The sequence below is a fragment of the Pseudorhizobium banfieldiae genome, from assembly GCF_000967425.1.
Lineage (GTDB): Bacteria > Pseudomonadota > Alphaproteobacteria > Rhizobiales > Rhizobiaceae > Neorhizobium > Neorhizobium banfieldiae.
Genome location: NZ_FO082820.1, coordinates 1,581,687 through 2,032,916, shown reverse-complemented (window position 1 = coordinate 2,032,916; position 451,230 = coordinate 1,581,687). Strand labels below are relative to the sequence as shown.

The 451,230-nt window shown below is 62.2% G+C and carries 437 protein-coding genes, 8 tRNA genes, 4 pseudogenes and 2 riboswitches (2 of these 451 running past the window's edge); of the genes and pseudogenes, 250 read left to right on the top strand and 199 right to left on the bottom strand.

Features of this window, described 5'->3' with window-relative positions:
- A protein-coding gene (locus NT26_RS10060; RefSeq protein WP_052638668.1) for an ATP-binding protein crosses the window boundary here: on the bottom strand, positions 1–1,041 show its beginning. 1,044 nt of this gene lie to the left of the window's left edge; 1,041 of the gene's 2,085 nt are visible here — the first part of the coding sequence; its start codon is at positions 1,039–1,041; its stop codon lies beyond the left edge, outside the window.
- A 348-nt stretch (positions 1,042–1,389) separates the two neighbouring features.
- Here NT26_RS10060 and NT26_RS10055 point away from each other — a divergent pair, with 348 nt between their 5' ends.
- Positions 1,390–3,168 (top strand): acetolactate synthase 3 large subunit, encoded by a 1,779-nt coding sequence (locus tag NT26_RS10055; protein ID WP_162197786.1) that lies wholly within the window; start codon positions 1,390–1,392, stop codon positions 3,166–3,168.
- A 44-nt stretch (positions 3,169–3,212) separates the two neighbouring features.
- Positions 3,213–3,785: an acetolactate synthase small subunit gene (gene ilvN, locus NT26_RS10050; RefSeq protein ID WP_052638667.1), complete on the top strand. Its 573-nt coding sequence runs from the start codon at positions 3,213–3,215 to the stop codon at positions 3,783–3,785.
- Here ilvN and NT26_RS10045 read toward each other — a convergent pair whose 3' ends face one another.
- Positions 3,786–4,634: an aldo/keto reductase gene (locus NT26_RS10045; protein WP_052638666.1), complete on the bottom strand. Its 849-nt coding sequence runs from the start codon at positions 4,632–4,634 to the stop codon at positions 3,786–3,788. It lies immediately after the preceding gene.
- A 155-nt stretch (positions 4,635–4,789) separates the two neighbouring features.
- Between NT26_RS10045 and NT26_RS10040 the strand changes: the two genes are divergently transcribed.
- The 6 genes from NT26_RS10040 to NT26_RS10015 all read left to right on the top strand — a co-directional run bounded on the left by NT26_RS10040 (position 4,790) and on the right by NT26_RS10015 (position 9,095).
- The gene (locus NT26_RS10040; RefSeq protein ID WP_052638665.1) at positions 4,790–5,383 is read left to right on the top strand and encodes a LysE family translocator; all 594 of its coding nucleotides are present in this window, start codon (positions 4,790–4,792) and stop codon (positions 5,381–5,383) included.
- Between the two features lie 11 nt (positions 5,384–5,394).
- Positions 5,395–6,039, top strand: coding sequence for a nitrile hydratase subunit alpha (gene nthA, locus NT26_RS10035; RefSeq protein ID WP_052638664.1), 645 nt, complete (start codon positions 5,395–5,397; stop codon positions 6,037–6,039).
- Positions 6,036–6,695 (top strand): nitrile hydratase subunit beta, encoded by a 660-nt coding sequence (nthB, locus tag NT26_RS10030; protein ID WP_052638663.1) that lies wholly within the window; start codon positions 6,036–6,038, stop codon positions 6,693–6,695. The genes nthA and nthB overlap by 4 nt, the downstream gene beginning before the upstream one ends.
- Entirely contained in the window at positions 6,682–7,062 is a 381-nt protein-coding gene (locus NT26_RS10025; RefSeq protein ID WP_052638662.1) for a nitrile hydratase accessory protein, read from the top strand. Before nthB ends, NT26_RS10025 begins: the two co-directional genes overlap by 14 nt.
- Before the next feature lie 56 nt (positions 7,063–7,118).
- Positions 7,119–8,243 carry an ATP-dependent DNA helicase gene (locus NT26_RS10020; RefSeq protein WP_052638661.1) on the top strand — a complete coding sequence of 375 codons (1,125 nt, stop codon included), beginning with the start codon at positions 7,119–7,121 and terminating at the stop codon, positions 8,241–8,243.
- 99 nt (positions 8,244–8,342) lie between these two features.
- On the top strand, positions 8,343–9,095 hold the full coding sequence (locus NT26_RS10015; protein WP_052638660.1) for a pyridoxine 5'-phosphate synthase: 753 nt from the start codon (positions 8,343–8,345) through the stop codon (positions 9,093–9,095).
- Here NT26_RS10015 and NT26_RS10010 read toward each other — a convergent pair whose 3' ends face one another.
- Positions 9,096–9,812, bottom strand: a complete 717-nt coding sequence (locus NT26_RS10010; RefSeq protein WP_052638659.1) for an aspartate/glutamate racemase family protein — start codon at positions 9,810–9,812, stop codon at positions 9,096–9,098. It abuts the gene before it with no gap.
- A gap of 150 nt (positions 9,813–9,962) precedes the next feature.
- Between NT26_RS10010 and NT26_RS10005 the strand changes: the two genes are divergently transcribed.
- Positions 9,963–10,427, top strand: coding sequence for an Lrp/AsnC family transcriptional regulator (locus NT26_RS10005; RefSeq protein ID WP_052638658.1), 465 nt, complete (start codon positions 9,963–9,965; stop codon positions 10,425–10,427).
- Between the two features lie 42 nt (positions 10,428–10,469).
- Here NT26_RS10005 and NT26_RS10000 read toward each other — a convergent pair whose 3' ends face one another.
- Positions 10,470–10,850, bottom strand: a complete 381-nt coding sequence (locus NT26_RS10000; RefSeq protein ID WP_052638657.1) for a DUF4087 domain-containing protein — start codon at positions 10,848–10,850, stop codon at positions 10,470–10,472.
- Positions 10,851–11,002: 152 nt separating this feature from the next.
- Here NT26_RS10000 and NT26_RS09995 point away from each other — a divergent pair, with 152 nt between their 5' ends.
- The 18 genes from NT26_RS09995 to paaZ all read left to right on the top strand — a co-directional run bounded on the left by NT26_RS09995 (position 11,003) and on the right by paaZ (position 29,367).
- Positions 11,003–11,641 (top strand): TetR/AcrR family transcriptional regulator, encoded by a 639-nt coding sequence (locus NT26_RS09995; protein WP_052642030.1) that lies wholly within the window; start codon positions 11,003–11,005, stop codon positions 11,639–11,641.
- Between the two features lie 41 nt (positions 11,642–11,682).
- Positions 11,683–12,702 (top strand): ketol-acid reductoisomerase, encoded by a 1,020-nt coding sequence (ilvC, locus tag NT26_RS09990; RefSeq protein WP_052638656.1) that lies wholly within the window; start codon positions 11,683–11,685, stop codon positions 12,700–12,702.
- A gap of 201 nt (positions 12,703–12,903) precedes the next feature.
- Positions 12,904–14,130, top strand: a complete 1,227-nt coding sequence (locus tag NT26_RS09985) for an aminotransferase-like domain-containing protein (protein ID WP_052638655.1) — start codon at positions 12,904–12,906, stop codon at positions 14,128–14,130.
- A 127-nt stretch (positions 14,131–14,257) separates the two neighbouring features.
- A complete protein-coding gene (locus NT26_RS09980; protein WP_052638654.1) occupies positions 14,258–15,241 on the top strand; it encodes an ABC transporter substrate-binding protein in 984 nt (327 codons plus the stop codon).
- Between the two features lie 14 nt (positions 15,242–15,255).
- Entirely contained in the window at positions 15,256–16,950 is a 1,695-nt protein-coding gene (locus NT26_RS09975; protein WP_052638653.1) for an ABC transporter permease, read from the top strand.
- A complete protein-coding gene (locus tag NT26_RS09970; protein WP_052638652.1) occupies positions 16,938–17,966 on the top strand; it encodes an ABC transporter ATP-binding protein in 1,029 nt (342 codons plus the stop codon). Before NT26_RS09975 ends, NT26_RS09970 begins: the two co-directional genes overlap by 13 nt.
- A 46-nt stretch (positions 17,967–18,012) precedes the next feature.
- Positions 18,013–19,119 carry an endonuclease/exonuclease/phosphatase family protein gene (locus NT26_RS09965; protein ID WP_052638651.1) on the top strand — a complete coding sequence of 369 codons (1,107 nt, stop codon included), beginning with the start codon at positions 18,013–18,015 and terminating at the stop codon, positions 19,117–19,119.
- A gap of 98 nt (positions 19,120–19,217) precedes the next feature.
- Positions 19,218–20,132, top strand: a complete 915-nt coding sequence (locus tag NT26_RS09960; RefSeq protein WP_052638650.1) for a PhzF family phenazine biosynthesis protein — start codon at positions 19,218–19,220, stop codon at positions 20,130–20,132.
- A 123-nt stretch (positions 20,133–20,255) separates the two neighbouring features.
- Positions 20,256–20,331: transfer RNA gene (locus NT26_RS09955), tRNA-Lys, on the top strand.
- A gap of 151 nt (positions 20,332–20,482) precedes the next feature.
- On the top strand, positions 20,483–21,322 hold the full coding sequence (locus NT26_RS09950) for a PaaX family transcriptional regulator C-terminal domain-containing protein (protein WP_052642028.1): 840 nt from the start codon (positions 20,483–20,485) through the stop codon (positions 21,320–21,322).
- A 174-nt stretch (positions 21,323–21,496) separates the two neighbouring features.
- The gene (gene pcaF / locus NT26_RS09945; protein WP_052642026.1) at positions 21,497–22,702 is read left to right on the top strand and encodes a 3-oxoadipyl-CoA thiolase; all 1,206 of its coding nucleotides are present in this window, start codon (positions 21,497–21,499) and stop codon (positions 22,700–22,702) included.
- Between the two features lie 17 nt (positions 22,703–22,719).
- Positions 22,720–23,721, top strand: coding sequence for a 1,2-phenylacetyl-CoA epoxidase subunit PaaA (gene paaA, locus NT26_RS09940; protein ID WP_052638649.1), 1,002 nt, complete (start codon positions 22,720–22,722; stop codon positions 23,719–23,721).
- 58 nt (positions 23,722–23,779) lie between these two features.
- Positions 23,780–24,064: a 1,2-phenylacetyl-CoA epoxidase subunit PaaB gene (gene paaB / locus NT26_RS09935; protein WP_052642024.1), complete on the top strand. Its 285-nt coding sequence runs from the start codon at positions 23,780–23,782 to the stop codon at positions 24,062–24,064.
- Positions 24,064–24,846, top strand: a complete 783-nt coding sequence (gene paaC / locus NT26_RS09930; RefSeq protein ID WP_052638648.1) for a 1,2-phenylacetyl-CoA epoxidase subunit PaaC — start codon at positions 24,064–24,066, stop codon at positions 24,844–24,846. The genes paaB and paaC overlap by 1 nt, the downstream gene beginning before the upstream one ends.
- Positions 24,847–24,851: 5 nt before the next feature.
- Complete coding sequence (paaD, locus tag NT26_RS09925) at positions 24,852–25,376, top strand: 1,2-phenylacetyl-CoA epoxidase subunit PaaD (protein ID WP_052638647.1); 525 nt, start codon at positions 24,852–24,854, stop codon at positions 25,374–25,376.
- Positions 25,377–25,407: 31 nt separating this feature from the next.
- Positions 25,408–26,484: a 1,2-phenylacetyl-CoA epoxidase subunit PaaE gene (gene paaE / locus NT26_RS09920; RefSeq protein WP_052638646.1), complete on the top strand. Its 1,077-nt coding sequence runs from the start codon at positions 25,408–25,410 to the stop codon at positions 26,482–26,484.
- A gap of 7 nt (positions 26,485–26,491) precedes the next feature.
- Positions 26,492–27,244 (top strand): Phenylacetic acid catabolic protein, encoded by a 753-nt coding sequence (locus NT26_RS09915; protein WP_244467689.1) that lies wholly within the window; start codon positions 26,492–26,494, stop codon positions 27,242–27,244.
- A gap of 53 nt (positions 27,245–27,297) precedes the next feature.
- Positions 27,298–29,367: a phenylacetic acid degradation bifunctional protein PaaZ gene (gene paaZ, locus NT26_RS09910; protein ID WP_052638644.1), complete on the top strand. Its 2,070-nt coding sequence runs from the start codon at positions 27,298–27,300 to the stop codon at positions 29,365–29,367.
- A 135-nt stretch (positions 29,368–29,502) separates the two neighbouring features.
- On the opposite strand, the gene NT26_RS09905 is transcribed toward paaZ, so the two are convergent.
- From NT26_RS09905 to paaG, 4 genes are all read right to left on the bottom strand, one after another.
- A complete protein-coding gene (locus tag NT26_RS09905; RefSeq protein ID WP_052638643.1) occupies positions 29,503–30,102 on the bottom strand; it encodes a TetR/AcrR family transcriptional regulator in 600 nt (199 codons plus the stop codon).
- A 107-nt stretch (positions 30,103–30,209) separates the two neighbouring features.
- Complete coding sequence (gene paaK / locus NT26_RS09900) at positions 30,210–31,520, bottom strand: phenylacetate--CoA ligase PaaK (RefSeq protein ID WP_052638642.1); 1,311 nt, start codon at positions 31,518–31,520, stop codon at positions 30,210–30,212.
- Positions 31,521–31,548: 28 nt separating this feature from the next.
- Positions 31,549–31,998 (bottom strand): hydroxyphenylacetyl-CoA thioesterase PaaI, encoded by a 450-nt coding sequence (paaI, locus tag NT26_RS09895; RefSeq protein WP_052638641.1) that lies wholly within the window; start codon positions 31,996–31,998, stop codon positions 31,549–31,551.
- On the bottom strand, positions 31,995–32,789 hold the full coding sequence (gene paaG / locus NT26_RS09890) for a 2-(1,2-epoxy-1,2-dihydrophenyl)acetyl-CoA isomerase PaaG (protein WP_052638640.1): 795 nt from the start codon (positions 32,787–32,789) through the stop codon (positions 31,995–31,997). The genes paaI and paaG overlap by 4 nt, the downstream gene beginning before the upstream one ends.
- A gap of 112 nt (positions 32,790–32,901) precedes the next feature.
- On the opposite strand from paaG, the gene paaN reads away from it, so the two are divergent.
- From paaN to NT26_RS09855, 7 genes are all read left to right on the top strand, one after another.
- Positions 32,902–34,551, top strand: coding sequence for a phenylacetic acid degradation protein PaaN (paaN, locus tag NT26_RS09885; RefSeq protein ID WP_052638639.1), 1,650 nt, complete (start codon positions 32,902–32,904; stop codon positions 34,549–34,551).
- A 36-nt stretch (positions 34,552–34,587) separates the two neighbouring features.
- Entirely contained in the window at positions 34,588–35,733 is a 1,146-nt protein-coding gene (locus NT26_RS09880; RefSeq protein WP_052638638.1) for an ABC transporter substrate-binding protein, read from the top strand.
- Positions 35,734–35,853: 120 nt separating this feature from the next.
- Positions 35,854–36,726, top strand: a complete 873-nt coding sequence (locus NT26_RS09875; protein ID WP_052638637.1) for a branched-chain amino acid ABC transporter permease — start codon at positions 35,854–35,856, stop codon at positions 36,724–36,726.
- Positions 36,727–36,728: 2 nt separating this feature from the next.
- Positions 36,729–37,685 carry a branched-chain amino acid ABC transporter permease gene (locus NT26_RS09870; RefSeq protein ID WP_052638636.1) on the top strand — a complete coding sequence of 319 codons (957 nt, stop codon included), beginning with the start codon at positions 36,729–36,731 and terminating at the stop codon, positions 37,683–37,685.
- A 17-nt stretch (positions 37,686–37,702) separates the two neighbouring features.
- Positions 37,703–38,473 (top strand): ABC transporter ATP-binding protein, encoded by a 771-nt coding sequence (locus tag NT26_RS09865; protein ID WP_052642022.1) that lies wholly within the window; start codon positions 37,703–37,705, stop codon positions 38,471–38,473.
- Positions 38,460–39,161, top strand: a complete 702-nt coding sequence (locus tag NT26_RS09860; RefSeq protein ID WP_052638635.1) for an ABC transporter ATP-binding protein — start codon at positions 38,460–38,462, stop codon at positions 39,159–39,161. The genes NT26_RS09865 and NT26_RS09860 overlap by 14 nt, the downstream gene beginning before the upstream one ends.
- A 1-nt stretch (position 39,162) precedes the next feature.
- Positions 39,163–41,103 (top strand): 3-hydroxyacyl-CoA dehydrogenase NAD-binding domain-containing protein, encoded by a 1,941-nt coding sequence (locus tag NT26_RS09855; RefSeq protein WP_052638634.1) that lies wholly within the window; start codon positions 39,163–39,165, stop codon positions 41,101–41,103.
- Positions 41,104–41,195: 92 nt separating this feature from the next.
- Here NT26_RS09855 and NT26_RS09850 read toward each other — a convergent pair whose 3' ends face one another.
- From NT26_RS09850 to NT26_RS09835, 4 genes are all read right to left on the bottom strand, one after another.
- Positions 41,196–41,969: an amino acid ABC transporter ATP-binding protein gene (locus NT26_RS09850; protein WP_052638633.1), complete on the bottom strand. Its 774-nt coding sequence runs from the start codon at positions 41,967–41,969 to the stop codon at positions 41,196–41,198.
- Positions 41,970–41,984: 15 nt separating this feature from the next.
- Positions 41,985–43,142: an amino acid ABC transporter permease gene (locus tag NT26_RS09845; RefSeq protein ID WP_052638632.1), complete on the bottom strand. Its 1,158-nt coding sequence runs from the start codon at positions 43,140–43,142 to the stop codon at positions 41,985–41,987.
- Positions 43,143–43,145: 3 nt separating this feature from the next.
- Entirely contained in the window at positions 43,146–44,339 is a 1,194-nt protein-coding gene (locus tag NT26_RS09840) for an amino acid ABC transporter permease (protein ID WP_052638631.1), read from the bottom strand.
- A 95-nt stretch (positions 44,340–44,434) separates the two neighbouring features.
- On the bottom strand, positions 44,435–45,457 hold the full coding sequence (locus tag NT26_RS09835) for an amino acid ABC transporter substrate-binding protein (protein WP_052638630.1): 1,023 nt from the start codon (positions 45,455–45,457) through the stop codon (positions 44,435–44,437).
- 328 nt (positions 45,458–45,785) lie between these two features.
- Between NT26_RS09835 and NT26_RS09830 the strand changes: the two genes are divergently transcribed.
- Entirely contained in the window at positions 45,786–46,976 is a 1,191-nt protein-coding gene (locus NT26_RS09830) for a cystathionine beta-lyase (RefSeq protein ID WP_052638629.1), read from the top strand.
- A 1-nt stretch (position 46,977) separates the two neighbouring features.
- Here NT26_RS09830 and NT26_RS09825 read toward each other — a convergent pair whose 3' ends face one another.
- A complete protein-coding gene (locus NT26_RS09825) occupies positions 46,978–48,141 on the bottom strand; it encodes an FAD-dependent monooxygenase (protein ID WP_052638628.1) in 1,164 nt (387 codons plus the stop codon).
- Between the two features lie 17 nt (positions 48,142–48,158).
- Positions 48,159–48,404, bottom strand: a complete 246-nt coding sequence (locus NT26_RS09820; RefSeq protein WP_052642020.1) for a zinc-finger domain-containing protein — start codon at positions 48,402–48,404, stop codon at positions 48,159–48,161.
- Positions 48,405–48,552: 148 nt separating this feature from the next.
- Between NT26_RS09820 and NT26_RS09815 the strand changes: the two genes are divergently transcribed.
- The 9 genes from NT26_RS09815 to NT26_RS09775 all read left to right on the top strand — a co-directional run bounded on the left by NT26_RS09815 (position 48,553) and on the right by NT26_RS09775 (position 56,242).
- A complete protein-coding gene (locus NT26_RS09815; RefSeq protein WP_052638627.1) occupies positions 48,553–49,329 on the top strand; it encodes an alpha/beta fold hydrolase in 777 nt (258 codons plus the stop codon).
- A gap of 113 nt (positions 49,330–49,442) precedes the next feature.
- Complete coding sequence (gene cysE, locus NT26_RS09810) at positions 49,443–50,267, top strand: serine O-acetyltransferase (protein ID WP_052638626.1); 825 nt, start codon at positions 49,443–49,445, stop codon at positions 50,265–50,267.
- A 125-nt stretch (positions 50,268–50,392) separates the two neighbouring features.
- Positions 50,393–50,596 carry a DUF3126 family protein gene (locus NT26_RS09805; protein ID WP_052638625.1) on the top strand — a complete coding sequence of 68 codons (204 nt, stop codon included), beginning with the start codon at positions 50,393–50,395 and terminating at the stop codon, positions 50,594–50,596.
- Positions 50,597–50,699: 103 nt separating this feature from the next.
- Positions 50,700–51,050, top strand: coding sequence for a phasin family protein (locus tag NT26_RS09800; RefSeq protein ID WP_052638624.1), 351 nt, complete (start codon positions 50,700–50,702; stop codon positions 51,048–51,050).
- Positions 51,051–51,277: 227 nt separating this feature from the next.
- Entirely contained in the window at positions 51,278–51,631 is a 354-nt protein-coding gene (gene clpS, locus NT26_RS09795; protein WP_052642018.1) for an ATP-dependent Clp protease adapter ClpS, read from the top strand.
- A gap of 9 nt (positions 51,632–51,640) precedes the next feature.
- Positions 51,641–54,160 (top strand): ATP-dependent Clp protease ATP-binding subunit ClpA, encoded by a 2,520-nt coding sequence (clpA, locus tag NT26_RS09790; RefSeq protein WP_052638623.1) that lies wholly within the window; start codon positions 51,641–51,643, stop codon positions 54,158–54,160.
- Between the two features lie 84 nt (positions 54,161–54,244).
- Complete coding sequence (locus NT26_RS09785; protein WP_052638622.1) at positions 54,245–55,006, top strand: AzlC family ABC transporter permease; 762 nt, start codon at positions 54,245–54,247, stop codon at positions 55,004–55,006.
- Entirely contained in the window at positions 54,996–55,334 is a 339-nt protein-coding gene (locus NT26_RS09780; protein ID WP_052638621.1) for an AzlD domain-containing protein, read from the top strand. Before NT26_RS09785 ends, NT26_RS09780 begins: the two co-directional genes overlap by 11 nt.
- 50 nt (positions 55,335–55,384) lie before the next feature.
- Positions 55,385–56,242 (top strand): urea carboxylase-associated family protein, encoded by an 858-nt coding sequence (locus NT26_RS09775; protein ID WP_052638620.1) that lies wholly within the window; start codon positions 55,385–55,387, stop codon positions 56,240–56,242.
- A gap of 58 nt (positions 56,243–56,300) precedes the next feature.
- Here NT26_RS09775 and NT26_RS09770 read toward each other — a convergent pair whose 3' ends face one another.
- From NT26_RS09770 to NT26_RS09755, 4 genes are read right to left on the bottom strand one after another with little or no spacing between them, the layout of a single operon-like run.
- A complete protein-coding gene (locus NT26_RS09770; RefSeq protein ID WP_052638619.1) occupies positions 56,301–56,726 on the bottom strand; it encodes an HIT family protein in 426 nt (141 codons plus the stop codon).
- Complete coding sequence (locus NT26_RS09765) at positions 56,723–57,940, bottom strand: GNAT family N-acetyltransferase (protein ID WP_052638618.1); 1,218 nt, start codon at positions 57,938–57,940, stop codon at positions 56,723–56,725. Before NT26_RS09765 ends, NT26_RS09770 begins: the two co-directional genes overlap by 4 nt.
- 1 nt (position 57,941) lies before the next feature.
- The gene (locus NT26_RS09760) at positions 57,942–58,667 is read right to left on the bottom strand and encodes a glycerophosphodiester phosphodiesterase (protein ID WP_052638617.1); all 726 of its coding nucleotides are present in this window, start codon (positions 58,665–58,667) and stop codon (positions 57,942–57,944) included.
- On the bottom strand, positions 58,664–59,134 hold the full coding sequence (locus tag NT26_RS09755; RefSeq protein WP_052642016.1) for a RidA family protein: 471 nt from the start codon (positions 59,132–59,134) through the stop codon (positions 58,664–58,666). Before NT26_RS09755 ends, NT26_RS09760 begins: the two co-directional genes overlap by 4 nt.
- A 114-nt stretch (positions 59,135–59,248) precedes the next feature.
- Between NT26_RS09755 and NT26_RS09750 the strand changes: the two genes are divergently transcribed.
- The 6 genes from NT26_RS09750 to NT26_RS09725 all read left to right on the top strand — a co-directional run bounded on the left by NT26_RS09750 (position 59,249) and on the right by NT26_RS09725 (position 64,779).
- On the top strand, positions 59,249–60,097 hold the full coding sequence (locus tag NT26_RS09750; RefSeq protein WP_052638616.1) for a cell envelope integrity EipB family protein: 849 nt from the start codon (positions 59,249–59,251) through the stop codon (positions 60,095–60,097).
- 39 nt (positions 60,098–60,136) lie between these two features.
- Entirely contained in the window at positions 60,137–60,748 is a 612-nt protein-coding gene (locus tag NT26_RS09745; RefSeq protein WP_052642014.1) for a LysE family translocator, read from the top strand.
- Between the two features lie 68 nt (positions 60,749–60,816).
- Complete coding sequence (locus tag NT26_RS09740) at positions 60,817–61,632, top strand: RNA methyltransferase (RefSeq protein ID WP_052638615.1); 816 nt, start codon at positions 60,817–60,819, stop codon at positions 61,630–61,632.
- Positions 61,619–62,419, top strand: coding sequence for a glutamate racemase (murI, locus tag NT26_RS09735; protein WP_052638614.1), 801 nt, complete (start codon positions 61,619–61,621; stop codon positions 62,417–62,419). Before NT26_RS09740 ends, murI begins: the two co-directional genes overlap by 14 nt.
- 76 nt (positions 62,420–62,495) lie before the next feature.
- A complete protein-coding gene (locus tag NT26_RS09730; protein WP_052638613.1) occupies positions 62,496–63,134 on the top strand; it encodes a LysE family translocator in 639 nt (212 codons plus the stop codon).
- A gap of 121 nt (positions 63,135–63,255) precedes the next feature.
- Positions 63,256–64,779, top strand: a complete 1,524-nt coding sequence (locus tag NT26_RS09725; protein ID WP_052638612.1) for a helicase HerA domain-containing protein — start codon at positions 63,256–63,258, stop codon at positions 64,777–64,779.
- A gap of 99 nt (positions 64,780–64,878) precedes the next feature.
- On the opposite strand, the gene NT26_RS09720 is transcribed toward NT26_RS09725, so the two are convergent.
- A complete protein-coding gene (locus tag NT26_RS09720) occupies positions 64,879–65,868 on the bottom strand; it encodes a TerC family protein (RefSeq protein WP_052638611.1) in 990 nt (329 codons plus the stop codon).
- Between the two features lie 413 nt (positions 65,869–66,281).
- Between NT26_RS09720 and rpsD the strand changes: the two genes are divergently transcribed.
- On the top strand, positions 66,282–66,899 hold the full coding sequence (gene rpsD, locus NT26_RS09715) for a 30S ribosomal protein S4 (protein WP_052638610.1): 618 nt from the start codon (positions 66,282–66,284) through the stop codon (positions 66,897–66,899).
- Between the two features lie 48 nt (positions 66,900–66,947).
- Here the strand turns inward: rpsD and sthA are convergent, their stop codons facing one another.
- The 5 genes from sthA to NT26_RS09690 form a co-directional block, all read right to left on the bottom strand.
- Positions 66,948–68,417 (bottom strand): Si-specific NAD(P)(+) transhydrogenase, encoded by a 1,470-nt coding sequence (sthA, locus tag NT26_RS09710; RefSeq protein ID WP_052638609.1) that lies wholly within the window; start codon positions 68,415–68,417, stop codon positions 66,948–66,950.
- Between the two features lie 134 nt (positions 68,418–68,551).
- A complete protein-coding gene (gene radC / locus NT26_RS09705) occupies positions 68,552–69,364 on the bottom strand; it encodes a RadC family protein (protein WP_052638608.1) in 813 nt (270 codons plus the stop codon).
- Positions 69,365–69,367: 3 nt separating this feature from the next.
- Positions 69,368–70,204 carry a type I methionyl aminopeptidase gene (map, locus tag NT26_RS09700; protein WP_052638607.1) on the bottom strand — a complete coding sequence of 279 codons (837 nt, stop codon included), beginning with the start codon at positions 70,202–70,204 and terminating at the stop codon, positions 69,368–69,370.
- Positions 70,205–70,229: 25 nt separating this feature from the next.
- Positions 70,230–70,949 (bottom strand): DNA/RNA nuclease SfsA, encoded by a 720-nt coding sequence (gene sfsA, locus NT26_RS09695; RefSeq protein WP_052638606.1) that lies wholly within the window; start codon positions 70,947–70,949, stop codon positions 70,230–70,232.
- A 9-nt stretch (positions 70,950–70,958) separates the two neighbouring features.
- A complete protein-coding gene (locus NT26_RS09690) occupies positions 70,959–72,851 on the bottom strand; it encodes a PHA/PHB synthase family protein (protein WP_082077670.1) in 1,893 nt (630 codons plus the stop codon).
- Positions 72,852–72,932: 81 nt separating this feature from the next.
- Between NT26_RS09690 and NT26_RS09685 the strand changes: the two genes are divergently transcribed.
- The 4 genes from NT26_RS09685 to recJ all read left to right on the top strand — a co-directional run bounded on the left by NT26_RS09685 (position 72,933) and on the right by recJ (position 78,317).
- Complete coding sequence (locus NT26_RS09685) at positions 72,933–73,331, top strand: hypothetical protein (RefSeq protein ID WP_052638604.1); 399 nt, start codon at positions 72,933–72,935, stop codon at positions 73,329–73,331.
- Between the two features lie 97 nt (positions 73,332–73,428).
- A complete protein-coding gene (locus NT26_RS09680) occupies positions 73,429–74,649 on the top strand; it encodes an LL-diaminopimelate aminotransferase (protein WP_052638603.1) in 1,221 nt (406 codons plus the stop codon).
- A gap of 73 nt (positions 74,650–74,722) precedes the next feature.
- Positions 74,723–76,045: a homoserine dehydrogenase gene (locus NT26_RS09675; protein ID WP_052638602.1), complete on the top strand. Its 1,323-nt coding sequence runs from the start codon at positions 74,723–74,725 to the stop codon at positions 76,043–76,045.
- Between the two features lie 436 nt (positions 76,046–76,481).
- A complete protein-coding gene (gene recJ, locus NT26_RS09670; protein ID WP_052638601.1) occupies positions 76,482–78,317 on the top strand; it encodes a single-stranded-DNA-specific exonuclease RecJ in 1,836 nt (611 codons plus the stop codon).
- A gap of 20 nt (positions 78,318–78,337) precedes the next feature.
- Here the strand turns inward: recJ and NT26_RS09665 are convergent.
- The 4 genes from NT26_RS09665 to NT26_RS09650 form a co-directional block, all read right to left on the bottom strand.
- Positions 78,338–78,412 (bottom strand) — tRNA-Glu (locus tag NT26_RS09665).
- A gap of 166 nt (positions 78,413–78,578) precedes the next feature.
- Positions 78,579–78,653 (bottom strand) — tRNA-Glu (locus NT26_RS09660).
- 119 nt (positions 78,654–78,772) lie between these two features.
- Positions 78,773–79,279: a hypothetical protein gene (locus NT26_RS09655; protein WP_052638600.1), complete on the bottom strand. Its 507-nt coding sequence runs from the start codon at positions 79,277–79,279 to the stop codon at positions 78,773–78,775.
- Between the two features lie 77 nt (positions 79,280–79,356).
- Entirely contained in the window at positions 79,357–79,797 is a 441-nt protein-coding gene (locus NT26_RS09650; protein ID WP_052638599.1) for a VOC family protein, read from the bottom strand.
- A 192-nt stretch (positions 79,798–79,989) separates the two neighbouring features.
- On the opposite strand from NT26_RS09650, the gene NT26_RS09645 reads away from it, so the two are divergent.
- The 5 genes from NT26_RS09645 (at position 79,990) to NT26_RS09625 (ending at position 81,656) form a co-directional block, all read left to right on the top strand.
- A complete protein-coding gene (locus tag NT26_RS09645) occupies positions 79,990–80,568 on the top strand; it encodes a cold-shock protein (protein WP_052638598.1) in 579 nt (192 codons plus the stop codon).
- Positions 80,568–81,044 carry a DUF192 domain-containing protein gene (locus tag NT26_RS09640; protein ID WP_052638597.1) on the top strand — a complete coding sequence of 159 codons (477 nt, stop codon included), beginning with the start codon at positions 80,568–80,570 and terminating at the stop codon, positions 81,042–81,044. The genes NT26_RS09645 and NT26_RS09640 overlap by 1 nt, the downstream gene beginning before the upstream one ends.
- Positions 81,045–81,129: 85 nt before the next feature.
- A tRNA-Pro gene (locus NT26_RS09635) sits at positions 81,130–81,206 on the top strand.
- A 47-nt stretch (positions 81,207–81,253) separates the two neighbouring features.
- A complete protein-coding gene (locus NT26_RS09630; protein ID WP_052638596.1) occupies positions 81,254–81,559 on the top strand; it encodes an ETC complex I subunit in 306 nt (101 codons plus the stop codon).
- A gap of 20 nt (positions 81,560–81,579) precedes the next feature.
- Positions 81,580–81,656, top strand: a tRNA-Arg gene (locus tag NT26_RS09625).
- A 44-nt stretch (positions 81,657–81,700) separates the two neighbouring features.
- Here the strand turns inward: NT26_RS09625 and NT26_RS09620 are convergent.
- Positions 81,701–82,890: pseudogene (locus NT26_RS09620) on the bottom strand (IS481 family transposase).
- Positions 82,891–83,177: 287 nt separating this feature from the next.
- On the opposite strand from NT26_RS09620, the gene NT26_RS09615 reads away from it, so the two are divergent.
- Both NT26_RS09615 and NT26_RS09610 read left to right on the top strand, forming a co-directional pair.
- Positions 83,178–85,262 carry a TonB-dependent siderophore receptor gene (locus NT26_RS09615; protein ID WP_052638595.1) on the top strand — a complete coding sequence of 695 codons (2,085 nt, stop codon included), beginning with the start codon at positions 83,178–83,180 and terminating at the stop codon, positions 85,260–85,262.
- Positions 85,262–86,464 carry an MFS transporter gene (locus NT26_RS09610; RefSeq protein WP_052638594.1) on the top strand — a complete coding sequence of 401 codons (1,203 nt, stop codon included), beginning with the start codon at positions 85,262–85,264 and terminating at the stop codon, positions 86,462–86,464. Before NT26_RS09615 ends, NT26_RS09610 begins: the two co-directional genes overlap by 1 nt.
- Positions 86,465–86,481: 17 nt before the next feature.
- On the opposite strand, the gene NT26_RS09605 is transcribed toward NT26_RS09610, so the two are convergent.
- Positions 86,482–87,651: an MFS transporter gene (locus NT26_RS09605; protein WP_052638593.1), complete on the bottom strand. Its 1,170-nt coding sequence runs from the start codon at positions 87,649–87,651 to the stop codon at positions 86,482–86,484.
- 204 nt (positions 87,652–87,855) lie between these two features.
- On the opposite strand from NT26_RS09605, the gene NT26_RS09600 reads away from it, so the two are divergent.
- The 4 genes from NT26_RS09600 (at position 87,856) to NT26_RS09585 (ending at position 91,930) form a co-directional block, all read left to right on the top strand.
- Positions 87,856–88,596 carry a GntR family transcriptional regulator gene (locus tag NT26_RS09600; RefSeq protein WP_052638592.1) on the top strand — a complete coding sequence of 247 codons (741 nt, stop codon included), beginning with the start codon at positions 87,856–87,858 and terminating at the stop codon, positions 88,594–88,596.
- Positions 88,597–88,741: 145 nt separating this feature from the next.
- Positions 88,742–90,154: a vanillate/3-O-methylgallate O-demethylase gene (ligM, locus tag NT26_RS09595; RefSeq protein WP_052638591.1), complete on the top strand. Its 1,413-nt coding sequence runs from the start codon at positions 88,742–88,744 to the stop codon at positions 90,152–90,154.
- Positions 90,155–90,256: 102 nt separating this feature from the next.
- Complete coding sequence (locus tag NT26_RS09590; protein WP_197570697.1) at positions 90,257–91,165, top strand: methylenetetrahydrofolate reductase; 909 nt, start codon at positions 90,257–90,259, stop codon at positions 91,163–91,165.
- Between the two features lie 102 nt (positions 91,166–91,267).
- Positions 91,268–91,930 carry an HAD-IA family hydrolase gene (locus NT26_RS09585; RefSeq protein WP_052638589.1) on the top strand — a complete coding sequence of 221 codons (663 nt, stop codon included), beginning with the start codon at positions 91,268–91,270 and terminating at the stop codon, positions 91,928–91,930.
- A 36-nt stretch (positions 91,931–91,966) separates the two neighbouring features.
- On the opposite strand, the gene NT26_RS09580 is transcribed toward NT26_RS09585, so the two are convergent.
- Entirely contained in the window at positions 91,967–92,449 is a 483-nt protein-coding gene (locus NT26_RS09580) for a cupin domain-containing protein (RefSeq protein ID WP_052638588.1), read from the bottom strand.
- A gap of 273 nt (positions 92,450–92,722) precedes the next feature.
- On the opposite strand from NT26_RS09580, the gene NT26_RS09575 reads away from it, so the two are divergent.
- Together NT26_RS09575 and NT26_RS09570 are read left to right on the top strand one after the other, a co-directional pair.
- On the top strand, positions 92,723–93,214 hold the full coding sequence (locus tag NT26_RS09575) for a heme-degrading domain-containing protein (protein WP_052638587.1): 492 nt from the start codon (positions 92,723–92,725) through the stop codon (positions 93,212–93,214).
- A 10-nt stretch (positions 93,215–93,224) separates the two neighbouring features.
- Positions 93,225–93,767, top strand: a complete 543-nt coding sequence (locus NT26_RS09570; protein ID WP_052638586.1) for a DUF924 family protein — start codon at positions 93,225–93,227, stop codon at positions 93,765–93,767.
- Positions 93,768–93,783: 16 nt separating this feature from the next.
- Here NT26_RS09570 and NT26_RS09565 read toward each other — a convergent pair whose 3' ends face one another.
- Positions 93,784–94,035, bottom strand: a complete 252-nt coding sequence (locus tag NT26_RS09565; protein ID WP_052638585.1) for a GlsB/YeaQ/YmgE family stress response membrane protein — start codon at positions 94,033–94,035, stop codon at positions 93,784–93,786.
- A gap of 199 nt (positions 94,036–94,234) precedes the next feature.
- On the opposite strand from NT26_RS09565, the gene NT26_RS09560 reads away from it, so the two are divergent.
- From NT26_RS09560 to NT26_RS09550, 3 genes are all read left to right on the top strand, one after another.
- Entirely contained in the window at positions 94,235–96,628 is a 2,394-nt protein-coding gene (locus NT26_RS09560; RefSeq protein ID WP_244467688.1) for a mechanosensitive ion channel family protein, read from the top strand.
- Positions 96,629–96,756: 128 nt separating this feature from the next.
- The gene (locus NT26_RS09555) at positions 96,757–99,270 is read left to right on the top strand and encodes a GcvT family protein (protein ID WP_052638583.1); all 2,514 of its coding nucleotides are present in this window, start codon (positions 96,757–96,759) and stop codon (positions 99,268–99,270) included.
- 145 nt (positions 99,271–99,415) lie between these two features.
- Positions 99,416–100,252, top strand: coding sequence for a response regulator (locus NT26_RS09550; protein WP_052638582.1), 837 nt, complete (start codon positions 99,416–99,418; stop codon positions 100,250–100,252).
- 43 nt (positions 100,253–100,295) lie between these two features.
- Here NT26_RS09550 and NT26_RS09545 read toward each other — a convergent pair whose 3' ends face one another.
- Positions 100,296–101,324 carry a GlxA family transcriptional regulator gene (locus NT26_RS09545; protein ID WP_082077669.1) on the bottom strand — a complete coding sequence of 343 codons (1,029 nt, stop codon included), beginning with the start codon at positions 101,322–101,324 and terminating at the stop codon, positions 100,296–100,298.
- A gap of 597 nt (positions 101,325–101,921) precedes the next feature.
- Here NT26_RS09545 and NT26_RS09540 point away from each other — a divergent pair.
- Both NT26_RS09540 and NT26_RS09535 read left to right on the top strand, forming a co-directional pair.
- On the top strand, positions 101,922–102,815 hold the full coding sequence (locus NT26_RS09540; RefSeq protein WP_052638581.1) for a LysR substrate-binding domain-containing protein: 894 nt from the start codon (positions 101,922–101,924) through the stop codon (positions 102,813–102,815).
- Between the two features lie 152 nt (positions 102,816–102,967).
- On the top strand, positions 102,968–103,096 hold the full coding sequence (locus NT26_RS09535; protein ID WP_244467737.1) for an entericidin domain-containing protein: 129 nt from the start codon (positions 102,968–102,970) through the stop codon (positions 103,094–103,096).
- A gap of 75 nt (positions 103,097–103,171) precedes the next feature.
- On the opposite strand, the gene NT26_RS09530 is transcribed toward NT26_RS09535, so the two are convergent.
- On the bottom strand, positions 103,172–103,522 hold the full coding sequence (locus NT26_RS09530) for a hypothetical protein (protein WP_052638579.1): 351 nt from the start codon (positions 103,520–103,522) through the stop codon (positions 103,172–103,174).
- Positions 103,523–103,708: 186 nt separating this feature from the next.
- On the bottom strand, positions 103,709–104,710 hold the full coding sequence (locus NT26_RS09525) for a glycine betaine ABC transporter substrate-binding protein (protein WP_052638578.1): 1,002 nt from the start codon (positions 104,708–104,710) through the stop codon (positions 103,709–103,711).
- A 479-nt stretch (positions 104,711–105,189) separates the two neighbouring features.
- Here NT26_RS09525 and cobU point away from each other — a divergent pair, with 479 nt between their 5' ends.
- Together cobU and NT26_RS09515 are read left to right on the top strand one after the other, a co-directional pair.
- A complete protein-coding gene (cobU, locus tag NT26_RS09520) occupies positions 105,190–105,705 on the top strand; it encodes a bifunctional adenosylcobinamide kinase/adenosylcobinamide-phosphate guanylyltransferase (RefSeq protein WP_052638577.1) in 516 nt (171 codons plus the stop codon).
- Positions 105,706–105,878: 173 nt separating this feature from the next.
- A complete protein-coding gene (locus NT26_RS09515; RefSeq protein ID WP_052638576.1) occupies positions 105,879–106,838 on the top strand; it encodes a nucleoside hydrolase in 960 nt (319 codons plus the stop codon).
- A gap of 8 nt (positions 106,839–106,846) precedes the next feature.
- Here NT26_RS09515 and NT26_RS09510 read toward each other — a convergent pair whose 3' ends face one another.
- Entirely contained in the window at positions 106,847–107,575 is a 729-nt protein-coding gene (locus NT26_RS09510) for a Crp/Fnr family transcriptional regulator (RefSeq protein ID WP_052638575.1), read from the bottom strand.
- 255 nt (positions 107,576–107,830) lie between these two features.
- Here NT26_RS09510 and NT26_RS09505 point away from each other — a divergent pair, with 255 nt between their 5' ends.
- The 7 genes from NT26_RS09505 (at position 107,831) to NT26_RS09475 (ending at position 114,012) form a co-directional block, all read left to right on the top strand.
- Positions 107,831–108,109 (top strand): acyl carrier protein, encoded by a 279-nt coding sequence (locus NT26_RS09505; protein WP_003502893.1) that lies wholly within the window; start codon positions 107,831–107,833, stop codon positions 108,107–108,109.
- A gap of 22 nt (positions 108,110–108,131) precedes the next feature.
- Positions 108,132–108,605, top strand: a complete 474-nt coding sequence (locus NT26_RS09500; protein ID WP_052638574.1) for a 3-hydroxyacyl-ACP dehydratase FabZ family protein — start codon at positions 108,132–108,134, stop codon at positions 108,603–108,605.
- A gap of 21 nt (positions 108,606–108,626) precedes the next feature.
- A complete protein-coding gene (locus NT26_RS09495; protein WP_052638573.1) occupies positions 108,627–109,832 on the top strand; it encodes a beta-ketoacyl-ACP synthase in 1,206 nt (401 codons plus the stop codon).
- Between the two features lie 11 nt (positions 109,833–109,843).
- Entirely contained in the window at positions 109,844–111,130 is a 1,287-nt protein-coding gene (locus tag NT26_RS09490; RefSeq protein WP_052638572.1) for a beta-ketoacyl-ACP synthase, read from the top strand.
- 59 nt (positions 111,131–111,189) lie between these two features.
- Entirely contained in the window at positions 111,190–112,218 is a 1,029-nt protein-coding gene (locus tag NT26_RS09485; RefSeq protein WP_052638571.1) for a zinc-binding dehydrogenase, read from the top strand.
- A gap of 4 nt (positions 112,219–112,222) precedes the next feature.
- Entirely contained in the window at positions 112,223–113,158 is a 936-nt protein-coding gene (locus NT26_RS09480; RefSeq protein ID WP_052638570.1) for a lipid A biosynthesis lauroyl acyltransferase, read from the top strand.
- A gap of 134 nt (positions 113,159–113,292) precedes the next feature.
- The gene (locus tag NT26_RS09475; RefSeq protein WP_052638569.1) at positions 113,293–114,012 is read left to right on the top strand and encodes a PAS domain-containing protein; all 720 of its coding nucleotides are present in this window, start codon (positions 113,293–113,295) and stop codon (positions 114,010–114,012) included.
- 3 nt (positions 114,013–114,015) lie between these two features.
- Here the strand turns inward: NT26_RS09475 and NT26_RS09470 are convergent, their stop codons facing one another.
- On the bottom strand, positions 114,016–114,498 hold the full coding sequence (locus NT26_RS09470) for a hemerythrin domain-containing protein (RefSeq protein ID WP_244467687.1): 483 nt from the start codon (positions 114,496–114,498) through the stop codon (positions 114,016–114,018).
- 211 nt (positions 114,499–114,709) lie between these two features.
- On the opposite strand from NT26_RS09470, the gene ccoN reads away from it, so the two are divergent.
- The 4 genes from ccoN to ccoP are packed head-to-tail and all read left to right on the top strand — an operon-like array spanning position 114,710 to position 118,108.
- The gene (gene ccoN, locus NT26_RS09465) at positions 114,710–116,335 is read left to right on the top strand and encodes a cytochrome-c oxidase, cbb3-type subunit I (RefSeq protein ID WP_052642010.1); all 1,626 of its coding nucleotides are present in this window, start codon (positions 114,710–114,712) and stop codon (positions 116,333–116,335) included.
- Between the two features lie 11 nt (positions 116,336–116,346).
- Positions 116,347–117,078, top strand: a complete 732-nt coding sequence (gene ccoO, locus NT26_RS09460; RefSeq protein ID WP_052638567.1) for a cytochrome-c oxidase, cbb3-type subunit II — start codon at positions 116,347–116,349, stop codon at positions 117,076–117,078.
- A gap of 10 nt (positions 117,079–117,088) precedes the next feature.
- Complete coding sequence (locus tag NT26_RS09455; RefSeq protein ID WP_052638566.1) at positions 117,089–117,241, top strand: CcoQ/FixQ family Cbb3-type cytochrome c oxidase assembly chaperone; 153 nt, start codon at positions 117,089–117,091, stop codon at positions 117,239–117,241.
- Between the two features lie 3 nt (positions 117,242–117,244).
- Positions 117,245–118,108, top strand: a complete 864-nt coding sequence (ccoP, locus tag NT26_RS09450; protein WP_052638565.1) for a cytochrome-c oxidase, cbb3-type subunit III — start codon at positions 117,245–117,247, stop codon at positions 118,106–118,108.
- A gap of 45 nt (positions 118,109–118,153) precedes the next feature.
- Here the strand turns inward: ccoP and NT26_RS09445 are convergent, their stop codons facing one another.
- The 3 genes from NT26_RS09445 to NT26_RS09435 form a co-directional block, all read right to left on the bottom strand.
- Positions 118,154–118,513 carry a VOC family protein gene (locus tag NT26_RS09445; RefSeq protein ID WP_052638564.1) on the bottom strand — a complete coding sequence of 120 codons (360 nt, stop codon included), beginning with the start codon at positions 118,511–118,513 and terminating at the stop codon, positions 118,154–118,156.
- Between the two features lie 26 nt (positions 118,514–118,539).
- Positions 118,540–119,958 (bottom strand): alanine/glycine:cation symporter family protein, encoded by a 1,419-nt coding sequence (locus tag NT26_RS09440; protein WP_052638563.1) that lies wholly within the window; start codon positions 119,956–119,958, stop codon positions 118,540–118,542.
- Positions 119,959–120,035: 77 nt separating this feature from the next.
- The gene (locus NT26_RS09435) at positions 120,036–120,440 is read right to left on the bottom strand and encodes an SRPBCC family protein (RefSeq protein WP_052638562.1); all 405 of its coding nucleotides are present in this window, start codon (positions 120,438–120,440) and stop codon (positions 120,036–120,038) included.
- A 125-nt stretch (positions 120,441–120,565) separates the two neighbouring features.
- Between NT26_RS09435 and ccoG the strand changes: the two genes are divergently transcribed.
- The 5 genes from ccoG to gndA all read left to right on the top strand — a co-directional run bounded on the left by ccoG (position 120,566) and on the right by gndA (position 126,599).
- Entirely contained in the window at positions 120,566–122,143 is a 1,578-nt protein-coding gene (gene ccoG / locus NT26_RS09430; protein WP_052638561.1) for a cytochrome c oxidase accessory protein CcoG, read from the top strand.
- On the top strand, positions 122,140–122,634 hold the full coding sequence (locus NT26_RS09425; RefSeq protein WP_052638560.1) for a FixH family protein: 495 nt from the start codon (positions 122,140–122,142) through the stop codon (positions 122,632–122,634). Before ccoG ends, NT26_RS09425 begins: the two co-directional genes overlap by 4 nt.
- Positions 122,631–124,925 carry a cation-translocating P-type ATPase gene (locus tag NT26_RS09420; RefSeq protein WP_052638559.1) on the top strand — a complete coding sequence of 765 codons (2,295 nt, stop codon included), beginning with the start codon at positions 122,631–122,633 and terminating at the stop codon, positions 124,923–124,925. Before NT26_RS09425 ends, NT26_RS09420 begins: the two co-directional genes overlap by 4 nt.
- Complete coding sequence (ccoS, locus tag NT26_RS22160) at positions 124,922–125,077, top strand: cbb3-type cytochrome oxidase assembly protein CcoS (RefSeq protein ID WP_065814526.1); 156 nt, start codon at positions 124,922–124,924, stop codon at positions 125,075–125,077. The genes NT26_RS09420 and ccoS overlap by 4 nt, the downstream gene beginning before the upstream one ends.
- A gap of 94 nt (positions 125,078–125,171) precedes the next feature.
- Positions 125,172–126,599 carry an NADP-dependent phosphogluconate dehydrogenase gene (gene gndA, locus NT26_RS09415; RefSeq protein ID WP_052638558.1) on the top strand — a complete coding sequence of 476 codons (1,428 nt, stop codon included), beginning with the start codon at positions 125,172–125,174 and terminating at the stop codon, positions 126,597–126,599.
- 87 nt (positions 126,600–126,686) lie between these two features.
- Here the strand turns inward: gndA and NT26_RS09410 are convergent, their stop codons facing one another.
- Positions 126,687–127,739 carry a LacI family transcriptional regulator gene (locus tag NT26_RS09410; RefSeq protein WP_052638557.1) on the bottom strand — a complete coding sequence of 351 codons (1,053 nt, stop codon included), beginning with the start codon at positions 127,737–127,739 and terminating at the stop codon, positions 126,687–126,689.
- Positions 127,740–128,144: 405 nt separating this feature from the next.
- Between NT26_RS09410 and NT26_RS09405 the strand changes: the two genes are divergently transcribed.
- From NT26_RS09405 to NT26_RS09365, 9 genes are all read left to right on the top strand, one after another.
- Positions 128,145–129,380 carry an ABC transporter substrate-binding protein gene (locus NT26_RS09405; protein ID WP_052638556.1) on the top strand — a complete coding sequence of 412 codons (1,236 nt, stop codon included), beginning with the start codon at positions 128,145–128,147 and terminating at the stop codon, positions 129,378–129,380.
- A 128-nt stretch (positions 129,381–129,508) separates the two neighbouring features.
- The gene (locus NT26_RS09400; protein ID WP_052638555.1) at positions 129,509–130,411 is read left to right on the top strand and encodes a carbohydrate ABC transporter permease; all 903 of its coding nucleotides are present in this window, start codon (positions 129,509–129,511) and stop codon (positions 130,409–130,411) included.
- Complete coding sequence (locus NT26_RS09395) at positions 130,404–131,348, top strand: carbohydrate ABC transporter permease (protein WP_052638554.1); 945 nt, start codon at positions 130,404–130,406, stop codon at positions 131,346–131,348. The genes NT26_RS09400 and NT26_RS09395 overlap by 8 nt, the downstream gene beginning before the upstream one ends.
- 8 nt (positions 131,349–131,356) lie before the next feature.
- Complete coding sequence (locus NT26_RS09390; RefSeq protein WP_052638552.1) at positions 131,357–132,445, top strand: ABC transporter ATP-binding protein; 1,089 nt, start codon at positions 131,357–131,359, stop codon at positions 132,443–132,445.
- A 6-nt stretch (positions 132,446–132,451) separates the two neighbouring features.
- Entirely contained in the window at positions 132,452–134,890 is a 2,439-nt protein-coding gene (locus NT26_RS09385; protein ID WP_052638550.1) for a beta-mannosidase, read from the top strand.
- A 38-nt stretch (positions 134,891–134,928) separates the two neighbouring features.
- A complete protein-coding gene (locus tag NT26_RS09380; protein ID WP_052638547.1) occupies positions 134,929–135,693 on the top strand; it encodes a sugar phosphate isomerase/epimerase family protein in 765 nt (254 codons plus the stop codon).
- 24 nt (positions 135,694–135,717) lie between these two features.
- A complete protein-coding gene (locus tag NT26_RS09375; protein WP_052638544.1) occupies positions 135,718–136,851 on the top strand; it encodes a Gfo/Idh/MocA family protein in 1,134 nt (377 codons plus the stop codon).
- Positions 136,852–136,915: 64 nt separating this feature from the next.
- Positions 136,916–137,959 carry an L-glyceraldehyde 3-phosphate reductase gene (mgrA, locus tag NT26_RS09370; RefSeq protein WP_052642008.1) on the top strand — a complete coding sequence of 348 codons (1,044 nt, stop codon included), beginning with the start codon at positions 136,916–136,918 and terminating at the stop codon, positions 137,957–137,959.
- Between the two features lie 60 nt (positions 137,960–138,019).
- On the top strand, positions 138,020–139,633 hold the full coding sequence (locus NT26_RS09365) for a glycoside hydrolase family 43 protein (protein ID WP_052638542.1): 1,614 nt from the start codon (positions 138,020–138,022) through the stop codon (positions 139,631–139,633).
- A gap of 114 nt (positions 139,634–139,747) precedes the next feature.
- On the opposite strand, the gene znuA is transcribed toward NT26_RS09365, so the two are convergent.
- Complete coding sequence (znuA, locus tag NT26_RS09360; protein ID WP_052638540.1) at positions 139,748–140,743, bottom strand: zinc ABC transporter substrate-binding protein ZnuA; 996 nt, start codon at positions 140,741–140,743, stop codon at positions 139,748–139,750.
- A 110-nt stretch (positions 140,744–140,853) separates the two neighbouring features.
- On the opposite strand from znuA, the gene NT26_RS09355 reads away from it, so the two are divergent.
- From NT26_RS09355 to NT26_RS09325, 7 genes are all read left to right on the top strand, one after another.
- Positions 140,854–141,741: an ATP-binding cassette domain-containing protein gene (locus NT26_RS09355; RefSeq protein ID WP_244467686.1), complete on the top strand. Its 888-nt coding sequence runs from the start codon at positions 140,854–140,856 to the stop codon at positions 141,739–141,741.
- On the top strand, positions 141,734–142,555 hold the full coding sequence (gene znuB, locus NT26_RS09350) for a zinc ABC transporter permease subunit ZnuB (protein WP_052638536.1): 822 nt from the start codon (positions 141,734–141,736) through the stop codon (positions 142,553–142,555). The genes NT26_RS09355 and znuB overlap by 8 nt, the downstream gene beginning before the upstream one ends.
- A complete protein-coding gene (locus tag NT26_RS09345) occupies positions 142,552–142,959 on the top strand; it encodes a Fur family transcriptional regulator (protein ID WP_052638534.1) in 408 nt (135 codons plus the stop codon). The genes znuB and NT26_RS09345 overlap by 4 nt, the downstream gene beginning before the upstream one ends.
- 220 nt (positions 142,960–143,179) lie before the next feature.
- On the top strand, positions 143,180–143,389 hold the full coding sequence (locus NT26_RS09340; RefSeq protein WP_052638532.1) for a cold-shock protein: 210 nt from the start codon (positions 143,180–143,182) through the stop codon (positions 143,387–143,389).
- A gap of 169 nt (positions 143,390–143,558) precedes the next feature.
- Positions 143,559–143,939 (top strand): DUF6481 family protein, encoded by a 381-nt coding sequence (locus NT26_RS09335; protein WP_052638530.1) that lies wholly within the window; start codon positions 143,559–143,561, stop codon positions 143,937–143,939.
- A 78-nt stretch (positions 143,940–144,017) separates the two neighbouring features.
- Positions 144,018–145,043, top strand: coding sequence for a fatty acid desaturase (locus NT26_RS09330; RefSeq protein ID WP_052638528.1), 1,026 nt, complete (start codon positions 144,018–144,020; stop codon positions 145,041–145,043).
- Positions 145,044–145,110: 67 nt separating this feature from the next.
- Positions 145,111–145,398: a hypothetical protein gene (locus NT26_RS09325; RefSeq protein WP_052638527.1), complete on the top strand. Its 288-nt coding sequence runs from the start codon at positions 145,111–145,113 to the stop codon at positions 145,396–145,398.
- Between the two features lie 39 nt (positions 145,399–145,437).
- Here the strand turns inward: NT26_RS09325 and NT26_RS09320 are convergent, their stop codons facing one another.
- Positions 145,438–145,965, bottom strand: coding sequence for a gamma carbonic anhydrase family protein (locus tag NT26_RS09320; protein ID WP_052638525.1), 528 nt, complete (start codon positions 145,963–145,965; stop codon positions 145,438–145,440).
- A 140-nt stretch (positions 145,966–146,105) separates the two neighbouring features.
- Here NT26_RS09320 and dusA point away from each other — a divergent pair, with 140 nt between their 5' ends.
- Both dusA and NT26_RS09310 read left to right on the top strand, forming a co-directional pair.
- Complete coding sequence (gene dusA, locus NT26_RS09315; RefSeq protein WP_052642006.1) at positions 146,106–147,119, top strand: tRNA dihydrouridine(20/20a) synthase DusA; 1,014 nt, start codon at positions 146,106–146,108, stop codon at positions 147,117–147,119.
- 113 nt (positions 147,120–147,232) lie between these two features.
- Positions 147,233–148,030 carry a PRC-barrel domain-containing protein gene (locus NT26_RS09310; protein ID WP_052638522.1) on the top strand — a complete coding sequence of 266 codons (798 nt, stop codon included), beginning with the start codon at positions 147,233–147,235 and terminating at the stop codon, positions 148,028–148,030.
- 53 nt (positions 148,031–148,083) lie between these two features.
- Here NT26_RS09310 and NT26_RS09305 read toward each other — a convergent pair whose 3' ends face one another.
- From NT26_RS09305 to gcvT, 9 genes are all read right to left on the bottom strand, one after another.
- The gene (locus NT26_RS09305; protein ID WP_244467685.1) at positions 148,084–148,764 is read right to left on the bottom strand and encodes a DUF922 domain-containing Zn-dependent protease; all 681 of its coding nucleotides are present in this window, start codon (positions 148,762–148,764) and stop codon (positions 148,084–148,086) included.
- Positions 148,765–148,893: 129 nt separating this feature from the next.
- Positions 148,894–149,154: a hypothetical protein gene (locus NT26_RS09295; RefSeq protein ID WP_052638516.1), complete on the bottom strand. Its 261-nt coding sequence runs from the start codon at positions 149,152–149,154 to the stop codon at positions 148,894–148,896.
- Between the two features lie 223 nt (positions 149,155–149,377).
- Positions 149,378–149,515, bottom strand: coding sequence for a hypothetical protein (locus tag NT26_RS22750; RefSeq protein WP_156157139.1), 138 nt, complete (start codon positions 149,513–149,515; stop codon positions 149,378–149,380).
- A gap of 108 nt (positions 149,516–149,623) precedes the next feature.
- On the bottom strand, positions 149,624–149,830 hold the full coding sequence (locus tag NT26_RS09290; RefSeq protein WP_052638514.1) for a hypothetical protein: 207 nt from the start codon (positions 149,828–149,830) through the stop codon (positions 149,624–149,626).
- 60 nt (positions 149,831–149,890) lie between these two features.
- Positions 149,891–150,133, bottom strand: coding sequence for a 30S ribosomal protein S21 (rpsU, locus tag NT26_RS22350; RefSeq protein ID WP_077546881.1), 243 nt, complete (start codon positions 150,131–150,133; stop codon positions 149,891–149,893).
- A 250-nt stretch (positions 150,134–150,383) separates the two neighbouring features.
- Positions 150,384–150,593, bottom strand: a complete 210-nt coding sequence (locus tag NT26_RS09280; RefSeq protein ID WP_029618104.1) for a cold-shock protein — start codon at positions 150,591–150,593, stop codon at positions 150,384–150,386.
- Between the two features lie 235 nt (positions 150,594–150,828).
- The gene (gcvP, locus tag NT26_RS09275) at positions 150,829–153,693 is read right to left on the bottom strand and encodes an aminomethyl-transferring glycine dehydrogenase (protein WP_052638511.1); all 2,865 of its coding nucleotides are present in this window, start codon (positions 153,691–153,693) and stop codon (positions 150,829–150,831) included.
- Positions 153,690–154,052, bottom strand: a complete 363-nt coding sequence (gene gcvH / locus NT26_RS09270; protein ID WP_052638510.1) for a glycine cleavage system protein GcvH — start codon at positions 154,050–154,052, stop codon at positions 153,690–153,692. The genes gcvP and gcvH overlap by 4 nt, the downstream gene beginning before the upstream one ends.
- Before the next feature lie 19 nt (positions 154,053–154,071).
- A complete protein-coding gene (gene gcvT / locus NT26_RS09265) occupies positions 154,072–155,208 on the bottom strand; it encodes a glycine cleavage system aminomethyltransferase GcvT (protein ID WP_425287731.1) in 1,137 nt (378 codons plus the stop codon).
- A 63-nt stretch (positions 155,209–155,271) separates the two neighbouring features.
- Positions 155,272–155,358: riboswitch (glycine riboswitch) on the bottom strand.
- A riboswitch (glycine riboswitch) is annotated at positions 155,359–155,446 on the bottom strand. It abuts the riboswitch before it with no gap.
- Between the two features lie 191 nt (positions 155,447–155,637).
- Between gcvT and NT26_RS09255 the strand changes: the two genes are divergently transcribed.
- Together NT26_RS09255 and NT26_RS09250 are read left to right on the top strand one after the other, a co-directional pair.
- On the top strand, positions 155,638–156,006 hold the full coding sequence (locus tag NT26_RS09255) for a hypothetical protein (protein WP_082077668.1): 369 nt from the start codon (positions 155,638–155,640) through the stop codon (positions 156,004–156,006).
- A gap of 74 nt (positions 156,007–156,080) precedes the next feature.
- Positions 156,081–157,028, top strand: coding sequence for a DUF1775 domain-containing protein (locus NT26_RS09250; RefSeq protein ID WP_052638506.1), 948 nt, complete (start codon positions 156,081–156,083; stop codon positions 157,026–157,028).
- Between the two features lie 293 nt (positions 157,029–157,321).
- Here NT26_RS09250 and NT26_RS09245 read toward each other — a convergent pair whose 3' ends face one another.
- On the bottom strand, positions 157,322–163,837 hold the full coding sequence (locus NT26_RS09245) for an apolipoprotein A-IV repeat region-like domain-containing protein (protein WP_052638505.1): 6,516 nt from the start codon (positions 163,835–163,837) through the stop codon (positions 157,322–157,324).
- A 459-nt stretch (positions 163,838–164,296) separates the two neighbouring features.
- Here NT26_RS09245 and NT26_RS09240 point away from each other — a divergent pair, with 459 nt between their 5' ends.
- Together NT26_RS09240 and NT26_RS09235 are read left to right on the top strand one after the other, a co-directional pair.
- Complete coding sequence (locus NT26_RS09240) at positions 164,297–164,665, top strand: Hpt domain-containing protein (protein ID WP_052638504.1); 369 nt, start codon at positions 164,297–164,299, stop codon at positions 164,663–164,665.
- Positions 164,666–164,775: 110 nt separating this feature from the next.
- Positions 164,776–165,096, top strand: coding sequence for a 2Fe-2S iron-sulfur cluster-binding protein (locus tag NT26_RS09235; RefSeq protein WP_052638503.1), 321 nt, complete (start codon positions 164,776–164,778; stop codon positions 165,094–165,096).
- A gap of 21 nt (positions 165,097–165,117) precedes the next feature.
- Here NT26_RS09235 and NT26_RS09230 read toward each other — a convergent pair whose 3' ends face one another.
- A complete protein-coding gene (locus NT26_RS09230; protein WP_052638502.1) occupies positions 165,118–165,738 on the bottom strand; it encodes a DUF922 domain-containing Zn-dependent protease in 621 nt (206 codons plus the stop codon).
- A gap of 77 nt (positions 165,739–165,815) precedes the next feature.
- On the opposite strand from NT26_RS09230, the gene folP reads away from it, so the two are divergent.
- Genes folP through folK form a run of 3 tightly spaced genes read left to right on the top strand, consistent with a single transcriptional unit; the run spans position 165,816 to position 167,585 of the window.
- A complete protein-coding gene (gene folP / locus NT26_RS09225; protein WP_244467684.1) occupies positions 165,816–166,712 on the top strand; it encodes a dihydropteroate synthase in 897 nt (298 codons plus the stop codon).
- On the top strand, positions 166,709–167,074 hold the full coding sequence (gene folB, locus NT26_RS09220; protein WP_052638501.1) for a dihydroneopterin aldolase: 366 nt from the start codon (positions 166,709–166,711) through the stop codon (positions 167,072–167,074). The genes folP and folB overlap by 4 nt, the downstream gene beginning before the upstream one ends.
- Positions 167,075–167,081: 7 nt before the next feature.
- The gene (gene folK, locus NT26_RS09215) at positions 167,082–167,585 is read left to right on the top strand and encodes a 2-amino-4-hydroxy-6-hydroxymethyldihydropteridine diphosphokinase (RefSeq protein ID WP_052638500.1); all 504 of its coding nucleotides are present in this window, start codon (positions 167,082–167,084) and stop codon (positions 167,583–167,585) included.
- Here the strand turns inward: folK and NT26_RS09210 are convergent.
- The 4 genes from NT26_RS09210 to NT26_RS09195 all read right to left on the bottom strand — a co-directional run bounded on the left by NT26_RS09210 (position 167,582) and on the right by NT26_RS09195 (position 171,337).
- Positions 167,582–168,130, bottom strand: coding sequence for a hypothetical protein (locus NT26_RS09210; RefSeq protein WP_052638499.1), 549 nt, complete (start codon positions 168,128–168,130; stop codon positions 167,582–167,584). The genes folK and NT26_RS09210 overlap by 4 nt on opposite strands.
- A gap of 92 nt (positions 168,131–168,222) precedes the next feature.
- Positions 168,223–169,302, bottom strand: a complete 1,080-nt coding sequence (locus NT26_RS09205) for a YcjF family protein (RefSeq protein WP_052638498.1) — start codon at positions 169,300–169,302, stop codon at positions 168,223–168,225.
- A complete protein-coding gene (locus tag NT26_RS09200; protein WP_052642002.1) occupies positions 169,299–170,768 on the bottom strand; it encodes a YcjX family GTP-binding protein in 1,470 nt (489 codons plus the stop codon). The genes NT26_RS09205 and NT26_RS09200 overlap by 4 nt, the downstream gene beginning before the upstream one ends.
- Before the next feature lie 65 nt (positions 170,769–170,833).
- Positions 170,834–171,337 (bottom strand): SixA phosphatase family protein, encoded by a 504-nt coding sequence (locus NT26_RS09195; RefSeq protein WP_052638497.1) that lies wholly within the window; start codon positions 171,335–171,337, stop codon positions 170,834–170,836.
- A 268-nt stretch (positions 171,338–171,605) separates the two neighbouring features.
- Here NT26_RS09195 and dksA point away from each other — a divergent pair, with 268 nt between their 5' ends.
- Positions 171,606–172,025, top strand: a complete 420-nt coding sequence (gene dksA, locus NT26_RS09190) for an RNA polymerase-binding protein DksA (RefSeq protein WP_052642000.1) — start codon at positions 171,606–171,608, stop codon at positions 172,023–172,025.
- Positions 172,026–172,127: 102 nt separating this feature from the next.
- Here dksA and moaA read toward each other — a convergent pair whose 3' ends face one another.
- Positions 172,128–173,174: a GTP 3',8-cyclase MoaA gene (moaA, locus tag NT26_RS09185; RefSeq protein WP_052638496.1), complete on the bottom strand. Its 1,047-nt coding sequence runs from the start codon at positions 173,172–173,174 to the stop codon at positions 172,128–172,130.
- Positions 173,175–173,299: 125 nt separating this feature from the next.
- Here moaA and NT26_RS09180 point away from each other — a divergent pair, with 125 nt between their 5' ends.
- Positions 173,300–173,674, top strand: a complete 375-nt coding sequence (locus NT26_RS09180) for a gamma-butyrobetaine hydroxylase family protein (RefSeq protein ID WP_052638495.1) — start codon at positions 173,300–173,302, stop codon at positions 173,672–173,674.
- A gap of 3 nt (positions 173,675–173,677) precedes the next feature.
- On the opposite strand, the gene NT26_RS09175 is transcribed toward NT26_RS09180, so the two are convergent.
- Positions 173,678–174,154, bottom strand: a complete 477-nt coding sequence (locus tag NT26_RS09175) for a MarR family winged helix-turn-helix transcriptional regulator (protein ID WP_052638494.1) — start codon at positions 174,152–174,154, stop codon at positions 173,678–173,680.
- Positions 174,155–174,201: 47 nt separating this feature from the next.
- On the opposite strand from NT26_RS09175, the gene NT26_RS09170 reads away from it, so the two are divergent.
- Both NT26_RS09170 and NT26_RS09165 read left to right on the top strand, forming a co-directional pair.
- A complete protein-coding gene (locus NT26_RS09170) occupies positions 174,202–175,116 on the top strand; it encodes an alpha/beta fold hydrolase (protein WP_052638493.1) in 915 nt (304 codons plus the stop codon).
- Positions 175,117–175,182: 66 nt separating this feature from the next.
- Positions 175,183–175,791, top strand: a complete 609-nt coding sequence (locus NT26_RS09165; protein ID WP_052638492.1) for a pyridoxamine 5'-phosphate oxidase family protein — start codon at positions 175,183–175,185, stop codon at positions 175,789–175,791.
- A gap of 25 nt (positions 175,792–175,816) precedes the next feature.
- On the opposite strand, the gene NT26_RS09160 is transcribed toward NT26_RS09165, so the two are convergent.
- Positions 175,817–176,887, bottom strand: coding sequence for a GGDEF domain-containing protein (locus tag NT26_RS09160; protein ID WP_052638491.1), 1,071 nt, complete (start codon positions 176,885–176,887; stop codon positions 175,817–175,819).
- A 169-nt stretch (positions 176,888–177,056) separates the two neighbouring features.
- Positions 177,057–178,448, bottom strand: coding sequence for a class II fumarate hydratase (gene fumC, locus NT26_RS09155; RefSeq protein ID WP_052638490.1), 1,392 nt, complete (start codon positions 178,446–178,448; stop codon positions 177,057–177,059).
- Between fumC and NT26_RS22745 the strand changes: the two genes are divergently transcribed.
- Both NT26_RS22745 and NT26_RS09150 read left to right on the top strand, forming a co-directional pair.
- A complete protein-coding gene (locus NT26_RS22745; RefSeq protein WP_152338597.1) occupies positions 178,447–178,779 on the top strand; it encodes a hypothetical protein in 333 nt (110 codons plus the stop codon). The two genes, fumC and NT26_RS22745, sit on opposite strands and share 2 nt — an antisense overlap.
- A 50-nt stretch (positions 178,780–178,829) precedes the next feature.
- Positions 178,830–180,692 (top strand): L,D-transpeptidase family protein, encoded by a 1,863-nt coding sequence (locus NT26_RS09150; RefSeq protein ID WP_052638489.1) that lies wholly within the window; start codon positions 178,830–178,832, stop codon positions 180,690–180,692.
- A gap of 42 nt (positions 180,693–180,734) precedes the next feature.
- Here NT26_RS09150 and gph read toward each other — a convergent pair whose 3' ends face one another.
- Positions 180,735–181,442, bottom strand: coding sequence for a phosphoglycolate phosphatase (gph, locus tag NT26_RS09145; RefSeq protein WP_052638488.1), 708 nt, complete (start codon positions 181,440–181,442; stop codon positions 180,735–180,737).
- 143 nt (positions 181,443–181,585) lie between these two features.
- Between gph and rpiA the strand changes: the two genes are divergently transcribed.
- The 4 genes from rpiA (at position 181,586) to NT26_RS09125 (ending at position 185,916) form a co-directional block, all read left to right on the top strand.
- Positions 181,586–182,281 carry a ribose-5-phosphate isomerase RpiA gene (gene rpiA / locus NT26_RS09140; RefSeq protein WP_052638487.1) on the top strand — a complete coding sequence of 232 codons (696 nt, stop codon included), beginning with the start codon at positions 181,586–181,588 and terminating at the stop codon, positions 182,279–182,281.
- A 20-nt stretch (positions 182,282–182,301) separates the two neighbouring features.
- On the top strand, positions 182,302–182,904 hold the full coding sequence (locus tag NT26_RS09135) for a DUF2059 domain-containing protein (protein ID WP_052638486.1): 603 nt from the start codon (positions 182,302–182,304) through the stop codon (positions 182,902–182,904).
- Between the two features lie 103 nt (positions 182,905–183,007).
- Positions 183,008–184,396 carry a glutathione-disulfide reductase gene (gene gor, locus NT26_RS09130; RefSeq protein ID WP_052638485.1) on the top strand — a complete coding sequence of 463 codons (1,389 nt, stop codon included), beginning with the start codon at positions 183,008–183,010 and terminating at the stop codon, positions 184,394–184,396.
- Between the two features lie 146 nt (positions 184,397–184,542).
- The gene (locus NT26_RS09125) at positions 184,543–185,916 is read left to right on the top strand and encodes a class II 3-deoxy-7-phosphoheptulonate synthase (RefSeq protein ID WP_052641998.1); all 1,374 of its coding nucleotides are present in this window, start codon (positions 184,543–184,545) and stop codon (positions 185,914–185,916) included.
- 65 nt (positions 185,917–185,981) lie between these two features.
- On the opposite strand, the gene mobB is transcribed toward NT26_RS09125, so the two are convergent.
- Genes mobB through NT26_RS09105 form a run of 4 tightly spaced genes read right to left on the bottom strand, consistent with a single transcriptional unit; the run spans position 185,982 to position 189,277 of the window.
- Positions 185,982–186,500 carry a molybdopterin-guanine dinucleotide biosynthesis protein B gene (mobB, locus tag NT26_RS09120; protein WP_052638484.1) on the bottom strand — a complete coding sequence of 173 codons (519 nt, stop codon included), beginning with the start codon at positions 186,498–186,500 and terminating at the stop codon, positions 185,982–185,984.
- The gene (gene mobA, locus NT26_RS09115) at positions 186,497–187,120 is read right to left on the bottom strand and encodes a molybdenum cofactor guanylyltransferase MobA (RefSeq protein WP_052638483.1); all 624 of its coding nucleotides are present in this window, start codon (positions 187,118–187,120) and stop codon (positions 186,497–186,499) included. Before mobA ends, mobB begins: the two co-directional genes overlap by 4 nt.
- Entirely contained in the window at positions 187,117–188,340 is a 1,224-nt protein-coding gene (locus NT26_RS09110) for a multidrug effflux MFS transporter (RefSeq protein ID WP_152337507.1), read from the bottom strand. Before NT26_RS09110 ends, mobA begins: the two co-directional genes overlap by 4 nt.
- Before the next feature lies 1 nt (position 188,341).
- Positions 188,342–189,277, bottom strand: a complete 936-nt coding sequence (locus NT26_RS09105) for a DMT family transporter (RefSeq protein WP_052638481.1) — start codon at positions 189,275–189,277, stop codon at positions 188,342–188,344.
- Positions 189,278–189,541: 264 nt separating this feature from the next.
- On the opposite strand from NT26_RS09105, the gene NT26_RS09100 reads away from it, so the two are divergent.
- A complete protein-coding gene (locus tag NT26_RS09100) occupies positions 189,542–192,094 on the top strand; it encodes a methyl-accepting chemotaxis protein (protein WP_052638480.1) in 2,553 nt (850 codons plus the stop codon).
- Between the two features lie 67 nt (positions 192,095–192,161).
- Here NT26_RS09100 and NT26_RS09095 read toward each other — a convergent pair whose 3' ends face one another.
- Complete coding sequence (locus NT26_RS09095) at positions 192,162–193,049, bottom strand: flagellar biosynthetic protein FliO (RefSeq protein WP_052638479.1); 888 nt, start codon at positions 193,047–193,049, stop codon at positions 192,162–192,164.
- Between the two features lie 216 nt (positions 193,050–193,265).
- On the opposite strand from NT26_RS09095, the gene cckA reads away from it, so the two are divergent.
- A complete protein-coding gene (gene cckA, locus NT26_RS09090; protein WP_052638478.1) occupies positions 193,266–195,863 on the top strand; it encodes a cell cycle histidine kinase CckA in 2,598 nt (865 codons plus the stop codon).
- A gap of 33 nt (positions 195,864–195,896) precedes the next feature.
- Here cckA and NT26_RS09085 read toward each other — a convergent pair whose 3' ends face one another.
- The 3 genes from NT26_RS09085 to NT26_RS09075 are packed head-to-tail and all read right to left on the bottom strand — an operon-like array spanning position 195,897 to position 198,699.
- Positions 195,897–196,787: a DMT family transporter gene (locus tag NT26_RS09085; protein WP_052638477.1), complete on the bottom strand. Its 891-nt coding sequence runs from the start codon at positions 196,785–196,787 to the stop codon at positions 195,897–195,899.
- 24 nt (positions 196,788–196,811) lie between these two features.
- Complete coding sequence (locus NT26_RS09080) at positions 196,812–197,738, bottom strand: pseudouridine-5'-phosphate glycosidase (protein WP_052638476.1); 927 nt, start codon at positions 197,736–197,738, stop codon at positions 196,812–196,814.
- A 19-nt stretch (positions 197,739–197,757) separates the two neighbouring features.
- The gene (locus tag NT26_RS09075; RefSeq protein WP_052638475.1) at positions 197,758–198,699 is read right to left on the bottom strand and encodes a carbohydrate kinase family protein; all 942 of its coding nucleotides are present in this window, start codon (positions 198,697–198,699) and stop codon (positions 197,758–197,760) included.
- 236 nt (positions 198,700–198,935) lie between these two features.
- Here NT26_RS09075 and recA point away from each other — a divergent pair, with 236 nt between their 5' ends.
- The 5 genes from recA (at position 198,936) to NT26_RS09050 (ending at position 205,709) form a co-directional block, all read left to right on the top strand.
- A complete protein-coding gene (gene recA, locus NT26_RS09070) occupies positions 198,936–200,021 on the top strand; it encodes a recombinase RecA (protein ID WP_052638474.1) in 1,086 nt (361 codons plus the stop codon).
- Between the two features lie 152 nt (positions 200,022–200,173).
- A complete protein-coding gene (gene alaS, locus NT26_RS09065; RefSeq protein ID WP_052638473.1) occupies positions 200,174–202,834 on the top strand; it encodes an alanine--tRNA ligase in 2,661 nt (886 codons plus the stop codon).
- Between the two features lie 32 nt (positions 202,835–202,866).
- Entirely contained in the window at positions 202,867–203,736 is an 870-nt protein-coding gene (gene ttcA, locus NT26_RS09060) for a tRNA 2-thiocytidine(32) synthetase TtcA (protein ID WP_052638472.1), read from the top strand.
- Positions 203,737–203,911: 175 nt separating this feature from the next.
- Positions 203,912–205,135 carry a hypothetical protein gene (locus NT26_RS09055; protein ID WP_052638471.1) on the top strand — a complete coding sequence of 408 codons (1,224 nt, stop codon included), beginning with the start codon at positions 203,912–203,914 and terminating at the stop codon, positions 205,133–205,135.
- On the top strand, positions 205,128–205,709 hold the full coding sequence (locus NT26_RS09050; protein ID WP_052638470.1) for a protein-S-isoprenylcysteine O-methyltransferase: 582 nt from the start codon (positions 205,128–205,130) through the stop codon (positions 205,707–205,709). The genes NT26_RS09055 and NT26_RS09050 overlap by 8 nt, the downstream gene beginning before the upstream one ends.
- Before the next feature lie 3 nt (positions 205,710–205,712).
- On the opposite strand, the gene NT26_RS09045 is transcribed toward NT26_RS09050, so the two are convergent.
- On the bottom strand, positions 205,713–206,330 hold the full coding sequence (locus NT26_RS09045) for a thioesterase domain-containing protein (RefSeq protein ID WP_052638469.1): 618 nt from the start codon (positions 206,328–206,330) through the stop codon (positions 205,713–205,715).
- A 157-nt stretch (positions 206,331–206,487) separates the two neighbouring features.
- On the opposite strand from NT26_RS09045, the gene NT26_RS09040 reads away from it, so the two are divergent.
- Positions 206,488–207,312, top strand: a complete 825-nt coding sequence (locus NT26_RS09040) for an inositol monophosphatase family protein (protein WP_052638468.1) — start codon at positions 206,488–206,490, stop codon at positions 207,310–207,312.
- A 41-nt stretch (positions 207,313–207,353) separates the two neighbouring features.
- Here the strand turns inward: NT26_RS09040 and NT26_RS09035 are convergent, their stop codons facing one another.
- The 9 genes from NT26_RS09035 to purC form a co-directional block, all read right to left on the bottom strand.
- Positions 207,354–208,559, bottom strand: coding sequence for a multidrug effflux MFS transporter (locus NT26_RS09035; RefSeq protein WP_052641996.1), 1,206 nt, complete (start codon positions 208,557–208,559; stop codon positions 207,354–207,356).
- A 122-nt stretch (positions 208,560–208,681) separates the two neighbouring features.
- Complete coding sequence (grxD, locus tag NT26_RS09030; protein WP_052638467.1) at positions 208,682–209,017, bottom strand: Grx4 family monothiol glutaredoxin; 336 nt, start codon at positions 209,015–209,017, stop codon at positions 208,682–208,684.
- Positions 209,018–209,168: 151 nt separating this feature from the next.
- Positions 209,169–209,402: a BolA family protein gene (locus tag NT26_RS09025; protein ID WP_052638466.1), complete on the bottom strand. Its 234-nt coding sequence runs from the start codon at positions 209,400–209,402 to the stop codon at positions 209,169–209,171.
- Between the two features lie 99 nt (positions 209,403–209,501).
- Positions 209,502–211,709 carry a phosphoribosylformylglycinamidine synthase subunit PurL gene (gene purL, locus NT26_RS09020; RefSeq protein WP_052638465.1) on the bottom strand — a complete coding sequence of 736 codons (2,208 nt, stop codon included), beginning with the start codon at positions 211,707–211,709 and terminating at the stop codon, positions 209,502–209,504.
- A 116-nt stretch (positions 211,710–211,825) separates the two neighbouring features.
- The gene (locus tag NT26_RS09015) at positions 211,826–212,431 is read right to left on the bottom strand and encodes an acyloxyacyl hydrolase (protein ID WP_065814525.1); all 606 of its coding nucleotides are present in this window, start codon (positions 212,429–212,431) and stop codon (positions 211,826–211,828) included.
- A 170-nt stretch (positions 212,432–212,601) separates the two neighbouring features.
- On the bottom strand, positions 212,602–213,000 hold the full coding sequence (locus NT26_RS09010; protein ID WP_052638464.1) for a hypothetical protein: 399 nt from the start codon (positions 212,998–213,000) through the stop codon (positions 212,602–212,604).
- 49 nt (positions 213,001–213,049) lie between these two features.
- Positions 213,050–213,721, bottom strand: a complete 672-nt coding sequence (gene purQ, locus NT26_RS09005; RefSeq protein ID WP_052638463.1) for a phosphoribosylformylglycinamidine synthase subunit PurQ — start codon at positions 213,719–213,721, stop codon at positions 213,050–213,052.
- A 159-nt stretch (positions 213,722–213,880) separates the two neighbouring features.
- Positions 213,881–214,123: a phosphoribosylformylglycinamidine synthase subunit PurS gene (gene purS / locus NT26_RS09000; protein ID WP_052638462.1), complete on the bottom strand. Its 243-nt coding sequence runs from the start codon at positions 214,121–214,123 to the stop codon at positions 213,881–213,883.
- A 16-nt stretch (positions 214,124–214,139) separates the two neighbouring features.
- The gene (gene purC, locus NT26_RS08995; protein WP_052638461.1) at positions 214,140–214,904 is read right to left on the bottom strand and encodes a phosphoribosylaminoimidazolesuccinocarboxamide synthase; all 765 of its coding nucleotides are present in this window, start codon (positions 214,902–214,904) and stop codon (positions 214,140–214,142) included.
- 345 nt (positions 214,905–215,249) lie between these two features.
- On the opposite strand from purC, the gene NT26_RS08990 reads away from it, so the two are divergent.
- Positions 215,250–215,558, top strand: coding sequence for a DUF1476 domain-containing protein (locus tag NT26_RS08990; protein ID WP_052638460.1), 309 nt, complete (start codon positions 215,250–215,252; stop codon positions 215,556–215,558).
- A gap of 63 nt (positions 215,559–215,621) precedes the next feature.
- Here NT26_RS08990 and NT26_RS08985 read toward each other — a convergent pair whose 3' ends face one another.
- The 4 genes from NT26_RS08985 to NT26_RS08970 form a co-directional block, all read right to left on the bottom strand.
- A complete protein-coding gene (locus NT26_RS08985) occupies positions 215,622–216,176 on the bottom strand; it encodes an RBBP9/YdeN family alpha/beta hydrolase (RefSeq protein WP_052638459.1) in 555 nt (184 codons plus the stop codon).
- Positions 216,177–216,306: 130 nt separating this feature from the next.
- A complete protein-coding gene (gene purB, locus NT26_RS08980) occupies positions 216,307–217,614 on the bottom strand; it encodes an adenylosuccinate lyase (RefSeq protein ID WP_052638458.1) in 1,308 nt (435 codons plus the stop codon).
- 76 nt (positions 217,615–217,690) lie between these two features.
- Complete coding sequence (gene rpe / locus NT26_RS08975) at positions 217,691–218,365, bottom strand: ribulose-phosphate 3-epimerase (RefSeq protein WP_052638457.1); 675 nt, start codon at positions 218,363–218,365, stop codon at positions 217,691–217,693.
- A 53-nt stretch (positions 218,366–218,418) separates the two neighbouring features.
- The gene (locus NT26_RS08970) at positions 218,419–219,489 is read right to left on the bottom strand and encodes a branched-chain amino acid ABC transporter substrate-binding protein (protein ID WP_052638456.1); all 1,071 of its coding nucleotides are present in this window, start codon (positions 219,487–219,489) and stop codon (positions 218,419–218,421) included.
- A 165-nt stretch (positions 219,490–219,654) separates the two neighbouring features.
- On the opposite strand from NT26_RS08970, the gene NT26_RS08965 reads away from it, so the two are divergent.
- Genes NT26_RS08965 through NT26_RS08935 form a run of 7 tightly spaced genes read left to right on the top strand, consistent with a single transcriptional unit; the run spans position 219,655 to position 225,351 of the window.
- Positions 219,655–220,146 carry a flavin reductase gene (locus tag NT26_RS08965; RefSeq protein ID WP_244467682.1) on the top strand — a complete coding sequence of 164 codons (492 nt, stop codon included), beginning with the start codon at positions 219,655–219,657 and terminating at the stop codon, positions 220,144–220,146.
- A gap of 21 nt (positions 220,147–220,167) precedes the next feature.
- Complete coding sequence (locus tag NT26_RS08960; RefSeq protein WP_052638455.1) at positions 220,168–221,097, top strand: AAA family ATPase; 930 nt, start codon at positions 220,168–220,170, stop codon at positions 221,095–221,097.
- 3 nt (positions 221,098–221,100) lie between these two features.
- Complete coding sequence (locus tag NT26_RS08955; RefSeq protein WP_052638454.1) at positions 221,101–222,360, top strand: vWA domain-containing protein; 1,260 nt, start codon at positions 221,101–221,103, stop codon at positions 222,358–222,360.
- Positions 222,357–222,683 (top strand): XdhC family protein, encoded by a 327-nt coding sequence (locus NT26_RS08950; RefSeq protein WP_052638453.1) that lies wholly within the window; start codon positions 222,357–222,359, stop codon positions 222,681–222,683. The genes NT26_RS08955 and NT26_RS08950 overlap by 4 nt, the downstream gene beginning before the upstream one ends.
- On the top strand, positions 222,683–223,378 hold the full coding sequence (locus tag NT26_RS08945; protein WP_052638452.1) for an XdhC family protein: 696 nt from the start codon (positions 222,683–222,685) through the stop codon (positions 223,376–223,378). Before NT26_RS08950 ends, NT26_RS08945 begins: the two co-directional genes overlap by 1 nt.
- Position 223,379: 1 nt before the next feature.
- Entirely contained in the window at positions 223,380–225,017 is a 1,638-nt protein-coding gene (locus NT26_RS08940; protein WP_052638451.1) for an NTP transferase domain-containing protein, read from the top strand.
- Between the two features lie 4 nt (positions 225,018–225,021).
- Entirely contained in the window at positions 225,022–225,351 is a 330-nt protein-coding gene (locus NT26_RS08935) for a TfoX/Sxy family protein (protein WP_052638450.1), read from the top strand.
- A gap of 1 nt (position 225,352) precedes the next feature.
- Here NT26_RS08935 and NT26_RS08930 read toward each other — a convergent pair whose 3' ends face one another.
- The 4 genes from NT26_RS08930 to NT26_RS08915 form a co-directional block, all read right to left on the bottom strand.
- Positions 225,353–225,781: an NUDIX domain-containing protein gene (locus NT26_RS08930; protein WP_197570703.1), complete on the bottom strand. Its 429-nt coding sequence runs from the start codon at positions 225,779–225,781 to the stop codon at positions 225,353–225,355.
- 3 nt (positions 225,782–225,784) lie between these two features.
- Positions 225,785–227,296: a DEAD/DEAH box helicase gene (locus NT26_RS08925; RefSeq protein WP_052638449.1), complete on the bottom strand. Its 1,512-nt coding sequence runs from the start codon at positions 227,294–227,296 to the stop codon at positions 225,785–225,787.
- 182 nt (positions 227,297–227,478) lie between these two features.
- Positions 227,479–228,759 (bottom strand): M23 family metallopeptidase, encoded by a 1,281-nt coding sequence (locus tag NT26_RS08920; protein WP_052638448.1) that lies wholly within the window; start codon positions 228,757–228,759, stop codon positions 227,479–227,481.
- Positions 228,760–228,860: 101 nt separating this feature from the next.
- On the bottom strand, positions 228,861–229,328 hold the full coding sequence (locus tag NT26_RS08915; RefSeq protein WP_052641988.1) for a peroxiredoxin: 468 nt from the start codon (positions 229,326–229,328) through the stop codon (positions 228,861–228,863).
- A 109-nt stretch (positions 229,329–229,437) separates the two neighbouring features.
- On the opposite strand from NT26_RS08915, the gene NT26_RS08910 reads away from it, so the two are divergent.
- Complete coding sequence (locus NT26_RS08910; protein ID WP_052638447.1) at positions 229,438–232,827, top strand: YhdP family protein; 3,390 nt, start codon at positions 229,438–229,440, stop codon at positions 232,825–232,827.
- A 59-nt stretch (positions 232,828–232,886) separates the two neighbouring features.
- On the opposite strand, the gene tyrS is transcribed toward NT26_RS08910, so the two are convergent.
- Complete coding sequence (gene tyrS / locus NT26_RS08905; protein WP_052638446.1) at positions 232,887–234,143, bottom strand: tyrosine--tRNA ligase; 1,257 nt, start codon at positions 234,141–234,143, stop codon at positions 232,887–232,889.
- 90 nt (positions 234,144–234,233) lie between these two features.
- On the opposite strand from tyrS, the gene NT26_RS08900 reads away from it, so the two are divergent.
- Positions 234,234–235,358 (top strand): anhydro-N-acetylmuramic acid kinase, encoded by a 1,125-nt coding sequence (locus NT26_RS08900; protein WP_052638445.1) that lies wholly within the window; start codon positions 234,234–234,236, stop codon positions 235,356–235,358.
- A gap of 156 nt (positions 235,359–235,514) precedes the next feature.
- The gene (locus tag NT26_RS08895; protein WP_162197785.1) at positions 235,515–236,603 is read left to right on the top strand and encodes a GGDEF domain-containing protein; all 1,089 of its coding nucleotides are present in this window, start codon (positions 235,515–235,517) and stop codon (positions 236,601–236,603) included.
- 90 nt (positions 236,604–236,693) lie between these two features.
- Here the strand turns inward: NT26_RS08895 and NT26_RS08890 are convergent, their stop codons facing one another.
- Positions 236,694–237,371, bottom strand: coding sequence for an alpha/beta hydrolase (locus NT26_RS08890; protein WP_052638443.1), 678 nt, complete (start codon positions 237,369–237,371; stop codon positions 236,694–236,696).
- A 225-nt stretch (positions 237,372–237,596) separates the two neighbouring features.
- Here NT26_RS08890 and NT26_RS08885 point away from each other — a divergent pair, with 225 nt between their 5' ends.
- The 7 genes from NT26_RS08885 (at position 237,597) to sufA (ending at position 244,594) form a co-directional block, all read left to right on the top strand.
- The gene (locus NT26_RS08885; RefSeq protein ID WP_052638442.1) at positions 237,597–238,763 is read left to right on the top strand and encodes a cysteine desulfurase family protein; all 1,167 of its coding nucleotides are present in this window, start codon (positions 237,597–237,599) and stop codon (positions 238,761–238,763) included.
- A 141-nt stretch (positions 238,764–238,904) separates the two neighbouring features.
- On the top strand, positions 238,905–240,374 hold the full coding sequence (sufB, locus tag NT26_RS08880) for a Fe-S cluster assembly protein SufB (RefSeq protein ID WP_052638441.1): 1,470 nt from the start codon (positions 238,905–238,907) through the stop codon (positions 240,372–240,374).
- 62 nt (positions 240,375–240,436) lie between these two features.
- Complete coding sequence (gene sufC, locus NT26_RS08875) at positions 240,437–241,192, top strand: Fe-S cluster assembly ATPase SufC (RefSeq protein ID WP_052638440.1); 756 nt, start codon at positions 240,437–240,439, stop codon at positions 241,190–241,192.
- Positions 241,193–241,213: 21 nt separating this feature from the next.
- Positions 241,214–242,491: a Fe-S cluster assembly protein SufD gene (gene sufD / locus NT26_RS08870; protein WP_052638439.1), complete on the top strand. Its 1,278-nt coding sequence runs from the start codon at positions 241,214–241,216 to the stop codon at positions 242,489–242,491.
- Between the two features lie 2 nt (positions 242,492–242,493).
- On the top strand, positions 242,494–243,735 hold the full coding sequence (locus NT26_RS08865; protein ID WP_052638438.1) for a cysteine desulfurase: 1,242 nt from the start codon (positions 242,494–242,496) through the stop codon (positions 243,733–243,735).
- A 10-nt stretch (positions 243,736–243,745) separates the two neighbouring features.
- Positions 243,746–244,126 (top strand): SUF system Fe-S cluster assembly protein, encoded by a 381-nt coding sequence (locus NT26_RS08860; RefSeq protein WP_052638437.1) that lies wholly within the window; start codon positions 243,746–243,748, stop codon positions 244,124–244,126.
- 75 nt (positions 244,127–244,201) lie between these two features.
- A complete protein-coding gene (sufA, locus tag NT26_RS08855) occupies positions 244,202–244,594 on the top strand; it encodes a Fe-S cluster assembly scaffold SufA (RefSeq protein ID WP_052638436.1) in 393 nt (130 codons plus the stop codon).
- Between the two features lie 37 nt (positions 244,595–244,631).
- Here sufA and NT26_RS08850 read toward each other — a convergent pair whose 3' ends face one another.
- The 3 genes from NT26_RS08850 to NT26_RS08840 are packed head-to-tail and all read right to left on the bottom strand — an operon-like array spanning position 244,632 to position 247,831.
- Positions 244,632–245,834, bottom strand: coding sequence for an ABC transporter permease (locus NT26_RS08850; RefSeq protein WP_052638435.1), 1,203 nt, complete (start codon positions 245,832–245,834; stop codon positions 244,632–244,634).
- Complete coding sequence (locus NT26_RS08845; RefSeq protein WP_052638434.1) at positions 245,824–246,540, bottom strand: ABC transporter ATP-binding protein; 717 nt, start codon at positions 246,538–246,540, stop codon at positions 245,824–245,826. The genes NT26_RS08850 and NT26_RS08845 overlap by 11 nt, the downstream gene beginning before the upstream one ends.
- A 7-nt stretch (positions 246,541–246,547) precedes the next feature.
- Positions 246,548–247,831: an efflux RND transporter periplasmic adaptor subunit gene (locus tag NT26_RS08840; protein WP_052638433.1), complete on the bottom strand. Its 1,284-nt coding sequence runs from the start codon at positions 247,829–247,831 to the stop codon at positions 246,548–246,550.
- 252 nt (positions 247,832–248,083) lie between these two features.
- On the opposite strand from NT26_RS08840, the gene NT26_RS08835 reads away from it, so the two are divergent.
- Positions 248,084–248,407, top strand: coding sequence for a hypothetical protein (locus tag NT26_RS08835; protein WP_152338662.1), 324 nt, complete (start codon positions 248,084–248,086; stop codon positions 248,405–248,407).
- 84 nt (positions 248,408–248,491) lie between these two features.
- Here the strand turns inward: NT26_RS08835 and NT26_RS08830 are convergent, their stop codons facing one another.
- From NT26_RS08830 to NT26_RS08815, 5 genes are all read right to left on the bottom strand, one after another.
- A complete protein-coding gene (locus tag NT26_RS08830; protein WP_152337475.1) occupies positions 248,492–248,701 on the bottom strand; it encodes a hypothetical protein in 210 nt (69 codons plus the stop codon).
- A 53-nt stretch (positions 248,702–248,754) separates the two neighbouring features.
- On the bottom strand, positions 248,755–248,880 hold the full coding sequence (locus NT26_RS23290) for a hypothetical protein (RefSeq protein ID WP_268876990.1): 126 nt from the start codon (positions 248,878–248,880) through the stop codon (positions 248,755–248,757).
- Positions 248,881–248,991: 111 nt separating this feature from the next.
- Positions 248,992–250,020, bottom strand: coding sequence for a Gfo/Idh/MocA family protein (locus NT26_RS08825; protein ID WP_052638431.1), 1,029 nt, complete (start codon positions 250,018–250,020; stop codon positions 248,992–248,994).
- Entirely contained in the window at positions 250,017–251,006 is a 990-nt protein-coding gene (locus tag NT26_RS08820; protein WP_052638430.1) for an MDR/zinc-dependent alcohol dehydrogenase-like family protein, read from the bottom strand. The genes NT26_RS08825 and NT26_RS08820 overlap by 4 nt, the downstream gene beginning before the upstream one ends.
- A 60-nt stretch (positions 251,007–251,066) precedes the next feature.
- Entirely contained in the window at positions 251,067–251,678 is a 612-nt protein-coding gene (locus tag NT26_RS08815; RefSeq protein WP_052638429.1) for a DUF1003 domain-containing protein, read from the bottom strand.
- Positions 251,679–251,863: 185 nt separating this feature from the next.
- Here NT26_RS08815 and NT26_RS08810 point away from each other — a divergent pair, with 185 nt between their 5' ends.
- From NT26_RS08810 to NT26_RS08780, 7 genes are all read left to right on the top strand, one after another.
- Positions 251,864–252,970: an NAD-dependent epimerase/dehydratase family protein gene (locus tag NT26_RS08810; RefSeq protein WP_052638428.1), complete on the top strand. Its 1,107-nt coding sequence runs from the start codon at positions 251,864–251,866 to the stop codon at positions 252,968–252,970.
- On the top strand, positions 252,967–255,006 hold the full coding sequence (locus NT26_RS08805) for an SDR family NAD(P)-dependent oxidoreductase (RefSeq protein WP_052638427.1): 2,040 nt from the start codon (positions 252,967–252,969) through the stop codon (positions 255,004–255,006). Before NT26_RS08810 ends, NT26_RS08805 begins: the two co-directional genes overlap by 4 nt.
- Before the next feature lie 38 nt (positions 255,007–255,044).
- Positions 255,045–256,118, top strand: a complete 1,074-nt coding sequence (locus NT26_RS08800; RefSeq protein ID WP_052638426.1) for a glycosyltransferase family 4 protein — start codon at positions 255,045–255,047, stop codon at positions 256,116–256,118.
- A gap of 2 nt (positions 256,119–256,120) precedes the next feature.
- Positions 256,121–257,251, top strand: a complete 1,131-nt coding sequence (locus NT26_RS08795) for a CgeB family protein (protein ID WP_052638425.1) — start codon at positions 256,121–256,123, stop codon at positions 257,249–257,251.
- Complete coding sequence (locus NT26_RS08790; protein WP_052638424.1) at positions 257,248–258,336, top strand: CgeB family protein; 1,089 nt, start codon at positions 257,248–257,250, stop codon at positions 258,334–258,336. Before NT26_RS08795 ends, NT26_RS08790 begins: the two co-directional genes overlap by 4 nt.
- Positions 258,333–259,448, top strand: coding sequence for a CgeB family protein (locus tag NT26_RS08785; RefSeq protein ID WP_052638423.1), 1,116 nt, complete (start codon positions 258,333–258,335; stop codon positions 259,446–259,448). Before NT26_RS08790 ends, NT26_RS08785 begins: the two co-directional genes overlap by 4 nt.
- An 80-nt stretch (positions 259,449–259,528) precedes the next feature.
- Positions 259,529–260,287, top strand: coding sequence for a TIGR04290 family methyltransferase (locus tag NT26_RS08780; protein ID WP_052638422.1), 759 nt, complete (start codon positions 259,529–259,531; stop codon positions 260,285–260,287).
- Positions 260,288–260,359: 72 nt separating this feature from the next.
- Here the strand turns inward: NT26_RS08780 and NT26_RS08775 are convergent, their stop codons facing one another.
- From NT26_RS08775 to NT26_RS08765, 3 genes and pseudogenes are all read right to left on the bottom strand, one after another.
- Positions 260,360–260,761 (bottom strand): hypothetical protein, encoded by a 402-nt coding sequence (locus tag NT26_RS08775; protein WP_052638421.1) that lies wholly within the window; start codon positions 260,759–260,761, stop codon positions 260,360–260,362.
- Between the two features lie 274 nt (positions 260,762–261,035).
- Positions 261,036–261,377: pseudogene (locus NT26_RS08770) on the bottom strand (YkvA family protein); the annotation flags it as partial.
- Between the two features lie 81 nt (positions 261,378–261,458).
- Positions 261,459–261,534, bottom strand: a tRNA-Lys gene (locus NT26_RS08765).
- A 193-nt stretch (positions 261,535–261,727) separates the two neighbouring features.
- Between NT26_RS08765 and NT26_RS08760 the strand changes: the two genes are divergently transcribed.
- The gene (locus NT26_RS08760; protein WP_052638420.1) at positions 261,728–262,477 is read left to right on the top strand and encodes a cytochrome c biogenesis CcdA family protein; all 750 of its coding nucleotides are present in this window, start codon (positions 261,728–261,730) and stop codon (positions 262,475–262,477) included.
- A gap of 41 nt (positions 262,478–262,518) precedes the next feature.
- Complete coding sequence (locus NT26_RS08755; protein ID WP_052638419.1) at positions 262,519–263,481, top strand: AEC family transporter; 963 nt, start codon at positions 262,519–262,521, stop codon at positions 263,479–263,481.
- On the opposite strand, the gene NT26_RS08750 is transcribed toward NT26_RS08755, so the two are convergent.
- Positions 263,422–264,660, bottom strand: a complete 1,239-nt coding sequence (locus NT26_RS08750; RefSeq protein WP_052638418.1) for a UbiH/UbiF family hydroxylase — start codon at positions 264,658–264,660, stop codon at positions 263,422–263,424. The genes NT26_RS08755 and NT26_RS08750 overlap by 60 nt on opposite strands.
- A gap of 176 nt (positions 264,661–264,836) precedes the next feature.
- On the opposite strand from NT26_RS08750, the gene pcsA reads away from it, so the two are divergent.
- The 8 genes from pcsA (at position 264,837) to NT26_RS08710 (ending at position 274,679) form a co-directional block, all read left to right on the top strand.
- Entirely contained in the window at positions 264,837–265,571 is a 735-nt protein-coding gene (pcsA, locus tag NT26_RS08745; RefSeq protein WP_052638417.1) for a phosphatidylcholine synthase, read from the top strand.
- A gap of 159 nt (positions 265,572–265,730) precedes the next feature.
- The gene (locus NT26_RS08740) at positions 265,731–267,293 is read left to right on the top strand and encodes an ABC transporter ATP-binding protein (protein WP_052638416.1); all 1,563 of its coding nucleotides are present in this window, start codon (positions 265,731–265,733) and stop codon (positions 267,291–267,293) included.
- Complete coding sequence (locus NT26_RS08735; protein WP_052638415.1) at positions 267,283–268,368, top strand: ABC transporter permease; 1,086 nt, start codon at positions 267,283–267,285, stop codon at positions 268,366–268,368. The genes NT26_RS08740 and NT26_RS08735 overlap by 11 nt, the downstream gene beginning before the upstream one ends.
- The gene (locus NT26_RS08730; protein WP_052638414.1) at positions 268,361–269,275 is read left to right on the top strand and encodes an ABC transporter permease; all 915 of its coding nucleotides are present in this window, start codon (positions 268,361–268,363) and stop codon (positions 269,273–269,275) included. The genes NT26_RS08735 and NT26_RS08730 overlap by 8 nt, the downstream gene beginning before the upstream one ends.
- A gap of 44 nt (positions 269,276–269,319) precedes the next feature.
- Positions 269,320–270,393, top strand: a complete 1,074-nt coding sequence (locus tag NT26_RS08725; RefSeq protein WP_052638413.1) for a BMP family ABC transporter substrate-binding protein — start codon at positions 269,320–269,322, stop codon at positions 270,391–270,393.
- 128 nt (positions 270,394–270,521) lie between these two features.
- On the top strand, positions 270,522–271,883 hold the full coding sequence (glmU, locus tag NT26_RS08720) for a bifunctional UDP-N-acetylglucosamine diphosphorylase/glucosamine-1-phosphate N-acetyltransferase GlmU (RefSeq protein WP_052638412.1): 1,362 nt from the start codon (positions 270,522–270,524) through the stop codon (positions 271,881–271,883).
- Between the two features lie 108 nt (positions 271,884–271,991).
- Complete coding sequence (glmS, locus tag NT26_RS08715; protein WP_052638411.1) at positions 271,992–273,821, top strand: glutamine--fructose-6-phosphate transaminase (isomerizing); 1,830 nt, start codon at positions 271,992–271,994, stop codon at positions 273,819–273,821.
- Between the two features lie 159 nt (positions 273,822–273,980).
- Positions 273,981–274,679, top strand: coding sequence for a DUF502 domain-containing protein (locus NT26_RS08710; RefSeq protein ID WP_052641984.1), 699 nt, complete (start codon positions 273,981–273,983; stop codon positions 274,677–274,679).
- Here the strand turns inward: NT26_RS08710 and recG are convergent.
- Entirely contained in the window at positions 274,657–276,762 is a 2,106-nt protein-coding gene (gene recG, locus NT26_RS08705; RefSeq protein ID WP_052638410.1) for an ATP-dependent DNA helicase RecG, read from the bottom strand. The two genes, NT26_RS08710 and recG, sit on opposite strands and share 23 nt — an antisense overlap.
- A gap of 92 nt (positions 276,763–276,854) precedes the next feature.
- On the opposite strand from recG, the gene NT26_RS08700 reads away from it, so the two are divergent.
- Positions 276,855–277,178 carry an FAD assembly factor SdhE gene (locus NT26_RS08700; protein ID WP_052638409.1) on the top strand — a complete coding sequence of 108 codons (324 nt, stop codon included), beginning with the start codon at positions 276,855–276,857 and terminating at the stop codon, positions 277,176–277,178.
- 3 nt (positions 277,179–277,181) lie between these two features.
- A complete protein-coding gene (mfd, locus tag NT26_RS08695; protein ID WP_052638408.1) occupies positions 277,182–280,694 on the top strand; it encodes a transcription-repair coupling factor in 3,513 nt (1,170 codons plus the stop codon).
- 12 nt (positions 280,695–280,706) lie between these two features.
- Here mfd and NT26_RS08690 read toward each other — a convergent pair whose 3' ends face one another.
- The 3 genes from NT26_RS08690 to NT26_RS08680 are packed head-to-tail and all read right to left on the bottom strand — an operon-like array spanning position 280,707 to position 284,180.
- Positions 280,707–281,645, bottom strand: a complete 939-nt coding sequence (locus NT26_RS08690; protein ID WP_052638407.1) for a DMT family transporter — start codon at positions 281,643–281,645, stop codon at positions 280,707–280,709.
- A 12-nt stretch (positions 281,646–281,657) separates the two neighbouring features.
- Entirely contained in the window at positions 281,658–282,329 is a 672-nt protein-coding gene (locus NT26_RS08685; protein ID WP_052638406.1) for a DsbA family oxidoreductase, read from the bottom strand.
- A 42-nt stretch (positions 282,330–282,371) separates the two neighbouring features.
- Positions 282,372–284,180 (bottom strand): extracellular solute-binding protein, encoded by a 1,809-nt coding sequence (locus NT26_RS08680; protein WP_052638405.1) that lies wholly within the window; start codon positions 284,178–284,180, stop codon positions 282,372–282,374.
- 280 nt (positions 284,181–284,460) lie between these two features.
- Here NT26_RS08680 and NT26_RS08675 point away from each other — a divergent pair, with 280 nt between their 5' ends.
- On the top strand, positions 284,461–285,108 hold the full coding sequence (locus NT26_RS08675; protein ID WP_052638404.1) for an invasion associated locus B family protein: 648 nt from the start codon (positions 284,461–284,463) through the stop codon (positions 285,106–285,108).
- Positions 285,109–285,182: 74 nt separating this feature from the next.
- Here the strand turns inward: NT26_RS08675 and hspQ are convergent, their stop codons facing one another.
- From hspQ to NT26_RS08660, 3 genes are all read right to left on the bottom strand, one after another.
- Positions 285,183–285,512 (bottom strand): heat shock protein HspQ, encoded by a 330-nt coding sequence (gene hspQ, locus NT26_RS08670; RefSeq protein WP_052638403.1) that lies wholly within the window; start codon positions 285,510–285,512, stop codon positions 285,183–285,185.
- 153 nt (positions 285,513–285,665) lie between these two features.
- Positions 285,666–287,075, bottom strand: coding sequence for a type I glutamate--ammonia ligase (gene glnA, locus NT26_RS08665; RefSeq protein WP_052638402.1), 1,410 nt, complete (start codon positions 287,073–287,075; stop codon positions 285,666–285,668).
- A 57-nt stretch (positions 287,076–287,132) separates the two neighbouring features.
- Entirely contained in the window at positions 287,133–287,471 is a 339-nt protein-coding gene (locus NT26_RS08660; RefSeq protein ID WP_052638401.1) for a P-II family nitrogen regulator, read from the bottom strand.
- A 323-nt stretch (positions 287,472–287,794) separates the two neighbouring features.
- Here NT26_RS08660 and NT26_RS08655 point away from each other — a divergent pair, with 323 nt between their 5' ends.
- On the top strand, positions 287,795–289,270 hold the full coding sequence (locus NT26_RS08655; RefSeq protein WP_052638400.1) for a bifunctional ADP-dependent NAD(P)H-hydrate dehydratase/NAD(P)H-hydrate epimerase: 1,476 nt from the start codon (positions 287,795–287,797) through the stop codon (positions 289,268–289,270).
- Here NT26_RS08655 and NT26_RS08650 read toward each other — a convergent pair whose 3' ends face one another.
- Positions 289,271–290,077, bottom strand: a complete 807-nt coding sequence (locus NT26_RS08650) for a DUF72 domain-containing protein (RefSeq protein WP_052638399.1) — start codon at positions 290,075–290,077, stop codon at positions 289,271–289,273.
- A gap of 16 nt (positions 290,078–290,093) precedes the next feature.
- The gene (gene uvrA / locus NT26_RS08645) at positions 290,094–293,015 is read right to left on the bottom strand and encodes an excinuclease ABC subunit UvrA (RefSeq protein ID WP_052638398.1); all 2,922 of its coding nucleotides are present in this window, start codon (positions 293,013–293,015) and stop codon (positions 290,094–290,096) included.
- 252 nt (positions 293,016–293,267) lie between these two features.
- On the opposite strand from uvrA, the gene NT26_RS08640 reads away from it, so the two are divergent.
- Positions 293,268–293,816 carry a single-stranded DNA-binding protein gene (locus NT26_RS08640; RefSeq protein WP_052638397.1) on the top strand — a complete coding sequence of 183 codons (549 nt, stop codon included), beginning with the start codon at positions 293,268–293,270 and terminating at the stop codon, positions 293,814–293,816.
- 40 nt (positions 293,817–293,856) lie between these two features.
- Here NT26_RS08640 and NT26_RS08635 read toward each other — a convergent pair whose 3' ends face one another.
- The gene (locus tag NT26_RS08635) at positions 293,857–294,489 is read right to left on the bottom strand and encodes a MarC family protein (RefSeq protein WP_052638396.1); all 633 of its coding nucleotides are present in this window, start codon (positions 294,487–294,489) and stop codon (positions 293,857–293,859) included.
- 224 nt (positions 294,490–294,713) lie between these two features.
- Between NT26_RS08635 and gyrA the strand changes: the two genes are divergently transcribed.
- Positions 294,714–297,530, top strand: coding sequence for a DNA gyrase subunit A (gene gyrA / locus NT26_RS08630; protein ID WP_052638395.1), 2,817 nt, complete (start codon positions 294,714–294,716; stop codon positions 297,528–297,530).
- A 118-nt stretch (positions 297,531–297,648) separates the two neighbouring features.
- Here gyrA and NT26_RS23285 read toward each other — a convergent pair whose 3' ends face one another.
- Positions 297,649–297,783 carry a hypothetical protein gene (locus NT26_RS23285; protein ID WP_280136229.1) on the bottom strand — a complete coding sequence of 45 codons (135 nt, stop codon included), beginning with the start codon at positions 297,781–297,783 and terminating at the stop codon, positions 297,649–297,651.
- Between the two features lie 22 nt (positions 297,784–297,805).
- Complete coding sequence (locus NT26_RS08625; protein ID WP_052638394.1) at positions 297,806–297,985, bottom strand: hypothetical protein; 180 nt, start codon at positions 297,983–297,985, stop codon at positions 297,806–297,808.
- Between the two features lie 224 nt (positions 297,986–298,209).
- On the opposite strand from NT26_RS08625, the gene coaD reads away from it, so the two are divergent.
- The 6 genes from coaD to tgt all read left to right on the top strand — a co-directional run bounded on the left by coaD (position 298,210) and on the right by tgt (position 302,613).
- Positions 298,210–298,704 (top strand): pantetheine-phosphate adenylyltransferase, encoded by a 495-nt coding sequence (coaD, locus tag NT26_RS08620; protein WP_052638393.1) that lies wholly within the window; start codon positions 298,210–298,212, stop codon positions 298,702–298,704.
- A gap of 20 nt (positions 298,705–298,724) precedes the next feature.
- Positions 298,725–299,291: a peptidylprolyl isomerase gene (locus tag NT26_RS08615; protein WP_052638392.1), complete on the top strand. Its 567-nt coding sequence runs from the start codon at positions 298,725–298,727 to the stop codon at positions 299,289–299,291.
- A 47-nt stretch (positions 299,292–299,338) separates the two neighbouring features.
- Entirely contained in the window at positions 299,339–299,854 is a 516-nt protein-coding gene (locus NT26_RS08610) for a peptidylprolyl isomerase (protein WP_052641982.1), read from the top strand.
- Positions 299,855–299,944: 90 nt separating this feature from the next.
- Positions 299,945–300,394 carry a DMT family transporter gene (locus NT26_RS08605; protein WP_052638391.1) on the top strand — a complete coding sequence of 150 codons (450 nt, stop codon included), beginning with the start codon at positions 299,945–299,947 and terminating at the stop codon, positions 300,392–300,394.
- Between the two features lie 6 nt (positions 300,395–300,400).
- A complete protein-coding gene (gene queA / locus NT26_RS08600) occupies positions 300,401–301,486 on the top strand; it encodes a tRNA preQ1(34) S-adenosylmethionine ribosyltransferase-isomerase QueA (RefSeq protein ID WP_052638390.1) in 1,086 nt (361 codons plus the stop codon).
- The gene (tgt, locus tag NT26_RS08595) at positions 301,483–302,613 is read left to right on the top strand and encodes a tRNA guanosine(34) transglycosylase Tgt (RefSeq protein ID WP_052638389.1); all 1,131 of its coding nucleotides are present in this window, start codon (positions 301,483–301,485) and stop codon (positions 302,611–302,613) included. The genes queA and tgt overlap by 4 nt, the downstream gene beginning before the upstream one ends.
- A 15-nt stretch (positions 302,614–302,628) precedes the next feature.
- Here the strand turns inward: tgt and NT26_RS08590 are convergent, their stop codons facing one another.
- The gene (locus NT26_RS08590) at positions 302,629–303,054 is read right to left on the bottom strand and encodes a DUF4864 domain-containing protein (protein ID WP_052638388.1); all 426 of its coding nucleotides are present in this window, start codon (positions 303,052–303,054) and stop codon (positions 302,629–302,631) included.
- Between the two features lie 137 nt (positions 303,055–303,191).
- Between NT26_RS08590 and NT26_RS08585 the strand changes: the two genes are divergently transcribed.
- Positions 303,192–303,701: a regulatory protein RecX gene (locus NT26_RS08585; RefSeq protein ID WP_052638387.1), complete on the top strand. Its 510-nt coding sequence runs from the start codon at positions 303,192–303,194 to the stop codon at positions 303,699–303,701.
- A gap of 149 nt (positions 303,702–303,850) precedes the next feature.
- Here the strand turns inward: NT26_RS08585 and NT26_RS08580 are convergent, their stop codons facing one another.
- From NT26_RS08580 to NT26_RS08545, 8 genes are all read right to left on the bottom strand, one after another.
- Entirely contained in the window at positions 303,851–304,672 is an 822-nt protein-coding gene (locus NT26_RS08580; protein ID WP_052638386.1) for an MBL fold metallo-hydrolase, read from the bottom strand.
- Positions 304,673–304,677: 5 nt separating this feature from the next.
- Positions 304,678–305,460 carry a TatD family hydrolase gene (locus NT26_RS08575; protein ID WP_052638385.1) on the bottom strand — a complete coding sequence of 261 codons (783 nt, stop codon included), beginning with the start codon at positions 305,458–305,460 and terminating at the stop codon, positions 304,678–304,680.
- A gap of 14 nt (positions 305,461–305,474) precedes the next feature.
- Positions 305,475–307,031 (bottom strand): methionine--tRNA ligase, encoded by a 1,557-nt coding sequence (gene metG / locus NT26_RS08570; protein WP_052638384.1) that lies wholly within the window; start codon positions 307,029–307,031, stop codon positions 305,475–305,477.
- Between the two features lie 89 nt (positions 307,032–307,120).
- The gene (locus NT26_RS08565) at positions 307,121–308,143 is read right to left on the bottom strand and encodes a DNA polymerase III subunit delta' (protein ID WP_052638383.1); all 1,023 of its coding nucleotides are present in this window, start codon (positions 308,141–308,143) and stop codon (positions 307,121–307,123) included.
- On the bottom strand, positions 308,143–308,817 hold the full coding sequence (tmk, locus tag NT26_RS08560) for a dTMP kinase (protein WP_052638382.1): 675 nt from the start codon (positions 308,815–308,817) through the stop codon (positions 308,143–308,145). The genes NT26_RS08565 and tmk overlap by 1 nt, the downstream gene beginning before the upstream one ends.
- 104 nt (positions 308,818–308,921) lie before the next feature.
- A complete protein-coding gene (locus NT26_RS08555; RefSeq protein ID WP_082077800.1) occupies positions 308,922–310,085 on the bottom strand; it encodes a D-alanyl-D-alanine carboxypeptidase family protein in 1,164 nt (387 codons plus the stop codon).
- A 65-nt stretch (positions 310,086–310,150) separates the two neighbouring features.
- Positions 310,151–311,131 (bottom strand): septal ring lytic transglycosylase RlpA family protein, encoded by a 981-nt coding sequence (locus NT26_RS08550; RefSeq protein ID WP_052638380.1) that lies wholly within the window; start codon positions 311,129–311,131, stop codon positions 310,151–310,153.
- Positions 311,132–311,364: 233 nt separating this feature from the next.
- Positions 311,365–311,604, bottom strand: a complete 240-nt coding sequence (locus tag NT26_RS08545) for a DUF6894 family protein (protein ID WP_052638379.1) — start codon at positions 311,602–311,604, stop codon at positions 311,365–311,367.
- Between the two features lie 115 nt (positions 311,605–311,719).
- Between NT26_RS08545 and NT26_RS08540 the strand changes: the two genes are divergently transcribed.
- Together NT26_RS08540 and NT26_RS08535 are read left to right on the top strand one after the other, a co-directional pair.
- Complete coding sequence (locus tag NT26_RS08540; protein WP_052638378.1) at positions 311,720–312,439, top strand: Crp/Fnr family transcriptional regulator; 720 nt, start codon at positions 311,720–311,722, stop codon at positions 312,437–312,439.
- A gap of 117 nt (positions 312,440–312,556) precedes the next feature.
- Positions 312,557–312,646: transfer RNA gene (locus NT26_RS08535), tRNA-Ser, on the top strand.
- A 44-nt stretch (positions 312,647–312,690) separates the two neighbouring features.
- Here NT26_RS08535 and NT26_RS08530 read toward each other — a convergent pair.
- The 7 genes from NT26_RS08530 to NT26_RS08500 form a co-directional block, all read right to left on the bottom strand.
- Positions 312,691–313,881 carry an IS481 family transposase gene (locus NT26_RS08530; protein ID WP_052636742.1) on the bottom strand — a complete coding sequence of 397 codons (1,191 nt, stop codon included), beginning with the start codon at positions 313,879–313,881 and terminating at the stop codon, positions 312,691–312,693.
- Positions 313,882–313,996: 115 nt separating this feature from the next.
- Positions 313,997–315,046 carry an AI-2E family transporter gene (locus tag NT26_RS08525; protein ID WP_052638377.1) on the bottom strand — a complete coding sequence of 350 codons (1,050 nt, stop codon included), beginning with the start codon at positions 315,044–315,046 and terminating at the stop codon, positions 313,997–313,999.
- A 45-nt stretch (positions 315,047–315,091) separates the two neighbouring features.
- Positions 315,092–315,826, bottom strand: a complete 735-nt coding sequence (locus NT26_RS08520; RefSeq protein WP_052638376.1) for an ABC transporter permease — start codon at positions 315,824–315,826, stop codon at positions 315,092–315,094.
- Complete coding sequence (locus NT26_RS08515; RefSeq protein ID WP_052638375.1) at positions 315,823–316,761, bottom strand: ABC transporter ATP-binding protein; 939 nt, start codon at positions 316,759–316,761, stop codon at positions 315,823–315,825. The genes NT26_RS08520 and NT26_RS08515 overlap by 4 nt, the downstream gene beginning before the upstream one ends.
- Complete coding sequence (locus NT26_RS08510; protein WP_052638374.1) at positions 316,761–317,966, bottom strand: ABC transporter permease; 1,206 nt, start codon at positions 317,964–317,966, stop codon at positions 316,761–316,763. The genes NT26_RS08515 and NT26_RS08510 overlap by 1 nt, the downstream gene beginning before the upstream one ends.
- Before the next feature lie 19 nt (positions 317,967–317,985).
- Positions 317,986–318,897, bottom strand: a complete 912-nt coding sequence (gene osmF / locus NT26_RS08505; RefSeq protein WP_052638373.1) for a glycine betaine ABC transporter substrate-binding protein OsmF — start codon at positions 318,895–318,897, stop codon at positions 317,986–317,988.
- Positions 318,898–319,064: 167 nt separating this feature from the next.
- A complete protein-coding gene (locus tag NT26_RS08500) occupies positions 319,065–320,306 on the bottom strand; it encodes a CynX/NimT family MFS transporter (protein ID WP_425287730.1) in 1,242 nt (413 codons plus the stop codon).
- Between the two features lie 214 nt (positions 320,307–320,520).
- Here NT26_RS08500 and NT26_RS08495 point away from each other — a divergent pair, with 214 nt between their 5' ends.
- The 8 genes from NT26_RS08495 to NT26_RS08460 all read left to right on the top strand — a co-directional run bounded on the left by NT26_RS08495 (position 320,521) and on the right by NT26_RS08460 (position 328,909).
- Positions 320,521–320,868, top strand: coding sequence for a DMT family protein (locus NT26_RS08495; RefSeq protein ID WP_052638372.1), 348 nt, complete (start codon positions 320,521–320,523; stop codon positions 320,866–320,868).
- Between the two features lie 79 nt (positions 320,869–320,947).
- A complete protein-coding gene (locus tag NT26_RS08490) occupies positions 320,948–321,829 on the top strand; it encodes a DUF72 domain-containing protein (RefSeq protein ID WP_052638371.1) in 882 nt (293 codons plus the stop codon).
- A 136-nt stretch (positions 321,830–321,965) separates the two neighbouring features.
- Positions 321,966–323,855 carry a peptidylprolyl isomerase gene (locus NT26_RS08485; protein WP_052638370.1) on the top strand — a complete coding sequence of 630 codons (1,890 nt, stop codon included), beginning with the start codon at positions 321,966–321,968 and terminating at the stop codon, positions 323,853–323,855.
- A gap of 15 nt (positions 323,856–323,870) precedes the next feature.
- Positions 323,871–324,887, top strand: coding sequence for an anthranilate phosphoribosyltransferase (trpD, locus tag NT26_RS08480; protein ID WP_052638369.1), 1,017 nt, complete (start codon positions 323,871–323,873; stop codon positions 324,885–324,887).
- Between the two features lie 10 nt (positions 324,888–324,897).
- Positions 324,898–325,716, top strand: a complete 819-nt coding sequence (gene trpC, locus NT26_RS08475; protein WP_052638368.1) for an indole-3-glycerol phosphate synthase TrpC — start codon at positions 324,898–324,900, stop codon at positions 325,714–325,716.
- Positions 325,716–326,207, top strand: coding sequence for a cyclic pyranopterin monophosphate synthase MoaC (moaC, locus tag NT26_RS08470; RefSeq protein ID WP_052638367.1), 492 nt, complete (start codon positions 325,716–325,718; stop codon positions 326,205–326,207). The genes trpC and moaC overlap by 1 nt, the downstream gene beginning before the upstream one ends.
- A 2-nt stretch (positions 326,208–326,209) precedes the next feature.
- Positions 326,210–327,424, top strand: coding sequence for a molybdopterin molybdotransferase MoeA (locus NT26_RS08465; RefSeq protein WP_052638366.1), 1,215 nt, complete (start codon positions 326,210–326,212; stop codon positions 327,422–327,424).
- Between the two features lie 54 nt (positions 327,425–327,478).
- Positions 327,479–328,909, top strand: a complete 1,431-nt coding sequence (locus tag NT26_RS08460; RefSeq protein WP_052638365.1) for a cryptochrome/photolyase family protein — start codon at positions 327,479–327,481, stop codon at positions 328,907–328,909.
- A gap of 34 nt (positions 328,910–328,943) precedes the next feature.
- On the opposite strand, the gene NT26_RS08455 is transcribed toward NT26_RS08460, so the two are convergent.
- The 4 genes from NT26_RS08455 to NT26_RS08440 all read right to left on the bottom strand — a co-directional run bounded on the left by NT26_RS08455 (position 328,944) and on the right by NT26_RS08440 (position 333,009).
- Complete coding sequence (locus NT26_RS08455; RefSeq protein WP_280136234.1) at positions 328,944–330,581, bottom strand: CTP synthase; 1,638 nt, start codon at positions 330,579–330,581, stop codon at positions 328,944–328,946.
- 126 nt (positions 330,582–330,707) lie between these two features.
- Positions 330,708–331,163 (bottom strand): preprotein translocase subunit SecG, encoded by a 456-nt coding sequence (secG, locus tag NT26_RS08450; RefSeq protein ID WP_052641976.1) that lies wholly within the window; start codon positions 331,161–331,163, stop codon positions 330,708–330,710.
- Positions 331,164–331,256: 93 nt separating this feature from the next.
- Positions 331,257–332,027, bottom strand: a complete 771-nt coding sequence (gene tpiA, locus NT26_RS08445) for a triose-phosphate isomerase (RefSeq protein WP_052638364.1) — start codon at positions 332,025–332,027, stop codon at positions 331,257–331,259.
- Positions 332,028–332,121: 94 nt separating this feature from the next.
- Entirely contained in the window at positions 332,122–333,009 is an 888-nt protein-coding gene (locus NT26_RS08440; protein ID WP_052638363.1) for an alpha/beta hydrolase, read from the bottom strand.
- Positions 333,010–333,204: 195 nt separating this feature from the next.
- Between NT26_RS08440 and parE the strand changes: the two genes are divergently transcribed.
- Positions 333,205–335,253, top strand: coding sequence for a DNA topoisomerase IV subunit B (parE, locus tag NT26_RS08435; RefSeq protein ID WP_052638362.1), 2,049 nt, complete (start codon positions 333,205–333,207; stop codon positions 335,251–335,253).
- Between the two features lie 30 nt (positions 335,254–335,283).
- Here the strand turns inward: parE and NT26_RS08430 are convergent, their stop codons facing one another.
- The gene (locus tag NT26_RS08430) at positions 335,284–337,839 is read right to left on the bottom strand and encodes an HWE histidine kinase domain-containing protein (protein ID WP_052638361.1); all 2,556 of its coding nucleotides are present in this window, start codon (positions 337,837–337,839) and stop codon (positions 335,284–335,286) included.
- On the bottom strand, positions 337,832–338,389 hold the full coding sequence (locus NT26_RS08425; protein WP_152338596.1) for a biliverdin-producing heme oxygenase: 558 nt from the start codon (positions 338,387–338,389) through the stop codon (positions 337,832–337,834). Before NT26_RS08425 ends, NT26_RS08430 begins: the two co-directional genes overlap by 8 nt.
- Before the next feature lie 155 nt (positions 338,390–338,544).
- Between NT26_RS08425 and NT26_RS08420 the strand changes: the two genes are divergently transcribed.
- Positions 338,545–339,750 (top strand): AI-2E family transporter, encoded by a 1,206-nt coding sequence (locus NT26_RS08420; RefSeq protein ID WP_244467681.1) that lies wholly within the window; start codon positions 338,545–338,547, stop codon positions 339,748–339,750.
- A 31-nt stretch (positions 339,751–339,781) separates the two neighbouring features.
- Entirely contained in the window at positions 339,782–340,186 is a 405-nt protein-coding gene (locus NT26_RS08415; protein WP_052638358.1) for a hypothetical protein, read from the top strand.
- Positions 340,187–340,191: 5 nt separating this feature from the next.
- Here the strand turns inward: NT26_RS08415 and NT26_RS08410 are convergent, their stop codons facing one another.
- The 3 genes from NT26_RS08410 to NT26_RS08400 form a co-directional block, all read right to left on the bottom strand.
- Positions 340,192–341,319, bottom strand: coding sequence for a DUF2336 domain-containing protein (locus tag NT26_RS08410; protein ID WP_052638357.1), 1,128 nt, complete (start codon positions 341,317–341,319; stop codon positions 340,192–340,194).
- 114 nt (positions 341,320–341,433) lie between these two features.
- Positions 341,434–342,042: a flavin reductase family protein gene (locus tag NT26_RS08405; RefSeq protein WP_052638356.1), complete on the bottom strand. Its 609-nt coding sequence runs from the start codon at positions 342,040–342,042 to the stop codon at positions 341,434–341,436.
- Positions 342,042–342,626 carry a nitroreductase family protein gene (locus NT26_RS08400; protein ID WP_052638355.1) on the bottom strand — a complete coding sequence of 195 codons (585 nt, stop codon included), beginning with the start codon at positions 342,624–342,626 and terminating at the stop codon, positions 342,042–342,044. The genes NT26_RS08405 and NT26_RS08400 overlap by 1 nt, the downstream gene beginning before the upstream one ends.
- A gap of 108 nt (positions 342,627–342,734) precedes the next feature.
- On the opposite strand from NT26_RS08400, the gene NT26_RS08395 reads away from it, so the two are divergent.
- Positions 342,735–343,724, top strand: a complete 990-nt coding sequence (locus NT26_RS08395; RefSeq protein ID WP_052638354.1) for a hypothetical protein — start codon at positions 342,735–342,737, stop codon at positions 343,722–343,724.
- A 54-nt stretch (positions 343,725–343,778) separates the two neighbouring features.
- Here the strand turns inward: NT26_RS08395 and thrS are convergent, their stop codons facing one another.
- From thrS to NT26_RS08380, 3 genes are all read right to left on the bottom strand, one after another.
- The gene (thrS, locus tag NT26_RS08390; RefSeq protein WP_052638353.1) at positions 343,779–345,782 is read right to left on the bottom strand and encodes a threonine--tRNA ligase; all 2,004 of its coding nucleotides are present in this window, start codon (positions 345,780–345,782) and stop codon (positions 343,779–343,781) included.
- A gap of 127 nt (positions 345,783–345,909) precedes the next feature.
- Positions 345,910–346,260: a membrane protein insertion efficiency factor YidD gene (gene yidD, locus NT26_RS08385; protein ID WP_052638352.1), complete on the bottom strand. Its 351-nt coding sequence runs from the start codon at positions 346,258–346,260 to the stop codon at positions 345,910–345,912.
- 1 nt (position 346,261) lies between these two features.
- A complete protein-coding gene (locus tag NT26_RS08380) occupies positions 346,262–346,708 on the bottom strand; it encodes an iron-sulfur cluster assembly scaffold protein (RefSeq protein ID WP_052638351.1) in 447 nt (148 codons plus the stop codon).
- 267 nt (positions 346,709–346,975) lie between these two features.
- Between NT26_RS08380 and folE the strand changes: the two genes are divergently transcribed.
- The 3 genes and pseudogenes from folE to NT26_RS23380 all read left to right on the top strand — a co-directional run.
- Positions 346,976–347,590, top strand: a complete 615-nt coding sequence (gene folE / locus NT26_RS08375; protein WP_052638350.1) for a GTP cyclohydrolase I FolE — start codon at positions 346,976–346,978, stop codon at positions 347,588–347,590.
- 7 nt (positions 347,591–347,597) lie between these two features.
- Positions 347,598–348,059 carry a phosphoribosyl-AMP cyclohydrolase gene (gene hisI, locus NT26_RS08370; RefSeq protein WP_052638349.1) on the top strand — a complete coding sequence of 154 codons (462 nt, stop codon included), beginning with the start codon at positions 347,598–347,600 and terminating at the stop codon, positions 348,057–348,059.
- Between the two features lie 102 nt (positions 348,060–348,161).
- Positions 348,162–348,743, top strand: a pseudogene (locus NT26_RS23380) (patatin-like phospholipase family protein); the annotation flags it as partial.
- Between the two features lie 388 nt (positions 348,744–349,131).
- Here NT26_RS23380 and NT26_RS08360 read toward each other — a convergent pair.
- Positions 349,132–349,566, bottom strand: coding sequence for a CBS domain-containing protein (locus NT26_RS08360; RefSeq protein ID WP_052638347.1), 435 nt, complete (start codon positions 349,564–349,566; stop codon positions 349,132–349,134).
- Positions 349,567–349,681: 115 nt separating this feature from the next.
- On the bottom strand, positions 349,682–350,419 hold the full coding sequence (locus NT26_RS08355) for a rhomboid family intramembrane serine protease (RefSeq protein ID WP_052638346.1): 738 nt from the start codon (positions 350,417–350,419) through the stop codon (positions 349,682–349,684).
- 169 nt (positions 350,420–350,588) lie between these two features.
- Between NT26_RS08355 and NT26_RS08350 the strand changes: the two genes are divergently transcribed.
- From NT26_RS08350 to NT26_RS08335, 4 genes are all read left to right on the top strand, one after another.
- Positions 350,589–351,200 (top strand): PilZ domain-containing protein, encoded by a 612-nt coding sequence (locus tag NT26_RS08350; protein ID WP_052638345.1) that lies wholly within the window; start codon positions 350,589–350,591, stop codon positions 351,198–351,200.
- Positions 351,201–351,709: 509 nt separating this feature from the next.
- On the top strand, positions 351,710–352,318 hold the full coding sequence (locus NT26_RS08345; protein ID WP_425287748.1) for a transglutaminase-like cysteine peptidase: 609 nt from the start codon (positions 351,710–351,712) through the stop codon (positions 352,316–352,318).
- A gap of 312 nt (positions 352,319–352,630) precedes the next feature.
- Positions 352,631–354,091: a D-alanyl-D-alanine carboxypeptidase gene (locus NT26_RS08340; RefSeq protein ID WP_052638343.1), complete on the top strand. Its 1,461-nt coding sequence runs from the start codon at positions 352,631–352,633 to the stop codon at positions 354,089–354,091.
- Positions 354,092–354,197: 106 nt separating this feature from the next.
- Positions 354,198–354,464, top strand: a complete 267-nt coding sequence (locus tag NT26_RS08335) for a hypothetical protein (RefSeq protein WP_052638342.1) — start codon at positions 354,198–354,200, stop codon at positions 354,462–354,464.
- 7 nt (positions 354,465–354,471) lie between these two features.
- On the opposite strand, the gene NT26_RS08330 is transcribed toward NT26_RS08335, so the two are convergent.
- A complete protein-coding gene (locus NT26_RS08330) occupies positions 354,472–354,909 on the bottom strand; it encodes a DUF1489 family protein (protein ID WP_052638341.1) in 438 nt (145 codons plus the stop codon).
- A 65-nt stretch (positions 354,910–354,974) separates the two neighbouring features.
- Positions 354,975–356,375, bottom strand: coding sequence for an L-serine ammonia-lyase (locus tag NT26_RS08325; RefSeq protein ID WP_052638340.1), 1,401 nt, complete (start codon positions 356,373–356,375; stop codon positions 354,975–354,977).
- 566 nt (positions 356,376–356,941) lie between these two features.
- Between NT26_RS08325 and NT26_RS08320 the strand changes: the two genes are divergently transcribed.
- Positions 356,942–357,640 carry a DUF599 domain-containing protein gene (locus NT26_RS08320; RefSeq protein ID WP_052638339.1) on the top strand — a complete coding sequence of 233 codons (699 nt, stop codon included), beginning with the start codon at positions 356,942–356,944 and terminating at the stop codon, positions 357,638–357,640.
- 24 nt (positions 357,641–357,664) lie between these two features.
- Positions 357,665–358,645 carry a heparan-alpha-glucosaminide N-acetyltransferase gene (locus NT26_RS08315; protein ID WP_052638338.1) on the top strand — a complete coding sequence of 327 codons (981 nt, stop codon included), beginning with the start codon at positions 357,665–357,667 and terminating at the stop codon, positions 358,643–358,645.
- 2 nt (positions 358,646–358,647) lie between these two features.
- On the opposite strand, the gene NT26_RS08310 is transcribed toward NT26_RS08315, so the two are convergent.
- Positions 358,648–359,040 carry a MerR family transcriptional regulator gene (locus tag NT26_RS08310; protein WP_052638337.1) on the bottom strand — a complete coding sequence of 131 codons (393 nt, stop codon included), beginning with the start codon at positions 359,038–359,040 and terminating at the stop codon, positions 358,648–358,650.
- Between the two features lie 56 nt (positions 359,041–359,096).
- Complete coding sequence (mgtE, locus tag NT26_RS08305) at positions 359,097–360,515, bottom strand: magnesium transporter (protein ID WP_052638336.1); 1,419 nt, start codon at positions 360,513–360,515, stop codon at positions 359,097–359,099.
- 192 nt (positions 360,516–360,707) lie between these two features.
- On the opposite strand from mgtE, the gene NT26_RS08300 reads away from it, so the two are divergent.
- Complete coding sequence (locus NT26_RS08300) at positions 360,708–361,205, top strand: peptide deformylase (protein ID WP_052638335.1); 498 nt, start codon at positions 360,708–360,710, stop codon at positions 361,203–361,205.
- A 62-nt stretch (positions 361,206–361,267) separates the two neighbouring features.
- Entirely contained in the window at positions 361,268–361,765 is a 498-nt protein-coding gene (locus NT26_RS08295) for a BON domain-containing protein (protein ID WP_052638334.1), read from the top strand.
- 53 nt (positions 361,766–361,818) lie between these two features.
- Here NT26_RS08295 and NT26_RS08290 read toward each other — a convergent pair whose 3' ends face one another.
- Together NT26_RS08290 and NT26_RS08285 are read right to left on the bottom strand one after the other, a co-directional pair.
- The gene (locus NT26_RS08290) at positions 361,819–362,193 is read right to left on the bottom strand and encodes an OsmC family protein (RefSeq protein ID WP_244467680.1); all 375 of its coding nucleotides are present in this window, start codon (positions 362,191–362,193) and stop codon (positions 361,819–361,821) included.
- Positions 362,194–362,261: 68 nt separating this feature from the next.
- Positions 362,262–362,346, bottom strand: a tRNA-Leu gene (locus NT26_RS08285).
- A 190-nt stretch (positions 362,347–362,536) separates the two neighbouring features.
- On the opposite strand from NT26_RS08285, the gene lipB reads away from it, so the two are divergent.
- The 7 genes from lipB to sugE all read left to right on the top strand — a co-directional run bounded on the left by lipB (position 362,537) and on the right by sugE (position 367,598).
- Positions 362,537–363,253: a lipoyl(octanoyl) transferase LipB gene (gene lipB, locus NT26_RS08280; RefSeq protein WP_052638333.1), complete on the top strand. Its 717-nt coding sequence runs from the start codon at positions 362,537–362,539 to the stop codon at positions 363,251–363,253.
- Positions 363,254–363,453: 200 nt separating this feature from the next.
- Positions 363,454–364,161, top strand: coding sequence for a hypothetical protein (locus tag NT26_RS08275; protein WP_052638332.1), 708 nt, complete (start codon positions 363,454–363,456; stop codon positions 364,159–364,161).
- A 104-nt stretch (positions 364,162–364,265) separates the two neighbouring features.
- Entirely contained in the window at positions 364,266–365,393 is a 1,128-nt protein-coding gene (locus tag NT26_RS08270) for an S-(hydroxymethyl)glutathione dehydrogenase/class III alcohol dehydrogenase (protein WP_052638331.1), read from the top strand.
- A complete protein-coding gene (locus NT26_RS08265; protein WP_052638330.1) occupies positions 365,393–365,848 on the top strand; it encodes a GNAT family N-acetyltransferase in 456 nt (151 codons plus the stop codon). The genes NT26_RS08270 and NT26_RS08265 overlap by 1 nt, the downstream gene beginning before the upstream one ends.
- A complete protein-coding gene (locus NT26_RS08260) occupies positions 365,845–366,309 on the top strand; it encodes a YaiI/YqxD family protein (RefSeq protein ID WP_052638329.1) in 465 nt (154 codons plus the stop codon). Before NT26_RS08265 ends, NT26_RS08260 begins: the two co-directional genes overlap by 4 nt.
- On the top strand, positions 366,306–367,145 hold the full coding sequence (gene fghA, locus NT26_RS08255) for an S-formylglutathione hydrolase (protein ID WP_052638328.1): 840 nt from the start codon (positions 366,306–366,308) through the stop codon (positions 367,143–367,145). Before NT26_RS08260 ends, fghA begins: the two co-directional genes overlap by 4 nt.
- Before the next feature lie 135 nt (positions 367,146–367,280).
- A complete protein-coding gene (sugE, locus tag NT26_RS08250) occupies positions 367,281–367,598 on the top strand; it encodes a quaternary ammonium compound efflux SMR transporter SugE (RefSeq protein ID WP_052638327.1) in 318 nt (105 codons plus the stop codon).
- Here the strand turns inward: sugE and NT26_RS08245 are convergent.
- The 5 genes from NT26_RS08245 to crcB are packed head-to-tail and all read right to left on the bottom strand — an operon-like array spanning position 367,595 to position 370,992.
- Positions 367,595–368,089: a hypothetical protein gene (locus NT26_RS08245; protein ID WP_065814522.1), complete on the bottom strand. Its 495-nt coding sequence runs from the start codon at positions 368,087–368,089 to the stop codon at positions 367,595–367,597. The two genes, sugE and NT26_RS08245, sit on opposite strands and share 4 nt — an antisense overlap.
- A gap of 53 nt (positions 368,090–368,142) precedes the next feature.
- Positions 368,143–368,931: an ATP12 family chaperone protein gene (locus NT26_RS08240; protein WP_052638326.1), complete on the bottom strand. Its 789-nt coding sequence runs from the start codon at positions 368,929–368,931 to the stop codon at positions 368,143–368,145.
- Positions 368,932–368,939: 8 nt separating this feature from the next.
- Positions 368,940–369,593 carry an HAD family hydrolase gene (locus tag NT26_RS08235; RefSeq protein WP_052638325.1) on the bottom strand — a complete coding sequence of 218 codons (654 nt, stop codon included), beginning with the start codon at positions 369,591–369,593 and terminating at the stop codon, positions 368,940–368,942.
- Positions 369,590–370,579, bottom strand: a complete 990-nt coding sequence (locus tag NT26_RS08230) for an RluA family pseudouridine synthase (protein ID WP_052638324.1) — start codon at positions 370,577–370,579, stop codon at positions 369,590–369,592. Before NT26_RS08230 ends, NT26_RS08235 begins: the two co-directional genes overlap by 4 nt.
- A gap of 35 nt (positions 370,580–370,614) precedes the next feature.
- Positions 370,615–370,992: a fluoride efflux transporter CrcB gene (gene crcB / locus NT26_RS08225; protein ID WP_052638323.1), complete on the bottom strand. Its 378-nt coding sequence runs from the start codon at positions 370,990–370,992 to the stop codon at positions 370,615–370,617.
- A gap of 120 nt (positions 370,993–371,112) precedes the next feature.
- Between crcB and NT26_RS08220 the strand changes: the two genes are divergently transcribed.
- Positions 371,113–371,385 (top strand): hypothetical protein, encoded by a 273-nt coding sequence (locus tag NT26_RS08220; RefSeq protein ID WP_052638322.1) that lies wholly within the window; start codon positions 371,113–371,115, stop codon positions 371,383–371,385.
- A gap of 124 nt (positions 371,386–371,509) precedes the next feature.
- Here the strand turns inward: NT26_RS08220 and NT26_RS08215 are convergent, their stop codons facing one another.
- Genes NT26_RS08215 through NT26_RS08200 form a run of 4 tightly spaced genes read right to left on the bottom strand, consistent with a single transcriptional unit; the run spans position 371,510 to position 375,447 of the window.
- Positions 371,510–372,091 carry an ABC-type transport auxiliary lipoprotein family protein gene (locus tag NT26_RS08215; RefSeq protein WP_052641973.1) on the bottom strand — a complete coding sequence of 194 codons (582 nt, stop codon included), beginning with the start codon at positions 372,089–372,091 and terminating at the stop codon, positions 371,510–371,512.
- A 13-nt stretch (positions 372,092–372,104) separates the two neighbouring features.
- A complete protein-coding gene (locus NT26_RS08210) occupies positions 372,105–373,475 on the bottom strand; it encodes an MlaD family protein (RefSeq protein WP_052638321.1) in 1,371 nt (456 codons plus the stop codon).
- A 9-nt stretch (positions 373,476–373,484) separates the two neighbouring features.
- Positions 373,485–374,312 (bottom strand): ABC transporter ATP-binding protein, encoded by an 828-nt coding sequence (locus NT26_RS08205; RefSeq protein ID WP_052638320.1) that lies wholly within the window; start codon positions 374,310–374,312, stop codon positions 373,485–373,487.
- A 10-nt stretch (positions 374,313–374,322) separates the two neighbouring features.
- The gene (locus NT26_RS08200; protein WP_052641971.1) at positions 374,323–375,447 is read right to left on the bottom strand and encodes an ABC transporter permease; all 1,125 of its coding nucleotides are present in this window, start codon (positions 375,445–375,447) and stop codon (positions 374,323–374,325) included.
- Between the two features lie 147 nt (positions 375,448–375,594).
- On the opposite strand from NT26_RS08200, the gene dgcA reads away from it, so the two are divergent.
- Positions 375,595–376,575: an N-acetyl-D-Glu racemase DgcA gene (gene dgcA / locus NT26_RS08195; RefSeq protein WP_052638319.1), complete on the top strand. Its 981-nt coding sequence runs from the start codon at positions 375,595–375,597 to the stop codon at positions 376,573–376,575.
- On the opposite strand, the gene NT26_RS08190 is transcribed toward dgcA, so the two are convergent.
- Positions 376,527–377,732 (bottom strand): MFS transporter, encoded by a 1,206-nt coding sequence (locus NT26_RS08190; protein WP_052638318.1) that lies wholly within the window; start codon positions 377,730–377,732, stop codon positions 376,527–376,529. The genes dgcA and NT26_RS08190 overlap by 49 nt on opposite strands.
- Before the next feature lie 99 nt (positions 377,733–377,831).
- Entirely contained in the window at positions 377,832–378,635 is an 804-nt protein-coding gene (locus NT26_RS08185; protein WP_052638317.1) for a UDP-2,3-diacylglucosamine diphosphatase, read from the bottom strand.
- Positions 378,636–378,833: 198 nt separating this feature from the next.
- Here NT26_RS08185 and NT26_RS08180 point away from each other — a divergent pair, with 198 nt between their 5' ends.
- Positions 378,834–381,137, top strand: a complete 2,304-nt coding sequence (locus NT26_RS08180) for an NADP-dependent malic enzyme (protein WP_052638316.1) — start codon at positions 378,834–378,836, stop codon at positions 381,135–381,137.
- Between the two features lie 77 nt (positions 381,138–381,214).
- A complete protein-coding gene (locus NT26_RS08175; protein ID WP_052638315.1) occupies positions 381,215–381,892 on the top strand; it encodes a hypothetical protein in 678 nt (225 codons plus the stop codon).
- A gap of 9 nt (positions 381,893–381,901) precedes the next feature.
- Here NT26_RS08175 and NT26_RS08170 read toward each other — a convergent pair whose 3' ends face one another.
- The 3 genes from NT26_RS08170 to NT26_RS23120 form a co-directional block, all read right to left on the bottom strand.
- The gene (locus NT26_RS08170; protein WP_052638314.1) at positions 381,902–382,744 is read right to left on the bottom strand and encodes a TolB family protein; all 843 of its coding nucleotides are present in this window, start codon (positions 382,742–382,744) and stop codon (positions 381,902–381,904) included.
- A complete protein-coding gene (locus tag NT26_RS08165) occupies positions 382,745–384,424 on the bottom strand; it encodes an NAD+ synthase (RefSeq protein WP_052638313.1) in 1,680 nt (559 codons plus the stop codon).
- Between the two features lie 137 nt (positions 384,425–384,561).
- Entirely contained in the window at positions 384,562–384,840 is a 279-nt protein-coding gene (locus NT26_RS23120) for a hypothetical protein (RefSeq protein ID WP_052638312.1), read from the bottom strand.
- Between NT26_RS23120 and NT26_RS08155 the strand changes: the two genes are divergently transcribed.
- The gene (locus NT26_RS08155) at positions 384,839–386,533 is read left to right on the top strand and encodes an LTA synthase family protein (RefSeq protein WP_052638311.1); all 1,695 of its coding nucleotides are present in this window, start codon (positions 384,839–384,841) and stop codon (positions 386,531–386,533) included. The genes NT26_RS23120 and NT26_RS08155 overlap by 2 nt on opposite strands.
- Here NT26_RS08155 and NT26_RS08150 read toward each other — a convergent pair.
- A complete protein-coding gene (locus NT26_RS08150) occupies positions 386,509–386,910 on the bottom strand; it encodes a GFA family protein (protein WP_052638310.1) in 402 nt (133 codons plus the stop codon). The genes NT26_RS08155 and NT26_RS08150 overlap by 25 nt on opposite strands.
- A gap of 139 nt (positions 386,911–387,049) precedes the next feature.
- Positions 387,050–389,146 (bottom strand): OmpA family protein, encoded by a 2,097-nt coding sequence (locus NT26_RS08145; protein ID WP_052638309.1) that lies wholly within the window; start codon positions 389,144–389,146, stop codon positions 387,050–387,052.
- Positions 389,147–389,472: 326 nt separating this feature from the next.
- On the opposite strand from NT26_RS08145, the gene NT26_RS08140 reads away from it, so the two are divergent.
- From NT26_RS08140 to NT26_RS08125, 4 genes are all read left to right on the top strand, one after another.
- Complete coding sequence (locus tag NT26_RS08140; protein WP_052638308.1) at positions 389,473–390,243, top strand: ABC transporter substrate-binding protein; 771 nt, start codon at positions 389,473–389,475, stop codon at positions 390,241–390,243.
- Between the two features lie 107 nt (positions 390,244–390,350).
- A complete protein-coding gene (locus NT26_RS08135; RefSeq protein WP_052638307.1) occupies positions 390,351–391,133 on the top strand; it encodes an ABC transporter permease in 783 nt (260 codons plus the stop codon).
- The gene (locus tag NT26_RS08130) at positions 391,130–391,960 is read left to right on the top strand and encodes an ABC transporter permease (protein ID WP_052638306.1); all 831 of its coding nucleotides are present in this window, start codon (positions 391,130–391,132) and stop codon (positions 391,958–391,960) included. The genes NT26_RS08135 and NT26_RS08130 overlap by 4 nt, the downstream gene beginning before the upstream one ends.
- 118 nt (positions 391,961–392,078) lie before the next feature.
- Positions 392,079–392,345: an usg protein gene (locus NT26_RS08125; protein WP_052638305.1), complete on the top strand. Its 267-nt coding sequence runs from the start codon at positions 392,079–392,081 to the stop codon at positions 392,343–392,345.
- A gap of 10 nt (positions 392,346–392,355) precedes the next feature.
- Here NT26_RS08125 and NT26_RS08120 read toward each other — a convergent pair whose 3' ends face one another.
- Positions 392,356–393,078, bottom strand: a complete 723-nt coding sequence (locus NT26_RS08120) for a DUF2270 domain-containing protein (protein WP_052638303.1) — start codon at positions 393,076–393,078, stop codon at positions 392,356–392,358.
- Positions 393,079–393,210: 132 nt separating this feature from the next.
- On the opposite strand from NT26_RS08120, the gene NT26_RS08115 reads away from it, so the two are divergent.
- The 5 genes and pseudogenes from NT26_RS08115 (at position 393,211) to NT26_RS08095 (ending at position 396,632) form a co-directional block, all read left to right on the top strand.
- The gene (locus NT26_RS08115; protein WP_052638302.1) at positions 393,211–394,020 is read left to right on the top strand and encodes a class I SAM-dependent methyltransferase; all 810 of its coding nucleotides are present in this window, start codon (positions 393,211–393,213) and stop codon (positions 394,018–394,020) included.
- A gap of 21 nt (positions 394,021–394,041) precedes the next feature.
- Positions 394,042–394,602, top strand: a complete 561-nt coding sequence (locus NT26_RS08110; protein WP_052638301.1) for a DinB family protein — start codon at positions 394,042–394,044, stop codon at positions 394,600–394,602.
- 2 nt (positions 394,603–394,604) lie between these two features.
- Entirely contained in the window at positions 394,605–395,015 is a 411-nt protein-coding gene (locus NT26_RS08105) for a CopD family protein (RefSeq protein ID WP_052638300.1), read from the top strand.
- Positions 395,016–395,067: 52 nt separating this feature from the next.
- Positions 395,068–395,946: pseudogene (locus NT26_RS08100) on the top strand (NAD(P)-dependent oxidoreductase); the annotation flags it as partial.
- Complete coding sequence (locus tag NT26_RS08095) at positions 395,943–396,632, top strand: DNA alkylation repair protein (RefSeq protein ID WP_052638298.1); 690 nt, start codon at positions 395,943–395,945, stop codon at positions 396,630–396,632. The pseudogene NT26_RS08100 and the gene NT26_RS08095, both read left to right, overlap by 4 nt.
- Positions 396,633–396,634: 2 nt before the next feature.
- Here the strand turns inward: NT26_RS08095 and NT26_RS08090 are convergent, their stop codons facing one another.
- The 3 genes from NT26_RS08090 to NT26_RS08080 all read right to left on the bottom strand — a co-directional run bounded on the left by NT26_RS08090 (position 396,635) and on the right by NT26_RS08080 (position 398,403).
- Positions 396,635–397,120 (bottom strand): Lrp/AsnC family transcriptional regulator, encoded by a 486-nt coding sequence (locus NT26_RS08090; RefSeq protein WP_052638297.1) that lies wholly within the window; start codon positions 397,118–397,120, stop codon positions 396,635–396,637.
- A gap of 66 nt (positions 397,121–397,186) precedes the next feature.
- Positions 397,187–397,867: a uracil-DNA glycosylase family protein gene (locus NT26_RS08085; RefSeq protein WP_244467679.1), complete on the bottom strand. Its 681-nt coding sequence runs from the start codon at positions 397,865–397,867 to the stop codon at positions 397,187–397,189.
- Positions 397,837–398,403 carry a thermonuclease family protein gene (locus tag NT26_RS08080; RefSeq protein ID WP_052638295.1) on the bottom strand — a complete coding sequence of 189 codons (567 nt, stop codon included), beginning with the start codon at positions 398,401–398,403 and terminating at the stop codon, positions 397,837–397,839. The genes NT26_RS08085 and NT26_RS08080 overlap by 31 nt, the downstream gene beginning before the upstream one ends.
- 121 nt (positions 398,404–398,524) lie before the next feature.
- Between NT26_RS08080 and NT26_RS08075 the strand changes: the two genes are divergently transcribed.
- Positions 398,525–400,060: a sensor histidine kinase gene (locus tag NT26_RS08075; protein ID WP_052638294.1), complete on the top strand. Its 1,536-nt coding sequence runs from the start codon at positions 398,525–398,527 to the stop codon at positions 400,058–400,060.
- A 5-nt stretch (positions 400,061–400,065) separates the two neighbouring features.
- On the opposite strand, the gene NT26_RS08070 is transcribed toward NT26_RS08075, so the two are convergent.
- From NT26_RS08070 to cobT, 3 genes are all read right to left on the bottom strand, one after another.
- Complete coding sequence (locus NT26_RS08070; protein ID WP_052638293.1) at positions 400,066–401,112, bottom strand: hypothetical protein; 1,047 nt, start codon at positions 401,110–401,112, stop codon at positions 400,066–400,068.
- A gap of 73 nt (positions 401,113–401,185) precedes the next feature.
- Positions 401,186–401,581 carry a diacylglycerol kinase gene (locus NT26_RS08065; protein ID WP_082077659.1) on the bottom strand — a complete coding sequence of 132 codons (396 nt, stop codon included), beginning with the start codon at positions 401,579–401,581 and terminating at the stop codon, positions 401,186–401,188.
- A 2-nt stretch (positions 401,582–401,583) separates the two neighbouring features.
- The gene (gene cobT / locus NT26_RS08060) at positions 401,584–402,600 is read right to left on the bottom strand and encodes a nicotinate-nucleotide--dimethylbenzimidazole phosphoribosyltransferase (RefSeq protein ID WP_052638291.1); all 1,017 of its coding nucleotides are present in this window, start codon (positions 402,598–402,600) and stop codon (positions 401,584–401,586) included.
- Positions 402,601–402,693: 93 nt separating this feature from the next.
- On the opposite strand from cobT, the gene NT26_RS08055 reads away from it, so the two are divergent.
- The 4 genes from NT26_RS08055 to NT26_RS22740 all read left to right on the top strand — a co-directional run bounded on the left by NT26_RS08055 (position 402,694) and on the right by NT26_RS22740 (position 404,672).
- Positions 402,694–403,476, top strand: a complete 783-nt coding sequence (locus NT26_RS08055) for an adenosylcobinamide-GDP ribazoletransferase (RefSeq protein WP_052641969.1) — start codon at positions 402,694–402,696, stop codon at positions 403,474–403,476.
- 18 nt (positions 403,477–403,494) lie between these two features.
- Positions 403,495–403,713 carry a DUF1289 domain-containing protein gene (locus tag NT26_RS08050; protein WP_052641967.1) on the top strand — a complete coding sequence of 73 codons (219 nt, stop codon included), beginning with the start codon at positions 403,495–403,497 and terminating at the stop codon, positions 403,711–403,713.
- Positions 403,710–404,414 (top strand): TIGR02281 family clan AA aspartic protease, encoded by a 705-nt coding sequence (locus NT26_RS08045; protein WP_052638290.1) that lies wholly within the window; start codon positions 403,710–403,712, stop codon positions 404,412–404,414. Before NT26_RS08050 ends, NT26_RS08045 begins: the two co-directional genes overlap by 4 nt.
- A 99-nt stretch (positions 404,415–404,513) precedes the next feature.
- Positions 404,514–404,672, top strand: coding sequence for a hypothetical protein (locus tag NT26_RS22740; RefSeq protein ID WP_156157138.1), 159 nt, complete (start codon positions 404,514–404,516; stop codon positions 404,670–404,672).
- A 5-nt stretch (positions 404,673–404,677) separates the two neighbouring features.
- Here NT26_RS22740 and NT26_RS08040 read toward each other — a convergent pair whose 3' ends face one another.
- Positions 404,678–405,655: an AraC family transcriptional regulator gene (locus NT26_RS08040; protein ID WP_052638289.1), complete on the bottom strand. Its 978-nt coding sequence runs from the start codon at positions 405,653–405,655 to the stop codon at positions 404,678–404,680.
- A gap of 74 nt (positions 405,656–405,729) precedes the next feature.
- On the opposite strand from NT26_RS08040, the gene NT26_RS08035 reads away from it, so the two are divergent.
- The gene (locus NT26_RS08035) at positions 405,730–406,938 is read left to right on the top strand and encodes an MFS transporter (RefSeq protein WP_052638288.1); all 1,209 of its coding nucleotides are present in this window, start codon (positions 405,730–405,732) and stop codon (positions 406,936–406,938) included.
- Positions 406,939–406,960: 22 nt separating this feature from the next.
- On the opposite strand, the gene NT26_RS08030 is transcribed toward NT26_RS08035, so the two are convergent.
- The 7 genes from NT26_RS08030 to NT26_RS08000 form a co-directional block, all read right to left on the bottom strand.
- A complete protein-coding gene (locus NT26_RS08030) occupies positions 406,961–407,722 on the bottom strand; it encodes an ABC transporter permease (protein WP_052638287.1) in 762 nt (253 codons plus the stop codon).
- A complete protein-coding gene (locus NT26_RS08025; RefSeq protein ID WP_052638286.1) occupies positions 407,719–408,645 on the bottom strand; it encodes an ABC transporter ATP-binding protein in 927 nt (308 codons plus the stop codon). The genes NT26_RS08030 and NT26_RS08025 overlap by 4 nt, the downstream gene beginning before the upstream one ends.
- A gap of 129 nt (positions 408,646–408,774) precedes the next feature.
- Entirely contained in the window at positions 408,775–409,596 is an 822-nt protein-coding gene (locus NT26_RS08020) for a sulfite exporter TauE/SafE family protein (protein WP_052638285.1), read from the bottom strand.
- A 108-nt stretch (positions 409,597–409,704) separates the two neighbouring features.
- Positions 409,705–410,028: an MmcQ/YjbR family DNA-binding protein gene (locus NT26_RS08015; protein ID WP_052638284.1), complete on the bottom strand. Its 324-nt coding sequence runs from the start codon at positions 410,026–410,028 to the stop codon at positions 409,705–409,707.
- An 11-nt stretch (positions 410,029–410,039) separates the two neighbouring features.
- Entirely contained in the window at positions 410,040–411,335 is a 1,296-nt protein-coding gene (locus NT26_RS08010) for an extensin-like domain-containing protein (protein ID WP_052638283.1), read from the bottom strand.
- Between the two features lie 104 nt (positions 411,336–411,439).
- Positions 411,440–412,021 carry an NAD(P)H-dependent oxidoreductase gene (locus NT26_RS08005; RefSeq protein ID WP_052641965.1) on the bottom strand — a complete coding sequence of 194 codons (582 nt, stop codon included), beginning with the start codon at positions 412,019–412,021 and terminating at the stop codon, positions 411,440–411,442.
- Between the two features lie 113 nt (positions 412,022–412,134).
- On the bottom strand, positions 412,135–413,961 hold the full coding sequence (locus NT26_RS08000) for a methyl-accepting chemotaxis protein (RefSeq protein ID WP_052638282.1): 1,827 nt from the start codon (positions 413,959–413,961) through the stop codon (positions 412,135–412,137).
- Positions 413,962–414,152: 191 nt separating this feature from the next.
- On the opposite strand from NT26_RS08000, the gene NT26_RS07995 reads away from it, so the two are divergent.
- Positions 414,153–414,560, top strand: coding sequence for an acyl-CoA thioesterase (locus tag NT26_RS07995; RefSeq protein ID WP_052638281.1), 408 nt, complete (start codon positions 414,153–414,155; stop codon positions 414,558–414,560).
- Positions 414,561–414,564: 4 nt separating this feature from the next.
- Here the strand turns inward: NT26_RS07995 and NT26_RS07990 are convergent, their stop codons facing one another.
- Positions 414,565–416,139 (bottom strand): GMC family oxidoreductase, encoded by a 1,575-nt coding sequence (locus tag NT26_RS07990; protein WP_052638280.1) that lies wholly within the window; start codon positions 416,137–416,139, stop codon positions 414,565–414,567.
- 213 nt (positions 416,140–416,352) lie between these two features.
- On the opposite strand from NT26_RS07990, the gene NT26_RS07985 reads away from it, so the two are divergent.
- On the top strand, positions 416,353–418,350 hold the full coding sequence (locus NT26_RS07985; RefSeq protein ID WP_052638279.1) for a putative bifunctional diguanylate cyclase/phosphodiesterase: 1,998 nt from the start codon (positions 416,353–416,355) through the stop codon (positions 418,348–418,350).
- Here the strand turns inward: NT26_RS07985 and NT26_RS07980 are convergent, their stop codons facing one another.
- The gene (locus NT26_RS07980) at positions 418,351–419,775 is read right to left on the bottom strand and encodes an aminotransferase-like domain-containing protein (RefSeq protein WP_197570696.1); all 1,425 of its coding nucleotides are present in this window, start codon (positions 419,773–419,775) and stop codon (positions 418,351–418,353) included.
- A 92-nt stretch (positions 419,776–419,867) separates the two neighbouring features.
- On the opposite strand from NT26_RS07980, the gene NT26_RS07975 reads away from it, so the two are divergent.
- Positions 419,868–420,731 (top strand): DMT family transporter, encoded by an 864-nt coding sequence (locus tag NT26_RS07975; RefSeq protein WP_052638277.1) that lies wholly within the window; start codon positions 419,868–419,870, stop codon positions 420,729–420,731.
- 8 nt (positions 420,732–420,739) lie between these two features.
- On the opposite strand, the gene NT26_RS07970 is transcribed toward NT26_RS07975, so the two are convergent.
- Positions 420,740–422,137 (bottom strand): aldehyde dehydrogenase family protein, encoded by a 1,398-nt coding sequence (locus NT26_RS07970; protein WP_052638276.1) that lies wholly within the window; start codon positions 422,135–422,137, stop codon positions 420,740–420,742.
- A gap of 170 nt (positions 422,138–422,307) precedes the next feature.
- Here NT26_RS07970 and NT26_RS07965 point away from each other — a divergent pair, with 170 nt between their 5' ends.
- The 3 genes from NT26_RS07965 (at position 422,308) to NT26_RS07955 (ending at position 424,850) form a co-directional block, all read left to right on the top strand.
- Positions 422,308–422,940, top strand: coding sequence for a hypothetical protein (locus NT26_RS07965; protein WP_052638275.1), 633 nt, complete (start codon positions 422,308–422,310; stop codon positions 422,938–422,940).
- A gap of 73 nt (positions 422,941–423,013) precedes the next feature.
- The gene (locus NT26_RS07960) at positions 423,014–423,247 is read left to right on the top strand and encodes a hypothetical protein (RefSeq protein ID WP_052638274.1); all 234 of its coding nucleotides are present in this window, start codon (positions 423,014–423,016) and stop codon (positions 423,245–423,247) included.
- 259 nt (positions 423,248–423,506) lie between these two features.
- Positions 423,507–424,850 (top strand): PRC-barrel domain-containing protein, encoded by a 1,344-nt coding sequence (locus NT26_RS07955; protein WP_052638273.1) that lies wholly within the window; start codon positions 423,507–423,509, stop codon positions 424,848–424,850.
- Between the two features lie 102 nt (positions 424,851–424,952).
- Here NT26_RS07955 and NT26_RS07950 read toward each other — a convergent pair whose 3' ends face one another.
- The 3 genes from NT26_RS07950 to NT26_RS07940 all read right to left on the bottom strand — a co-directional run bounded on the left by NT26_RS07950 (position 424,953) and on the right by NT26_RS07940 (position 427,952).
- The gene (locus NT26_RS07950) at positions 424,953–426,254 is read right to left on the bottom strand and encodes a PQQ-dependent sugar dehydrogenase (RefSeq protein ID WP_052638272.1); all 1,302 of its coding nucleotides are present in this window, start codon (positions 426,252–426,254) and stop codon (positions 424,953–424,955) included.
- A gap of 136 nt (positions 426,255–426,390) precedes the next feature.
- Entirely contained in the window at positions 426,391–427,164 is a 774-nt protein-coding gene (locus NT26_RS07945; RefSeq protein ID WP_052641963.1) for an AAA family ATPase, read from the bottom strand.
- A gap of 86 nt (positions 427,165–427,250) precedes the next feature.
- Positions 427,251–427,952: a phosphatase PAP2 family protein gene (locus tag NT26_RS07940; RefSeq protein WP_162197783.1), complete on the bottom strand. Its 702-nt coding sequence runs from the start codon at positions 427,950–427,952 to the stop codon at positions 427,251–427,253.
- A 165-nt stretch (positions 427,953–428,117) separates the two neighbouring features.
- On the opposite strand from NT26_RS07940, the gene NT26_RS07935 reads away from it, so the two are divergent.
- Together NT26_RS07935 and NT26_RS07930 are read left to right on the top strand one after the other, a co-directional pair.
- Positions 428,118–428,816: a response regulator transcription factor gene (locus NT26_RS07935; RefSeq protein WP_052638270.1), complete on the top strand. Its 699-nt coding sequence runs from the start codon at positions 428,118–428,120 to the stop codon at positions 428,814–428,816.
- The gene (locus tag NT26_RS07930; protein WP_052638269.1) at positions 428,809–429,963 is read left to right on the top strand and encodes a sensor histidine kinase; all 1,155 of its coding nucleotides are present in this window, start codon (positions 428,809–428,811) and stop codon (positions 429,961–429,963) included. The genes NT26_RS07935 and NT26_RS07930 overlap by 8 nt, the downstream gene beginning before the upstream one ends.
- Before the next feature lie 124 nt (positions 429,964–430,087).
- Here NT26_RS07930 and greA read toward each other — a convergent pair whose 3' ends face one another.
- Entirely contained in the window at positions 430,088–430,570 is a 483-nt protein-coding gene (gene greA, locus NT26_RS07925) for a transcription elongation factor GreA (RefSeq protein ID WP_052638268.1), read from the bottom strand.
- Positions 430,571–430,738: 168 nt separating this feature from the next.
- A complete protein-coding gene (locus NT26_RS07920; RefSeq protein WP_052638267.1) occupies positions 430,739–433,306 on the bottom strand; it encodes a hypothetical protein in 2,568 nt (855 codons plus the stop codon).
- A 236-nt stretch (positions 433,307–433,542) separates the two neighbouring features.
- Here NT26_RS07920 and NT26_RS07915 point away from each other — a divergent pair, with 236 nt between their 5' ends.
- The 5 genes from NT26_RS07915 (at position 433,543) to NT26_RS07890 (ending at position 442,058) form a co-directional block, all read left to right on the top strand.
- Positions 433,543–434,751 (top strand): MFS transporter, encoded by a 1,209-nt coding sequence (locus tag NT26_RS07915; protein WP_052638266.1) that lies wholly within the window; start codon positions 433,543–433,545, stop codon positions 434,749–434,751.
- Between the two features lie 67 nt (positions 434,752–434,818).
- Positions 434,819–435,211 (top strand): GFA family protein, encoded by a 393-nt coding sequence (locus tag NT26_RS07910; protein ID WP_052638265.1) that lies wholly within the window; start codon positions 434,819–434,821, stop codon positions 435,209–435,211.
- A gap of 99 nt (positions 435,212–435,310) precedes the next feature.
- Entirely contained in the window at positions 435,311–438,583 is a 3,273-nt protein-coding gene (uvrB, locus tag NT26_RS07905) for an excinuclease ABC subunit UvrB (RefSeq protein WP_052638264.1), read from the top strand.
- Positions 438,584–439,085: 502 nt separating this feature from the next.
- The gene (locus NT26_RS07900; protein WP_052638263.1) at positions 439,086–440,516 is read left to right on the top strand and encodes a P-loop ATPase, Sll1717 family; all 1,431 of its coding nucleotides are present in this window, start codon (positions 439,086–439,088) and stop codon (positions 440,514–440,516) included.
- Positions 440,517–441,623: 1,107 nt separating this feature from the next.
- Positions 441,624–442,058, top strand: a complete 435-nt coding sequence (locus NT26_RS07890) for a hypothetical protein (RefSeq protein ID WP_052638261.1) — start codon at positions 441,624–441,626, stop codon at positions 442,056–442,058.
- 139 nt (positions 442,059–442,197) lie between these two features.
- Here NT26_RS07890 and NT26_RS07885 read toward each other — a convergent pair whose 3' ends face one another.
- The 5 genes from NT26_RS07885 to cysG form a co-directional block, all read right to left on the bottom strand.
- Positions 442,198–443,037, bottom strand: a complete 840-nt coding sequence (locus NT26_RS07885) for a ferredoxin--NADP reductase (protein ID WP_052638260.1) — start codon at positions 443,035–443,037, stop codon at positions 442,198–442,200.
- 135 nt (positions 443,038–443,172) lie between these two features.
- The gene (locus NT26_RS07880; protein WP_052641961.1) at positions 443,173–443,679 is read right to left on the bottom strand and encodes a DUF934 domain-containing protein; all 507 of its coding nucleotides are present in this window, start codon (positions 443,677–443,679) and stop codon (positions 443,173–443,175) included.
- A gap of 11 nt (positions 443,680–443,690) precedes the next feature.
- Positions 443,691–445,361: a nitrite/sulfite reductase gene (locus tag NT26_RS07875; RefSeq protein ID WP_052638259.1), complete on the bottom strand. Its 1,671-nt coding sequence runs from the start codon at positions 445,359–445,361 to the stop codon at positions 443,691–443,693.
- Positions 445,362–445,368: 7 nt separating this feature from the next.
- A complete protein-coding gene (locus tag NT26_RS07870) occupies positions 445,369–445,683 on the bottom strand; it encodes a DUF2849 domain-containing protein (protein WP_052638258.1) in 315 nt (104 codons plus the stop codon).
- The gene (cysG, locus tag NT26_RS07865; RefSeq protein WP_052638257.1) at positions 445,680–447,116 is read right to left on the bottom strand and encodes a siroheme synthase CysG; all 1,437 of its coding nucleotides are present in this window, start codon (positions 447,114–447,116) and stop codon (positions 445,680–445,682) included. The genes NT26_RS07870 and cysG overlap by 4 nt, the downstream gene beginning before the upstream one ends.
- Before the next feature lie 194 nt (positions 447,117–447,310).
- On the opposite strand from cysG, the gene NT26_RS07860 reads away from it, so the two are divergent.
- Together NT26_RS07860 and mazG are read left to right on the top strand one after the other, a co-directional pair.
- Positions 447,311–447,889: a deaminase gene (locus tag NT26_RS07860; RefSeq protein ID WP_052638256.1), complete on the top strand. Its 579-nt coding sequence runs from the start codon at positions 447,311–447,313 to the stop codon at positions 447,887–447,889.
- Positions 447,890–447,911: 22 nt separating this feature from the next.
- On the top strand, positions 447,912–448,736 hold the full coding sequence (gene mazG / locus NT26_RS07855; protein ID WP_052638255.1) for a nucleoside triphosphate pyrophosphohydrolase: 825 nt from the start codon (positions 447,912–447,914) through the stop codon (positions 448,734–448,736).
- Positions 448,737–448,760: 24 nt separating this feature from the next.
- Here mazG and NT26_RS07850 read toward each other — a convergent pair whose 3' ends face one another.
- The 4 genes from NT26_RS07850 to NT26_RS07835 all read right to left on the bottom strand — a co-directional run.
- Entirely contained in the window at positions 448,761–449,348 is a 588-nt protein-coding gene (locus NT26_RS07850) for a YdeI/OmpD-associated family protein (RefSeq protein WP_052638254.1), read from the bottom strand.
- Positions 449,349–449,420: 72 nt separating this feature from the next.
- Positions 449,421–450,791, bottom strand: coding sequence for a GTPase HflX (gene hflX, locus NT26_RS07845; protein WP_425287729.1), 1,371 nt, complete (start codon positions 450,789–450,791; stop codon positions 449,421–449,423).
- Positions 450,792–450,835: 44 nt separating this feature from the next.
- Complete coding sequence (gene hfq / locus NT26_RS07840; RefSeq protein ID WP_037155370.1) at positions 450,836–451,078, bottom strand: RNA chaperone Hfq; 243 nt, start codon at positions 451,076–451,078, stop codon at positions 450,836–450,838.
- Between the two features lie 110 nt (positions 451,079–451,188).
- On the bottom strand, positions 451,189–451,230 hold the 3' end of the coding sequence (locus tag NT26_RS07835; protein ID WP_052638253.1) for a D-amino-acid transaminase. 822 nt of this gene lie beyond the right edge of the window; only the last 42 of its 864 coding nucleotides appear in the window; its start codon lies beyond the right edge, outside the window; its stop codon occupies positions 451,189–451,191.

The window sequence follows — 451,230 nt, the reverse complement described above, 5'->3', positions numbered from 1 at the left end:
GATCGTGTCTTGGATCGTGTTGTTGGAGAACATGAAATGATAGCGGGGATCGTTGATCGCCGACATGACCCGCATCTTCAGGTGCCGCAGGACCGGTTTTTCGCCGCGACCTTCCAGGCGACCGATGCGCTCGTCGATCAGCGCCAGCAGATCCGCCATTCTGTAGGGAACCGGGGTGTCCGCCGTGATAGAGCTTTTCTCGGTGGTGCGGCGCATCAGGCCCGTGTCGCCACCGCGGAACGCGCGTTTCGCCTCCGGGATGAGATCGCGCAGGATGTCGAGTTCCTCGGCGACAGGAGGGCGCCCGCGGTAAAGCACTTCCGCGAACTCATCGAGCTTCATCAGCCAGAAGGGCAGGTCGAGAGTCTCGGGATCGATGACTACCGCATGACCGGGGAAGGCGGCGGCGAACTCGTTGTGCGGATCAAGGATCAGTACCCTGAGCTTCGGGTCGGATTCGATGGCCTTGTGGAGCAGGAGCGATACGGCGGTGGACTTTCCGACGCCGGTGGAGCCGACGATGGCGAAATGCTTGGACAGCATCGACGGTATGTGGATGGCCGCATCGATGGTCTCGTCCTGCGTCAGCTTGCCGATGACGCAGCTGTCGTTCTTGCCCGCGTCGTAGATGCGCAGGAGGTCAGATGCGCGGATGCGATGGGCGATGGCGCCAAGATAGGGATAGCGGGATATGCCGCCGGAAAACTCTTCCCGGCCATCCGGCCCGACCCGGACTTCGCCCAGCAATTCGGCTTCGATCTGGAAGCTGTTGTCGTTCTGCTCGCCCCAGCTCTTTTCATCGGTACTCATCGAGTAGGCGAGGGCCACGACCCGGTTGCTGCCGACACCGATCGAGATCAGGCGTCCGACCGACCAGAGTTCGGTGAGCGCGGTTTCGCCGCTTTCCGCCACGGCCGCAATCGTTGCTTTCGAGCCATTGCAGGCGACCACGCGCCCAAGCATGCGATTGCCAGCGAGGTGGGCGTCGCGGCGATCCTGTTCGCCAGCCGAGATGGAACGGTGCAAGTCGTTGTTTCGCAAAACGAAGCCCCTGTCGTCGAGCGGGAGGCAGAACGGATGCTCCCAAAGCTGCAGACCAATGCCCAGTATAGCCCTGGCGATTTAACAAGTGGTGTAAGGGCTTGTGCGTGAATCGAGCTGCAGGGTCGCGTAATTTTTCGCCACATCGCGTTGACGCAGGGCAATAATCTGTCTAACACTTCCGCGCATGACGATTTTGAACGCACTTATCGTGGTGGGAACGCGCATGGGCAGGATGGTGTAACCATCCGGCGTTAGCCACCCATGCGCGGAAAGACAGGCTCCTCAAGGGGCCTTTTTTTATGCCTCGATCACGGAACAGCAGACCAGCAGCGGATGGACCAGACAATGACGGACAGCAACAATCGAATGACGGGAGCGGAGATCGTTCTGAGGGCGCTGAAGGATAACGGGGTGGAGCACATCTTCGGCTATCCCGGTGGTGCGGTCTTGCCGATCTATGACGAGATCTTCCAGCAGGAGGAGATCAAGCACATCCTCGTTCGCCACGAGCAGGGCGCCGGCCACGCCGCGGAAGGCTATGCTCGTTCGACCGGCAAGGTCGGCGTCATGCTGGTCACGTCCGGCCCGGGTGCCACCAATGCCGTAACGCCGCTGCAGGATGCGCTGATGGATTCGGTGCCGCTGGTCTGCATCTCGGGACAGGTCCCGACGACGCTGATCGGCTCGGACGCCTTCCAGGAGTGCGATACCGTCGGCATCACGCGACCCTGCACAAAGCACAACTGGCTGGTCAAGGACGTCAACGAACTGGCGGGCGTCATCCACGAGGCCTTCCGCATCGCCCAGACCGGCCGTCCCGGCCCGGTTGTCGTCGACATTCCGAAGGATATCCAGTTTGCAACCGGCACCTATACGCCTCCCGGCGAAGCGCCGGTAAACAAGAGCTATACACCGAAGCTCCAGGGTGACCTGAAGGCCATCCAGGCGGCTGTCGAACTGATGGCGACGGCGAAGCGGCCCGTTCTTTATACAGGCGGCGGAGTAGTCAATTCTGGCCCGGAAGCGTCGCGCCTGCTGCGTGAGCTCGTCGAACTGACGGACTTCCCGATCACCTCGACCCTGATGGGGCTCGGCACCTATCCGGCTTCAGGCAAGAACTGGCTTGGCATGCTCGGCATGCATGGCTCCTACGAAGCGAACATGGCGATGCATGACTGCGACGTCATGGTCTGCGTCGGCGCTCGCTTCGATGACCGCATCACCGGTCGGATCAATGCTTTCTCGCCGAATTCGCGGAAGATCCACATCGACATCGACCCGTCGTCGATCAACAAGAATGTCCGCGTCGATATTCCGATCCTCGGTGATGTCGGCACGGTACTGGAGGATATGGTCCGCCTGTGGCGTGCCCTGCCGAAGAAGCCCGAGAAGAGCCAGACGCAGGAGTGGCGCGAGAGCATCGACCGCTGGAGAGCCCGCAAGTCCTTCGCCTACAAGCCGTCCCACGACGTCATCATGCCGCAATATGCGATCGAACGGCTCTACGAACTGTCGAAGGGCAGGGAGACCTTCGTGACGACCGAGGTCGGCCAGCACCAGATGTGGGCGGCGCAGTTCTTCGGCTTCGAGGAGCCCAACCGGTGGATGACGTCCGGGGGTCTCGGAACGATGGGCTATGGCCTGCCGGCCGCCATCGGCGTCCAGGTTGCGCATCCGGATGCGCTGGTCATCGACATCGCCGGCGACGCGTCGATCCAGATGTGCATCCAGGAAATGTCCTGTGCCATTCAGTACAATCTGCCGATCAAGATCTTCATCCTCAACAACCAGTACATGGGCATGGTGCGCCAGTGGCAGCAGCTACTGCACGGCAACCGTCTGTCCAACTCCTACACGGAGGCCATGCCAGACTTCGTCAAGCTGGCGGAGGCCTATGGCGCCGTCGGCATGTATTGCGACGACCCAAAGGAGCTCGACGGCAAGATCGAGGAGATGATCGCGGTCAAGAAGCCGGTGATCTTCGACTGCCGCGTCGCCAACCTCGCCAACTGCTTCCCGATGATCCCGTCCGGCAAGGCGCATAACGAGATGCTGCTGCCCGACGAGGCGACCGACGAGGCTGTTGCGACGGCGATCGACGCCAAGGGCCGACAGCTCGTCTGAGTAATGCTTGTTAAAGTCATTCCTGAAATAACGGATATAAACCAATGAATGCCCATCAACTACCCACCGGCTCGGCCTACTTCATCGCTCCCGAGACGGCGAAGGCGGAAAGCCACACGCTCTCGGTGCTCGTCAGCAACGAGCCGGGCGTGCTGGCCCGCGTCATCGGCCTGTTCTCCGGCCGCGGCTACAACATCGAGAGCCTCACCGTCTCGGAGACGGAGCACGAGGCGCATCTGTCGCGCATCACCATTGTGACGCGCGGCACCCCGAGCGTTCTTGAGCAGATCAAGGCGCAGCTCGAGCGCATCGTGCCGGTGCACCGCGTGGTCGACCTGACGGTCAGGGCCCAGAGCCTTGGTCAGGAGCGGCCAATCGAGCGCGAGGTAGCGCTGATCAAGGTCGTGGGCTCCGGCGAGCACCGCGCCGAGACACTCCGGCTTGCCGACGCCTTCCAGGCCAAGGTGGTGGATGCGACCGTGGAGCACTTCATCCTGGAGATTACCGGCAAGTCTTCAAAGATCGACCAGTTCGTGGCGATCCTGAAGCCGCTCGGCCTGATAGAGATCTGCCGCACCGGGATTGCGGCGATGAACCGCGGGCCACAGGGAATGTGATCAGATCATCTCCAGCGGCATGGGCCGGCTCGGTGGCGGGAAGGCGGCATCCAGTGCGTCCAGATCCTCGTCGCTGAGGTCCAGCGCCGCTGCTTCCCGGTTTTCGGCGACGCGGGCCGCATGGGAGGATTTCGGGATGGCGATCACGCCCTCCCGCTCCAGCAGAAAGGCGAGCGCCACCTGCGCCGGGGTCGCCTGGTAAGCCTTGGCGATATGGATGACGGTCTCGTTGCGGGCGAGGCTTCCCTGCTCGATGGGCGAATAGGCCATGACGGCGATCCCGCGTTCCTGGCACCAGGGCAGGAGATCGTATTCCACGCCGCGGCGCGACAGGTTGTAGAGCACCTGGTTGGCGACGCAGTTACGTCCATCGGGGAGCGCAAGCAGTTCCTGCATGTCGCCGAGGTCGAAGTTCGAGACACCCCATGCACCGATCTTGCCCTGGCGTCGAAGTGTCTCGAAGGCATCGACCGTTTCCGCCAGCGGATGTTCTCCGCGCCAGTGGAGGAGATAGAGGTCGATGCGGTCGGTCTTCATGCGCTTGAGGCTCCGTTCGCAGGCGGCGATCGTGCCCTCGCGGCTGGCGTTCCAGGGATAGACCTTGCTTACGAGGAATAGGTCGTCCCGCCTCCCGCTGATCGCCACGCCGACGATCTCCTCGGCGCCACCTTCGCCATACATTTCCGCCGTGTCGATCAATGTGATGCCGAGGTCGACGCCGCGCTGAAGGGCCTCGACCTCCCGCTGGGCTGCGCGCGCGTCCTCTCCCATCTGCCATGTCCCGAGGCCTAGCGCCGGCACGACGATGCCGTTCGCGAGTGTGACTGTGGGAAGGGTGTCGTCGATCATCGCTTGCTCCTGCACAATGCAGGCAAGATAAGGCGTAACGGTTGCCTGCCAAGCCCGCTTGAAGCTATGGGGGATTGAGCATAAAGCTTTGACAGGCCGCCCGCCGAACGAGGCGACCATTTGGTCAAATCAACGCATTGGCGCCTGGAGAAGACATGCCGCTGGAGACGTTTCTGGCCTTGGTCCTGTTTGCCTTTACGACCTCGATCACGCCCGGCCCCAACAACATGATGCTGTTTGCTTCCGGCGTGAACTTCGGCTTCCGCCGCACGATCCCGCACATGCTGGGGATAGGCGCAGGCTTCCTGTCGCTGCTGATCGGGGTGGGGCTGGGGCTCGGTGCACTGATGCAGAGCGTCCCGCTGGTCTACACGCTGCTGAAGTTCGCCGGTGGCGCCTACCTCGTTTGGATTGCTTGGAAGATCGGCACATCACGCAGTCTTTCGGAAGGCGAGGCGGGGGCGCAGCCGATGAGTTTCCTCGGCGCGGCCGCGTTCCAGTGGGTCAACCCGAAGGCCTGGGTGATGGCGGTGACGGCCATGGCCACCTACACCAATCCGGCAGCCTACGTGCCGACGGTGCTGCTGGTCGGTGTGGCCTTTGCGCTCGTCAACCTGCCAAGCGTCTCGACCTGGGCCGGATTCGGCTCGGCGCTGCGTGACTGGCTGTCGGTGCCGGTGCGGCTCAAGTGGTTCAACATCACCATGGCTGTGCTGCTCGTCATCAGCCTCTGGCCGATGCTCAGATAGAGGAGGGGGCGATGGATCATCACGACCATCACCATCACGACGACGACCATCATCACCACCACGACAACCGCTATTCCGACATGCAGGCGCGGGTGAAGGCGCTCGAGACGGTGCTGACGGAAAAGGGTCTGATCGATCCCGCGGCTATCGATGCGATCGTCGACACCTACGAGACGAAGGTCGGTCTACGCAACGGTGCGCGCGTGGTTGCGAAGGCGTGGAGCGATCCGGACTTCGCCGACTGGCTCCGACGCGATGCCACGGCCGCGATCGCCAGTCTAGGATTTACCGGCCGCCAAGGGGAACACATGCGGGCGGTCTTCAACACGCCGGACACGCACAATCTCATCGTCTGCACGCTCTGCTCCTGCTACCCTTGGGCTGTCCTTGGACTGCCGCCCGTCTGGTACAAGGCGCCATCCTATCGCTCCCGGGCGGTGATCGACCCGCGCGGCGTGCTGGCCGAATTCGGTTTAGCCTTGCCTGACGAAACGAAGATCCGCGTCTGGGATTCGACGGCCGAGCTCCGCTATCTCGTGGTGCCGATGCGTCCGGATGGCACGCAGGATCTGGATGAGGAGGCGCTGGCTGATCTCGTGACGCGCGACGCAATGATCGGCACCGGCCTGGCGCTTGCGCCGGAGCAGTTGCGATGAACGGGCCTCACGACCTCGGCGGCCAGATGGGGTTCGGCCCGGTTTCCCCGGAGCCGAACGAGCCCTTCTTCCACGCGGAGTGGGAGAAGCGGGCGCTGGGAATCACGCTCTCTTGCGGCGCATTTGGCGCCTGGACGCTGGATGAGAGCCGACATGCCCGGGAGAACATTCCGCCGGCCCAATACCTGGACGCAAGCTACTATGAAATCTGGATCCGGGCGCTGGAGACACTGCTGGAGCGGCACGGGTTTGCCAGCGACGAGGAGATCAGCGCCGGGCACAAGCTGCAGGAGCCGGCAAAGCCGAAGCGGGTGCTGACGGCGGACATGGTGCCGGGCGTGCTCGCGCGGGGCGGTCCGTGTGATCGACCCGTGGACACCGAGCCGCGATTTGCGGTTGGCGACCGGGTGCGCACGCGTAACTTCAATCCCGTGACGCACACGCGCTTGCCCCGCTATGCACGGGAGAAGACCGGCGTGGTGGAGGCGGTGCAGGGCTCCTTCGTATTTGCCGACGACAATGCGCACGGGCGTGGCGAGAACCCGCAATGGGTCTACACGGTCGTATTCGATGGAGGCGAAATCTGGGGCGAAGGCGCCGATCCGACGCTGACGGTGTCGATTGACGCATGGGAGAGCTATCTTGAGCGTGTGTGAAGCAAGATCGCGACTTGCCCAGACGGAGGGCCTACCGCGGTCTGAAGAGGGCGACCCGGTGTTTCCGGAGCCTTGGGCAGCGGAGGCCTTCGCGATCACCGTACACCTTCACGAGAGGGGGCTTTTCTCCTGGGGTGAATGGGCGGATTCGCTGTCGGCGGAGGTTCACGAGCCCGGACGAGCCGCAGACGGCAGCGACTATTTCGATTGCTGGGTGGAGGCGCTGACGGGCCTGCTGGTGGGCAAGGGCATCGCGGATGCCGAAGCCATACTGGGGCTTCAGAAAAGCTGGCAGCGGGCGGCGGAGGCGACGCCGCATGGCGTGCCGATTGAGCTCACGAACGATCCGTTATTCCGATCGCCTTGATCTGCTTTCGTTCTTTTCGGTTGCGGTAGCGTCGAGAATCCTGCCATGTCGCAGCCATGCAATTTGCCCCGCAACAGGACGAGGCCCTGAAGGCCGTTTCCCGCTGGCTCAAGGACGGTCGCCAGCAGGTTTTCCGGCTGTTCGGCTATGCCGGTACCGGCAAGACGACGCTGGCCAAGCATTTCGCCGAGCATGTGGACGGCGAGGTCCTTTTCGCCGCCTTCACCGGCAAGGCCGCGCAGGTGCTGCGTTCACGCGGCGCCAAGAACGCCAAGACGATCCATTCGCTGATCTACCGGCCGCGCGGCGAGGAGGAGGTCTCCGACGAGGAGACCGGCAAGACCTCGATCTCGCCAATGTTTTCCATCAACCGCCAGAGCCCGGTCGCGAAGGCAGCGCTGATCGTCATCGATGAGTGCTCCATGGTGGACGAGCAGCTTGGCCGGGATCTCTTGAGCTTCGGGACACCAATCCTGGTCCTCGGCGACCCCGGACAGCTGCCGCCCGTTTCCGGAGGCGGTTTCTTTACCGAGCAGGAACCGGATTACCTGCTGACCGAGATCCACCGCCAGGCCCGCGACAACCCGATCATCCAGCTCGCCATGAACGTGCGCGAGGGCAAGGAGATCATGTATGTCGACTACGGCACCGCCCAGGTGATCTCGCGCAACGAGGTGAACCAGGCGCTGGTGCTGGAGGCGGACCAGGTGCTGGTCGGAACGAACAAGACACGCAAGCGCTATAATCAGCGGCTCCGCGAGTTGAAGGGGTTCAGCACCGGCTACCCGCAGTCGGGCGACAAGCTCGTCTGCCTGCGGAACGATCAGGTGAAGGGGCTCTTGAACGGCTCGCTCTGGCAGGTAATGAGCTCATCCCGCGAGACCGTGAAGCCCGGCATCAACCTGATGATCCGCCCCGAAGACGACGACATGGATCGGGGTGCTGCGAAGATCAAGCTCCTGAAGGCTGCCTTCGAGAGCGAAGAGGAAATTCCCTGGTCGACGCGCAAGCGCTACGACGAGTTCGATTACGGCTATGCGTTAACAGTCCACAAGGCGCAGGGCTCGCAGTGGAACAACGTCGTGCTGTTCGATGAAAGCTGGGCCTTTCGCGACACGCGCGAGCGCTGGCTCTACACTGCCATCACCCGCGCCGCCGAAACGATCACCATCGTCAAGTGAGCCTGCATCAAAAGTTTCAATGGGCGGATTTGCGAAAGCCATTGGTTTCCGTCGCCGGCGTGGCGTAAGCAGGACCTGATCTTCACCGGGACTTTAGCCATGGTCACCACGCTTTCCGTCAATATCAATGCCATCGCGATGCTGCGCAACCGGCGCGACCTGCCATGGCCGAGCCTGGAGCATCTGGGGCGCATTGCGCTGCAGGCCGGCGCAAGCGGGTTGACAGTGCATCCTCGGCCGGACCAGCGGCATATCCGCTTGTCCGACCTGCCGGTCATCCGGGCGCTGATCGACGACGAGTTCCCTGAGGCCGAGTTCAACATCGAGGGATATCCGAGCGAGGAATTCCTGACGCTCTGCGAGCGGACGGAGCCGGAGCAGGTGACGCTGGTGCCGGACGATCCGAGCCAGGCGACGTCCGACCACGGCTTCGACTTCCGCCGCGACGGCGAGATGCTGAAGCCGATCGTGGCACGGCTGAAGGGGAAGGGCATGCGCGTGTCGCTGTTTGCCGATGGCGAGGGTGACGTGGAAGCGGTGCGGCTCGCGAAGGCGACGGGGGCGGATCGAATCGAGCTCTACACCGGGCCCTATGGCGGCTGCTACGACAATCCCGAAAAGGCCGCCGCGATCGTCGAGAAGCTCGGGCAAACGGCCGACGCGGCGAAGGCCGAAGGGCTCGGCGTCAATGCCGGCCACGACCTCACGGTCGCGAACCTGCCGCCGCTGGTCAAGCGCATTCCCCATCTGGCAGAGGTTTCCATCGGCCATGGCCTGACGGCCGATGCACTGGAATTCGGGATGGCGGAAACGGTGCGCCGATTCCGCCGCGCCTGCGGCCAGACCGTCTGATCATTCCGCCGCGACGGCAGCCATCTCGGGAGAGAGCGCGAAATCCACGGCGGCGCCGGCATGAACCGTCGTCGAATCGATGCAGGGCAGGGGCAGGGTCTTCGGATCGAGCAGAAGGCAGATTTCCGTACAGCCGAGGATGACGCTATCGGCACCGGCGGCTTTCGCTTTCTCGATCATGGCCAAGGCACGGTCGCGCGAGTCGCCCCTCACCGATCCGGCACAGAGTTCGCTGAAGATGATGTCGTGCATGGCAGTCCGGTCTTCGGAGTCCGGGACCATCACGTCGATGCCCAGCGTCTTCATCCGGTCCGTATAGAAACCGTGCTCCATCGTGTATCGGGTTGCGAGCAGGAGGGGGCGCGTCAGTCCCTGGGCGCGTAGCGCCGCCGCGGTCTCATCGATGATGTGGATGAGCGGGATGCGGACGGCACCCGCGACCTCATCCGCGATGAGGTGCATGGTGTTGGTGCAGATCAGCACGCAGGATGCACCCGCCGCCTCAAGCCGCCTAGCACTATCCGCCAGCACCTTGGTCGCAAGATCCCAGCGACCGGCCTTCTGCATCTCGACGATCTTCGCGAAGTCCACGGAGTGCAGCAGGATATCGGCGGACGCCAGCCCGCCACGGCGGGCGCGCACCGTCTCGTTGATCAGGCGATAGTAGACCGCGGTGCTCTCGAAGCTCATTCCGCCGATCAGACCGATGCTTTTCATCGTTTTCCCCTTCTGGACATTGCCGAGAAGTTAGAGCGCATCTGCGTCCGGGTGGATGCAATCTTCAGCCCGTTGATGCTGATTGGCGCACGTCTGTTGCGTTAAATTGTCAAATGAGGCATGCAGAGTGCGTATGATGGAGAAATGGCGATGCTGGATCAGCGCGATCGGAAAATACTGGATCTACTGCAAAGGAATGCCGGGATGCCGGTGGCGGAGGTGGCGGAGCAGGTAGCTCTTTCCCCGTCCGCCTGTTCGCGGCGCATCCAGAGGCTCGAGGAGGCGGCATATATCCGAGGCAGGATCGCGGTGCTTGACCGGGAACGCATCGGCGTGCCAACGACTGTCTTCGCACTGATCAAGACCGCGCACCATTCCGACGACTGGATCGAGACTTTCCGGAAGTCGATCAGCGACATCGGCGAGATTGTCGAGGCGCATCGGCTGACGGGCAGCTACGACTACATCCTCAAGGTCGTGTTGCCCCGCGTGGAGCATTACGACGTGGTCTATCGGCGGCTGGTCAAGCGGATCGAGCTGTTCGATGTCTCCGCCTTCATCTCTATGGAGGTGCTGAAGAGCGGCGAGGCCTTGCCCGTGGACTACGCCCGCTAGCCATAGAAGCTGATGGTTTGCCGCGAGGGTTCGCGCTTGCCGTCAGTTTCTGGATGCGAGCGCCTTGTCGTTGTTGCACTGGGCAATCTCGAGCTGCCTGACAGACAGTATCTTCGTGATCCGTTCTTCGCCGTCGGTCTCCACGGACATGCAGACGCAGGCATAGCCGTAGGACGAGCCATTGACCTCGACAAACTCTCCTTCTGTCAGGTCCGGAACCAGTTCCATGCCCTCCGGCCCTTCCGGGCGGTCGGGGTCCTGCGTCATGAGGGTCCAGGTCTTCTCGCTATCCTCCAGCCACCAGTTGCGCGGGGTCGGGTTGTCGAGCCAGCCGCACCGCATCTCCGCGGCCTGCGCCAGGGACGGGAGGAGCAGGCACGCAGCAACCGCGAGGAGGGCTGTTCTGTTGAATGTCGGCTTCATCGTTCGGGTCTCCGCCGCAGCTCATATGGTCTGCCATTGATGCAATGAATCCCCTTGACGAGCAATGCAGACTTCCGCATAAGGCTAACAAGAACCGTACCGTACGGTACCAGTCTGTTGGAGCGAATGTCGTGATTGCCGATGCCGGCCGGATGCCTGAATTTACACCCCGCCAGAACGAGGTTCTGGAACAGGCGTTGCGCCTGCTCGTGGAGGGTGGCGACAGGGCGTTGACGACGTCCGGTCTGGCCAGGGCCGCGAACTGTTCCAAGGAAAGCCTCTACAAGTGGTTCGGAGATCGCGACGGCCTACTTGCTGCGATGATCGCGCACCAGGCAAGCAAGGTGCGGACGTTCGAGCGCGGCAAGGAGAAGCTGACGCCCGAGAACCTTCGGGAACATCTGGAAACCTTTGCCCGCGATTTGCTGGAGGTTCTGTCCGGCGATATTTCGCTTGCGCTGAACCGCCTGGCAGTCGGCCAGTCGGGTCGGGACGGCTCGAAGCTCGGCAAGCTTCTTCTGGAGCACGGGCGTCGGCAGATCGACCGTCGCGCGATCGGCCTTATGGATGCGGGGAAACGTGCCGGCCTTCTGCGCTTCGACGATGCGGACGCCGCCTATCATACGCTCTATGGCCTCGTCGTCTCCGACCTGCATGTTCGCATGCTGCTCGGCGAGCCGGGGCTCAAGGACAATGCGCGCCAGGCGCGGAGGGCGGTGGATGCCTTCCTGACGCTTCACGGAACGCGCCAGGAATCGGGGGAGGCGGTGCGCTTCTCCTCGGGACGATAAGCACCATCAACAACGAACACGCATAGGGAAGGACATATACGATGCGCGTCTATTATGATCGCGATGCCGATCTCAACCTCATCAAGTCGAAGAAGGTCGCCATTATCGGCTACGGTTCCCAGGGTCGCGCACATGCGCTGAACCTGAAGGACTCGGGTGCCCAGAACGTGGCGATTGCCCTGAAGGCAGGTTCCCCCACGGCCAAGAAGGCCGAGGCCGACGGCTTCAAGGTGATGACGGTTGCCGAAGCAGCTGGCTGGGCGGACCTGATGATGATGGCAACGCCGGACGAGCTGCAGGCCGACATCTACAAGAACGACATCGCCGGCAACATCCGTGACGGCGCCGCCATCGCCTTCGCCCACGGTCTCAACGTCCATTTCGGCCTGATCGAGCCGAAGGCATCGGTCGACGTCGTGATGATTGCCCCGAAGGGCCCGGGCCACACCGTTCGCGGCGAATACCAGAAGGGCGGCGGCGTGCCGTGCCTCGTCGCGGTTCATCAGAATGCATCCGGCAACGCACTTGAACTCGCGCTCTCCTACGCCTGCGGCGTCGGCGGCGGCCGTTCGGGCATCATCGAGACCAACTTCAAGGAAGAGTGCGAAACCGACCTCTTCGGCGAGCAGGTCGTTCTTTGCGGCGGTCTGGTCGAGCTCATCCGCGCCGGCTTCGAAACGCTGGTGGAAGCTGGCTACGCTCCGGAAATGGCCTATTTCGAGTGCCTCCATGAAGTGAAGCTGATCGTCGACCTGATCTACGAAGGCGGCATCGCCAACATGAACTACTCGATCTCCAACACGGCCGAGTGGGGCGAATATGTCACCGGACCGCGCATCATCACGGAAGAAACCAAGGCCGAGATGAAGCGCGTGCTGAAGGACATCCAGACCGGCCGCTTCACCTCCGAATGGATGCAGGAATACCGCTCCGGCATGGCACGCTTCAAGGGCATCCGCCGCATGAACGACAGCCACCAAATCGAAGAAGTCGGCGAAAAGCTGCGCGGCATGATGCCGTGGATCGGCAAGAATAAGCTGGTCGACAAGTCGGTCAACTAATAGTCACCTCGATCAAGCTGACGCCGCGTTTTCATGCTGAAGACGCGGCGTTCGCTTTTGCCTCGTCCGGATTGCTCGCGCGTTCCATGCTCCTGCGCGATGGAGACAAAGTTACATAAGTTGCGATAGGTCAGTATTGCTTACCTATCGCAACTTATGTAAAGCTGTTGCAAACAAAATTGAAACATGAGGAAACATCCGGTGCTTGATTGGGAACATATCTTCGCCACGCGTTCTTCCAGGATGCGCGCATCTGAAATCCGGGAGCTGCTGAAGCTCCTGGAGCAGCCGGACATTATCTCCTTCGCAGGTGGCATTCCGGACCCGGCGCTGTTCCCGGACGAAGCATTCAAGCAGGCCTATGCCGACATCTTTTCCGGGCCACAGATCAATGCGGCGCTGCAGTACTCGGTCAGCGAAGGTTATAAGCCGCTGCGCGAATGGCTGGTTGGCGAGATGGCGAAGATCGGTATTCCCTGCAGCGTCGACAATGTCTTCATCACCTCCGGCTCGCAGCAGGCGCTGGACTACCTCGGCAAGCTCTTCCTGTCGCCGAAGGATACCGCACTTGTCACATGGCCGACCTATCTGGGCGCGCTGCAGGCCTTCAACGCCTATGAACCAACCTACGACCAGCTGTCGCTGAACGGCAACCGCACGCCGGACGGCTATCGCGAGGCTGCTGCGAAGGCAGGCGGCGCGGTCAAGTTCGCATACCTCTCGTCCGACTTCTCCAATCCGACGGGGGAGACGGTGGATCGCGCAGGTCGCGAGAAGCTGCTGGAACTGGCGGACGAACTGGATGTCGCGATCATCGAGGATGCCGCCTACCAGAACCTGCGCTACGACGGCGAGCCCGTGCCGCCGATCATGGCGCTCGACATCGCCCGCAATGGCGGGATCGAGAACACGCGGACGATCTACAGCGGCAGCTTCTCCAAGACGCTCGCCCCGGGGCTTCGGGTGGGCTTCGTCGTCGCTGCGATGCCGGTCATCCGCAAGCTGGTGCTGATGAAGCAGGCCGCCGACCTGCACTCCTCGACGATCAACCAGATCGCCATCGCCCATGTCGCGGAACGCATATTCCCGGAGCAGGTGGCCAAGATCAAGAAGGCCTACAGCGCCCGCCGTGACGCGATGCTTGCGGCGCTCGACAAGTACATGCCCGCCGGCGCCACCTGGACTAAACCCGAGGGCGGCATGTTCGTCTGGGTGCGACTTCCGGAAGGCATGGACGGCGCTGAGCTTCTGGCTCGGTCGATCCAGACGGAGAAGGTTGCTTTCGTTCCGGGCAAGGCTTTCTACGCGGATGGTTCGAACAACAATACCCTGCGGCTCTCCTTCTCCTGCGCAAGCGAAGCGATGATCGAGGAGGGCATCCAGCGCCTCGGTCGCCTGATCGGCACGGCAGTCGCCGAAGCGGCGTGATGTGTCCGACATTGGAAGGCGCCCGGGTTCGCGGGCGACTTCCGCCGTCCACAGCAGGACGGCGCACTGTCACATGACTGTTAGACGGCTGTGATTTAGCGGGGCATCCCATCAGGAAGGATCCCCCATGAACAAGATCGTCTCAGCAATCTCCACTCTTGCAGCCACAGCCCTGCTTGCGGGCGCTGTCGAGGCCGCGGATCTCGTGATCTATACAAGCCAGCCGAACGAGGACGCGCAGGCCACCGTCGACGGTTTCAAGGTCGCCAATCCCGGTCTCGAGGTCGAATGGGTTCGCGACGGCACACCGAAGATCATGGCGAAGCTCATGGCCGAGATCGAGGCCGGAAATCCGGTCGCAGACGTCCTGCTGATCGCCGATACCGTAACGCTCGAGCGGATGAAGCAGGCGGGGCAGCTGCTTGCCTACAGGTCGCCGGAGGCGAAGAATCTGGATGCGTCCCTCTACGACGCCGATGGTCACTACTACTCCACGAAGCTGATCACCACCGGCATCATGTACAACACCCAGGCCGGCATGAAGCCGGCAAGCTGGAAGGACCTTGCCAAGCCGGAAGCCAAGGGCCTCGTTGCCATGCCGAGCCCGCTGACGTCGGGTGCGGCCCTCATCCATGCCCAGACGCTGACCGGTGTCAACGGCCTGGGCTGGGACTACTACCGGCAGCTCAAGGACAATGGTGCCATCGCCGCCGGCGGCAACGGCGCCGTGCTGAAGTCGGTCGCCTCGGGCGAGAAGGCCTATGGCGTGGTCGTCGACTACCTGCCGATCCGCGAAAAGGCCAAGGGGGCGCCGGTCGAATTCGTGTTCCCGGAAGAGGGTGTTTCGGCCGTGACCGAGCCGGTCGCAATCCTGTCCTCCACGAAACATCAGGAAGCTGCCAGGAAGTTCATCGACTACATCCTCTCGGACGAGGGCCAGAAGGTGCAGCTCGACCTCGGCTATATCCCGGCCCATGATGGTCTCGGCGTTCCGGCTGGCTTCCCGCCGCGCGAGGAGATCAAGGTTCTGCCGCTCAATGCTGCAGATGCCCTGAAGAACTCGGAACAGGATCTGAAGTCCTTCTCCGATATCTTCGACACCGCCGGCTGATTGCGCCACCTGCAATGCCATCCTCGGCTTATTCCAGAAACAGCCAGCCGCGCTGGCTGTTTCCTTTTGTCGCCATAGTCATCGTTGTCCTCAGCGTTCTGCCGCTTGCCCGGCTTGCCGTGACCGGCATCGCCTCCACACTGAAAGGCGATGCGGGACGATTGCTTGCCGACCCGGCGCTCTGGGACGCCACGCTCAACACGTTGACGACATCCTTCCTCGGGGTGGTGGCAGCGGCCATCCTCGGCGGAAGCTTTGCCGTCCTGCTGACGCTGTTCGACGTACGGGGCAGGAATGCCCTCGGCTTCCTGTTCATGCTGCCGATGATGATCCCGCCGCAGGTGACGGCGCTCTCCTGGATCGGCCTGACAGGCCCATCGAGCACGCTGCTCAAGGCAATCGGAATGGCGCCGCCGCTCGGCAGCCCACAGCCGCTCTATTCCATCGGCGGGATCGCGCTCCTTTTCGGGGTCCAGCATGCGCCGCTCGTCTACCTGGCCATGCGGGCCGGCCTGCTCGCGTTGCCCAAGGAGGGCGTCGAGGCGGCACGGCTTTCGGGGGCTTCCTCCTGGCGCGTGCTGATCGACATCGTCCTGCCGCTCGCCATGCCCGGGCTCGTCGCCGGTGCGGCGATCGCATTCGTCTCCGGCGTCGGCAATTTCGGAATCCCGGCAATCCTCGGTATTCCTGCCTCGATCTATACGCTGCCGACGCTGATCTATTCTAAGTTTGGGAGCTTCGGGCCGATGACCTTCTCCGATATCTCCATCATCTCAGCCCTGATCACGCTCCTTGCACTCGTCGGGCGGTCGGTGGAGACGCGCGTCTTGCGGGGACGCGATTTCCGCACCATCGGCCACTCCGGGCAAGCTGAACTCTTCACTCTCGGTCGCCATCGCCGGGCGGTGGAAGTGCTTCTCTGGGGTCTGACCTATGTCATCCTCGTCCTGCCGTTCCTGGCGCTTCTGGCAAGCTCGCTCGCGCCGGCCTACGGTGTGCCGCTGACGGTGGAAACGGCGACGCTGCACGCTTACGAGGAGGTGCTGCTGCGGCAGTCGGTGACGCGGACTGCCTTTGCGAATTCCCTCACGCTGGCACTCGCGAGCGCACTTGGGCTGCTGCTGATCTCCGTACTGCTCGGGTACTATATCGTTCAGACAAGGAGCCGGCTGGCGGGCCTGGTTGGCGCGCTCGCCGAGATACCCTATGCCCTGCCGGGCATCGTGCTGGCGGTTGCCTTCATCCTGCTCTTCGCTGCTCCGTTGCCTGTTCTTGGTGTCTCGATCTACGGAACTGCCTGGATCATCCTCATCGCCTATCTTTCCAGCTTCCTTGCGGTCAGCCTCAAGCCGGTCGTCAGCGCCTACCGGCAGCTCGACCCGTCGCTGGAAGAGGCAGCTCGCCTTGCCGGCGCCGGCTTTTCCCGGCGAATGCGTGATGTGATGGTGCCTATGATCGCCCCGGCGGCAGGTTCATCGGTGATCTTGGTCTTCCTGATCGCCTGCAACGAATTGACCATATCGGCGCTGCTGTGGTCGGCGGGGACGCAAACCCTCGGGGTCGCTATCTACAATCTCGACGACAGCGGCAGCTTCAATCTCGCTGCAGCGCTCTCGGTGCTGGTCGTCCTTCTGGTGGTTGTCCTCATGCTCTTTCTCGAACTGATGGCGCGCCGTCTGCCCGTCGGAGCCCTGCCATGGCGCCGCTGATCCTCAACAGCCTCGAGAAGCGCTTTGCCAATGCTGCCCCGGCGGTGCGGGATCTTTCGCTGACCGTCCGGCAGGGCCGCTTCCTGGCATTGCTGGGGCCTTCCGGATGCGGCAAGACGACGGTGCTGCGGATGATCGCCGGCTTCGAGCAGCCGACCGATGGTTCCATCCTGCTTGGCGAGCGTCTGCTTGCCGACGCCGCCACGATGCTGCCGCCCGAGCGGCGCAACATGGCGATGGTTTTTCAATCCTACGCTCTTTGGCCGCACATGACCGTGGCAGAGAATGTCGGCTATCCGCTGAAAGTGAGGGGCGTGGTGAGGGAGAAGGCGCGGCAGAAGGTGCGGGAGGCGCTGTCGGCAGTGCGGCTGGAGGCATATGCGGATCGGCGGCCGGCGGCCCTTTCAGGTGGGCAAAGGCAACGCGTGGCTCTGGCCCGCTGCCTCGTCACCGAACCGGATGTGGTTCTGCTCGACGAGCCGCTCGCCAATCTTGACCGGCACCTGCGACAGGAGATGGAGGAAACCTTCCGGGAGTTTCACGCGCGGTCTGGCGCTACGATGATCTACGTCACCCACGACCAGAGCGAGGCCATGGCGCTGGCGACCGACGTCGCGGTCATGTCCGAGGGGCGGCTGCTGCAGGTCGCGCCGCCGGAGGAGATCTATGCACGTCCGGAAGGCCGTGTGGTTGGCGGACTGGTGGGGCAGGGGTCGATCCTGTCGGTCCGCTCGAATCCGGGGGCAAGCCGGAGACTGGAATGGCTGCATCTGCGGGAAGCGATCCTCGGCTGTGACAGGAGCCAGCCGCAGGTCGATGTTCTGGTGCGGCCGCAGGACGTGGTGCTTGATGCGGCCGGGATCGAAGCAGAGGTCACCTCTGCCTTCTTCGAGGGCGAGCGCTACGCGCTGCGGCTGCAGATTGCGGGCGGCCAGTCACTGCGCGCATTCTCAAGACACCCGTTGCGACAGGGGGAGATCGTTCGGGTGGTGCTTCAGTCCGGGTGGCGGTTGTAACTCCGGGTGCCGGCGGGCATAACAGCTTTCCATCCAGGAATTGGAAATGACCGTCCGCCTCGCCACCTTCAACATCGAGAACCTCATCACCCGCTTTGATTTCTCGGGATTCCGCAACCAGTTGCGTCGGGATCGCGTCATGCGTCTCTATGACGTCGGAAGCAAGGACGCCTATGAGCAGATGGAGCAGGCGCGGGTCGTGGCATCGACCGATGATACGCGACAGCTCTCCGCGCTCGCAATCGCCGACGCCGATGCCGAGATCCTCTGCCTGCAGGAGGTGGACAACATGCCCGCCCTGCACGCCTTCGAATACGGCTACCTCTTCCGGATGGTCGGACATGGTTACATGCAGAAGTACCTGGTTGAGGGCAATGATTCCCGTGGCATCGACGTGGCGGTGCTGATGCGCGAGAAGACGCGTCACGGGCAGCCGATCGAACTCGTGGACATCCGCAGCAACGCCATGCTCACATATGCCGACCTCGATCTCTTCAATGAGGCGCTGGCGGAAACCGTCAAGCCGCACGACAAGGTCTTCAAGCGTGATTGCCTGGAGCTTGACCTGAAGATCGGCGGGCGTCCGCTGACGCTCTATGTCGTGCATTTCAAGTCGATGGGCAATGCGCGGGAGCCGGGCGACGGGCGGATCAGTACCATGGCGGTGCGTTCGGCCGAGGCGGCCGCAGTGCGCAGAATCATCGAGGATCGTTTCGGCGCCAGCCATGCGGCAAAGAAGAATTTCGCGATCTGCGGCGACATGAACGATTATCAGGAGAAGGTGATCGTCACCGGCAGCCGTCGCCTGGGCTACAGGTTCGACCATGTTCGCGAGGACATGAGCGCGCTGGACGTGTTTTCGGCAGATGGCTTTGCGGTCAACCCGGTTGAGCGGCGCGCCGAACTTGATCGCTGGACCCTCTATCATGCCCGCGGCCCCGAGGAGCAGCACCTCTGCCAGCTCGACTACATCTGGTTGTCCCCGGCGCTCGCGGCACGCAACGCTACGGCGGTACCTGAAATCGTCCGCGGCGGTCAGCCCTACCGGACGCCGTTTCCGCCTGGACAAGAGGTCGAGCGGTTTCCGCGGATCGGCTGGGACCGTCCCAAGGCGTCCGATCATTGCCCGGTGGTGATGGAACTGAGCCTCTAGGTATCTCCACAACGTCAACGATGTCGTTCGTGGCGGGTTGCGTCCATGGGCCGGGTCGGGCAGGTTGCAATCCGGAGATTGCAGTGCAGGGAGTGACGATGGCGCGCCGCTACGGGATTTACGACGTGTTCACGGACCAGGTTCTTGCGGGTAACCCGTTGGCGATCATTTTCGACGGTGACGATCTCGACGACGAGACGATGCAGGCGGTCGCCCGCGAAATGAACCTGTCGGAGACTGTCTTCGTCCAGAGGGCGACCAATGCCGCCCATGCTGCGAGCCTGAGGATCTTCACGCCGGCGCGAGAACTTCCGTTCGCAGGCCACCCGACCGTCGGCACTGCCGTGGCGCTGGCGGAGTTGCAGCGAGGGCATGAAGGCGACATCGACATGGTCTGCGTGCTGGAGGAGAAGGTCGGGCCCGTGCGCTGTGCGGTGCGGCTTCGCGAGCACGCCGCGAGCTTCGCGGAATTCGACCTGCCGAGAACGCCCACCAAGGTCGATCTTCCGCTGGATATGCAGGGGCTCGCCGATGCGCTCAGCCTGCAGGTCGGTGCGATCGGTTTCGAGAACCACCGTGCCTCGATCTGGAGCGCGGGGGTGCCGTTCATCATGATACCGGTTCACGGCCGAACAGAGGTCGACAGCCTGGAGTTCGATCCCGGTCTCTGGGAAAAGGTTGCCCCCTTCGCAGATGGCGGCCTCGCGGCTGCCTATGTGTACTGTCGGGGCGGGACGCATCATCATGCGAAGTTCCACGCGCGCATGTTCTCTCCCGACATGGGGATTACGGAGGACCCGGCGACAGGCTCTGCCGTTGCCGCGCTTGCCGGTGCCGTCCATCATTTCGATGCGCTGCCCGACGGCCATCACCCGCTTCTGGTGGAGCAGGGCGTCCAGATGGGCCGTCCTTCCTACATTCACCTGCACATCGACGTGAAGGAAGGGCGCATCGCCCGGGCCCGCATCGGGGGCGAGGCCGTGCGGCTGGCCCGGGGGACACTGGAGCTCTGACCCATCCGTCGATGCAAGCTCTTTCTGGCCGAATTTATTTTCGTTCGACGCTGGACAAGCAATTCGTTCCCCATTATACGCCCTCACACACCGGCGGCGCACGGCTTGCGGCGGACGGAATTCGGGTGATTAGCTCAGTTGGTAGAGCAGCTGACTCTTAATCAGCGGGTCGTAGGTTCGAGCCCTACATCACCCACCAAATCCAAGATTCTTCAGCTTTTGCAGCCAGACGACGCGCCCGTCTCCGTTTCCGAATCCGCTTCTATCTGCCTGCCGTTCCAGCCTCCCGTCTCGACCACGGCCCGACCGGCAGGCTTGCGGTGCGTGTGGCCAATGCCGTATCTGGGCGCATGACAAGCGATACCGATCCGATTGCCGACCTTGCGCGCGACCTGCGGCTGAATGCTGCGGCATTCATCGTCACGATCTATGGTGACGTAGTCGTGCCGCGCGGGGGCGTGCTCTGGACCGGCACCCTGATCGATCTCTGCGCCCGCGTCGGCATCAACGAGTCGCTGGTGCGGACCGCCGTGTCGCGGCTGGTTGCCGCGCGCCAGCTTCAGGGGGAGCGGATCGGCCGGCGCAGCTACTACCGGCTGGATGCCTCTGCGCGGGCGGCCTTCGACCAGGCGGCCGGGTTGCTCTATGGGCAGGATGTCCCGGCCCGTGGGTGGCAGGTTATCCATGCTCCGGAACTTTCTCCGGAGGAGGGGCGGCGGCAGCGACTGGGACATATGGGCGGTGCCGTCTTCATCCGGCCGGATCGCGGGCAGGCCGCACCTTCCGGCGCACTGACACTGCATGCCGTCGATTCCGACGACCCAGCGGGTCTTGCCCAATTCTGGGATCTCTCCGCCCTGCAGGCCGGTTATCAGGAGATCATCGAACGCTTCGCGCCGCTCGAGCGGTCGATATCCGCCCGCACCTTGTCGGACGCGGATGCTCTGATGGCGCGGCTGCTGCTCGTGCACGCCTATCGGCATGTGCTTCTGCGCGACCCGCGTCTACCGCAGGCGGCGCTGCCGTCCGGCTGGAGCGGCCATGATGCGCGGGACCTGTTCCGCCGGCTGTACCTGCGCCTCACGCCTGCCGCGGAACGCCATATCGCCGCCCGGTGCGAAGGGGAGGATGGGGCGCTGCCGGCACAGACTGTAGCCAGTAGGGATCGCCTTCTCGAGCCAACTATCTGATCAAGTGACTCATTTTAGTTCCGTCACACCGCGCAGGGGGCTACATGACTCAACACATCACGCGAACATCAAAAAAACCACTTTGCATGTGATGTTTTAGACGCTATAAGTTGACCGATCGGTCGGTGAATGGGAAGAGCGCGCTCGCGACCGGAAGGCCGAATGGGAGGAATGATGCGTAACGCCTATATCTGTGATGCGGTCCGGACGCCGATCGGGCGCTATGGCGGCGCTCTGGCGCAGGTGCGCGCCGACGATCTCGCCGCACTGCCCCTGAAGGCTCTGATGACGCGTAATCCGGGCGTCGACTGGTCGGCCGTGGACGACCTCGTCTATGGCTGCGCCAACCAGGCAGGCGAAGACAATCGCAATGTCGGCCGCATGGCCGCTCTCCTTGCCGGGATGCCGGTCGTCGTTCCGGGCACCACCGTCAACCGGCTGTGTGGTTCGGGCATGGATGCAATCGGGATGGCAGCCCGTGCGATCAAGGCGGGCGATTGTGATTTCGTCATCGCCGGTGGTGTCGAGAGCATGAGCCGTGCACCTTTCATCATGCCGAAGGCCGAGACCGCTTTCTCGCGCTCAAATGCCGTCTACGACACCACGATCGGCTGGCGCTTCGTCAATCCCAGGATGAAGGCGGAGTTCGGCATCGATTCCATGCCGCAGACCGCCGACAATGTGGCCGCCGATTTCGCGGTCAGCCGCGCCGACCAGGATGCTTTTGCTGCCCGCAGCCAGGCGCGCTGGGCGGCTGCGCAGGCGGCCGGGCTATTCGCCGACGAGATCGTGCCGGTTACCATTCCCCAGAAGAAGGGCGATCCCGTCGTCGTCGATACCGACGAGCATCCGCGTCCCGGTACGACCGTGGAGCAACTGTCCAGGCTCAAGGGCGTGAACGGCCCTGACCTCAGCGTGACGGCCGGCAATGCGTCCGGGGTCAACGATGGCGCGGCAGCGCTTGCCGTCCTTTCCGAGCAGGCGGCGTCGGCACAGGGGCTGACGCCGAAGGCGCGGATCGTCGCCATGGCGGCCGCCGGCGTGGAGCCGCGGATCATGGGCATCGGCCCGGCGCCAGCAGCGAAGAAGGTTCTGGCGCGCGCCGGCCTCACCATCGAGCAGATGGATGTGATGGAGTTGAACGAGGCTTTTGCCAGCCAGGCTCTGGCGACGCTGCGTGATCTCGGTCTGCCGGATGATGCGCCGCATGTGAACCCGAATGGAGGCGCCATCGCGCTTGGGCATCCCCTCGGGATGTCCGGCGCGCGCCTCGTGATGACCGCGATGTACCAGCTTCACCGCACCGGCGGACGCTATGCGCTCTGCACGATGTGCATCGGTGTGGGGCAGGGGATCGCCATGATAGTCGAACGCGTCTGAACAGGGAGGAGCCCCCCATGTACGCACAGATGGTAAAGGCCGAAGGCGCCAAGGCGCGCGAGGAGATGACGCCGGAAGAACAGGCTTTCCAGGACCGCATCGACCGGGGTGAGAAGATCGAGCCCAAGGAGTGGATGCCGGAAGGCTACCGCAAGACGCTCATCCGCCAGATCGGCCAGCACGCCCACAGCGAGATCGTTGGCCAGCTGCCGGAGGGCAACTGGATCACCCGCGCTCCGACGCTGGAGCGCAAGCAGATCCTGCTTGCCAAGGTCCAGGACGAAGCAGGCCACGGCCTCTACCTCTATTCGGCAGCGGAGACGCTCGGTGTCAGCCGCGACGAGCTGATCGAACTCCTGCACAGCGGCAAGATGAAATACTCGTCGATCTTCAACTATCCGACCCTGAACTGGGCCGATATCGGCGCGGTCGGTTGGCTGGTCGATGGGGCTGCGATCATGAACCAGGTGCCGCTGCAGCGGACCAGCTATGGTCCCTACAGCCGCGCCATGATCCGCATCTGCAAGGAGGAATCCTTCCACCAGCGCCAGGGCTACGACATCCTGATGAAGATGTGCCTGCAGGGCACGCCGGAGCAGAAGGCGATGGCGCAGGATGCATTGAACCGCTTCTGGTATCCGTCGCTGATGATGTTCGGCCCGTCGGACAAGGACTCGGTGCATTCGGCCCAGTCCATGCAGTGGAAGATCAAGATCAACACCAATGATGAACTGCGCCAGAAGTTCGTCGACCAGACCGTGCCGCAGGCCGAATACCTGGGCCTGACCATCCCTGATCCGAACCTGAAGTGGAACGGGGAGAAGGGCGGCTATGACTTCAGCGAGCCGGACTGGACGGAGTTCTTCGAGGTGATCGCCGGCAACGGCCCATGCAACGCCGAGCGCATGGAAGCGCGCGTCACGGCCTGGAAAGACGGCGCCTGGTTCCGCGAGGGGCTGCTCGCCCACGCGCAGAAGGAAGGGGCGCTTCGCGCCAGCGCGAAGGTCGCCGCAGAGTGAATTGCCGCGGGCCATCAGCCCGCAGTCCAACATCAAGTTTTTCCGGGAGGAAACAATCATGTCCAACGAATGGCCCCTTTGGGAAGTTTTCATCCGCGGCCAGCATGGCCTGAACCATCGCCATGTCGGCAGCCTGCACGCGCCCGACGCGGAAATGGCCATCCGCAACGCCCGCGACGTCTACACGCGCCGCAACGAGGGAGTCTCGATCTGGGTCGTGCGCTCGAACGACATCACCGCCTCCAGCCCGTCCGACAAGGGACCGCTGTTCGAGCCGTCGAACGCCAAGGTCTACCGTCACCCGACCTTCTTCGACATCCCGGGCGAAGTGGGGCACATGTGATGGCGACCGCCGTTGATCAGTCCGCATTCTTCGACTGGCTGCAGCGCATCGGCGACAATGCGCTGGTGCTGGGGCACCGCGTGTCGGAATGGTGCGGCCATTCTCCCGTCCTCGAAGAGGATATCGCGCTGGCCAACCAGGCCCTCGACCTGATCGGCCAGTGTCAGCTGTGGCTCGGCTTGGCCGGTGAAGTCGAAGGCAAGGGCCGCAGCGCCGACAATCTCGCCTATCTGCGCGATGCGGCGGATTTCCGCAACGTGCTGCTGGTCGAGCGCCCGAACGGCGATTTCGGCCAGACGCTGATGCGCCAGTTCCTGTTCGACGCCTTTCACATCAACCTCCTGCGGGCGCTGAAGACCTCGACAGACAAGCGCGTCGTCGATATCGCGGCCAAGGCGGAGAAGGAAGTTGCCTACCATCTGGAACGGTCGGCCGACCTGGTCATCCGGCTGGGCGACGGTACGGCGGAAAGCCATCGACGCATGGAGAAGGCCCTGAAGGCACTCTGGCCCTATACGGGCGAGATGTTCCATGATGATGCCGTCGACGTCGCAATGGCCGAAGCGGGGATCGCACCCTTGCCGTCATCGCTGCGGACCGCTTGGGAGGCTACCGTCAAGGCCGTGCTCTCCGAAGCCACGCTTCCCTATCCGGACACGGTCTGGCAGCACGGGATCGCCGGCGCGGGTGGCGGCAAGAAGGGCGTCCACTCGGAGCATCTCGGCTTCATCCTGGCGGAGATGCAGTTCCTGCAGCGCGCCTATCCGGGTAGCGTCTGGTAAGCGCCATGGAACAGGAGCGCAAGCCCGATACCGAGGAGGTTTGGCGCTGGCTGTCCGATGTGCCCGACCCGGAAATCCCCGTGATCAGCGTCACGGATCTGGGGATCGTCCGGCAGGTGAACTGGGAGGATGACACCCTGGTTGTCAAGGTCACGCCCACCTATTCGGGCTGTCCGGCGACCAGCATCATCAACCTCGACATCGAGAACGCCCTGCGCAGCCACGGCATCGACAGGATCCGCATCGAGCGTCAGCTGTCGCCAGCCTGGACGTCCGACTGGATCAACGCCGACGCGCGCGAAAAGCTGCGCGCCTACGGCATCGCACCGCCCATCGACGGTACTGCCGCCGACGGGCGCCTACTGGGACGGGTCGCGCGACTTTCGGGTCGTTCCAACATGACCGTTGCATGTCCGCGGTGCGGATCGACGAATACCGAGAAGATCAGCCAGTTCGGCTCGACACCCTGCAAGGCGAGCTATCGCTGCAAGGACTGCCTGGAACCCTTTGACTATTTCAAGTGCATCTGAGGATGCCTTCGCTTTTGCTAGGAACAACCCAATGGCACGCTTCCATCCACTGAAAGTGACAGATGTCCGGCGCGAAACCCGCGACGCCGTGGTCGTAACGCTTGCGCCCCGGGACGAAGACCGGGCGCTCTTCGACTTTACCCAGGGCCAGTATCTCACCTTCCGCCGGGAATTCGACGGCGAGGAACTGCGCCGCTCATATTCCATCTGCGCCGGCAAGGGGGAGGGGGTCCTGCGGGTAGGTATCAAGCGCGTCGACGGTGGCGCCTTCTCGACCTGGGCAAATGAGAACCTCTTGCCCGACGACGTGATCGAGGCCATGCCGCCGATGGGCCGTTTCTTCACGGCCATCGAACCCGAAGCGGCCAGGCAGTATCTCGGCTTTGCCGGCGGCTCCGGCATCACGCCGCTCCTCTCGATCATCAAGACGGTGCTCGCTAGCGAGCCGCAGTCGAAGTTCACGCTGGTCTACGCCAACCGGCAGATCAACTCGATCATGTTCCGCGAGGAACTGGAGGACCTGAAGAACCTCTATCTGGGACGGTTCTCGGTCATTCACGTCCTGGAGCAGGAAGGCCAGGAGATCGATCTCTTCACCGGTCGGGTCGACGCGGAGAAGATGAAGGGGCTGTTTACTCACTGGATCGATCCCAAGGCGGTCGATACGGCCTTCATCTGCGGCCCTGAACCGATGATGCTCGCAATTGCGGCGTCGCTTCGCGAACACGGGCTGACCGATGCCCAGATCAAGTTCGAGTTGTTCGCCAGCGGTCAGCCGGGCCGTGCAAAGCAGAAGGCGGTGTCGAAGGTTGCGGTCACGGCCGGAACCGGGGTCGAGGCCACGGTCACGCTGGACGGTGCAACCCGCACCTTCATCATGCCGCGCCAGGGCCAGACCATCCTCGAGGCTGCCATCGAGGCGAATATGGACGCTCCGTATTCCTGCAAGGCCGGTGTCTGTTCCACCTGCCGCTGCAAGGTGTTGGAGGGCGAGGTGGAAATGGCCGTCAACCACGCGCTGGAAGACTACGAGGTGCGTGCAGGCTATGCCCTGTCCTGCCAATCGACGCCGTTGTCCGACCGTGTCGTCGTGACCTATGACGAGTGAGGGTGCCGTGGCGGACATGATCCAGATCGAGGAGTACCTGGAGCAGGGCGGGGTTCTGTCCGCTCCGGACAATGCCCCGGCCCGCTATCGCGGCGAGCTGATGCGGCTGATGTCGTCCTTTGTCGACAGCGAGCTGGCGGCCTCGGCCGGGTTCGCCAACGCGATCAACCATGCGCCGGGCATCAAGGAACGAATTGCTGCGAGCCGGATCACCCTGGAGAAGGCCGATCATGCCGAGCGGGTGTTGAAGGTGATGGAAACCTTCGGAACGGATATCCAGCGCTACCAGCGCCAGCATGACTGGGCCGCTCGCGTCGCACGCGACGCCGAGGTCGGCGCGGCGCGTCAGGCGGGCGACATGCGCCTGTCGGTCTTCCACTATCCGATCGCGGGCTGGACCGATGCGGTCGTGATGAACGTCTTGCAGGGCCTGGCGACCGGCGTGCAGATGAGGGAGCTCACGGCGGTCTCTTACGGACCGCTCGCCGATGTGTTCCGCGAAATCGCGCCGCGCGAGACGCGCCATGCGGAACTCGGGTTTGAGGGGCTGGAGCGCATTGTCGTGACGCCTGAAGGAAAAGCCGAAGCGGAAGTCGCACTCTCCTACTGGCGACCCCGCGTGGCCGCTGGCTTCGGCGCCGCCAATTCCTCCCGGTTCGCGACCCTGAAGAAATTCGGGCTGCGCCACAGCCCCAATGAAGAACTGCTGGGCCGTTGGGAGGCTGAGCTTGCCGACCGATTGAACACGATCGGTCTCTGACACAATGACGCGGCCCAATTGCCCGCGCTCCATCCTGAACTAAAGGAAATGCAATGACTGCTGCCCCACGTCGTCTCGAGAGCTATGTCTGCGGAAGCTGGAACCCCGGCCGGAGCGAGGGGCAGCTTCTGTCCGACGCTGCGACCGGTGCGCCGGTGGCGCGCATCGATTCCTCCGGCATAGACTTCGCCGCCGTTCTCGACCACGGACGGCGGGTGGCTGGCCCAAAGCTGCGGGAAATGTCCTTCCATGACCGGGCGGCGATGTTGAAGGCACTCGGCCTGGCGCTCATGGAGCGGAAGGAGGAGTTCTACACGGAAAGCCTCCACACCGGTGCCACGCGCAGCGATGGCTGGATCGATATCGAGGGCGGCATCGGCACGATGCTGACCTTCGCCTCGAAGGCGCGCCGCGAGCTACCCAATACTCGTGTCCTGACCGATGGCGAGGTGGAGCCGCTGTCGAAGGACAACAGCTTCGTTGCCCAGCACATCCTGACGCCGATGCGCGGTGTCGCGATCCACATCAACGCCTTCAACTTCCCGATCTGGGGAATGCTGGAGAAGATTGCGCCGACACTGCTGGCCGGCGTCCCTTGCGTCGTCAAACCTGCATCGCAGACAGCATACCTCACCGAACTCTGCGTCCGTCGGATCATCGAGACCGGGATACTGCCTGAAGGCGCGCTGCAGCTGGTTTGCGGCTCTGTCGGCGATATGCTCGACCATGTGACGGGACAGGATGCCGTCACCTTCACCGGCTCCGCCTGGACCGGTCGCAAGCTCAAGTCGCATGCCCCGGTGGTCGCCAACTCGGTCCGCTTCACCATGGAAGCCGACAGCCTGAATGCGTCCATCCTTGGGCCCGATGCCGGTCCCGGCACGCCTGAATTCGACCTTTTCGTCAAGGAAGTCGCCCGCGAGATGACCGCGAAGGCGGGACAGAAGTGCACGGCCATCCGCCGCGTCATTGCCCCGCGCGCTCATGTCCAGGCGCTCGTCGCTGCACTCGGCGATCGTCTGGGCAAGACGACACTCGGCCTGCCGGCCGAGGAGACGACCCGCATGGGGCCGCTCGCCAGCCTCGATCAGCGGGAGGAGGTTCGGGCCCGCATCCGCGACCTGCAGGCCGATGCCGAGATCGTTGCCGGCAATCCGGACGAGGTGAAGACTGGTTCGGGAGATGCGACACAGGGCGCCTTCCTCAACCCGGTGCTGATGTATTGCGAGAAACCATTCGGTGCTAGCGCGGTGCATGAGGTGGAGGCGTTCGGACCGGTCTCGACGGTCATGCCTTACGACGACCTCGAAGAGGCCGTCGCGCTGTCGCACCTGGGCAAGGGGTCGCTGGTCTCGTCGATCTTCACCGACGATCCGGCCGTTGCAGCCGACGTCGTGCTGGGCGCAGCACCTTTCCATGGGCGTGTGCTGATCGGCAACCGCGCTTCCGCAAAGTCCTCGACTGGACACGGCTCGCCACTCGCGCCGCTCGTTCACGGTGGTCCTGGCCGCGCCGGTGGCGGGGAGGAGATGGGCGGCATGCGCGGTGTCAAGCACTACATGCAGCGCACTGCGGTGCAGGGCAGCCCGCGGCTCCTCTCGGCGGTGACAGGCCGCTGGGTGGATGGTGCGCCGGTGCAGCACGACGTTCATCCCTTCCGCAAGTCGCTTGCCGAACTGCGGATCGGGGACCAACTGGTCACGGCGGCCCGTCAGGTCACTCAGGAGGACGTGGAACACTTCGCGCACTTCACCGGTGATACCTTCTACGCTCACATGGACACGGAGGCCGCGCGGGCCAATCCCTTCTTCGATGACCGCGTGGCGCATGGCTACCTGATCGCGAGCTTCGCTGCAGGCCTGTTTGTCGAGCCCAATCCTGGTCCGATCCTCGCCAATTATGGCGTCGACAACCTGCGCTTCCTGACCCCGGTCTACTTCGGCGACACGCTTCAGGTGCGCCTGACCTGCAAGGAGATCAATCCGCGCGTCAGTGCGGAGCATGGGGAAGTGCGCTGGGACTGCCAGGTGACCAACCAGAACGGCGCAGTGGTGGCGCAGTACGACGTGCTGACGATGGTGGCCAAGACCTGGCCAGCCGTTGCCGCCCAGGCCGCGGAGTAACCGTCCGCCTGTAGCTACGGCGGGGTGTTGATGCAATCATCGACCCCGTCGCATTCCCTGATGGGGAGGCGGTGCCCATCGATGGGTATCACCTGGCCGTGGTGTGTGATGCGCTGCTCGCCACAGCGGCAGGATTTAGCGGACGGCCTTGATGCCCTCGAGGATCAGCGTGGTCGCGACATCCGCATAGTCTTCGCGGCTGATGCGACCGCCATCGCGGAACCACATGTACATCCAGTTCATCATGCCGAACAGAGACATGGTGACGGGTGTGAGCAGCGGACGCTCGCGATTGTTCAGCGCCGGGTTGAGGAGGTCGATGACAACCGAGAAGCGGCGGACGATATTACGCTCGACGCCAAGTATCTCGGCCTTCTGCTCATCGCTCAGCGTGTTGGTTGCGTTCAACTGCACCTTGTGCTGGTTGTCTGCTCCGCGATAGTTCTCCAGCACCGCGCCGACGAGCTTGCGAAGCCGCTCGCCGGGTGGGAGAGAAGGATCGTCGGCATCAGCGACGGCGGCGTCCAGCGTCTCAAGATGCGTGATGATGATTGCGAATATCAGCGCGTCCTTGCTGGGATAATAGTGGTAGAGCAGGGCCTTGGACACCTGAGCATGACTTGCGACCTGGGACATGGAAGCTTTTTCCATGCCTTGCGTCGCGAAGACTTCCGCTGCCTTGTCCAGAATACTGCGCTGCTTCTCTTCAAAATCCTGAGCTCGTGTCCGAGCCATGGCAATTCTTTCCAAAATATCTCGGGCCTCGCGGTCGTTGCTTGAATGCGACCCCGCGAGACCTGTTTCATCTAATGACTGCGGAGGTGCTTGTCACCCCGCGTGGATCACTCCTTCGGCCGGTTGTCGACGACGCGCTTCGCCTTGCCTTCCGACCGGGGAACGCCCCTCGGATCACAGACGAGAACACGCGTGGTGACGCCCACCACCGACTTGATGTGATGTGCAAGTTCCTTGGCCGAGAAGGCGCGTGCGTCCTCGGCGGACAGGTCGGCCGTGCATTCGACATGGACGGTCATGTTGTCCATCCGGCCGCTGCGCGTCAGTTCGATCTGGAAATGCGGCGCCAGTCCCTTGCACTTCAGGATCTGCTCCTCGATCTGGGTCGGGAAGACATTGACGCCGCGAAGGATGATCATATCGTCGCTCCGGCCGGTGATCTTCTCCATCCGCCGCATCGAGCGAGCGGTACCGGGCAAGAGGCGGGTAAGGTCGCGGGTGCGGTAGCGCACCATCGGCAGGCCTTCCTTGGTCAGCGTCGTGAACACCAGTTCGCCGAGTTCGCCATCCGGCAGCACTTCACCCGTCACCGGGTCGATGATCTCCGGATAGAAGTGATCCTCCCAGATGTGCAGGCCGTCCTTCGTCTCCACGCATTCCTGGGCAACGCCCGGGCCCATCACTTCGGAAAGCCCGTAGATGTCGACAGCATGCATGTCGAATGCTTCCTCGATCTCCTGCCGCATCGCGTTGGTCCATGGCTCAGCACCGAATATCCCCACCTTCAGGGAGGACGCCCGCGGGTCCAGTCCCTGGCGCCTGAATTCGTCGAGGATCGACAGCATGTAGCTCGGCGTCACCATGATGATCTGCGGCTTGAAGTCGTGCATCAGGGTGACCTGCCGCTCGGTCATTCCACCGGAGATCGGAATGACGGTGCAGCCCAGCCGCTCGGCGCCGTAATGTGCGCCAAGGCCGCCGGTGAAGAGGCCATAGCCATAGGCGTTGTGGAGCATGTCACCGGGGCGGCCGCCTGCCGCACGAATCGAGCGAGCGATGAGGTTCGCCCAATGGTCGATGTCGGCCGCGGTATAGCCGACCACCGTAGGCTTGCCGGTGGTGCCGGAGGAGCCGTGGATGCGCACCAGCTTGGACTGCGGCACGGCGAACATGCCGAAGGGATAGGTGTCGCGCAGGTCCTGCTTGGTGGTGAACGGGAACTTGGCGATGTCCTTGAGCGACTTCAGTTCCTCGGGATGTACATCCTGCTCGATGAAGCGCTTCCGGTAAAAGGGCGAGTTCTCATAGGCATGCTTCAGCGACCGTTTCATCCGATGGAACTGCAGCGCTTCGATCTCATCGCGCGATGCTGTCTCGATCGGGTCCAGGTCTTTCGGGTTCGGGGTCAGATCTTCCATGGCTTCCTCCCTTGGAATGCTGGCGCGGTCAGGCGTCGACCGGAACGTGGGTGCCCTTGACGGTGCGCGAGTGGCCGCGGAACTCGGCAACGTGGACGCCGTCCTGGTTGGTGATGCGGATGTCGTAGATGCCGGAGCGGCCGCGACGCGAGACCTCGGCGGCCGTGGCGGTCAACCGGTCGCCGATGCGGACCGGGTTGATGTAGGTGATCGAGCAGTGCTGTGCGACGACCATCTCATTATAGCTGTTGCAGGCGAAGGCGAAGGCGCTGTCGGCGAGGGTGAATATGTAGCCTCCATGGCAGTTGCCATGGCCGTTCGACATCGCCTCCGTGACAGTGACGGAGAGCGTCGCGTGGCCGGGCGCAATATGGTCCAGGCTCATGCCGAGCCGTTGGCTGGCCGCATCATCGTTCCACATCGCCCGTGCGGAGGCTTCGGCGAGTTCCTGTGGGCTCATTTCGGGAACGGCTTTCATCGGCCCTTGAACTCCGGCTTGCGTTTCTCGAGGAAGGCGGTGACACCTTCGGCATAGTCTGCAGTACGACCGGCCGTCCGCTGGCAGTCACGCTCCATGTCTAGGTGCATGTCGAGGCTGTTGGTCGCTGCCGCCTGGATTAGTCGCTTCGTGAGGCCCAGGCCGATGGTCGGACCGCCGGCAAGGCTCCCCGCGAGCGCCGTGGCTTCGTTGATCAATTGGTCATCATCCACGGCCTTCCAGATCATGCCCCACTCGGCGGCCTTCTCCGCCGTCACCGGTTCGGCCGTGAGCGCCAGCGCCTTGGCGCGCGGTTCGCCCAGTATGCGGGCAAGGCTCCAGCTGCCGCCTGCGTCGGGGATCAGTCCGATCTTGGAGAATGCCTGGATGAACTTGGCCGAACGGGCCGCCAGCACGATGTCGCAAGCGAGAGCGATGTTGGCGCCGGCGCCTGCAGCCACGCCGTTCACCGCGCAGACGACCGGCTTTTCCAGCGCTCGGATGAGCCGCAGGTTGGGATTGTAAAAGGTCTCGAGCGTGTGGCCGAGATCGGGGGCAGGGCCACCCTTGCGCGGGTCCCGGTCTCCGAGATCCTGCCCCGCGCAGAAGCCGCGTCCCGACCCGGTGATCAGAACGGCACGCACCTCCGAGTCGTCGCCGGCCTGCTCGAGCCCGGCGCGGAAGGCGAGGTGCATTTCCTCATTGAAGGAATTCAGCTTGTCTGGTCGGTTGAGGGTGAGCTTCAATACGCCATCGACAAGAGTCGACAGAACCGTTTCCGAACCGGTCATCTCTATCTCCCTGCCGCATCTCCCGGCGGCTCCTGAAGATTCTTGTTGCATAGTCCGACCGGTCGGTCAATTATAAAGGCGACCGGGGAGGAGCCCGGGTTGGGAGAATGCCATGACCGATCTGTTCAGCCGCCATCGCGCGCTTCTGGAGCGTGCCGTCACGGCACTGCACGAGCGCAGCTACTGGACACCATATCCGGAAGCCCCCAGCAGCAAGAACTATGGCGAGACGGCGAAGGCGGATGGCGAAGCCGCTTATGCGGGACTGACGGGAAAGCCCTTCCAACTCCCCGGCCATCCCGAATCGTCTCGCCGAGGCGCGGAAGTGTCCCCCTTCGGCCCCGAGCTCGGCATTACTTATCCCGCCTGTGAGCCGGCCGTCTTGATTGCCGCGGCGAGGAATGCAGCACCGGCACTGGCTGCGGCCGGGGTCGAGGCGCGCGTCGGCGTCTGCCTGGAGATCCTCCACCGCCTGAACCGGATGAGCTTCCTGATTGGTCATGCGACACAGCATACGACCGGACAGGCCTTCGCGATGGCGTTCCAGGCGGGCGGTCCTCATGCCCAGGATCGAGGTCTCGAAGCGGTGGCAGTGGCCTGGGAGGAGATGACCCGTTTCCCGACAGAGGCCCGGTGGGAAAAGCCGCAAGGCAAGGCCGCGCCGATCCTTCTCGAAAAGCACTGGACGCTGGTTCCCGCCGGTGTCGCCCTGACCATAGGCTGCAACACCTTTCCGACCTGGAACAGTTATCCCGGCCTGTTTGCGAGCCTCGCCACAGGTAATCCCGTCATCGTCAAGCCGCATCCGGCTGCCATCCTGCCGATGGCGCTGACGGTGCGCGTTGCCCGCGAGGTGTTGGCCGAAGAAGGCCTGCCCATGGACGCTGTGCTGCTGGCCGTGGATGCGCCGGGCGCGGAGATCACCACGGAACTGGCCACCGATCCGGCCGTCAAGCTAATCGACTATACGGGCTCCAACCAGTTCGGCGGCTGGCTGCGGGAGAATGCGCGACAGGCGCAGCTCTTCACCGAAGAGGCAGGTGTCAACAGCGTCGTCATCGCCGGGACGGACGACTTTGACGGCATGTGTGCGAACCTCGCCTTCTCTCTGTCGCTCTATTCCGGGCAGATGTGCACGGCGCCGCAGAACATCTACATTTCTGTCGACGGGATTGACACCGACAAGGGGCATCTGAGCTTCGACAGCGTGGCAGATGGCATCGGCAAGGCAATCGACGCGCTGCTGGACGATCCGGCGCGGGCAGCGGGCGTCTGCGGCGCTGTTGCCAATCCGGCAACGCTTGCCCGGCGCGACAGCGTCCGTGCCAGAGGCCGGGTGATCCGTGAGTCCGGCGCCTTGGGCGAGGGACGCACCGCCACACCGCTGCTGATGGCCGTAGACGCCGGTGACGCGCTCGCTGAATCCGAATGTTTCGGACCGGTGGCCTTCCTCGTCGCCACGAAGGATGCCGATGACGGCATCGCTCGGGCAACTGACCTTGCCGCACGCAAGGGCGCCATCACGGCTGCACTCTACGATACCGACGAGAACCGGATTGGGCGGGCCATCGCAGCTTTCACGGCAGCGGGCGTCAATCTGTCGATCAACCTGACCGGCAACATCTTCGTCAACCAGTCCGCTGCGTTCAGCGACTTCCACGTCACGGGCGCCAATCCGGCTGGCAATGCGAGCCTGACGGACACCGCTTTTGTCGCAACCCGGTTCCGCCGCGTCATGTGGCGGCGGACCGTCACTTCCTGATATCATCATCGCATCATTCTCGAGGAGGAGAGTAGAATGAAAAAGGCTCTGACCACTACCGCACTCGTACTTCTGGCCGGCCTCGGCCTGTCACCGGCCGCTCAGGCCGAGGTCCGCATCGGTGCCAGCGTTTCGGCGACGGGACCTGCCGCCTTCCTGGGCGACCCGGAGGCGAAGACGCTTGAAATGCTCGTCGAGGAACTGAATGCCGCCGGCGGCATCAATGGCGAGGAAATCAAGCTGGTGCTCTACGACGATGGTGGCGACCCGAACAAGGCGCGCACCTTTGCCACACGTCTCGTCGAGGATGACGAGGTCGTTGCCATCATCGGCGGCACCACGACCGGCACGTCCATGTCGATCCTTTCGGTAACCGAGGATGCCGAGATCCCGTTCATCTCGCTGGCCGGTGCGATCGACATCATCGACCCGGTGAAGCCGTTTACCTTCAAGACCCCCCATACCGACCGCATGGCCTGCCAGAAGATCTTCGAGGACATGAAGAAGCAGGGCTACACCAAGGTCGGCATGATTTCCGGCACCGACGGCTTCGGTGCCTCGATGCAGGCGCAGTGCAAGTCGGTTGTCGGAGACTACGGCATCGAGATCGTCGCCGACGAAACCTATGATCCCAAGGATGCCGACATGACGGCGCAGCTCACCAAGATCAAGGGTGCCGAAGGCGTGCAGGCGGTTCTCAACCCCGGTTTCGGCCAGGGCCCGTCCATCGTGACCCGCAACTACAAGCAGCTCGCAATCGACCTGCCGCTCTACCAGTCACATGGCGTAGCATCCGATGGCTTCATCGAGCTCGCCGGTGCCGACGCGGCAGAAGGCGTGCGTCTTCCCGGCACGGCGCTTCTGGTTGCCGGCCTGCTCGCGGATGACGATGCCCAGAAGCCGGTCGTCACGACCTACAAGACCGCCTACGAGGGCAAGTTCAAGGCGCCGGTCAGCACGTTCGGCGGCTATGCCCACGATGCCTTCCTCATTCTCACGGATTCCTTGAAGCGTGCAGGTTCGGCCGAGCCGGCCGCAATCCGTGACGCGATCGAGTCGACCTCCGGCCTCGCCGGCACGACCGGTAGCTACACTTTCTCTCCCGAGGATCACCTGGGTCTCGACCTGTCGGCGTTCCGCATGCTGGAAATCAAGGACGGTAAGTGGGCCCTGGTGGAATGATTGCCTGACCGGAGCCGGGTCCGCCGCGACCCGGCTCTCATGTCATCGTAACGGCCGCGCCCGGCTCTGCCGGACCGGCCAAGTGCAACCCTGCGACACCTATCCGAGCCGGAGAGCCTCATGTCGGAGCTTCTGCAATTCCTTTTCTCCGGCGTGACGGTCGGCGCGGTCTACGCGCTCGTCGCGCTCGGCTTCACGCTCATCTACAACGCTTCCGATGTGGTGAACTTCGCGCAGGGCGAGTTCGTCATGCTGGGCGGCATGATCACATGGTTCGTCTATGCCGCGGGGCTGCCCCTGCCGCTTGCTGCGCTGATCGCCATAGTGGCGACGGCGGCGCTTGGCGTTGCGATCAACAAGCTGGCGATCGAGCCGGCGCGCGGCGCGCCTGTCGTCTCGCTGATCATCATCACCATCGGCGCCTCCATCTTCATTCAGGGCGGCGCGCAGCTGATCTTCGACAAGCAGATTCACACGTTCCCGGCCTTCTCCGGCGACGAACCGCTCCGGATCGGCGGCGCGACGATCCTACCCCAGAGCCTCTGGGTGATTGGCGGTGCACTCGTGATCTTCGCAGGCTTGTGGGTCTTCTTTACCCGCACGCTCCTCGGTCGCGCGGTGCTGGCCACATCCAACAACCGGCTGGCCGCCCAACTGGTGGGGATCAACACGAATTTCGTTATGACCCTTTCCTTCGCGCTGTCTGCCGCGATCGGTGCCCTGGCCGGCGTGCTTGCGACCCCGATTACGCTGACCGCCTACAGTGTCGGGATCGGCTTTGCCCTCAAAGGCTTCGCCGGCGCCATGCTGGGCGGCATGGGCAATCCCAAGGGTGCGCTGGTCGGCGGTTTCCTCATCGGTCTGATCGAGGCGCTGACGGCCGGATACCTGTCATCGCAATACAAGGACGCGGCTGCGTTCATCGTGATCCTGCTGGTGCTGTTCTTCCTGCCGCATGGTCTCTTTGGACGCCAGGCGACGCAACGGGTGTAACCATGAAGCTGACACCCAAACAGGCCACCCTCCTCACGCTTGTCGTGCTGATCGCGCTGACGCCATTCTTCTTTCCCTCCGGCTACTACTACCGTGTCGGGGCACTGATCTTCGTGAACGGGCTTGCGGTCACCGGTATCGTGATCCTGACGGGATATGCGGGGCAGATCAGCCTCGGCCACGCCGGATTTGCGGGTATCGGCGCCTATGCCTGTGCGCTCGCTCCGGTCCATCTCGGCATCCACCCGGCCTTTGCGGTCGTGCTGGGCGCACTCATCTCCGCGGTGCTCGCGTGGCTCGTCGGCCGGCCGATCCTCCGGCTGAAGGGCTATTACCTGGCGGTCGCCTCGCTCGGCTTTGGCATTCTCGTGTCGATGGTGCTCAACAACGAACGGGAATTGACGGGCGGGCCTGACGGGATCGACGTGGCCGATCTCGGTCTGCGCGGACTGCTGAAGGATTTCGGAATGGACCTCACGAACGGCGAGTTCTGGTATTTCTTCTCCGGTCTCTGCCTGCTCCTCGGCGCCTGGCTCGCGCTCAACCTCTACAACAGCCCGACAGGGCGCGCGCTGAGGGCGCTGCACGGGTCCGAGATCGCCGCGCGAACGGTTGGTGTCGACGTCGCCCGGATGAAGCTCAACGCCTTCGTTGTCTCCGCCGTCTATGCCTCGGTTTCCGGCTCGCTCCTGGCGCTGCAGAACAAGTTCATCACACCCGACGTGGCAGGCTTTATGCATTCGATCGAGATGGTCACGATGGCAGTTCTGGGTGGTGTCGGCTCGGTCCTTGGCGCCATTTTCGGCGCCGGCATACTGACGTTGCTTCCGCAGGTCCTGACAGTCTTTGCCGAATACGAGCAACTGGTCCTGGGTCTGGTGATGATGCTGGTAATGATCTTCCTGCGCGAGGGGCTTCTGCCCTCGATCCTGCGCAAGCTGAGGGGGACGGGTGAATGAGCGACCGCGATAGCCAGATGACGCTTCTGTCCGTCGAGGGTCTCGGGATCACCTTCGGTGGCTTGAAGGCCGTCAACGACGTCAGCTTCCAGGTGAAGCCCGGAGAGATCGTTTCGGTGATCGGGCCGAACGGTGCCGGCAAGACGACGCTCTTCAACATGATCTCGGGCATCTATCAGGCCGGCAGTGGTCGCGTGGTGCTCAACGGCGAGGATGTCACGGGAATGGAGCCGCATCTGCTTGCCCGCCGCGGCATGAGTAGAACCTTCCAGAACCTGCAAATCTTCCAGTCTATGTCCGTGCTGGACAATGCCGTGACCGGCTACCACCTGCAGGAGCAAGGGTCGATCCTGGCCGACCTGCTGGGCCTACCGGGTTCCCGCCGCCGGGCGGAAGCCGCTCGGGATGGTGCGATGGCGCTGCTTGGCCGGGTCGGGCTGGAGCGGGCCGCGGAACGCGAGGCGGGAAACCTCTCCTATGGCTCGCTGAAGCGACTGGAGATTGCCCGCGCCCTGGCGTTGAACCCGAAGATACTTCTGCTAGACGAGCCTGCGGCTGGCTGCAACGCCGTGGAAACCGCGGAGATCGACCATCTGATTGCCGAGGTGGCGGCCTCGGGCGTCGCCATCCTGCTGGTCGAGCACGACATGAAGATGGTCATGCGGATTTCCAATCACATCGTTGTTCTGGACCATGGCGAGAAGATTGCCGAGGGTGACCCGGCCACGGTCAGCAAGGATCCGGCTGTGATCGCCGCTTATCTGGGAGCTGAACATGCTGACCGTTGAGGGCTTGCGTTCGCGCTATGGGCGCATCGAGGTGCTGCACGGGATCGACCTCAGTGTCGACAGCGGCGAGATCGTTACGGTGGTGGGAGCCAACGGGGCAGGGAAGACGACGCTCCTCCGTTGCCTTTCCGGTGTCCAGCCGGTGACGGCGGGGCAGATCACGTTCCGTGGCGAGGCGTTGACGCCGGTGCCGGCCTACAAACGGCTGCGCCGTGGTCTCGCTCAGTCGCCCGAAGGGCGGCAGATCTTCACCAATCTCACCGTCGAGGAGAACCTGAGGCTCGGAGCCTTCCTGTTCAACGACGACCGGGTCGAGAAGGACATGGAGGACGCCTTCCAGATGTTCCCGATCCTGCGGGAGAAGCGCAATCTGGCGGCAGGCGGGCTTTCGGGGGGCCAGCAGCAGATGCTCGCCATGGCGCGGGCGCTGATGGGTCGGCCCTCATGCCTTCTGCTCGACGAACCGTCGATGGGGCTGGCGCCGATCATCGTCAGCCAGATCTTCGATGTGGTCCGGGGATTGAAGGCTCTCGACGTGACCGTGCTTCTGGTCGAGCAGAACGCCTTCGGGGCTCTCAAGATCGCTGATCGTGGCTATGTCATGGAAACGGGCCGCATAACCATGTCGGGCGCGGCGGAAGAACTGATCGCCGATCCGCGCATCCGCGAAGCCTATTTGGGAATATGAAATGTCTGTCGTCACCATCGCTCGCGAAGGCGAGATCGCTGTCGTCGCCGTTAACAATCCGCCCGTCAATGCGCTGGGTCAGATGCTCCGCCAGGGGCTTTGGGACACGGTCGGTGCGCTGGATGCCGATCCGTCCGTGCGGGCTGTGGTGCTGATCTGCGAAGGACGGACCTTCATCGCCGGTGCTGACGTGACCGAGTTCGGCAAGCCGCCGGTGCCGCCGCACCTTCCTGATTTGGTCGACCATATCGAAGGTGCCGCAAAGCCCTGGTTTGCCGCAATTCACGGCTCGGCGCTCGGCGGCGGGTTCGAGATCGCCATGGGATGCCGGTTCCGGATCGCACTGGACAGCGCCTCGGTCGGGCTTCCCGAGGTTGGCCTTGGCATTGTTCCCGGTGCATCCGGAACGGTCCGAACACCGCGTCTTGCCGGCGTCGAGGCTGCGGTTGACCTGGTCACCAGCGGCAAGCCGGTGAAGGCGGCGAAGGCTGCCGCCCTCGGGCTCGTGGATGCCGTCGTCATGGGTGATCTGCGCAGCGAAGCCGTCGCCTTCGCCCGTGCGGCGCTCGGACGTCCACTGCCACTGCCTCTCTCGCGACGGCCTGTCGAGACGCCCGGACCAGGTTTCTGGGAGAGGCAGGAGAAGGCGATCTCGAAGCGCGCGCGCGGCGAGGCTGCGCCGCTTCGAGCGCTCGCATGTCTTCGGAAGGCCGTAGAGGCTGACTTTTCCGATGCCATGGCATTTGAGCGGGCGACATTTCTGGAACTTCGGAGTTCGGAGCAGGCGGCGGCCTTGCGTCATGTGTTCTTCGCGGAGCGCGCTGCCGGGCGCCCCTCTCATCTGGCTGCAGCAGAGCCTTTGCCGATCCGGCTGGCTGGCGTCGTGGGGGGAGGCACAATGGGTGCGGGCATTGCCGTCGCCCTGCTTGATGCGGGGCTTCCGGTCGTGTTGGTCGAGCGGGATGGCGAAGCGGTAGAGAGAGGTCTCGCCAACATCCGCAACGTCTATGACGGGGCGGTCAAGCGGGGACGCATGACGCCGGACACCGCCGCCGAGAGGCTGTCGGTGGTTACCGGCAAAACGGATTATGCGGCTCTCGCCGATGCCGATCTCGTCATCGAGGCGGTGTTCGAGGAGATCGGCGTGAAAAGAGCGGTTTTCGCTGAATTGGGGCGGATCTGCCGGCCGGAGGCGGTCCTGGCGACCAATACATCTTATCTCGATCCCCGACTGATCGCCGAAGGCCTGCCGAATCCGGAACGTTTCATCGGCCTGCATTTCTTCAGCCCCGCCAATGTGATGAAGCTGCTCGAGATCGTGCCCGTTCCGGAAACGGCACCTGCTGTGGTCGCCACGGGCTTTGCGCTCGGAAGGATGCTCGGCAAGATCCCGGTTCAGGCCGGCATCTGCGAAGGCTTCATCGGCAACCGCATCCTGAAGCGATATCGCGCCTCCGCCGAGGCGCTGGTGCGGCAGGGTGTGGCGATCGACGCAATCGATGGCGCCATGCGCGCCTACGGGTTCGCAATGGGACCGTTCGAAGCCCAGGACCTCGGCGGGCTGGACATCGCATTCCTGCAGCGCGAAGGAGCACGGGCAGCGGGGCAGGATGTCCCAGAAACCTTGGGCGATATCCTCGTTCGCGCCGGACGAAAGGGGCAGAAGACCGGGGGCGGCTGGTATGACTATGCCCTAGGCGATCGGACGCCACAGCCGTCAACGGCGGTGGCCGAGCTCCTGTCTTCGCAGATCAGCGGCGAAGCGGACATGTCGGTCGTGGAAATCGCAGAAAGCCTGGTAGGGGAGATGGCGGAGGAGGGTGCCGCAATCCTCTCGGAAGGAGTGGCCCGACAGGCTTCCGACATCGACGTCGTCGAGATCCATGGCTACGGCTTCCCGCGCTGGCGCGGTGGGCCGATGTTCGCGACCCGCTCGAAATAGTCCGTCATCGATAGCTGCTGAGATAGACAACCGAAAAAGGCCGCGCTGCATAACCAGCGCGACCCTTTGAATCGTCCCGTAGATCCGTTTGCCTAGTGCAGGATCTGGCTCAGGAAGAGCTTGGTGCGCTCGTGCTGCGGGTTGTCGAAGAATTCTGCCGGCTCGTTCTGCTCGACGATCTGCCCCTGGTCCATGAAGATGACGCGATTGGCGACCTGCCGTGCAAAACCCATTTCGTGGGTCACGCAGATCATCGTCATGCCTTCTTCTGCGAGGCTCACCATCGTGTCGAGGACTTCCTTGATCATCTCCGGGTCGAGCGCCGAAGTCGGCTCGTCGAAGAGCATGATCTTCGGGCTCATGCACAGCGAACGGGCGATTGCCACGCGCTGCTGCTGTCCGCCGGAAAGCTGGCCGGGGTACTTGTTTGCCTGCTCGGGGATCTTCACCCGCTCCAGGTAGTGCATGGCGATCTCTTCGGCCTTCCTCTTCGGCATCTTGCGTACCCAGATCGGTGCGAGCGTGCAGTTTTCCAGGATCGTCAGGTGCGGGAAGAGATTGAAGTGCTGGAACACCATACCGACTTCGCGGCGCACTTCGTCGATCTTCTTCAGGTCGTTGGTCAGTTCGATGCCGTCGACTACGATACGGCCCGACTGGTGCTCTTCAAGGCGGTTGATGCAGCGGATCATCGTCGACTTGCCGGATCCGGAAGGACCGGCGACGACGATGCGCTCGCCCGTCATGACGCGCAGGTTGATGTCGCGCAGCACGTGGAAGTCTCCGTACCACTTGTTCATGCCGATGATATCGATTGCGATATCGGTGGCGGAGACGGAAGGCGTGGTGGGTTGGGCGTCAGCCATTGTTTTCCCCTTGTCTTATCGTTTGTGGCCGGTGTCGAGATGGCGCTCCATGAAGGCGGAGTAGCGCGACATCCCGAAGCAGAACAACCAGAATATGAACCCGGCGAAGATCAGGCCGGTGCTTGGCGTGATCGGCGTGATCCATCGCGTGTCGGTGAAGTTCAACTGCACGATCCCGAGCAAGTCGAACATCCCGATGATGGACACCAGTGACGTATCCTTGAAGAGGCCGATGAAGGTGTTGACGATGCCGGGGATCACGAGCTTGAGCGCCTGCGGCATGATGATCAGCCGTGTCTTCTGCCAATAGGTCAGGCCGAGGGAATCGGCGCCTTCGTACTGGCCCTTCGGGATCGCCTGCAGGCCGCCGCGAACCACCTCGGCCATATAGGCCGACGCGAATAGCGCCACGCCAACGAGGGCGCGGAGGAAGTTGTCGATCGTCCAGCCCGTCGGCAGGAAGAGCGGCAGCATGACGTTGGCCATGAAGAGGACGGTAATCAGCGGCACGCCGCGGATCACCTCGATGAAGGTGACGCAGATCACCCTGATGACCGGTAGATGCGATCGTCGGCCGAGGGCGAGCAGGATGCCAATCGGCAGGGACACAGCGATGCCGACGAACGACAGGATGAGTGTGACCATCAGGCCGCCCCAGAGCGGCGTTTCAACCCGTTGCAGGCCGAAGACACCGCCATGCAACAGGAAGAAAGCGACAATCGGGAAGATGACAAAGAGAACGAGCGCGTTCCATCCCTTGTAGGGCAGTCGCGGCATCAGCATAGGGGCCAGAACGGCGGCGAAGAGGACTGCGACGAGAGTGGGGCGCCAGCGCTCGTCAATCGGGTAGCGGCCAAACATGAACTGTTCGAAACGCTCGCTGACGAAAGCCCAGCATGCGCCACTCCAGCCATCGGGCTGGACGCCTCCCTGGGCACGGGTGAGGCAGGCGGTTCGGTCAGATCCGCTCCAGACGGCATCGAAGAAAAGCCAGTTCAGCATGTCCGGGACAGTCCAGACAAGCAGGGCGATCGCTAGGATCGTCAGAGCGGTGTCCTTGGGGGTCGCAAAGAGATTGCCGCGGATCCAGCCGAAGGCGCTTCTTTCGCTGGCGGGGGCAGGGCGGGGAGCGAGGAGTTCGGTGCGGACAAAGCCGAGAGAGTTCGTGCTCATCACTTACCTTTCCACCAGCGCCATCTTGGCGTTGAACCAGTTCATGAAGATCGACGTCACGATGCTGATGCTGAGATACACAGCCAACCAGATCGACACGACCTCGATCGCCTGACCGGTCTGATTCATGGTCGTGCCGCCCGTCGCCACGAGTTCGGGAAAGCCGATGGCGATGCCGAGCGAGGAGTTCTTGGTCAGGTTGAGATACTGGCTCGTAAGCGGCGGGATGATGATCCGCATTGCCTGCGGCATGACGACCAGCCTTGTCGTCGTCGATGGCTGCAGCCCGAGCGCAGACGCGGCTTCGGTCTGCCCTTTAGGCACGCCCTTGATGCCGGCGCGGAAAATCTCAGCGATGAACGACGCGGTATAGAATGCGAGTGCGAGGTAAAGCGCCACGAATTCCGGGGCGATCACGCTGCCGCCGGTGAGGTTGAAGCGTCCTGCTACCGGGTAGTCGAACGTCAGTGGCATCCCGCCGAGGATGAATGCGAGCAATGGCAGCCCGATGATCAGCGCCATGGCGGTCCAGCCGGTGTGGAATGGCTGTCCCGTCGCTGCCTGGCGAGCCTTCGCCCACCGCGCGATGACAAGAGCGGCAATGATAGCGACGACAAAGGCAATCGGGATGAGGATGGCGCCATCTCCCCATATCGGTCGGGGGAAAGCCAGACCTCGATTGTTGAGGAACATGCTGAATGGCAGTTCGAGGGAATCGCGCACCTGCGGTAGTGCGCCAAGGACCCCCTTGTAGAAGAAGAAGATGACGAGCAGGACGGGGATGTTGCGGAACACCTCGACATAGATCGTGCAAAGCTTGGCGATCAGCCAGTTCCGGGAGAGGCGCCCGATGCCGATCAGAAAGCCGATGATCGTTGCGGTGACGATCCCGACCGCCGCAACGAGCAGCGTGTTCAGGAAACCGACGAAAATGGCCCTGCCATAGGTGGAGTCGCTCGTATAGGGAATAAGCGACTGGCCGATATCAAATCCGGCACGGCCGTTCAGGAACTGGTAACCGGAAGCGGTGTTGGAACGCGCCAGGTTCTCGGTCGTGTTGTCGAATATCCACCAACCCACGAAGATGGTGATGACGAGAGTGAGCGCCTGGAAGAACAGCCCGCGAAACTTCGGATCGTAGATGTATGAAGTCAACGATCGTCCAGCGGGCGGCGCAGCTACAGCGTGATCGGTCATGCCGGCCTATTTCCCCTTCGACCCTTTTCGGGTCTTCTTTTCTTATGATTCAGAAGGGATGAGGCTAAGCCGCCTCATCCCGGATCGATTGCCGATCAGCGGATCGGCATTGCGTACTGAAGGCCGCCGTCGGTCCACAGTGCATTGAGGCCACGCTCGATCTTCAGCGGCGTGCTCATGCCGATGTTGCGCTCGAACACCTCGCCGTAGTTACCGACGTGCTTGATGATGTTGTATGCCCAGTCATTGCCGAGGCCGAGGTCGGTTCCGATCTTGGAATCGGCTTCAACACCGAGAAGACGACGGATTTCCGGGTTTTCGGAGTTCTTCATCTCGTCGACGTTTGCCTGGGTGATGCCGAATTCTTCAGCCTGAACCATGGCGTAATGGCTCCAGGAGACGATGTCGAACCACTGGTCGTCACCCTGGCGGACTGCCGGGCCGAGCGGCTCCTTGGAGATGATCTCCGGCAGGACCATGTGCTCGTCAGGATTGGAGAGCGACAGGCGGATCGAGTAGAGGCCCGACTGGTCGGTCGTATAGACGTCGCAACGACCTTCCTGGTAAGCGGCGTTCACTTCCGGCAGCTTTTCGAAAACAACCGGGTTGTACTGGAGGTTGTTGGCCTTGAAGTAGTCCGCCAGGTTCAGTTCGGTCGTGGTTCCGGACTGGACGCAGACCGCGGCGCCGGAGAGTTCAAGCGCCGACTTCACGTTGAGCGACTTCGGGACCATGAAGCCCTGGCCGTCGTAGTAGTTGACGGTACGGAAGTTGAGGCCGAGAGCCGTGTCGCGGTTGATCGTCCACGTCGTGTTGCGGAACATCACGTCGCCTTCACCCGACTGCAGTGCCGTGAAGCGGGTCTGTGCGGTGGTCGGGGTGAACTTCACCTTGGACGGATCATTGAAGATGGCAGCAGCAATTGCGCGGCAGTAGTCGACGTCGAAACCGGTCCAGTTCCCCGACGCATCCGGCGCAGAGAAGCCTGCAAGCCCGGTGTTGACCACGCATTGTACGAAACCTTTCGCCTTGACGTCGTCAAGGGTGGCAGCGGATGCAGCCGAGGCGGCGCCCAGGACTGCTGCGCCAATCGTGGCAGACAGAAGCGTCTTTTTCATTTTCCCAACCTTTATCTTTTGGTTTTCTAATCTCGTCGCGATGAAGTTCGACAGCCGAACCCATGCCGCGCCCCACCAACCTCCCGGATGCGGGGAGCGCTATCACAGTCGCAAACGCCAGCATGGTCAAGTCTGCGGCGTTCAAATTGTGTCCAAAAAGAGTCAAACCTTCCTGATATGCCTAATGCAGTGACAGACTCCCAAACCTTAGGCAGTGGTTGCCAAATGCATTGGCGATGGTGCCATCCGCAGCTGTCGCCTCGGGCTTGACCGGCCTCACGACAGGCGGCAACATCCGGCCACCTTCCAGCAGAGAGCCTCTTCCGACATGAAAAACAGGTCTACCTTGTCCGCCGACGCCGGCGTCAACACGCGTCTTGCCCATGTGGGGCATGACCCGTTCAGCTATCACGGCTTCGTCAATCCCCCGGTAGTCCATGCATCGACGGTCCTGTTCCCCGATTGCCGCACCATGGAGACACGGGCGCAGAAATATACCTACGGAACACGAGGCACACCGACCACGGACGCGCTGTGCGAAGCTCTTGATGAGCTCGAAGGCTCCGCCGGAACCATCGTGGTCCCCTCAGGCCTCGCAGCGATTTCGGTGCCGTTCCTGGCTTTCCTCTCTGCGGGCGACCATGCACTCATCGTCGATTCCGTCTATGCCCCGTGCCGGCTCTTTTGCAACACGATGCTGAGGCGGCTGGGCGTGGAGATCGAGTACTGTGATCCCGAGATCGGCGGCGGGATCGAGAGCCTGATGCGGCCGAACACGAGGCTGGTGCATACGGAAGCTCCTGGCTCAAACACCATGGAGATGCAGGATATCCGGGCCATCTCGGAGGCGGCCCACCGCCACGGATGCGTGGTAACCATGGACAATACATGGGCCACGCCTCTCTACTTCCGCCCGCTGGATTTCGGGGCTGACATCTCCATCCATGCCACCACCAAATATCCGTCCGGACACTCGGATATCATCATGGGATCGGTGTCCGCGAACGCCAAGTACTGGCCGCAACTGCATGATGCTGCCATCACGATGGGGATATGCGGCTCGCCGGACGATTCCTATCAGATCTTGCGTGGATTGCGGACGATGGGCGTCCGACTGGAGCATCACCAGAAAAGCGCACTCGAGATCGCGCGGTGGCTGGAGAGCCGGGATGACGTCGCGCGGGTCCTGCATCCGGCCTTGCCGAGCTTTCCGGGGCACGAGATCTGGAAACGCGACTTCAAGGGAGCGAGCGGCGTCTTTTCCTTCGTGCTGAAGGTCGACGATGCCGGCCGTTTCAGCAAGAAGGCTCATGCCTTGCTCGATACGCTGGCGCTCTTCGGGCTCGGTTACTCCTGGGGAGGCTATGAAAGCCTGGCGGTGCCGGTCAACCTGTCGGACCGGACGATCCGCAAGGCGCCACTGGATGGACCGGTCATCCGGCTGCAGATCGGGCTCGAAGACGTTGCAGACCTGAAGAAGGATCTCGAGGCCGGCTTCGCGGCCGCCGCAGCAATTTGATTCAGGACATCCGGTAGCCGTAGAGCCAGTCAAGCTCCGCAGCCAGCGACTGCGGCGGCTTTACCGCAAGAACCAGATCGCGCCCGAGGCGTATGGGGCCGCGGGCATGATAGGCGAAGCGGTTGAACGCTCCACGGGCGCGAACGCGGGCAATCCTCGCCGTCCGCTCTGCCTCAAACATGGAAATTGCCGTCGCAATCGACGTTGCGCCGGACACTCGTGCTGCCAAAGCGAAAGCGTCTTCGATCGCCATGGCAGCACCCTGTGCCGCGAACGGCATCATCGCATGGGCCGCATCGCCGATGATGACGATGTCGCTGCCGTTCTGCCATCGGCCTGTGGAGACTTGATGGAGCGGCCAGAAGGTAGGTGTTACGACAGACGAGAGCAGTTGAAGCAACTGCCTGTCCCACCTGCCGAATTGCGCCAACAGCATGCGATGCTGGGTATCACTTGCCGTTGCATCCCAGACGTTCGCTGATGAGATGCCGGACGCGATCGCGACGAGATTGATGCTGTTGGTATCGTTAAGGGGATAGGCGACGAGATGTGCCGACGGGCCGAGAAAGGCGGTGACCTGTCTGAGTGACAGCCACTCGGGGACGTTCGCTTGGGGCAGGTTGAAGCGCCAGGCCACGTTGCCCGAAAAGCTCGCGACCGGAGCTCCGGGGACCTGCTCGCGGACTTCGGACCAGACACCATCGGCGCCGATGATCAGAGGATAGGATTTGTTGGAAACGGCCTTGATGCTCGCACGGATGTCGCAACGCAGCGGGGTGCCAAGGCGAAGACTGCAGAGCGGACTGGCGCGGACCGCCGCCTGCAATGCGCCTTGAAGTGTTGCCCGATGCAGGACGCCATAGGGAGCGCCCCACCGCTTGCGGGCAAACTCGCCGACCGGAACATGGGCCAGGTTGCGCCCCGAAGTTCCCGACACGAGCGCGATCCGCTCAGGTTCGGCCCAGGTGGCCTCAAGCGCCGGCAGAACGCCTAGTTCGCCAAGTATCCGCGAGGCATTGGGCGAGATCTGGAGCCCTGCGCCGACCTCTCGGAGCTCCGGCGCCTCCTCGAAGATGTCGCACGCGATGCCATGGCGCGCGAAGGAGAGCGCAGCGGTGAGCCCTGCCACTCCGGCCCCAACGACTGCAACTCTCTCGACAGACATGGATTAGTGACTTCGCGTCAGGCGGCCTTGACGTGGAAGACGCATCCCGGAGGGTTCGTCTGCTCAGGCTTGAGGGTCGCGTTGTAGCGGTAAAGCGTAGAGCAATAGGAGCAGACCTTTTCGCTGTCGTCGCCCATATCGATGTAGATGTGCGGATGGTCGAAGGGCACCGATGCGCCGGTGCACATGAACTCCTTCACGCCGATCTCGATCATGCGATGTCCGCCGTCGTTCTGGAAATGGGGAATGCTGTGCCCGGCCATGGTCGTCTCCGAATGCTTGTCATTGGCGGCGGACATTATAGTCCCCGTATGGGAATGTGTAGTGGGAAAAGGGCCGGGGGAGGCTGGAAACTCGGGTGCGGCCGGAATACATGCCCGTGATGCGTCCGACTATGACCAAGGCTATTCCATGAACCTCGATGCTCCGCCGTTTTCATCCTTCCGCCACAATCGTCTCGACCTCTACTATCTGGACGAGGGCGACCCGGCGGGGGCCCCGGTACTTCTGATCCACGGTTTTGCCTCCAGCGCTCTCGTCAACTGGGTCCATCCAGGCTGGGTGAAGACGCTGGGCGAGGCAGGTTACCGGGTGATCGCCATCGATAACCGCGGCCATGGCCTCAGTGATAAGCCGCGCGACCCGGAAGCCTACCGCCCCTGGGTCATGGCCGAAGATGCCGTTGCGCTTCTCGATCACCTGCGGATACCTGAGGCGCACGTCATGGGCTATTCGATGGGCGCGCGGATATCGGTCTTCCTGGCGCTCGCTCACCCGCATCGTGTCAGGTCGCTCGTCCTGGGCGGGCTCGGCAGCGGGATGACCGACGGCGTAGGGGACTGGGATCCGATCGCCGATGCGCTTCTGGCGCCTTCGCTCGATGACGTCGATCATGATCGCGGCAGGATGTTCCGCGCGTTCGCGGAGCAGACGAGGAGCGACCGGGAGGCGCTGGCCGCCTGCATTCGCGGTTCGCGGGATCTGGTGGCAGAAGCCGATATGGGCCGGATTGAAGTCCCGACCCTGATCGGCGTCGGAACAAAGGATGATATCGCCGGTTCGCCCCACAAGCTGGCGGCGCTGATGCCGAATGCTAGGGCGCTCGACATTCCGGGCCGCGACCACATGCTGGCGGTCGGTGACAAGGTGTTCAAGAAGGCTGTGCTCGATTTCTATGCCGAACACTGACCGGCGTTCGCTGTGATTGAACATAGCCGTCAACGAAATGCGATTTCGTTGCCATTGGTCTTGCTATATCGTCATTCTATATGACCGACGGCTAGAGAAACGAGGAGACGGCCATGGCCGCAAGAACCGAGATCCGCCCGAAGGAGCCTGTCGCGACTGTCGATCCCATCTGGGACACGATGCGGCAGGAGGCGCGGGCGGCTGCCGACAACGATCCGCTTCTGGCAGCCTTCCTCTATTCGACAGTCCTCAATCACACGTCGCTGGAGGATTGCGTCATCCACAGGATCTGTGAGCGCCTTGATCATCCCGACCTTCAAGCCGTGCTGCTCCGCCAGACCTTCGCGGAGATGCTGGTCGACTGGCCTGAATGGGGCAGCGTCCTGCGGGTGGATATCCAGGCCGTCTACGATCGCGATCCCGCCTGCCTGCGCTTCCTGGAGCCGGTGCTGTATTTCAAGGGCTTCCACGCGATACAGACACACCGCCTGGCGCACTGGCTGCTTGCGCGCGGGCGCCGCGACTTCGCACTCTATCTGCAGAGCCGGGCGTCAAGCGTTTTCCAGACCGACATCAATCCGGCAGCGCGGATCGGCAAGGGCATCTTCCTCGATCACGCCACGGGCCTCGTGGTAGGTGAGACGGCAGTCATCGGCGACAACGTCTCGATCCTGCATGGCGTGACGCTTGGCGGTACCGGCAAGGAAGGAGCCGATCGGCATCCGAAGATCGGCAACGGCGTGCTGATCGGGGCTGGTGCCAAGATCCTCGGCAACATCGATATCGGTTCGTGCTCGCGCGTCGCCGCGGGGTCCGTCGTGCTCAAGTCGGTACCGTCGAAGAAGACGGTGGCGGGGGTTCCGGCCAAGGTGGTCGGGGAGGCCGGATGTTCCGAACCGGCCCGGCTGATGGACCAGTTGCTGACCTCCGACGAGTGAGCGATGGAGGCAAGGTACTTGCCGCCCCCGCCGGAAAAGTGCCGGCGGGTTGGTGGCTGCCTTTACTTTGCCCTTGATGGCATGGCACAAGCGCCGCGAACCGAACCGCTTACGGAGAAGACATCGTGAAACCTGACGAAATCAAGAAGCTGGACGGCTATTTCAAGCGGATGTTCAATCCGCAGATGGTCGTCAAGGCTCGGCCGAGGAAGGACGATTCCGCAGAAGTCTATCTTGGCGAAGAGTTCCTGGGCGTCGTCTACCTCGATGATGAAGACGGCGACCGCTCGTACAATTTCTCGATGGCGATCCTCGACGTCGATCTTTGAGCCCCCGTGGGGACTGTATACTTTGTGCGCTGCACAAAACTCCTTGACTCACGGAGAAGCCCGCCATTCTATGAGCGGGTGCGAATGAACAAGGGGCACTGCTATGTTCAGTTTCGATAATGCCAGCAAAAGCATGGAGACCATGGAGGAGATGCTGAAAGGCTACTCCGATATGACCAAGGGCTTCCAACTCATTGCGGCCGAGGCGACCGATTATTCCCGCCGGTCGTTCAACGAAATGACTGCATTCATGGAATCGCTGATGTCGGCTCGCGGCATGGAAGAAGCCTACCAGATCCAGACAGGCTACATGAAGTCGTCCTATGATGCGTTCGTTGCCGAGGCAGCCAAGTTTGGCGAACTCTATTCGCAACTTGCAAAGACCGGCTACAAGCTACAACCGCAACCTTCGACAGCCGTTTCGACTGAGGTTGTGGCCGCCGACGCGGCCTGACCGGAAGGAAGAGCCAGCAGGAATTCAGAGGCCGGTGACGGATCCGTCGCCGGCCTCGTGATTCCGACGACTTGAGAATTTGCGGCTGGAGCGGGTCGGGGACGGAATAGTGATTGCGTGGCGGCGAGGGGGGCTTAAAATCGCAGCCCGATGAACTAAGTTAGTACGATCTGATGTCCGCCGCTCGAGCCGATCGCGTTCGTCGGACGATTGGGGAATGAATGAAGATGATCGCACGGCCGATCTTGATGCAAGATGACAAAAGCGGCGACGGAGACAACGCTAATCGCGGCACGTCCGTTATCACCCGCACGAAGCCGAAAACGAAGAAACCAAATCTGTACCGCGTACTGCTGTTGAATGATGACTACACGCCGATGGAGTTCGTCATCCACATTCTGGAGCGTTTCTTCCAGAAGGATCGCGAAGCAGCCACGCGGATCATGCTCCACGTTCATAATCATGGCGTGGGGGAATGCGGAATCTACACGTACGAGGTCGCGGAGACGAAGGTGAGCCAGGTCATGGACTTTGCCCGGCAGCACCAGCATCCGCTCCAATGCGTGATGGAAAAGAAGTGAGGAGCCCACGTGCCAACTTTCTCGCCTAGTCTTGAAAAGGCGCTACACCAGGCACTGACCTATGCGAACGAGCGGCATCATGAATATGCCACGCTCGAGCACCTGCTTCTGGCATTGATCGACGATGCCGATGCAGCAGCGGTCATGGGTGCTTGTAACGTCAACCTCGACGCTCTGCGCAAGACCGTGATGGACTACGTCGACAACGAGCTTGCCAATCTCGTCACCGGTTACGACGAGGATTCAAAGCCGACGTCCGGCTTCCAGCGCGTGATCCAGCGTGCCGTCATCCATGTCCAGTCATCCGGCCGGGAAGAGGTCACGGGCGCGAATGTGCTCGTTGCGATCTTCGCGGAGCGCGAAAGCCATGCCGCCTTTTTCCTGCAGGAGCAGGAAATGACCCGGTACGACGCGGTCAACTACATCTCCCACGGGATCGGCAAGCGGCCCGGTGCCTCTACCATACGTCCGCCTCGCGGCGCAGACGAAAGCGATGCCGACGCAAAACCGGCGCGCGAGCAGGAGGATGGATCCGGCAAGAAGCCCGCAGAGGCTCTGAAGGCCTATTGTGTCAACCTTAACGAGAAGGCCAAGGGCGGCCGCATTGATCCGCTGATCGGCCGCAACTCCGAGGTCAACCGGACGATCCAGGTCCTTTGCCGCCGGTCGAAGAACAATCCCCTCTATGTGGGCGATCCCGGCGTCGGCAAGACGGCGATCGCCGAAGGTCTCGCCAAGCGCATTGTTGAGGGCAAGGTGCCCGAGGCACTCGCTGACGCCACCATCTTCTCGCTGGACATGGGCACGCTGCTCGCTGGCACCCGCTATCGGGGCGATTTTGAAGAACGCCTGAAGCAGGTGGTGAAGGAGCTGGAAGAATATCCCGGCGCGGTCCTGTTCATCGACGAGATACACACCGTCATCGGGGCGGGCGCAACGTCCGGCGGTGCGATGGATGCATCGAATCTGCTGAAGCCGGCGCTCTCGTCCGGGGCAATCCGCTGCATAGGCTCGACGACCTATAAGGAATATCGGCAGTTCTTCGAAAAGGACCGGGCGCTCGTCCGCCGCTTCCAGAAGATCGATGTCAACGAGCCGTCTGTCGATGATGCGATCGAGATCATGAAGGGGCTCAAGCCCTATTTCGAGGAGTATCACAAGCTCCGCTACACGAACGAGGCGATCAAGTCGGCGGTCGAGCTCTCCGCCCGCTACATCTCCGACCGTAAGCTGCCGGACAAGGCGATCGACGTGATCGACGAAACCGGCGCGGCGCAGATGCTGCTGCCCGCCTCGAAGCGGCGCAAACTGATCACCGAAAAGGAGATAGAGGCGACGATCGCCACCATGGCCCGGATCCCGCCGAAGACGGTTTCCAAGGACGACGAGATGGTTCTCGCCAACCTGGAGAAGGAACTCCGTTCGGTCGTCTACGGCCAGGACAAGGCGATCGAAGCCCTTTCGACATCGATCAAGCTCGCCCGTGCCGGCCTTCGCGAACCGAACAAGCCAATCGGCGCCTACGTCTTCTCCGGCCCGACCGGCGTGGGCAAGACGGAGGTTGCAAAGCAGTTGGCGTCGTCGCTCGGCGTGGAACTGCTGCGCTTCGACATGTCGGAATACATGGAGCGGCACACGGTCTCGCGCCTGCTCGGCGCACCTCCCGGCTATGTCGGCTTCGACCAGGGTGGCCTCTTGACCGACAGCGTCGACCAGCACCCGCATTCCGTGGTATTGCTGGACGAGATCGAGAAGGCGCATCCAGACATCTTCAACATCCTGTTGCAGGTCATGGACCACGGTTCGCTGACCGACCACAACGGCAAGAAAATCGATTTCCGCAACGTCATCCTGATCATGACGACCAATGCGGGCGCATCGGAAATGGCCAAGGCCGCGATCGGCTTCGGTTCCTCCAAGCGCACGGGCGAGGATGAAGAGGCACTCAACCGCCTGTTCACGCCGGAATTCCGCAACCGGCTCGACGCGACAATCCCCTTTGCGCCGCTGCCGACGGAGGTCATCCACCAGGTCGTCCAGAAGTTCGTCATGCAGTTGGAGACGCAGCTTTCAGAGCGCAACGTCACCTTTGACCTGCAGCCCGATGCAATCGCCTGGCTGGCGGACAAGGGCTATGACGAGCGCATGGGCGCACGTCCGCTGGCGCGGGTCATCCAGGAGCACATCAAGAAGCCGCTCGCCAACGAGATTCTGTTCGGCAAGCTGCGCAAGGGTGGTGTCGTTCACGTAACGGTCGGCAAGCAGGAAGATGGCACCGACGGCCTGATCCTGGAGTGCATTCCGGAAGCCGTGCCGGTGAAGCCGAAGCCGGAAGCCGAAGTCGAAGAGGCTTCGGAAGAGGCTGGCGCGAAGGCGAAGAAGTCGCGTCCCGCAAAGAAGTCCAAGGGCAGGGATGACGGCGAACCCGCCAGGCCGATGGCAGAAGCCGACGTGACTGCCTCCGAGGAGGCGCCGCAGACGCCACCTCGCAAGGGCAGCATTGTGCCACGCGTGCCGAAGTCGAAGTAACGATATCACCACATTGGCAATGCCGGGTATCTTGCCCGGCATTGCCTTTTCCTGCGGCCAGTCCGCCTTGCCTTCGGTTTCCTTATGTCGCCAAGCAGTGATACGCAGTCTGCCTCCTTCTGGTTCCTGACCGGGATGCGGGGCATCACTTCGCTGCCCGCCATCATCCTGATGACCTCCTTCGTCGGATTCAGCGCCTTTGCCTTTGAATCGGGAATCTCGCGAGGCGAAGCCATCTTCATGACCATCTCGATCTGGGCGCTGCCGGCGAAGATGATCCTCGTCGGCATGATGGCGAGCGGCGCTCATATCGCTGCGTGTTTCGTCGCCGTGACGCTCTCGTCCATCCGTATGATGCCGATGGTTGCGTCGCTGGTTCCGGAGATGCGGACGGGGCGCACCCCTACTTGGTTGCTCCTGCTGTTATCGCACTTCGTCGCCATCACTGCCTGGGTTTTTGCGACGCAGCGTCTCCGGGATGTGCCGCGGGAGCATCGGGCGACCTTCTTCGCCGGATTCGGGATTACGCTGACGCTGACCAACACCCTGATCGTCGCCGTCTGCTATGGAGTGGTCCAAACGTTTCCGCCGGTTGTCTCAGGCGCATTGTTCATGCTGACGCCGGTCTATTTCCTCGCATCCATCTGGGCGACGGCCCGACAGGCGGTGGTTCGGCTTGCCTTTGTCATCGGGGTGGCTTCCGGTCCGATGCTGGCACTTGTGTCACCGGGATTTGACGTTCTCTATGCGGGAATCGGCGGCGGAACGCTCGCCTATCTCATCGATCGCTTCTGGATTCGGGGGCGGAAGCGGACGGTTCAGGCGGAGAAGCTGCATGGGCGATGAGTGGTGGCCCTATATCGTGATCGCCGTTGCCGGCTGGCTGGCAACCGACATCTGGCGGTGGCTCGGGGTCCTGGCTGGCAACAGGCTGGATGAGGATTCCGAGGCCCTGTACTGGGTGAGGGCGGTCGCAACGGCGCTGGTGATGGCGGTGACCGCGAAGCTTATCGTCTTCCCGACCGGAACCCTGGCCGATGCGCCACTGTGGCTGCGACTCGGCGCTGCCGGGATAGGCTTCGGTGCATTCCTGATCGCGGGGCAGCGGATCGGCGTTGCAGTCGTCACCTCTACCCTACTCCTGGGCCTTGGCCTTTACTGGCTTGGCTTCTAGCGCTACCCAACCTGCCAATCCACACCCTGCCTCACCCATACGGAATCCCCATGACAGACAGAATACTTCGCCCAGCAGAACCCGCCGACGCGGCCGAGCGCCGCTCGAGAACGCCCGTGGTGGTTTATCCAAACGGGACGCTGGCGGCGCCGGACCTGGATCGGCTGGGACGGGCCCGGGAGACGCTGGAGAAGATCGACGAGGTGATCGTGCCGCCACGCGATGGGCGCACATTCACGGTGCCGAAGGGGCATTTCTTCCGTGTCGTCAGCATAGAGGGGCCGCAGGTCGGGGATCTCAACCTTTGGAACGCCAATGACCTCAACGAACGGTTCTTCAGCGGCAAGACCAGGGCGCTGCACGCGACACACCTGTCTGTCGGTGATCGGCTCTGGAGCACGCTGCCGTCGCTGCGGCCCATGGCGACGATCACCCACGATACGCTCGGTTGGTATGGCTGGGACGATGATGGTGCAGGCGTGCATGACGTCATTGGCACGCGCTGCGATCCTTACACGAACCGGCTCTTGAGCGGCGGCGACTATCACAACTGCTGCCATTCCAACCTTTGCCGCGCGCTGTCTTCTGCCCGGGGAATGTCGTTCAAGGAGGCGGAACCGCATGTCCACGACGTCCTGAACGTCTTCATGTGCACCGGCTTCACGAAGGATACGCACCAGTACTTCATGAAGGCGAGCCCGGTGCGGCCGGGGGACTACCTGGAATTCTTCGCCGAGATCGACCTGCTGGGTGCTCTCTCCGCCTGCCCGGGAGGAGACTGTGGCAGCTCGCATTCAAGCGATGTGGCGGCCTGCTATCCCTTGAAGGTTGAAGTGTTCCGGCCGGACATGGACCTGCTGTCGGACTGGCCGTTTCCGGACCGGAACGGCTATGTGAGCCCGGTCTGACATCCGTGCGTTGAAAAAGGAAGGCTGACGAGCCTCCCTTCTGGTTTGCGAGCATGCCTTACAGGGCGGCCCTGATCTTTTCGGCGTTGGTCTTCAGGATGTCACCGTCTTCCATCTTGCCAGAATGCGGCCTCAGCGGCTCGCCTTCGCGGCGTGGGATGACGTGGAAGTGCAGGTGATAGACCGTCTGCCCGGCGGCCGGTTCGTTGAACTGGGCGATGAAGATCCCGTCGGCGTCGAAGGCTTCCTTTGCCGCCTTCGCGAGCTTCTGGACAACCGGGATGGTCTTCGACAATGCCGCCGGGTCCGCGTCGAGGAGGTTGCGAGATTGCGATTTCGGTACCACCAGCAGGTGACCGGGAGCCTGCGGCATCACATCCATGAAAGCCAGCGTATCGTCGTCCTCGTAGACCTTGTGGCACGGGATCTCGCCGCGCAGGATCTTCGCGAAGATGTTGTTGTCGTCATAGGTCTGGCCGCTCATTGGCAATCCTCTCCTTCGTCTCTTGATGGTCCTTGCTGCTGCCGTTCTCCCTTGCGGAAGGGGCTGTGCGCCTCGAGGTATTCGCCGACGTGCTCCACGTCACGGCGCTCCCGCTCGAGATGGTCGGCCACGGCACGCCTCAGGCCCGGATGGGCAATGAAGTGCACCGAATGCGTCGTCACCGGCAGGTATCCGCGCGCCAGCTTGTGCTCGCCCTGCGCACCGGCCTCGACCCGTTTCAGCCCCTTGGCGAGAGCGAAATCGATTGCCTGATGATAGCAGACTTCGAAATGAAGGAAGGGGTGATCCTCGATGCTCCCCCAGTGACGGCCATACAGAGCGTCGCCGCCGATGAAGTTGATCGCGCCGGCGATGTAGCGGCCGGTGCGCTTCGCCATCACCAGCAGGATGTCGTCCGCCATGCGCTCGCCGATCAGCGAGTAGAAACCGCGGGTGAGGTAGGGACGGCCCCACTTGCGGCTGCCGGTGTCCATGTAGAAGGCGAAGAACTGGTCCCAGATGTCTTCGGTGAGATCGCTGCCGGTCAGCCAGTCGATGGTGATGCCGTTCTCCACCGCCGTCCGACGTTCCTTCTTCAGGGCTTTCCGCTTGCGCGACGCGAGCGTCTCGAGAAAGGCGTCGTGGTCGGCATAGCCGGCATTGATGAAGTGGAATTGTTGGTCCGTGCGGTGCAGGTACCCGGCTTCCTCGAAGAAGGGCAGTTCTTCCTCCGGCAGGAAGGTGACATGGGCGGAAGAGACGCCGAGCTGTCGTGTCACCTGCTGGAGACCTGCTGCCAGGGTGGCTCGAACGGACGCTTCATCCTGCCCCTCCGAGACGAGCAGGCGCGGGCCGGTCGCCGGGGTAAAAGGGATGCTGCACTGGATCTTCGGATAATATTGCCCGCCGGCGCGTTCGAAGGCGTCAGCCCAGCCATGGTCGAAGACGTATTCGCCCTGGCTGTGGCTCTTGAGGTAGCCGGGGATGGCGCCAAGCAGCGTGCCCGAGGCGTCCTCCAGCAGCGTGTGATGTCCGAGCCAGCCTGTCTTGGCGATAGCCGACCCGGATTCCTCCATGGCCGACAGGTAGGCGTGCGACAGGAACGGATTGTAGATGCCGTGGCCGGACCTCGATGTGCCGGCAAGCCGCGACCAGCGTTCTGGCGTGATCGCGGCAAAGCTCTTCTCGATGCGGATGGAAAGAGGTTCTGTCATCCTATGCGGAAGGGGTCTCCCTTGGGTCGAAGCCCTCGAACGTCATCTGGTCCGCATGAGTATAGGTATGCGCCCGGGCATTTTCATCCCTGACGGTCCACGTGATCACCGGGATGCCTGACTGTCTCTGTGCGGTGACAAAGCTGTTGGGGAGGTGACCGTGAAAATAGGAGATGAAATCCAGTCCGAGATGCATCGCGTCGTCGTGGGCGAACAGGTCTTCCGGCTTCACGCCCTCGGCGGTCAGTCCGACAGGATGGGGTGAACCCGCTTTCTTGAGGTCCTTCAGGATATGGTGGTCGAAGCTCATTAGCGCCACCTTGCCGTCATAGCCCTCCAGCGCCTCCAGCACGGCCTCGGCGAAGCCGTCATCCTCGCCGGAACGCCCCTTGATCTCGATGACGAGCGGAACGCGGCCTGCGACCAGCTTCAGCATCTGCCTGAGGGTGGGGATCTTGTCCGAGGTGCCGCCGACGGCAAGCATGCCGAGTTCTGCTGAGGTGCGCTCGCGCACATCGCCCTTGATGCCGCAAAGGCGTTCAAGATCGTGATCGTGAAAGACGACCGGCACGCTGTCTGCGGCAAGCTGCAGATCGCACTCGATGGCAAATCCCGCCTCGACGGCGCGGGAAAAGGCCGAGAGTGTGTTCTCCCAGACGGTCTTGTTCATGTCGTGATAGCCGCGATGGGCGACCGGCACGTCCTTTATCCATGCGGCGTGACTCATGCTTCGATCTCGATGATGGCGTCGATCTCCACCGAGGCATTGAGCGGCAGTGCTGCCATGCCGACTGCAGCCCGGGCGTGCTTGCCGGCGTTGCCCAGGATGTCGGCGATCAGGTTCGACGCGCCGTTGATGACGAGGTGCTGCTCGGTGAAATCGGGCATCGAGGCGACGAAACCGTTGAGCTTGAGGATGCGGCGAATGCGCCCGAGATCTCCACCGAGCGCTGCCTTAGCCTGGGCAAGGATGTTGATGGCGCAGAGTTCGGCGGCGCGCTGGGCACCCGCGACATCGACGTCACGCCCCACGAGGCCCGTGACCGCAACTTTGCCGTTTTCGATCGGCAACTGTCCGGAGAGATAGAGCGTGTTGCCGCTGATCGTATAGGGGACGTAGTTTGCAGCGGGCGCAGCCGCTGCCGGCAGGACGATGCCCTTCTCCTTCAGGCGGTTCTCGATGGCTTCAGACATGATCGACTCCCAGTGTTTGTTGTAAACGGCTTGAAAATCCGGCATTCAAAGAGGCATAGCCTTGCTGGATGGCGTTCATATAACACCCTCGGTGAGTCCAACAGGAGATAATGAATGATCGACCATGGACGCGTAGCGATCCTCGCCTTCGGTCTGGCCGCGGGAGCGTCCGTGCCGGCACTGGCCGGTGTCGAAGGGGCTGCGGGACTGCTCCCGCATCGCGCGGTCTATGATCTGAAGCTGAAGGACGCATCGGACCGCTCCGGTATCGAGGGACTGAACGGACGTATGGTCTACGAGTTCACCGGATCCGCATGTACCGGCTTCACCACCAACTTCCGTTTCGTGACGCGCATCAGCACCGGCGAGGACACCCGTCTGACCGACCAGCAGACGACGACTTTCGAAAACACGGAGAAGGGTGAGTTCCGCTTCGAGACGAAATCCTTCACCGACGAGCAACTGGACAAGGAAGTGAGCGGGGCCGCAATGGAGGCGGATTCGAAAGTGAAGGTGGCGATCGATCTCCCTGATCCGCGGGAGGTTGAGCTGACAGCGAGCGCTTTCCCGACCGAACACATGCTGGAAGTCATCCGGAATGCCCGCAACGGAAATCGCTTCTTCGAAGCCCGCATCTTCGACGGATCGGAGAACGGTGACCAGAGCATGATCACCAATACGGTGATCGGACCCCAGCAGAAGCCGGAGAAGGATGATGCAGGGGACGCCGCGAAGGCAGGCGAGTTCGCCGACGCGGCCTACTGGCCCGTCTCGATCGCGTATTTCAACGACGGCGGGTCGGGCGACACGACGCCGGTCTATTCCATGTCCTTCAAGCTTTACGAGAACGGCATTACGCGCGACCTCACCATGGATTATGGCGACTTCGTCCTCAGCGGAAGCCTTTCGAGACTGGACCTCCTCGACAAGCCGAGTTGCGACCAGACCCAACCGCGACCGTAGATACCGGTCGGTCTTCGTCCATGAAGGGGAACGCGCATGATGAGCATCGAATTCCTCCTGACGTCACTCGTGATCGTTGCCTCGCCTGGCACCGGCGTCCTTTACACGCTGGCGGCAGGCCTCTCGCGCGGCGCCAAAGCCAGTATCGTCGCGGCACTGGCCTGCACACTGGGGATCGTCCCGCATATTGCCGCAGCCGTGACCGGTCTCGCGGCAGTCCTACATGCCAGCGCACTCGCCTTCGAGATCATCAAGTATCTCGGCGTCGCTTACCTGCTCTACATGGCCTGGCGGACGATCATGGATCGCGGGACGCTGAGCGTCGACGAGGAGCGCGCGCCGCGCTCGCTTCGCCAGACGATCGTCGACGGCATCCTTCTCAACATCCTCAACCCGAAGCTTTCGATCTTCTTCTTTGCCTTCCTGCCGCAGTTCGTCAGCCCGACGCAGGCCGGCGCGCTGCCGAAGATGCTGGTGCTGAGCGGCGTGTTCATGGCGCTCACATTCATTGTCTTCATCGGCTACGGTGTTTTCGCTGCGGCGATGCGCCGGCACGTGATCTCGCGGCCGGCCGTGGTCACCTGGATGCGTCGCACGTTCGCTGCGGCCTTCGTGGCCATGGGCGCCAAACTGGCGCTGGCTGAGCGCTGAGCGCGTTACGGGCCTTGCCGTTCCGCCTCGCGACCGCTATTGCGGCGCCCGAAGGATCGGGTTGAAGAATGTCAGGCACAAACAGCGAGCGCGAACTCATAGCCGAAGGTCCGGCCATTATCCTGGTCGAGCCTCAACTGGGCGAAAATATCGGGATGGTGGCGCGGGCTATGGCCAATTTCGGTCTCGCCGAACTGCGGCTGGTCAACCCACGTGATGGCTGGCCGAGCGAGAAGGCGCGCTCGGCGGCTTCCAAGGCCGACCATGTGATCGACCAGACCCGCGTTTTCCAGAACCTGGAGGAGGCGATCGAGGATTTGAACTTCGTCTACGCCACGACCGCGCGGGAGCGCTACGGCTTCAAACCGGTCCGATCGCCGGTTGTCGCGGCAACCACGCTGCGCGAGAAGTTCAGGGCAGGGGAGAAGACCGGTATCCTCTTCGGCCGCGAGCGTTGGGGCCTCACCAATGAAGAGGTGGCGCTGGCGGACGAGATCGTCACCTTTCCCGTCAATCCGGCATTTGCGTCGCTGAACATCGCCCAGGCGGTGCTGCTGATGTCCTATGAGTGGATGAAGACGGGTCTGGACGACGTGGCGGCCACACCCTTCCAGCCTGTCGAGCAGCGGCCGTCGACCAAGGAGCAGGTCTTCGGCCTCTTCGAGCATCTGGAAGAGGCGCTCGATGCGCGCGGGTATTTTCATCCGCCGGCGAAGAAGCCGAAGATGGTCGACAATCTCCGCGCCGTCATTTCACGCCGCGGCTTCAGCGAGCAGGAGATCAGCGTTTTTCGCGGGGTGATCTCGTCGCTGGACCGGTTCCCGCGGCGATGGCCGAAGAAGACCGGTAGCGCCGGGGAGGCGCCGGAGAATGGCGACGCCTGATCTGAAGCCGGTGCTGATGTTCGATTCGGGCATCGGCGGTCTTACGGTGCTTCGCGAGGCGCGGGTGCTGATGCCGGAGCGCCGCTTCGTCTACGTCGCGGACGATGCCGGCTTTCCCTATGGCGGCTGGGATGAGGAGCAGTTGCGCGAGCGGATCGTCACCCTGTTCGGCGGTCTCATCGAGCGGTACGATCCGGAGATCGCGGTCATTGCTTGCAATACGGCCTCGACCCTCGTGCTTGGCGATCTGAGGTCTGCCTTCCCACAGACCCCCTTCGTGGGAACCGTACCGGCAATCAAGCCGGCTGCCGAGCGGACCCGATCCGGCCTCATCTCTGTGCTGGCCACGCCGGGGACCGTTAAGCGACAGTACACCCGAGACCTCATAGGCGACTGGGCGTCGAAGGTGCATGTGCGCCTCGTAGGCAGCGAGCGTCTTGCCGGACTGGCCGAAACCTATATGCGCGAAGGCTTCGTCGACGAGTCAGCCGTCCGAGACGAGATCGCCCTGTGTTTCATCGAGCAGGACGGGCGCCGGACCGACATCGTCGTCCTTGCCTGCACGCACTATCCCTTCCTGGTCAACCGGATGCGCAAGACCGCGCCCTGGCCGGTCGACTGGATCGATCCTGCCGAGGCAATCGCGCGGCGGGCGCTGTCTCTACTGCCGAAGGAGCGACGGCCAGACGAGCCGATCCCGACGGAACCTGATATCGCCGTCTTCACTTCCGGCAACCCGGATTCCCCCATCCGGCGGCTGATGCAGGGCTTCGGCCTGCGGGCCTGAGCCGGCGGCGTCGCCGCACCTTGCAAAGCGACAGGAACGGTGGCTTGCTGCTGCACGTCATCGAGAGGAATCGCCCATGCCGATTGAAACCTGGCTCGCCTTCGTTGCCGCCTCCGCCGTCCTGTTGGCCATTCCGGGACCGACGATCCTGCTTGTGATCTCGTATGCTCTCGGGCACGGGCGCAAGATCGCCTCGGCCACAGTGGCCGGCGTGGCGCTGGGGGACTTCACCGCCATGACGGCCTCGATGCTCGGGCTAGGTGCTTTGCTGGCAACATCGGCAACGCTCTTTACGGTGCTGAAGTGGATCGGCGCGGCCTACCTCATCTATCTGGGGATCAAGCTGTGGCGAGCGCCGGCCTCGAGCGGGGTGGCCATGGAAGAGGGTAGTGTGCCGTCCGAGCGGCCGTTCAGGATTTTCCTGCACACCTATGTGGTGACGGCGCTGAATCCGAAGAGCATCATGTTCTTTGTCGCCTTCCTGCCGCAGTTCCTCGACCTGACGCGGCCGCTCTTCGTCCAGATGGCGATCTTCGAGACGACCTTCCTGGTGCTTGCCACCCTCAATGCGACGCTCTACGCGCTCCTTGCATCGCTGGCGCGCAACCGGATCCGCAAGCCTCAGGTCCAGCGGATCGTCAATCGTACCGGCGGGTCGCTGATGATCGGCGCCGGGCTCCTGACGCTCGGATGGAAGCGTGCGATGGTCGCGTGATCCCGATTCGGCTGTGAACAAATCTCTTCCGCTCGCGCATCGCGTCTGCATCCGTGATAGACCCCTCGTGCTTGCGGGGAATGAGTCACCGCCAAGAGACTGAGCATACGAGGGCAGTGCATTGCAGGTCGGTATCGATATGGGGACCGTGTCCGGGGGCGCTCCGGCCAAGCTCGATATCGAGGAGCTTCTGGCGACGCGCCTTCTGGTGCAGGGCAATTCCGGTTCGGGCAAGTCCCATCTTCTGCGGCGGCTGCTGGAGCAGTCGGCGCAATGGGTGCAGCAGGTCATCATCGATCCGGAGGGCGACTTCGTCACGCTGGCCGACAAGTACGGACATATCGTCGTCGATGGTGATCGGACCGAGGCTGAACTGATCGGCATTGCTACGCGTATCCGCCAGCATCGCGTTTCGTGCGTCCTCACCCTCGAGGGCCTCGATATCGAGGAGCAGATGCGGGCCGCCGGAACCTTCCTGAACGGCCTGTTCGACGCCGATCGCGAGTACTGGTACCCGGTGCTGGTCGTGGTCGACGAGGCGCAAATGTTTGCGCCTTCGGTCGGCGGCGATGTCTCGGAAGAGGTCCGCAAGATGTCGCTCGGAGCGATGACCAACTTGATGTGCCGCGGTCGAAAGCGGGGATTGGCCGGCGTGATTGCCACGCAGCGCCTTGCCAAGCTGGCGAAGAATGTCGCGGCGGAAGCCTCCAACTTCCTGATGGGCCGTACCTTCCTCGATATCGACATGGCGCGAGCCGCCGATCTACTCGGCATGGACCGCCGGCAGGCGGAGATGTTCCGCGACCTGAAGCGCGGCAATTTCGTCGCGCTTGGTCCCGCGCTGTCGCGCCGCCCGCTGCCGATCGTGATAGGCCCGGTGGAGACGTCCGCGCGCTCCTCCAGCCCCAAGCTGATGCCGCTGCCGGATGCGCCCCAGGACGTCGAGGACCTGATCTTCACGCCCGATCCGGAGGAGTTCACCCGGCCGATGGTGCGGCGTGCACCGCCAGCGCCGCGTCCGACCACGGACATCCTCGCGGAACTGTCTCGATCCGCACCGGCTGCAGGACCCGTGCCGCAGGAGCCAGGCCGTCCGACGCAGCCGGAGCTTTCGCCCGAGGAGCGGGAGGAGCGCCTCAATGCGGTTCTCTCGGAAATCATCGACGACCCGCAGGCGGCCTATCGCACAGATGCAGCGCTTTACCAGGATTTCCTGGTACGAGCGCGAATGCGCAGGCTGCCTGGCCCGCCCATGGGGATGAGCGAATTTCGCCGACGGGTCGCGGTCTCGCGGGCAGGGGTGGACAAGGAGACGGCGGAGACAGAGGGTTGGCAGACGGCGCTCGAGCTGTCGGTCCGGGTTTCGGACGATCTGCAGGGCGTCTTCCTAATGCTCGCCAAGGCGGCGCTGCTCGCGGAACCCTGTCCGTCCGACATGCGCATCGCCAAGGCCTACGGTACTCATTCCGCCCGTCGCGCGCGCCGCCTGCTCGGCTATTTCGAGGAGCAGGGCCTGATCGTGGTCCATACGGATTTTGGTGGTAAACGGATCGTCGCCTTTCCCGATCTCGACGTTCAGACCTGCCCCGGTGCGCCCGACGCGCCTGATGCTGAGCCGGTGGCGCGGCAGGACGCGGCGGAATGACACCGTATCGATCACGCTCTTAAGCTGTACGTGAGGTAAGTTCGAGAGAGAAAGCCAGACCCGCGCCGGACGTCCTGACGCGGGCTTGGCCGTTCGGGACTACTCGGCAGCAGTCATCCGGGAGGCCTTGTCGCGCGTTGCCCACAACGAGCCGATGATGCCCGCGGCGAGGATGGCCAGCGTCACCCCGAGCGATACCACCGGCGGGATCTTCGCGAGGCCCAGCATGTCTGCGACGAAGATCTTGGAGCCGATGAAGATCAGGACAACCGACAGCGCGTACTTGAGATACGCGAAGCGGTGGATCAGGGCTGCGAGCGCAAAATAGAGGGCGCGTAGACCGAGGATCGCGAAGATGTTCGACGTGTAGACGATGAAGGGGTCCGTGGTGATGGCAAAGATTGCCGGGATCGAATCGACCGCGAAGACGAGATCCGCGAATTCGATGAGGATCAGCGCCAGCATCAGCGGCGTAAGATAGGTCTTCAGCTTGCCTGTCTTCGGATCCGGCTCGCGGACGAGAAACTTTTCGCCGTGCATGCGGTCGGTGACCGGCAGGCGCTTGCGCAGCACCTTCAAGACCGGATTGCTCTCCACATCATAGGGCTCGCTGCTGGAGAACAGCATCTTGATGCCGGTGATGATCAGGAAGGCGGCGAAGAGGTAGAGAACCCAGCCGTAGTTCTCGACGACAGCCGCACCGGCCGCGATCATGATGCCGCGCAGGACGATCACGCCAAGGATGCCGTAGAGCAGGACGCGGTGCTGATATTGCCGGGGGATCGAGAAATAGCCGAAGATCATCGCGATGACGAAGATATTGTCCATCGCCAGGCTTTTCTCGATGACGAAGCCGGTGAGGTATTCCAGGCTGGCCTGTTGACCGAACTGGCTCCAGACGAAGCCGGCGAAGAGAATGCCGAGCGTCATGTAGAAGCCGGACATCAGGAGGCTCTCCCTGATGCCGATCTCCTTGCTCTTCTTGTGGAGAACGCCGAGATCAAGTGCAAGCAGAGCAATCACGGCGGTGACGAAGGCGAGCCACATCCAGACGGCGGCTCCCTGGAAGTCTACCCAGAGGAAATCCATGACATTGTCCATGCCGGATCAAGTTGATGGGTAGAGCACCGACATCACGGTCGATCCGGCGATACACGTCAGAGGGGCCCGGTGCTGGCGGGCGAGATGGGAAGCCGCCCTGCGCCGTTCAAGAGGCGTCGGGAGGATTTTTTGCAGATACCGTCAGAGGAGGGCGCCGCGGCTTCCGACCGATGCGGAACCTCCCATTCGGCTCTCGCTGTTGACAATCGCGCAACTTCCTCATAAAGACCCGCCAGCACCGGGTGGCAACGCCCGGTGTTTCATTTGACATGTCCCGTGGTTTTCTCCGGACGCTTTCGTGAGAAACCTGTCAGGACTTCTAAATCGAAGTCCAGAGGAGGGCGTGTTTCCTTGAACCGGCTTGGTAACAAGCTGGTGCAACGTGTTGAGAAGGAAATACGATGAGCAAGCGCGCATCATCCAAGTACAAAATCGATCGCCGCATGGGCGAAAACATCTGGGGTCGTCCGAAGTCCCCGGTCAACCGCCGCGAATACGGCCCGGGCCAGCACGGTCAGCGTCGCAAGGGCAAGCTTTCCGACTTTGGCGTGCAGCTGCGCGCTAAGCAGAAGCTGAAGGGCTACTATGGCGACGTCCGTGAAAAGCAGTTCCGTGCGATCTACGACGAAGCCAACCGCCGCAAGGGCGACACCGGCGAGAACCTGATCGGCCTGCTCGAGTCGCGTCTCGACGCGATCGTCTACCGCGCAAAGTTCGTTCCGACCATCTGGGCCGCCCGCCAGTTCGTCAACCACGGCCACGTGACCGTCAACGGCGTTCGCGTCAACATCGGTTCCTACCGTTGCAAGCCGGGCGACGTCGTCGAGGTTCGCCAGAAGTCGAAGCAGCTTGTTTCGGTTCTGGAAGCGGTTCAGCTCGCCGAGCGTGACGTTCCGGATTACATCGATGCCGATCACAGCAAGATGGTCGCCACCTTTGTTCGCGTTCCGAGCCTTTCGGACGTGCCGTATCCGGTCATCATGGAACCGAACCTCGTCGTCGAGTTCTACTCGCGCTAATGGGAGAGCCCGCGACGCGGGCCCGTCCTTTCTGTCTCGAAAGCCGCGTCAGCTCGACGCGGCTTTTTTCATGGCTTGCAGCGCGGAATCCAGCGACTGCGCAGTTGCGACCGGTGCTTCCCTGGGTCCCTGATCCATGCGGTTCCAGGCGTCGAGCCCGGCAATCTTGTAGGCCTCCGCCAGCGTCGGATAATTGAAGGTGTTCTCGACGAAGTAGTCGACGGTTCCCTTCAGGTTGAGCACCGCCTGGCCGATATGAACGAGCTCGGTGGCGCCTTCGCCGATGATGTGGACGCCAAGCAGACGGCGGGTCTTGCGCGAGAAGATCATCTTCAGGAGGCCTGTTTCCAGTCCCATGATGTGGCCGCGCGACGTCTCCCGGAAATGCGCCACGCCTGTCTCATAGGGGATCTTCCGGGCGATGACCTCTTCCTCGGTGAGGCCGCAGGTCGAGATCTCCGGCACCGCGTAGATACCATAGGGAAAGTATTGGGGCGGTTCGCTCGCCGGTGCGCCGACGGCATGTCGCGCGGCGATGCGGCCTTGTTCCATCGACGTGGATGCAAGGCTCGGAAAGCCGACGATGTCGCCGGCGGCATAGATGTGCGGCACGGACGTCTGGAAGGTTTCCGGATTCACTTTCAGCCGGCCGCGGCTGTCGGCTTCCAGTCCGCAAGCTTCCAGGTTGAGTTCGCCGACGGCGCCGACGCGTCCGGCGGCAAACAGAACCATTTCCGAATGAAGGACACGGCCGTTGTTCAGTTCCACCCGGCACTTTCCACCGGCTTCCCGCTCGATCTTCTCAGCCGTCTGGCCGAAGATCAGCTTCATGTTGCGGTCGCGGAGCTGGTAGGTGAAGTCCTCGACGATCTCGCGGTCGATGAAGTCGAGCATGGTGGAGCGTGGCTCAACGACGGATACCTGGGTGTCAAGGGCGCTGAAGATCGACGCATACTCGATGCCGATAACGCCGGCGCCGATAACCACGAGAGATCGCGGGACAGTGTCAATGTCGAGGAGTTCATCACTGTCGATGATCGCCTCGCCGTCGAACGGGATATGGGACGGACGATAGGGTTTCGTCCCAACCGCCAGCAGGATCGACGTCCCGCTTACCCGCTGCAGTTCTCCGTCCTCCCGCGTCACCTCCAGCGTATGCGGATCCACAAAGCGAGCCGCGCCATGGAGTTGCTGCACGCGGTTGCGGGCGAACTGATGCTCCAGGACCTGGACTTCGTGGTCGAGCGTGATCAAGAGACGCTGGTGGAGGTCTGCCGCATCGATGTGCTGCTTGACGCGGTAGGACTGGCCGTAGAAGCCGCGCTCGCGCCAACCGGTGAGGTTGAGCGCCGTCTCGCGCAGTGTCTTCGACGGAATGGTCCCCGTATGCACTGACACGCCACCCACGCGCCGGCCCTTTTCAATGACCAGGACACTCTTTTCCAGCTTTGCTGCCTGGATTGCGGCACGGCGTCCGGCGGGTCCGCTGCCGACGACGATGAGGTCGTAGTGGTTCATCAAATGCTCCGGTTGTTGTGCGCGGCGAGGAGACGCCAGCCCCTGACCATATCAGGGGCATCTTACGGATTGATTGAAGCTGGTGGAGTTCAAACTGACGGCGCCGCGCTTTGTTCGCGCTTCCCACATTGGCGTCAGATCAGCCGCAAGCCCTTCAGGCTCGCATGGCCTTCCTTGCCGATGATGATGTGGTCGTGGACGGTAATGCCAAGGGGTTTGGCCGTATCGATGATCGTCTTCGTCATGTCGATATCGGCGCGCGACGGAGTGGGATCGCCGCTCGGATGGTTGTGGACGAGGATGATCGCTGTGGCGGATAGCTCCAGGGCCCGGCGCACAACCTCGCGCGGATAGACCGGCGTATGATCGACCGTGCCGCGGCCCTGCACCTCGTCGGCGATCAGCGCATTGCGCTTGTCGAGAAAGAGGATCCGGAACTGCTCCCGCGCCTCATAGGCCATTGCGGCATGGCAGTAGTCGATCACCGAGGACCAGGAGGAGAGCACCTGCTTGCCGCGCAGCTCGCTTTTTAGCATGCGATGCGCGACCGTGGAGACGAGTTTCAGATCATGAGCAACGGCTTCGCCGACGCCGTTCACCTCCTGCAGGAGCGCAGCCGGTGCCCCGAACACTCCGGCGAGATTGCCGAAACGTTCAATCAGCGCCTTGGCGATCGGCTTCGTGTCACGCCGCGGGATGAGGCGGAAAAGCAGGAGCTCCAGGATCTCGTAGTCGGCGAGGGCGGCGTCGCCGTGTTCGCGGTATCGGGCACGAAGACGATCGCGATGGCCGTGGTAGTGTGCCTGCTTTTCGTCCCGCGGCAGCAGGTCGCTCTTCTTCAGGGAAGCCGACTTCGGCGCCTGCTCGGCAAAGAAACCGCGCTCGTCCGCCTCCTCGTCCATGGCAGGCGCATTGCCGTCATGTGGAGGGGCGGGGCGGTTCGTCATGCGCTACCTCTTGAGCGGTGGCAAACCCGGCCGGTCGAGGCCGGCCGGAGAGAGGGTGAAGATTTCGCAGCCCGTCGCGGTCACGCCGACGGCATGCTCGTACTGCGCCGACAGCGAGCGATCACGCGTCACGGCGGTCCAGCCATCCGACAGGACCTTCACATGCGGCTTCCCGAGATTGATCATCGGCTCGATGGTGAAGATCATGCCCTCCCGCAGTTCCGGGCCCTCGTCGGCACGACCGTAATGCAGGATGTTCGGCGTATCGTGGAACAGCCGTCCGACACCGTGGCCGCAGAAATCGCGCACCACCGAACATCGCTCGGCTTCCGCATAGGTCTGGATCGCCTGGCCGATTGCTCCTGTGCGCGCGCCCGGACGAACCGCCTCAATACCCCGCATCAGGCATTCATAGGTGACTTCCAGAAGCCGTTCGGCGGCACGCTTGATCTGCCCGACAGGGTACATGCGGCTGGAATCACCGTGCCAGCCATCGAGAACGTAGGTGACGTCGATGTTGACGATGTCGCCTTCCTTCAGCGGCTTGTCGTCCGGCATGCCGTGACAGACAACGTGATTGATGGAGGTGCAGACGGAATACTTGTAGCCGCGATAGTTCAATGTTGCGGGCAGGGCGCCATGGTCCATGCCGAATTCGAAGACGAAGCGATCGATGGTACTGGTGGTGACGCCCGGTTTCACGATGGCAGCCAGCTCGTCCAGGCAGCGCGCCGTCAGGAGACCGGCCTTGCGCATGCCGGCGAAGTCGTCTGCGCTGTAGAGCCGGATCGCGCCCGTGTTCTTGAGGGGGGCGTCGACCGCATCTATGTAGTTCACCATCCGGATGCTCTCACAATTTCTACGTTCATAATGCAGGCAGGCCAGCTTCGTCCATGGCGATCAGGTCCGTGGCGACGATTTCCTGTGGCGTCACCCGGCATCGCAGCACGTATGCCTCCACGCCGCGGGCTGCTGCACGCCAGAACGCTGCCGCATAGCGCGGATCGAGATCGCTGCAAAGCCTCAGACGATCACAATCCTGCCGCTGAACGACGTAGAGCATCACCGCCCGGTGACCTGCCTCGGCCATGTCGCCAAGTTCCTCCAGATGCCTTGCGCCGCGGGTCGTCACAGTGTCGGGAAACTCCGCAAGGCCCAGTGCCCGCATGAAGTGGACGTTCTTCACCTCGACATAGCAATCGGGACGACCGGAGCCGCTGAGAAGAAAATCGATGCGCGATCTTGTTCCATAGCGTTGCTCGCGGCGAAGGCTTCCATAGCCGCCGAGATCAGGCACCAGGCCCGCTACGAGTGCTTCTTCAGCGATCCGGTTGGCGAAGGCGGCATTGATGCCGACAAGGGTTCCGTCGGCCTCCACCATCTCCAGCATGTGCCGGTACTTGCGCGTCGGGCTGTCGTGCAGTGACATCCAGATTGGTGAACCGGGGGTGGTCAGGCCACGCATGGAGCCTGTGTTCGGGCAGAAACCGGTGACTGGCGTGCCGTCGTCGAGCAGCGCGTCGAACAGGAAACGCTTGTAGCGCTGCACGAGGGTCGCGCGAACCAGTGGCGGATCAAAGATCATCGATCGGCGTCAGACGCGCTCCAGCACATAGGTCCCGGGCGCATCAGCGATGGCGTTGAGCGCAGAACCCCCAGGAGTGCGAGCATCGACGCGCTCCTTGCTGCGCTTTTCGATCCACGCGTGCCAGTGCGGCCACCAGGAGCCTTTGGTCTCCCTGGCCTTGGCGACCCAGTCTTCGAACTGGCCGTGCGGCTTGCCGTTCGTCCAGTACTGGTACTTCTGCTTGTCCGGAGGATTGACCACGCCTGCGATATGCCCGGACCCGCTAAGGACATATTCGACCGGCCCGCCAAACAAGGCAGAGCCCTTGAAGACGGACCGCGGCGGCGCGATGTGATCTTCCTTCGTGGCGAGGTTGTAGACGGGGACCTTGACGTCCTTCAACGACAGAACCCTTCCTCCAAGCTTCATCTCACCCTTGCTGAGCGTGTTGTCGAGATAGCAGTTGCGCAGATAATAGGCGTGGTTGGCGGCCGCCATCCGGGTGGAATCGGCGTTCCAGTAGAGCAGATCGAAGGGCAGGGGCTCCTTTCCCATCAGGTAGTTGCTGACGACATAGGGCCAGATCAGTTCCGAAGCGCGCAGCATGTTGAAGGCGTTCGCCATACGCGATCCCTCGAGATAGCCCGATTTGCTCATCTGCTTCTCGATCGCTGCCAGTTGTTCCTCGTCGACGAAGACCTTGAGGTCACCCGCAAGGGTGAAATCCACCTGCGTGGTCAGGAAGGTGGCAGAGGCGATCCGGCGGTCCTTCTTCTGCGCATGGAGTGCGAGAGTCGCCGCCAGCAGCGTGCCGCCGACGCAATAGCCGATGGCGTTGACCTGCCGCTCGCCGGTCGCCTTTTCGACGGTCTCTAGCGCGAACTCCACGCCCTCCTCGATATAGGCCTCCCAGTCCTTCTGCGCATGCCGCTCGTCCGGGTTGACCCAGGAGATGACGAAGACGGTATGACCCTGGTCGACGCACCACTTGATGAAGCTCTTCTGCGGCGTCAGGTCGAGGATGTAGAACTTGTTGATCCAGGGCGGGACGATCAGCAACGGCCGCTTGAGAACCGTTTCGGTCGAAGGGTCGTACTGGATCACCTCGCAGACTTCGCTCTGGGCGATCACCTTTCCGGATGTCATCGCGAGGTTTTCGCCGATCTTGAATTGCTTGTGGTCCGTATGGCGAAGGCGCAGTTCTCCACCACCGGCAGCCATATCCTCCGCCAGCATCCGCATGCCTTCAACCAGGTTCGCCCCACTGGTCGCGACCGTGTGGCGATAAACCTCCGGATTGGTGAGGGCGAAGTTGGCAGGCGACAGGGCCGCCGTCAGTTGGCGGACGTAGAAGGTTGCCTTCATGCGCGTATGGTCGTCGAGACCGTCCGCTTCCGTCACCAGCTTCTCGGCCCAGGAACTGGTAACCTGATAGGCTTGCCGAAGGAACGCGAAGAACGGGTTCTTCGTCCAATCCTCGTCCGCGAACCGCTTGTCCTTGGGCAAGGTATCAGGTTCGATGACCGGCTGACCGGTCATCTGCGCCAGGGTTCTGGTCCATATGCCCATGTAGCTTGAAAGGAGGAGGGTCTGTGCCTCCAGAGTCCGCTTCGGGTCCGAGACCCAGTACTGGGCCACCTCCGCAAGAGTCTTGACTAGATCGGTCACCGGGTCGGCAGCATCGTCCGGTACCTCGCCCCGGTCGTGTGCTGCGAGCCACTGCGTGGCAGCCTGCCCGAGATGTTCCAGGGCACGGGCAAGGTTGATGGCGAGCGTATGGGGATCCTTGACGACATAGGGCTCAACGGCCTTTGGATCGAAACCCGGAAACTCACCGGGACCGCCTTCCGCTCCCTCGCTCTTCTCGACCAACTGCTCCTCCCCAAGGCCAGTTCTTGTTATTTGATTTCTTTTGTACATTGTGCCCCAAAACGAATACAAGTGCCAGCGAGACGCGCGGCAAAATGCGTCACGGCACCAAGGCCGGGTAAGGCAGAAGACATGGAAAAGAGCAGGTTTCTGGCGGCAGTCATGCCGCGTCTGACGGCGATTGGCGCGCTGACGATTCTCGTGGCGGGATGCAACAGCTTCGCACTCGACGACGGGATCCCGAATACCGCGCCTGCTGCGACCGTCGTTTCCAACGCCCCGCCGCCGCCACAGGGGCCTCTTGCCAAGCGGGACAGCGGCACCTATCCCACATTCGACCAGACGCTGAAAGCAGCCAACGTCCAGATCGGTGACGATGAGGCTGCTGGATCCGAAGCGGCGCTTTCGGCGCTTGCCGCGGCGCGTGCCAACGGAACAGTGACCGAGGCCGAGTACCAGCGCCGTCTCGCGGAGCTGCGGCGGTTGGCAGCGGAACACGCACGCGAAGCCGAAGCGGCGATCGCCAATTAGCACTTGCTTTCGGGGCTTTTTGGCCGCAAATCACCAAGTTGCCGGAAGGCAGATCCTTGCGCTCTCAATTGATTGCGCGTGCTTCACGAGGAATGTCATGGAAGAGTTCCATAAAGTTCGCAGATTGCCACCCTACGTGTTCGAACAGGTCAACCGTTTGAAGGCAAGCGCGCGAGCGGCGGGAGCCGACATCATCGACCTTGGCATGGGGAACCCGGACCTTCCGACCCCGAAGAACATCGTCGACAAGCTCTGCGAAGTCGTTCAGGACCCGCGTACGCACCGTTATTCCTCCTCCAAAGGCATTCCGGGCCTCCGTCGCGCGCAGGCCGCCTATTACGCACGCCGCTTCGGTGTAAAGCTCAATCCTGAAACGCAGGTGGTGGCGACCCTTGGCTCCAAGGAGGGGTTTGCCAATATGGCGCAGGCCATCACCGCGCCGGGCGACGTGATCCTGTGCCCCAACCCGACCTATCCCATCCACGCCTTCGGCTTCCTGATGGCTGGCGGCGTAATTCGCTCGATGACCGTCGAACCGGACGAGAGTTTCTTTCCGCCCCTCGAGCGGGCGGTTCGCCACTCCATCCCGAAGCCATTGGCGCTGATCATCAATTACCCTTCCAACCCGACCGCCCATGTGGCGTCGCTGGATTTCTACAAGGACGTGATCGATTTCGCGCGCAAGCACGACATCATCGTGCTGTCGGACCTTGCCTATTCCGAGATCTATTTCGACGAGAACAATCCGCCGCCCTCGGTGCTGGAGGTGCCCGGTGCCATGGATGTGGCCGTCGAGTTCACGTCGATGTCGAAGACGTTTTCGATGCCAGGCTGGCGGATGGGCTTTGCGGTCGGCAACGAAAGGCTGATCTCGGCGCTGACGCGGGTGAAATCCTACCTCGACTACGGTGCTTTTACCCCAATCCAGGTCGCCGCGACCCACGCCCTGAACGGCGACGGTTCCGACATCGCGGAGGTCCGGGCTGTCTATAAGCGCCGGCGTGACGTGATGGTGGAAAGCTTTGGCAAGGCCGGATTCGAGGTTCCGCCACCGGCCGCGACCATGTTTGCCTGGGCGAAGATCCCGGAGAAGTTCCGGCATCTCGGATCGCTCGAGTTCTCGAAGCTCCTGGTCGAAAAGGCGGATGTGGCCGTGGCTCCCGGCGTCGGCTTCGGCGAGATGGGCGACGACTACGTCCGATTGGCTCTGGTGGAAAACGAGCACCGTATCCGCCAGGCGGCGCGGAACATCAAGAAGTTTCTCTCGAGCGCAGACGAGACCATGCACAACGTGATCTCGCTCAACGGTCGCCGCTAACGGACTGCATGTCCGGAATTCAGGCGGCTCCTGCGGGCCGCCAAACCCCTCCAGAAATCAGGAAATACAAGTCATGGCAGGTGCCCTGAAAGTCGGCATTGCGGGTCTCGGTACGGTCGGTTCCTCGCTTGCAAGGATTATCACTGGGCGCGCGAACGAACTCTCGGTGACTTGCGGTCGTGCCATCGAGATAACCGCGGTCAGTGCGCGGGACAGGTCGCGGGATCGGGGCATCGACCTTTCAGGTATGGCATGGTTCGAATCTGCCGAGGAGATGGCTGCGCGGGCGGACATTGACGTGCTCGTTGAACTGATCGGTGGTGCCGAAGGTCCGGCTGAACGTGCGGTGCGCGCGGCGCTGGATCGTGGCCTCCACGTGGTGACGGCGAACAAGGCCCTTCTTGCGCGCCATGGTGTCGAACTGGCGGCGCTTGCGGAGAAGAAAGGCGTTCTCCTCAACTTCGAGGCGGCCGTAGCGGGAGGCATCCCGGTCATCAAGGCCCTGCGAGAGAGCCTCACCGGAAACCGCATTTCCCGCGTCTACGGTATCATGAACGGGACCTGCAACTACATCCTGACCCGGATGGAGAAGGAGGGCCTGTCCTTCCAGGATTGCCTGACGGAAGCGCAACGCCTCGGCTATGCGGAAGCCGACCCAACCTTCGATATCGAAGGAAATGACACGGCACACAAGCTCGCGATCCTGACGACGCTTGCTTTCGGGACGCAGATTGCCGCAGACGAGATCTACCTAGAAGGCATCAGCAACATCTCCATCGAAGATATCGAGGCGGCTGCCGATCTCGGCTACCGCATCAAGCTGCTGGGTGTGGCCCAACAGACGGATTCCGGCATCGAGCAACGCGTGCATCCCACCATGGTGCCGCGCGATTCCGTCATCGCTCAGGTCGACGGGGTGACGAATGCTGTTGCCATCGAGTCCGATATCCTGGGCGAACTGCTGATGGTGGGGCCAGGAGCCGGTGGCGATGCGACTGCGTCCGCGGTGCTTGGCGATATCGCAGACATCGCCAAGAGCCGTCCCGGAGAACAGCGCGTGCCGGTACTGGGCACGCCTGCGGAGGCCCTCGAACCATATCGACGCGCCCGCATGCGCAGCCATGAGGGGGGCTACTTCATCCGGCTTACCGTCGCCGACCGCACCGGCGTCTTCGCCAGTGTCGCTACCCGAATGGCGGAGAACAGCATTTCTTTGGAATCAATCGTACAGCGGGCAAGCTCCACGGCCCCGGCGACGGAAGCCAAGACGATCATCCTCGTGACCCATGCGACGACGGAGGCGTCGGTGCGCAACGCCGTGGCCGCCATCAAGGCGGAGGACTATCTCGTGGGCGAGCCGCAAGTCATTCGCATCGAGCGCCCGAAGGCGTTCTGACTGCTTCCAACCTCCTGCCGGGACGGGCAAAGCCGCCGACTGGTCGGATTGCCGCCGCCAAAGATCGAGCGGGCTGGTCGTGGCGCCTCGAATCACGTTAGATTCCTTGCCATATCACCTTGCGCGGGGAGGGCGTCAGAGTGGTCTGGAGGGTGTCGGGCAGGGGACCGTTGCGGCTTTCCTGCGAGGGTGCCAGAATCGTCCTGGCGGAGGCGGCTTCGGTGACGAGTCCGGTTCATGCCAACGACCAAAGGCAGGAGGAGGACGAAGGCAGCCGGAACTGGGCTGTTTTGCTTGTACTTCTTGTTCCTCCGGCTACTGCCCTGACTGTATTAGCCGCATTCTTGTGACGGGCCTGCGATCGTGGTGCGGACAGTTCCTAGTTAACCGACGTAATGTGATTCCGTCTGGGCTGCCGATCGGCTATTAAGTCGATATGACAGTCAAGCATCTGCCGCTCATCACGTCCACAGACACGCCGGTCGATCCGGTGCCGAGGGCCTTCCTCGGCGTCGAGCGCTCCGCCTGCGGGCAGCGATGGGTATCGCGGCTTGATCAGGCTGCGCAGAACCGCGCGCTTGCCATTGCCCAGGTTCACGGCCTTCCCGACCTCGTGGCGCGTGTGCTGGCGGGGCGCGGCGTCGGGCTGGACGAGGCTCTGGCCTTCCTCGATCCGACCATCCGCTCGCTGATGCCCGAGCCATACACGCTGACGGATTGTGAGCAGGCCGCCAAGCGAATTGCGCTGGCCGTCGAGCGTGGGGAGAAGGTCGCCATCTTCGGTGACTATGATGTGGACGGTGCTGCCTCTTCGGCCCTGCTCTATCGATTCCTCGCACACTTCGGTGTGACGGCTGAGATCTACATTCCCGACCGTATCTTCGAGGGCTATGGCCCGAACCCCGCCGCGATCCGCCAGCTCGTCCAGAAGGGCGCCGGATTGATTGTTACCGTGGATTGCGGCTCGACCAGCCACGAAGCTCTCGATGCCGCACGGGAGGAGGGTTGCGAGGTCGTGGTCATCGACCACCACCAGCTTGGCCATGAACTTCCCCACTGTCTGGCGCTGGTCAACCCAAACCGCGAGGACGATCTGTCCGGTCAGGGGCACCTGTGCGCAGCCGGGGTCGTCTTCATGGTGCTGGTGGCGACGGCACGGCTGCTCCGCCAGCAGGGACATCCTCGAGCGGCAGGGCTTGACCTGCTGGCCTGGCTGGACCTGGTGGCCTTGGCCACGGTCTGCGATGTCGTGCCGCTCAGGGGCCTCAACCGTGCCTTCGTGGTCAAAGGCCTGCTGGCGGCTCGTCACATGAACAATGCCGGACTCGCCGCTCTCCTGCGCAAGGCAGGACTTGGTGGTCCCGTCACACCCTATCATCTGGGCTTCCTGGTGGGCCCGCGTATAAATGCTGGAGGGCGCATCAGCGATGCGGCACTCGGCAGCCGGCTGCTGACGCTCGACGACACGGCGGTAGCCGAGGAAATCGCCGGGCGTCTCGATGAGCTCAACCGCGAACGGCAGGCCATGGAGGCGGCAATGCTCGCCGAGGCCGAGGCGGAGGTTATGGCGGAGTATGGAGACGGCGAGTCGGCGACTGTGCTGGTGACTGCTCGGGACAACTGGCATCCGGGCATTGTCGGGCTGCTGGCGGCGCGCCTGAAGGAGAAATTCCGCAGACCTGCCTTCGCGGTCGCTTTCGATCCGTCTGGGAAGGGGACGGGTTCGGGACGCTCCATCAACGGCTTTGACATGGGACGCATGGTGCGTGCCGCGGTCGACGAGGGGCTGCTGGTAAAGGGCGGCGGTCATGCCATGGCGGCAGGACTGACCGTCGAGCGCCACAACCTCGGGCGGCTGCGTGCCTTCTTTGAGGAGAAGGCTGCCGATACCGTCGCTTCGCTCGTCGCCAATCACGTGTTGAAGATCGATGGAGCGCTCTCGGCATCGGGAGCGACGCTTGACATGCTGGACCAGCTCGAAAAGGCGGGCCCTTACGGTTCGGGGCACCCCCAGCCGGTGTTTGCGATACCGTCTCATCGGGTGAGGGATGCGCGGCTGGTGGGGACCGCCCATGTGAAGGTCCAACTTGAGGCGGTTGACGGGTCGCGACTGGACGGAATAGCGTTCCGATCTGCCGACACACCGCTGGGACGGCTTCTCCTCAATTCCCGCGGCAGCCAGATCCACGTTGCGGGCTGCCTGAGTGGCGATCACTGGCAAGGCAACCGGCGAATTCAGCTGCGAATTCTGGATGCTGCGCCGGCGAGCTGATCCGGCACTTAAGGGAAGAGTGGCACGCCCTAGGGGAGTCGAACCCCTCTTTCCAGAATGAAAATCTGGCGTCCTAACCGATAGACGAAGGGCGCGTGCGCGGTGTGGCGCCCTTATAGTCAGCGCCCCTTTTGGCCGCAAGCTTGAATTTTGGATTTCGCAGGAAAAACAGCAAAAATTCCATGGCCAGATGCTGCACGCCGCCGCCAGGATTCAAAGCGCGTCTTGTTCGGCTTGCTGAGAGAGAATGATCGAAGAGAGTGGCACGCCCTAGGGGAGTCGAACCCCTCTTTCCAGAATGAAAATCTGGCGTCCTAACCGATAGACGAAGGGCGCGTGCGGTGAGCGACCTTATAGAGGGGTGATTTTCATCCCGCAAGCGCGAATTTTGCTTGCCTGCAAAAAAATACCGAAGGGCGGGAAACCGGATTTGGCTGGGGGATAGTCTAGTTCCATCAGCAGCTTAGCGGGTTCCCGTCAATATCCGTCCCGCAGCTTTCGCTCGGGTACTGCGCCGGCGCGCTGAAGACGCTGCCGGTGCGGGCGTTGATGCCGCGGCCGGTCATTGCAGGTGCCGGGGCGTCTGTCGCGGGCGCGGCGTTGCCGGAGAAGATGCTGGCGCTGCCAGCGCGGATGCCGGTGGGTTGAATGACGACGCCTGCCGCCATTGCATCTCCCGCAAAGGAATCGGGTGCCGCCGGAACCCCATCGGCCACTACACCATCCCGGTCGTAAGCCGCGGAGGATGCGGACACCACTGCGGGGTCGGTGTAGCTGCTGGAGGCTGTCTCGCCCGCGTCGGCTGCCCGACCCTTCGATGAGGCGGTTTCCTTTATTGCCGACTCGTCAGCCGATCCGGACTTGCCGGAGGTCGTGCAGCCGGAGAGGGCGATGGCCGCAGCACCTGCTGCGATGAGCAGCCGCAGGCGACTTTGCCGCCTAGCGGAACTTCCAGGCATCATGCCGTTTGCCCCTTCGTTCGAATCAGTCGTTAGAGCTTGCCCCCGTTCCGGCGCCGGGAGCAAGGCTCACGATCAAACTACCAGGAGCCGGTATTCTCCATCGACGCCCATGGCTCCGTCGCCGGCAGCGCCTCGCCCTTCTGGAGGATTTCGATCGAGATGCCGTCCGGCGAACGGATGAAGGCCATGTAGCCGTCGCGGGGCGGGCGATTGATGGTGACGCCGTTCTCCATCATCTTGCGGCAGAATGCATAGATGTCGTCCACCTCGTAGGCGAGGTGGCCGAAATTGCGGCCTCCCGCATAGTCCTCCGCGTCCCAGTTATAGGTGAGTTCCAGGCAGGGGGCCTTGCGAGCATGTGCCGCCTCGGCGTCTTCAGGCGCCGCCAGGAAGATGAGCGTAAAGCGGCCTTTCTCGTTCTCAATACGTCGTACCTCCTGGAGTCCCAGCAGATCGGTGTAGAATCGCATCGAGGCATCGAGGTCCCTGATCCGGACCATGGTGTGAAGGTAGCGCATGGGCATTGTTCTCCGCTTTCTCTATGCCGGTTCTTATGCTCCCGTCCGTCAGCTACGGACAAGCCTGCAGAGATAGGAACGGGGTGGATAATTCCTAGACGGGGACTTGCGCTGAAGGGTTAACGGGATGTTAATCTCACCTCCAGAATCAGTCTACCGGGGCTGTAGCGCGTAATCGAGGGGCCGACACAGATGGCAGACCGAATGTCAGCGAAGGACATGGCCGGGATCGAGGACCTCGCCGGCGAGGCTGTCGACCTGATCGAGATCACCGGTGTCGTGAAGTGGTTCGACGTGGCAAAGGGGTTCGGCTTCATCGTGCCCGACAATGGCATGCAGGACGTGCTGCTGCATGTTACCTGCCTGCGCCGCGACGGGTACCAGACGATCCTTGAAGGGACGCGCATCGTCGCGCTCATCCACAAGCGCGAACGCGGCTACCAGGCGTTTCGCATCCTTTCCATGGACCAGTCGACGGCCGTGCATCCGCACCAGATGCCGCCGGTGCGCACCCATGTGCAGGTGACGGCGACCAGCGGACTGGAACGGGCGCTCGTCAAGTGGTTCAACCGCACCAAGGGGTTCGGCTTCCTGACGCGCGGTGAGGGGACGGAGGACATCTTCGTTCATATGGAGACGCTCCGTCGATTCGGGTTGACTGAGTTGCGCCCAGGCCAGGTGGTCCTCGTCCGCTACGGACCGGGCGACAAGGGGTTGATGGCGGCCGAGATCCATCCCGACAATCCCAATCCAATCGGCCGGGCGCACTGATGGGCAGGGGGGGGCTCCGATTTATCGGAAGCGTCGTTGCGGCGCTTCTTTTGCTTTTCATCGGCCCGACGCTGGCGCAGACGAGCTTCGAACAGGAAGACCTGCTGATCCAGACGAAGTCCGGCAAAGTGCACAATTTCACGGTGGAACTGGCGCTGACCGCGGAACAGCGCTCGCAAGGCCTGATGCACCGGGAAAGCATGCCGAAGGATCACGGCATGCTGTTCGATTTCGGCGAGACCCGGCCGGTCTCCATGTGGATGCGCAACACGCCGCTGGCGCTCGACATGTTGTTCATACAGCAGGACGGGACCATCTCCCATATTCAGCGCAAGGCCGTTCCGCTTTCTGAAGCGATCATAGATTCGCGCGGGCCGGTGCATTTCGTCCTCGAGTTGAACGGAGGGCGCTCTGCCGCACTCGGAATCGAGGTAGGCGACAGGGTTATGAGCAAGAGGATCGACAGCCGACACTGACCGGAAACACCGCCAAGACTTTTCCGTTGGATTTTGCAGTTGCGGCCCGGCATCGAAGCGTGTAATCCGCTGGGCAACGTGGAAACGGAGTGTAGCGCAGTCTGGTAGCGCATCTGGTTTGGGACCAGAGGGTCGGGAGTTCGAATCTCTCCACTCCGACCACGTGCCGGACGAGCCCAGCAGTCCGGCATTCAGGGAGCGTCGTCGGAATGTCCGCCAAGATCTATCGTCCTGCGAAAACAGCCATGCAGTCGGGCAAGGCCAAGACCCATCTGTGGATTCTGGAGTTCGACCAGGAGGCGCCGCGTCGCATCGACCCGATTCTCGGCTACACGTCATCGTCCGACATGCGCCAGCAGGTCCGGTTGACCTTCGAGAGCCAGGAGCAGGCGGAAGCCTATGCGCAGCGCGAAGGCATCCAGTACCGCGTCATCCCACCGAAGGAAGTCGCACGTCAGGTCGTCTCCTACACGGACAATTTTCGCTATAACCGCATCCAGCCCTGGACGCACTGAGTTCGTCCGCCGGCGCAGCCGGCCCCTTAGCTCAACTGGATAGAGCAACTGCCTTCTAAGCAGTAGGTCGCAGGTTCGAGTCCTGCAGGGGTCGCCATTTCTGTTCTTGTCCGACCCGGAGACATAGGTAACGGTTTGTCCCTAAGACATGGGTGACAACCTCGTGCCGAACGGGTTGTCGATGGTTTGCAATGTTCTCTGCTCCAGGTCGATATATCCGAGATCATAGTGCATGAAGCTGACGAGCCAAATGCCGTCGTCGACTTCCTTGAGCCCGAGCCTCTGTCCGGCCAGCACCGTCGAGATATTGATCTTCTTGCGATGGATGCAAAGCCGCCCGCAGTTGGTGACGATGGCGTCGCGATCGTGGAAGGGATAGTCGATGTCCGGCAGGCCCTGATAGAGTCTGGGCGATGTGGTGTAGAGCTCTGCCGGTACCTTCATAGACAGCGCCTCATGCGGCCGTTCTTCATTGAATTCGCTGACGAAACCGTCGAAACGCATCTGCTGCTGCAGGATATTGCGGCCCGGCGGCCTCGTCGCTTCCTTCTTGAGCGTCAGGTGCATGCGCTCGTGGCGGCCGTTCTCCTGCGGGTGGCCGGGACGGATGCGCTCGAGGGCGATGCCGAGCCTGAGCCACCAGACCGAGAGCTTTGACAGATTGTAGAGCCCGTTGGGACTGGCGAAGGGCAGGCCGTTGTCGGAGCGGATCGCGGCCGGTAGGCCCCGCTCGGCAAAAACCCGCCGAAAGGCCTCGAAGACACCCTGTTCGCGCGTCGATTCGAAGGCCTCGCAACACAGAAGATAGCGCGAGAGCTGGTCGGTGATCGTCAGGGGGTAACAGTATTGCCGTTGCCCAGCTTGAACTCGCCCTTGAAGTCGGCGCACCAGAGATCGTTGGGACCAGGTGCCGCCGATAGCTGCGTGCCGACGGCCTTGTTCGCCCGGTTCCTCTTGCGGGCCTGGCTCACAAGGCCGTGACGATCGAGTACGGCGTGTACGGTGCTCTTTGCCGAAATGCGCACATCGCCGGCCAGCCGTTTGACGAGCAGTTCCCTGATCTTCCTGGCACCCCAGTAAGGCTTCTCTTGTCTGAGGCGAACAATCATCGCCTCAACCGGATCCGGCAACTGGTTGGCATAGCGCACCGGCCGTCGGGATCGATCGGTCAGCGCTTCTAGGCCATCATCCTTGTAGCGGTTGAAGATCTTGTAGCCGGTCTTGCGCGAGATGCCGAACGCTCGGCACACCTCGCTCATGCCTTCGCCCTCAAGCAGCCGGGCGACAAATCGTAGACGTTCCTCCATGACCGAAGTCTCTCTCCACGGCATCGACACCTCCCGACAAAGTCGAAAAGTGTTACCCATGTCTCCGGTACGAAATGTCACCTATCTCCCAGGTCGGACATCTTGTGCACCAATCCAACTGGCGTTTGAAGGCGTAGCGGACGGTGGCGCACGAGCCATATGGCCATCACGTATATCTCCCGAAGAATCTGTGGCAGCTGATTGTGTCTGTTCTGCAACAGGTGGTGCAGCTTGCGCACGAGCTTCGCGACGATACTTGACTCTCTTAATCATCTTTGTGATCTGATCGCCTCGATCACAGGGGATTAAGAATGCGTTTCAGATCAATGTTCTGGCGCCGGAGGCTCATGCTTCTGGCGGGGGTCTCGCTTTGCCTTTCGACGGGTGCGATTGCACAGGATAGTGCCGGAGGCACCGAACTCGAAACCATCGTTCTCGAAGCGGAAAGCGACGACATCCTGGTCCAGGATGGCTATGTCGCCAAAAGCGACCGGATCGGGACGAAGACGGACACGCCACTCGTCCGGATACCGCAGTCGGTTTCGGTCGTGACCCAGGACCAGATCGAGGACCAGAAGCCGCGGACACTGAATGAGGCGTTGTCCTACACCGCTGGCGCAAACCCGACCAATTTCGGCTACGACAGCCGCTATGATGCCTTCTACCTGAGAGGCTTCCCCGCCTACTATACCGGGACCTTCCGTGATGGGCTGAAGCAGTTCAACGGCCCCTCTGCATGGTTCCGCACCGAACCCTATGGCCTTGAGGGCGTGACTATTCTGAAGGGGCCGGCGTCGTCGCTCTATGGGGTCAGCGGTCCAGGCGGCATCGTCAACATGGTGACGAAGCGGCCTAAGGACGAAGAATTCCGCGAGGTTGAGCTGCTGCTGGGCCAGGACAGCCGCTATCAGGCTGCCGTTGATCTGTCGGGTCCGGTGGATGATGAGGGAAGCCTGCTCTACCGGTTCACGACGGTGGGACGGAAGAGCGACACCCATATCGACGGCTATCCGGACGACACCTTCTATCTCGCCCCCGCCTTCACCTGGAAGCCGGATGAAGACACGAAGTTCACGCTTCTGGGCGAGTACTCGCGGTCCGTCGTGGGGGCGACGGCGTACTACGTCAATCCTTCATTGGGCCAGATCTCGGACATCTATTCCGGAGATCCGGACTGGAACGACTTCACCACAACGCAGGGCCGGATCGGATATGAATTCGAGCATCGGCTGAACGACGTCGTGACCCTGCGCCAGAACCTTCGCTACCACGAGGTTGATGCGGACCTGAAGTACAGCTACCTCGGAACCTCCTGGTCGCAGTACAAGGAAAAGGTCTCTGCCTTCTCGGTCGACAACATCGCCCAGTTCGAATTCGATACCGGTCCGCTGTCGCACACGGCAATCCTCGGCTTCAACTACAACTGGTGGGACTACGCGGCCAAGTCACGACGTTCCACCACATCGCCCGCCGATGTTGCCCTGCAAGCCTTCGCGTCGTCGGGCGAGCAGGAGATGGACCAGTATGGCATCTACCTGCACGACCAGATCGAGTTGGACCGCTGGACGCTCTTCCTCACCGGACGGCAGGATTGGGCGGCCTCCGACAGCGTGACATCTGCTGGAACCGCTATTGACACCACCGATCGCGCCTTCTCCTGGAGAGCCGGCCTCTCCTACCAGTTCGATTGGGGTCTGGTGCCTTACGCCAGCTACTCGACGTCGTTCTCGCCCAACCTTGGTTTCGTCTATGACGCAAGCGGGACCCGGACGGTCGCGGAACCCACCACCGCCGATCAGATCGAGGTCGGCGTCAAGTACGAAATCCCCGACACGAACGTGATACTCGGTGCCGCCTATTTCGATATCGACCAGACCGACGGAGTCGTTTTCGACGGTACCTATGACACATCGGGCAACCAGGTGCAGCGACAGCTCGACCTGCACTCCCGCGGAGTGGAACTGGAGGCAAACGCGTCCTTCGACAACGGTTTCAGCCTCATTGCATCCTATACCTACATGCGCATGACGATCGAGGAAGGCCTGCCGGGCACAGTGGGCAACGAGCTCTCGGGCGCTCCGAACCATGTCGCATCGCTGTGGGGACATTACCTCTTCGAGGATGGCCCGCTGGCTGGCCTGGGGCTCGGGGCAGGGGTGCGATATGTTGGCGACAGTTATGGCGATGATGCCAACACGTTCAAGAGCGGCTCGCGCACGCTCGTCGACGCGGCCGTCTCCTACGACTTCGGCTATCGCAATCCGGATCTGCAGGGCCTCTCGCTGCAGGTGAACGCAAAGAACCTGTTCGACCGGCAGGAGGCGATCTGCACCTCGGGCAATTGCTACTGGGACGAGGGACGAACCGTCTACGGCAGCCTACGCTACCGTTTCTGATGGCGACGACCAATCCACCATCACCGGCGATGCTCCTGATGGGCGTCGCCGGTCTCTATGTCGCGCAGAGCGTGATTGGCGGCATGACCTGGACGGGGCTTCCCGCGGTGATGCGTGAGGCGGGTGTCTCGCTCGACCGCATAGGTCTCGTCTCGCTGATCGCGCTTCCATGGGTGCTGAAGTTCTTGTGGGCGCCGGCGGTGGAGCGTTACAGGCTGCCGGTCGCCGGCCGCAATCGATCGGGTTCGATCGTGCTCGTCGGAGGCCTTGTCTCCGTCCTGGGGCTGATCTCGGTCGGGATGCTCGACGCGTCGAACTGGACCGGCCTCTTCACCATCCTGATCGTCGTTGCCTTTGCCGCCTCCACCGTCGACATTGCCTGCGATGGCTTTGCCGTGCAGAGCCTGGCACAGCGTCACCACGGATGGGCCAACGCGGCGCAGGTTGGTGGCGCCTATCTGGGTGCCGCGCTGGGTGGTGGGCTTTTTCTCTATCTCGTCGGCACATCCGACTGGCGGATCGCCACCTGGTCCATGGCAGGATTGGTTGTACTGCTCGGCATGCCCTTCCTGTTCCGTGTCGTCCGCCGCATGCCAGTCGAGGCGCGGCACCATGTGCCATCCCTGGGTCACGCCCTCGGGCGCCCGCTCCTGAGGAGAGGCCTGATTGTCGCGGCGATCTTCGTGCTCGCCCAGAAATCGGCGCTCGGGATGATCGCGCCGTTTCTCGTCGACAAGGGTGTTGAACTGACGACTGTCGGGATACTCAATGGTGTTGGCACCCTGTTGATAGGCTCGGCCGCAGCGCTGATAGGCGGCGCCTGCGTCAGGTCATGGGGGATCCGCCCGGTGCTGCTCCTGGCGCTCGCCCTCCAGGCGGCGGCACTGAGCCTGCTGGCTGTCGCCGGCTGGACGGACGCAATACCCGTGCCGGTGCTCATGGGGGTCGCAATCGGCAGTACGTCCGGCATCATGGCATTCGGCTTCGTCGGCCTCTACGCGCAGTTCATGCGATGGTCGGATCCTCGTCAGGCTGGCGTCGACTTCACGCTGTTCCAAAGCATGGATGCGCTCGTCAGCCTCGCAGGCGGTGTCGTCGCCGGCTATCTTGCGGAAGCGTTCGGCTACGGGCCGCTGTTTATCGGTGCGTCCTTCGTGGCCCTGGCCTCTGTGCCGGTCATAATGCGTTTTGCAGACCGGTGAGAACTTGTCCGTCCCAGTCAGATCTCCCGGCGCCGGAACTTCAAGGCAAGGAGGATACCAAAGAGGGCTGTCGCAGCGACATAATAGGGTGCCGCGGCCCAGCCCTTGGCGGATACCACGGCGGCGAGTAGCAGCGGTCCGAGAAACTGCCCCAGATTGGTGCCCTGCATGATAAAGCCGCTGATCGTGCTGACGAGGTCCTGCCGGGCCGCATAGGCGGGGAGGGCGCTCATGATCGAGGCGGGAAGAAGCCCGCCGGTTGCCGCGTAGAGCAATGCGGCCGTGTAGCGGATCGTCAGCGGCAGCTCGGATGCGAAGACGACGAAGGCGCTCAGCGACAGAAGGAAGAAGGCGGTGACGATCAATGCCCATCGCCGCGCACCGTGACGTAGCAGATAGCCTCCGGCAATGTTGCCCGGTACGTTCGCGAGTACGGCGATTGCCGTCATCACGGAGGCCGTTCCCAATGCGAGCCCGCTCTCCTCGATCAGCATCGTTGGCAGAAAGCCGAAGACGGACATGAAGCTTGCCGCATAGAGCAGGAACATTCCGCCAAGAAGCCAGGTGGTCGGAAGGGCGACCGTCAGTCTTGCTCCATCGAGAAGGGAAGATGGCGGCGTGGCTCCGGTGACGGAGGAGACCGGCTTGGACAGGAGGAGAGCTGCCAGGGGTATGAGCGTGAAAAGTGCAGCGGCAATCCATGCGCCGCGCCAGCCGTAGACCGGTAGCAGGACCGGTGAGACGAGCATGATTCCGCCGACACCGACCGGCAACCAGGCGGCCCAGATTGCAAAAGCGAGCCCCCGATCGCGGGCCTCGGTCGCGCTCGTAATGAGCGCAGGCGCAGCGACGACGGCCAGGATCAATCCGAAGCCCTCTACGATCCGACTGGCGAAAAGCATTGCTGCCGAGTGTGCGAACAGACCCGCCATGCTCCCGCATGTCAGGAGCACGAGGCTGAGTATCATCGCGCGCCGGTGCGTGACGCGATCGGCGAGGCGCCCCATGACGAGGCCCAGAAGACCGCCCATCAGCGCGACCAGCCCCATGAGCCATCCGGCAGCGACCAGATCGAGTTGCAGTTCGTCGCGCAGAAGCGGCAAGGCAGGCGGAACCTTGCCGACATGCACAGCCGCAGCAACTCCTCCCAGCACCGCTATGGTGACGTGGCTCCAGCGTGTCGTCATTGCCTACTCTTCAATCCCATCCGCCAGTGGGCGATCGTGCATGCCCGCGACTCGACGGGCGGGCAGATGTCCCGGAAGAGTGCTATAGGGGAGAGATCGAAACGCCAAGGTCTGGCTCCCGCGGATGTATGCAGCGTGGCAAATATGCTTGCGGGCATCCGGGTCCCCCGCTAGATTTTCAGGCAAGGAAACAGGGGCAGGACCATGTCGATCGAGGATACGGGGCGGACGACGCACACACTTGCGGCGCTCATGGAACTTCGCAAGCGTATCCTGAACGGTGATTTTCCCGGCGGCACGCGGCTTTTCGAGGTACCGCTTGCCGAGACGCTGCAGATTTCCCGAACTCCAATTCGCGAGGCGATGTCGCGCCTGGCCGAGGAGGGGTTGCTGGACCGGCTCGCCAATGGCGGATTCGTTGTCCGCAGCTTCACGTTTGCCGATGTCGTAGACGCGATCGAATTGCGTGGCGTGCTCGAAGGGACGGCGGCGCGGCTCGCAGCCGAGCGCGGAGCGCCGGCGCGGCGGCTGCAGGAGATGGAAGAGGTGCTGATCCAGTTGGATGACTGTTTCGGTGCGGCACCCAACGACGTGGATTTCGAGGGCTATTCGGAGCTCAACGGGCAGTTCCACCGCATCCTGGTGGAGCTCTCCGGCAGTGCGGTCCTGCAGCGCGAAATCGATCGCGCAACGCGTCTGCCCTTCGCTTCACCCTCGGCATTCCTCTCTGACCGAACAAATATCGATGTCTTCAGGCAGTCGCTTCATGTGGCGCAGGAGCAGCATCGCGCGCTGGTATCGGCGATCGGTTCACGGGAGGGCACTCGTGCAGAGTTCATCGCGCGGGAGCATGCGCGGATTGCTCGCCGAAATCTCGAATATGTGACCCTCGAGGATCCTGACCTGATCCTCCGCGTCCCGGGGCTGGCACTTCTCAACAGCTGATTTCCAGTAATCAATCAAGGCAGTCTGGACCCGCATGCATACAGGGTGGATGACGCCTGAGAGAAATTCGCCCTCAGCCCCCTTGATGTTTTGCCCTGAATGAGGATGATGTATACATCATCACTCATCTCAGGGAGGAGATATCGTGACGAGATCCAGTCTTTCGGACGTCATCAGTGCCAGCGGCAACGTCGTGGAGATGCTCCGCAACTCCAAGGTCGGAATGTATGTATACCCGGTAGTGGCGCCGGAGTTCACAAACTGGCGCGACGAGCAGCGTGCCTGGCGCGAATCCGCGGTCCTGTTCGATCAGTCCCACCATATGGATGAAGTGATCGTCGAAGGGCCTCAGGCAGCTGCTTTCCTTGAGTATGTCGGGATCAACAGCTTCGCCAACTTCGACCTGAACCGTGCAAAGCACTTCGTACCGGTGACGCCGGCCGGCCACGTGATCGGTGACATGATCATCTTTCGGGAGCGGGAGGACAAGTTCATCCTCGTCGGACGTGCCCCGACCGCCAACTGGGTGCAGTTCCAGCAGGCAATCGGCAAGTGGAACGTGCGTATACATCGCGATCCACGCTCGCCCTCGCGACCGGACGGCAAGGCGGTCTACCGCACACACTACCGCTTCCAGATCCAAGGGCCGGATGCGCCGAAGATCTTTGAGAAGATGAATGGCGGTCCGGTCCCGGACATCAAGTTCTTCCACGTCGACTGGATCAATGTTGGCTCCAAGCGGGTGCAGGCACTGCGCCACGGCATGGCGGGCGCACCTGGCCTCGAGATCTGGGGGCCTTACGCTGATCTTGAGTATATCCGTAGCGTGATCCTGCAGTCGGCGCGTGACGCCGGTGTCGACCTTCACCAGGTCGGCAGCCGCGCGTACTCCACGAACACGCTGGAATCTGGCTGGATTCCGTCGCCGCTGCCGGGGATCTACACCGGTGACGGCATGATGAAGGAGTACCGCGACTGGCTGGGCGCCGACAGCTATGAGGCGACGGGGGCGATCGGCGGCAGCTTCGTGTCCAGCAACATCGAAGACTACTACGTCAATCCCTTCGAACTCGGATACGGTTTCTACATCGGCTGGAAGTCCGACTTCATCGGCAAGCAGTCGCTTGAGAAGATGAAGGACGGGAGGAACCGCAAGAAGGTAACCTTCGAATGGAATGCCGAGGATGTCGTCAAGGTCATCGCTTCCGCCTTCCAGCCCGGCGAAGACCACTACAAGTGGATCGATTTCCCGCAGCCTAACTATGCGTCCACCAGTGCCGACATGGTCATGCACGACGGCAAGATGGTCGGCATGTCGATGTTCAACGGCTACAGCTACAACGAACGCTGCCTGCTTTCGCTTGGCGTGGTCGATGCCGATGTCCAGGAAGGTGACGTACTGACGATGATATGGGGCGAGCCGAACGGCGGCACCGGCAAGACATCGACGGAACGCCACAAGCAGGCGGAGATCCGTGTGCGCGTGTCGGCAACCCCCTATGCCCGCGAAGCTCGCGAGAACTACGCCGAGAGCTGGCGTACGAAGAAGGCCGGCTGATCCGGCCCGTGACGGGCGTGCTATGCGCGCCCGTCGCTCGGTTTCTGTTGCTTTACGAGGAGCGTCCGCTCGAACGTCGGACGTCTAGGGTTGGCCATGGGAATGACAAGCGTGTTTCGCAACGACGCGACGACTGAGAACTCAGCCTCGCTGGCATCCGTGCTCACGGACTGTTCCATTGAAGTCATGCCGCGAACAGCGGCCAAGATCGGTGACTTCCGGCAGATCCTGCCGCAGGGGACGCGGGTCTACGTGGCTCATATCCGCGATACGCCGATCGACGACATGGTGGCGACCGCGCGCCGCCTGACGGATGAGGGCTTCCAGCCGATGCCGCACCTTCCGGCGCGGATCATCCCGGATCGCCTGACGCTGGAGACCTGGGTAAGGCGCTATCGGGAGGAGGCGGGTGTCACGCAGGCGCTGCTGCTGGGCGGCGGCGTTTCAACCCCGGCTGGCGACCTCGACAGCTCGATCGCAATGCTGGAAACGGGCGTGTTCGACCGGCTCGGCTTTGACCGGCTGCACGTGGCCGGCCATCCCGAAGGGAACAAGGACATCGATCGTGACGGTGGTACAGCCGTTGTCGATGAGGCGCTCAAGTGGAAGCAGTCCTTCTCCGAGCGCACGGATGCCGAGATGGCCATCGTCACGCAATTCGCGTTCGAGGCGGCACCGGTAATTGCCTGGGCTGAACGTATCGCGGCCGCCGGGATCACTCTCCCTATCCATGTCGGTGTCGCTGGTCCGACAAAGCTGCAGACACTCATCAAGTATGCCGTAGCCTGCGGCGTCGGGCCGTCGCTCAACGTCCTGCAGAAGCGGGCTCTCGACCTGCGCAAGCTGCTGGTTCCGTACGAACCGACGGACTTCCTCGTGGACATCGCCGCCCATCGCGCAGCTTACCCGGAAAGTTCCATCGAGCGGGTGCATGTGTTTCCGCTGGGCGGGATACAGGCAAGCGCGGACTGGCTGGCGAGAGTGAGGGACGGGGCGTCCCACCAGGATTAGTGCCGCCGCTTCCAGCTTGCATGCGTAGCGCATCAGAAATATGAAGGGTGGTCGCGCTTGGCAGCGGCATGAACAGACGCGCCGGCGGACCCATACCTTCTGATGTACCAGTTTCCCAGCACCAAGACCTATGGCGGCTTCCTGTTCGACATGGATGGCACCATCCTCAATTCGATTGCTGCGGCGGAGCGGGTTTGGGGCCGATGGGCCACGCGGCAGGGTCTGGATCTTGGGACTTTCCTGCCGACCATGCACGGCAAGCGCGGCATTGATACCATTACGGCCCTGAACCTCCCCTGGATCGATCCGGTGGTGGAGGCAGCTGAAATCCTTCGTGGCGAAATCGAAGACGTCGAGGGTGTCGTTGCGATCGAGGGCGCGGCTGATTTCCTGGCGTCCCTGCCGCCGGAGCGCTGGGCCATCGTGACGTCGGCGCCTATGGACCTCGCGCGCGCAAGGCTCGCGGCCGCGGGTCTGCCGCAACCCCGTATCATGGTGACCGCAGAGGATGTTGCGGTCGGGAAACCCCACCCTCAGTGCTACCAGCTCGGCCTAGAGCGACTGGGCGTCGATGCGCCCGACGCAATGGTCTTCGAGGATGTCCTGGCCGGTGTCGCGGCTGCGGAGGCTGCTGGGACCGCCATCACGGTGATCACGGCAACCCACCAGCATCCCGTCGAAACCGACTATCCGAAGCTGCCGCACTACGGGGAGGTTAGGGTGGCGATAGGCGCCGGCGGGCGGCTATCCATTCAATTCCGTTAGCATAAGCGACGACACGGCCACCGCTCGTCGCAACGGTCAGCGGTGGATCGGATCCTTCCACAAGACTTCCTCGGGCTTCTCCACCGGTTCTATGTCCAGATTGACGACGACGGGTTCCTGACCCGATCGAACGAGGACGCATTCCAGGGTTTCATCCCGGCTGGCGTTGATTTCCTGGTGGGGCACGAAGGGTGGGACGTAGATGAAATCGCCAGGGCCTGCCTCTGCCACGAACTCCAGATTGTTGCCCCAGCGCATCCTTGCCTTGCCCTTGACGACATAGATGATGCTTTCGAGATCCCCGTGGTGGTGGGCTCCGGTCTTGGCGTTGGCGTGGATCGTGACGGTGCCGGCCCAGATCTTCTCCGCTCCGGCGCGCGCATGATTGATCGCGGTCGCGCGGTTCATTCCAGGCGTCTGGGCGGTGTTCGGATCCAGCGAATTGCCGGGTATGACCTTGACGCCGTTGTCGCGCCAGTCTGTCCCGGGGACTGGATGATCGTGATGGTCGTCTGACATGCCGTTCCTCGTGCACATATGGCGGGGCTCACCAACTCTTGCGAGCAGTGGGTCCGCGAGCCCCTGACCGGTAGCATGCCGGCTGACGGGAGCTAACGTGGCTTCGGCTCATTGTTCAACCTCCACGCACTGAAAGGCAAGTCCTTGGTGAAGGAGTTATTCACGCATCGCCCCCGACTAAGGCTCACCCTGTCTCAATGCGATATTCCCTCGGGCTTTACTTATCCCCCTGGTTCGTCATGAATGCTCGGACAGGACACAGCGGATATCGGAATGACTGAAGAAAAAGACCTGGAGAAGATACTGGAGCAGGAGAGGGCACTTGCCTTCCCGCAGTTCGATGGGGAGGCGGCCTGGAGGCTTGGCTCCTTGCTGCGGGACATGGCCCTGGAGCGAGGTGCCGGCGTGGTGATCGACATCCATCTCCATTCCATGCCGGTCTTCTACTGCGCCCTGTCGGGCACGACGGCGGACAATGCCTCGTGGGTACGGCGAAAGCGGGCCGTCACCCTTCGCTTTTTCCGGTCGAGCTATGCCGTCGGGTTGGCGCTTTCCCAGCAAGGCACGACCATTGAAGCGAAGTACGGGCTTCCATCGGCGGACTATGCGACGCATGGTGGCAGCTTCCCGATCACGTTGAAAGGAACCGGATGCATCGGCGCCGCAACGGTCTCGGGACTGCCTCAACGGGAGGATCACAATCTGGTGGTCGAGGCTTTGTGCCACATGCTCGACCAGGACCACGACGCTCTACGACTGACTTGAAGGAAACGAAATGGAAGCGCCCCACATCGTTCTGCAATTCTGGTTCCAGGAGTTGACGCGTAAGGAGTGGTTTCAGGTGTCCGCCGAGGTCGACGCCGAAATATCGGCGCGATTTGGCCGGACGCACCTCGATCTGGCACGAGGCGAGGTGACGGAGTGGCGGGGCTCGCCTGACCAGCGCTTGGCTTGCATCATCGTTCTCGACCAATTTTCACGTAATATCTATCGCGGCACTCCGCTGGCGTTCGCGGCAGACTGGATAGCTTTGCGCGAGGCTCGGATGGCTCTGGAGGCGGGGGCTGACATGGAGGTGCCGGAGGCGCGGCGGGCCTTTTTCTATCTGCCCTTCGAGCATTCGGAGAGCGTTGCAGACCAAGAGCTGTCGGTCCGATTGTTCCGCAAGCTCGGCGATCCTGAGTATCTGGATTATGCCGAGCGGCATCTTGCCGTGATCAGGGAGTTTGGACGCTTCCCCCACAGGAACGCGCTGCTGGGTCGCGAATCAAACAGCGCCGAACTCGACTATCTGTCGAAGCCCGGCGCCGGTTTCTAGACGTGCTGGGTTGCTTCTAGCGTCGGATCATCCGACCGACCCAGATCAGGATACATGCACCGATGAAGCCGGCGATGAGATAGCCGATCCAGCCGCCAAGACTGATGCCGAGAAGGCCAAGCAAGGCGTTGGCAATGATGGCGCCGACGATGCCGAGCAGGATGTTCATCAAGATGCCCATATTGCTCTTCATGAACTGCTCGGCCAGCCAGCCGGCGATACCCCCGATGATGATGGCCGCGATCCAGCCGATACCTGCGTCTTCCATGCCTTACCCTCCTGTGGTGGTTGCCGTTGGTAACGCGAGACAATGTTCCAAGGTTCCCGGCGCCTTTCCTTTGTTCGCCGTGGAACCTAGATTGCCGCGAAGCGAATCCATGATCCGGTGACCCCCGTTGAAGCTACGTCGTACTTCTTCCTTCTCTTTCGGCATCGGGCTCCTCCAGCTCATCTTGATGACCGCTCTGATGCTCACTGCTGTTCCGATGGGCAGGGTGCAGGCGCAGCAGCCGGCAGCAGCCGAAGTCACTGCGGATTCAATCAACGAGGAGATGGCGGAGAGGCTGGAGGCGTCGCGCCAGAGACTGATCGACATCCGCCAGCGTCTTGAGCAGACGCCGATTGAAGACCTGAAGCTCGCGGAGCTGCGCGTCCAGGCGGACGAGGTGGCTTCGGAACTAGAGAGCGCCTCAGCGGATCTGGAGACGCGCCTTTCGCAGATACAGGCGCGGTTGGCTGACCTGGGTGAGGCGCCCGCGGCAGGACAACCCGCCGAAGCCGAGGCGGTGACCGACGAGCGCAATCGCCTGACGACCGAGCGCGCCGAACTGACGGTGATCATTGATGATGCCGCCAACCTCAGAACCAATGCCAACCAGGCGACCAGCAGCATTTCGACATTGCGGCGTGATCTCTTCACCGAGACGTTGTTCAAGCGGACGGAGCTTTCGCCGGCGCTCTTCGGCGAGGCTGGCAAGGCATTCGTGCTCGAGATGCGCGATCTCGGCAACACTGTAGGGAGTTGGTTGAGCTTCGCATGGAAGTTCAAGAAACTCCCGCTGCTGGTTGCGATCTTCCTCTCGCTTGGGGCGGCCCTCGTTTTCCTCGCGGGCGGTCGTCGCCTTTTCGCGAGGCTGATCGCGCGGGATCCCTCGCTGGAGCAACCAACCTATATCAAGCGCCTTTCGCTCGCATTTTGGACGACCGTCACGAGGACGTTCTCGCTGACGGCCTTTCTTGTTGCATCCTATCTCTTCCTGGATGGCTTCAATGTGATGCGAAGGGATGTTGCTCCCATCATCGGGGCAGCATTCGGCTTCATCTGGTTCGTCTATTTCATCTGGCAGCTGGCCGATGCCGTTCTCTCACCGCGCTATCCCCGCTGGCGGCTTGTGCGGGTCACGGATCGAGGAGCCCATCCGCTGCTTTCAGCCATCGTCGCGATGGCTGTCGTCAACGGCCTCGACTATCTGCTTGGGGTGGTCAGCGAGGTACTGAATTCACCCCTGGAACTGACAATCGCAAAGAGCGTCGTCGCCTCGCTGGTGATCGGCCTCATCCTCCTCGCCCTGTCGTTTGCACGTCCGGTTCTGGATGAGGATCCGGCCCTGCCTGGACGCGGCTGGCCACGGTGGCTGGCGGTCCTGTTGCGGGTCATGGGGGTGCTGCTCATCCTGACGGTCATGGCAGGTTATGCGGGACTGGCGCGGTTCGTTGCCACGCAGATCGTGCTGACCGGGGCGGTTCTCGTCACCACCTACATTGGCATCCTGTCGGGCAAGGCGGTCGGCAAGGAGGGCGCGTTCGCGCGCACGGGGCTGGGCGAGCGACTGGCGAGGCGGTTCCAGTTGGGCGAAGTCGCGCTGGACCAGATTGGGCTTGCCGCCGGCCTTCTGGTCTACGCCATCGCTCTTCTTCTCGGCATACCGCTTATCCTGCTGACCTGGGGTTTTCAGGTCACCGACATCGAGGCCTGGATCTATCGCTTCTTCACCCGGATAACGATCGGCAATATCTCCATCTCGATTGTGGGAATCTTGGGCGGGATCCTGCTGTTCGGCTTGGGCTACCTTGCCACCAGATGGATCCAGAAGTGGATCGACAGCCACGTTCTTGCACGCAGCCATGTCGACACGGGCGTGCGAAATTCGGTCAAGACCGGCATCGGCTATCTAGGGATCGGGATTGCGGTCATCCTCGGCGTGTCGGCGGCCGGCATCGATCTTTCCAGCCTTGCACTCGTTGCGTCGGCGCTTTCGGTCGGCATCGGTTTCGGACTTCAGAATGTCGTCTCGAATTTCGTCTCCGGACTGATCCTGCTCGTCGAACGTCCGTTCAAGGTCGGCGACCATGTTGTTACCGGGACGACCGAAGGCATCGTCAAACGCATTTCGGTACGGGCGACAGAGATCGAGACCTTCCGAAAGCAGTCGATCATTGTCCCGAACTCGGACCTGATCAACGCGCCAGTCGGTAACTGGACCCATCGAAACCGGGTGCAGCGGTCGGAAATTCCCGTCTCCGTCGCCTATGGGACGGACCCGGAGAAGGTGATCGCGATCCTGCTGGAGATCGCCCGGGCGGTACCCGAAGTGCTTCGCAATCCGGAGCCCCATGTCGATTTCCTCGCCTTTGGCGCCTCCTCACTGGATTTCGAACTGCGCTTCTGTTTGGCGGATTATTCCGACGGGATCCGTATCCGGGCGGAAGTGCGCATCGAAATCCTGAAGCGTTTCGAAGTGGAGGGGATCGAGATCCCGTATGCCCGCCAGGACATCATGATCCTGCCACGCCCGGGTCGAAACAGGGAGGGGTCGGGGAAGGACGAAGACGGAACCGTAGAGGGTGGCGCCGGCATGTAAGCCGTCGCGGCAAGCTTTTCGCATGTCGTAATCAGGCGTTTCGTCTTGTGGCGGGAACTGCATAGTTCTTGCGGCCAAGGTCATGCATCGTCTTGTCAGGAAAGACGATCAACGCGAGGGGCGAGTGAATGAAGGCGAATGCGCGTGCCGTTGTCATCGGGGGCGGGGTTGTCGGTGTTTCGACGCTCTATCATCTGGCGAAGAAGGGTTGGAGTGACAGCGTCCTGATCGAGCGCAAAGAGCTGACATCGGGCTCTACCTGGCATGCCGCCGGTCTGCTGCCGCTTTTCAACCTGTCCTATTCGGTCGGCCAGCTGCACAAGTATTCTGTCCGGTTTTACGAGGAACTCCAGGCGGAGACCGGCTTGAATGTCGGTTTTGCGAAAGTCTCGAACATCCGGCTCGCCCGCACCAGGGATCGCTGGGACGAGTATATGTACTATGCCGGCATTGCCGAGACGATCGGCGTCAGGGTCAACGTCCTCACGCCGGAACAGGTGAAGGAGGTGTGGCCGCTCTGCGAGACGGACGGCCTGCTCGGCGCCATCCAGCATCCGGATGACGGGTATATCCAGCCGGCTGACCTCACCCAGGCGCTGGCGAAGGGAGCCCGCGACCGCGGGGCGACGATCTACCGGAATACCGCCGTCACTGCCATCGAGCAGCAGCAGGACGGTATGTGGAAGGTGACGACCGACAAGGGCGAGATCACCGCAGAGCACGTCATCTCCTGCACCGGAAGCTTCGCCCGCAAGACCGGCGAGATGGTCGGCATCAACATCCCCGTCATTCCCGTCGAGCACCAGTACATCGTCACGGAGCCCCATCCGGCGATCCGGGAGCGCCGGCGCCAGGGCCTGCCGGAAATGGGTGTCCTGCGTGAGTCGGATAGCGCCTGGTACATGCGCGAGGAAGCCGGCGGACTGATCCTCGGCCCTTATGAGGTCGGTGCGCCGGTCTGCTACGTCGATGGTCCCTCGGCGGCGAGCGAATACGAGCTTTTCCAGGAGGATCTGGACCGGCTGATGCCACACGTCGAGGCGGCCATCGCCCGCGTGCCGGCCTTTGGGGAGGTCGGCATCAAGAAGGTCTACAACGGGGCCATCGCCTATACGCCGGATGGCAATCCCATCGTCGGCCCGGCTCCCGGTCTCAAGAACTTCTGGCTGAATGAGGGCCACTCCTTCGGCATTACCGCCGCGGGTGGGGCCGGATGGCAGCTCGCCGAATGGATCGTGGACGGCGAACCGACCGTCGACCTGATGGGTGTCGATCCCCGGCGCTTCGGACCTTATGCGACGGAAGGCTACCTTATTGCCAAGAACGAGGAAGCCTATGCCAACGTCTTCACCATGCACTATCCGGATGAGGAGCGTGCCGCTGCACGTCCGCTGAAGACCACTCCAATCTACGAGCGGCTGAAGAAGCTCGGCGGCGTATTTGGTTCCGTCTACGGATGGGAGCGCGCGAACTGGTACGCGCCGGAAGGCTACGAGGTTCCGAAGGACCAGCTTGGCGTCGGCGCCGACGTCATCACCAGCCACAACCATGCACCGCGCCTGGACGACGGACGGATCGTGGAGAAGTGGTCTTTCCGCCGCTCGAATTACTTCGAACACGTGGGCAACGAGGTGCGGAACGTCCACGAGAATGTGGGCGTCCTGGACATGTCGCCCTTCGCCAAGATGGAAGTCTCGGGGCCCGGCGCCCGTGTCTGGCTGGACTCGATCCTCGCCAACGCAATCCCGAAGAAGCGCGGCCGAATCGCGCTTTGCCACGTCCTCACCCCGGCCGGCGGGGTACGGGCGGAATTCACGGTCTATGAATGGGCGCCAAACCGCTTCTACCTTGTCTCCGCCGGGGGGCTCGAAGCGCACGACCACGACCTGCTGCAGCGGCTGGCGCCGGCCGATGGTTCGGTCCATCTGCAGCCCATAACGCAGAAATACGGGGTGCTCGTGCTTGCCGGCCCGAAGTCTCGGGACGTACTAAAGAAGCTCACGCGCACCAGCCTTGAGAACATGGATTTCCCGTGGTTGACGGCAAAGCAGATCTCGGTCGGCATCGCGACGGCTCATGCACTTCGCGTCAACTTCGTCGGCGAACTCGGATGGGAGCTGCACCATCCGATCGAGATGCAGGCCTACATTTTCGACCGGCTGATGGATTCGGGTGCGGAGTTCGGCATCAAGCCGTTCGGCATCCGTGCCATGAGCGCCATGGCGGTGGAGAAATCCTACCGCAACCTGGGGCGTGAGCTGTCGATCGAGTACAACGCCTATGAATCGGCGCTCGACCGGTTCATCCGCCCCGAAAAGCCCTTCATCGGTCGCGACGCGATGATCGCCTACAAGGAAAAGGGCCTGAGGTGGAACTTCGTAACGTTGGTCGTCGAGGGCAACAGCGATGTCGACGCCCGTGGGTCGGAAGCGATATACGACGAGGCGGGGGAACTGGTCGGTCGAGCCACCAGCGGCGGATATGGCTGGCGGGTAGGGAAATCCTTGGCGCTCGCCATGGTGAAGCCGGGGCAGAGCGAGGCCGGCACGCGGCTGAAGATCAAAATCCTCGGGGACCTCTACGATGCGACCGTCGTGCCGGAAAGCCCGTATGATCCGGAGAATGCTGCACTCCGGGCTTAAGCACAGTAACAGGACCTTTACCAAGGACGCGGCTTCGGCCGTCTTTTCGTTCTTCAGCAACAAGTTAGCCACAGGAATTAACGCTTCTGCAAACGAGCTTCGCTAGGTTGTGCCAACTGGGGACAGCAACGACTGAAGGGGCAACATGACTTTCCTTGGCATTTCCGGGATGCAGTATTCCGGCCAATCTCTGGCGAACTCGCGCATCCTGCTTGCCGAGGATTCGAACGTCTTCACCTCCATGATCGGGACACGGCTCAAGGAGTTGTTCGGGATTCAGGTGGAACTCTGCCGGAGCTTCGAGGAGCTTCAACTCGCCTACGACCGCTCGACGACTCCGGTGACATTGGCGATATCCAACATCAACCTGCCCGGCGCCGAGAATGGCGAGGCACTGGAATATCTGATCGACCTCAGCATCCCGACGATCGTCTTCACCGGTACCTTCCACGAAGGGACGCGGGATCAGCTGCTGTCGAAGGAAATTGTCGACTACATCATCAAGGACAATGTCTTTGCCGTCGACATGCTGGCGGAATCCGTCGCCCGCTTCCTCACCAACCATCGCCACCATGTGCTGATCGTCGACGACAGTCCGACGGCTCGCGCCCTGCTGACCAGCCGCCTGAAGCGGTACAATTTCCGGGTCAGCACCGCAGAAAGTGGCGCCAAGGCACTCGAGATCCTGAAGAGCAATCCGGACATCGGTCTGGTCGTCACGGACTACAACATGCCGGACATCGATGGTTTTGAACTGACGCGCCGCATACGTTCCGCCCGCGGCTCGCACGAATTGCGCATCATCGGAGTTTCGTCCTCCTCCAACAGACTGCTGTCGGCGCGCTTCCTGAAAGCGGGCGGTAACGACTTCATGCTGAGACCGTTCATCGACGAGGAATTCTACTGCCGGATCAACCAGAACCTGGACACGCTGATCCAGATCCGTGCATTGAAGAATGAACGGCAGACTGCCGCCGCCTAGTGCCTGCGATAACTGCAAGTCTCGGCGGAGGCGGGTAGCGCGGCTACGCGGCCACGCTGGGCTTCGGCGATGCCAAGGTCAGCTTGCGCCCGGCGCGCTCCTGCTGCGGCGAGCGACCGTAGACCTCACGGTAGCATTTGGAAAAGTGCGACGCCGAAACGAACCCGCAGGCGACCGCTACCTCGACCACCGGCAGGGCGGACTGCACCAGCAGGTGGCGCGCCCGGTCGAGCCTGATTTCCAGATAGTAGCGGGCGGGGGAGCGGCCCATTTCCTGGCGGAACAGGCGCTCGACCTGCCGCCGGGAGAGATCTGCCTCCTCCGCAATCTCGACGAGCGACAGCGGCTCCGCAAGATGGCTCTCCATCAGCTCGATGATTGAAAGTACCTTGGCGTTCTGCACGCCGAGCCTCGCGCGCAACGGCAACCGCTGACGATCGTGCGGGCTTCGGACCCGATCGGTCAATTGCTGCTCGCAAATCCGGCTGACGAGGTTCTCGCCGAAATCTTCGCCAATCAGGGTGAGCATCATGTCGAGGGATGCGGTTCCGCCCGCGCAGGTATAGATGTTTCCATCTATCTCATAGAGGTCGGCATAGACTTCCGCCTGCGGGAAGGCTTCCGCGAAGCCGGGGAGGTTTTCCCAGTGGATGGCGCAACGGCGCCCCTCCAGAAGCCCAGCCTGTGCGAGAATGTGTGCGCCGGTGCAAAGGCTGCCGAGCGCGACACCACGGTTATGGGTTTCCCGAAGCCAGGCATTCACGCTTCTGTTGTCATAGGCCTCGACATCGATGCCGGAGCACACCAGCACCATGTTGGGGCGCTTCTCGTCCCCGAGATATTTTCGCTCCTGTGCGATCGAGGTGTCGACCTCCATGCCGATTCCGGCGGAACAGGTGACCTTTTCCCCATCGGCGGAACAGAGGCGCCAATCATATGCGCGGTAGCCAAGCATGCGATTGGCAATCCGCAGCGTCTCCACCGCGGCGGAGAATGGAAGCAAGGTGAACTCCGGAACGAGGAAGAAGACGAGAGTTCTTCTTGTTCCTCGAAGATCGCTGATCACGCTCATGCACGGTGTCCGTCGATTGCGAATGCCTGATTACGGATCGGAGAGTGGCACGGAAAACTGCGATCGGGAAGTGGGGCCCCTGGGGCCCCAGCTTTTTGTTCTCACAGTAGATCAGGTCGGTCCCCCTGCTAGTTGAGCAGGAGCAATCGTGGAGGCCGCACGAGCGGCATCACCGTCGATGTGGCTGATTCTCCGGTTGACGAAGGTCCGATGCGATAGGATCGCCGGCCGGCCAGCCAATGTCCTTTCGGATTTCTGCCGGCAAGCCATTCAGCACACGCTCCGTCCGGCGCTGCCTCCATTCATGTTGTAGTTGGGAGCTGAGGCGGGCGAGGGGGCGGGTGAGGCGGCGGATACGGCCGCCGGAGCTGCCGTTTAAGGGCGAGAGAATTGGCATGGTATCTACTCCGTTGGCTGATCGTCTTCAGGATGGGACGCCAGACGCATCAATCAATCTGATGTCGCGAATGGCATCCATCAACACTTGTGGTCAATTATCGCTTCAGGTTGTTTGTACGGGGGAGCATGCGACGTGATAGACGTTCAATCAAACGAAATGATATGGTGCTTAAGTTCAGTTTATTTGATGAGGACGCCATGGCTCCCTTCCGCCCACCGCTTCCGTTGCTTGACAACGACGTCTTGCGCACCTTCGTCGCGATTGCTGAAACCGGGAATTTCTCAACGGCGGCCGAGGTAGTCCTCAGAACGCCTTCGGCCGTGTCCATGCAGATCAAGAAGCTCGAGGAGCAGTTGAGGACGACGCTGTTCCTGCGCGACGCCCGATCCGTGTCGCTCACGCAGCACGGCGAGGTTCTGCTTTCCTATGCGCGGCGAATGCTGGCCCTGTCCAACGAGGCCGTTTCCCGTTTCGTCATGCCGGAACTGGCAGGCGTGGTGCGCCTGGGGGCGCCTGACGATATTGCCGAGCGTCTGCTTCCGCGCATTCTGAAGGATTTCGCCGATCAGTTCCCCGGGATCATGGTGGACGTCACTGTCGACATGAGTTCAGCGCTTCGGAAGCGGGTCGAGGAGCAGAGGCTCGATCTTGCCTTGTTCAACTGCACTCCGCGTTCCTTCCCTGGTGTTGGGGACGTCATCCACACGGAACGTCTCGTCTGGGCCGGCGCGAAATGCGGTAACGCTCACCTGCGCGATCCTTTGCCTATCTCGGTATGGGAGGAGGGGTGCTGCTGGCGGCAGGAGGCGATCGGACAGCTGGAAAAGTACAAGCGGATCTATCGGATCGCCTATGCCAGCGCGCACACCATGGCGCAGCGTGCAGCAGTTCTCTCCGACCTCGCGATTGCGCCGTTCCCCCGGTCTTACGTCTCCGATGAGATGGTCGTGCTTGGACAGCAGGAAGGCCTGCCGGATCTTTTCAGCTTCGACGTCCGGCTGCTGACGCGCCCACAACTTTCCGTGCCCGCCCGGGCAGTCGCGGAGAGCATCAGGGACTTTTACGGTCAGATCACACGCGCCGCTGCCTGACCCAAGCAATGCAGGAACATAGGCGCAGTCGACGGGACATTGAACTTTTTGCCGATTGAGGCGTTCGTGTGGCGGAAGGTCATTTTGCCTTGCACGACCGCAACCATCGGAGGACTTCGAGAATGACGCCCAGAAAAGCAACCGCCATCGCCATGCTCGTTTTCACAGCCGCTGCTCTGACTTCCTGTGGCAACACGATTCGCGGCGTGGGGCAGGATACAGCCAACGCCGTTGACGCAACGCAGGATGCAGGCCGCAACGTGGAACGCGCCGCGCGCTGAGCGTCAGACGCAAATCCCATCATGCAAGTGGAAAGCCGGCCGAGGGCCGGCTTTTTGCATTTCCGTTAGCGGTTCTCAGATCTTTGCCGCCGGATAGGCGCGTTCGAGCCCGCCTGACTCTGTAAGCCCGTCACGAAAAGCCGCATATGCCGCATGCTGGCTCGACCGTGCGGCCTCCATCAGCTTTACCTGCAGGCGAGCCGGCGCTGCGTACCCGAGCCACTCGCCGCACTGCCTAAGCTTCAGGGAGCTGAGGAAGCGCGCCTCCGCCTGGCGATCGAGATAGAGGTGCAGCCCATCGAGCAGGATCTCGTCCGAGGCCGGCTTCTCCATCAGCAGCCCGAGCCATGATCGGTTCTCATCGGTCAGGCCGGAGAGGCTGTCGGCGACCATGTCACGATTGGCGATCGGGGCGATCTTGCTCATTCTCATGTCCTCAGAGCTTTCCAGTGTATTCCCTCGTGCTATTGCAGAATGCTGATGCGAAGCTTTCGAAGCGAGCCAACGACGAACTCGATGACGGTGCGAGCCGGCTGCTATTTCAGTTCGTGGAGGCCCTGACCCAGCGGGTTCTGCCTGCATTCGCGTCAGGGACAAACACTGCGCCAGACACTATTGCAGTGCGGTCTTGACCCGCTTCTGCACGAGCGGGAGCACCCATTTGGACCAGACTTCCTCATGGGTCTTCAGAAAATGCTCCGCGGCCTCCCGGTTGCTGGCTCGATTTTCCTCCTGCCATGCGAGGATGCCGTTGATCGTGGCATTCGACCATTGCCGAGTCCGGATGTAGTCCATTGCGGGGGCGGCCTTCTCGGTGAATTCCTGTGTCACCAGGGTGAATGCCTGAGAGGTGGGATAGGAGTTTCTCTGTGGGCTCGCGCAGCCAGGGACGGCGGTACAGTTTTCCCACTCCACCTGATTGTGCGTGACCCCGAAGGAAAGCCGAGCCATGGGATATTTACCGAGCGCGGCAGTCGGCGCCCAGTAGTAGCCGAGCCAGCCCGTCTTGGTTTCGAACGCGCTGGCGATGGAGCCATCCAGCGCCTCTGCAGTGGCGGGTTCGAGCAATTCAAATCCCTTGTCCGCTGCGCCGAATGCCCGGAACAGGTTGCGGGTTGTTGCCTGACAACTCCAGTCGTCGGGACAGCTCTGGACTGCTGCCTTGCCGGGGGAGCGGGGAGAGGGGAAGAGGTCCGGCCGCGCCAGAGCATCGTCGACGGTCCGTATCTCCGGGTGTGCTTCGATGATGAATGCCGGGACCCACCAACCTTCGACCGCTCCCTCCTGGAGTATCTCCGCTCCCAGCAGCAGCCGGCTCTCTCCAATCGCTTTGGCCAGGGGCGCGCGCACGGCATTGATCCAGAACTCGGGCGCCATATCGGGTTGCGCCTTTGTGAGCATCGACGTGAACGTCGGTATTGTATCTCCGGGTACGAGTGTAACCTCGCAGTCGTAGCCGTGTTCGAGGATGATTTCGTCGATATGCGCGGCCACGGCAGCCGAGCCCCAGTTCATCTCAGCGATGCTAATGTCTCCGCACGCTGCCTCTGCAGCCCCGACCCTGATCGAGATCGTCGCCAAGAGTGCGCCGAGATAGACTGGTAGCCTGCTCATCTACAAACCGTCCCGATTTTGGCCGCACTTGCCGCCTTCGGCTGCACTGTCTCCAGGGGGAGCGGCGTTCTCTGTAACCATCCTTCAGACTAGGGTTTGCCCGGTTGAAATCAACCGCTTATTGCCTTGCGCCGGGGCACGCATTCGTGAGGGCAGGTGCAAAAAACCTTCGGAAGGATCGGCGGCTAACGTTCCGGTAACGATGTGACGCTAATCATCCAATCGCGGACGGTTGCTTCGCCGGAGCGCGGGTCAGGTAGTGCGTACCCGCCGCTTTGTCTCCCGGTGATCATGCTGTCCTGGAGCGCCGTCGGTTGACATCGATCCTGTCGCTCTCCATCTTTCTGTCGCGGCAGCGCGTCGCTGATGAACCAAGGCGGACGCCTCATGGATCTACGAATCGTCCGATCTTTCAGCCCCTGTGCTGCCGCAATCCACACTGATCCCCGTTCCACCCATTGCGCTGAGATGATTTGCCGATGAGCCGCCATGCGACGCTCATTCTCGGCGGAGCGCGTTCGGGCAAGTCTTCGTTTGCCGAACGGCTTTCCCGTGAAAGCGGGTTGGAACGCCACTACGTGGCGACGGGACAGGCATTCGATGATGAGATGGCGCAGCGGATCGCCCGGCATCGCGAGGATCGCGGCACCGGCTGGACGACGCACGAAGCTCCCGTTGGACTGGTGAGATGTCTGGAGAAGGTCGGGTCGGACGGTCGGGTCGTGCTTGTCGATTGCCTGACGCTCTGGGTCTCGAACCTGATGATGGCAGGAGAGGATGTGGAGCAGGCATCTGCGGAACTGGTCCATCACATCGAGAAGCGCCGGGGTAGATACCTCTTTGTTTCCAATGAGGTTGGCTTGGGAATCGTCCCGGAGAATAGGATGGCCCGAGAGTTTCGCGACCATGCCGGCCGGCTGCACCAGCAGGTCGCTGCGGTTGCGGACGCGGTCTACCTCGTTGCGGCGGGTCTCCCGCTGAAGATGAAGGGATAGCAGAGGTCAGACGGTCTGGATGTCCATTTCTGTCGTGCGCCTATGTCTTCTGTGTCGCAAATCTGGTGTCGCCGGCCCAACAACCGGGGGCTCTGCGCCGTGGGCTTGTAACGCGACGAATCGCCGATATGGTGCGCGGCATTTCTCGTTTCCAACGGTAGCAGGGCACCAACATGCACAAGGTCATCTTCGACACGGATCCTGGCATTGACGACGCGATGGCGTTGCTTTTCCTCCATCGGCATCCGGAGATCGACCTTGTCGGCGTAACGACCGTTTTCGGTAACGCACCGATCGAGCTGACGACGCGAAATGCGCTCTACCTGAAACAGGAATGGGGCATTGCAGCGCCAGTCGTGCAGGGCGCGGGCGTGACCTACGACCCGGTGCGTCCTGAAGGCCACTGGCCCACCTTCATTCACGGGGAGAACGGGCTCGGCGACATCGACATCCCCGAGACGATGGAGGCGCAGGCGGATGCCCGGCCGGCATGGCAGTTCATCATCGATACGGTGAGGGCGCAGCCGGGAGAGGTAACGCTGATCGCTGTTGGCCGGATGACCAACCTGGCGCTGGCCCTGAAGGCAGACCCGGACTTCGCGGCGCTCGTGAAGGAGGTCATCGTGATGGGTGGTGCCTTCGATCTTAACGGCAATGTCAGCCCGGCCGCCGAGGCCAATATCCATGGCGATCCGGAAGCTGCCGATCTCGTCTTCACGGCGCCCTGGCGGGTGACTGTGATCGGCCTCGACGTGACGATGAAGACGGTAATGACCAGCGGCTATCTGGCGGAGATGGCGGCGGTCGGTGGCCCGGCAGTGCAACTCCTCTCCGATATCTCGCAGTTCTATATCGAATTCTACAAGCATCGGGTCGGCGACGGCATGGTGATCCATGACAGTTGCGCCTGCGTCTACCTTGTCGCTCCGCATCTTTTCAGAACACGCAGCGGACCGATACGGGTCGTCTGCGGCGGGATCGCAGACGGCCAGACGATCCAGAAGCCCGACGGAAAGGTCTTCCCGCCCGGTCACTGGGACGGCCATCCGAGCCAGCTCGTCTGCACGGATGTGGACGGCGATCGCGTTCTTGAGGTCATCCGGGCTGCAATCGTCGAGGGAAAGACAGCCTGAAATCGCCGCTACTGGTCAATGCCCGCCGCGTCGGCAAGCCGTTCAAGGTTCGGCACGGTGATGTGCCGATTGTTCTCGATCTGGATCACGCCGTCCTTGCGGAGCTTTGTCATCTGACGGCTCACCGTCTCGATCGTAAGGCCGAGAAAATCCGCAATGTCCGATCGTGAGAGCGGGAGGTCAAAGAAGCTCCTGTCGCCCACTTCGGGATCGCTGTGATTGGCGATGAGCCACAGGAAGCTTGCCACCTTTTCCTGTGCCGTCTTGCGGCCGAGCGTCAGCATCCAGTCGCGGGCGTCATCAAGTTCCTGGAGAGCCTGATTGTGCAGGAGGCGCTCGAGGCTCGGGGCGTCGCGCATCAGCCGCTCGATTGCCCGGCGGGGGAAGACGCAGATCTCGGTATCTGTGGCAGCTTCGGCGCTCATCCTGCTTTCACCCAGGAATGGACGTCCCATGAAATCGGGCGCGAACTGCAGGCCAACGATCTGCTGGCGACCATCCGCCATCACCTTCGACAGCTTCACCACGCCGTTCAGGATACTGCTGTAGGACGTTATGCTCTCACCCTGGCCGATCATTTCGTTTCCGGCCTCGACCTTGCGCCGGGAGGCGTGCTTGCTCAACTCGGCAAGCTGGGCCGGGGTGAGGGCGGAACAGATTCCTCCGTGCCGAGCTTCGCAGGATCTGCAGACTCCCGGAATGTCCCGACTCTGGGTCTCCTTGATCTGCATGTCCATTTGGCTGCCCCGATTGAGTTTGCAGTTGCGAAATGATGTTGATCATCGTCAACCGCTAATGCAGCGAATTGATCTGGATCAACATTGGCGAAATCGTCGCTGCGACACTTCGCGCGTTGAAGGATTCGAGGCTCGAACGAACTCGCCTTCGGCAACAGTCGGACGGCAAATGTTCCGGCGGGGTCAACGGGGATTGGCATTTGTCCCAGTTTTCCCTATGTGGGACGCTGAATCGTTATTTCAGAGGACATTGGCGTGACTGCTACATTCGATAAAGTTGCCGACATCATTGCGGAAACCAGCGAGATCGATCGCGAAACGATCACGCCTGAAAGCCACACGATTGACGACCTCGGCATCGACAGCCTCGACTTCCTCGACATCGTCTTCGCAATCGACAAGGAATTCGGCATCAAGATCCCGCTCGAGCAGTGGACGCAGGAAGTCAACGAAGGCAAGGTTTCAACCGAGGAGTATTTCGTCCTCAAGAACCTCTGCGCAAAGATTGACGAACTGAGGGCGGCGAAGGGCTGAAAAGCCATTCCCCAAGCGTCGCATGCTGCTTGAATACTTCCAGATGATCGACCGGGTGGAGAGCGTGGACCTCTCCACCAACGTATTGAAAGCTAGGTCGGTCGTTCCGGCGAGGAGCCCGGTCTTCGAAGGTCACTTTCCGGGAATGCCGCTTGTTCCCGGTGTTCTTCTGATCGAGACGATGGCACAGGCCTCCGGCATGTTGGTGCTCGCAGCCACTGATTTCGCGGCCATGCCGTTCCTGATGTCGGTCGATGGCGCCAAGATGCGGTCCTTCGTGGAGCCGGAGGCTGTACTCGACATCGAGGCGTTTCTGGAGCATGAGGGGTCCGGCTACGCCGTCACGAAGGCGAAGATTACGTCGAACGGCAAGAAGGTCTGTGATGCGCAGTTGAAGCTGCGGACCATGCCGTTCAGCGAGGTGCCGCTTGCCGACATCGTTCGCAAGCGTGCGAGAGAAGTCGGGCTCATGGACGCGCTTCAAGCTGGCGCGTGACCGCCAGGTAATGAGGACAGGATGAGCAAGTCTGACAATGATGTCGTGATCACCGGGATCGGGATCGTCACCTGCTACGGCGTCGGCAAGGAGCCGCATATCGCGCTTCTGTCGTCGGCTGAGGTGGAGCCGCCGCGGGTGGAGACGGAGCGCTTCAAGCCTTATCCCGTGCATCCGATGCCGGAGATCGACTGGTCGCAGCAGATCGCCAAGAGAGGCGACCAGCGGCAGATGGAGAACTGGCAGCGGCTCGGCGTCTTTGCCGCAGGCCTGGCTCTCGATGATGCCGGCCTGAAAGACAATACCGAAGCCTGTGCCACGATGGACATGATCGTCGCCGCCGGTGGTGGCGAGCGCGATATCAAGGTGGATTCGCTGATTGTCGACGAGGCGCTGAAGCGCAACGACCGCGAAACGCTGCTCAACGAGAAGCTGACGACCGAGCTGCGCCCGACGCTTTTCCTCGCCCAGCTTTCCAACCTTCTCGCCGGAAATATCTCGATCGTCCACAAGGTTACCGGCTCCTCCCGCACCTTCATGGGCGAGGAAGCTGCCGGTATATCCGCAGTGGAGACCGCCTATCACCGCATCAAGTCCGGTCAGTCCACGCACTCGCTGGTCGGCGGTGCCTTCGTTGCGGAACGCGCCGACATCATTCTGCTTGTGGAGGGCATCCGTGCCCATGCAACCGGCTCCTGGCATCCGCTGTGGCAGCGTTCGGCTGACAACGGCGGCGGCATGATCATGGGCTCCGTCGGCGCTTTCCTGGTGCTGGAATCGCGTGCGAACGCCGAAGCGCGTGGTGCGCGTATCTACGCCACGATCGACGCTGTCGAAGGGGACCGCGGCAGCCGGGACGACGGTAAGTTCGAGCAACGCCTCGAGCGGCTATCCAAGCTTGCCTCGGATACGGATCCGGCCCATACGCTGGTCTTTTCCGGCGCAAGCGGACTGGTTGATCCGACTGCGCGCGAACGCGACGTCATCCAGAAGACCTTCCCCGGCGCCACGCTGCGCGGCTATGGCGGGGTGACGGGCCACGGCATGGAGGCCCAGTTCCCTCTCGGTCTGGCGCTCGCGGCGCTCGTGCTCGACGGCGGCCTTCGCGTGCCTTCCTTCGATTCCAGCCTTGAACAGCCGATGCCGGCGCCGGCGAACCGCGCCGTGGTGACGACGGTCGGCTATACGCGCGGCGAGGGCCTTGCGGTCCTGTCGCCGAACGCGTGAGGAGAACGACCATGAGCGACAACCGCTTCACCGATCATCTCGGCCGCCCGATCATCGCCGTGACCGGCATGGGCGTCATCACCTCGCTGGGGCAGGGGCTGCAGGACAACTGGGCCGCACTTACCTCCGGCACGTCGGGCATCCACAAGATCACCCGCTTCCCGACGGAGGGCTTGTCGACGCGTATCAGCGGTACCGTCGACTTCATTGACGTTCCGGCGGACAACGCTGTCGAGCGTTCCTACGCCTTCGCGCGCGAGACGACGGCGGAAGCGCTCGCGCAGGCGGGCCTTTCCGGAGACTTCGAAGGCCCGCTCTTCCTGGCGGCGCCGCCGGTCGAGCCGGAGTGGTCGGCACGTTTCGCACTGGCCGATCGCGCACCGCCATCGCAGGTGGAGGGCGACGCCTATGATCGGTTCCTGACCGCCATGCGCGAACGTCCCGATCCCGCCTTCCTGGAGGCCGTCCAGTTCGGCTCGATCTCGGAGCGGCTGTCCGACAGGTTCGGCACCCGCGGGCTCCCTGTGACGCTTTCAACGGCCTGCGCTTCCGGAGCTACCGCCATCCAGCTTGGCGTCGAAGCGATCCGCCAGGGCCGCACCGACCGTTCGCTCGTTGTCGCGACGGATGGTTCCGTCAGCGCCGAAGCGTTGATCCGCTTCTCGCTGCTTTCGGCTCTTTCGACTCAAAACGATCCGCCGGAAAAGGCGTCCAAGCCGTTCAGCAAGGATCGCGACGGCTTCGTCATTGCTGAAGGTGCGGCAACGCTCGTTCTCGAGTCGCTGGAGTCAGCCGTCGCCCGTGGCGCGAAGGTGCTTGGTATCCTGAAGGGTTGCGGCGAGAAGGCTGACCACTTCCACCGGACCCGTTCCTCACCGGACGGTGGCCCGGCAATCGCCACCATCCGTGCGGCGCTGGAAGATGCCGGCATGGATGATAGCGGGATCGGCTATATCAATGCCCATGGCACCTCGACGCCGGAAAACGACAAGATGGAGTACGGCTCGATGCTTGCCGTCTTCGGGGAACGCCTCAGGAACATTCCGGTCTCGTCGAACAAGTCGATGATCGGCCATACGCTGACGGCGGCGGGCGCCGTCGAGGCGGTGTTCTCGATTCAGACGATGCTGACCGGCACACTTCCGCCGACGATCAACTACCTCAATCCGGACCCGACGATCGTGCTCGATGTGGTACCAAACCAGAAGAGGGATCAGCAGGTTAGGGCCGTGCTGTCGAACTCCTTCGGCTTCGGCGGGCAGAATGCCAGCCTTGTCATGACGCTGGAACCGGCTTAGAGACCGTCGCCAACCCCTTCTGACGATCTGGAACGCCTTCGGGCGAAGGAAGACCTGTTATGCGCGCTCTGCAACTGATCGACGACCGCAAGCTCGAGGCTGTGGACATTCCCGAGCCCGAAGCGCCCGGTCCCGGCGAGGTCACCCTTCGCGTCAAGGCCGTAGCACTCAACCACATCGACGTCTGGGGCTGGCGCGGAATGGCGTTCGCCAAGCGCAAGATGCCGCTCACCATTGGCGCGGAAGCATCGGGCGTGGTCGAGGCCATCGGTCCCGGCGTCTCCAACGTCCTTCCCGGCCAGCTTGTCTCGATCTACGGGGCGCGGACGTGTGGACTCTGCAAACCGTGCAGGGAGAAGCGCGACAATCTGTGTGAGAACGTCTCCGGCGTCCACGGCTTCCACCTCGACGGCTTCGCCCAGGAGAAGACGAACCTTCCCGCGCGCTTGCTGGTGCCGGCGCCTCCGGGTGTCGATCCTGTCGCGGCCGCCCTCGCTCCCGTGACATTCGGCACTGTCGAGCACATGCTGTTCGACAACGCTAAGCTCGAGCCCGGTGAAACGATCCTCGTGCATGCCGGCGGGTCCGGGATTGGCACGGCGGCAATCCAGCTTGCCAAGAAGACGGGTTGTACGGTGATCACCACCGTCGGTTCGGACGACAAGATCGAGCGCGCCAAGGTGCTCGGCGCAGATCACGTCATCAACTATCGCACCGACCGCTTCGAAGGCGTCGTCCGCAAGCTTACGAAGAAGAAGGGGGTGGACGTAGTCTTCGAACATGTCGGCGCCGATACATGGGCCGGCTCCATGCTGTCGCTGAAGCGGGGAGGGCGGCTCGTTACCTGCGGCTCGACCTCCGGCGTCTCCACAAGCATGAACCTGATGATGCTCTTCCAGCAGCAGCTGAAGCTGCTCGGCTCCTTCGGCTGCCGCATGGAGAACATGGCGGACGCCATGCAGAAGATGGCGCGCGGGGTCGTTCATCCGGTGATCGATACGGAAGTCACCTTCGATGATATCGATCGGGCGCTCGAGCGCATGGAGACGAGACAGGTATTCGGCAAGATCGTCCTCAGGATGGATTGATCCCTTGAAGATGTTCCTGACAAGGATCGTGCTCGGTCTCCGGCGTTTCCAGCAGTGGCTGGTGGCGCAGGCGGTCTTCGCGATTCTCAATGTGCTGAAGCTCTTGCCCGCAGATGCTGCGATCAATTTCGCGGATCGGGTAGCCCGGTGGCTCGGTCCGAGGCTTGGCCGTCACAGGCTGATGCTTACCAACCTGCGCAATGCCTATCCGGAAAAGTCGGATGGTGAGTTGCAGGAGATCGCGCTCGCGAGCTGGGGGCACATGGGCCGTCTTGCCGCCGAATACGTTTTCCTGGATCGTCTCTTCGATTTCGACCCTGAGCGTTCGACGCCTGGTCGTATTGAGGTATCGGGGATACCGCTTTTCGTGGATCTCCGCGACAATCCGCGGCCGTTCATCGTGTTTACTGCCCATACCGGCAATTTCGAGCTGCTTCCGGTTGCCGGCAACAGTTTTGGACTGGATGTAATGGTCCTCTTCCGTCCGCCGAACAATCCGTACATTGCCGAAAAGGTGTTCGCGTTCCGTAGCGCCCGCATGGGCCAGTTGGTGCCGTCGCATGCCGGGTCCTCTTTTGCTCTGGCGCGACGGCTGGAGGCCGGTGGCGGGGTGGGGGTGTTGGTGGACCAGAAGTTCGGCCGCGGCCTGACCACGTCCTTTTTCGGGAAACCTGTGCGGACCAACCCGCTGCTCGCCAAGCTCGTGCGCCAGTTCGATGCCGAGGTCTACCCGGCCCGCTGCATCCGCCTTCCCGGCAATCGTTACCGGCTGGAGATCGAACCTCGGATCGACGTGCCGAGAAATGCGAGCGGCGCGGTCGATGTGCAGGCGACGGCTCAGATGCTGAACGACAAGGTCGAAAGCTGGGCGCGGGAGTATCCGGATCAGTGGCTGTGGTATCACGACCGTTGGGCGATCAAGAAGACGCTGACGAATTGAGAGTATCTTGCGTGCGAGCGGGAATTGATCAATGCTCGCGCAAGTTTGCGTCCTTATGTCGGCATGTTACGACGGGGCGAGCTGGCTAAGTTCCGGCTGCCGTGAGGAGATCTCCGCTCCGGGGGAGGTGGTGTATGGAAGCTTTGATCGACCTCTTCTGGTCCAAGTATGGACGGCTGCAGACAGCAATAGATCGGGAAGACAACGTCACGGTTCACGCGCTGGACCAGGAGATCGACCCGCTTCTTCAGGCGATATTCCGTCACGAAGTCACGGATGCTGCCGGAATCCAGGCGCAGTTCAGGTTTGCTCTGGAGCTGCTGAAGACGGAGGCCGACGACAGAGGGTGCGTGCATCGCAATGGCCACCTTCTGCAGATGCTGGTGGAGCGCTACCTCGCTCCCCAGATCGGGCGCGCCGCAGGCGAGATCCCAGGAAAGAGATCGGATCGCACCGGATCGAGCGAAGGTGGGAACACGATCAACGGTCTGCTCGATCCCGCACTGTTCGACGGCATCGCCGAACGGATTCTGGTGGTCGTTCCAGGCTATCGAGTCTTCTATTCGAACGAAACAAACGCCCGGCAGATGGGATTGTCGAAGGAGAAGGTTATCGGCAGGCATTTTGCCGAGTTGATCGGCATACACCATTTCCAGTGCGATCTTCGCGAGCCGCTGGATCGCTGCCTTGCCGGCGAGAGCACGTCGCTGACCTATGCCGAGCAGAGAGACGGCGATACCGTCGTCATTTCCTGCCGAATGTCCCCCTGCTTTACCGAGGCGCGGGCGCAGGTCGGCGCAATGGTGGTGATGCAGGAAATGGCAGACCGACGCCGACGCAGAAGCGTAGGCTGAGGATCAGTTGGCGAGGGTCTTGAGCAAGTGGGCCTGCTCGAATGCGATGTGCCGGCGCATTCCCTCGAAGAAGCCCCGGAGCATGTAGCCGACGGCCTCGATGTTGACGGGATCACTGGAGCCAAGCTTCAGGAGCGTTTCGGTGAGCTCCTCCGCATAGCCCTCGTCCTCGAGATGCTCGTATCTCAGGCGTGACAGGGTTTCGCCGCTGTCGGCGACCGCGTTCTTCTGTTGCACGCGGGGGAAGAGAACGGTTTCCTCATAGCGGTGGAGCGCCTGGATCATCGGAACTAGTGCCTTGGCGGCGTAGATACACTTCTGCTTGTTGATGTTGGACGGAAGCGAATCGGCGATCTCCTCCAGTTCGTCGCAGAGGGCCAGTTGCTCGGCATGTGCACTGCGGAGCCAGGCAACGATCTCTTCGTCGGGTAGCACTTTCCCGCGGGCCAAGAGAGTAAGGCTCTGTTCGTCAGGTGTCTGATTCATGGTCATTTCTCGCCCTCGATCATGGCTCAGTGCTATTGAGCTGAAGCCGAGATTCGCCGAGGGAGACTTTTCGCGCCTTGATCCAAATCAAGGCTGCCTTGACGTGTCGGTGGCAAAGCTGGCCACAATCGCCGATGGTCTGGCCGCCGAGGGATTCGGGTTGCCAGATGATCGACGCGAGATTGAAACACGCCGTTGGGGGATGTCCAACATGAACTATACCGTAGAAACACTGGCCTTGGCGGTCGGCGCTTTCCTGGCTTTGCTGGGAGTGGCCTTCGCCCATGACAGTCTTTTCGCTGCCCACATGTGGGTGCTTTTCTTCGCACTGTTTGCCGGTACCGTCGTCATGGTGCGCCGGGCCAACTTCGCACCGGTCACGGCGGCGCAGAAGGCCGCCCGCCAGTCGGAATATCTGGATGAGGTCGTCAAGTATGGCGTCATCGCAACGACGTTCTGGGGCGTTGTCGGCTTCCTGGTCGGCGTTATCGTGGCGCTGCAACTTGCCTTCCCCGACCTCAACATCGAGCCCTGGCTGAACTTCGGACGCACGCGACCGCTCCACACCTCGGCGGTGATCTTCGCCTTCGGCGGCAATGCGCTCATCGCGACGTCATTCCATGTGGTGCAGCGCACCTCCCGCGCGCGCCTTTTTGGCGGCAACCTCGCCTGGTTCGTCTTCTGGGGCTACCAGCTTTTCATCGTCATGGCCGCGACCGGCTATCTGCTCGGCATCACCCAGTCCCGCGAATACGCGGAACCTGAGTGGTACGTGGATCTCTGGCTCACGATTGTCTGGGTCGCCTATCTCGTGGTCTTCCTGGGAACGATCCTGAAGCGCAAGGAGCCCCACATCTATGTGGCCAACTGGTTCTATCTGTCCTTCATCGTAACCATTGCGATGCTGCACGTGGTCAACAATCTGGCCATTCCGGTCTCCTTCCTCGGGTCCAAGAGCTATTCGGCCTTTTCCGGGGTTCAGGACGCCCTGACGCAGTGGTGGTACGGTCATAACGCGGTCGGCTTCTTCCTGACGGCGGGCTTCCTCGGCATGATGTACTACTTCATCCCGAAGCAGGTGAACCGTCCCGTTTATTCCTACCGTCTGTCGATCATCCACTTCTGGGCGCTGATCTTCATGTACATCTGGGCCGGCCCGCACCATCTGCATTACACGGCTCTGCCTGACTGGGCGCAGACGCTCGGCATGGTCTTCTCCGTCATGCTCTGGATGCCCTCCTGGGGCGGCATGATCAACGGCCTGATGACGCTCTCGGGCGCCTGGGACAAGATCCGTACCGATCCGATCGTTCGCATGATGGTCATCGCCGTCGCCTTCTACGGCATGGCGACCTTCGAAGGCCCGATGATGTCGGTCAAGGCGGTCAACTCGCTCAGCCACTACACGGACTGGACAATCGGCCACGTGCATTCGGGTGCTCTCGGCTGGAACGGCATGATCACCTTCGGCGCGCTGTACTACCTCGTTCCGAAGCTCTGGAACCGCAACCGGCTCTACAGCATCCAGTTGGTCAACTGGCACTTCTGGCTGGCCACTCTCGGCATCGTCGTCTACGCGGCCGTGATGTGGGTTGCCGGTGTCCAGCAGGGCCTGATGTGGCGCGAATACGATGACCAGGGCTTCCTTGTCTACTCGTTCGCCGAATCAGTCGCAGCCATGTTCCCGTACTACGTGCTGCGTGCCGTCGGTGGCGCCATGTTCCTCGCTGGTGCGTTGATCATGGCCTTCAACATCACGATGACAATCCTCGGCTATGAGCGACGCGAGAAGGTTCCGGGTGCTGCCGCACCCGCGGCCCTCCAGCCGGCCGAATAAGGAGCGGATCCATGGCTCTTCTGGACAAACATAAATTCGTCGAACGTAACGCGACCCTGCTGCTGGTCGGCTCCCTTTTCGTGGTGTCGATCGGCGGGATCGTCGAGATCGTGCCGCTCTTCTACCTGGAGAACACGATCGAAAAGGTAGAGGGCATGCGCCCCTATTCGCCGCTCGAACTGGCCGGCCGCAACATCTACATCCGTGAAGGGTGCTACACCTGTCACAGCCAGATGATCCGGCCGTTCCGCGACGAGGTGGAGCGCTACGGCCACTACAGCCTGGCTGCGGAATCCATGTACGACCATCCCTTCCAGTGGGGTTCGAAGCGGACGGGGCCGGACCTCGCCCGCGTCGGCGACCGCTATTCGAACGAATGGCACGTGCAGCACCTGATCGAGCCGCGCTCGGTCGTGCCCGAATCGGTCATGCCGAGCTACTCCTTCCTGAAGGACACGCCGCTACAGGTGACCAATGTCGCCATGGAGCTCAGTGCCAATCGGGCGGTAGGCGTGCCCTATACCGATGAGATGCTGGAAAACGCCGCGGCGGACCTCAAGGCGCAGGCGGATCCCAATGCAGACACGTCAGGTATCAGCGAGCGCTACCCTAAGGCCAAGATCGGTGATTTCGACGGAAATGCTGCCGAACTGACCGAGATGGACGCTCTGGTGGCCTATCTCCAGATGCTCGGTACGCTGGTCGACTTCTCGACCTATGACGCCACTGCTGGCTATCGCTGAGGAGGTCCAGATGGAAATCTACACTGCACTTCGCGCTTTCGCCGACAGCTGGGCCCTGCTTGCCATGACCCTGTTTTTTATCGGTGTTGTCCTTTTCACCCTGCGCCCGGGCGCCAAGGCTCTTGCCAAGGATGCCGCCCAGATCCCTCTGAAGGAGGATTGATAGATGGCGGACAAGCATATTGACGAAATCAGCGGCGTCGAAACCACCGGACACGAGTGGGACGGCATTCGCGAGTTGAACAACCCGATGCCCCGCTGGTGGGTCTGGACGTTCTACGCCACCATTGTCTGGGCCCTTGGCTACACGATCCTTTATCCGGCCTGGCCGCTGGTCAACGAAGCGACCAAGGGCGTGCTGAATTATTCCAGCCGCGCCGAGCTGGCGGGTGACCTGGAAGGGGCAAAGATTGCCCAGGGCGAAGTCATCGAGAAGATATCGAAGGTCTCGCTTGAGGAAATCCTCGCCGATCCGCAGCTCGCACAGTTCGCCACCGCCGGCGGCGCCTCGGCCTTCCGGGTCAACTGCGTCCAATGCCATGGCACGGGTGCTGCAGGCGGGCAGGGCTATCCAAACCTCAATGACGACGAGTGGCTGTGGGGCGGCGACATCAACGCGATCTACCAGACCATAGCACATGGGGTTCGCGATCCGGTCGATGCGGATACGCGAGTATCGGAGATGCCGGCATTCATCGATATCCTCCAACCCGAGGAGGTCCGGCAGGTGGCGGCCTATGTCGTCAGCCTCAGCGGCACGCCGCGCGACCCTTCGATGGTGGAGCCGGGCCAGCAGCTCTATGCCGACAACTGCGCCTCCTGCCATGGAGAAAGTGGTGAAGGCGTACGCGATCTCGGCGCTCCCAATCTTGCCGACGCGATCTGGCTAAAGGTCCAGGGCGAGGCGGAGATTGCGCAGCAGATCCAGGCTCCGCGTCATGGCGTCATGCCGGCCTGGAACGCCCGCCTGAGCAACGAGACGGTCAAGCAACTGGCAGTCTACGTCCATTCGCTGGGCGGCGGAGAGTAGATCTCTCCCATCGAACTTGAAGGTCGCGCCGTGGCGCGGCCTTTTTCATGCGTTCGACCAGACTCCCAGCTCGTATCCTTCGGGGTCGATGAAATGGAAGCGTCTGCCGCCCGGAAAGTCGAAGATCGGCCGGGAAATCTGGCCTCCCGCCTTCTCCACCCGCGACAGCGCCGCCTCCAGGTCCGAACAATACAGTATCACCAGCGGTCCGCCTTTCGGCATGACCGTATGAGTTTTCGCAAAGCCGCCGGTCAGCCGGCCGTCGCCAAACTCACAATAGTCTGGCCCGTAATCCTTAAACGACCAGGCGAAGACCTCGCCGTAGAACTGCTTTGCGCGCTCGATATCCCGTACGTTGAACTCAATGTAATCGATCTTCCGGTGGTCGGCACCTTCTGCAGCCATTGGCTTTCTCCTGACTGGTTTCGCTGTCAGTCGCGGGTCCAGATCGTCTTGTCGATCTTGCCTGCGAGTTCCGGATAGTCGGCTGCGTGGAAGACCGGCGATTCACCAGCCTTCCTTTGAGCGAAATAATCCTTCGTCAGCTTGGCGACGGTACCCGACAGGAGCACGATGGCGATCAGGTTGCTGGTCGCCATCAGGCCCATCGAGGCGTCAGCGGCGTTGAAGACCGTCGTGACGGTCTCATAGGCGCCCCAGACGACCATCAGCAGGACGGCGCTGCGCAGGATCACAATGCCGATGCCCGTTCCGGCCCCCAGAAATGTCATGGCGTTTTCTGCATAGGAATAATTGCCGATGATCGACGTGAAAGCGAAGAAGAAGATAGCGATCGCGATGAAATAGGCGCCGAAGGTCCCAAGATGTTCCTCCAGCGCGGCCTGCGTCAGCTGGGCGCCGGTGACGCCGCTTTCCGGAACCAAGGCGCCAGAAAGTAGAATCATGATGGCCGTCGCCGTACAGACAAGGAGGGTGTCGATGAACACACCAAGAGCCTGGACGAAACCTTGGGATGAGGGGTGGTGCGGCTGTGGCGTCGCGACGGCGGCAATGTTCGGGGCCGATCCCATACCGGCTTCGTTGGAAAACAGTCCGCGCTTCACGCCGTTCATCATCGCCGCCATGATGCCGCCCGTCGCGCCGCCCGCCGCTTCCTGCCAGCCAAAGGCGCTGGCGAAGATATTGCCGATGACTGCCGGGACGTCTGACCAGTTGGTGATGAGCACGTAGATGGCAGCCAAGAGGTATGCGCCTGCCATGAAGGGTACGATCAGTTCCGCGACGCGCGCGATTTGGCGGATCCCGCCGAAGATGACGATGCCGGCGAGCACGGCGACCACGACGCCGACCCCCAACTTGGGTAGGCCGAAGGCACCCTCCATGGCATCGGCGATGGAATTCGCCTGGACGGCATTGAAAACGAGGCCGAACGAGAGGATGAGACAGATGGAGAAAATGCCGCCGGCCCAGGGCGCGCGCAGCCCCCGGGCGATATAGAAGGCCGGTCCCCCGCGATACATGCCTTCTTCGTTCTTGACCTTGTAGAGCTGCGCCAGGGCACTCTCTGAATAGGCGGTCGCCATCCCAACGAGCGCCACCATCCACATCCAGAAGATGGCTCCTGGCCCGCCGAGATAGAGCGCGACCGCGACGCCGGCGATATTGCCCGTGCCAACCCGGGAGGCGAGGCTGACGGTCAACGCCTGGAACGGGCTGATCCCCGCATCATCTTCGGTGGGGCTGCTCCGCAGCACCCGAAACATCTCGCCGAAGTGCAGGAACTGGATCAACCGAAGCCGGATCGTGAAGTAGAGCCCGACGGCCAGCAGCCCATAGACCAGGACATATTCCCAGAGGATCAGGTTCAGCAGGTCGATCAGCGCGGTCATTGAGCTCTCCCGAGAGGCAGTAGATGAAGCCTATGGTAGGGCGGGACGGCAATTTGGAAAGCCACGGCCGCTTGCGCTCAAAGCTCTTCCAGAAGAGACTTCAATGCTGCGAGATCCCGCCGGATGGCGTCAGCGTCCGCCTGAAACGCAACATCGTCCATATCCGGCTGGCGGATCAGGGTGAACATGACGACGGCACCGTCGCCGTTCGGCACGACGCGCAGCGCGTTGTGCACGACCTGTCCGCCCGGCAGGGTGACGTGGTGGTCGATGACGCCGAGCGCGTTCGGCGGGACGAACCGTATGCGGATGTCGCCAAGCGGTCCGCCGTCCCCAATCCATTCATCGCCATCCTGCTTCAGCCCGGCGGCAAGACCGGCAGCCCATCTTGCCATGTTCCGGGGCTGGCTGGCGAAGTCGTACACCTCGTGCCAGTTCCTGTTGATTGTCGTGTGGATGATCTCGACCTGATACGATGCCAAGCTCTGCTCCTCCGATCTTTGGCCTGCGACAATGAGCGCGACGTCTCTGCGTCGGTACTTGATTTATATCAAGGATACTTGCCGGCCCAGATGGGAAAAGGCAGGCACAAAGGTGGAAATGTGCCATGAATCTCTACACCGCAAAGAACGTCGACGCGACCGGTGACGGCCATCAGGCAACAAACGCTGACGCTGGCAACGCCCCTCAATCGCTTTACGAGGCGAGAAAGAAGATCTTCCCGAAGCGTGCGGAAGGCCGCTTCCGTCGTTTCAAGTGGCTGGTGATGCTCATCACGCTCGGCATCTACTACCTGACGCCCTGGATCCGCTGGGATCGCGGTCCCTATGCTCCGGACCAGGCGGTGCTCGTGGACCTCGCAAACCGGCGCTTTTATTTCTTCTTCATCGAGATCTGGCCGCAGGAGTTCTTTTTCGTGGCCGGGCTCCTCGTTATGGCCGGTTTCGGTCTGTTTCTCGTCACGTCCGCGGTCGGCCGCGCGTGGTGCGGCTATACCTGCCCCCAGACCGTGTGGGTTGATCTCTTTCTCGTCGTCGAGCGCTGGGTAGAGGGCGACCGCAATGCCCGCATGAAACTCGAGGCCGGGCCGTGGACCTTCGAGAAGATCCGCAAGCGCGTCTTCAAGCATGCAATCTGGATCGCCATTGCGGTCGCGACCGGCGGTGCATGGATCTTCTATTTCGCCGATGCGCCAACGCTGGCCTACGACTTCGTTACGGGCAACGCGGCTTTCATCGCCTATTCGACCGTCGGCATCCTGACCGCTACGACCTACGTCTTCGGCGGGCTGATGCGGGAACAGGTCTGCATCTACATGTGCCCGTGGCCGCGCATCCAGGCGGCCATGCTGGACGACAATTCGCTGGTCGTGACCTACAACGACTGGCGCGGAGAACCTCGGACCAAGCACGCCAAGAAGGCCGCTGCCGCCGGCCAGCCGGTCGGCGACTGCGTCGATTGCAACGCTTGCGTCGCCGTCTGTCCGATGGGCATTGACATCCGCGATGGCCAGCAACTGGCCTGCATCACCTGCGCCCTCTGCATCGATGCCTGCGATAGCGTCATGGACAAGATCGGCAAGCCGCGCGGGCTGATCGCTTACGCGACTCTGAACGAATATGATGCGAACATGGCACTTGCCACGGACAATGGCACGACGCCGATCAATCCCGATCGGGTGCGCAACGCGGATGGCAGCTTCGTCGACAAGGTGCGCCATTTCAACTGGCGCATCATCTTCCGGCCTCGCACGCTGCTCTACATGGGCGTCTGGACGGCGGTCGGCATCGGGCTCCTGGTGGCGCTCCTCAGCCGAGACCGGCTGGAGGTCAACGTCATCCACGACCGCAATCCGCAATACGTGCTGGAATCGGATGGCTCGATCCGGAACGGATATACAATTCGCCTCTTGAACATGATCCCCGAACCGCGCACCATTCTGTTGTCGCTTGAAGGGATGCCGGAGGCGATGATGAAGATCAACGGTCTGACGAGTGACGACAACCGCCGGTTCGCCATCTCGGTCGAACCGGACAAGGCAACGGCGCTGAAGGTCTTTGTGACAGTGCCGGCCAATGCCCTGCCGGATGGCAGCGACGGCTTCAGCTTCATCGCCGAAGATCGTTCGAGCCATGAGCGCGACCACTACGACGCAACCTTCTATGCTCCGGAGGGCGGGAAATGAGTTCGACAGAACGCAAGGGATTCGTCTTCACGGGCTGGCACATGCTTGCTGTCATGTGCCTGTTCTTCGGGACGATAATCTCGGTGAACTTCTACATGGCGTGGCAGGCGACCCATACCTGGAGCGGTCTGGTGGTGAAGAACACCTACATCGCCAGCCAGGAATTCAACGGGAGGGTTGCCGAGGCGAAGGCGCTGGCGGCTACGGGCGTGATCGGTGCGCTGACGATAGAGGATTCTGAAGTCAGCTACCGGATATCTCACGCTCAGGATGGTGCCGTTGAAGCGGATGACGTCACGCTGCGGTTCAAGCGTCCGGTCGGCGAAGACCAGGATTTCGAGCTTGCGCTCCGGCACGAGGGGGAGGGCGTCTTCGTTGCCCGCCATGCTGTCGCCGGCGGAACCTGGATCGTCGAGGCGGAGGCGCTTCGCGACGGCAAGCGCATCCTTCATGACACGCAGCGGGTTTCCGTCGCCGGAGCAGCGAAATGACCACCTGTTGTGCTCCCGGTACCGAGGGAGCCGTGGAACTTGAGCGGCTGAGCCATGCCCTGCCTTCGACGGAAGAATTGCTCCTGTCGAGCCGGCAGATCCAGCCGGGGCTGCGCCAGACAGATCTGAGTGTGCCTGGCGTCCATTGCGGCACCTGCATCACAGCGATCGAAAAGGCGCTGCAGGCCCGCCCCGACGTGGAGCGGGCGCGGGTGAACCTGTCGACCAAGCGGGTCTCCATCGTCTGGAAGGAAGAAGTTTCCGGTGTCCGCACCGACCCGCTGGAACTGGTGCAGACAATCCGTGGGGCGACGGGCTACGACGCCCATCTGTTCTCAAGTGCCGAAGATGCTGGCGATCGGCTGCAGCGCGAACTGATACGGGCGGTTGCCGTGTCGGGCTTCGCGGCGGCAAACATCATGCTGCTCTCCGTTTCGGTATGGTCGGGAGCGGAAGCTTCCACGCGCGACCTGTTCCACTGGATCTCCGCCATGATCGCGGCGCCCGCGCTCGTCTATGCCGGCCGCTTCTTCTACCAATCGGCCTGGCACGCGCTGCGTCACGGCCGCACCAACATGGATGTGCCGATCGCGCTTGCTATCACGCTTTCCTACGCTGTCTCGCTCTGGGAGACGATGCATCACGGACATCATGCCTGGTTCGATGCGACCGTATCGCTGCTGTTCTTCCTGCTCATCGGCCGGACGCTTGATCACGTCATGCGCGACAGGGCGCGCGCCGCGATCAGCGGCCTTGCCCGTCTGTCGCCGCGTGGTGCGATGGTGCTCGCAGAGGATGGCGCGCGCGAGTACCGTCCGATCGAGGACATCCGGCCGGGTGAACGGCTGATGATCGCGGCCGGCGAGCGCATCCCCGTCGACGGGGTTGTCGAGAGCGGCAAGAGCGATCTCGATCTTTCCATCGTCAATGGCGAAAGCGCACCCACGGTTGCCGGGCCAGGGGACGCCGTCCAGGGGGGGATCCTAAACCTGACCGGCCCGCTGGTCGTACGCGCCACGGCCGCGGCGAAGGATTCGTTCCTCGCGGAGGTGATCTCGCTGATCGAGGCCGCCGAAGGGGGCAGGGCGCGATATCGGCGGATCGCGGACCGGGCAGCTCAGCTCTATTCTCCGGCGGTTCACCTTCTTGCCCTGGGGGCCTTCATCGCCTGGGGGGTATTCGGAGGCGACTGGAAGCAGGCCATGCTGATTTCCATCGCTGTCCTGATCATCACCTGCCCCTGCGCCCTCGGCCTTGCCGTGCCTGTGGTCCAGGTCGTGGCTGCAGGCCGGCTCTTCAGGAGCGGCGTGATGGTCAAGGACGGATCGGCGATGGAACGTCTCGCCGAGGTGGACACGGTCCTCTTCGACAAGACCGGAACATTGACGCTCGGTCGCCCGCGTCTCGTCAATGGTACGGAGGTCAAGCGGGGTTACCTCGCTCTCGCCGCTGGTCTTGCCGGTCACTCCCGTCACCCGCTGTCGCAGGCGCTCTACCAAGGCGCCCCCGGCGGAGGAGAGCGCTTCGCCGAAGTCAAGGAACTGCCGGGGCAGGGACTGGAAGCGGTGACGGACGAGGGTGTCTATCGCCTCGGAAACCGCCGCTTCGCCTGTGGTGGCAACGCTCATCCGGATGAACTGTCCGAAGTCGTCCTGTCGCTTGACGGAAACGAACTCCAGAGCTTCCTCTTTGAAGATGCCGTCCGGCCGGATGGTGCTTCCGCCGTCGCGGCACTCGCTGCCAGTGGCTTCTCGACCGGCATCCTCTCCGGCGATCGCGCGCCCGTCGTGAAGGCGCTCGCGCGTCGCCTCGGCATCTCCCTATGGAGGGCGGAGCTTTCGCCGCGCGACAAGGTGGACGCGGTTATCGAGTTGGACCGCGGTGGGTCGAAGGTGCTGATGGTCGGTGACGGGATCAACGATGCGCCGGCACTCGCTGCCGGGCACGTATCGATCGCCCCCGCCACGGCGGCCGACGTGGGACGGCAGGCGGCGGATTTCGTCTTCATGCATGACAGCCTCAACGCAGTGCCATTGGCCATCGAAGTGTCGCGGCGGGCGGGTTCTCTCATTCGCCAGAACTTTGCGCTGGCCATCGGCTACAACGTGATTGCCGTGCCGATCGCGCTTGCCGGCTACGCGACGCCGCTGATCGCCGCCGTCGCCATGTCGACTTCGTCCATCATTGTCGTGGTGAATGCACTTCGGCTGAATAGGCTGGTTGGAGCGGAGCGGAAGCTGACCATCTCGGCTGCATCGACCCCCATGCCTGGGGAGGCGCGTCTGGCATGAACATGCTTGTCTATCTCATCCCGATCGCCCTCCTTCTCGGCGGGCTGGGGCTTGTGGCCTTTCTCTGGTCGCTGAAGAGCGGCCAGTATGACGACCTCGACGGTGCGGCCTGGCGGGCCATCGATGATGACGACGATCGTCCTGCTGTCTGACAAGCGGATAACACTCTCTATCTAATCGTTTCAGCCTTGCCGTTTGCAATCTCTGGTGCCAAAACAGCGGCCAATCGCAAATGGAGGCACTTTCGTGGAACAGGCAGAAATCGGCCTTATCGGGCTCGGCGTCATGGGCTCGAACCTCGCACTCAACATCGCCGAGAAGGGCAACCGGATCGCGGTCTTCAATCGCAGCCCGGAAGCCACGCGAAAGTTCTTTGCGGAAGCGGGCGACCTGCAGGGCCAGATTGTCCCTTGTGAGACCCTGGAGGAGTTCGTTGCCGCGATCCGGCCGCCGCGGCCGATCATCATCATGATCAAGGCGGGCGAGCCCGTCGACCAGCAGATGGCGGCATTGAAGCCCTACCTCTCAGCCGGTGACATCATGATCGACGCCGGCAATGCCAATTTCCGCGATACGATGCGACGCTTCGACAGCCTGAAGGACAGCGACCTGACCTTCATCGGCATGGGGGTCTCGGGCGGTGAGGAAGGTGCGCGCCACGGTCCCTCCATCATGGTCGGTGGTACGGAGGAGAGCTGGAAGCGCGTCGAGAAGGTGCTGACCTCCATCTCCGCCAAGTTCAACAACGACCCCTGCGTGGCCTGGCTCGGCGAGAATGGCGCCGGTCATTTCGTCAAGACCATTCACAACGGCATCGAATATGCGGACATGCAGATGATCGCCGAAATCTACGGCATTCTGCGTGATGGCCTGGGCATGAGCGCCCAGGAAATCGGAGAGGTCTTCGGCCGCTGGAACACTGGCAGGCTCAACTCCTACCTGATCGAGATCACCGAGAAGGTGCTGAAGGCTGCCGATCCGGTCTCAGGAGAAGCCATGGTCGACATGATCGTCGACCGTGCCGGCCAGAAGGGGACCGGCAAGTGGTCGGTGATCGAGGCACAGAACATGGGCGTCGCTGCCACCGCCATCGAGGCGGCTGTTGCAGGCCGCATCCTTTCCTCCCAGAAAAGCGAGCGCGAGGCGGCGGAGAAGATTCTAGGTCTGCCGGCGTCTGCCGACGCGCCCAAGGATCGCGAGGTTTTCCTCGCCGACCTGGAGAACGCGTTACTTGCCGCCAAGATTGGCGCCTATGCACAGGGCTTCGCGGTCATGTCCGCAGCCTCCGCCGAGTTCAACTGGAACCTGCCGATGCCGACGATTGCGCGTATCTGGCGCGCCGGCTGCATCATCCGGTCGCAGTTCCTCGACGAGATCACCTCCGCCTTCACCAAGGATCCTGACGTCAACCTGATCGTCACGCCGGCATTCGCCGATATGGTGAAGGAGACGGACGGAGCGCTCCGCCGCGTCGTCTCCTACGCAGTACTCTCCGGCCTGCCGGTGCCGGCGCTGTCTTCGGCGCTCGCCTATTTCGATGCCTATCGCCGCGGCCGCGGAACCGCAAACTTGATCCAGGCGCAACGCGATTTCTTCGGGGCGCACGGCTTCGAGCGGGTCGACGGACTTGATCGCCCGCACGGCCCCTGGGGCAGCGGCCTCAGCCAAGGTTGAGTCTCGGTTCGCATCGGTAAAACCCGCCTTTGCTGCGGGTTTTTCATCTAACCTCTGGACCTGACGATCTTGCTGACGAGGGGGAACTCACTCCTTGGGGCCCATAGACGACCAGGTCGGCTTGCTGATGCTCTGGAGCAGTTCCGGTGCCACTCCGTCGATTCGCGCGATGACCGCCTTTGCGAGCTCGCGTCCAGAGTGCCGGACGTCTTCGTTCACCGTGTAGATTTCCGGGCGGATCCAGTTGAGGAACTCCGCTGACTGCTTGGACACCAGGTCGACGTCCTTGCCAAGCTTCTTACCGGCGGCCTCGATCCCGGCGACCAGTGCAATGGTGGAGCTGCCGCTGATGGAGATGATGCCGTCCGGCGCGTTGGCGGATCGCATCAGCGTTTCGGTATAGGTGCGAATGTCGCCGAGTATCGTTTCGGTCGAGATCCGTCCCATCGAGACTTCTGTCAGGTCGAAATCAGCGAGGCCTCGTTCGAAGCCTGTGCGGCTGTGCAGGTAGAAGGAGAGGGTGGCCGGGGGCGGCAGCAGCGCGATGCGCTTGCGACCCTTCGACGCCAGCTTTTCCACCGCCTCGTAGACGAAGGCCTCGTTGTCAAAGTCATGGTAGGGGTGGACGATGCCCATATCCGTCCGGCCGTGGGTCGCGAATGGCATGTTGCGCTCGGCCATAAGCCGGACCCTTGGGTCGTCCGGAGCGATTCTGGATATGATCACGCCATCTGCCGATCCTGTGTCGAGGATGTAGCGGACCGGCACCATCGGGTCCTTCTGGTGGGTATGGGGCGTCAGAACGAGATGATACTGCGTGCCGGCCAGTACTTCGGAGATACCGAAGACCATCTGGCTGGTGAAGCCCATCAGTTCTTCTTCGATACTAAGCACGAGGGCGATGACATTCGTCTTGCCGGTTCGCAGGCGGACGCCGGCTCGATTGGGCTGATAGCCTAGCTGGTTGGCAACCAGACGAACTCGCTCCTTGGTCTCCGTCCCAATATCCGGCGCATCCTTCAAGGCTCGCGACACGGTCGTGATCCCGAGGCCCGTCATGTAGGCGATCGTCTTCAGTGTCGGCCGCTCGCCGGCCGCCAGCGGAGATTTCGCCGCTCTCTTCGTACTGCTGTCGTCCATCACCCTGCCGTCATCCGAATCCAGCCAGGACTATAGATGCCTTTGTCATGGCTGGAAACGAATGCCTCCTCCATCCGTCGGGCCTCCATGGCTGAAATCTGAAACGATACAGGCCGCTTGTCGAGCAGAAAATTTTAGGGCCGACTCCGCTCGGGGCGGGTCTCCGATCAATTCAATGGGAAATGGACATTGTGCGGGCGCGAAATGCGTGGTTCGAAAGATATCCGAGATAACCTACTGAGATCAACAGTATAATGGCACAGTCATATGCGTTGTGCAGTGCGCTCAAGATCAGGAACGGCTCCAGAAATGCTCCCGAGCGGAATTTTTCTGTAGTACCTAGTTGCGCGTGCGGCAGCTTTCGCTTAGCTTTTTACTGCATCGTTTCAGTGAGGGAGGAGACTCATGAATATTCGTGCTTTTGCAGCCGCGCTTGCGGCAACCGTCGTGCTGCCGCTTGGTGTTGCCCAGGCCGCAGACCTTGAGGTAACCCACTGGTGGACTTCGGGTGGTGAGGCAGCTGCCGTCGCTGAATTCGCCAAGGCATTCGACGCCACCGGCAACAAGTGGGTGGACGGCGCCATCGCCGGGGGCGGAAGCACCGCCCGTCCCATCATGATTAGCCGCATTACCGGCGGTGATCCCATGGGGGCTACCCAGTTCAACCATGGACGCCAGGCGCAGGAGCTTGTCGAGGCCGGGCTGATGCGCGACCTGACCGACGTTGCAGAGAAGGGCAACTGGAAAGAGGTGATCAAGCCTGCAAGCCTGCTCGACAGCTGCACGATCGACGGCCGGATCTATTGCGTGCCGGTCAACATCCATTCCTGGCAGTGGCTGTGGCTCAACAACGAGGCGTTTGAGAAGGCTGGCGTAGCGGTTCCGAAGGATTGGAACGAATTCGTTGCCGCCGGGCCGAAACTGAAGGAAGCCGGTATCCATCCATTGGCCCTGGGCGGTCAGCCCTGGCAAGCAAACGGCCTCTTCGACACCCTGCTGCTCGCACTCGGTGGCAAGGAATTGCACGAGAAGGTCTATGTCGAGAAGGACGCCGAAGCGGCGGCCGGCCCGGAGGTCGCCAAGATCTTCGAAGCGGCCGCACAGGCACGCGAACTTTCCATCGGCACCAACGTGCAGGACTGGAACCAGGCCACCAACATGGTGATCACCGGCAAGGCTGCCGGTCAGGTCATGGGTGACTGGGCGCAGGGCGAGTTCCAGATCGCCGGTAAGGTCGCGGGCAAGGACTATAGCTGCCTTCCGGGGCTTGGCGTTAGCCAGTACATCACCACGGGCGGGGACGCTTTTTACTTCCCGGTTCTGAAAGACGAGGAAGGATCGAAGGCACAGGATGCCCTGGCGGAAGTGCTCGTCGCACCGGAAACCCAGGTTGCTTTCAACCTCAAGAAGGGGTCCTTGCCGATCCGCGGAGACGTCGATCTGGCGTCGGCCAACGACTGCATGAAGAAGGGCCTGGAGATCGTTGCGCAAGGCAATGCCCTTACCAGCACCGACCAGTTGCTCTCGCCCGACTCGCAAAGCCAGAAGCAGGACCTGATGACGGAGTTCTTCTCCAGCACCTCGATGACTCCCGAGGCGGCTCAGGAGCGCTTCGCGGAGATCATCTCCTCGGCCGACTAATCCCAAGCGACCGCGGCCGGCCGGCGTTCCTCGGAGCGTCGGCCGGTTGAACCGGCGTCGCGGACGGCCGCTCGGGCTTCGGTTCCGGGGGTCCCGGATGCGTCGTCACGTTCGAGGAGGATCGAGACATGACAGGTCTGGCGCCTGCCAAACGCCCAAACCAGCTCTTTCGCAATCTGACTGCCAAGATTGCGTCCATTCCGATGATCCTGATTGCGCTCGGGATTTTCCTCGGCGGCTCTCTCTGGACCGTCGTCTACTCCTTCACCAATTCCAAGCTCCTGCCGCGGGCGACTTTTGTCGGGTTCGACCAGTTCGAGCGGCTATGGGCATCGTCCCGCTGGATCATCTCGATTCAGAACCTGGCGATCTACGGCATCCTTTCGCTGATCTTCAGCATGGTCATCGGCTTCCTGCTGGCGGCGTTGATGGACCAGAAGATCCGGTTCGAGAACACCTTCCGGACGATCTTCCTTTACCCGTTCGCCTTGTCCTTCATCGTTACCGGCCTTGTCTGGCAGTGGATCCTCAACCCGGAATTCGGGGTCCAGGGCATTGTCCGCTCCCTCGGCTGGGAGAGCTTCACCTTCGATCCGCTCTACAACCCGGACATCGTCATCTACGGCATCTTGATCGCCGGCTTATGGCAGGGCACGGGGCTCGTCATGTGCCTGATGCTCGCTGGCCTGCGCGGGATCGACGAGGATATCTGGAAGGCCGCGCGCGTTGACGGCATCCCGATGTGGCGGACCTATCTGTTCATCGTCATCCCGATGATGCGGCCCGTATTCATCACGACGCTCGTCATCATCGCAAGCGGCATCGTCAAGGTCTACGACCTTGTCGTGGCCCAGACGAGTGGCGGCCCCGGCAACGCTTCCGAGGTGCCCGCCAAGTATGTCTACGATTACATGTTCCAGGCGCAGAACCTCGGCCAGGGCTTCGCCGCATCCACCATGATGCTGCTGACGGTTGCCATCATCATTATCCCGTGGGCCTATCTCGAGTTCGGAGGGAAGAAGCGTGGCTAACATCTCCACCCTCAACACCACGGCGGCAGGTTTCGATGCCGTCTCCGATCAGGTCGCGAGCGGTCCCCGAGGGCGCAAACCCCGGCGCGTGCTCTCGGCCCGCAACATCATGCTCTACGGCACGCTCTTCGTTGCAGCGCTCTACTACCTCCTGCCGCTCTACGTGATGGTGGTCACCTCGCTCAAGGGCATGCCGGAAGTGCGCATGGGCAACATCTTCGCGCCGCCCATGGAGATCACCTTCGAGCCGTGGGTGAAGGCCTGGGCGGAGGCCTGCACCGGACTCAATTGCGATGGCCTCTCGCGCGGTTTCTGGAATTCGGTCCGGATCCTGATACCCTCCGTCGTGGTTTCGATCGCAGTCGCCTCCGTGAGTGGCTATTCGCTTGCCAACTGGCGCTTCAAGGGCTCCGAGCTTTTCTTCTCGATCCTGATCATCGGTGCCTTCATCCCTTACCAGGTGATGATCTATCCGGTCGTCATCGCCCTGCGCGAACTCGGCGTATACGGCACGCTGACAGGACTCGTCATCGTCCACACGATCTTCGGCATGCCAATCCTGACGCTGCTGTTCCGCAACTACTTCGCCTCGCTGCCGGTCGAGCTGTTCAAGGCGGCGCGTATCGACGGCGCGGGTTTCTGGCAGATCTATTTCCGCATCATGCTGCCAATGGCGCTGCCGATCTTCGTCGTCGCGATGATCCTGCAGGTGACCGGTATCTGGAACGACTTCCTGTTCGGCGTCGTGTTCACCCGGCCGGATGTCTATCCGATGACCGTCCAGCTCAACAACATCGTCAACTCCGTCCAGGGCGTGAAGGAGTACAACGTCAACATGGCCGCGACGCTTCTGACGGGGGCGGTACCACTGATCGTCTACTTCCTGTCAGGCCGGCTTTTTGTCCGCGGCATCGCCGCAGGTGCAGTGAAGGGGTAAGTACTTCCATGAACAACAGCGTATCCATCCGCGACCTCTCGCTCTCCTTTGGTGCCGTCAAGGTGCTGCAGAACATGAATCTCGATATCAGGGACGGCGAATTCCTCGTTCTTCTCGGGTCTTCGGGATGCGGCAAGTCCACGCTCCTCAACTGCATCGCCGGCCTCCTGGAGCCGACCGACGGCCAGATCTTCATCAAGGGCCGCAACGTCACCTGGGAAGAGCCCAAGGACCGCGGCATCGGCATGGTGTTCCAGTCCTACGCGCTCTATCCGCAGATGACGGTTGAGAAGAACCTTTCCTTCGGGCTGCGGGTCGCCAAAGTTCCCAAGGAGGACATCCAGCGCCGGATCGCGCGTGCCGCCGACATCCTGCAGATCCAGCCGCTCCTCAAACGCAAGCCGGCCGAGCTTTCCGGCGGTCAGCGCCAGCGCGTGGCGATCGGGCGGGCGCTGGTGCGTGACGTCGATGTCTTCCTGTTCGACGAGCCGCTGTCGAACCTCGACGCCAAGCTGCGCTCGGAGTTGCGGGTCGAGATCAAGCGCCTGCATCATTCTCTCAAGAACACGATGATCTACGTCACCCATGACCAGATCGAGGCCCTGACGCTTGCCGACCGAATCGCCATCATGAAGAGCGGCGTGATCCAGCAGCTCGACGATCCGGTGACCATCTACAACCGTCCGGTCAACCTCTTCGTTGCTGGCTTCATCGGCTCGCCGTCCATGAACTTCCTGCACGGAGAACTCGTGGAAGAGGGCGGGCGCACCGTCTTCAAGACCCACGGCGTCTCGTTCTCTCTGGACGGATACGAGGCCGAGGGGGCGCTTACTCCTGGCCGGAAGGTAGTGCTAGGTGTCCGGCCAGAACACATCCATGTCGACAACCATCAGGCAGGTGCCGAGATGCACGACGCGGTGGTCGATATCGAGGAGCCCATGGGTGCGGACAACCTGCTGTGGCTGAAGCATGCGGGGCACACCATGTCGGTGCGCACTGGCGGCGCCAAGCGCTTCGCCCCGGGAACGAAGCTTCAGATGTCCTTCGACATGTCGGTTGCCTCGCTGTTCGACGCAGAGACCGAAGAACGGATCTGATCGCCGATGTCCATCTCCCGCCTCGACATCTCCGGGATCTGGCAGCTCGCTGAGGCGGGGGGCGACCATCGGTCCGCTATGCGGGTCCCCGGCGACGTCCACACTGCGCTGAAAGAGGCCGGCATCATTCCCGATCCATATGTCGGCCGCAACGAGGATCAGGTCCAGTGGGTCGCCGAGCGGGAATGGGTGATCGAGCGGCAGTTCGTCATCGATGATCCGGACGGCAACTGGTATCTCGACATCACCTATCTCGACACGGTGGCGGTCGTCTTCATCAATGATGTGCCGGTACTCTCTGCCGATAACTGCTTTCGCCGCTACCGACCGGATGTTTCCGCCGCGCTGCAGGCGGGCGTGAACACGATCCGCATCCACTTTCACTCCAGCATTGCGGCGGGAGCGGAGCGTCAGGCGCGGCAGCCTTTCTACATTCCTTATTCGACCGGCAACTGCCCCATCCCGAACGGAAACATGCTGCGCAAGCCGCAGTGCCATTTTGGGTGGGATTGGAACATTGCGCTGGCACCGCTCGGGCTCTACGGCGAGATTTTGCTGAGGCGGCTTGAAACGGCGCGGATCGAGCACGTGGTCACCAGCCAGAGACACGCCGAGGGCAAGGTCGATCTGCACGTGGCGCTGACGCTCTATGCTGTGGACCCGGGCGTCGTGCCGGTGCATTTTGATCTCGATGGCGAGCGCGTTCGGCTGGATTGCGGCATTGCCGCCGGTGAGACCACGATCCACCACGTCTTCGAGATCTCCGAGCCCCGGCTCTGGTGGCCGGCAGGGAGCGGTGAGCAGAACCTCTACCGGCTGACGGTAGAGATCCCCGAGGATCAGGTGACGCGGCAGGTCGGCCTGCGCACCGTCGAACTGGTGACCGACCCGGACGAAGCCGGCAGCCGTTTCGCCTTCCGCATCAACGGCCGCGAGATATTCTGCCGAGGCGCCAACTGGATTCCGGCCGACGCGCTGTTTTCCCTCTCGAGCCCGCAGAAGACGGAGGACCTGCTGCAGTCCGCGGTAGACGCCAACATGAACATGCTCCGCGTCTGGGGCGGCGGCTTCTATGAGCACGACTGGTTCTACAACCTTTGCGACCGGCTGGGCCTGATGGTCTGGCAGGACTTCCAGTTCGCCTGCAACCTTTACCCTTCGACGCCGGACTTCCTAGAGGATGTGGCGGAGGAGGTGGACTACCAGGTCCGCCGGCTCGTCTCGCATCCTTCGATCGTCGTCTGGTGCGGCGACAACGAGCTTGTTGGTGCGCTGACCTGGTTCAAGGAGTCGATCGAGAACCGCGACCGCTATCTGGTCTCCTACGATCGCCTGAACCGGACGATCGAACAGGCGCTGAAAGCGGCTGCACCAGAGGCGATCTGGTGGCCGTCGAGCCCGGCATCCGGCTACCTCGATTACGGTGACGCCTGGCACGCCGATGGTTCAGGCGACATGCATTACTGGTCGGTCTGGCACGAGAACAAGAGCTTCGACAACTACCACTCGGTCCGCCCGCGCTTCTGCTCGGAGTTCGGCTTCCAGTCCTATACCTCGTTGCCGGTCATCCGGACCTATGCAGAGGCCAAGGACATGAACATCGCCTCTCCGGTGATGGAGCACCACCAGAAGAACGCCGGTGGCAACGAGCGGATCGCGGCGACGATGTTCCGCTATTTCCGCTTCCCAAAGGATTTCGCAAACTTCGTCTATCTGAGCCAGGTGCAGCAGGCACTCGCGATCCGGACCGCCGTCGATTACTGGCGGGCGCAGAAACCTCATTGCATGGGGACGCTCTACTGGCAGCTCAACGACACCTGGCCGGTCGCCTCCTGGTCGAGCCTCGACTATGGCGGCGGCTGGAAGGTCCTGCATTATGTCGCGCGACGCTTCTTCCAGCCGGTCGCGGTTGCTGCCATTCCGTCGGAGGACGGGTCGGATATCCGCATCTCGCTGGTCAACGACACGATGGATGACGTGACCGTCACCATCAGTCTCTCGACCGTCTCGCTCGACGGGACCCGCACGCCGATCAATAGCGTCGACGCCCTCTGCTCGCCGGATGCGGCGGTGACGGCGGTCGCCCTGTCTGCGTCAGACCTTCCGCCGGATGCGATCCTGTTCTGGAGCTTCACCGCAACGAACGGCATGGGCGGGGAGGGGCACTACGTCCACGGCACCTACAAGGCGCTTGATCTTGCACCGCCGGGGCTCGAGGTCTCTATGTCGCCGGGCGGTGCCGGCGCGATGGACCTGGTGGTTCAGGCGTCCGGTCTTGCGCTCTTCGTGATGATAGAAAGCGACACAGCTGGCCGTTATTCCGACAACGCCTTCGACCTTGCCGCCGGCGAATGCCGCCGCATCACCTTCACTCCTTCGGAGCCGAGTGCGGCTGCACCGGTCTTCCGCATCTACGACCTCTATTCCTGCCAGTCGGCAGATTGAACCTTTCAGCAGAAGGGCCGCCGGCCCAGGAGGATGACATGACGAAACTCGGTTTCCAGCTCTATAGCGCGCGCAATTTCCCGCCGCTCGCCGATACGCTCACCGCGCTCGGTAAGACCGGTTATGCGGAAGTCGAAGGTTATGGCGGCCTCTATGCGAGCATGGACGAAAGCCAGTTGAAGGCGATCAAGGCCGATCTCGACGCCAATGGCCTGACCATGCCGACGGGTCACTTCGGGCTTGATCTTCTTGAGAAGCAGCCGGAACAGGCACTGCTGATCGCCAAGACGCTCGGCATGGAGGCGATCTACTGCCCGCATTTGGTCGCCGATCTGCGCCCTACGGATGCCCCCGGCTGGCGCGCCTTCGGCAAGCGTCTGTCGGAAGCCGGCAAGCGCTACAAGGATGCCGGCTACACCTTCGGCTGGCACAACCACGACTTCGAGTTCAAGACGCTGGAAGACGGTACGACCGCACAGGAGCAGATCCTTGAAGGCGGCCCGGATCTCGCCTGGGAAGCCGACATCGCCTGGGTCATCCGCGGCGGCGCCGACCCCATGGCCTGGATCGACCGCTACGGCGACCGCATCACCGCTGTCCACGTCAAGGACATCGCGCGTGCCGGTGAAAATACGGACGAGGATGGCTGGGCCGATGTGGGCCACGGGACCGTGGACTGGAAGGGCCTGATGGCGGCGCTACGCGAGAAGACGCCCGCGAAGCACTTCATCGTCGAGCACGATAACCCCAACGACCTGGAACGGCTGATCTCCCGCTCGATCGCAGCCTTCAAGACATACTGATACATTAGCATTTCGGAGCCCCATATGGCCAAGGAACTCGGCGTCGGCATCATCGGATGCGGCAATATCTCCATCACCTACCTGGCGCTGGCGCCGCTGTTCAAGGGCATCAAGATGCTCGCCTGCGCCGACCTCAATCCGGAGGCTGCGCAGTTGCGGGCGAAGGAATACGGGGTGAAGGCGCAGACGATCGACGAACTGCTCGCCAATGACGAGCTGGAGGTCATCGTCAACCTGACGATCCCGGACGCGCATTTCCGCGTGTCGAAGGCAATCCTGGAAGCCGGCAAGCACGTCTACTCGGAAAAGCCGCTGGTTCTGTCGCTCGAGGAGGGCGAGGAACTGCGGCGGATTGCGAAGGATAAGGGGCTGGCGATCGGCTGCGCGCCGGACACCTTCCTCGGTGGCGCACACCAGCTGGCGCGCAAATATGTCGACGAGGGCGGAGTCGGCCGTATCACGTCCGGCACCTGCCATGTGATGAGCCCGGGCATGGAAATGTGGCATCCCAATCCCGGCTTCTTCTTCCTCAAGGGGGGCGGTCCGATCCTCGACCTTGGCCCTTACTACGTCGCGAACCTGATCAACCTGATCGGACCGGTGAAGCGCGTCGCAGCACTCACCTCGATGGCCAACCCGACGCGCACAGTCACCAGCCAGCCGCTTGCCGGGACGGTGCTTCCGGTGGAGACGCCGACGAACATCCATGCGCTGCTGGAGTTTGCCAACGGCGCGACGATTACCATGTCAGCCAGCTGGGATGTCTGGTCCCACCGTCATGCCAACATGGAGCTCTACGGCACCGAGGGATCGCTCTACGTGCCCGACCCGAACTTCTTCGGCGGTCTCGTGGAAGCCTCCGGCCGCGACAAGGACATCAAGCCGCTGCCCGTTTGGGATCATCCGTTCTCCAAGGCCAACCAGGAGCACCCGAGCGGCCCTCGTGCGAATTATCGCACCGCCGGCCTTGCTGACATGGCCATGGCGCTGATCGAGAAGCGCGACCCGCGCTGCTCCCTCGACCGCTCGCTGCATGGCATCGACGTTTTGACCTCGATCCTGAAATCGGGCGAGGAGGGACGGTTTGTCGACATGACCACCACCTGCACACAGCCGGAGCCGCTCGGCATCGATGAGGCGCTGGCGCTTCTGCGCTGATCGGCTATCAATGCGGTGCGGGCCGTTCGCGCCCGTACCGCATTTCAAGGACAAGGAGGATGTCATGGCCTGGCAACCGGCAGACGACCGCTATTCGAAGATGAAGTATAACCGCTGCGGCCGCTCGGGGCTCAAGCTGCCGGCAATCTCGCTCGGCCTCTGGCACAACTTCGGCCACGACACGCCGCACGACCGCAAGCAGGCGATCTGCCGCAAGGCCTTCGACCTCGGCATCACCCATTTCGATCTCGCCAACAATTACGGCCCCCCGGGCGGTAGCGCCGAGATCGCATTTGGGGAGATCCTGCGCAACGATTTCTCCGGTTACCGCGACGAACTGATCATCTCGTCCAAGGCGGGCTACGGCATGTGGCCTGGTCCCTACGGCGAGTGGGGCAGCCGCAAGTATCTGATCGCCTCCTGCGACCAGAGCCTGAAGCGCATGGGCCTCGACTATGTCGACATCTTCTATTCGCACCGCTTCGACCCGGACACGCCGCTGGAAGAAACCTGCGGCGCGCTCGATCACATCGTGCGGTCGGGCAGGGCGCTTTATGTCGGCATCTCCTCCTACAACTCGAAGCGTACGCGCGAGGCAGCAGCCATCCTGAAGGAACTCGGCACGCCGATCCTCATCCATCAGCCCAGCTATTCGATGATCAACCGCTGGATCGAGGAAGACGGCCTCCTCGACACGCTCGAGGATCTCGGCATCGGCTCCATCGTCTTCTCGCCGCTGGCGCAGGGCATGCTGACGTCGAAATACCTCTCCGGCATTCCGGAAGACAGTCGCGCAGCACAGAGCAAGTCGCTGCGTCCGGCTTTCCTCAACGACCGCAATGTCGAGAACCTGCGTGCGCTGAACGCGATCGCCGAAAAGCGCGGCCAGACGCTGGCGCAGATGGCGATCGCCTGGGTGCTGCGTGGCGGCCGGGTCACTACCGCGCTCATCGGCGCCAGCCGTCCGGAGCAGGTCGAAGACTGCGTCAAGGCGCTCGACAATCCGGAGTTCACCGCCGAGGAACTGGCGGAGATCGACCGTCACGCGAAGGAGGCGGACATCAACCTCTGGGCCGCCTCCGCGGAACGCGAGGGACCGCAGCGCTAGCATCGACGAAAGGTGCCCGGCGGGAAGCTGCCCGGCACGACCTAAGGGAGGAGAGACATCATGATCCGCAACCCGATCCTGCGGGGCTTCAACCCCGATCCGTCGATCTGCCGCGTCGGGGAGGATTACTACATCGCCACCTCCACCTTCGAATGGTATCCCGGGGTTCAGATCCATCATTCCCGGGACCTGGTGAACTGGACGCTGGTGCGCCGGCCGCTGGAGCGGGCAAGTCAACTCGACATGCGCGGCAATCCGGACAGCTGCGGGATCTGGGCGCCCTGTCTCTCCTATGCCGATGGCCTGTTCTGGCTCGTTTACACCGACGTCAAGCGCTACGACGGCAATTTCAAGGACGCCCACAACTATATCGTCACCTCGCCGACTATCGAAGGGGAGTGGTCGGACCCCGTCTATGTGAACTCCTCCGGCTTCGACCCGTCGCTCTTCCATGACGATGACGGCCGCAAGTGGTTCGTCAACATGCAGTGGAACCACCGCACGGAAAGCTATGGTGGCGCGCCGAAAAGCCCCGCCTTCGACGGTATCCTGCTGCAGGAATGGGATGCCGGGACGAAGTCGCTGAAGGGGCCGATCAAGAACATCTTCGCCGGCAGCCCGCTCGGACTGGTCGAGGGGCCGCATCTCTTCAAGCGCAACGGCTGGTACTACCTGACGACGGCCGAGGGCGGTACCGGATACGACCACGCCGTCACCATGGCTCGGTCGCGCGCTATCGACGGTCCTTACGAGATGCATCCGAACACGCATCTCATCACGTCCAAGGATGCTCCGAATGCCGTCCTGCAGCGGGCAGGGCACGGGCAGTATGTTGAGACCCCGGATGGGCAGGCCTATCATACCCATCTCTGCGGCCGTCCGATGCGGCCGAAACGGCGCTGCACACTCGGTCGCGAGACGGCTCTGCAGAAGTGCATCTGGGAGGACGACTGGCTCTATCTCGCCCAGGGCGGTGTCGTTCCGGAGGTCGATGTCCCGGCGCCAGTAGATGTCGAGCGGCACGAAAAGGCGTCGCGCATCGAGACCCGGTTCGAGCCGGGACCGCTGCCGATGGAATTCCAGTGGCTGCGCACACCACAGCCGGAGCGTCTCTTCAGCCTTTCCGAGCGGCCGGGTCATCTGCGCCTCCATGGGCGTGAAAGCATCGGCTCGTGGTTCGAGCAGGCGCTTGTCGCGCGGCGGCAGGAGCACCACTCCTTCCGCACTGAGACGACCGTCGACTTCCTGCCCGATACCTATCAGCAGGTGGCCGGCCTGACGCACTACTACAACCGCCATAAGTTCTATGCAGTGGTGGTGACGCTCCACGAAAAGCTCGGCCGCGTGGTGACGATCTTCTCCTGCCCGGGCGATTTTCCGCACGGCCGCATGATCTTTCCGGCCGGCAGCGGCGTGGCGATCCCGGATGGCCCGGTCGATCTGACTATGGACATCCGCGAGAACGACCTGCAGTTCTCCTGGCGGGCTGGTGGTAGCAACGATTGGCAGGCACTCGGGCCCGCGCTTGATGCAGGAGTCATCTCAGATGAGGGCGGCCGGGGCGAACACGGCTCGTTTACCGGTGCCTTTGCAGGAGTCTTCGCCTTTGACACCTCGGGACGGGCAAGGCCGGCGGACTTCAGTCGCTTCGTCTACCAAGCGCTGGAGGGCTGAAGTTAAATATAAACGTCGACGAATAAACCGCTCCAATCACTACATCACCGGATGGTGACATGAATCAAAAGGGCGGCAGGGGCCGCCCTTCACCCGATTAGTCCGCCGTCTGCTTTAAGCGCCGGACAGGCAGGCCTTGAGGTTTGTCGCTATCGATCGCATCAGGTCGAAATAGAGATCCGAGCCTTCTGTCAGCGTGGCACCCTCGGGATCCAGCGTGCCCGAGCGGGCGTCCGTGCCTTCGGTCACCACCTGGATCAGCTTCGGCTCGAACTGAGGCTCGGCAAAGACGCAGGCGGCGTCAAGCTCCTGCACCTTCCGACGAATCTCCTGTACCCGTTCAGCCCCTGGCATCACTTCCGGAGAGACAGTGACCGAGCCGACGACGCGCACGCCGTAGTGGTTCTCGAAATATTGGTAGGCATCGTGGAAAACGACTAACGGCTTGTCCTTCACCGGCGCAATTGTTTCAGCAATCTCCTTGTCGAGTGCATCGATCCTGCCGTTGAGCGAAACCAGGTTGGCGGCGTATGCCTCCGCGTTCTCCGGATCCGCTTCGGCGAGGGCCTTTTCAATCGCAGCAGCCATGGCCTTGGCATTCATCGGGTCGAGCCAGAGGTGGGTGTCGAACTCGCCGTGATCATGGTGATGGTCTTCCGCCGGCCCACCGGCGTGGTCGTCATGGCCGGGGTCGTCCTCCGCCGTCTCCTCATGATCGTGGCCGTGGCCCTCATCGTCATGCTCATGTGCCTCGAAGGCGCCGGCTTCTCGGAATGGCAGCTTGGTCAGGCCTTCCGCATCGTCGAGTTCGACGACGGTCGCGTCGGACGCCAGCGCCTCCAGCGGCTTCTTCAGAAAGGCCTCCATGCCGGGTCCCATCCAGAATACCATGTCGGCGCCCTCGACTGCCCGGGCATTGGAGGGTTTCATCGTGAAGGTATGGGGCGAGGCAGCACCTTCCACGATCAGCTTTGGCTCACCGACACCCTTCATGATGGAAGCGGCCAGCGAGTGGATCGGCTTAATGGACACTACGACCTCCGGAGCAGCGGCGGCTGCCGAGGCCGAGAGGAGCATGGAACTGGCTAGGAGAAGGGCGCGAGCTTTCATAGTGACTTCCTTGTCGGGCTTGTAGGGGAACGTAATGTTATTACATAAGTTGCGTTATGCTATAACGTGTGTCATAGCGGCAGGCAACCGGGCGCGAGAAAAAGATGCTGATGCAAGACAAGAGCGGTTCGCAGGGCCGCAATCAACTCGTCGACCTGCAGAGGGCAGGGATCCAGCGCAATGGACGCTGGCTGGTGCGGGGCGTCGATCTTTCGATCAGCCGCGGCGAAATCCTCACGCTAATCGGCCCGAACGGGGCGGGCAAGTCGACGACGGCAAAGCTTGTCACCGGCGTGCTGCGTCCCAGCGAGGGCACAGTCGCCCGTGCCGGCGACCTTCGCATTGGTTACGTGCCGCAGAAGCTTTCGATCGACTGGACCATGCCGCTATCGGTCCGCCGGCTCATGCGTCTGACCAATACGCTTTGCGACGCCGATCTGCTTGCCGCTCTTTCCGCCACAGGCATCTCTCATCTGATCGATGCCGAGGTGCGCCATCTTTCGGGCGGAGAATTCCAGCGGGCACTACTGGCCCGCGCCATCGCTCGAAAGCCGGACCTGCTCGTTCTCGACGAGCCGGTGCAGGGAGTCGATTTTGCGGGCGAGACAGCGCTCTACGACCTTATCCGCCAGATCCGCGATGCGACCGGCTGCGGCATCCTGCTCATCTCTCACGACCTGCACATGGTTATGGCGGCGACTGACACCGTGATCTGCCTCAACGGCCATGTCTGCTGCCGCGGCACGCCCGACAGCGTCAGCCGCAGCGAGGACTATCAGCGGCTCTTCGGTGCCAATGCCCGTGGGCTTGCGCTTTACAGCCACCAGCACGACCACACGCATCTGCCGGACGGCCGTGTCCTGCATGGCGACGGCTCCATCACCGACCACTGTCATCCCGAAGACGGCCATCATCATGACCATGACGGACACGACCACCATGGCCACGGTCACCACGACCATGGCAGGCAGGACGGGGAGGCGACGCGTCATGCTTGATGACTTTTTCATTCGCGCGCTGCTCGCCGGTATCGGCGTGGCGGTGACTACCGGGCCTCTCGGCTGCTTCGTCGTCTGGCGGCGGATGGCTTATTTCGGCGACACCATGGCCCATTCGGCGCTTCTCGGCGTCGCGCTGTCGCTGCTTCTTTCGCTCAACCTGATGGTGAGCGTCTTTGCTGTCGCAGTGGTGGTCTCGCTCATCCTGCTCGTCCTGCAGCGTCGGCAGGCACTTTCAGCGGACGCGCTTCTCGGCATCCTGTCGCATTCGACGCTTGCCATCGGCCTCGTTCTGGTCGCCTTCATGAGCTGGGTCAGAATCGACCTCATGGCCTTCCTGTTCGGCGATATCCTCGCGGTCACTCGTCAAGACATCGCACTGATCTGGGGCGGTGGACTGGTTGTGCTCGCCGCGGTCGTCTGGCTCTGGCGCCCGCTGGTCGCCTCCACCATCAGCGAGGACGTCGCGGAAGCTGAGGGGCTGAAGCCGGAGCGGGCGCGGCTTCTCTTCATGCTGATGATGGCACTGGTGATCGCGATCGCGATGAAGATCGTCGGCATCCTGCTGATCACGTCGCTGCTGATCATTCCGGCCGCCACCGCACGCCGCTTCTCCCCAAGTCCGGAGCGGATGGCGGTGCTCGCGTCCGTGATCGGAGCGCTGGCGGTTGCAGGCGGGCTGTTCGGATCCCTACATTACGACACGCCGTCCGGGCCATCCATCGTGGTTGCCGCGCTGGTGCTCTTCATCGCCAGCCTGCTGCCGTTCAACCGCGCCGGAGCGGACACCACTAACGGAGGAATTCGTTCATGACCGCTCCCGCGCTGACCAAGAACCAGTCGCTGGTCTTCGACGTCTTGTCGCGGTCGGATGCGCCGCTCAGCGCCTATACCATTCTCGACAAGCTGCGCGAGCACGGCTTCCGGGCGCCCCTGCAGGTTTATCGTGCGCTGGACAAGCTCCTGGAGCGCGGCATGGTTCACCGGCTGGAAAGCCTCAACGCCTTCGTTGCCTGTGCCCACCAGGAGAAGGAGTGCTGCGGCGGCCACGGCCATGGCACCGTTGCCTTCGCGATCTGCGAGAGCTGCGGCCATGTGGTCGAGTTCCACGACCACGCCGTCGACCATAGGCTAGACGACTGGGCTCGACAGCGGAAGTTCAAGCCGGCCAAGACGACGATCGAGATCCGTGGCCTTTGCGATGCCTGCGCGGCCTGAAGCGTGTCGCAGGAGGTAGGCGGGTGGCTATTGTCTTCTTGTAACAAGAAGTTGACGTAAGCTTCCGTTTCCTCTATGTAGCGCACATCGATAGTTTGTTTGCCGATATTTGTTTTTTGCCGCGCCTCGCGCGTTTCTTGACGAACTTCCCTCTCTCAAAGATCGAAACCCCGCCGGGCGTCGCTCGGTGGTAATTCTCGTTGCTAAGAAAGGGTTCGTCATGACCACTGGCACAGTAAAATGGTTCAATTCCACCAAGGGCTTCGGCTTCATTCAGCCGGATGACGGCAGCTCCGACGTCTTCGTTCATATCTCCGCTGTAGAGCGTGCAGGCATGAACTCGATCGTCGAAGGGCAGAAGCTCGGCTTCGAACTTGAGCGCGATCACAAGTCGGGCAAGATGTCCGCAGGCCAGCTGCGCGCTGCCTGACGCTTTTTCGCCGCGATGACCACGGATGTACTGGAATTGCGGCTAGAGGTTCAAGAAGGCCAGGCGTAATGTCTGGCCTTTTCTCGTTGCGGGCGCAGGCGTTTCTGCACATCCTGGAACCGGCGGGTTGGACCCGTGACACAACGACTACAATGAAGAGGACTGACGATTGAGACACCCGAACGACAACGGTTTCGCGGAACGGCGTACTGCCGCGGCAGATGCAAAACGCCAGCTTCTGGCGAAGTTCGCTTCTGCGCCGAAGCCGACCGACCCTGAAATGCAGGAAAAGCTCGCTGCCCGCGAGGCAGTAAGCCTGGCCCGTGAAGCGCGGCGCGCCGAGCGGGAGGCGCTGAAGGCTGCCGAACGCGAGCGGGAACTGGCCGAGGCGGCAGCACTGGCAGCCGCGGCCGAAGCAGAGGAACGAGCCGAAGCGGAAGCCCGTCAGGCCGAGATGGCCGATCGTGTCTCCCGCGTGATTGCGGACGAGGCAGCGCGCAAGGCAGAGCGCGACCGGCGCTATGCGGCCCGCAAGGCTCGTCAGGCCTGATCCACTAACTAGCTGCGTCGACCATGATGCAGCTACCGCCCGCGGAGGACTGCAGGGCGAGCAACACGGACCCACACAATGAACGCACATGTCTATCCGCCCGCTCTAGATGTCGAAGATGATTCACGCGCGTGGCTGAAGACGCTGGCAAAATACCGCCAGCCCCGTATCCGCAGGAGCGCGTTCGAGTTGCTCGTTACGCTGGTGCCATTCGCGCTGTTTTGGGCTATCGCCTGCTATTCGCTGTTGAGCGAATTTTGGCCGGGGCTGATCGCCATCCTGCCCGCCAGCGCTTTCCTGCTCAGACTGTTCATGATCCAGCACGACTGCGGTCACGGATCGTTCTTCGCCCGCCGCAAGCTCGACGACTGGACCGGTCGACTGCTCGGGGTTCTGACGCTGACGCCTTACGACTACTGGAAGCGCGCTCATGCTGCCCATCATGCCTCCGCGGGCAATCTGGACGAACGGGGCGTGGGTGACATCACGACCCTGACGGTCGCGGAATATCGTGCGCTTTCCCAGTGGGGGCGGCTGGGCTACCGGCTCTATCGGCATCCGCTCGTGATGTTCGGCATCGGCCCGGCCTATCTCTTCCTGCTCAAGCAACGGCTGCCGTTCGGGATGATGAGATCGGGTGCTGCACCGTGGATCTCCGCGATGGGGACGAATGCGGCGATTCTCGCCCTTGCCGTCGCCATCATCGGCACCGTCGGTGTCGCACCGTTTCTGCTGATCCACTTGCCGATCGTTCTGCTTGCCGGTGCTGCGGGCATCTGGCTCTTTTACGTGCAGCACCAGTTTGAAGAAACGCACTGGTCGCCGGGCGAGGACTGGGAGTTTCCTCGGGCTGCCCTGCACGGCGCGTCGCACTATGACCTGCCGCCGGTCCTGCAGTGGCTGACCGGCTATATCGGCATCCACCATGTGCATCACCTGGCGAGCCGCATTCCCTTCTACCGGCTCCCGGAAGTCCTTCGCGACCATCCGGAGTTGGCAGGCATTGGCCGTATCACGATCTTGGACAGCCTGCGGTGCGTAAAGCTGGTGCTCTGGGACGAGGAGCGCGAAAAGCTGGTCTCGTTCCGAGCCGCCGCTCAATAACTCACAGCCCCGGGTCAGCCATGACCGGTGCTATCATATTCCAATAGGATCTACGAAAGACGAAAAGATGATCGAACTGACGCCGACCCAGGTTCGGGGACTGAAGCTTGCCAAGGACGGTGACGTCCATCCGCAGGAAGGCAAGAAGTGGACGCATCTCGATGCGCAGGTAACATATGCCAGGAACGACCGCTTCAAAGAGCGGCCGCAGAAGATCAAGTTCCTGACGACGGCGACGCTGAAGGAACTGCGCGAGCACGGACTGGTGAAGCCCTTGAACGATGGGGTTGCTCCAGAGGAATCGCCGCATGCCATCACCATGGCAGGCAAGATGCATCTCCTGAAGATCAAGTAGCGTTACCGGCTCCCGTGCGCGTTACGGCGACGGACGGGGTCAAAGCGCCCGCAGGTCACGGGCGTAGAGCTTCGAGCGCTCGACATAGTGGGCGGCCGATTTCCGCAGCGCCGCCACCGCCGTCTCGTCAAGCGTGCGGATCGCCTTCGCGGGCGATCCGACGATCAGCGAGTTGTCCGGGAATTCCTTGCCCTCGGTGACCAGCGCATTGGCGCCGACTAGGCAGTTGTTGCCGATCTTCGCGCCGTTGAGAACGGTCGCGCCCATCCCGACGAGCGAGTTCTCGCCGATCGTGCAGCCGTGGATGATGGCGTGATGGCCGATCGTGCAGCTGTCGCCGATGGTCACGGGGAAGCCAACATCGTTGTGGATCATCACCCCTTCCTGGATATTTGTCGCCGCGCCGAGAATGATCGGCTCGTTGTCACCACGCAGCACGGCGCCAAACCAGATGCCGACGTCTTCGCCGATATGTACGTCGCCAATGACGGTCGCCGTCGGCGCGACCCAGTAGCGGTCGGGGGAAGGGGTCTTCGGCTGAATGTCTCCCAAGGCGTAAAGCGGCATGATTGTCTCCTCCCGGACGTGGCGGCGCCCTGGTGCTATGCCGGGCGCGATTCCATACCATCCTAGCGGCAGACGAGGACGAGCAAAACTGGCGAAGGTGTCGCGCTTCATGTATGAGCGGCGGCGATGAAAGGATTGCCATGTATGGCGAGGCGTTAAAGACGGGCCGCAAGATCTTCGCGGTCGCCCCGATGATCGACTGGACCGACAGGCACTGCCGCTATTTCCACCGGCAGCTGACGGCGCATGCGCTTTTCTATACCGAGATGATCGTCGCTGATGCGATCATTCATGGACCGCGGGAGAGGCTTCTCTCCTATTCGCCGGAGGAGCATCCGGTGGCGCTGCAGCTCGGCGGATCGGACCCGGCCAAGCTTGCGGAGGCGGTGAGGATCGCCAATGACTACGGCTATGACGAGATCAACCTGAACGTCGGCTGCCCTTCGGACCGCGTGCAGTCCGGCACGTTCGGCGCCTGCCTGATGAAGACACCGGAGCTGGTGGCCGACTGCGTAACCGCGATGAAACGCGTGGCGACGGTGCCGGTGACGGTGAAGTGCCGGATCGGGGTGGACGAGCAGGAGCCGTCGACTGTGCTGCCGGATTTCCTGGCGAGGATGATCGGCACCGGGGCCGATGCGATCTGGATCCATGCCCGCAAGGCGTGGCTGCAGGGGCTGTCGCCGAAGGAGAACCGCGAGATACCGCCGCTCGACTACGAGATCGTCCACCAGATGAAGCGGGAGAACCGGGATGTCTTCCTCGGCATCAATGGCGGCATCACCGACCTTGATCAGGCGGGCCGACATCTAGAAGTCATGGACGGGGTAATGCTCGGGCGCGCGGCCTATCAGAACGCCGGGCTTCTGGCCGAGGTGGACGAGATAATCTTCGCTGAACCGCACCATGAGCCGGATTGGACGGCGCTGCGCGACGCGATGATGGCTTACGCGGACCGAGTGATGGGGGCCGGCGGGCGCCTCAACCACGTCACGCGCCACATGGTTGGGCTTTTTCAGGGTTACGCCGGCGCTCGCCGCTACCGCCAGTTGCTCTCCACGGAATCCACCCGCCCTGGCGCCGGGCCGGAGGTGATTGCGGCCGCCTTTGCGGTGGTGGATTTCGAAGGAGGCACCCCGCGCCAGGCCGGCTGATGAAGCAACATCACATCTAGTTTATCGAAACCGATCGCGGAACCATGCCGTGGCTCTCGGGTTAGGTCCTTGTCCCCTGCAAACGACATGACCAACCACAAGGAGCTCTCAAAATGGCTAAGCGTCTACTTCCGGTTCTTCTTCTCTCGGCTGCCTTCCCGATGGCGGCAATGGCACAGAGCGCGACCGGCGAATCCGGCACGACGATCACCAATCCTGGTGCTGCAGCCGATCAGGATGCCCAGACGACCCCGGGCGCGACCAACCCAGTGCCGATGGATCAGTCTGCAGACGCCAGCGCTACGACTGAGGGCCCATTTGTTACCGTTCCGGAGACTGGCGCATGGCGCGTCAGCGATTTCCAGGGTAAGGCTGTCTATGGTTCGGACGGCGAGAGCATCGGTGAGATCAATGACGTACTCGTCAGCCAGGATGGGTCGGTCAATGCCGTGATCATCGGTGTCGGTGGTTTCCTTGGTATCGGCGAGAAGAACGTCGCCGTCGACATGGGCGCTCTTGAGCTTGGTCCGGGCGCCACTCAGGCCGAAGCCAACCAGGCATCCCGCGCCAATCCTGACGCTGCGCCGGGCGATGTCTCGGGTGAGACGACGGCTTCGACCAACACCGACAACACCACCATGCCGCCGGCCGGCGGAGCGGGTACGGCTGCAACGGGCACCGACACGGCCATGACCGACGGCGCTGCCGCCCCGGGTGCGGGCACGACCGGCACGGGCATGCCTGCTACCGGCGATGACCAGATGGCCGCAAACAATGCCGGCAACGATGGCGCGATCATGATCGGCCCGGACGGCCTGCCCGAACGGATCGTGCTGAACGTTACCCGTCAGCAACTGGAAGACGCGCCCGCATTTGAAGGCGTACGCAGCGAAACCCAGCCCCAGCAGTAAAAGCTGTATCCTTATTTCACCCCCGTGGCGCCAGCCGCGGGGGTTTTTCTATGTCAGCGGTCCGGCGAATTCACCAGACTGAGGATCAACTGGTGGACGGCCCCGCCTTCCGCCAGCTCGACCTCGTCGAACTGCCGCGACTGGCGCACCCGCTCGTCGGAGAACTCCTTCAGCCGCGCCTGCAGTTTTTGACCCACCTTCTGGCATTTCGGATCGTCGGCCGCCGTCAGGCCGCGGCTGAAGGCCTCGATGCCGCGAACCATGTCTACGATCTGCTCACCATGCACCCGTTCATGTGTCTCCACACCCGAAACGAAACGCTGCCATTTCTGTGCTACCAGCAGCGGCAGGCCGGGAGGCGCCTCGGGCAGCGTATAGGTAATGATCAGCTTCGGCTTCGCCACCGCCAGCACGCAGGAGCGATCGGGCTGCGGACGATAGTCGCGGGTCCAGGTGAGCTTGAAGCTTGTATGGGCGATGGCCGGTACGCCGGCGGCCGGTCCACGTTCTCCAATAGAACGGTAGAGATCGATGCCGGTCGCGCCCCGGATCGCATAAGTCTTTACCTGCTCCACTGGCTGCCAGGGTTCGGCGGGAGGAAGGGGGGCAGCGGGGAAGGCTGACGATGATTGGGCTGGAAGAAATTGCGCAACAGCTGCGTTCGGGTTGATGCCAATGGCCAGCATGGCGGCCACGGCCGAAGCATATTTTGTGGGGAGGTTAAGACGCGACATGGGGCGAACCCTAAGCGAGAGCCGTCCCGAGGGGAAGAGAGGGGAGCGTCTGGCTCACAGCACGGCTGAGGATCCGGACGAGTGGGCCGGTGTGCGACAAACTGTGGAATCCTGTTTGCCGCTCGGCACCTAGACCTCGTCAAGCTTGCCCACCAGCCGCTGCAGTCGCGGTGTCGCAGTCAGGCTTTCATCCAATGCCAGCTTCAACTGGCTCCGGTCATCTACCTTGAACAGATACCAATCGATCAAGGCCGCCGCGACATCGGCAGCCGAGTCGGCTGCCGAATCAACACCGTTCTCCTCGCACCAAGCCTCGAGGAATCGTTGCAGAAGCTCCAGGTCATCAGGCGCGAGTGGGACGGGTGAGGGGGTTCCGTTCTGCTGCAGCATGCGTCGCAATCCATACCGTCAACCTCCGGCAAGTGCCGGCAGGTTCTATCGCCAACAGGAAGTAACTACTTGAGCGTAGGTATGGCTTAGAAAGCTTGTGCAGAGCTTGCTAATATAGCAGCATCCGCCAGCGCTTAGGTGTGGGGAGGCCGGTTACTCTGGGATGCGGCTGATGGCGGCAGTCCGCCGATAGCTTCCCTGAACCGGCCAGGGAACCGGTGGGTCAGCCGACAAACCAGGAGAGTGCGCCACCAATGACGACGAATGCGAGGACAAGAGCCACAAAGCGGCCCGTCCCGGACTGCGAGTCAACGTTGAAGGCCTTCTCCCAAAGCCCTTGGCTGCGATGATCTTCCGTCATGGTCATCCTCTTCTTGCGAGGTGAGCCATGAAGCTTCCCATAAGCGCTGTCAAGGCTTGGATAGCTCCGGAAGATTATTGCGTCGGTCTGTGGGCGTGCGGGGAGAACTCACGCAGGTGTTTTGCGACCGCGTTTCTTGGGTGCGGGTTCCGGCTGAGCCTGCGCCAGTCGCAACGCCTTCAGTTTCTCTGTTTTACTTTCTCTCGCAGCAGTTTCCGCAGCGAGAATATCGCGCACGACGGAATTGGTTTGTTCGGCCTTCGCCTGCGCCGAAAGCTTGGCGGGTTTGAAGAACTCTTCTGTGGTGGCTGTCATGGTATGCTCCTATATCTGCCGCGGGCGGACGCGGTCACCTGGACCGCGCCGTTCTTGTCGCTAGCGGCCTCGACCGACGACCTTTTTCTTGGGTGCCGGAAGCAATCCCTCACGTTGGGCTTTCTTGCGCGCGAGCTTACGTGCCCTCCGCACTCCCTCCGCCTTCTCACGTGCCCGCTTCTCAGATGGCTTTTCATAGGCGCTGCGCGCCCGCATCTCGCGGAAGAGACCTTCCCGCTGCATCTTCTTCTTCAGGACCCGAAGGGCCTGATCGACGTTGTTGTCTCTGACGAGTACCTGCAAAAATAACTCCTTTCCGGCCAATGGCCGTCATTTCCTGAGCCGAAACTTGACCCGGCTCGCCCTCTATACTCGATCCCATGGGGCAACAGGTCGTTCTGCTCCATGGTCGTTCAATCACATGCCCTCGAACACAAAGCATGTGACGATCCACCCAAGGGGAAAAACAAAAGGCCGGGACTGCTCCCGACCTTCCACATCATCGCCTCAAGCGTGCCAGTACATCCGTGGTCACGCGGGACAATGAAATTCCTTAGGCGGCCTGCAGGTTGTCTGCAGAACTCTTGCCCGAACGCTTGTCCTGGACAATGTCGTAGCTAATCTTCTGACCCTCGGTCAGGCCACGCATGCCGGCGCGCTCAACGGCGGAGACATGGACGAAAACGTCCTGGCTGCCATTATCGGGCTGGATGAAGCCAAAGCCCTTGGTGCTGTTGAACCACTTGACGGTACCTGTATTCATGACGATTTCCTTCAATCGTTGGTGGGCCCGGTCGTATTTGACCGATCTAAAATCGACGTTGAGAGGAAATCTGAAACAGCCGTGGCTGAGGACAAAAGTCGCTAGCAAAGTTCGATGATGTAAACATAACGCTTTAATGAGCCCAAACAAGGGCTGGAACGAAATAAATACAGAAGCTGCTTTTCAAGAAGGGTGCCGGCCCCAGGCAGGGCCGGCGATTCTACATCAGGATGTCTTACTCTGCCGCTTCGGCGTATTCGCTCATCGGCGGGCAGGTACAGACGAGGTTGCGGTCGCCATAGACATTGTCGATCCGGTTGACAGGAGACCAGTATTTGTCGACTCGGAAGGACCCGGGCGGGAAGCAGGCCTGCTCGCGGCTATAAGGCCGGTTCCATTCGCCGACCAGGTCTTCCACGGTGTGCGGGGCGTTCTTCAGAGGGTTGTTCTCCTTGTCCGCCTTGCCGCCCTCGATGGCACGGGCTTCCTCGCGGATCGCCAGCATCGCATCGCAGAAGCGATCGATCTCTGCCTTGGTCTCCGATTCAGTCGGCTCGATCATCAGCGTGCCGGCAACCGGCCAGCTCATGGTTGGCGCATGGAAGCCGCAGTCGATCAGGCGTTTGGCAATATCGTCGACGGTGACGCCCGCAGAGGCATTAAGGGGACGCGTGTCGATGATGCACTCATGGGCAACGCGGCCGTTGGCCGACTTGTAGAGTACGTCATAGGCCCCCTTCAGCCGGGCGGCAATGTAGTTGGCGTTTAGGATCGCAACCTTGGTCGCCTGGGTTAGGCCTTCGCCGCCCATCATGAGGCAGTAGGACCAGGAGATTGGAAGGATCGATGGCGAACCGAATGGCGCTGCCGAAACGGCACCCTGTCCACCGTGCCACTGCGGATGACCAGGCAGGTAAGGGGCGAGATGCGCCTTGACGCCGATCGGGCCCATGCCGGGACCGCCGCCACCATGCGGAATGCAGAAGGTCTTGTGGAGGTTGAGGTGCGAGACGTCTGAGCCGATGTCGCCAGGGCGGGACAGGCCGACCATCGCGTTCATGTTGGCGCCGTCGAGATAGACCTGGCCACCGTGGCGGTGGGTGATCTCGCAGATCTCCTTGACCGTCTCCTCGAATACTCCGTGCGTCGACGGATAGGTGATCATGCAGCAGGAGAGACTTGCCGCGTGCTCTTCCGCCTTGGCGCGGAAGTCCTCCAGGTCGACGTCACCGTTCTCCCTGGCCTTGACCGGCACCACCTTCATTCCAGCCATCTGCGCCGAAGCCGGGTTTGTACCGTGAGCGGAGGTTGGGATGAGGCAGACGTCACGATGCGTGTCGCCGTTGGCGATATGGTAGTTACGGATGGTCAAGAGACCCGCATATTCGCCCTGGGCACCCGAGTTCGGCTGCATGGAGAAGGCGTCATAGCCGGTGATTTGGCAGAGCTTCGCCGACAGGTCGTCGATCATCTCCTTGTAGCCCAGCGCCTGGTCGGCCGGCACGAAGGGATGAATATCGGAGAACTCCGGCCAGGTGATCGGCAGCATTTCCGCCGTCGCATTGAGCTTCATGGTGCAGGAACCAAGCGGGATCATCGCCCGGTCAAGCGCGAGGTCCCGGTCCGACAGGCGGCGGATGTAGCGGGTCATCTCGCTTTCCGCGCGGTTCATGTGGAAGATCGGATGCGTCATATAGGCGGATTTGCGCAGCAGATCCTGCGGCAGGCGATAGGTCGGCTCGAAGTCGGAGACCTTGAAACTGCCGCCGAAGGCGCGCCAGACGGCTTCCAGCGTTGCCGGGCGGGTGCGCTCGTCGAGCGACATGCCGATCCTCGTATCGCCGACCTTGCGCAGGTTGACACCTTCCGCCACGGCCGCCCGCAGGATGAGGCCCTGCATGTGGCCGACTTCGACAGTAATCGTGTCGAAGAAGGTCTCGGGTTCAACCTTGTAGCCGAGCTTTTCGAGTCCCTTGGCCATCAGCACGGCCTTCCTGTGGACCTGCTGGGCGATCGCCTTCAGCCCGTCTGGTCCATGGAAGACGCCGTACATGGAGGCCAGCACGGCGAGCAGGACCTGCGCGGTGCAGATGTTCGAGGTGGCTTTCTCGCGGCGGATGTGCTGCTCGCGGGTCTGCAGCGACAGGCGATAGGCGCGGTTGCCGCGCGCATCGACGGAAACGCCGACGAGGCGGCCGGGCATGGCGCGCTTGTGGGCATCCTTCACTGCCATGTAGGCGGCGTGCGGACCTCCGTAGCCGACTGGAACGCCAAAGCGCTGCGACGAACCGATGGCGATGTCCGCACCCATCTCGCCGGGAGACTTCAGGAGCGTCAGGGCCAAAAGGTCGGCGGCGACGGCAGCAACGGCGCCGGTCTGGTGCAGCCTAGCGATCAGGCCGGAGAAATCGCGGACATGGCCGTGGGTGCCGGGATACTGGAAGATCGCGCCAAAGACGTCGACCGGATCGAGGTCCGTCATCGGATCGCCGACGATGACAGTCCAGCCGAGCGGTGCTGCACGCGTCTCGATCAGTGCGATTGTCTGCGGGTGGCATTCCCTGTCGACGAAGAAGGCGGTCGCCTTGGACTTCGCCTGGCGCTGGCAGAGTGCCATTGCTTCGGCGGCGGCGGTCGCTTCGTCAAGCAGGGAGGCGTTGGCGACGTCGAGGCCCGTGAGGTCCGAGATCATCGTCTGGAAGTTCAGGAGCGCTTCAAGCCGGCCCTGGGAGATTTCCGGCTGGTACGGGGTGTAGGCCGTGTACCAGGCGGGATTTTCGAGGATGTTGCGCTGGATGACCGGCGGCGTGATGGTGCCGTAGTAGCCCTGGCCGATCAGCGAGGTCAGGACCTGGTTCTTGTTCGCGGTCTCCCGCAGCCTGTCGAGCGCCTCGCGCTCCGTCAGTGCTGCGCCCCATGCCAACGGCTCCTTCTGGCGGATAGAGGCGGGGATGGTGGCATCGATCAGCTTGTCGAGCGTCGGGTAACCGACAACCTTCAGCATCTCCGCCATCTCCGAGGGCGAGGGGCCGATATGGCGGCGATTGGCGAAGTCGTAGGGCTGGTAGTCGGTGAAATGGAAATCCGTGCTGTCGGTCATCCGATCAGATCCTTGTAGGCGGATTCGTCAAGCAGAGCATCGGCATCGGAGGGGTTCTTGAGCTTCAGCTTGAAGAACCAGGCGGCACCCTGCGGATCGGAATTGACGAGGGAGGGATCGTCGACGATCGCCTGGTTGACCTCGGTGACTTCGCCATCGAGCGGAGCGTAGACGTCAGACGCAGCCTTGACCGATTCGACAGTGGCGGCGTTGCCGTCCTTGGTCAGTTCCGCGCCGACTTCAGGCAGTTCGACGAACACGAGATCGCCCAGTTGCTCCGCGGCATGGGTGGTGATGCCGACGGTGGCGACATTGCCCTCGAGCTTCAGCCATTCATGTTCGGGGGTGAATTTCAGCATGGTTCTCTCCGGAGGTTTTTCAGCGTTTATAGGTCGGCTTGATGAAGGGAAGCGCGGTGACGGTCAGCGGCAGGTACTTGCCACGCACTTCGGCAAAGACGCGGGAGCCGGGTTCGGAAAGCGAGGCGGGAACATAGCCCATTGCGACGGGTCCTTCGACGGAGGGACCGAATGTTCCGGAGGTGACCTCGCCAATCGGCGACTCAGGTGAATCCTCGGCATAGAGCACTGCGTGGGCGCGCACAGGGGCTTTACCTTCTGGCTTGAGCCCGACGCGGCGGCGAACTGGGCCTGTGGCGAAATCCTCCGCGACGCGGTTCGCACCGGGATAGCCGCCAGCGCGCTCACCGCCGGGGCGGCGCACCTTCTGCATGGCCCATTCCAGCGAAGCCTCGACCGGCGAGGTGGTAGTGTCGATGTCGTTGCCATAGAGGCAGAGCCCGGCTTCGAGCCGTAGCGAGTCGCGGGCGCCAAGACCTATCGGTTCGCACTCCGGATGCGCCAACAGCGCCTTTGCAAGCTCCTCTGCCTTGTCCGCCGGAACCGAGATCTCGAAGCCGTCCTCGCCGGAATAGCCAGAGCGGGAGATGATACAGTCGGCGCCGAGGATGGAGGCGTCGCGCACGTCCATGAACTTCATTTCGCTTGCGCCGGGCCACAGGTTGGCAAAAACCTCCTCCGCCTTCGGGCCCTGAAGAGCAAGCAGCGCCCGGTCGCCGAGCAGCGTTACGTCGCAGCCGGCCATGTTGGCCTTCATGCGGGCGACGTCCTGATCCTTGCAGGCGGCGTTGACGACGACGAAGAGGTGATCGGCGCGATTCGCAATCATCAGGTCGTCCAGGATGCCGCCGTTGTCGCCCGTAAAGAAGCCATAGCGCTGGCGTCCGGGTTTCAGTCCCAGAATGTCGACCGGAACGAGCCTTTCGAGAGCCAGTGCAGCGTCCTCGAGCTTTCCGGAGATTGCTTTGACCACGACCTGGCCCATGTGGGAGACGTCGAAGAGACCTGCCGCGGCGCGCGTATGCAGGTGTTCCTTCATCACGCCGAGGGGGTATTGCACCGGCATGTCGTATCCGGCGAACGGTACCATCTTGGCGCCAAGCGAAAGATGCAGTGCATGCAGCGGGGTTTGCTTGAGGACAGGGGCCTGATCCAAGAATGCCTCCAGGTGCGTCATGGACGCGTAAGCTCATTTGACGGCGCGGTCGCGCCCGGTTCATGAGCCCCCTCTGTCCTTGCGCCTGAGATTGTTATCCCTTCGGCGTGCACCGCCTTATCGGCGGCGCCTCTCTCCAGAGTCCTGCTAGGCCGTGCGCTGGTCCTTTTGCCTGAGAGTTTCCGGGGCGGTTGCTCCTTCGGCACCGCAATGAAGCGGCTTCTCCCAACGTACGTGCCGCCCATTATCCGGGAGGCAGGGCGCTTGGCAAGGGCTATGCCGAACTGTCGGGAAGAATCTTCGCTGGCGGACCGGATGTTGATGCGGCGCAAAGAAGCAGCTGCAGGGATTTGCTCTTTGTCTATCGGTAAGGTAATCGACATCAGGCCACGAATGAGCGAAGCGATGGTTTTCCGGAACCCCAGATCGATGAACATGCTGCGCATGCTCTGCGCCATGGTGTTCATGTCGCTTGGGTTCAGCCACCAGCCTGTCCAGGCTGCCTGGCCTGCCGATGCGTTCAGCGAAGCCTACCGATTGCCCGACGGCAGCTTTGCCGATATCTGCGCTGATCACGGGGAGCCAGGAACCCATGGCTCGCACCGGGAAGAGGGCACTCGCCCCTATTGCGAGGCCTGCCTTCTGGCAGCCTCCATCCTCCTGCCGCCGCCGGCCGAAGGGCTGGGCGTGCCGCTGCAGCAAGCCTTTCTCCTCAATCCGCCCAGGATCGAATCTCTTAGGGTCGGATTCACCGCGCTTGCGCGACCGAGTTCGCGTGCTCCACCCCTGACGATCTGAACCAGACGAACATCTCTTCAGATCAACACGTCCGGTCTTGCAGCCATGAGCGCAGCCGGAAGGGGATATAGACCATGACTACCATCAAGACGATGAAGCTGTCGGCTCTCGCCGTTCTCGCCGCTACGGGCACCGCCCAGGCTCATGCCACGTTCACCAGCGCCACCGTTACCGCAGAAGGTTACGCGCTCATGCAGTTGCAGGTGCCGCACGGCTGCGAAGGCAAGGCGACAAACGAGGTTCGGATCGAATTGCCGGAAGGCTTCGTCTTTGCAAAGCCGCAGCCGAAGCCGGGCTGGGAACTAGAGATCATCCAGGGCGAATACCAGAAGACCTACGACAACCACGGCACCAAAGTCAGCGCAGGCCCCGCCGAAATCCGCTGGAAGGGTGGCGAGCTGCCGGATGAGCACTACGACACCTTCGTTATTCGCGGCAAGATTTCCGGTGTTGCTGCGGGGACAGAACTTGCCTTCCCTGCGACCCAGCTTTGCGGCAGTGACGCAAGCGTTGCCTGGACGGAGGTCGCCGCACCCGGACAAGATGCTCATTACCTCAAGAATCCTGCGCCGGTGGTAAAGGTGGTCGAGAAGCAGGGCCAGGAGCATATGTCGGCTCCGGCACCGACGATGGTGGGCCAAATCTCCGTGGAAGGAGCCTTCACCCGCGCCATGCTCCCCAATCAGCCGGTCGGCGGCGGGTTCGTCACGATCCGAAATGCGGGTGGCGCTGACCGCCTCATCTCGGCTACTTCGCCAGCTTCCGAAATCATCGAGCTCCACGAGATGGCGATGGAGGGCGACGTCATGAGGATGCGCAAGCTCGAGAACGGCATAGAGGTGCCGGCTGGCGAGACAGTCGAACTGAAGCCTGGCGGCCTGCACTTGATGTTCATGCACGTAAAGACGCCCTTCAAGGAAGGGGACAGCGTTCCGGTGACGCTGACCTTCGAGAAGGCCGGCAGCATCGACGTCATCTTCCCGGTCCGAGACGCCGCTCCGAAAGGACACCAGCACAACTGAGGAACCCAAACGGGTTTTGAGTTCAAAGTGCTTTGGAGGCCGCTGTCCTTAAGACGGCGGCTTTTTCAGTCTGCTGGTTACGCCGAGGTGGAGGATAGGTCGACGTTCGCGGGGTGCCTTGGGAGGCCGAACCGCCCGCGTCACGTCCACGCAGTCCCTCCCAACCCTGCCATTGCCGCATGACGCGAAGGCGGCGTTCGCCAAAGAAGAAACCCGCCGGCAGATACCGGCGGGTTGATTGGCAGTGGGAAGAGCAACCTTGGTCGCCCTCACTCAAGACCTGGCAGGAGTGGTCAACTGAACCGTCCGGCCGCATGGGCGAGCATCGTGTAAACCTTGCCGGTGTCGGAAGTCAGGTAGCTCTGCGTGACCGTCTTGTCCGGATCCGTCCGAGCGACGTCCGCGAGGAGCTTCTCGAAATCGCCGATATAGCGGTCGACCGCCGTACGGAACTCCGGCTCGCGCTCGTATTTGCGCTTGATCTCGTCGAAGGTCTGCTGGCCCTTGAGCGTGTAGAGGCGGCGGGTGAACACGTCGCGCTCGCCACGCTGATAGCGGCGCCAGAGATCCACGGACGCGTCGTGGTCTATGGCTCGGGCGATATCGACCGACAATGAGTTCAGCGATTCGACCATGTGGCGCGGATTGCGATTGTCGCCACCGCCGCGAGGTGCCGGCTGCTCGGTCGGCCGCGCGGCCGGTCGGGCAGGGGCTTCCTCACGCGAAGCGCCGCGCAGCAGATCGGAGATCCAGCCACCTTCCTGTCCCTTGGGAGCAGCTTCCGCGGGCCGCGTGGGCGAAGTGCGGTCGAGGCTCAGGCCGCCCCGCAATCCGGCGGGCAGGGTCTCCCCTCGGGCCGGAGGGGTTGGCTGTGGCGGCAGGGTTGCCGCTGCCGGCTGGGCGCGCGGCGCTGGAGCGGGCTGAGGTGCAGGGGCACGCACCGGCGCCGGCTGCGACACTTCGAGTGCCTGTGCCGAGCGGCCGACTAGTTGCGACAAGTCCTGCAGCGCCTTGATCTGCTCCGACACGGCGCGCCGCATAGCTGCAGCGTTCTCCTTGGCTTCCTCCGGCAGGTCGAAGGCTCCACGCCGCAGTTCGGCCCGGGTGCTGTCCAGTTCCTCGCGGATCTGCTCGGCGGACCGGCGGATTTCGTCGGTTGCGCCGGAGAAGCGGCCGACTGCCTCATCCACCGATTTGCGCAGGAGGTCGCGGAGATGTGAGGCAGCGTCGTCCGTGCGGCTGGTCGCGTCGCCAAGCATGCGCTCGACATCCGTAAGCGAACCTTCCACGCCGCTGCGGATACGCTCCGAGAGACCGCGGGCACGCTGCTCGGCATTGGCCATGGTGGCGTCAACCGCACGGTTGGCTTCTTCGCTTGCGCCGAGGAGCGAGGTTCGCATGGCTTCGGCGGTAACGTCGGCACGCTGCTGCGTCTCACCAAGCGTGCGACCAATGTCGGCGAACGCGCCCTGGAGGCTTTCGCGAAGATGCGCCGCTACCTGCGAAGATCTGCCCTCGGCCCGCTCGAATGCGCCTTCCACCAGAGTGGCGAGACTGCGCATCGTCGCTTCGATTTCCTCGGAGCGCTTGACGAGACCAACGGAGAGGCTGCGAAGGGCCGTTTGGCGCTCATCGAGCGTATTGGCAAGATTGGATTGTGCGGCTCCAAGCAATTCGGACGCCTGGGCGAGCACCTTCGAATGTTCATCGAACCGGCCGACAATGCCACCGACCTGGTTGAGCGTCTGGCCGGAAATGTTCGCCAGCCGGTCGATGTTGTTTTCCAGCAGGCGGCTGGACCCGGAGACCATGTCTGCCGCGTGAGCCGCGGACTCGGAGAAGCGGCTGGCGGTTGATCCGAGCTTCTCGTCGACGCCGGAAAGGCGCTCGAGCGCCTGGTCGGCTGCCGAGGTGATGTCGTGCGCAGCACGTTCGACAAGACTGGAGATCCCGGAATTGCTTTCCGCCAGACGTTCGATCAGCGCATTGACGTTGCCCGTAAGACTTCTTTCGACCGACAGCATGGCGCTTGCGGTGTTCTCGGCCCGCTGGGTGAGGGCGGACAAGGCCTCATTTGTTCGGGCGGCGATCGCATCCACGAGAGCATCGTTCTCGTTGCGTATCCTGCTGCTGCTTTCGCTGGCGGCCGCCACGAGGCGCTCTGTGCTTTCCCGAGCTGCAGATGCAATTTCTGCGGCGGCGGAACGGCTGGCCTCGCTGTACTGTTCGACCACCGGCCTTGCCTCTTCCTCGATGAGACGGGACAGTTCGGTCGTGCGGCTTGCAAGCATCGAGTTGAGGTCTCGGGTGCGACTGTCGAGGGCGGAGCGAATGGCATCGCCGCGAGCGGCCAGTGCCTTGTCCACCGCTTCCATAGCGGACTGCAATTCGGTCGCCGTCTCGGCAAGAACTCCGCGCAGTGAGCCGCCGCGTTCCTGAAGCGCCTGCTCAGCCTCCCCGAGTGCTGCCGAGATCGCCGTGACCTGCTTCTTGACCAGAGCATCGGCTTCCGAAACCTTGTTGACGATGGCATTGCCGGCTTCGGAGAAAGCCTGGGCGACTGTTGCTGCCTGGCCGGCGAGACGGGTCTGTGTTTCCGAAATGCGGTTTACGATCTCGCTCGACTGTTCCTCGATCGAGCGGGTGAACTCGGCATTGCGCTGGGCGAGTCCTTCGCTGAACTCGGAGCCGGTGCGGGTAAGCATTTCTGCCGAGCGCATCGCCTCGTCGTCCATTCCAGCTGCAGCGGCGCTGACAGCTTCGCGGAGGCTGGCGGCAAGACCTGCGGCCTTGCCTTCGATCGTGCGGCTGACCGCATCCAAGCCGACGGTCAATGCTCGGTCCATGGTCGAAAGGCGCTCGTCGAGGCGAGCCGTCCCGCTGTCCATGGTTCCTGCGATGCGATCGTGGGCGTCGGTGCTGATGCGCTCCAGCTCGGCGGTGCGTTGAGCAAGCGTGTCGCCGATGTCGCGGCCGGCGCCGTCGACTAGCTCGGTCACACTCGAAACCTCGCTGCGGATGCGGGCCTCGAGGCCGCCGAAGGTCGCCTCCACCTTGCTGCCCGTTTCACCAAGGGCTGCCTCGACGCTACCGATCGTCTGCTCGATCCGTCCCGAAAGGTTCTCGGCCGAGAGGCTGATCTCCCGTGCTGCCTCGTTCAGGCGTTCCGCAATGACCCCGGCGGTGCTGTTCAGCCGTTGTTCGAGGTCGGTGCCGGCGCCATCGAGTGCCGCCCGAAGGGCGTCCTGCTGGCTTTCCAAAGACATTTCCAACATGCCGGCGCTGGTGGCGACGGTCGCACCAATCGACATCACCTGTTCCGACATCAGTTCGGAGATCTTCTGCTCGCTCTGGGTGAGGGCGGCGGAGATCATGTTGCTCCGTTCCTCCAGGGTCGCGCGCAGGCGTTCGTAGCCGGAACCCAGTGTCTGTTCCATCTGTTCGTTGGCGGCAGCAACCGTGTCGCTGAATTGCTGATGTCCGAGACCGAGCGTCGCGGCGATCCGCTCTTGACCCGTGCCGATGACGGATTCGATACGCTCCGCCCCGCCAGATACGCTCTCCTCGAACCGGCGTGCGCCGTCCCCGAGGACATCGCCCACCCTGACAGAGATCTCGCTGATGGACTGTTCGATGCGGTTCTCAGCGTCAGCCGCAAGAGTGTTGAGTGCAACCGCCTTTTCGTCGAGCACGCCGGAGAGCCGGTCTTCGCCCAGCGCAAATGTTGTGCTGATTTCCATCGTCTTGTCGTTGAGCATCTCGCCGATCCGTTCGCCGTTAGACGCGATGGTAGCGGCGAGTTGTTCAACGCGGCGATCGAGACCTTCTCCAAGCCGTTGTTCGCCTTCCTCCATGTGACGCGAAATCAGGGCGGCGCGCTCATCGAGAATACCGGAGAGGCGTTCCGGAGTCTCGGCGAGGTTGGTCAGAACGCCAGTGATGCGGTCTTCGCCAAGTGCGAATGCCGTGCTGATCTCCATCGTTTTATCGTCAAGGAGATTCCCGAGCCGATCACCATTCTCGGCCAGTGTCTGCGAGAGGGTGGTTACCCGCTCGTCAAGGCTTTCGTCGAGGCGCTGGCTTCCTTCCTCGATATGCCGAACGATCTGCGCAGCTCGCTCGTCCAGGACGGACGAAAGCCGCTCGGGCGTGTCGGCGACGCTGTCTAGAATGCCGGCAATTCGATCCTCGCCGAGCGCAAAGGCCGTGCTCAGCTCCATCGTCTTGTCATCGAGGAGTTCACCAATCCGCTCGCCATTCTGAGCAAGCGCCTGCGAGAGAGTTGCCACCCGCTGATCAAGGCCTTCGCCGAGGCGTTGGCTTCCATCCTCGATATTTTTCGCGATCTGAGCGGCACGCTCGTCCAGGACCGCCGCAAGCCGCTCCGGCGTGTCGGCGACATTATCGAGAATGCCGGCAATCCGATCCTCGCCGAGTGCGAGAGCGGTGCTGAGCTCCATCGTCTTGTCGTCAAGGAGCTCGCCGATCCGGTCACCATTCGCGGCAAGCGTCTGCGAGAGAGTAGTTACCCGCTGGTCAAGGCCTTCGCCGAGGCGCTGGCTTCCTTCCTCGATATTCCGTGCAATCTGCGCTGCGCGCTCGTCCATGGTCGCGGCTAGACGCTCGGGAGCATCGGCGAGGCCGTCCAGGATGCCGGCAATCCGGTCTTCGCCGAGCGCGAAGGCCGTGCTGATATCCATCGTCTTGTCGTCGAGGAGTTCGCCAATCCGGTCGCCGCTGGCCGACAGCGTCTGCGCGAGATTGTCCATCCGTTGGTCGAGACCGGAGCCGATCTTTTCCTCGCCCTCCTGGAGATGGCGCGCGATCGTAGCGGCGCGCTCGTCCAGGAGGCTTGCAAGCCTCTGCGGTGCGTCTGCGACGACCGAATCGATTGCCGCCGTTTTTGCGTCGAGGGTTTCCGCGAAGCGGTCCTGGCTGGTCGTAAGTGCGGCAATTACCGATTCCGAGCGTTCACCCACAGCTCGCTCGAACTTGCCTTGCGTTTCGTTCAACGCCTCGATCAGCGCGCTGCTACGTTCGGAGAGAACCGCCTCGATCGCCTCGCGGCTCGTGCCCATTGCGCCGGTGATTTCGGTCGTGCGGGCAGCGAGCGCCTCGTTGAACTCGCGGCTGCGGTCCCCCAGCATGGAATCGAGGACGTCCTGACCGGTACCAAGCGCTGTCGCCAATGCCAGTGACTGTTCGGTCAGGGTGTTGCCGATCTGCGCGATGCTGCTGCTGAGGATGCCTTCGATCGATTCGGACCCGGTGGCCACCGTCTCGTTGATGCGGGCCAGGCTGTCCATGAGTTTGCTGTCAAGGCTGCCGGCTCGCTGGTCGAAGGCAGTCGTGAGCGCGTCGAGCCCGTTGTCGAAGGTCGTGCTGAGCTGGCCGACGGTAGCCTGCAGGCGCTCCTCGAAGAGCCCGGAGCGCAGATCGAGGTCCATGACGGCGTCGTCGGCAGCAGATTTCAGGCTCTGCCTGAACGCGCTGCCCTTGTCGTCCAGGGCCTTGTTCAACGACGTGAGGACCGCTTCGAGCGACCCGGTAATGGAGCGTTCGCCTTCCGAGAGCCCATCCGTGATCTCGCGGGTTCGTGCAACGAGCGTCTCATTCAGCTGCCGCGTCCGGTCGGCAAGCGCCGCATTGAGACGTTCCGTGCTGGCATCCAGTGTGGAGGCCCGTGTCTCGAATTCGCCGAGCAGTGCCTGCCCGCGCTGAGCCAACGTCATTGACAGGTTTTCGAGCCGTTCGTCGAATTCGCTGGCGAGTGCAACGCCGGATGAGCCAAGGGTTCGCACCAGCTCGTCGGCCTTCGCGGCGAGTAGCGAGCCCAGCGCTTCGCCGGCCGCATTGGTCTTTTCCGTCAGCGCGGCGGCGCGCGTGTCTATCAGGGATGCGAAAGCCTCGCCCGAAGTCGCCAGCCGCACCGCGATCTCCTCGGTCGCCAGCGACAGTTCTTCCTTGAGCTGTTCATGGGCTCCGACGATCGACGATCGGATGCGTTCGGCATGGTTGACGATGGCGTCGCGCTCCGCGCCGAGCTCGTGGACCAGTCCTCGTACGCGCAGTTCGTTGTCGGTGTAGCTGCGTTCGAGGGCATTGACCTCCGAATGGACGAGGGTCTCCAGTTCCGTTGCCCGCGCGATCGTTCGCTCGATGCCCTCGTTCATGGCGGAGACTTCGCGGCGAACGGCCTGGCCGACGGTCATGATTCGCTCGGATGCCACTGTCTCCGGCTCGGACAGACGCAGCGCGACTTCCGCCATGGAGCGCGCGGCGTTTCGCATGTCCTGTGCCCGGGCCATCATCGTGGCGAAGGCGAAGAATAGCAGGATGGGAACGATGATGCCCACGAGGATCGCCACGAGGCCGGGCATTGCGACCAGGCCGCCGACGGAACCCGAACCCCAGAGCTGTGCACCGTAGAGAAGTTGCGCCAGTCCGAGACCGCCGATCGCCCAAAGAACGGAGACGATCGTCGCATTGCGCAAGGAACTGCGCATCGTCCCGCCTTCCAGTGTCTTGAGCAGGTTCACGGAACTGCGGCGGCTCGCATCATTGGCCGGCTCGAACACGGGTGCACGAGCCGCAGGCTCCGCCGCCGGCGAACGGGGAGGAGCTGCCGGGTTCTCGCCACGCGCGGGTGAGGGACGCTGCTTGGTTTCAGACACTCTGGCCTCCGAGGCAGAGGATGCAGGTTTTTGGCGTGTCGCCTCCTGATCCTCGATGAAGTCGATCTTCAACGCATCTTCCAGAGCCTGGAACGCCGTTTCATCCATCGACTCGCTGCTGGTCTTCTTCGCCATGCGGTTACGCCTCGCTACATACTCGCCCGGCCATCCCGTCCTGTCTGCCCGCCCTGCAAACGAAGAAGAGACACTGCCTGCCGGAAAGCCTCGCCCTCATGGCGTCGGCGTTTCCCGTTTCACTTCACTCTCGGATAGCCTTGTTCCAAACGGATGATAAGGAAAACTTACCACGCGGCCATCCACGGATGCAGGAGCGGACTCCCGCCTCTCCAACTGTATTGTAGTGGCACATCTGAGGGGTCTTAACAATTCGGCCCCCTGGAAGCGCCAAAAAGCCAAAACGGGTTGTTAACAGGATTTAAACCATAAGACTTTTGGAAAGTCCCATAAAACAAGCATCTTAGCGGAAATTAACCATAGCGTGAGATTCAAGGGGCCGCTCGGCCTTTCTTAACGCTATGGCGCCGGTTTGGCGGCAGGATGCTCTGAAATAGCATCTTTAGGATCATCGTTCCCATGGCCGCAACAGCAATTGCATTCGAAGCCCCTGCGACCCAGCGCGCGCTCTCCCCATCCCAGTCCCGCCCGATAGACCTCGTGCATCTCGCTCGACAGACGATGGGAGACAAGACCCTCGAGGTGGAGATCCTGCAGATTTTCGCACGGCAGGCGCGGAAGGCCATGCTGGAGATGAGCAGCGGAGAAAGCTCCGCCATCATTGCTGCCGCTCATCGGCTGAAGGGAGCGGCATCCTCGGTCGGCGCGTTCACCGTCGCCGACCTGGCGATGAGGATCGAGGAAAAGGGAGCCGAGGCGACATCGATGGCAAAGATTGCCACAGCCATCGTCGAAACGGAAAACTTCATTCTCAAGCTTTGCCGATAAACCCAACCCGCCATTGCGACGCCGGGCATGCAAACCTATGTTGACGGCCCGGCGGAACTGCTCGATGAGCAGACCCGTTCATCGAGACTGTTCATACGGATTTCCTGATCATGACGAAACTGACCATCGTCGCCTTCGACGGAACGCGCTTCGATATAGATGCGAGCAACGGATCGACGGTGATGGAGAATGCCGTCCGCAACTCTGTGCCCGGCATCGAAGCCGAATGCGGCGGCGCCTGTGCCTGCGCTACTTGTCACGTCTATGTCGACGATGCATGGGCTGAAGCCGTAGGCGCGCCCTCGGCCATGGAAGAGGATATGCTCGACTTCGCCCACGATGTGCGGCCGACCTCCCGCCTTTCCTGTCAGATCAAGATGACCGATGCGCTCGAAGGGCTGGTTGTCCAGGTGCCTGAGAGGCAAGGCTGACGCTTCGGAGCCAGCTCCGGCTCACCCGTCGTTCTGTCCCATCCGGTACTTCAGCAGACGCATCATCCGGTTGTCGAAGTTCTTTGACTCGATCCGATCGAACCGCATCTGGTCGCGATCATGGGCTTCGAGAACGCGCTTCGTTACCGCGCCGACCTTTTTCTCCAGTTCCGGGCAACTGCTGGCGGAACGGAGGGCGTGCAGATCCCTTTCAAGGGTTCGCGCATACGTGCGGGCTATCTCCGCATGTCGCTCCTCGTGTCGCTTGATGTCTGCCGACAGCGTGTCCCAGATGAAGCGCAGGTTCTTGTCGGCGGTGCGGCGGTTCTTCCAGCGAGGCAGGATGAGGTTTGTCTTCAACGTGACCTTCACGTTGCCCACTGAACACTGCTTGCCGCGCTCGAGATAGGTGACCTCCCCACCAAACTTGATCTCCGTCGCTCCCGGATGGCGATGCCCGGTGGCATTGGTTACCGGTCCACGCCTTTCGAGCTCACGATCCAGTGCCTCGGCAGTTTTCCCGCCGATCGAGAAATAGCCGTAAGTCTTGCTGATCAGAGGCTCCGCCGAGGCGTTGGAGGAGAGCATGCACATGGCAACCAGACCGCCGGCGACACAACGGAAACAAGGAATCATCGACATTCTGGAGCCTGCGGACATTGAACTTGAAGGGAGCTTGGGGCATAGCCCTCGGCAGCGCAACACAGAGGCAGAAAAATTTGCGTTACTCCCGCACCGATGACGCCAAGCCGAACATCCCCGTCCCGAAAATCTGGCGGGTCGGCCGTGGTCGTCATCTTGAACTGGCCAACAGCGGCCATATCATGGCCATCATCAACGTCACGCCAGATTCATTTTCGGACGGCGGATTGCACCGCAGTCTCGAGCTTGCGGTCGCCCATGGCCTTGCCTGCGTTCGCGAAGGGGCGGCGATCCTCGATGTCGGCGGCGAATCCACCCGGCCCGGCGGAGCGCCGGTCAGCGTCGCGGAAGAACAGGATCGGGTGCTTCCGGTGATCGAGCGGCTGATACGGGAGACCGACGCACTGATATCCGTGGACACGTATCGCGCCGAGACGGCCCGTCTGGCGATGGCAGCGGGTGCCCACATCATCAATGATGTCCACGGCCTGCAGCGGGAGCCAGCGATCGCCTCCGTTGCGGCCGCGACAGGCGCCGGGCTCTGCATCATGCATACTGGTCGCGGCCGGGAAGGCGAGATCATCGACGATGTGATCGCCGACCAGCACGCCTTCTTCAAGGTTTCGCTCGCCATCGCCGAGGCGGCCGGCGTGGCGTCCGAGGCCATCGTGCTCGATCCGGGTTTCGGCTTCGCCAAGGATTCCGACCACAATCTCCAGATCGTGGCTCGGTTTGCTGAATTGACCGAGATCGGCTTCCCCTGGCTTGTCGGTGCGTCCCGCAAACGCTTCATAGGCGCGGCCACCGGTCGGGAAATTGCTGCAGACCGTGACATCGGGACGGCTGCGACGACGGCAATCCTGCGGCTCGCCGGCGCCGCGATCTTTCGCGTCCATAATGTTGCCGCCAACCGCGACGCGCTCGGTATCGCGGACGCGCTGATCCGTGTTCACGCAGAGGAGACGCTACAGTGAGTACCTACACGATCACCCTCAAGAATTGCGCCTTCTTCGCTCGTCACGGTGTCCACGCGGAAGAGAACCGTCTGGGGCAGCGGTTTTTCATCGATGCGGAACTGGAGGTGGAAGCGGGCGACGTTCTGACCACCGATCGCGTGGAGGACACTGTTGACTACGGTGTCGCCTTCACCCTCATCGAGGAGATCGTCACGGGCAGCCAGCGACGGCTGATCGAGACGCTCGCCATGGACATTGCCGTGGCGCTCTGCCAGCATTTTCCGCAGATCCGCGGGGCCGCCATAACGGTGCGCAAGCCGAGCGCGCCGATTCAGGGGGTGCTGGATCACGCGGAAGTGCGCGTCGTGCATAGGCGCTGACAAGGTCATGATCACAGCGGCGCTGGGCCTTGGGGGAAATATCGGGGATCCGCAAGCTGCGATGGGGGAGGCCTTGCGGGGGCTCAATGGGCGCGACGACTGCGCAGTGTCAGCCGTATCGCGGCTTTACAAGACCCCGCCATGGGGCAAGACCGACCAGGCGGATTTCCTGAACTGTTGCGCTCTGGTGGAGACATCGTTGGGTCCAGAGGCGCTTCTGGATGTCTGCCTGTCGGTGGAACGCAGCATGAAGAGGGAACGGGTCGAGCGTTGGGGACCGAGGACGATCGACATCGACATCCTCACCTTCGGTAACCGCGAAATGGAAACCGAAAGGCTGGCGCTTCCGCATCCTCGGATGGTGGAACGTGCTTTCGTCCTCGTGCCACTCGCAGAAATTGCGCCGCAAATGGTGGTGTCCGGCCAGAGCCTATCGCAATGGCTTCGCAGGACGGATAGTAGCGGCATCCATCCCGCGAGCGAAAACCAGAACTGGTGGCGCGAACGCTAGTCGATCGAGCCCACTGCGATCGAATCGAGGTCGCGGTCGAGAGTCAGCCCGATGACCGGGATCATCTGATCTTCCACCTTGACCGAGATCGTGATGTTCATGGTGTTGGGGTCTCGCAGGCTTGCAACCATGGCCCCGTTCAACTGGGCGCGGTTGATTCCGACCACGACCTTGTCGCCGTTCACGGCACCCGAGACGATATCGAGGCCCTTGCCGTCGGCGCCATCCAGGAACTGGCCCTTGTAACCCTTGCCGTTCTGCGTGATCACGGCAGACATGGGCTGCTTAAAGACGCCAACCCGGCACGTGCCGTCAAGCTTGATGCCGGCTTCAGTGCTGGAAACCGATTGTCCCGTCAGGCTGCAGTTGAACTTGGTGCCTTTGTACTTGCCAGCGACGATCTCGCCCGGACCCTTCCAGGTGCCGGCGACGGACTGGAAGAATGCCTTGTCCCGCGGTGCGGCTGACGCATCGGGCGCCATGGCGGAGTCGGCGACGAAGGCGGCAGCGAGGCCGCCGATCACGGAAAAGATGCGCAGATACATGGTGCTTTCCTAGGCGAGTGCCAGCTCGTTTTCGAGCGTTCACCATAGCTTCGGATTGGTTAATGAGTGGTATCCGCGACGTTCCGGAACGACTATCGCGGTGTGTCGCGGGTATCGTCGTCTCGGCCGAATTGCGCCAGATCACCGAAGAAGTCGCCGACTCCCGGGCGCTTCAGCGCGCGAAACGGCAGCGGTCGGCAGAGGTCCATTGCGGCAATGCCGATGCGCGCGGTGAGGAGCCCGTTTATCACCCCTTCGCCTAGACGCTTTGAGAGCCTTGCGGCGACGCCGTGACCCAGCACCTGCTGTGCCAGACCATCGCCCACCGCAATCGAGCCGGTGACCGCCAGGTGCGCCACGACATCACGCAAGAGGCGAAAGAGGCCGAGCGTTCCTGGCCTGCCGCCGTACAACTCCGCCATGGCACGCACCAGCCGCGACACCTCGAAGACGACATAGGCAAGATCGACGATGGCGCGAGGGCTGACGGCGGTCACGATCGAGACCCGCTTGGAGGCATTGAGGATGAGCGCCCGCGCGCGCCTGTCGAGCGGCGCGAGTAGTTCGCGTTCAGCGAGTTCGATCATCTGCGGTCCGTCGATGATCTCGTCCTTTGTCGCTTCCAGGACGGCCCGTCCCTTGGCCGTCTCCGCCCGGTGCGAAAGGAGGCGGGCGAGAGTTGCCACTACGGCCCTGGCCGGGCCGGGAAGGGGTGCAGTTGCGGCTTCCTCGGCCTCGACCTTCAGTGTCTGGACTGCCGAAAGACGCATGAGGCCGTAGATCTCCCGGCCCACAACGACCGCAACCGCCAACAGCCCGATCGCCAGGGCTGAGAGGGCCGCGTAACCAAGCCAGTCCGAACGAGCGAAGAGGTTCCGTACGACGCTGTCTGCCCAGAGGCCGAAGGCCAGTGAAAGAAAAGTGCCGAACGCGGCAAGTGCGACATTGGCGAAGGAAAAGCGCCTGCGTGTCTTCGGTTCTGCGACGGGAACGTCCCGATCCGCAAGTTCGGGCGGCATCATGAAGGGATCGTCCACCTCCGACGTCAGGAGAACGTTTTCCTCGAAACTTCGCGGCGACCTGCGCAGGGCAGGGGTGGGACGGTGTCCTTCCTCCCCGTCCTCCATGCGAAAGGCGCCGGGGCGGCGTCCGTTGCGGTCCGATGTCGTCATGCGAGTCGATCCCCCAGGAGAAACTGCAGCGCGCGGTCGAGGCGGATATGCGGCACGGACAGCTTGAGGCCGCCGCTCGTCTCCTCCAGTGCGGGAGGGCGGAAGCGGACGAAGTTGATCTCCGGAAACTCCGGCTGGCCGCCGTCGGGCCCTCTGAAGAGAACGTCGGGGCTGACGGGCAGATCGCCGGGGAAGACGGCGGTCTTGCGGAGACCGTCGAACATCTCGGATCCGATCGTTTCGCCCGCCATTGGCGTGCCGACGATGACCGGGAGAACGTGTCCCCCCTCGGTGACCGTCGCCTCGCGCGTGGCCCGCACCGACGCGATGGCCATAACCTCGATTCCGGCTCCCGCCATGCCGATTCGCCTAATCGCGCGATCAACCAGGCGAGCGGTGATGCGCTCCAGCCGGTCATGGCTTTCGTGATGGAGGTGGTCGGCCTTGGTGGCAGCGACAAGCACCTTGTCGATCCGCCGGCCGAGGAGTGACGACAGCAAGCTGTTGGTCCCCGGACGAAAGCAGGCAAGGACATCGCCAAGCGCCCGTTCGAGATCGTGGACCGCCTCCTCGCCACGGTTGATCGCCTGCAGCGCGTCGATCAGCACGATCTGCCGGTCAAGCCGCGCAAAGTGCTCTCTGAAGAAGGGCTTCACGACGACCGATTTGTAGGCCTCAAAACGCCGTTCCATCATCGCCCGAAGCGAACCCTTCGGTGCGCGCTCTTCCGGGACATGGGGCAGCGGCGAGAAGGTGAGGGCAGGTGAACCGTCGAGATCCCCGGGCATCAGGAACCGGCCGGGCGGCAAGGTCGAAAGCGATCGCTCGTCTGATTTGCAGGCCTTCAGGTAGGCAGCGAAGGCTTCGGAGAGACGGCGCGCAGCCATCTCGTCGCCGGGTGCCTCCGCGTCGACGCTTTCCGCCAGGGCGAGCCACTCTCTGGAAAGCTCCGCGCGGACGCCGCTCCGTGCCAGGCTGACCGTGTTGGTGCTGAATGTGCGGTAATCCTGAGCGAGAAGCGGCAGGTCAAGCAGCCACTCGCCCGGATAGTCTACGATGTCGAGGGAGAGGCGGCCGCGCGAGAACATCCGGCTCCACCCGCTGGCGCTCTGGTAATCCAGGGTGATGCGCAGTTCGGAAATGGCGCGCGTCGAGTCCGGCCATACCCTCTCCCTGACAAGTGCCTGTATGTGATCCTCATACTGGAAGCGAGGGATTGCGTCGTCTGGTTGCGGCTCCAGCCGCACGCGCGAGACGCGGCCGGAGCGGACGGGCTCGAACAGGGGCAACGGCCCACCATTTAGAAGATTGTGGACCAGCGAGGAGATGAAGACGGTCTTGCCGGCCCGCGAGAGGCCAGTGACGCCGAGTCGGATCGAAGGGTTCACCAGGGAAGAGGCCCTGTCTCCGAGATTGTCCAGAGCGATTCGTGCGTCGTCAGTGAGGCTGGTCAGCGAAGGCGGCAAAATCACATCCCCTTGTTTTCGCCTATATAGGCGCCTGATGCCGGGGATGAAAGCAGGCTCCTGTGTCAGGCGGTCAGGAAGTCCGTCAGGGTCCAGTGGCGCTCATGAGAGGCCGCGGGGCGTTCGAGTACGGCAAGCCCGGCCGTCGGGTAGCCGGTCGGGATCGCGGCCGCGGTGGTATCGGCACCAGCGAGCTTCTCAAATACCTCCTCAATCGTCGGGTTGTGACCGATGAACATCATGGATTCGGCTTCGGTCGAAGACGCGATAATTTCGAGATAGACATCGAGCGGGGCGTTGTAGAGTTCGTCGATGAACACCAATTCCAGGTCCTGATCGAGGGCACGTCGTATCGCTTCAGCGGTCTGACGGCAGCGCAGGGCGGTTGAACTGATAACCCGCGCGGGCCTGTAGCCCCGATCCAGGGCCTTCTCCGCCACGATTTCGGCTTCCGCATAGCCCTCGTCGTCCAGCGGCCTGTCGAAATCCCGTTCACCGGGCTGCGCCCAGGCAGACCTTGCATGACGCAGCAGATAAACGCGGGTGAGGGGCTGGGAGATCATGTTCATCGATGGCCTGAGGAGCGGTTCAGTCGATGGGTAACCGTGGGGAAGAACGACGTCAACCATGACCATGGTCGGCAACGTAATGGTGGGGCGGGAGGCAAGTGAGAGAGTAGATGGTCGAGGCTTCAAAGAATAAACTGGTTAAATCCTAGGCTCTTAGCCCAATATTGCGACAGTTTTAAAAATTGCCGTAAAGCACCCAACAGGCTTGAACCGCAGTAGCCGATTGGGATATAGAGCCCGCCTTGAGATGTTCTTCGGGAGAATCGCGTTGAGTGAGAAGATCGATCTTAGCAATTATGTCCTCTCGGAAGACGATGAGTTCATGAATGCGAACCAGAGGGCGTATTTCAGGGCGAAGCTGATCGCCTGGAAGAACGACATCCTCAGGGAGGCGCGCGAGACGCTGGACCATCTCGCGGAAGAAAGTGCAAACCATCCGGATCTCGCCGATCGGGCCTCTTCGGAGACCGACAGGGCGATCGAACTACGCGCTCGCGACCGGCAGCGAAAGTTGATCTCCAAGATCGACGCCGCCTTGCAGCGCATCGAAGACGGCACCTACGGCTTCTGCGAGGAAACCGGCGAGCCGATCGGCCTCAAGCGTCTTGATGCCCGTCCGATTGCGACATTGTCGATCGAGGCCCAGGAGCGCCATGAGCGCCGCGAGAAGGTCTATCGCGACGAATAGGTAGCTTCACCATTGCATGAGACAACTGGGCGTGGGTAACCGCGCCCGTTCTTGTGTCCGCTATAGATTACTGTGAAACAAAAGGGAAGCGTACCTGCGGGCTCAGCCTCCGGTGACGCTCATATGGCGTGGCACGGCCGGGCGATTGTTGCGGTCGATGATGAAATCGTGCCCTTGAGGCTTACGCAGGATTGCCTCGTCGATAGCGGCGGAAAGATAGGCATCGTCGTCGGAGGCTCGTAACGCCGTGCGCAGGTCCGCGGCGTCGTTCTGTCCGAGGCACATGTAGAGTGTGCCCGTGCAGGTGAGGCGGACCCGATTGCAGCTTTCGCAGAAATTGTGGGTCATCGGGGTGATGAAGCCCAGTCGGCCGCCAGTTTCCGCGACCTCAACGTAGCGCGCTGGCCCGCCGGTCTTGAACGGAATGTCGTTCAGCGTGAACTGCTGCTCGAGATCGGCCCGCAGCTTCGAGAGCGGCAGATAGCGGTCCGTACGATCTTCCTCGATCTCGCCCATCGGCATGGTCTCAATCACTGTCAGATCCATGCCGCGTTCATGGGCCCAGCGCAGCATGCTCGGGATTTCGTGCTCGTTGAAGCCCTTGAGAGCAACCGCGTTGAGCTTGATCCTTAGCCCCGCCTTCTGCGCAGCCTCGATACCGTCCAGCACCCGATCGAGCTCACCCCAGCGCGTGATGGTCCGAAACTTGTCTGCGTCTAGCGTATCGAGCGATACGTTGATGCGCCGCACGCCGCAGTCGTACAGTTCCGATGCGTGGCGGGCGAGTTGCGAACCATTGGTCGTCAGGGTCAGTTCGTCGAGATGTCCCGCCTCGATATGGCGGCCCTGCGCGCGTACCAGGTGCATGATATTCTTGCGCACCAGCGGCTCGCCGCCGGTCAGTCGCAGCTTGCGCACGCCCTTGGCGATGAAGGCGGAACAGAGCCGGTCCAGCTCCTCCAGCGTCAGCAGGTCCTTCTTCGGCAGGAAGGTCATGTTCTCCGCCATGCAATAGGTGCAGCGGAAGTCGCATCGATCGGTCACCGACACCCGCAGATAGGTGACGGCGCGGCCGAACGGGTCGATCATCGGCCCTGCCGCGGTTGCAAGCGGGCGGGCATTGCCGAGTGGTCCTGCCAGTGTATTCACAGCTTGTCCTCCTGAAGGGACAAAGTGGGCGGCTATGCCAGTTGCGTCAAGAGGGCGAGCGCCGCTTGCGGAGGAACGGATCAGCCTCTAGTTCTCGATAGATTATCGTATGGAGCCTCAAAAACATGACCGAAATCTGGCCCACCGAACTGCGCGTTTCGAAGGACCGCCGGGTTCTGCATGTCACCTTCAACGATCAGGCCTCCTATCCGCTCCCGGCCGAGATGCTTCGGGTGCTGTCGCCCTCGGCCGAGGTCCAGGGGCATGGACCGGGGCAGAAGGTCACCGTCCCCGGCAAGCGGGACGTGACCATCGGCAGCCTTACGCCGACGGGCAATTACGCGGTGCGGATCGGGTTCGACGACGGTCACAGCAGCGGCATCTACACATGGTCCTATCTCCGCCAGCTCGGGCAGGAAGGCGGCACGCTCTTCGCCGACTACGAGCGCGAGCTGGAGACGAAGGGCCTCAGCCGCGACCCGCTGCAGCCAAGGCGCTGAGCGCTAGCCGTCGCCTTGATCATCCCCCATCTCCGACTGAAGTGCGGCTACGACGCGCTCCATGTTGGCGCCTATGGCTAGGCACTCCTCAATGGGGGTTGCAGACAGGATGCTGTTAATCAGCGCGGTTTGGATTCGCATTCCTTCTTCCGTCACCCGCCGGCCCTCCTTCGTGAGAAAGAGGCGCAGGACGCGCTTGTCCCGTTTGTCTCCGCGGCGTTCGATCAGTCCACGGCGTTCCAGCTGGGGCAAGGTCATGCTGACGTTGGATCGTCCGACAAGCAGCTTGTGAGCCAGTTCCTGCTGGGAGATGCCTTCAAAGCGAAAAAGGTTGACGAGAATATCCAGATGCGGCGGCTTGATGTCGAGCGGTGACAAATCGCGCGCCAGCGCCGACTGCATCAGCTGGCAGGCTCGGGCAACGGCGATCCAGCTCTTGAACCGTGGGTGGTCCCAGGGAAGGGATTGATCTTTGTTCATTCTTGTACTTTATTGTTCAGCATTGAACATAATGAAGGTGCTCCACCATGACACCGATTGCACTCAAGGTCATCCGTCCTGTTATCAGCGTCGGCAGCAGATATGCACCCCAGGTGACGGCGCGCCTTGCATTCGAACTGTTCTGTCGCACGCCACCGCGCCGGCCGGCTGGGCCGAAGGCTCGCCAGGTCCACGCTCAGGGCCGCCAACGGCTTGATGCTGCCAAGACCATGCCGTTTCGAGTGGGGAAGGCAAGAGTAATGGCGTATCTTTTCGCAGGTCAGCATAGGGAGGCGAGCAAGCGGTTTCTGGTCGTTCATGGCTGGGGCTCATCGGCCGCCTATATCTCGTCGCTGGCGGCAGGGCTTGCGTCGACGGGTGCCGAGGTTGTCGTTCTGGATCTTCCCGGCCATGGACACTCGAGCGGACGACACCTCAACATCCGCATGGCCGTAGAGGCGATCGTTGAAGCGGAGAGGCGATTCGGACCGTTCGATGGTGCGGTGGGACACTCCTTTGGAGGAGCCAGTCTGGTACTTGCAGCCGGCGGCATCATGCCTGACGCCGGACAATTCAACCCGGGCCGAATGGCCGTGATCGGGGCACCCAGCAGAATCGAGTGGCTTTTCGACGGATTCTCCGATTTCGTCGGCCTCAGCGAGTCGATGCGCCGGAACCTCGTGCGCCATGCCGAGACAGTGGCGGGTGCGGCCTTATCCGAATTCGACGGCGTTCCAATCGCGCAGAGGCTGTGCAAGCCGTTGCTCGTCGTCCACGCAGAAGACGACAAGGAGGTCGATCCGGAGCATGCACGGCGCTACACCGCGGTGCCGTCGGCAAGAGTTCACTGGGCGAATGGTTATGGCCATCGCAGGATCATCAGCGCACCGGAGGTGATAGGGGTCGTGGCGACGTTTCTCACCGACGTTCAAGGCGAGGATAGCCGCAACTCTGCCACGTGACGTTGATTGCCCCGATCTGCCGTCGTAACGTCCATGGCGGGTTACCCAGACAGGAGATGCGGCAGAATGACGATCATCCGGACGATCGAAGACCTTCGACAGATCTACGCCGACGTGACCGAAGCCTCGGTCGCCAAGGTCACGGGGATGCTGACGCCGGAATATCGTTCGATGATCGAAGCTTCGCCGTTCATGGCTCTGGCGACGGTAGGCCCTGAGGGGCTGGATTGCTCGCCGCGGGGCGACACCGGGAACTGCGTCCGCGTTCAGGACTCGAAAACGCTTCTCATGCCTGACTGGCGCGGCAACAACCGTGTCGATTCGCTGATGAACATCATCCGGGACCCGAGGGTGGCGCTGATGTTCCTCATTCCCGGGTCAAACACGGCGATGCGTGTCAACGGTTCGGCCGTCGTATCCGTCGAGCCGTCGCTGCTGGAGAGCTTTGAGACGGACGGGCATCATCCCCGCTCGGTGATCGTGATCACGATCGGTGAAGTCTACTTTCAGTGTGCGAGAGCGATCATGCGGGCACAACTCTGGAACGCCGAGAGGTTCGTTGATCCGGCGACCTTGCCGAGCGCCGGCGCAATGCTGAAAGCCGCGAAGGCGGGTTTCGATCAGGCGACTTATGACCGCGAATGGGCGGGACGCGCGGCGGCCACAATGTGGTAGCCTGTCCAGTGGCCCTCACAGACCTTCAGTTGCGATAGATGAGCCAGTTCTTGGCTGCATAGTCCCTACGCATTACTTCGTCGAAAAATACGGTTCTGTTTCGGCCGTTGTGCTTGGCGTGATAGAGTGCAGCGTCGGCATTGGCGTAGAGCTGGTTGGGGTTTTCGGCCTGAGCTGCCATTGAATAGCCCAATGATATGGTGATCGGACCATATTGGACGCCTGAACGGGAGTTGCGGAAGCTGCGGGTCTCGAGCGCGCAGCGAACCCGCTCGCAGATCAGCATGACTTCATCGGCCGTATTGCCTTCCACGATGACCGCAAACTCCTCACCGCCGGTACGGGCGACGAACAGATCCTTGCGCACATTCGCGCGAATCACTGAGGCGACGGTGGCGAGGATCTTGTCTCCCACCGGATGGCCGAAATTGTCATTTATGTTCTTGAAGTTGTCGATATCGGCCAGCACCAGCGCGGTGACCTTCAGGTTGCCGGTGCTGTCGAAAATCGACGCCAGCTTGTCGTCGAAGGCCCGCCGGTTCGAAAGACGCGTCAGCGAATCGGTGTTGGCGATCCGCTTGTACTCGTCCAATTCCTTTCGGACCTGATCCATTTCGATGGAATGCTCGGCAACGGTGTCGGCAGTCCGCTCCCCATGGGCCATCGTGTCGGTGGTAGCGGAGGTGAGAAGTGCAATGGCGTTGCGGATGATATCGTTGGAGAAGTTGGCCTTGCTGTTGATGCGGGTGGCCGTTTCACCGAGGAGCTTGGTATAGCTTTCCATCGACTGCTGCTCGCGCCGCAGCAGGCGCAGGAGGTTCTCGAGTTCGACAAGAAGCTTTCCGTGAGCCCTCTCGATTACCTCCACCTGGCCGGTTCCGAGATACTGGCTCGAAATCGCGTCCAGTTCCTCCTGGGTCGCGCTGCTGCCGAGCGCAGCAAGTTGCTGCGTCAGAGACGTATTCGAGCCGATATAGGCTTCGTAGAACAACTGATAATTGCGAGGGATAGGGGCGACGCCCATTGCTCGCAATGCGTAGATGATCTGGCCAACTACATCGTTCGCTTGCGCCTTCTGCGCAGTCGTTGTCATCAAACCCCCCACGTGTTCCCCAACACTTTAGTAGGAATGCTTTATATCAAATCTATCGGAAAACAATTAAGGAGTCGCTCAAAATTAAGCGGCTCCTTAAAAAGCAGATTCGGTGCGCCCAGCCGTTCACTGCCCGGCCGGGCCTTTTATTATTGATGAAGGCGTTCGTACCTCAACGTGGTCCGATCATGTTCTCAGGACGCACGTACTGGTCGAATTCTTCATTCGTCAGGTATCCACCGCCGACAGCTTCTTCGCGCAACGTCGTCCCGTTCTTGTGGGCGGTCTTGGCGATCTTGGCGCAGGTGTCGTAGCCGAGGCGCGTGTTGAGGGCGGTAACGAGCATCAGCGAGTTCTCGACGCCGCGCTTGATGTTGTCCTCGCGCGCCTCGATGCCAACAACGCAGTTGTCGGTGAAGGAGACCGCCGCATCGCCGAGAAGCTGTACCGACTGCAGGAAATTGTAGGCCATCATCGGGTTGTAGACATTCAGTTCGAAATGGCCCTGGCTGCCGGCGAAGGTGATCGCCGCGTGGTTGCCGAAGATGTGGGCGCAGACCTGCGTCATCGCCTCCGACTGCGTGGGGTTCACCTTGCCGGGCATGATCGACGAGCCGGGTTCGTTTTCGGGCAATGCCAGTTCGCCGAGGCCTGCGCGCGGCCCGGAGCCGAGGAAACGGATGTCGTTGGCGATCTTGAAGAGGGCCGCTGCAGCCGCATTGATTGCGCCATGGGCGAAGACCATCGCATCATGGGCGGCGAGGGCCTCGAACTTGTTCGGCGCGCTGACAAAGGGCACGCCGGTGATCCGGGCGATTTCCTCGGCAACTTTCTCGGCAAAGCCCACCGGTGCGTTCAGCCCCGTTCCGACCGCGGTGCCGCCTTGGGCGAGCTCGTAGAGGCCAGGCAGCGTCAGTTCGATGCGCTTGATGGCGGAAGCGACCTGCGCGGAATAGCCGGAGAATTCCTGGCCGAGCGTCAGGGGCGTCGCATCCTGTGTATGGGTGCGGCCGATCTTGATGATGTGCGAGAAGGCCTTGACCTTGTCTTCAAGCGCGGCGTGAAGCTGCTTCAGAGCCGGGATCAGGTGGCGAACAATCTGCTCCGCGCAGGCGATGTGCATGGCCGTCGGATAGGTGTCGTTGGAAGACTGGCTCATGTTGACGTGGTCATTGGGATGCACAGGCTTCTTAGAGCCCATGGTGCCGCCCAGCATCTCGATCGCGCGATTGGAGATGACCTCGTTGGCGTTCATGTTTGACTGGGTGCCTGAGCCGGTCTGCCATACGACGAGCGGAAAATGATCGTTGAGCTTGCCGTCGATCACTTCCTGGGCGGCTTCGATGATTGCCTTGCCCAGCCCCTGGTCGAGGCCCCCCAGTTCCATGTTGGCACGGGCAGCGGCCTGCTTGACGATCCCGAGCGCGCGGATGACGGAGGCTGGCTGCTTTTCCCAGCCAATCTTGAAGTTGCCAAGCGAGCGCTGCGCCTGCGCGCCCCAATAGCGATCGCCGTCGACGTTAATCGGTCCAAAGGTATCGGTTTCGGTGCGGGTGGATGACATGGTTCTGCCTCTGCTGCGCTGGGTGGTAGCGCCGGAGTTATTCGACAAAACACTGTCGCGCAAGGCCAGCCGCTGGATTGTATACCAATGTCGGACCAGTCGGGATGTCCGTGAAACGATCATGGAGCCGCCGACCCGCGTGCCATTTTTGACACGACGCCGAGGTTTCAGCCGAGTGAGCGACGTGAAAGGTGGCGGGTCGATTCTGATGAATAAAAAATTAACGAATGGTTTCCTAGCCTTGCCGCATGGAGCGACTCATGCGCGGTTGGCCGGTGCGACCAGTCACGGAGCCGGGCGTTTCCTTTTCATTTTTGATGCGATCCGGTAGACCGGTGAGCGAAACCGCCTAAGGGCCGAACCCAGCCGACGGGGACAGAATTGCAGACCATATCCAGAAGAGCACCTATCGCCCTCGCAGTTGTTTCTGCAGTGGCTACCCTCTGCGCACACTCATCACCGGCACAGGCGATTACCCTCCTGGACATCATCAGGGGTGGACCGGCCAATCGCGCGCCGGTCTACAATGATCGCCTGCCGGGGGTGGAAACGCGCGAGCGGCGGGTCGATCCGCAGCCACTGCCGAAGGTGACTGGCCCGAAATACCACGCTTACAAGCCGGATGCCGTTCGCGCCGTTCGAACCACTGGCTTTGCTGTAGCAGGAAATGATGCAAGTCCTTTTGCCGATGCGAAAGTATCGGCGTCCGAGGACGTGGCTGCCGCGATCGAATCCTTCTACGGGAAGAACGCCACGCCGCTCTGGGTCTCCAATGGTGACCTCAACCGCAAGGCACAGGCCGTCATCGAGCTGTTCGAACGTGCCGACACCTACGGCCTGGATCCGGCGGATTATCGCCTCACGGTTCCCGAATTGCTGACAGCCAGCACCGAGCCGGTCTCCGCGACGATGTCCGACGGTATGGCCGCGGTTCCCGGCGACGGTCACCGCAGATCGCTCATGCAGTTCGAGCTCGATCTTTCAGCAAGTGTTTTGCGCTTCGCTGAGGACATGGTCCGTGGCCGCCTCGACCCTAACCGCATCTCCGATTACCACGACTTCAAGCGCAAGGACGTGAAGCTGGCATTCGTGTTGCCATTCGTGCGGGCCGAGGAGAACCCGGCCGCCTATCTGGAGGGGCTTGCCCCGCAGAGCCCGCAGTTCGTGGCGTTGAAGGCGGAGCTTGCCCGGCTGAAGGCGAAGGTCTCGGATCGGGACCAGAGAATCGAACTGCCGGATGATCTGCTGCTCAAGCCGGGCGCCGACAACCCCGCGGTGGCTGGGGTTGTCGCTGCTATCCGGGAGATCGCGTCGGAGGAGCTGACCTCCGCCCATGCTGAGACCCTCTCCGGCTATCAGGAGGCCGGAAAGTACACGCCGGAGCTTGTCGAGATCGTGAAGGCCTTCCAGAAGGAAGTGGGGCTGAAGCCTGACGGGGTTGTAGGGCGTGCCACCGTCAGGGCGCTCGTCGGTCACAGCGACGAGGCAAAGATCGAGAAACTCGTCATCGCGATGGAGCAGGCGCGCTGGCTGCCGACGGAACTGGGTAAACGGTACGTCTTCATCAACCAGCCTGCATACATGGCCTACTATCATGAAGATGGCGACGAGCAGTTCTCGATGCGCGTCGTGGTGGGCTCCAAGAGCAACCAGACCTACTTCTTCCAGGACGAGATCGAGACCGTCGAGTTCAACCCATACTGGGGCGTCCCGCAGTCGATTATCATCAACGAGATGCTTCCGCACCTGCGCTCCGATCCATCCTATCTCGATCGGATGGGTTACCAGGTCGAGGTCAATGGCCGGCCGGTGTCTTCCTCGAGCGTGAACTGGTATGGCTCGACACAGTCAATTGCGGTGCGTCAGCCGCCCTCCAGCGACAATGCGCTCGGCGAACTGAAGATCCTGTTCCCGAACGCCCATGCGATCTACATGCATGACACGCCTTCGAAGAGCTATTTCCAGCGCGATACCCGTGCGCTCAGCCATGGCTGCATCCGTTTGGCCGAGCCGCGCAAGATGGCCGCGGCGGTTCTGGGTGTGACCGAGCAGGAGATCGGGAGCCGTATCGCCGGCGGGCGCAACAAGGGAGAAAAGGTGACCGCAAAGATCCCGGTCTACGTCTCCTATTTCACCGCCTGGCCGGACAAGGACGGGGTCGTCGAGTATTTCGACGATGTCTACGATCGCGACGCAGCCACCCTGAAGGCGATGGCCGCGAACACCAAGGCGAGGACTTCCTGAAGCGCTTGAGTGTCTTTGGAGGGCGGCCTAATGCCGCCCTTTTCACGCTGGGACGGATCTCATTGAAGTGTGAGTATCGCGTGATAGCAGCCGCCTGACGAGTTCGTCGGTAAGCTCGGAAAAATGAGTCATGACATGGTCCGGCTGAAGGTCCTCGACTGGGACGTCAGAGTAGCCGAATGTCACGGCGATCGAGGGAATTCCAGCGTTGCGGGCGGCCAATATGTCGTTGATGCTGTCGCCGATCATCACAGCCGCCTCCGGTCGAGCGCCGGCCTTCTCGATCGTGCCCAGAAGGTGACCGGCATCGGGCTTGCGAACGGGGAAGGTGTCGCCGCCTGTTACCGTCACAAAACGATCCGACAGACCAAGCTTGCCGATCAACGGGATCGCCAGTTCCTCCAACTTGTTGGTACAGACGGCGAGGCGCATCCCTGCCTCCTCCAACCGCTCCATCGCCTCGATCAATCCGGGGTAGGGGCGGCTGGCACCCGGCATTTCCGCTTTGTAGTGGGCGAGAAAACGCTGGAGGAGGGGTTCTGCCGCCTCGTCGCTGAGCGGCTGCCCACGCAGTTCGAAGGCGCGACGAATCATGACGCGCGCGCCTTGGCCGACGAGATGGGTCAGGTCGGCATAGGTGACAGGTTCGAGGTCAGCAGCTGCGATCGTATGGTTGAGGCTGGCAACGAGATCCGGTGCGGTGTCGATAAGAGTGCCATCGAGGTCAAAGATCACCAGGGGAGCCGTCATGAATGCCTCTTAGCGGATTTTCTTGAAGAGAGGGCTTAGGACAGGACGATCGCTAAAGCAAATGGCAACCTTGCAATGGCCCTTTTCCTTCCGAGGGTGGCCGTGTAAACAGCAACGGCGAAACAAAGGGGAGCATCTGGCGCATGGACGCCCGACAAATGAAGATCAAGGCGGCGGAAGCGGCATTGGCCCATGTGGAGCACGGCATGCGCCTCGGCATTGGCACCGGATCCACCGCCGAAGAATTCGTAAGGCTTCTGGCGGAGAAGGTGGCTGAAGGCCTGGAAGTCCAGGGTGTGCCTACGTCCGAACGTACGGCGCGCCTCTGCCTCGATCTCGGCGTTCCGTTGAAGTCGCTGGACGAGCTGCCGGAACTGGATCTCACCATTGATGGTGCGGACGAGGTCGATGGTCGGTTGCAGCTTATCAAGGGCGGCGGCGGTGCCCTTCTGCGCGAGAAGATTGTCGCGGCTGCATCCTCACGGATGATCGTCATCGCCGATGAGACCAAGGTGGTCGAGATGCTGGGCGCTTTCCCGCTGCCGATCGAAGTCAATCCATTCGGATTGGTGGCAACCCGGATCGCGATCGACAAGCTCGCAGAGCGGCTGGGCCTCATCGGTGAAATTCGCCTGCGTGGAAGCGCCGACGACACCTTCACGACGGATGGCGGGCACCATATTCTGGACGCATCTTTTGGCCGTATTCCTGATGCAGAGGCTCTCGCAAGTCAGCTGAATTCCATCCCGGGTGTGGTGGAGCACGGGCTGTTCATCAATCTAGCGTCTTTCGCCATCATCGCCGGCGAGAACGGGGTACGGACGCTCAAGGCACAATGAAAGACAGGAGCACTATTTTCATGACCAAGTTTGCGGGTTTCCGACGCGCGGCCGCTCTTGCCGTGCTTGTCGCGGGCAGCATGGCGGCGCCGCTCCAGGCGCAGGAGATTTCCGAGGAGCATCTGGCCGCAGCCCGCGAAGCCATCGCCTCGATCAACGCAACCGACCGCTACGACAACATCCTGCCGGGTCTTGCGGAAGGGTTGAAGGCGCAGTTCATCCAGGCCTCGCCGAATTTCCAGGAGCAGATTTCTGCGACCGTCGATCAGCAGGCTCTTGAGCTCGCACCTCGCCGTGCCGACCTCGAGCGTGAAGCGGCCACGATCTACGCCAAGGCCTTCACTCTCGACGAGTTGAAGGCGATTTCTTCCTTCTACGCCACCGAAGCCGGGAAGAAGCTCCTTACCAACGGCCCGCTTGTCTCCCGCGAATTGGCCAAGGCAGCCGAGATCTGGGCAAACGGCATATCCCGGGACCTGAACAACCAGAGCACGGCGGCTCTGCGCGACATCATTGACGCCGTCCCTGCGGCTACGCCGCCGGCCGCCGAGGGCGGGGCGTCGGCTGCTGCCGAAGGAGCAGCAGAACAGCCGCAATTGCAGTTGCAACTTCCGCCGCAATAAGCGCACCCACCGTTCCCAATCCCAAGCCCGGAGCAATCCGGGCTTTTGCTTTCCCGGTATCCCCCTTATATGGGCGGCGTGCCACTTGACGAAGGAGCCTCCGATGACCGCTTTCGACTATGACCTGTTCGTCATCGGCGGTGGTTCGGGAGGTGTTCGTGCCGGGCGGCTCGCTGGTTCGCTCGGCAAGAAGGTAGCGGTCGCGGAAGAATATCGCTTCGGCGGCACCTGCGTCATCCGCGGCTGCGTTCCGAAGAAGCTCTTCGTCTACGCCTCGCAATTCCCGGAGCATTTCGAGGATTCGGTCGGCTTTGGCTGGCAGTTTGGTGAAACGAGCTTCGACTGGAAGAGGCTGGTTGCGGCCAAGGACCGCGAGATCTCGCGGCTCGAGGGTATCTATCGGCGCAACCTAGAAAATGCCGGTGTCGAGGTGCTGGGGACGCGGGCTGAGCTTGTCGATGCTCACACGATACGTCTGGTTACCACCGGCAAAACGGTGACCGCAGAGAAGATCGTCATCGCGACTGGCGGATCGGCCAATCCGCATGCGGCGCTTCCTGGGCACGAGCTTTGCATCACCTCAAATGAGGCGTTCGATCTGCCGGAACTGCCACGGTCAATCCTGATCGCCGGCGGCGGTTATATCGCCGTCGAGTTCGCCAACATCTTCCACGGGCTCGGGGTGGACACGACGCTGATCTACCGTGGCAAGGAGATCCTCTCGCGCTTTGACCGCGACATGCGCCAAGGCCTGCATCGCGCGATGGAGGAAAAGGGCATCCGGATCATCTGCACCGACATCATCGAGGAAGTACGGAAGGCGCCGGCCGGCGGCTTGGTCGCACATACACTTGAAGGGCAGGCACTTGCCGTCGATACGGTCATGCTGGCTCTTGGCCGTGACCCGAACACGGAGGGACTCGGTCTGGAGGCAGCCGGTGTAGAGGTGAACGAAAAGGGAGCAATTATTGTCGATGAATACTCCCGCACGAACGTGCCGCATATCTATGCCCTTGGAGATGTCACCGACCGGGTACAGCTGACGCCGGTGGCGATCCACGAAGCCATGTGCTTCATCGAGACCGAGTTCAAGAACAATCCGACAAAGCCGGATCACGAGCTGATCGCGACGGCCGTTTTCTCACAGCCTGAGATCGGCACAGTCGGACTGTCAGAGGAAGAAGCCTGCCGGCGCTATCCGGAAATCGAGGTCTACCGCGCCGAATTCCGCCCGATGAAGGCGACCCTGTCTGGGCGCGCGGAGAAGATGATCATGAAGCTGGTCGTCGATGCTGCCAGTCGCAAGGTCGTCGGGGCTCACGTGCTCGGCCACGAAGCGGGCGAGATGGCGCAGTTGCTTGGAATTTCGCTCAAGGCTGGCTGCACGAAGGATGATTTCGACCGGACGATGGCCGTCCATCCCACCGCGGCAGAGGAACTGGTAACCATGTATCAGCCCAGCTATCGCATCCGCAATGGCGAGCGCGTGTGAGGTCTTCCGACTGACATAGGCAGTTCGCCCGCCTGATGCAGTGGCGCTAAAATGCTAGGCAAGGGCAGCCGGAAGAGTTATAAGCCGCCGCAAAATCGAGAACGGAAAGCCCGGCGCCAGCGCCGCGGCGATGACAGGTGAGCGAAATGGCACAGAACTGGACCCCGAGCACTTGGCGGCAGAAACCGATCCAGCAGGTCCCGGACTATCCGGATGCCGCTGCATTGGCCGCGACGGAAGCGCAGCTCACCACTTTTCCGCCGCTGGTCTTCGCGGGTGAGGCCCGTCGCCTCAAGAAGCACCTTGCCAATGTCGCTGAGGGCAACGGCTTCCTGCTGCAGGGCGGCGACTGCGCCGAGAGCTTCATGGAGCACGGGGCGGACACGATCCGTGACTTCTTCCGTGCCTTCCTGCAAATGGCTGTTGTGCTGACCTTCGGGGCACAGCAGCCGGTGGTTAAGGTCGGCCGGATCGCTGGCCAGTTCGCCAAGCCGCGCTCTTCCAACATCGAGAAGCAGGGCGACGTCGAACTGCCGAGCTACCGCGGTGACATCATCAACGGCATCGAGTTCAATCCCGAAGCCCGCATTCCGAACCCTGAGCGGCAACTGATGGCATATCGCCAGTCGGCCGCGACGCTGAACCTGCTGCGCGCCTTCGCGATGGGTGGCTATGCGAATCTCGAAAACGTCCACCAGTGGATGCTGGGCTTCGTGAAGGATTCGCCGCAGGGCGAGCGCTACAAGAAGCTGGCGGACCGCATCAGCGAGACCATGGATTTCATGAAGGCGATCGGCATCAGCGCCGACAACAATCCGAGCCTTCGCGAGACCGATTTCTTCACCAGCCATGAGGCTCTGCTCCTGGGTTACGAGGAAGCGCTCACGCGCGTCGATTCGACGTCGGGTGACTGGTACGCGACGTCCGGCCACATGATCTGGATCGGCGATCGGACCCGTCAGGCAGATCACGCGCATGTGGAGTATTGCCGCGGGATCAAGAACCCGATCGGCTTGAAGTGCGGCCCTTCGCTCCAGCCCGACAACCTGCTGGAATTGATCGACGCGCTGAACCCTTCAAACGAAGCTGGTCGATTGACGCTGATCTGCCGGTTCGGCCATGAGAAGGTGGCGGACCATCTGCCGAAGCTGATCCGCGCGGTGGAACGTGAAGGCCGCAAGGTCGTCTGGTCCTGTGATCCCATGCACGGCAACACGATCACCCTCAACAACTACAAGACCCGACCGTTCGATCGTGTCCTGTCGGAAGTCGAGAGCTTCTTCCAGATCCATCGTGCAGAAGGGACCCACCCCGGTGGTATCCATATCGAGATGACCGGCAAGGACGTCACGGAATGCACCGGCGGAGCGCGCGCGGTCACAGCCGGTGATCTGCAGGATCGATATCACACCCATTGCGATCCCCGCCTGAACGCCGACCAGGCGCTGGAGCTCGCCTTCCTGCTCGCCGAACGGATGAAGACCGGCCGCGACGAGAAGCGGATGGTCGTCAACGGCTGACAGCTTTGACATAGCGAAACGAAAGGCCGGCTCTCCGTCAGTGGAGGCCGGCCTTTCTCGTTGCATCAGTCCCTGGGCGGCAGGTTTATGGCTGCGGCAATGAAATCGGCGATGGCGTCGGTATCGTCGAGTTCGAAGACGGGAAGGGATGTGCCCTCCACCGGGTGGTCTGCCGCAATGGCGACGATGTGCGGATCGCCTGGGGCAAGTGGCTCACAACTCTTTGCCTCAGCCCGTCGCGCCTCGATCTTCGGCACAGGTTCCCGCTTGTACCCTTCGATCAGGACGAGGTCGCAGGGGGCGAGACGGGCAAGGATCTCTTCGAAGGCTGGTTCGGGACCACCGCGGAGTTCATGCATGATCGCAAAGCGCGTGCCGGATACAAGCGCGACTTCGTGTGCGCCTGCCTGGCGGTGGCGATAGCTGTCTGCGCCCACCTTGTCGATATCGAAATCGTGGTGGGCGTGCTTGATGGTCGAGATGCGGTAGCCCCGCCGGGTAAATTCCTCCACAAGTCGTATGGCAAGACCCGTCTTGCCCGAGTTCTTCCAGCCGGCGATTCCGAAGACGCGAGGACGGCTCACGGCAATATCTCCAGAAGGCGCCGGGCCTTTTCCAGGTCTTCCGGTGTGTTGAGGTTCATGAACGGGTCAAGCAGGCCGGCCGTAGTAGATATGATCCCCCATTCCACCGTCACCACTTGGTGACGTCCTAGATAGTCAGACATGCGTCGGTTTTCGCTGTTCCTCAGCCAATTTTCCAGATCGTTCGCCAGTGATACCGGCCAGAGGCCAAAGACGGGATGCACTCGCCCACCAGATGCCGCGATCGCGACCGTTTCCGGACCCGGCGCTGCTGACATGAGCAGCCGGACGAGATCCTCCGGGAAGAACGGGGCGTCCGAAGGCACCGTCAGGAGGTGCGCCTTGTCCGGTCGATGGCTGGATAGATCCCGCAATCCGGCCAGAACACCCGCGAGCGGCCCCGGCTGGCCCGGCAAGGTGTCCGGGACGTGGCGGACACCCTTCGGCAGTTGCAGTGACAGTGGTCCATTGACGGCGACCTCGGATACCTGCGGTGCCAGTCGAGCACGTATGTGGGTGAGAAGCGTGTCCGCCCCGAAGGGGAGCGAGATCTTGTCGCTGCCCATGCGGCTCGACTTCCCTCCGGCGAGGATCAACCCGTTCGGCAGCAGATTCGTCATCGGCCGTCACCGCCCAGCGATCCTTCGCGGCGATCGATCCAGCGCACGTATTCGGTCGCAGCCAGAGCCAGAACAACCGTCGCTCCCATGACGGCAAGAAGAGGCATTGTTCCGGTCTCAGGTGTCAGGACAGAGCTTGCGAGGACCGAAAGGGCTGCGCCGCCGCCCAAGGTGATCGCCCCTCCGAGCCCCGATGCCGATCCCGCAAGATGTGGACGGACACTGACCATGCCTGCGTTGGCACTCGGAAGCGTTAGGCCGTTGCCTATGCCGATTAGTGACAGTGGGCCGAAGAAAGCGAACGGATGGCTGATGCCGACGATCGCAAAGACGAAGGCTGTACAGATACCGATGACATTGACAATGTTGCCCGATAGCATCATCGGGGCGATCCCGAAGCGACGCGCATACCGGCCGGACAGGTAATTTCCGAGCATGTAGCCCGCCGCCATGGTAAAGAAGTAAAGACCGAGGGCGGACGGCGTCAGCTTGAGGATCACGCTGCCGACGAAGGGTGCGCCGCCGAGAAAGCTGAAGAAGACACCGGAAGAGAAGGTGGCGGTCAGGGTATATCCCCAGAAGCGTCGCGACTGCAGCAGTTGCGGCCAGCTGCGGAACTGGGCGCCGAGACTGGCGGATTGGGCCGTATTGGTTTCGCCGAGATCGCGCCAGACCAGCAGCAGTACCGTGACGCCAGCAAGGAGCATGGCCACAAAACTCGCCTGCCAGCCGAACAGGTCGTCCAGGACGCCCCCGAGCGTCGGGGCGATCATCGGAACCAGAGACATGCCCATGGTGACATAGCCGATCATGGAAGCGGCTTCCTCCATCGGCACCATATCTCGCACGATGGCGCGCGACAGGACGATGCCGGCAACGACCCCTGTCTGCATGAGGCGGCCGATCATGAAGATGGTGATATTGGGGGCGAGGGCGCAGATGAGCGTGCCGGCGAGAAGAAGGACGATTCCCCCCAGCATGACCGGTCTCCGCCCGAACAAGTCCGACAGCGGACCGATGGCGATCTGGATGACCGCGGTGCCTGCCAGGTAGCCGGACACGGCAAACTGCATGACGGCATAGCTGGTGCCGAAGTAATCGGCCATCGTTGCGAGTGACGGAAGGAAGATGTTCATCGACATCGCTGCCAGGCCGGCTGCGAGGACCAAGGTGGCGATGTGTGGCGGCGTGCTGTTATCCAGAAACCGTGTCTTGCCCAAGTCAGCTTCCATCCTTCATTGCCATTGTCGGCCCTTGCGGGAGCGGCTGTTGGCTTCTCGCCATGGCCTCGCGGCGTCGCTTCCCCTCGCGGTAGAAGCTGTACAGCCCTGACACGATGATGATCGCCGCTCCGACATAGACGAAGGCATCCGGGCGCTCTCCGAAGAAAAGGATGCCGAGGACGAGGCCCCAGATCAGGCTCGTGTACCGGAAAGGCGCGACGAAGGAGATTTCGCCGGTCCGCATGGCCATGATGACTGCCTGATAGCCTGAGAATACCAGCAGGGCGGCGATCACGAGGGGCAGGAAGTTTTCCCACGTCATGGGTTGCCAGCCACCCATCGGCACGATGAGGAACGCGCCGACGATCGTATTCGCCGCCGCCGTGAAGAGTGTGATGGTCAGCGAGGGGACGTCGGCGACGATGCGGCGGGTAACGAGGTCCCGTGACGAGGTGAAGAAGACGGCGGCGACCACCAGTAGCGAAGCGGATGCAAATCCGTCAGCGGTCGGCCGCAGGATGATGAGGACGCCAAAGAAGCCAACAAGGATCGCCGCCCAGCGCCGCCAGCCGACCGGTTCCTTCAGAAAGATTGCTGCCCCCAAGGTCACGGCGAGGGGCAGGGACTGCATGATCGAGGTTACGTTGGCGAAATCGATCTGCCCAAGTGCACTGATGAAAGTCAGTGTTGCTCCGATTTCAAAGAATGTCCGCAACAGGATCAGCGGCTGAAACACGACGGCAAGCCGACGCAATGCGCCGAGGCGGCGTGCCACGAAGTATACGAGGACCGTCGTCATGACCCCGCGGACCGTGATGATCTGTGCGACGCTCAGCGAAGATGTGACTGACTTGACCAGCGCATCGTTGAACGTGAACGAAGCCATGGCGAGGGACATGTAGAGCGCGCCTCTCGTGTTTTCGGGGGATGCCATGACGATTCCTTCACTGACAGGGAGGAAGTTCTAGAGCAGGCACCCCCGGTCGGCCAGACCGGTTGGCCGGAGAAACGTCTTCCACGGCGTGAAATTCGGAACCTGTCTGGCCACCTCGGCCCGCAAGGAAAAATTGCCGGTCGCAATTAACGCTTGCTCAAGAGATATCGCTAAGTGTGTAGCCGTCCGGCATGACGCGGGAATCTCGGCCAGCCGCCTTGCAGATGTTCAGGCAGGGTAGCGCGCTATTTTCCTCGAGGTCGCATGTCGTTTATCGATCGAATTCTTCAAGGCCGCAGGATCGTTACCAAGGTCCTGCTCTTCGTCGTTCCGCTTGTACTTCTCATCGCAGGGGTCGGCCTGGCAGGCTACTACACGGCCAACATGCTCAACGGGCACATGACCGTCACCCGTGCGACGATCGAGAACATTGCCGATTTCGACCATCTGCAGTCGGTGCTGCAGGACTTCAGCGAGAGGCCCGACGAGGCAACGCTTGGGGCCCTGCAACAGGGGATCGACCGGCAGGAAAAGGGCGTTCAAGTCCTGGAGGGTCTGCTTGCGAGCGAGGCGGACCGGCAACGGATAGAGGTTGTCGCAAAGTTGGCGCCGGCCATGCGGCAGAGGGCCGAGGAGCTATGGATTGTCAAGCAGCAACGTGATGCTAACGGAAGCGAGATCAGCGCCCACCTAGACGCCGTCAAGGCGTTGTCGGCGACAGTTGAGCAGCGTCTGGGTAACCTGCGAAAGAAGTTCGAGGGCCAGGAACGATTCGCCAAGGGCGCCTTGTTTGAATCCTTTGCCTACAAGTCGATCGCGGAGCGGATCGACAATCTGCGAAGCGCGGTGCGAAATGCTAGTTCCGACGAGGGAACGGCCAAGGCTGCCGAAGTGCAGGCGCAGGCGTTGCTGGCGGAATTCGAGCCGCTGAGGTCCCTTGTCAGTGACAAGATCATGCAGGGATTTGCTCCCATTCAGGAAGGCGCCGAAAATCTCCTGCAGATCGCGAAAGGGGACACCGCGGCGGTTGAGAAGGCACAGGCCCTGCGCGTCGCGGCCAGCGGCTTCATGCGGTTCCAGAATGAGTTGCAGCAGAACGTTCTGAAAAAGTCCGGAGATGCGGCCGAGCGATTTGCCAATCTGGAAGGCGAGGTTACGACGCTCAAGACGCTTCTCGCCCATGTGGAGACCTCCCTCGCGCTAGGAGATTCCCTGCAACTGCATGTGGAGCGGCTGCGCTCGCAACTGACCGAGGAAGCTCGAAAGGTGGTGCTGGACGACATCGCTGCGCTGCGGGCTTCCGGTACCCAGATATCGGCACTGGGAAACAACAACTCGGCCATGAGTTCGTTTTCTACTGATCTGGAGCAACCGCTCGTCGCCCTCGAAAGCGCATCCGGCGAGATGCTGGAGATCGAATCGAAATGGAACGAGGCGCGGGTGCGGGCTTCGGGCACCCTGTCGGAGGGAATGTCGGGCCTGCAGGCTTTCATTGCGCAGGCCCAGGAAGTCGGCAAGGAAGACAGTGAACGGTCCGCAAACATCTCCGTCGCCGCAATGGTCGTCGGTACCCTGCTCGCCATCATTGGCGGCCTGATGCTGGTGGAGACGCTGCGGGGACCGCTCCGCCGCGTGACGGACGTGATGAAGCGCCTGGCTGAGGGCGATCTCGCCGTGAGCATCGAGGGGCGCGAACGAGGGGATGAAATTGGCGACATGGTTCGCTCCGTCACCGTCTTCCGCGATGCCGCGCTTGAAAACGTTCGGCTTGAACAGGAAGCTGCCGCGGCACGGGAGCAGACGAGCGCTGAAGCCGCCCGTCGTGCCGAGGAGCGCGCACGGATCGCGGCTGAGCAGCATGCCGCTCTCACGGCGCTTTCCGATGCTCTCACCCAGCTTTCGGAAGGAAATCTGGAGCGAAGCATGGACGAGAACCTCGCCAGCGACTTCGTCCCTATGGCACATACCTACAACACTGCGGTGCAAGCGCTGCGCGCAACGCTTGAAGACGTGCGGGCCACGACCGGCGAGATCAATAGCGGGACAGGGAACCTGGCCGCATCTGCTGACGATCTGGCGCGGCGTACGGAGCAGCAGGCGTCTGCTTTGGAGGAGAGTTCGCGGGCACTGCGTCATCTGAGCGATGTGGTGAAGTCCACGGCAGACAGCGCGCGGAAGACTGCCAGTTCGGTAAACGAGACGGAGGAGTTCGCCGTCCGTTCGGGCGAGGTGGTCTCCCGGGCGGTCGGCGCCATGGGTGAGATCAGTCGCTCCTCTGAAAAGATCGCCACCATCATCGGTGTGATTGACGAGATCGCCTTCCAGACCAACCTTCTGGCATTGAACGCCGGCGTGGAAGCGGCGCGCGCCGGAGAGGCAGGGCGTGGATTTGCGGTGGTGGCCCAGGAAGTCCGCGAACTGGCTCAGCGCTGCGCTGGTGCGGCCCGGGAAATCAAGGAATTGATCTCGGCCAGCTCCACGCAGGTCAGCAGCGGGGTTCATCTCGTCGAGGAGACCGGCAGTGCTCTTAGCCAGATCATTACGCATGTCACGGATGTGCGAAAGCTGGTTGCGGCCATTTCGGCCGCCACGGATGAACAGTCAACCGGGATTGGTCAGGTCACGCAGGCCGTTCACGAGGTGGAGCTCATTACCCAGCAGAATGCTGCCATGGTCGAGGAGAACAATGCGGAGATCCATGGCCTTAGACAGCGGGTCGAAGTGCTGAGCGAGAAGATCGACCGGTTCAGGACAGGCAGCCCGCTGGGCAGGAACGGGGACCGTGGTCCCGCAGCCCGGGACGCTCACGCCGCCTGATCGCGGCGGAACGGCAGAGACTGATATGGGAGGCCTGCCGCGCGGTCTCCCATATTCATGTCTTATGTTACTTCTCGCGGGTGACTGACATCTCGCCGAAGATCCGCGCCATCTCGTCCTGAAGCGAAGGCTCCGGCGTGGCGCCTGTCAGCGCCGGCTTATCGGCGGGTCGGGGAGACACCCTCTCCCGTGACGCCAGATTGCTCGCCATTTCCTCCTCAAGAATCCGCTCGAAGTCGCTGCCCAGTACCGGTGCAGGGGATGCGACCGAGGGAGCGGCTTGCTCCGGGGGAGGTGGCCGCACCGGCACGGTCGGCCCCTGAAGGACGCGGCTGCGAGCAGCGTCGAGGACATCGGCAGCCTCTTCGAGGACCGGTTCCCGGCGTGTCTGCGGTTCTGCTGCAGCCGGTGGCGGCGTGACGACCGAGGTAGCAGTTGCCGCCGCTCTGGTCGGCGGCGAGGAATCGGTGACAGGAGGCGGGGCGATGGCAGCCGGGCGCGCTATTTGCGGTTCGGCCGGCGGCGAGGGTCTGGCCGCTGCCGGCACTGGTTCACGACCGGAGACCGACGCGGCCGCAGGGGGGGGCGCCGCCCGCTTCCGCTCGTCGGTAGGTGGACCCGGGACGGCGGCGTCAACGATCGCGGCTTCCGGGGGGGAGACAGGCCGGTTCGCGCTGATACCGCTTTCGATGACGATGTCGGTCGGGCCCCCGATCATGATCAGGTGTTCGGTATCATCCCGCCGAACGAGCACCAACCGCCGCCTTGTATCGACGGCTGCGGCGTCGAGCACCTGGAGGCGCGGCTGCCGGTTCTTACCGCCACGGACGAAGGGGGACGGCCCGGAACGGCCGCGTACAACCCATAGAACGCCGACGAGGCAGGCAAGCCCGATGGCGACGCCGACAACTGCGACGATCAGCCGGCCTCCGTAAGCTCCCAGCATTTCTTCCATGACTTGCTCCTTGGCCGTTTCGGCAGGATTAGAGGCGAACTTTCCGTCGGAGTGCAAGCGCGCCCTTCGTCATCCCGGCACCCGCAATGCGCTATCCCGGCTTTTCTGCCCTCGTATGCTTTTGGCTTCAATCACAACTTGCTAGAAGAGAATCGCGGCAAAGTGCCGGAAGTTCCCAAGGTGTGCGTCAACGCACACCGAGAGTGTGAGGGGTTGATGACGAAGTTGCAGCACGGCGGCAACTACGAGCCACCGCTGGTCGAACGCGGCGGACGCGGCGGTACGATCATCCGAATTCTCCTGCTCGCATTCGTGCTGATCGGCGTCTCGGCGGCCTTTGTTTTCTTCCAGCAGGCGCTCGACAACGAAATCGTCCTCGGTGTGCTCGGCGTTCTCGCCATGGTGGGGATATTCTTCCTCGTCTCCTCCGTTATCGGGTTCGTGGAGGTCATGCCGCAGTCTCGCTCGGATGCGCTGGCGCGCGCCTTCATGGCCGGGCATCGCGACGGGATACTGGTGACCGACGCAAAAGGGCGCACCATCTACGCCAACGCGGCCTATGGCCGGCTTACTGGCGCCGGCAAGGCAGCGGCGGTGCAGCCGCTCGAACCGCTCCTGTCACGCCATCGGGAGTCCAGCGAAGCACTTTACAGGCTCGTCAACGGCATTCGCGAGGGGCGGGAAGGCCACGAGGAGTTTCGTCTTCCGCAGCCGCTCGGTCGCTCCAGCGGACAAGGTTCCGAGGCGCATTGGTATCGGCTGAAGGCTCGGATCCTGAAGGAGGACGAGGGGCGTCCCGAGCGGTTCAGTGTTTGGCAACTGACCGACATCACCTCCGAGCGAGACGATCAGGAGCGGTTCTTCCGGGAGCTTCAGAACGCCATCGATTATCTTGACCATGCTCCCGCCGGCTTCTTCTCTGCCGGGCGGAAGGGCGAGATCTTCTACGTCAACGCAACTCTTGCCGACTGGCTCGGCATAGACCTGACCAAGTTCGTTCCTCGCTCCCTTTCCATCGCCGACCTGGTTGCTGGCGAAGGCATGGCGCTCATACAGTCGGTCCAGGCGGCACCGGGCCTGCAGAGAACCGAGACGCTCGATCTCGATCTGCGTCGCACCAACGGCCAGAGCCTGCCTGTGCGGCTGCTGCATAGTGTGACGTCCATGCGCGACGGAGCGCCCGGCGAAAGCAGGACCATCGTGCTCGCCCGCCAGCCAGGGGTGGAAGGCGACCAGTCGGCTTCGGCGATGCGGTTCACCCGCTTCTTCAACAATACGCCCATGGCGATTGCCTCCGTGGACGGCGACGGCAAGATCCTGCGGATCAACGCGCCCTTCCTGCGGCTGTTCTCCGGTGTGGTTTCGCGCGACGATGTAGAGGCAGGCGCCCAGCTCGAGACGATCGTGCATGAAGGTGCACGCCAGCAGTTGATGGAAGCGCTTGCCGCCGCGAAGGACCGACAGGGCGATATAGCGCCGATCGACTGTCGCCATCCGGGCGACGAGAGCCGCTATGTTCGCTTCTACGTAAACGCCGTGATCGACGAGAGCGACGAGGCACCGGAAGAAGTCGCTATCGTCTACGCCGTCGAGACCACCGAGCAGAAGGCGCTCGAGACGCAGATGGCGCAGACGCAGAAGATGAACGCAGTGGGTACCCTGGCAGGGGGCATTGCACACGACTTCAACAACGTGCTCACCGCGATCCTCTTGTCCTCCGATCACCTCCTATTGCAGGCGCGGCCGTCCGACGCGAGCTTTGCCGACCTGATGGAGATCAAGCGCAACGCCAATCGTGCGGCCGTGCTTGTACGCCAGCTGCTAGCGTTCTCGCGCAAGCAGACCATGCGGCCGGCGGTTCTCAACCTGACCGATGTGGTGGGCGACCTGCGCATGCTGGTCGACCGGCTTATCTCGGGTACCAACGTCAAGTTGGAGGTGGATTACGGACGCGACCTGTGGCCGGTACGCACCGACCTTTCGCAGTTCGAGCAGGTTCTCATCAATCTCTGCGTGAATGCACGTGATGCGATGCCGGAAGGCGGGACGATCCTCCTGAAGACCCGCAACGTCCCCGCCGACCAGACGAGCAACTATCCGCAGGCGGACCTGCCTTCGGAAGATTTCGTCATGGTCGAGGTCTCCGATACCGGCACGGGCATTCCGCCTGAGATCATGGACAAGATCTTCGAGCCGTTCTTCACCACCAAGGAAGTGGGCAAAGGGACGGGCCTCGGCCTTTCCATGGTCTACGGGATCGTCAAGCAGTCCGGCGGTTATATCTATCCCGAATCGGACGTTGGGCGCGGTACCTCATTCCGCATCTTCCTGCCCCGGCATGTGCCGGAAGCGGTGGCTGCCGTACAACCGGGTGGCGGCGACGCTCCGGTTGTCACGACCGAAGCAGCGGCTGCACCCACTAGCGAGCAGGTGGACCTGACGGGCAATTCCGCCGTCGTTCTTCTGGTCGAGGACGAGGAGGCTGTGCGTCGGGGAGGGAAGCGCATGCTCGAGACCCGTGGCTATACCGTGCATGAGGCCGGTTCCGGCATCGAGGCGCTCGAGATCATGGAAGAGCTCGGTGGTCAGGTGGACATTGTGGTCTCCGACGTGGTCATGCCGGAGATGGACGGCCCCACTTTGCTCGGGGAGTTGCGCAAGAAGCATCCGGACCTGAAGTTCATCTTTGTTTCCGGCTATGCAGAGGATGCCTTCGCGCGCAACCTGCCGGCCGATGCGAAATTCGGCTTCCTGCCGAAGCCCTTCTCGCTGAAACAGCTGGCGGTCGCGGTGCGCGAAATGCTGGATAGCTGACGCCGACGGATCGTCGTCGCTCCAAGGCCCGCCTCAGCCGCGGCGGGCCACCAAGATCCCGACGAGCACGATCAGTCCGCCAACCGCCTGCAGCGGCGAGACGCTCTCCGTCAGGATCCACCATGCGAGGATCGCGGCAACGACGGGCTGCAGCAGGAGCGTCAGCGAGGAGAACGCGGCGGGAAGGTAGGCGAGCGCGTAGGTGATGAGCACCTGCCCACCGGCGTGGCTGACGAAGGCCAAGCCCACAAGGATGGTCCAGCCATAGAGGCTGGAAGGCAGGATGTTTCCTTCGAAATAGAGGGCGAACGGAAGGATCGACAGTGCGGCCGACGCCGAGCTCCAGATCATGATCCTGTTGGTCGCGAACCGGCTCCGCAGCCGGCCGATCGCCAGGATGTAGCAGGCGTAGAAGACCGCCGCGAGCGCCGCGACAGCGTCACCCGCAAGCTGGCCATCGGCCAGTGCCGCCGGGCCGCCCTTCAACGTGACGACCCCCGCGATTGCCAGGCCGAGGCCCAGCAGGAAAATTCTCGTGACGGTGGTCCTGAACAGAAGCCAGCCGATCAGCGTGACGAAGACTGGCGCGAGGTTGGCGAGAAGCGTCGCATTGGCGACCGATGTCATGTGGAGCGCGAGGTGCCAGGCGACGAGGTCCACCGCAAGCGCCAGTCCCGGCAGGATGAGCAGGAAGTAGTCCCGCCGTTCGAGGGTCGGCATTTCTGGCCTGCTGGGGCTGACCATGCTCCAGAGGAAAAGCGGTAGGAGCGCCAGCGCGAGCCGCCAGAAACCGGTGGAGACCGGCCCGACTTCAGACAGGCGGACGAAGATGGGCGATGCCCCAATCGCGATACCTCCGAGAACGAGGCAGGCAAGCGCGGTACGTTGCGCGGGCGCAGAAACGCCGGTCGAAATGGCGGACACGTTAGCTCTCCGATCGGGCTGGGATCAGGCCTTCATGGCCAGTGCGATCTCCGCGGCAAGACGTGCATTGTTCTCGACCAGCGCAATGTTGGTCTTCAGGCTGCGGCCGGACGTCTGGTGGAAGATGTGGTCGAGCAGGAAAGGTGTGACAGCCTTGGCCGAGACGGCCTGTTCGTCGGCAGCCGTAAGCGCGGCCTGGATGAACGTCTCCATCTCCTCGCGCGGGATCTCGTCGGCATAGGGCACCGGGTTTGCGACCAGCATGCCGCCCTCGATGCCCAGGGCCGTGCGCGCTGCCTGGAAGGCCGCGACCTGCTGGGGCGCGTCCAGACGAAGCGGGCTCGGGTAACCGGAGGCTCGGGACCAGAAAGCGGGGAAGTCGTCAGAGCCGTATGTCACGACGGGTACGCCCCGGGTCTCCAGAACCTCGAGCGTCTTGGGAATGTCGAGGATCGCCTTGGCGCCGGCGCAGACGACAATAACGGGTGTCTTCGCCAATTCCTCGAGATCTGCCGAAATGTCGAAGCTCTCCTCCGCGCCACGATGAACGCCGCCGATCCCGCCGGTTGCGAAGACATCGATACCAGCGAGTGAAGCTGCAATCATGGTGGCGGCGACCGTGGTGGCTCCGGTGCGACCGAGCGCCACTGCAAACGCCAGATCGGCGCGTGAGAGCTTCAGCGCGTCCCTTGCCTGGGCAAGATCCTGCAGTTCGCTGTCCTCCAGCCCGACATGCAGGATGCCGTGGATTACCGCTATCGTGGCCGGTACGGCGCCAGCCTGCCGGATGATCGTCTCGACACTACGTGCCATGTCCAGATTGCCGGGATAGGGCATTCCATGGGTTATGATGGTGGATTCCAGCGCGACGAGCGGGCGGCCAGCCCGCCTGGCAGCAGCGACCTCCTCGGAATAGACGATAGGAAGAGTGGGATCGGCGGACGCGTTCATGTCTTTCTCCGGCAAGATCTCAGGAGTAGGCGGTTGATGCTGCTATCTCTGCGGCCTTGCGCTCCAGAAGGTTGCGATCGAGTTCCGGAGGGGCGGCATAGGGTGAGGCCAAGGCAATCTGCGAGGCAGCGATCCCACGAACAAGGGCTCGTGGCAAGCTCTCGCCGGCAAGAAGCGCATCGAGCACACCTGCGGCGAGCGCATCCCCAGCGCCGGTAACATCCACGATCTGGCTTGCGGGGGGTGGCTTGATCATCAAAGTCGTTTGGCTGTCGAAGGCAGCAACATCCTCGCCACGATTCGTGACCACCCCACCGGAAAGCCCGAGCGGACGGAGAAGGTCTGCCCACTGATCCGGAGAGGCTGCCGCGCCGGCAAGCGCCGCAGCCTCCGCCGAATTCATAAACAGCCACGCAATGTCGGGAAGAACCTTTCGGAAGCGGATCACCTTCGCTGGTGAGATCGCGATGCCCGCCAAAGCTATTCCCCTTGCGCTCGCTTCCGCACCGAGCGCGGACAGCGTCTCAGCGGGCAGATTGGCGTCGCAGACGATCAGATCGGCGCGTGCCATTGCCTCCCGGACCGACCTTGCACGAAGCCGCCGCGGCGTGAAGAGCCGATAGAGCTCCATGTCCGCAAGGGCGATGACGAGATTGCCGTCCTGCTCGAGGATCGCGGTATAGCTGGGGGTGGCGCGGTCGAGGAAGACGAAGGGCCGGTCGTCGATACCCGCCAACGATGCCTCCTCGGCAACCCGTTGACCCGCTGCATCGCCACCGCGCGGGGCGATGAGCTCCACCGCATGCCCGAGCCGTGCAAGATTTCGCGCGACATTGAACGCGCCGCCTCCCACGTCCTCCCGCCACGTCCCCGGGTTACTGGCACCAGCCACTGTGTCGGCGGCGATGCGGCCGCGACGATCGAGGTGTGCTCCTCCGAGAACCAGGATCCGTTTCTTCATGGCCAAAGGCCCCGAAAAATGCTGCAAACGATTCGAGGGATGCAGGTCTCGGCCCGTCCGGCCACCCGGGAATACATCCCGTCTGCAGCAGGCGGAACAGGAGGCGAACGATTTTCGAAAAACGCCCAAATGCCAATCACATGGCAGGCTCTTGCGCCATGAGAACAAAACGTGTACATGATCGACATCAGCTGCTTCGTTGCCTGCGCGGCGTCAATAACCTAAAGGTGGATCAGATGGCACAAAATTCTTTGCGGCTTGTAGAGGACAAAACAGTGGATAAGAGCAAGGCGCTGGACGCGGCACTGTCGCAGATCGAACGATCCTTCGGCAAGGGATCGATCATGAAGCTTGGCGCGAAGGAGAATGTGGTGGAGACCGAGACGGTTTCCACTGGCTCCCTCAGCCTCGACATCGCGCTCGGCATCGGCGGACTGCCCAAGGGCCGCATCGTCGAAATCTATGGACCGGAAAGCTCGGGCAAGACGACGCTTGCCTTGCAGACGATAGCCGAGGCTCAGAAGAAAGGTGGCATCTGCGCATTCGTGGATGCCGAGCACGCTCTTGATCCGATCTACGCGCGCAAGCTCGGCGTAGACCTTGAGAACCTGCTGATCTCCCAGCCTGATACCGGCGAGCAGGCACTTGAAATCACCGATACGCTGGTTCGGTCCGGGGCGATCGACGTGCTGGTGGTCGACTCTGTCGCCGCATTGACGCCAAGGGCCGAGATTGAAGGCGAGATGGGTGACAGCCTGCCCGGCCTGCAGGCTCGACTGATGAGCCAGGCGCTGCGCAAGCTGACCGCCTCTATCTCACGCTCGAACTGCATGGTCATCTTCATCAACCAGATCCGCATGAAGATCGGCGTCATGTTCGGTTCGCCGGAAACCACTACGGGCGGCAATGCGCTGAAGTTCTATGCCTCCGTCCGCCTCGACATCCGCCGGATCGGTTCCGTCAAGGAGCGTGAGGAAGTGGTCGGCAACCAGACGCGCGTGAAGGTCGTCAAGAACAAGATGGCGCCTCCCTTCAAGCAGGTCGAGTTCGACATCATGTACGGCGAGGGTGTTTCCAAGACCGGCGAGTTGGTGGATCTTGGAGTCAAGGCTGGCATCGTCGAGAAGTCGGGTGCCTGGTTCTCGTACAACAGCCAGCGACTGGGGCAGGGGCGTGAGAACGCCAAGACCTTCCTCAAGGACAATCCGGAGCTTGCCCGTGAGATCGAGCTGGCACTTCGCCAGAACGCCGGGCTGATCGCCGACCGCTTCCTGGAGAATGGCGGCCCGGACGCTCAGGAGGGCGACGGAGAGGACCTGTAGGTCTCTCAGTTCAACCTTTTCATTTCACCGGCTGCGTGTCTGCAAAGATGCGCGGCCGGTTCTGCGTTTGGCTGGACAGTCTCCGGTGCGGGCGATAAAAGCCACTGGTTTTCAAATGACGGATCCGCATCCGGCGGAACAAAGGGCGTAGCATGAGCGGCGTGAATGACATCCGGTCGACCTTCCTCGACTATTTCAAGAAGAACGGCCACGAGATCGTGTCGTCCAGCCCGCTGGTGCCGCGCAATGACCCGACGCTGATGTTCACCAATGCCGGCATGGTGCAGTTCAAGAACGTCTTCACCGGCCTGGAAAGCCGCCCATACTCGACGGCCACGACCTCGCAGAAATGCGTCCGCGCCGGCGGCAAGCACAACGATCTGGACAATGTCGGCTATACCGCCCGCCACCTGACCTTCTTCGAGATGCTTGGCAACTTCTCCTTCGGCGACTACTTCAAGGAGCGCGCGATCGAGCTAGCCTGGAAGCTGGTTACGGAAGGCTTCGACCTCCCGAAGCACCGCTTGCTGGTCACGGTCTACTCGGAGGATGAAGAGGCTGCGACCCTCTGGAAGAAGATCGCTGGCTTCTCCGACGACAAGATCATTCGCATCCCGACTTCGGACAATTTCTGGCAGATGGGCGATACCGGTCCCTGCGGTCCCTGTTCCGAGATCTTCATCGACCAGGGCGAGCATGTCTGGGGCGGCCCGCCCGGTTCGCCGGAAGAGGATGGCGACCGCTTCCTCGAGTTCTGGAACCTGGTCTTCATGCAGTTCGACCAGACGGCGCCGGGCGAACGGACGCCGCTGCCCAAGCCGTCGATTGATACCGGCATGGGGCTGGAGCGCATGGCCTGCGTGCTGCAAGGCGTCGGAAGCGTGTTCGAGACGGACCTCTTCCGGAACCTGATTTCCGCCACGGAGGATGTCGTCGGCGCCAAGGCCGAGGGTGACCAGGCGGCAAGCTTCCGGGTCATCGCAGACCATCTTCGTTCGTCTGCCTTCCTGATTGCCGACGGGGTACTGCCGTCGAACGAAGGCCGCGGCTACGTACTGCGCCGCATCATGCGCCGTGCCATGCGCCACATGCAACTGCTCGGTGCGCGTGAGCCCCTAATGTACCGCCTGTTGCCGACGCTGGTTCAGGAGATGGGCCGCGCCTATCCGGAGCTCGTTCGCGCCGAGGCGCTGACGTCCGAAACTTTGAAGCTCGAAGAAACCCGTTTCCGGAAGACGCTCGACCGCGGCCTGACGCTGCTTTCGGATGCCACGCAGGATCTCTCCAAGGGCGACAGCCTCGATGGCGAGACGGCATTCAAGCTCTACGACACCTATGGCTTCCCGCTCGACCTGACCCAGGACGCATTACGGGCGCGGGGGATCGGCGTCGACATCATGGGCTTCAATGACGCCATGCAGCGTCAGAAGGCCGAGGCCCGCGCCAGCTGGGCAGGTTCGGGCGACAAGGCCACCGAAACGATCTGGTTCGAGCTCAAGGAGAAGCACGGCGCGACCGAGTTCCTCGGTTATGACACCGAGACTGCCGAAGGCGTGGTGCAGGCGCTGGTGCGCGACGGAGCGAGCGTCGAAGCCGTCACGGCTGGAGAGACCGTGCAGGTTGTGGTGAACCAGACGCCCTTCTATGGGGAATCCGGCGGCCAGATGGGCGACACCGGCGTGATCACCACCGACCACGCCCGTCTTGAGGTAACTGACACCCAGAAAAAGGGCGAGGGGCTCTTCGTCCACAGCGCCCAGGTCGTCTCCGGGACCCTGAAGGCCGGCGAAGCGGTTATGCTCGCTGTCGACCATGGCCGGCGGTCGCAACTGCGGTCCAATCACTCCGCCACCCATCTGCTTCACGAGGCGCTTCGGGAAGTGCTTGGTTCGCATGTGGCACAGAAGGGATCGCTCGTGGCACCGGAGCGGCTGCGCTTCGACATTTCGCATCCGAAGCCGATGTCGGGTGAGGAACTCCGAAGGGTCGAGGAGATGGCCAACGCGATCGTCATCCAGAACGCTCCGGTCTCGACTCGGCTGATGAGTGTCGACGATGCCATTGCAGAGGGCGCCATGGCGCTGTTCGGAGAAAAATACGGGGACGAGGTTCGCGTCGTTTCGATGGGGACGGCGATCGCCGGAGAGAAGTCGGGCAAGCCCTATTCGATCGAGCTCTGCGGCGGCACCCATGTGAATGCGACCGGCGATATCGGCCTGGTGCGGATCTTGGGGGAGAGCGCCGTGGGGGCCGGCGTTCGCCGCGTCGAGGCCGTCACGGGTGCGGCGGCCCTTGCCTATCTGGCGGAACAGGACGAGCGGGTGAAGACGCTTGCTTCGGCGCTGAAGGTGCAGCCGGGCGAGGTCGTCTCGCGCGTGGAAGCGCTGGTGGAAGAGCGGCGGAAGCTCGAGCGGGAACTGGCCGAGACGAAGCGGCGCCTTGCCATGGGCGGAAGCCAGGGTGGCGGTGCCAGCGAAGTTCGCGAGGTCGCCGGAACGAAGTATCTCGGCAAGGTTCTTGAGGGGATCGATGCCCGGGATCTGAAGGGATTGGCGGATGAGGGCAAGGCAAGCCTGGGTTCGGGCGTGGTTACGCTCGTGGGCGTATCGGCGGATGGCAAGGCAAGTGCCGTGGTCGCCGTGACGGAGGATCTGACTGGCCGTTTCAGCGCAGTCGATCTGGTCCGCATCGCGTCGGCGGCGCTCGGCGGCAAGGGCGGCGGTGGACGTCCGGACATGGCACAGGCAGGCGGTCCCGACGGCTCGAAGGCCAAGGACGCAGTCGAGGCCGTAGCCGGCGCGCTCGGAGCCTGACGCCACACCTCGCTAAAGGGCCTGGAGACGAGATGGGACTGAACGGTCCAACGGCAGTCGATGTAGTCGACCTGGAAGGCGAGGGGCAGGCCCCCTCGCTCTTTTCCGGAGCGCCGCAGTCTGTCGGCTTCAACAAGCTGAGAAAGCGCCTGCTCCGGCATGTGCGCCAGGCGCTTCAAGATTTCCAGATGCTGAAAGGCCAGAAGCGGTGGCTGATTGGCCTATCCGGTGGCAAGGATTCGTATTCGCTCCTGGCCATTCTCATGGACCTGAAGTGGCGCGGCCTGTTGCCGGTAGAACTCATCGCCTGCAATCTTGACCAAGGACAGCCGAACTTTCCCAAGCACGTGCTGCCGGACTACCTAAGTTCAATCGGGGTGCGTCATCGGATCGAGTACCGCGACACCTACTCCGTGGTGAAGGAGAAGGTGCCAGAGGGGGCAACCTACTGCTCGCTCTGTTCCCGGCTTCGCCGCGGCAATCTCTACCGAATCGCCCGCGAAGAGGGATGCGATGCGCTGGTGCTCGGTCATCATCGCGAAGACATCCTCGAAACCTTCTTCATGAATTTTTTCCATGGCGGCCGGCTCGCCGGGATGCCGGCGAAGCTGCTCAACGACGAGGGCGATTTGCTGGTGCTGCGCCCGCTTGCCTATTGCGCCGAGGACGATCTTGCACGCTTCGCCCAGGCAATGGAGTTTCCCATCATCCCCTGCGACCTCTGCGGCTCCCAGGATGGCCTGCAGCGCAATGCGATGAAGGCGATGCTTGCGGACATCGAAGCTCGAATGCCTGGTCGCAAGGATGCGATGCTGCGGGCACTCGCCCATGTCAATCCGTCCCATCTCCTCGATACCAAGCTGTTCGATTTTGCCGGGCTGGATGCCGGCCGATCAGACTGAGGCCGAACAGACGTCTGCCGGTCCGCCCCGTCGGCTTTAGACACAGGAAATCGCGCTCTAGAGCAGGCTGCTTGGGCCCTAATGCTGGACTGGTTGGGCACCATCCTGCAAACTGCAGCCAAAGACGCTGCTGGCCAGTTCGCTGGTTCTGATTTGCGCGAATGGGGGAGTTCGAATGCATGAGCCCGGTCGGCCGGCGGTAGCGCGACGTGCAGTGTTCCTGATCGGCGGCTACGAGCGGAACGACTGTGAGGGCTTCTTCCGCCGAATCGCGCGGGAGATTGACCGTTTTTCGCGGTGCTGGGCGGTCACGGCATCAATGACGGTCCTCGGTCATGCTGAGTGTCACTCATCGGCGACGGCGCAGGTCCTCTATGAGGGCCCAGACGGCTCCTGCAGATCCGACATCACCTTCCTCAGCTATGACGACATTGTCCGACGCGATGGGGCGAGGCCCTTTCACTTGCGCCTTCTAGCCTATCTTGCGGCCTTCTTCGACTATGTCATGAGCGGCACCATGGTCCGCTTCTTCCAGACGAACTGGCGGTTCGCGCTCTACTTTCTCTATCCGTTCGCGGCCTTGTTGGCCTTCCTGTGGATCGGGTCCTTGGGCTTTCGGCTTGTTTCGCTCGTGGATCCTCCCGGAGGCCTGATCCTGCCGCTTGTTGCAGGGATCGGGCTGACGGTCGTCGTCGGCCGTTACCTGGGGCGGCGGTACTTCGTCTTCCACCTCATGGACCTTTGGTCATTCAGCCGGGAACATCTCCACTGTCGGCGGGCCGACATGGATGCACGACTATCCCGGTGGTCGGAGCTGATAAACGATCGTATGGCTGAGGGAAGTTTCGACGAGGTGCTGCTGGTGGGCCATTCCACCGGCGGCGCGATGGTTCTCGATCTTGCGGAACTGGTCGGGGAGCGGCTGGAAACTGAGGGCCGCGCGGCGAACTTCAAGGTCCTTACGGTCGGTTCGACATCGCTGAAGGTTGCGCTTCACCCGGCGGCCCATCGTGCGCGTGCGCGTATGGCGGCACTCGCGACGCGTATGCAGATCCGCTGGATCGAATGTCAGGCGCTCACCGACATCATCAACTTCTATAAGTGCGATCCGTATGCGCTGGCAGGCCTGACCCACGCTCGAAGCGAGCCATTTCCGCAGCAGTATCAGGTGCGCTTTCGCGAGATGCTTGAACCGGCCGTCTACAAGCGGATCAAGCGCAACTTCTTTCGGGTGCATTACCAGTTCATTTCCGCCAACAGCCGGGAATATTTCTATGATTTCTTCATGATCTGTTGCGGCGCGAGAAACCTCGAAGATGCGCGCCCGGGGTCAATGCCGCTCATCGGTAATGATCAACCGCGGGCCGAGCACAACCGGACAAAGGCTCCCCATGAGTAGATTTTCCTTCATCCTCTGGGCGCTGATGCTGCTGGCCTGGTGCGCCATGCGCTATCCGGCAATGCGTCGCGCCAGGCGGCAGAGGACGGCGGTGGATAAACGGACTGCGCTCGATATCACGCTGCTGCTGGCCTGTGGGGTCGGACTCGCGCTCTTGCCGATCCTCTGGCGTCTGGGTGTGCTCTCAGGTGTTGCTGACCGTCAGCAAGGCTTGGTGCCGATTGTCTTGGGCGTGGTCTCCGGGGCGGCATTTCTCTGGCTCTTCAGACGCAGCCACAAGGATCTCGGCAGGAATTGGTCGGTGACACTCGAAGTGAGGGAGGGGCACCAGTTGGTGACCCAGGGGGTCTACGCCCATGTGCGCCATCCGATGTATGCATCATTTCTGTTGTGGGGAACGGCGCAGGCTTTCCTGATTCCAAACTGGATCGCCGGCCTCGCAGGCCTCGCCGCAATACTGGCTCTCTATGCCGTGCGCCAGTCACGTGAGGAGGCGATGATGCGAGAGACTTTCGGCCTAGAATACGACGCCTATTGTGCACGTACCAAGAGACTGGTCCCGGGCGTTTTCTAGGCCTCAGCGTCGGCGCAATGCCGCCTTGACCTCCTTGATGGCGCGCGCATGCAATTCCGGGCTCTTCTCGATGTTGAAGTGGCCGATGCCCTTCACAGCCGCTTCTCCCTGCCGGACATTGATGTTGGCGAGGTCGCCCCTGAACCCCGGTGCAGGAACGACCGGCGCCCACATATTGCCGCCTCCGGTGTAGAAGTTGATCGTCTTGCGGACGTTACTTGGTACGGGGCCTTTGCCTGTAGGGTCGAAGCTGATGATCAATCCGACGGGGATCTTCAGTGGCTGCAACGCGGTTGCGATGGAGAACGTTACGTCAGCGCCAAGAGAATGCCCGATCAGGATGATTGGCCGGGCCCGCTTCGACTTGCGGTAGCGGTCCGCGATTTCTTTCGCAAACCTCGCGGCATTGGGGAGCGATAGAACCTGTGCATCAACTCCTTCCGCAGTCAGTTGCTTTCCCAGTGTATTCAGGCCTGTGGAGAAGATATCAGCCAGTCCACGGAAGAGATAAACCTGACCCGCAGGAGGTGGGGGCCGCTTCTTCGCGGTTGCCTCAGGGGGGAGGGTAGTGGCGGCCAGCAGGACGGATGCCGTGGAAATTAGCGATCGCCTGGATAACATCAGCTGGCGCACTCCGAAATTGTGTCGTTTTCGCGATCATGCCTGATTCACGCCGCAGACAATAGTGCTGCGTCTGGATGTCGCTGTACTTCTGGGGCTGGAATAGTACACCCCTCGCAGGCAACGATTCCCATCGAGATCCACTGCGGAGATTCAGTTGACGAGCATTATAGATGTGGGCGCCCTCGCAAGTCTATTGCAGGACGCGGCGATCCAGGAAATACGTCCTCGATTTCGCAAGCTGGGAGCCGGCGACATCCGGGCGAAGAGCGAACCTACCGATCTCGTAACGGAGGCGGATGAGGCGGCGGAAAGGCATCTCCGCCGTGCCATAGCCTTGCTCGCGCCGGATGCACTGTTCGTGGGGGAGGAATCTGTCGCTGCCGATCCGGCGATTCTTCACGGACTGGCAGACGCCGAGTTGGCGGTTGTCGTCGATCCGATCGATGGCACGTTCAACTTCGCCTCTGGCATTCCCGCCTTCGGTGTGATGGCATCGGTGGTCTGGAAGGGTGAGACAGTGGCGGGGATCATCTACGACCCCATGGGCGACGACTGGGTGATTGCCGAGAAGGGTTCGGGTGCCTACCTGCGGCGTCCTGATGGAGAAGCAACGCGTCTTGCGGCCGCCGATCCTGCGCCTATCGAGACCATGGTGGGGATGGCATCCACCGGCTATTTCTACGGCGAGGTGCGCGAACGCGTGCTCGGGAACCTGGCGAAGGTGCGCTTCGTAGCGAGCTACCGTTGCGCTGCCCACGAGTATCGCACCTTCAGCGGCGGACACGTGCACTTCGCCATGTATAACAGGTTGATGCCCTGGGATCATCTCGCAGGAACACTGATCGCACAGGAAGCGGGCGGACATGTCGCTCGGTTCGACGGTTCCGCTTATCTCCCGCATCATGTCGACGGTGGTCTATTGGTCGCGACCGACGAGGACAGCTGGCAGATGCTGCGCCGGGAGATCCTTGGAGTATAACGGAGGGGTCACGCGCCACTCCGCTACGAATGCCCGCGCGATCAGACGCGCGGGTTCTGGGCCCGGAACAGGCGGCCTTTTTCTGCGATCAGTACGAAGACAAGGCCTACTATGGAGACGGCGAAAAATCCGGCGACCATGGGCAGGGCCGTACCGTCGAATGCCTGACCGATCATTGCCCCAATCATCCCGCCGCCGATCGTGCCCATGAATCCCAGAACGGACGATGCCGTTCCCGCCACATGGCCCAGCGGCTCCATGGCAAGCGAATTGAAGTTCGAGCCGATCCAGCCGAACTGGAACATTGCCAGAGCGAAGAACGCGAGAAAGAGCGGGAAGGGCATGGGCTGCGGCCCGAAGACCTGGACCAGCAGCCAGAGGCAGGTGATGCCGATAAAGCCGAGCAGCGAGGCATGGGAGAGGCCCCGCATGCCGAACCGACCGACCAGCCGGGCGTTGACGAAGGACGAAAAGGCCATGAAGACGGCGACGGCTGCGAAGGCCGCGGAGAACCACACGCCAAGTCCGTATATGCCGACATAGACCTGCTGGGCCGAGTTGATGAAGCCGAAGAGTGCGCCGAAGATGAACATGCTCGCAATCGTGTAGCAGAGGGCGACGCGATTGGTGAGAACGATTCGGAAGCCGTCGAGGACCGACGTGACGGTAAAGGGTCGGACATCCTCCTGATGCAGTGTTTCGGGTAAGCGAATATACATCCACCCCGCCACCGCCAGGGCGACCAACGCCATGAAGACGAAGATCAGGTGCCAGTCGCCAAACAGAAGGATGATCTGTCCCGTGCCGGGCGCGATGACCGGAACGACCATGAAGACCATCATGATCAGCGACATGACCTCGGCCATCGCCCGTCCTCCATAGATATCACGGACGATCGAGATCGTGATCACGCGCATTGCGGCGGAGCCGATGCCCTGGATGAAGCGGAGGGCGAGCAGGCCGGCGAAGGATGGTACGGCGACCACGGCCAGGGACGAGATGACGTATACCGCGAGGCCGAAAAGCATCGGCTTGCGTCGCCCGAAGCGATCCGAAACCGGTCCGTACGCAAGCTGTGCTAGTCCGAAGCCGAACAGATAGGCGGAAACAACGTACTGCCGATGGTTCTCGTTCTCGACCCCGAGCGCGGCGCCGATCTGCTGCAAGCCGGGCAGCATGATGTCGATCGCCAGCGCGTTGAGCGCCATGAGCATGGCCATCAGGCCGATGAATTCGACTCGGCCCATGCCGCCGAGGCGGTCGGTCGGTGAAATGGGTTTAATCGTCACAATGAAAATTCCATATAAAGAGAAAGCGCCGCATGCACGGCGCCTTGGCAATAGATCCAGTATGGGAAATGTGGATGACGCTATGCGGCGCCGCGCGTGGTGATGCCGTTGTCCTGGAGATGGCTCTGCAGTTCACCAGACTGGAACATCTCGCGAACGATGTCACAGCCGCCGACGAACTCGCCCTTGACGTAGAGCTGAGGAATGGTCGGCCAGTTCGAATACTGCTTGATGCCTTCGCGGATTTCCTGGTCCGCCAGCACGTTGACGCCCTTGTAGTCGAGACCGAGGTAATCGAGGATCTGCACGACTTGGCCGGAGAAACCGCATTGCGGGAACTGCGGTGTGCCCTTCATGAAGAGAACGACGTCGTTCGTCTTCACCTCGTTGTCGATGAATTCGTTAATGCCACTCATGTCGATATCCTTAGCTTGCCGGGTTCAAGGCCCGGATCGTCTAGTGCTTAAATAGCACGCATCGGTGCAATTACCAGCACCGGGAACCGATGGATCCGATCAAAACGGTTGATGGATGAGGCGCGCCGATCAGGCCGGCGCTGATGCATTCCTAGGCCGGCGCCGAAGTCTGGAGCGCAAGCGCATGCAGCGTTCCACCCATGTGTCCCTTGAGGGCGTCGTAAACCATCTGGTGCTGCTGAACGCGGGTCTTGCCGCGGAAAGCTTCAGCGACGACTTCCGCCGCGTAATGGTCACCATCGCCCGCCAGATCCCGGATCGTGACCTTGGCTCCGGGGATCCCGGCCTTGATCATGTCTTCGATGTCTCCCGGGTTCATGGGCATGATGTGGTCCTTCTCGTTATCTCATTCCGCTGAGTCGCAGCTTCTCAGCCAGAGTGCCAAAAACGGCAGCGGCGGTCAAAGGATGCGAGTCCTGAGGGTTCAGTTCATGAAGCCAGGGAACCAGCTTTCGTTGGCATTGACCAAGTCAGGAACGCTGACATCCACGAGGTCGTCTACAACCAATCGGTCGCCTCCCGCCATGCCGAGCTTTCGGAACGGAACGCCGGCGCTTTCAGCGCTGGCCTCGACGAAATTGGCGAGGTCGGCCGGGACCGCTAGGACATAGCGGGCCTGATCTTCGCCGAACAGAAGCGCATGCGCGGGCCCACGCTGATCCGCAAGATTGATCCGCATGCCCTTCGTAGCAGCCATCGCCATCTCCGCCAGCGCGAGGAGCAGGCCGCCGTCGGAGATGTCGTGGCAGGCTGATACCTGACCGTTGCGGATGAGGCCACGTACGAGATCGCCGTTGCGACGTTCAGCGTCGAGATCGACCGAAGGAGCGGGACCTTCCGTTGAACCCAGAACGTCACGCAGGTAGATCGACTGCCCGAGATGGCTGCCGTCCGTTCCGATCATGATCAACACGTCGCCGTCTCTCATGTCGCCGATGCGTGCCATTTTCGACCAGTCGGGTAGCAGTCCGACGCCGGCAATGGTGGGGGTCGGGAGGATGGCGATGCCGTTTGTCTCATTGTAGAGCGAAACATTGCCAGACACGATCGGGAAGTCGAGGGCGCGACAGGCTTCGCCAATGCCCTGGATCGCGCCCACGAGTTGTCCCATGATCTCCGGCTTCTCTGGGTTGCCGAAGTTCAGGTTATCGGTTGCGGCAAGCGGTTCTGCACCCGTGGCCGTAATATTGCGCCAGCACTCGGCAACGGCCTGCTTTCCACCTTCCACAGGGTCAGCTTCGACGTAGCGCGGCGTCACGTCCGACGAGAAAGCCAGCGCCTTGGTGGGATGTCCGTCAACCCTCACGACACCCGCATCGCCACCCGGGCGTTGCAAGGAGTTACCCTGAATAAAGGTATCATACTGCTCCCAGACCCAGCGGCGACTTGCCTGGTTGGGTGAACCGACCAGCTTGAGCAGTGCGACGTTGTAATCCTGCGGCTCGGCGACTTCGCTGGCGGGTAGGGGAGGGTTCCCATTGCCAGCAATCCAGGGGCGGTCATATTCTGGTGCCTCGTCGCCCAGTTCCTTGATCGGCAGGTTCGCGACTTCCTCGCCCTGATGAAGGATGCGGAAGCGCAGGTCGTCGGTCGTCTTGCCGACGATCGCAAAATCCAGGCCCCACTTGACGAAGATGGCCTTGGCCTCATCCTCCTTCTCGGGCCGGAGGACCATGAGCATGCGCTCCTGGCTTTCCGAGAGCATCATTTCATAGGCGCTCATGCGCTCCTCGCGCACCGGCACCTTGTCGAGATCGAGTTCAATTCCCAGGTCACCCTTTGCGCCCATCTCGACAGCCGAGCAGGTCAGCCCTGCCGCACCCATGTCCTGAATGGCGATGACGGCACCGGTCTTCATCAACTCGAGGCATGCCTCCAGCAGGCATTTTTCGGTAAAGGGATCACCGACCTGGACGGTTGGCCGCTTTTCCTCGATCGACTCGTCGAATTCGGCAGAGGCCATGGTGGCACCACCCACGCCGTCGCGACCGGTCTTTGCACCGAGATAGACGACGGGCAAGCCGACGCCTTCTGCCTTGGAGTAGAAGATCGCATCGGATTTCGCCAAGCCGGCAGCGAATGCGTTGACCAGGATGTTCCCGTTGTAGCGTTCATCAAACTCCACTTCCCCTCCGACCGCTGGGACGCCGAAGGAGTTGCCGTAACCGCCCACTCCGGCGACGACGCCCGAGACGAGGTGTTTTGTCTTCGGGTGATCCGGGGCACCGAAGCGTAGCGCGTTCATCGCGGCGATCGGTCGTGCTCCCATGGTGAACACGTCGCGGAGAATGCCGCCAACACCGGTCGCGGCTCCCTGGTAGGGCTCGATGTAGGAGGGGTGGTTGTGGCTCTCCATCTTGAAGACGACGCAATCGCCATCATCGATGTCGACGACGCCCGCATTCTCCCCCGGACCCTGAATGACACGCGACCCCTTTGTGGGCAGGGTGCGTAGCCATTTCTTGGATGATTTGTAGGAACAATGCTCGTTCCACATGGCCGAAAAAATGCCCAGCTCGGTAAAGGTCGGTTCGCGCCCGATCAGGTCGAGAATGCGCTGGTACTCATCCGGTTTCAGCCCATGCGAGGCGACGAGTTCAGGCGTGATCTCAATGCTGTTACGGATGTTCATGGTCTTCTCGGGCTAGGGGCGGTATCTGCCGGTCTCTTTAGCCTAAGCAGTCAAAAGGCGCGACAGGAAATTTCCCGTCGCGCCCTGCTTTTGCCGCTACCGAAATGGCGCTGAATCTAGAACTTGTAGCCGACCATGACGCCACCGCGCGAGAGGCCGTTGTTGGGGCCGTCACATAGATTCGCATGGGACGAATGCTCGAGATGCGCAATGACACTCCATCTGTCGGTGACATTGAAGCCGGCAGCCACATACTCGTGGAACAAGGCGCGGCATCCGAGCTTGGGACCGTTTCCACCATCGTCGATGTCGAGATCACCGTCATGCAACGTACCGCCGAAGCCGAGCTCCAGGAAGAAGCGGTCGGTAACATTCGCCGTCCAGGAAAAACCTGCATAGACCTGGTTAGCTTCGCCCTCTGTGGCGATTGTACCGCCCACGTGGATGCGCGGCCGTAGAAGCCTGTCCCATCCGGCCGCTTCCATGTGGCTCCACGGATCGAAAAGAAGCATGCCGGTCACGAAAGCGCCATCCTCCCCGTTGAGGTCGGAACTGTCGACGGAGGTCAGGACGCCAAACCGCGCTTCGTCGAATATCCGTCCGGTGTCCTCGACGACAGGTGCGGCCGCAATGGGTGCTTCCGACGCTGGAAGGTCTGCTGCGAAGGCACAGGTCGACGAAAGTACGGCAGCAACTGCCAAGACGGCGAAAGGTTTGTGCATCAGTTTACAAGCGCTCCCAATACGTCCGCGGTCATGATCACGCCACACTGTCACCACAGATTCGGCGAGACCTTAAGCTGGCGATACGGGCTCGTGCAACAGCTATCCGTTTTTATCGCACGGTCTCGACTCGGCGACGGCGGCACGTGACATTTTGGCTACGGCGAAGCTCAGCAGCCGGACGTCCCGCTTGCCCATTTGAGAACGTCGCGTCTGATCCGATCTCCCGACGCGCCGTCCATAAGCGGCCCAAATGCATCGAGGCGAGCGGGGCTGCCCTCGGCTTGGACCACGAGCACGGGCCTTGATTCGGGACTGTTACGAGGAACGGCAAGAATTCGAGGTCGCCCGGAGAAGGAGTTCAGCTCTGGCGCGAGCCGATAGGGCTCGAACGTGGGATCGCCTGACTTGAACCAGCACCGGTTGGCATTGACGGCGACCCGTTCCATTGTCGGTAGCGCGGCACGATCCGGAGAAGCTGGCGGCGAACGATCCGACTGGCAGGAGGTGAGGGCGAGTGCGACGGTTGCCGACAGCGATGCGACGCGGATCGCAGGATGAAGATGCATCGGATTTCCTTGTTGACGGGGAGAGTGTCCATCGCTGGCCTGTGCTGTATCAGGCTGCAATCACATCCAGGGCGGATGCAAAAATGCCCCTCCCATCAAGCCCGCCATGCGCCGCTTCGATGAGGTTCTCCGGATGCGGCATCATGCCAAGAACATTGCCTGCCGTGTTGATGACACCCGCGATATCGCTGAGCGAACCGTTTGGGTTGGTGCCGGCGGCGTATCTGAACACGATCTGGCGGTTGTCCTGCATGGACGCCAGTGTCTCTTCATCGACGAAGTAATTGCCGTCGTGGTGGGCTACGGGGCAGCGAATGACCTGGCCCTCTTCATAGGCACGTGTGAAGGCCGTGTCGGCGTTCACGACCTCGAGAAGGACTTCCTTGCAAACGAAGCGCAGCGACGTGTTGCGCATGAGCGCGCCTGGAAGGAGGCCCGCCTCGACGAGAATCTGGAAACCGTTGCAGACTCCCAGGACCTTGACGCCCTTGTCTGCTTTCTCCCGAATGGCCTGCATGACGGGCATGCGGGCGGCAATCGCCCCGCAACGGAGGTAATCGCCGTAGGAGAAACCACCCGGGATCACGATGAGGTCGACATCCGGAATGCTCGTCTCCGTTTGCCATACGGTGACAGGTGCCTGACCGGAGATCTTGGTCAGGGCATCGATCATGTCCCGATCACGGTTGAGGCCGGGGAGTTGGACGACAGCTGATTTCATGGGTGCGGCTCGAACCTTGATTGAGTTTCCTGGAGTTCACGCCACTCCAGAGTGTTTGATCCCGTCTTGTAGCGGTCGGGGATGCCCAACTCAATCGCGATCATTGTACCGCGTCTGCCAAGCACAGCCGAATGTATCACGGATACGACGCCTCAGCCGTCAGTCGAGAGCAATGGTATAATTCTCGATCACTGTGTTCGCCAGCAGCCTCTCGCACATGTCCCTGAGGCTCGCCTCTGCCGCGGCGCGATCGGTGTCGTCGAGCTCGATGTCAAACACCTTGCCTTGACGGACATGACCAACACCCTGAAAGCCGAGGCTGGCAAGCGCGCCTTCAATGGCTTTGCCCTGCGGATCGAGCACACCGTTCTTCAGCGTTACCGTTACCCGTGCCTTGATCACTGTCGTCCCCCGTCCGTTACTTCACGAGAACCGGGCCGGTGCCGCGGATCGGTTCGTTTTCGTTGATGATGCCAAGGCGGCGCGCGACTTCGGAATAGGCTTCAACCAGCCCGCCCATGTCGCGGCGGAAGCGATCCTTGTCCATCTTCTCCTTGGTTTCGATGTCCCACAGACGGCAGCTGTCGGGAGAGATTTCGTCGGCCAGGATGATGCGCATCATGTCGCCTTCGTAGAGGCGGCCGCATTCGATCTTGAAGTCGACCAGCTGGATTCCAACGCCGAGGAAAAGGCCGCTGAGGAAGTCGTTCACCCGAATGGCCAGAGCCATGATATCATCGAGTTCAGCCGGATTTGCCCAGCCGAACGCGGTGATGTGCTCTTCCGAGACCATCGGATCGTTGAGTGCATCGGACTTGTAGTAGAATTCGATGATCGAACGGGGAAGGACGGTGCCCTCCTCGATTCCAAGGCGGGTCGAAAGGGAGCCAGCGGCGACATTGCGCACCACCACCTCAAGCGGGATCATCTCCACTTCCTTGATGAGCTGCTCGCGCATGTTGAGGCGGCGGATGAAGTGCGTCGGAATGCCGATCTTGTTGAGATGGGTAAAGACGTATTCCGAGATGCGGTTGTTCAGGACGCCCTTGCCGTCGATGACGTCGTGCTTCTTCTTGTTGAACGCAGTGGCGTCGTCCTTGAAGAACTGGATCAGCGTGCCGGGTTCGGGACCCTCGTACAGGATCTTGGCCTTGCCTTCGTATATACGGCGGCGACGGTTCATTTCTTATTGTCTCATTGTTGGCGCCTCGTGGCGCAGTGAAAGGTGGTTGAGCGGTCCCATAACGGAAAAGATCGAGAATCACAATGATGCGATTCCTCCGTGGCTGGGGAGCAATGACCCGTTGACAGAGGTAGACTTCCCAGCGGCAAAGCGATGTCTTTCCGTGCTGAGGAAACCCTGCCTCTTTGGCCTAGCCAACATATCCGGGCGCGTCGATAGCTAGGCGATGAATCCGGCATGATTTCGGCGCCTGACATGGCAGGATGCGCTTTGACAAATCGCATTGCACTTTCGGAACGCTTTTGATTTATGGACCTACGAGAACCGATTACGGGGAGTTAAGTCATGACCAGCATGAAAGACCGCGAACGCGCATTCGAGAACAAGTTTGCGCTCGACGAAGAGCAGAAGTTCAAGGCCGTCGTGCGGCGGAACAAGCTCGTCGGCCGCTGGGCCGCCGAACTCCTGGGACGCGATGCCGACGCGTATGCACAGGAGGTCGTCGAAGCGGATTTCCAGGAGGCGGGTGAAGAGGACGTGTTCCGCAAGCTGCGCGCCGATTTCAATGCCGCTGGCGTCTCGATCTCCGACGAAGACATCCGCCAGAAGATGTTCGCCTATCTGCAGGACGCCGTTGCTGAGGTGAAGCAGTAAGCTTCACCTCAACCTATCCGCGCGAAAGCCGCGTCGGTCGCCGACGCGGCTTTTTCGTGCGGGTCAGGCCTTCAGGCGAGACAGGAACTGGGCGAAGACCATGGTGCCTTCGGGCCATGGGCCGTGTCCGCTCTCCGCGTTGATATGTCCCGATTCTCCGGCGTCGATCAGCAACGATCCCCAGGCGGCAGCGATGTCGTCAGCGTGTTCGTAGGAGCCGAACGGGTCGTTGCGGCTGGCGATGGTCACCGTCGGGAAGGGTAAGGGATCGCGCGGATAGGGGCCAAAGCTCATCAGGTGACGGGGACGCACGGCAGGATTGTCAACCTCGGGCGGCGCTACGAAGAAGGCGCCGACAACCTGCTTCCTGAACAGTGGGATCGCGTGGACCGCCGAGGGGATGCCGAGAGAATGGGCCACGAGGACTACCGGCTGCGTTGCCGCATTCACCTCCTCGGCAACCTTCGCCACCCAGTCCTCGCGTACCGGCTTTGACCATTCCGCCTGTTCAACCCGGCGCGCGGTGGAAAGTTTGGCCTCCCAACGGCTCTGCCAGTGATCGGGCCCGGAATTGGTGTAACCCGGAATGATGAGAATTTCGGCTTCTGATGCTTTCATGATGGCGCCGATTTGAGAAACCGAATGGCTGAAGTCAAGGGCCAGAGCCGTAACAGGAGCCCGGTGGGGGCGCTCCAGACGCTGATCCGTGTATGCAGGTAGTCTCCCCGTAACCGGTGGATGCCGGCGACTAGGTCTCGCCGAACACCCGGCGGAAGATGGTATCCACATGCTTGGTATGATAGCCGAGATCGAACTTCTCGCGGATATCTTCCTCGGAAAGCGCCGCCCGCACTTCTTCGTCGGCCAGCAGTTCCTCCAGGAAGTCCTTGCCCTGTTCCCAAACCTTCATGGCGTTGCGCTGTACCAGGCGATAGGCGTCTTCACGCGACACACCGGCCTGCGTCAGAGCCAGAAGCACACGCTGTGAATGAACAAGTCCGCGGAACTTGTTCATATTGTTGATCATGTTCTCCGGGTAGACCAACAGCTTGTCGATGACGCTGGTCAGGCGTGCCAGCGCGAAGTCCAAGGTTACCGTGGCATCGGGGCCGATCATTCGCTCGACCGACGAGTGCGAAATATCGCGCTCGTGCCAGAGTGCGACGTTCTCCATGGCCGGCATGGCATAGGAACGGACCATTCGCGCCAATCCCGTCAGATTCTCCGTCAGCACCGGATTCCGCTTGTGCGGCATGGCGGAGGAACCCTTCTGGCCCGGCGAGAAATACTCCTCGGCCTCCAGAACCTCAGTTCGCTGCAGGTGGCGGATCTCGATGGAGAGACGCTCGATCGACGAGGCGATCACTGCAAGCGTCGAAAAATACATGGCATGGCGGTCGCGTGGGATCACCTGGGTGGAAACCGGCTCCGCCTTCAGTCCCATCGCCGCTGCTACGTGTTCTTCAACGCGCGGGTCGATGTTGGCGAAAGTGCCGACGGCGCCGGAGATCGCACAGGTTGCGATTTCATCCCGAGCGGCCATCAGCCGGGTCTTGTTGCGGTCGAACTCGGCATAGGCCTGGGCCAGCTTCACGCCGAAGGTGGTGGGCTCGGCGTGAATTCCGTGGCTTCGTCCTATGGTCACCGTGTCCTTGTGTTCAAAGGCGCGCCGCTTCAGTGCTTCGAGCAACTTGTCCATACCCGCCAGCAGCAGGTCGGTGGCGCGGACGAGCTGGACGTTGAAGCAGGTGTCGAGCACGTCGGAGGAGGTCATTCCCTGATGGATGAAGCGACTGTCGGGACCGACGAACTCCGCCAGATGGGTCAGGAACGCGATGACATCATGCTTTGTCACCGCCTCGATCTCGTCAATTCGATCAACGTCGAAGGTCGCGGAGCCACCCTTCTCCCAGATCGTTTCCGCAGCAGACTTGGGGATGACCCCGATCGCCGCCAGGGCATCGCAGGCATGCGCCTCGATCTCGAACCAGATGCGGAATTTCGTCTCCGGCGACCAGATCGCGACCATATCGGGGCGGGAATAGCGGGGGATCATGGGCAGAGGCCTTCCATCGACAGCAGGGGTGGGGCCGCTTTAGCAAGAACCGGCCTGAAGCTCAATCTCGGGTCTGTCAGACCGTGCGAGCGGCAGCCCGCAGAGCCTGGATGCGTTCCCGGTAGCTCTCGACGCTGTTGCCCTGGAAGACTGCAGAACCCGCCACGAAGACATTGGCGCCGGCTGCCGCCACTGCACCGATCGTCTCCGGCGTAATGCCACCATCCAGCTGCAACTCGATCGGCCGGTGGCCGATCATGGCCTTGGCAGCCCGGGTCTTCTCGACCATGGCGGGAATGAACTTTTGGCCGCCGAAGCCTGGATTGACGCTCATGATCAGAATGAGGTCGATCTCGTCGAGAACGTTTTCCAGCAGGGATAGTGGCGTCGCGGGATTGAGTGTGACTCCGACCTTCTTCCCGAGGGTACGTATCGTCTGCAACGACCGGTGCAGGTGTGGACCGGATTCCGCGTGGACGGTGATGCCGTCGCAGCCGGCCTTGGCGAAGGATTCGAGGAACGGATCGGCCGGCGTGATCATCAGGTGACAGTCGAAGAACGCCTTGGTATGCGGACGAAGGGCCTTGATCACATCGGGACCATAGGAAATGTTCGGCACGAAGTGACCGTCCATGACGTCCAGGTGGATCCAGTCCGCGCCTGCCTCGACCACGTCACGCACCTCCTGTCCAAGTTTTGCGAAATCTGCGGCGAGGATGGACGGGGCGATACGGATGGGCAGGGTGGTCATGGGTGTCTCCAGCTATTCCGAGGCCCTGTATCACCGCCGCCGCTTGGGAACAATCATTCCGTCGGCGGGGCGACCGCGACGAAACGGCCGCCTTGCCACTGCTGCAGCCGAAATGGATTCTGGACGAGTTGCTGACCGGTATCGAATTCCACGGGTCCGATCACCGTGCCAAATTCGCGGTCGACAAGCCGCGCGGCAAGACTTTGGGACTGCTCTCCAGACAGCGCTGCTGCCACTATCTCGATCGCCGCATAGGCAGGGAGGGTATAGCCGTCCGGCTCGACGTTTGCTGCCCGCAGCGAGTCCGTGACGTCAGCGGCAGAGGGAAGCTCGGAGTAGTCGGGCAGGGCGGCGGTCAGGACGCCTTCCCGCAGCGGAACGGGGCGGTTTGCGGCGCGCATGGTGTCGCCGGCAAGGATCGTCAGCGGAATGCCTTCGACCTCTGCGTCGCGGGCTATCACCGAGACATCGTTCCTGTCTCCGCCAACAATGAGATGGGTTGCACCAGCCTTCGAAAGCCTGCGAACAAGGGCAACCTGCTGCTCCTGGCCCGGCCGGTAGGTATCGACGAAAACCGGTGAGATGCCACCCTGCTCGATTGCCTCGCGGATGGCGCTGGCCAGTTCACGGCCGTAGATCGTGCCATCGTCTATGATGGCAACCGGCTCCGCCTTCCATCGCTCCAGTACCGTCTGCGAAATCGCTTGGGCCTCGTCATCCTCGCCTGGCGCCATGCGAAAGAGCGGCCATTGTTCCCTAAGTGCATCTTCCATGAGGATGTCGGATCGCACAGCGACAGTCAGCGCGGGGATCCCGGCCTCGGCAAGTGCGGGCATGAGCGTGGATAATGATTCTGTGCAGAGGAAGCCGACCGCTGCCACCGCGTCAGCCTCGCGCATCCGGGCCGCCAGATCCGTGTTCGTGCCTGCCTCGCAAGGCTCGTCCAGCGCCAGCGCCGTATGTCCGGCTGCTTCCGCAGCTGCGCGCGCACCTTGAAGGATCTGGCCGCCGAGCATTGCATATGGGCCCGTTTGCGGTGCGACGACCGCGATCGTCTCCGCTTTGGCCAGAAGCGGCACAAGTAATGCCGCGGCGGCAATCATGCTGGTGGGGCGGATGCGCATGCTATTCCCATTCCTTCTTTCCAAGACATTTAGCTGTCCGATGCTGGGGATCAAAGCAATTTGCGGGATGCGGGCGCAACGCGGGGTGCGGATAGCCGTAGACAAGGCGAGAAGAGAACGCCATATCGGGCTGACGCTGAACGCTCGCAGTCTTCGGAGAGGCATTTGACACGACAGCAGCTTGATCCCGCGACCTATCGGAACGGGATGGCACTTTACGCTGGACACGTCCAGGTGGTCACGACCGAACATCAGGGTGTAAGGCGAGGGGTGACGGTCACGGCAGCCTGCTCTGTCTCGGACAATCCGCCGACCCTCCTCGTCTGCCTCAACGCAAGCAATCCTGGCAACGAGATCTTTGCGGAAAGCGGAGTATTCACGCTCAATTCGCTGGCTGCGCACCACGAGCAATTGGCAACCGGATTCGCCGGGCTTGCTGGGGGCTCCGTCGCGGATCGTTTCGCCTTGGGGGAATGGGAATCCCTGGAGACGGGGGCGCCGGTGCTCTCGGATGCGCTTGTTGCCTTCGATTGCCGTATCACTGAAATCCGTCCCGCCTCGACGCATTTCGTCATGTTCGGCGAGGTCTTGGCCATGCATTTCGGCCCGCGCAATCCGGCGCTGATCTATCTGGACCGGGGCTTCCGCACGCTCTAGACTGTGTCTTCAGGAGGAGACATGACGCAAGACGGCAGAGCGCCCCTACCAGCCTCGATCGACGAAACTATCGCCCTCCTCGAGGCTCACGACTACCTTGTGGAGCGGAGGCTTGCGACGGTTGTTTTCCTCGCCTTGCGGATGAAGCGGCCCCTTTTCCTGGAAGGCGAAGCCGGCGTAGGAAAGACGGAAGTTGCCAAGACCCTTGCCGCGGCACTGGACCGGCCGTTAATCCGCCTGCAATGCTACGAGGGTCTCGACGTTGCATCAGCCGTCTACGAGTGGAACTATCCCGCCCAAATGCTGGAGATCCGCCTGTCGGAGGCGGCAGGTGTCCGCGATCGCGAGCGGCTCGAGACGGATATTTTTGCCGAAAAGCACCTGATTCGGCGCCCTGTACTGCAGGCGCTCGGACAGCCGGGCATGGCCGCACCGGTCTTCCTTATCGACGAACTCGACCGGACCGACGAGGCGTTCGAGGCGTTCCTGCTGGAGGTTCTGTCTGACTTCCAGGTGACGATTCCCGAGCTCGGCACGATCAAGGCCGCCGAACCGCCGATCGTCATCATTACCACCAACCGGACACGCGAGATCCACGACGCTCTCAAGCGCCGCTGCCTCTATCACTGGGTGGACTATCCCGACGCAGCACAGGAGCTGGAAATCATTCGGCGCAAGGTTCCGGGATGCGCGGATGCGCTGTCCCGGCAGCTGGTCGGCTACGTCCAGCGGCTGCGCAGCCTGGATCTCTTCAAGAACCCGGGTGTCGCGGAGACCATCGACTGGGCAACGGCACTGACGGAACTGGACAAGCTTGCGCTGGATCCGGAGACCATTTCCGATACCCTCGGCACATTGTTGAAGTACCAGGACGATATCGCTCGCATCCAGGGAGACGAGGGCAAGCGGTTGCTTTCGGATGTGAAGGCAGAGCTTCTCGCGGCGGGATGAAGCATGCAGGCCTCGCTGGAACAGCATCAGGGTAACACTGCAAGCCGGCACTCCGGGAGTGGAAAGCTGGCGGACAATGTCGTCCATTTCTCACGGGTGCTGAGGAGAGCAGGGCTCAAGACCGGGCCGGGTGATGCCGCCGATGCGATCAATGCCATCGAGGCGATCGGCCTGGGCTGTCGGGATGAATTCCACGCTGCATTATCTGCAGTATTCGTCCGACGGCGCGAGGATCAGCCGGTCTTCGACGAGGCCTTCGAACTCTTCTGGCGCTCGCGCGATCTGGTCGGGAAGATGATCGCGCTCATGTCGCCGAAGGCTGCCGACAATCGTGAAAAGGGCAAGCCGAAGCCCGGTAACAGCCGAGTTGCCGATGCGCTGACCAAGTCTCCGGCGAGTTCGCAGGCGAAAAAGGAGATGCCCGAGCTTGATGTCGATGCGCGGCTCACCGCTTCTAGTCGTGAAATGCTGAAGCGGATGGACTTCGCCCAGATGTCGGCTGCCGAGCTTGCCATGGCGCGCCGGGAAATCGCCCGCCTCGTGACGCCGTTCGGCGAGTACCCGACACGGCGGTTCGAGCCCGCGGCCTCGGCCAGCCGGATCGACCCGCGGGCAACCATGCGGTATGCGATGCGCAGCGGCGGAGGCCTCATCCTCCCACGCTACCGCCGACGCAGGAAGTTGCCTCCACCCCTGGTCGTCCTTGCCGACATATCGGGTTCCATGAGTCAGTACACGAGGGTCTTCCTGCACTTTCTCCATGCTCTCTCGGAGCGGCGACAGCGGGTACATATCTTCCTCTTCGGCACTAGGCTCACGAACGTGACGCGGTATCTGCGCAGGCGCGATCCGGACGAGGCTGTCAGTGCTTGCGCGGATGCGGTTCCCGACTGGTCGGGAGGCACACGCATCGGGGCGACTCTGGGGGAATTCAACCGGCTCTGGTCGCGGCGCGTGCTCGGCCAGGGAGCCGTGGTCCTGCTCATCACCGACGGTCTGGAACGGGAGGGCGTAAAGGAACTGGAACGGGAGGCGGATCGCCTGCATCGGTCATGTCGCCGGCTGGTCTGGCTTAATCCGCTGCTCCGCTTCGACGGGTTCGAAGCACGGGCGCGAGGGGTGAGGGCGATCCTGCCTCATGTCGACGAGTTGCGCCCTGTCCATAACCTCCAATCGGTCGCCGATCTTGCGCAGGCGCTGAGTGGGGATATTTCCAGAAGCGGCGATCCGCGCCGTTTCCTGACTTCAGGAGCTACAGCATGAGCGACCTTCAACCGCTTGATCCACTCGTCACGGCCGAACGATGGCATGCGGAAGGTCGTTCGGTTGCCGTCGCCACGGTCATCCAGACCTGGGGCTCCGCACCACGTCCCGTCGGAAGCCACCTAGTCGTCGACGGTGAAGGCAACTTCGAAGGCTCCGTTTCCGGCGGATGCGTGGAGGGCGCAGTCATCGGCGAGGCGCAGGAGGTCATCGCTACGGGCCATTCGAAGATGCTGGAATTCGGTGTCGCCGACGAGACGGCTTGGCGCGTTGGTCTCTCCTGCGGCGGGACGATCCGGATCCATGTCGAAAGGCTCGGCTGATGCGGATCGAATCGCTTCATGCTCTGAATGTCGCACGACGGGGTCGGGAGGCAGCGATCCTCGTGACCGACCTCGATGGCCAGGGTGAGCAGGTCATGCTGGAGGGGCAGCCGGTAGCCGGGTCATTGGGAGAGGCGGTCTCGGCTGCCTTTCGCAGTGGCGGAAGCAGCATTGTGGACGTTGCAGGGCGGGAACTCTTTCTGAATGTCTACCTGCCGCCGCCGCGGATAGTCGTCATCGGGGCGGTACATATCAGCCAAGCCCTGTCCCGTATCGCTCCGGTGGCCGGTTACGATGTGACGATCATCGATCCACGTACGGCATTCGCAACGGATGAGCGTTTCGCCGGAGCCGATCTCGTCGCGGAGTGGCCGGAGGACGTTCTGGCGACGCGGCCGCTCGATGCCTATACCGCCGTTGCGGCGGTGACGCATGATCCAAAGATCGACGATTTTCCGCTCGCGGAGGCGTTGAAGCACAAGTGTTTCTACGTTGGCGCGCTCGGGAGCCGCAAGACCCACGCCCAGCGGGTAGATCGCCTACGGCGACAGGGGCTGACCGAGGAACAGATTGGAAGGATTGCTGCGCCGATCGGAATCGATATCGGCGCGGCAAACCCCTCCGAGATAGCCGTGGCCATCCTGGCGCAGATCGTCCAGGCCTTCCGCCAGCGCAACCTCGTCCCCGGAGCCTAGCGTGCAGTTCGGACCGGTTCCCACAGAAAGTGCCGAAGGATGCATCCTCGCCCACAGCCTCCAGCTGGCGGGTGGGCGGATACCCAAGGGAACGATCCTGACGCCCGATCATATCGAGGCCATAGAGAAGGGCGGCATCGAGAACGTCACGGTGTGTCGCCTCGAGCCGGGCGATGTGCTTGAAGACGATGCCGCGAGCGCAGTCGCGCAAGCGCTTGACACCCCCCATACACGTCAGTCTGAAGCCACGACAGGGCGTGTGAACATCTATTCGACAGAGAACGGCCTCTTTATTGCCGATCGCACCACCGTCGATTCGCTCAACCGGATAGATCCCGGCATCACGCTTGCCACGATCGCCGACCATTCTGCGGTCACGGCGGGCGCCATGGTGGCGACGGTGAAGATCATCCCGCTCGCCGTCGCGTCTTCCAAGGTCGAGGCCGCCGCTCAGTTGGTCCGGGGATCAACCGCCTTCTCGTTCAGGCCTTACCGTCCGCACCGGGTAGTGTTGATCGCCACGGCTCTCCCGACGCTGAAACCGTCCGTCATGGATCGTACGGCCCGTCTTCTAGCGCAACGACTGGAACCTTCGGGAAGCAGTGTTCACCGGGAGGAACGCGTCGCCCATGATACCGGGGAAGTCGCTGCGGCGCTTGTGGATGTGACGGCGTCGGGTGAAGAACAGCCGGACCTCATCGTGATCTTCGGAGCGTCCGCCGTGGCGGATCCGGACGATGTCATTCCCGCCGCCATTCGTGCATCAGGTGGGAGAGTAGAGCAGGTGGGAATGCCGGTGGATCCCGGCAACCTCCTGGTCCTCGGTGCTATCGGGGACATCCCGGTCATAGGAGCTCCCGGTTGCGCCCGGTCGCCGAAGGAAAACGGGTTCGATTGGATACTGAACCGTATCCTGGCCGGAGAAAGACCAAGGTCCTTCGACATCACCGGCATGGGGGTAGGGGGACTGCTGATGGAGATACCTGAACGGCCGAGGCCGCGCGATGCGGTGCAGGCGACGGAAGGCGAGGCGGTGACCGTTGGGGCATTGCTGTTGGCGGCTGGACAGGCGCGGCGCATGGGCGAGGGTGGACCGCACAAGCTGCTGGCGTCCTTCGGGGGCGTGCCGCTGGTGCGACGAAGTGCCGAAACGCTGCTCGCAGCCGGGCTAAGGCCGGTCGTCGCGGTGACCGGTCACCGGCACGAGAAAATCGAGGCGACGCTTGCAGGCGTGGACGTGAAGACCGTCTTCAATCCGGACTATGCATCTGGCATGGCGAGTTCACTGGTGACGGGCTTGTCGTCCCATGGTGTCAGCAGTTGCGAAGGCGTCCTCGTCATGCTGGCAGATATGCCGGCAGTTTCGGTGACGCATATTTCACGGATGGTCGAAGCCTTTCGAAACGCCGGAGGACAGGCTGTCGTCCGCGCCGTCCATGACGGCAAGCGAGGCAATCCGATCATCCTTCCGCACGCGACCTTCGAGGCCGTGCGGAAGCTCCAGGGGGATGTCGGCGCCCGTTCGATCGTGGAGAACTGCGGCCTTCCCACCATCGATATCGAGATTGGCCGCGCGGCGCATATCGACGTCGATACTCCGGAAGCCGTCGTCGCAGCAGGAGGCATCCTCGGGGACTGAAACAATGAATAATGATGCTATCGAGGAAATGTTCGAGCCTCTGGGGCCCGTCACTGTCAGGCGCATGTTCGGTGGCAAGGGCATCTATCATCAGGGTATGATTATCGCGCTCGAATTGTCCGACGGCGAACTGCTCCTCAAGGCGGATGCCACGAGTGCCGCGGAATTCCGCGCTGCCGGCGCTCGGCAGTGGACATATGAAAGCAAGAAGGGAAAAGCGGCCGCCATGCCCTACTGGACCATTCCCGACGAAGCTCTCGATGACCCAGATATTCTACAAAAGTGGCTGCGTCTGGCTTACGAGGCGGCGTTGCGGGCCCAAAGCCCGACCTAGTTCAGGCGCGCGATCTAAGCGCCGCAAAGGCTTCCGAGGCGAAGACAGAGAGGGGGAATGGTGGCTCGTCCGGATCGAACCATCCAATCTCGGAGAGCTTGTCCGGCTCCGTCAGGCTTGCTTCGCCCGAGAAGTCACGCGTCACGTAGATCAGCGAGACCCAGTGCTGGCGATCCGCCTCGATGATCTGTTCAGTGATGCAAAGCGATTCGACGCTGCCGATCTGCAGACCGGTTTCCTCTTCGGCCTCCCGGCGCGCGGCCACCGCAGCAGGCTCCATGGGCTCCACCTTGCCGCCAACGATGTTCCAGTGGCCCGCTTCAGGCGCACGTAGCCTGCGGCAGAGCAAAACCTTGCCTTCACCATTGAGGATCACGAGGCCAGTACCAACCCCCGGAAAATCAATGCCGGGTCTTGCGGATGCCACGATGATTCAGGCCTTGCCGGCGTTGGCGACGATCAGCATGAAGGCGGGGATATCGTCACCGAAGCCGATAGGTGTCGGACCGTCGTCATGGTCGCGGCGATGGCGAGAGCGGCGATCACGGCTGTCGTCATTGGCAGGGTTGGGACGGCTTGCCCGAGCTGTCGGCTGCGACCTTCTCTCGTTCCGGCGCTCTGGTCCGTTCTGCTCCTGGCTCGCTTCCACTGCAACCTCTTCAGCTGTTTCTATCTCTGCGGCCTGCTCCGGCTTCGGCGCCGACTCGCTGCGCTTGCCACGTCCGCGATCCTTGTCGCGACTGCGGTCCTTTGCCTGACCGCGGCCCTTGCGACCACGGTCGCTGTCATGGCTTTCCATCGGCGCGGGCAGTTCCGAAAGGTCGCCGCGCAACCATTCGATCGTCTTGTCGATCAGTTTCTCGATCGCATCGAGATACTTGGCATCCGATCGTGTCACCAGCGTGAAGGCTTTGCCGGATCGGCCCGCCCGGCCGGTGCGACCGATGCGATGCACATAATCTTCGGCATGGATCGGCACATCGAAGTTGAACACGTGGCCAACGTCCGGAAGGTCAAGTCCTCGCGCTGCGACGTCAGAGGCAACCAGCAACTGTATTTCGCCGTCGCGGAAGCTCTGCAGCATGGTGGTGCGCGAACGCTGATCCATGTCCCCGTGCAGGGCGCCGACGGAGAATCCGTGACGCTCGAGCGAGCGGAACAGGTCAGCCACGTCCTTCTTGCGGTTGCAGAAGATGATGGCGTTCTTCAGGTCTTCCTGTTCCTTGATGAGATCGCGCAAGGTCGCGCGCTTCTCATAGTCCTTGTTGTGGGCGGCGACGAGGCGCTGAGTCACGGTGGTTGCTGTCGAAGATGGCAGCGAAACCTCGACACGTTCCGGATTCTGCAGGAAGCGGTCGGCAAGCTTCTGGATCTCCGGCGGCATGGTAGCTGAGAAGAACAGGGTCTGGCGCGTGAACGGGATCATCTTGGCGATCCGTTCAATATCCGGGATGAAGCCCATGTCGAGCATACGGTCAGCTTCGTCGATGACGAGAATTTCCACTCCGGTCATCAGCAGTTTGCCGCGTTCGCAGTGGTCGAGCAGCCGGCCAGGCGTGCAAATCAGCACGTCCGCGCCCCGTTCGAGCTTGCGGTTCTGCTCCTCAAAGGAGACGCCGCCGATCAGCAGGGCTACGTTGAGCTTGTGGTTCTTGCCGTACTTCTCGAAGTTCTCCGCGACCTGGGCCGCGAGTTCGCGGGTCGGCTCCAGGATGAGCGTGCGCGGCATGCGGGCGCGGGCGCGGCCCTTCTCCAGAAGGGTCAGCATGGGCAGGACGAACGACGCCGTCTTTCCCGTTCCAGTTTGAGCTATGCCGCAGATATCCCGGCGTTGAAGCGCGTGCGGAATTGCACCCAACTGAATTGGCGTCGGCGTGGTATAGCCGGCGTCGGTGACGGCGGAGAGGACTTTCTGGCTCAGGCCAAGATCAGCAAATGTAGTCAAAGGGAAATCTGTTTCCGTTCCGGTTCTTCATAGAACACACTGGTCGGCGCACAGCGCGTGCCCAACATCTGGCGGCGAAATAAGGGTAAATGACCGGAAAGTCAAGGAAACACGGGAGGTTTGCTGCAAGCGTGGTGAATGCGCGTGCTTAAGATGCAGCGAAGGCCGAAACTGAAATCCTGTCAGTTAAGATAGCTGGTCAACTTCATGCCGGCGTTTAGAAAGTGCACGGGGTCTACGGCCTGACCGTGTCGCCGAACCTCGTAGTGAACGTGTGGCCCGGTCGATCGGCCGGTCGTTCCGGCACGGCCGATCACGTCTCCCGCGGAAACCCGGTCGCCCTTCTTGACGAGCAGCTTGGAAAGATGGCCGAAGCGCGTGGTGATACCGTGGCCGTGGTCGATCTCGACCAGATTTCCGTAACCGCCCGAATATTCGGCTGCGATCACTGTGCCGGCACCGGTGCTGACGACCTTTGCGCCGGTCGACGCCTGAAAATCGATGCCTGCATGAAAGGCGAGGCGTCCGAGGAACGGGTCTATGCGATTGCCGTAGCGACTGGTGATCGACTTTCCGGGGGCCGGATTGCCGTAGGGCAGGGTGAGGGCTGTGCCGCGAAGGGTCTCCAGCCGGTTCAGGGCAGCGTCGAGTTCCTCGACCGAAGTCTCGAATGCATCGCTAAGGGGCTCCGGTTCGATGAAGGGCCCGCCCAATCCCGTGTCGTCATCGTTCACAAGGGCATCCACGTCGATGCCGGTCCGCTTCATGATTCTGGCGATTTGGGATGCAGTTTCAGATGCGTCGACGGTCAGCGCCTCTATGCTGGCCAACTGGTTCTGTTCGAGGAGCTGCAGCGACTGCGACATGTCGGCGAACACCCGATCCGCCTGTTCCGAACGCCCTTCGCGCAAGGGTGCATAGGCAAGCGTGGGAACATTGTCGGGGAGAGTAGTCTCGTCTTTCCCGAGAAGTGCGAGGATCGCGTCACTTGCTTCTGTAAGCGATGCTTCGCGCTCATCTTCGGCACGTTTGACGGAGACCGGCGGCGCCGTAAGTCCGACTTCCGCGGCCCGATCGTATAGATCGCCGAGCTTTCCGTGCCGGAAGAATAGCGCGTTCTGCTGCTCCAGGAGCTTCTCCACCTTCTGATCGATCAGCTGCTGGTCCATCATTTGCCGGGAGGTGACCCGGTCGAGCTGTGCCCTGAGGACGGATATGCGATCCTCGTAATCGCGTTGCATGCGATTCTGTCGTGCCAGCGTCGCGTTGATGAGGTCGTCCCGGAGGACGAGGTATCCGGTTGCCGCAAGGTAGCCGAGCGTGAAAACTGCAAGAAAGATTGCGGCAGCCGCCGTCATCCAGGGGCGAATGGTCACGTGGCGGACTTTTTCGCCACTGGCAAGGATCAAGACGTGCTCGACCCTCTCGCGACCAAATGCTTTTTTGTTTGCGGAAACTACCAAGACGCTGCCCCACCATCCGACCCAAGGTCATCCGATGGCGGGATTACACCCGATTAAGGTTAATGGACCGTTGATTACGGACATTGAAGAGAGGTGCCGGCTCAGTCGCCTCTGAGCGCCTTGAGCACCTCCTCCGCATGACCCGCGACCTTTACCTTCGGCCAGACGGCGCGGATGCGGCCGTCACCCCCTATGAGGAAGGTGGCGCGCTCAACGCCCATATAGCTGCGTCCATACATGCTTTTCTGCACCCAGACGCCATAGGCCTCTGATGTCCGACTTTCCTCGTCGGAAGCGAGGATGACGCGCAGACCATGTTTGGCCACGAACTTGTCGTGCCTCGCGACCGAATCGGGTGAAACACCGATGATGGACGTATTCAACGCCTCGAATTCGGGGAGCATGGCGGTGAAGGCAACCGCCTCCGCCGTGCAACCGGTAGTGTCGTCCTTCGGATAGAAGTACAGGACGACGTTCCGCCCCCGAAGGTCGCGAAGGGAGATCGTGCCGCCGCCGTCACGCGGCAAGGTGAAATCAGGGGCATGGTCGCCGATACTCGGCTTCGTCATGATCGTCCTTTCTTTCGCCAGCATTTTGAATCATCAGGCGCTCATTCGTGTATACTAGTTTGACCGGAAAACAGATCAGTCACCGGCAAGAAGGTGAGCATACTCTCTGATGTCGGAAATCCGGGGCGAAAAAGTCAGCTTCAACAAGAAGGACATAACGCCGCTCGATCATCTTCCATCCGCCCAGGCGGAGGATGCCATCATCGTCCACTGCCCGCCGCCCCGATCGCGGGTCCGCCGGATCGGCCGGACGCTGGTACTCTTGGCAATGCTCGTTCTGACGGCGATCGGCAGTTCTATCTTTGCCATCGAGGGTGGGGTCGTCGACGGTACGCTCTCGACCCGCGCAACAAACGCACTGAACGATGCGATAGGCCCTCGCTACGCGGCATCGGTCGGGTCAGCCGCGATTCGATTCGATTCCGACTTCCGCCTCGCGATCGAAGCGCGGGACGTGGATATCATCGAGCAGGCGACCGGCGTGCGCCTCACCAGAACTGCGGCGATGCGCATGGCCATCGATCCGTTGGCACTGCTGGCCGGTCGTGTTTCGATCAGGCACATGGAGGCCGATGGAATCCATGTGGACACGGGCGCATTGCCCTCGGGCGAGCCCATGGCGTTGTCGCAGGTGCGGGTCGACAAGCTGCCTGGCCTTTTGGAGCAGGCGTTCCAGAGACTGGACGAAGCTCGAGGGCTAATGGCGCGGACCGGAACCCAATCCATCAGGATATCTGGTGTCGAGGTTCTGCTGCCTGCGGGGCCGGGGCGCGATCCGCTGACCTTGCAGGTCGATGAACTGGATCTCGCATATTCCGAGCCCGGTGAGATCGCGGTGACGGGAGAGGTGCGCCTTGACGGGCAGCCCGCCGAACTGGTTGCGCGCGCTTCGGTCGTGGATGGAGTTACCTCCGCGCTCTCCGCGACACTGAGCGAGCTCGAGGTCACGCCCTTCCTGCTGAGACGAGCGGATAACGGCGCAGCTCGTGACGGCGTGCAAGGCACGGTCGACGTCGATCTCTCCGCAGTCAGGGCACGTGAATCCACACCTCCGGCGATCACCGCCACGGTGCGGAACTCGCCCGGGCTCTTCTATTTCGACGGAATAGAGCAGGAATTGTCCGGCGGCGCGATCAATGCTGCCTATGACTTCTCGAAGCATTCACTCGAACTGCTCCAGTCGGAAATTCGGTTCGGGCCAACAGTCCTTCCGTTCGTCGGTGCCGTCATCGACCTCGATCGACTTGTGCCGGGGGAAACTCGTCCCGGCTTCGGTATCAATCTGCTGGTCAGTGGTGGGCGGGCAGTTGCCGAAGGCTCCCCCGAAGAACCGACGACCTTCGATCTGCGCGCCGGGGGGCACTACCTTGCCGTGGAGCGGGAACTGCAATTCGACGACATGCTGGTATCGAGTCCCCAGGGGACCATGGCCGGGTCACTCAAGGTGCGCTTTGGAGATGAGTCGCCGGAGATCAGCTTCGGCGCAAGGTTGCCGAGCATGCAGGTCACGGGGGTGAAGCAGCTATGGCCTTTCTGGATGGCCCGCAAGGCGCGCGAATGGGCGACCCAGAACATGTTCGGCGGTACGGTCACGAATGGATCGCTGGCGGTGTTTATTCCTGCCGGAAGGATGAAAGGACCGGGTCATCCGCTGGAACTGGACGATGACGAATTGCAGATCAGCTTCGCCATCAACGACGCCCGAATGAACATGCCAGGCCAGATCCCGCCGCTCCGGGATGTTGAAGGTCGTTTCGACCTGCGTGGCGAGGTCATGAACGTCGACATTGCTTCCGCCGCCTCCTACTTTCCGTCAGGCAGGTCAGTCACCGTCCGCGACTCGCGCTTTGTGCTGCCTTCGACCTATGCAAAACCCTTGATGGGCGACCTGTCGCTTCAAGTTTCAGGGGCCGCCGATGCGATCGCCGAGCTTGCAGATTTCCAGCCGTTGAATGCGCTGAAGGAAACCGATTTCGCTCCGGAGGATTTCTCAGGATCTGCAAGTGCGAAAGTGACGGCTCGATTCGGGTTGATCTCTGAACACCAGCCACCTGAGCCGACATGGAACACTGAAATTCAACTGAACGACGTGAACGTTGCGCAGCCGTTCTCCGGGCGGTCGATCAGTGACGTATCGGGCGTCCTGCGGGTCGACCCCCAGGCGGCCCGCCTGGAGGCGAGGGTGACCATCGACGATGTCCCTGCGGAGATCGCACTGGTTGAGCCTGTCGGGACGCGATCGACGGTGGCCAGGGAGCGGGTGGTGAAGGCGACGCTCAACAACGCTCAGCGCGACGTGTTGACGCCGGGCCTCGAAGACATCGTCAACGGCTCGATGAAGGCCGAAGTGCGCCTTCTCGACAACGATCGACAGAGCCTCAAGCTTGACCTGACGAACGCCACCCTGTCTGTCCCCGGCATAGGCTGGAGCAAGGGAAGTGGCATCCCGGCACGGGCGACATTCGATGTCGTGAAGGACGGAGAAACGGACCGGATCGAGAACTTCGAACTGAGCGGGGAAGGGTTTGGTGCGCAAGGAAGCCTGACCCTGCAGGATGGCGCGCTACAGACGGCTCAGTTTTCCAGGATGCGACTGTCGCCGAGTGACGACTTCGCGGCCAGCGTGAAGCGACAACGTGGGGGTCTGCATGTGACGGTGACCGGTTCATCAGCCGACATGCGGCCCGTGCTTCGCCAGTTGCGCTCATCGGGCGAATCAGATGATGGCGCGGATATGGACGTCACGGTGGAGCTGAAGCTCGACCAGGCGATAGGCTTCAACGACGAGAGGCTCCGAAACGTATCGATGCTGTTTTCCGCCGCTGGCGGGACCGTCTCGGCAGCTGATCTCTCGGCGGTCACGAGCAGTGGCGAAGCGGTCGTCAGCCGTATGCAGCAAGGGAACACGATTTCGCTGACCAGTGGTGATGCGGGCGCCGTGGCGCGCTTTGCGGATCTCTATAACAGGATGCGAGGCGGTCTGCTGAACCTCACGCTGAGGGCGCAGGAAGGACGGATCTGGAGCGGCTCGATCGACATTCGCAACTTTGGCCTGGTGAACGAAGCCAAGCTTCAGTCCCTCGTCTCGACACCGGTCGGGAAGGACGGGCGCAGCCTCAATGCCGCAGTGAAGCGTGATATCGACATCAGTTCCGCCCGCTTCCAGCGTGGTTTCGCGAGGATCGTCTACCGCGACAGCGTGCTTGCGGTGGAAAACGGGATCGTCCGTGGCGAGCAGATCGGTGCCAGCTTCCAGGGCGTGGTACGTGACGCCGCAGGCAACACTGATCTGACCGGCACGTTCATGCCCGCCTACGGCCTGAACCGGCTTTTCGGTGAGCTGCCGATCATCGGCGCCATCCTCGGGAACGGGCGCGACCGCGGCCTGATCGGGATCACGTTCAAGCTGGAAGGGCCGTTCGCGGAGCCGCGCCTGACGATCAATCCACTGTCGATCATCGCACCAGGCATTTTCCGGCAGATCTTCGAATTCCAGTAGAGCAGAAGAAGACCCGGCGCGAGGGCCGGGTCCCTATCCAATGCTCCACCTCCTGCGGATCAGGCCGGGCGGACGAGGATGTGCTTCTTCTTGCCAAGCGAGAGCTTGATGATGCCCGCTTCTGTGACATCGGAGCTGCCGATCATCGTACGTTCGTCAGCAACCGGTCGGTCGTTGATCTTCACCGCGCCGCCCTGCACATGCCGGCGCGCTTCGCCGTTCGAAGCCGCCAGGCCGGCCCGTACCATCAGCGCAAGGAGGCCTGTGCTCGCTTCGATTTCGGCGGTGGGTATCTCCACAGTTGGGAGATTTTCGGCCAATGCGCCTTCCTCGAAGGTCTTGCGGGCGGTCTCGGCTGCCTCCTCGGCTGCCTGCCGACCATGCAGCATGGCGGTGATTTCTGTGGCGAGGATCTTCTTGACCTCGTTGATTTCCGTCCCGCCAAGCGCCGAAAGCCTGGCGATTTCGTCCATCGGCAGCGTCGTGTACAGCTTGAGGAACCGAGCGACATCGGCGTCCTCCGTATTGCGCCAGTACTGCCAGAAGTCGTAGGCGGACAGCATGTCGGGGTTCAGCCAGACCGCGCCGTTAATGGACTTGCCCATCTTCGCGCCCGAGGAGGTGGTCAGCAACGGCGAGGTCAGAGCGTAGAGCTGCGGCGTCCCCATGCGGTGACCGAGGTCGATGCCGTTGATGATGTTGCCCCACTGGTCCGATCCGCCCATCTGCAGCCGGCATTCGTAGCGCTTGTTCAACTCTACGAAGTCGTAGGCCTGGAGGATCATGTAGTTGAATTCGAGGAATGACAGCGACTGCTCTCGGTCCAGGCGCGTCTTCACGCTGTCGAAGGACAGCATGCGGTTCACGGAGAAATGGCGTCCGACATCGCGCAGGAATTCGAGGTAGTTCAGTTCGCGAAGCCATTCGGCATTGTTCACCATGAGGGCGCCGCCCTTGGGCCCCTTGTCATAGTCGAGGTAGTTGGAAAATACGCGCTTGATCGACGCGATATTGCTCTCGATCGTATCGATGGTCATCAGCTGGCGTGCTTCCTCCTTAAAGGAAGGGTCGCCGACCATGCCGGTGCCGCCACCCATAAGCGAGATGGGCTGATGACCTGTTGCCTGTAGCCAGTGCAGCATCATGATCTGGATGAGCCCGCCGGCATGCAGACTGGGAGCGGTCGGGTCGAAGCCGATATAGGCCGTCACGCTCTCCTTAGCGAGCAGGTCATCGAGGCCGCTTTCATCGGAAACCTGATGAATGAAGCCGCGCTCATGCATGGTGCGGAGGAAATCGGACTTGAAGCTGGACATGACGTTCTCTGAAAGGAATTCCGGATACGCGCGGGCCTCTACCACTGTTTTCGCGCATAATCACTCCAAAATTGATTCTGGATGCCATCAATGGACGGAATGAAAACAGCAATCGGCCTCATGAGCGGGACATCGATGGATGGCATCGATATTGCCCTCTTGCATACCGATGGCGGAAGCCGCGTAGAGCGTGGAGCCTTCCTCGGCATTCCCTACGAGAACGCATTCCGCCAGAGGCTCAAGCAGGCGCTGGAGGACGCGAGGGTGGTCCGTTCCCGGGACGACCGCCCCGGGTGTCTCTTGAGCGTTGAAGATGAGTTGACGCGTCGGCATGCTGAGGCAGTTGAAAAGTTCCTGCAGGTCAATGGAGTCTCGGCTTCCGAGATCGATGTCATTGGCTTCCATGGACAGACCGTGCTGCATCGGCCCGAGCAAGGGCTGACGATCCAGTTGGGTGACGGCCAGCGCCTGGCCGATCTGACCCGCATACCCGTTGTCTTCGACATGCGCGCAAACGACATGGCCCATGGCGGGCAGGGGGCTCCTCTGGTGCCTGCCTATCACGCCGCCCTTGCGGAAGGGCTTGAACTCCCGGAGCGGCCAGTCTGTTTTGTGAACATCGGCGGCATCTCCAATCTCACCTTCATCGGCACCGACGGCGAAATCGTCGCCTACGACAGCGGACCTGGAAACAGTCTGATCGACCAGTGGGTGGAAGCGAATGCGGGCGTCCCCTACGATCAGGGTGGGCTGATTGCCTCCGAGGGCCAGATCGACCATGGCCTAGCGGAGACTTATCTCTCCCAGCCATTCTTCACGGACAAGCGGCGCCGTTCCCTGGACCGAAACGACTTCCTACCGCCGGTCGGGCATCAGGTGGAGTTGGCTGACGGCGCAAGGACGCTCGCCTATGTGGCCGCGGCATCAATCATCCAGTCGTCCAAGCACCTGCCTGAGCCGCCCGGCTTGTATGTCGTCTGCGGGGGCGGACGCCTCAACGAGGTGCTCATGGCGGATCTTCGCGAACTCGCTGGCGAACGCGAGGCCCGCGTTGCCACCGCCGAAGAAGCAGGGCTGGACGGTGACGCGATGGAGGCGGAAGCCTGGGCCTATCTGGCTGTCCGGAGCATGAAGGGCTTCCCCTTGACCTTTCCTGGGACAACCGGGGTGCCAAGTCCCATGAAGGGCGGCTTGGTGGCATCGCCCTCAACGTGATGATGTTAATCTTTTGTCGTTACTGACAGTCGTATTTGCGATGGAAAAGCGCGCCCACTGCGCGACTGTTCAACAAGCTGGTCCACTATGTCTGCTGCCGCGTTATTTCTTTGGGTCAATTTCCTCATCGGCGTGTGTTTCAGTGCGGTTTTCGCAGTGGTCTCCATTTACAGCCGCTGGCGCGCGTCCGCTCTTCTGTTCTCCGGCGGCCTCTTCGTCGCGTCGTTGACGATGATCTCCGAACTCGGCGTTGCCTATGCCAGCAATTCCGTACCCTGGTCCTTTGCTGTCTATGGAACGGTGCTGGCCGGGCTTGTCCTGCTGCATTGGGGCGTGTCCCTTCTCTACGATCGGCCGTTCTCGGCCCGGGCCGCTCTAGCAATATTTCTCCTGGGCATGGCCGGATATCTTATGGTGCGGGAAGTCCCGCGAACGTGGTGGGGGTACGGTTTCGTCTATCAGGGTCCCTATGCGGTGGTCACGTTCTCGGCCGCAATCACTGTCTTCCTCTCAGATCGCAAGACCGCGATGGACAAGACGCTCGGTTTCGTCCTGGCATTCAGCGGGGCGCATTTCCTGATCAAGGCGACCCTTGCGGCCCTAATGGGCCCGGGCGCGACCCCAAGTGCCTATATATCCACGTCCTATGCCGTCATGTCCCAGAGCATCACGGCAGTCCTGATCGTTGCCGTCGGGCTGATGCTTCTCGCTGTCCTGACACTGGACATCATGGCAGTGGAGCGGGGCCATGCAGAACATGACAGCCTGTCCGGGCTCGTCAATCGCCGAGGCTTCGAGAAAGCGGCGAAGAGGATAGTTGAAAGTTCTGGCGATCGTCAGCATGCAGTCATCCTGTGCGACATCGATCATTTCAAGTCGATCAACGACAGCTATGGTCACCACGCTGGCGATATGGTCATCAGTGCCTTCGCGACGATGATCACGACGTTGGCCGGAAACGGTGCGATCGTCGCGCGTATCGGCGGAGAGGAATTCGCGGTCCTGCTACCCGGGACATCTCCGACGATCGCCGTAGCCGTTGCCGACACGTTGAGGATCGGCACCCGCAAGATGATGGTTCCCTGTCTGCCCGGCGGTTCTGTCGTGACCGCCAGCTTCGGTGTCGCGGCTCTGCCTGCGAACGGTGATCTGGAGACTGCGTTGCGGCAAGCGGATGCGGCACTGTACGATGCCAAGCGAGGCGGCCGGGATCGAGTCCATCAGGCGCGCAGTCTGGCCGCTTGAGCGCCTGGATGCAGGCACACAGCCTGCAATAGCTCTGAACGCGAACGGCCGCCCGTTACGGCGGCCGCTAAAGCTAGCAGTGCTGTTGGCTTACCTAATCCGTTTGGCAGCGGGTTCAGGCACCAGATCGCCGTCTAGGCGACGGTCGAGATAATCCTCGCACTCCGCCAGCAAATGGTCGACCTGACCATTGAAGAAGTGGTTCGCACCTTCCACGGTCTTGTGCGTGATCAGGATGCCCTTCTGGGTCTTCAATTTGTCGACCAGACCCAGGACATCCTTTTCGGGCGCCACCTTGTCGGCATTGCCATGAATGATCAGGCCGGACGAGGGGCAGGGCGCCAGGAAGGAAAAATCATAGATATTCGGCTGTGGCGCGATCGACATGAAGCCTTCGATTTCGGGGCGGCGCATGAGAAGCTGCATCCCGATCCACGCGCCGAAGGAATACCCGGCGACCCAGCAGCTCTTGGAGTCCGGATGAAGGCTCTGGACCCAATCGAGAGCGGATGCCGCGTCCGAAAGTTCGCCTGCGCCGTGGTCGAACTCTCCCTGGCTGCGTCCGATGCCACGGAAATTGAACCGAAGCGTCGTGAAGCCGCGCTTCTGGAACATGTAGAAGAGCTGGTAGACGATCTGGTTGTTCATCGTGCCGCCGAACTGCGGATGCGGATGCAGGATGATCGCGATCGGCGCGCTTTTTTCCTTGGAAGGCTGGTAGCGGCCTTCCAGTCGACCTGCGGGGCCGTTGAAGATGACTTCGGGCATTGGTACTCCGGTCACGTGTTTTGGTCGGGCACTGAGCGTCAAGTAAGACTTGACGAAGCCGGTCAGCTTTTCTAGAACTCAGTTTAGAACCATTCGAAACTTGGGCCGCCTGATGGCCGGCTGACGTCTCTTACGGCAAGGCTGTTTTGAATTTCAAGAAAAATGCGGCTGCTCCGGCGCTGCGCTGGGTTGACCGGGTATCTAGGAAGGAAAACGGGTCGGGCAATGGCTTTGGCACGCGTCTACATGGACTGGAACGCGACCGCTCCGCTTATGGCTGAAGCGCGGCATGCTATGATCGACGCGTTCGCACTTCCCGGCAATGCTTCCTCCGTTCATGCCGAGGGCCGTGCGGCTCGGGCGGCTGTCGAGAAGGCGCGGCGTCATGTTGCCGCTCTTGTTGGGGCGGAGCCCGCTCATGTGATCTTCACCAGCGGGGCGACTGAAGCCATTAACCATGTGCTGACACCGGATTTCCGGATGGGGCGCTCACCACTCCAGGTAAGCCGCCTCTATGCTTCGGCGATCGAACACTCCGCCGTCCGCGAAGGCGGACGTTTCGCAACCGAGCAGATATGCCGGTTCGCCGCTACGCGCTCAGGTGTCGTGGATCTCGAGGCCCTGGAGCAGTCGCTGGCAGGACACGACCGGTCAGCCGGTCCGCCCATGGTGGCGTTGATGCTGGTCAATAACGAAACCGGGGTGATCCAGCCGGTTTCCGAAGCTGCGCAGATCGTCCGTCGGTTTGGCGGGCTGCTCATTGTGGACGCTGTCCAGGCTGTTGGTCGCATACCGGTGGATATTGCGGCTCTCGATGCGGATTTCCTGATCCTCACATCCCACAAGATCGGCGGCCCGAAGGGGGTGGGCGCCTTGGTCGCGCGGGGTGAGGCCTTGATGCCGGCTCCTCTCATCCGGGGCGGCGGCCAGGAGAAGGGTCACCGGTCGGGGACAGAGAGTTTTCACGCGATCATTGGCTTCGCGGCTGCGGCGGAAGCAGCACTTGAAGGATTAGGCGAGCGAATTTCTGAAATCTCCCGTTTGCGGGATGATCTCGAGGCTGGAATGCTGGCAGCAGCGTCGGACGTCATCATCCATGGGCGCGGCGTCGACCGAGTCGCCAATACCTGCTTTTTCAGCCTCCCGGGCTTGAAGTCGGAGACCGGGCAGATTGCATTCGATCTGGAAGGTATTGCGATCTCTGCAGGTTCGGCCTGCTCCTCCGGCAAAGTGGGGCAGAGCCAGGTGCTGACGGCCATGGGCTTTGAACAGGAAATCGGCGGCCTGCGGATTTCCCTTGGACCCACGACCACCCGAGACGACGTCGCAGCGACACTCGCCGCGTTCAAGAAGATTTCCGACCGGCGGCGTCCGGCAGGAGAGGCTGCCTAGCAGCAAGAAACTTGCGGAAAGGCAACTTTCCGCTTGCCGCGAGGTGTGAAACACGCCTTTTGGCAACTACATAAAGGCGGAACTTCCCGTCCGAACAAAGAGGTGCCGGCTCGACTGCCGGCTGACAGTTGGAGAACGCGCATGCCTGCCGTCCAGGAGACAATTGATCAGGTCCGTGGGATCGACATCGATCAGTATAAATACGGCTTCGAGACCGTCATCGAAGTGGACAAGGCCCCGAAAGGTCTTTCCGAAGACATCATCCGCTTCATTTCGGCGAAGAAGCAGGAGCCGGAATGGATGCTGGAATGGCGTCTGGACGCCTATCGCCGCTGGTTGACCATGGAAGAGCCGACCTGGGCACGCGTCGACTATCCGAAGATCGACTTCAACGACATCTACTATTACGCGGCGCCGAAGAACGTTACGGGCCCCACCTCGCTTGACGAGGTCGCTCCGGAGCTCCTGCGCACCTACGAGAAGCTCGGTATTCCGCTCCGCGAGCAGGAAATCCTCGCTGGCGTGAAGACTTCCAAGGTCGCCGTCGATGCTGTCTTCGACTCTGTCTCGGTCGTGACCACCTTCCGGAAGGAACTGGAGAAGGCCGGCGTGATCTTCATGTCGATTTCCGAGGCCATCCGCGAGCACCCAGACCTCATCAAGAAGTATCTCGGCTCGGTAGTTCCGACCACCGACAACTACTATGCGACGCTGAACTCCGCCGTCTTCACTGATGGTTCCTTCGTGTTCGTGCCGAAGGGCGTACGCTGCCCTATGGAGTTGTCGACGTACTTCCGTATCAACGAGAAGAATACGGGCCAGTTCGAGCGCACGTTGATCATCGCCGAAGAGGGCGCCTATGTCTCCTACCTGGAGGGTTGCACGGCGCCGCAGCGCGACGAAAACCAGTTGCATGCGGCGGTAGTCGAACTCGTTGCGCTGGATGATGCAGAGATCAAGTATTCGACCGTCCAGAACTGGTTCCCTGGCGATGCCCAGGGCAAGGGCGGCATCTACAACTTCGTCACCAAGCGCGGCGATTGCCGTGGCGCACGCTCCAAGATCTCCTGGACACAGGTCGAGACCGGTTCGGCGATCACGTGGAAGTATCCGAGCTGCATCCTGCGTGGCGACGACAGCCGCGGCGAGTTCTATTCGATTGCCGTTTCCAACGGCCACCAGCAGATCGACTCCGGTACGAAGATGATCCACCTCGGCAAGAACACGTCGAGCCGCATCATTTCGAAGGGGATTTCTGCCGGCAAGTCGCAGAACACCTATCGCGGCCAGGTTTCGATCCATCGTCGCGCCGAGAATGCCCGCAACTTCACCAATTGCGATTCGCTGCTGATCGGCGACAAGTGCGGCGCGCACACGGTGCCCTACATCGAGGTGAAGAACGCGTCCGGGCAGGTGGAGCACGAGGCGACGACCTCGAAGATTTCCGAGGACCAGAAGTTCTACGTCATGCAGCGCGGAATCCCGGAAGAGGAGGCGATCGCGCTCATCGTCAACGGCTTCGTCAAGGACGTTATCCAGGAGCTGCCGATGGAGTTCGCCGTCGAGGCGCAGAAGCTGATCGGCATCAGTCTCGAAGGTTCTGTGGGCTGACGCCATCAATTCGCAATCTACGTGCTCTGCACGCAACGATGTTTGTCCGAGAGGATTTGTAAATGCTTGAGATCAAGAACCTGCACGCCCGCATCGCCGAAGACGGCACCGAGATTATTCGCGGCCTGAACCTGACCGTAAAGCCGGGCGAAGTCGCAGCCATCATGGGGCCGAACGGCTCTGGCAAGTCGACCTTGTCGTATATCCTGTCCGGCCGCGAAGACTACGAAGTCACCGAGGGTGACATCCTCTACAACGGCGAGAGCATTCTTGAACTCGACCCGGCTGAGCGCGCCTCCAAGGGCATCTTCCTCGCTTTCCAGTACCCGGTCGAGATCCCGGGCGTTGCCACCATGCAGTTCCTCAAGATCGCGATGAACGAGCAGCGCAAGGCTCGTGGCGAAGAAGAACTCACGACCCCGGAATTCATGCGCCGGGTCAAGGAAGCCGCTGGCGAACTGAAGATCGATCCCGCCATGTTGCGCCGGCCGTTGAACGTCGGCTTCTCGGGTGGCGAGAAGAAGCGCGCGGAAATCCTGCAGATGGCGCTGCTCGAGCCGAAGCTCTGCATCCTGGACGAGACCGATTCCGGCCTCGATATCGATGCGCTGAAGATCGTCGCGGATGGCGTCAATGCGCTGAAGTCCCCCGATCGCGCCGTGATCGTCATCACGCACTACCAGCGCCTGCTCGAATACATCGTCCCGGACACGGTCCACGTGCTCTACAAGGGTCAGGTCATCCGCTCCGGAGACAAGAACCTGGCGCTCGAACTCGAAGCCAATGGCTATGCAGACATCATCGGGGAAGCTGCCTGAACCCCCGGGAAGGATGTAGACATGAACATTCAGATGACCAATCGCCTGACGGCAGCCGAAACGGCGCTGATCGAGGCCTATAATGAACAGATGGGGAGCCTGCCGGGCAACGGTGCTGTTGCGGGTACTCGCGACCGTCTGCTGGACGACTTGAAGACGTCCGGGCTCCCGACGCGCCGGGTCGAATCCTGGCACTATACGGACCTGCGCACGCTGCTGCGCGCTGTGCCGGCCTCGAACGTGGTGGCGCCGACGATTGAACCCGTTGCTTCGCTCATTGAAGGGGCAACGGTATTGCCGGTCCTTCAGGGTGCTGCTGCGCCGTCCGTTATCGTCGATGGCGCCGAGGTTTCTAGTTTTGCCGACACCCTCGTCAGCGGTGCGGCCGCGCAATCGCTCACGGCCCGTGACAAGGACGACGCGATTGGCAAAATCAACGGCAGCTTTGTCTGCGACGGTTACCAGATCAACGTGCCGGCCGGGGCAACGGTAGAAACGCCGATCGAACTGCAGGCGCTGCACGGGGCAGGGCAGGTTCATACCCGCTTCCCGGTGACGTTCGGCGCGGGTTCCCGGGCGACGATCGTTGAACGTCACCGCTCGGTGACTGGTGACGCCGCCTTCATATCCTCCATCAGCGACCTGACACTGGAAGAGGGCGCTGACGTGGTTTGGGTGATCCTGCAGGAGCAGGGCGCCGATGACACGCATCTCGGCCAGATCCGCGTGCGCTTTGCAGCCGAAGCGAAGCTGAAGCTCTTCGTCGTCAATGTCGGCGGCAAGTTGGTGCGCCAGGAACTGAGGATCGATGTCGAGGGCGAGGGAAGCGAACTGACCCTCCGCGGCGTCAATCTCCTCGGCCAGGAGACCCACACAGACGTCACGCTGGTGCTGGGCCACAACGTGCCGCACACCAGCTCGACCGAGATCATCCGCAACGTGGTCTTCGACCGGGCCAGGGGCGTCTTCCAGGGCATGATCCGCGTGGCACCTGACGCCCAGAAGACCGATGCCAAGATGGCGTGCAACACGCTCCTGCTGACGGACGACGGCGAGTTCTCCGTGAAGCCGGAACTGGAGATCTTCGCCGACGACGTGGTCTGCGGCCACGGTGCGACCGTCACGGACATCGACAAGAACCACCTCTACTATTTGCGTTCACGCGGGATCCCGGAGAACGTGGCGCGGGCCATGCTGGTCAATGCCTTCGTCGCCGAGATTGTCGAGGAACTCGAGGACGAAAAGCTGGTCGAAGCGCTGGAAAGCGTCATCTCGACCTGGCTGGAAAAGCACGCCTGACCATGGACCAGATCACGCCAGCGACAGAATACGATGTTGAAGCCATTCGCCGGGATTTTCCGATCCTGTCGCGGGAGGTCTACGGCAAGCCTCTGGTGTATCTGGACAATGGCGCCTCGGCCCAAAAGCCGCAGGTCGTGATCGACGCGATAGCAGACGCCTATTCGCAGGAATATGCGAATGTCCATCGCGGCTTGCACTTCTTGTCGAACGCGGCGACGGATGCCTATGAAGGCGCTCGCGAGAAGGTAAGACGGTTCCTCAACGCTCCATCGGTGGACGACATCGTCTTCACGAAGTCCTCCACTGAGGCCATCAATACGGTGGCGTATGGCTGGGGGATGCCGAAGATCGGCGAGGACGACGAGATCGTCATCACCATCATGGAGCATCACTCCAACATCGTGCCGTGGCATTTCATCCGGGGGCGACAGGGGGCGAAGCTGGTCTGGGTGCCGGTCGATGAGGACGGCGCCTTCCACATCGAGGACTTCGAGAAGTCGCTGACGGACAAGACTAAGCTGGTCGCTGTCACCCATATGTCGAACGCCCTGGGCACGGTGGTGCCCGTCAAGGAGGTCTGCCGTATCGCCCATGATCGCGGTATTCCGGTCTTGATCGACGGTAGCCAGGGCGCGGTTCACATGCCGGTGGACGTCCAGGACATCGACTGCGACTGGTACGTGATGACCGGCCACAAGCTCTACGGGCCCTCCGGCATCGGCGTGCTCTACGGCAAGAAGGAACGGCTGCAGGAGATGCGGCCTTTCCAGGGCGGCGGTGAGATGATCGTCGACGTCAGCGAAGACGAGATCACCTACAACGATCCGCCGCATCGGTTTGAAGCGGGAACGCCCCCGATCGTCCAGGCGATCGGCCTTGGCTACGCGCTCGACTATATCGACACAATCGGCCGCGAAGCGATCGCGAAGCATGAAGCCGATCTGGCGGCTTACGCTGCCGAGCGGCTGCGGGCGATCAATTCGCTGCGGATCATCGGCAATGCACCGGGGAAGGGCGCGATCTTCTCTTTCGAACTCGCCGGGATCCATGCCCATGACGTCTCGATGGTCATCGATCGCCGAGGTGTCGCCGTTCGTGCCGGTACCCATTGCGCGATGCCGCTCTTGAAGCGGTTCGGCGTTACCTCCACATGCCGCGCATCGTTCGGCATGTACAATACACGTGCCGAGGTCGACGCTCTCGCAGATGCGCTCGACTACGCCCGTACATTCTTTGCCTGAGGACCTTGCCATGGCCGTGGAAGACAGCGAACTGAAGTGGGATGCCCGCGAAGGCATCGTCCAGTCGGCGATCCCGCAGGAAGAACTGGCGCGGCTTAGCGATGACATCATCGCCGCACTGAAGACCGTTTATGATCCGGAAATTCCGGCGGACATCTTCGAGCTTGGACTGATCTACAAGATCGACATTGAGGATGATCGCATGGTCAAGATCGTCATGACCTTGACGGCCCCCGGCTGCCCCGTCGCCGGGGAGATGCCTGGCTGGGTGGAGAATGCGGTCGGAGCCGTGGAGGGCGTCTCTGGCGTCGAGGTGGAGATGACCTTCGATCCGCCGTGGACGCCGGAGCGGATGTCCGAAGAGGCGCAGGTCGCCGTCGGCTGGTATTGATCGCCTTACGGGCGGAACTTACATTGATCCAACAGCACCGGCCCTTGACGCCGGGGGTGGAAGGAGCATTGGCCCATGGGCTTTGCAGTAATGAGCATGACTGACGCCGCGGCCGACCGCGTTAAGGCGATCGTCGGGAACTCCGGTCCTGATGCCAAAGGCGTGCGCGTCGGCATCAAGAAGGGCGGTTGTGCCGGGATGGAGTACACGATCGATCTGGTCACGGAGCCTAATCCCAAGGACGACCTGATCGAGCACGCGGGTGCGCGCGTCTGGGTCGAGCCCTCTGCCGTCCTTTACCTCCTGGGCACCCGGATGGATTTCGAATCGACGAAGATGAGATCGGGCTTCACCTTTGTGAATCCAAACCAGACGTCGGCATGCGGCTGCGGTGAGTCAGTCGAATTGAAGCCGGCTGATCTGGCCGCATTGGCACGCGAGCGCGCCGAGCAGTCGCACGCAGGCTGAGCCGTCCGTCCGCTTCCTGCTGCGACTTTCTTCCAGCTTATTCATGGCGCAACGCGTCTATCGGGTTCATCTGCGCGGCGCGGCGGGCAGGGAAATAGCCGAATACGACGCCGATCACGGCTGAAAAGGCGAAAGCGACGAGGATGATCGTCGGGCTAGTCACGAAGGGGACGTTCAAGAGGCCGACCACGCCATAGGCGAGGCCAAGTCCGGTCAGAATTCCCGCCACGCCTCCGAAAACCGAGAGCATGACCGCCTCGACCAGGAACTGCGTCAGCACCTGGCTTTCCAGCGCACCGATCGCCAGACGAATGCCAATCTCCCGTGTTCGCTCAGTCACCGAGACGAGCATGATGTTCATGATGCCGATACCCCCGACAAGCAGGCTGACGGCAGCCACTGCGCCGAGAAGCCCCGTCAGCAATGTCGTAGTACCGGTCATTGCCGCTGCCATCTGCGACATGTCCGCGACGGAGAAGTCATCATCGCGGCCGATTCCGATCCGGCGGCGCTCGCGCAAGAGGCTTTCGACGTCGGCCTGCACCATGGCGGTGGAGACGCCATCCTGGGCCGAGAGGGTGATGCTGGAAATGGTGGTGGTGCCGCCGATACGCCGCTGGTGCAGCTTCAGCGGCATGATGACCGTGTCATCCTGATCGTCCCCCAAGCCCGATTGGCCCTTCGGAGCAAGGAGCCCGACCACCGGGCATGCAATATTGCTGACACGGATTGTTTGCCCTACCGGATCAGCCGTGCCGAAAAGCTCCCGCCTGACCGTCTCTCCAATGAAACAGGCCGCCTGGCCGCGCTCCTCGCCGGGAAGGAAAGCCCGCCCGGAGGCCAGATCCCAGTCCTGCGCGATCAGGTAGTCGTTGGTGGTGCCTATCACGCTGGAGGAGCGGTTCTCTCCCCCTGCGATGATGGTGGCACTACCACGGTTGACGGGGGCGACGGCGCGCAGCCCGCTTATCTGATTGCGGATCGCCTCGACGTCACCGTCATCGAACCGCTTTGCTTCCGTGCTCGCGCGGCCGGGTCCCCACTGTCCTGGGCGGACGAAAAGCGTATTAGTTCCGAGACGCGTGAGTTCCGCCTGAACCTGGGCGGTCGTGCCGTTGCCGATGGTGACCATCGCAATCACGGCCGCCACGCCGATGACGACACCGAGCACGGTCAGAAAGGATCGCAGGAAGTTGCGTCGGATCGCTCTCAGGGCGAGCTTCGCCGTCTCAAGGAACATGCCGGGCCTCCCGGACATGGCTCTCATCGCTGGCAAGCCTGCCGTCGACGAAGCGGAGGAGGCGCCGGCCGTAGGCAGCGATGTCCTCTTCATGCGTGACCATGATGACCGTGATGTTCCGCTCGCGGTTCAAGCGGGAGATCAGATCCATGATCTCCCGGCTGGTCTTGGTGTCGAGATTACCAGTAGGCTCGTCGGCAAGCAGCACGGCGGGATCGGTGACGATCGCCCTGGCGATTGCTACCCGTTGTTGCTGGCCGCCGGAAAGTTCCTGTGTGGTGTGGCTTTCACGGCCTTGAAGCCCCACCTGCTCGAGGGCTTGCTGTGCAAGCTTGCGCCGTTTCCGCGCGGGCAGGCCGCGATAAACCAGTGGGAGCTCGACATTCTCGATCGCCGAGGTGCGCGCCAGGAGATTGAAACCCTGGAACACGAAGCCAAGCATGTGGCGACGCAGCAGAGTCAGTTGAGTCCGGGTAAAGTTGGCGGTCGGGATGCCCTGAAACAGGTACTCGCCGGAGGAGGGCACGTCCAAGCCTCCGACAATGTTCATGGCCGTGGACTTTCCGGAACCCGAGGGACCCATGATCGACACAAACTCGCCTTGGCTGATGGCCAGGTCGACATGATCAAGTGCGCGGATCGTTGCCTCGCCGCGCCCGTAGAATTTTGAGACCTGCCGTAACTCGATGAAGGGTTGGTTGTCCATCGACTCGTCAACCGTTGCGGGCGGTTGCGTTGGTGATCACCAGATCGCCTTCCTCAAGTTCGCCGGAACGCACGACCGTCGATTGCCCGTCGGAGGGTCCGGTTTCCAAAGTCACGCGCTGCGGCGTGCCGCCACGGAGAACCCATACGCTTCGGCTGGCTTCGTCACGCCCTGACTGGCGCCCGCCTCCCATGCGTGGCGGGCGGAAAAGGCGGGTCAGGATACTTCCGCTGCTACCGGTGCGGACGGCCGGCGGACTATAGCGAAGGGCCGCATTCGGCACGAGCAGCGCGTCTTCCACCGACTCGACTACGATATCAGCTGTCGCCGTCATCCCCGGCCGCAGCAGAAGGTCGTTATTCTCGACGGTCAGGATCGCCTTGTAGGTGACGACATTTGAAACCGTCTCGGGAGCGAAGCGAACGGTCTGGATCCGGGCAGGGAAGTGCTGATCCGGATAGGCATCCACGGCGAAAGTCGCCTCCTGTCCCTCGTTCACTTGCCCCACATCCGCCTCGTCGACCGCCACCTGCAACTCCATCTGCCGAAGGTCGCCGGCAATAGTGAAGAGGATTGGCGCATTGAGGGAGGAGGCGACGGTCTGGCCCGGCTCCACATCCCGCGTCAGGATCACGCCATCGATCGGTGAGATGATCTTGGACTTGCCGAGGTTCACTTCAGCCAGACGCAGGCTTGCTTCGGCGGCCTGGACCGATGCCTCGCTGACTGCCTTGGCGGCGATCGCGGCTTCGTGCGCGAAGCGGGCCGAATCAAGGTCCTGCCGGCTGCTGATGTTGCGATCAGCAAGCGCTGTAAGGCGATCCAGAGCCGTCTTCGCTGATGCAACCTCAGTCTCTGCCTTCAGGAGGTTGGCGCGGGCGGAGGCGACCTGCGCACGGGCATTTTCCAGATCGGCCTGCAATTTGTTGGTATCGAGTTCGGCCAGAACCGCGCCTGCCTTGACCGAGGAGTTGTAGGTCACATTCACTGCCCGAATTGTACCGGAGAGCTCGCTGGAGATATCCACCTGGTCGGTCGGCTGCACGGAACCGGTCGCGGTGACAATGACCTGCAGATCGCCGCGCTCAAGGGGGGCTGTCGTATAATTGTATGCCTCGCCGTCGCCCTGAAAATATAGATATCCGCCGATGGCGCCGGAGAGAAGTGCAAGGAGGATCACGCTCCACCAAAGCCGAGAGCTTCGCGGCTTGCGGCCCTGGGCTGCCAGGATCGCGGCAAGATCCGGAACGGCGTCGGCCTTCTGTCTCTCGATGTCGGTCTCGACTTTCAATGTTCCTGTTCCTCGTTCGCCGTCCCGACAAGCCTAGACGCAAGCAGTCCGGACGACCCTGCGCCAGATCAATCGGTTGCGGATGCAATCTGCAGATGCCACGCGGGCCAGGGAAGACCAACTTAAACTTCGGTAACCTTGATTCTGGCCGTACCGGAAGTGCCACCACCCCGATTGCCGGCTGGAACATTCCTGCTAAGAGATTCGTGCCCAATCATGGGCAGGAGATTTCAAATCGTGATCAAGACAAGCATGGCCGCCGTCGCTACCCTGACGGCTGTTTTCGTATCTGCAGGCGTGGCGCAGGCGGAAGATCTCGTCTTCACCCTGAAGAACTCGACCAATTCCACGCTTGAGCGCTTCTACACCTCGCCAGTCGGCGTCGATGAATGGGAAGAAGACGTCTTTGGAAATGACGTGCTTGAGCCGGGTGAGAGCATCCGCATCACGATCGCGGATGGCCGCAGCGTCTGCGAATACGACATGCGCTTCGAGTTTTCCGCGGATTCGGATCTGGATACGACCGAGGACAGCCAGAACCTTTGCGAAATGGGTTCCTACGAAATCCACGAGTAGGACAACCGCGCCGCGCTACCGAACAAGCGGCGACGACGGTTCTCACCGATCCTCGAGAAGGAGGTGCCGTGTTCGCGGTGCCTCCTACTGTATCCGGGTCTCTGTCTGCTCCGGCGACGGAACGCCGAAGCGTTCCTGGCGGAAGTCGTCTTCGCTGGACAACCCTGCCAGCCGAGCTCCTTTCTCGGAACCAGGCTGAGATGAGGGGGTAATGTTTGACGGCCACAGGAAAACGGCCAGGACGTAAACGGTCATTGCTGTAAGGAAGGTGAGGATGATCTGCTTCCGGGACATGGCTTCGTCCTCCGTCAGTAGGATGGTTCCTATGCCTCGCCTCTGGCCAAGCACTAGTTCTCGGCTGACATCTCCATCGGCGAGGCCATGATATCCGACTCGCCGATCGACCGATCGACGTACTTGAATGCGAGGATGCTCAGGACTGACGCGAGCATCACGACGAAAATAATGCGCATGGAGAACTCCTTGAGCCTCACAACCCCCAGAGGGCAAAGAGGTTCCGCGCCGGCCGAGCGGCGATGAATCATGTCACAGGCCTCACCGGCAGACGGACAGTCGGATCAGCTTCAAGCAGCAGAGTAGATCTGGTCGATGACGGCCGCCGCTGCGGTGTATTCGCTGCATGCGGGATCGAACCGGCCGCCCGACTGAAGCCTGCGGGCCCAGTCTACGGCGGCCCTTCCGCCCCAGGCTTCCGGAGGCTCGGACAACGGAGCCCGAGATGTCCCCTGGAAGCGCTCCGCAACGAAGTCGTAGAAGGAGCCGCTCACGTTCCGCATTTCTGCGCCTCCGCCGGTGCCGTAGAAGCTCGCTCCGATGATCGCATCGGTCCCAGCCTGGAGGCGCCACGAGCAGGTCAGCCTCAGAACAGTGCCCATCGAAAGCTCGATCGTGGCCGTGGCAAAATCCTCGACCTCGGCGGCCTGCCCAGAAATTCGCCGGCCCTGGTGGAAGAGTTGCGACGATACCTTCTCCACCTGCGGGAAATCGAGAGCCCACAGCGCGAGATCTGCCAGATGGATGCCGAGATCCATCACACAGCCTCCACCCGAAAGCTGCTTGTCATAGAACCAGGGTTTGTCTGGTCCATAGGCATTGTGGAAGACGAGATCGACCGCGTAAACTGACCCGAGCTCGCCATTCTGCAGGAGGGTATGGATGTGCTCCATGCCCTGCGTGTGACGGTAGGACAGATCGACGCCGAGCAGGCGATCGGCTTTGCGGGCGGCATCGACGACCGCTTCCACTTCGCGTGCATTGCGACTCAGCGGCTTCTGGCAGAAGACAGCAAAGCCAGCCTCGAGCGCCTGGATCGACTGGGCGGCATGCTGCGCGCTGGGGGTGGCGATGACGATGCCGTCCAGTTCGTGCCGAAGGAGTTCATCGAACCCGTCAACGACCTTGGCGGCCGGCGCGATCCGGCGAGCTTCCTCGACCATCTCCGGAGACGCATCCGCGATTACAACTGCTTCTCCTGCCCCGGAAGAAAGGATTGCCTCCATGCGATGACGCCCGATCCAGCCGACGCCGAGAAAGCCGAGCCGCGCCGGGCGGGAGCCAGCCGGCATTGTGCTGCTGCGCAATACCTCGTTCATCGGAAGGTCACCAGCGCCTTTAGAAAACCCTCCGGGCGTTCTCTGGTCATGTCTAGCGCCTGGTCGAGCTGATCAAGTCGGAAGCGGTGGGTGTAGAGCGAGGAGGGGTCGAGGCGTCCCTCGGCGACGGCATCGACGGCTTCACGGATGCCCCGGATGTACTCAGCGGGGTCCCGCTCATGCGCATTGATGACATCGAGCCCCCGCCAGTTCCACAACTGCATGTTGACCTGCCGCGCTTCATCCTGATGATAACCAGCAATCACCAGCCTGCCGCGCTCTCTGGTCAGTTCGGCGGCAAGGTCAAGAGGCCACTGTTTGCCGACCGCTTCGATAACCCGGTCGCACATCCTATTGTCGGTGAGGCGTTTTACCTCTTCGATGATCTGCCAGTGATCCTCCATGGGGATACACTCGGTCGCCCCCATCCGGCGCGCCACCTCCAGGGAATAGGTGCGGCGCGAGATGGCGATCAACCGCGCGCCGGCCGCGGTCGCGAGTTGCGTCAGCAGCGCTCCCAGGAAGCCGATTCCGATGATCGCCACCGTCTGGCCTGCGCGGATTTCGCTGCGGCGGAAGATGTTCATTGCGCAGCCCAGTGGTTCGCCGGGAAAGGGCGTGTCTTCGAGCGCGTCTGGAAGGGGCACCACTTTGTCCGCGTCAGCAACGTCATGGCTTGCGTAGGCACGGTATGACAAGGCTGCGACGCGGTCTCCGAATTTCAGGCCGTCGACGCCTTCGCCGAGCGCCTCGATATACCCCCAGCCCTCATGCCCAAGGTCACCGGGTTCTGTCGGGAACTTCATCCAATCGGGTCCTGCCCAGGGGGTAAGGTTGGACGCGCATACGCCGCAGCCTTCCAGCCTGATCCTGACCTGGCCCTGTCCCGGCTGCGGCAGTGGTCGCTGTTCCACGACGATCGTCCCGGGGGCAGTGATGATGGCGGCGCTCATCAACTCCGTCCTGGAACTGGTCATGATATTCATTCGCGTCGTCTCCCTCGCATTTCGTCAGGCGCCCTTCTTCAGCAGGAGCGGCTGTCGAGACTAACGCGTCAGGGAGGCGGGAGTTCCTGAAGATGAAGATGATGAAGAAGATGCGCCCTTTTCGTTCTGCCGCTCGATTTCCTCAAGGACGACATCGGGCGGTAGATTGCGCTGCATCTCTTCAAGTTCTTCGGGGGCTACCTGCGGATCAACCCCCAGTTTGCCGGCGAGTGCAGAGACCATCGTCACCAGCCGCGTGGTTTCGTGCTCGTTGAGCAAGGCGATCTGCAGACTGAGGTCCGCGCGCTTGTCGTCTTCGGCCGCCATGCGATTTTGGCTGATGAGCACGAAGGTGGAGATGAAGATGGCCTCCACCGAAGCGGCCATGGCAAGCACTACAAGTGAAGGATCCCATGCGGGCACCACCGGAAGCCAGCCGATGTTGATAAGGATCCAGAGGCCGAACAGAGCGGCATGGATATAGACGAAGACCATACTGCCGACGAAGGCAGTGATACCGTTGGCTACCCTCTGCTGCCGGGAGAGCGTCCTCTCGTCCTGCGCCCTCCGAAGTATCAAAGCATTTATATTGCGATCCAGGACATTGGAAATCGGCGGCACTGCACTATCCTCTTTGGGGGAAGTGTTATCTCGGATCGGTGCAGCCTGCATCGGCGAAGCCTCTCGTGGCGTTTTCGACGCTCCCGAACGCCGATCCACTGAAAGTGTTCCGCCGATGGCATCTCACCGGTTGAAGATGTCATTGATGACAAAGATGTCTCTGAAGAAGGAACTTTTGCACCTGCCTCTGGTTCTCCTCGCGAAATCGCCAATTTGTTCCAGCGAAGAGAGTGCAGATGTCAACAATTCTCGTGACAGGTGGATGTGGTTTTATCGGGCGCCACGTCGTCGAAGAACTTCTGGCTGCAGGCTACCAGGTCCGCGTCCTTGATGCGCTGATCGACCAGGTCCACGCCGATGCGGAGGCGGAAGTTCCTGACCTGGTCGAGGTGATCCGAGCCGATGTGCGCGACAAGGCTGCGGTGACGGAGGCGCTCCAGGGGGTTGATGGGGTGATCCACCTGGCGGCCGAAGTCGGGGTCGGACAGTCGATGTACGAAATCGCTCGCTATGTGGGCGGCAATGATCTCGGAACCGCCGTCCTCCTGGAATCCATGATTGGTCTGCCGATCCGTCGTATCGTCGTCGCATCGTCGATGAGCGTCTATGGCGAGGGGCTCTACGCCACCGACGACGGACGTACGATGGGCTTTATCCGCCGCAAGGCGCAGCAGATCCGTCAGGGGCACTGGGAGCCCGCCGGGCCGGACGGCGAAAGGCTGATACCGGTCGCCACCGACGAAAGCAAGCCGGTGGACCTCGCCTCCATCTATGCGCTGACGAAGTATGCGCAAGAGAAGCAGGTCCTGATCTTTGGGGAAGCCTATGGTGTCGAGGCGGTCGCTCTTCGTCTCTTCAATGTCTTCGGTGCAGGGCAGGCGCTGTCCAATCCCTATACGGGAGTGCTTGCCAATTTTGCGTCGCGGCTTGCCAACGGCCAACCGCCGACAATCTTCGAAGACGGCCAGCAACGCCGCGATTTCGTCCATGTTCGCGATGTCGCTCGGGCGTTCCGCCTGGCGTACGAGCAGCCGAGCGCCAGTGGCCATGTGATCAATGTGGGTAGCGGTCAGGCCTATACCGTGGAGGAGGTTGCGACTCTTCTTGCGGACGCCATGGGCGTACCGGAGATCAAACCCGAGATCATGCACAAGGCGCGCTCCGGCGATATCCGCAACTGCTTCGCCGACATCTCGAAGGCCCGTGAGCTTCTTGGCTTCAAGCCGCAATACAAGCTGGAGGACTCGCTTGCGCCGTTCGTTGAGTGGGTCCGCAGCACCGAAGCGGTCGACCGCGGCAGCGAGATGCGGCGTCAGCTCGAGGAGCGGGGTCTGGTATCATGAAGCACACCGGATCTAGCCGTGGAAATGCAGCAGCAAAAGAGTTTGGCTTCGTCGAGTGGTTTCGGCCGGGAGAATATGAACGGACAGAGGAGGTGCTGCCGCGCCTCCTGGCATCGGGGGCATCCTATCTGAGGACGCATCTTTCCTGGGCTGAATATCTCGCTCCCGGAGGAGAGGCCTGGTTCGACTGGCTCATTCCGCAGATCGGATCGCAGATCGACCTTCTGCCCTGCGTTCACTATACGCCGCCGTCGATGTCGCGAACGGGACGCTCTTCAGGAGCCCCGCACGATCTAAAATCCTATGCCGACTTCATCGATCACGTCCTGACCCGGTACGGCAAGCACTTCCGCCACATCGAACTCTGGAACGAGCCGAACAACCTGCTGGATTGGGACTGGCGCGAAGATACCGACTTTCAGCTTTTCTGCGAAATGGTCGGCGGTGCTGCTTATTGGGCGCAGCAGAGGGGGTTCAAGCCGGTGCTGGGCGGCCCATGCCCCTTCGATCCCTATTGGCTAAACCTCATGGGCGAACGGGGCGTTCTCGGCGTCGTCGACGCCGTGGGCTTCCACGGATTTCCGGGCACCTGGGACAGCGAGGAGGGCAGTTGGGGCGGCTGGGACATGCATCTCGGCGAGATGCGGCTTATCCTCGATAAGTACAATCCAAATTCGGAGATCTGGGTCACTGAGACAGGCTACTCGACCTGGCGAAATGACGAGATGGAACAGGTTCGTCGCTTCTCCAATGCCTTGGATATACCGGCCGACAGGCTCTATTGGTACTCCTGGGCCGACGTGCCGCCGAATGTTGCGGTGCAGGAAGGCCTCTGGTTCGATCCCCGTCACTATCATCTCGGGGCCGTCAGCCATGACGGCCAGCCGAAGCTTCTCGCTCGGCTCCTGACGGAAGGCGGGGTCGCGCGCGTGCGCGAGGTCACCGAATTTCCGGCGCCACGGCTCGGCGAGGGAGCCGCGCCCATCGTCATTACCGGCGGGAGTGGCTTCATCGGCTCCAACCTCGCGGACAGCTTCCTGAGCGAGGGAGCGGATGTCGTCATTCTGGACAACCTCGGACGGCCGGGTGTCGACCAGAACCTCTCCTGGCTAAGGGAACGCCATGGCGATCGGGTCCACCCCTACCTGGCGGACATCCGGGACATGCATGGGATCGAAGCAGCGTTCACCGATGCCAAGGCGGTCTTCCATCTTGCTGCGCAGACGGCGGTTACAACGAGCCTGGTACATCCCCTCGAGGACTTTGATACCAACGCGCGGGGCACCATCAACGTGCTCGAGGCGGTACGCAAGGCCGGCAACCGGGCGCCGGTGATCTTCGCAAGCACCAACAAAGTCTACGGGGCGCTCGAAGACATCACCATGCTCGAACTGGATGATCGCTATATCCCGTCGGAGGAGGCGATCAGGGCTCATGGTATCGACGAGCAGCGTCCGCTCTCCTTCTGCACGCCCTATGGCTGCTCGAAGGGCGTCGCCGACCAGTATGTCCTCGACTACGCAAAGTCGTTCGGAATACCGAGCGCGGTGCTCCGCATGAGCTGCATATATGGCCCGCGGCAGTTCGGGACGGAGGATCAGGGCTGGGTGGCTCATTTCCTGATTCGTGCCCTGGCTGGCGAACCGATCTCCATCTACGGAAACGGCAAGCAGGTCCGTGACATTCTTCATGTCGACGATGCCGTCGCTGCTTATCGCGCCGCATTGGCCTCCGTCGACAAGATTAGCGGGAGCGTCTTCAACCTCGGCGGCGGGCCCCATAACTCCGTCAGCATTCTCGGGGTGCTCCGCGAGATCGAACGTCTAACCGGGCGGCCGCTGAAAACCTCCTTCGGCCCATGGCGTGCAGGCGACCAGTACTTCTTCATCGCCGACACAAGGAAGCTCGAGCAGGAGCTCGGCTGGCAGGCCAGGACCCGCTGGCGTGGTGGTATCCGCCATCTCGCGGAGTGGCTGGTCGAGCATCGTTTTGGCGGCCGGCCAATCCTCAGCGAAGCAAAAAGGATTCCTGCGTGACGCAGCAGTGGTTGCCCGCACGTGAGATGAGATTGCTGATGACTGTCGATGCGATCGGCGGTGTCTGGCGCTACGCGATGGATCTTGCAGTCGAGTTGCGCGGACATGGAGTGGAAACCGTCTTCGCCTGTCTGGGCCCCGCGCCGTCAGCCCAGAAGGTGGAAGAGGCAGAGCAGGTGGGGCAGCTTGTCCATCTGGACGCGCCACTCGACTGGCTCGTCTCCGCGGAGGGCGACCTTTCAGATGTTCCGCGGTTGATCGCCGAAGTCGGTCGACACGTGGGTGCGCACGTCCTACACCTAAACCTTCCCTCGCAGGCTGCGGAAATCCCAACCGATCTGCCTGTCGTCGCCGTCTCCCACTCCTGCGTTGTTACCTGGTTCGCCGGGGTGCGCCGACAGCCCGTTCCTCCAAACTGGCTTTGGCAGGAGGACCTCAATCGCCGAGGATTTAGGCGTGCGGACGTCGTGGTTTCACCCAGTCATAGCCACGCGAGGATGGTGGCCCAAGCCTACGGATCCATCCCGGCAATGCGCGTTATTCACAACGGCAGCGGGCTTGAGAACCTGCTTGCCGAAAAGACCGACATGGTCTTTGCCGCCGGACGCTGGTGGGATGACGGGAAGAACGGCAGGGTGCTCGATGCAGCGGCTGCCGCAACCCGATGGCCAGTCATCATGGCCGGCGCCAATGACGGGCCTGGTGGCCAGTACACGCCGATCGCGCACGCGCAGCACAGGGGCGAACTGTCCTATGCCGATACGATCTCGTTGATGCGACGGGCGAAGATCGTCGTCTCCCCCTCCGTCTACGAACCGTTCGGGCTGGCAGCGCTTGAAGCTGCGCGTGCGGGCGCTGCGCTCGTTCTTTCCGATATCGAGACCTATCGGGAGCTGTGGGACGGCTGTGCCTGCTTTGCCGATCCTGACGACCCGGAGGCGTTCATCGAGGCGATCAACCGGTTGGCTGATGATGCAGATCTGCGGGCCATGCTTGCAGTGAAGGCCTATGATCGATCGCTCGACTTAACGATCGGAGCGCAGGCCCGGGCCATGGCTGAGATTTATGCCGAACTGAGAACAAAAAATAACACACTGACCGCTGCGGAGTAGTGATGCGTTTCATCTTTTACACCCATTCCCTGATGTCGGACTGGAATCATGGCAATGCGCATTTCCTGCGTGGCGTCATGCGTGACTTGATACGTCGGGGACATGATGCCGTTGCACTGGAACCGGAAGGCTCCTGGAGTCGCGAAAATCTGGTCCGGGACCAGGGGGCGGCCCCCCTGGAGCGCTTCAGGTCAACATTCCCGGACCTCGAAACGCGGATCTATGGGGCCGATTTCGATCACGAGGCAGCTCTGGCCGATGCCGACGTCGTGGTGGTCCACGAGTGGTCGGAACCTTCCCTGGTGGAGAAGATCGGCCGGGTGCGCAGGCATGGAGGGCGGTTTGCTCTCCTTTTTCAAGACACGCACCACCGGGCGGTTTCGGCCGAGAAGGATATCGGCGGTCTCGATCTCCAGGACTACGACGGCGTGCTCGCCTTTGGTGAAACGCTGCGCCAGCGCTACCTCGAAGCGGGCTGGGGCCGCAACGTTCTCACATGGCATGAAGCGGCGGACACGAGCATCTTCAAGCCGATGCCGGACGTGGAAAAGACTGGCGACCTCGTATGGATCGGCAACTGGGGCGATGACGAGCGTACAGCCGAGATTGCAGAATTCCTGGTGGCTCCCGCACGGGATCTTCATCTGACGGCGACCGTCCATGGCGTCCGCTACCCGCAATCGGCACTGGCGTCTCTCGCCGAAGCGGGCATCGCTTACAAGGGCTGGATCGCCAATGCCGATGTGCCCGAGGCTTTTGCCCGATATCGCGTGACGATGCATATCCCGCGGCGCCCCTACGTCGAAAATCTGCCGGGGATTCCAACAATCCGAGTGTTTGAGGCGCTGGCCTGCGGCATTCCCCTCATCTCGGCGCCATGGGAGGACTGTGAAGGCCTGTTTTGCCCCGGCACCGACTTCCTTGTTGCGCGCAATGGCGAGGAGATGAGGCAGCATCTTCGCCGCGTGCTCACCGATCGGGACCTCGCACGCGAACTCGCTGTCACCGGCCGAGAGAGGATCCTCGCACGGCACACCTGCCGCCATCGCGTCGACGAACTCCTTTCCTTCCTGGCTGATCTCGAAAGCTGCCCCGAAGCTGCCCATGCAACAACCGCGGAGGCCGCAGAATGAAGATTGCCTTTTACGGATCAAGCCTTGTCTCCGCCTATTGGAATGGGGCCGCCACCTATTACCGCGGCCTTTTGCGGGCTCTGGCCGAGAAAGGGTACGACATCACCTTCTACGAGCCGGACGTCTATGATCGGCAGAAGAACCGCGACATCGACCCGCCGGAGTGGTGCAAGGTCGTCGTCTACGAAGGCAATGTGGAGTCTCTGAAAAGGGCGACAGAGCAAGCCGCCACAGCGGATGTCGTCGTGAAGGCAAGCGGTGTCGGTTTCGAGGACGATTTCCTGCTTGAGCAACTGCTGCGCGATGCGCGGCCGGAAGCGCTCAAGATTTTCTGGGACGTTGACGCACCCGCGACTTTGGCGGAGGTCCGGGGAGCGCCGGACCATCCATTGCGCGGCGCGCTCGCCAAGATCGACATGGTCCTCACCTATGGCGGCGGTGATCCCGTCGTCGACGCCTATCGCTTCATCGGCGCGCAGGAGTGCATTCCAATCTACAACGCACTTGATCCTCAGACGCATCAGCCCGTTCCCGCTGAACCGCGCTTCACTGCTGATCTCGGTTTTCTCGGCAATCGGCTTCCGGATCGCGAGGCGCGGGTGGAGGAGTTCTTCCTCGATCCTGCTTCGCGCCTCTCCGATCAGACCTTCCTGCTTGGCGGGTCGGGCTGGCAAGACAAGCCGATGTCCCAGAACGTCAACTATATCGGTCACGTGTCGACGCGCGACCACAATGCCTTCAACGTCACGCCCAAGGCGGTACTGAACATCTCGCGAGCCAGCATGGCGGAGAACGGGTTCTCTCCTGCGACCCGCGTCTTCGAGGCTGCCGGGGCAGGGGGCTGCCTGATCACCGACTACTGGGAAGGCATCGAACTGTTCCTGAAGCCGGACGAGGAAGTCCTTGTGGCGCGCGATGGCCGGGACGTAGCGGATATTCTCGCCGGTCTTTCCCAGGAGCGGGCGAAGGAGATTGGACAGCGGGCACTGCAGCGTGTCGTTGCCGAACACACCTATGCCCACCGCGCCGAAACGGTGGATCTCCTCTTCCGCCGCCATGCCGAGAACCTGGAGGCTGCCGAATGAGACAATCACTCGACATCGTTGTCCTCGGGCTTTCCCTCTCATCCTCCTGGGGCAATGGCCACGCCACCACCTACCGGGCGCTCCTGAGGGGCCTGAAGGAGGAGGGCCATCATGTGCTGTTCCTGGAGCGCGACGTTCCCTGGTACGCGAGCCAGCGCGATCTGCCAGCGCCGGACTTCTGCGAATTGCAGTACTATATGCAGGTGGAGGATCTGATCGGGAATTACGCTGACCGGATAAGGTCGGCAGACGCAGTGATCATCGGCTCCTACGTACCCGAGGGCGTCAGGGTTATAGACGAAGCCGCAACGCTGGCTCCGCAGCGCCTCTGCTTCTATGACATCGACACGCCAGTGACACTGGCGAAGCTCGACCGGAATGACGAGGAATATCTGGCGCGGCGGCAGATACCCCTTTTCGACGCCTATTTCTCGTTCTCGGGTGGTGAGGTGTTGAACAGGCTCGAGGAGGTGTACGGCTCACGAAATGCCGTCGCCCTCTATTGCTCGGTCGATCCGGCGCGTTACGTCAATACCGGCGAAGCTTTCGAATGGGACCTCGGCTACCTCGGCACCTACAGTCCCGATCGCCAGCCGACCGTTCAGAGGCTGCTGCTGGACGTCGCGCGCCGCCTGCCGGACAGACGCTTCGTCGTCGCTGGTCCGCAATATCCTGCGGAGATCGATTGGCCGGAGAATGTCGACCGGATCGAGCACCTGCCGCCCGCCGAGCATGCCTCCTTCTATAGCCGCCAGCGCTTCACGCTGAATGTGACGCGGGCCGACATGACCGAGGCCGGCTGGTCGCCCAGCGTGCGCCTTTTCGAGGCGGCCGCCTGCGGGACGCCGATCATCAGCGACTACTGGCGCGGGCTGGATGAGCTTCTGCCGCACGAGGACGCGATCATCATAGCACGCGACACTGCCGACGTCGTTGCGGCGTTATCCGCCACGAACGACGCGAAACGGGACGAAATCGCTGCATCCGCCCAGGCAAGGGTGCTTGCCGACCATACGGGCCTCGCCCGATCGCGGGAACTGGTGGAGGCGCTTCTGGCGATCCCGCCGGGGAGGGAGACGGAACGACATCCGCGACAACGCATTTCCGCTTGAAGGGAAGCCAGGCCCAAAGCCACTGATGCTCTGGATCGATTCCCCACCGCCAACGGTCAACCAGACATGGGATAGTAGGAATGGATGCACGTAGCGATCCGGGACGCCACCTGAAGGAACAGATCGATAGCCTTGGTCCATGGTTCCAGAACATGCGGATCGGCGGTGTCGAAACGGCGCCCGAGCACTTTCTCGGCGACTACCCCAACTTCAAATGGCAGGGCTTCAGGCATGTCATTCCAGATGACCTGGAAGGCCGCAGCGTCCTCGATATCGGCTGCAATGCCGGCTTCTACGCGATGGAAATGAAGAGGCGGAACGCTGGGAGGGTCGTTGGCCTGGAGCCGGATCCCCGCTACCTGGAACAGGCGCGGTTCGCGGCCAAGCACGAGGGCCTCGATATCGAATACCTCCAGATGTCCGTCTACGACGTCCCGAAGCTCAAGGAGCGGTTCGACCTGGTGATCTTCATGGGCGTTCTGTACCACCTGCGGCACCCGCTGCTCGCCCTCGACCTGATCTACGAGCACGTCGCTGACGACCTGATGCTCTTCCAGTGCCTGCAGCGCGGCGATGAGCGTCTACCTGAACTCCAGGAAAACTACGACTTTTCAGAATGGACGGTCTTTGACCGGCCGGACTATCCGAAGCTGTTCTTCGTCGAGGAACGCTATGCAAGCGACCCGACGAACTGGTTCCTGCCCAATTCGGCTGCGATGGAGGCGATGCTGCGCAGCGCCGGCTTCGTCATTCGCGATCATCCGGAGCGTGAGGTCTACCTTCTTGGGCGCGGTCAGCGCCACTATGCGGTCGAGCCTCCGACTTTCGTCTGCGGCTGACGCCAGGGAAAGGGGCGGGCGCCGAGAATCCGCCCGCCATTCTGATCAACCTGCAGCCTGGTCCGATGCCCCTCAGCCCGGTACTGCGGCCGGTTCAGCAATCGGCTTGGGCCGGGTGAAGATAACCCCGGCAAACAACAGGACGCCGGCGAACGTTACGATCGACGAGATCGCGACGAGCGGCTCCATGGCGGCATTGCCGCCGAGCAGCAGGTAGAGGCTGGGGATCATCACGGTGACGCCTGCCGTGTAGACCCAGTATTGCAGCTGGGCGAGCCGCGTTTCGGCCTTGGCAGGGTTCAGCGCATAGTATCCGCCGAAGATCGCCATGGTCACCCAGCCGAGCAGGTTGTTGTGAGCATGGGCACCGCCTGCGGCGTGATCGTGCGAAATCGACATCTGCAGCCCCATGATGATGCCGAGGATGAGAAAACAGATCGCAGTCTTGAAATACAGATTTGCTAGGCGTGGCATGACAATCCCCTCCTGTCAGAGCCAAGTTTGACAACGGTCAAGAATACCAAAGCTGATGAAAAATGTAATCAGGTAGGTGCATCTCGTTGGAAGCACGTGGGGTCAATCACGCGGGAGCTAGACGGGCCTTATCGGATCTTGGCGGGGGGCGGATCACAGGCAACCTAGTTGCCTGTGTGGACATCTTCGGTGCCGAGACTCTCGAGGGCGCCTGCTCCAACGGATCAGCCGTTTCCAGGACCTCCCAGACCCACCAGCCGGCCAGCCCAGTTGCGAGCGCCCAGATCAAGATAATCGCCAGAAGTCCGGCACGACTGCTCGGGCGCGCGCTGATCTCTTCAGCAAGTACCCTGAATTCGGACATCAGGCCAGGGGGGATCAAGCGGATCGCAAGAGCGGTACCAAGAGGCACGATCAGCAGGTCATCGAGGTAGCCGAGGAGAGGCACGAAGTCGGGGATCAGGTCTACAGGAGACAAGGCGTAAGCCGCGACGCAGGCTGCAACGATTTTCGCTCCGAGCGGAGTGCGCGGGTCTCTTGCAGCGACCCAGAGTGCCACCACATCGCGTTTCAGCAATCGGGCCCATTCGCGCAATCTGCTCATCAACCTCGTCATGACAGATCGTATATAGATGCAGCAGCACAATCGTCATCTTGGGGCAAGATTGTGGGTTCCAAACTCAAGATGAGGGGAGGTTGGTGAGAGCGCAGGGGTTCGAACCCTGGACCTACTGATTAAAAGTCAGTTGCTCTACCGGCTGAGCTACGCTCTCCCACGCAAAGGGGAAGCCCCTTTCGGAAGTGCGCGGAACATATGCAGACGGGCTTTCCGGGTCAACCGCAAAAACAGCAAAAATGCGGCTTCTTGTCCCAAGACAAGCTGCATTCAAAAACGTGATTGGCATTGCGGTCTCACCATGCTTTAGGCAGGCGGACCCTGGATAGGGCGGATCGCAGGAGTTGCTGTTGTCGATTGCGGACATATCGTTTTGGAGTGCCTTGCTGGCGGGAGCCCTGTCGTTCCTGTCGCCGTGCGTGCTGCCGCTGGTACCGCCCTATCTCTGCTACATGGCTGGCATTTCCGTGGACCAGTTTCGCGGGGAGGGGCCGAGCGAGGCCGCAGTGGCAACGCGGCGGGCGGTGCTGACGGCCGCCGTCTTCTTTACCCTCGGCTTTGCAACGGTCTTCGTGGCACTCGGCGCCGGCGCATCGACCATCGGGGTGTTGCTGCGCCAGCATCTCGATCTCCTGTCCAAGATCGGCGGGCTGATCATCATCGCCATGGGCCTCAATTTCCTCGGCGTTTTCCGGATCGGTCTGCTTTCCCGCGAGGCGCGCTTTCAGAGCAGCGGAAAACCCGCAACCCTTTCCGGCGCCTATGTCATGGGCCTCGCCTTCGCATTCGGCTGGACCCCCTGCATCGGTCCGGTCCTCGGGGCAATCCTCGGTGTCGCGGCCTCCCGCGAGACGGTGGGCGACGGAGCGACGCTGCTTGCCGTCTATTCGCTCGGGCTTGCCGTCCCCTTCTGGATCGCGGCCGGCTTCTCGGGCTCGTTCATGCGTTTCCTGTCGCGCTTCCGCCGGCACCTCGGTGCTGTCGAGAAGGTCATGGGCGTGCTGCTCGTCCTCACCGGACTGGCATTCATGTTCGGGTTCATCAGTACGGTCGCGATCTGGTTCCAGCAGACCTTTCCAATCCTGATGCAAATCGGCTAAGCCGGGCCCTTCGCCGGATCGGCGCGGGTGAAGGATAGACGATGGCCGACATCACAGCATTGCTGTTGCCCTTTTTCGGACTGATCCTGATCGGCTATGTCGCCGCTCGCGTGACGCGCCAGCCGGCCGAGGCGCTTGGCTGGATGAATACGTTCATCATCTATGCAGCCTTGCCGGCGCTTTTCTTCAAGCTCGTTTCGCGAACGCCGATCGAGGATCTGGCGCGCATCGACTTCATCGCTGCCGACATTGCCGCGACCTATGCAATCTTCATCCTGCTCTTCCTGATCGCGCGATTCCTCCGGCGTGCATCGGTGGCCGATTCAACCATTCAGGCGTTTGGGGGCTCCTACGGCAATATCGGCTATATGGGTCCGGGTCTCGCGCTCCTCGCCTTCGGCGATGCGGCTGCGGTGCCCGTCGCGCTCATCGTCTGCCTCGAGAACGCCACGCACTTCATCGTGGCGCCGGCCATGATGGCGGTGGCGGGCGGCGACAAACGACCGCCGCTTCAACTGGCCGGCGAAGTCGTGCGAAAGGTGGCGCTGCATCCGTTTATCATATCCACCGCGCTGGGTTTCCTAGTGGCGGCAAGCGGGCTTGCGGTGCCGACGGCGGCGCAGCGTCTTGTCGACTATCTGGCCCAGGCGGCCGCCCCTTGCGCGCTCTTTGCGATGGGCGTGACACTAGCGCTACGGCCGCTCAAACGGGTCCCGGTAGAGATCGGCTATCTGTCGGCCGCAAAGCTGATCATCCACCCGGTAGCAGTCTACGTGGTTCTGTCTCTTGCCGGCGACTTCGATCCTGTTTGGGTCTATGCGGCGGTCCTGCTCGCGGCACTTCCCAGCGCGACCAATGTCTTCGTCATCAGCCAGCAATACGGGGTCTGGCAGGAAAGGGCATCCGCAACCGTGCTGATCACCACGGGACTCTCGGTCCTGACGCTACCGGTGCTTCTCTACCTGATCACCGCCGGGCTTCTTCCGCCGGACCTCTTCCCGTAGCTGGTCGACAAACGCCCGCAGCCCGCGCCCAGGCTCCACGCCCTCGCGCATCACGAGATTGCGCAGCGGTGGAACCGCATTCAGAAGGTGCATGCCTGTAGCGCGCAGCATCTGGATGGGCAGGAAGTGAGACAGAAGCGACCGGTTCAGGAGATCGACGCCGAAGGTCCGCGTCATGATGTCCGGGCGGCGACGGCGATTGAAGCGGTCACCGGCATCGGCGGCAATGGGCCTGCCCACCGTGTCTGCCAGGAGTTCTGTCAGCGTGATGATGTCCCTCAGCGAGAGGTTCAGCCCCTGCGCGCCAATGGGCGGAAACACGTGAGCGGCTTCTCCGACGAGAGCCATGCGGCCCTTGCCGAAACGATCGGCCATCAGGCTCGACAGCGGCCAGCATTGGGGGCCGGGCTCGACCGTCACCTTTCCGAGCATCGACTGCATCCGCTTCTCGACCTGCAGGGAGATCTGATCGAGCGGAAGCGCCAGCAGCCGCTCTGCCTCGTCCGGTCTGACGACCCAGACCAGGCTGGAGCGATTGCCGGGCAGGGGGACCTGGGTGAAGGGGCCGGTGGGGGTATGGAACTCGGTGGAGATGTTGCCGTGTGGCAGAGCGTGCCCGAAATTCAGCACGATGGCCGACTGCGGATAGGACCAGCGCCGGGTGCCGATGCCGGCACTTTCCCGAACGCGCGACGAGCGCCCGTCCGCACCGATCAAGAAATCCGCGGTCACGGTCGTCCCGTCACCCAGCGTGAGGTGTGCCTTGTCCTGCGCCAGCGCGCAGGCCTCCATGGTGACCGGATGACGGGTGACATTTGGCTCTGCCGAAATTGCACTCTCCAGGCATTCGAGGAGACCGCGGTTGGGAATGTTATACCCGAATGCGGTCAAACCGACGTCGGCGGATCGGAACTGCGCCGTCGGCGCCCGCAGGAGCCGGTCGGTTCCGTCGATGATCTGCATCACGCTGAGAGGGGCGGCAGTCGGGGCGATCCGGTCCCAGACCCCGAGGCGCTCCATGAAGCGAATGGAGTGGTCCATCAGCGCCGTCGTCCGCTCGTCGTGCGCCGGTGCCTCCGGTGCGATCAGGGCGACCCGACGCCCGTCACGCGCCATCGCAAGCGCTGCAACCGTGCCGGCCAATCCGCCACCTACCACCGCAACTTCATAGTCCAGCATGATGCATCCTCGTCGGCAAACCAATTCGCGCTATGTAGAGCCTTCCCGCCTCCTTATCCATGGGACGCGGCAGCGCAGATCGCAAATCCTGCGCGCAAGGGATGCCGGTCGGGAGTGGCCGGTTGCAAAGCGGCAGTTTTCGCAGCATAGGTCGTCAAACAGAACGGGAATGGCGCGTGATCAGACGAATTTTCAACTACCGAAAAGTCCCCTATGCCGAGATCCGCGCGTTTTCCGTCCACCTCCTGACCGCATCGGGATCGTTTCTCGCCTTTCTCGGGGTGGTGGCAGCGGCCGAGAGCCGCTTTGTCGACATGTTCTGGTGGCTAGGGCTTGCACTGTTCGTAGACGGTATCGACGGTCCCATTGCACGCAAGGTGCGGGTGCGCGAGGTCCTGCCGAACTGGTCGGGAGATACGCTGGACAACATCATCGACTATGTCACCTATGTTCTTCTCCCTGCCTTTGCGCTCTACAAGAGCGGCATGATCGGCGAACCGTGGTCTTTCGTTGCCGCAGGGCTGATCGTGATCTCGAGCGCGATCTACTATGCCGACACCGGGATGAAGACGGACGAATATTTCTTCTCCGGCTTTCCCGTCGTCTGGAACATGGTGATTTTCACGCTCTTCGTCATCCAAGCGAGTGAAACCACCGCCTTCATCGTCGTGATCGTCTCTGTGATACTCACGTTCCTGCCCATCAACTTCCTTCACCCGGTGCGCGTCAAACGTCTAAGGCCGGTCAATCTGGCCATTCTCATGATCTGGTGCGTGCTCAGCGGATATTCCCTGCTGCTGCATTTCGCGTCTCCCGACTGGCTCGTTTATGGCGTCGTGGCGTCTGGGATTTACCTCTATTTCATCGGGGCAATCCTGCAATTGTTTCCGTCTCTTGGCAGGAACGCCTAACCTGTTGGCGATGCATGTTTTCGGTTGTGCGCAGCAACAAATCCGATAACAGTAGGCGCCTGCGGTCCCATCGTGACCGTATGTGAACAGGACGCGCGGCGTTTCTCGCAAGCCTCGAAGAAGGTGAAGCCGTGTGAACAAGGGGGTGCAGTGACTGTGATGGAGGGATCGGCCGTCAATCCGCTGTTGTCGGTCCGCAAGCTTACCAAGTATTTCGGCAGCTTTCCCGCCTGCTCGGGAATCGACCTCGATATCGGCGCCGGCGAGATCCATGCGCTGCTGGGAGAGAACGGCGCCGGAAAATCGACCTTCGTCAAGATGCTCTTCGGCATTCTCGATCCGACAGAAGGTGAGATGCGCTGGGAGGGGCAGCCTGTCAGCATACGCTCGCCTGGGGAGGCCCGCTCCGTCGGAATCGGAATGGTCTTCCAGCACTTTTCGCTGTTCGAGGCCCTGACAGTAGCCGAGAATATTGCTCTCTCTCTCGATCCCAGGATTTCGCTTGCTAGGATTTCCGACGAGGCTGCGAGCCTGTCCAAGGCCTACGGATTGCCGCTCGATCCCAAGGCCCATGTTGCGGATCTCTCCGTCGGCGAACGTCAGCGCATCGAGATCGTCCGCGCGCTCCTGCAGAATCCGAAACTGATCATCCTCGACGAGCCGACCTCCGTTCTCACGCCCCAGGAGGCGGATCGCCTGTTCGAGACGCTGTTCAAGCTGAGGGCAGAGGGGCGGTCGGTGCTTTATATCAGCCATCGGCTGGAAGAGGTGCAGCGCATATGCGATCGCGCCACCGTCCTGCGCCATGGAAAGGTAACGGGCGACTGCGATCCGAAGCAGGAGACGGCAGCCTCCTTAGCGCGAATGATGGTCGGCTCCGATGTTGCCGGAGTTCAGAGGGAGGATCGCAGCGTTCCCGGTGATGTCCGGGCCGAGGTCAAAAACCTTTCTGTTGCGGCCCGTACTCCATTCGCGGTCGCCCTGAAGAACATCAACCTGACGGTGCGTGCGGGCGAGGTGCTAGCCGTAGCCGGCGTTGCGGGGAACGGGCAGGGCGAACTGTTCGATGCACTTTCCGGCGAATACCCCGTGTCGGACAACGACACGATCCGCTTGTGCGGGACGCTGGTCGGCCGCCTCGGGATCAATGACCGGCGCCTGTTGGGAGCCGGCTTTGTACCGGAGGAGCGCCATGGACATGCAGCAGTCTCGGAGATGAGCCTCTCCGACAATCTCCTCCTTGCACGCAGCCAGTCCGACCGCCGCGCGTTTCTCGGCGGCGGGGTGATGAACGTCATCCGGCACGGCGCGATCAAGCGGGCAACCCAGCGGATCTGTGAAGAGATGGATGTCCGCAAGAGTGGAGAGGATCCGCGCGCCGGCTCTCTTTCCGGCGGCAATCTTCAGAAGTTCATCGTCGGACGCGAACTCGATCGTCAGCCGGCAGTCCTGGTCGTGAACCAGCCGACATGGGGCGTCGACGCAGGCGCGTCGAGCCGCATCCGTCAGGCACTCGTCGACCTTGCCAACGCAGGTTCTGCGGTCATCGTCATCAGTCAGGACCTGGACGAGATATTCGAGGTGGCCACCAGTATCGCGGTGATTTCCGAGGGGAGGCTTTCGCCATCCTACCCCGCGCGCGAACTTAGTCGTGAAAGGATCGGCCTGCTGATGGGCGGTATCCATGATTCGGCGCATGCGGAGGCGTCCCATGCGCATTGAACTGCAGAAACGGGACCGGGGAGGGCGCCTGTTCTCCTTCATATCGCCTCTCCTTGCGCTGGCGCTGACGCTGTTCTTTGGCGGCCTGATGTTCTGGTTCCTCGGCAAGGACCCAGTCGATGCGCTCTACAGCTTCTTCGTGGAGCCGTTGCTGGAGGTTTGGTCCCTGCATGAACTGGCCATCAAGGCTGCGCCGTTAATCCTTATCGCGGTCGGTCTTGCGGCCTGTTACCGCTCCAACAACTGGAATATCGGCGCGGAGGGACAGTTCACCATCGGCGCGATAACAGGTGCTATCCTCCCGGTCCTCTATCCGGATTGGCACTCGCCGGCGATCCTGCCGCTGATGCTCGTCATGGGTGCGATCGGCGGAGCAATCTATGCCGGCATTCCGGCGCTCCTGAAGACACGCTTCAACACGAATGAGATCCTGACGAGCCTGATGCTCGTCTATATCGCCCAGCTTTTTCTCGACTGGCTGGTGAGGGGTCCCTGGCGTGATCCCCAAGGATACAACTTTCCGCAGACAAAGGCTTTCGTGCCGGAAGCCGTGCTGCCGGAGATCCTGGATTCCGGGCGCGCCCATCTTGCCATCGTCTTTGCGCTCGTCGCCGCCGTCGCCATCTGGTTCATGATACGGTTCATGCTGAAGGGTTTTCAGGTGTCCGTGATCGGGCAATCGGAACGTGCGGGCCGTTTTGCCGGCTTCTCATCCCGGCGGATGGTCTGGTTTGCGTTCTTGCTCTCCGGAGCGCTGGCAGGGCTTGCCGGCATTTCGGAGGTTTCAGGATCCATCGGGCATGTGCAGCCGGCGATCTCTCCGGGCTACGGCTTCACCGCCATTATCGTTGCCTTCCTTGGCAGGTTGAACCCGCTCGGCATCATCGCTTCCGGATTTGTGCTCGCCCTTACCTATCTCGGAGGCGAGGCGGCTCAGCTCTCGATCGGCATTTCGGACAAGGTGAGCCGCGTCTTCCAGGGGCTTCTGCTGTTCTTCGTGCTGTCCTGCGATACCCTGATCCACTACCGCATCCGTCTCGTCTGGCGTCAGGCGACAGGAGCCGCCCATGCTTGAGGCGATCCTGTTGACGGTAATCACCGCCGCGACGCCGCTTGTCATCGCGTCGCTCGGCGAACTGGTGACGGAGCGGGCAGGCGTGCTCAATCTCGGCGTCGAGGGCATGATGATCATGGGTGCGGTCGCTGCCTTCGCGGTGACACAGGCCACCGGCTCCCCCTATATTGGCGTCGCGGCCGGCATCATCGCAGGCGGGATATTCTCGCTCCTGTTCGGCGTCCTGACACTCACGCTGGTCGCCAATCAGGTTGCGACGGGTCTCGCGCTGACGATCTTGGGACTGGGACTTTCCGGGCAGATCGGGGAGAGCTTCGTCGGGCAGCCGGGCATCAAGCTGCAGCCGATCGCCATCCCACTGCTCTCCGAGATTCCTCTTCTCGGGCCATTGCTGTTCCGGCAGGATATCATCTTCTACCTGTCCGTCCTGCTCGTGGGCGGCATCCACTGGTTCCTGTTCAGGAGCCGCATGGGCCTGAAGTTGCGGGCGATCGGCGACAATCATGGCTCCGCCCACGCGCTGGGGATCAACGTGATCCGGACCCGTTATCTCGCCGTCATGTTCGGCGGCGCCTGCGCCGGGCTCGCCGGCGCTCACCTGTCCCTCGTCTACACCCCTCAATGGGTGGAGAACATGACGGCCGGACGCGGCTGGATCGCGCTGGCACTCGTCGTCTTCGCGTCGTGGCGGCCGCTTCGTGTGCTTGCCGGCGGATATCTGTTCGGGGCGGTCACCATCGGCCAATTGCATGCGCAGGCGCTGGGGATCGGCATACCCTCCCAGCTTCTATCCGCCATGCCCTATGTCGCGACTATTGTCGTCCTGATCATCATCTCGCATAATCGGCGCACGACGCTGATCAATACTCCCGCCTCGCTCGGAAAACCTTTCGTTCCCGAACGTTGAGGCCTGTCCCGCATCCAAGTCTTCAAGCCAACAGAGGTCGAAAAATGAAGAAACTGATCATTGCACTTGCCGCCTCGGCCGCCCTTCTCGGCGGCTTCGTCAGCGGCGCCCAAGCCCAGGACAAGACGAAAGTCTGCTTCATCTATGTCGGCTCCAAGACGGATGGCGGCTGGACGCAGGCGCACGATATCGGCCGTCAGGAACTGCAGGCGCACTTCGGTGACAAGATCGAGACACCGTTCCTCGAAAACGTTCCGGAAGGCCCGGATGCCGAGCGCGCCATCGAGCGCATGGCCCGCTCAGGTTGCGCGATGGTCTTCACGACCTCCTTCGGCTTCATGGACGCGACCATCAAGGTGGCTGAGAAGTTCCCGGACGTGAAGTTCGAGCACGCCACCGGCTTCAAGGCCGCTGAAAATGTCGCCACCTACAATTCGCGCTTCTATGAAGGCCGCTACATCCAGGGCCAGATCGCCGCGAAGATTTCGGAGAAGGGCGTGGCCGGTTACATCGCCTCGTTCCCGATTCCCGAAGTGGTGATGGGCATCAATGCCTTCATTCTCGGTGCGCAGTCGGTCAACCCCGACTTCAAGCTCAAGGTCGTCTGGGCCAATACCTGGTTCGATCCGGGCAAGGAAGCCGATGCGGCCAAGGCGTTGATTGACCAGGGCGTCGACGTGCTGACGCAGCATACCGATACTACCGCGCCCATGCAGGTTGCGGCAGAGCGCGGCATCAAGGCGTTCGGCCAGGCATCCGACATGATCAAGGCCGGACCGGAGACCCAGTTGACCGCAATCGTCGACACCTGGGGGGCCTACTACATCAAACGTACCCAGGCGCTGCTGGACGGCAACTGGAAGTCCGAACAGATCTGGGATGGCCTGAAGGACGGCATCCTGACCATGGCTCCCTATACGAACATGCCGGACGACGTGAAGGCGATGGCAGAAGAAACCGAAGCAAAGATCAAGTCGGGCGAGTTGCATCCATTCACCGGACCGGTCAAGAAGCAGGACGGTTCTGACTGGCTCGCGGAAGGCGAGAAGGCCGAAGACGGCGCTCTCCTCGGCATGAACTTCTACGTTGCCGGCGTGGACGACAAGCTGCCGCAGTAAGGCAATAGCATCATGCAGGAAGGGCGCCTTCAAGGGCGCCCTTTTTGTTGCAGCGAGAAACAAGCCGTTTATCGCCTGTCAATCGAGTTGCTGCTAAGTGCCGCTCGACTGAATCGAGGAAATCCATCATGACTCGCACCTGCCTGGCCGTCATTCTTGCCGCTGGCGACAGCACCCGCATGAAGTCGTCAATGTCGAAGGTCCTTCACCCCGTGGCTGGACTGCCGATGATCGGGCACGTGATGCGAGCTGTCGCCTCGGCCGGGATCTCGGACGTTGCCCTGGTGCTCGGACGCGATGCAGATGCGGTGGCCCAGGCGGCTGAGATAGATGGGGTGGCAGTCCGTACCTTCCTGCAGACGGAACGGCTTGGAACGGGCCATGCGGTCCTGACTGCGCGTGACGCGCTCTCTGCAGGCTTCGATGATGTTCTGGTTACCTATGGAGATGCGCCGCTTGTCACCGCGGAGCCGCTGGCAGCAGCGCGGGCGGAAATCGCCGAGGGGGCAGATGTTGCCGTCATCGGATTTCACACGGAGCGCCCCACCGGCTACGGGCGGCTGCTCGTCAAAAACGGCGAGCTCGTCGCCATCCGCGAGGAGAAGGACGCGACCGAGGAAGAGCGACAGGTCACCTGGTGCAACAGCGGCATCATGGCGATTAATGGTCACAAGGCGCTTGAGCTTCTGGATCGTATCGGCAACGACAACGTAAAGGGCGAATACTATCTGACCGATCTGGTCGAGATCATCCGCGCCGCCGGCGGCAGGGCGGTGGCGGTCGATGCGCCGGAAGCCGAAATGGCCGGTTGCAACACTCGCGCCGAACTGGCGGTGCTAGAGCGGCTTTGGCAGGAGCGGCGCCGGCATGAGATCATGCTTGCGGGTGTGACCATGATCGCGCCCGAAACAGTTTTCCTTGCACATGACACGACCATTGGCCAGGACGCGGTGATCGAGCCGAACGTTGTCTTCGGACCCGGGGTTACGGTGGATGCCGGCGCCGTCATTCACGCCTTCTCCCACCTCGAGGGAGCACATGTCAGTTCTGGCGCAACGGTCGGTCCGTTCGCGCGGCTGCGACCGGGCGCGAACCTCGCCGCCAAGGCGAAGGTCGGGAACTTCTGCGAGGTCAAGAAAGCCGAGATTGGCGAAGGGGCGAAGGTCAACCACCTGACCTATATCGGCGACGCTGTCGTAGGCGCGCATGCAAACATCGGGGCAGGCACGATCACCTGCAACTATGACGGCGTCAACAAGCACCTGACGCAGATCGGCGCTGGCGCCTTTATTGGTTCCAACTCGGCGCTGGTAGCGCCGGTCGCAATCGGGGAGGGTGCCTATGTGGGCTCCGGAAGCGTCGTGACTGAGGACGTGCCGGCGAATGCCCTTGCGTTGGCGCGCGCGCGCCAGGAAATCAAGCCTGACCGGGCAAAAGCGATCCGCGAGCGTGCGCTGGCACTCAAGGCCGCCGCCAAGGCGAACAAGTGAAGCGTTCCATGGTAACCTTCCGACACGCAAAGTGACCGGTGGGGCAATTGCAGCAGTCGGTTTATCGATTAGAACTCCCGCGACATCACGGGAACAATGAGGTTTTGAATGTGCGGGATCGTTGGCATTGTCGGTAAGGAGCCGGTGGCGGATCGCCTGGTGGATGCTCTAAAGCGGCTCGAATATCGAGGCTACGATTCGGCCGGTGTCGCGACCATCCACGAGGGACACCTGGCCCGCCGACGGGCGGAGGGCAAGCTGGTCAATCTGGCGAGGAAACTCGCGGCTGATCCTTTGCCAGGAAATGTCGGCATCGCCCATACCCGCTGGGCCACCCACGGCGCTCCCAACGAGACCAATGCCCATCCGCATATCGTGGACGGCGTCGCAGTCGTTCACAATGGCATCATCGAGAACTTCTCCGAACTGAAGGAAGGGCTGCTGGCGGAGGGCGTCACCTTCGACACGCAGACGGATACCGAAGTCGTCGGCCAACTGATCGCCCGCAACCTGCGTAACGGTATGGGCCGGCGACAGGCGATGCAGGCCATGCTCCGGGAAATCACCGGGGCATATGCCCTGGCTGTGATCTTCGCGGATGATCCGTCGACGATCATGGCAGCCCGCTCCGGCCCGCCACTGGCAATCGGGTTCGGTGATGGCGAGACCTATCTTGGCTCGGATGCCATTGCGCTCGCACCGCTCACGAATGAGATCACCTACCTGGTGGATGGCGATTGGGCCGTAATTGGTCGCGAAGGGGCCTTCATCTTCGACCATGAGGGCAACCAGATCGATCGACCGCGCCAGATCACGCAGGCCGCCGCCTATTTCGTCGACAAGGGCAACCACCGGCACTTCATGGAGAAGGAGATCCACGAGCAGCCGGAAGTCGTCTCCCATGCGCTTGCACACTACGTTGACCTCGGCAATCATACGGTCGATCCGGCCGCCACCGGGCTCATCGACTTTGCCTCACTGCGCGGCCTTGCGATCTCTGCCTGCGGCACGGCCTATCTTTCCGGCCTGATCGGCAAGTACTGGTTCGAGCGCTATGCGCGCCTGCCGGTCGAGATCGATGTCGCTTCGGAATTCCGTTATCGCGAAATTCCTCTGTCCGCTGACCAGGCGGCTCTCTTCATTTCCCAGTCCGGCGAGACCGCCGACACACTTGCATCGCTTCGCTACTGCCACTCGGCCGGGCTGAAGATCGGCGCGATTGTTAACGTCAAGGAATCGACCATCGCACGGGAATCGGATGCCATCTTCCCAATCCTCGCGGGGCCGGAGATCGGCGTTGCTTCAACGAAGGCGTTCACCTGCCAGCTTACCGTCCTGGCATCTCTCGCGATCGCTGCCGGAAGGGCCCGCGGGACGATCTCGGAGGCCGAGGAAAAGCAATTGATCAAGAGCCTGGCCGAGATGCCGCGGCTCATGAACGCCGTTCTCAACGCTATCGAACCCCAGATCGAAGCGCTGGCGCGCGAACTCTCGCGCTACAAGGACGTGCTGTACCTCGGTCGCGGCACCAGCTATCCGCTTGCAATGGAAGGGGCGCTGAAGCTCAAGGAAATCTCCTACATCCACGCAGAGGGATATGCGGCCGGAGAACTGAAACACGGTCCCATCGCGCTGATCGACGAGAACATGCCGGTGATCGTGATTGCTCCCCACGACCGGTTCTTCGAGAAGACCGTTTCGAACATGCAGGAGGTCGCGGCACGCGGCGGCAAGATCATCTTCGTCACGGACGAAAAAGGCGCCGCTGCCTCGAAGTTGCCGACCATGGCGACAATTACGCTCCCAACCGTGGCTGAGATCGTTTCGCCGATGATCTACTCTCTGCCAATTCAGCTTCTGGCCTACCACACCGCCGTCTTCATGGGCACGGATGTGGATCAACCGCGCAACCTTGCGAAGTCCGTGACTGTGGAGTGAGCCACCCGCTAGGCGGGCGAGACCATCCCTTCGGGGCGCCCCTGGTCCGCGCAGTGGGGTGCCGAAATCTGGATGTCCCGCCCTTGCATGGCGGGGTCCCCTCGGGCATGGTCGCTTCGACCTGACCACTTTTATGCGATGCAGCATGACGGCGAGACGATGAACGATAGCCCAGAGCGCATTTCGCTGGCAACGCGCATCCGCAACAACTTCCTGACCGGATTGATCATCTGTGCGCCGCTGGCCATCACCATATGGCTGACCTTCAGCTTCATTCGCTGGGCGGACAGCTGGGTGAAGCCGTATATCCCCGCCCGCTACAACCCGGAGAACTATCTGGACGTCGCCATGCCCGGGCTGGGCATGGTGATCGCGATCACCCTGATCACCCTGATCGGTTTCCTTGGAAAGAACTTGATCGGCCGCTCGATCGTCAGCTTTGGCGAATCGGTGCTGCACCGCATGCCCCTCGTCCGGACGATCTACAAGAGCCTGAAACAGATCTTCGAGACGGTGCTGAAGGAACAGTCCACTTCCTTCAAGAAGTGCGGGCTGATCGAGTTTCCGAGCCCCGGCAGTTGGGCACTCGTGTTCATTTCCGGCGACGCCCAGGGCGAGATTGCCGCCCGTCTGAACGAGCATGGCGAGGAGATGGTCTGCGTTTTCCTGGCGCCGACGCCGGTACCGACTGCAGGCTTTCTCATGTTCGTGCCGCGCAGCAAGATTGTCATGCTGGACATGACGCCGGAGGAGGGGGCCAAGCTTCTCATCTCGGGAGGGCTGCTTGCGCCGGATTACCGGCCGAAAGCCGGTCCGACGGTGATCTCGTCGAATGTCAGCCCGCTCCAAGGAACCTGACGGCTTCATCACGGCGGAACAGATAGAGGAGGGTGCGGACGTTCTTGCCGCGTTCGCTGGTCAGGTCCGGATCCTTCTCGATGAGATAGCCGGCATCCTTGCGGGCGATCTCCAGCAGGTCCGCATGGGTCTCAAGGCTCGCGATACGGAAGCCGGGCGTCCCGGATTGACGCGTGCCTAGGAGTTCGCCTTCACCGCGCAGCTTCAGATCCTCTTCCGCGATCAGGAACCCGTCTTCGCTGTCGCGCAGGATCGACAGGCGAGCATGTCCCGTCTCGCTCAGCGGCCCCTTGTAGAGAAGGATGCAAGTGGAGGCGTCCGCTCCGCGGCCCACGCGACCACGCAACTGGTGTAGCTGGGCGAGGCCAAAGTGCTCGGCATGCTCGATGACCATGATCGTCGCATCCGGTACGTCCACACCCACCTCAACCACCGTCGTTGCAACGAGCAATCGCACAGCGCCGGTCTTGAAGGCGGCCATCACGGCATCCTTGTCCGCTCCGGACATGCGACCATGAACCAGGCCGACGTCGCGGCCAAACTCCTTGGCCAGCACGGCAAACCGCTCTTCTGCCGACATCAGGTCCGAAGCGTCTGACTCCTCCACCAGCGGGCAGATCCAATAGGCCTTCTTGCCCTCCGCGAGCGCGCTCCTCAGGCGCGAGACAATCTCAACGGTGCGCTCCGTCGGGATCGTTACGGTCTGGATGGGCTTGCGCCCCGCCGGCTTCTCAGTGAGCTTGGAGACGTCCATGTCACCGAAGGCGGCGAGCACAAGCGTGCGCGGTATGGGTGTCGCCGTCATCACCAGCATATGCGGCGTGACGCCCTTCGCCGTCAGCCGAAGCCGCTGGTGGACACCGAAGCGGTGCTGCTCGTCGACCACGGCCAGAACCAGATCGTGATAATTGACCGCATCCTGGAAGAGAGCGTGAGTGCCTATGATGATCTGGACCTCGCCCGAGGCAATCCTCTCGACGATCGCGTCCCTCTCGCGACCTTTCGTCCGTCCCGTCAGGACGTCCACCGAAAGGCCGACGGCCGCCGCCAGCTTCGATATGGTCGCATAATGCTGTCGGGCGAGGATTTCCGTCGGCGCCATCAGCACCGCCTGACCTCCGGCCTCGACCGCGGCAGCCATCGCCATCAAGGCGACGAGCGTCTTTCCCGCCCCGACATCGCCCTGCAGCAGGCGCAGCATGCGATCTTCGCCCGCCATATCATCCAAGATATCGGCGACGGCACGTTCTTGGCTGCCGGTGAGGGCGAAGGGGAGGGTGGAGCGTATACGGTTCGCCAACTGGCCTGTCGAACGCACAGGTCGGCCAGGCACCCGGCGAAGGCGCTGGCGCACCAGCGCGAGAGACATCTGTCCGGCCAGGAACTCATCATAAGCGAGTCGCCGCCGAGCAGCGGACCGCGGGTCGATGTCGGTTTCGTCACGCGGATCGTGCAGCCGGCGAAAGCTCTCGGAAAGGCAGGGAAACCCTTGACGCTCCGCCAGGGTGGTATCGAGCCAGTCCGGGAGTTCGGGCATGCGGACCAGGGCGGCATCCACCACTCTCCTCAGGACTTTCGGTGAAAGGCCGGCGGTGAGGGGATAGACCGGCTCCACCAGCGGCAGGTTGTCGGCCTCCGACATCTTCACCATGAAGTCTGGATGGACCATCGACGGGCGCCCGTTGAACCAGTCGACCTTGCCGCTCACCATGACCTCTTCGTCGAGCGGCAGCGCTTTCTCCAACCAGTTACCCTTGACGCGGAAGAAGGTCAGGGCAAGTTCGCCCGTCTCGTCGTGAAGGAAGACACGGTAGGGCAGGTTCGCTTTTCCCGGAGGCGGCGGCTGGTGGCGGTCGACCCGGCCCTGGATGGTGACGATGGCGCCCTGCGGAGCCAGCGCTATGCCCGGCCTGTTGCGGCGGTCGATGATTGAAACAGGCGCATGGAAAAGAAGATCGATGACGCGGCAATCCTCCGCGTCCTCTCGTCCCGTCGCGCGCGCGATAAGTTCCGCGAGCTTGGGACCGACGCCCGGAAGGGATGCAACGGGCGAAAACAGCGGATCGAGGAGGGCGGGGCGCATGGGCGGCAAAATGCGATGGATTTCGACCGCTTTGCAAGGTGACGAAGCGGAAATTCCGACCTATATGGTCCGGGCTACACAAGGACTTTTCCATGACAGGACTGACACGCAGCAGCGCGGACCTCAGCCCCCGCCGTCGCCGCATCCTCTACCGCTGCTGGCACCGCGGCATTCGCGAAATGGACCTCGTCTTCGGCCAGTTCGCCGAAGAGGAGATCGCGGCGCTTTCCGACGCGGAGCTCGACCAGTTCGAAGCAATCATGGGCGAGGACGATCACGATCTGCATGCCTGGATCACGGGCGCAAAGCCGCTGCCCGAGCATTTGCAGACGCCGCTTTTCGCCCGAGTTGCTTCTTACAGGCCAGACTTCGATCCGGTGACGACGGCGAGCCTGCAGGCGAAGTCAGAGCGATAGAAAATGATCCCAGGTTTCGATGCCAAGAAGATTGCCGCGGCCGGCAGCTCGCTGACTATCGGCAACGTTCCGCCCGGCATGGAGGCGCTGCTTCTGGCCGAGATGACCAAGGCAGGTCAGCCGGTAGCCTTCATCATGTCGGATGGCCAGCGGATGGCCGATATCGAGCAGATGCTCGGCTTTATCGCGCCTGAAATCCCCGTCCTGACGCTGCCGGCCTGGGACTGTCTTCCCTATGACCGCGTCTCGCCCGGTGCTGATGTCTCCGCGCGTCGCTTGGCGGCGCTCTCCGGGCTTATCGCCCATGCGCGCAAGCTGCATCCGGCGATCATCCTCGTTACCGTCAATGCCATGCTGCAGAAGATTGCTCCGGCGGAGGTGATCGAAAGTCTGGCATTCTCTGCCCGGCCGGGGAACAGCGTCCGCATGGACGATATCGCCGCGCGGCTGGAGCGCAACGGCTTCGATCGCGTCCCGACGGTGCGGGAAGTGGGCGAATTCGCGGTACGCGGGGGCATTCTCGACGTCTTCGTTCCGGGAAACGAAGAGCCCGTCCGCCTCGATTTCTTCGGCGACACGCTTGAGACCATCCGGACATTCGACCCCGCCAGCCAGCGTACGACGGGGCAGGCGCGCTCCCTCGACCTCAATCCGATGAGCGAGGTGTCGCTGACACCCGAGACCATCAGCCGGTTCCGGACCAACTACCTGGCGCTCTTCGGCGCCGCCACACGGGATGACGCTCTCTACCAGGCAGTGTCAGAAGGACGACGATATGCGGGAATGGAGCATTGGCTGCCGCTCTTCTACGAGCGGCTCGATACCGCGTTCGACTACCTCAAGGACTTCCGTCTCGTTACGGATCATACGGCCCGCGAAGCTGCCAACGAGCGTTCCAAGCTGATCGTCGACTACTATGAGGCCCGCCGCGACAGTGGCACGCAAGGCAAGGGCGCCGCTGCTCAGGCGGCGCCCTACAAGCCCGTTCCGCCGGGGCAACTGTATCTCGATGCCAAGGCGTTCTCCACCGCACTGGATGAGGCGAATTCAGTTCGCCTGACGCCATTCAACGAACACGACACGCAAGGCCGCCGCGTCATCGAACTTGACGCACGTGTCGGTCCGCGCTGGGCGAAATCGCAGGCCGAAAAGGATGATCGAGACGAGCGCGTCAACGTCTTCGACCTGGCGGTCAAACACATCTCCGAAAGGCGATCTGCCGGCCGTAGGGTGCTGATCACGGGATGGTCGGCGGGATCTCTCGACCGGTTGTTGCAGGTCCTCGAAGAACACGGTCTCCAGCGCGTCAAGCCCATCGAAGCGTTCGCCGACCTGGAGAAGCTCGAAAAGGGCGAAGCCGCATCGGCTGTTCTCAATCTCGAAGCCGGCTTCGAAACCGACAGCTTCGCCGTCATCGGCGAACAGGACATCCTCGGCGACAGGATGGTCCGCCGCGGCAGGCGACGTAAGCGCGGCAGCGACTTCATCTCGGAAGTTTCCGGGCTCGACGAAGGGTCGCTCGTGGTTCATGCGGAACACGGGATCGGGCGCTTTGTCGGGCTCGTGACGATCGAGGCGGCCGGCGCGCCCCGCGCCTGCCTTGAACTCCACTATGCCGATCAGGCCAAGCTGTTCCTGCCGGTCGAGAACATCGACCTCCTGTCCCGCTACGGATCGGATGCCGCCGAAGCGGCGCTGGACAAGCTCGGCGGTGGAGCCTGGCAGGCCCGCAAGGCGAAGCTCAAGAAGCGCCTGCTGGACATGGCCGAAGGCCTGATCCGGGTCGCAGCCAGCCGGATCACGCGTCGCGCGCCTGTTCTGGCGGCCCCTGACGGTCTCTACGACGAGTTTGCGGCCCGTTTCCCCTATGACGAAACCGAGGATCAGGACAGCGCCATCGAGGCCGTCCGGGACGACCTGTCGGCCGGCAAGCCGATGGACCGGCTCGTCTGCGGCGACGTCGGATTCGGCAAGACGGAGGTCGCTCTTCGCGCGGCCTTCCTCGCCGCAATGAACGGGGGCCAGGTGGCCGTCGTCGTCCCAACCACACTTCTGGCGCGGCAACACTACAAGACATTTCGGGAGCGCTTCCGCGGCCTCCCGATCAAGGTCGCCCAAGCCTCCCGTCTGGTCCCGACCAAGGAACTCAACCAGGTCAAGAAAGATCTGGCAGAGGGGAAGGTCGACATCGTGGTCGGCACCCACGCGCTTCTGGGAAGCGGCATCAGCTTCTCCAACCTCGCCCTCCTGATCATCGACGAGGAGCAGCATTTCGGCGTCAAGCACAAGGAGAGGCTGAAGGAGCTCAAGAGTGACGTGCATGTGCTGACGCTGTCAGCAACGCCGATCCCCAGAACGCTGCAACTGGCGATGACGGGTGTCCGCGAACTCTCGCTCATCACCACGCCGCCCGTGGACCGCATGGCGGTGCGCACCTTCATCTCGCCCTTCGATCCGCTGGTGATTCGCGAGACTCTGATGCGCGAGCACTATCGTGGCGGCCAGAGCTTCTATGTCTGTCCGCGTCTCGCCGACCTGCCGGACATCCAGGCTTTCCTGCAATCGGATGTGCCGGAGTTGAAGGTAGCAGTCGCGCACGGGCAAATGGCGTCGGGTGAACTGGAAGACATCATGAATGCCTTCTACGACGGAAAATACGACGTCCTTCTGTCAACGACGATCGTGGAGTCGGGGCTCGACGTACCGACCGCCAATACCCTGATCGTCCACCGCGCCGACATGTTCGGGCTAGCCCAGCTCTATCAGTTGCGCGGCCGTGTCGGGCGCTCGAAGGTACGTGCGTTCGCGCTGTTCACACTGCCGGTCAACAAGCAGTTGACTGCGACGGCCGAACGTCGCCTCAAGGTGCTTCAGTCGCTCGACACGCTGGGCGCAGGCTTCCAGCTCGCCAGCCACGACCTCGACATCCGTGGCGCAGGGAACCTGCTTGGAGAGGAACAGTCGGGTCACATCAAAGAAGTCGGATTCGAGCTCTACCAGCAGATGCTGGAGGAGGCCGTAGCCGAGGTCCGAGGCGATGACGAGATCGTCGACACCGGCTGGTCGCCGCAGATATCGGTCGGGAGCACCGTGATGATCCCCGAGGATTACGTTCCTGACCTGCATCTGCGCATGAGCCTCTACCGTCGGCTCGGTGAACTGACCGACCTCAAGGAGATCGACGGCTTCGGCGCGGAGATGATCGACCGTTTCGGCCCGCTGCCGTCCGAGGTGCAGAACCTGCTCAAGGTCGTCTACGTGAAATCGCTCTGCCGTACCGCGAATGTCGAAAAGCTCGATGCTGGACCGAAAGGCCTCGTCGTCACCTTCCGGGACAAGCAGTTTCCGAACCCTGCCGGCCTTGTGCAGTACATCGCCAAGCAGGGGACGATGGCGAAGATTCGGCCGGACCAGAGCGTCTTCCTGACCCGCGACCTTCCGACCCCGGACAAGCGGCTGGCAGTTGCGGCTCAGGTGATGAAGCAATTCGCCGTGATCGCGAAAGAAGCAGAGTAGTGGCGGAAGCCGTCAGGTCGCGGCGGTATCGTCAGTGGCCGCCAGGGCAGTTGCCGGCGGGTCGCTGACAACGGAGGCTGGCAGCGGAACGTTTCGCACGCGCTCGCGCGCCAGCGTCAGCAGGCCGGAGCCGATGATCAGCAGGATGCCGAGCAGCATCGGCAAATCGACCGCATCGCCGAAGACGAGGTAGCCGAAGAGGACCGCCCAGAGCATCTGGCTGTACTGCGTAGGGCCAACGACTGCTGCGGGTGCGTGAGCCGTGGCATGCATCAGCAGGATGGTCGCAAGCGCGGCGAAGAGGCCATAACCGGCGAGCATCAGCCATTGCAGCGCGGAGGGCCAAGCGAAGCCGGGCAGCATCAGGACTCCGCAGACCAGGAGAGATCCCAGCACACCGGCGCCATAAAGCGATATGCCTTTTTCCCGATGGCCAATGGCGCGATAGACGACAATGGAGATCGCGCCGCTCAGCCCGGCAAATACGGCTGCGAGGTGACCGATGGAAAGCTCGCGAAATCCGGGGCGCAGTACCACCAGAACGCCGATGAAGCCGATGATGACTGCGCTCCAGCGGTGGATGCCGACCTGTTCCTTCAGGAAGACGACGGACATGATCGTGACAAAGGAGGGCAGCAGGAAGATGAGGGCAAAGGCCTCCGCCATGGAGAGGTAGGTGAAGGCGGTGACGCTGGTGATGGTTCCGACTGCTGCCGCCAGCGCCCGCAACAGCCACAGCGGTCGGCTCGTGGTCCGCAGCATGTCCGAAAGCCGGTCCTCGCGCTTCATCAGGAACGGTAGCCCCACAAGGCCGAACACCGCCCCCAGGAAGGCCATTTCGAAGGCGCTCAGCGCTCCCTCGATAAGTTTCACGCTCGCATCGCTCCAGGAGAAGGCCGCAAAGGCGGCGAAGGCGAGGAGCACGCCCTTCAAGGTCGGTTCGGCGGACATGGAGGCGGCCCGTCAGATCATGCCTTTGCGGGCTTCCGCCTTCATGCGCGCAATGTCGCGCAGGGCTTCAGCAAGCACCTCAGGCGGCTGCGCTCCACTGACAGCATACTGGCCGTCGAAGATCAGGAACGGGACACCGTTGACGCCCATCTGTCGTGCGGCCTCGATCTCGTCGAGCACCTTAGCCTTGTCGGCGTCCGACGCCAGCAGATTGGCGATCACGGCAGAATCAAGCCCGCACCGACCCGCGATACCGATCAGCACTTCATGGTCCGCGACGTTCACTCCATCCTCGAAATGGGCCTTGAACAGGGCGGTCGCCACACGGTCCTGGATTTCTCGACCCTCTATGCCCGCCCAGTGGAGAAGCCGATGCGCGTCGAGCGTGTTGGCGCGCACCTTGATGTCATCGAAACGGAACGTGACGCCAATCTCGCGGCCGTGTTGCCTGAGGGTATCCTGCATCTCGTCGAGGCGCTCCGCGCCTCCCAGCTTGTTGATCAGGTGCGCGCGGTAGTCGGTGCCCGTGCTGCTCGCGTCCGGGTCCAACTGGTAGGGCCGCCAGTTGACATCCACGCCGACCTCACCCTGAACCTCGGCGATCGCGAGTTCCAGCCGCGCCTTGCCCAAATAGCACCATGGGCAGACAATGTCGGATACGACATCGATGGTTACGCGCTCCATGGCCGCATCCCTTCCTGAAATTGTAATGGCAGTCGGCTGTGGTCAGTCCTGTACGCGTTTGTCGAACCAGACGGGAAGCTGATAGCCGTATAGAGGTATCTTGTCGGGATAACCGATATAGCTACGCCGCGCCACCCATTGTTCCGGCACGTGGTAAAGCGGAACCAGGTAGTGGCCGGCGATCAGCAATCGATCATAGGCCCGGACTGCCGCCTCGAACTCTTCGCGGCTGCGGGCGCTCAGCATTGCCTCGATCGCGCGGTCGATGCTTGGGTCGGCCACGCCGGCGAAATTGTTGCTTCCCTCGCGATCGCGCGAAACCGACCCCCAGCGCCCAACCTGTTCTATTCCCGGGGAGAGCGAGGAGGGGTAGGACTTGACGATCACATCGTAATCGAAGGTGCCGGAGCGTGCCTGGTACTGCGCATCGTCCACGGTACGGATGGTTGCCTCGACGCCGATCATCCTGAGCGTCCGCTGATAGGCGATCGCCAGCTTTTCCTGATCCTGTGTCTGGGTCATGATCTCGAAGCGAAGGGGCCTGCCGGATCCGTCGGACATCCTGCCGCCCTTGATCGTGTAACCGCCTTCCTTCAGAAGCTCGACGACACGACGCAGTATCTTTCGGTCCCCGCCGGAGGCATCGGTCTTGGGAATGCGGTAGCTGCCGTCGAGCACGGTGGGATCAAGGACGTCCTTGGCGTCTCCGAGAATCGCCAGTTCGCGCGGGTCAGCCGGCTCGCCGAGCGAGGAGAGAGAGGAGTTTTGCCAGAAGCTTTCCGTCCGGGTGTAGGCGCCCTCGAAAAGGTTCTTGTTGGCCCATTCGAAATCAAACGCGAGCGCCAGCGCCTCGCGAACGTTCGGATCGGTGAAGACGGCGCGGCGCGTATTGAAGACGAAACCCAGCATCCCTGTCGGCACTTGCGGCCGGAAGGTGTCCTTGATCACGGCCCCGCTCTGAACATCAGGGAAGTCATAAGCCCGCGCCCAATGGGTTGGGCTCCCATCCGGATAGATGTCGACGACCCCCTTCTTGAAGGCCTCGAACAGGGTGTTCTCCTGCAGGAAGTACTCCACCGAGATCTGGTCATAGTTGTCGAACCCGACCTTGGCCGGAATGTCCTTGCCCCAATAGTCAGGGTTGCGTTCGAACACAATCCGTTCTCCCGGGGTCAGTGACTTCACCCTGTAGGGCCCGGAACCGACCGGGATCGCCAGGGATGATTGCTCGAAAGCAGCGACGTCCGTGGCATGCTTCGGAAGGATCGGCGTGGCCGTCGCCAGGATCAGCGGGAATTCACGGTCTGATTTCTCGTTGAAGACAAACTTCACGGAATGGGTGCCGACCTTCTCCATCCGGGCCACCGGTGTCAGCCTGTTACTGAACGGCGTACGCCCCTTGTCTCGCAGGAGTTCCATCGTAAAGATCACGTCGTCCGGCGTCACCGGCTGACCGTCCGACCACTTGGCATCGGGATTGAGGTTGAACTGGATGAAGCTGCGCTCCTCGTCCATCTCGATGCTTTGCGCCAACAGACCATAGAGAGTGAACGGCTCGTCCGCGGAGCGCTGCATCAGCGGTTCGAAGACGAGGTGTCCGAACTGCGGATCCCACATGCCGCGCGCAGTCGTGCGCATACTCTTCAGGATGAAGGGGTTGAGGCTGTCATAAGTGCCGACGACGCCATAGCGAACACTGCCGCCTTTCTTCACGTCCGGCTTGGCATAGGGGAAATGTGTGTAGTTGGCGGGCAGCGCCGGCTCGCCATGCATGGCAATCGCGTGCAGAGGTTCGGCGGCGGCAGGCCAGGACATGCCGGCGAGTACCAGGAACGGGATGAGGCGGCGCATGGTATATCCTTCGGGACTTCGAATCGGTCTCTGCCAAAATAGACCAACCATGGAAGGTGACCAACCTCCTGTCCCGGGAGTGGGAGCTACCGTTGGTAACCGTCCTGTAAAAAACCCCCTCGGAAGGACTGGATATCACTCTGTCGCCGATGTAACAGGATGTCGAAGCCGGGAGTCATTCAATTGCCTCATTTCGCCGACAGGTGGAGTGCAGTAGGACACCCGAGGGAGGGCGGCGAAAGCCGTACCCGGACCGATTTCAGGAGACGGATCTTTCGTTATGAAACTCAAGGCAAATACGGCTCTGCGGACGGCGATGTCCGCGCTCGCTCTTTCGTTCGCGGCATCCACCGTGCCCACCGCCGCGCTGGCGCAGGGTGCACCGGCAGCCGCAGGAGCAGGGGCGCCACCGCTTGGCTGGTTCAAGACCTGTACCAAGCAGGATGACAGCGACCTCTGCGTCGTTCAGAACATCATGCTCGCCCAGAACGGGCAGTTGGTGACCGCCGTCGGCCTGATCACCGTTGAAGGCAAGGTCAACCGCAAGATCCTTCAGGTCTCGGTGCCGACCGCACGACTGATACCGCCCGGCATCACCATGCAGATCGATGGCGGCAAGGGCCAGAAGCTCGATTATGCTGTCTGCCTTCCGGACAAGTGCACGGCAGAAGTGCCGCTGACGGATGCGATGATCGCCAGCCTCAAGAAGGGCGGTGAGGTCGTGTTCACGTCGATCAATTTCCGCCGCGCGCCCAATCCGATCAAGATTTCCCTGAACGGCTTCACCGGGGCCTTTGACGGAGAGCCGATCACGCAGTCGCAGCTCGCTGAAAGCCAGCGCACTCTGCAGGAAGGCATGCAGAAGAAGGCCGAAGAAGCCCGCAAGAAGCTTGAAGACGCTCAAAACGCCGCCAAGCAAGGCCAGTAATCCTGCCGGTTAGATAGATCACAGAAAAACGCCGGCCTCAGGCCGGCGTTTTTCGTTTGTGAGTTCTGTCGGGCTTAGTGCGCGAACCCCATCTTCGGAGTCAGCCGCCCGCGGGGGCCTTCCTCGAAGATCTGGTAGACCTGCGGGTTGCGAAGCGGCATGTCGCTCTCGTCATGCTCGAGGTTCTGCTCCGACACATAGGCCACATATTCCGTCTCATCGTTTTCGGCCAGCAGGTGATAGAAGGGCTGGTCCCGGTTCGGGCGGATCTCGGCGGGAATGGCATTCCACCATTCCTCGGAATTGGCAAACTCCGGATCCACGTCGAACACCACGCCACGGAACGGGAAAACCTTGTGGCGGACCACTTCACCGATAGTGAACTTAGCGCTGCGTTGTTTCATGGTGCGATATCCTTTCGCATCCTGATGTGGGAATAAAATCTCACCGCATCAAGGGGGTAATGCGAAGGCACGAGGGTTGTTCCGCCCCCTGAGTATAGCCACGGAAAAGCGGCGGGCATGGCCCGCCGCCTTCTTGTCTCGGCATTGCCTGGATCAGGCCGAGTAGTACATGTCGAATTCGACGGGATGCGGCGTCATCTCGAAGCGCATGACTTCCGTCATCTTCAGCTCGATATAGGCGTCGATCTGGTCGTCGTCGAAAACGCCGCCGGCCGTCAGGAACTTGCGGTCCTTGTCGAGGCTCTCGAGAGCTTCGCGCAGCGAGCCGCAGACAGTCGGGATCTTCTTCAGTTCCTTCGGAGGCAGATCGTAGAGATCCTTGTCCATGGCCTTGCCGGGATGGATCTTGTTCTTGATGCCGTCGAGGCCTGCCATCAGCATGGCAGCGAAGCCGAGATAGGGGTTCGCCGTCGGATCGGGGAAGCGGACTTCGACGCGCTTTGCCTTCGGGCCGGTGCCGAAGGGAATGCGGCAGGATGCGGAACGGTTGCGGGCGGAATAGGCAAGCAATACCGGTGCTTCATACCCTGGGACGAGACGCTTGTAGGAGTTCGTCGACGGGTTGGTGAAGGCGTTGATCGCCTTGGCATGCTTGATGATGCCCCCAATGTAGTAGAGGCAAGACTCCGACAGTCCTGCATACTCGTCGCCTGCGAAGGTCGGCTTGCCATCCTTCCAGATCGACTGGTGAACGTGCATGCCCGAGCCATTGTCGCCGAAGATCGGCTTCGGCATGAAGGTCGCCGTCTTGCCATAGGCGTTGGCGACCTGATGCACCACATACTTGTAGATCTGCATCTTATCGGCATTGCGGACCAGGGTGTCGAACTTCACACCGAGCTCATGCTGTGCGGATGCCACCTCGTGGTGATGCTTCTCGACGACCACGCCCATCTCGGCCAGAACGGTCAGCATTTCCGAGCGCATGTCCTGGAGGCTGTCGACCGGCGGGACCGGGAAATAGCCGCCCTTCACGCGCGGACGGTGGCCGAGGTTGCCGGTTTCATAATCGGTATCGTCGTTGGACGGCAGTTCCGAGGAGTCGAGCTTGAACCCGGTGTTGAAGGGGTCCGCCTTGTACTTGACGTCATCGAAGACGAAGAATTCGGGCTCGGGCCCGACATAGACGGTATCACCGATTCCCGACGCCTTCAGGTAGGCCTCGGCCTTCTTGGCGGTACCGCGCGGGTCGCGGTTATAGGCTTCGCCCGACACTGGGTCGAGAATGTCGCAGACGACGACCATCGTCGACTGGGCGAAGAAGGGGTCCATGTGCACAGTCGCGGGGTCGGGCATGAGCACCATGTCGGACTCGTTGATCGCCTTCCAGCCGCCGATTGAGGACCCGTCGAACATGACGCCGTCGGCGAACATGTCTTCATCGACGGCGGCGACGTCCATGGTGACGTGGTGAAGCTTGCCTCGGGGGTCCGTGAAACGCAGGTCGACGAACTTGACCTCGTTTTCCTTGATCTGCTTCATGATTTCGCTTGCGGTCGTCATTTGCTGCTTCCTTGAAATGTGATGACGAATTGTGCCGAGGCTGGGAGGCCTGGCGAACTAGATGGCGTCGACGCCTGTTTCGCCCGTTCGGATCCGGACGACTTCCTCGACATTTGATACGAATATCTTTCCATCGCCGATGCGGCCGGTCTGGGCCGCATTGCGAATGGCTTCGATGACTGCGTCGACGCTCTCGTCCGCGAGGACGACTTCGACCTTCACCTTGGGCAGAAAATCCACCACGTATTCAGCGCCGCGATAGAGCTCCGTATGGCCCTTCTGCCGCCCGAAGCCCTTCGCCTCCGTCACAGTTATGCCCTGCAGGCCGACCTCCTGAAGGGCTTCCTTCACTTCGTCCAGCTTGAACGGCTTGATGATGGCTTCGATCTTTTTCATGAGAAACTATCTCTCCCTGACGTGGCCGTTACCGGCGTCCCTACTAATGCAGGTATCATGCCAGTCTGCAAAGACGCTGGGGCAAAAAATTCGATGGCGGAAGCCAAAAGCGGGTAAGCCGCACGTCTCAGGGGTTTCTATTGACGGCTCCCGCTAGCCTTCATTTTAGGCGGATGACGCTTTCAACGCCGCCGCGTTGCCTTCGCGCTCCCTCGGGGTGCACTTAGACGATCACGTCTTAGGCATTTGCGTATCTTTTGGGCGTCTCGCCGCGGTCGGTGCGTGATCTTGCGTGCAGGCGGACTTTCGTCTCAATTGACGGGATGATCGAGGACCATGCCACACTGCTCACCCCGGAGGAAATGGCCGATGCGGACGCTGCCGCGGCTGCCTCAGGTATCGACTCCTACGGACTGATGGAGAAAGCAGGGTGGGCGGTTGCGGCGGCGGCGCTGCGGCTTTATCCGCAGACGTGCCGCTTCGTCGTGCTTTGTGGGCCGGGCAACAATGGCGGAGACGGCTATGTTGCCGCCCGTGCGCTTGCCGAGGCCGGCGCCGGGGTGCAGATCTTCGTGCTGGATGTCGCCTTCGAGCCTGCCGGGGACGCGGGAATTGCCAGGCGGGCTTGCCCGCTCCCGGCCTTGCCGCTGTCGGATCTGAGCTTGCAGGAGGGTGACACAATCATCGACGCGGTCTTCGGTGCGGGCTTGGCGCGTGACGTTCCAACCGACCTTCGGGCGGTGATCGCAGCCGTGGAAGCGTTCGGCCTTCCCGTCATCGCCGTCGACCTCCCGTCGGGCCTCTGCGGCCGCAGGGGCGTGCCGCTCGGCGCCGCATTTAACGCGACCCATACGGTGACCTTCATGGCGCGCAAGCCGGGCCACCTGCTGATGCCCGGCAGGTTACTCTGCGGTGACGTCGAGGTCGTCGACATCGGCATCCCGTGGCGCATAGTTCGAAGTGCCGGGGGCGCGCTGCGGGTGAACCAGCCGTCGCTGTGGCGCCACCTGCTGTCGAAACCTGATTCAGGATCGCACAAATACCGGCGGGGACATCTCGCCGTCTTCTCCGGTGGCGCCTCGCACACGGGCGCCGCGCGCCTGTCGGCGGAGGCCGGGCTAGCCAGCGGCGCCGGACTCGTCACGGTCGCTTCGCCTCCCGATGCAATGGGGGTGAATGCCGGACATTTGACTGCTGTCATGCTGCGCGAAGTGGAGAATGCATCGGCGATCAGGGAGTGGCTGGCAAGCGGGAAACTCTCTGCCTTCGTCCTGGGGCCGGGATTTGGCGTTGGTGCAAAGGCGAGGGATTTCGTCCTGGCGCTCGATGGCCACCCGCTCGTGCTGGACGCTGACGGGATAACATCCTTCCGGGACTGTCCGGACCCGCTCTTCGATGCCTACCGCGGCGAAACCCGCCTTGTCCTGACGCCTCACGAGGGGGAGTTCGCCCGTCTTTTCCCGGATATCAGCGAGGCCTGGGACCTGAGCAAGGTCGACAAGGCCGTGGCTGCCGCACGACGGTCGAGTGCCGTCGTCGTCTACAAGGGCGCCGATACCGTCATTGCTGCGCCCGACGGCCGGGCCGCCGTCAACGAGAACGCTCCGCCTTGGCTCGCGACGGCCGGCTCGGGCGATGTACTCGCTGGAATGATCGGCGCGCTGCTGGCGAACGGCATGCCGGCATTCGAGGCCGCTGCCGCGGGCGTCTATCTCCACGGGGAAGCCGCTCTTCGCGCAGGGGAGGGCATGACGGCGGAAGCGCTGGTCCACGCCATTCGGCCGCTCGATGTTGACTGATCAGCCGTCGACCAAACCCTGGAGGGCCATCGCCCCCTGCGGGGCATTCACCTTGCCCTCGTGGATGAAGAAGGCAAAGACGTCACGTGGTTCCTGCCTCGGCTTGCGAGCCCCGTCGACGAACGGCAGGTCGCCCGGCACACCACCCGACGCCCATGTCTCCAGACGATCCGCCCACGCCTTCAGATCGGCTTCCGCATAGCAATTCGGGATGTCGTCGGATCCCGTCTGCAGCCGCGCGTAGACGAAATCAGCGGTTACGTCAGCGATCATCGGGTATTCATGATGATCGGCGCAGACGGGCGCGACATTGTGCCGGGCGAGGAGTTGCACGAATTCCGGCACCTTGAAACTGTCATGGCGTACTTCCACGACATGCCGCAGACGCAGTCCGTCTACATTGTCTGGCAGAAGCTTCAGGAATGCTTCGAAATCCTCGGGCTCGAACTTCTTGGTGGGCGCGAACTGCCAAAGAATCGGTCCGAGATGCGGGCCGAGTTCGGTCAGCCCCTGGGCGAAGAACCTGTCGATCGATTCGCCGGCCTCCGCCAAGACCTTGCGGTTAGTCGTGAAGCGGCTGGCCTTGAGCGTGAAGATGAAGCCTTCCGGCACTTCGGAGGCCCATTTCGCAAAAGTCTCTGGCTTCTGCGATCCGTAATAGGTGCCGTTGACCTCGATGACCTTCAGCTTGCCGGCCGCATATTCAAGCTGCCGCTTCTTCGGCAGCTTCTCGGGATAGAAACTGCCTTCCCACGGCTCGAAGGTCCAGCCTCCGATTCCGGTGCGAATCGTGCCTTCCGCTGCCATCTTGCCTCCCCGGCGACTACTCCGCCGCCTCAACCCTCTTCGCCGGCCGCCGATCGAGCAGTTCCTTGAGGAACTGACCCGTGTAGGACCGCTTTTCCTTGACGATCACCTCCGGCGGTCCGGCTGCCACCACTTCGCCGCCGCCGGTTCCACCTTCCGGCCCGATGTCGATGATCCAGTCCGCCGTCTTGATGACCTCGAGATTATGCTCGATGACCACCACCGAATTCCCCTGGTTCACCAGTTCGTGCAACATGTCGAGCAGCTTTGCCACGTCGTGGAAATGCAGACCCGTCGTCGGCTCGTCGAGGATGTACAGCGTGCGTCCGGTCGAGCGCTTCGACAATTCCTTGGCTAGCTTGACGCGCTGCGCCTCGCCACCCGAAAGCGTGTTGGCCTGCTGCCCCACCTTGATATAGCCCAGGCCGACATTGAAGAGCGCCTGCAACTTGTCACGCACGGAGGGAACGGCCGAGAAGAACTCGACACCTTCCTCGACCGTCATGTCCAGCACATCGGCGATCGACTTGCCCTTGAAATGCACGTCGAGCGTCTCACGGTTGTAGCGCTTGCCGTGGCAGACGTCGCAGGTGACATAGACGTCGGGGAGGAAGTGCATCTCGATCTTGATGACGCCGTCGCCTTGGCAGGCCTCACAACGGCCGCCCTTGACGTTGAAGGAAAAGCGGCCGGGCGCATAGCCCCGCGCCTTCGCCTCGGGGAGGCCTGCAAACCAGTCACGGATCGGGGTGAAGGCGCCGGTATAGGTGGCCGGGTTGGAGCGCGGCGTCCGTCCGATCGGCGACTGGTCGATATCGATCACCTTGTCGATGTGTTCGAAACCGTCGATCCTGTCATGCTCGGCCGGAATCTCTCGCGCACCCATGACCCGCCGTGCGGCGGCCTTGTAGAGCGTCTCGATCAGGAAGGTGGACTTGCCGCCGCCCGAAACGCCGGTTACCGCCGTGAAAACACCGAGCGGCACAGATGCGGTGACATTCCTCAGATTGTTGCCGCGGGCGCCGACGACCTTGATCTCCTTGCCCTTCTTCGGCTTGCGACGTTCCGCGGGCACCGCGACACCGAGTTCGCCGGAAAGATACTTGCCGGTAATCGATTTCGGGTTTGCCATGACCTGCGCGGGCGTGCCTTCCGCGACCACTTCACCGCCGTGAATGCCTGCGGCAGGACCGATATCGACGACATAATCGGCGGTAAGGATCGCGTCCTCGTCATGCTCGACGACAATCACGGTATTGCCGATGTCCCGCAGGTGCTTCAGCGTGTCGAGCAATCGCGCATTGTCCCGTTGGTGAAGGCCGATCGACGGTTCGTCCAACACGTAGAGCACCCCTGTCAGTCCGGAACCGATCTGCGAGGCAAGCCGGATGCGCTGGCTTTCTCCGCCGGACAGAGTGCCTGAATTTCGGGAAAGGCTGAGATAGTCGAGGCCCACGTCATTGAGGAAGCGTAGCCGCTCGCGGATCTCCTTGAGGATGCGGACCGCAATCTCGTTCTGCTTGGTGTTCAGGTGCTGCGGCAGTTCCTCGAACCAGTCCCGGGCCACCTTGATGGACATGTCTGTCACCTGACCGATGTGCAGCGCGTTGACCTTAACGGCCAGTGCCTCCGGTTTCAGACGGAAGCCGTTGCAGGCGGGGCAGGGCGCGGCCGACATGTAGCGCTCTATCTCCTCGCGCGCCCATGCGCTGTCGGTTTCCTTCCAGCGACGTTCGAGGTTGGGAACGATCCCTTCGAATGTCTTCGTTGTCTTGTAGGACCGGGCGCCGTCCGCATAATGGAACTCGACCTTCTCTTCGGTCCCCTGGAGGATGGCGGCTTGCGCCTGCTCGGAGAGTTCCGACCAGCGGCTGGACAGCTTGAAGCCATAGACCTTCCCAAGCCCCTCCAGAGTCTGATTGTAATAAGGTGAAGTCGACTTGGCCCATGGGGCTATAGCGCCGTCGCGCAGCGTGCGGTTCGGCTCCGGCACGATCAACGCCGCGTCGATCTTCTGCTGGAAGCCGAGCCCGTCACAAGTGGGGCAGGCACCGAAAGGATTGTTGAAGGAGAACAGTCGCGGTTCGATCTCCGGGATCGTAAAGCCGGAAACGGGGCAGGCGAATTTCTCCGAAAAGAGCATGCGTTCATGCGTTTCGTTCAGCGACTTGTTCACCGAGCCGCCCGCGGCCGTTTCCTGCGGCGGGAGCGGCTTGTCGGCAAACTCCGCGACTGCCAGACCGTCGGCAAGCTTCAGCGAGGTCTCGAGGCTGTCGGCCAGTCGCGCACCGATGTCCGAACGCACAACGAGGCGATCCACCACCACGTCGATGTCATGCTTGTATTTCTTGTCGAGCGCCGGCACATCGGCGATCTCGTAGAACTCGCCATCCACCTTCACCCGCTGGAAGCCCTTTTTCATCAGGTCGGCGAGTTCCTTCTTGTACTCGCCCTTTCGACCGCGGATCATCGGCGCCAGGATGTAGAGACGGGTTCCCTCCTCGAAGGCGAGGACCCTGTCCACCATCTGGCTGACCGTCTGGCTCTCGATCGGCAGGCCGGTTGCCGGCGAATAGGGAACGCCGACGCGCGCAAACAGCAGGCGCATGTAGTCGTAGATTTCGGTGACCGTGCCGACCGTCGAGCGCGGATTGCGGGATGTCGTCTTCTGCTCGATCGAAATGGCCGGGGAAAGCCCGTCGATCTGGTCCACGTCCGGCTTCTGCATCATCTCCAGGAACTGGCGCGCATAGGCCGAAAGGCTTTCGACATAGCGCCGCTGCCCCTCGGCGTAGATCGTGTCGAAGGCGAGGGAGGATTTGCCTGAGCCGGAGAGCCCGGTCATGACGATCAACGAGTTGCGCGGCAAGTCGAGATCGATACCCTTCAGGTTATGCTCACGCGCACCACGGATGGAGATCGTCTTAAGTTCGCTCATTAGTCTGCTCGGTGGGGAAGGATCGATGCCCTTATGTAGTGAATGAAGTGGCGGTGTGAAGGCAGAAACTCCAACAGACCGCGTCAAATGCGAGTCGCTTGACTCGATCATAGAGAATTAATAGAACAAAAAAAGAACAAAAATCGACTGTGGATGAGCGGCAGAGGGAGGCCAATCCCGGCGGCAGATGGTCTAAGCTACCGTCCTCTCGGAAATTGGCTGCACGACAGGCAGCGAACAAGGTGAAGAACTATGGCTGGAAGCGTCAACAAGGTAATCCTGATCGGTAATGTCGGCGCCGATCCCGAAATTCGGCGCACGCAGGACGGCCGTCCGATCGCCAACCTGCGCATTGCCACCTCGGAAAGCTGGCGTGACCGCAACAGCGGCGAACGCAAGGAGAAGACCGAATGGCACAATGTCGTCGTCTTCAACGAGGGCCTGTGCAAGGTCGTCGAGCAGTATGTGAAGAAGGGCGCCAAGCTCTATATCGAGGGCGCGCTGCAGACCCGCAAGTGGCAGGACCAGAACGGCAATGACCGCTATTCGACGGAGGTCGTTCTGCAGGGCTTCAACTCGACGCTGACCATGCTGGACGGGCGCGGCGAAGGTGGCGGGCAGGGCAGCTATGGCGGCGGCGGCGGTGGTGGCCGTGTCAGTGGCGGCAGCGACTACGGCGGCGGCAACTTCGGCGACGACTACGACCGGCCAGCCGGAGGCGGAAGCCGTGGCGGCCAAGGTGGCGGACAGGGTGGCGGAGGCGGCTTCTCCCGCGATCTGGACGACGACATCCCGTTCTGATCTACGTTCGGTCGCTTTGTAAGCAACCGATCTGAAAAGCTCAGACGGTGTTGAACGCCGACTTCACCCCGTCCACCACGAACTGGACGGACAGTGCCGCGAGGATAACTCCGAGAAGGCGGGTCAGGATGGCCCGCCCCGTTACTCCCAGGAAGCGGTCCAGCCGTTCGGCGATCAGCAGGGCCGCCAGTACCACGCCCATCGTGAGTGCCAGAACGCCGATCAGCAGAAGGCGGTCCCATGGGCCTGCCAGGGTGCCGGCGAGAAGTACCGTCGCGGAAATGGCTCCCGGCCCAGCGATCAGCGGAAGCGCCAGCGGAAACACCGCAATGTTATGGAGGTGGTCGACCGTGATTGCCGCCTGCGACGTCTTTTCCTTGCGCTCCTGCCGGCGCTCGAAGACCATCTCGAAAGAGATCCAGAACAGCAGAAGTCCGCCGGCGATGCGGAAGGCGCCCATGGATATTCCGAGGGAGCCCAGCAGGCTCGCGCCGAAGAGCGCGAAGACGGCAAGTATGCCTAAAGCTATCAGCGAGCCGCGCACAGCGACGTGACGGCGCTGTTCACGGCTCATGCCGACCGTCAGCCCCAGGAAAACCGGCGCAAGCCCGGGCGGGTCGAGTGTGACGAGCAGGGTGGTGAAGGCATTGACCAATATGTCTGCAGTCGCCATCTCTCCTCCAGCGCGTTTGCCGATCCTTGCGGACCCCCTCCGACCTTGTTAGGACGGCGTGACCTTCAAGGGAAGGGTGACCTGGCCATTGTCTGGTGCGCCGCGGTACGCCGGCTTTCTCGCCAGGGCTCGAAACCTGTTCACAACCGGTGTCGAACTTGGCGCATGAAGCCGCTTTCCGCTATAGAAACACAACTGATTCCGAACAAAGATCGTGATCCGATTTGACTGAGCAAAGCACCCCCGGCGGCGGAAAGCTGCCACCCGGCATCGAACCCATTTCCATCATGGAAGAGATGCAGCGGTCCTATCTCGATTACGCCATGAGCGTCATCGTCAGCCGCGCGCTCCCGGATGTTCGTGACGGATTGAAGCCGGTCCATCGCCGCATCCTTTTCTCCATGAGCGAGATGGGCATCGACTGGAACAAGAAATATGTGAAGTCTGCCCGCGTCACCGGTGATGTGATGGGTAAATACCATCCTCATGGCGATTCTGCGATCTACGACGCCCTGGCACGTATGGCGCAGGACTGGTCGCTCCGCCTGCCGCTGATCGACGGCCAAGGCAACTTCGGCTCGATCGACGGCGATCCGCCGGCGGCTCAGCGCTACACGGAATGCCGCCTGGCGAAGGCTGCACATTCGCTTCTTGACGACCTCGACAAGGAGACGGTCAACTTTCGCGACAACTATGATGGGACGATGTCCGAACCGGTCGTGGTACCGGCACGCTTCCCGAACCTCCTCGTCAATGGCGCAGGTGGCATCGCAGTCGGCATGGCGACGAATATTCCGCCGCACAATCTTGCCGAGGTGATCGATGCCTGCATCGCCTTGATCGACAATCCGGCCATCGAACTGCCGGAACTGATGCAGATCATTCCGGGGCCCGACTTTCCGACCGGCGCATTGATCCTGGGCAGGGCAGGGATCAAGTCCGCCTATGAGACCGGGCGCGGCTCCGTCATCATGCGCGGCCGGGCGCATATCGAGCCGATGCGGGGGGACCGCGAACAGATCATCATCACCGAGGTTCCCTATCAGGTGAACAAGGCGACGATGATCGAGAAGATGGCCGAGCTCGTGCGCGACAAGCGCATCGAAGGCATTTCCGATCTTCGCGACGAATCCGACCGTCAGGGCTATCGCGTCGTCATCGAGCTCAAGCGCGATGCGAATGCCGAAGTCATCCTCAACCAGCTCTACCGTTACACGCCGCTACAAACGTCATTCGGCTGCAACATGGTTGCCCTGAACGGTGGCAAGCCCGAGCAGCTGACGCTGATCGACATGCTGAAGGCATTTGTTTCCTTCCGCGAAGAGGTCGTCAGCCGGCGCACGAAGTACCTCCTGCGCAAGGCCCGGGAACGCGCACATGTGTTGGTCGGCCTGGCGATCGCCGTCGCGAATATCGACGAGGTCATCAACCTGATCCGTCGCGCGCCGGACCCGGCAACCGCGCGTGAGCAGCTGATGACGCGCCGCTGGCCGGCCCATGATGTCGATGCGCTGATCCGGCTGATCGACGATCCGCGCCACCGCATCAATGAGGACGGCACCTACAACCTGTCGGAAGAACAGGCTCGCGCGATCCTCGAACTGCGTCTTGCCCGCCTGACCGCCCTGGGCAGGGACGAGATTGCCGACGAACTCAACAAGATCGGCGCAGAGATCAGCGACTACCTGGAAATCCTCTCGTCTCGGGTCCGCATCTACCAGATCGTCAAGGACGAGCTGACGGCCGTCCGGGACGAGTTCGGAACGCCGAGGCGTACCGAAATCCTCGAGGGCGGCCCCGACATGGACGATGAGGATCTCATCGCCCGTGAGGACATGGTCGTCACCGTTTCACACCTCGGCTACATCAAGCGGGTGCCGCTCACGACCTATCGCGCCCAACGGCGCGGCGGCAAGGGCCGTTCGGGAATGGCGACGCGCGACGAGGATTTCGTGACCCGGCTGTTCGTCGCCAATACGCACACGCCGGTGCTATTCTTCTCGTCTCGCGGCATCGTCTATAAGGAGAAGGTCTGGCGCCTGCCGATCGGTACGCCCACCTCGCGCGGCAAGGCACTGATCAACATGTTGCCGCTGGAGCCGGGAGAGCGCATCACGACCATCATGCCGTTGCCGGAAGACGAGACGACCTGGGACAATCTCGACGTCATGTTCTCGACGACACGCGGCACCGTTCGACGGAACAAGCTTTCCGATTTCATCCAGGTCAACCGCAACGGCAAGATCGCGATGAAGCTCGAGGAGGAGGGCGACGAAATCCTCTCCGTCGAGACGTGTACCGACCGCGACGACGTACTCCTGACGACCGCGCTGGGCCAGTGCATCCGCTTCCCCGTCGATAGCGTTCGTGTCTTTGCAGGTCGTAACTCGATCGGCGTGCGCGGAATCACATTGCAGTCCGGGGACCGCATCATCTCGATGACCATCGTCGGGCATGTCGATGCCGAGCCTTGGGAGCGCGCTGCTTACCTCAAGCGGTCCGCCGGAGAACGTCGCGCGATGGGCGTCGACGAAGAGGATATCGCTCTGGTCGGCGAAGAGGTCGGCGCCGAAGGTGAACTCACCGAGGAGCGGTACCAGGAACTCAAAGCGCGGGAGCAGTTCGTGCTGACGGTTTCCGAGCGCGGTTTCGGCAAGCGTTCGTCGTCCTACGACTTCCGTACCTCGGGTCGCGGCGGCAAGGGCATCCGCGCCACCGATACCTCGCGCACGAACGAGATCGGGCAACTGGTGGCCGCCTTCCCGGTGGAAGATACTGACCAGATCATGCTCGTGTCGAATGGCGGGGTGCTGATCCGTGTCCCCGTTGACGGCATTCGCATCGCGAGCCGCGCCACGAAGGGCGTCACCATCTTCTCCACCGCGAAGGATGAACGCGTCGTGTCTGTAGAACGCGTCAGCGAGCCGGAAGGCAATGACGAGAACGGTGAGTTGGTCCCCGATGAGATCGTCTCCGAAACGGGCGACTTCGGACCATCCCCCGAGGCAGAGGCTCCGCCTCCGGATACCGACGCTGAGTGATGCTCAGAACAAAAAATAAGCCGGGCCTCATGCCCGGCTTATTTTTTGGCTGCATGGTCCGGCATCTCGTCCGACGGTGCAGTCCGCTACTGTGAACTAGTTATCTCGGCGCCAACAACTAGAAGGTGACCCGGCGGGTTGCGAAGACTTTCATTTCCTCGCGTTCACGACGCAGCTCGGAGATCGTCGATGCGATTGACGCCACGAACATGATGCTGATCAGACTTGCCAATACCGTAAGGGTCACGAACATAACTGCCTCTCGCTTCGGACCGTCAGTAGAACGAGATATCGTGATAACGTCCCGTCATCTGCGGATAGTTTAGATCGCTCCATTCCGACCGATCCTGGTAAAGGGTCACCGTGGCCGTGAGCATCGCCGCTATCATTGCTGTCCATACCATGTTGATCATGGAGATCTTGTCCAGCATGATCGGCTTCCTTCTCTCGATCATCTCAGTTGTCCTTCTTGCTGGCCAGAACGCTCTTCCGGCGAACTGGTTCCAATTGCGTGGAGAAGCATTGGATCGCTTCTCGGTTCGGTCTCCCGCCCACTGCTGGCAAGAATGCATACGGTCAATGAAACGGGCTTGAATGGCCCATTCATCTGGCGTTCATCTTCGCGTCTTGCAGCGCCGAACCTTCCGTGACAAAAGGCGACAAACCCATGAGAGGCTTGATGGCGACCGCATTTTATCCCGGATCATTCGATCCGATGACGAACGGACATCTCGACGTGTTGCTCCAGGCGCTGAACGTCGCCGATAAGGTGGTCGTTGCGATCGGGATCCATTCAGGCAAGACGCCGCTCTTCACTTTCGAGGAGAGAGCCCAACTCATCCGCGAATCGCTTGCAGAGACATTGCCGTCCGCAATCGATGAGATTGACGTCATTTCGTTCGACAACCTGGTTGTGGATGCCGCGCGTGCCCATGGCGCAAGTCTGCTTATTCGGGGACTGAGGGACGGGACCGATCTGGACTATGAAATGCAGATGGCTGGCATGAACCGGCAGATGGCGCCCGACGTGCAAACGGTATTTCTGCCCGCTGGCGTTGCCTCGCGGCCCATTACGGCCACATTGGTACGTCAGATCGCCGCGATGGGCGGTGACGTCGGTGCCTTCGTTCCGGCTCCGGTGCTTGCTGCCATGAAAAACAAGCTGAACCGCTGACTCTCGTTCTTGGAGAAGACATGAAACTGCTTCGTCTCGCCCTTGCCGGTGCTCTCGCATTTACCTCTGTTGTCTTGCCGGCATTCGCCGCAGAGGACGATTATCTGACGATCGAACTCAAGGACGGCCCAGTTATCGTCGAACTGCTGCCGGACGCGGCACCCAAGCACGTCGAGCGCCTGAAGGAGCTCGCGGCGAAGGGCGAGTATGACAATGTCGCCTTTCATCGCGTGATCGAGGGTTTCATGGCCCAGACCGGTGATGTCGAGTTCGGCGACATGGAGGATGGTTTCAATCCTGCGCGGGCTGGCACTGGTGGCTCGCAGCTGCCCGATCTTCCCGCCGAGTTTTCTGAGATTCCGTTCGAACGCGGTACAGTCGGCATGGCACGGTCGCAGGATCCCGATTCTGCCAATTCGCAGTTCTTCATCATGTTTGACGAGGGATCGTTCCTCAACGGCCAGTACACGGTCGTCGGCAAGGTCGTCTCGGGCATGGAGAACGTCGACAAGATCAAGCGGGGCGAGGGCGGCAACGGCGAGGTTTCCGACCCCGACCGGATGGTGAAGGCCACCGTCGGACAATAAACGAAGGACGCTCACCGGCGTCGAAACGAAGAATGAAGGAGAAGGACATGGCCGAGATCAAGGATCCGGAAAACACGCTCATCATGGAAACCACGAAGGGCAAGGTCGTGATCTCGCTGATGCCTGATCTCGCACCCGGCCACGTCGCCCGGATCAAGGAGCTCGCCCGTGAGAACGCCTATGACGGTGTCGTCTTCCACCGCGTGATCGCCGACTTCATGGCGCAGACAGGCGACGTCCAGTACGGCAAGAAGGGCGGCGCGAGCTTCAACCCTTCGCGGGCCGGCATGGGCGGTTCCGACAAGCCGGACCTGAAGGCCGAGTTCTCGGCCGTTCCTCACGTCCGAGGCACCTGCTCCATGGCCCGCTCGCAGAACCCGAACTCCGCCAACTCGCAATTCTTCATCTGCTTCACGGAGGCTCCCTGGCTCAACAAGCAGTACACCGTCTGGGGTCAGGTCATCGACGGCATGGAGCATATCGACCAGATCAAGAAGGGTGAGCCGGTCCAGGATCCCGACTCGATCGTCACGCTGCGGGTTGCTGCCGACGCGGCCGCCTGATCATCCAGGCACGGATGATCCCTGCGCCCCGGGAAGACCGGGGCGTTTTCCGTTTGTGCAATGGCTTAGCAAGGCGATGGAAGGTATTCGATGACCGGCTTTCTTTGGGGCATCCTCGGCGTCGTTGCCGGCGCATGCATCGCGATCCAAGCTCCGATCAACACGCAACTCGGCCGCGCGCTCGGGATGCCGGTAGCGGCCGCCATGATATCCTTTGCCGCCGGTGCAGTTGCGCTTGCGGCCGTGGTCGTCGTCTTCTCCCGCCTTCAGGGCGTTGCGCCGGATTGGCGCGCGCCAGCTCCCTGGCTGTACTTCGCGGGTGGCTGCCTCGGAAGCGTTTATGTCACGGCGGCCATCCTGCTGACGCCCCGGATCGGCGCAGCCGCCGTCATGGCCTTTTCCGTGGCAGGCCAACTCACGGCCGGTCTCATCATTGACCGCATCGGCTTCATGGGTGTAGCCGTGCGCGAACTGACGACCGGACGGGTAGTGGGGGCTCTGCTGCTCTGCGCCGGCGTCGTGATGATCCGGATGTTCTGAACTACCATGCGCGTAGACCTCTTTGACTTCGACCTGCCTGAAGAAAACATCGCCTTGCGCCCGGCCAGCCCGCGCGACGCCGCTCGCATGCTGGTTGTCCGCCCCGGCGGTACACCTGTCATCTCCGACCGGGCGGTTCGCGATCTCCCATCCCTCCTGCGGGAAGGCGATGCGCTGGTCTTCAACGATACCCGCGTCATTCCCGCGCAACTGGAAGGGCAACGTGTACGCGAAGGCGGAAGTGAATTGCCGGTGTCCGCGACACTGCATATGCGGGCAGGTCCTGAACGTTGGAAGGCTTTTGCAAGACCCGGCAAGCGCATCAAGGTCGGTGACCGGATCCTCTTCGGACATAGCGGCGATGCCTGCCTTCTCGGCACGCTGAATGCTACCGTCGAGGCAAAGGGAGAGGGGGGTGAGATCACGCTTCTCTTCGACCTTTCGGGCCCTGCGCTCGACGAGGCGATCATGACAGTGGGACACATTCCTCTGCCGCCTTACATCGCGGACAAGCGGCCCGAGGATGAACGCGACAGAGAAGACTATCAGACCATCTATGCGCGCGAGCAGGGTGCGGTTGCCGCCCCGACGGCCGGTTTGCATTTCACACCGGAGCTATTCGCGGCGCTCGGCGAGGCGGGGATCGAGCGGCATTTCGTGACGCTGCACGTCGGTGCCGGAACGTTTCTTCCGGTGAAGGCAGATGACACGAGCGAGCACCGAATGCATGCCGAGATTGGACATGTCAGCTCCGACACCGCCGAGCGACTGAACGCGGTCAGGAAGCGGGGCGGGAGGATCGTTTCCGTTGGAACCACATCCCTGCGCCTGCTGGAGAGTGCGACTGCAGAGGATGGAACCATCAATCCCTGGAGCGGCTCGACCGACATCTTCATCACACCGGGTTACAGGTTCAGGGCCGTCGATATCCTGATGACCAACTTTCATCTGCCGAAATCGACACTCTTCATGCTCGTGTCGGCCTTCAGCGGCCTTGAAACGATGCGAGGCGCCTACGAGCACGCCATCGGTACCGGCTATCGCTTCTATTCCTACGGCGATGCCAGCCTCCTGTTCCGGGACCCAGAATGACAGAAACATTTCAGTTCACCCTCAAGGCTACTGACGGCGGTGCGCGGCTTGGCGAAGTCAGCATGCCACGGGGCGCGATCCGCACGCCGGCCTTTATGCCCGTCGGCACGGTCGGCACAGTCAAGGCGATGTATCTTGACCAGGTGCGGGAGACGGGTGCGGACATCATCCTCGGCAATACCTATCATCTGATGCTGCGGCCGGGAGCTGAACGCGTCGGGCGGCTCGGAGGACTGCACAAGCTTATCCGCTGGGAGCACCCGATCCTTACCGACAGCGGCGGCTTCCAGGTCATGTCACTGTCCGGCCTGCGGAAGCTGGACGAGCAGGGCGTCACCTTCAAGAGCCACGTGGACGGCTCGTTGCACCACATGTCGCCAGAGCGGTCCATCGAGATACAGGGGCTCCTCGGTTCCGACATCCAGATGCAACTGGACGAATGCGTCGCACTCCCCGCAGAGCCGAAGGAGATCGAGCGGGCGATGGAGCTTTCCCTCCGCTGGGCGGAACGATGCCGCGTGGCCTTCGGCGAACAAGGCGGCAAGGCCATGTTTGGTATCGTCCAGGGTGGTGACCAGCCGGATCTGCGAATCCGATCAGCCGAGGGGCTGAAACAGCTCGATCTGAAGGGCTATGCGATCGGCGGCCTAGCCGTCGGAGAGCCGCAGGACGTGATGCTGAAGATGCTGGAAGAGACACTGCCGGTCCTTCCGACCACCAAACCACGCTACCTCATGGGAGTAGGCACGCCCGACGACATCCTGAAATCCGTCGCCCGCGGTATCGACATGTTCGATTGCGTCATGCCGACCCGCTCGGGGCGCCATGGTCTTGCCTTCACGCGACGCGGCCGCATCAACATTCGTAACGCGCGGCATGCTGAAGATATGCGCCCGCTCGACGAGGAGTCGCGCTGCCCTGCGGCGCGCGATTACTCCCGTGCCTACCTGCATCATCTGGTTCGGTCGGACGAAGCGCTGGGAGGAATGCTGCTGTCCTGGAACAACCTTTCCTACTACCAGGACCTGATGAAGGGGATTCGCCTCGCAATTGCTGAAGGACGTTTCGCCGAGTTCTACGCGGAGACGCAGGCGATGTGGGCGAGGGGTGATCTGGACCCGATTTGAGCGTCCACGACTGCGTCAGATGCCTCGGTTGGCGCGATTGGGGCGAAGGCGGATACCGTTGACCTTGTAGATACCGCTGTCCAGCAGCCTGATCTCGAAGATTGCCGTCCAGTCACTGCCGCCGCGGTCGGCCAGCATCACCTCCTGCAGTATGAACTCACCTCCGCCGACCAGCTTCGAGCGCCCGAACGCGTAGTTGCGGACGGCCTCAAGCGGCGGGTAGCGTTGAAGGATCATGGCAAGGAAACGGCTCTCGTCCGATATGCTGTTGCGCATGTTTGGACCGGCCTCCGCAAAAGCTCCCGTCGCGTCACCGCGCGAGAATGCGATGATCTGGCGAGAGACGACCTCCTGTGCGTCGGCCACGGGATCTTCGGCACGCAATGGCCCGCCGGAGAGAATTGCCAGTGCCAGGACGATCGATACGAAGCGCAAGAGCATCGGCTATCCCTTCGACAAATGCTCATCGACAGCTTACATCAAACGTCATGTCTGAAAAGGTCACAACACCGTCAAACCCGGAGGAGAGCCCATCGCCCGAAGACAGCGGGACAGATGCTGACGCGCCGACGGCACGAATGCTAGCCTGGGCACGAAATTCCGCGCTCTATCGGCTGTCCCGCCGTATGATGACGGAGCAGGAATTGGCTTCTGCCATTCGCAGAAAGGCGAAGCAGAAGTTCGAGGGCATCTCCGGGCCCCAGTTACAGGCACTGGCGGCACGAGCAATCGACTGCGGGCGTCAGGTGGGCGGACTGGATGACCAGGCCTATTCGGCTTCCAAGGTCCGCGCCGGAATCCGGGGCGGAAAATCCAGAAGGCAGATAGCCGATACGCTTCGACGCAAGGGCGTGAGCAACGACACCGTGAGCGAAGCCTTGCTGGACGCGGATGATCTCCGTGCCGCGACTGCATACGCCCGCAAGCGCGGGTTCGGTCCATTCCGGACCGCGTCCGCGGACGAGAAACGTCTCGCACGGGAACTGGCGTCGCTGGCGCGAAGAGGTTTCAGCCTGGACATCGTCCGGCGGATCACCAGCATGGAGAGAGAGGAAGCAGAAGAGGTGATGGCGGATTCACACTGGTGAGGCGTGCCAAGTTGTGACGGCTTTCGTCAAATCTGAAGATCACATAAGATGGATTATGGAACTTATCGATCAAGCTGCGAGTCCAGAGACTTAAATAAAGTCCGTGAGCCTTGCTATCAGCTTCCAACACGGTCGCGCGTGCACCACCGCTAACTGACCTCGAATTCGTACTCGAAGCTCAGTCCGTCGTGCGCCGGCTGCACATGGTCCGGCGTTGCAATGTTCACAGCGTCGTAGTCCATGGGCGTGTGCATGTGCGTCAGGTAAACCTGGCGCGGCATCAACCGAGCGATCCACTCTAGCGCCTGATCGAGCGAAAGATGGCTCGGATGATGATGATACTGCAGGGCATCGAGTATGAGGACATCGAGCCCCTCCAGGCGGGCAATGCTCTCCGGCGGGAAATCACTGACGTCGCTGCAATATCCGACTTTGTCGAACCGGAAGCCGAGCGAATGTATCTCGCCATGCACCTGGCGGTGCGCCAGAACCTCGATCGGACCACCCGCACCGCCAATGACCAGCGGGTCGGCGAGTGACTGGATAAGTCTGGGTTCGACGATCGGCGGATAGTTTCCACCAGCCGGTGTTTCGAGGCAATAACCGAAGCCCATGCGAATCCGCTCCATCGTGGAGCTATCCGCGTAAATTGGAATGCGTTCCCTCTGGGTATGGAAGTAGCCCCGCAGGTCGTCGATTCCATGGAGATGATCCGCATGGGCGTGGGTATAGAGAACTGCATCGATATGCTGGACCCGGGCGGCAATCATCTGCTCGCGGAAATCCGGTCCCGTATCGACGACGATGGTCGTTGCGCCGCCGTCCGGTGAGAACTGCTCCACGAGGAAGGCAGCGCGCGTCCGTCGATTGCGCGGATTGTTCGGGTCGCAGGCGCCCCAATCGCCGTTGATGCGCGGCACCCCGGGAGAGGACGCACATCCGAGGATGGTATATCTGCGCCTGTACCGCATGCTCCTCAGAGCCTCGGCATCTTGGCAAAGATCCGAAACGCGTTGTCGGTTGTCATCCGCGCCACTTCGTCGAACGCAAGACCGAGCGTTTCCGCTAGAACCTCCGCCGTATTGACCACATAGGCAGGCTCGTTGCGTTTCCCGCGCCACCGCTTCGGTGCAAGATATGGAGCATCCGTCTCGACCAGCAGCCGCTCGTGCGGAACCGTTTTCGCTATTTCGCGAAGTTCTTCCGACTTCGGAAAAGTCAGTATCCCGGAGAAGGAAATGTAGCCACCCAACTCGACGCCGGTGCGGGCAAGATCCGCTCCGGACGAGAAGCAATGGAGGATGAAGGGGAAGGCCCCCTTCCCGCTTTCCTCCCGCAGGATCGCTGCCATGTCATCGTCTGCGCTGCGGCTATGGATGACCAGCGGCAATTGCGTCCGGCGGGACGCCTCGATGTGGCGGCGAAACCCGGTCTGCTGGTCTTCCGGCTTCTGCGTGTCGTAGAAATAATCGAGGCCCGCCTCGCCGATCGCGACGATCTTCTCGTGACTCTCTGCCAACCGAACAAGGTCGTCCGCCGTGATGTCCAGTTCGTCGCCGGCATTGTTCGGATGGGTGCCGACCGAGCAGAAGACGGAGGGATATCGGGCGGTCAACGCCAGCAGGCGATCCAGTTTCCGCACATGCGTCGAGATCGTCACCATCTGTCCCACGCCGACGCCGTGGGCACGCGCAACCAGTTCGTCGCGCTCCTCATCGAAATCGGCAAAGTCGAGATGGCAGTGTGTATCGATGAGCATTTCTTGCCTCGAACTCAGGCACCCGTCTCCGGTGCGACGTAACGCGGGAAGACCGGCGTCGGCGCCTCGAGCACGGTGCCCGGAACAAGCCGTCCCGCCTCGCCGAGCGAGCCGAAATCACGCTTCTCGGCAGGCACGGCTACAAGGTCCAGAAGCTTCGCGCTGGCATCCGGCATGTAGGGCTGAAGCAGGATGGCGATCTGCCGAACTATCTCGGCCGTGACGTAAAGTACCGTCGCCATGCGTTCGGGATCCGTCTTCTTCAGCGCCCATGGTGCTTGTCCGGCGAAATAGCGGTCAGTCTCGGAAACGAGACCTATCACGGCAGCAACCGCCCGATGGATCAGTTGCTTCTCCATCTCCTCGCGGCACGTGTTCAGAAGTGAATCGGCCGACGCCAGGATGGCACGATCCTCTTCGCTGAACTCACCTGGCTGGGGAATCTTGCCGTCGCAGTTCTTGACGATCATCGAAAGCGACCGGCTGGCGAGATTGCCGATCCCGTTGGCAAGATCGGCATTGATCCGGGTCCCGATGGCTTCCTCGCTGTAGCTGCCGTCCTGGCCGAAGGAGACTTCGCGCAGGAAGAAGTAACGCACCTGATCGAGCCCGAAGTGGTTCACGAGATTGACCGGATCGACGACGTTGCCGAGGGACTTCGACATCTTCTCGCCCTTGTTGAGCAGGAACCCATGCGCGAAGACCCGCTTGGGCAATGGCAGACCCGCCGACATCAGGAAAGCCGGCCAGTAGACAGCATGGAAGCGGATGATGTCCTTGCCGATGATATGGGCGTCCGCCGGCCAGTATTTGGCGCGCGGGCCATTCTTATCCGTCAGGTAGCCGGTTGCGGTCACATAGTTCGTCAGCGCATCGACCCAGACATACATCACATGCGCCGGATCGTTCGGCACCTTGATGCCCCAGTCGAAGGTGGTGCGCGAGATCGAGAGATCCTTCAAGCCGGACTTGACGAAAGAGATGACTTCATTCCGCCGCTCCGCAGGACCGATGAAATCAGGCTTGTCGGAGTAGTGCTTCAGCAGCTTCTCTTCGTAAGCCGAGAGCTTGAAGAAGTAGCTCTCCTCCTCCACCCATTCGACCGGTGTGCCCTGCGGGCCGTAGCGTACGCCATCGTCCCGCACCTCGGTCTCGCCCTCCTGGTAGAAGGCTTCGTCGCGGACGGAATACCAGCCGGCGTAGCTGTCCTTGTAGATGTCGCCATTATCGGCCATCCGGTTCCAGATCTCGCGGCACGCTTCGTGATGGCGAGGCTCAGTCGTTCGGATGAAATCATCATTCGATGCGTTAAGAAGCCGACCCATCTCACGGAATTCGTTAGAATTCCTCTCCGCAAGTTCGGACGGATCGATCCCTTCGGCGCGCGCAGTCTGCTGCATCTTCTGGCCGTGTTCGTCCGTGCCGGTCAGGAAGAAGACGTCCCTGCCGTCCAAGCGCTGGAAGCGTGCCATGGCATCCGTCGCGATCAGTTCATAGGCATGGCCGATATGAGGCTTGCCATTGGGGTAAGAAATCGCGGTGGTGATGTAATAGGGAAGCTTGTCCGGCATTATCGCACTCGAGCATGGGAGGGTGGGTTTGGCTATTAGCCTATGTTTCGCAGCAGCGAAACCCATACTTCGCCGTGCCCGCCGATGGATCAGCGATGGGCGGCTTCGAGGATCGATAGAAGCGTCTGCTTCCGGTCGAGGTTATAGGCCTGCGACACGGTGACCTTCTCCCCCACCTCGCTGGCCAGATCCGCCATGCGTGCCGCAGCGGCGAGGTCTCCCGCGAAGGCGGCCTGGCGCGCCCGGTCGGAAAGATGGTCGCCAAGATGCTCCAGAAAGAAGCCGAGTGCGACGTCTGCATCCTTCGCCGAGAGCACGTCGGACAAACGATGCATCGCTCGTCTTGCGGCAGGCCCCTCCTCCGCCAGCATCTGGTTGAATGCGCTGACAATGTCGGCGCCGCCGTAGTTCAGAAGCTTGAGCACCTGCGAGACGCTCCCTTTCGACATGGGGAGCACGGTCTCCCTTGTCCGGCCTTCGATCGAAACGCCCAGTGCTTCGAGCGCACGCAGAAGATCCTGCTCGCCGAGCGGTGACAGGCGCAGCGGCAGGCAACGGGAGCGTATGGTCGGCAGGAGCTTACCCGGGGCATGCGACAGGACGAGGAACATCGCCCGCTTCGGTGGCTCCTCCAGGATCTTCAGGATGGCGTTGGCAGCATTGCGATTGAGATCATCGGCGGGATCGATGATGACGATACGCCAATTCCCCGTCCCGGATGTCTGGGAGAAGAAATGCCCCGCCCGCCGGACTTCGTCGATCGTGATCGCAGTCTTCTGCTTTCCTGACTTCTCATCGACCGGCCGGGTCAGGTGCAGGAGGTTATGGGAAGCGCCGGAGGCAATCTGCCGGCCGACCGCGGACTCTGGATCGGGGATTGCAAGCTGGGCCGGTGCCGTCTCCGGGTCGGGGTGAGCAAGAACGTGGGCCGCAAAACGGAAGGCAAGCGTCGCCTTGCCAATGCCCTCCGGGCCCTCGATGAGGATTGCATGGTGGGCTTTGCCCGTGCGGTAGGTGCGCGCCAGGAATTCTTCTGCAGCCTGATGACCGAACAGGTTCGGATTTCGTGCGGGCGGGATCGCGCCGTCAAGGATGTGAGCGTCCTCACCCATCAGACGTTTTCCGCGCTGGCCGTTACGTTATCCTGCCGCGCCGCCAGCGGTTCGACAATGGACAGGACCTCGGCTGCGATGGCATCCTCGGGCTGGTCCGCGTTTACGACGTGACACCTCCCCGGATCGGCGGAAGCGATCTCGAGAAAAGCCTCGCGACGCTTCTCATGGGTCTGGAGTTCCTCTCTTTCGAAACGATCGGGCGCAGTAGCCCCTCCCCTTGCACGCGCCCTTGCAAGTCCCTTTTCGGCAGGCAGGTCAAGGATCACTGTGCAGTCGGGATAGACGCCGTTGACAGCGATCCTCTGCAGGGCTTCGAGGTATTCGGTTTCAAGATTCCCGGTGACCCCCTGGTAGACTCTGGAAGAGTCCATGAACCGGTCGCACAGGACGACGGCACCGCTTTCCAGTGCCGGACGAATGACTTCCTCGACATGGTCGCTCCGGGCCGCGGCAAATAGGATCGCCTCCATGCGGACGCCGAACTCCTCTGCGGCGCCCGAAAGCAGCACGTGTCGTACCGCCTCCGCGCCCGGAGACCCTCCCGGCTCCCTCGTCACCAGAACGTCGAGGCCCCGCCGCCGGAGCGATTCCGCAAGGCGGCGAATCTGGGTGGACTTCCCTGCCCCTTCGCCGCCTTCGAACGTTACAAACAGTCCTGGTCTTTTTGCCAACCGCAACAACTCTTCACGCTTCCGGGCCACGGCGGCCCTCGGCCACGCTCCAGGCCATCAGCCATGCCTATCGCATCTGTTGCTAAGATAAAACCTCTCTGGCGCTACAACCAGAAGAACATGAGTTCGAGCAGTGCGTCGGTTGCCTTGGAGAGCAGCGTTCCGGATCCGACCGGATGGGCAGCCACGAGCTCGACCTCGCGAACCAGTCGCTCATCGGCGGAAATCTTCAGCATGCCAACCGGCTGTCCCTCGGAGATCGGCGCCCGCAGCGGCCACTGGTAGACGATCCTGCCGCTCAACCTCGGCGGCGTTTCCGTCGGCAGGTAAATATCTACAGGCTCGCGGGCCACCAGATCGAGATAGCGGGTCTCGCCTCCGTAGACGCTCACCTGGCCGACCACCTCGCCCGGAGAGAACAGAAGCTTCGTCTCGAATGAAGACAGCCCCCATTCAAGCACCCGACGAGCCTCTTCCAGCCGCTCCTTCTCACTCGCCAATCCACCCATGGCCAGAAAAAGCCTGGTGCCGCGGCGTTCGATGGATGCCACAAGAGCGTATCCAGAATCCTTGGCGTATCCCGCCCCCAGCCCATCGACACCGATGTTGAGCGACAGCAGGGGGTTCTTGTTCCGCTGAAAGATCCCGTTCCACTCGAAGTCCGGCTGCGAATAGAGCGCATATTGATCTGGATATTCCCGGTGAAGATGACGTGCCAGTTCCACAAGGTCTCGCGCCGTCGTGAAACTCTCCGCTGGAGGGAGCCCTGTGGGGTTTGCGAATGTCGAACGACTGAGACCCAGGTCCTTGGCCCGCGCGGTCATACGAGCCGCGAACTCCGCCTCGGAGCCACTTATCCCCTCGGCCAGGACGATGCAGGCGTCGTTGGCATTCTGGATCACGACGCCACTGATCAGGTCGGCCACAGGAACCGTCGAGTTCAACGCGGCAAACATCGTCGTTGTACCGGACGGTGCACCACCATTTCGCCATGCGTATTCCGTAACCGGAAAGCTGGTGGCTGCAGAAATTTCCCCCCGCTTCAAAGCGCTGAAGACAACCTCCATTGTCATCAACTTGGCTAGGGAAGCAGGCGGGAAGGCCTGGTTCTCGTTGACCGCCAGCAGAACCGTACCTGTCTTTGCCTCGACGAGATAGGCTTGCCTGGCCTTGGTGACGAAGCCGGCATCCGCCTGCTGTGCAACAGCCGCATCCATGCCGATCGTTGCCTGCACCAGGGCAAGCAGCACCAATACCAGAAATCTCATGACTGCTCCGCGTATGATCGGCATACGCGTATCAACATGGCACGATCGGGGCAATTGCGCTCGTGTTACTGCGACGCTTTTTTGCCGTATTGCCGACCGGCGTACGAAAGGATGGAGCTTTCGGTAAGGCCGTCATTGCGCACCATTACCGCATCGAAGACGAGTTCCACCTCGCTCACCGGTTCCACCACATAGGCCGATGTGAGGCCGCTCGAGAGCCCCACGATCCCATAACCGGGGCGCTCCGCAGGCAGCGGCCCCAACTCGGGCAGAGTTGCGAACGTATCCTGCGTGGCGAGGGCGTCGAACGCCTGGGCAGACGGAGCCCGTGGTCCGCTCGGCGTGGGTCCGCCGAAGGCGACCGGCACAGGAACCCCGCCGCCATAGCTCTGCAGTTCCTGGCCGAACGGGACATTGGAAGCAACCATGACGCCACTGGCGATCTGGCCTTCCGGCTGGACCGAAGGCAGACGGTCTCCCTTGCTGATATAGGAGGCCATCAGATACGGCATGTCGTGTCCGTCCATGCGTGCACGCCCGACATACTGGACGTTCACCTTCGCGGTTCCCGCCCGTTTCATGTCGAGCAGTTCCGCGGTCTTGGCGGAGACATCGATGATGCGGCCGGGATGGAACGGGCCACGATCATTGACGCGAACGATGACGGACGCACCGGTTTCGGTGTTCGTCACCCGAGCATAGCTAGGCAGAGGAAACGTCGGGTGTGCCGCCGACAGATGTTCCTTGTCGTAGACCTCGCCGTTGGCGGTGAGCCTGCCGTGAAAGGCCGAGCCGTACCATGAAGCCAGACCGGTCTTGTTGTAGGAAGGATCTTCGTTGGGGACGTAGGTCTTGCCCTTGACCTCGTAGGGCTTGCCGACCATGAAGCGCCCTCCTCCCTTAGGGACGGGCTTGCCTTCTGTCACCACGCGCGGGCTGGCCTTTACGCCATATTCCTTCTCGGAGAAGTATTCCTTGCTCCGCGGCTTCTGGCCTTTCGGTTGCGTGGTGGAACACGATGCCACGCCGAAACACATCAAGGCCATTCCAAGCCATTTCGCCGAATGGAAAAGTCTGCCGCCGCCAGATTTCAACTCTTAATGCCCCTGCCGTCACCGGGCGCCCCTGCACCCGTCATTGGTCAGTGCCCCAAGACGGGACCGTTCCGACCGAACAATGGTGACAACCAATGTTTTCAAAGTGGCGAAAATGCGAATGATTTCTGTGGGCAAATCAACGTTTCGCCTCGCATGGTTAGCGGGAGGTTAAGCCGCAACGACTAAGTGTTCCAGCGCGTTTGGAAATCGAGCGAACCGACGAGTATCGTTTCACCCATCTCGTCGCGCACCGAAACGCGAATGCCGCCACTGGAAATACCAGGCAGTTCCTCGCGGGCGACGTCGGTGAGGATGCGGCTCACCTCCTTCAATAGGAGATCATGCCGCATGGGGAGTGTTACCCCCATTTCATCCCGGGTCAGGCCGTCGCCGTTTGCAAGATCGAAGAAGTATCGGGGCATGTGTCGTCTCTTCCGGCATATATCCGTCGAAAACTTCTTAGGCAACTTTGTTCCAACCATCGGTGTTCTCCTCCACAACGAAACCCAACGTGTCGCCACCAAGAAGACAGGCTAGATGATCGAAGCGCTATTCCAGAACCTCGAACACCGGGACGTTCTTTCGGGAGCGGAGCGGGCTATTCTCCGCGAGACACTCTCGAAGGAGCGTAGCTTTGGAAAGGGCGACGACATCGTCGCCGAAGGAGCGCGGCCGACGGTCAGTACATTGCTTTGCGAAGGATTTGCCGCCCGCTACAAGATCACCGAAGGGGGAAGCCGCCAGATCACGGCGCTCCACGTCGCCGGCGATTTCGTCGATCTTCACGCCTTCCTGATGAAGACGATGGACCATGGAATCGTCGCACTTTCACCATGCCGCGTTCTTCTGGCCGAGCACGGCGACCTCAAATCGCTTACGGAAAATTCGCCTCACCTGACGCGGCTGATGTGGCTTGATACCCTGATCCACGGGGCGATCCATCGATCCTGGATCGTCGCCATGGGCCGACGCTCGAAGGCCTCCCATCTGGCCCACATCATGTGCGAACTCTATGTGCGCCTGCAGATAACCGGTCGCGTCGACGGACTAAGCTTCCACTTACCCCTCAGCCAGGCAGAAATGGCGGACGTGATGGGCCTGTCCCTCGTCCACATGAACCGGGTGATCCAGGCCATGCGACGCGAAAATCTGGTCACATGGATCAACCAGATGATCACCATTCTCGACTGGGACCGTCTATGCAGCCTGGCCGAATTCGACCGGACCTACCTCAACCTGTGGATTGAGCCGCGATAGAGTGCAAGCGGAGTGAGGACATCGCCTGCCCGTGCCTTGCAGTCGTCAGACTCGCATGTTGACGCTACCGAAGCTAGGAGCTAAAGCCCTTGCACCACATGGATCAGCATCGGCTCAGGAAGAGTGTCCGAGTGGTTTAAGGAACCGGTCTTGAAAACCGGCGTGCGGGAAACCGTACCGTGGGTTCGAATCCCACCTCTTCCGCCACTAGCACGCCTGTCCGACCCGGAGACATAGGTAACGGTTTGTCCCTAAGACATGGGTGACAACCTCGTGCCGAACGGGTTGTCGATGGTTTGCAATGTTCTCTGCTCCAGGTCGATATATCCGAGATCATAGTGCATGAAGCTGACGAGCCAAATGCCGTCGTCGACTTCCTTGAGCCCGAGCCTCTGTCCGGCCAGCACCGTCGAGATATTGATCTTCTTGCGATGGATGCAAAGCCGCCCGCAGTTGGTGACGATGGCGTCGCGATCGTGGAAGGGATAGTCGATGTCCGGCAGGCCCTGATAGAGTCTGGGCGATGTGGTGTAGAGCTCTGCCGGTACCTTCATAGACAGCGCCTCATGCGGCCGTTCTTCATTGAATTCGCTGACGAAACCGTCGAAACGCATCTGCTGCTGCAGGATATTGCGGCCCGGCGGCCTCGTCGCTTCCTTCTTGAGCGTCAGGTGCATGCGCTCGTGGCGGCCGTTCTCCTGCGGGTGGCCGGGACGGATGCGCTCGAGGGCGATGCCGAGCCTGAGCCACCAGACCGAGAGCTTTGACAGATTGTAGAGCCCGTTGGGACTGGCGAAGGGCAGGCCGTTGTCGGAGCGGATCGCGGCCGGTAGGCCCCGCTCGGCAAAAACCCGCCGAAAGGCCTCGAAGACACCCTGTTCGCGCGTCGATTCGAAGGCCTCGCAACACAGAAGATAGCGCGAGAGCTGGTCGGTGATCGTCAAGGGGTAACAGTATTGGCCGTTGCCCAGCTTGAACTCGCCCTTGAAGTCGGCGCACCAGAGATCGTTGGGACCAGGTGCTGCCGATAGCTGCGTGCCGACGGCCTTGTTCGCCCGGTTCCTCTTGCGGGCCTGGCTCACAAGGCCATGACGATCGAGTACGGCGTGTACGGTGCTCTTTGCCGGAATGCGCACATCGCCGGCCAGCCGTTTGACGAGCAGTTCCCTGATCTTCCTGGCACCCCAGTAAGGCTTCTCCTTCTTGAGGCGAACAATCATCGCCTCAACCGTATCCGGCAACTGGTTGGCATAGCGCACCGGCCGTCGGGATCGATCGGTCAGCGCTTCTAGGCCATCATCCTTGTAGCGGTTGAAGATCTTGTAGCCGGTCTTGCGCGAGATGCCGAACGCTCGGCACACCTCGCTCATGCCTTCGCCCTCAAGCAGCCGGGCGACAAATCGTAGACGTTCCTCCATGACCGAAGTCTCTCTCCACGGCATCGACACCTCCCGACAAAGTCGAAAAGTGTTACCCATGTCTCCGGTACGAAATGTCACCTATCTCCCAGGTCGGACAGCCGAGTGACCGCAAGTGGCTTCGATCCGCCCATTCTTGTCAATGCTCACTTAGTCCCTTCTCTTCCGTGAATATGCTCCAGGCGGAGATAAAGAGAGCGGCAACGAGCGGGCCGATGATGAAGCCGTTGACTCCGAACAGTGACAGGCCGCCGATGGTCGAGATCAGCACAACGTAGTCGGGAAGCCGCGTTTCCTTTCCGACCAGCGGCGGGCGCAGCAGATTGTCGACGAGCCCGATAACCAGGACGCCTACAAAGACGAGGATGGCAGCCTTCAGCCAGGCTCCCGTCAGGGCAAGGTAGATCGCTGTCGGCACCCAGACGACGGCCGCGCCAACGGCCGGAAGGAGCGACAGGAAGGCCATCAGCACGCCCCACAGAAGCGCCGCGTAGATGCCGAGCGCCCAGAAAGTCAGGCCTCCGATGGCACCCTGTATGAGCGCGATGATCAGGTTGCCGCGAACGGTCGCGCGGACCACAGAGGCAAACTTTGCGGCGAATCGCTGCGTATGGCCCTCACTGAGCGGTGACGACCGCCGAAGCACTGCGATCAGCCACCGCCCATCACGAAACAGGAAGAAGAGCAGATAGAGCATCACGCCGAAGACAATGAAGAACTGCAAAGTATTCTGACCGATGCTCAGGGCCCTGCCGGCGAAGAACCGGCCACCCTCCATGAAGACCGACGCAACTCGGTCTCTAATCTCATCGAAACCCATCAATTCGAGGCTTTCGATCGGCTCTCTCACGAATTCCGGGAGGGAGTTCTGCAATTGCTGAAGGATGCGTCTGATATCGATTTGGCCGGTGTCTATCTGCTGATAGAGGTTGTTTCCTTCCCTCACCAGCGAACTCAGGATCACCATCCCCGGTATAATGACAAGGCAGACGCAGATGGTGACGGACAGCACTGCCGCCAGGTTCCGGCGCTCACCCACCCAGGCCTCCAGCCTGGCATGCACGGGAAAGAAGATGATCGCCAGGACGACGGCCCAGAAGATGGCAGAATAGAACGGCAAGATGACCGCGACGAATGCGATCGTCACCAGGACCAGCAGGACGTAGAAACTAAAGCGCTGGACGGACATCACGGTACCTTTCGTCGATGAGAAGCCACGGACGGTGGCGGCTCGCTAAAGCCGTACCGCCACTCGGCGCTCCAGTGCGGCCAATGCGTCATATATCAGCACCGCCAATGCCCCCACGATCAACCCACCCTGCACCACGAAGGCGAGGTTGTTGGACTGAAGCCCGGCGATAATCACTTCACCCAGGGTCTTGGCCGCCACGGTCGATCCTATCGTGGCCGTCGCAAGGCTGATCACGACGGACAAGCGGATACCGGCGAGAATGATCGGCAAGGCGAGCGGCAGTTCGACCCTCAGCAGACGCTGCCAATCGGTCATTCCCGTACCGCGGGCCGCTTCCATGACCGGCTGAGGCAGTGTCGTCAGCCCGGTCAGAGTATTCTCGAAGATCGGCAGCAGGCCATAGAGGAAGAGTGCGATCAAGGTCGGCTTCTCGCCGAACCCGAAGATCGGTACGGCGAGAGCGAGGACGGCGACGGGGGGAAATGTCTGGCCGATGTTGACCAGGCTTCGCGACAATGGAAGGAATTCGCGTCCCACTGGCCGGCTCACCAGGATCGCCAGACCGATCGCGACAATCGCAGCCGCAGTGATCGCGATCGCAACCGTCAGAAGGTGTTGGGTGGTTAGCAGTAACAGGCTGCCCTGATTGTAGATGGCCGGCGCGTTTCGCTGCACGAGCGGCTTGAGAAGAGGTTCGAAGCTCTGCGGCGCCAGAAGAAACGCAACCAGCAATCCGAACAGGACAAGACGGAGAGTGCGTGGCAGCCATTTCTTCATCCCGTACCGCCCGCGCGCCTCAGGAGCGCTTCCAGGGTGACTCGACCCGCCGGGCTGCCGTCACCCGCCACCACCGGCAGGGCCTCCCGACGCGACCATAGAAGTTCTGCGAGCGCATCCTTCTGGCTTGTCCGCATCGGCATGGCGGGGCCCTCGGCCTCTCCCGCCTCGACCGCATCCTCGAGCGTGGCGAGCGCCAGCAGGCGATAGGGACGCTCTGCCGTACCGATCAGCGCCTCGACGAATGGCGTGGCCGGCCGCCGCACAAGTTCGTTCGGGCGTCCGTACTGAAGAAGCCGGCCACCATCCATCACCGCAATCTTGTCAGCGAGCCGAAAGGCTTCCTCCATGTCGTGTGTGACCAGGATGATGGTGGTGGAGAAATGCTGTTGGATGGTCAGCAGATCGTCCTGAGCCTTCGCCCGGATAATCGGGTCGAGCGCACCGAAGGGTTCGTCCATGAGCAATATGTTTGGCTCGGCCGCAAGTGCCCGCGCAACGCCGACGCGCTGCTGCTCGCCACCTGAAAGCTGGTGCGGGTAGCGAGGCCCGAAGATCTCGGGGTCAAGCTGAAAGAGCGACAGGAGCTCCGTCGCCTTTGCATCGATCCGTGCAGCATCCCACCCCAGCAACCTAGGCACCGTGGCGATGTTCTCGAAGACCGTCCGGTGCGGGAAGAGCCCGTGCCCCTGGATGGCATAGCCGATGCGGCGGCGGAGTTCGTGGCCGGGGATCGACCGGTTGTCCTCGCCGTCGATCCGGATCGAACCTGCATCCCGCTCCACCAGCCGGTTGATCATCCGCAACAGTGTGGTCTTTCCCGATCCGGAGGTGCCGACGATCACCGATATGGTATGCGGCGCCACCACCATGGAGACGTCGTCCACCACCGGCCTTCCGTCATAGAGCTTTGTGACGGACTCTATTTCGATCATCAGGTCCTTCCTCCCTGTGTGCGTGACGCAGTCATTTCGCTCAAAGCATCGAAGACGACCGCCGAGGCAAAGGCGAGCATCACTGTCGGCAAGGCTCCCAGCAGAACGAGGTCCGTAGCCGTCTGCCCAAGCCCCTGGAAGACGAAGGTTCCCAGACCTCCTCCTCCGATCAGGGCAGCCACCGTCGCAAGTCCGATGTTCTGGACGAGGACGATCCTGACGGCAGTCAGGATCACGGGCAGAGCCAGCGGGAGGTCTATCCGGAAGAGCCGCTGGGCCGACGTCATGCCGAGGCCCCTCGCCGCCTCCCGCGTGACCCTCGGCACTCCATCAAGTCCCGCCACTGTGTTGGCGACCACCGGAAGGAGCGAGTAAAGGAAGAGTGCGACGAAGGCCGGAGCCGCACCGATGCCGCGAATGCCGACCGCCGACGCTCCAGGAACATTGGCTGCAATCCAGCCCAGTGGACCGATGAGAATGCCGAAAAGCGCAATGGAAGGGATGGTCTGGATCAGGTTCAGCGTGTTGAGCATGGCGGATCTGACGGCAGGCGTTCTCTCGCAGAAAACACCCACCGGAAGCCCCACGACGGTCGCGGCAGCAAGGGAGCCCAGCGCCAGCAGAAGATGCCGCGTCATTTCGGTCCAGAAGACGTCGGCACGAGCGGCGTATTCCTTCATGATCGAGAGATCATTCCAGACACCGGACAACAGGACGACCATCAGCGTTGCCGCTGTCGCGACGAGGTAGAGGAGCCGCACCACGGGGCGCGGACTCGAGCGCGCTATGGCATCGATCGCAAGGAGAGCGAGCGCGAGGAACAGGATCCAGAACCCCGAGGCAGGGGAAATGCGGGCATAGCTGTTACCGTCCGGCTCCAGGAACTGCCCCGCAAGGCCGATGCCGAGGAAGATCGCTACGATGGCCATGACAGCCATAGGGAGGCGCATCGACGTCCGGGTGACCAGGAGGCCGGATAGAGCAGCGAGAGTCGCCAGGGCAAGAATCGCCCCGGCCGCCCATGCGGGCAAAGCAGACAAAAGGCCGACTGCCTCGCCCTGCACGATTCTGTTCGCCCTGACTGTCGCAAATGGGGAAGCGATGCCCAGGGCGACGAGTAACGCGATCGCAATGCCGAGCTTGTCGATCCGTGTGGTCACTCGCCAGTCCTGTCGGCTCGCCCGGTCATGGCCGCATGTTGGCATCGCTGCGAGAAGCAGACAACTATTTCAGGAAGCCGTTGCTCGTCAGGAAGTCCTCGGCGACAGCCTTGGCCGGTTCGCCGCCCACCTGCACGCGTCCGTTCAGATCCTGAAGCGTCACGAGGTCGAGCTTCTCGAAAACCGGCTGAAGAAGAGTTTCGATCTCCGGATGCTCCTGCAGCACCGATTCTCGCACGATTGGGGCCGGCTGATAGACGGGCTGCACACCCTTGTCGTCATCCAGCACCACGAGACCTGATGGCGCGATGCCCCCGTCGGTCCCGTAGACCATCGCCGCATTGGCGCCATTGGTCTGGTTGGCGGCTGCCGCGATCGTCGCTGCGGTGTCACCGCCGGAGAGCGTGATCAGTTGCTCCGGCTGCAGCGTGAACCCGTAAGTCGACTGGAAAGCCGGCAAGGCTGCGGCGGAGTTCACGAATTCCGACGAAGCGGCGAGCTTGACCTCTCCCCCACCGGCGACATAGGCACCGAAGTCGGACAAGGTCTTGAGGTTGTTTTCTTCCGCGAGATCCTTGCGTACGGCGATTGCCCAGGTGTTGTTCGCGGGCGACGGCGTCAACCAGACAATCTTGTTGGCATCGTAGTCAAGCTGCTTTGCGAGGGTATAAGCCTGGTCCGCATTCTTCCAGGCTGGATCCTCCGCCTTTTCGAAAAAGAATGCGGCGTTGCCGGTATATTCCGGGTAGATGTCTATCTCTCCAGCAGTGATCGCGGAGCGCACGACCGGTGTCGCCCCCAACTGAATCCGATCGGTGGTTGGGATACCATTGGCGTCCAGCACCTTCAGGATGATGTTTCCAAGAACGCCTCCTTCAGTGTCGATCTTGGATGACACGACGACCTGCGCAAACGCCGTTTCTGTTGCCAAGGCCAGCGCAAGTGCGAGTCCGGCCGTCCTGATAATCGAATGCATCAATAAACCCTCCGTCCTGAAATCATCGTGATGGGGTTCTCAAGTACCCCGTCCAGCCTCGCCGAAAAATAGATATGGGGCCCTCGCGCGCCGTGGCGAGTATCTCGTCATCAATTTTGCAGCGAAGGCGGAAAGTCCTCTCGGAGGCTGCATTGGTTTCCCGCTTCTTACGAGACAGCCGTCTCCTCCACCCTTACGTTGACATATTTCGCGCGGCCGGCGAGCCAGCCGTTCACTGCGGCGCCCAGGCCGAGCGCGGCAAAGAGCACGGACGTGGCCGCGAAGCTACCTGTCCAACCGCGAATGAAGCCGACGATAAGTGGACCGATTGATGCTAGGAGATATCCGACACATTGGGCCATGCCCGACAGATGGGACGCAATCAGCGGATCAGGAGAGCGCAGCACGATATTGGTCATGGCGGCGGCAATCAGTCCACCCTGCCCGATACCTTGCAGTACCGCCCATAGCCAGACCATCGACAGCGGCGCAAACAGGAGACCAAGAAGCGCGCCAACCGAAATGACGCAGAGCGCCGCGTTGACGACCCGCTGGTCCTTTCCCCGCACTGCGATGTGCGGCACGACCAAGCATGCTGCGGCCTGCACCATGACCGAGACCGAAACAATGCCACCGGCCGCGATCCCGTCCAGTCCCCTTTCGCGCAAGATCGGGACCAGCCACCCGAAGACGCAATAGGCCAATGCGGACTGGAGCCCCATATAGAGTGTTACCTGCCAGGCGAGCCTGTCTCGCCAGAGACCGACGACCCGCTTGCTGACACGCCTGTCGTGACGTCCTGCCCGCACCACCTGCGGCAACCAGACGAGCGCGGCAATCGCCGCCGGCAGCGCCCAGATGGCCAAGGCACCGCCCAGCCAGTTGCCGAGCGCATGTTCGACCGGGAGCGTCAGCCCCGCGGCCGCGGCCGCACCACCGCAAAGTGCCATTGTGTAGAGACCGGTCAGAAGCGCCATGCGGTCCGGAAAGTCGCGTTTGACCAGCCCCGGCAGCAGAACGTTGGCGACAGCGATGGACGCGCCCGCAACGGCAGTTCCGATGAACAGTAGCGGGAGGGAGGGAATGCCACGGATCGCCGTGCCGACGGTCAGCAGGATCACGACGAGGAGCAGGGTTCGCTCGGACCCGATCCTCTGCGCCAGGCGCGGTGCCAATGGGGAGAAGGCGCCCAGGCAGACGACCGGCAAGGTCGTGAGGAAACCGGCTCCCATATCTCCCAGCCCTAGTCCCGATCGGATCTCCGGAAGGAGTGCCGAAACGCTCGAAAATACCGGCCTCAGGTTGAAGGCGATCAGGACGAGGCTTGCTCCGAGAAGAAAGCGCGTGGCCAGTGATGGCTTGCGGCTGGCAACGACCCGCTCGGCCCCTTGCGTTGAACGAATAGGCAATTCCTGGTCCTTCAGTTCAGTCTGGATTGTACTTCCATCGGTCAGCGGTGAGGTCGCAAGCGGCCGAATACATCATCCGGCTGGTACCAGTTGCTGCCTTGCCCGGCAATGCCGCTTGTCTGCCGGGTGGTACGCAGCAGATCGGCCACGCAAGCCTCTTGTTTTTGCCTCGCCGGCATGCTTGCGGTAGCGCGCATCTCACCGGACACCCAACATGCCAAACTACGCGATTCCCGCCGCCACCATCGGCCTCCTTCTCCTGTCCAACCTGTTCATGACCTTCGCCTGGTATGGCCACCTCAAATTCAAGTCGTCACCGCTTTACGTCGTCATCCTTGCGAGTTGGGGAATTGCGCTGCTCGAGTACTGCTTCCAGGTTCCCGCGAACCGGATCGGGCATGGCTATTTCAACGCGGCGCAGCTCAAGACGATCCAGGAAATCATCACCCTGTCTGTCTTCGTACTCTTCTCGATCTTCTACCTCGGGGAATCCTTCCACTGGAAGCAGGGCCTCGGCTTTGCGTTCATTGCGCTCGGCGCCTTCTTCATCTTCGCCAAGTGAGCGGAACCGGAATACCGGGCAGCAGTTTCACCTGCCGGGTCGCGTGTGGCGGCCAGGATGGCAGGAGGCACCACAGTCCATGGCAGCGCGTGGCGCGATAAGGATCGGTATATCAGGCTGGACCTACAAGCCGTGGCGCGGCGTCTTTTATCCGGAGGACCTGCCGCAGAAGCGTGAGCTGAGTTATGCGGCCGGGAAATTCCCAACGATCGAGATCAACGGGACCTTCTATGGATTGCAACGGCCTCAGTCCTTCGCCAAGTGGTACGATGCGACGCCGGAAGATTTCGTCTTCGCCGTCAAGGGCTCTCGCTACATCACGCACATGAAGCGGCTGCGCGACATCGAGCTTCCGCTGGCGAACTTCCTGGCGTCCGGCCTGCTGAAGCTTCGTCACAAGCTGGGTCCGATCCTGTGGCAATTTCCGCCGCGCATGTCCTTCGACAAGTCGCGTTTCGAGGACTTCCTGGCGATGCTCCCAAAGAACACCGAAGACGCCGCCCGGCTTGCGCGACGCCACGACGGACGGCTGGAAGGAAGGGCTTTCGCGGAGACTGACCTGAACCGGCCCCTGCGGCACGCCTTCGAGATCCGCCACGAGAGTTTTCGCTGCGAGGAGTTCATCGCACTCTTGCGACGTCATGGAGCAGGTCTTGTGGTCGCCGACACTGTCGAATGGCCCCTTCTCATGGATTTGACTGCCGACTTTGTCTACTGCCGTCTCCACGGATCCGAGGAGCTCTATGTCAGCGGCTATGATGCGCCGGCGCTTGACCGATGGGCCGCGCTGATCCGTGCCTGGGCATCGGGGCGAGATCCCAAGGAGGCGGAGCGCGTCCTCCCTGCCGCGGCGGACCTTCCCCGCGGGCGTGATGTCTATGTCTATTTCGACAATGACGCAAAAGTGCGCGCGCCTGCAGATGCAACCGATCTGATCAGGCGGCTTGAGCGGCAGCGTTAGCCCGTCCAAAAGGTGGCCGGTTCCTCCTGCGCCACCCTTGCCGCAAATGCCTTCATTTCCTTCGCGGATTGTTCTAGAGACAATCGACATGCCGCCATTCGCGCGGCCTCGACAAATTCGCAAGGTACCGTAGGCAATGCTCAATTCCCTCAGAAACGCTTCCCGATCCTGGGTTGCCAAGGCGCTCCTCCTGCTCCTGGTCGCATCCTTCGCTGTCTGGGGCGTTTCAACGTCACTCGTCACCACGGACGCAAACACGGTGCTCACCGTGGGCGAGCAGGAAGTGTCGGCGCAGGAATTCGCTCTCGCCTACCAGCGACAGGTATCCGCACTCGGGCGTCAGTTCGGCATGCAGTTAACGGCAGATCAGGCGCGTGCTTTCGGCATCGACCAGCAGGTCTATTCGCAACTGGCGGCAGGCGCAGCCCTGGACCAGCTCGCGGACGACATGAACCTTGGCCTGTCGCAGGACCGGCTGGCGATGTTGATTGCCGAGGACCCGGCGTTCCAAGGTGCGAACGGCCAGTTCGACCGCAACCTGTTCACCTCTAGGCTGCGCAATGCCGGTCTTCGCGAGGACGACTACATTACGGAGCGCAGCAAGGTGGCGGTCCGCAGCCAGATCGTCGAGGCGGTCTCCGATGGCTTCACGCCTCCTCAGGTCATGCTGGATGCGCTGCGGCAGTATCGCGACGAGGTGCGGACTGTGGACTACCTACTCCTGTCGAACGCGAATATCGACCCCATCAAAGCGCCGGCGGATGATGTGCTCGCTGCGTGGTTCGAAGGAGTGAAGGCTCGTTATCGGGCTCCCGAATACCGTCGCTTCACCTATGTGACGCTTCGGCCGGAAGATATCGCCGATCCCGCATCCGTCACCGACGAGGAGGCTCGCGCCGAGTACGAGCGGAAGAAGGAAAGCTTCACCACCCGCGGCACCCGCACCATCGAACAGCTGACCTATGCGGACAAGGAAATGGCGGATGCGGCCGCGGCACAGCTCGCTGATGGAAGCGCCACCTTCGACCAACTCGTGGCTGATCAGGGTAAGACGGCCTCCGACGTGCTGCTCGGGCAGTTCAGCCGCGAGACCATGCCCGACCAGAGGCTCGCGGAAGCCGCCTTTGCCGTGTCCCAGGAAGGCGGCACCACGCCCGTCGTCGAAGGCGCCTTCGGTCCGGTCATCCTCCGCGTGACCGACATCACGCCGGAAGCGACGAAGTCGTTCGACGAGGTGAAGGAAGAGGTCCGGAAACAGCTGGCGCTTTCCGCCGCCTCTCAGGAAATCCTCAACACCCACGATCGTTTCGAGGATGTCCGGGCGTCGGGCGCTACCCTGCCTGAGGCGGCGAAGGAACTGAAGCTCGAGGCCGTGACCGTAACCGCAGACGCGTCCGGCAACAACCAGCAGGACGAGAAGATCGCCACCCTGCCGGCAGCCGAAACGCTTCTGGCAGACGTCTTCCGGACCGAGCCGGGTAACCAGCCTCTACCGGTGTCGCTGGGCAATGACGGCTATGTCTGGTTCGAGGTCGAGGAAGTTCTGCCCGAACGGGATCGTACGCTCGACGAGGTTCGTGAGAAGGTCGTCGCCGACTGGACCGCCGAACAGCAGCGGGAAGCCCTCGGCGCGCGGGCGACCGAACTGAAGGAGCGAATCGAAAAGGGTGAGACCCATGCTGCCATCGCCGAGGACCTTGGGGTTGCGGTGGAGACCAAGCAGGGCCTGCGCCGGAATGGCGACGATGCCATTTTCGGGCCTGAAGCGACCAGCGCCGTCTTCGCCGGCCCTGTCGATCTGGTGACAACGGCAACGGCTGCAGACGGAGAAAGCCGCCTTCTGATCCGGGTCACCTCGAGGGATCAGGTTCCGGCGGATGCCCTTGCGCAGGATGAGCCGCTTCGGCAGATCGCCGACGCTGCCGGCGACGACATGCTGGACCAGATGGTCAACCGCCTGCAGAATGAATACGGCGTCTCGATCAATCAGGCTGTTGCCGATCAGGTAACCGGCATGATCCGCTGACGGAGGGGGTAACGTATGCCTGAACTGAAGCCCCTGCTGGCGAAGGTCGCAAACGGCGAAAGCCTGACCCGGGAGGAAGCACGCGAGGCCTTCGAGGTCCTCATGTCCGGCGAAGCCACGCCTTCCCAGATCGGCGGCTTCCTCATGGCGTTGCGGGTCCGTGGTGAGACCGTCGACGAGATCGCGGGCGCCGTGGCAACGATGCGCTCGAAGATGCTACCGGTGAACGCACCGGCCGACGCGGTGGACATCGTCGGGACCGGCGGTGACGGTACAGGCACCTACAACATCTCTACGCTTGCTTCGCTCATCGTCGCCGGCTGCGACGTGCCGGTGGCCAAGCATGGCAACCGCGCCTTGAGCTCGAAATCGGGAGCAGCCGACGCCCTGTCCGCGCTTGGGGTCAACCTCGAGATCGGGCCGGACCGGATCGGCAGGTGCATTGCGGAAGCGGGCATCGGCTTCATGTTCGCCTCCATGCATCACTCGGCCATGCGCCATGTTGGTCCAAGCCGGGTCGAGCTCGGCACCCGGACGATCTTCAACATCCTCGGACCGTTGTCGAATCCGGCCGGAGCCCGTCGGCAGCTGCTCGGCGTCTTCTCTCCCCGCTGGCTGATGCCCATTGCCGAGGTTCTGCGCGATCTGGGCTCGGAGCGAATCTGGGTCGTCTACGGCGATGGCATGGACGAGGTCACGACCACCGGAACCACCAATGTCGTCGCCCTGGAGGCTGGGGAAATCCGAACGTTCGATCTGACGCCGGAGGATTTCGGTGTCCGGCGCGCCAGCCTCGATGAGTTGAAGGGCGGCGATGGCCACGCCAACGCGGCTGCACTTCGCGCCGTGCTCGGCGGAACGAAGAACGCCTATCGGGACATTTCGCTCTGCAATGCCGCCGCCGCGCTTGTCGTTGCAGGCAAGGCCGCAGACATCCCGGAAGGCATGCAACTGGCTACCCGCGCCCTCGACAGCGGAGAAGCCGCTGCCGCGCTGGACCGGCTCGTGGCCGTGTCAAATGATGAAGATTGAGACCTAGCCGATGACCGATATCCTGAGGAAGATCGAGGCCTACAAGCGCCAGGAGATCGAAGCCGCCAAGACCCGCACGCCTGTGGCGGAGCTGAAGGCTCAGGCCGCGGAACAGAAGGCCCCGCGGGGTTTCTACCGCGCACTGAAGGCAAGGCAGGAGAATGGTGCGTTCGGCCTGATCGCCGAGATCAAGAAGGCCAGCCCGTCAAAGGGGCTCATCCGCCCGGACTTCGATCCCCCGGCACTGGCAAAGGCCTACCAGCAGGGCGGCGCCACCTGCCTTTCGGTCCTGACGGACACGCCCAGCTTCCAGGGCGCTCCGGAATATCTCGTCGCGGCGCGTAACGCCTGTTCCTTGCCTGCGCTCCGCAAGGACTTCATGTTCGACACCTATCAGGTGCACGAGGCACGCGCCTGGGGCGCTGACTGCATCCTCCTGATCATGGCTTCGCTGACGGACGACGAGGCGCGTCGCCTCGAGGACGAAGCGATGACGCTCGGTATGGACGTTCTGGTCGAGGTCCACGATGCCGAGGAGACTGAGCGCGCGCTCAACCTCTCTTCACCCCTTATCGGGATCAACAACCGGAGCCTGCGGACCTTCGAAGTAAGTCTGGAGACCTCCGAGCGCCTTGCTCCTTTGGTCCCGGAGGACCGGCTGCTGGTTGGAGAAAGCGGCATCTTCAGTCACGGGGACTGCCTGCGTTTGGAAAAGTCGGGGATCACCACATTCCTGGTCGGAGAAAGCCTGATGCGGCAGGATGACGTCGCGAGGGCGACGCACGCGCTGCTCAGTGGCGACAGCGCGTCGACCGCGGCGGCTGAATGATGTCGGGCGGCGGCTCCCTCACACACATCGGCGCATCCGGTGAAGCCAAAATGGTGGATGTCGGCGACAAGTCCGATACCGAGCGATCAGCCATGGCGGAGGGCTTTGTACGCATGTTGCCTGAAACCCTGGCGCTGATCCGTGAAGGCAATGCCAAGAAGGGTGACGTGATCGGAACGGCGCGACTCGCAGGGATCATGGCCGCGAAAAAGACGGCGGACCTCATTCCGCTCTGCCACCCGCTGATGCTCACCAAGGTGGGGGTTGATATCACCGAGGACGCATCACTGCCGGGACTTCGTGTCGCCGCAACCGCCAAGCTTACGGGCAAGACCGGCGTCGAGATGGAGGCATTGACCGCGGTTTCCGTCGCCTGTCTCACGATCTATGACATGGCCAAGGCCGCCGACAAGGGTATGGAGATTGGCGGCATCCGCCTCATCGAGAAGACGGGTGGCAAGTCGGGCACCTATCGGCTTAGCGGAGGCTGAGCATGGGTCTTCTGCCAGTGCCCGAGGCAAAGACGAGGCTGCTTTCGCGGGCGCGCCCGATCGAGAGGACGGAGACGGTTCCCCTTGCCGAGGCCAATGGGCGGGTTCTTGCCAAGCCGCTGGCGGCGCGACTAACCCAACCGCCCTTCGATGCCTCTGCCATGGACGGCTACGCGCTTCGCGCCGAAGATGCGCAAGCCGTCGGCGCAACGCTTCTGGTGACAGGCATGGCGGCCGCCGGTCATCCGTTCGAGGGTGTGGTTGCCAAGGGCGAGGCCGTGCGCATCTTCACCGGCGCCCCCTTACCCACTGGAGCTGATACGGTCCTCCTCCAGGAAGACGCCGAACTGCTTGAGGGCGACCAGGTTCGCACGAAGTTCGAGGTCATCACGGGGCGACATATCCGTCCGCGCGGCCAGGATTTTGTCGAAGGCGAAGCGGTGCTGCCGAAGGACACGCTCCTCGACTATTCACGCCTGACCGTCGCCGCGGCCATGAACCACCCCATAGTGGAAGTCTACCGCCGTCCACGGGTCGCAATCCTGGCCACCGGTGATGAACTCCTGCCGCCGGGGCACACACCTCAAGCTGGCCAGATCATCGCGTCCAACATGTTCGGGATTTCGGCGCTCATCGAGGACAATGGCGGCGAAGTCGTCGATCTCGGGATCGCGGCTGACAACCGTGACGCGATACGGAGTGCAGTCGATGCGGCGAAGGATACGGACGTGGACGTGCTGGTCACTTCGGGCGGCGCCTCGGTCGGGGACCATGACCTCGTACAATCCACGCTGAAGGAGGTCGGGATGGAGCTGGATTTCTGGCGCATCGCCATGCGGCCGGGCAAGCCACTGATGGTCGGATCGCTCGGGAACATGCATGTCTTGGGCCTGCCGGGGAACCCCGTCGCCAGCCTGGTCTGCGGCCTGCTGTTTCTTGAACCTTTGCTCAGAAAGCTCGGCCGCCTCCCCGAGAGGAACCGGGAGGGACATGCCGTCGCGGCGCGTGATCTTGCCGCCAACGACCGTCGGCAGGACTACCTGCGATCACGACTGAGCAGGGATCGCGAAGGAAATCTGGTCGCCGACGCCTTCGAAAAGCAGGATTCGTCGATGATGAAAATCCTCGCCCATTCAGATGCGCTGATCGTCCGGCCCCCGAACGCACCTGCACTGACTGCCGGCACCTCCTGCCCCATCCTCCTCCTGAGACCATGATCCGGGCCCGCTGATCAAGCGTAGAGCACTGTAGATCAATCTCCGGAGTTCGCCTTGCCTGCCGAGATCCCGCCTGTCATCGTCTGGTTCCGCCGAGACTTGCGCCTTGCAGACAACGCCGCACTGTCAGCCGCCGTCGAGACTGGCGCGCCGGTCATCGCGCTGTTCATCCGCGAAGGCAGTGCCGGCGGGGGTATGCCATTCGGAGCAGCCCAGGCATGGTGGCTGCATCATTCTCTCCTGGCTCTGCGACAGGCGCTGCATGATCGTGGCGGTGATCTGCTCTTTTTCACCGGGGAGGCAGCGACCGTCCTAGTCCAGGTTGCCCAGCAGACGGGCGCCAACCAGATCTATCTCAACCGCAGCTATGAGCGCGATGATCAGGACCGGGACATCGCCCGCCGACTGAAGGCGGAGGGCATTGCAGTACATGCCTTCCATGGCCAGCTTCTTCACGATCCCTCCCACATCCGTACTGGAGGCGGAAAACCGTTCCGGGTCTTCACGCCGTTCTGGAAGGCGCTGCAGGCACTGGGGGAACCGCGCGAACCGCTCGCCGCACCCGATGCGATGAGAGGAGCCTCGTCGACGCCGCCATCGGAACAACTGGAAGATTGGGGACTGCTTCCGACGAAGCCGGACTGGGCCGCTGGATTCGGTGAGACCTGGACACCGGGCGAGGCCGGTGCCCGGTTCCGCCTGGAGGATTTCGTCGAACACGGCCTGCGCGAGTACAAGTCAGTGCGCGATTTTCCCGCTCGCGATCTCACCTCGCACCTTTCCCCGCACCTCGCCCACGGAGAGGTCACACCGGCCCAGGCATGGCATGCCGCAAGCGGGCTCGATAACGGTGATCCGGCCCAGATCACGCATTTTCGCCGGGAGCTCGCCTGGCGGGATTTCAACTATTCGCTTCTGATCGAATTTCCTCGCCTCGCCACCGACAACTGGAACACCGCTTTCGATGGCTTTGCCTGGTCCTTCGACGGCGCGCTCTACCGTGCCTGGAGGAAAGGCCTTACCGGCTATCCGATCGTGGATGCCGGGATGCGCCAACTCTGGCGGGAGGGCTACATGCACAACCGCGTGCGTATGATCACCGCGTCCTTCCTCATCAAGGACCTGACAATCGACTGGCGGAAGGGCGAGGAATGGTTCCGTGAGACGCTGCTCGACGCCGATCCGGCCAACAACGCCGCCAGCTGGCAATGGGTCGCCGGCTCCGGGGCCGATGCCTCTCCCTTCTTCCGTATCTTCAATCCGACGCTACAAGGCGAGAAGTTCGACCCGGACGGGGACTATGTCCGGCGCTACGTGCCGGAACTGAGTCACCTGGACAAGAAATACATCCACCGGCCCTTCGAGGCGCCGGATCACATCCTGCAAAAGGCCGGAATCAGGCTCGGGGAGAGCTATCCGCGTCCCATCGTCGATCACGGGAGTGCCCGCGAACGCGCCCTCGCCGCCTATAAGGCGACGAGATAGTAAAGGAAAGAAAGGGCAGCGGCTGGCATCGCCATTAGACCAGGCGGCTCTGCTCCAGCGCAGCTTCGATGAAGCTCGCGAATAGCGGGTGCGGGTCGAGGGGGCGACTCTTCAACTCGGGATGATACTGCACACCGATGAACCAGGGATGATCCGGGTACTCGATTGTCTCTGGCAGCAGTCCGTCGGGGGACATGCCGGAGAAGACAAGCCCGCAGCTTTCCAGCTTGTCCTTGTACTCGACGTTCACCTCATAGCGATGGCGGTGCCGTTCCGAGATTGCGGTCGAGCCATAGATCTCCGCGATCTTCGTTTCCTTCTTCAGCGACGCATCATAGGCGCCAAGGCGCATGGTGCCGCCTAGATCGCCGGAGGCTGCGCGCTTCTCCAGCGCATTGCCCTTGACCCATTCCGTCATCAGGCCGACGACCGCCTCTTTGGCCGGACCGAACTCGGTCGAGGAGGCATTTTCGATGCCTGCCAGATTGCGTGCCGCTTCCAGAACCGCCATCTGCATGCCGAAGCAGATCCCGAAGTACGGGACCTTCCGCTCGCGGGCGAAGCGGGCTGCATTGATCTTGCCCTGCGCGCCGCGCTCGCCGAAGCCGCCAGGCACGAGGATGCCGTGCACCTTTTCCAGATAGGGCGCCGGATCCTCCTTCTCGAAGACCTCCGACTCGATCCATTCCAGCTTGACCTTGACGTGGTTGGCAATACCGCCGTGATGGAGCGCCTCGATCAGCGACTTGTAGGCATCCTTGAGGCCCGTGTACTTGCCGACTATGGCGATCGTGACCTCGCCTTCCGGCGTATGGATACGATTGCACACCTCTTCCCAGGCCTGAAGCCGCGGCTTCGGAGCCGGCTCTATGCCAAATGCGGCGAGCACTTCCGAATCCAGGCCTTCCTTGTGATAGGCCATGGGAACGTCGTAGATATTCGCGACATCGAGCGCCTGGATGACCGCGGACGGGCGCACGTTGCAGAACAGCGACAGCTTGCGACGCTCCGCCTCCGGGATCTCGCGGTCTGCCCGGACCAGCAGGATGTCCGGCGCGATGCCGAGCGCCTGCAGTTCCTTGACCGAGTGCTGCGTCGGCTTGGTCTTCAACTCGCCGGCAGCCGGGATGTAAGGCATCAGGGTCAGGTGAAGGTAGACGGCCGAGCCGCGCGGCAATTCGTTGCCAAGCTGGCGGATCGCCTCGACGAAAGGCATGGCTTCGATATCGCCGACCGTACCGCCGATCTCGCAGATGACGAAGTCGTAGTCGTCATTGCCCTCGACCACGAAATCCTTGATCTCGTTGGTGACGTGGGGGATCACCTGGACCGTGGCGCCGAGGTAGTCGCCACGTCGCTCCTTGTCGATGATGTTCTTGTAGATGCGGCCGGTGGTGATGTTGTCGGTCTTCGTGGCAGAGCGCCCGGTGAAACGTTCGTAGTGGCCGAGATCAAGGTCGGTTTCCGCGCCGTCGTCGGTGACGAAGACCTCACCGTGCTGGGTGGGGCTCATGGTGCCCGGATCGACGTTCAGATAGGGATCAAGCTTGCGAAGGCGTACCCGATAACCACGGGCCTGCAACAACGCTCCGAGTGCCGCGGCAGCAATTCCTTTTCCGAGGGAAGAAACCACGCCGCCTGTGATGAATACATATCGCGCCATGGGAGTCACCGGATACCTGTTCATGAGCGATTCCGCCAGCCCTATAATTCACCTTGGTGACGCTGGTCCACGGAATCTGGACAAAAGAAAACCGGCAGGCTTTTGGCCTGCCGGAGATTGTTGCAGCGAGGGCGTTTATTGGCCCGTAGGCACGCCAGTCGAATTGGCGGGAGCAGCCGGCGCCGGGGCCTGGCCTGCAGACGGCGCTGCAGCCCCACCCTGTGCAGGTGCGTCACCACCGGTCGGGACGCCATCCTGTGCGGGAGCATCAGCCGGACCTTCGGACGTCGGTGCCGGACCAAGTGCGTCGAGAATGCCGCTACCGGTACCCTGCGTTGCCGGAATGCGATCGAGGATGTCGGTCGGCCGCGACTCGTAGCGCGCCAGGATGCCGAGGGTCATGGACGTCACGAAGAAAAGCGTCGCGAGAATGGCCGTGGTGCGGGTCAGCGCATTGGCCGTCCCGCGCGCCGACATGAAGCCGGAGCCGCCGCCAACGCCCAGCCCGCCGCCTTCCGAACGCTGAATCAGCACGACGCCGACGAGCGCGAGCACGATCATGAGGTGGATGACGATCAAAACGGTTTGCATGGCAAAATCCCTGCCCTTCGCAAAGGGCAATAACATAAGGTTGGCGGCTCTTTACATGAGGCTGTTGAGCATTCCAAGCCCTTGCGGGCAGGTTTACGCCATCAGTTCTTCATAGACCCGGTAGATGGCGAGGAAATCCTCCGCTTTCAAGCTGGCGCCCCCGATCAGCGCGCCATCGACGTTCGGGATGGCCATCAGCTCCTTCGCGTTCGAAGGCTTGACCGACCCACCGTAGAGGATGCGCATGGTGCTGCCCTGTTCGCCGAAACGTTCCGACAATTCCCTTCGCATGAAGGCATGCGCCTCCTCCACGTCGGCAACCGTGGGGGTCAGGCCGGTGCCGATGGCCCAGACCGGTTCATACGCGATCACGGTACGCGCCGCATTGGCTCCATCGGGGATCGAGCCGGCGAGCTGGCGCTTCAGCACGTCGAGCGTCTCGCCGTTCCTGCGCTGCTCCTCGGTTTCGCCAATGCAGATGATGGCGGTCAGATCGGCCGCATGGGCGGCCTGGGCCTTGGCGCGAACCAGGGCGTCATCCTCGTCGTGGTCGGTGCGGCGCTCGGAGTGCCCAACGATGACGTGGGTTCCGAAACAGTCGGCGATCATCTCTGCCGAGATGTCACCGGTATGGGCGCCGCTTGCATTTTGATGGCAATCCTGGGCACCGATCGACAATGGGCTGTCGGTGCAGAGGGCCGTGGCCACGTAGAGCAGCGTCGCAGGCGGGCAGATCAGCGCATCGACCTTGCTGGACAGCCCTCCCCTCACGCCTTCGCTGATCGCCTTGATCTGGTCCAGGGAACCCCGCGTCCCGTTCATCTTCCAGTTTCCCGCCACCAGCGGCCGTACCTCAGGCGTCATATGTCTGCTCCTTGCCCGCGGGCCGCAGCCCGCTGTTTCCCCAAAGCGTTTTAGTTCCTCAGACGGGAAAATCCACGAAAAAGGGGATCTCCCGTCAGTTGCCGTTCAACAGGAAAGTGAGGAGCTTGCGCCAGTCCGTCATGCGGATCGGCGTCCCGTGTCCACCGGTGTTGAAAACCGTAAGTCGGACCGGGTAGCCGGACTGCTGCAGCTTGCGATACACGGCCGCCTGCCCCTCCAGGGAGTAGACGCTGTCGGCGCTTCCGTGGGACAGGTAGAGCGGCAGCCGACGCTTCGCAGCAGGCGTGGTGGCGTAGCCCGGGTCGGGCGGACCGCCCAGAACCGCAAGTCCGCTCAGGTAATGTGCAGCCTCCCGATCCCGGGCAACATGCGAGCAGACCGTCCCGCCCATGGAGGCACAGGCAAGGAGCACCGGCCGCCCGCGTGACTGTTCGAAGGCGTGACGGATCAGGAGCGCGATCTCCTCTGCACCGCTCCCGTCAAAGGAGGTGACGCTCGGGGCATAATAGGTGCCGCCATTCATCACGGCGAGGTTCTTCAGGCGATTGAAGTTGCCGCCGAAGCTGTAGTCGTTTGCGCCAAGGCGCCTATCGCCGCCGCGGCCGTGGACGAAGATCACCGTAAAGGCGGCGTTTTTCTGCTTCCCGACGCGGGTGACGTCGATGAGACGACCGCCGAGTTGTAGCGTCTGGTTTTCCTGGTAACGCTTGACGCCCATCGACACGTAACTCGACTTGACCCGCCGCTCCGGCACCTGGTCGCGCTCGTTGATGTCGCGCAGTTCCTGGTAATCGATCACTTCGTAAGCACCGCCGTCAGCGGTTTCCAAGACGGGGAAGCGGGAGAACAGGGCATCCTTATACGGCTTGATCGATCCTTCCTGTGCCAAGGCCGGTGCTGCGGAGAAGGCGGTCATAACGAGGGCAAAAGCTGTGGCTAATGCGAAATGAACTGTGGACATGCACCTCTCCGGCTGCCTGATCACGCCTCGGCGCCTTGCCATTTGCGGGCGGGCGCCGCATTGCTGCCTGAGCACCGTTTCCCTGCCGCATCGCGAAAAAGCCAGCTTTCTGGCAGAATTGCCGGTGATTCGAAACAGCATGAGATGGCGATGGCCTCACCTCCAGCCCCTCGACAGGTAGTACCGACTGACCCGATGGATGACAACCACGACCTTTTCGCCGAACTGCCCCTCCCCAGGCCGACGGCTCCAGAGCAGGACGCGCCAAAGGACGCAGTGCCGGCACCAGTGCGAGTACAACGGTCGATACCGTCTACGGATGACTATGGCGCCTCCTCGATCCGGGTCCTGGAAGGACTGGAGCCCGTGCGTATGCGTCCGGGCATGTACATCGGCGGTACCGACGAGAAGGCCCTCCACCACCTGTTCGCCGAGGTCATCGACAACTCGATGGATGAAGCCGTGGCCGGCCATGCCAACTTCATCGAGGTTCATCTGGACCGCGAAGGCTTCCTGACCGTCACGGACAACGGCCGCGGCATCCCTGTCGAGAACCACCCGCAGGTACCGGGCAAGTCCACTCTCGAAGTCATCATGACCAAGCTCCATGCCGGGGGCAAGTTCGACGGCAAGGCGTACGAGACCTCCGGCGGCTTGCACGGCGTCGGCGTCTCGGTGGTCAACGCGCTTTCGGATCTGCTCGAGGTCGAAGTCGCCCGGGAACGCAAGCTCTATCGCCAACGCTTCTCACGCGGCGTGCCCCAGGGCGGGCTGGAGGAACTCGGTTCGGTGCATAACCGACGCGGAACGCGCGTTCGTTTTCATCCGGATCCGCAGATCTTCGGCGAGCATGCCAAGTTCGACCCGGGTCGCATCTTCCGGATGGCGCGCTCGAAAGCCTATTTGTACGGTGGCGTAGAGATTCGCTGGTCGTGCGATGACGGCATGGTGCCGCCAGGCGGTGACATTCCCGAAAAGGCCGTCTTCCACTTCCCGGGAGGCCTCAAGGACTATCTGTCAGCCACGCTCGGCAAGGATTTCACCGTTACCCGCGAGATCTTCGCGGGACGGACCGAAAAGACCGGGGGGCACGGCGCCCTCGAATGGGCCATTACCTGGTATGGCGGCGATCCGCAGGTCCACTCCTACTGCAACACCATCCCCACTCCTGAAGGTGGAACGCACGAGGCAGGCTTGCGAATCGCCCTGACCAAGGGGCTGAAAAACTACGCGGACCTGACGCAGAACAAGCGCGCGGCGCAGATCACTACCGACGACGTGATGATCTCTGCCGTCGGCATGCTGTCGGTCTTCATCCGCGAGCCGGAGTTCGTCGGCCAGACGAAGGACAAGCTGGCGACTGTCGAAGCACAGCGTATCGTCGAGAATGCACTCCGCGACCCGTTCGACCACTACCTCGCCGGCAATCCGGGCGAGGCGGCAAAGCTGCTGGACTGGGTGATCGAACGCGCCGAGGAACGCCTTCGCCGGCGCAAGGAAAAGGAAGTCAACCGCAAGACGGCGGTGCGCAAATTGCGCCTGCCCGGCAAGCTCGCGGACTGCTCGCAAAATACGGCCGAAGGCGCGGAATTGTTCATCGTCGAGGGTGACTCGGCCGGAGGCTCGGCGAAGCAGGGCAGAAACCGGTCAAACCAGGCGATCCTGCCGTTGCGCGGCAAGATCCTCAACGTCGGCAGCGCGAGCCGGGACAAGCTCTCCGCCAACCAGCAGATTGCCGATCTGATCCAGGCCCTCGGCTGCGGAACGCGGACGAAATATCGCGAGGAAGACCTTCGCTACGAGCGCGTCATCATCATGACCGACGCCGATGTCGATGGCGCACACATTGCTTCCCTGCTGATCACTTTCTTCTACCAGGAGATGCCGGAACTCATTCGCGGGAATCACCTCTATCTCGCTGTCCCGCCCCTTTATGTCCTGCGGCAGGGTGCAAAGACCGTCTATGCCCGCGATGACGCTCATCGCGCCGAACTGATGGAGACTGTCTTCAAGGGCAAGAAGGTGGAGATCGGTCGGTTCAAGGGCCTCGGGGAGATGATGCCGGCGCAACTCAAGGAAACCACCATGGACCCGTCCAAGCGCACGCTCTTGCGTGTCGGGATCGACGAGGTGGATTTCGAGGGTACTCGTGAGGCGGTCGACAACCTGATGGGGACAAGAGCGGACGCCCGTTTCCGCTTCATCCAGGAACGCGCCGCCTTTGCCGACAATCTCGATATCTGAACAATCGTGACGGCGGGCCGGTGCGGCACCCTAGGCGTTGCCCTGCCGGCCCGCTAGAACTCGGCCGATCGCTCGTATGAGGACGGAACTTTCATACGGCTTGCGCAGGACCGGAACGTCAAGATGTTCGGGAATCGTGGAGCGGTCACTGTAGCCAGTGGCAAATATGAACGGGATGTTGCGACGTAGCAGTTCCTGCGCGACCGGTAACGACGTGCCACTACCGAGATTGACATCAAGGATTGCAAGGTGCGGCGTCAGCTTTTCAAGCCGCCGGAGTGCTTCCGCCGCCGAGGGCGCCGTCGTCACCTTCTGCAGACCATGCTCTGCGAGAATCATCTCGACATCCGCCGCGATCAGCATCTGGTCCTCCACCAGCAGCAACTCGACCTCCGAGAAATCGGGCTGTCCCTGATCGTGGCCATCTGCGGCAGCCTCGACCGACTGCGCCTCCTCGTTATCGCTCTCGGCCTGTACATGTTTCGACGGGATGCAGAAGTAACCTTGAAGCCCAGTCGGCGCATAGTCGATCCGGCTGTTCCCACCAAGTTCGTAAGCGATGCTGCGGCCGATCAAAACGCTGCCGAAGCCAGTCTGCACGGGCGCCGTCACGGTGGGTCCGCCGTTCTCGCTCCACCAGATCTCGCACTCGCCCGCTTCGCCCTTCTGCCAGCGGACAGAAAGATTGCCGCCAGACAGGGAGAGACCACCATATTTTGCGGCGTTCGTTGCCATCTCGTGAAGCACCAGCGCCATAACCGAGAAGGACCGGGTATCGAGCCAGACAGACGGTCCCTGCAGCAGGATCTGGCGATCGCCAGCCTGGTAAGGCTGCAGTTCCGCTTGCAGAAGGTCGCGAAGAAAGCCTCCGTCGCCGCTACGGACGATCTGGTCATGGGCCAGAGAGAGCGCCTGTACCCTGCCCTTCAACGAGGCGATGTACGTGTCCAGCCCCTGCTGCGTGTCGACGGGCCTGCCTATCAGGGACTTGATGACGGACAGGATGTTCTTGACGCGATGGTTGAGCTCTTCGTTCAGCATCCTCTGCCGGACGTCGGCCTTGCCACGCTCATCCGCCATGAGCTCGTTATGGTGAAGGACGATCTCGACCAGCACGCCGCGGATGACCTCTGCAACCTCTCGATCCGCCTCCGACCAGGGCTGTGCCCGATTGTGGACTGCCTCTTTCCATATCGCGAAGCTCTTCCTTGGCGTCAGCCGGTCACCGAGCGGACCGCTCTCGTAGGATTTCTGCGGGTTTCCTGCCCAGTTCAGGGTCTGAACCAATTCCCGTCGGAAGAAATAGAGATAATCCCGCGAGCGTTGTGAAAGCGGGATGGCAAGGACACCGCAAATATCGGCGGGGGAGATGGTCGATCCCGGCAGATCCGCCGAAATCTGATCCGTCCACCATGTCCGGCCGGCGGAGGCTTCGCCGCGAAGTTCAACAAGCTCCACCGCTTGTTCCGCCGAGGGCGCGGCCCCCGTGCTTGTCCAGACGCCACCCAGCCATAGGCCCATGCCGTCGCACGCAAGCATCTCGCCGAATTCGCCCAGCGAGGTCCGGAGAAGGTCTCGAATGTCGGCGTGGTGAGAGGCGACCTGCAGAAAACGATCCAGAGCCACCCTCACCTCACGGTTCTTCTCGACCACCTGCTTCTGCAACAAAGCGGCAAGGTGAAGGGAAAAGAACTCGCCGAAAGTCTCTGCGGCGATACGCTGAGGCATCGAAAGCGTCTTCGGCGAATAGTGGTGGCATGCGATCAATCCCCACAGATCACCGTCAACAACGATCGAGATCGACATCGATGCCGCCACGCCCATGTTGCGCAGATATTCGCAGTGAACGGAGGACACGCTTCGCAGATGGGCGAAGGACAGGTCGAGCGGATGATCCCTTTCTTCCTGCTCGGGAAGGATCGCGACCCTCACGTCTCTCGCATCGGAAATGACGCGGATCGTGTTCTTCAGATAAAGGATACGCGCTTGCTTCGGGATGTCGCTGGCTGGAAAATACTGACCCTTGAAACTCTCGAGGTCACGCCGCTTGTGCTCGCTGATGACCTGGCCCGAGCCATCTTCCTCGAAGCGATAAATCATCACCCGGTCATAGCCCAGCAGGGCGTGGATCAGGCGACTGGACCGCTCAAGCAATTGCTCCACATTTCTGATGTTCCGTATCCGGCTGATGAGCATTCGTGCAACTTCGAGCGGCTGGTCATTGGTTGCAGTGACCGGCTCGAACTCCATGATGGCGCCCGCATCGTGGACATGCACAGCCACATCAAACCTGTTGCCGCAGGGCAGATCCATCCCATGGCGAAGCGCCGGACGCGCGGGGTCGCCTGCAGTCGCAATTGCGTTTCGCAGTGTGTGCGCAAGCTCACGCCCGAATATTTCCTCCAGCCGTGCTCCAGCAGTGAGGCCAGGAATCGATAGCATCTCGGGGGCATTGGCTGAAAACCGCCTCACCTCGGCACCCGCGTGGTCGCAGGCGATCAGGCAGCCATGGGCCTGGATGCTACCGGGAATCTGGATTGGTTCGCGGTCGCAATTCGTGAGGTCGACGGTTTGAGCCTCACGCATCCTGCAGCCTTTCGAAGGCTCCACCGACGGCGGCAAAGACTGTTTCGGACGCTGCCACCAGCCTATCCAGGTCGAGCTCCGGAGCTTCGTCGAGCAGTTTGACGAGTTGCCGCCAACGAGTGAGGCTTTCCGACTGCGCGAAAAGGTGGCGCGCTCCAAACTCGCCGGTCAATCCCAGTTCCTGCGCCCGCCGATAGAGAATACGGGCGCCGAGCGAGGATCCCTCGGCGACATAAAGAGTTCCGAGAAGAGTCTCCCGATCCGATACCTGCAGCAATGATTCATGCATCGCAGGCGGCTGCAATCCCAGATCGCCAAGATCCTGGCGCAGAAGGGGCAAAAGCTGAGGAGCGTGGTCGAGCGGCGGCAGGTCGGCTGGCCAGTCAAAGCCTGCCATCGCCTCCTCGTATGCGGAACGAAACGCGTAGGTCCCCCTCAGGTAGCGATGATAGTCTGCTATCGTGGAGAAAGATCCGACAATTGCTTCGACCCGTGCATGGGACAGCGAAGTGCGATCCCGGACGAGGAACCGACGTGAAGATAAATTCATCAGAACAGTTCTATGAGTTGAATGTCCGTCATATTTAGCTCCTACCTCATCTGCGACAAGTGACGAGTTAGTGATTTTGTGATCGTCCTGCGTGTAACCTGTGCAATAGTTATCAGATACCGCAATGGCGCGATCGGACAGGACTAGGAGCACTGGTGAGCAGACCCCCGCAATTACAGGATGGACCTCGTTGGCTGGGACCCGTGGCCCACAGCCGCTCGGCCCTGATCCCGCCGATTTCGGCCGCTCGCTGGCTTCTGGTCCTCATCGTGATCGCGGGGATCTATTTCTTCCACGGCTTTCTTGTACCGGTCCTCGCGGCGCTGGTCATCGGCTTTGCCAGCTGGCCGCTTTATCGTAAGTTGCTGCAAAACATTGGCGGCAACACGACCATCGGCGCCACCCTCGCCATCATCTTCATCATTGCCTTCCTCGTCGTACCGATCGGCATCGCGATCTCCTATACGATTGGGGAAGTGCGGGACTGGGTGGGCTGGGTTCTCCAGGTCAACAATCAGGGCGCAGAGGTGCCCGCCTGGATAGCAGCTCTTCCGGGTGTGGGTGACTGGCTGACGCAGCAGTGGGACCGGCATGTCGGTTCGCCGGGAGCGATAGGAGAACTGATCCAGATCGTCAGTGGTGCAAATATCGGCAACATCTACCGGGCCGTCATCGCGGCTGGTGACGGTGCCTTCCACCTGCTCCTGACACTGCTGTTCATGTTGATCGCTCTCTTCTTCGTCTACCGTGACGGCGCATCCTTCAGCAGGCAGATCGATCTTCTCGGGGAGCGCATCCTGCCGACCCGCTGGGAGCGGATCTCCCGTGTCGTGCCCGCTACAATCAGTTCGACCGTGACGGGCATGACACTCATCGCCATCGGCGAGGGCATCGTCCTCGGCATTGCCTACTGGATCGCTGGCGTCCCCTCGCCGGTCACCCTCGGCGTTCTGACAGGGATCATGGCCCTCATCCCCGGCGGCGCGCCTCTGTCCTTCACGCTGGTCTCCGTCTATCTCGTAGCAAGCGGTTCGTATTTCGCAGGGATCGGGCTTTTCGTCTGGGGCTCGGTTGAACTCTTCATCGTCGACAAGACGATCCGTCCCCGGCTGGTCGGGGGGCCGATCAAGCTTCCCTTCCTCCCGACGTTTTTCGGCCTCGTCGGCGGAGTGAAGACGATGGGCTTCCTCGGGCTGTTCATCGGACCGGTGCTCATGGCCCTGATCGTATCAATCTGGCGGGAATGGATCCGCGAAGTGAAGCTTGTGGATCCCGCGGAAGGCGACGAGGACTTGGTGACTGACAGCAGCGTTCCCTTCGACCCGGACGTGGCTCCGATCAGAACCGTCTCGTCACCATGAGCCGCTACAGCGTCGTTGACAGGAAATCAACATGAACGCCGCCATCATCGTGCTGACCATCCTCGGCTGTGACGACACCGCGACAGAGTGCCACTATGTCTCCACCTCGGAGAAACGATGGCCGACCATCGAGCTGTGCACCGCGGATTCCGAGGCGGAACTGGCAAGCCACGCCAATGCTCCCTATCCGATGGTGATCGCGGTTTGTCAGAGACCGGGTGAGAGCGAGGTCGCGGCAACGCCTCCAGACCCGAGCAATAACCAAAATCCGGAAATCGATCTGACGCAGGAAGCCAAGTCTGACCTCGCATCGAGGGCTATTGAGCGCGTGCGTGCCGTACTACCAACCACGGAGGGTGTGGGCACCTTGATGCGGCAGCCCATCCGCCTCGTCGAGGAAAGCTATTCCTGGGTCGCAAAGAAGCTACGGGACTGAGTGCGTCAGGCCGCCAGCGCGGTCTGCTGTGCGTAGGAACGAGCCGCCGCACGCAGTTCTGAGCGCTGAAGTCTGTCGACGATCTCCAACAGGTCAGCGACCACCGGCGACCTTGCCCCCAGCTGGCGGCATTCCGAAAGCAGTGCCTCGCATATGTCAGCGCTGGTTTCCATGATACCAGCCTGACGCCAGAGGAGCGTTCCGGCAACGAAGACAGCCGCCACGTCCCGGTGAAGACCCGCCGCCTGGAACATGGCGCGGACAGCCGGAGCCCGACCGCTCGCCAGCAGAGCTCTCACACGCGGCTCGTCCAGCCCCGAAAGCGCCGCCATGGCTTCCGACAAGAAGTCTGCCTTGCCGGTGCAGAGCGCATTGATGAGAAGCGCAGGCGTAAGCGTTCCCGATGACCGCATGTGCTCGACCAGCGCCGGCAGTTCGAATCGGGATGCGGATCCGGCGATCGCCAATGTCGCCGTCTCGGTTGCCTCAAGCGTCAGGCGCTCCAGTCGGGAACCGGCTAGCAGGTTGGAGACCAGGCTCGACTCGGCAAGTGCCTCGCTAACTTTCGACACCAGCCGTTGGCGAACCTCGGGAGCGAGGTCGGCGCGATCGAGCAACAGCTTTCTCACCTCACCGTCATGACCGAATCGATCCGCGATCCGTGCCAGGCATCCGCGAGACAGCGCAGCGTCTGCATTCTCGAGGAGAAGGACAATCTCGCCCACCTCCCCGACCTCCGCAAGGGCAGCCGAGACAACTGGGGAGAGGCCGGACCGGGTTGCAATGAGCCCCCGGGTCAGTCCGTCCCCCCGCCCCACCAGATCAACCAGATCGGCATCCTGGAAGACGGGGGACTGGGCGATCACCGTGCAGGCGATCTCTGGCTGGTCCTCGGCAAGGGCAAGGATGATAGGCCGAGGTGCGCCGGGATTTGTGGCCAACGCCCGGGCGAGACCGAGGCGCACCTGCGGCGCCGGATCATCGAGGAGATGGGACATGGCAAGCAGCGCCGCATGCTGCTGATCCGACTGAAGGCGCGACGCTAAATAGGCTCGCGCCAACGCATTGGCGGCCCTGGCCCTGTCACACGCGGCCGCTGTTTCGAGCCATCGAAGAAATGCCTGAATAATCACTACCAACCCCGGCTGACGGGAAGCGCCTGCCGCGCATCACCGAATGACCCAACGGTAGCCGGTAAATATTTATGATTGGTTCACCATACGGATTAACGCCTGCGCGATCCGATCCTAGGAAGCGCTGGGGCGGATCATCTGGAATACGTCCGCGCCACCGTCGCAATAGTCATGGTATCCCATTCGGGCGATCGGCCGCATGATGCTCATGTCGATGCGACCGTCGCGGATAATCTCTTCACGGATGTGGATCCCAACGACCTGACCGAACACCATGTAGGCGTCGGCACAGCCACCCTCTATGGTACGAGGCTGGATGATCTCCGTCACCCTGCATTCGAGCGCCGTGTAGGCTTCCTCTACGTATGGAGCATCGATCAGGCGACCCATCTTGGGCGACAGCCCCGCGATCTCGAATTCATCCCTTCCGTAGGGTACCGACACCGACGATGCATTCACCTGCTCAGCGAGATGACGGCTCGCAAGGCTTGCAGTAAACGCCCCTGTCTCCTCGGCATTGCGAAGGCTGTCCTTCCGCCCACTCGACGAGAACATTATGATCTTCGGCGCATCGGAAACGATGTTGAAGAAGGAGTAGGGCGAAAGGTTGAGCGAACCATCCCTCCCTTTCGTACCGATCCAGCCAATCGGCCTGGGCGCGACGATCGCCTTGAACGGGTCATGCCGTAGGCCGTGGGCGTTGGTGTCGGTCGCATAGAACATCAGGCTTCGCCTTCGCCCGCATAGGTGACGATTCTATCTAGGTCCGGCCGTGGACGGTCCGGAACAGGAAAATCACTCGAACCAATATGGATGAAGCCCGCAACGCGTTCTCCCTGCTTCACCCCGAGCTCGGCAAGAGCATGATCGTCATAGGCGATCCACTCCGTGCGCCAGTTGGCCACATACCCGTGGGCATTGGCGGCCATCAGCATGTTCAGGCAAACGGCACCGGCGGACAGCACCTGCTCCCATTCCGGAATTTTCGCATGGGATGCGGCTGTGCTGACTACCCCGACCACGACTGGAGCCCGCAGGAAGCGGTTTCGCTCGGCGTCACGTGCCGCTTCCTCCAGTTCGCCGGACTGCTGTTGGATGGAAAGGAAGACTTCTCCAAGCCTGGCCCTCTCGTCACCTCGGTAGACGATGAAGCGCCACGGCGCCAGTTTTCCATGATCGGGGACGCGTGATGCGAAAGCGAGAATCGATTCCAGCTCAGAGTAGGACGGACCCGGTTCGCCGATCTGCGCGACCGGGGTGGAGTGGCGGTTGCGCAGGTAGTCCACAAGCTTGATGTCAGTTTGCATACTTGAGTCGTCCTTGGGGAACAGTCATGGTATGAAGGTCTTGAAATCGCCTCACGATTGGTCTTGAAGTGAGGCTTAGCACCAGAAGAGTCAACCGGTTCACGATCAATGACAGGCATTTCCATCGCGGCCCGTTGTGCCATGGCCGGCGCCATGTTCATCATGCCGGTCACGGGCGCTTCCGCGGAGGAAGCCTTCAAGACGTTCAAGCAGCTCAGCAGCACTTCGAAAATGCCAAAGCTCAGCGCGTTCTCCGCCACGGGCGGCGGACTGGCGACTGCTGCGGCCAAAGACGTTGCTTTCCGTGCCAAGCTGGTCAACAGCGAGGGGATGCTGAAGGAGGGCCTGACGTGGCGCGTCTTCAGCCCGATCTCCGGCGAGGACGGAAAGTTGCCTCTTGTCGCGAGTGCTGAGGGGGGAGACGCCTCATTCCAGCTCCTGCCCGGCGACTATTTCGTCAACGTTGCGTTCGGGCGTGCCGGGGTTACCAAGAAGCTCACCGTTCCGGCGGAGGGCGAAGTCGAGCCCCAGGTTCTCGTGCTCGATGCCGGCGGTGTCGTTCTCGACGCGGTCTCGGGTTCCGATGCCCCTGTGCCCGCCAGTCGTCTCAGGTTCTCGATCTACTCTTCCGAGGTTCGCGAAGACGGCGAGCGGGGACTGGTCATGGCCGATGTTCGCCCCGATACGATCGTCCGCCTCAATGCAGGCACCTATCACGTCGTTTCCGAGTACGGCGACGTCAATGCGGTTGTCCGGGCCGATATTCAGGTCGAAGCCGGCAAGCTGCTCGAGGCCACCTTGCAGCACCGCGCCGCCGAGATCACCCTTAAGCTCGTTTCCCAGCCGGGTGGTGAGGCGATCGCCGACACCGCGTGGTCTGTGCTCACGGCCGCCGGTGACATCGTCAACGAAAGCGTCAGCGCCTTCTCCACAATGGTACTCGCGGAGGGCGATTACCTGGCGATCGCCCGTAACAAGGACAGGATCTATCAGCGGGCCTTCAGCGTGAAGGCCGCAGAGAACGTGGATGTCGAGGTCCTGATGAAGGAGCAGCCCGCTGAAATGGGGCTGCTCAACGATACCGAACTGCGGAACTGACCGCGGCACGGAATTTATGCGCCCGTCCCTTTTCGGAGGCGGGCGCATATCTGTTCAGGCAGCGGACTTGCGGGCCTTCGCCTTGCGAAGAAGGTCAGGTGGCGTCGCCTCCATAGCGAGCGAGTTCACCGCCTCTGCGAGCGACATGGACGTCTGCGCTTGCGACCCCAGCCGGCGGATATTGACCGAACGTTCTTCGGCCTCCTTCTTGCCGCAGACGATGATCACCGGCACCTTGGTGACCGAGTGCTCGCGGATCTTGTAGTTGATCTTCTCGTTGCGGAAATCGGTCTCGACCACCATGCCAGCCTCGCGAAGGGCGTCAGCCACTTCGCGACCGTAATCATCGGCATCGGAGGTAATCGTCGCGACAACGACCTGCACCGGTGCAAACCAGAGCGGCATGTGACCGGCAAAGTTCTCGATCAGGATGCCGAGGAAGCGCTCCATGGAGCCGCAGATCGCCCGGTGAATCATCACCGGCTGCCGCTTCTCGGAGCTCTGGTCGATGTAGAAGGCTCCGAAGCGCTCCGGCAGGTTGAAGTCCACCTGCGTGGTACCGCACTGCCACTCGCGGCCGATTGCATCCTTCAGCGTGTACTCGAACTTCGGCCCGTAGAACGCGCCCTCTCCCGGCAGGATGCCGGTCTTGATGCGGCCGCCGGACTGCGCCTCGATCGTCTTCAGCACCTCCATCATCACGGATTCGGCGCGATCCCACAGATCGTCCGAGCCGACACGCTTCTCCGGTCGCGTGGAGAGCTTGACGACGATCTCCTTGAAGCCGAAATCCTCGTAGACGGACAGGATGAGGTCGTTGATGCGCAGGCACTCGGCCGCCATCTGCTCATCGGTGCAGAAGACATGGGCATCATCCTGGGTGAAGGCGCGCACGCGCATCAGACCATGTAGCGCCCCGGAGGGCTCGTAGCGGTGCACGAGACCGAATTCGGCAAGGCGTATCGGCAGTTCCCGGTAAGACTTCAGACCATGCTTGAAGATCTGGACATGGCCCGGGCAGTTCATCGGCTTCAGCGCGAACACACGATCATCCGCCTCCGGGTCATCCGGGTTAGTCAGCGAATGTGCAGATTTCACCGCGAACATGTTTTCCTGGTACCAACCCCAGTGGCCGGAGGTCTCCCAAAGGGACGTGTCCAGCACCTGCGGCGCATTGACCTCCTCATAGGCACCGGCAAGCCGGCGGCGCATATAGGCCACCAGCGTCTGGAACATCCGCCAGCCCTTGCCGTGCCAGAAGACGACGCCTGGACCTTCCTCCTGGAAATGGAAAAGATCCATCTCCCGGCCCAGCTTGCGGTGGTCGCGCTTTTCCGCCTCTGCCAGGACGTGCAGGTACTGATCTAGCTCCTCCTGCGTCGCCCAGGCAGTGCCATAGATGCGGGTCAGCATCGGATTGTTGGAATCGCCTCGCCAATAGGCGCCGGCCACCTTCATCAGCTTGAAGGCAGTACCGATCTGTCCGGTCGAAGCCATGTGCGGTCCACGGCAGAGGTCGAACCAGTCGCCCTGATAGTAGATCTTGACGTCCTGGTCTTCCGGAATGGCGTCTACCAGCTCGACCTTGTAGTCCTCGCCCTTGGAAGCGAAGACCTCCTTCGCCTTGTTTCGCGGCCAGACTTCCTTGGTGAATGGCTTGTTGCGGGCGATGATCTCCTTCATCTTCGCCTCGATCCGGGGCAGGTCCTCCGGCGTGAACGGCGTATCGCGAGCGAAATCGTAGTAGAATCCGTTCTCGATGACCGGGCCGATCGTTACCTGCGTCGACGGCCAGAGTTCCTGCACGGCCTCTGCCATCACGTGTGCGGTATCGTGGCGGATCAGCTCCAGCGCACGAGGATCGGTACGGGTGACGATTTCGATCGCACCGTCGGTGACGGGATCGGAGAGATCGCGCAGCGTACCGTCAATGGTGACCGCAACGGCCTTCTTGACCAACGACTTCGAGATGGATTCCGCGACATCGCGCCCTGTCGTACCGGCGTCAAACGCGCGGACGGAGCCATCGGGGAAGGTAAGGGAAACGGTTTGGGACATGACTGCTCCTGAATCCAGTCCCGCCAACGAATGCGGGTGGTGGTGAATGATCGGCGCTGATCTTGCGCTGCCGAGTGCGAACGGGCCGGTTGATAGTGCTTTTCCCGTACCTATTCAAGCGCGGCCATCACGGGTGAGGACGCCAATATCGCCAGGGAAGCCACCATTGCTGACGTTGCTGGAGCGTCTCCGGCACCGGGTCCAGGCCGGAAGTGCCGCCCGGCCCGCAGCGACCGACCCGGAACAGCGTCATCCACCCGCCGGCCCAGAGCCCGTGGCGCCCGATCGCCTCGTAGCCGTACTCGGAACAGGTGGGGATATGGCGGCAGGAGTTCCCGATGAAGCCAGAGAGCGTCAGCTGATAAAGACAGATGAGCCCCATTCCCGCCAGCCGGCCCGGGGTCCTGCGAAACGGACCCTGCCAGTTGCGGGACCGCCCGACTCGCGGAGAATGCGTGCAGCCGGGTCCGTCGCACATGTCACGCGGACACTGTTTGAGGCGTCCTGGCGTCGATCTGGTCTAGCGCGTCGACCACAGCATCGAACGTCAGCATCGTAGAGGCGTGCCGCGCCTTGTAGTCCTTCACGGGCCTGAGGTAGCGCATGTCTTCGAACCGGCCCGATGGTCCTTCGCCATCCGCCTTCAACATGGCCAGCATGTCTTCGCGCGCCTGACGGATCTCGACAGGCGTGGCTCCAACAACGTGGCTACCCATCACCGACGAGGATGCCTGACCAAGCGCGCAGGCACGGATCTCGTGGGCAAAGTCGGTGACGACGCCATCGCGCAGCTTCAGGTAGACGCGGACGCGCGAACCACAGAGCTTCGAGTGCTTCTCCGACGTCGCATCGGCATCCTCAAGCCGGCCGGCACGCGGGATGTTGCCTGCCAGTTCGAGGATCTTGCTATTGTAGATATCGTCCATTTGCAGATCGATCCCGCTGCGTTTCCTGGAGCACGCCCGGCTCGCGCGGCTCCACCGATGTTAGATTTATAACGTCATCATTATATGTGACGGACCCCGGCAGGTATCAAGAAAGCGATCCTTTCTCGCCAAATGCTGGAAAATGAGACCATAATATCTTGTAAATGAAGCGCCAAGGCGTCAATTACCCGGTTTGAAACGACCATCCGCCTCTCGCAGCGGCGGATGATGACATGGGGGCTCGATGAACGCTCCCGGGAGACAGCAATGGATGCAGTTGTGAAGAACTTCCCGGCCTCCGGCCAGACCGATAGCGCCCCAACGCAGGAACAGGCAGAGGAGGCCGTTCGCGTGCTGCTCCGCTGGGTTGGCGAAAACCCGGAGCGGGAAGGCCTGCTGGATACCCCCAAACGTGTCGCCGCGGCCTATCGCGAACTCTTCTCCGGCTACTCTCTCTCCGCCGAGGAGGTTCTCGGGCGCACCTTCGAGGAAGTCTCTGGCTATGGCGATGCGGTGCTGGTGCGCGACATTCCCTTCTTCTCCCATTGCGAGCATCACATGTTGCCGATCAGCGGCAAGGCCCATGTCGCCTATCTGCCGAATGGCCGCGTCCTGGGGCTTTCGAAGATCGCTCGCGTCGTCGACATCTTCGGCCGACGCCTGCAGACGCAGGAGAACCTGACGGCGCAGATTGCAGCTGCCATCGAAAAGACGCTTCGCCCACGCGGCGTTGCAGTCATGATCGAGGCGGAGCACATGTGCATGGCCATGCGTGGCGTGCAGAAGCAGGGCTCGACGACACTCACCACGACCTTTACCGGCGAGTACGGGGACAACGCCGCCGAACAGGCCCGCTTCCTCACGCTCGTTCGCAACCGCTGAGCCACATATGATTCGCGATTTCCCCGAGCCCTCTTCCGACAAGGCGGAGCAGGAAGGCCCTGGCGCCCTGGCACCCGCTTTCGATGCCAATGGCCTTGTTACGGCGGTCGTGACCGATGCTGCCGACGGCGAGCTTCTGATGGTCGCCCACATGAACGCCGAGGCGCTGGCACTGACCATCGACACAGGGATTGCCCACTATTATAGCCGATCCCGCCGGAAGATCTGGAAGAAGGGTGAAACCTCCGGAAACCTGCAGACCGTGCATGATATCCGCACGGACTGCGACCAGGATGCCATCTGGCTGAAGGTCTCGGTGGCCGGACATGATGCCACATGTCACACTGGTCGACGCTCCTGCTTCTATCGTATCGTGGAGAAACAGGGGGACGAGGGCGTTCTCCGGATTGCCGACGATCATCGGCACTTCGACCCCGCCCAAGTCTATAAACCGGATGGAACTAAGTAGCGGCGCGTCGCATTCTGTAACAGGCGGGCGCAACCCTACACCATTTCGCAACTAGTCTGTGCTTTCCTGGGTGTCGGGACATCGTTCAGCCTGGAGGTGCCGATGCTGAACTGGAGTTGGAATCGCAGCGATCACGCAGTAACGCCTGCAGATCCCGCATCCGCACGTCCCTCAGAACCACCCACAGCGATCGATGTTCCGAAGAAGGCGAAACTGGCCCTTGCACTCGGTGGCGGGGCGGCACGCGGCTGGGCACATATCGGCGTCCTACGCGCCCTTGACGAGGCGGGCATCGAAGTCGGCATGGTCGCCGGCACATCCATTGGTGCACTGGTGGGCGGATGCTACCTCGCCGGCAAACTAGACGAGTTGGAGAGTTTTGCACGCTCGCTGACCATGCGCCGACTTGCCGGTCTCCTTGACCTTACCATCGGGGGTAGCGGTCTGCTCGGTGGGATGCGCCTGACCAAACGCATGCAGGAGCATCTCGAAGGCCTATCCATCGAAGAGCTCGATCGTCCGTTCGTGGCGGTCGCAACGGAATTGCACACAGGCCATGAGGTCTGGATCGGCAACGGTTCGCTGATCACGGCGCTGCGCGCCTCCTACGCACTTCCCGGCATCTTTGAACCCGTGACCTGCAACAATCGGACACTGGTGGACGGCGCCCTGGTAAACCCCGTTCCGACATCGGTCTGCCGCGCCTACGAGCAGCCGCTCGTCGTGGCGGTAAACCTCAACTACGACATCTTCGGGCGATCCGCCGTCGTCAAGCACAGCGCCAGCTTCCAGACGGTCGAACAGCCCCGGACCAAGGTGAAGGAACATCATATCGGCCTTCCGGGCGTCATGGTACAGGCGTTCAACATCATCCAGGAGCGCATCTCGCGCGCAAGGCTCGCCGGCGATCCGCCTGATCTTGCCCTGCACCCACGCCTCAGCGACATCGGCCTGTCCGAATTTCATCGGGCCGGCGAGGCAATCGATCGCGGCTACATGGAGACGATGAACCAGATCGCCGCACTGCAACGGATGCAGGAAGTGTTCGCGCGATAGAGACACCGCACCGCGGTCAGCCGGCGATGTAGGCCTTGATCTCTTCCGCCTCCATTTCCACCTCGCGTATGCGCGACTTCACGACGTCGCCGATCGAGATGATACCTGCAAGCCGGCCGCCGTCTTCTACCGGCACGTGGCGGAACCGCCCGCTGCTCATCATCTCCATCAGCGCGTTGACCGTCGTTTCCTCCCGGCATGTCTGCACGTTCACAGTCATCACCGAGGAGACGGGCTGATCGAGGATCGCCGCTCCCTTTTCGGCCAGTGCGCGCACCATATCGCGCTCGGTGAAGATACCGGCAATGCGCCCGTCGACGCCCGTCACGACGAGCGCACCAATCTTTCTTTCGTGAAGAATTTCCGCGACCTGCAGAAGCGACTTGTCCGGGCTGACTGTGACAACATCTCGCCCCTTGGCGTCCAGCATGTTCTTGACGACGATGGCCATGGCTTTCTCCTCGCATACCAGTGCACGCGGGTAGCGCCCTCCCCCATCAGAGCGATATCCGTTCACAGATGGTGCCCTTACATGGCGGGGATTGCAATATACCGGTGCAGCAGTATCAATGGCGGGCGGACGGAAGCGGGTCGAAGAGCGCAAACAACAGGTAACCGAAGAGGAAGCCGCCGATATGCGCGTCCCAGGCGATCTGACCCGCACCTTGCCCCACCAGCGGCAGCCCGATTGCGATCAGCATGTTGCCGGCGAACCATATGCCGACGAAGACGGCGACCGTCCGGTTTCGCAATGCACCCAGGATCGACTGTCGTGGATAGAGATGTCCATACGTGCGGTTGAAGCCGCCACGGACGGGAAAGGCGAAGCGACATGCCGCCCCCATCAAGGCGGACACCACACCTGACGCTCCGATCAGTACCGTTTGCTCGCCCCAATGGAGGGCCGCATGGAAGAATGCGGCAGCAGCAGCGGAGAGTACCCAGAAGACCAGGTATCTCACCGGTCCGATCCGGCGCACCACAGGCGCTCCGAAGGCTGTCAGCCACAGAATGTTGAAGGCGAGGTGCTCGATGCTCCCGTGGAGCAGCGAATAGGTCACAGGCGTGGTGAACCACTCCGGCCCTTGCTCGGCCAGCGGATAGACATATCGCAATGGAGTAAAGGCCATGTAGAACATGAAGGCGCCAATCGCCTCCTCGTCCAAGAGGAATGCCTCCACGAGATAAAGCGCCACGAGCAGCAGGATCGTCAGCACGAGGATGCGCGGCAGGTTGAAAACGGGCTGGCGCTCTGGCCGGTATTCCGCGTCGCCGTTGTCGTCCACCTGGTTCTGCCGATCCATCTATCTATCCTTCCTGCGCCATCAGTCAGTCATATAGGCGAAGCCGGCCCGAGAAGCGAAGCGGTAGTCGGGAACAATCGCTATTGCACGCAATGGTAACCCGCGAAAACACGCAATCTTAACCCCCCGAGTGCTATGCATGGGCAACCTGCGCACAGGAAAACCGGCGATGTATTCACAGCAGACACCTCACAACGTGGGCCAGAGACAGCCGCCCCCAGCGCGTGCGTTTCAGCGTGTCACGGTCAATGTCGAGGGCAGGCTCATGCTGGCCGACCATGAGGAATACCCCTGCACGGCGACCGAGATGTCTCCCGGAGACGTCGAATTCTCCTGCTTCGGCCGCCCAAGGATCAACGAGCGGGTGATCGCTTACCTCGACCACCTGGGGCGAATCGAAGGGGTGGTGAATGAGGTCGGGACCAACGGCTTCTCGGTGGTCATCAATGCAACGGACCGCAAGCGCGAGAAACTTGCGGCACAGTTGACCTGGATCGCAAACAAGCATGAGCTGGGTCTTCCCGAGGATCGTCGCCACGACCGTCTCACGCCGAGGAAGTCCGCAACCGAGCTCTTCCTCGAGGATGGAACCCGCTACAGCTGCCGCCTCGTGGACCTTTCCTTGTCCGGTGCGGCGATCGATGTCGAGATCCGCCCGCCGCTCGGGACGCCAGTGCGCCTCGGAAGCATGCGTGGACGCGTCGTGCGGCATTTCATGGAAGGTGTCGCGATCGAGTTCGCCAGTGTGCAATCACGGGAGTCTCTGCGCGAGTTCCTGTAATCTTCGTCTCACAAAGCATCACCAGACGGCGGCCTTGGGTCGCCGTTTCTGTTTCCAGCTCACGGACTCACCTGCGCCGAAATGGAACAGGCTCGGGTTGCATAGCGCTGGATCGCGAAAAAAATCCATGGAGATAGGTAGAAGTGGTGGCGCCTTCCGGCTCCGCTACCAGCCAACGAAGCCGCTTCTCTCCCCGTGCGACCCGCAGCACCGGTCGAGCCTCAGACACTTGCTCCATTGTCATGGCTGATCTCCGTTAACCCTCTGCTCGTCTGAGGGCCCCTGTACGCGGCTGCGGGGCGACCAGCAGCCTCCTCCCGGCGTTACCTGTGTCGGGACAATTTGAATCAACAGATCGACAAATACACAGCAAGTTTTCATTGGATTTGGGTCGATTTCAGTTTGAATCTACCGCAAGTTTGAATCAATTACTGCATTGATTTTACTACGCATTTTTGCGCGCACTCAACACGCCTGTGCCATCTTGATCCTCACCACGGGGAGACAAGATCATGACCGGCAGAAAACTCAGTGTCGCCATCGCCACCGCTCTTTTCGCGCTGATCGCAGCACCGAATTCATTTGCTATGCCGCTTGGCATGCAGGTTATCGGCAAGGCCAATCCGCCTATCGGCCACTACGAGTTCTGCCGCGTCTATGCCAGCGAATGCGGGCCTGCATCGCACGACCCCGGTCCCATGACCCTCACCCAGGACCGGTGGCGGACGATGCTCGACATCAACTATACCGTCAACACGGCAATCCAGCCTCTGACCGACCATGAGATCTATGGGGTCGAAGAGCGCTGGGCCTATCCGCGTAGCGTCGGCGATTGCGAAGACTTCGTTCTGCTGAAGCGAAAGATGCTGATGGCGAAGGGATTTGACCCGTCCGACCTGCTGATCACCGTCGTCTTGCAGCCGAACGGCGAAGGGCACGCCGTCCTCACGGTCCGTACCGACCGCGGCGACTTCGTGCTCGACAACATGCGCAACACCGTCCTTCTCTGGTCGGACACGGAGTACACATTCCTGAAGCGCCAGGCCGCCGATCACGCGGGTCGCTGGGTGAAGCTGCAGGACGGGCGTGCGACCGCAGTATCGAGCGTTTCCCGCTAATCTGGCCGAACGCGTACTACCAAGAGCGCCATCCGTACCCGCGGGTTGGCGCTCTTTTTGTTCCACGACCTGTGCCCGCGTCAGGCTCGCCGCTCCAAATCTGGAGGATCAGGAGGAAATAGCGGTGCGGCATCATATTCATGCCGTCATTACCGGATTTTACGAATGGACGACGGGGCCGAGCCGGGCAATCACTAAAATGCAGTTCAAACCGGGGAACTGCCGTTCACCATAAACCTCTTGGTAACGCTGCCTGTCTACATTTACCCCAACGGTTCGTGGCGGGGGCGTGTCCGGAAGGTGAGTATTCTAATGCAAGCAATGAGCGCGACAGTGTTGAAAGCAGACTTTTCGATCCTCCTCCCAAATCGGCCTGCGAATATACTCAACCTTTTGCTTGGCCTTGCCTTCGCTCTTACCTTTCTCGTGGGGGTTCCGCCCCGCGAGGCACAGGCCGCGCCGAAATATGCGGGCATCGTGGTTGACGCCAATACGGGCAAGGTCCTCTACAGTGACGACCCTGATGGCCTTCGCTACCCCGCGTCGCTCACCAAGATGATGACGCTCTACGTCACCTTCGAAGCACTCGAGGCCGGTCGCATCCGTCTCGATTCCAGGGTGCCGATGTCGAAGAATGCAGCTGCCGAGCCGCCCTCCAAGCTTGGTGTCGGCGCCGGCAACAGCCTGACGGTCGAGCAGGCGATCAAGGCCCTGGTCACTCGCTCTGCCAACGATGTCGCCACCGCGCTCGGCGAGTTCCTTGGCGGGTCGGAATCGCGCTTCGCCCAGATCATGACGAACAAGGCGCGCGCCCTTGGCATGACCAGGACCACCTATCGCAACGCCCACGGCCTGCCCAACACCGCGCAGATGACCACCGCGCGGGACCAGGCGCGATTGGGCATGGCTCTCCGTCAGCACTTCCCGCAGTATTACGGCTACTTCTCCACACGCAGCTTCAAGTTCGGCAAGCAGACGATCGGCAATCACAACCGCCTGCTCGGTTCGGTCGAAGGCGTCGACGGCATCAAGACCGGCTATATCCGCGCCTCGGGCTTCAACCTTGTTACCTCGTTGCAGAAGGATGGTCGCTCGATTGTTGCCGTCGTGATCGGCGGGCGTACAGGCGCTAGCCGCGATGCGCAGATGCGCAAGCTCGTTGGGCAGTACCTTCCCAAGGCATCTCGCGGTGGCAAGGGCGCCCTGATTGCCCAGGCCCCCTCTGCGCCGGTTGGTGATGTCATCGCCGCAGCCGATCGCCTTGCGGCTTTCGATCTCCCGAGCAGTGGGCCGGTACCGCAGGCGCGCTACGAGGGGCAGCAGGTGGCCTCGGCCTACTCGCCTCCCTCCTCTGCCAAACGCGGCGGCGATGCCATGCGCGCCATTGCCAATGTCGCCACGCCTACGCCGGCTCCGGAATATCTTCCGCCTGAAGACGTCGCCGTCACCGAACAGGGCGACACCTCCGGCGAGGTCGACGTCGTGACAACCGCTTCGACCAAGGCTGCGGTTCCAGCCGATACGATTTCGGGCTGGGTCATCCAGGTCGGCGTCTCGCCTGACGCTGGCATGGCATCGGAACTCCTGCAGAAAGCGCAGGACAAGGGCGGAAAGGTATTGCGTTCCGCCAAACCCTTCACCGTCGCCGTCAATGCGAACGGTCAGAACCTTTATCGCGCTCGCTTCGCCGGCTTCGAGAACCAGACCGCGGCCGTGAATACCTGCAAGGCGCTGAAGAAGCAGGGCGTCAACTGCTGGGCCTCGCAACAGTAACCGCGAAGGCCTGGACACCATGAGTTAACCGGCGCCGCGTGTTATCAGCGCCGGTGGGGGAGTCCCCCCTCAGTAAACCTCGATTTGTAACGTGTACGAGGCAGAAATGGCAGCTTACGAGAACATCGCCAACTCCCCCTTCGCTCCGGGGGAAAAGCGGATGAAGGGCCTGGCGCTGCATCCGCTTCACGAGGCTGCAATGCGTCTGGCGGGGGCCGGGCTGAGCAAGTCGAAGGACCGCACGCGTGATCTTGTGGCACTATTGCTGAGCCATGGAGCTCGTGCGCTGCGTCATTCCCAGCCGGAAGTGGGTATCCATCTCCACGTGGGCCCCTATTCGGGCCGCCTGCCCGTCCGGCTTCGCCTGCGCTAAAGTAGGTTCAAAGCAGCCCGAGGTCCGCGAGCTCGCGTCGTAGATCCTCCGGCATCGCCGCCATCCCCTCGCCCAGGCTGCCGAGGTCACGCGGCGCTTCATCCACCTTGAGGTAGCGCCAACCCTGAAATGGGCGTTTCGGCTGGGGCGCCGTTTCCACGACCTCCGGCCCCAGAACGAGTTCGCAGCGCTGAATGCCGTCCGAACCGGTGACGCAGCGAAGGTCGAGGAGCGGCTGGCGCGCCATGACCTGCCCCTTTATGACCCAGTAGAGGGAGCCGCCGTCGAGTAGTTCATCCCTTCGCTTCGGGACCATCCGCGTCGTATGGACCGAATGAGGTTCGAGCCCGGCCGAAATGGCCATCAGGGCTCGTTCGCTCACCCAGTCCCTCAGGTCCTGTAGCGAGTCCGCACCGACGCAGAGCTTGATCATGTTGAGTGCCATGTCGTTCTTCAAATCCTAAAGCTGGCACAGGTCAAGCACGCAGGAAGCTTGGATCCTCTCAGAGCTCAGCATTCCACCACATTCACGGCTAGGCCGCCGGTGGAAGTCTCCTTGTACTTCTCGCTCATGTCATTGCCGGTCTGCCGCATCGTCTCGATGCAGGCGTCGAGCGGGACGAAATGCGTCCCATCGCCCTTGGTCGCCAGGGAGGCAGCAGTTACCGCCTTGACGGCGCCCAGTGCATTGCGCTCGATGCACGGGACCTGGACGAGGCCTGCGATCGGATCGCAGGTCATGCCAAGGTGGTGCTCCAAGGCGATCTCGGCTGCATTTTCGATCTGCTCGGGCGAGCCACCCATCACCGCCGCCAGCCCTGCCGCCGCCATGGCCGCGGCGGAACCGACCTCTCCCTGACAGCCGACTTCGGCGCCGGAGATTGAGGCATTGTGCTTGATGATGCCGCCAATGGCGGCCGCCGTCAGCAGGAATTCATGGATGTCCTCGCGCGTCGTCCCGTCATGGAACTGGAGGAAGTACCGGATCGTGGCCGGGATAACCCCCGCAGCGCCGTTTGTCGGCGCCGTCACCACGCGTCCGCCGGCTGCATTCTCCTCATTCACCGCCATCGCGTAGACGCTCAGCCAGTCGTTCGCCAGCAAGGGGTTGGGCCGATTGCTCCGCCATTCCTCATTGAGCCTGTCGTGAATGGCACGTGCTCTTCGACGCACATTCAAGCCGCCCGGCATCACGCCATCGACCTTCAGACCCCGGTCGATGCACCCGTTCATCGCGTCCCAGATCACATCGAGCCCCGAATCAAGTTCGCCGCGCGAGCGGGTGACCTCTTCATTGGCTCTCTTCATCTGCGCGATGCTGATGCCGGAGCCTTGGGCCATCTGCAGCATTTCCCGAGCTGTCGCGAAGGGATAGGGCACGGAGGGGCCGGATTGCTCGTTCTTTGCCGCCCGCATCCTTTGCAGTTCGGTGTCCGTCACGACGAACCCGCCACCGATCGAATAGTAGATGCGCCTGACGAGTACCCGATCATCGGCATCGAACGCGGAGAAGGTCATCCCGTTGGCATGGCCGGGCAAGGTCTGCTTGCGATCGAAGACGAGATCATCCTTCGGCTGGAAGGCATAGGTGGGATGGCCAGGGGGCGTCACCGTGCCAGTGCGCTCGACGTCGGCTATGGTCTCGTCCATGCGGTCCGGATCAACCCGGTGCGGCTCCTCACCCGTCAGACCAAGGATCACCGCCCTGCCGGTGCCGTGTCCGACGCCGGTGTAAGCCAGCGATCCATGCAAGGTAACCTTGATGGCCGCAACCCGTGCTGCGGATGGACGGGGCCAGTCGTCCGACAGGAGAAGCTCAAGGAAGCGGTGAGCGGCGGACATTGGCCCCATCGTGTGAGAGCTGGACGGACCGATCCCGATCTTGAAGACGTCGAAGACAGAAAGGAACATGCTTCACCTGATGCCGGCAATGATGCTGAGCCACGAAGATGGCTGGCCCGATATAGCAGCAACCGGAGACCACTTGCCAGCCAAGTCGCATCTGGGGGGTGAAAACGAAAAGAGCGCGGTACGAATACCGCGCTCTTCTCTCAAACTCACTGTTCTTGTGGGGTCGGAAACGTCAGATCGTGCCGAAGAGATAGGCGAGCGCCATAATCCCCGCAAATCCCGCAAGCGCCTTGATGGTGACGCCCCAGCAGGACTTCTGAACGGTATCTTCCATGATGACTCCGGTAAGATGGACACATTTTTGGCGCGGCGCTGCGAAAGCGCTGCGATGGTGAATGGTATATTAATTTGGGGCCGGGGCCGCAACCCGAAAAAATGGCGGAAGCAAGGCAAAACCACAACCCTGCTATTCGCGACGCGCATGTCTTTAGAACATGCCGCTTGGATATAGGAGATACGTCGACCTGCGTCAGCCACGTTTCGGCCGCAAGGGTTAACGTCTCCCGCCTCTTGCCCGCCAGCCACTGCTGGAGCATACCGGTCGGAGGGACGCAGCAGGAAACCACATGACGACCGCTGACTATCTGGCTCTTGGCCTCTTTCTTGTTCTCTGGCTGGGCTATTCCTGGATCAGTGCGGGTTCGGGTACGCGCTATCTTCCCCGTACCAGCCTGAACCAGGCGATGGCCGAACGTCGCCGCGAGTGGATCTACAATTCCCTCCAGCGCGACTTGAAGATGATCGACACGCAGATCATGGCGGGGCTCCAGAATGGCACTGCCTTCTTTGCCTCGACATCGATCTTTGCGATCGGCGGCTGCTTCGCCCTGCTCGGCGCGACAGACCAGGTGGATGCGGTGTTCCGTGAACTTCCCTTCGTGGCCTATGGTGGCCGCACCGTCTTCGAACTCAAGGTAACCGGCCTCACCGCGATGTTCGGCTTCGCCTTCTTCAAGTTCGGCTGGTCTTATCGCCTCTTCAACTACTGCACCATTCTCTTCGGAGCGCTGCCGATGATGGATGAGACCGCCAGGGATCTGCTGCACGCTCGCCGGCTTGCGGATCAGGTGGTTCGCATGAACACGATCGCGGCAAAACATTTCAATTCCGGCCTGCGGACAATTTTCCTGTCGATCGGCTATCTCGGTTGGTTCGTAGGGCCCTATATGTTCATGCTCACCACGGTGTTCGTCATCTTCGTGCTGACGCGACGCCAGTTCTTTTCAGAGGCACGGCGCGCCATCATGGACACCCAGACTCCATAGCCGCCGCGACGAGAAAGAGCCGCCTTGACCCTTGCCGAGAACACGCCGCGGTTCCGACCGCGCATTACACTGATCGATACGCTGCGTGGCGCCGCCCTCGTCGCGATGGCCTCCTATCACTTCACCTGGGACCTCGAGTTCTTCGGCTACGTCGAGCCAGGCACGGCCACGAGCGGCTGGTGGAAGCTCTATGCGCGATCCATCGCCAGCTCGTTTCTGTTCTTGGCCGGAGTCAGTCTCGTTCTGGCCCACTATCCGGCCATCCGCTGGAACTCCTTCTGGAAGCGGTTCGGCATGGTCGCCGGCGCAGCCGCCGCAATCAGTATCGCGACGTTCTTCGCCACGCCGAATGAGTGGATATTCTTCGGCATCCTGCACAGTATTGCGCTTGGAAGCCTGATCGGCCTGGCGTTCCTCAGGGCGCCTCCGCTGCTGACCGCCGGTGTAGCGGGATTGATCGTGCTCGCGCTCGTCATCGACAGTCAGATGCCCGGGACGGTGCGCTCCAGCCTGTTCGACCCAAGATTCTTGGCGTGGACAGGGTTGAGCGCGGCCCCTCCCCGTTCCAATGATTTTGTGCCGCTGTTTCCGTGGCTCGCCGCCCTGCTTTCGGGCATGGCCGTGGCGCGGATTGCGATGACGTGGAACTGGCTCGAGCCGTTGAGTAGGGTGCAGACGCGGCCCAATCTTCTGTCCCTGGCGGGTCGCCACAGCCTGCTGGTCTATCTCGTCCACCAGCCGGTGCTGATCGCGATCGTCTATCTGTTCTCGATCATCAATCCGCCTGCGCCAGTCGATCCCGTCCAGGCCTATCAAGCAAGCTGCGAGCGAGGCTGTGTGGCAGAAGGAAATGATCCGGAATTGTGCGCCCGATTCTGCACCTGCACCAGGGACGCGCTCGTGGCGCAATCGCTACTCGAACCGGTCCAGAACGGAAACATCATTGCTCAGGCTGACGAGCGTGTGCAGGCGATTGCGCAGGAATGCGCAATCCGCAGCCAGTAGGATCAGGTACTGACGCCGATCTCGGCGAGACGCGTCAGGCAGGCCTCTTCGGCATTGTCCAGTTCCTCGAGGGTCTCGTCGATGTCCTTGCGCTTCTGGCGAAGTTCGTCGCGCTTCTCGTCGATGCGCTTCATCATCAGCTTCAGCTGGCCAAGCTCGCCGGGCGGCTCCTTGTAGACCTTGATGATCTCTCGGATCTCATTAATCGTGAAACCGATCCTGCGGCCCCGCAGGATCTCCTGGAGGAGGCGTCGGTCCGCCGCACGGAACAGGCGCGTCCGTCCCCGTCGCTCGGGATGCAGCAGCCCCTCGTCTTCGTAGAACCGGAGCGTGCGGGTGGAGACGCCAAATTCCCGCGTCAGTTCGGTGATCGAATAATATTTGTTCACGGTCATGTCCTGTTCCTGACCGTGAGATTATTTGACTTTTACGTAACAGTCAATTTTGCCCGTCAAACCGCCGCAAACCACCAGGTCGCAAGACCGAGGAAGGCGAAGAAACCGATCACGTCCGTGACGGCGGTGACAAACACCGCCGAGGACACGGCCGGGTCTGCGCCGATTCGATCAAGCACCAGGGGAATCATGATGCCGGCCAGCGCCGCCGCGATCATGTTGATCAGCATCGCCACGGCGATGATCCCGCCGATGTTGGCGTCCTGGAACCAGAGCCCTGCTACAAGACCGATGAGGAGACCGAAGAGGACGCCGTTCAACAGTCCGACCCCCGCCTCGCGACGGATGATGCGCGCGGCATTGTGGATATCGATGCTCCGGGTCGCAAGCGCCCTCACCGTCACGGTCATCGTCTGGGAACCGGCATTCCCCCCCATGCCGGCGACGATCGGCATGAGGACGGCAAGCGCGACGATCTTCTCGATTGTCGCGTCGAAGATGCCGATGACCGAAGCGGCAAGGAAGGCGGTCACCAGATTGACCGCCAACCAGGGGACGCGGGAACGGGAGGTTTCGGCGAGCGAGTCGGACAGTTCCTCGTCACCCACGCCGCCGAGGCGCATGAAGTCCTCCTCAGCCTCCTCCTGGATGACGTCCACGACGTCGTCGATCGTCAACACGCCCACCAGCCGGCCATTGTCGTCGACGACGGCCGCGGAGAGAAGGTCGTATTGCTCGAAGATCTGCGCCGCCTCTTCCTGGTCCATCTCGGCCGGAATGGGATAGTTGGTTTCCCGCATGATGCTCTCGATGCGGACCTGTCGCTTCGTGCGTAGGATGCGGTCGAGATCAACGATGCCGAGCAGCTTGAAGGTGGGATCGATGACGAAGATCTGCGTGAACGACTCGGGCAATTCGTCCTCTTCGCGCATGTAGTCGATCGTCTGCCCGACGGTCCAGAACGGCGGCACGGCGACAAACTCGGTCTGCATCCGCCGCCCGGCCGATTGCTCCGGATAGTCGAGCGCGCGCCGCAGCCTGACCCGCTCCGTGAACGGCAGTTGCGCGAGGATTTCCTCGCGATCGTCCTTGTCGAGGTCCTCGAGGATGTAGACGGCATCGTCGGAATCGAGTTCGCCGATCGCTGCTGCGATCTGTTCGTTCGGCATCTGCTCGACGATCTCGAGGCGAATGGCCTCGTCGACCTCCGTCAGTGCCGTCAGGTCGAAATCGGCGCCGAGCAACCGGACCAGAGCGAGGCGTTGTTCCGGCTGGATAGCTTCGAGGAGGTCGCCGAGCTCCGATTCGTGCAGCCGCGCCACGTGCTGGCGCAGGAAAAGGATGTCGCGGTCGGCGATCGCTGCACCGACAAGCGCAAGAAAATCGGCACGGACCGAACCGTTTTCCGCATATATGTCGTCCGCGGGCTCTTCCGAGCGGGTGCGGGTGCGGTCTTCGTCCTCGGTATCGATCATTCGCCGCCCCTGCTTGCCTGTGCCGCCAAGAGAATGGCGGGCAGGCCATGGAAGTCAATGATGTGGTGGATCAGCGGCGAGCGCCGCGTCCTCCGTGCTAGACGAATCGCATCCCATGGTCCAGCGGGGCCGCAGCCTGTGGTTTAGTCAGGACGGAGACAAAGAGCGAAGAACCATCCAGCGAGGCAGAATATGACCCTCCGTCCCATCCTCAGATATCCGGACCCGATGCTGTCTGCGGTCTGCGAACCGGTCGAAGATTTCGGTGCCGGGCTCCGGCAACTGGCTGAGGATCTCCTGGACACGATGCGTGCGGCACCAGGGGTTGGCATCACGGCCGCCCACGTCGGGATCCTGCAACGGGTCGTCGTTCTCGAACTGTCGGACTGGCAGGCGCCGCGGACATACGTAAACCCACAAATCCTCAGTTCATCCGCAGGGACCATGCGTCACGCCGAAGGCAGCGTTTCGATGCCAGGCTTCGTCGAGGAGGTGGAACGGCCGTGGTCGATCTCGTGCCGCTATCAGGACCTCGCGGGAGACTGGCACGAGGAACAGGCCGAGGGCTTTCATGCGATCTGTCTCCAGCACGAGATCGACCAGCTGGAAGGGATCTTCTGGCTGAAGCGCCTCTCGCGCCTGAAGCGGGAGCGGTTGATCCGCAGATGGCAGAAGCAGGGTGGCCGCTGATCTCCACGAACCATTCTTCGCGCCGGGCGTTAGGTGCTCGATGAATGCGAAAGGAGATCCCGATGGCGATCAAGCGCAATGCCGACAACATTACCCGTGAAGAGGACTTCCGTGATTACGACACGCGCAACATCGACGATGGCTGGCCCTATGCCGATGCTGCCGGTGCCGCAACCCGGCCCGTCGACAACGCCGCCTATGGCGATCCCAATGCCAACTTCGACCGGGAGCGCAATCGCGGCTACCACGTGGACAGCGTCGACGCGGACGGCCTGGAGGAACAGAGCCCGGGCAACGTGCTGCCCGGCACTGACGGCTTCGAGCTTTCGGATGACATCGAGGAACGTGTGACGGAAGCCCTCGATGATCTCGGCGACGTGCCGATGGAGAGCGTCGACGTCCATGCCGAAAACGGCGTCGTCACCATCGAGGGAGTTGTGGATGATCGCTCTATGGCCTCACGGGTCGTTCGGACAGCCCAGGCGATCAGGGGAGTAGGCCGCGTCGTCAACAACCTCCGCCTCGCCGGCGTCGACACGCACATCCCCACGGACGACTGATCAGTTCGCCTGCACCGTGACGCACATGGCGGGGCTTTGCCTCAAGGTATTGCTCACGGTGCAGATTCCTCCGCCCGTTTCGCAATCTGCGCAAGCTGGGCGGGGTCGAGATTACCTTCTACGGCGAGTTCGCAGAAGATCTCCCCAATTCGACAGGGTCCATTCTCGGCCTTCTCTCCGGCCACTTGGACCGTGACCACCTCAAGCCGATCCAGAAGCCGCAACTCGCTTGCCGCAATCCGCGCGCTGATGGCAAGACAGCTCGCCAGAGACGAATAGAGAAGATCTATCGGTGTGAAACCTGGGTCGAGACCGGCCGGGGCAACGTCAATTGTCTTGCCGCCGCCGCTCGTGACAACTGGACGACCTGTTCGGCCGAGCCTAGCGGTTGCACTGGCTGCTCGCCGCTGCGGATGGAGTTCTACCATCGCCCAACCTCTCCGGTGTAGAAAACCGACTGCCTAGACAGCAAAAAACCCGCCGAAGCGGGTTTTAATGGTGCGGTCGAGAAGACTCGAACTTCCACGGGTTGCCCCACAGCGACCTCAACGCTGCGCGTCTACCAATTCCGCCACGACCGCATCGTGGTAGGCCGACTTGCGCCGGCGGGGCAGCATGTAGCAAAACGATCTGAACGGCACAAGGGCGCCGTGACAGAATTTTGAATGATAAAAATCGGCGGCCAGAATCCCTATATGCTTGGCCTTGTCGTCCCGCCGGATTGCCGATGTCGCGGCGGTCTGGCAAAGGGACATAGAACGAGGATCACCCATGCTCGCGCGCACCGAACTTGACCACTCCATGCATCCTCTGCCGGGCTCGCCGCCGGTGCGCTGGCGCATCTCCGATGGTCTTGTCCCTTATGAAGAAGCAGTGGCGACGATGGAGGCGGAGGTGGCGGCGATTGCCGACCGCCGGGCCGACGAACTCGTCTGGCTGCTCGAGCACCCACCGCTCTACACGGCCGGCACCAGTGCCGATGCCTCCGACCTTATCGATCCCGATCGCTTCCCGGTCTTTGCTACCGGGCGGGGGGGAGAATATACCTATCACGGTCCGGGCCAGCGGGTCGTCTATGTGATGCTGGACCTGAAACGCCGCCGCCAGGACGTGCGGGCCTATGTGGCAGCCCTGGAGGAAACGGTCATCCGCACCCTCGAATCGATGAATGTCCGGGGCGAGCGGCGCGAGGACCGCGTTGGCGTCTGGGTCCGCCGGCCCGACAAGCCGCGCCTGCCCGACGGTTCAGTGACCGAGGACAAGATCGCGGCACTTGGAATCAGGCTTCGGCGCTGGGTGAGCTTTCATGGGCTGTCGCTGAACGTCGACCCGGATCTGACACACTTCTCCGGGATCGTGCCCTGCGGGATCAGTGCCTATGGCGTCACCAGCCTCGTCGATCTCGGTCTGCCTGTCATGATGACCGATGTCGACATGCGGCTGCGCGAGGCATTCGAGGATGTGTTCGGCCAGACCGCCTCGGCATAGCGACCGTTCCGACCCGTCTGACATCAAGCGCGGACAGGAACGACCAGATGGTCCCCTCTCCCCACCAGTGTCTCGAATCGATACATCGGTCAAATCGTAAGGATCACTCCCATGCGGCGTTAAGAGCGTCCGTTGGCAGTCCGTCAAGACGTGAAGCTTATTCCTTCCATCCCAGTTTCATGATGAAACGGAGATGGAAGATGAGCGACCTGCGCTTTTCTTTTCCGGCATGTGTCATTGCCGGAAAGGGTGAGATAACGCCCGACGACGTCGGGCTGATGCGCCACCACATGTGGCCTGATGGAATCACCAGTCGTTATCAGGCCAGCATGGCCCTTGCGTTACACGACTGCTGCACGAGCCACTGCCCGGAATGGACGGACTATCTGGTCGAGGCGATCGCCGAATTCGTCGTCTGGCGCGATTCGGCCGACGGAGATGTGACGGGCGAGACCGCCGGCTGGCTGCTGGAGAAGGTTGCCTCCGCTGGCGCGGTTCGTTCGCCCGCAGGGCTGGAAATCATCCTTCACGTTCTCGACATCGCGTGTAACGTCCCGGGTTTCCTCTCCGCTGCGGCACTGAACCAGCTGCGCCTCGCCCTGCTGCCGGAACCGCGCGGAGCATATGCCCGGGGGCGTTTGGACAGCCGTGGCGTGACCAAGGCCGACCTCGCCTATCTGTGGCGCATTCTTCGGACCGCCGTCGATCGGGGCTCCGTGCGGCTCGCACGCGCGGAGCAGCTGATCCTCGAACAGATAGACGTCGTGTGTGAGGCGGAGGAGTGTCATCCAGGATGGCGCGATGTCATGCTGCTCACAGAGATCGCCTCCCGCTCGGACGACATCAGGGCTACCGAGTGGCTTCTGCTGGATGAGGACCTTCCCGTCTCCGAACACGCGGCAGCCTGAAGCCGTCCACGCACCCATCGAGCAGATGGAACGCCAGGGCTTCTCTTGAGAGATCAACTGCCGCATGCGACAGTCCGGCGGATTCGAAAAGATGGAGAAAGACCATGGACGTTCGCGCCGCCGTTGCCGTTCAAGCCGGCAAGCCGCTGGAGATCATGACGGTTCAGCTCGAGGGGCCTCGGGCCGGCGAGGTGCTGGTGGAGGTGAAGGCGACCGGCATCTGCCATACGGATGATTTCACCCTGTCGGGCGCCGACCCCGAGGGTCTGTTTCCGGCGATCCTCGGGCATGAGGGTGCAGGCGTGGTGGTCGATGTCGGTCCGGGCGTCACTTCGGTCAAGAAGGGCGACCACGTCATCCCGCTCTATACGCCGGAATGCCGCGAATGCCCCTCCTGCCTCTCGCGCAAGACGAACCTGTGCACCGCCATCCGCTCCACCCAGGGCCAGGGCGTCATGCCGGACGGGACCTCGCGCTTTTCCATCAACGGCGAGAAGCTGCACCACTACATGGGCTGCTCGACCTTCGCCAACTATACCGTCTTGCCGGAGATCGCCGTCGCCAAGGTCAATCCGGACGCGCCCTTCGACAAGATCTGCTACATCGGCTGCGGCGTGACGACCGGCATCGGCGCCGTGATCAACACCGCCAAGGTGGAGATCGGTTCGACCGCGATCGTCTTCGGGCTCGGTGGCATCGGCCTGAACGTCATCCAGGGCCTGCGCCTTGCCGGCGCCGACATGATCATCGGCGTGGACCTCAACAACGACAAGAAGGAATGGGGCGAGCGCTTCGGCATGACCCATTTCGTCAACCCGAAGGAGGTGGGCGACGACATCGTCCCTCACCTCGTCAACATGACGAAGCGCGGCGCCGATCAGATCGGCGGGGCCGACTACACCTTCGACTGCACCGGCAATACCAGGGTCATGCGCCAGGCGCTGGAGGCCTCGCATCGCGGCTGGGGCAAGTCGGTCATCATCGGCGTGGCCGGCGCCGGCCAGGAAATCTCCACCCGTCCCTTCCAGCTGGTCACCGGCCGCACCTGGATGGGCACGGCCTTCGGCGGCGCCCGCGGGCGCACCGACGTGCCGAAGATCGTCGACTGGTACATGGAGGGCAAGATCGAGATCGACCCGATGATCACCCACACCATGGGGCTGGAAGATATCAACAAGGGCTTCGAGCTCATGCATGGCGGACAGAGCATCAGGAGCGTCGTGGTGTATTGATGGAGGGCGCGCCATACCGGGTGGACGTGCGGGCGCTTGATCAGTTCCCTGCGCTCGAGCTCTACGAGATGCTCAAGCTCCGCGTCGATGTGTTCGTTGTCGAGCAGGACTGCGCCTATCCCGAACTCGACGGCAAGGACCGGGAGGCGCTGCATCTTCGGCTGCTTGATGGTCAGGAGCTTCTTGCCTGTGCAAGGCTTTGGCAGCCGGATGGCACACCACCGAGGATTGGCCGCGTCACTGTCTCACCCGCCCATCGGGGAAAGCGTCTCGGCGAGGCCCTGATGCGAGAGGCGATCGCCGAATGCGAGACACGGTTCGCTGGCCAGCCGATCGCGATTTCTGCCCAGAGCCACCTGCAGGAATTCTACCGGGGGCTTGGCTTCCTCGTCACCTCCGAGGAATATGTGGAGGACGGCATCCCGCACATCGACATGGAAAGAGCCGCCTCGTGATCTACGTAGATGCCGATGCCTGCCCCGTGAAGCCGGAGATCCTCAAGGTCGCCGAACGCCACGGGCTGGAGGTAACGCTTGTTGCGAATTCGGGTCTTCGCCCTTCGCGCGATCCGATGGTGACTAATGTCATCGTATCGGGCGCCTTCGACGCTGCTGACGACTGGATCGCCGAGCGGGCGGGAAGCGGCGACATCGTGGTTACGGCCGACGTGCCGCTCGCCGGACGCTGCGTCGGCAACGGCGCCCTTGTCACCGGTCCCACGGGCCGCATCTTTGACGAGACGAACATCGGCATGGCGACGGCCATGCGCGATCTCGGCCAGCATCTGAGAGAGACCGGCGAGAGCAAGGGCTACAATGCCGCCTTCAGCCCACGGGATCGATCGCAGTTCCTGGAAACCCTCGACCGGCTCTGCCGCCGTGCCAAGACCCACGCGCCACCTGGAGATCAACCATGAAAGTCATTTCCCAGAACACGGCCTTCGACGGCATGCAGGGCGTTTACGCCCACGAGTCCGACGCGTGCAAATGCGAGATGACCTTCGCGGTCTTCGTGCCGCCGCAGGCGATCAGCGAGCCTCGCCCCGTCCTTTGGTACCTGTCCGGCCTCACCTGCACCCATGCCAATGTCATGGAGAAGGGCGAGTACCGCCGCCTCGCCTCGGAACTCGGACTCATCATTGTCTGCCCCGACACCAGCCCGCGCGGCAATGAGGTGCCGGACGAACTGACCAACTGGCAGATGGGAAAGGGCGCCGGTTTCTATCTCGACGCCACCGAGAAGCCCTGGGCCGAGCACTACCAGATGTACAGCTACATCACGGAGGAGCTGCCCTCTCTGATCAGCCAGCACTTCCGCGCCGACATGAGCCGGCAGGGGATCTTCGGACACTCAATGGGTGGGCACGGAGCGATGACAATCGCGCTCAAGAACCCTGATCGCTTCAAGAGCTGCTCCGCCTTCGCCCCCATCGTGCAACCTTCGATGGCCGACTGGTCCGCCCCCGCGCTCGAAAAATACCTCGGAGCCGACCGGAGCGCATGGCGCCGATATGATGCCTGCGCCCTCGTGGAGGATGGTGCCCGCTTTCCCGAATTCCTGATCGACCAGGGCAAGGCGGACAGTTTCCTGGAGGACGGGCTGCGTCCCTGGCTGTTCGAAGACGCCATCAAGGGAACGGACATCGCCCTGACGCTGCGCATGCATGAACGCTATGACCACTCCTATTACTTCATCTCGACGTTCATGGATGATCACCTGAAGTGGCACGCAAAGAGGCTGGGTTGTCTCTAGGCATGGCTCCCATGCCGTACGGGCGGTTGCCGCCAGCCCCGAAAGTACCATATATCGAGCAGGCAGACGGCTGCCGCCGGGCAAGCCCGGTCATCTCCGCGGGGACGGCCTCGCTCCTTCAAACGGAGTAAGGCAATGGCTTGGATACTTCTGACGCTTGCTGGACTTTTCGAGATCGGCTGGGCGATCGGTCTCAAATATACCGAAGGCTTCATCCGGCCACTGCCCACGCTTCTCACCCTCGCTGCCATGGTGGTGTCGGTGGTGCTCCTTGGACTTGCTATCCGCTCCCTTCCCGTCGGCACCGCCTACGCCGTCTGGACCGGCATAGGGACCGTCGGCACCGTCATTCTCGGCATCGTCCTGTTTGCAGAACCTGCCTCGGCGCTTCGCCTGGGCTGCATCGCGATGATCATTGCAGGAATCGTCGGGCTGAAGGTCGCCTCCGGCTAGGGGGCGGCAAAGAGCGCCGTGGCGAGTGTCGCCGGCCCTTCACGGGTCAGGCGAAACTCGCTCGCGATGCGAGCCGCAATCTTCTCCGCCAGCAGCAGTTCAAGGGATTCACGCCGGAGGGAGAAGACGGACGTGGTGAATGTCCCCTCCGCAATCGCCACTCCGTTCGCAACCGCGACTGCTTCGACCGTGACTGTCGCCTCGCGCTTTCCGCCAAGCAAGGCCGGGACCGCTTTGTGGTGTTCGACGCGAATCGCCAGGATGGTGCGGGGGAGAACGCGGCCGCGCACTGTTGTCAGGATCGCGTCGTTCACCAGCCTGTCCGTCTCCGTCACCAGCAGCGCCGGGACATCTTCCCTCGCCGTGACGAAGGCCGCCCGCACGTCGTAGAGCAGCGCCTCGCGCTCGGCCGCCGCCGGCTGCAGCCGGAACGACATCAGCAGCGGCAGGGTCACCAGAAGAATGGAGAGCGCAAGTGGGCGGACAGACATGGATCATCCCGGAAAAACTCCCGGGATCATCCGTGGCCGCAGTTAGCGAAGGCTTAAGCCGGCTGCCGAAGGCTCTCGAAGGCTGCTACAGACGCGCCGAATTCTTCATGGCGCCGCTCGCGACGCAGACTGGCCTCCGCATCTACGCCCCAGTGCTCTTCCGTCCAGTCCTCGTCGAGATGGGCGAGCGACCAGGCCTCTTCTGCGGAAAGACGACCTTCCGCGAAGGCCAGGGCAAGTATCGCAGAGCCGGTCAGGGTGGTCACCGTATGGAGACAGGCGAGTTCAATCGGCGAGTCGTACTTTCGCAGCGTGACCGCGAACGCACTGGTCGCTTCGCGTGGCTGCTCCTGCGGCATGATACCCTCAATCAGGATGAAGCGTGCGCCCAGCTCACTGGCCGCCCAGTCGATCAACGGATCCCATCGCTCGCATTGCCGCGCCACCAGCTCCTCCGGAGCATCGGCGCGGTAGCACAGCAGGTCGCTGGCCGAAAAACGCAGAATATCCTCAAAAACCGCCTGCGGATCGAGTGCCACACCGTCAATCGCGGTATTCACCAGTTTCGTGACTGGCATGGTCTGCGGATCGACAAACTCGTCCTGCGCATCCCACTCGACCCGCATCAGTTCGGCAAGCGCTGCGGTGGGCGCTATCAGCGGGTTCTTTGCCGGGGTACGCACCGGCCGGCCGTCGAGCAGGATGGCATAGCCACCTTCATCCTCGCCGACGGAGACCTGCTTGTAGAAGCGCTTCGGCAGGGGTCGCTTCATCTGGATCTGCGCACGCCGGGTTGGATCCGGATGGCTCGTCCCTTCAAGATCGTTGAACTCGTCTCGCATCAGAAACCTCAGCCGATATGGGCCAGCAACTCGTTCGGGTGGTCAACGACCGCATCTGCTCCGGCGTTCCAGAGATCCTCGACGGACGCATAGCCCCAGGAGACCCCGATGGCCGTGGCACCGGCCGCTTTCGCCATCTGAATGTCGTAGACGGCATCACCGATGACCATCGTCATGCCCGGTACCATCCCCGTCTCGTCGCAGCATTCCGTCACCATTGCGGGATGCGGCTTGGAGGGGCAGTCGTCCGCCGTTCGAGACACCACGAAGTACTTGCCGAACCCGTGCGTCTCCATGATGAGATCCAGTCCGCGGCGAGACTTGCCCGTGACGGCCCCGATGAGCAGATCGTCTCGCGGCCCGATCTTATCGACCAACTCCCGGATGCCCGGGAACAACGGTTCGCGGAAATCGAGGTCCCGTCGCACCTCGGAAAACAGCGACTTGTAATAGGCCATCATCGCCACTTCCTCGTCGCCCGCATGCGGGCGCCCCAGCATACGTGCAATGGCAATATCGAGTGTCAGGCCGATGATCGCCTTCGTCGCCTCCACCCTCGGCTCCGGCTTGTCGAAATGCAGGAAGGTCCGGCGCATCGTCTCGTGGATCAGCGACACGCTGTCGACCAGAGTGCCGTCGCAATCAAAGAGGATGAGTTTCATTCGTCGGCACTCCCGCCGCTCTCCAGGTCGAAGCCGAGCAGGTTCCAGCTCTGGACCATATGCGGCGGCAGCGGTGCCGTCACCTTCAGACGCCCTCCGGAGGGATGCGGGATGTCGATATGGCGGGCATGCAGGTGCAGCCGCTTCTGGATACCGCCGGGGAACGGCCAGTTGATGTCGTCATCGAAATATTTCGGATCGCCGATGATCGGGTGCCCGATATGCAGGGCATGGACGCGCAGCTGATGCGTTCTGCCGGTATAGGGCTCCATCTCCAGCCAGGCCATGGTCTGTGCGGCCGTTTCCAGTACGCGGTAGAAGGAAACCGCATGGTCGGCGCCGGCCTCCCCGTGCTTGGCGATCCGCATGCGATCGCCGTCCGGCGTCTGCTCCTTGACGAGCCAGGTCGAGATCTTGTCCTCGTGCTTGCGCGGCACACCCTTCACCAGGGCCCAATAGGTCTTCTTGGTGTCGCGTTCGCGAAACGCAGCCGTCAGCTTTTGCGCCGCCCCGCGCGTGCGGGCAATCACCAGCACGCCGGAGGTGTCACGGTCCAGGCGATGGACGAGGCGCGGCTTCTCCCCCTTCGGACTGGTCCATGCATCCAGCATCTGGTCGATGTGACGCGTGACGCCGGAGCCACCCTGGACCGCCAAGCCCGCCGGCTTGTTGAGGACGATCACCTTGTCATCCTCGTGCAACACCATGCGCTGCAACAGCTCGTAGTCGCTGGAATGCTTCAGATCCTTGCCGGCGATGGGGCCGGCCTTCTTCGTATCGACATCCAGCGGCGGGACCCGCACCGTCTGTCCAGGCTGGACACGGGCGTCGGATTTCACCCGCCCCCCATCGACACGCACCTGGCCCGAGCGCAGCAGTTTCTGCAGCGCGCCAAAGCCGAGACCGGGATAATGGACCTTGAACCAACGGTCCAGGCGCATGCCCGCTTCGTCCGCCTCAACGCGGATGTGCTCGATGCCTGCCATGATGTTCTTTCGTTCTTCTTCGGTTTGACCGGTCTTTAGAACATCGACCGACCAAGCGCCAGCCCGCCCATCACCGCCGCCAGCGAGAGCCCGACGCTGCCGAGGATATAGGCGACGGCCGCTCCCGTCGCACCGCGCTCGAAAAGGACGAGGGCATCAAGCGAGAAGGCGGAAAAGGTGGTGAAGCCGCCAAGGAAGCCCGTCACCAGCAACAGACGCATCTCCAAGGAGGCGTCCAGCTTTCGGGAGATCAGTTCGGCCAGGAGACCGATGGCAAAAGAGCCCAACACGTTCACGATCAGGGTGCCCCACGGAAACGACGGGCCCAGCAGGCGAATGCTCCAGTGTCCGACCAGGTAGCGGAGAACGGAGCCGGTGGCGCCGCCGGCGGCGACGAGAAGCAGATGCAGCATCAACAGGCGATCCGAAAAAGGACAGGAAAACGAGCAATGATTAAAACCCTAACGAATTCCTTAACAGGGAACCAAGCCACCCCCCATTAGATTCTAGGCTGGAGCAGTGGATAAACTCACATGACCCTGGTTGTTTCAGTCTCGGCGAACACGGCGGCTTACGCAGCAGATGCGTTGAAGCCTGCGCGCCGTCTGTCGGCCAAGGACGAGGCCCAGGATGCCAGGGTTATCGCGGATCGGGGAAATCTCCGTGCCAAGACGGGTGACACAACGGTCGACCAGTTGATCCCGGCATCCACTGTCGATTTCGATCTGCTTGCTCCGAATTACCGCATGGGTCAGCAGGCAACGCTTGCTCAGGTCCAGGCCGCTTATCGCAGCCTGGAGGATTGAGGCTCCACCTTCAGCACCCGATCGCTCAATTCAGATACTGGCGCCGCCCCGAAGATCGCCGAGGCGTTGACAGTTGCTGCTTACAGTTGATGCGCCTTGGGCGGTCCACCCGAAGGCTCGCCGATCACATGACGCGCAGCGACCACTCGACGATCTCCGCGCCGACCTTGGCGAATGCCCGGTCAAGAGCGGCAATGAAGTCTCGGTTCTCTGATCCCGACACCGGCACGCTTCCCGCAAAGACCTGTTGAGCCCGTACGGTGCCGTTACGGTCGTTGAGGATCTTCACCGAGATCTCGACATTCGCCACGTCGGGGCCGCTGGTATCGACTTCGAAGGTGCGGATATCGGTGACGATCTGGTAGTCGATGGCCAGTCCCTGCCCTGGCTTGCCGACGCCGCCCAGCCGGCCGCTGTTCTCGAAGGCCTCCACTAGCTTGGACTGGACCATGCGTGGCAGACGATCGCCCCATTGCGACTTCGCAAGGTACTGGATCTCTGCCTGGGAAACACGAACCACAACCTGCTCGCTGTCCAGCGATTTCAGCGCCGTCGGCTCGGGAACGAGGATCTGGCGCCCGCGCGCCGCCGGGCCCGTGCTTGCAGGAGTTATCGACAGGTCGAAGGTGTCATTGCTGGCCTTCGATCCACAGCCGGCGGCTAGAAGTGCCACCAGTGGCAGGACCGCCCAATGCTTCCAGGTCATGCGAACTTCGCTCCTATCGACGCGTCCTGCCGTCATATTGCTTCACCGTTTCCCCGCCGAAGATGATCCGCTGCGGGTTCTCGTCGAAATTGCTGATGGTATCGTTCAGGCTGCGGACTGTCCGTCTGGTGTCGTCCACCAGGGTCTGGATATCGCGCAAGCCCGAGGCGGAAAATCGCTGGAGGTTGTCGGCAATCGGCCCCACCCGCGCGTTGATGTTGTCCGCAACGGTGCGGAACGACTCGAGCGTGCGCCGCGCTTCGGCGAACAGCGATTCGGAGTCGTCACTCGTCAGGAGGCCATCCACCTTGGCGAGGATTCCATCGACGCGGTTCGACGCGTTGTTGAGCTTCTGGGCAAGATCGGTGAAATCGCCGATCGCCCGATCGATATCCTCCCGGCGGGCGGCGACATCATCGACGATGCCGCGGGCGGACGAGATTGCCGTTCGAGCATCCTCGCTGGCGGCGGTGATGTTGTTGACGGCCGTGCCGATGTTCTGCGTGTCGATCGCCGCCATCAGTTGGTCCGCACGTCTCAGAACCGACTGGGCGTCCTCGGTGGCACGCTGGAAACCAGACGCGGCGTCGCGGACGCTCTGGGCGATCTCATCCAGATTGTCCGACGCGTTGGCGATGTTCCGCGTGGTCCGCTCGGCGTTCGAGACGACCTGATTGACCTTCTCCGCATCGACGGCCCGGACCAGTTCTTCAGCCGCCTCAAGCGTCGAATCCAGCCGCTCGGAAACGCGGTTGAATGTGCCCGAAAGCGTCGACATGCTGCCCAGGAACTCGTCAATCGCACCGGAATTGTTGCTGAGCGAGGCCGTGAATGTCTCGGCGTTTCGGATCGTCTGGGTGAGCGGCCCGCGAGAATCGGCGACGAAGCCCTGGATGTCGCCGATCGCCTGGTTCGCCCGATCGAGGATCTTGTCGGCGGTCGCCAGCAGATTGGTCACGCTCGACTGGTCGGCGATGAGGACGGCCGGCCGCTCTGTCTCGATCGCCTTCTGCAGGATGTTCTCCTCGCCCTTGTTGCCGCCTGACAACTCGATATAGGCGGCTCCGGTGAGGCCCTGTACTTCGAGAACCGCGCGTGTTGAGGGGTAGACCGGCGCGTCGGCGCGGACTTCCGTGAAGGCGATGGAATACTGGGGATCGTCCGGATCGATCGAGAGGTTGCGCACCGAGCCGACCGGGATGCCGTTGAAGCGGACCGGCGAGCCGACCGACAAACCGTTTGCGGAGCCGGGAATGCGGATGGCCAATTCGGCCATCGGTCCGCCGCGGCCCGATTGCGCCATCCAGTACACAAATCCGAAGGCGGCAGCGATCACCAGGAGGGTGAAGAACCCGACGATCGCGTAGTTGGCTTTGGTTTCCATGGCCTCAGATCACTTCTTTTCTGGATGCACGGAAGGTGCGTCCGGTCTCACGACCGAACGGGCACGCTTGCCGCGGAAGTAGGATTGAACCCACGGATCATCGAATGCGAACATGTCCTCCAGCGTCCCTTCCACCAATACCCGCTTCTGTCCGAGGACTGCAATACGGTCGCACACGGAAAAAAGGCTGTCGAGATCATGGGTTACCATGTAGACGGTGAGACCGAGCGTATCGCGCAGCCGGGCAATCAGCATATCGAAATCCGCGGCCCCGATCGGGTCGAGCCCGGATGTCGGCTCGTCCAGGAATACGAGATCCGGATCGAGCGCCAGCGCCCGCGCCAATGCTGCTCTCTTGATCATGCCACCGGAGAGTTCGGACGGATATTTGTCGGCGGCGTCCGGAGCGAGCCCCACCATCTCGATCTTCAGGTAGGCGAGCTCATCCATCAGCGCCTGCGGCAGGTCGAGGTATTCGCGCATCGGCAACTGGATGTTTTCCTTGACCGTCAGCGAGGAGAACAGGGCGCCATGCTGGAAAAGCACGCCAAGCCGCGTGTCGAGGGCCATCCGCTGCTGCTCGTCGGCCCTGTCGTAGTCCGCCCCGAGGATTTCTATGCTGCCGGAGCGGCGAGGCAGAAGCCGCAGCACGGTGCGCATCAGCACGGATTTGCCTGTGCCCGAGGCGCCGACGAACCCCAGGATCTCGCCGCGATAGACGTCGAGGTTCAGCTTGTCGAGCACGATGTTGGAGCCGAAGCCGACGGTCACGTCGCGGACAGACAGTACCACCTGCCTGCCGTGTCGATCCTGTTGCTGCAAATCCGTTTCCCTCACTCCGCCGCTCCTAGAAGTCGATCGCGGAGTAGAAGATCGCGAAGAAGGCATCCATGACGATCACCGCGAAGATCGACTTCACTACCGACGCGGTGACGTGGCGGCCGAGCGACTCGGCGCTGCCCCCTACCTTCATGCCTTCGACGGCGGCGACGATGCCGATTGCCAGTGCCATGAACGGCGCCTTGATCATGCCGGACGCCACCGAGGTATGGTCGATCGCCTCGTGCAAACGCGACAGGAAGGTATCGAACGTGATGCCCGAGTAGGTGAGCGCGACAACCGCGGCTCCGTACAGCGCCGAGAAATTCGCGATGATCGTCAGCAGCGGCAACACGATCGTCAGCGCGACCAGGCGGGGAAAGATCAGAACGCCGACGGGGTTGAGCCCGATGACCGTCAGCGCATCGATCTCCTCGCGCATCTTCATCGAGCCGATCTCGGCGGTGATCGCGCTTCCGGAGCGGCCAGCGATCATGATCGCCGTGAGAAGCACGCCGATCTCGCGCAGTTGCAGGATGCCCACAAGGTCGACGACAAAGATCTCGGCACCGAAATAGCGCAGCTGGAAGGCTCCCTGCTGCGCAATGATGGCACCGATCAGGAAGGACATCAGCATGATGATCGGCACCGCGCGGACGCCCATGTGGTCGATCTGGTTGACGACAGATGCAGGGGAAACGCCGCCACCGCGCCCAAGCTTCATCTGAGCACCCCGGACCGCCGATCCGAGGATATGCATGGCGGCTACTGCGTCGCCGGCCAGTTCGCTCACGAGCTTGCCCATCGGCGCAAAGATGCGTTCGAAGAGAGAGGCGCGCGGACCGGGTGATGCAGTTGGCGCCGGAGCCTTTTCGGGCAGGACTGCAATCAGCTCGTCGATCGCACCGTGCGCCCCCGACAGCGAGACCTCGCGTCCCTGCTCCTGCTTGGCACTGATGAGGCGACGGATCAGCCAGGCGCCAGCAGTATCGATCGCCTGTACGCCGGAAACGTCGATATCCACCCTTCCGCGCCCGGATGCCTTCTCGAGCCGCTCGAGCGTGCCGAGCACGTCCGATATGCTGTGGTTGCGCCAGTCACCCCGCGCGACGAATCGCTCGCCATCACCCCCGGGCATCGCTTCGGCTGCCATCTCGGCGATGCTGATTTCGAGGGACTGGGGCGGCACTGGCTTCTTTCGTCAATTGGCGCGGCAATGCCGATGACAGGTTGATCGGGTGAGACGAGCGGCAATATAACGTGGCCGTCTGGAAATACCACTTATGGGACGTTCAAAAGCATGCGCCGTAACCTTGAGGCCACAATAGAAGCCTTCCCGATTGCCGGCCTCTTCACGATCTCCCGCGGATCCAAGACCGAAGCCGAGGTCATCACCTGCTCGATCTCCGCCGACGGCTTGTCCGGCCGGGGCGAATGCGTCCCTTACCGGCGCTACGGCGAAACGGTGGAACAGGTCCTCGCTGACATCCTTGCGGTCAGGCCCGCGATCGCTGCGGGCGCGAACCGAATCGAGATCCAGTCGCTGATGAAGCCTGGCGCGGCGCGCAACGCCGTCGATTGCGCACTTTGGGACCTGGAGGCCAAGCTGACTGGAACCCCGGTCGCCGAAAGGCTCGGCGTCGTGCCGCATCCGATCACGACGGCCTTCACGCTGTCGCTCGCCGAACCGGATGCCATGGCCGCGGCGGCTGCGCACAACGCCCAGCGGCCGCTGCTCAAAGTCAAGCTGGGGACGACTGACGACACGTCCCGGATGCGGGCGGTGCGGGAGGCGGCACCGGCAAGCCGCATCATCGTCGATGCCAACGAGGGATGGACGGAGCAGAACCTCGAGGAGCATCTCCACGTCGCCCAGGAGATGCGAATCGACCTGATCGAACAACCCCTGCCTGCTGGAGAAGATGCGTTGCTGGCACGGACCCAAAGGCTGGTGCCCATCTGTGCCGACGAGAGCGTCCACGCCACCGCGGACCTTGTCGGCCTTCGCGACCGATACGATGCGGTGAACATCAAGCTTGACAAGACCGGCGGACTGACCGAGGCGCTGCACATGAAGGCGGAAGCCAGGCGGCTCGGTCTTGGGATCATGGTTGGCTGCATGGTCGGTACGTCGCTTGCAATGGCGCCGGCGGCACTGCTGGCGCAGGACGTCGACTATGCCGATCTCGACGGTCCGCTTCTGCTGGCCCGCGACCGGCAACCCGGTCTTGACTACGAAGGGTCGACGCTCTTTCCGCCGCCCTCGGCACTCTGGGGCTGAAGGCGCGCCGCCAGCGCAAGCAGCAACAGGCCGAGCACGGCGGTCAGGGCCATCGCCGGGTAACTCGCCACTCCGTAACTCCGGTAAAGGGCGCCGGAGAGAAATGTCGCCAACGCGAGGAAGGCGCCATTGTAGAAGAAATAGGTCCCTTGCATCGACGATTCCTGCTCCTCGCGGACGATCTCGACCAGTTTATGCTGAACACCGATATGCAGGAAGGTGAACGTGAAGGCGTGCGCCGACTGCAAAAGCAGATACCCCCAGAAACCGAGGGGCATTGGGAAGATCGCCCATCTGGCCACTGCGACAGCGCAGCCTAGTCGCATCATGGTCCAGGGCGACAGGTGCCTTGCAATGAAGGCGGACGCGAAGAAAACTGCGATCTCGGCAATCACTGCCGTGCTCCAGAGGATGCCGATCTCCATGCCATCGAAGCCGACCTGCTGCCAATGGATGGCGCCGAAGGCATAGAACATGGCGTGGCTTGCCTGGGCCACGGAGGCACCGATCATCAGCATATGCAGGTCGAGCCGTCCCATCGCTCCGAGGCGCCAATTGCGCAGGCCCGCAGAAGGGCGCCGCTTCCGGCCGATCCGGGGAGCAGCAAAGGCGGCCGCGATTGTCATCGCAAAGGCAAGGCAGGCGACGGTCGGAAGGACTCCTCCGCCCCAGATGCCGATGAGTTGCCCCATCAGCAGGCTCATGGCGACAAACCCGACCGATCCCCATACCCGCAGAGCCCCATACTGGAACCCCCAGCGCCGCACGCCGCTCACCGCAATCGAATCGACCACCGGGACATAGGCGGCGAAGAAGGCCGCCTGGAGCGCGTAGACGATGAGGACGGGCCAGAACCCAGTGACGGCAAACAGGGCAAGCGCCGTCATGAAGGAGAGCATGCCTGACCACATCAGTACCTTCGACCGTTCCTGGAGGCGGTCGGCGATGGCACCAACGATCGGAGCCGTGACGATGCGGACGATCATCGGGATCGCGAGGATCATGCCGATCTCGAACTCGCTGAACTTCAGCGTGTCGAGCCAGACCGGAAAATACGGGAGGATGATGCCGTTGACGCCGATCGGCGCCGCGAATGCGAGCGCGCAGCGCAGTTGGAAGTGCCGAGGCGGCGGCTCGGTCGCAGTGCCAGTGATCACGGGAGCAACAGGGAATCAGGTCCGGGATCACGACCCTAGCACGCGACCGCGTTCGATCCTGTGGCAGAAAGGCAATGCCCGACCAGAATGTCGCACCCGTCAGGCGGCCTTCATGTCGTTGAGGATTTCCGCCGGTACGGGCGAAGGCGCCGGGACGGTTACGAGACCGTGCCACTCGATCATCTCCATCGTCCCGTCCTGGTGCTCGGCGACGGCCGTACAGCTCTCCACCCAGTCGCCGGTGTTGATGTAGTGAATGCCGTCCATGTCCTCCATCACCGCATGATGGATGTGGCCGCAGATCACGCCGTCGACATTGTTGCGCCGCGCCTCGTCCGCCACCACCCGCTGGAACTCGCCGATGAAGTTGACGGCCTGCTTGACCTGCAGCTTTGCCCAGGCAGAGAAGGACCAGTACGGCATGCCGAGCCGCCGGCGGATCGCGGACAGGCCGATGTTGATGACGATCGCCGCATCATAGGCCCAGTCACCGAGATAGGCGAGAAGCCGCGCATTGCGGACCACCACGTCAAATTCGTCGCCGTGCAGCACCAGGTAGCGCTTTCCATCGCCCGCCTCGTGGATCAACCGTTCGGCAACCTCGATGCCGCCAAAATGGCTGCCGGGGAAGTCGCGCAGGAACTCGTCGTGATTGCCGGGGATGTAGACGATCCGCGTTCCCTTGCGGGCCTTGCGCAGCAGCTTCTGCACCACATCGTTGCACCCCTGCGGCCAGTGCCAGCTCCGCTTCAGGCGCCAGCCATCGACAATGTCACCGACCAGGATGATCGTGTCGGCCTCATGGTGGCGAAGGAAGTCGAGGAGCAGATCGGTCCGTGCCGCCTTGGAGCCGAGGTGGACGTCCGAAAGAAAGATGGTGCGGAAATGCCTTGTATTCGCCATCGCGGTCGATGTCCCCTGTCGTTGCGATCCGTGGCTTGCCTTTCAAAACCAGACTCGTGTTTCAGGAACATGGCACCTCCCGGCGCCATCCCGCCCTCCTCCCTGCCTGCGGAAATTACTGCTGTTCCGCCGCAACGATTGTTGTAAGGAATGCCTCACAACGCATTGGACTAAAGACGAATCCCGGAGGCGCCAGAGATGCAGGACGACGTAAAGGTGAACGGTACGAGCAAATCGGGCGACCTCGACGAGCAGGCCCTCTTCTTCCACCGTTACCCGCGCCCCGGCAAACTTGAGATCCAGCCGACCAAGCCGCTCGGCAACCAGCGCGACCTGGCGCTCGCCTATTCGCCCGGCGTCGCCGCCCCCTGCCTCGCCATCCGCGACGATCCGAACACCGCAGCCGACTATACGGCCCGATCCAATCTCGTCGCCGTCATCTCCAACGGCACGGCGGTTCTCGGCCTCGGCAATATCGGCCCGCTGGCGTCCAAGCCGGTGATGGAGGGCAAGGCCGTCCTGTTCAAGAAGTTCGCCGGCATCGACGTCTTCGACATCGAGATCGATGCCAACGAGATCGATCGCATGGTCTCGACCATCTCGGCGCTCGAGCCGACCTTCGGCGGCATCAACCTCGAGGACATCAAGTCGCCGGAGTGCTTCGAGGTCGAGCGCCAGCTTCGCGAAAAGATGAACATCCCGGTCTTCCACGATGACCAGCACGGCACGGCCATCATCGTCGCCGCGGCCATCCTGAACGGCCTGGAACTTGCCGGCAAGAACATCGCCGAGGTGAAGATCGTCGCCTCCGGTGCCGGTGCGGCGGCCCTTGCCTGCCTCAACCTGCTCGTCTCGCTCGGCGCCCGCAAGGAAAACATCTGGGTCCACGACATCGAAGGCCTCGTCTATCTCGGTCGCGAGACGCTGATGGACCAGTGGAAGGCGATCTATTGCCAGGAGAGCGATAAGCGCAGCCTGGACGAGAGCATCGAGGGTGCCGACGTGTTCCTCGGCCTCTCCGCCGCCGGCGTCCTGAAGCCGGAACTCTTGGCCAAGATGGCCGAGAAGCCGCTCATCATGGCGCTCGCCAACCCGACCCCGGAGATCATGCCGCAGCTCGCACGGGAAGCGCGTCCTGATGCGATGATCTGCACCGGGCGCTCGGATTTTCCAAACCAGGTGAACAACGTCATCTGTTTCCCCTATATTTTCAGGGGTGCACTCGACTGCGGCGCCCGTACCATCAACGAGGAGATGAAGATGGCCGCCGTCCAGGCCATCGCTGCGCTGGCGCGCGAGGAGGTCTCGGACGTCGCGGCCCGCGCCTATAGCGGCGAGACCCCCGTCTTCGGCCCCGACTATCTCATCCCCTCGCCCTTCGACCCGCGTCTCATCCTGCGCATCGCGCCGGCCGTCGCGAAGGCCGCGGCTGAAACGGGCGTGGCCTCGCGGCCGATCCAGGATTTCGACGCCTATCTCGACCAGTTGAACCGCTTCGTCTGGCGCTCCGGTTTCGTCATGAAGCCGATCTTCAGCGCCGCAAAGAGCGCCGAGAAGAACCGCGTCATCTTCGCCGAGGGCGAGGATGAGCGCGTGCTGCGCGCCGCGCAGGTTCTGCTCGAAGATCGCACCGCGCGGCCGATCTTGATCGGTCGCCCGAGCGTCATCGAGGCGCGCCTGAAACGCTTCGGCATCCGCATCCGCCCGAACGTTGATTTCGAGGTGGTCAACCCGGAAGACGATCCGCGCTACCGCGACTATGTCGACGACTACTTCTCTCTCGTGGGCCGTGCGGGGGTCAATCCGGAAGCTGCCCGTACCGTCGTCCGCACCAACACGACCGTGATCGGTGCCCTTGCCGTTCGTCGTGGCGAGGCTGACGCGCTCATCTGCGGTGTCGAAGGTCGCTTCGACAAGCACCTGCGTGACGTCAACCAGATCATCGGCAAGCGCACGGGCGTTCACGCCTTTTCCGGTATGAGTCTGCTGATCTCCCAGCGCGGTGCGATCTTCTTCACCGACACCTTCGTCACCTACAATCCGTCTGCCGCGGAGATCGCCGAAATGACGATCCTGGCTGCGCAGGAAATCCGCCGCTTCGGGATTACGCCGAAGGCGGCACTGATCAGCCATTCCAACTTCGGCTCACGCCATTCCGAAAGTGCGGCGAAGATGCGAGAGGCCCTGGCTCTCCTTCGTGAGCAGGCGCCGGAATTGGAAGTGGATGGCGAGATGCAGGGAGGATCGGCGCTGTCGGAGCCGCTGCGCAAGCGCGCCATGCCGGACAGCACCCTCACCGGTGAAGCCAACCTCCTCGTCTTCCCGAATCTCGATGCGGCCAACATCTCACTCGGGATCGTCAGGACCATGATGGATGCGCTGCATGTCGGCCCCATACTCCTCGGCGCCGCACTGCCCGCGCATATCCTGTCGACATCCGTCACCTCGCGCGGCGTCGTCAATATGGCTGCGCTGGCGGTGGTCGAAGCCTCGCAGGGCTGACCCCCGTCGACTGTTATGACAATCTCAACCGGCGATGTGGATGATTGCCGGGAGAGATCGCTTCGACAGGAGGAGGCATGTTCCTTCGCCTTACCATCACGGCCGCACTGCTGTTCGTTCCACTGACGGCTACGGCCGAGACGCCGGACATCTGCCGGACGCTGCAGAGGCGGCTTGCGACGCTGCCGCAAGTGATCGGAAGCACGGCGGAGGTACGTCGGCACGCCGAGGCGCTGCGCTATCATGATGACGAAATCCGTCACTTGCGGACGGAAATGCGGCGCGCGCGCTGCGGCGGCAGCATCGTCACAATCGGCCAGCAGAACGACCTCTGCGCCGACCTCGCAGTCGCCCTGCGGGAGATGGAGACGGCGCGGGATGCCATCGCAGCACAGCGGTCGGCGGCTCAACGCATCCTGCGCCCGAGCGGAGAGCGCAACGCGGTTCTCGCAGCGCTAAAGGAAAATGGCTGCCAGCCTGATGCAGTCCTGGAGCCGGTCCCCGTTTCCGCCGACCCTGCCCCCGCCATTCACGACGAGGGATCAGTGAGACCCTATTCCAGCATCACGACCCTGTCCCCGGACGCCGGACGCACCTCCTCGCCCGCCGCCGAGGCGATCGCGGCGCCACCGCCCCCCGAGCGGCCCTATGACGCGTCGAAGCCGGTGCGAACCGTAGGCCCGGTGTTTCTTCCCGACGAGGATCGGATCGACCTCGCCAATCCCGCAAAGGACGGGGCGCAGCCAAGGCAATAAATGGAACCCTCAGCCCGATGCGCTGACGGGAAAATAGCGGACATAGGCGAAGGCACTGCCATCCGGCGACCAGTTGGGAGAGTTCAACGTCCCCTGCCCGCCAAAGAGCTCGAACAGGGTTTCGGCATTGCCGCCATCGACATCCATCATCCGGATTCGGACCGGCTTGTCTCGCGGATGGTCGAAAACTTCCGGATCGTAGGAGAGGAAAATGATCCTGTCACCGTCCGGTGACGGATGCGGGAACCAGTCGCCATAGGCGCTCTCGGTGATCCTCTCGGCCGCGCCTCCCTCAGCCGGCACCCGCCAGATCTGCATCAGGCCGCTGCGGCTGGAGTTGAAGTAAATCCAGCGGCCATCCGGTGAATAGTCTGGCCCGTCATTGCGCCCTTCGCCGAAGGTCAGCCGGCACTCTTCCCCGCCTTCCATGTCGATCGTGTAGATGTCGAAGAGGTCGTCCCTGATCCCGCAATAGGCGAATTTCCGTCCGTCAGGCGACCAGCCATGCCAGTAGGAGGGAAGGTTTCGTGTCACCAGCCGCGGCTCGCCCCCGGCAGCCGGGAGCACGTAGATGGCCGACTGTCCGAACTCGGCCTTGTCAGAGATTGCGATCAGCGAACCATCCGGGCAGATGCCGTGATCGTTGTTGCACTGGCGGGCGAAGCCGGTGTCGACCAGTTGCGGGCGCATGCTGCCATCGATCGCCAGCGTGTAGATCAGTCCCTCGCTATTGAGAAGCAGGTAACGCCCGCAGGGCGACCAGTTCGGCGCTTCGAACAGCGCCTCCGTCTGCCAGACCACACGGCTCTGGCGGGTGGCGAGGTCAAACGTCTCGATGGAGCTGCGAACCATCTACCGGTCCCGGAAACGGTTGGTGATCGGGTAGCGCCGGTCACGGCCGAAGTTCTTCTTCGTGATCTTCACGCCGGGCGCCGATTGCCGCCGCTTGTATTCCGCCAGGTAGAGCAGGTGCTCCACCCGGTGCACGGTTGCCAGATCATGGCCGCGCGCGACGATCTCCTCGACCGACATTTCCTGCTCCACCAGGCATTCTAGGATGTCGTCGAGCACGGGATAGGGCGGCAAGGAATCCTGGTCGGTCTGGTTGGGCCGCAGTTCCGCTGACGGTGCCTTGGCGATGATGTTCTGCGGGATGACCTCGCCACTTGGTCCGAGCACGTTCGGCGGCATGTACTTGTTGCGCCAGTCGGCGATCGCATAGACCTGCATCTTGTAGAGGTCCTTGATCGGGTTGAAGCCACCGTTCATGTCGCCGTAAAGCGTCGCATAACCGACCGACATTTCCGATTTGTTGCCGGTCGTCACCACCATGGAGCCGAACTTGTTGGAGATCGCCATGAGGATCGTGCCGCGGGTCCGGCTCTGGAGGTTCTCCTCAGTGATCCCCTCGTCCGTTCCCTCGAAGAGCTCAGCGAGCGACGACAGGAAACCCTCGACCGGCTCGGAGATCGGCACGATGTCATAGCGTGTTCCGAGCGCCCTGGCGCAATCGGCGGCATCCTTCAGCGATTCGTCGGAGGTGTAGCGATAAGGCAGCATGACGCAGCGCACCCGCTCCTCGCCCAGCGCATCGACGGCAATCGCCGCGCAGACGGCGGAATCGATGCCGCCGGAAAGGCCGAGGACCACGGACTTGAAACCGTTCTTGTTAACATAGTCCCGGAAGCCGAGGACGCAGGCGCGATAGTCCGCTTCCTCCTTTTCCGGCAGGCGTGCCATCGGACCGTTCGTACAGCGCCATCCATCCGGCCCGCCGCGCCAGTCGGTGACGGTGATTGCAGACTCAAACTGGCTCATCTGGAATGCCAGCGTCCTGTCGGCATTGAAGCCGAAGCTTGCGCCGTCGAAGACAAGCTCATCTTGGCCGCCCAACTGGTTGGCGTAGATCATCGGCAGCCCGGTCTCGATCACCTGCTTCAGCACCACCTGGTGGCGCACATCCACCTTGCCGCGATAGTAGGGCGAACCATTCGGTGACAGCAGGATCTCAGCCCCGCTCTCGGCGAGCGTTTCGCAGACGCCAAGATCGCCCCAGATATCCTCGCAGATCGGAATGCCGAGGCGGATGCCGCGGAAGTTTACCGGCCCCGGCATCTCGCCAGCTACGAACACCCGCTTCTCGTCAAACTCGCCATAGTTCGGCAGGTCGACCTTGTCGCGAACGGCGAGGATCCGGCCCTCGTCCAGCACCGCGATAGAATTATGCCGTCCGCGCTCTCCCTGCCGCGGGAAACCCATGACAAGGCCCGGTCCGCCATCGGCCGTGTCCGCAGCCAGCGCCTCGACCGCCTGAAGGCAGGCTTTGAGGAAGGCGGGCTTCAACACCAGGTCTTCCGGCGGGTAGCCGGAGATGAAGAGCTCGGTGAAAATCACCAGGTCGGCGCCCTCGCGCGCGGCGTCGGCCCTTGCCTCGCGTGCCTTTGCAAGGTTCTGGACCACGTCTCCCACGGTCGGGTTGATCTGGGCGATGGCGATACGCATGGCGCGGGTTTCGGGATTTTTCTGGGTCATGTGCGAGATCTACCGCAGCCTCGGAAACTGAGCAACGGCGACGCCCGGCCGATCGTCGAAGACCACATGCAACCTTGTCGCCTTCAACGGGTTCACCTCTCGTTCATGACAGTTATGTGACGGCTTCATGACAAGACTTAGCATGGAGTACGAGTGTGGACGAAGCCGCCGAGTATGGAGATCTGCCGAAGAAGGATATTGGCCGCGTCTCGCCCGCGCTTCATCATGGCGCGACCATTCTCCTTCTCCTGATGCTGTCTGTCGCGCTTGTGGCAGGAGTCGAATCGCTGGCCGGGCGGCCCCTTCACAGGATTCCCCAGTTCCTTTTTTCGATGCCTGGGCTGACGACAGTCGCCGGCATCTTCATGATCGCGCTGGGCCTCGACGTGCTGATGGGTCGCGCCTTCCGTTTCCATGCTTCTCATTGCTCCCGCCGCACTCGCGCTCGCTTTCCTATCCGGCGAAAAGCAGCAATATCTCTCCGATCCGCTCTATCCGTCCGACCTCCTCTTTGCCCGCCAGATCAAGGAACTCCTGCCGGTCATGGCGAGTGCCCAGCCGTTGATGGCAGTTACGCTAGGCCTTGTGACAGTGCTGGTGCTGGCACTCGTTGTTTACTGCGGCTTCTTCGCCTGGAACCGCTTTCCGAAGCTCTCCTCCCGCGCGCGCCTGTTTCGCCTGGTCTTCTCTCTGCCGTTCCTCGTCGGCTTTACGCCCATGATGGAATATACCGACCATTCCTGGCTGCGCGACCGGCTGAAGATCCGGCCGATGATGTGGGACCAGGCTGCAAACTACAGGCATAACGGCTTCCTCGTCGCATTTGCCTTCAATGCGCCCATGGCGAAGGTTTCGGCTCCGAAAGGATATGACGCAGCGGCGATCGCACAGGTGGAACTGGACCGGGACGTCATTCCCGCCTCCCCGGTGGCAGACCGGAGTCAGCCTGCGGATGTCATTGTGGTTATGAGCGAATCGCTCTGGGATCCGACGAGGATGCCGGGGGTGGAGTTCATGGCCGATCCGATGCCGACCATTCGCCAAACTCAGGCCGGCAATGTCTTCTCCCCGGAATTCGGCGGAATGACTGCCAATGTCGAGTTCGAGGCACTGACGGGCTTCTCGAACGCCTTCCTCCCCTATGGCAGCATCCCCTACCAGCAGTATATCCGCCGCCCGCTTCCGTCGCTTGCGAGGTTCTTCCGCGACAAGGGCTACGAAGCGGTCGCCCTTCACCCCTTCGAGGGCTGGTTCTGGAATCGTGAGAATGTCTACCGACATCTCGGCTTCGATCGTTTCCTTGCGCAGGATGCGCTTCCGGAGTTGGAAAAGCGCGGCCGCTTCGCGTCCGACGAAGCCCTGATCGACCAGATCATGCGTATCGGTGACGAAAGCGCCGCGCCGCTCTTCCTGTTTGCCGTTACCCTGCAGGGGCACGGCCCCTATGAAGCGACACGCTATCCTTCCGAAAACGTCGAACTTGCCAGCACGCTCTCCGTCGCAGCAACGCAGCAGGTAGGCACCTATGCCGAGGGTGTCCGGGAAGCGGATGCGAGTCTGACACGGCTGATGGAGTGGGCGAAGAAGCGTCCACGCGAGACCATCATCGTCCTTTTCGGCGATCATCTTCCGCCGCTCGGGAAAGCCTTCGTCGAAAGCGGCTATATGGAGGATGCCGTCGCCGCCCGACGCGCGCCTCTGCCGGTTATGCTCAAGGAACACGAGACGCCGCTGATCGTCTGGTCGTCGAAGAAGGGGCCGAGAAAGGACCTCGGGACGATCAGTCCAGCGCTTCTCCCCCACCAGATCGTAACGTCCGCCGGCCTGAGCGATCCCTTCTACACCGGCTTCCTCGGAAAGATCGCCGCGCACTACTCGGTGATCGACCGCTACATGCTGGTGGATGCCGAGGGTTCGGCGCACCCCGGCTGGCAGGATGGACGGAAGGCGGCACCTCCTCCCCTCCAGGAATACCGGCTGCTGCAACACGACATGATCTTCGGCGACCAATTCTCCCGCGAACGCTTCTTTCCCGGCCTTCAAGGCGACGAAGCGGAGGCGGGCGAGCCCGTGGCTGCCCTGCCTCAGTCGCCCCGACTGCCGGGATAGCGCGGGCGCCCGTCATCAGGCAGGTCATAGAAAACAGCCTTGTCATCACAGAAGATGTGGCAGCCCATCGTTAGGCTGCTCGGCTGGTCGAAAGCACCGGCGAGAACCGAAATGTCGTCAGCATCATCCTCTTGCCAGAACAGGGCCGAACCGCAGGTCGCGCAGAAGCCGCGCCGAGCCTGGTCGCTTGCGCGATACCACCGCACGCCGTCTTCTCCCGCGATCCTGAGGTTGGCGACCTTCAGCCTGGTGGCCGTGTAGTAGAGGCCGGTCTGGCGTCGGCATTGCGAGCAGTGACATGCGGTCAGGTCCTCCAGCGGCCCTGATGTGACGAATGACACCGCCCCGGATAGGCACCGTCCACTGTTCTCCAGCATGATATCGTTCCTCCTCGGTGCAGGGCGTAGATGACCGGAACCTCGTGCTCAAACGCATTCCGTTGACGGTAAGCATCAGCGAGACGCGAAAAAGCCGCCGGATCGCTCCGGCGGCTTTTCAATTCGAGGCACTGTACGCTTACTGGTTGGACGCGACTGGCTTCACCAGCGGCGTGATCCGGCGGATCGTGACGCGGCGGTTTTCCTGCTCCGGTCCTTCCGTCCTGATCTTCAGGTAGCGCTCGCCATAACCCTGCGTCGTCAGGTTCTCCGGCGGGATGCCGAATGCATCCGTCAGGACCACGGCGACCGATTCGGCACGCTCATCGGACAGGATGAGATTGCTTTCATCCGACCCGACTGCATCGGTGTGTCCCTCGATAAGGAAGGTCTCGGCCGGATTGTCGTCGAGGATCTTCTTCATCGCATCGGCGACCTTGCGGAGCGACGTCGCCTGGTTCATCGGGATTTCGGCGCTGCCGGTGGCGAACTTGATCGTGTCGAGATCGATACGGCGGGCCTTGTCGCGGATACGGGCAGAGTAGCGGACCTCATCGATCGAGTAGACGCGTTCTACGCGCTCGACAGGCGGCAGTTCCAGGAACTCGTAATAGTCACGATCCGGGTCGCTGGAGGTGTCGATGATATATTCGCTCACCGGCACCGTCAGGCGCATCGGCGGCAGTTCCCGGCCGGGATCGCGCCACACATACTCCTCCTCCTCGTAGAGCTCGGGAGCGTAGTAGAGCACGTATTCCTCGCCATCGATGATACGCGACCGCTGGACAACGACGCCATAGCTGTTGCGGATCGTGACGACCTGCACACCGCCAGGACGCTCGACGACCTCGCGATAGAGCTCACCCGGCAGACGCTCGTAATAGACGTCGCCGCCATCGCGATAGAAGCGCTGCGAATCGTCGCCACGAACGAAAGTCCGATTGTCGATCGAGATGATGAACCGCGGAGCATCGTCACGGTCTCGACGATCGCTGTCACGCCGGCCGTCGCCGTCGCGATAGGTCCATCCATCGATCCGACGATATTCCGGCGCGCTCTCGATCCGCTCGCCCTCGAAGGAGGTGGCGGCGCGGATCTCGACCGATTGCGGCTGCAAGGGCGCCTGCGCCTCCGCGTCCGACGTCGGCGGTGCGACCGGCTCGGCCGACTGCGCCTGTACCGGGGCCTGCGCGTCGGCAGCCGGAGCCTCCGTCGTCGTGGTCGTCGTGGTTGTCGTCGTGGTGGTGGTTGTGGTTTCCTTCTGGCTGTCAAGGATGGCAGCGCCATTCTCGACCGGCAGCACGACAGTCTCGCCTTCCTCGGCCGCGGCCGGATCCTCGGCCAGTTGCTGGGCGCGCTCAACCTGCTCGGGCGTCGTTGCGACCGCAGGCTCGGTAGTCTGGGCAGCCGGGTCAGCCGTCGGAGCTGCTGCCGCATCGGCATCGGTGGCACCCCCCTCGGCTGGCGCAGGCGCTTCGCCGGTGGCAGGTGTCTCAGCGCTCGGTGCGATCGCGTCGGCTGGCTGTTCTTCGGCTGGAGCCTCTTCAGCAGACGGCGCCTCCGCTGGAGCTTCTTCGGCCGGAGCTTCTTCGGCAGGGGCAGCGTCCGTGGCAGGCGCCTCTTCAGCACTCGGAGCCGGCTCAGCAGGCGCTTCTTCCGCCGCAGGGCTTTCGCTCGTAGTCGGCGCGCTTTCTTCCGCCGGAGCTTCCCCGGCTGGCTGCTCTTCGGGCTGCGGCGCTGTCTCAGCAGCCGGTGCTTCCTCAGCAGCGGGCGCCTCCGGTTCCGGTGCAGGCGTAGCTTCGGGCGCCTCGGCTTCCGGTTCAGCAGGAGCTTCGGGCTCTGGTGCCGGTTCAGGTGCTGGCTCCGGCTCGGGTTCCGGTTCAGGGGCTACTTCGGGTTCTGGTTCTGGTTCCGGTTCTGGTTCCGGCTGCACTTCAGCCGGTGCTTCCTGTTGAGACTCCGGCGCAGGTTCAGGCGCGGGCTCGGCAGGTGGCTCCTCGGCGGGCGGCTCTTCGGCCGGAGGCTCCTCGGCAGGCGCCTCCTCCTGAGGCTGTTCCTCTTCCGGTGCCGGGGTTCCGTCGGGCAGGATCAATCTCTGTTGAACCTTGATGACGTCGCCTTCTGCTTCAGCGCTGAGAGGTGCCTTCAGCATCACGGCACCGGCCGGCTGAATCATCAGCGGCAGCGACACGAGCGGCGCTGCAACGCTGGCGAACAGTCTGGATTTGATGGACATCGAATTCTCCTCGACTTGGGATTGTCGTCCCTTCTTCACGCGTCCTTATGCCGGACGTCGTACGCAATGGTGCGGGCGCTCAACGGGGCGTCACGCGTTTTGTTCCCTGAAGCTTGCCCTCACCGCGCTGAACCTTCGGTGAATGGACATCTGGTTCGCATCTAGCTTTGCTTAACCGTCTGGAGGTGATGGACCTGCACGTAAAATGCCGTTGCAATTCCCGAGCAGCCGGTATCTAAAAATCTGCAGCTGGAGTGAGAGCTCCGCTTCTGGCGCGGATAAGAGCAATCCAACAACCGCGCCGGCCGCCAACAGAGAGGATCATCATGCGCATTGCACCACGTTTTCTTGCTGCCGCTTCGATTGCAGCATTCGCCCTTTTCGCCGGTTCTGCCTCGGCTCAGGAAAAGATCGTCATCGCGTCCGAGGGAGCCTATCCGCCCTTCAACAGCCTTGAGACCGACGGAACACTGACCGGCTTCGATATCGACATCGCCAAGGCTCTGTGTGAGGAAATGAAGGCGGAGTGCGAACTCGTGACCAATGACTGGGACGGCATGATCCCGGCGCTGCAGGCCAAGAAGTTCGACGCCATCATCGCCTCGATGTCGATCACGCCGGAGAGGCTCCAGCAGGTCGACTTCTCGAAGAAGTACTACAACACCGGGCCGGCGATCGCGGTCCCGAAGGACACCGACATCACCGATCTGGAAGGCCTGAAGGGCAAGACGCTCGGCGCCCAGACCTCGACCACCCATGCGAACTACGCCGAAAAGCACATGCCGGACTCCGACCTGAAGCTTTATCCGACGGCTGACGAGTACAAGCTCGACATCCAGAACGGCCGGATCGATGCGGTGATCGATGATGTGGTCGTGCTCTCGGAATGGGTGAAGTCCGAGGACGGCGCTTGCTGCAAGATCTTGACGCCGCTGACGCCTGACGTGGAGATCAACGGCGAAGGCGCCGGCATCGCCGTCCGCAAGGGCGATCCCCTGGCTGACAAGTTCACCGCCGCCATCGCCGCGATCCGCGAGAACGGCAAGTACAAGGAAATCAACGACAAGTACTTTGATTTCGACGTCTACGGCGACTGAGGCATTCTCCAACCGTAAAGATCGGCGGATGGGTTGCCCTTCCGCCGATTTTCTTTTTTAACAGAGCAACGATAACAAGCGGCCAAGCCGCAAGGGGAAAGCAGTTTATGAGCGGATGGCTCTCCGCCCTCGCCACGGCGCTGGATCCGCTCTGCGGGCCGGTCGGCATCTTCACGCTCCTGGCTGGCGACGGCCTTGTCAGTTGCGGAGCAAGTGGCTGGGGCGACGAGATCGCCTTCGGCGTCAAGGTGACGGTCACTCTCGCGATCGCCACGCTTCCCATTGGACTCCTGCTCGGCTTCCTGATCGCGCTCGCGGCGCAGTCCGAAGACAAGTTGCTGCGCGCCGCAGTCGGCATATACACGACGATCTTCCGGGGCCTTCCCGAACTGCTGACACTCTTCATCGTCTATTACGGCCTGCAATTGCTGATCCAGTCCATCCTCGGCTGGATGGGCATCGAGCAGCGCATCGAGATCAACGCCTTCCTTGCCGGCATGATCGCGCTGGCCGTGGTGTTTTCCTCCTACGCGTCGGAAGTGCTTCTCTCGGCATTCCGCGCCATCCCGAGGGGGCAGTATGAGGCGGGGGACGCGCTCGGCCTGCACCGGTCGAGGACGATGGCGCTGGTGATCCTTCCGCAGCTCATCCGCATCGCCCTGCCGGGCCTCGGCAATCTCTGGATGATCCTCCTGAAGGACACCGCCTATGTCTCGATCATCGGCCTGTCGGATATCGTCCGCCAGACCAGTGTTGCGGCCCGGGTCAGCAAGGAGGCCTTCTTCTTCTATTTCCTGGCTTGCCTGCTCTATCTCGCGCTGGCGATCATCTCCTCCTTTGGCCTCAGCTTCATCGAGCGCTGGTCCCGCCGCGGCGAGGTTCGCCGATGACCTATGCTCAGGAGCTCATTGCCGCGCGCCCGGCGCCGCCCGCCCCCCGCAAGCCCCTTACGGCGACGCGCATTCTGGCCCTCGTGATCCTGGGTCTCTGGGCCGTCCTCGCCCTCGCCATGCTGGCACTGGTGGTGACGGGCTGGGACGAGGCGAAGTTCCTCCGCTACGGCCCACGTTATCTTTCCGGTCTCTGGACGACGGTAACGCTGGTCGGCCAGGCGGTTATTCTCGGCGCCATCCTCTCTCTGCCGCTCGCCTTTGCGCGGATGTCGAACAATCGCGTCATCGGCGGCATCGCCTATTCCTATGTCTATGTCTTCCGCGGCACCCCGCTGCTGGCCCAGCTCTTCCTCATCTATTACGGCCTCGGCAGTTTCCGGCCGCAACTGGAAGCCGTCGGCCTCTGGTGGTTCTTCCGAGAGGCATGGTATTGCGGGCTTCTGTCGCTCACCCTCAACACCGCCGCCTACCAGGCGGAGATCCTGCGCGGTGCGATCGAGAGCGTGCCCCGTGGCCAGCATGAGGGTGCCGCGGCACTCGGGCTTCCAAAGAGCGTGGCGCTCCGCAAGATCATCCTGCCGCAGGCGCTGATCGTCGCACTTCGACCCTACGGGAATGAGGTCATCCTGCTGATCAAGGGCTCGGCCGTCGTCGCCATCGTCACGGTCTACGACCTGATGGGCGAGACCCGTTACGCCTTCTCGCGGACATTCGACTACCAGACCTATCTCTGGGCAGCGATCTTCTATCTCGCTATCGTCGAGACGCTTCGGCACGTATGGGCCTGGCTGGAGGCCCGCCTCACCCGTCACCTGAAGCGATAGCTTGCCGGAACTTGCGGGGGCAAAGTTTCTAGCGACGCACCCCTAAAGACTTCGTTAACCGCACCATGTTCCCCTGTGGATGACGCTACTGCGTCGTCAACCAAGAGCGGGAACCAACATGAACGCGGAAATGGAAATGATGCTGAAGGGCTACGGCCTGACGACCGCCCAGATCTTCTATCGCATGCCCGATCACCCGACCCTCCTCCAGAGCTATGTCTGGCAGAACTACGACCTCGCGCCCGACTTCCCGGAGATGAAGGGCTTTCTGAAATTTTGGGAGGAGAAGCTGGATGGCCCGCTGCACTCGGTGCGTTACGTTCATCGGAAGATGATTTCGGCCAGCGAATGGCGCGCGCTCCAGGGCGAGTTCATCCTGCATTAGGGCTGCGCCCTCAGACATGCACTTCGCCGTGGGCGAGCTCGCCGTCGTCGGAGGCATGGTGAAGCGATGCGTAGAAGACGAACGCATAGAAGCAGCCAACGACGGCGATGACGCTCCAGCCGGGAAACGGGCCGAACGCCGCGTTCGCCACCGCATCTCGCCATGAGAAGACCACATCGGCCTCCGTCTCGTCCGGAAGCAGCTTCGGCGTCGAGATCTTCAGCATCCAGGCGAGGAGCAGGATCAGGTACATCCAGCAGTAGTTTCGCCTGATCCGACGAAAGAGCGCGTCTCGATAGCTGACCAGGAAGCATGGTGTCCGCAGGCTTTTGGCGATCGCCTCCGCCCAATCCGGCTTGAGGTCCGCCTGCGAAAAGAGCGCCTGCGCGAAATAGTGCCGCTCCAGCTTTCTCACCCGCGCCCGGTATACGTCGAAGAACCGGTAGCGCCGCGCCTCGATCAGCAGCAGAAGCGATACCAGCAGCATGCCGAAGAGAACGACGCCATGGTGGGCGGTCGGCGTCGACAGCGATACCGACAGCAGCGCGGCCACGACGGTGATTGCCCAGTTGGTCGTCCGGTCGATGCGGTCGCGCCAGCTCGTCATCCGCCCCATCTCGCCGCGATAGTAGTGGATGATCATGTTGGCCTTCTCAGCCGAGGTGATCGGCAGCGAAGGTGCTCGCCGCTCTATGTTCTCCTCCAGGGCCGTCTGGACCGGATTGACTGCCATCGTCCTTCTCCCGCTCGCGCCACCTGCGAGCCACTCCGAAGAGATGAACGATCCTGCTGCGGTCTGCGTTCCGCAGCGATTGCCAAAGGTCCCTATCCCGCCTAAAGCGGGCGGCAACGACGGAGAAAACCGATGAAGAAGATCGACGAGGAAGCGCTGGCCGAAGCCTATAACCGGGCCCTTGCGCTGGAAAAGGCCGGCGACGTCGAAGCGGCCGTCGCCGCCTACCAGGAAGTTCTTGCCATCGATCCGGAAGACCATGGTGGGGCCGCGGTGCGCATCGCCGCACTCGGCCGGGGCGAGGCTCCGCCGAAGGCTCCCGACGCCTACGTGGAGACGCTCTTCGACCAGCATGCCGAAAGCTTCGAGGACATTCTCGTCGAGCAACTCGGCTATGCGGTCCCTGTCCTTGTTCGCCAGCGCCTCCAGGAACTCAACCTCGGCCCCTTCAAGCGCATGCTCGATCTCGGCTGCGGCACTGGCCTGACCGGCGGAACGCTGCGCGACATGGTGGACGATATCACCGGTGTCGACATCTCGGAGAACATGGTGGAGATCGCCCACGAGAAGGATCTCTACGAAACGCTCTATGTCGCCGAGGTGGAGGATTTTCTCGAGGACAATGACGACGAGCCCTTCGACCTGATCACCGCGACCGATGTCCTGCCCTATCTGGGCGCGCTCGAGCCGCTCTTCTTCGGCGCTGCCGAAAACATGGTGCCCGGTGGCATCTTCATCTTCTCGTCAGAAACGCTCCCGGCGTCTGACGGGCGAAGCTACATCGTCGGCCCGCACCAGCGCTTCCTGCATTCCGAGGCGTATATCCGGACACGTCTGGCCGAAACCGGTTTCGATCTCGTCGAGATTACCGAGATCAATGTCCGGATGCAGGACGGACAACCCAGCCCGGGCCATCTGGTCATCGCCAGGCGCAGAGGATAGGGTCTCCGCCGGGAGGACCCCATGACGCCACAGCGCTACCTTCTCGCCCAGGCCTACAACAATGCCTGGGCCAATCACCGGCTGATGAACGCCTGCCGCATGCTTTCACCGGAGGAACTTGCCGCACCGCGGACGGGCTTCTTTCCCTCCATCATCCACACGCTCAACCACATCCTCACGGTCGACTGGCTCTACATCAGCGCGCTGGAAGGCCAGTGTGTCGGGGCCGCCGCCTTCGACCCGGAGATTCCCTTCCCCCGCATCCTCGACCTCGAACGCGAGCAGCGGGCCGCCGATCGCAGGCTGATCGACCACTGTCGCCAGCTTGACCGCGATACGCTCGCAGCCGAGGTGCTTATCCCGCGGGAAAGCCATGTCCAGGTCGAGCGGGCGGACCGCATCCTGCTGCACCTCTTCCAGCACCAGATCCATCACCGGGGCCAGGTGCATGCCATGCTGTCGGGCACTTCCGTCCGGCCGCCCCAGCTCGACGAATTCTTTCCCGCCGATCCGGCCGAACAGGCATTGCGCCGGCAGGATTTTGCCGAACTCGGCTTCACCGAAAACCTCATCTGGATCTGACCATGCTCTATTTCGTCCTCAAGTCACTCCACATCATCTCCGACATCGTCTGGGTCGGCGGGATGCTGGTCAACGCCTTCGTCATCGCCATGGTCCCGCCAACGATCCGCACCGGCGTCATTGCCGCCGTCCGCCCGTTCGACCGCAGGATCACGACGGTTGCCGAGGGCGGTGCATGGCTCTTCGGCATCATCCTGGCCATCTGGTACGGCTGGTACGCGACCGGCTGGTTCGGCTTCAAGCTCCTCATCGTCGTGATGCTGTCGGCACTGCACGGCATGCAGGCGGCCTGGCTGCGGCGCATGGAAGCCGATCCGCATCTCGATCCCCCGGCTTTCGTGCGGGTGGGGATGCCGATCGTACTCGTGTCTGTCGTCGCGATCGTGCTTCTGGCGGTCGTCAAGCCGTTCTAGCCATTGAGGCTCTGCAGGGTTTCCGCTACGTCTCAAGGATCAATCAGTTGAGGAGGACGACATGGCGAAGGTGGCATTCATCGGTCTGGGCGTAATGGGTTTCCCGATGGCCGGGCATCTCAAGGAAAAGGGCGGCCACGACGTCACTGTCTACAACCGCACCGCAGCCAAGGCCGAGGAATGGACGAAGAAGCATGGTGGCCGCTCCGCCGCTACTCCCGCCGAAGCCGCCAGGGATGCCGACTTCGTCTTCACCTGCGTCGGCAATGATGACGACCTCCGCTCCGTCACGCTCGGAGATACCGGCGCAATTGCCGGCATGAAGGCTGGCGCCATTCTGATCGACAACACCACTGCCAGCGCCGAAGTCGCCCGCGAGCTTGCCGATGCCGCCAAGGCCAAGGGCATCGACTTCATCGACGCACCCGTCTCCGGCGGCCAGGCAGGCGCGGAGAATGGCGTCCTCACGGTCATGTGTGGCGGCGACCAGGGGGTCTTCGATCGTGCCAAGCCGGTGATCGAAGCCTATGCCCGCATGGTCGGACTGATGGGGCCGGTCGGGGCCGGCCAGCTCACCAAGATGATCAACCAGATCTGCATTGCCGGGCTCGTCCAGGGTCTTGCCGAGGGGATTCACTTCGGCAAGAAGGCCGGACTGGACATCGAGAAGGTCGTCGACGTCATCTCCAAGGGCGCGGCGGGCTCCTGGCAAATGGAGAACCGGCACAAGACCATGAACCAGGGCAAGTACGACTTCGGCTTTGCCGTCGACTGGATGCGCAAGGACCTCGGCATCGTCCTCGCGGAAGCACGTCGCAACGGCGCCAAGCTGCCAGTCACCGCCCTCGTCGACCAGTTCTACGGCGACGTCCAGTCCATGGGCGGAAACCGGTGGGACACGTCGTCGCTTCTCGCGCGTCTGGAAAAATGACCCTCACGCCATCCTCATCCGCCGAGGAGATCGTTGCGCATCTGAAATCGCTGCGCAATGAGGCCAATATTGCCGGCATGGCCCGCTACGGGATCGACACCTCGACCGCGCTCGGGATCACGACCCCGCAGATGCAGGCGGTCGGCCGGCAGGTGAAACGAAACCATGAACGCGCGCTCGAGCTCTGGCGGACTGGTCTGCGCGACGCCCGAATGGCTGCAATCCTCACCGCTGACCCTGCCCGGCTGACGAAGGAAGACGCATGGGCCTGGGCAGGCGACTTCAATTCCTGGGAAATCGTCGACACTGCGGCCGACCTCTTCACGCAGACGACGTTCTGGCGGGACCTGATTCCCGAGTTCGCCGCGGACGGTCGCGAATATGTACGTCGAACCGCCTTCGCGATGATCGCCGGCGCGACCGTACATAACAAGCAGGAGCCGGACGACAATCTGCTCGTCTACCTGCCGCTGATCGAAGCCCACGCGACGGACCCGCGCAACTTCGTCAAGAAGGCCGTGAACTGGACCCTGCGCAATATCGGCAAGCGCAACCGCGCCTGTCATGCTCCGGCACTCGCCGTGGCGGAGAAGCTCTCCGCCGGCGACGACAGGACCGCTCGCTGGATCGGCAAGGATGCGGTGCGGGAGTTGACGAGCGAGAAGATCCTCGCTCGCCTGAAATAGGATCAGTCGTCGCCTGACTTCTGATCGAGGATCATGTAGTCGAGCGGCAGTTCGGTCGTGTACTTGATCTGCTCCATCGCGAAGGCGGAAGACACGTCACGGATTTCGATGCGGGCGATCAGGCGCTTGTAGAAGGCGTCATAGGCGGCGATATCCGGCACCACCACGCGCAGCAGATAGTCGACATCCCCGCTCATGCGATAGAACTCTACGACCTCGGGAAAGTCCACGACGACTTCCGAGAAGCGCTTCAGCCATTCGATCGAATGGCTGGCCGTACGAATCGAGACGAAGACGGTGACTTTGGTGTTGACCTTGACGGGATCGAGCAGCGCCACGCGGCGGCGGATCACGCCCTCCTCCTCCATCCGCTGGATGCGGCGCCAGCACGGCGTGGTGGACAGGCCCACCTTCTTGGCAAGATCCGCGACGGCGAGCGTCGAGTCTTCCTGAAGGATACGGAGGATTTTGCGGTCAAGGCGGTCCATTATACGGTCCTTCGAAATGCTTTTCTCCTGCATGGGTCCTTTTAGCACGAACAGGCGTAAATTGTTTTAACGTATCAGTCTATCCACATCCTGCTTCAACACCGGCAGGACATCGGCCTCAAACCAGGGATTACGCCTCAGCCAGCCGGTATTGCGCCAGCTCGGATGCGGGAGCGGCAGGATGCGCGGTGCCTGGTTCGCGAAGTAATACTCCCGCCAATTGCGGACCGTTTCCGTCATGCCCTTCTTCCGCCTCGCTCCCAAGTGCCAGGCCTGGGCGTACTGACCGATCGTCAGGATCAGTTCGATCTGGGGCATTGCGTCCATTACCGGCTGCCGCCACAGCGGCGCGCATTCGCGGCGCGGCGGCAGGTCGCTGCCCTTGCCATCATATCCCGGAAAGCAGAATCCCATCGGCACGATCGCGAAGCGATCAGGGTCGTAGAACTCGTCCCTGCCGACGCCGAGCCAGGATCGCAAACGGTCTCCCGACGCATCGTTGAAGGGAAGGCCGCTTTCGTGAACCCGCAGACCGGGCGCCTGACCGGCGATCAGGATGCGCGCTGTCCGAGACAGAACCGCAACCGGTCGAGGCTCATGCGGCAGGCAATCCTGCGGGCCGCGGGCCGGCGCATCGCGGCAGAGCCGGCAGATGCGGATGGCGGCCCGCAAGCCCTCAAGCCCGTCACCCTGCCCGGAAGCGGCCAACTGCTCCGTCAGTTCAGCCCCAGCCATCCCTTCAGCCATGCAAGGATACCCTCTGCCGCGCTCGGATCATCCATCACCCCATGTCTTACCCGCCAGTCGCGCGGGCGCTCGAACTCTCCGGCCCAGACGCCCTCGCCGTTTTCCTGCGCCTGCGCTTCCTCGGACGCGTAATTGCCGGACGCCACCGCAAGGCCCAAAGCCACCATGCGGGCGTTGACATCCAGTTCGCCGTCGCGGCAGGCCACCAGAAGCCGATCATAGCGGTCGCGCTCGGACCCGCTGCACACGACGGAGGCGGCAGAAGTAAGGCGCTCAAGGGTCGCTCTTGCCTCCTCGCCGCAGCGCCAGTCTTGGCCCCGGCGATCCGTGCAGGTCTGCCGGACCTCCGGTGCATCGAGCCCGTGCAGGCGCAGGCGCTCCGCGCCAACCGCCAATGTATCGCCATCTATCGCGACGAATGGTCCTCCGATCGAGACGGCCGCGCTGTCTTCCAGCCGCGCGGCGACAAGCGCGCCGAGGAATACCAGCGCGAGCAGAAGCCCGGCATCCCTCAGCTTCCGGTAAATCCGCGTCACGATCCCGCCCCAATCACCAACAGACCCTTCAGGAAAATGGCAAACGAAACCTTGCCCGGCAGTATCTTCTTAAGGTTTCCCGCCTAGGGTCTCAACCATCGGGGACATCTATCCAGTGGTCATGAGTAACGGCGCAAGCGCCTCGGCGGACAAGAACATCGTCGACCTGTCTCGCAGCCACCGCAACAAGGCGGTGTCGAAGACCGTCCGCGCGACCCGTGAACGTTTGCAGTCGACGGGGCGCAATGCGTCCGCCTTTGACCGCGACGTGCTCGCCATGCACGTCAACACGGTCCTGCAAGGCGCGCTGGTCACGCCCTTCTTCGTCGCCATCGTCACCGCCGTCGGGCTCTACATCAACCCGACTGCCAACCTCTTTGGCTGGGCCCTGCTGGCGCTCAGCGTCCACGCCATCAACATTCTGATTGCGCGGCGCGCGAGCCGGATCGAGATCACTGCGGCCGATACCGCAAAATGGCATCGTCGTCTGCTGATCGGCCAGATCCTCATCGGCGTCGGCTGGGCGGTGTTCGCCTTGCAGGATTGCACGAGCTGCTCCGGCGACGGCTACTACTTCTACCAGGGAATGGCCCTTCTCGTGGCCATCTCGATCAGCGCGATGAACAGCGTCATGCTCCGCCAGGGCGTCCTGTTCGGCTTTCTGCCGCTGGTGGGAACCCCGCTGGTCACCGCGTTCCTGTCGCGCCATCCGCTGGACATCGGCATGACGGCCATGGCGGCCATCGCCGTCGTCTTCTTCCACTACATCTCCCAGCGGCAATATCGATCGAACCTGACCCTGATGTCCTACCAGTCGGAGAAGGACGACCTGATCGCCGAGCTGGAAGTGGCCAAATCGATGTCGGACGAAGCCCGCCGCCGCGCCGAGGACGCCAATCTGGCGAAGTCCCGCTTCCTCGCCACCATGTCGCACGAGTTGCGCACGCCGCTCAACGCCATTCTCGGCTTCTCGGAGGTGATGAATTCCGAATTGCTCGGCCCCCTCTCCAATCCGACCTACCGCGAATATGCCGCCGACATCCACCGGTCGGGCGAGCATCTCCTCAACCTGATCAACGAAATCCTCGACCTCTCGCGCATCGAGGCGGGACGCTACGAACTCAACGAGGAAGCGCTCTCGCTGCTCGACATCGCGGAGGATTGCATCGGCATGGTGCAGTTGCGGGCCAGCACGAAGAGCATCGTGATCCACGAGCAGTTCGAACCCACGCTGCCGCAGATATGGGCAGACGAGAAGGCCATCCGCCAGGTTGTCCTCAACCTCCTGTCCAATGCGGTGAAGTTCACCACGCAGGGCGGCGAGATCACCGTGAAGGTGGGCTGGACGGCGGGCGGCGGCCAATATGTTGCGGTCAAGGACAACGGTCCCGGCATACCCGAGGAGGAGATCCCGGTCGTCCTCTCCGCCTTCGGCCAGGGCTCCATCGCCATCAAGAGCGCCGAACAGGGAACCGGCCTCGGCCTGCCGATCGTCCAGGCGATCCTTGCCAAGCACGACGGCCAGTTCGTGTTGCGCTCGAAGCTGCGCGAGGGAACGGAGGCCATCGCCATCCTCCCGGCCACCCGTATCCTGCAGAGCCTGCCGGCGGTGGAGGATACGGCTCCGGTGGAGCGACGGCGCAAGACGTTTGCCTGAGCAATTTAGCGTACGATCTTCTTGAAGTCCGGGTCGTCTGTGAAGTCCTGCAGATCATCGTCCCTTGAGCCCGGCCTGCTCAGTTCGAGAAGGCGGCGCTTGTAGTTCGGGTCCAGCGACACGGCCATTTGACTGGCCTTGAGTACTGCCTTGCGAGCGTCCTCCAGCTCAGGTTTCGCTTCGCCACGAGAAAGAAGTTGATGATGAAGCTGCCCGTTTGCAGCCGCCATGATATACCAAAAGCGCGGCATCTCGGCTGCCAGAGTCTCCTCAAGTTCATCGCCGATCTCCAACACCGTGCGGTATCCGTCGTCCTCGTACAAGAGGGCGGAGAGCACATGCATCGTGTTGTCCAGTGAGATGGAATCGCGATCCGCGATGTACCGAAAGAATGACGCGCCCGTCTTCTCCGAAAGCTCCCTGGCGAGCGTCCTAATCCTATCTTCCTGAGTGGGCACCTCTTCCTGACCGGGCTTGCTTATCAGCGTCTCGACGTAGAGGAAAAGCGGCGAAAGGTACAACCTTGTGTAGAGATAGAGGAAGATGAAGCCTCCCACCAACCCGACAATCAGAATGAAGGGTCCCGCCGCGGCGAGCGTCGTCGAATCATGATGTCCAGCCAGAAATGCGGTCAAGGCGGCCATATGTTCGCCCACCGACGTGATCTGACTGAGCCCCACCCCGACGATCATCGTCGTCAGCCATTCGGAAATCCGTTCAAGGTTGGTATTGGACCCCAGAAGCCGATCAGCCTTGACCTCCTTCCCCTCACCCTCCTTCCGATCGGCGCCATTCGGGCCGGCCAATCCGGTAGAAAGGACGCGTGGGACCGAAAAGAGGAAGCCGAGCCCACCGCCGGCGGCGGCAGCGGCAAAGAGAATGACGCCGCCCAATCCCACCGCACCGAACCGTCCCGGAAATTGGGAGAGTATCATGAAGGTGAGCGTAAGGAGGGCGCAGAGCAATCCAACAATCGCCAGCAAGGCTGCATACTGGTCACGCCTGCGCGTTTGCCGGTCAGTTATCCACCGCCTCATGAAAATGCGAAACATGACCGGCCCTCAGTTGTATGAACGCAAAATACAACTTTTGGGAACAATTAGTCAATATACTCGTATTACGAGTTCAACCCTGCCACAGCCTGTCATACAGGCACCACAGCACAAACAGGCCGTTCACGCACAAGAGGCAGAAGACCGCGAACGAGCCCAGATCCTTCGCATGCCGGCCGACGGTGGAAATCTCGGGCGAGATTCGGTCGACGAGTTCCTCGATCGCCGTGTTCAACGCCTCAACGCAGAAGAGGAGCAGCATCAGGATGACGAAGATCAGGTATTGATAGGGTTCTGCGCCGATGAAGACGAACAGCAGCAGCCCGAGGGCGAAGGCGACGACCTCGGTTCGAAACGCCTCTTCACCCCACAGTCGCACCAGTCCTTGCAGCGAGTAACGCGTTGCCGCCAGCACGCGCCGCGGCCCGCTCGCCTTGCGGATCCCACTTTCCTGCGGCGCCTTCTCCAAGGTCAGTTCCCCGCGCTCACGCCCGCCTGGGCAAAGGTCGCCATTCCGGAATGGCAGGCAGCCGCAGACTTGACGATGCCTGCGGCAAGGGCTGCCCCGGTACCCTCGCCGAGCCGCATGCCGAGCGCGAGCAGTGGTGTCTTCCCGAGCTTCTCCACCGCCTTCAGATGGCCCGGTTCAGCCGAGACATGGCCGATCAGGCAGTGATCAAGGGCGGAGGGATTGGCCGCCTTCAGGATGGACGCCGCCGCCGTCACGACATAGCCGTCGAGCAGCACCGGTATCTTCTCGACGCGCGCCGCCAGGATCGCGCCGGCGATGGCGGCGATCTCCCGCCCGCCCAGCCGCCGCAGAACCTCGAGCGGATCCTTGAGATGATCCTTGTGGAACTCCACGGCCGTCTTCACCGCCTGGATCTTCCGCTCCATCTGGACGCCGTGCGAGCCGGTCCCCGGCCCCACCCAGTCCTCTGCCTCTCCACCGTAGAGGGCGAGGTTGATGGCGGCCGCGATCGTCGTGTTTCCGATCCCCATTTCGCCGATGCACAGGAGGTCGGTCCCTCCCGCGATCGCTTCCATTCCGAAGGCCATGGTGGCGGCACAGTCGCGCTCCGAAAGTGCCGCCTCGCAGGTGATGTCACCCGTGGGGTAGTCGAGCGCCAGGTCGAAGATCTTCAGTCCGAGGTCATGGGTAACGCAGATCTGGTTGATCGCCGCGCCGCCCGCGGCGAAGTTCTCGACCATCTGCTGTGTCACCGAGGGCGGGAACGGCGTGATGCCGTGCTTCGTGACGCCATGGTTTCCGGCGAAGATCGCCACCAGCGGACGTGTCACCGCCGGGGGACGTCCCGTCCAGGCCGCCAGCCACATGGCGATTTCTTCCAGCCGGCCGAGCGAACCCGGCGGCTTCGTCAGTTGCGCATCCCGCTCGCGTGCGGCGACCAGCGCCCGGGAATCGGGGCCGGGCAGGTTCTGCAGGAGGGTGCGGAAGTCGTCGAATGGCAGGCCGCTCACGCTCATGGGATGCTTTCTCTCGTCCTTGGCCGGTCGCTTGTGTTTTGCCGGCAAATCACGCTTTGTTGCTCTCATAGTCGCGCAGGCACGGAGGGACAACTGCCAAAGGTGACGGAATTCCTTGATGATCTCGCGCGTTCGGTCGGCTTCCTTGGACGATTGCCGGTTCCCTCGCGTTTTTTCGTAGGGCATGACGGGTCGTTCAGCCGCGCGGTTCGTGCCTTTCCGTCTGCAGGCCTGGTGATCGCTACCCCGCCCGCGCTGCTGCTCACCTTGCTGCTGCACCTCGGTGCGGACCCGCTCCTGTCGTCGCTGGTTGCGCTTGCCGTCCTCACCCTCCTCACCGGCGCGCTGCACGAGGACGGTCTTGCCGATGCGGCGGACGGTTTTGGCGGTGGCCGTGATCGCGAGCATATCCTCTCGATCATGAAGGATAGCCGCAACGGAAGCTATGGCGTCATCGCTCTGATCCTGTCCTTCGCGCTGCGTGCGGCAGCGCTCTCCGCTCTCGCCGGTCCCGCACCCACCCTCCCCGCATTTGCGCTGGTCGCCTCGGCGGCGCTCAGCCGGGCGCTAATGGTCGCGCACTGGCACGCCTTGCCGGCCGCCCGCAGCAATGGGGTCGCGGCAGGCGCAGGCAGGCCGGCTTCGGCTGCTCGCAACGTTGCGCTCGGAAGTGCCGCCGTCGCCGGCCTCGTGCTCCTGTGGCCGGTCGCTGGCTTCCTGCCATTCATCTTCGCGGGAGGCCTGTCGGCGCTCGCGGCTATCGGCGTTACACGATTGGCCGCACGCAGGATCGGCGGTCACACGGGCGATACGATCGGCGCCACCCAGCAGGCTTGCGAGATCGTGTTCCTGGTCTCCCTTGCGCTCGCCGCGTGAACCGCCGATATGACGAACATGATCTCACCCTGCATCCTCGTCTGCTCCATCGACGAAACCTCCGGCAACTGCATCGGCTGCGGGCGCACCCGCGACGAGATCGCTCGCTGGACAAGCTTTACCGACGAGGAACGTCGCACATTGATAGATGCCTTGCCAAACCGGCTCGAACGCGCCGGGCTGGACGGAGGCACCGGGCAAGTCCAGCGACCGGCACGGGAGCGGGCTGCCTCGTGAACGGCCTCACCTTCGTCCTCCTCGTCCTTGGCGCGGGTCTTGCCCTTCTCGTCTTCAACCACGACAGCGGTCAGACCTTCGGTATCGCAAACGAGGACTTCGGGCAGATGATCTATCTCCTGCCGATCGCCGGCCTTCTCTCGGTCGGCATCCTCGCGGGCAACCGCGGCGGCCTGACCCAGGTCCTTCGATACATCGCGGTGTGGCTGGTGATCATCCTCTCCCTCGTCGCCGCCTACATCTACCGATACGATCTGCAACAGGTCGGCGCCCGGCTCTCGGCCGGGCTCATCCCGGGCAGCGCCGTCGAGGTCACAACGGCACAGGGCGTCACGGAAGTGATCATCCACCGCGGCATTCGCGGGCATTTCCACACGTCCGCGAGCGTGAACGGGCAAGCGGTGTCGATGCTTGTCGATACCGGCGCCAGTGCCGTCGTCCTCTCCTTCGAGGATGCTGAACGCATAGGCCTTGAACCGCAGCGCCTCGCCTATACCGTCACCGTCTCCACCGCAAACGGGCGCGCGACGGCAGCACCGGTCCGCCTCGACGAGGTCGCCATCGGGCCAATTCTGCGTCGCGATGTCCGGGCCATGGTGGCCGAGGAGGGACGGCTGGACCAGAGTCTCCTCGGGATGACCTTCCTGTCGACGCTCGGCTCGATCCAGATGCAGACCGACGAGTTGCGGCTGCGCGACTGATCCGGCTTACGCAGCGCCATCACCGGCGGCGCCCAGGAACAGACCAGGTGCGTCAGAACGTCCTTTTGTCAATTTTGGCAGGTGGATTATAAGCTCAGCATGTCCAGCAAGCTTCTCATCCCCCTCCTCGCCGTCATCGCCATCGCGCTCATCGCCTTCGGCGCCGTGACCATCGGTCTAGCCCCGGCAATCACCATGGTGGCTCTTGCCTCGATGCTGATCGTCTTTGTGTTCCTGGTCCGCGTCAGCATGCTCTGAGGCCGTCACTCGGCCGCCGCCGCCATCCGTGTGGTGGTGGTCGCCCGATAGGCGCTGGGCGGTGCGCCGATGATGCGCTTGAAGGCCCGGCTGAACGAGGCCTCGGCATCATATCCAAGACGCTGCGCCGCGACCGACACCCGCATCCCCTGGCTCAGCCACTGGCGCGCCTGATGCATCCGGACGCGAGCGACGTAGCGGGCCGGCGTCTCGCCCACCACCCGAGAAAAGCGCTCGGCGAAACCCGACCGCGACGCGCCCAAGAGCCTGGCGAGATCCGCCACGCTCCAGTCGCGCTCCGGCTGCAGGTGGATCGCCGCCAGCACGCGACCGATTTCCGGATTGCGCACGGCCGCGAGCCAGCCGGTCGACTCGCCGCAACCATGCTCGACCCAGGTACGGATGAGCGTTGCCGTCAGCACGTCGGCGAGCCGCGCAAGGATGCCGCCTGCCCCCACGCGGTCCATCTCCACTTCCCGGCCCATCGCATCCAGCAGATGCGGGATCGCCGGTTCGCTTCCCGCCAGATCGCTCGTCATCATCACGTCCGGCATGAGTTGCAGAAGCGGATGAAGCCGGTCGACGTTGAACCGCATGGACCCCACCAGCAGCAGCGTGCCGCCCGGGGCATTCGGGCACTGCACGTCGTAGATCCCCTGGCAGACTTCCCGGCGGATGAGCTTGTCATAGGGCGCCGGCGGAACCTCCTTGCCGCTCGCCATCACATGCGCCCCGCCCCGCGGCAGCAGAACCGCATCACCCGCGGATAGCGTCAGCCACTCGCCAGACGGCGTCTGTAGCAAGGCGCGCCCGGAGGCGAGGAAGTGGAAGCGTGCCTCGTCCTGTGCCGGAAAGGCAGTGGCCCAGGGCTCGCAGGGACGGCAGCGGCCGTATTCCACGCCGTCGAGGCGCAGACCGCGCAGCAGATCGCTCAGCGGATCGCCGGATGTAGCCACAGCAGATTTGGACGAACGGTCAAGCATGTCGGATTTTCTAGCATAGAAACGACAGGAGGTCACCCATATCTGTTGAGCCTTCAACAACGCAGGAACCGATCATGACCGACTGCACTCTTGATCCCTCCCATGCCTCATGCGGCACCCGCGGCGATGCCGCCTGGGCTGCCGTCGTCTCCCTGTCGCTTGGCGTCTTCGGCCTTGTCACCGCCGAATTTCTCCCCGTCAGCCTGCTGACCCCGATCTCCCAGGACCTTGCCCTCACGCCCGGTACGGCCGGCCAGACGATCACGGCGACGGCCGTGATCGGTGCCATTGCCGGTCCGGGCGTGGTGATCGGAACCAGAAACCTGGACCGCCGCTGGGTCCTGCTCACGCTCACCACCCTGCTCGTCGTCTCCAGCACGCTTGCGGCGCTCGCGAGCAGCCTGCCGATGCTGCTCGTCGCCCGCCTCCTGCTCGGGATCGGGGTCGGCGGCTTCTGGGCCATGTCCGCCGCACTCGCCATGCGGCTCGTACCGGAGCATCTGATGCCCCGCGCCATGGCGATCGTTTTCACGGGCGTCTCCGTCGCGACCGTCTGTGCGGCACCCCTTGGCGCCTGGATTGGTGCGACCCTTGGCTGGCGCGCGGCCTTTGAGCTTTCGGCGGGCGTCGGCGTCGTCGCCCTCCTCGTCCAGGCCTTCACGGTCCCGTCGCTGCCGCCGCGGGGCAGTGCGAGCCTTGCGACGATGGTTTCGCTGCTCGGCCGCCCGCGGGTCCGGGTCGGGCTGATCGTGACGCTGATCATCGTCGCCGGGCATTTCGCCGGCTTCACCTATGTTCGTCCTTACCTGGAGCAGATCCCCCGCTTCAGCGTCGAGATGATCTCACTGGTTCTCCTTGCCTATGGCGTTGCCGGCTTCTTCGGAAACCTCCTCGGCGGCGCGATCGCCAGCCGCAGCACAACCGGCTCCGTCGCCTTGGGTGCCGGGTTGGTGGCACTCTCGGCATTGCTGATGCTCTGGGCGGGCGGGCTGCCGCTGGTATCATGGGCGGCAATCGTGCTCTGGGGCCTTGCCTTCGGCATCCTGCCCGTCAACATTCAGACCCATGTCACCCGGGCGGCGTCCGATGAGGCCGAAAGCGTCGGCGCGATGCTGCTCACCACCTTCCAGGTCGCCATCTCGTCCGGAGCCGTCCTGGGTGGCCTGCTGGTCGACAGCCAGGGCCCCCTCGGCGTCGTGACCTTTGTCGGCATCGCCTGCGCCCTCGGCTCCGTCGTGATGCTGGCGCGTGGCGGACGACAGGCCGCGCTCCAGCAGAACTGACCCTGCCCCACCGGCTGCGAGCTCAGTTTCGCAGCCGGTAGCCCGTGCGGAATATCCAGGCGACCAGCGCCAGGCAAACCACCAGGAACAGGGCGATCATGCCAAGGCTGATCAACGGATTGACGTCGGCAATCTCGTAGAAGCTCCAGCGGAAACCACTGACCAGATAGAGAACCGGGTTCAAGTGGCTGACCGCCTGCCAGAACGGCGACAGCATTTCCACCGAGTAAAAGGTTCCGCCCAGGAAGGTCAGCGGCGGCACAACCAGCATCGGCATGATGTTGAGCTGCTCGAAATTCTTTGCCCAGATGCCGACGATGAAGCCGGCAAGGCTGAAGGTAACCGCCGTCAGCACCAGGAAGACCAGCATCATGACGGGATGGGCGATCGAGATGTCGACGAAGAAGGAGGCGGTCGCCAGGATGATCAGGCCGATAATAAGGCCCTTGCTCGCCGCCGCCCCCACGTAGCCCAGCAGGATCTCGGTCATCGCGATCGGCGAGGACAAGATCTCGTAGATCGTACCGGTGAACTTCGGGAAGTAGATGCCGATCGAGCCGTTGGAGATGCACTGGGTCAGGAGCGACAGCATGATCAGGCCCGGCGTGATGAAGGCGCCGTAGGAGACGCCGTCGATGTGCTCGATCCGGGACCCGATCGCGGCACCGAACACAACGAAGTAGAGCGATGTCGTCAGCACGGGGGAGATGACGCTCTGCATCAACGTGCGCCGCATGCGCGCCATCTCGAACAGATAGATGGATTTGACCGCTTCGAAGTTCATGCTCTCTGCCCCACAAGTTCGACGAAGATGTCCTCGAGCGAACTCTGCCGCGTCGAGAGGTCCCGGAACTCAATCCCTTGTGCCGCCAGCGAGCCGAGCAGCGTACCGATTCGTCCCTGCTCCGCCTCCCCCTGATATTCGTAGATCAGGGCGCCGCCGTCCTCGGCGAGCGCCAGGTTGTAGGGCGCAAGCACCGGCGGCAGCGCGCCAAGCGGCTCGGCGAGTTCGAGGCGCAATTCCTTGCGTCCAAGCTTCCGCATCAGGGCCGTCTTGTCCTCCACCAGCAGGAGTTCCCCGTGGTTGATGACGCCCACCCGGTCCGCGATCTCCTCCGCCTCCTCGATGTAGTGCGTGGTGAGGATGACGGTGACACCGCCTATGCGAAGCCGCTCGACGACCTGCCACATCTCGCGCCTCAGGTTAACGTCGACGCCGGCAGTCGGCTCGTCCAGGAAGAGGATTTCCGGCTCGTGCGCCAGCGCCTTGGCGATCAGCACGCGGCGCTTCATGCCGCCGGAAAGCTCCCTCAGCATGTTGTCCTTCTTGTCCCACAGGGAGAGGTCCTTGAGGATCGTCTCGATCCGGCCCGGATCCGCCTTCTTGCCGTGCAATCCCCGCGAGAACGACACGGTGTTCCAGACGGTTTCGAACATGTCCGTCGTGAGCTCCTGCGGCACGAGACCGATCATCGCCCGGGTCTGCCGAAAATCACGCACCACGTCATGTCCCCCGACGAGCACCTGGCCGCCGCTTGGATTGACGAGGCCGCAGACGATCGAGATCAGTGTCGTCTTGCCCGCGCCGTTCGGGCCGAGAAGTGCCAGGATCTCGCCCTTCTTGATGTCGAGGTCGACGCCCTTCAGTGCCTGAAAGCCGTTGCCATAGGTCTTGGCAAGGTTACGAATAGATACAATGGGCGCCATGGGAAGGTCTTTTTGAAATCTGTTTCCGGGAAGTGGCGCCAATATAGGCGTCAACCGCGCCGAGACCATCCCAAATAGAAGAACATTGCGTTCGCGCTGCCGCACCAATCCCGCAGGAGACTGGAGGGTTCAAGCAACGATCGTTGCGAAGAACTGCAGCGACACTAGGATCAGGAAAACTCCGAAGCCGATCTCGAGCTGTCGCTTCGACATGGCATGCGCCAGTTGCGCCCCGAGCGGCGCAAGCGACAGGGTGATCGGAATCAGCAGGGCGACGGCGATCCAGTTGATGTAGCCCGTCGAGAATGGCGGCAGGCCATCGAGCCCCCAGCCGCCCCAGACATAGCCGACGAGGCCGGGGATCGAAATGAGCACACCGATACCGGCCGACGTGGCCACCGCCTGGTGGATCGGCCGTCCGTAGAGCGTCATGAAGGTGTTATTGAGGACGCCGCCGCCGATACCCATCAACCCCGAAAGAATGCCGATTCCCGTACCCACGAGGAAACGAGCCGGATTTCCCGGCAGATCGCTGCCAAGCTGCCAGGTTGCCCGGTTGAAGATCATCCGGAGTGCGAGCGCCAGGGCGATCAGCGCGAAGATCACGCGCAATTCCACGCTGGAGGCCTTGGCCGCGACATAGGCTGCGATGAGCGTGCCGAGCGGGACAGCGATGACCCAGCCCTTCAGCAGTTCGGTGTCGACCGCCCCGCGTTTGCGATGGGACATGAAGGAGCGCACGGAGGTGGGGACAATGATCGCAAGCGATGTCCCCAGAGCAAGCTGCATCCGGACCTCTTCCGGAACGCCCAGCAGCCCGAAGACGTGGAAGAAGATCGGCACCAGGATCGCACCGCCACCGATCCCGAACATGCCCGCAAGCAAGCCCGCCAAAGCGCCCGCAGCGGCCAGCGCGACGGCGAAGGGGAGAAGTTCGGCAACAGGGTGCATGGGATACCGGAAATGGCGGCTAGGCCGATAGAGGTCTGGGAGGCACTTCTGGCACCAACTTGGTTGTCAGACAAGTGCCGACGTCGTCACTGCTCGCCCTGTGCTGCGTCATCTGTGCCGTCGCTTCGGGTTCGCATGGCGCCAGGCCGTCTCCAGCGCATCCTCCAGGTCCTCCTCCGTCATCGGCTCCAGCAGGCCTTGCGTCCACCCCTGTCTTCCCCAGGCATTCGGTACCGGAGAAAACACGGCTGGCAGCAACATGCACTTGAATGCCTGTTCGTCGGGCAGGAACCTGAAATTCGCGGATAATCCGTCTGGGGCGAGTGTCGCGTAGTTTCGAGCAACCCGGAACGCGATGCGGTCGAAATGCGGCCTCTCAGTCGTGCCATCGAGGGAGAGAGCGATCCGCCGCAGTGTCTCCCCGTTCGCCATGACGCCTCCCGTCAGTCGCAGTACTTCGATCCGGACTTGCGGGACCGGAGATCGAAGTGGAAGTGGTTCCAGTGCTCCTTGTTGCTGCCAGGCCCCAGCACCGTATGGAAGTACTTGCAGCTGTCGTCGCGGACCGTGTTGAGCAATCCCCGCTCGCGGAAGGCGAAGATGTTCTTCTTGCGCACGTCGATCTTCTTGCCGTTCTTCAGAACGAACTTGCCGAGATCGATCGCATTGCCGCGCGCGTGCTCCGACATCGGGTTGCGCTTCTGGCGGCTGTTGTTCATGCGCCGGCAGGAGTAGCCGCCCATGGATTCAATCGTCTTCACGCCGGAAAGGTAGCGATAGCGCGACGAGGGTGCCAGCTCGAACTTCACCCATTTGGCGAGCGCCAGCGTCGTCTGGCAGTTGAGCTTCGTCGCCGGCTTCAGGGCGATATTGCCCGAAAACCCGCTGAGCAGCACGGGATGCTCAATGCCGCAGCTCGGGCCGTCACTGATGCGGGGGATGTCACGGAACTGCACCCCGAGGCGGCGCAGCTCGGCGCGGCAACTGACCTCCGATTGCGGCATAACCGCCCGCGGTCGGATCGGCTCCCGCTCTGCCATCGGATTGCCGGGCGCAAGCATGGCGACCTGCTGCGGCTCTTCGGGCGGCAGCCGGGTCGGAGCGACGACAGGCGATTGATCACCCCAGACGAGCGCCTGATTCCGCGGCTGCTGGATGCCGGCGCCCTGCCGCTTCGGCGGGACGGAGATGATCTGATCATCCGGAGGCGCCAGGAAGCCTGGAGGTGCACCGAGGCTTACGGGATTGTCGGTTCCTATCCCGTCGACTACCGGCTGCGCGGTGGCACCTTCTGCAATCATCTGGTCCTGCTCCTGTGCAAGACCCACCACCTGCGGCTCACCACCATCGACGAAACCGAACTGGGCGTCCATGTTGACGCCTTCCTCGGGAATTGCGGCGGGGCTGCCTGCCGACTGCAGCCCGAGCGCTTCGTCGCTGTCGATCATCGGCAGTGATGAATACTGCGCCGCGGGCGCCTGCTGGATGGGATAGGACTGCGCCCTGGCATCGGCTGCGTAAGGCTCGCCGTATCCGCCGCTCACCTGCGACACCGGCGCGACCGGCGCCTGGTAGGGCTGCCGGGCACTCGTTGGTTCCGACATCGGGCCGATCGAGCTCACCCGCGTCTCGCCATCGATACTCGCCGGCGGCATGAGCCCCTCGGCCGAGCAGCTTACCAGCATCGTCGTGATCATCAGCGAGGCAAGAACCTGCCGAGAAAGGGAAGCGTACGCCATACCAATTGCTGCTCTCGGTGCCGAAATGGCACGTTCGACAAATTTACGACGATGCGGTAAACGAAGGCTTGAGAGAAGATGACCATATCAGGGCATCATCGGGGCTACCTGGCCATTCTCCCGAGCCGTAACATCTTGTCCAGCCAGGATCCGCCGTCGAAGCGCTTCGAGCCAACCATGCCGATCAGGGTCGACCGTATGGGTGCGATCCCCACGAACCGGAGGATCCCGATCTTCATCGCTTTGAGGCTATGGCTGCCATAGTAGAGCCGGTAGACAAACGCCGGCATCCCCATGGTAATGACGATCCGCGCCGACTTGCCGCGAAGCAGGCCGCTCCTCAGCGGCGACCCACCGAGATCATACGCGAAGCCCGGGCGCGCAACCTGCTCGAAGAATGCCTTGAGGAGGGCCGGCATCTCGCCGAGCCAGAGCGGGAAGACGAATAGGATGTGGTCGGCGGCCCGTATCATATCCTGCGCCTCCCGGATCGCCGGCCCGACGACACCCCCTTCCTGCTCCTTCTGCGACGTCAGGAAGGGTATGTCCATGCGCGCGAGCTCCAGCCGCGAAACGCTGTGGCCGCCTTCTTGCGCCCCTTCGGCATAGGCATCCGCCAACGCATGGCAGAGATGGCGCTCGGCGCCATCCGGATGCCCCTGGACGATCAGGATCTTCGCCATCATCCTCTCCTTCTTTACGGAAAGCCTAGCAGAGACCGCACGTTCGCCATTGAGCGGCATCAAAAAAGCCCGCCGGAGGTTTCCCCGGCGGGCTTCGATAGTCTCGTTCCGAGCGGTCAGGCAGCGCGCGTCGTCTGGCCCGAGCCGTAGCCGCCGTGGCCATGCTCGAGGCGGAAGGCGGAGAGCAGGCTTTGCAGATGCAGGCTCTGCTCCGCCAGCGTCTGGCTGGCAGCGGTCGTCTCTTCGACCATTGCGGCGTTCTGCTGCGTCATCTGGTCCATGTTGTTGACCGAGGAGTTGATCTCCTGCAGCGCAGTTGCCTGCTCACGGGACGCCGTCGCGATCGTCTCCACATGCGAATTGACCCGCTCGACCAGTTGCGCGATCTCGACCAGGGCGTCGCCGGTGGAGCGAACGAGCGACACGCCGTTCTCGACTTCGCGCGCCGAATTGCTGATCAGCGTCTTGATCTCCTTCGCCGCGTTCGCGGAACGCTGCGCCAGTTCACGCACTTCCTGGGCGACGACGGCAAACCCACGGCCGGCTTCACCAGCGCGCGCTGCCTCGACACCGGCGTTCAGCGCCAGCAGGTTCGTCTGGAACGCGATCTCGTCGATGACCGAGATGATCTGGTTGATGCGGCTGGAAGAATCCTCGATCCGGCCCATTGCATCGACTGCGTTGCGGACGATCTCGCCGGAGCGGCCGGCGCTGTCCTTGGTTTCGGCAACCATGGTCCGAGCCTCGTTGGCGCGCTCCGAAGCCGTCTTGACCGTCGCGGTGATCTCGTCGAGAGCCGCTGCGGTTTCCTCCAGGGAGGCTGCCTGCTGCTCGGTACGGCGCGACAGGTTGTTCGTGGCGCCGCTGATGTCGGACGCGCTGTCGCGGACGACATGGCTCGTCTCGGTGATCGCCTGAACGGTCTGGCGCAACGAGCTCACCGCCTGATTGAAGTCCTCGCGGATCGTCGCGTAGTCGGCACCGAGGTCGGCGACGCTCACCGACAGATCGCCCCGCGCCAGGTCCGAAAGCGCGCGACCGAGCTCAGCCATGGCGCGGGCCTGCCGCTCGGAGGCGGAGGCGAGCGCCCGCTCGTTGGTGGACCGTTCCTCGGAAAGGGCGCGTTGCTGCTCACTCTCACGGGCCTGGAGGGCAAGCCGCTCCTCGACCGCATCGCGCAGGACGACCAGCGCCCGGGCCATGCTTCCGATCTCGTTCTTCTGCTGGGTGTGGGGAACGGTCACGTTCGCCTCCCCGTCAGCGATATGCTGAAGCACGCCCTGTACCTGGCCCAGCGGGACGGTGACGCTGCGGATGACGTAGAAGGCGCCGCCGATCAGAATTACGGCACAGACCGAGAAGATCATGGCGTAGGTGATGAGGTTCTCCTGGAACATCGCGTGCAGGTCGTCGACGTAGACGCCGGTGCCGACGATCCAGCCCCAGGGTTCGAAGCCTATGACGTGCGAATACTTCTCGACCGGCTCTTCGAGGCCCGGCTTCGGCCAGTAGTAGTCGACGAAGCCATGGCCGCTCGCTTTGACCGTGTTGACGAACTCGACGAACAGGTGCTTGCCGTTCGGGTCCTTGTTCTGCGACAGGTCGGCGCCGTTCAACTTGGCGTTGATCGGATGCATGACCATGAAGGGACGCATGTCGTTGATCCAGAAGTAGCCGCTGCCGTCGCCGTAGCGCATGGCACCGATCGCCTCCATGGCGCCCGCCTGTGCCTGCTCGCGGTTCATCTCGCCAGAGATCTCCATCGCGTGGTACTGCTTGAGCACGCTCATCGCGATGTCGTTCATATAGGCAAGACCTGCCTTGCGCTCCCTCTCCATCGACGAGTAGCTCTGGAACAGACTGAACGTTAGCGCGCCAGCCAGGATCGCGAGAGAAAGCGCGATGAGACAGTACATGCGCGCAGAGATGGTAAGACGCTGCATAAGAGCCCCCCTTTGTAACTTGTTGTCACAATATCTAGCCCCTAAAGGTTACTGGCCCGTGAAAGCGCTAATTCACGCCTAACGCGAGTTAGATGCAACTTAAGTCTAGTCATGCACGCAGCATGTCATTCTCGTACAAGTGCTGGTATGCACCGCATTGACGACTGTTGTACGCTCGAAAAGGACGTCCCATGAACCACGGCTCCCGCCCCACCGGCGAACTCACTCTGCGGACCCTGGCAATGCCCGCCGACGCCAACGCCGCGGGCGACATCTTCGGCGGTTGGGTGATGTCGCAGATGGACCTTGCGAGTGGAATCAGGGCAGCCGAGCGCGCCCGCGGCCGCGTAGTCACCGCGGCGGTCAAGGAAATGGCCTTCCAGTTGCCGGTGAAGATCGGTGACACCCTTAATGTCTACACCGAAATTACCCGCGTCGGCCGCAGCTCGATCACGCTGCAGGTCGAGGCCTGGGCGCATCGGGCCCGCCATCGTATCCTGGAGAAGGTCACCGCAGGCACCTTCATCATGGTGGCGCTGGATGAGAGCGGGCACCCCGTCCCGGTGCCGCCCGAGGAAGAGCAGCCAGCCGCCAACTGAGGTATCAGTTTCGCCGCATCATACCCGCCAGGTTCTCGGCGATCATCATTACCGGTGCGTTCGTGTTGCCGGCGATCAGCGTCGGCATGACCGATGCATCCGCTACGCGCAGTCCTTGCACGCCTCTGACCCGCAATCGCGGATCAACCACGGAACCGTCGTCCCTTCCCATGCGGCAGGTGCCGACCGGGTGATAGATCGTCTCGGCGCGCCCGCGGATGAATGCGAGCAACTCATCGTCCGACTCGATCTCCTCGCCCGGCAGCACCTCGGCCCGGCGGTAAGGAGCGAATGCGGGCGCCGCCAACAGTCGGCGGGCGATCTTCAGGCCTGCCAGCAGCGTCCCGGCATCGTCCGGATGAGAGAGATAGTTGGCTTCGATCGCAGCGGCAGCCGCCGGATCGGCGGAGGCAAGCCGGATGCGGCCGCGGCTCTTCGGCAGAAGATCGCAAACATGCAGGGTAAAGCCGTAGCCGAACGAGACCTGCCGGCCATGGTCGCGCATATAGGCCGGAATGAAATGGAACTGCAGGTTCGGCCGGTCACGGGACGGATCGCTGCGCACGAAGCCGCCACCTTCGGCGACATTGCTCGTCAGTTCCCCCTCTCCCCGGCGATAAGCACGCCAGGCTTTCCAAAGCCGCGGCAGTCCGCCGAGGCTGAGCCCTATAGCGTCGCGGCCCTTTGCGCTCGCCATTGCCGTGATGTCGAGATGGTCCTGCAGGTTCTCCCCGACCGCCGGCAGGTGATGGACAACCTCTATTCCAAGTCCGGCGAGGTCTTCGCCGTTGCCGATGCCTGAGAGCATGAGCAGCTGCGGCGAGTTGATGGCACCGCCGCAGAGGATCACCTCGCCGCCGGCTTTCAGTCTCAGCACCTCGTCGGCCAGCGAGACACCGATGGCGCGCCGGTCTTCGATCAAGACCCTCTGCACCTGCGCCCCGGTGCGAAGTTCGAGGTTTGGCCTGTGGCTGATCGGTTCAAGGAAGGCCCGTGCGGAACTGAACCGCCGGCCGTCGCGCTGGGTCACCTGGTAGAGGCCGAAGCCCTCCTGGCTCGCTCCGTTAAAATCGGCGTTGCGGGGATATCCGAGCTGCACGCCCGCCTCGACGAAGGCGCGGCTGAGCGGATTGACGTGTCGCAAGTCGCTGACGCAGAGTTCGCCTTCGGTGCCGTGGTGGTCGTCGGTGATCGACGCATTGCGCTCCATCTGGAGAAACAGCCGGCGCACACTCTCCCATCCCCACTCGTCGCCAGCATGCGTCGCCCACCCCTCGTAATCTTGCGGGTGGCCGCGCATGTAGATCATCGCATTGATGGAGCTCGAACCGCCGAGCGTGCGCCCGCGCGGCCAGTAGAGCCGTCGCCCTCCAAGTTCCGCTTCCGGTTCGGTCGAATAGCCCCAGTTGATCGAGCGAATACGGGCAAGCGCCGCGAGGCCGAGAGGCATGTGGATGAACGGGCTCGTATCGGGAGGTCCTGCCTCGATCAAGCAGATGCGCCTGTCCGGATCCCGGGTTAGGCGGTTGGCGAGCACGCAGCCGGCCGAGCCCGCACCCACGATGATATAGTCGTACATTCCCTCGCCCCTCCCGGCGTCCGCACCACCGCATTGGTAACAGGCTCGTTACCGACCGGCCACGGCGAAGAGCGGTTTCCCACGGGCGCTGCGCGAAACGCCGGTGACTGCATCCCTCAGATGCTTCGCATCGTCTCGTCTCCGTTAAACGTAAATTATCGTCAGTGCGCTACTGTTTCCGAGCTGAAAGCTGTTGTGGCGGGGGACAGGTGAATGCTGGAATCGCAGGAAGCAGGCGGAACCGCCACAACCATCGCGTCCGAAATCCGCATTGCGCAGGCCCGTGCCGTTCTTCACTCCCTGACGATCTCCATCTGGGCGAACAGCTTCATCGCACTGACGACGGCCGCCATCCTGTGGCTTCACCAGCCATCAGATGCGTTGATCTACTGGCTATCGGCTGTCTGCGGACTGAACCTCGCACGTGTCTTTGCATCCGTGATCATCCATCGCAATGACGGAGCAGTTCGTCACACTGAGCTGACCCTTCGGTTCCTGAGCGGCGCAGCCTTCGTCAGCGGATGTCTCTGGGCCTTCGTTCCCTTCCTTGGACTTGCAGTCGAAGGGGACCGGGCGCATGCCTACGTCATCTTCATCATTGCCGGTATCTGCGCCGGCTCGATCATCCAGAGCACCGCCTATTCCAGAGTCGCCATCCTGTTCGGCGCGCCGCAGATGCTTGCCGCAGTCACATCGCTACTGATGACCGGCTCGTTGATCGCCGTCGTGGTGTCGGTCGATGTTCTCTTGCTGATGGTAATGATGTTCCGCAGCAGCCTTATCAGCGAGAAGAACTTCATCGCCAGCCACGGCGACCGCCTGAAGGCAGTGTCGCTGGCGCGCTCGCTGTCGAAGGCCAATGCGGAGATCCGGCACACGAACCAGCAACTGGAGATACTCGCGAGCCGCGACGCGCTGACCGGCCTTGGCAATCGTGCCGCCTTCAACCTCGGTCTCGCCGAGGTTCTGGATCGCAGTCGGCGCGACGACAGCCCGGTGGCGCTGATGATCATCGACCTAGACGGCTTCAAGTCCATCAACGACACGATGGGACACTCCGTCGGCGACGCCGTACTGGTGGAACTTGCGCGGCGGCTTCAGGAGACGGCCCGTGACCGAGATCTGGTGGTCCGCCTTGGAGGTGACGAGTTCGCCGTCGTACTGGAAGGACCGGACGCATTTGCGCGAGCCCGTGCGGCGGCGACAGGCTTCATGGCCCGTGTTGCCGAGACAATCGTAGTCGACGATCGCGAGGTCACGACCGGCACCAGCATCGGGCTCGCACTCTTCCCCGATCATGCCCGCCTGCCGCACGAACTCTTCGCCTGTGCCGATATCGCGCTCTATGCCGCCAAGGACCGGGGCCGCCGGCGCATCTGCATCTTCGACCCAGAGATGAAGTGGCAGCTTGACCGCCAGCGGCAGCTGGAAATCGACGTCCAGGCGGCGCTCGCGGCTGGGGAGATCAAGGTCTTCTTCCAGCCGCAGGTCGGCCTCGCCGATGGCAGCGTCACCGGTTTCGAAGCGCTTATCCGCTGGACCCATCCCTCGCTCGGCCCGGTGGCGCCACCGGAGATCGTCCGTGCCGCGCGCGCGGCCCATGCGTCCGAGGCCCTCACGCGGCATGTTGCCATGGCCTCTGCAAAGCTCGTGGGCGATCTGCCCTCGATGGGCCTTGGCGGCCTCTCAGTCGCTATCAACGTGTCGCCGGGCGAATTTTCCGCCTATTCGCTCTCCAGTACATTGCGCGAGGTCGTCGAACTCTTCGGCATCGACCCGTCATGCTTCGAGGTCGAGATCACCGAGGAGGCCATGCTCGATACGGTCGCCGCCGGCGCCGAGCTCGGGCGTCTCGAGCAGATGGGTTTCCGCATCGCCGTAGACGATTTCGGCATGGGCCATTCCTCGCTCGCCTACCTGATGGACCTGAAGGTCGACCGACTGAAGATCGACCGCAATTTCGTCAGCGGCATTGCCAAGAGCCGCCCGAACCAGGCCCTTGTCTCGGCACTGGTCGGCATGGGCCACGCGCTGTCGATCGACATCGTCGTCGAGGGGGTCGAGACGGCGGAGGATGCCGAGGTCCTGCGCATGCTTGGCTGCCGCTTCGGCCAGGGCTACCTGTATGGCCGCCCCATGCCGCAGGATACGCTCCGGACTTGGATAGACAACCATGCCGGCAACGTCAGGTCCATTGCCGCGGAAGCCTGATCAGACCGTCGCAGCGGCTATTACCCGCTTCAGCACCGCAAAGACGCGCTCATCCGTACACTGCGCCACATTGAAGCGCATGAAGGTCGCACAGGATTGGGTGACGCTGAAAACGTTGCCCGGCGCCAGCACCACATCCTCCGCCAGTGCCCGCCGCGCGATCTCTGCGCCATCCAGTCCGTCAGGTAGCTCGCACCAGAGGAAGATTCCGCCCCGGGGGTCGATCCACGGGTGGATTTCGAGCGCCCGAAGCCTTGACGCCACGTCTCCCCTGGCACGGGCCAGCCGGTCGCGAAGTCCATTCAGATGGCGCCGGTAACTGCCGTCGCGCAGGATCGCGTAGACCAGATCGGCGGAAACCGGATTGCCACCGAAGGTCGTCGCAATCTTCAGGTCTGAAAGAGGCTCGATCCATTCCGGTCGCGCGGCAATATAGCCGCAGCGCGCCGCTGCCGTCAGCGTCTTCGAGAAGCTGCCGATCTGGATCACCCGGTCGAGACCGTCGAGCGCGGCCAGCCGCGGCGCGGGTCCCTCGCAGAAATCGCCGAAGATATCGTCTTCGATGATCGTCAGCCCCGCCTCCCCAGACAGCGCAAGCAGCCGGTGCGCGGTCGCCGGTGAGAGCATGGCGCCGGTCGGGTTGTGAAGGCCGGAATTGGTGATGTAGAGCCGCGGACGATGCTCGCCGAGTGCCGCCGCGAATGCCGCCAGGTCGGGCCCCGACGGCGTCCATGGCACGCCGACGATCTTGACCCGATGGGCGCGCAGCAGGGCCAGGAAGTTGAAATAGCACGGATCGTCGACCAGAACCGTGTCACCCGGCTCGACGAGCAGCCGGCAAAGCATGTCGATCGCCTGCGTGCCACTTTCCGTCAGCAGGATCTGGTCCGCCGGCGCCACCACGCCCTGCTCGCTCATCCTCAGCGACAGAAGCTGGCGCAGCAACGGATGCCCCAACGGCGTGCCGTAGTCCACCAGATGGCCGGCCTCGGCGCGCGCGAACTGTCGCAGCGCCTTGCGCAGTTCCGCTTCTGGCATCCAGGACGCAGGCAACCAGCCGCAGCCGGGCTTCAGCGCGTCAGCTGCCGCCTCCAGCGATTGCCTGGAGACCCAGAAGGGATCCACCGCCCGCTCCAGGCGTGGACCGATCTCCGCCAGCGCAAGCGGCTGCGGTACCCGAGTCACATAGAATCCCGAACCCGGCCGCGACTGGATGAGCCCCTCGGCCACCAGCCGCTCATAGGCCTCCACGACCGTGGAGGTGGAAACGCCCATGGTTCGTGCGAAGCTGCGGATCGACGGCAACCTCGCGCCGGGAGACAGTGCCCGCGCCGAGATGCGCTGGCGGATCGCGGACACGGCCCGCGCCGTCTGCCCCCCGTTTGCCGTTGAGGAAACATCCATCCGTATTGCCTCTTGCACCATTACAGTTCGGGCAAACTGTAATGCACCGTCGCTTCAAAAGCCATCCACGACGTCCTAGCCTCCAACATCACGGAAACGGAAGGAACAACAGCATGGACAGGACGACGAGCGGCTGGATCAACGGGTTCCTGGGCGTCGTGATCTTCAGCGGATCGCTGCCGGCAACGCGGGTCGCGGTGGCGGATTTCCACCCGCTCTTCCTCACGGGTGCCCGCGCCGCGATCGCCGGTCTCCTTGCAATTCTCCTCCTCGCCGCCTTCCGCGAAAAGCGGCCGGTGCGGACCGACCTCCTGCCGCTGGCGGTCGTGGCGCTCGGCGTCGTGGTTGGCTTCCCGCTGTTGACGGCCCTGGCGCTGGAGCACGTTACCGCCGCGCACTCGATCGTCTTCGTCGGCCTCCTGCCCCTGGCTACCGCCCTCTTCGGCGTCTTTCGCGGCGGGGACCGGCCGAAGCCGGCCTTCTGGCTGTTCTCCTGCCTCGGCAGTGCGCTGGTGGCGGGGTTTGCGCTGAAGGACGGCCTGACCACGTCACCGACCGGTGACATGCTGATGCTGGCGGCCATCCTCGCCTGCGGGCTGGGCTACGCCGAAGGCGCCCGCCTCTCCCGGCGGCTCGGCGGCTGGCAGGTGATTTCCTGGGCGCTCGTCCTGTCGCTGCCGGTGATGGTGGCGCTGGCGCTCGCCACGGTGCCGCCAACGCTGGAAACCGCTGGCGGCCCCGCGTGGCTCGGCCTCGCCTATGTGTCCGTCTTCAGCATGCTGGTCGGCTTCGTGTTCTGGTATCGCGGCCTTGCGCTCGGCGGCATCGCGGGCGTCGGACAGCTGCAACTGCTGCAGCCCTTCCTGGGCCTAGCGCTGGCGGCTACCCTGCTCGGCGAGGCCGTGAGCCCGGCGATGCTGGCGGTAACGCTCGCCGTCATCCTCTGCGTCGCCGGCGCGAAACGATTTGCCCGCTGAACGGGTCGCTATCCGAGGAAACGCTTTGCCATGCGGATCAGCCGCTCGACGCGCGGCCGATAGGGCGGAAAGAGCATCGGCACCGCCGACCAGCGCTCCTTGAGGATCGGCTTGTCGTGGCTGAAGGCCTGGAAGCCGAAATGCCCGTGTGCCGCGCCGATGCCGGAATTGTTGACGCCGCCGAACGGCAGTCCCGCATGAGTGTAGTGCATGGTCGTCAGGTTGACGCCGACGCCGCCGGAAGAGGTGCGGGCGACGATCTCCTCGGCAAAGGCGGCATCTTTCTCGAAGACGTAGAGCGCCAGCGGCTTCGGCCGCGCGTTGATACGGTCAATCACCTCGTCCAGCCCGTCATAGGCCATGATCGGCAGAACCGGACCGAAGATTTCCTCGCGGTCGATGTTCATCTGCGGCGTGATCGCCTCGATCAGTGTCGGCGCAAGATAGGTGCCCTCCGCCTCGCCGCCCAAGCTGATCCGGGCGCCCTTGTCCGTCGCATCCTGGAGCAGGCCATGCAGGCGCTCGGCGTGGTGGGCGTTGACGATGCGGGCATAGTCGCGGCTCGTCCGCGCGTCGGCGCCATAGGCATGGCGGATCGCTGCCCGCAGCGCCTCGGCAAACTGCACCTCGATGCTGCGATGGACGAAGACGTGGTCGGGGGCGATGCAGGTCTGGCCGGCATTGACGAATTTGCCGAAGGCGATCCAGCGCGCTGCCTTGCCGAGATCGGCACCCGGCCCGACAATGGTGGGCGACTTGCCACCGAGCTCCAGCGTCACCGAGGACAAGTGCCGAGCTGCTGCCGCCATGACGATCCTGCCGACCTCTGGACTGCCGGTGAAGAAGATATGGTCGAAGGGCTGGTCGAGAAGCTGCTGCGAGACCTCCCGGCCGCCCTGGACGACAGCGACGAGATCGGGCGGAAAGGTCTCCTCGATGATGTCGGCGATCACCTGCGAGGTGGCGGGCGTCATCTCCGACGGTTTGACCACCGCACTGTTCCCTGCCGCCAGCGCTGAGACGAGCGGCCCGAGCGCCAGGTTGAACGGATAGTTCCACGGCGCGATGATCAGGCAGACCCCGCGCGGCTCCGGACGGATGCGAGCAGAGGTGCCGAGGGTGGCAAGTGTCGGCGCAACGCGCCGTTCCCGCATCCACCGCTTCAGGTGCCGCATCGTATGGCGGATTTCCTGCAGCACCGGCAGGATCTCGGTCAGGATGACCTCGGGCTCCGGCTTGCCGAAATCGCGACGGAGGGCCTCAACGATATCCCGCTCGCGCCGCTCGATGGTCTGGCGCAGATGGGCAAGAGCTCCCTTCCGCTCCTCCAGCCCGAAGCGCAGCCGCCGTTCCGCAACTGCCGCCTTCTGCCGCGCGACGGTCGCTTTGATCCTATCGCCGTCCATTCGCCCTCCTTGCCGTGAACAAGGTCCACCGCCGCACCCGCTTCTTCCTGAAGGTGGTAACCGAGCTTGGGCCAGGCCTCAATCGCTGGCGAGTCATTTTGATCTGCCGGGGTGGGCGCCGGCCGCTCATCCATTGACGCCAGCTCTCCCGATCGCCACATGCTGCCGCGATGGCGAAGAGCAAGAAAACCACGGACATCCCGACACTCACCGAAACCTGGAGCCTGCCGGCGCCAGCAACCTTTGGCTCCCTCGTTCGGGCCAAGGGAATCCTTCTGGAAATCCGCGCGCGGTTGCCGATGGCGGTGCGCAAGTCGCTCGAATATACCGTCGCAACCCTGACGCTCTCCATGCCCGAAGACGCCGAGACGGAATTCCGCCACACGGCGGCCAGCGTGTCGAGAGCCCTCGAATCCATCGAGGACCTGCCGGTTATCCCACGCGAGATCCAGGATATCCTGTCAATCTCCACCACCGAGCGCCACCGCTGGCTGGAGGACGGACGGCTCAAAAGTGCCGGCACGCGCACCGTCAAGCTTCGGGGCCGCGCCCGTCAGATTACGTTCCATGTCTTCGATCCGAAGCTCGTCAAGGACCTGCTCGACAACGGCACGGTGGACGAATGGCGCGAGCACGACAAGGCAGCGGCGGCCGAAAACCGGCGACGTGCTGCCTCCAAGGCAAAGCTCGCCCGCTCGCTGAAGAAGAACAAGTCTAGCCCGAAAACCGCAGGCAGTGCTTCAAGCGAATCACCGCCGCTCGCCGGATGGGACGATTTCGACCTCGACGGCCTCCTCCGCTGAACCGCCGTCCCGGTATGGCAAAGCTGAAAATCATGCTAAGCGCCCGCCACACGACACCAACAGGAGTATCCCGGTGAGCGAACTGACCGTGGCCGAGGCCACCGATCGTATCTACCAGTCGCTGGCGGCCGACAATGCCGATCTCGACACCCATATCGCGAGCCTCAAGGCAGCCCTCGCCCGCGAAGGCCAGAAGGAAGCCGTCTTCGATCCCGCTAGGCTCGCCCAGAACAACCGTTCCGGCCGCAAGCTGATGCAGGCCTATTTCCGCCAGCGCGGCGTGACGGTGACGTTCAAGAGCGCATAGAACCGGCGGCTCCGACGGCTGGAACCCCGCCCTGTGCGGAAGGGGCGCGGCGCGGCCGCTCCCCGTCCCTGCCCTGCTGCTCAGCAGCAGCAAAACGCCAACCCATTGATGTTGCTGTTGAAGAAGAAGGCAAAATTACGGCTTTTTCTGGAACTGTCGCCCGCGCTCCGACTTAGGAGGGTGTGCGTACGGCGAGGACAGCACGTCCCAGACACCCCGGCGCATGGAGAACCAATCATGAGATAGAGAGGTAACATCCATGAAGATGATCTATGTTGCTGCCCTTATGGCAGGTACCGCACTCGTTCCGGCGAACGCGCTCGCACAACAGACGCCGGCGACCTCCAACAATCAGAACAACAGCGCAGTCCAATCGACGCGCCCCGATGCCGCCGCGACCCGCGTCCAGGCGCATATCCAGCGGGCCCTGCAGGCGCTTGACAACGACGATATCCAGGCTGCACGCCAGGCCGTCCAGGAAGCTCGTGGCCAGCTGAACCAGCAGGCACAGAACCGTCCCGAGGGCACGCGCAGCAATTCCGTCGCGCAGATCCGCCAGCCGCTGCAGGAGGCCGAGCAGGCCTTGGCCCAGCAGAATTCGCAGCAGGCCGAAGAAGCACTTGGCCGGGTGGAAGAGCAGATGGCGAACATGGACCGCCAGCGCCGGAATGCCACGGGCGAAGCCGACGTGGTCGTCGAGGATCAGGCGTCGATCCTCGTTGATGTTCCGGAGCCGGACGTCACCGTGCAGCAGGCCAATCCGCGTGTGTCCGTCCAGCAGCAGCAGCCGGAGATCACCGTGCACCAGCCCGCGCCGACCGTGACCGTCAACATTCCGCAGCCGCAGATCACCGTGCGCATGCCTGAGCCCGACGTGCAGGTGAGCCAGTCGCAGCCGGAAGTCCAGGTCGAGCAGGGCGAGCCGCAGGTGCAGGTCAGCGAAAGTCAGCCGCAGGTTCGCAGGCAGGGCAACCAGGGTCAGGAGCAGGCCAATGTCCAGCTTCAGCGCTCCGGCGAGCCCGTGGTGCAGATGCAGCGTTCCGAGCAGGAGCCGGAAATCCGCTACACCGCCGAGGAAGCGCAGGTTCGGGTGAACCGTGCCGAAGGCGAGCCGGAAGTTCGGTTCGAGCAGGGCGAACGGCAGACGGCCGGCAACCACAACCGCCAGGCCGCCGAAGAGCGCCAGGCCCGTAACGAGGACGGCGACGAGGTGGACCGCCAGAACACCGCGGCGATTTCAGAGGGCAGCGCCCGGGACGACGCAAATTCCGCTGTCGCGGCCGGATCTTCCCGTGAGGTCTCGCTGACCGTCGCCAACATTAAGGACTATGACATCGTCGGCGCCAACGGCAACGAGCTCGGCGACATCGAAGAGGTAGTGAACGTCGACAACCGCCTTTATGCGGTCGTCACCTCCGGTGGCTTCCTGGGTCTCGGTGAAAACCGCGCAGCCGTTCCGCTCTCGGCGCTCCACGTCACCGACCAGGAAACGCTCGAGGCGCCGAACGTCACCGAACGCCAGATCGAGGGCATGGAGAACTTCCAGAGCGACCGTTATCAGGCGCTTCCCGATGACCATCCGGTCACGCTCGGCGCACGCTGATTGCCGGCGATCCGGCTCATTGGAGGCGGCGGGTCATCCCGCCGCCTTTTTTTGCTGTCGTCGGGCGGCGAGTGTTACGGACGCGCCTGACCGATCGCCGTGTCACGCCCCGGTGACGCGCCAGATGACGTCGCCCACATCATCCGCCATCAGCACCGCGCCGTCGCTTGCCAGCGCCACGCCGACCGGGCGGCCGTAGGAATGCTTCTCGTCCGGCGACAGGAAGCCGGTGAGGATCTCGCGCGGCATGCCGACCGGCCTGCCGTTCTCGAAGGCGACGAAGGCGAGCTTGTAGCCGGAAAGCTTGGAGCGATTCCACGAGCCATGCTGGCCGATCGCCATGCCGGCCGGAAAGCCCGGCAGCGTTCCCTCCGGCAGCCAGCAGAGCCCGAGCGAGGCCGTATGGCCGCCGAGCGCATAATCCGGCTGCAGCGCCGAGGCGACCTTGGCGGCATCCTGCGGCACCCGGTCGTCCACCACCCGGTCCCAGTAGCAGAAGGGCCAGCCGTAGAAGCCGCCGTCGACGACCGAGGTCAGGTAGTCCGGCGGCGTCTCGTCGCCCAGCCCGTCGCGCTCGTTGACCACCGTCCAGAGCATGTCCCGCGACGGCTCCCAGGCCATGCCGACCGGATTGCGAAGGCCGCCCGCGAAGACGCGCGACTGCCCGGAGGCGATGTCGTATTCGTGGATGCAGGCGCGGTTTTCCTCCACCGACATGCCGTGCTCGGCGATGTTGCTGAGCGACCCCACCGCCACATAGAGCTTGGTTTTGTCCTTGCTGGCAATCAGGTTGCGCGTCCAGTGGCCGCCCGGAATGAGGTCCATCAGCTTGCGGCCCGGCTGGGAAATCCGCGTCGCGCCGGGCTCGTAGGGATAGGCGAGCAGCGCATCGCTTGCCCCGACATAGAGCGTGTCGCCGATCAGCGCGATGCCGAAGGGCTGGCGTACGTTTTCGAGATAGGCATGGTTCTCCTCCGCCACGCCGTCGCCGTCGGCGTCGCGCAGCAACGTCACCCGGTTGGGACTGTCGCCCGCCGCCCGCGCCCGCTTCATCGTCGCGGTCATGGCATGGTCGAAGAGGCTGCCGGGCTTGTCCGGCTCGCTCATCGATTCGGCCACCAGCACGTCGCCGTTCGGCAGCACATGCATGTTGCGCGGATGCGTGAGCCCGCGCGCAAAGGCATTGACCTTCAGCCCCGGCGCTGCGGTCGGCTTGTGATCACCCTCCCAGCCCTTCGCCGTCGGCATCTTCAGGGTCGGCAGCTTGCCTTGCGGCTTCGCCTCCGGAATGGCCGGCGCAGTGCCATAGATCGGCGCGCGCTCGCCATCGCGGGAATGACGGACGGCAACGGTGACATCGCCCACAAGGGCAACAAGACGGGCTAACAGGGAAGGCTCGGCCATAAGACGCCTCAAACAAACAGGAAAAAGGGAAAGCCGGAAGCTAAAGCCTTTGCGCGGGAAGCACCAGAGGCGGATAGGGATATTTCACAAGGCAGCCGCGCCGGCCACACGCCCCGGGGCGCCCCCTCGCCGCCCATCATATCTCGTCCCGCAACGCCCGGTCGACGAAGTCCTCCGGGTCGCTGGTGAAATCCTGGTAGAGCCGGAAATGCCGTGTCTGGCGAAGCTCCGTCTCGATAAGGCCTCCGCGGGTGATCTCCAGGAGCCGCGCACCCGGCACCGCCATCAGGATGGGCGAATGGGTCGCCATGATGATCTGGGCGCTGGCCGTCTCCTGGATCTGGTGCAGAAGCCGCAGGAGTTCCAGCTGGCGCTTTGGCGAAAGCGCGCTTTCCGGCTCGTCGAGGAAATAAATGCCCTGCCGGCTCATGCGCTCCTCGAAGAAGCGCACGAAGCCTTCGCCATGGCTCCAGGACAGAAAGTCCGGCGGTGCCGCATGGGCGTCGCGGGCGGCTTCGTCGAGGAAGCGGGCGACCGAGAAGAAGGATTCGGCGCGAAAGAACCAGCCCGCCGTCACCTTGGGCAGCCAGGCCGCCCGGAGCGCGGAGGCCAGCAGCGCACCGCTCCGGTCGACCGCGCGGGAATGGTCCAGCGGCCTGTAGCCCTTGCCGCCGCCCGCCTCGTCATAGCCGCAGAGTGCCGCGACCGCCTCGATCAGCGTTGATTTCCCCGTGCCGTTCTCCCCCACGATGATCGTCACGGGGGTTACGAAATCGAGGGAAAAATCGCCGTCGAGCCAGGGAAGGTTGAACGGATAGTCGCCGCCGAGGCTTGCATCCTCTCGCACCGAAAGGCGCTTCAGATAGGGCGCCGGCAGGTTCGTCGATCTGGTCTTCCGCATTGCAGCCATGGCCCCGCCAATCTCGAGAGCCTTCGTGACAGGCGCAAGACGGCCGATCAAGAGTTTACGCCCCGAGGGTGCTCGAGGGCCGGCCCTTACGTCCCTTCATTCGGGCGCGACGGCTGCTCGCGCCGCAGCAACAGTCCGTCGATCCACCGCGCGTTCAAAGAAATCCACCGCCACAACACCAGAGCGACAACCGTCATCACATTCCAGGCCAGAACGACGTCAGAGAAGAAGTGAGCTCCGAACACCACCCTGTTGAACGAGAATGCGGCTGCAACAATCCCCATCAAGATCAGGTAGGTTCGCCTGTATGACAGCGGGAGGAGCACGACGAGCGTCAACAGTGCGAACGCGCTGGCCGCCTCGCCAGAGATGAAGGAGCAATTGCGCAAGCAATGGTCGGAAAGGTCCCAGGGAGGAGTGAATGTTCCCGTGCCGCCGAATTCCTCGATGCGGCGCGGACGCACTCGCCCGACCAGGCCCTTCATGATCTGCACCATCAAACCCGGTCCTAGGGCGAAGAAGGCGAGGACGAAAACCAGTTTGTGCGGGGCAGGCACGCGTAGCTTCGAGCGACAGATCTCTGGAACGATCAACAGGATCGATACGAGGGCGATGACGAGCCAGGGCAGAAGCCTGTTCGCATCGCGGACAAGGAGCAGCAAGCTGTTGTCGGAAAGCACGAAACCCTCGTCGGGGCGCCAGAAGAGGCCGCTTACGATGAGGTCCAGCTCCGGAACGGCCGCAAACAGGATAGAGGCTGCACCCAGGGCAAGGAGAGCGCATTGCAAGGCATCTCTTCTTGTCCCGCACGCCCGAATCGTCTGTGAATTTGCACTTTTCCTGACGATCGATAAGTTCATATCGCGCTCCTCACTGACGGCCTCTGCTTCCGCAAGGTTTGTCAAGATTCAGCGGAGATCCCGTGGAGGCGCAGTGAACGAAGAAAAAGTGCGATGTTCTCTTCTCTGATTTTGCTTGTTGAAGATGATGCCGAGATCGCATTGCTGCTCGATCGCTATCTGCAGCGCGGCGGCTACCGCACGGTCGCCGCCGCAAACGGCCGGACAGCCTTGACCCACCACAAGATGCTGCGGCCGGATCTCATCCTGCTGGACGTCGGATTGCCCGACATGGACGGCTTCGACGTGCTGGCCAGGATCCGCTCCGAATCGAGCGTCCCCGTCATCTTCGTGTCGGCCATGGACGACGACACCGACAAGCTGCTCGGGCTGAAACTCGGTGCCGACGACTACGTCACCAAGCCTTTCAATCCGCAGGAAGTCGTCGCGCGCGTCGGCGCCGTCCTGAAGCGCACCAGGGGCGTGGCCCCGGAGGCCGTGCTCCGACATGACGAGATCGAGGTCCGGCTGGACTCCCATACCGCGGTGATCATCGCCGACGGCACGGAAACAGGTCTCTCCTTGACGCTGACGGAATTCCGGCTCCTGGCGTGCCTCATCCGCTTCCCGTTCAGGACCTTCGATCGCGCCTCCCTGCTGGATGCTTCCATGCCGGACAGCGACGCCCTTGACCGGACCATCGACACCCACGTCGCCAACCTCAGGCGAAAGCTCGCCGACAAGGGCCAGCCCGGCTACATCACCACCGTCCGCGGCGTCGGTTATCGCTTTGCGAGATCCGACAATGGCTAGAAGACCTTCGCTCGCCTTTCTGACGGTCGCGGCCGTGTCGGTGACGCAGTTCGTCACCATCGCGCTGCTTTACTTCTTCGTCGAATGGTACGTCGATCGCGCAGAAACCGTGTCCGTCGAGCACCTTCCGGCCGATGCAAAGCGCGCGTGGAACGATCTCAACGCGGGCCTCGTGCCCGATCCGGAGGCACTGGCGGCGCTCGCCGTCGTCTTCCCCAGCCTGGAAGAGGTGAGCGAAGTCGCCCCCATCGCCGCCATCCTTGGCTTCGGGGCCGCATCGATCCTGCTTTCAAGCCTGATCGGCGTGTTCTTCGCCTTCCGGATCGCCGCCCCCTTGAGCCGGTTCACGGCGGCCGCCGAGAAGATCCGGGGCGGTGATTTCCTCGTCGACGTCGAACCCAGCGCGACGCGAGAGATCGAAGCCCTGGCGTCGACCATCAACAGCATGGCCTCCGAGCTCTCTTCCCTCGAGCGGCGGCTGAAGTTCAACACCCGCGCCGTGGCACACGAATTGCGCACCCCGCTCACGGTGCTGCAGGGCAATCTGCAAGGCATGAGCGACGGCGTGATCGAGCCGAGCCACGACCGCATCAAGGCGCTTTATGCGCAGACGCAAGGCATGGCGCGCCTGGTGGAGCAGCTCAACACGCTCTCCCTCGTCGGGACAGCGAGCTTCATGGCGCCGCTGACCGATACCGACCTCGCCTCCCAGGTCACCGACACGGTGGACCTCTTTCAAGCGTCCGCCGGAAACGGCCTCACCTGCCGGACCTTCCTGCAGCCCGCACCCGCCGCGATCGATCCCGTGCGGTTCCGGCAGGCTCTGCTGGCGCTCCTCGACAATGCCCGCCGCTATGCCGGAGACCACGGCCCGATCGATGTCCGCACCGGCACCGACGAGGCCGGCAGGTCGTTCATAAGCGTGGAAGATCGGGGGCCAGGCATGCCTCCGGATGTGCTCCAATCCTCCTTCGACATGTTCTGGCGAAGCGAGGCGACGAATACGCGCGGCGCCAACGGCACCGGCCTTGGCCTGACGGTCGTAAAGGCGATTGCCGAAGCGCATGGCGCCGCGTTTTCCGTCACGAGCAGACCAGGCGGAGGCGCCTGCGCCACCATCACCTTTCCAGCCGGCGCCCGAAGCTGATCGACACGACCGGACGGTGACCGGAGGCGCGTTGCAATGCCGGCCGACCGCGCATCAGAAACCTCGCCCTCAACAAGCCGGCGATGTCGTCCCGCCGAAACCACGCTGCGGCCGCTCCCCCGGCTCAGGAGATCGCAAGGAGCTCCAGCTCCTGCCCACCGACAGAGACGAGGTCCCCCACCCGCTTGCCCATCAGCTGCCGGGCGACGGGAGACACGTAGGAGATCGTGCCCGCCTTGGGATCGGCCTCGTCCTCGCCGACGATCCGGTAGCGCTGGACCCGCCCGTCCTCGCGCGAAAAGGTCACCGTGCTGCCGAAGGCCACGACTTCCGACGTCAACGGCTCCGGCATCACCTGCGCCGTGCGCACCCGCTCGGTGAAATAGCGCAGGTCCCGCAAGGGCCCCGCCGCCTGCCGCCGCCGCTCGTTGACGTCCTCGACCACGTTCGCCGTTTGGTAAGCCTCCCGCGCCTCCTCCAGCTGCCGCGTCAACCCTTCCAGCCCCGCCTGCGTCACCAGGTTCGGATGCGGCGAGACCGGCCGGTCCGGCAACAACGTCTCCGCCGCCGTTTCCGCACTCTCTTCCTTGACGAAGGCAACGCTCATGGTGGGTGGTCCTTACTGATGCTCTACGCTCTGCCCCGATATAGGCCTGAGGTCTGAACTCCTCCAGCTTTCGGTGCGGCTTGCACGGTCCGAAGGAATGGCGGACCGCATCAGCGGCATCGAGCGATCAGATCGGCGAACAATTCAGAAGAGCGGTGCTCTTTAACATCAATTCTGTTTTTCTCCTGGCGCCTCAGGTGCGATGGTCCCTGATATAGAATGCAAAGTGCGCCCCCACTGGCCGGGAATGCGAGGGAACGCGTTCGGGTTCTTGCGCGGCCGCTTGCCCCAAGCGGCATGCCTTTCGCTCTCGAAGCTGGGCATACCTAAATGTATGGCGATGCTCGCTTCAGCAATAGTCCGTATCGATTCAGTATGATGGAAGTCAGAGAACTCCGCGTGCCTTCCGCCGAGTTCTTTCCATGTATGGCTGATGGGCTCCGACTGGCGCAACAGTTCGTAGCCGGTGAGCAAAAGCACCCGATTTCGTGGTCCTCCATCCACGCCCAGTTTGCGGGTCCACCTTACAAGCTTTCGCAGCAAAGCTTTTTCTGTATCGGTGAACTCGTTCCTGAGTACGGAGACGGCGAGATAGGATCCAGGGAACCGAAGCGCCAAATCCTTCAACCTTGCGATGTCCTTAGGCTCGATTAGATCACCTTGGCCGAACGATTTAGCTTCACCCAAGATCAGGTTCGGATCGTATTGACTGTCGAAGGCGTCGGCTTGGTGAAAGGCGATGTAATCCGCTTCAATCCTCCTGCCATCCAGTCCAAGCTCGACCGCGGTGACGAAGTTGATTGATCGGAAATGAGAAACCAGCTCGCTAATCGTCTGCAGCGCCAGAACGGCACCATATGCACCTTTCGCGTAGTCTTGAACCGAAAATGGACCCGCGACGCGATACGTCCATAGCCGCCCGGTAGTTGTAGCTCCCTGCGGGAACGGGTACAACTTCAGACAGCGTTTGCATGTAAGGGAATAGCCCAAACGGTCTACCGTATCCCAATTGCGGTTCAAGCAGTTGGTGCATTGGGTCTCCAGTCCGAGGACCACAATGCTCGCCTTGGTAAAATGGTCCAACTCAAGAGCCTGATAAAAGCGTGATTTGCGACGTTTGACGAGACCGGCCCAGTCCTTGATAGGCCGTGATCGGGGGTCGAACTGTTCCTGAACTTCCTCAACACCATTCTCACGCCGACGGACACCACCGGCCATGTCATTCATCAGTTTGAGCGTCTCTGAGTCCGCTATAAGACGTGTACCCCATAGGCCACCAAGCTGGTCGAGGATCTGTTTTGCGATATGGCCCGGCTCAGACAGCCGCGCCTCCATCCCTGATCGTTTCAGGAAATCCAGAATGGCCGTCTCCTGGGTCTGGAATTGCAGATGCTCCCCGACGCCATCGTATTTTTGGCCGAAACTCCAACCCTCAGTGCCGATCATCACGTCGAGGACACCAAAGCCAAGACGGGGCCTTGATCGGTCGAACGTGTTGTAAGGGTAAATAGTCGCAATATCCGCTCGACCATAGTTTGCCACCCGCAAGCTGTTCACCCATCTCAGTTGCGACGTGCCGAAGCGCGATGCGAACGAAGGGCGAAGGGGCTCATAGCGCGCCGAAGGTTGGGAGTCCGTTTCCTTCACCTCCAGCGTCACGCGTTTCTCCTCGACATCGAGGACAATCCGCTTGGGCGGGTTCATCATTCCGCCGCCGGGCTTGTCCCAAATCCTGTCTCGCCACTGCTTCACGGACAATGTTCCAAAGCCGTCTTTCGACTGCGGAAGACCGGGCTGAAGCAGCTGTAGCGCCTTTCGCCGCGCCTCGTCGCCTATCCCTCGCGAGAACTCGAGGATGGCAGAGTGCATGATGCCGTTGGGATTGCCCTGCAGCGGCCTACACTCGTCAGCGATGATTCTATGGATTTCGGGCAGGAGGTCTGGCAACCATCCCATCGGTACGGGTATCAACGGATTCGGCTCGCTCCTCAAATTCCACACGTCGATGAGATCAGTCAGGTGAGCGGGATCAAAGACGAAGATCTTGGCGTCATTGGTCCAGAGTCTTTGCGGCCTGATGTAATGGGATGTAGCCGAAAGCGGTGTGGTAACCCCCTCAAACAGCACTCTCTTCCAGCTCGCTGGCGAACACGGTATCGCCTCAGGCCGGAAAACATGATCAAAGGTTCGGGAGAAATATTCGCTCCCGGCAGTGTCCGGATAGACGCCGAATATTGCCTCCGCCAAACCTGAAGTAGGAGGATTTGCGATTGTCACAGCCGCAGAGGGGTCGCGCTGATGAAAACGCTGTTCGGTGCGATAGATGTCCTCAAGACAATCGGTGACAGGTAACCCAAGATGAAGCTCGGCCCAATCCTTATGTGGTTCGGGTGCTAAAACTTCATCCAATGTAAGAACGCGTCCCCGCGAGATGTAGTCTCGTAACGAACCGAGACCAACCTTTTCTAGCAGGCCGGGTTGCGCCTCGACGAAAGCGTCAGGCTCAAAGAATTGAATGTAACCGCGCGCGATCTCGAGCCCCGTGACGTCCCCGGGGAACTCCGCTACCCAAGCCTTTGGAGGTTTACGAAATACGGGGATAATCGGGTTGTATTTTCCACCCCACATGCAGCTGCAAATACGCATGAACTTGATGACCGCCGCCTTGTCCCCCGGAGTGACCAGAAGGGCAATGCGCGCGGGACGAAGCCGGACAACGGCAGACAATTCAGCCATCTTCCCTCCAATCAGCTCAAGCCGTGAATGAAGCAGTTGAACTGATAGGCAATCAAGTGCTGTAGAGGAAGGACCAAGAATTTCAGGTGGATAACTTAAGCTGGAGCATGTCGGTAGCAGTAAAGCTGGAATGCGCACCTTATACGCCACCCCCCTGTCGGAATCCCCTCTCCCCATCCGTCCTTGCCGCATATAACCTCGCCGGCGCCACCGCCGGCCTTGTTCGGGAGAGGGTCATGGCACGTGCATATCGTTGGGTGATTGTCGCCGCCGGCGGGCTGATGGGCTGCGTGGCGGCGGGCACCATGTTTTCGCTGGCGATCTTCCTGGAGCCGGTGGCGAGCGAGACCGGCTGGTCGCGCGCCGGCATTTCCACCGCCATGACCCTGAACTTCCTGGTCATGGGCGTCGGCGGCTTCCTCTGGGGCTCCCTCACCGACCGGTTTGGCGCCCGGATCGTGGTGCTGATCGGTTCGGTCTTGCTCGGCCTGGCGCTGGTGCTGGCGAGCCGCGCCGAGAGCCTGCTTTCCTTCCAGCTCGCCTATGGCACGCTGGTGGGGCTTGCCGCCAGCGCCTTCTTCGCGCCGATGATCGCCGCCGTGATGACCTGGTTCGACACGCAGCGCGGGCTCGCCGTCTCGCTCGTTTCCGCCGGCATGGGCATGGCGCCGATGACCGTCTCGCCGCTCGCCCGCACCCTCATCTCCGCCTATGACTGGCGCACCGCCATGCTGATGATCGGCGTCGGCGCCTGGGCGATCCTCCTGCCGACCGCGCTCCTGATCCGCCGTCCGCCGGCGCTCTCGGAGAGCGATCAGGCAAGTGCGGTCGAGGCCCGCCGCCAGCCGCTGTCGCGCCTGCTCTTGACGCCGCAATTCCTCGTGCTCGGCTTCACCTTCTTTGCCTGCTGTGCCGCCCATTCCGGGCCGATCTTCCACATGGTGAGCTATGCCATGCTGTGCGGCATTGCGGCCATGGCCGCCGTCAGCATCTACAGCGTCGAGGGCCTGGCGGGGCTCGGCGGCCGGGTGCTCTTCGGCGTGCTCGCCGACCGGATCGGCGTCAAGCCGGTGCTGGTCGCGGGCCTCCTCGTCCAGGCGGCGGTGATCTCCGCCTATCTCGCCGCCGACAGTCTCACCACCTTCTATTCGCTGGCGGTGATCTTCGGCGGCACCTATGGCGGCGTCATGCCGCTCTATGCGGTGCTGGCGCGGGAGTATTTCGGGCCGCATGTGGTGGGCACCGTCTTCGGCGCCGCCACCATGCTCTCCTCCGTCGGCATGGCCTTCGGCCCGCTGGCCGGCGGCTGGGCATACGACGCCTTCGCCAGCTACCAGTGGCTGTTCATCGGCTCCGCGCTGGTCGGCCTCGGGGCTGTCGCCATCGCGCTCGCCTTCCCGCCCTTGCCAGCGAAGACGCCGCAGCCGGCCGAGGCGGTCGCCTGACGCGAGGCTTGCCGCCTCCCCGCCGCCGCCCTAGCCTCCTGTCCAACCGACACGGAGGAAACGCATCATGGACGACGTCACCGGCGGCTGCCTTTGCGGCCAGCTTCGCCTTACCGCCCGCGGCAGGCCGTATCGTGTCGGCCTCTGCCACTGCCTGGATTGCCGCAAGCATCACGGCGCCCTGTTCAACGCCTCGGCGATCTTTCCCGCCGACGCGGTGACGATCGAGGGCGAAAGCTCGGCCTATCAGGACCGGCACTTCTGCCCCCGCTGCGGCTCTCCCGTCTTCGGCGTCAGCGCCGACGAGATCGAGGTGGCGCTCGGCGCGCTCGATGCCCCCGACCGGTTCACCCCCACCTACGAGCTCTGGACGATCCGCCGCGAAACCTGGCTGCCGCCCTTCGCGCTGAAGCACCATTACGAGCGCGACCGCGAAAACACCGGCCGCACCGAGGACTGACGTCACCGGCCGGAGACAGCGCTTTCACGTTTCCCTTTTGTACTCATTTTTCCGCCCCGCCCTCTTCACTTTCCCCCGGACTCTCGCCATATTCCGGCGATGGCCAGATCCCCCCGCAAGTCCCCGCCCTCGAACGGCTTCGAGGAAGCCCCGCAATCCGGTTTCGAAGGCGCGCCGCTCTCGGGCTCCGTCTCCGACTGGGTGAAGCAGATGGAGGCGGAGGCGGAGGCCTCGGGCATCGAGACCCAGCGCGAAATCGCCTCGAAGGCAGGCAAGCACCGCAAGAAGATCGAGATCGCCGCCCGCGAAGCCGCGATCAAGGAGGCGGCGAAGGACAAGCCGAAAACCGCCAAGCACACCACCGCCTCCAAAACCGCCCGCGGCGTGTCCATCGGCGCCTCCTCCGACCCGAAGACCCGCGCCGCCGCCGGCCTCAACCCGGTCGCCGGCCTCGACGTGTCGCTGGAGGAAGCCAAGTCGCTCGCCCCCGGCGCCGTCACCGCCACCGTGGATGCGCTGGCGAAGCTCATCGAATCCGGCAATCCGCTGTTCAAGGACGGCAAGCTGTGGACGCCGCACCGCCCGGCCCGGCCGGAAAAGTCGGAAGGCGGCATTTCCATCCGCATGGCGTCGGAATACCAGCCCGCCGGTGACCAGCCGACGGCGATCGCCGATCTCGTCGAGGGCATCAACACGGGCGAGCGCTCCCAGGTCCTGCTCGGCGTCACCGGCTCGGGCAAGACCTTCACCATGGCCAAGGTGATCGAGGCGACCCAGCGCCCGGCCGTGATCCTGGCGCCCAACAAGACGCTCGCCGCCCAGCTCTACTCGGAGTTCAAGAGCTTCTTCCCGGACAATGCGGTGGAGTATTTCGTCTCCTATTACGACTACTACCAGCCGGAAGCCTATGTGCCGCGCTCCGACACCTATATCGAGAAGGAATCCTCGATCAACGAGCAGATCGACCGGATGCGCCACGCCGCCACCCGCGCCATCCTCGAGCGCGACGACTGCATCATCGTCGCCTCGGTCTCCTGCATCTACGGTATCGGCTCGGTGGAAACCTATACCGCCATGACCTTCCAGATGTCGGTCGGCGACCGGCTGGACCAGCGCCAGCTGCTCGCCGATCTCGTCGCCCAGCAATACAAGCGCCGCGACATGGACTTTCAACGCGGCAGTTTTCGTGTTCGGGGCGACACGATCGAGATCTTCCCCGCCCACCTGGAGGATGCCGCCTGGCGCATCTCCATGTTCGGCGACGAGATTGACGCGATCACCGAGTTCGACCCGCTGACCGGCCAGAAGACCGGCGACCTGAAGTCGGTGAAGATCTACGCCAACTCGCACTATGTCACGCCGCGCCCGACGCTGAACGCCGCCATCAAGTCGATCAAGGAGGAGCTGAAGCACCGCCTCGCCGAGCTCGAGGCTGCCGGCCGCCTGCTCGAAGCCCAGCGGCTGGAGCAGCGCACCCGTTACGACATCGAGATGATGGAGGCGACCGGCTCCTGCGCCGGCATCGAGAACTATTCGCGCTATCTCACTGGCCGCCGCCCCGGCGAGCCGCCGCCGACGCTGTTTGAATACATCCCCGACAATGCGCTGATCTTCATCGACGAAAGCCATGTCACCATCCCGCAGATCGGCGGCATGTATCGCGGCGACTTCCGCCGCAAGGCGACGCTGGCCGAATACGGCTTCCGCCTGCCGTCCTGCATGGACAACCGGCCACTGCGCTTCGAGGAATGGGACGCCATGCGCCCGCTCACCGTCGCCGTCTCCGCCACGCCGGGCAACTGGGAGATGGAACAGGCCGGCGGCGTCTTCGCCGAACAGGTCATCCGCCCGACCGGCCTCATCGATCCGCCTGTGGAAGTCCGCCCCGCCAAGAGCCAGGTCGACGACGTGCTCGGCGAGATCCGCGGGACCGCGCAGAAGGGCTACCGCACGCTCTGCACCGTGCTCACCAAGCGCATGGCCGAAGACCTCACCGAATACCTGCACGAACAGGGCGTTCGCGTCCGCTACATGCATTCCGACATCGACACGCTGGAGCGCATCGAGATCATCCGCGACCTGCGGCTCGGCGCCTTCGACGTGCTGGTCGGCATCAACCTGCTGCGCGAAGGCCTCGACATTCCCGAGTGCGGCTTCGTCGCCATCCTCGATGCCGACAAGGAAGGTTTCCTCCGCTCCGAAACCTCGCTGATCCAGACCATCGGCCGCGCCGCGCGAAACGTGGACGGCAAGGTCATCCTCTATGCCGACAATATCACCGGCTCCATGCAGCGGGCGATGGACGAGACCGCGCGCCGCCGCGAAAAGCAGATGACCTATAACGAGGAACACGGCATCACGCCGGAATCGGTGAAGCGCAATATCTCCGACATCCTCGATTCCGTCTACGAGCGCGACCATGTCCGCGCCGATATCTCCGGCGTCTCCGGCAAGGGCTTCGCCGATGGCGGCCACCTCGTCGGCAACAACCTCCAGGCGCATCTGAACGCTTTGGAAAAGGACATGCGCAACGCCGCCGCCGACCTCGACTTCGAAAAGGCCGCCCGCCTGCGCGACGAGATCAAGCGGCTGAAGGCGGTGGAGTTGTCGGCGATGGACGATCCGATCGCGAAAGATGAGGCTCGGGCACAGGAACGGGGTGGCAAAGCCGAGAGAAATGGTGGGCCGAGCGGCCGCCGCAGGCCAATCTCCCCCCTTGAGGGGGAGATGTCCGGCAGGACAGAGGGGGGCACTGCACCCTCTGCGCCCGAAGGCTTCCCCCCCTCTGCCCCTATCGGGGCATCTCCCCCTCAAGGGGGGAGATCGTCGGAACCCGCCTCCTACTTCGCCAAGCCCACGCTCGACAACATGGGCCCCGGCACCGACATGCCGACACCCCTGTTCCGCAAGAACACCCTCGATGGTGAGGAGCGGTCTGCGCAGCAGGGCAATCGATCCAGTGAATCGATTGCAGCGACGAACGCCCGGAGCGAAAGCGAAGGGCAGACCGGAGGCCCGGAGACATCGCTCTTCCGCAAGAACACGCTGGATGAAATGACCGTCGGACGCACGGAAAAGCCGGCGCAAGGCACCTTGCCGACCCGCCCGCCGGAAACGGTCAGCACCAAAAAGCGCTTCTCGCCGCTCCTGGAGGGCCAGCCGGAACGCGGCGAGACACCCACCTCTCGTTCGTCATCCTCGTCCTCGGGTCAGGCCCGAGGATTGACCCGAGGACCCAAGGATGATCCATCCTCGGACTCGATCCGAGGACCCGTCATCCGGGGTAAGGTCGGCGTCGGCAGCTACGAAGATCCCGGCGAGCAGAAGCGCAAGGGGCGGACGAAGGGCAAGACCGGGCGTCCGGGGCGGTAGTTCCGAGTCCCTTCTTCCGTTTTACGGGGAGAAGGATGCAGGGGCGCAGTCGAATGAGCCTGCACGCGATATGCGAACGGCAATTTCCCGGACATTTGCTGTCAAGCCAGTATACGCGCTCGATTGCGCCAACTGAGGAACCGGAACCAGAGTCAGGGCATCTCGAGAACCTAGTGCCTTGCCAGAATCCCGACTAACACCCATCGCTTAAGTCGAGGACGTAAAGGTGCTACCGGCGCAACCGGCCATGTGCAAGGTTAGATCCATCTCGAAGATCTGGCGTATACAGTATCGCTCAGCCGCGCCTTACTCACTCATTTACGTACCGGCGCTTCTTGCTCTCGGAAAGAAACCAAAACCCAACTCTGAGAGATCTTGAACCGGCACCAGCACTGGCTATCGACCACCAAGCCCCCCAAGCGACCGTCCAGCACAATACAGATGACTGCCTTGATCTTTGCCTACTGAGTGATAATCGTAACGTATCGGGGGATTTTGATTTATGAACACAAGCTATGATTTGCGATCGATCAACTTTGGATTTGCTCGAGCCGAGACCGAACGGACGGAGGCACCCAGTCTTTTGCGGGAGGGTTATTTCGACGAACAGGGATTAACTAAGAGCGCACTGGAGGGCCCGACATTTTTGTACCTAGGCAATAAAGGTGCCGGCAAAAGTGCGTTGGTTAACCATTTAGATCTCGAATTGCAGAATAGATACAACAGCTTTTCTACTATTTACCAACTAGAAGATTTCAGCTTCCAAAATTTCTCGAAAATAATCCGCGGTGACCAAGAGCCCGAGGCCAAGTTTCCTGATGCTTGGGCTTGGCTACTCCTCATAATTGCATTGGAATCGCTCTCACGGGACGAGGGTGTGTGGCATCCGGATGCCGTGAGTTACAACGAAACCGTCAACAGTCTAAAGCAAATGGGTTTCATGCCCAACAGTTCATTGAGACACATTGCGAATATCACGTCCAGGAAAACATTCAAGCTTACGATACCTTATGTCTTCGAGAGCAGCGAAGATTTCGCCAGCATTGACAAGGTGAACGATATTCCCATGTTCGTCCACAATATGAAGAGAATAATTTGCAGCTGCAGGACAGAATCTAACCACATAATAATGCTAGACGGCCTGGATGACATCCTGACCACCAGATCAGTTCAGTACAAAAGCCTTGGCTCCCTTGTTTTCGAAGTCGACAGGCTAAATGATCTATTAAAACAGAATGGGGTAAAGTTAAAATTTATTATAGTTTGCCGAACCGATCTATACGAGCGTATTTCGGGAGCGAACAAAAATAAAATAAGACAGGATAAGTGTAAGTATATAGACTGGTACCAGAATCCAAGAAATCCAGACCGTTCACTACTACTGGATATGGTCAATAAAAAGACCAATTTTGGGGGAGATTTTTTTCGCGCCTTTTTCGATTTCAAGATATCTGGAACACCAGCGCCTAAGTACCTTCTCGAGCAGACGAGGCATACACCTCGAGATTTTCTGACCCTGATGCGAAAGATAGCAGAGGTACAGCGCGAAGGAGAGAGATTAACGCCGAATCTTGTTCTATCCGGCGCACGAATTTATTCGACTGATTATTTCGTTGGAGAGGTCGAGGATGAACTTGAAGGTTATACGAAATCTAGGCCACCAAAGGACTGGATTGAGTTTATTGGGATGTTCGGCAAGCGAAGGATTTCAACACGGGATCTAGAGTTGAAGGCTCGCCACCTAAAGTACGATATCGATGAGATGTACGCGGTTTTACGAGCGCTTTTCGAGTGTAGTGCGATAGGAACGGTGGTTAATTCTGGCAACGGTGAACATTACACGTTCAGATATAGGAACAGAAACTCCAATTTTGTTATCGGAAATGATATATCGATCCATGTAGGTCTACGAAAGGCTCTAAACATCCCGTAGTCAAAATTGATCGCGATACAGCTGAGCTGCATTTGACTACCCAAATATATCTGCCATCGAACACGAAGAGCGCTGCTTCGCAGGTTTCCCTTATCTATTTTCCTTTGTTGTCCCGCCCCCAGACAGAAGCTCCTTAACTGCCTCCTCGTACCCCACCCGCGGATCCGGCTGGCCCTGCATCCCTACGTGGAGGTTTTGCCCAGTCCGTCCCCCACCCCGAAAAAGAATTTCATTCCCCTCCTCCATACCCGTGCCCATGATCCCCCGTCCCGCCGCGGATACATCAGGAGTGTCCTGCCGAGGCGTGGCCGGCGCTGGTGGTGAAGGGACCACGTGAACCTTCACCATCGGGGTCCGCGGAGAATGATCTCCCTCCGGCGTCGCTTTTTCGTCATTCCTGTGCTTGTCACAGGCATCCAGCAGCACCGCGTCTGCGGCGCAGGACACATAGACATCCAATGCCCACGAATAGTTCTCTCGCCGTGCAGACGCACGGCGGCTGCGTCCCGGCTCAAGCCCGGGATGACAGAGGCGAACTCGGCACCTTCCTCACACCAAAACCGCACCCCACCCACCAAATATCAAGCACTTAACCCCTCGCTCATCCCCCTCCCCCAAACCCGTGCCTACACTTCCCCTGTCCCGCCGCGGATACACCAGGAGGCGTCCTGGCGAGGCGGGGCCGGCGCTGGTGGTGAAGGGACGACGTGAACCTTCATCATCGGGGTCCGCGGAAAATGGTCTCCCTCCGGCGACACGGGGGAAGCGGGATGGTTTCGGACCGACCACCTGCTTCTGATGCCCGAAAGAGCGCGCCGGGCGTGCCTGTGCGGCACACAGGGGGGTCGATGAGGATGGTGTCGCCGGACCTTCAAGTCCGACGAGATGCCGGGGCGAGGAGCCTCGGAACCCGGGAAACCGGCGGTCAAACACCTCCCATTCGACCTTTGCAGAGAGACCGGAGTCGCGGGCAGAAACCGCCGAACGGGGCGCTGAGAGGTGCCACATAACATTATCTTACGAGGCAGCTTTCAGCGCCCCGTCCAACACCTGCTTCGTCCTCCTCGGGAGAGCGAAGCGAAAACCGAGGATCGCCAAGGGGTTACCATGTCCGACACCAAGCCACCTGCCATCGACCCGCTACTCGCCGCCCGCACCGCCGAGGCGCTGGCCCTTCCGCACCTCGTCTGCCGGCGCCGCGACTGCCGCCGCAAGAACCGCTGCCTCTGGTGCTTCCGCTCCACCGGCGAGCGCTGTTGCATGAGGAACCTGACGGCCGAGCAGCGCCGGATCTTCGACGTCGTCTACCATGAGGCCGCTGCCGCCTGGCATTTTCTCGGCACGGACCCGCATTGGTTCGAGGCGCGCGAGGGAGAACGCCGGACGCACAACGACCTGGGGATCGCCATTGCCCGAACCGATCCCGGCAGGTGGCGGAGGGAGAAATGGGACGCCGAGCGGCGGGCGCGGGAGAAGCGGCTGGCGCGGTTCGACAGGGAGCAGGCGTCGGGGAAGCACGGGTCGAAACGGGGGAGAGGATGAGGCGGCGCGATTCTGGCAGGCGCTGCAGGAGGCCGAGGATGACGCGCCGTCCCCCGGCCCTGCGCTTGCGCTTCGGGCGTTCGGCGCTCAAAACGCTCCACTGGAGCGTTTTGCCGGGCGCTTCGCGCCCGGACGCGTCTCACCCCACAAACGCCCGTTCGATCACGAATTCGGCCGGCTGGCTGTTGGCGCCCTCGGTGAGGCCGGCGGCCTCGAGCAGCGCCTTGGTGTCCTTCAGCATCTCGGTCGAGCCGCAGATCATGCCGCGGTCGGTGGCGGGGTCGAGCGGCGGCACGCCGAGATCGGTGAACAGCTTGCCGCTCTCGATCAGGTCGGTGATGCGGCCCTGGTTCGGATAGGAGGGGTCGCGGGTGACGGTCGGATAAGGCTTCAGCTTGTCCCCGACGATTTCCGAGAGGAATTCGTGGTTCCTGATCTCCTCCATCAGGTCGAAGCCGTATTTCAGCTCCGCCACCTCGCGGCAGGTATGGGTGAGGATCACCTCGTCGAACTTCTCATAGGTCTCCGGATCGCGGATCAGGCTCGCGAACGGCGCAATCCCGGTGCCGGTGGAGAACATGTAGAGGCGCTTGCCCGGCGTCAGCGCATCGAGCACCAGCGTGCCCGTCGGCTTCTTGCGCATCAGCACCGTGTCGCCGGGCTTGATCTTCTGCAGGTGCGAGGTGAGCGGCCCGTCCGGCACCTTGATGGAGAAGAATTCCAGTTCCTCGTCCCAGGCGGGGCTTGCGATCGAATAGGCGCGGTAGATCGGCTTGTCGCCGACCATCAGGCCGATCATCGCAAACTCGCCGGAGCGGAAGCGGAAGCCGGCCGGGCGCGTCATGCGAAAGCGGAACAGGTGGTCCGTGTAATGCTCCACCGCCAGCACCGTCTCGGCATAGACATTGTCCGGAATGCCGGCCGGCTTGTTCTCGGCCCCGGGGGCAACGAAGTCTTCCGTCTTGGCTGGAGCGTTCATGCGGCGTCCGTTTCGCTTGTCTTCTCGTGGGCTGGGGAGCGAAATATACCATCCGCCCCGCGAATTGAAGGCACCCGCGTGCTTATGCCGCGGCGCGCCCGGAAAATATGTGCCGGAAAATCCGCTTTCAACCGGTCAGCCGGTGGAGCGGCGGCGCCAGCTGTAGCCGGGGGCATCCGCTGCCGGTCGCGCGGCGGGCTGGTAGTGGACGGGAATGGCCGGCAGCCGGCCTTCCGCCAGCCGTCGCAGCGCCGTCTCATTGGTGACGGCAAAGCTGTCGATCCCGACCCGCAGCATCAGCGGGATCTGGTCGATCAGCACGTCGCCCACCGCCCGCAGCTCATTTTGATAACCCAGCCGTTCCCGCAGCAGCGAGGCATGCGAAAATGCCCGGCCGTCGTTGAAGGCGGGGAACTCCACCGCAACGATCGCCAGCCGGTCGAGATAGGGCTGGAGCCGATGCACATCGTCGGCGGGCCTGATCAGCACGCCGAGGCCGACGTCGTTGCTGGCCTCCGCCTTCTCGATCAGCTGGTCGAGGGACAAGAGCGGCGTCTGCTCGTCCGTCGCGGGGTGTTCCTCGGTCTCGACCATCCAGGGGTCGTTCTCGACGAAACCGGTTTCCTTCCAGATCCTGGTCATCATCCGCCCCTTCAAGCCGCTTCCGCCGTCGAACCGTAGAGCGCATCCTTGAACGGCTGCGGCCCGACGCGGCGATAGGCTTTTAGGAAGGTCTCCTCCTTCGACAGGCGAAGCCCGAGATAGGTGTCGACGATGGTCTCCACCGCATCGGTCACCTTGGCCGGCTCGAAGCCGCGGCCGATGATCTCGCCGATCGAGGTGTTCTCGTCGCCCGAACCGCCGAGCGTGATCTGGTAGAGCTCGGCGCCCTTCTTCTCCACACCCAAAAGCCCGATATGGCCCACATGGTGATGACCGCAGGCGTTGATGCAGCCGGAGATCTTGATCTTCAGCTCGCCGATCTCCGCCTGCCGGTCCGGTGATCCGAAGCGGGTCGAAATCTCCTGCGCCACCGGGATCGACCGGGCGTTCGCCAGCGCGCAGTAGTCGAGCCCCGGACAGGCGATGATGTCGGTGATCAGCCCGGCATTGGCCGTCGCCAGTCCCTGGGCGACGAGGGCGCGGTAGACCGGCTCGAGATCCGCCAACGCCACATGCGGCAGGATGACGTTCTGCTCGTGGCTGATGCGGATCTCGTCGAAGGCATATTCCTCGGCAATGTCGGCGATCGCATCCATCTGCTCGTGGCTGGCATCCCCGGGGATACCGCCGATGGGCTTGAGCGAAATCGTCACCATGCCGTAATCGGGATGCTTGTGCGGCTCGACGTTCTGGTCCACCCAGCGCGCGAAATCCGGATCCTGCTTCTTCCAGCCGGCGATCTGCCCCCACCCCTCCGGCCGCTCCGGCAGGGAGGGAGGCGCGAAGTAGCGGGTGATGGCGTCAATATCGGCCTGCGGCAGGGTCAGCTCGGTGCCCTTCAGGTGCGAGAACTCCTCCTCCACGCGCCGCGTCATCTCCTCCACGCCGATTTCGTGGACCAGGATCTTGATGCGCGCCTTGAACTTGTTGTCGCGCCGGCCGAAGAGGTTGTACACGCGCACGATCGCGGTGGTGTAGGTCAACAGATCCTCTTCCGGCAGGAAGTCGCGGATCTTCTTGGCCACCAGCGGCGTACGCCCCTGCCCGCCGCCGACATAGACGGCAAAACCCAGTTCGCCCTTGTCGTTCTTCTTCAGGTGCAGGCCGATGTCATGGACCTGGATCGCCGCCCGGTCGCGTTCCGCGCCGGTGACGGCGATCTTGAACTTGCGCGGCAGGTAGGAGAATTCCGGGTGCACCGAAGACCACTGGCGCAGGATCTCGGCATAGGGCCGCGGATCGGCCACCTCGTCGGCGGCGGCGCCGGCAAAGTGGTCTGCAGTGACGTTGCGGATGCAGTTGCCGGAGGTCTGCAGCGCATGCATCTCGACCGTGGCCAGCTCGTCGAGAATGGCCGGCGTGTCCGACAGCTTCGGCCAGTTGAACTGGAGGTTCTGCCGCGTGGTGAAGTGCCCGTAGCCCCGGTCATACGTGCGCGCCACATGCGCCAGCATGCGCATCTGCCTCGCATTGAGTGTGCCATAGGGAATGGCAATCCGCAGCATGTAGGCATGCAGCTGCAGGTAGACGCCGTTCATCAGGCGCAGAGGCTTGAACGCGTCCTCCGTCAGCTCCCCGGAGAGGCGGCGGTTGACCTGGTCGCGGAACTGCTCGACGCGGCCCTTGACGAAGGCGTGGTCGAATTCGTCGTAACGGTACATGATATCCTCAGACTGCGATGAAGGCCGCATCGGCCGGGCGGTAGCCCGCGGCGTATTCCATGGTGGGGCCGGCAGCCCGGATGCGCTCGCGAAGCCGGATCGGCCAGAGCTTGCCATCGACTTCCTGCACGTCAATGACATTGACGTCGACGACGCGGTTGGCGGCGAAGTCCCGCTTGCCGATCGCTTCCAGCGAGGCGACGGCCTCGGCATGGCGGGCGACCAGGGCGTCCTGCAGGTTTTCCACCCAATGGCCATTCGCATCCAGCCATACGGCGATGCCGTCCGTCAGCCTGTTTGCGGTGAGGACCTTGTCCGTCATGCTTCACTTCCCATCCTGGCGCGAGCCGTCGCAGTCCATGCGGACAGGGGCTCGGATCTTTGAAAATTCGCACCGGCGACAGCTTCGCCGATAATGACCATGACCGGACCGGCGAGATCGTCCCTCGCCTCGAGATCCGGAAGTTCCTTCAGGACCCCGTGGAAAAGACGGCGATCGGCGCGGCTGGCATTCTCCACCACGGCCACGGTCGTGTCCGGCGACAGGCCGGCTTCCATCAGCCGGCCGGCGACGGAGGCGGCAACCGTGCGGCCCATGTAGACGGCGATGGTGGCGCCGGACACAGCGAGCCTTGCCCAGTCTGGCAGTACGTCGCCGGTGAGGTCGTGGCCGGTCGTAAAGATGAGCGACGAGGCGACACCACGCAGCGTCAGCGGCAGATCGAAGTCGGCGGCAGCGGCAAAGGCGGAGGTGATTCCCGGCACGATCTCGTAGGAGATGCCGGCCTCGCGGAGAGCAGCCATCTCCTCCCCTGCCCGGCCGTAGACCAGCGGATCACCCGACTTGAGGCGCACCACGCGCTTGCCATCCTGCCCCAGCCGCACCAGCAGACGATTGATCTCGCCTTGGGACTTGGAATGACAGTTCTTGCGCTTCCCAACGGACAGGCGCTCCGCATCACGGCGGCCCATGTCGACGATTGCTTGTGGGACGAGAGCGTCATAGACGATCACATCGGCCTCCATCAGCACGCGCTGGGCGCGCAGCGTGAGCAGATCTTCGGCACCGGGGCCGGCACCCACGAGCCAGACATGGCCTTCGGCCCGGCCCGAGGCGGAAAGCAGGGCATTGGCAGAGCGGCGGGCGCCGGAGACGTCACCTGCATCAACACTGTCAGCGATAGCGCCGGTGAAGAAGCGGCGCCAGAAGATGCGACGCGATACCCCCTTGGGGATCAACCGTTCGACGGAATCCCGGTAGTCAACGGCAAGGGAAGCGAGCCGGCCGAGCGACGGCGAAAGCATCTGGTCGACGCGGGCGCGGATCATCTGCGCCAGCACCGGACCTGCTCCTTCTGTCCCGATCGCGACGGCAACCGGCGCACGGTTGACGAGGGCGGGCGTCAGGAAGTCGCAGAACTCCGGCTGGTCGACGGCATTGGAGGGAATCCTCGCAGCGCGGGCAGCCGTGACAATGGCCTGATCCTGCTGTTCGTCGCCGGTGGCGGCGAAGACGAGAGCGGCACCGTCCACCTGGTCAGCCGCGAAGGAAGTGGCAATGACGTCAAGCTTGTTTGCTGCGAGATAGTCCCGGTAATCGGGTTCCGGATCCTCGGCATAGGCGACGATGTTTGCATCCGTATTGCGCAGCAGCCGGACCTTGGCGAACGCCTCGTCGCCGTTGCCGAAGACAGCAACGGTCCTACCGCTGACGCGGAAGAATGTCGGGATTGTTGTCAGACGTGTGATGGACATGACGACCTTTTCGAGCTTGGCTTCACAATATCACCCATCGCACCCTGGGACAGAAGAAACCGATATGCGAGTTGCGTGGCGTGCGAACATTTCTGTTCTCGCTCGCCTGCCATCTTGAGTAAAAGCCACCGATACCCGCAGGCGCCGGCGGTGATTCCGCATCCGTCCGGCGGCCCGTCCCTAAGGAAGAAGCCATGTCCCTTGTTGCCCGCCTCCTCAACGTCATTGAGAATGACATCCTGCCGCTGACGGAGGCCGGCGTGGCGGCCGGCAACAAGGTGTTCGGCGCGGCGATCCTTCGCAAGTCGGACCTGTCGCTGGTGCTCGCCGAGACCAACAACGAGATGGAGAACCCGCTCTGGCACGGCGAAGTGCATGCGCTGAAGCGCTTCTACGAACTGGGCGAAAAGCCTCACGCCAAGGACCTGATCTTCCTCTCCACCCATGAACCCTGCACCATGTGCATGTCGGCGATCACCTGGGCGGGCTTCGACAATTTCTACTATTTCTTCAGCCACGAGGATTCGCGCGACGCCTTTGCCATTCCGCATGACCTGAAGATCCTGAACGAAGTCTTCGGCCTTCCACCAGGCGGCTACCGGCGGCAGAACGCCTTCTGGCATTCCCATGCGATAGCGGACCTCGTTGCGGTGGAGGATGAGCCGAGGCGCACGGCCCTGCTTGATCAGTCGCGAAAGATCCGCGCCGCCTATGACCGGCTCTCCGGCACCTATCAGGCCGGCAAGTCCGGCAACGCGATCCCACTCCGCTAAGTCCCGCTCAGGAAGAAACCCCATGGAAGCTTCACGCGACATCTCTCGCCTGATCGAAATCATGAAGGCGCTGCGCGATCCGCAAAGCGGCTGCCCCTGGGACATCGTGCAGACCTTCGAGACGATCAAGCCCTATACGATCGAGGAGGCATACGAGGTGGCCGACGCCATCGAGCGTAAGGACCTCGACGACCTGTGCGAGGAGTTGGGCGACCTCCTGCTGCAGGTCGTCTACCACGCACAGATGGCCGAGGAGGCCGGTGAGTTCTCCTTCGGCGACGTCGTCCATGCTGTGACCCGCAAGATGATCCGCCGCCACCCGCATGTCTTCGCGATCTCGGACGTCGATACGCCAGACGCCGTCAAAGTCCAGTGGGACGAGATAAAGGCGGAGGAAAAGCGCGAGCGCGCCGAGCGGCGGGCACGGCGCGGGATCGAGGAAGACTTCAAGGCCGGTTATCTCGGCAGCGTGCAGCGAAGCCAGCCGGCGCTGACGGAAGCACTGAAGCTGCAGCAGCGGGCGGCGAAGGTCGGCTTCGACTGGTCGGAGGCCGAGCCGATCCTCGACAAGATCGAGGAGGAGATCGGCGAATTGCGCGAGGCGCTCCGCGGCGGACAGAAGGACAAGGTGAAGGACGAACTCGGCGACCTCATCTTCGCCCTGGTCAACATCGGCCGCCACGTCGACGCCGACCCGGAGGATGCGCTACGCGGCACGAACACGAAGTTCCGGAGTCGGTTCAGGCACATCGAGACAGAACTTCAGAAATCAGGCGAGACGCTAGAAGCGGCGCCGCTGGAGCGGATGGAGGAGCTCTGGCAGGCGGCGAAGTCGGGAGAGCGGTAGCCGGAAGACGACTGCGAACCAGCTCTACCGGTCGTGCATCCCTTTGCCCGCCAGGATTCGGCTGCGATGCTTGTCGATGCGTGCGCGACGCGTCTGCGACTGCTTGGCCTGCGAGAAATGGAGGACATAGCCGCGCCGGCGGCCGGGCGTCAGGCCTTCAAAGGCAGCTTGCAGTTCAGGATCCTCCTCAAGGGCGGAGACGAGTTCCTCTGGATAATCGAGATCATCCTTCGGCATGTCGACCTTGGCAGCCGCGCGCTCCAGTTCCATCGCCTCGGAAACAAACGCCCTGATCGTCTTCTCCTGGCCGGCAATCTGCGCGGTGTCGGTGAAGCGGAGGATGCGCGAGGACCGGGAATTTTCTCCGGGTGCGATGAGGATTTTCTCAGGGTCCTTCAGGAGGACGCCCTTGAAGAAGCCGAGCGTGGCCGCATCCTTGAAACCCCACAGCAGCGCGACATTGCCGTCGTCGACGGTGTAGCAGGGGGAGCTCCATTTGAACGTTTCGACTAGCCCGCAGTCCAGGAGGATCTTTCTCAGGGCGAGGAGTTCCTCGTGCCAACGCTCCTGATCGGAGAAGAAGGCATCGATCTTCCGCTCGTCATCGCCCATGGTGCTCCTCCCACCCATGAATAATGTTTTTCAGAACGCTTCAACCGAAGGCATGGGCGACACCGCCGCGGATCACCGCTCCCAGTCTTCCTTCTCGGGTCTCGGGCCGTTGCCAAGCCGGCGCTCGAGCGCTGCCGCTTGGCTTTCGGAGAGCCGCACGTCAAGTTCGACCGAACCGTCCTCCTGGTCTCGGCGCTCGTCGACGATCGCGTTCTCGTAGACCCAGGAGACGAGCGCCAGCTTGTCTGCCGGTATCGCGACCGTGGTTTCGGTCAGCACGCCGGACAGCCGGCGGGCGATCTCTGCCAGCAGCGCATCGACGCCCTCGCCGGTGATCGCCGACACGGCCATGATGTTGTCGCGGCCGCTTGCCCGTTCCGCCATCGCATCATGGGCCTCGGGATCGAGGCGGTCGATCTTGTTCCAGACCTCGATGATCCGCGCCTCCCGCTCCTTCTCGTCGATCCCGAGATCGGACAAGATGCGCATGACGTCTGCAGATTGCGCGGCGTTGTCAGGATCGGACATGTCGCGGACATGCAGGATGAGGTCGGCTTCGAGCACCTCTTCGAGCGTGGCGCGGAAGGCTGCAACAAGGTGGGTCGGCAGATCCGAAATGAAGCCGACGGTATCGGACAGGATGACGGTACGTCCGTGCGGCAGCTTCATGCGGCGCAGCGTCGGATCGAGCGTGGCGAACAGCATGTCCTCGGCGAGAACACCGGCACCGGTGATGCGGTTGAAGAGGGTCGACTTGCCGGCGTTCGTGTAGCCGACGAGGGCAACGATCGGATGCGGCACCTTTCGGCGCTTTGCGCGGTGAAGCTGGCGGGTCCGCACCACCTGCTCCAGTTCGCGTTCGAGCTTGACGATGCGCTCCTGGAGCAGCCGCCGGTCGGCCTCGATCTGCGTTTCACCGGGACCACCCATGAAGCCTGCGCCACCGCGCTGCCGCTCAAGGTGGGTCCAGCTGCGGACAAGGCGACCCTTCTGGTAATTCAGATGGGCGAGATCGACCTGCAGCGTGCCCTCCTTGGTGGAGGCGCGGCGGCCGAAGATTTCCAGGATCAGACCGGTCCGGTCGATGACCTTGGCGTTCCATTCCTTTTCGAGATTGCGCTGCTGTACCGGCGTCAGCGGATGGTCGACGATGACGAGGCCGGCGTCGTGCTGGTCGAGCAGCGCCTTGATCTCGCCGATCTTGCCCGTTCCCATAAGAGTGGCCGGGCGGGGCTGGGAGACCTGCACGATCAGGCCCTGCACGACTTCGAGGTCGATCGCCCGGGCAAGGCCGATGGCCTCCTCAAGGCGTGCCTCCTCCGACCGCTGGGGTGCGGGTGCAGCCTCAGGCTGTGCTGCACGGGAGGCGCGGGCGTTCTTCAGCACCGGCACGAGCACCACGGCGCGCATGTCGTCCCGGCGACGGTCGGTCTCCGGGATCATCGATTCATTCGAGGTGTCGCGATGTTTAATCAGCTACTGTCCTGTCAGGCCGCGTTTTCTTCGCTCTCGAACATCTGCATCGGCTGGCCGGGCATGATGGTAGAGATCGCGTGCTTATACACGAGTTGCGAATGGCCGTCACGGCGCAGGAGAACGCAGAAATTGTCGAAGGAGGTGACAACGCCGGTCAGCTTCACACCGTTGATAAGAAAAATCGTCAAAGAAATCTTTTGCTTACGGACAGTATTAAGAAACAGGTCCTGCAAGTTCTGAGAACGTTCCGCCATAGCGCCGCTTCTTTCTTTTTTGCCGGCATCCTGCCGGGATGATCTGATCACATTTCAGAGAAATACGGGAAGCGCCCTCGTGCTTCCATCCCCCAATGAAATCCTCGTTATCAAATCGGCGTCTTTTCCGCAATGTGCAAAAAGGCACCACG

What these genes read in the sequence shown, in the direction of transcription:
- NT26_RS09855 (WP_052638634.1), top strand. Translation starts at nt 39,163, where the DNA reads ATGTCTGTCGTCACCATCGCTCGCGAAGGCGAGATCGCTGTCGTCGCC.
- NT26_RS09135 (WP_052638486.1), top strand. Translation starts at nt 182,302, where the DNA reads ATGACCAAGTTTGCGGGTTTCCGACGCGCGGCCGCTCTTGCCGTGCTT.
- pcaF (WP_052642026.1), top strand. Translation starts at nt 21,497, where the DNA reads ATGCGTAACGCCTATATCTGTGATGCGGTCCGGACGCCGATCGGGCGC.
- NT26_RS08170 (WP_052638314.1), bottom strand. Translation starts at nt 382,744, where the DNA reads ATGGTTCGCAGCTCCATCGAGACGTTTGACCTCGCCACCCGCCAGAGC.
- sufA (WP_052638436.1), top strand. Translation starts at nt 244,202, where the DNA reads ATGGGCTTTGCAGTAATGAGCATGACTGACGCCGCGGCCGACCGCGTT.
- NT26_RS09125 (WP_052641998.1), top strand. Translation starts at nt 184,543, where the DNA reads ATGGCACAGAACTGGACCCCGAGCACTTGGCGGCAGAAACCGATCCAG.
- NT26_RS09565 (WP_052638585.1), bottom strand. Translation starts at nt 94,035, where the DNA reads ATGGAAGACGCAGGTATCGGCTGGATCGCGGCCATCATCATCGGGGGT.
- NT26_RS08935 (WP_052638450.1), top strand. Translation starts at nt 225,022, where the DNA reads ATGAATAATGATGCTATCGAGGAAATGTTCGAGCCTCTGGGGCCCGTC.
- NT26_RS08615 (WP_052638392.1), top strand. Translation starts at nt 298,725, where the DNA reads ATGAAACTGCTTCGTCTCGCCCTTGCCGGTGCTCTCGCATTTACCTCT.
- NT26_RS07950 (WP_052638272.1), bottom strand. Translation starts at nt 426,254, where the DNA reads ATGGCCGAGCCTTCCCTGTTAGCCCGTCTTGTTGCCCTTGTGGGCGAT.
- NT26_RS07945 (WP_052641963.1), bottom strand. Translation starts at nt 427,164, where the DNA reads ATGGCTGCAATGCGGAAGACCAGATCGACGAACCTGCCGGCGCCCTAT.
- NT26_RS08730 (WP_052638414.1), top strand. Translation starts at nt 268,361, where the DNA reads ATGCTTGAGGCGATCCTGTTGACGGTAATCACCGCCGCGACGCCGCTT.
- cckA (WP_052638478.1), top strand. Translation starts at nt 193,266, where the DNA reads ATGACGAAGTTGCAGCACGGCGGCAACTACGAGCCACCGCTGGTCGAA.
- NT26_RS08185 (WP_052638317.1), bottom strand. Translation starts at nt 378,635, where the DNA reads ATGGCGAATACAAGGCATTTCCGCACCATCTTTCTTTCGGACGTCCAC.
- NT26_RS09495 (WP_052638573.1), top strand. Translation starts at nt 108,627, where the DNA reads ATGAGCAAGTCTGACAATGATGTCGTGATCACCGGGATCGGGATCGTC.
- NT26_RS09420 (WP_052638559.1), top strand. Translation starts at nt 122,631, where the DNA reads ATGACCACCTGTTGTGCTCCCGGTACCGAGGGAGCCGTGGAACTTGAG.
- NT26_RS08220 (WP_052638322.1), top strand. Translation starts at nt 371,113, where the DNA reads ATGACCCTGGTTGTTTCAGTCTCGGCGAACACGGCGGCTTACGCAGCA.
- NT26_RS09025 (WP_052638466.1), bottom strand. Translation starts at nt 209,402, where the DNA reads ATGCCCATGAACCCGGGAGACATCGAAGACATGATCAAGGCCGGGATC.
- NT26_RS08815 (WP_052638429.1), bottom strand. Translation starts at nt 251,678, where the DNA reads ATGCAGGCTGCACCGATCCGAGATAACACTTCCCCCAAAGAGGATAGT.
- NT26_RS08405 (WP_052638356.1), bottom strand. Translation starts at nt 342,042, where the DNA reads ATGTTCTATGCGACCGACACCAACGCCCACGGCCTACGGCATGACCCG.
- NT26_RS09650 (WP_052638599.1), bottom strand. Translation starts at nt 79,797, where the DNA reads ATGCGCTACCTTCACACCATGGTCCGGATCAGGGACCTCGATGCCTCG.
- NT26_RS08140 (WP_052638308.1), top strand. Translation starts at nt 389,473, where the DNA reads ATGCGCATTGCACCACGTTTTCTTGCTGCCGCTTCGATTGCAGCATTC.
- gor (WP_052638485.1), top strand. Translation starts at nt 183,008, where the DNA reads ATGACCGCTTTCGACTATGACCTGTTCGTCATCGGCGGTGGTTCGGGA.
- tgt (WP_052638389.1), top strand. Translation starts at nt 301,483, where the DNA reads ATGACAGAAACATTTCAGTTCACCCTCAAGGCTACTGACGGCGGTGCG.
- ilvN (WP_052638667.1), top strand. Translation starts at nt 3,213, where the DNA reads ATGAATGCCCATCAACTACCCACCGGCTCGGCCTACTTCATCGCTCCC.
- NT26_RS08610 (WP_052641982.1), top strand. Translation starts at nt 299,339, where the DNA reads ATGGCCGAGATCAAGGATCCGGAAAACACGCTCATCATGGAAACCACG.
- NT26_RS09255 (WP_082077668.1), top strand. Translation starts at nt 155,638, where the DNA reads ATGAACATGCTGCGCATGCTCTGCGCCATGGTGTTCATGTCGCTTGGG.
- NT26_RS09365 (WP_052638542.1), top strand. Translation starts at nt 138,020, where the DNA reads ATGATCCGCAACCCGATCCTGCGGGGCTTCAACCCCGATCCGTCGATC.
- purL (WP_052638465.1), bottom strand. Translation starts at nt 211,709, where the DNA reads ATGAACATCCGTAACAGCATTGAGATCACGCCTGAACTCGTCGCCTCG.
- NT26_RS10010 (WP_052638659.1), bottom strand. Translation starts at nt 9,812, where the DNA reads ATGAAAAGCATCGGTCTGATCGGCGGAATGAGCTTCGAGAGCACCGCG.
- NT26_RS09815 (WP_052638627.1), top strand. Translation starts at nt 48,553, where the DNA reads ATGAACCTCGATGCTCCGCCGTTTTCATCCTTCCGCCACAATCGTCTC.
- NT26_RS09180 (WP_052638495.1), top strand. Translation starts at nt 173,300, where the DNA reads ATGACCGAAATCTGGCCCACCGAACTGCGCGTTTCGAAGGACCGCCGG.
- NT26_RS07985 (WP_052638279.1), top strand. Translation starts at nt 416,353, where the DNA reads ATGCTGGAATCGCAGGAAGCAGGCGGAACCGCCACAACCATCGCGTCC.
- NT26_RS08300 (WP_052638335.1), top strand. Translation starts at nt 360,708, where the DNA reads ATGACCCTCCGTCCCATCCTCAGATATCCGGACCCGATGCTGTCTGCG.
- NT26_RS08650 (WP_052638399.1), bottom strand. Translation starts at nt 290,077, where the DNA reads ATGGCAGCGGAAGGCACGATTCGCACCGGAATCGGAGGCTGGACCTTC.
- NT26_RS08130 (WP_052638306.1), top strand. Translation starts at nt 391,130, where the DNA reads ATGACCTATGCTCAGGAGCTCATTGCCGCGCGCCCGGCGCCGCCCGCC.
- NT26_RS08540 (WP_052638378.1), top strand. Translation starts at nt 311,720, where the DNA reads ATGATCGAAGCGCTATTCCAGAACCTCGAACACCGGGACGTTCTTTCG.
- NT26_RS07965 (WP_052638275.1), top strand. Translation starts at nt 422,308, where the DNA reads ATGGCGAAGAGCAAGAAAACCACGGACATCCCGACACTCACCGAAACC.
- NT26_RS09685 (WP_052638604.1), top strand. Translation starts at nt 72,933, where the DNA reads ATGGAAAAGAGCAGGTTTCTGGCGGCAGTCATGCCGCGTCTGACGGCG.
- ccoO (WP_052638567.1), top strand. Translation starts at nt 116,347, where the DNA reads ATGGCTCTTCTGGACAAACATAAATTCGTCGAACGTAACGCGACCCTG.
- NT26_RS09600 (WP_052638592.1), top strand. Translation starts at nt 87,856, where the DNA reads ATGTCGATCGAGGATACGGGGCGGACGACGCACACACTTGCGGCGCTC.
- NT26_RS07980 (WP_197570696.1), bottom strand. Translation starts at nt 419,775, where the DNA reads ATGGTGCAAGAGGCAATACGGATGGATGTTTCCTCAACGGCAAACGGG.
- NT26_RS07930 (WP_052638269.1), top strand. Translation starts at nt 428,809, where the DNA reads ATGGCTAGAAGACCTTCGCTCGCCTTTCTGACGGTCGCGGCCGTGTCG.
- NT26_RS08810 (WP_052638428.1), top strand. Translation starts at nt 251,864, where the DNA reads ATGTCAACAATTCTCGTGACAGGTGGATGTGGTTTTATCGGGCGCCAC.
- mgrA (WP_052642008.1), top strand. Translation starts at nt 136,916, where the DNA reads ATGGCCTGGCAACCGGCAGACGACCGCTATTCGAAGATGAAGTATAAC.
- NT26_RS09055 (WP_052638471.1), top strand. Translation starts at nt 203,912, where the DNA reads ATGCATGAGCCCGGTCGGCCGGCGGTAGCGCGACGTGCAGTGTTCCTG.
- NT26_RS09995 (WP_052642030.1), top strand. Translation starts at nt 11,003, where the DNA reads ATGCCTGAATTTACACCCCGCCAGAACGAGGTTCTGGAACAGGCGTTG.
- NT26_RS07850 (WP_052638254.1), bottom strand. Translation starts at nt 449,348, where the DNA reads ATGGGCGATGACGAGCGGAAGATCGATGCCTTCTTCTCCGATCAGGAG.
- recG (WP_052638410.1), bottom strand. Translation starts at nt 276,762, where the DNA reads ATGCGCCCCGCCCTCCTCGATCCGCTGTTTTCGCCCGTTGCATCCCTT.
- folK (WP_052638500.1), top strand. Translation starts at nt 167,082, where the DNA reads ATGATCACAGCGGCGCTGGGCCTTGGGGGAAATATCGGGGATCCGCAA.
- mfd (WP_052638408.1), top strand. Translation starts at nt 277,182, where the DNA reads ATGATCCCAGGTTTCGATGCCAAGAAGATTGCCGCGGCCGGCAGCTCG.
- NT26_RS08135 (WP_052638307.1), top strand. Translation starts at nt 390,351, where the DNA reads ATGAGCGGATGGCTCTCCGCCCTCGCCACGGCGCTGGATCCGCTCTGC.
- NT26_RS08640 (WP_052638397.1), top strand. Translation starts at nt 293,268, where the DNA reads ATGGCTGGAAGCGTCAACAAGGTAATCCTGATCGGTAATGTCGGCGCC.
- paaD (WP_052638647.1), top strand. Translation starts at nt 24,852, where the DNA reads ATGGAACAGGAGCGCAAGCCCGATACCGAGGAGGTTTGGCGCTGGCTG.
- NT26_RS09325 (WP_052638527.1), top strand. Translation starts at nt 145,111, where the DNA reads ATGATCGAACTGACGCCGACCCAGGTTCGGGGACTGAAGCTTGCCAAG.
- NT26_RS10045 (WP_052638666.1), bottom strand. Translation starts at nt 4,634, where the DNA reads ATGATCGACGACACCCTTCCCACAGTCACACTCGCGAACGGCATCGTC.
- NT26_RS09425 (WP_052638560.1), top strand. Translation starts at nt 122,140, where the DNA reads ATGAGTTCGACAGAACGCAAGGGATTCGTCTTCACGGGCTGGCACATG.
- NT26_RS09500 (WP_052638574.1), top strand. Translation starts at nt 108,132, where the DNA reads ATGCTGCTTGAATACTTCCAGATGATCGACCGGGTGGAGAGCGTGGAC.
- NT26_RS08960 (WP_052638455.1), top strand. Translation starts at nt 220,168, where the DNA reads ATGACGCAAGACGGCAGAGCGCCCCTACCAGCCTCGATCGACGAAACT.
- ccoP (WP_052638565.1), top strand. Translation starts at nt 117,245, where the DNA reads ATGGCGGACAAGCATATTGACGAAATCAGCGGCGTCGAAACCACCGGA.
- NT26_RS09880 (WP_052638638.1), top strand. Translation starts at nt 34,588, where the DNA reads ATGAAAAAGGCTCTGACCACTACCGCACTCGTACTTCTGGCCGGCCTC.
- NT26_RS09555 (WP_052638583.1), top strand. Translation starts at nt 96,757, where the DNA reads ATGAAGGCGAATGCGCGTGCCGTTGTCATCGGGGGCGGGGTTGTCGGT.
- clpS (WP_052642018.1), top strand. Translation starts at nt 51,278, where the DNA reads ATGATCGCACGGCCGATCTTGATGCAAGATGACAAAAGCGGCGACGGA.
- hisI (WP_052638349.1), top strand. Translation starts at nt 347,598, where the DNA reads ATGATTCGCGATTTCCCCGAGCCCTCTTCCGACAAGGCGGAGCAGGAA.
- radC (WP_052638608.1), bottom strand. Translation starts at nt 69,364, where the DNA reads ATGACGAACCGCCCCGCCCCTCCACATGACGGCAATGCGCCTGCCATG.
- NT26_RS08575 (WP_052638385.1), bottom strand. Translation starts at nt 305,460, where the DNA reads ATGCTCATCGATACACACTGCCATCTCGACTTTGCCGATTTCGATGAG.
- NT26_RS10005 (WP_052638658.1), top strand. Translation starts at nt 9,963, where the DNA reads ATGCTGGATCAGCGCGATCGGAAAATACTGGATCTACTGCAAAGGAAT.
- NT26_RS09965 (WP_052638651.1), top strand. Translation starts at nt 18,013, where the DNA reads ATGACCGTCCGCCTCGCCACCTTCAACATCGAGAACCTCATCACCCGC.
- NT26_RS08020 (WP_052638285.1), bottom strand. Translation starts at nt 409,596, where the DNA reads ATGCACCCTGTTGCCGAACTTCTCCCCTTCGCCGTCGCGCTGGCCGCT.
- NT26_RS09340 (WP_052638532.1), top strand. Translation starts at nt 143,180, where the DNA reads ATGACCACTGGCACAGTAAAATGGTTCAATTCCACCAAGGGCTTCGGC.
- NT26_RS08865 (WP_052638438.1), top strand. Translation starts at nt 242,494, where the DNA reads ATGGACCAGATCACGCCAGCGACAGAATACGATGTTGAAGCCATTCGC.
- NT26_RS08690 (WP_052638407.1), bottom strand. Translation starts at nt 281,645, where the DNA reads ATGTCCGCCGAACCGACCTTGAAGGGCGTGCTCCTCGCCTTCGCCGCC.
- NT26_RS07890 (WP_052638261.1), top strand. Translation starts at nt 441,624, where the DNA reads ATGTCCGACACCAAGCCACCTGCCATCGACCCGCTACTCGCCGCCCGC.
- NT26_RS08580 (WP_052638386.1), bottom strand. Translation starts at nt 304,672, where the DNA reads ATGCGGTACAGGCGCAGATATACCATCCTCGGATGTGCGTCCTCTCCC.
- NT26_RS08740 (WP_052638416.1), top strand. Translation starts at nt 265,731, where the DNA reads ATGGAGGGATCGGCCGTCAATCCGCTGTTGTCGGTCCGCAAGCTTACC.
- NT26_RS08115 (WP_052638302.1), top strand. Translation starts at nt 393,211, where the DNA reads ATGAAGAAGATCGACGAGGAAGCGCTGGCCGAAGCCTATAACCGGGCC.
- NT26_RS09035 (WP_052641996.1), bottom strand. Translation starts at nt 208,559, where the DNA reads ATGGGCCGAGTCGAATTCATCGGCCTGATGGCCATGCTCATGGCGCTC.
- NT26_RS08380 (WP_052638351.1), bottom strand. Translation starts at nt 346,708, where the DNA reads ATGGACGATATCTACAATAGCAAGATCCTCGAACTGGCAGGCAACATC.
- recA (WP_052638474.1), top strand. Translation starts at nt 198,936, where the DNA reads ATGGCACAAAATTCTTTGCGGCTTGTAGAGGACAAAACAGTGGATAAG.
- paaG (WP_052638640.1), bottom strand. Translation starts at nt 32,789, where the DNA reads ATGACCGGTTCGGAAACGGTTCTGTCGACTCTTGTCGATGGCGTATTG.
- glmU (WP_052638412.1), top strand. Translation starts at nt 270,522, where the DNA reads ATGACTCGCACCTGCCTGGCCGTCATTCTTGCCGCTGGCGACAGCACC.
- NT26_RS23285 (WP_280136229.1), bottom strand. Translation starts at nt 297,783, where the DNA reads ATGTTCGTGACCCTTACGGTATTGGCAAGTCTGATCAGCATCATGTTC.
- NT26_RS09750 (WP_052638616.1), top strand. Translation starts at nt 59,249, where the DNA reads ATGATCGACCATGGACGCGTAGCGATCCTCGCCTTCGGTCTGGCCGCG.
- NT26_RS07995 (WP_052638281.1), top strand. Translation starts at nt 414,153, where the DNA reads ATGAACCACGGCTCCCGCCCCACCGGCGAACTCACTCTGCGGACCCTG.
- NT26_RS08350 (WP_052638345.1), top strand. Translation starts at nt 350,589, where the DNA reads ATGTATTCACAGCAGACACCTCACAACGTGGGCCAGAGACAGCCGCCC.
- sufB (WP_052638441.1), top strand. Translation starts at nt 238,905, where the DNA reads ATGCCTGCCGTCCAGGAGACAATTGATCAGGTCCGTGGGATCGACATC.
- NT26_RS08565 (WP_052638383.1), bottom strand. Translation starts at nt 308,143, where the DNA reads ATGGGTGAGGACGCTCACATCCTTGACGGCGCGATCCCGCCCGCACGA.
- NT26_RS08430 (WP_052638361.1), bottom strand. Translation starts at nt 337,839, where the DNA reads ATGCGTGAGGCTCAAACCGTCGACCTCACGAATTGCGACCGCGAACCA.
- NT26_RS08175 (WP_052638315.1), top strand. Translation starts at nt 381,215, where the DNA reads ATGTTCCTTCGCCTTACCATCACGGCCGCACTGCTGTTCGTTCCACTG.
- paaK (WP_052638642.1), bottom strand. Translation starts at nt 31,520, where the DNA reads ATGGAAGATCTGACCCCGAACCCGAAAGACCTGGACCCGATCGAGACA.
- NT26_RS09535 (WP_244467737.1), top strand. Translation starts at nt 102,968, where the DNA reads ATGCTCGTTTTCACAGCCGCTGCTCTGACTTCCTGTGGCAACACGATT.
- NT26_RS08885 (WP_052638442.1), top strand. Translation starts at nt 237,597, where the DNA reads ATGGCTTTGGCACGCGTCTACATGGACTGGAACGCGACCGCTCCGCTT.
- mgtE (WP_052638336.1), bottom strand. Translation starts at nt 360,515, where the DNA reads ATGATCGATACCGAGGACGAAGACCGCACCCGCACCCGCTCGGAAGAG.
- NT26_RS09825 (WP_052638628.1), bottom strand. Translation starts at nt 48,141, where the DNA reads ATGTCTGTCGAGAGAGTTGCAGTCGTTGGGGCCGGAGTGGCAGGGCTC.
- NT26_RS08245 (WP_065814522.1), bottom strand. Translation starts at nt 368,089, where the DNA reads ATGTCTGTCCGCCCACTTGCGCTCTCCATTCTTCTGGTGACCCTGCCG.
- NT26_RS09050 (WP_052638470.1), top strand. Translation starts at nt 205,128, where the DNA reads ATGAGTAGATTTTCCTTCATCCTCTGGGCGCTGATGCTGCTGGCCTGG.
- cysE (WP_052638626.1), top strand. Translation starts at nt 49,443, where the DNA reads ATGGCCGCAAGAACCGAGATCCGCCCGAAGGAGCCTGTCGCGACTGTC.
- sufC (WP_052638440.1), top strand. Translation starts at nt 240,437, where the DNA reads ATGCTTGAGATCAAGAACCTGCACGCCCGCATCGCCGAAGACGGCACC.
- NT26_RS08040 (WP_052638289.1), bottom strand. Translation starts at nt 405,655, where the DNA reads ATGCTTGACCGTTCGTCCAAATCTGCTGTGGCTACATCCGGCGATCCG.
- NT26_RS08330 (WP_052638341.1), bottom strand. Translation starts at nt 354,909, where the DNA reads ATGGCACTCAACATGATCAAGCTCTGCGTCGGTGCGGACTCGCTACAG.
- NT26_RS08750 (WP_052638418.1), bottom strand. Translation starts at nt 264,660, where the DNA reads ATGCTGGACTATGAAGTTGCGGTGGTAGGTGGCGGATTGGCCGGCACG.
- NT26_RS09905 (WP_052638643.1), bottom strand. Translation starts at nt 30,102, where the DNA reads ATGGCTCGGACACGAGCTCAGGATTTTGAAGAGAAGCAGCGCAGTATT.
- hflX (WP_425287729.1), bottom strand. Translation starts at nt 450,791, where the DNA reads ATGATCCCGGAGACCGACCGTCGCCGGGACGACATGCGCGCCGTGGTG.
- NT26_RS08155 (WP_052638311.1), top strand. Translation starts at nt 384,839, where the DNA reads ATGCTTCTCATTGCTCCCGCCGCACTCGCGCTCGCTTTCCTATCCGGC.
- NT26_RS08680 (WP_052638405.1), bottom strand. Translation starts at nt 284,180, where the DNA reads ATGCGCCGCCTCATCCCGTTCCTGGTACTCGCCGGCATGTCCTGGCCT.
- NT26_RS09580 (WP_052638588.1), bottom strand. Translation starts at nt 92,449, where the DNA reads ATGTCAGACGACCATCACGATCATCCAGTCCCCGGGACAGACTGGCGC.
- NT26_RS09610 (WP_052638594.1), top strand. Translation starts at nt 85,262, where the DNA reads ATGGCGACGACCAATCCACCATCACCGGCGATGCTCCTGATGGGCGTC.
- NT26_RS09515 (WP_052638576.1), top strand. Translation starts at nt 105,879, where the DNA reads ATGCACAAGGTCATCTTCGACACGGATCCTGGCATTGACGACGCGATG.
- NT26_RS08910 (WP_052638447.1), top strand. Translation starts at nt 229,438, where the DNA reads ATGTCGGAAATCCGGGGCGAAAAAGTCAGCTTCAACAAGAAGGACATA.
- NT26_RS09445 (WP_052638564.1), bottom strand. Translation starts at nt 118,513, where the DNA reads ATGGCTGCAGAAGGTGCCGACCACCGGAAGATCGATTACATTGAGTTC.
- NT26_RS08625 (WP_052638394.1), bottom strand. Translation starts at nt 297,985, where the DNA reads ATGATCGAGAGAAGGAAGCCGATCATGCTGGACAAGATCTCCATGATC.
- NT26_RS09330 (WP_052638528.1), top strand. Translation starts at nt 144,018, where the DNA reads ATGAACGCACATGTCTATCCGCCCGCTCTAGATGTCGAAGATGATTCA.
- murI (WP_052638614.1), top strand. Translation starts at nt 61,619, where the DNA reads ATGGCGACGCCTGATCTGAAGCCGGTGCTGATGTTCGATTCGGGCATC.
- NT26_RS08820 (WP_052638430.1), bottom strand. Translation starts at nt 251,006, where the DNA reads ATGAATATCATGACCAGTTCCAGGACGGAGTTGATGAGCGCCGCCATC.
- fghA (WP_052638328.1), top strand. Translation starts at nt 366,306, where the DNA reads ATGAAAGTCATTTCCCAGAACACGGCCTTCGACGGCATGCAGGGCGTT.
- NT26_RS08950 (WP_052638453.1), top strand. Translation starts at nt 222,357, where the DNA reads ATGAGCGACCTTCAACCGCTTGATCCACTCGTCACGGCCGAACGATGG.
- NT26_RS08030 (WP_052638287.1), bottom strand. Translation starts at nt 407,722, where the DNA reads ATGAACTTCGAAGCGGTCAAATCCATCTATCTGTTCGAGATGGCGCGC.
- NT26_RS10020 (WP_052638661.1), top strand. Translation starts at nt 7,119, where the DNA reads ATGCAATTTGCCCCGCAACAGGACGAGGCCCTGAAGGCCGTTTCCCGC.
- NT26_RS09240 (WP_052638504.1), top strand. Translation starts at nt 164,297, where the DNA reads ATGGCCGCAACAGCAATTGCATTCGAAGCCCCTGCGACCCAGCGCGCG.
- NT26_RS09390 (WP_052638552.1), top strand. Translation starts at nt 131,357, where the DNA reads ATGAACAACAGCGTATCCATCCGCGACCTCTCGCTCTCCTTTGGTGCC.
- NT26_RS08775 (WP_052638421.1), bottom strand. Translation starts at nt 260,761, where the DNA reads ATGCCACGCCTAGCAAATCTGTATTTCAAGACTGCGATCTGTTTTCTC.
- NT26_RS08165 (WP_052638313.1), bottom strand. Translation starts at nt 384,424, where the DNA reads ATGACCCAGAAAAATCCCGAAACCCGCGCCATGCGTATCGCCATCGCC.
- sufD (WP_052638439.1), top strand. Translation starts at nt 241,214, where the DNA reads ATGAACATTCAGATGACCAATCGCCTGACGGCAGCCGAAACGGCGCTG.
- parE (WP_052638362.1), top strand. Translation starts at nt 333,205, where the DNA reads ATGGATGACAACCACGACCTTTTCGCCGAACTGCCCCTCCCCAGGCCG.
- gcvP (WP_052638511.1), bottom strand. Translation starts at nt 153,693, where the DNA reads ATGACCGACAGCACGGATTTCCATTTCACCGACTACCAGCCCTACGAC.
- NT26_RS09820 (WP_052642020.1), bottom strand. Translation starts at nt 48,404, where the DNA reads ATGGCCGGGCACAGCATTCCCCATTTCCAGAACGACGGCGGACATCGC.
- NT26_RS09740 (WP_052638615.1), top strand. Translation starts at nt 60,817, where the DNA reads ATGTCAGGCACAAACAGCGAGCGCGAACTCATAGCCGAAGGTCCGGCC.
- NT26_RS09305 (WP_244467685.1), bottom strand. Translation starts at nt 148,764, where the DNA reads ATGTCGCGTCTTAACCTCCCCACAAAATATGCTTCGGCCGTGGCCGCC.
- NT26_RS09835 (WP_052638630.1), bottom strand. Translation starts at nt 45,457, where the DNA reads ATGAAAAAGACGCTTCTGTCTGCCACGATTGGCGCAGCAGTCCTGGGC.
- NT26_RS08180 (WP_052638316.1), top strand. Translation starts at nt 378,834, where the DNA reads ATGCAGGACGACGTAAAGGTGAACGGTACGAGCAAATCGGGCGACCTC.
- dusA (WP_052642006.1), top strand. Translation starts at nt 146,106, where the DNA reads ATGTATGGCGAGGCGTTAAAGACGGGCCGCAAGATCTTCGCGGTCGCC.
- NT26_RS08520 (WP_052638376.1), bottom strand. Translation starts at nt 315,826, where the DNA reads ATGAAGAAATGGCTGCCACGCACTCTCCGTCTTGTCCTGTTCGGATTG.
- paaA (WP_052638649.1), top strand. Translation starts at nt 22,720, where the DNA reads ATGTACGCACAGATGGTAAAGGCCGAAGGCGCCAAGGCGCGCGAGGAG.
- NT26_RS08085 (WP_244467679.1), bottom strand. Translation starts at nt 397,867, where the DNA reads ATGGCTGAAGGGATGGCTGGGGCTGAACTGACGGAGCAGTTGGCCGCT.
- NT26_RS08025 (WP_052638286.1), bottom strand. Translation starts at nt 408,645, where the DNA reads ATGGCGCCCATTGTATCTATTCGTAACCTTGCCAAGACCTATGGCAAC.
- NT26_RS09960 (WP_052638650.1), top strand. Translation starts at nt 19,218, where the DNA reads ATGGCGCGCCGCTACGGGATTTACGACGTGTTCACGGACCAGGTTCTT.
- paaN (WP_052638639.1), top strand. Translation starts at nt 32,902, where the DNA reads ATGACCGATCTGTTCAGCCGCCATCGCGCGCTTCTGGAGCGTGCCGTC.
- NT26_RS09570 (WP_052638586.1), top strand. Translation starts at nt 93,225, where the DNA reads ATGGAAGCGCCCCACATCGTTCTGCAATTCTGGTTCCAGGAGTTGACG.
- secG (WP_052641976.1), bottom strand. Translation starts at nt 331,163, where the DNA reads ATGCAAACCGTTTTGATCGTCATCCACCTCATGATCGTGCTCGCGCTC.
- NT26_RS09730 (WP_052638613.1), top strand. Translation starts at nt 62,496, where the DNA reads ATGCCGATTGAAACCTGGCTCGCCTTCGTTGCCGCCTCCGCCGTCCTG.
- NT26_RS08585 (WP_052638387.1), top strand. Translation starts at nt 303,192, where the DNA reads ATGCTAGCCTGGGCACGAAATTCCGCGCTCTATCGGCTGTCCCGCCGT.
- NT26_RS09075 (WP_052638475.1), bottom strand. Translation starts at nt 198,699, where the DNA reads ATGAAGAAACGGATCCTGGTTCTCGGAGGAGCACACCTCGATCGTCGC.
- NT26_RS08015 (WP_052638284.1), bottom strand. Translation starts at nt 410,028, where the DNA reads ATGGCGAACGGGGAGACACTGCGGCGGATCGCTCTCTCCCTCGATGGC.
- ccoS (WP_065814526.1), top strand. Translation starts at nt 124,922, where the DNA reads ATGAACATGCTTGTCTATCTCATCCCGATCGCCCTCCTTCTCGGCGGG.
- NT26_RS08465 (WP_052638366.1), top strand. Translation starts at nt 326,210, where the DNA reads ATGGGTCTTCTGCCAGTGCCCGAGGCAAAGACGAGGCTGCTTTCGCGG.
- NT26_RS09745 (WP_052642014.1), top strand. Translation starts at nt 60,137, where the DNA reads ATGAGCATCGAATTCCTCCTGACGTCACTCGTGATCGTTGCCTCGCCT.
- NT26_RS08725 (WP_052638413.1), top strand. Translation starts at nt 269,320, where the DNA reads ATGAAGAAACTGATCATTGCACTTGCCGCCTCGGCCGCCCTTCTCGGC.
- NT26_RS09355 (WP_244467686.1), top strand. Translation starts at nt 140,854, where the DNA reads ATGCAAGACAAGAGCGGTTCGCAGGGCCGCAATCAACTCGTCGACCTG.
- sugE (WP_052638327.1), top strand. Translation starts at nt 367,281, where the DNA reads ATGGCTTGGATACTTCTGACGCTTGCTGGACTTTTCGAGATCGGCTGG.
- paaI (WP_052638641.1), bottom strand. Translation starts at nt 31,998, where the DNA reads ATGAAAGCCGTTCCCGAAATGAGCCCACAGGAACTCGCCGAAGCCTCC.
- NT26_RS09860 (WP_052638635.1), top strand. Translation starts at nt 38,460, where the DNA reads ATGCTGACCGTTGAGGGCTTGCGTTCGCGCTATGGGCGCATCGAGGTG.
- NT26_RS09320 (WP_052638525.1), bottom strand. Translation starts at nt 145,965, where the DNA reads ATGCCGCTTTACGCCTTGGGAGACATTCAGCCGAAGACCCCTTCCCCC.
- NT26_RS09980 (WP_052638654.1), top strand. Translation starts at nt 14,258, where the DNA reads ATGAACAAGATCGTCTCAGCAATCTCCACTCTTGCAGCCACAGCCCTG.
- NT26_RS09760 (WP_052638617.1), bottom strand. Translation starts at nt 58,667, where the DNA reads ATGAGTCACGCCGCATGGATAAAGGACGTGCCGGTCGCCCATCGCGGC.
- glmS (WP_052638411.1), top strand. Translation starts at nt 271,992, where the DNA reads ATGTGCGGGATCGTTGGCATTGTCGGTAAGGAGCCGGTGGCGGATCGC.
- NT26_RS09560 (WP_244467688.1), top strand. Translation starts at nt 94,235, where the DNA reads ATGCTCACTGCTGTTCCGATGGGCAGGGTGCAGGCGCAGCAGCCGGCA.
- NT26_RS09015 (WP_065814525.1), bottom strand. Translation starts at nt 212,431, where the DNA reads ATGCACAAACCTTTCGCCGTCTTGGCAGTTGCTGCCGTACTTTCGTCG.
- NT26_RS09655 (WP_052638600.1), bottom strand. Translation starts at nt 79,279, where the DNA reads ATGATGCCTGGAAGTTCCGCTAGGCGGCAAAGTCGCCTGCGGCTGCTC.
- dgcA (WP_052638319.1), top strand. Translation starts at nt 375,595, where the DNA reads ATGCGCCGTAACCTTGAGGCCACAATAGAAGCCTTCCCGATTGCCGGC.
- NT26_RS08660 (WP_052638401.1), bottom strand. Translation starts at nt 287,471, where the DNA reads ATGAAAAAGATCGAAGCCATCATCAAGCCGTTCAAGCTGGACGAAGTG.
- NT26_RS09440 (WP_052638563.1), bottom strand. Translation starts at nt 119,958, where the DNA reads ATGACCGCGCTGATCGACCTGCTGAACCTGATCCTCTGGGAATATGTC.
- NT26_RS08545 (WP_052638379.1), bottom strand. Translation starts at nt 311,604, where the DNA reads ATGCCCCGATACTTCTTCGATCTTGCAAACGGCGACGGCCTGACCCGG.
- ccoN (WP_052642010.1), top strand. Translation starts at nt 114,710, where the DNA reads ATGAACTATACCGTAGAAACACTGGCCTTGGCGGTCGGCGCTTTCCTG.
- NT26_RS08915 (WP_052641988.1), bottom strand. Translation starts at nt 229,328, where the DNA reads ATGACGAAGCCGAGTATCGGCGACCATGCCCCTGATTTCACCTTGCCG.
- NT26_RS08355 (WP_052638346.1), bottom strand. Translation starts at nt 350,419, where the DNA reads ATGGATCGGCAGAACCAGGTGGACGACAACGGCGACGCGGAATACCGG.
- NT26_RS08850 (WP_052638435.1), bottom strand. Translation starts at nt 245,834, where the DNA reads ATGTTCCTTGAGACGGCGAAGCTCGCCCTGAGAGCGATCCGACGCAAC.
- NT26_RS09875 (WP_052638637.1), top strand. Translation starts at nt 35,854, where the DNA reads ATGTCGGAGCTTCTGCAATTCCTTTTCTCCGGCGTGACGGTCGGCGCG.
- NT26_RS08120 (WP_052638303.1), bottom strand. Translation starts at nt 393,078, where the DNA reads ATGGCAGTCAATCCGGTCCAGACGGCCCTGGAGGAGAACATAGAGCGG.
- znuA (WP_052638540.1), bottom strand. Translation starts at nt 140,743, where the DNA reads ATGAAAGCTCGCGCCCTTCTCCTAGCCAGTTCCATGCTCCTCTCGGCC.
- NT26_RS09865 (WP_052642022.1), top strand. Translation starts at nt 37,703, where the DNA reads ATGACGCTTCTGTCCGTCGAGGGTCTCGGGATCACCTTCGGTGGCTTG.
- uvrA (WP_052638398.1), bottom strand. Translation starts at nt 293,015, where the DNA reads ATGAGCGAACTTAAGACGATCTCCATCCGTGGTGCGCGTGAGCATAAC.
- NT26_RS09100 (WP_052638480.1), top strand. Translation starts at nt 189,542, where the DNA reads ATGTCGTTTATCGATCGAATTCTTCAAGGCCGCAGGATCGTTACCAAG.
- NT26_RS09175 (WP_052638494.1), bottom strand. Translation starts at nt 174,154, where the DNA reads ATGAACAAAGATCAATCCCTTCCCTGGGACCACCCACGGTTCAAGAGC.
- NT26_RS09615 (WP_052638595.1), top strand. Translation starts at nt 83,178, where the DNA reads ATGCGTTTCAGATCAATGTTCTGGCGCCGGAGGCTCATGCTTCTGGCG.
- NT26_RS08150 (WP_052638310.1), bottom strand. Translation starts at nt 386,910, where the DNA reads ATGCTGGAGAACAGTGGACGGTGCCTATCCGGGGCGGTGTCATTCGTC.
- NT26_RS09585 (WP_052638589.1), top strand. Translation starts at nt 91,268, where the DNA reads ATGTACCAGTTTCCCAGCACCAAGACCTATGGCGGCTTCCTGTTCGAC.
- NT26_RS08655 (WP_052638400.1), top strand. Translation starts at nt 287,795, where the DNA reads ATGATCGAGGACCATGCCACACTGCTCACCCCGGAGGAAATGGCCGAT.
- NT26_RS08075 (WP_052638294.1), top strand. Translation starts at nt 398,525, where the DNA reads ATGAGTAACGGCGCAAGCGCCTCGGCGGACAAGAACATCGTCGACCTG.
- paaB (WP_052642024.1), top strand. Translation starts at nt 23,780, where the DNA reads ATGTCCAACGAATGGCCCCTTTGGGAAGTTTTCATCCGCGGCCAGCAT.
- NT26_RS09590 (WP_197570697.1), top strand. Translation starts at nt 90,257, where the DNA reads ATGACAAGCGTGTTTCGCAACGACGCGACGACTGAGAACTCAGCCTCG.
- NT26_RS08860 (WP_052638437.1), top strand. Translation starts at nt 243,746, where the DNA reads ATGGCCGTGGAAGACAGCGAACTGAAGTGGGATGCCCGCGAAGGCATC.
- NT26_RS09385 (WP_052638550.1), top strand. Translation starts at nt 132,452, where the DNA reads ATGTCCATCTCCCGCCTCGACATCTCCGGGATCTGGCAGCTCGCTGAG.
- NT26_RS09380 (WP_052638547.1), top strand. Translation starts at nt 134,929, where the DNA reads ATGACGAAACTCGGTTTCCAGCTCTATAGCGCGCGCAATTTCCCGCCG.
- tyrS (WP_052638446.1), bottom strand. Translation starts at nt 234,143, where the DNA reads ATGTCCAGCTTCAAGTCCGATTTCCTCCGCACCATGCATGAGCGCGGC.
- cysG (WP_052638257.1), bottom strand. Translation starts at nt 447,116, where the DNA reads ATGTCCATCACACGTCTGACAACAATCCCGACATTCTTCCGCGTCAGC.
- NT26_RS09545 (WP_082077669.1), bottom strand. Translation starts at nt 101,324, where the DNA reads ATGAGCGTGATCAGCGATCTTCGAGGAACAAGAAGAACTCTCGTCTTC.
- NT26_RS08005 (WP_052641965.1), bottom strand. Translation starts at nt 412,021, where the DNA reads ATGATGGCGAAGATCCTGATCGTCCAGGGGCATCCGGATGGCGCCGAG.
- NT26_RS09530 (WP_052638579.1), bottom strand. Translation starts at nt 103,522, where the DNA reads ATGAGCAAGATCGCCCCGATCGCCAATCGTGACATGGTCGCCGACAGC.
- lipB (WP_052638333.1), top strand. Translation starts at nt 362,537, where the DNA reads ATGCTCGCGCGCACCGAACTTGACCACTCCATGCATCCTCTGCCGGGC.
- NT26_RS09765 (WP_052638618.1), bottom strand. Translation starts at nt 57,940, where the DNA reads ATGACAGAACCTCTTTCCATCCGCATCGAGAAGAGCTTTGCCGCGATC.
- NT26_RS22740 (WP_156157138.1), top strand. Translation starts at nt 404,514, where the DNA reads ATGTCCAGCAAGCTTCTCATCCCCCTCCTCGCCGTCATCGCCATCGCG.
- NT26_RS09235 (WP_052638503.1), top strand. Translation starts at nt 164,776, where the DNA reads ATGACGAAACTGACCATCGTCGCCTTCGACGGAACGCGCTTCGATATA.
- rpiA (WP_052638487.1), top strand. Translation starts at nt 181,586, where the DNA reads ATGGACGCCCGACAAATGAAGATCAAGGCGGCGGAAGCGGCATTGGCC.
- thrS (WP_052638353.1), bottom strand. Translation starts at nt 345,782, where the DNA reads ATGTCCCAAACCGTTTCCCTTACCTTCCCCGATGGCTCCGTCCGCGCG.
- NT26_RS08515 (WP_052638375.1), bottom strand. Translation starts at nt 316,761, where the DNA reads ATGATCGAAATAGAGTCCGTCACAAAGCTCTATGACGGAAGGCCGGTG.
- trpC (WP_052638368.1), top strand. Translation starts at nt 324,898, where the DNA reads ATGACCGATATCCTGAGGAAGATCGAGGCCTACAAGCGCCAGGAGATC.
- NT26_RS10040 (WP_052638665.1), top strand. Translation starts at nt 4,790, where the DNA reads ATGCCGCTGGAGACGTTTCTGGCCTTGGTCCTGTTTGCCTTTACGACC.
- NT26_RS23290 (WP_268876990.1), bottom strand. Translation starts at nt 248,880, where the DNA reads ATGCGCATTATTTTCGTCGTGATGCTCGCGTCAGTCCTGAGCATCCTC.
- NT26_RS08340 (WP_052638343.1), top strand. Translation starts at nt 352,631, where the DNA reads ATGCAAGCAATGAGCGCGACAGTGTTGAAAGCAGACTTTTCGATCCTC.
- NT26_RS08990 (WP_052638460.1), top strand. Translation starts at nt 215,250, where the DNA reads ATGACCAGCATGAAAGACCGCGAACGCGCATTCGAGAACAAGTTTGCG.
- NT26_RS08230 (WP_052638324.1), bottom strand. Translation starts at nt 370,579, where the DNA reads ATGGCAGGCATCGAGCACATCCGCGTTGAGGCGGACGAAGCGGGCATG.
- NT26_RS08295 (WP_052638334.1), top strand. Translation starts at nt 361,268, where the DNA reads ATGGCGATCAAGCGCAATGCCGACAACATTACCCGTGAAGAGGACTTC.
- NT26_RS09470 (WP_244467687.1), bottom strand. Translation starts at nt 114,498, where the DNA reads ATGAATCAGACACCTGACGAACAGAGCCTTACTCTCTTGGCCCGCGGG.
- NT26_RS08070 (WP_052638293.1), bottom strand. Translation starts at nt 401,112, where the DNA reads ATGTTTCGCATTTTCATGAGGCGGTGGATAACTGACCGGCAAACGCGC.
- NT26_RS08685 (WP_052638406.1), bottom strand. Translation starts at nt 282,329, where the DNA reads ATGGAGCGCGTAACCATCGATGTCGTATCCGACATTGTCTGCCCATGG.
- crcB (WP_052638323.1), bottom strand. Translation starts at nt 370,992, where the DNA reads ATGCTGCATCTGCTTCTCGTCGCCGCCGGCGGCGCCACCGGCTCCGTT.
- NT26_RS09095 (WP_052638479.1), bottom strand. Translation starts at nt 193,049, where the DNA reads ATGGAAGAAATGCTGGGAGCTTACGGAGGCCGGCTGATCGTCGCAGTT.
- NT26_RS09080 (WP_052638476.1), bottom strand. Translation starts at nt 197,738, where the DNA reads ATGAACGCGTCCGCCGATCCCACTCTTCCTATCGTCTATTCCGAGGAG.
- NT26_RS09840 (WP_052638631.1), bottom strand. Translation starts at nt 44,339, where the DNA reads ATGACCGATCACGCTGTAGCTGCGCCGCCCGCTGGACGATCGTTGACT.
- map (WP_052638607.1), bottom strand. Translation starts at nt 70,204, where the DNA reads ATGGTGAACTACATAGATGCGGTCGACGCCCCCCTCAAGAACACGGGC.
- NT26_RS08845 (WP_052638434.1), bottom strand. Translation starts at nt 246,540, where the DNA reads ATGGACAACCAACCCTTCATCGAGTTACGGCAGGTCTCAAAATTCTAC.
- NT26_RS09850 (WP_052638633.1), bottom strand. Translation starts at nt 41,969, where the DNA reads ATGGCTGACGCCCAACCCACCACGCCTTCCGTCTCCGCCACCGATATC.
- NT26_RS09680 (WP_052638603.1), top strand. Translation starts at nt 73,429, where the DNA reads ATGGAAGAGTTCCATAAAGTTCGCAGATTGCCACCCTACGTGTTCGAA.
- NT26_RS08790 (WP_052638424.1), top strand. Translation starts at nt 257,248, where the DNA reads ATGAAGATTGCCTTTTACGGATCAAGCCTTGTCTCCGCCTATTGGAAT.
- NT26_RS08800 (WP_052638426.1), top strand. Translation starts at nt 255,045, where the DNA reads ATGACTGTCGATGCGATCGGCGGTGTCTGGCGCTACGCGATGGATCTT.
- NT26_RS09575 (WP_052638587.1), top strand. Translation starts at nt 92,723, where the DNA reads ATGACTGAAGAAAAAGACCTGGAGAAGATACTGGAGCAGGAGAGGGCA.
- NT26_RS07880 (WP_052641961.1), bottom strand. Translation starts at nt 443,679, where the DNA reads ATGACCAGGATCTGGAAGGAAACCGGTTTCGTCGAGAACGACCCCTGG.
- NT26_RS08265 (WP_052638330.1), top strand. Translation starts at nt 365,393, where the DNA reads ATGGAGGGCGCGCCATACCGGGTGGACGTGCGGGCGCTTGATCAGTTC.
- NT26_RS07860 (WP_052638256.1), top strand. Translation starts at nt 447,311, where the DNA reads ATGTCCCTTGTTGCCCGCCTCCTCAACGTCATTGAGAATGACATCCTG.
- NT26_RS08050 (WP_052641967.1), top strand. Translation starts at nt 403,495, where the DNA reads ATGATCTCACCCTGCATCCTCGTCTGCTCCATCGACGAAACCTCCGGC.
- NT26_RS08550 (WP_052638380.1), bottom strand. Translation starts at nt 311,131, where the DNA reads ATGGCCTTGATGTGTTTCGGCGTGGCATCGTGTTCCACCACGCAACCG.
- NT26_RS07885 (WP_052638260.1), bottom strand. Translation starts at nt 443,037, where the DNA reads ATGAACGCTCCAGCCAAGACGGAAGACTTCGTTGCCCCCGGGGCCGAG.
- cobT (WP_052638291.1), bottom strand. Translation starts at nt 402,600, where the DNA reads ATGAGCGTGAGCGGCCTGCCATTCGACGACTTCCGCACCCTCCTGCAG.
- NT26_RS09510 (WP_052638575.1), bottom strand. Translation starts at nt 107,575, where the DNA reads ATGGACATGCAGATCAAGGAGACCCAGAGTCGGGACATTCCGGGAGTC.
- NT26_RS09550 (WP_052638582.1), top strand. Translation starts at nt 99,416, where the DNA reads ATGACTTTCCTTGGCATTTCCGGGATGCAGTATTCCGGCCAATCTCTG.
- NT26_RS09250 (WP_052638506.1), top strand. Translation starts at nt 156,081, where the DNA reads ATGACTACCATCAAGACGATGAAGCTGTCGGCTCTCGCCGTTCTCGCC.
- NT26_RS09755 (WP_052642016.1), bottom strand. Translation starts at nt 59,134, where the DNA reads ATGTCTGAAGCCATCGAGAACCGCCTGAAGGAGAAGGGCATCGTCCTG.
- NT26_RS09405 (WP_052638556.1), top strand. Translation starts at nt 128,145, where the DNA reads ATGAATATTCGTGCTTTTGCAGCCGCGCTTGCGGCAACCGTCGTGCTG.
- NT26_RS08675 (WP_052638404.1), top strand. Translation starts at nt 284,461, where the DNA reads ATGAAACTCAAGGCAAATACGGCTCTGCGGACGGCGATGTCCGCGCTC.
- NT26_RS08090 (WP_052638297.1), bottom strand. Translation starts at nt 397,120, where the DNA reads ATGGACCGCCTTGACCGCAAAATCCTCCGTATCCTTCAGGAAGACTCG.
- NT26_RS09720 (WP_052638611.1), bottom strand. Translation starts at nt 65,868, where the DNA reads ATGGATTTCCTCTGGGTAGACTTCCAGGGAGCCGCCGTCTGGATGTGG.
- NT26_RS09870 (WP_052638636.1), top strand. Translation starts at nt 36,729, where the DNA reads ATGAAGCTGACACCCAAACAGGCCACCCTCCTCACGCTTGTCGTGCTG.
- NT26_RS09410 (WP_052638557.1), bottom strand. Translation starts at nt 127,739, where the DNA reads ATGGACGACAGCAGTACGAAGAGAGCGGCGAAATCTCCGCTGGCGGCC.
- NT26_RS08360 (WP_052638347.1), bottom strand. Translation starts at nt 349,566, where the DNA reads ATGGCCATCGTCGTCAAGAACATGCTGGACGCCAAGGGGCGAGATGTT.
- ccoG (WP_052638561.1), top strand. Translation starts at nt 120,566, where the DNA reads ATGAATCTCTACACCGCAAAGAACGTCGACGCGACCGGTGACGGCCAT.
- NT26_RS08970 (WP_052638456.1), bottom strand. Translation starts at nt 219,489, where the DNA reads ATGCGCATCCGCCCCACCAGCATGATTGCCGCCGCGGCATTACTTGTG.
- rpe (WP_052638457.1), bottom strand. Translation starts at nt 218,365, where the DNA reads ATGACCACCCTGCCCATCCGTATCGCCCCGTCCATCCTCGCCGCAGAT.
- mobA (WP_052638483.1), bottom strand. Translation starts at nt 187,120, where the DNA reads ATGACGAATCTGCTGCCGAACGGGTTGATCCTCGCCGGAGGGAAGTCG.
- NT26_RS08210 (WP_052638321.1), bottom strand. Translation starts at nt 373,475, where the DNA reads ATGGAAACCAAAGCCAACTACGCGATCGTCGGGTTCTTCACCCTCCTG.
- NT26_RS07920 (WP_052638267.1), bottom strand. Translation starts at nt 433,306, where the DNA reads ATGGCTGAATTGTCTGCCGTTGTCCGGCTTCGTCCCGCGCGCATTGCC.
- sfsA (WP_052638606.1), bottom strand. Translation starts at nt 70,949, where the DNA reads ATGATCTTTGATCCGCCACTGGTTCGCGCGACCCTCGTGCAGCGCTAC.
- NT26_RS08010 (WP_052638283.1), bottom strand. Translation starts at nt 411,335, where the DNA reads ATGGCGTACGCTTCCCTTTCTCGGCAGGTTCTTGCCTCGCTGATGATC.
- metG (WP_052638384.1), bottom strand. Translation starts at nt 307,031, where the DNA reads ATGCCGGACAAGCTTCCCTATTACATCACCACCGCGATTTCTTACCCC.
- NT26_RS10015 (WP_052638660.1), top strand. Translation starts at nt 8,343, where the DNA reads ATGGTCACCACGCTTTCCGTCAATATCAATGCCATCGCGATGCTGCGC.
- NT26_RS08590 (WP_052638388.1), bottom strand. Translation starts at nt 303,054, where the DNA reads ATGCTCTTGCGCTTCGTATCGATCGTCCTGGCACTGGCAATTCTCTCC.
- NT26_RS08335 (WP_052638342.1), top strand. Translation starts at nt 354,198, where the DNA reads ATGGCAGCTTACGAGAACATCGCCAACTCCCCCTTCGCTCCGGGGGAA.
- folE (WP_052638350.1), top strand. Translation starts at nt 346,976, where the DNA reads ATGGATGCAGTTGTGAAGAACTTCCCGGCCTCCGGCCAGACCGATAGC.
- NT26_RS09800 (WP_052638624.1), top strand. Translation starts at nt 50,700, where the DNA reads ATGTTCAGTTTCGATAATGCCAGCAAAAGCATGGAGACCATGGAGGAG.
- NT26_RS08035 (WP_052638288.1), top strand. Translation starts at nt 405,730, where the DNA reads ATGACCGACTGCACTCTTGATCCCTCCCATGCCTCATGCGGCACCCGC.
- NT26_RS07990 (WP_052638280.1), bottom strand. Translation starts at nt 416,139, where the DNA reads ATGTACGACTATATCATCGTGGGTGCGGGCTCGGCCGGCTGCGTGCTC.
- NT26_RS09205 (WP_052638498.1), bottom strand. Translation starts at nt 169,302, where the DNA reads ATGACGACATCGGACCGCAACGGACGCCGCCCCGGCGCCTTTCGCATG.
- NT26_RS09485 (WP_052638571.1), top strand. Translation starts at nt 111,190, where the DNA reads ATGCGCGCTCTGCAACTGATCGACGACCGCAAGCTCGAGGCTGTGGAC.
- NT26_RS07970 (WP_052638276.1), bottom strand. Translation starts at nt 422,137, where the DNA reads ATGGACGGCGATAGGATCAAAGCGACCGTCGCGCGGCAGAAGGCGGCA.
- NT26_RS09280 (WP_029618104.1), bottom strand. Translation starts at nt 150,593, where the DNA reads ATGAATACAGGTACCGTCAAGTGGTTCAACAGCACCAAGGGCTTTGGC.
- NT26_RS08825 (WP_052638431.1), bottom strand. Translation starts at nt 250,020, where the DNA reads ATGAACGAGGTATTGCGCAGCAGCACAATGCCGGCTGGCTCCCGCCCG.
- NT26_RS09630 (WP_052638596.1), top strand. Translation starts at nt 81,254, where the DNA reads ATGTCCGCCAAGATCTATCGTCCTGCGAAAACAGCCATGCAGTCGGGC.
- NT26_RS09775 (WP_052638620.1), top strand. Translation starts at nt 55,385, where the DNA reads ATGACAGACAGAATACTTCGCCCAGCAGAACCCGCCGACGCGGCCGAG.
- queA (WP_052638390.1), top strand. Translation starts at nt 300,401, where the DNA reads ATGCGCGTAGACCTCTTTGACTTCGACCTGCCTGAAGAAAACATCGCC.
- NT26_RS09780 (WP_052638621.1), top strand. Translation starts at nt 54,996, where the DNA reads ATGGGCGATGAGTGGTGGCCCTATATCGTGATCGCCGTTGCCGGCTGG.
- NT26_RS08270 (WP_052638331.1), top strand. Translation starts at nt 364,266, where the DNA reads ATGGACGTTCGCGCCGCCGTTGCCGTTCAAGCCGGCAAGCCGCTGGAG.
- gcvH (WP_052638510.1), bottom strand. Translation starts at nt 154,052, where the DNA reads ATGCTGAAATTCACCCCCGAACATGAATGGCTGAAGCTCGAGGGCAAT.
- NT26_RS07875 (WP_052638259.1), bottom strand. Translation starts at nt 445,361, where the DNA reads ATGTACCGTTACGACGAATTCGACCACGCCTTCGTCAAGGGCCGCGTC.
- fumC (WP_052638490.1), bottom strand. Translation starts at nt 178,448, where the DNA reads ATGTCATCCACCCGCACCGAAACCGATACCTTTGGACCGATTAACGTC.
- NT26_RS08945 (WP_052638452.1), top strand. Translation starts at nt 222,683, where the DNA reads ATGCGGATCGAATCGCTTCATGCTCTGAATGTCGCACGACGGGGTCGG.
- NT26_RS09245 (WP_052638505.1), bottom strand. Translation starts at nt 163,837, where the DNA reads ATGGCGAAGAAGACCAGCAGCGAGTCGATGGATGAAACGGCGTTCCAG.
- greA (WP_052638268.1), bottom strand. Translation starts at nt 430,570, where the DNA reads ATGAGCGTTGCCTTCGTCAAGGAAGAGAGTGCGGAAACGGCGGCGGAG.
- NT26_RS08240 (WP_052638326.1), bottom strand. Translation starts at nt 368,931, where the DNA reads ATGCGAGACGAGTTCAACGATCTTGAAGGGACGAGCCATCCGGATCCA.
- nthB (WP_052638663.1), top strand. Translation starts at nt 6,036, where the DNA reads ATGAACGGGCCTCACGACCTCGGCGGCCAGATGGGGTTCGGCCCGGTT.
- cobU (WP_052638577.1), top strand. Translation starts at nt 105,190, where the DNA reads ATGAGCCGCCATGCGACGCTCATTCTCGGCGGAGCGCGTTCGGGCAAG.
- NT26_RS08310 (WP_052638337.1), bottom strand. Translation starts at nt 359,040, where the DNA reads ATGACCGTGAACAAATATTATTCGATCACCGAACTGACGCGGGAATTT.
- NT26_RS09345 (WP_052638534.1), top strand. Translation starts at nt 142,552, where the DNA reads ATGACCGCTCCCGCGCTGACCAAGAACCAGTCGCTGGTCTTCGACGTC.
- grxD (WP_052638467.1), bottom strand. Translation starts at nt 209,017, where the DNA reads ATGAGTGGCATTAACGAATTCATCGACAACGAGGTGAAGACGAACGAC.
- purC (WP_052638461.1), bottom strand. Translation starts at nt 214,904, where the DNA reads ATGAACCGTCGCCGCCGTATATACGAAGGCAAGGCCAAGATCCTGTAC.
- NT26_RS08900 (WP_052638445.1), top strand. Translation starts at nt 234,234, where the DNA reads ATGGACGGAATGAAAACAGCAATCGGCCTCATGAGCGGGACATCGATG.
- NT26_RS08805 (WP_052638427.1), top strand. Translation starts at nt 252,967, where the DNA reads ATGAAGCACACCGGATCTAGCCGTGGAAATGCAGCAGCAAAAGAGTTT.
- paaC (WP_052638648.1), top strand. Translation starts at nt 24,064, where the DNA reads ATGGCGACCGCCGTTGATCAGTCCGCATTCTTCGACTGGCTGCAGCGC.
- NT26_RS08795 (WP_052638425.1), top strand. Translation starts at nt 256,121, where the DNA reads ATGCGTTTCATCTTTTACACCCATTCCCTGATGTCGGACTGGAATCAT.
- NT26_RS08105 (WP_052638300.1), top strand. Translation starts at nt 394,605, where the DNA reads ATGCTCTATTTCGTCCTCAAGTCACTCCACATCATCTCCGACATCGTC.
- NT26_RS08510 (WP_052638374.1), bottom strand. Translation starts at nt 317,966, where the DNA reads ATGCCAACATGCGGCCATGACCGGGCGAGCCGACAGGACTGGCGAGTG.
- NT26_RS09295 (WP_052638516.1), bottom strand. Translation starts at nt 149,154, where the DNA reads ATGCTGCAGCAGAACGGAACCCCCTCACCCGTCCCACTCGCGCCTGAT.
- uvrB (WP_052638264.1), top strand. Translation starts at nt 435,311, where the DNA reads ATGGCCAGATCCCCCCGCAAGTCCCCGCCCTCGAACGGCTTCGAGGAA.
- NT26_RS08555 (WP_082077800.1), bottom strand. Translation starts at nt 310,085, where the DNA reads ATGAGATTTCTGGTATTGGTGCTGCTTGCCCTGGTGCAGGCAACGATC.
- NT26_RS09230 (WP_052638502.1), bottom strand. Translation starts at nt 165,738, where the DNA reads ATGTCGATGATTCCTTGTTTCCGTTGTGTCGCCGGCGGTCTGGTTGCC.
- purB (WP_052638458.1), bottom strand. Translation starts at nt 217,614, where the DNA reads ATGATCCCCCGCTATTCCCGCCCCGATATGGTCGCGATCTGGTCGCCG.
- gph (WP_052638488.1), bottom strand. Translation starts at nt 181,442, where the DNA reads ATGACGGCTCCCCTGGTGATCTTTGACCTCGATGGCACTCTTATCGAC.
- NT26_RS08525 (WP_052638377.1), bottom strand. Translation starts at nt 315,046, where the DNA reads ATGTCCGTCCAGCGCTTTAGTTTCTACGTCCTGCTGGTCCTGGTGACG.
- NT26_RS23120 (WP_052638312.1), bottom strand. Translation starts at nt 384,840, where the DNA reads ATGGAAACGGAAGGCGCGACCCATCAGCACGTCGAGGCCCAGCGCGAT.
- trpD (WP_052638369.1), top strand. Translation starts at nt 323,871, where the DNA reads ATGCCTGAACTGAAGCCCCTGCTGGCGAAGGTCGCAAACGGCGAAAGC.
- NT26_RS08125 (WP_052638305.1), top strand. Translation starts at nt 392,079, where the DNA reads ATGAACGCGGAAATGGAAATGATGCTGAAGGGCTACGGCCTGACGACC.
- NT26_RS09490 (WP_052638572.1), top strand. Translation starts at nt 109,844, where the DNA reads ATGAGCGACAACCGCTTCACCGATCATCTCGGCCGCCCGATCATCGCC.
- yidD (WP_052638352.1), bottom strand. Translation starts at nt 346,260, where the DNA reads ATGTGCGACGGACCCGGCTGCACGCATTCTCCGCGAGTCGGGCGGTCC.
- NT26_RS08485 (WP_052638370.1), top strand. Translation starts at nt 321,966, where the DNA reads ATGCTCAATTCCCTCAGAAACGCTTCCCGATCCTGGGTTGCCAAGGCG.
- NT26_RS08415 (WP_052638358.1), top strand. Translation starts at nt 339,782, where the DNA reads ATGAACGCCGCCATCATCGTGCTGACCATCCTCGGCTGTGACGACACC.
- znuB (WP_052638536.1), top strand. Translation starts at nt 141,734, where the DNA reads ATGCTTGATGACTTTTTCATTCGCGCGCTGCTCGCCGGTATCGGCGTG.
- recJ (WP_052638601.1), top strand. Translation starts at nt 76,482, where the DNA reads ATGACAGTCAAGCATCTGCCGCTCATCACGTCCACAGACACGCCGGTC.
- NT26_RS08425 (WP_152338596.1), bottom strand. Translation starts at nt 338,389, where the DNA reads ATGAATTTATCTTCACGTCGGTTCCTCGTCCGGGATCGCACTTCGCTG.
- osmF (WP_052638373.1), bottom strand. Translation starts at nt 318,897, where the DNA reads ATGCATTCGATTATCAGGACGGCCGGACTCGCACTTGCGCTGGCCTTG.
- NT26_RS09165 (WP_052638492.1), top strand. Translation starts at nt 175,183, where the DNA reads ATGACGATCATCCGGACGATCGAAGACCTTCGACAGATCTACGCCGAC.
- NT26_RS09675 (WP_052638602.1), top strand. Translation starts at nt 74,723, where the DNA reads ATGGCAGGTGCCCTGAAAGTCGGCATTGCGGGTCTCGGTACGGTCGGT.
- NT26_RS08835 (WP_152338662.1), top strand. Translation starts at nt 248,084, where the DNA reads ATGGCCGCCGTCGCTACCCTGACGGCTGTTTTCGTATCTGCAGGCGTG.
- NT26_RS09525 (WP_052638578.1), bottom strand. Translation starts at nt 104,710, where the DNA reads ATGAGCAGGCTACCAGTCTATCTCGGCGCACTCTTGGCGACGATCTCG.
- NT26_RS08780 (WP_052638422.1), top strand. Translation starts at nt 259,529, where the DNA reads ATGGATGCACGTAGCGATCCGGGACGCCACCTGAAGGAACAGATCGAT.
- NT26_RS08710 (WP_052641984.1), top strand. Translation starts at nt 273,981, where the DNA reads ATGAACGATAGCCCAGAGCGCATTTCGCTGGCAACGCGCATCCGCAAC.
- NT26_RS08400 (WP_052638355.1), bottom strand. Translation starts at nt 342,626, where the DNA reads ATGCAAACTGACATCAAGCTTGTGGACTACCTGCGCAACCGCCACTCC.
- NT26_RS09970 (WP_052638652.1), top strand. Translation starts at nt 16,938, where the DNA reads ATGGCGCCGCTGATCCTCAACAGCCTCGAGAAGCGCTTTGCCAATGCT.
- NT26_RS08235 (WP_052638325.1), bottom strand. Translation starts at nt 369,593, where the DNA reads ATGAAACTCATCCTCTTTGATTGCGACGGCACTCTGGTCGACAGCGTG.
- NT26_RS09540 (WP_052638581.1), top strand. Translation starts at nt 101,922, where the DNA reads ATGGCTCCCTTCCGCCCACCGCTTCCGTTGCTTGACAACGACGTCTTG.
- NT26_RS08495 (WP_052638372.1), top strand. Translation starts at nt 320,521, where the DNA reads ATGCCAAACTACGCGATTCCCGCCGCCACCATCGGCCTCCTTCTCCTG.
- NT26_RS10000 (WP_052638657.1), bottom strand. Translation starts at nt 10,850, where the DNA reads ATGAAGCCGACATTCAACAGAACAGCCCTCCTCGCGGTTGCTGCGTGC.
- NT26_RS07975 (WP_052638277.1), top strand. Translation starts at nt 419,868, where the DNA reads ATGGACAGGACGACGAGCGGCTGGATCAACGGGTTCCTGGGCGTCGTG.
- NT26_RS09830 (WP_052638629.1), top strand. Translation starts at nt 45,786, where the DNA reads ATGAAAAACAGGTCTACCTTGTCCGCCGACGCCGGCGTCAACACGCGT.
- ilvC (WP_052638656.1), top strand. Translation starts at nt 11,683, where the DNA reads ATGCGCGTCTATTATGATCGCGATGCCGATCTCAACCTCATCAAGTCG.
- paaZ (WP_052638644.1), top strand. Translation starts at nt 27,298, where the DNA reads ATGACTGCTGCCCCACGTCGTCTCGAGAGCTATGTCTGCGGAAGCTGG.
- NT26_RS08700 (WP_052638409.1), top strand. Translation starts at nt 276,855, where the DNA reads ATGACAGGACTGACACGCAGCAGCGCGGACCTCAGCCCCCGCCGTCGC.
- NT26_RS07935 (WP_052638270.1), top strand. Translation starts at nt 428,118, where the DNA reads ATGTTCTCTTCTCTGATTTTGCTTGTTGAAGATGATGCCGAGATCGCA.
- NT26_RS09310 (WP_052638522.1), top strand. Translation starts at nt 147,233, where the DNA reads ATGGCTAAGCGTCTACTTCCGGTTCTTCTTCTCTCGGCTGCCTTCCCG.
- NT26_RS09640 (WP_052638597.1), top strand. Translation starts at nt 80,568, where the DNA reads ATGGGCAGGGGGGGGCTCCGATTTATCGGAAGCGTCGTTGCGGCGCTT.
- coaD (WP_052638393.1), top strand. Translation starts at nt 298,210, where the DNA reads ATGGCGACCGCATTTTATCCCGGATCATTCGATCCGATGACGAACGGA.
- NT26_RS08000 (WP_052638282.1), bottom strand. Translation starts at nt 413,961, where the DNA reads ATGCAGCGTCTTACCATCTCTGCGCGCATGTACTGTCTCATCGCGCTT.
- purQ (WP_052638463.1), bottom strand. Translation starts at nt 213,721, where the DNA reads ATGAAATCAGCTGTCGTCCAACTCCCCGGCCTCAACCGTGATCGGGAC.
- glnA (WP_052638402.1), bottom strand. Translation starts at nt 287,075, where the DNA reads ATGACGACCGCAAGCGAAATCATGAAGCAGATCAAGGAAAACGAGGTC.
- NT26_RS09645 (WP_052638598.1), top strand. Translation starts at nt 79,990, where the DNA reads ATGGCAGACCGAATGTCAGCGAAGGACATGGCCGGGATCGAGGACCTC.
- NT26_RS07910 (WP_052638265.1), top strand. Translation starts at nt 434,819, where the DNA reads ATGGACGACGTCACCGGCGGCTGCCTTTGCGGCCAGCTTCGCCTTACC.
- NT26_RS09845 (WP_052638632.1), bottom strand. Translation starts at nt 43,142, where the DNA reads ATGAGCACGAACTCTCTCGGCTTTGTCCGCACCGAACTCCTCGCTCCC.
- NT26_RS08145 (WP_052638309.1), bottom strand. Translation starts at nt 389,146, where the DNA reads ATGTCCATCAAATCCAGACTGTTCGCCAGCGTTGCAGCGCCGCTCGTG.
- mazG (WP_052638255.1), top strand. Translation starts at nt 447,912, where the DNA reads ATGGAAGCTTCACGCGACATCTCTCGCCTGATCGAAATCATGAAGGCG.
- NT26_RS09045 (WP_052638469.1), bottom strand. Translation starts at nt 206,330, where the DNA reads ATGTTATCCAGGCGATCGCTAATTTCCACGGCATCCGTCCTGCTGGCC.
- NT26_RS09605 (WP_052638593.1), bottom strand. Translation starts at nt 87,651, where the DNA reads ATGACGACACGCTGGAGCCACGTCACCATAGCGGTGCTGGGAGGAGTT.
- NT26_RS09170 (WP_052638493.1), top strand. Translation starts at nt 174,202, where the DNA reads ATGACACCGATTGCACTCAAGGTCATCCGTCCTGTTATCAGCGTCGGC.
- NT26_RS09785 (WP_052638622.1), top strand. Translation starts at nt 54,245, where the DNA reads ATGTCGCCAAGCAGTGATACGCAGTCTGCCTCCTTCTGGTTCCTGACC.
- NT26_RS07915 (WP_052638266.1), top strand. Translation starts at nt 433,543, where the DNA reads ATGGCACGTGCATATCGTTGGGTGATTGTCGCCGCCGGCGGGCTGATG.
- NT26_RS09195 (WP_052638497.1), bottom strand. Translation starts at nt 171,337, where the DNA reads ATGAACATGATCTCCCAGCCCCTCACCCGCGTTTATCTGCTGCGTCAT.
- sthA (WP_052638609.1), bottom strand. Translation starts at nt 68,417, where the DNA reads ATGAACCACTACGACCTCATCGTCGTCGGCAGCGGACCCGCCGGACGC.
- NT26_RS09210 (WP_052638499.1), bottom strand. Translation starts at nt 168,130, where the DNA reads ATGTATCTGCGCATCTTTTCCGTGATCGGCGGCCTCGCTGCCGCCTTC.
- NT26_RS09950 (WP_052642028.1), top strand. Translation starts at nt 20,483, where the DNA reads ATGACAAGCGATACCGATCCGATTGCCGACCTTGCGCGCGACCTGCGG.
- tpiA (WP_052638364.1), bottom strand. Translation starts at nt 332,027, where the DNA reads ATGACGCCTGAGGTACGGCCGCTGGTGGCGGGAAACTGGAAGATGAAC.
- NT26_RS08955 (WP_052638454.1), top strand. Translation starts at nt 221,101, where the DNA reads ATGCAGGCCTCGCTGGAACAGCATCAGGGTAACACTGCAAGCCGGCAC.
- NT26_RS08985 (WP_052638459.1), bottom strand. Translation starts at nt 216,176, where the DNA reads ATGAAAGCATCAGAAGCCGAAATTCTCATCATTCCGGGTTACACCAAT.
- NT26_RS08830 (WP_152337475.1), bottom strand. Translation starts at nt 248,701, where the DNA reads ATGTCCCGGAAGCAGATCATCCTCACCTTCCTTACAGCAATGACCGTT.
- NT26_RS08530 (WP_052636742.1), bottom strand. Translation starts at nt 313,881, where the DNA reads ATGCCGTGGAGAGAGACTTCGGTCATGGAGGAACGTCTACGATTTGTC.
- moaC (WP_052638367.1), top strand. Translation starts at nt 325,716, where the DNA reads ATGTCGGGCGGCGGCTCCCTCACACACATCGGCGCATCCGGTGAAGCC.
- NT26_RS08605 (WP_052638391.1), top strand. Translation starts at nt 299,945, where the DNA reads ATGACCGGCTTTCTTTGGGGCATCCTCGGCGTCGTTGCCGGCGCATGC.
- NT26_RS22745 (WP_152338597.1), top strand. Translation starts at nt 178,447, where the DNA reads ATGGTTCTGCCTCTGCTGCGCTGGGTGGTAGCGCCGGAGTTATTCGAC.
- NT26_RS08440 (WP_052638363.1), bottom strand. Translation starts at nt 333,009, where the DNA reads ATGTCCACAGTTCATTTCGCATTAGCCACAGCTTTTGCCCTCGTTATG.
- NT26_RS08890 (WP_052638443.1), bottom strand. Translation starts at nt 237,371, where the DNA reads ATGCCCGAAGTCATCTTCAACGGCCCCGCAGGTCGACTGGAAGGCCGC.
- NT26_RS09010 (WP_052638464.1), bottom strand. Translation starts at nt 213,000, where the DNA reads ATGCATCTTCATCCTGCGATCCGCGTCGCATCGCTGTCGGCAACCGTC.
- NT26_RS09455 (WP_052638566.1), top strand. Translation starts at nt 117,089, where the DNA reads ATGGAAATCTACACTGCACTTCGCGCTTTCGCCGACAGCTGGGCCCTG.
- NT26_RS08755 (WP_052638419.1), top strand. Translation starts at nt 262,519, where the DNA reads ATGGCCGACATCACAGCATTGCTGTTGCCCTTTTTCGGACTGATCCTG.
- alaS (WP_052638473.1), top strand. Translation starts at nt 200,174, where the DNA reads ATGAGCGGCGTGAATGACATCCGGTCGACCTTCCTCGACTATTTCAAG.
- NT26_RS08490 (WP_052638371.1), top strand. Translation starts at nt 320,948, where the DNA reads ATGGCAGCGCGTGGCGCGATAAGGATCGGTATATCAGGCTGGACCTAC.
- NT26_RS10055 (WP_162197786.1), top strand. Translation starts at nt 1,390, where the DNA reads ATGACGGACAGCAACAATCGAATGACGGGAGCGGAGATCGTTCTGAGG.
- NT26_RS07870 (WP_052638258.1), bottom strand. Translation starts at nt 445,683, where the DNA reads ATGACGGACAAGGTCCTCACCGCAAACAGGCTGACGGACGGCATCGCC.
- NT26_RS22750 (WP_156157139.1), bottom strand. Translation starts at nt 149,515, where the DNA reads ATGACGGAAGATCATCGCAGCCAAGGGCTTTGGGAGAAGGCCTTCAAC.
- NT26_RS09475 (WP_052638569.1), top strand. Translation starts at nt 113,293, where the DNA reads ATGGAAGCTTTGATCGACCTCTTCTGGTCCAAGTATGGACGGCTGCAG.
- NT26_RS08325 (WP_052638340.1), bottom strand. Translation starts at nt 356,375, where the DNA reads ATGTTCCTTTCTGTCTTCGACGTCTTCAAGATCGGGATCGGTCCGTCC.
- NT26_RS09770 (WP_052638619.1), bottom strand. Translation starts at nt 56,726, where the DNA reads ATGAGCGGCCAGACCTATGACGACAACAACATCTTCGCGAAGATCCTG.
- NT26_RS08635 (WP_052638396.1), bottom strand. Translation starts at nt 294,489, where the DNA reads ATGGCGACTGCAGACATATTGGTCAATGCCTTCACCACCCTGCTCGTC.
- NT26_RS08095 (WP_052638298.1), top strand. Translation starts at nt 395,943, where the DNA reads ATGACCCTCACGCCATCCTCATCCGCCGAGGAGATCGTTGCGCATCTG.
- NT26_RS09975 (WP_052638653.1), top strand. Translation starts at nt 15,256, where the DNA reads ATGCCATCCTCGGCTTATTCCAGAAACAGCCAGCCGCGCTGGCTGTTT.
- NT26_RS07955 (WP_052638273.1), top strand. Translation starts at nt 423,507, where the DNA reads ATGAAGATGATCTATGTTGCTGCCCTTATGGCAGGTACCGCACTCGTT.
- NT26_RS08110 (WP_052638301.1), top strand. Translation starts at nt 394,042, where the DNA reads ATGACGCCACAGCGCTACCTTCTCGCCCAGGCCTACAACAATGCCTGG.
- NT26_RS08785 (WP_052638423.1), top strand. Translation starts at nt 258,333, where the DNA reads ATGAGACAATCACTCGACATCGTTGTCCTCGGGCTTTCCCTCTCATCC.
- ttcA (WP_052638472.1), top strand. Translation starts at nt 202,867, where the DNA reads ATGGGACTGAACGGTCCAACGGCAGTCGATGTAGTCGACCTGGAAGGC.
- NT26_RS08290 (WP_244467680.1), bottom strand. Translation starts at nt 362,193, where the DNA reads ATGGTAGAACTCCATCCGCAGCGGCGAGCAGCCAGTGCAACCGCTAGG.
- rpsD (WP_052638610.1), top strand. Translation starts at nt 66,282, where the DNA reads ATGAGCAAGCGCGCATCATCCAAGTACAAAATCGATCGCCGCATGGGC.
- NT26_RS08735 (WP_052638415.1), top strand. Translation starts at nt 267,283, where the DNA reads ATGCGCATTGAACTGCAGAAACGGGACCGGGGAGGGCGCCTGTTCTCC.
- NT26_RS09375 (WP_052638544.1), top strand. Translation starts at nt 135,718, where the DNA reads ATGGCCAAGGAACTCGGCGTCGGCATCATCGGATGCGGCAATATCTCC.
- NT26_RS09400 (WP_052638555.1), top strand. Translation starts at nt 129,509, where the DNA reads ATGACAGGTCTGGCGCCTGCCAAACGCCCAAACCAGCTCTTTCGCAAT.
- NT26_RS07900 (WP_052638263.1), top strand. Translation starts at nt 439,086, where the DNA reads ATGAACACAAGCTATGATTTGCGATCGATCAACTTTGGATTTGCTCGA.
- NT26_RS08320 (WP_052638339.1), top strand. Translation starts at nt 356,942, where the DNA reads ATGACGACCGCTGACTATCTGGCTCTTGGCCTCTTTCTTGTTCTCTGG.
- hfq (WP_037155370.1), bottom strand. Translation starts at nt 451,078, where the DNA reads ATGGCGGAACGTTCTCAGAACTTGCAGGACCTGTTTCTTAATACTGTC.
- NT26_RS08200 (WP_052641971.1), bottom strand. Translation starts at nt 375,447, where the DNA reads ATGGCAGCCGAAGCGATGCCCGGGGGTGATGGCGAGCGATTCGTCGCG.
- NT26_RS08395 (WP_052638354.1), top strand. Translation starts at nt 342,735, where the DNA reads ATGACAGGCATTTCCATCGCGGCCCGTTGTGCCATGGCCGGCGCCATG.
- NT26_RS09690 (WP_082077670.1), bottom strand. Translation starts at nt 72,851, where the DNA reads ATGTACAAAAGAAATCAAATAACAAGAACTGGCCTTGGGGAGGAGCAG.
- NT26_RS09105 (WP_052638481.1), bottom strand. Translation starts at nt 189,277, where the DNA reads ATGGCATCCCCCGAAAACACGAGAGGCGCGCTCTACATGTCCCTCGCC.
- NT26_RS08275 (WP_052638332.1), top strand. Translation starts at nt 363,454, where the DNA reads ATGAGCGACCTGCGCTTTTCTTTTCCGGCATGTGTCATTGCCGGAAAG.
- nthA (WP_052638664.1), top strand. Translation starts at nt 5,395, where the DNA reads ATGGATCATCACGACCATCACCATCACGACGACGACCATCATCACCAC.
- hspQ (WP_052638403.1), bottom strand. Translation starts at nt 285,512, where the DNA reads ATGAAACAACGCAGCGCTAAGTTCACTATCGGTGAAGTGGTCCGCCAC.
- NT26_RS09290 (WP_052638514.1), bottom strand. Translation starts at nt 149,830, where the DNA reads ATGACAGCCACCACAGAAGAGTTCTTCAAACCCGCCAAGCTTTCGGCG.
- paaE (WP_052638646.1), top strand. Translation starts at nt 25,408, where the DNA reads ATGGCACGCTTCCATCCACTGAAAGTGACAGATGTCCGGCGCGAAACC.
- NT26_RS08215 (WP_052641973.1), bottom strand. Translation starts at nt 372,091, where the DNA reads ATGACCTGGAAGCATTGGGCGGTCCTGCCACTGGTGGCACTTCTAGCC.